Genomic DNA, 448,723 nt, shown 5'->3' with positions numbered 1-448,723 from the left:
GGGATCACCGCGGTGTGGCGAATCGCGCCCTCGGTGAAGATGGCGATGTCGGTGGTCCCGCCACCGATGTCCACCAGGCAGACGCCCAGCTCCTTCTCGTCATCGGTGATGACCGAGTAGGCCGACGCCAGCTGCTCGAGGATGATGTCGTCGACTTCCAGGCCGCAGCGGCGCACGCATTTCTCGATGTTCTGCGCTGCGTTCACGGCACAGGTCACCACATGCACCTTGGCTTCCAGGCGGACGCCGGACATGCCCAGCGGCTCACGCACGCCTTCCTGGTTATCGATCACGTAGTCCTGGGCCAGGGTGTGCAGCACACGCTGGTCGGCCGGGATGGCCACTGCCTGAGCGGCATCCAGTACACGCTCGATGTCGGCACCGCTGACTTCGCGATCGCGGATCGCCACGATGCCGTGGGAGTTCAGGCTGCGGATGTGATTGCCGGCGATGCCGACGAAGGCCGAGTGGATGCGGCAACCCGCCATCAACTGGGCTTCTTCCACCGCGCGCTGGATGGATTGCACGGTGGATTCGATGTTCACCACCACGCCCTTTTTCAGGCCGCGCGACGGATGAGTGCCAATGCCGACGATCTCGAGTTGGCCATCAGCCGCGACCTCGCCCACCAACGCCACCACCTTGGAGGTGCCGATGTCCAGGCCGACGATCATCTTGCCGCTCTGTACGCTTGCCATGCTTCTAACCTTCTCTCTAATTCACTGCACGGCGACCGTGGTCGCCGCCGGGGCCTCGACCGGCGTCCGCCAGGCCACTGCCAGGCCGTTGGGATAGCGCAGGTCGACGCGCTCTATGTTCGCAATCTGGTCCTTCAGCGTTTTCTCGTAGATCGAGATGAAACGTCGCATCTTCTCCACCAGATGATCCCGTCCAAGCAGGAGCTCGACGCCCTGGCCGGTAGACAGGAACCAACTGCCACGCTCACGCAGCTCCAGCCGGACTATGGAAAAGCCGAGCGGGCGCAGCATCTGGCTGAGCATCTGGTATTGCTGCATCACCTGCTCCTGGGCGCGCTGCGGCCCCCAGAGCTGCGGCAGCTGTTCGTAGTGGGCCAGTTCGCGCGGGGCGAAGGCCTGGCCCTGGTTGTTCAGCAGAGCCTCGTCGCCCCAGCGGGCGATGGGCAGTTGTTCTTCCAGGCGGACCATCACCTGGTCCGGCCACACCCGGCGTACTTCGGCGTGAGCGATCCACGGCATCTGCTCCAGCTCGCGGCGCATGCCCGCCAGGTCGATGCTGAAGAAGCTCGCAGCGATGTACGGCGCGATGCGCTGCTGCACCGCCTGCTGGCTGATGTAGCTCAGGTCGCCCTGGACATTGACCTTCGCGATGGGCCGGTCGGCATACGGCAGCAACCGCTGGGCCGCTTCGTAGGCGCCGAATCCGAGCACCACGAGCATCACCGGCCAGACCAGCTTGCGCAGGAAGCCGAAGCTGGGCTTGGGCAGGCGCTGGCTCAGCGGTTCCTTGGCCACCATCCGGCTGGCGCCACGCGGTATCGGCTTGCGCGACGGAGCGGCGCGGCCGATTACGGGTTCCTGGCGGCGGATAGTGGCGCTACGCATGGGATCAGCCCCTTGCCTCGACGCTGTCGGTCAGGATCGCCAGCACCAGTTGCTGGAAATCCAGGCCCGCAGCGCGCGCGGCCATGGGCACCAGGCTGTGATCGGTCATGCCCGGTGCGGTGTTGACTTCAAGGAGCCAGAAGCGCCCTTCGGCGTCCTGCATGACGTCGGCGCGGGCCCAACCCTGGATGCCGAGGGTCTCGCAGGCGCGCGCGGTCAGTTGCTTCAGCTCCTCTTCCTTGTCCGCATCCAGGCCACAGGGGATCTGGTAGCGGGTATCACTGGCCAGGTACTTGGCGTCGTAGTCGTAGAAGGTGTGCGGGGTACCGAGGCGAATGGGCGGCAGCACTTCGCCGCGCAGCCAGGCAACGGTGAATTCCGGGCCGTGGATCCACTGTTCCACCAGCACTTGCGGGTCGTAGACACCGGCATCACGCCAGGCCTCGATCAGGGCGTCGACGTCCTCGACCTTCGCCATGCCAATGCTGGAACCTTCATGCGCCGGCTTGACGATCAGCGGGAAGCCCAGCTCGGCGGCTGCCTGGCGGCAGTCCTGCTCGCTGGCCAGCACGGCGTGGCGCGGCGTCGGCAGGCCGAGGCTGATCCACAGCTGCTTGGTACGCAGCTTGTCCATCGCCAGGGCCGAAGCCAGGATACCGCTGCCGGTATAGGGAATTTCCAGGCACTCCAGCAGGCCTTGCATGCTGCCGTCTTCGCCACCACGGCCGTGGAGGATGATGAAGGCACGGTCGATCTTTTCCGCCTGCAGCCGTTGCAGCAGGTCGTCACCGACATCAATACCGAAAGCGTCCACGCCGGCGGACTGCAGGGCTTGCAGCACCATGGCGCCGGATTTCAGCGAAACCTCGCGCTCGGCACTCTTGCCGCCGTAGAGAACGGCGACCCGACCGAATGCAGCCGGTTCGAGGGTGGATTTGAAGTGCGCGCTCATTTCGTCTTCCTCTTGGCGGCGTCGTCGGCCTGACCGCCAAACAGCGGGTTCTGGATCAGTTGCGGCGCCAGCGCACCGATGTCGCCGGCCCCCTGGCAGAGCAGGATGTCGCCGGGACGCAGCAGCGGCTTGACCAGCGGCGCGAGGTCCACACCCCGCTCGATGTAGATCGGGTCCAATTGGCCGCGCTGCCGGATGCTGTGGCAGAGCTGACGGCTGTCGGCGCCGGGAATCGGCTCTTCGCCGGCCGGGTAGACCTCCATCAGCAGCAGGACGTTGGCTTCACCCAGCACCTGCACGAAATCGTCGTAGAGATCGCGGGTACGGCTGTAGCGGTGCGGCTGGTAGACCATCACCAGACGGCGCTCCGGCCAGCCACCACGAACGGCCTTGACCACCGCGGCCACTTCGCGCGGATGGTGGCCGTAGTCGTCCACCAGCATCACGCTGCCGCCTTCGATTTGAAGCTCGCCGTAGACCTGGAAGCGCCGGCCCACGCCCTGGAAGCCGGACAGGCCCTGGACGATGGCTTCGTCGCTGATGCCTTCGTCGGTGGCAATGGCGATGGTGGCCAGGGAATTCAGCACATTGTGGTTGCCCGGCATGTTCACCGAGACATCCAGCGGCTCGCGGTCCTTGCGCAGGACGGTGAACCAGGTGCGCATGCCGTCCTGGCGGATATTGATGGCGCGTACGTCGGCGTCTTCGGAGAAGCCGTAGGTAACGGTGGGACGCGCCACCTGGGGCAGGATCTCGCGCACCACAGGGTCGTCCACGCAGAGCACGGCCAGACCGTAGAACGGCAGGTTGTGGAGGAACTCCACGAAGGTCTTCTTCAGTCGATTGAAGTCGCCCTCGTAGGTGCTCATGTGGTCCGCGTCGATATTGGTGACCACGGCCACCATCGGCTGCAGGTGCAGGAAGCTGGCGTCGCTCTCGTCGGCTTCGGCCACCAGGTAACGGCTGGTGCCGAGCTGGGCATTGGTGCCCGCGGCGTTCAGGCGGCCGCCGATGACGAAGGTGGGGTCGAGGCCACCGGCGGCGAAGACCGACGCGATCAGGCTGGTGGTGGTGGTCTTGCCGTGGGTACCGGCGACGGCGATGCCGTGGCGGTAGCGCATCAGCTCGGCGAGCATTTCAGCGCGCGGCACCACCGGGATGCGGCGCTCCAGGGCGACCGCGACCTCGGGGTTGGATTTGTTCACGGCGCTGGACACCACCAGCACATCGGCGTGCTCGGCATTCTCGGCGCGGTGGCCGATGAAGATCTGCGCGCCGAACTTCTCCAGGCGCTCGGTCACGGCCGAGGCCTTGAGGTCGGATCCGGAAACCCGGTAGCCCAGGTTCAGCAGCACTTCGGCGATCCCGCACATGCCCACGCCGCCGATGCCGACGAAGTGGATACGACGGATGCGGCGCATCTCCGGCTGGGGCATGGCTTTCTGGCTCTCAACCATTGGCCACCTCCAGGCAGATCTCGACCACGGTGCGGGTGGCGGCGGGTTTGGCCAGACGGCGGGCGGTAGCGCCCATGGCCTTGAGTTTCTCGGGCTGCATCAGGACCTCGGTCAGCTGAGCGGCCAGCGTGGCCGCATCAGTGGAATGTTGCGGAAGAAGGACAGCCGCGCCCTCCTTCGCCAGGTATTCGGCATTGCGCGACTGGTGGTCGTCGATCGCATGGGGCAGCGGCACCAGGAACGATGGCAGGCCGGCAGCGGCCAGCTCGCTCACGGTCAGGGCGCCTGCACGGCAGATGACCAGATCGGCCCAGGCATAGGCACGGGCCATGTCCTTGATGAAAGGCGCGACCTCCGCTTCGACCGCGGCTTCGCGATAACGCTCCGCGGTGATTTCGTCATGCTTGCGGCCGGCCTGGTGGAACACCTCCGGGCGCAGGTCAGCGGACAACCGGGACAGGGCTTCGGGCAGCAGCTTGTTCAACGGCTCGGCGCCCAGGCTGCCGCCCAGCACCAGCAGGCGCGGCTTGCGACCGGCCAGGGTGTCACGCGGGGTTTCCAGGAACAGCTCTTCACGCACCGGATTGCCGGTGGTGCGCCGCTTGTCGCTTTTCCCGAAGGTATCCGGGAAGGCCTCGCAAACGCGGCTGGCGATCGGTGCCAGGCTGCGATTGGCGGTGCCGGCAACGGCGTTCTGCTCATGTATGATCAGCGGCACGCCGGACAGGCGCGCGGCCAGTCCACCGGGACCGGTGACATAGCCGCCCATGCCCAGTACGCAGACCGGGTTGAGCTCACGCACGATTCGGCGCGCCTGGAACAGCGACTTGAGCAGCTCGAACGGCGCCTTGAGCAAGGACTTCAATCCCTTGCCGCGCAGGCCACTCACCTGGATCAGGTGCAGCGGCAGGCCGGCCTGGGGAACCAGTTCGTTCTCGATGCCCTTGGGCGTGCCCAGCCAGTGCACCTTGAAACCGCGGGCCTGGAACTCGCGGGCACAGGCCAGCGCCGGGAATACGTGGCCGCCGGTGCCGCCAGCCATGATCAGCACGTTACCGCTCATGGGCGCACCTCCTCGTCGAAGAAATCGCTCTCGACGAACTCCACTTCCTCGTTGCCAAGGTGAGTACGCCGCTCCCATTCAATTCGCAGCAGCAGTGCAAGGCTGACGCAGCAGATCACCAGGGAGCTGCCGCCGTAGCTGAGGAACGGCAGGGTCAGGCCCTTGGTCGGCAACAGGCCGACGTTCACGCCGATATTGATCAGCACCTGGCCGATCCAGAGGAAGGCGAGACCGTAGGCGACGTAGGCGGAAAAGTACTGGCGCGCCTTCTCGGCCCAGAGACCGATATAGAGGGCACGGACACTGACGAAGACGAACAGGCCGACAGTCGCCAGGGCACCGATCATGCCCAGTTCCTCGGCCAGTACCGCGAAGACGAAGTCGGTATGGGCTTCCGGCAGGTAGAACTGCTTCTGGATGCTGTTTCCCAGGCCGACACCGAACCATTCGCCACGACCGAAGGCGATCAGTGCCTGGCTGAGCTGGTAGCCCGCGCCGTACTGGTCGGCCCAGGGGTCGATGAAGTTGGTCAGACGCTGCATCCGGTAGCTCTGGCTGGTCATTACCAGCACGCCAGCAGCGAGTACGGCCCCGGCCAGGGGGACGAAACGCACCAGGTTGATCCCGCCGAGGAACAGCATGGCGCTGCAGGAGCCCACCAGTACCACGGTGGCCCCGAAGTCCGGCTCTGCCAGCAGCAGCACGGCGATCGGCCCCAGCACCAGCATCGGTTTGATGAATCCGGTGAGTTTCTCGCGCACCTCGTCCTGGCGACGCACCAGGTAGCCGGCGATGAACATCACGGTGAACAGTTTGGCCAGCTCGGACGGCTGCAGGTTGAACAGGCCGAAGCCGATCCAGCGTTTGGCACCGTTGATTTCCCGACCGATGCCCGGCAGCAGGACCAGGATCAGCAGGACGATGGCAGCCAGCATCAGACGAGCGCCATGGCGCTGCCAGAAGGCCATGGGGATCTGCAGCGTGATCAGGCCGGCGCCGAGACCGATCGCCAGGTAAATCAGGTGGCGGATCATGTGGTACAGCGGGTTGCCGGACAGCGCCGCCGCGACTTCCGACGAAGCCGAGGTAATCATCACCAGGCCCAGGCCGAGCAGCGACAGGCAACCGGCCAGCAGCGGGAAGTCGATGTCAATGCCGCGGCGGCTGCGCAGCGGCGAAGGGGCGGCGAGCAGACGGGCCAGCATCAGGCGAGCCCCTCCACGGCCTGGGCGAAGAGACGCCCGCGTTCTTCGAAGTTCTTGAACATGTCCAGGCTTGCGCACGCCGGCGACAGCAGCACGGCATCGCCAGCCTCGGCCAGTTCGGAGCAGCGCAGCACCGCTTCGTCCAGGGTCTTGGACCGAACCAGCGGAACGGAGTCTCCCAGGGCGGTGGCGATCAGCTCGGCATCTCGCCCCAGCAGCACGACGGCGCGGCAGAACGCTTCCACCGGGCCCTTGAGGCCGGAGAAATCCGCGCCCTTGCCATCACCACCCGCGATCAGCACCAGCTTGCCGTCGATGTCGGCTCCCAGGCCTTCGATGGCCGCCAGGGCCGCCCCGACGTTGGTTGCCTTGGAGTCGTCGTAGTAGGACACGCCACGCAGCTCGCGCACCCACTGGCAACGATGGGCCAGCCCGGCGAACGTGCGCAGGGTATCGAGCATGGGCTCGAACGGCAGGCCCACCGCGTGGCCCAGGGCCAGGGCAGCCAGGGCATTGGCTTGATTGTGGGCGCCGCGAATCTTCAGCTCGCGCACCGGCATCAGCTTGTCGAACTGGAAGGCCAGGTACTTCTCGCCGTCTTCCTCGATCAGGCCGAAGGACTTGAAGTCGGGCCTGTTCAGGCCAAAGGTCCAGCAAGGCAGCTGGTCGGCCACCAGCGGACGCGACAAGGCGTCGCCGCGATTGACAACGACCTGGCGCGCGCCACGGAAGATGCGGTGCTTGGCGAGGTGGTAGGCCTGCATGTCAGCGTAGCGATCCATGTGGTCTTCGCTGACGTTGAGCACGGTGGCCACCTCGGCATTCAGCCGGTCGGTGGTTTCCAGTTGGAAACTGGACAGCTCCAGCACGTAGAGCTCGACGTCGTCGGCGAGCAGGTCCAGCGCCGGAGTACCGAGGTTGCCGCCCACCGCGACGCGCTTGCCGGCGGCCTGGGCCATGTCGCCCACCAGGGTGGTGACAGTGCTCTTGGCGTTCGAGCCGGTGATGGCGACGATCGGCGCCTTGGCATGGCGGGTGAACAGTTCGATGTCGCCGGACAGCTTGGTTCCACGCCGTGCCGCTTCTTGCAGGGCGGGCGTGGCCACGGCCAGGCCCGGGCTCACGTACAGCTCGCTGGCGCGGCCGAGGAAATCCGGATCGAGCTCGCCACAACGCACTTCCACCTGCGGGAACTGGCTCTGGATCGTCGCCAGCTCCGGCGGGTTCGCACGGGTATCAGCCACGGCGAACGGCACGCCCTGGCGCGCCAGGAAGCGCACCAGGGACATGCCGCTCTTGCCGAGGCCGACAACGATGCGGAACTGGTCGGAAGCGATCAGCGTCACTCTCGATTACCTCAGTTTCAGGGTGGCAAGACCAATCAGCACCAGGATCACGGTGATGATCCAGAACCGTACGATGACCCGGGGTTCGGGCCAGCCTTTCAGTTCGAAGTGGTGATGAATAGGGGCCATGCGGAAAACACGACGACCGGTCAGCTTGAACGACGCGACCTGGATCATCACCGACAGGGTTTCCATGACGAACACGCCGCCCATGATGAAGAGCACAACTTCCTGGCGCACGATCACGGCGATGGTGCCAAGGGCAGCGCCCAGCGCCAGGGCGCCGACATCACCCATGAAGACCTGGGCCGGGTAGGTGTTGAACCAGAGGAAGCCGAGGCCGGCACCCACCAGGGCGGCGCAGAACACGATCAGCTCACCCGCGCCCGGTACGTACGGGATCAGCAGGTATTCGGCGAATTTGATGTTGCCCGACAGGTAGCAGAAGATCCCCAGCGCGCCGCCGACCATAACGGTGGGCATGATCGCCAGGCCGTCGAGGCCGTCAGTCAGGTTCACCGCGTTGCTGGAGCCGACGATCACGAAGTAGGTCAGCACCACGAAGCCGATGCCCAGCGGGATCTCGATGTTCTTCACCAGCGGCAGGATCAGCGTGGTCTCAGCCGGCGTGCTGGCAGTCATATAAAGGAAGATCGCGGCGGCGATGCCGAATACGGACTGCCAGAAATACTTCCAGCGGCTCGGCAGGCCTCGGGAGTTCTTCTCGATCACCTTGCGGTAGTCATCCACCCAGCCGATGGCACCGAACGCCAGGGTCACGGCCAGTACCACCCATACATAGCGATTGGACAGATCAGCCCAGAGCAGCGTGCTGATGGCGATGGCAGTCAGGATCAGCGCACCGCCCATGGTCGGCGTGCCGGATTTCGACAGGTGCGATTGCGGGCCGTCGTTACGCACGGCCTGACCGATCTGGCGGATCTGCAGGGTGCGGATCATCCAGGGACCGAGCCAGAGCGACAGCGACAGCGCTGTCAGGACGCCGAGAATCCCGCGCAGGGTCAGGTACTGGAATACGCCGAACCCTTTATGGAACTGTTGCAGGTACTCAGCGAGCAGCAGCAGCATGATTAGTGAACCTCCCCCGTCCCACAGAATGCCGCGACGACTTTGTCCATCGCCGCGCTGCGGGAGCCTTTGATCAGAATTGTGGTGTTTGCATCCTGCTCGCTGACCAGGGCCTGGATCAGGCTGGCCTGGTCGGCGAAGTGGCGTCCCTGGGAGCCGAAGGCCGCGACGGCATGCGCCATCAGCGGGCCTACGGCATACAGGGCACTGACTTTGCCGCGAGCGTATTCGCCAACTTCGCGATGCCCTTGTTCGGCCCAGTCGCCGAGTTCGCCCATATCCCCGAGCACCAGGACGGTGCGACCGGAAAAGCCGGCGAGTATATCAACGGCAGCCAGCATCGACGCGGGGTTGGCGTTGTAGCTGTCGTCGATCACGCGCATGCCGCTCATGGCGAGCTGCGCTACGGCGCGGCCTTTGACAGGCTGCAGGTTTTCCAGGCCTGCCTTGATCCCGACCAGCGGCACGCCAAGGGCGTGGGCGGCGGCGGCAGCAGCCAGGGAGTTGGCGACGTTGTGCGCCCCCAACAGATTCAGCTGGATGTCCGCGTCGCCGGCCAGGCCACGGAGGCTGAAGGCCATGCAACCGCGTGCATCGCGGGTCAGGTTCTCGGCACGCACATCGGCGCGGCCATCGGTCACGCCGAAGCTGATCACGCGGCGGCCTGCAGCGCGGGCGTGCCAGATGTCGAACGCGCGGTCGTCGCGATTCAGCACGGCAACGCCGTCAGCCGGCAGCCCCTCGAGGATCTCGCCCTTGGCTTCGACAATCTTCTCCGGACCACCGAACTCGCCCACATGGGCGGTGCCGGCGTTGTTCAGGATCGCCACCTGCGGCCGGGTCAGGCCGACGGTGTAGAGGATTTCACCGACGCGCGATGCACCCAGCTCGATCACCGCGCTGTCGTGTTCGGCGCCCAGCTCCAGAAGGGTCAACGGCACGCCAAGGTCGTTGTTCAGGTTGCCTCGCGTGGCCAGCACGCTTCCCTGGGTCCGCAGGATGCTGGCGAGCATTTCCTTGACGGTGGTCTTGCCGCTGGAACCGGTGACCGCCGCGACGCGGCCGGTGAAACCATCGCGATTGTAGGCACCCAGGCGGCCGAGACCTTCGCGGGTATCGGCTACCACGAGTTGCGGGATGGGCGCATCCGCCACCTTGCGCTGCACCAGGGCCGCAATGGCACCCTTGGCGGCCACGTCAGCGAGGTAGTCATGGCCGTCGAAACGCGGACCGACCAGCGCAATGAACAGCTGCCCGGCTTCGATCTTGCGGCTGTCGCTGGAAACGCCGGTGAAGGCTACATCGGCCCCCACCAGCGCGGCCTGCAGCGGCCCGATGAGTTCGGAAAGACGGAACGGCCTAAGCATCTGGCACCTCCCTCGCGTCCAGCGCCCTGGCCGCCTCATCGAGGTCGGAGAACGGATGGCGTATTCCGGCGATCTCCTGGTAATCCTCATGGCCCTTGCCGGCCAGCAGCACTAGGTCGTCAGCGCTGGCAGAAGCGATCAACTGGGCGATCGCCAGGCCACGACCGGCAATGAACTCCACCTTGCCGGCGTCAGCGAAACCCGCACGGATATCGGCGAAGATCTGCGCCGGGTCTTCGGTGCGGGGGTTGTCGTCGGTGACCAGCACGTAGTCGGCAAGGCGCTCGGCAACGGCAGCCATCAGCGGACGCTTGCCGCGATCGCGATCTCCGCCACACCCGAACAGGCACAGCAGGCGGCCACTGACGTGGGGACGCAGGGCCTGCAACACTTTCTCCAGGGCATCCGGCGTGTGGGCGTAGTCCACCACCACCAGCGGCTTCTCACCGCCACCCAGGCGCTGCATGCGCCCGACCGGCCCTTGCAGCGACGGCAGGACCTTCAGCACATCGGCCAGCGGGTAATCCATGGCCAGCAACGCGCCGACCACAGCCAGCAGGTTGCTCAGGTTGAAGCGGCCCAGCAGCGGGCTACGCAGCAAGCCTTCACCCTGGTGGGTAACCAGTTGGGCACTTACGCCGTGATCGTTGAAATGGGCTTCGCGGCAATAGAGGAAGGCGCTGGAATCCTCCAGGCTGTAGCTGAACAGGCGCGATTCGTGCTGTTGGGCAGCAAGCTGACGGCCGAACTCGTCATCCAGGTTGATCACCCGCGCACGCAGGTTCGGCCAGCGGAACAGCCTGGCCTTGGCGGCGGCGTAGGCCTCCATCGAGCCATGGAAGTCCAGGTGGTCGCGGGACAGGTTGGTGAACGCTGCGACATCGAAGTCCAGCGCAGCAACCCGGCCCTGCTCCAGGCCATGGGAAGAAACTTCCATTGCCACGGCACGGGCGCCGGCCTGCTTCAGGCCTGCCAGGGTGGCCTGGACGGCCAGCGGATCAGGCGTGGTGTGGCGACCGCTTTCCAGCTCGCCATAGAAGCCGGTACCCAGGGTACCGACGATGCCGCAGCGCTCGCCCAACTGGTCGAGGGCCTGGGCCAGCAATTGGCTGACGCTGGTCTTGCCGTTGGTGCCGGTGACACCGACCAGGCGCAAGGCGCGGCTCGGCTCACCATAGAAGCGACCGGCGATGGCCGATAGCTGGCTGGCCAGGCCCTTGATCGGGATCAGCTCGGCGCCGGCGGCTTCCGACACATGTGCATCCACGGCTTCATACGCCACGGCGACGGCGCCACGGGATACTGCATCGGCAATGTGGTCGCGACCATCGTGCTGGGCACCGGGAACGGCCAGGAACAGATCACCCGGACGCACCTTGCGGCTGTCCAGGGTCAGTTCGCGAATCAGGGTGGCGCCTTGCGCCTGGGGCAACAATTGGTTCAGTGGCATGGGCATCAGATCCGCCCTCCTTTGCCGGTGGCCGCTTCCGCGGTCTGTTGTTCCTCGGTGGGCAGGTTGTCCGGCGCGATGTTCATCAGTCGCAGCGCGCCGGCCATCACCTTGCCGAATACCGGGGCCGATACCAGGCCGCCGAAGTAGCCCGCCTTGCTGGGCTCGTCGATCACCACCACCATCGCGATGCGCGGATTGGTGGACGGACCGAAGCCCGCGAAGAGCGAGCGATAGGCGTTCTGGGTGTAGCCCTTGGTTCCTACGCTGGCTTTACGCGCCGTACCACTCTTGCCGGACACGTGGTAGCCCGGCACTTGTGCGCGGAACACGCCGCGCGGCGCCTCCACCACCTGCTGGAGCATGCCCTGCATGGTCTTGGCCACCTCTTCCGGCAGTACCTGGACACCGTCGGGGATGCTGTCCACTCGGGTCATCGACAGCGGTACCGCCTGACCGTTGTTGGCCAGGGTGGCGTAGGCGTGGACGAGCTGGATCGCGGTAGTCGACAGGCCGTAGCCATAGGAGAGAGTGGCGGTTTCGGCCTTGCGCCACTCACGGTGGTTGGGCAGGTTGCCCACGCGCTCGCCCGGGAAACCAAGGCCAGTATCCTGGCCGAGGCCAAGCCGGCGCATGGTGTCGTAGATGGTCTCGCCGCCGATATCGAAGGCGATCTTGCTCATGCCGACGTTACTGGAGTTGATCAGGATTCCGGTCAGGTCGAGGATCGGTCCTTCGGTCCTGGATACGTCCTTGATGGTGTAACGGCCGATCTGCAACGAGCCGGGATAGACCTCGACCTTGTTCTCAGGCCTCCAGCGACCGGTCTGCAGTGCAGCGGCCATGGAAATCGGCTTGACCGTGGAACCCGGCTCGAACACGTCGATCATCGCGCGGTTACGCATGGCGGCCGGCTGCAGGTTGCGACGGTTGTTCGGGTTGTAGGTGGGCTGGTTGGCCATGGCCAGCACTTCGCCAGTCTTCACGTCGACGATCACCAGGCTGCCAGCCTTGGCGCCGTTCTCCACCAGGGCGTTGCGCAGCTCCCGGTGGGCCAGGTACTGCAGGCGCAGGTCGATGGACAGGGCCAGGGTCTTGCCCGGCTTGGCGTTGCGGGCGACCTGGACGTCCTTGATCAGGCGGCCACGACGGTCCTTGAGGACCTGGCGCTTGCCAGGCACGCCGGCGAGCCACTCCTCGAACGAAAGCTCGACGCCTTCGCGACCGCGGTCATCGACATCGGTGAAGCCCACCACATGGGCAGTCACTTCACCCGCCGGATAGAAACGGCGGAATTCCTCGATCCCGTAAACGCCCGGCAGCTTGTTGGCCAGGACAGCCTGTCCCTGCTCCGGGGTAAGGCCGCGCGCCAGATACATGAACTCGCGATTGGCGTTCTGTTCGATGCGCTGGGCGAAGCCCTTAGGCTCCTGCCCCAGCACCTGGGCGATGCGCGGCCACTCGTCGCGAACCGCCATCAGGTCCTTGGGGTTGGTCCAGAGCGTGGTGACCGGGGTGCTCACCGCCAGCGGCTCGCCATTGCGATCGGTGATCAGGCCGCGGTGGGCGGGAATCGGGATATGCCGAACGCTACGAGCATCGCCATGCGCCTTGAGGAAGTCATGGTCGATCACGTGCAGGTCGACAATACGCCAGGAAATGGCGCCGACCATGATGGCGAGCAGGCCCAGAACGATCCGGAAGCGCCAGGGATAGAGTGCGCCTTCGAGCTTCATCATGGTGCCACCATCCGCACTTCGGCCGGATCGGGGATACGCATCTTCAGCTGTTCGCTGGCCAGGGATTCGATGCGGTTGTGCGCAGTCCAGGTGCTTTGTTCGAGGACCAGGCGCCCCCATTCGGCCTGGGCCTTGTCGCGCACGCTGAGCTCTGCGAAGAGCTCGTTGAGCAGCTTGCGGTTCCAGTGGGCGCTGTAGGAAACAGCAATGGCGGAGAGCAGCACGCCGACGAACAGCAGCAGCATCAGCAGGCTGCCGCCGGGCAGGGGCTTGGCGTAGATGCGGCTCATCGCAGCTTCTCCGCCACACGCATGACCGCGCTGCGCGAGCGCGGGTTGGCCTTGAGCTCTTCGTCCGACGCATATTGCGGCTTGCCCAGCAGCTTCAGGCGCGGCTCGAAGACAGCCTGGCGAATCGGCAGGTCGCGGGGCAGTTTGTCGGCTTCGCCCTTGGCGTGCTTGCGCATGAATTGCTTGACGATGCGGTCTTCCAGGGAGTGGAAGCTGATCACCACCAGACGACCGCCAACGGCGACTGCCTCGAGCGCGGCATCCAGCCCCTGCTCAAGGTCGCCCAGTTCGTTGTTGACGTGAATTCGGATGCCCTGGAACGCACGGGTCGCAGGGTTCTTGCCTTTTTCCCAGGCCGGGTTGGCGGCACTCAGCACAGCAGCAAGGTCGGCGGTGCGTTCGAAAGGCTTCTCAGCACGACGCTGCACCACGGCACGAGCCATGCGCTTGGCGAAACGCTCTTCGCCGTAGTCCTTGAAGACACGGGCGATTTCATCCTCACTGGCACTGGCGATCCACTGCGCGGCGCTCTGGCCGCGATCCGGGTTCATGCGCATGTCCAGCGGGCCATCATTGAGGAAGCTGAAACCACGCTCCGGGTCGTCCAACTGCGGTGAGGAGACGCCAAGGTCGAGCAGGACGCCGTCCACCTTGCCGTCAAGGCCACGCTGGCGCACTTCGTCACCGAGTTCGGCAAAGCTCCTTTGCACAATGACAAAGCGGCCGTCATCGGCCGCCAGAGCTTGCCCCGTCGCGATCGCTTGCGGGTCCTTGTCGAATCCCAGCAAGCGCCCCCCGGGCCCAAGCCGCTCAAGGATGAGCCGGCTATGCCCGCCTCGCCCGAACGTCCCATCCAGGTAGCAGCCATCCGCGCGCAAGGCGAGGCCTTCCACTGCCTCTTCAAGCAGTACGGTGATATGGCGGAAGCTGCTGGTTGCACTCACAGGATAAGGTCACGTAGTTCGTCCGGCAGGCCGCCGGGCTGTTTGATTGCCATGAGGTCTGCCTCGGAAATCGCGTTCCAGGCATCCTCATCCCACAGTTGGAATTTGTTCAGTTGACCGACCAGCATGGCCCGCTTGTCCAGTCCGGCGTGCTCGCGCAGGCGCGGCGGCACCAGAAAGCGACCTGCGCTATCGAGCTCCAGGTCCACGGCATTGCCGATCAGCAAACGTTGCAGGCGGCGAGTTTCCTCGCGCAGGGAAGGAAGCTCTCGCAGCTTGGCTTCGATGAGTTCCCATTCAGGCAGGGGGTAGACAGTCAAACAGGGATCGACGGCGTCGATTGTGACGATGAGCTGGCCACCACAACGCGAAACGAGCTCGTCACGATACCGACTTGGCATCGCGAGTCGCCCCTTGGCGTCGAGACTGATGGCGTTGGCTCCGCGAAACACGGCTGCGCTTCCCCTTTGATTGGCTTTCCCTGCCAGTAAATCCCACTTCTACCCACTTCACTCCACTTCCGCACACTATAGAAATGCGCCAGCCCCACCGTCAAGGCGCGCAAAAGCGGAAAATTCCTTACAGGACGGCAATTTAGCGAGGGTTCAGAAGGGATTTGGACGGTTTTGATGGATCAAAGAGGGAGAAAAATCCAGCACTTACAGGAGGCTGAACTTCGAACTTAAAGTAATTTGTTAAGAGTAAGATCTTTTCGGCATTTGAAAGGAGGGGAAGACAACACCGAAGAGCTAACGCGAGGAGAAGGAAAGAAGCAGAGAGTCGATCTGTAAGCCGGGTTCTGTCGAGGACAGTCATTCATCTACGGCTGCCATCACTGACAGCCTTTAGCAACCTACCCGAATCCGACGCGGGCCACGCCATGGATTCCTATTTGGTCTTGCTCCGAGTGGGGTTTACCTAGCCACGAACTGTTACCAGTCGTGCGGTGCGCTCTTACCGCACCTTTTCACCCTTACCGGCGCTTACGCGCTTAGGCGGTTATTTTCTGCGGCACTTTCCGTAGGCTCACGCCTCCCAGGCGTTACCTGGCACTCCGCCCTATGGAGCCCGGACTTTCCTCCCTCTCAAAATCGTAGAACGAAATGAGACAGCGACTGTCCGATCGACTCTCCACCGCCAAGGTTAACGGCAGGCGCCTCCGAGAACAAGCTCAGGAATCACCCTGTCGCTCCAGAGCCGCCTGGTAGAGCAGGTTCTTGCGCACACCGGTAATCTCCGCCGCCAGCGCGGCAGCCCGCTTGACCGGCATTTCGACCAGCAGCAGATCCAGCACCCGCAGGGCTTCGGCGCTCAGCGCGCCCTCACCTTCCGGAGCCTGCCAGCCCCCCACCAGCACAACGCATTCGCCCCGCTGCTGGTTGGAGTCCGCCGCCACCCAGCCGCACAGTTCGTCCAGCGGCGCGCCCCTCAGAGTCTCAAAGGTCTTAGTCAGCTCGCGCGCCAGCACTGCGGGACGATCACCACCAAAGACGCTGCGCATGTCTTCCAGCGACTCCAGAATCCGGTGGGGTGCCTCATAGAAGATAAGCGTGCGCGGCTCTTCCTTCATTTCTTCCAACCGCCCGCGACGCGCGTTGGCCTTGGCCGGCAGGAAACCCTCGAAAATGAACCGATCCGACGGCAATCCGGCCGACGACAGCGCAGCAATCAGAGCGCAGGCGCCAGGTACCGGCACAACCGCGACACCTGCGGCACGAGCCTGGCGCACCAGATGAAAACCTGGATCTGAAATCAACGGCGTACCCGCGTCGGAAATCAGCGCAACATCTTCGCCAGCCTGCAGACGCGCGAGAAAACGGCCACCCTGGTCGCGCTCGTTGTGCTCATGACAGGCCGCCAAGGGTGTATCGATTCCGAAGTGTTGCAGCAGGCGCGCGGAGTGACGGGTGTCCTCTGCGGCGATCAGGGCGACCTCCCGCAGCACCCGCAAAGCTCGAGCAGTGATGTCGTCGAGGTTGCCGATTGGAGTTGCGACTACATAAAGCGTGCCGTATGCGTTGCCGCTGGCGGAGGAAAGAGTCACAAGGCACCTCGGAAAAGACTGAAAGCGCGCATTGTATCCCGATTCACCGGCCCGACATCGCGCCTCAACCGGTGCTTGGGTACAATCGCGTCTTTCTTTAACGAGTATCGGGACCGATAAATGATCGCTTGCCTGCGTCCGCTCTCCGCCCTCTGCCTCGCCGGCCTGCTGGCTGCTTGCACCAGCTCGCCCTCGTCCAGCCTTGGCGAATTGCCCCGCACCCCCGAGGCCAGCATCGAGCAGCTGCTGCAGCAGGCCAGCGAGGCCAAGCCGGAACAGGCCGTATTGCTGCGTCTTTCCGCAGCCGACCTCGCCTATAAACAGCAGGACGTCGGCCGATCCGCTCGAATCCTCGAGCAGATTCCGATGGAAAGCCTGAAGCCCGCCCAGCAGATCTTCGCCAGCACCCTGGCCGCAGAACTGGCCATGGCCCGCAACCAGCCGAAGAGCGCTCTGAAGGCCTTGAGCCACCCTAGTCTCGAGCACCTCGCCGAACTGCCTGTCGACCAGCAGGTGCGCACCCAGCTCGTCCGCGCTCGCGCCCTTGAAGCCGACGGCCAGACCCTCGCTGCCGCTCGCGAGCGTGTATTCATTGCCCCCCTGTTGAGTGGCGAAGCTGCCAGCAACAACCACGAAGCCATCTGGGCACTCGTTTCCAGTCTGCCACTGGACCAGCTGCAAGGCGGCGCCGACAGGGATCTGGCCGGCTGGCTCGAGCTCGCGCGCCTGACCAAGACCTCCTCCACCCTGGAACAGCAACAGGCCGCCATCGACAACTGGCGAGCACAGAACCCGGACCACCCGGCCGCCAAGCAGCTGCCGCAGGCCCTGACCAAGCTGAAGGAAATCGCCGGTCAGCCGCTGACCAAGATTGCCCTGCTGCTGCCCCAGGAAGGCCAGCTTGCGTCGGTATCCCGCGCACTGCGCGACGGCTTCCTGGCCGCCCACTACCAGGCCCAGCAATCCGGTCAGCCGCAACCGGCCATCGAGTTGTATGACAGCTCCAAGCTGACCTCCATAGACGACTTCTACCGCCAGGCCCAGGCAGACGGCGTGCAGTTGGTGGTCGGTCCGCTGGAAAAGCCGCTGGTCAAGCAACTCAGCTCCCGCGAACAACTGCCCATTACCACCCTGGCCCTGAACTACAGCGACTCCGGCCAGGAAGGCCCCGCCCAACTCTTCCAGTTCGGCCTCGCCGCCGAGGACGAAGCCCGCGAAGTGGCCCGCCGCGCCTGGGCTGACGGCATGCGCAGCGCAGTGGCCCTCGTTCCTCGCGGAGAGTGGGGCGACCGCGTACTACGCGCCTTCCAGCAAAGCTGGCAGGCCGAAGGTGGCCGACTGATCGCCGCCGAGCATGTCGACCAGCCGGTCGCGCTGGCCCAGCAGATCGCCGATCTCTTCCAGCTCCGCCAGAGCGAGGCCCGCGCCAAGCGCCTGCAGGGCACCCTGGGAGTTCCAGTGGCCGCCCAGCCGGCGCGCCGCCAGGACGTCGACTTCATTTTCCTCGCCGCGACCCCGCAGCAGGCCCAGCAGATCAAGCCGACCCTGGCCTTCCAATACGCCGGCGATGTACCGGTCTACGCCACGTCCCACCTCTATTCCGCAAGCAACGATCCAGCCCAGTACCAGGACCTGAATGGCATCCGTTTCTGCGAGACCCCGTGGCTGCTCAATGGTGATGATCCGCTGCGCCAGCAGGTAGGCAACCAATGGCCCCAGGCCGGCGGAAGCCTCGGTCGCCTGTATGCGATGGGCGTCGACGCCTATCGCCTTGCTCCGCGCCTGACGCAACTGAAGGCCCTGCCAGAAACCAAGGTCGACGGCCTTTCCGGCCGCCTGAGCCTGAACCCCGCTCGCCGAGTCGAGCGCCAGCTGCCCTGGGCCGAGTTCCGCGACGGCCAGGTCCAGCGCCTGCAAGACAGCGACTCTTGATCGATCGACGAGCCCGCGGGCAAGCGGCGGAAGCCATTGCCCGCGCCCACCTCGAAGCAAATGGGCTTCGTCTGTTGTCCCAGAACTGGCTGTGCCGGCGGGGCGAGCTCGATCTGGTCATGCTCGACGGCGATACAGTAGTATTCGCCGAAGTCCGCCACCGCCGGCATACCGGTTGGGGCGGCGCACTCGAGAGCGTAGATGCCCGCAAGCGCGAAAAACTGGCATACGCCGCCCAGCAGTTCCTCCAGCAGGAAACCCGCTGGGCAAAACACCCTTGTAGATTTGATGTGATTGCCGTCGATGCAATGGACGGTGATTCACCCCCGCGACTGACCTGGCTGAAGAACGCCTTCGACACCTGATCGGTCGCCCCACTGAAGGTCTTACCCGATGGACATGCAACCCCGTATCCGCCAACTCTTCCAAGCCAGCATCGACACCAAGCTGCAGGCCATGGAAGTGCTGGCCCCGCACATCGAGCACGGCAGCATGGTGATGGTCCACGCGCTGCTCAATGAGGGCAAGATCCTGTCCTGCGGCAACGGCGGCTCGGCCGGCGATGCCCAGCACTTTTCCTCGGAACTGCTCAACCGTTTCGAACGCGAGCGCCCGAGCCTGCCGGCCATCGCCCTGACCACCGACAGCTCGACCATCACCTCAATCGCCAACGATTACAGCTACAACGAAGTCTTTTCCAAGCAGATCCGCGCCCTCGGCCAGCCTGGTGACGTCCTCCTGGCCATCTCCACCAGCGGCAATTCGGCCAACGTGATCCAGGCCATCCAGGCCGCCCACGACCGCGAAATGGTCGTCGTCGCCTTGACCGGCCGCGATGGCGGCGGCATGGCATCCCTGCTCCTGCCGGAGGATGTGGAAATCCGCGTGCCCTCCAAGATCACGGCGCGCATCCAGGAAGTTCACCTGCTGAGCATCCACTGCCTCTGCGACCTGATCGACCGTCAACTGTTTGGGAGTGAAGAATGACCCGTTCCCCTCTGATATTCGCCGGCCTCGCCCTTTGCCTTGCGCTCTCCGGCTGCGGCGGACGCACTATCGGAAAAACCATCGACGACCAGTCCACCCCATCGAAGGTGCGCGCCAAGGTCGAGGCAGCCAGCCCTGACCTGAAGACCAACTCGCACATCGTGGTCGCCAGCTACAACGGTGTTGTACTGCTCGCTGGCCAGACGCCGCGCGCCGATCTCAAGGAACTGGCAGGCCAGGCCGCGCAAACCGCCCAGGGTGTACGTCGCGTGCACAACGAACTGCAGGTGCTGCAGCCCTCCTCCACCCTGGCACGCATGAACGACAGCACCATCACCACCAAGATCAGCACCCAGCTCCTGGCTGACAGCAAAGTACCCAGCTCGCAGATCAAGGTGGTGACCGAGAACGGCATCGTCTACCTGCTGGGCCTGGTTACCCGCCAGGAGGCCCAGTTGGCCACCAGCATCGTTCAGAGCGTATCCGGCGTGCAGAAGATAGTTCGACTCTTCGAATACACCAACTGACCCTGACCGCAGACACAAAAAAGGCGATCCGAGGATCGCCTTTTTTGTTACTTGACCACTTTCAGGCTGGGCCGGCCACTGGGGCGCGAAGGCTCACCACCCGAGCCCGACGGCTCGCCACCGGAAGGCCCATCGCCCTCCGGCTCAGGATCATCGCCCGGCAGCGGCGGCTCGAGATCGAACACCATGCCCTGGCCATTCTCACGGGCATAGATCGCCATCACAGCAGCTGAAGGGATGTAGAGGCTGTGGGCAACTCCACCGAAACGCCCTTCGAAGCTCACGGCGTCGTTGTCCATGTGCAGGTGGCGCACCGCGCTTGGCGATACATTGAGAACGATCTGGCCATCATTGGCGTAGCCAGGCGGAACCCGCACACCAGCATGCTCGGCGTTCACCAGCAGATGCGGCGTGCAATCGTTATCGACAATCCACTCGTAGAGGGCACGGACCAGGTAGGGACGACTGGAATTCATCTGGGTCTCCTCAGCGCATTTCGCGCTCTGCGGCGGACAGGCTAGCCTGGAAGGAGTCACGAGCAAATGCGCGCTCCATGTAATCCAGAAGAGGCTTGGCCGGCCGCGGCAGTTCGATACCCAGCACGGGAAGGCGCCAGAGAATCGGCAGCAGGCAGCAATCCACCAGGCTGAAATCTTCGCTCAGAAAGTACGGCTTGTCCGCAAAGAGTGGCGACACACCCGTCAGGCTTTCGCGCAATTCCTTGCGTGCCAGTGCCTTGTCGGCGTCCTTGCTGCGCGGATCGAGGATGCGATCCACCAGAGAGCACCAGTCGCGCTGCACGCGATGGATGAGCAGGCGGGTATTGGCACGAGCCACCGGGTACACCGGAAGCAGCGGCGGATGGGGATATCGCTCTTCGAGATATTCCATCACTACCGTGGATTCATAGAGAGCCAGATCGCGATCCACCAGGGTCGGAACGCTGCCATAGGGGTTCACCTCAGCCAGCTTGGGTGGGCAACGGCCCGGCTCGACGTTGATGATCTCGGCGGCGACCCCCTTCTCGGCGAGCACGATGCGCACGCGATGGGAGTAGTGGTCGGCAGGGTCGGAATAACAGGCCAGCCTGTTGGTGACGGCCATTGCGCCCTCCTCACTCGGATTATTCAGGGGCAAAAAGACGCGCGCGCCCTATAAGGGCGCGCGCTTTGACAACGGTACAACGGCGTATCAGTGAACGTCCTTCCAGTACTCGCGCTTGAGCAGGTAGGCGAACACGAAGAAGAACGCCAGGTACAGCAGGACATAGGTACCGATGCGCTGGCTTTCCAGCTTGACCGGGTTGGCCGAGTAGGCGAGGAAGGTCACCAGGTTCTGGACCTTCTCGTCGAATTCGGCTTCGGTCAGCTTGCCGGTCTTCGGCAGCACGGTCAGCTGGTCGCAGGCCTCATGGGTCAGCGGCGCGCCGGTCAGCGGATCGAACTGCTTCTTGCCGTCCTCAACCACCTGAACCTGCTTGCAACCGACAACCTGACGGCCCTGCAGGCTGACCAGCACGTTCGGCATGCCCACATTCGGGAAGACCTTGTTGTTCACGCCCCACGGACGCGCAGGATCTTCATAGAAAGAACGCAGGTAGCTGTACAGCCAGTCGGTGCCACGTACGCGGGCAACCAGGGTCAGGTCCGGCGGTGCTGCGCCGAACCATACCTTGGCGTCCTGAGGCTGCATGCCGATCTTCATGTGGTCGCCGATCTTGGCGCCAGTGAAGACCAGGTTCTGCAGCATCAACTCTTCCGAAATGCCCAGGTCCTTGGCTACGCGCTCATAACGCTGGAACTTGGCGCTGTGGCAGCCCATGCAGTAGTTCGCGAAGGTACGCGCGCCATCCTGCATGGCAGCCTTGTCGGTCAGGTCGATATCGACCTTGTCCAGATGCACTTCAGTGCCGCCCGACGCAAACGAGAGGGCCGGCAGTGCAGCGAAAACAAATGCAGCAAATAGCTTTTTCATCAGCCTGTCACCCTTTCCGGTACCGGTTTGGTTTTTTCCATCCTTGTGTAGAACGGCATCAGGATGAAGTACGCGAAGTACAGGATGGTGCACACCTGGGACAGCAGGGTACGACCCGGAGTCGGGGCCAGAACGCCCAGCACGCCAAGGATCACGAAGGAAACGCAGAACACCAGCAGCCAGATCTTGCTCAGCCAGCCCTTGTAGCGCATGGACTTCACAGGGCTGCGGTCCAGCCACGGCAGCACGAACAGCACGGCGATGGCAGCACCCATGGCGATTACGCCGAGGAGCTTGTCCGGTACCGCACGGAGGATCGCGTAGAAGGGGGTGAAGTACCAAACCGGTGCGATGTGCTCAGGAGTCTTGAACGGGTTGGCCTGTTCGAAGTTCGGCTTCTCGAGGAAGTAACCACCCATTTCCGGGAAGAAGAACACCACGAAGCAGAACACGAAGAGGAACACTACGACGCCGACGATGTCTTTCACGGAGTAGTAGGGGTGGAACGCGATGCCGTCGAGCGGAATGCCGTTCTCGTCCTTCTTCTTCTTGATGTCCACACCATCCGGGTTGTTCGAACCCACTTCGTGCAGTGCCAGGATGTGCAGCACGACCAGGCCGAGCAGGACGATCGGCAGGGCGATCACGTGCAGGGCGAAGAAGCGGTTCAGGGTAATACCGGAGATCAGGTAGTCACCACGGATCCACTGGGTCAGGTCATCACCCACAACCGGGATGGCACCGAACAGCGAGATGATCACCTGGGCACCCCAGTAGGACATCTGGCCCCAGGGCAGCAGATAACCCATGAAGGCCTCGGCCATCAGGGCGAGGTAGATCAGCATGCCGAAGATCCACACCAGCTCACGGGGCTTCTGGTAGGAACCGTAGAGCAGGCCGCGGAACATGTGCAGGTAGACAACGATGAAGAACGCCGATGCACCGGTGGAGTGCAGGTAGCGGATGATCCAGCCGTACTCCACGTCGCGCATGATGTATTCGACGGACGCAAAGGCTTCTTCTGCGGACGGAGTGAAGCTCATGGTCAGCCAGATACCAGTGAGGATCTGGTTGACCAGTACCAGCAGTGCCAGCGAACCGAAGAAATAGAAGAAGTTGAAGTTCTTCGGTGCGTAGTACTTGCTCAGATGGTCTTCCCACATCTTGGTCGCGGGGAAGCGCGCATCGACCCATTCCATGAATTTGCTCATCAGGCCTTCTCCTGGTCCACACCGACGACGATGACGTCATCCGTCTCATACGAGTACGGCGGCACCGGCAGGTTGATCGGCGCGGGTTGCGCCTTGTAGACACGGCCGGCGAGGTCATAGCGGGAGCCATGGCAGGGGCAGAAGTAGCCGCCAACCCACTCGGCGCCCAGGTCAGCCGGCGCGACTTCCGGGCGGAAGGACGGCGAGCAACCCAGGTGGGTGCAGATGCCGACCAGAACCAGGATTTCCGGCTTGATCGAGCGGCTGACCGGATCCACATAGGTCGGTTGTACCGAAGCCTTGGACTCCGGATCGGCCATGCGGTCGTGGATCTTCGGCAGGTTAGCCAGGATTTCCTCGGTACGACGCACGATGAACACCGGCTGACCGCGCCATTCGGCGATGATCTGCTGGCCAGCTTCGACCTTGCTTATATTCACCTTGACCGGTGCACCCGCGGCCTTGGCCTTGGCACTGGGCAGCCATGACCCCACGAACGGGACCGCAGCCCCCACCGCTCCCGCAGCACCGACCACGGACGTGGCCGCTACGAGGAAGCGACGCCGGCCTGCATTCACGCCGTCATTGCTCATTCAGTCGTCTCCCATCAGCTTCTGTGGCCTGTTGTTCAGGCCTCTACTAAGTAAAAAATCGAGCCGCGCAAAAAATTCGCCAAATGGTAAAGAAAACCCCCTTTGCTGACAAGGTAATAGCCGGATACAAATGACCTGAAAGCCTTGATTGGCGGGGGATTCGCGAGTGCGACAAGCTGTCGCAGGGCAAAATTCGGGCGCATAAAAAAACGCCCAGTTCCGAAGAAACTGGGCGCTTTTTGCAAGCGTAGAATTAACGCTTGGAGTACTGCGGACGCTTACGCGCTTTACGCAGACCGACTTTCTTACGCTCAACTTCGCGAGCATCGCGAGTTACGTAGCCGGCCTTACGCAGCGGGCTGCGCAGGGTCTCGTCGTATTCGATCAGGGCGCGGGTGATACCGTGACGGATAGCACCGGCCTGGCCACTTACACCACCGCCAACGACGGTAACGTAGATATCGAACTTCTCGACGGTCTCGGTCAGCTCCAGGGGCTGACGCACGACCATGCGAGCGGTTTCGCGGCCGAAGAAGGTATCCAGGCTGCGGTTGTTGATGGAGATCTTGCCAGTGCCCGGACGCAGGAAGACGCGAGCGGTAGCAGTCTTACGACGGCCGGTGCCGTAGTTTTGAGTCGCCGACATAATGAACTTATCCCGTTAAATCTTCAGTTCTTGGGGCTGCTGAGCGGTGTGCGGGTGAACAGCACCCTTGTACACCTTCAGCTTGCGATACATGTCGCGGCCCAGCGGGTTCTTCGGCAGCATGCCTTTTACCGCGGTCTCGATCACGCGCTCGGGGGCCTTGGCAATCAGCTTCTCGAAGTTGATTTCCTTGATGCCGCCCGGGAAGCCGGAGTGCGAGTAGTACATCTTGTCGGTGGTCTTGGCACCGGTAACACGAACCTGCTCGGCATTGATCACGACGATGTAGTCGCCGGTGTCAACGTGAGGGGTGTATTCGGGCTTGTGCTTGCCACGCAGACGGCTGGCAATTTCGGTGGCCAGACGACCCAGGGTCTGACCTGCAGCGTCGACGACGTACCAGTCGCGCTTAACAGTTTCCGGTTTTGCAGTAAAAGTCTTCATTCGCTATAGCCTCAGGGGCCGCCCTGAAAATAAGACGGCGGATCTTACTGAATAGTGCTCGCCCTGACAAGTCAGGGACAGCCGGAAACAGACGCTATCGGGGGCTCGGGTCAGCGCGTCCGCTACGGCAAAAGGGTTTTCGGCAGGCTAGGCATCCCCACCTTCAATCTTCGCAGGCTAGGCATCCCCGCAAAGAAAGCCGCGGAATTATGCCGATTGCAGGAAAAATTTCAACCTGATTTCATGCGTTCTTTATCGAAGACGCAGGAGGCAGCGATGGAATACCGCCAACTTGGCTGCACCGACCTCAAGGTCAGCAGCCTTTGCCTGGGAACGATGACCTGGGGCGAACAGAACACCGAGACCGAAGCCTTCGCCCAGATCGAGCGTGCCAAGGCCTACGGCATCAACTTCATGGATACCGCCGAGATGTATCCGGTGCCGCCGCGTGCTGAAACCTACAGCGCCACCGAAACCATCATCGGCAACTGGTTCGCCAGGCGCCGTGACCGCGCCGACTGGATCCTGGCGAGCAAGGTCGCTGGCCCCGGCAACGGCATCAGCCACATCCGCGGCGGCAACCTGAAACACAATCGCCAGCACATCACTGCCGCCCTGGATGCCAGCCTCAAACGCCTGCAGACCGACTGGATCGACCTCTACCAACTGCACTGGCCCGAGCGCAGCACCAACTTCTTCGGCCAGCTCGGCTATCAGCACAAGGAGGAAGTATTCACCCCGCTGCAGGAAACCCTCGAGGTCCTCGGCGAACAGGTGAAAGCCGGCAAGATCCGCCACATCGGTCTGTCCAACGAAACTCCCTGGGGCACGATGAAGTTCCTCCAGCTTGCCGATCAACTCGGCCTGCCCCGCGTTGTTTCCATCCAGAACCCCTACAACCTGCTCAACCGCAGTTTCGAAGTGGGCCTGGCCGAAGTGGCGATGCGCGAGCGATGCGGCCTGCTGGCCTATTCCCCCATGGCCTTCGGCATGCTCTCCGGCAAGTATGAGAACGGCGCCCGCCCGGCCAACGCCCGGATCACCCTTTTCAGCCGCTTCACCCGCTACACCAACCCGCAGTCCCAATCCGCCTGCTCGCGCTATGTCCAGCTGGCTCGTGAGCATGGCCTGGACCCGGCGCAGATGGCGCTGGCCTTCGTCACCGCCCGACCTTTCGTGACCAGCAACATCATCGGCGCCACCTCCCTGGAGCAACTGGAAGCGAACCTGCGCAGTACCGAGCTGACGCTTTCGGAAGACGTGCTCGAAGGCATCGCCGCCATCCACAAGGACCAGCCGAACCCGGCCCCGTAAAAAAGCAGAAGCCCGGCAATCGCCGGGCTTCCTGCATTCACCGGAGGCTCAGACCAGGGAACGGGCGATGATCTCCTTCATGATTTCGTTGGTGCCTGCATAAATCCGCTGCACTCGCGCGTCCGCCCAGGCTCGCGCCACCGCGTACTCCCACATGAAGCCGTAGCCGCCGTGCAGCTGCACGCACTCGTCCAGTACCTTGCACTGCAGATCGGTGCCCCAGTACTTGAGCATCGCCGCAGTGGGCACGTCCAGCTTGCCCTGCAAATGCAACTCCAGGCAGCGATCGACGAAGACACGGCCAATCTGGATCTCGGTAGCCATTTCCGCCAGCTTGAAACGGGTGTTCTGGAATTCGGCGACGGACTTGCCGAACGCCTTGCGCTCGCGGGTGTAATCCAGGGTCCAGTTCAACGCAGCCTCGGCCGAGGCCAAGGCGCCGATACCCACCGTCAGGCGCTCCTGGGGCAGTTCCTGCATCAGATAGGCGAACCCCATCCCCGCCTGGCCCAGCAGGTTCTCCTTGGGTACACGAACATCCTGGAAGAACAGTTCGGAAGTGTCCTGGGCCTTCATGCCGACTTTTTCCAGACGCTTGCCCTTGGCGAAGCCCGGCGTGCCCGCTTCCACCAGGAACAGGCTGGTGCCCTTGGCGCCGGCCTTGGGATCGGTCTTGGCCACAACGATCACCAGGTCGGCCAGGAAGCCGTTGGTGATGAAGGTCTTGGAGCCGTTGATGACGTACTCGTCGCCGTCCAGCACAGCGGTGGTCTTCACGCCCTGTAGATCGGAACCGGCGCCCGGCTCGGTCATGGCGATGGCCGTTACCAGTTCGCCACTGACCAGCTTGGGCAGGTATTTCAGTTTCTGCGCCTCGGAACCGTAGTGGAGGATGTAGGGCGCAACGATGTCGGAGTGCAGGGAAAAGCCGATGCCGGTCAGGCCCAGGCGGCCGATCTCCTCGATCACCACCGCACTGTAGAGGAAGTCGGCGCCCATGCCGCCGTACTCTTCAGGAATGTGCGAGCAGAGCATGCCGGCCTCGCCAGCCTTGTTCCACAAGGCGCGGTCGATGTGGCCGTCCTTCTCCCACTGGTGGTGGTAGGGCACCGCCTCCTGCTCGAGAAACTTGCGCACGCTGTCGCGGAAGAGTTCGTGATCGGAGCTGAACAGGGTTCTCGGGATCATGGAATCACCTTGGAATGACACTGTAGACAAGTAGGTTCGGAGGCCACCGACTCTAGGACAGTCCCCTCCCCCGCCACACTGGACACATAAGACAAAAAATAAGACGATCCAGCCGCAGAATGACCGCTTTCCCCTAATAAGAACAACACCATGAGCATTACGCAGTCTCCCAACCTTCGACAGGTCAGCATCCTGGCCATCGACGGTGTCTTCGCCTCCACCCTGATGCAGGCCAAGGATTTCTTCCACATGGCCAGCCTGCGCTTCGGCAAACTGCAGGGCAAAGGTTTCACCCCTGCCTTCCAGACCCGACTGGTCAGCCCTGACGGCCAGCCGGTGCGCAGCTTCAGCGAAGTGCGCATCCCGGTGGACGGTGCACTGGATGAAGCGGACATCATCGTCATCCCGACCTTCTGGGGTGATTTCGACGCCCTGCTCGCCCGCTACCCAAGCGTCTGCGAGTGGCTGCGCGAACGCCACGCTGCCGGCAGCGCCATCTGCGGCGAAGCGTACGGCGTGTTCTGGATGGCCCAGGCGGGCCTGCTCGACGGCAAGGAAGCAACCACCTATTGGCGCTTCTTCGGCGAATTCACCCAACGCTTTCCCAAGGTGCTGCTGAACCAGGACAAGCACATTTCCGATGCCGACAACCTCTACTGTGCCGGCGGTGTCACCTCGGCCTGCGACCTCTACATCTACCTGATCGAGCGCTTCTGCGGCGCAGGCATCGCCCAGGCGGTGGCCCGCGACATCCTCTACGAAGTGCAGCGCAGCTACACGCCAGGACGCATCGGCTTCGGCGGTCAGAAACTGCACCACGACATGACCATCCTGCAGATCCAGCATTGGCTGGAAGACCACTTTGCCGACAAGTTCCGCTTCGAGGATGTGGCGCGGGAGCACGGCATGAGCATCCGCAACTTCATGCGGCGCTTCCAGGCCGCCACCGGCGACAAACCCTTGCACTACCTTCAGCGGTTACGCATCGAAACGGCGAAGGGACTGCTCTCGGCCACGCGCAAGAGCATCAAGACCATCAGTTACGAAGTGGGCTACGACGACGCCAGTTTCTTTGCCCGGCTGTTCCGCCAGCACACCCAGCTCTCACCTAATCAGTACCGACGCCAGTACCAGCAGAAAGGCGAGTGAAAACTACTGCGCTCGGCCATGCCGTGTTGGAAAAAGCCTCAGGATGCTCGTTTACAGCTCGCAAACTGCGCCTTTGCGGCTGACTCCGCCTTGCCTGGCCTTCACTCGCGAGGTTTTCACATTAGTTGCGGCGCCATCCCAAGGATGGGTTGGCCGCGACCGCCACCGCCCTATGATCGGCCCATGCCCGAACGGGATGCCCCGAACCCGCGCCAGCCCCGGCACGGGAGGACAACAACAAGAAAAGGTCCATCGCCATGCGCCGCTACCTGCTTGCCCTGCTGGCCGCCTGCAGCCTCACCGCTGTGGCGGACGACAACTGGAAACCCTTCCCCTACGACAAGGCCGCCTACGACTACTCAGGCGACAAGCTGCGTGAAGCCTGGCCTCGGCTGACCCGCGGTTTCGGTGCGAACTACCCCTATCCCGACGCCGACTGGGTGGTGACCATGGCCACCCGGTACCCCAAGGCCCTGGAGCTCACCGTGACCGGCAATACCGGCTTCACCGGCAAGCCTGAGGAGGCCGAGGTCTACGCCGCCAAGCTGCAGGACGTGTGGCGCCTGATGTTCCGTGGCGACTTCGCCGAGGCCAAGAAGCAGGGCCTGGCCCTCGGCGTCGGCGGCCAGATCCCCGCCATGTTCGCCCAGGTGGTTTACGCCATGTTCCTGGTGCCGGACCAGACGGAGAAGCATCGCCTGCTGGAAGAAGTGATCCGCTATACCGACGAAGCCGGCGACCTGGTCAAGGCCGACGTGGTCGCCCAGTTCGGCAGCGCCTATGCCAAGGCCCGCCTGGGCGAGGAGCTGCCGGTACCGGTGGTGCTCAAGCGGGGCTACACCAGCCAGATTCCCGAGGAGCTCGATGCGCTGCTGAAGACACAGCCGCAGCAGCCCTTCGCCCTGGCGCTCTATGGCGGTTACGAGGCCGGCGTGATCCGACGGGTCGGCAAGCTGGTGGGCAAGATGACCTACGGCGTCAGCTCGGAAAAGATGGAGCAATACTTCGCCCGCTCCTTCAAAGCCAAGGACGACCTGCCCATCGGCCACTACGAGTACGCCAATGCACTGGATTACGTGTACGGCGAAGACGAGGAAGCCAAGGCGCTGGAACACCTGAAGAAGGCCGTTGCGATCAAACCGATCAACGCCATGGAAGCCCTGGAAGTGGCCCATGCGCAGAAGCTGCTGAAACAGCGGGAAGAGAAGCTGGCGCAGAACTGAGCCCGCCAGCCAATGAAAAAGGCTGCCCTCGGGCAGCCTTTTTCATTACACGGGCCTCAGGGTTTGTGAGGCCGCGACAGGAACTCGTGGGACTGCATCTCCAGCAGGCGGCTGAGGGTGCGCTGGAACTCGAAGTTCAGGCGGCCACCGGAGTAGAGATCCTTCAGCTCCACCTCGGCGGAAATGATCAGCTTCACGTTGCGGTCGTAGAACTCGTCCACCAGGTTGATGAAGCGCCGCGCCATGTCGTCCTTGGCCACGCCCATCTGCTCGACGTTGGCGAGGATCACCGCGTGGAAGATCTTGCCCAGTTCGATGTAGTCGTTCTGGCTGCGTGGACCATCGCAGAGCTCACGGAACTCGAACCATGCGACGTCTTCGCAGACGCGCACGGCGCGGATTTCGCGGTTCTCGATCATCAGGACTTCGTTTTCCTGGGCCATGGTGCAGTCGGGCAGTAGGCTCTTGAAGCTGCGACTCAGGCTGGCCTCGGCCTCGGCGTCCAGCGGGAAGTGGAACAGCTCGGCCTGTTCCAGGGCACGCAGACGGTAGTCCACGCCGCTGTCGACGTTGACGATATCGGTGTGTTCCTTGAGCAGCGCAATGGCCGGCAGGAAACGCGCGCGTTGCAGGCCGTCCTTGTAGAGGCCGTCGGGCACGATGTTGGAGGTGGCCACCAGGCTGACGCCATTCTTGAACAGCTCTTCGAGGAGCGTGGCCAGGATCATGGCGTCGGTGATGTCGGAGACGAAGAATTCGTCGAAGCAGATCACCCGCGCCTCATCAGCGAAACGCTTGCCGATGATGGTCAGCGGGTTCTTTTCGCCCTTGAGGGTTTTCATTTCCTCGTGGACGCGCTTCATGAAACGGTGGAAGTGGGTACGCATCTTCTGCTTGAACGGCAGCGCGTCGTAGAAGGTATCCACCAGGTAGGTCTTGCCGCGCCCCACACCCCCCCAGAAGTACAGACCCTTCACCGGGCCCTGGCGCTTCTTGCCGAACAGGCTGCCCAACAGGCCGGGCTTGCTGCGGTCATCGGCGATCAGGTCGTCGTACAGCCGCTGCAGATGGCGAACGGCGGTTTCCTGCGCGGCATCGTGGAAGAAATCCGGCCGCTTGAGATCGGACTGGTAGCGCTCGAGGGGGGTCATGATCGATAGCAAGGCAACGAAAAACGGGGCAGCTACTTTAGAGCTTGCCCCGTTGATTGGCAATTGGCCGGCAGAGTCGGCCGCTGGATAGAAAGTTATTCCTGAGGTGCGAGAGCCGAATAGAGGCGCTGGATCGCCGCATCTCGGGCCGCATCGTCAGCGAATGCCGGACTGCAAGCGACCTGTTCATCGTCCAGCCAGATACCGAACGCGTCGCCTTCCACACGCAGGTCCAGCTCATCACCCGACTGCAGACGCTTGCTGACCTGGCCGGCAGCCTTGCCATCGGCGAAGGAGCGGGACAGCAGCAGCTGTTCGCCATCGGCGTCAAGCAGGCGGAAACGGAAACTGCCGTCCTCGTCGCGGAAGCTGACGAAGCGAGCGCTCTTGGCCGACTTCTTCTTCGCCTCGGTGCCAGCCTGCACATTGGTACGGAACGAGCGCAGGCCCACCGCTTCGCGCAGCTCGTTGAGGAACGGGGTAGCGATCTTGCGAGCCTTGGCGGCGCCGGCGAGGAGGATGTCCTCCAGGTCGGACGGACGCTCGATCAGCGCGTGATAGCGCTCGCGAGCCTCGCCCAACTCGTTGTCCAGCAGCTGGAACAGACGCTGCTTGGCTTCGCCCCAGGCGAGACCCGCCAGCAATTCGGCGCGGAACTCAGCCAGCTGGGCCGGGGTGGCGAAGGCCTGGTAGAGGGTGAAGAGATGGGAGTTGTCCGGATCCTTCGGCTCACCAGGGGCGCGGGAGTCGGTGACGATGCGCGCGATGGCATCCTTCAGTTGCTTGGCACTGCCGAACAGCGGAATGGTGTTGTCGTAACTCTTGGACATCTTGCGACCGTCGAGGCCGGGCAGGGTCGCCACCTCTTCCTCGATCACCGCTTCCGGCAGGGTGAAGTACTCGCGGCCGGCACCGAACAGGTGGTTGAAGCGCTGACCGATGTCGCGGGCCATTTCCACATGCTGGATCTGGTCACGGCCGACCGGCACCTTGTGGGCATTGAACATCAGGATGTCCGCGGCCATCAGCACCGGATAGCTGTACAGGCCCATGGTGACGCCGGCGTCCGGGTCTTCGCCGTTCTCCAGGTTCTTGTCCACCGACGCCTTGTAGGCGTGGGCGCGATTGAGCAGGCCCTTGGCGCTGACACAGGTCAGCAGCCAGGTGAGCTCGGGAATTTCGGGAATGTCGGACTGGCGGTAGAAGGTCGCCTTGTCGGTATCCAGGCCGCAAGCCAGCCAGGTGGCGGCGATTTCCAGGCGCGAACGCTGGATACGGGCGGGGTCGTCGCACTTGATCAGGGCGTGGTAGTCGGCCAGGAAGTAGAAGGAATCGACGTCGTTGGCGCGACTGGCGACGATGGCCGGCCGGATGGCGCCTGCGTAGTTGCCGAGGTGCGGCGTGCCGGTGGTGGTGATGCCGGTAAGGATACGAGTAGTCATGGTGTTCGCTTGTCGGACTTGATTCGGAATCAGAGGCGCGGCAGGACCAGGTCCCTGAGGTCGGTCAGCTTGCCGTGGAAGAAGTGCCCGCATTCTGCCACTTTCAGCAGCTCATGGGGGCGCGCGAGGCCGGCGGACCAGTCGTACACGGCCTGAGGCGGCACGACTTCGTCCGCGTCTGGCTGGACCACGGTCAATTGGCCGGAATCGGGCAACGGATTGTCGTCGCCTATGCGCATCACCGCCGGCGCCACCATGAACAGGCGCGGCACATCGATGCCCTGGCGCTCCAGGCGTCCCGCGAGGCTGGCAGCGACGAAGCCGCCGAAGGAAAACCCCATCAACGTCAGGGGCAGGTCCGGACGCTGGCCACGGAACCAGTGGGCAGCCGCTTCGGCGTCATCCACTTCACCGGTGTCCATGTCATGACTGCCGGCACTGGCGCCAACGCCTCGATAATTGAAACGCAAGGTGCTGTAACCTGCATCACGAGCGGTACGCTGCAGGGTGGAAACCACCTTGTTGAGCATGGTGCCGCCCTGCACCGGATTGGGATGGCAGATCAGCACCAGGCCCTTGGCTTCGGGCAAATCGAGATGCAGCGCTTCGAGCTGGCCACAAGGGCCATCGAGCAGGAGAGGGATTTCGCGGCTCAACTGGGGAAACTCCGTGACCCCGTGGCGGGTCGACTCGTCTTGGATTAGCACAACAGGGCTTGCGTCGCGGTATACAGCGCGGATTCGAGCCGTTAACGTAAAGCAAAGCCGTTTATAGAGGAAGGACTCGTGGAACAGTCGCTCACCGTCTGGTTGTTACCAGCCTTCGCCCTGCTCGCCGGTATCGGCATCGGTTTCCTGATCGCCCGCCTGGTGCCCAATGCGGCCCCGAACCGGACACAGCGCCAGCTGGATGATCTGCAGGAACGTTTCGATACCTACCAGAGCGAGGTGGTCACTCACTTCAACACCACCGCCAGCCTGGTGAAGAAGCTCACCCAGAGCTATCAGGAAGTGCAGGAACATCTGTCCGAAGGTGCCAGCCGCCTGGCCCTGGACGAGTTGACCCGCCAGCGCCTGCTGGCCGCCCTGCACGCCGACGAGGCCGCCAGCCCGCGCGAGCGCCTGACCCCGCCGAAGAGCAACGAAGCCCCCAAGGACTACGCGCCAAAAGCTCCGGACGCCCCCGGCACCCTGGACGAGACCTTCGGCCTGAAAGGCAAGTACTGATTCCACCAAGGCTCGGCCGGACAACCGGCCAGCCGAACCGGAAGCCAACAAAAAGCCCCGCAATCGCGGGGCTTTTTGTTGGGCTGTCGCTTAGATCGCGCCGCGCTCGCGGAGCAGATCGATCACCAGCTTCGCACCCTCATCCACGTTGGTGGACTGGGTGTCGATCACCAGATCCGCATCCAGCGGCACATCGTAGGGGAAGGACTCACCCGGGATGTTGTCGTGGCCAGCGGCATAAAGTCCCTGCGGATCGCGCTCGCGGCAAGCAAGCGGCGACGCCTGGACATAGACGGTGATCAGGCGATCGGCACCGATGAGGGCCTTGGCCTGCTCGCGACCTTCGGCATCCGGTGCAACGAAGGCCGCCAGGGTGACCAGGCCAGCCTCGTTGAACTGACGCGCAACGTGAGCGGCACGACGCCAGTTCTCGGTACGTCCGGCGCGATCCTGCGGCAGGCCCTTGTTCAGGTCGTGACGCAGATTCTGGCCATCCAGCACGTAGACGGCACGGCCCATGTCGAACAGCTTGCGCTCCACGGCGTAAGCCAGGGTGCTCTTGCCTGCGCCGGAAAGGCCGCTGAACAGCACGGTGGCCGGCTGCTGGCCGAAGCGCGCGGCACGCTCTTCGCGGGACACGTGGGCCTGCTTGCCGTGGTGGCCATCGACATTACGACCGGCCTGCGGGTCGGCGATGATCATGCCGGCGCCAACGGTGCCATTGGTCAGGCGATCGATGACGATGAAGGCGCCAGTGGTGCGGTTCTGTTCGTAGCCATCGAGGGCGATGGGCGCGTCCAGGCTGACCTTGACCTTGGCGATCTCGTTCAACTGAAGGCTGCTTCCAGCGGTTTCCTCGAGAGTGTTCACATCCACCTTGTGGGTGATGCTCGGAATCGAGCCCGGCACATAGCTGGTGGCGCGCTTGATGTCGTACTTCTTGCCCGGGAGCATGGGCTCTTCGGACATCCACACCAGCATGGCTTCGAAACCATCGGTGATCAGCGGGCGGTTGTCGGCATGCACCAGCATGTCCCCGCGGGAGACGTCGATTTCGTCTTCCAGGGTCAGGGTGATGGCCTGGCCCGGACCGGCCTGCTCCAGTTCGCCTTCATAGGTGACGATGGACTTGACCCGACTGCCCTTGCCCGAAGGCAGAGCCACCACTTCATCACCCTTGCGCACGATGCCGCTGGCCAGAGTGCCCGCGAAGCCGCGGAAGTTCAGGTTCGGACGGTTCACGTACTGCACCGGGAAGCGCATGTCGGAGACGTTGCGGTCACCGGCGATTTCCACGGTTTCGAGGATTTCCATCAGCGGCTTGCCGTCGTACCACGGCGCGCGCTCGCTGCGATTGACCACGTTATCGCCCTTGAGCGCCGACATGGGCACGAAATGGATCGACGACGGAGCCAGCTTGATGCGCTCGGCGAACTGCAGGTAGTCGGCCTTGATCTTCTCGAAGACGGACTGATCGAAGTCCATCAGGTCCATCTTGTTGACCGCGACGACGATGTGCTTGATGCCCAGCAAGGACGCAATGAAGCTGTGACGACGGGTCTGGGTCTGCACGCCGTAGCGGGCGTCGATCAGGATGATGGCCAGGTCGCAGGTGGACGCGCCGGTGGCCATATTGCGGGTGTACTGCTCATGGCCGGGGGTGTCGGCGATGATGAACTTGCGCTTGGCGGTGCTGAAGTAGCGGTACGCCACGTCAATGGTGATGCCCTGTTCGCGCTCGGCCTGCAGGCCATCCACCAGCAGCGCGAGGTCGACGTCGTCACCGGTGGTGCCGACTTTCTTCGAATCGCGGGTGATGGCCTCCAGATGGTCTTCGTAGATCATCTTGGAGTCGTGCAGCAGGCGCCCGATCAGGGTGCTCTTGCCGTCGTCGACGTTGCCGCAGGTGAGGAAGCGCAGCAGTTCCTTGCGTTCGTGCTGGGCCAGGTAGGCGAGGATGTCCTCGCTGATCAGATCGGATTGATGGCTCATGGTGCGGAATCCTTAGAAATAGCCCTGACGTTTCTTCTCTTCCATCGAGCCGGCGGCGTCGTGGTCGATGACCCGGCCCTGGCGCTCGGAAGTACGGGTCAGGAGCATTTCCTGGATGATTTCCGGCAACGTGGTCGCCGTGGACTCCACCGCGCCGGTCAGCGGGTAGCAGCCCAGGGTGCGGAATCGCACCATGCGCTTCTCGATGCGGGCTTTCTCTTCGTCGGAGAGGTGCTCGAGGATGCGCTCGTCGTCGATCATGATCAGCGTACCGTTCTTCTCGATGACTTCACGCTCGGCGGCGAAGTACAGCGGGACGATCGGGATCTGTTCCAGATAGATGTATTGCCAGATGTCCAGCTCGGTCCAGTTGGAAAGCGGGAAGACGCGGATCGACTCGCCCTTCTTCACCTTGCCGTTGTAGACGTTCCACAGCTCGGGACGCTGGTTTTTCGGGTCCCAGCGGTGCTTGCTGTCGCGGAAGGAATACACGCGCTCCTTGGCGCGGGACTTCTCCTCGTCGCGGCGAGCGCCGCCGAAGGCCGCATCGAAGCCGTACTTGTCGAGCGCCTGCTTCAGTCCCTCGGTCTTCATCACGTCAGTGTGCTTCGCGCTGCCGTGGGTGAAGGGGTTGATGCCCTGTGCAACGCCTTCCGGGTTCACGTGAGTGATCAGGTCCAGGCCCATCTCGGCGACCATCTTGTCGCGGAACTGGTACATCTCCTGGAACTTCCACCGGGTGTCGACGTGCATGACCGGGAAGGGCAGCTTGCCAGGGAAGAACGCCTTGCGCGCCAGGTGCAGCATGACGGCGGAGTCTTTACCGATGGAATAGAGCATCACCGGGTTGTCGAATTCGGCGGCCACTTCACGAATGATGTGGATGCTCTCCGCCTCCAGCTGTTTCAGGTGCGTCAGTTTATCGAGCATGGCTACTCACGAAGGTCTTTCTGATACGACGGCCGGCGGGCCGTGGACGAGCGGGCACTCTAACACAGCGCAAGGCTCTAACAGGGGGGCGGGTTATACCGAAAAAATATACTTATATAGCCGTACGAATTCGCTGGCAGTGAAGCTGCCAGGGCCACCCTCCCGGGCCACCATGCAGCCTCGGAGGGTGAGGCCGATCGGCGACTCGCTCCCTCCTCGGACCTCTGCCAGGAGCACGACAATGCCGGCGATGTTTACCCACTCCGCGACTTGTAACCGTTCAGCCCTGCGTTAGCATAGCCAGCACATTTTCCTGCCCCGAAAGACTCCCCATGCGCCGAGTTGCCTTCGCCCTGCCTTTGCTCGTCCTGATCTCCGCATGCAGCAGCAAACCAGCTCCCGTCCTGCAACCGGTCCAGAAGCCAAAGCAACCGACACTCACCTCCCCCAGCGCCCACCCGACATTCGGCTCGGTGCAACCGATCACGCCGCTACGCGGCGACTTCGCCGGCAACGTCAGCGCCCAGCGCTTCATCGATCGCATGGTCAGCCAGCACGCCTTCAATCGCCAGCACCTGCAAGACCTGCTCGCCCAAACCCGCGAACTTGACTGGGTGATCCGCCTGATGGACCGCCAGGCGCCCTCCTATACACCGCCCAGCGGCCCCAACGGCGCCTGGCTACGCTACCGGAAGAAATTCATCACGCCGGGCAACGTGCGCAACGGCGTGCTGTTCTGGGACCAGTACGAAGCTGATCTGCAACGCGCCTTCCGCACCTATGGCGTACCGCCGGAAATCATTGTCGGCATCATCGGTGTGGAGACCCGTTGGGGACGCGTAATGGGCAAGACGCGGATCATCGACGCGCTGGCTACCCTTTCCTTCTCCTACCCTCGCCGCGCCGAGTTCTTCAGCGGTGAACTGGAGCAATTTCTTCTGCAAGCGCGTAATGAAGGTGACGACCCACTGTCGCTACGCGGCTCCTATGCCGGCGCGATGGGCTACGGACAGTTCATGCCCTCGTCCTTCACCAGATATGCCGTGGACTTCGATGGCAACGGACAACGGGACCTGTGGAACCCCCGCGATGCCATCGGCAGCGTGGCCAACTACTTCAAGCAGCATGGCTGGGTCACCGGCGACACCGTGGCCGTGCGCGCCACCGGCCAGGCGCGCTCGCTGGAAAACGGTTTCGCGACCCAGTATCCGATCAGTGTGCTGACTGCAGCCGGGCTCCGGCCGCAGAGCTCGTTGGGCAATCACCAAAGCACCAGTCTGCTGCGCCTGGACATGGGCAACACCTACCAGTACTGGTATGGCCTTCCGAACTTCTACGTGATCACCCGCTATAACCACAGCACACATTACGCCATGGCTGTGTGGGAACTGGGCAAGGCAGTAGAGAGGCAACGTCACGGTTCCCGATGAAAAACGGCCGGCTCACTGAGCCGGCCTTTTTTCTCTGCCCTACGAACTCAGGCGGGATTGGCGCAGTCGATGAACAGGTGCTCGATGGCGAAGCGCTTGGCCAGGTAGTCGCCCAGCGCCTGCACACCATAGCGCTCGGTGGCATGGTGGCCGGCGGCGATGAAGCTGACACCGTTCTCCCGAGCACTGTGCACGGTCTGTTCGGAGACTTCGCCAGTGAGATAGGCATCGACACCCGCAGCAATCGCCTGATCGATATAGCCCTGACCGCCGCCGGTGCACCAGCCGATGCGGCTGATCATGCGATCACCCTCCACCAGCAGGGGCTCGCGCCCGAGCACCTCGCGTACACGGCGGGCGAAGTCGCGGGCGGTCATGGGTTCGGCCAGGGAACCGATCAGCCCGACGGTCCGGGGGTTATCCGGCTCCAGCGGGCCTTCGACGATGATGTCCAGCTGACGCGCCAACTGGACGTTGTTGCCCACTTCCGGATGCAGGTCCAGCGGCAGGTGGTAGGCCAGCAGGCTGATGTCGTTGGCAAGCAGGGCCTTCAGCCGGCGCTGCTTCATACCCACCACACAGGGGTTCTCGCCCTTCCAGAAGTATCCGTGGTGCACCAGCACCACATCCGCCTCGGCCTCCACCGCTGCGTCCAGCAGCGCCTGGCTGGCGGTGACGCCAGTGACGATCCGGCTGACCTGGGGACGGCCCTCGACCTGCAGGCCGTTGGGGCAGTAATCCTGGATGCGCGAAGCGTTCAGATAGCGATCCGCTTCTTCCACCAGAGTGTTCAGGGCAATGGCCATGGCATTCCTCACAAGCTGTTGCGGACGACTCGTTTTTAACGGACGCCCTCGTATAATGGCGCCACCTTAAGGGGCACCCCTGCCCCCCGCAACCCTCAGGATTCTCCTTCGATGCTCAAGGCCCTGCGATTTCTCAGCTGGCCCCTGATTGTCGGCGTGCTCGTGGCACTGCTGATCATCCAGCAATATCCGGAATGGGTCGGCATGCCCCGCCAGGAAGTACATCTGCAGGAAGCCCCCAAGTTCAACTTCACGCGCCAGGGCCCGGACTCCTATGCCGACGCCGTGACCAGTGCATCGCCGGCCGTGGCCAACCTCTACACCACCAAGATGGTGACCAAGCCGACTCACCCTCTGTTCGAGGACCCGCAGTTCCGCCGCTTCTTCGGCGACAACCTGCCCCGCCAGCGGCGCATGGAATCCAGCCTGGGTTCAGCGGTGATCATGAGCCCGGAAGGCTACCTGCTGACCAACAACCATGTGACCGCCGGCGCCGACCAGATCGTGGTCGCCCTCAAGGACGGACGCGAAACCCTGGCGCGCCTGGTAGGCAGCGACCCGGAGACCGACCTGGCGGTGCTGAAGATCGACCTCAAGGACCTGCCGCCCATCACCCTCGGCCGCTCGGACAACATCCGCATAGGCGATGTCGCGCTCGCCATCGGCAACCCCTTCGGCGTGGGCCAGACCGTGACCATGGGCATCATCAGCGCCACCGGCCGCAACCAACTGGGCCTGAACACCTACGAAGACTTCATCCAGACCGACGCCGCGATCAACCCCGGCAACTCCGGCGGCGCCCTGGTCGACGCCAGTGGCAACCTGATCGGCATCAACACCGCGATCTTCTCCAAGTCCGGCGGCTCCCAGGGCATCGGCTTCGCCATCCCGGTCAAACTGGCCCTGGAGGTGATGAAGGCCATCATCGAGCACGGCCAGGTGATTCGCGGCTGGCTCGGGATCGAAGTCCAGCCACTGACCCCGGAACTGGCCGAGTCCTTCGGCCTTGAAGGCCGCCCCGGCATCGTGGTGGCCGGCATCTACCGCGACAGCCCGGCCCAGCGCGCCACCCTGCAGCCCGGCGACATCATTCTCAGCATCGATGGCGAACCGGCTGGCGATGGCCGCCGCTCGATGAACCAGGTGGCCCGTACGCGCCCGGGCGAGAAGGTCAGCATCCAGGTGATGCGCAACGGCCAGGAACTGGAACTGACCGCCGAAGTCGGCGTCCGCCCGCCACCGAGCAGCAACGGCGGCAGCTGATCAGCAAGAAACGGCGCCTTCGGGCGCCGTTTTCGTTTCCGCACTCTGACGCAGGATCATTCCGACACTGGACAGGAACTATTCTCACCTTGCAAAATGTTATGTTATTACATATTTAGAGTTCATTCGATGCCTCACCGTCACCTTGCGCCCGCCACCGGACTGCTGTTGAGCCTCCTGGGTGAAGCCACTGCCGCCGAAACCGCCCTCCCGCTGCTGCTGGACGAGATCCAGATCGACAGCCGCCGCCAGGAAAGCGCCGACGGCCCGGTACAAGGCTATCGCGCCACCCGTTCGGCCAGCGCCACCCGTACCGATACCGATATCCGCGACATTCCCCAGGCTATCAGTGTGATTCCGGCACAGGTGCTGGATGACCTGGATACCACCCGCCTCGATCGCGCGCTGGATTTTGCCGGCGGCGTATCGCGACAGAACAACTTCGGCGGGTTGACCTTCCTCTCCTACAGCATTCGCGGCTTCACCACCGGCGAGCTGTACAAGAATGGCTTTGCCATCAATCGCGGCAGCTACAGCTCACCGGACGCTTCCGGCATCGAGCGCATCGAAGTGCTCAAGGGGCCTGCCGCCAGCCTTTACGGCCGTGGCGATCCGGGCGGCACGGTGAACATCGTCACCAAGAAGCCCCAGGCCGAAACCTTCTCCCGTTTCAAGGCCAGCGCGGGAAGCTGGGATCGCTATCGCGCCAGCCTGGATGTCAACGCTCCGCTCGGCGGGGAGGACAGGCTGCTTTCGCGCATCAACCTGGCAACGGAGGACAACGGCAGTTTCCGCGACCATATCGGCAATCAGCGCCTGGTCGTCAGCCCGTCGCTGAGCTGGCAAGCCAGCCCCGATACCCGCCTGCTGCTGGAAACCGAGTTCGTCCAGCACGACTCGGTGTTCGATCGCGGCATTCCCGCGGTCAACGGCGAAATGGGCGCAGTCAAGCGTTCCACCTTCCTTGGCGAGCCCGACGACGGCGATATCCGCAACCGCAACCAGATGTTCCAGGCCAGCCTCGAACACCATCTCGACGAGACATGGAAGATCCGCCTGGCCAACCACTACGCCCAGGGACACCTGCAAGGCGACGCCACGGAAGCGTCGCGGCTGATCGGCAATCAGGTCAGCCGCTTCTACCGGCAGCGTGACTTCGAGTGGAACGACAGCATTACCCAGCTGGAGCTGCATGGCCTGTTCGAGACTGGCAGCTGGCTGCACCAGACCCTCGCCGGACTGGAGTACGAGAACTACCGCAACAGCCAGAAATATCCACAGAGCCTCGCTTCCCTGGACTACGGGCAGGACATCTACAACCCGGTGTACGGCAAGCCGAAGCCGGCACTGGTCAATCCCAACGACTTCTTCGAGCAGGTGGAAAGCCACGCGCTGAACCTGCAGGATCAGATCGACTTCGGTGGCGGATGGAAGGGGCTGATCGGCGCGCGCTTCGAGCATTTCGAACAGTCCGCACAGAATCGCACCACCAGCGTCCGAAACGACCAGCACAAGGACAGCTTGACCCTGCGCAGCGGCCTGCTCTACCAACTGACACCGGAGATCGGCCTGTTCGCCAACGCGGCCACTTCGGTCAAACCCAACACCATTGGCAGCCAGGGCACCGTATTCGAACCCGAGAAAGGACTGGGCAAGGAAGCCGGTCTCAAGCTCGACCTGCTGGAAGGCCGTCTCGGGACCACGGTCGCACTCTTCCACATCGACAAGGAAAACGTGCTGACCGCAGACCCGAACGAGCCGGGGCAGAACATCGCCGCCGGCCGGGCACGAAGCCAGGGCCTGGATCTGCAGGTCAGCGGCCAGTTGACCGAAGCCCTGCGAATCATCGGCGCCTACGCCTACATCGACGCAGAAGTCACCAGGGACAACGTCCTCCCCGAAGGCAGCCGACTGCTTGGCATACCAAAGCACAGCGGCAGCCTGCTCGCCGTCTACGAATTCCAGGACGGGCACCTTCGCGGCTCGGATGTCGGTGCCGCCTTCAACCATGTCGGTGACCGCTCCGGGCAGGCCGGCAGCCAGTTCGAACTACCCGCTTACAGCACCGTCGACCTGCTCGCCCACTACAAGGCCAGCGAGCGGGTAAGGGTCGGCCTGAACATCAACAACCTCTTCGACCGCAAGTACTACGAACGCTCCTACAACAGCGTCTGGGTCATGCCGGGCGAGCCCCGCAACTTCAACCTCAGCCTCACCCTCGACCTCTGAAAAGGAACCTCCATGCGACTGGATAAGCGCTTCCTCGTCACCCCCATCCTCGCCGCCCTCCTCACCGGCAACGTGCAGGCCCATGGCCTGTGGACCGAACAACGACGCGGCAACATCGAGGTGATCTACGGCCATGGTGCCGAAGACGACGCCTTCAAGGCGGAGAAAGTCAGCGGCGCCTGGGCCTTCGACGAACAGGGCCGGATGATCCCGGTAACCGTCGAGCGCCTCACGGACCATGCCCGACTCAAACCCCTGAAAGCCGCGGCGACCCTGGCCGTAGCCCTGGACAACGGCCCCTGGTCGCAAACCGCCGACAAGCAGTGGATCAACCTGGGCCAAAGACAGGTACCCGGCGCGGTCGCCTCCATTCATACCTGGAAGTACAGCCTGGCCTTCTATCAGCGCGGCGCCCAATTGCCGGAGATCAGGCGCATTCGCCTGGCTATCGTGCCAGAAGTCGATCCCCTGGAAGTCGGGCCGGGCAAGCCGTTGCCGGTAAAGGTCCTGCTCGATGGCAAGCCGGTTGCCGGTATCGAGTTGATTGGCGACTATCGTGGCGAGCCTGATGCCGTCAGTGCGAAGACCGATGCCGAGGGCCGCGCTCAGGTCATGGTGCGCAATGCCGGACTGAACATCATCGCTGCCCAGGTGACCCTGGATACGCCGAACGATCCCGACGTCAAACAGCAAGGCCTGTTCAGTTCGTTGACCTTCCTCGGCGCGCCCCACCACGAGTAAGCGCGCAAGAAAAAAGCCGAGGCGGTGACCCGCGCTCGGCTTCTTTCATTTCCCTGCGGCTCAGAGCGAGCCGAGGGCATCCAGCAGTGCCTGGTTCTGCTCCGGCGTGCCGATGGTGATGCGAAGGAACTGGGCAATACGCTCCTGCTTGAAGTGACGAACGATCACGCCCTGCTCACGCAACCCTGCGGCGATGCCGGCGGCGTCCTTCTGCGGGTGGCGGGCGAAGACGAAGTTGGCTGCCGACGGCAGTACTTCGAAGCCCAGCTTGCCCAGTTCGGCCACCAACTGCTCGCGGCTGCCGATCACCTTGCGGCAGGTTTCCTCGAAGTAGGCCTTGTCCTCGAACGCAACTGCGGCGCCAACGATGGCCATGCGGTCCAGCGGGTAGGAGTTGAAGCTGTTCTTGATCCGCTCCAGCGCCTCGATGAGGTCGGGATGCCCTACTGCCAGGCCGACACGCAATCCCGCCAGGGAGCGGGACTTGGACAGCGTCTGGGTGACCAGCAGGTTCGGATAGCGGTCCACCAGACTGATGGCGGTTTCACCCCCGAAGTCGATGTAGGCCTCATCCACCACCACCACCGTATCCGGATTGGCCTTGAGCAGACGCTCGATGGCCTCCAGCGCCAGCAGGCAGCCCGTGGGCGCGTTGGGATTGGGGAAGATGATGCCGCCATTGGGACGCAGATAATCTTCGACGCGGATCTGGAACTGCTCGTCCAGCGGCAGCGCCTCGAAAGGGATGCCGTAGAGACCGCAGTAAACCGGATAGAAGCTGTAGGTCACGTCCGGGAACAGCAGCGGCTTGCCGTGCTGGAACAGCCCGTGGAATGCGTGGGCCAGGACCTCGTCCGAACCATTGCCGACGAACACCTGGTTCGTCTGCACGCCGTAGTAGTCGGCCACCGCTTGCTTCAGGCGGTCGCTGTTGGGGTCCGGGTAGAGACGCAGGTTGTCGCCGACTTCCGCCTGCATGGCCGCGATCGCCTTGGGCGACGGGCCATAGGGGTTCTCGTTGGTGTTCAGCTTGACCAGCTTCGCCAGCTTGGGCTGCTCGCCCGGAACGTAGGGCACCAGGTCCTTGACGAAGGGACTCCAGAACTTGCTCATGCTCACTCCCCCTGCCCTTTGTTAGAAGCGATGCGGTACTCGGCGCTGCGCGCGTGGGCGGTCAGGGACTCGCCACGCGCCAGGACGGACGCGGTCTTGCCCAGTTCGGACGCGCCGTCGGCCGAGCAGAAGATGATCGACGAACGCTTCTGGAAGTCATACACACCCAGCGGCGACGAGAAGCGTGCAGTACCGGAAGTCGGTAGCACGTGGTTCGGGCCGGCGCAGTAGTCGCCCAGTGCCTCGGCGGTGTAACGGCCCATGAAAATGGCGCCCGCGTGACGAATGTGCGGCAGCCAGGCCTGCGGATCGGCGACGGACAGCTCCAGGTGTTCGGGGGCGATGCGATTGGCCACCTGGCAGGCCTGGGCCTGATCGGCCACCAGGATCAACGCACCACGGTTCTGCAGCGAGGTACGAATGATCTCGGCACGCTCCATGGTCGGCAACAGCTTGTCGATGCTGGCGGCCACCTTGTCGAGGAATGCGGCGTCGGGGCTGACCAGGATGGCCTGGGCGTCCTCGTCGTGCTCGGCCTGGGAGAACAGGTCCATGGCGATCCAGTCCGGATCGGTACCGCCGTCGCAGACCACGAGGATCTCCGAAGGGCCGGCGATCATGTCGATACCGACCTGGCCGAAGACATGGCGCTTGGCAGTGGCGACGTAGATGTTGCCCGGGCCGACGATCTTGTCCACCTGGGGCACGCTCTCGGTGCCGTAGGCCAATGCGGCCACGGCCTGGGCGCCACCGATGGTGAAGACGCGGTCAACGCCAGCCACGCAGGCGGCAGCCAGGACGATTTCGTTGATCTCGCCACGCGGCGTCGGCACCACCATCACCACTTCGGCGACGCCGGCGACCTTGGCGGGAATCGCGTTCATCAGCACGGACGACGGATAGGACGCCTTGCCACCGGGCACGTAAAGACCGGCGCGATCCAGCGGGGTGACCTGCTGACCCAGCACGGTGCCGTCGGCTTCGGTGTAGGTCCATGAATCCTGCTTCTGCTTTTCGTGGTAGCTGCGTACGCGAGCTGCGGCGGTTTCCAGCGCCTTGCGCTGCTCTGCGGTGATGCGGGTCAGGGCCAGTTCCAGGCGCTCACGCGGCAGGATCAGGTCGGCCATGGAGGTCGCCTGCACGCCATCGAAGCGCTGGGTGAACTCGACAACCGCGGCATCGCCGCGCTCGCGAACGGCCTGGATGATGTCGAGGACACGCTGGTTGACCGCTTCGTCGGACACGCTTTCCCAGCTCAGCAGATGATCCAGGTGTCGCGCGAAATCCGGATCAGCGGCGTTGAGTCGGCGGATGGCGATTGGAGCAGTCATAGCGGGCCTCATGAATGGCAATTGCTCGGGCGCCGCTAGAGTAGCAAGCCCACCGTGCGGGCACCCGAGAATATTGGCTATGACACGGATAGGCGCGTGCGGCGCAGGGCCGCACTCAGGTGTCAGCTTTGGTGTCGGGATTCGACGGCGTTGCGCAGCACTTCGATCAGCGCCTGGATGCGCGCGTGCTGCATCTTCATCGATGCCTTGTTGACGATCAGGCGCGAGCTGATGGTGGCGATCAGTTCCTGGGGTTCCAGGCCGTTGGCGCGCAGGGTGTTGCCGGTGTCGACGACGTCGATGATCTTGTCGGCCAGTCCAACCAGAGGCGCCAGTTCCATCGAGCCGTACAGCTTGATCACGTCGACCTGGCGGCCCTGTTCGGCGTAGTAGCGCTTGGCAACGTTGACGAACTTGGTGGCGACACGCAGGCGGCCCTTGGGTTCGGGCGCGCCGATGGCTCCGGCAGTCATCAGTTTGCAGCAGGCGATCCTGAGGTCCAGGGGCTCGTACAGGCCCTGGCCACCGTACTCCATCAGCACGTCCTTGCCGGCAACGCCGAGATCGGCCGCGCCATGCTCGACGTAGGTCGGCACGTCAGTGGCACGCACGATGAGCAGGCGCACATCCTCCTGGGTAGTGGGGATGATCAGCTTGCGGCTCTTGTCCGGATTCTCGGTGGGCACGATGCCGGCTTCGGCGAGCAACGGCAGGGTATCGTCGAGAATGCGGCCCTTGGACAGCGCGATGGTGAGCATGAAACTGGTTTTCCTTGGCTACGGCCCCTTGGGGCCTGTTGCGCGGTCGCTACGACCGGCCCCGATCGGGGCCGGCCAGCAAGGCGACCTAACCCGGCACGCGGCGGATCTTGGCGCCGAGCAACTGCAGTTTTTCTTCGATGCACTCGTAACCACGGTCGATGTGGTAGATGCGGTCGATCAGGGTATCGCCCTCGGCCACCAGGCCGGCGATCACCAGGCTGGCGGAAGCCCGCAGGTCGGTGGCCATGACCGGTGCACCCTTGAGCTTCGGAACGCCGGTGACGATGGCGGTATTGCCTTCAACCAGGATCTGCGCGCCCATGCGGTTCATTTCATAGACGTGCATGAAGCGGTTCTCGAACACGGTCTCGATCACGGCACCGGTGCCTTCGGCCACGGCGTTCATGGAAATGAACTGGGCCTGCATATCGGTGGGGAATGCAGGGTACGGCGCAGTGCGCACGTTGACTGCCTTCGGGCGATTGCCCTTCATGTCCAGCTCGATCCAGTTGTTGCCCGTGTTGATATGGGCACCGGCCTCTTCCAGCTTCTGCAGCACGGCCTCGAGGATGGTCGGATCGGTGTCCTTGAGTTTGACGCGGCCACCGGTGGCGGCCGCGGCTACCAGGTAGGTACCGGTTTCGATACGGTCGGGCATCACGTTGTAGCGGGCACCACCAAGACGCTTCACACCGTCGATGGTGATGGTGTCGGTACCGGCACCCTGGATCTGCGCGCCCATGGCATTCAGGCAGTTGGCCAGGTCGACCACTTCCGGCTCGCGGGCGGCGTTCTGCAGCACAGTGCGACCGTTGGCCAGGGCAGCGGCCATCATGATGTTCTCGGTACCGGTCACGCTGACGGTATCGAAGAAGAAGTTGGCGCCACGCAGACCACCGGCCGGGGCGCGGGCCTTGATGTAGCCACCCTCGACGTCGATCTTCGCACCCATGGCCTCCAGGCCACGGATGTGCAGGTCCACAGGGCGGGAGCCAATGGCGCAGCCGCCGGGCAGAGCCACTTCGGCTTCACCGAAGCGGGCGACCATGGGGCCCAGCACCAGGATGGAGGCGCGCATGGTCTTGACCAGCTCGTAAGGCGCGACCAGGGTCTTGATGCTGCTGGCGTCGACTTCGACGGCCAGCTTCTCGTCGATCACAGGCTGCACGCCCATGCGACCGAAAAGCTCGATCATGGTGGTGATGTCGTGCAGGTGCGGCAGGTTGGCCACGGTGACCGGAGTGTCGGCCAGCAGCGTAGCGGCCAGGATCGGCAGCGCGGAGTTCTTGGCGCCGGAAATGCGGATCTCGCCATCGAGGCGTTGACCGCCGGTAATAATCAGTTTGTCCATTGCTCTCTCGGAAGCTGGGCTCAGGAACGCCCGGCCCAGTCGGCCCGGCTGAAGAATTTCATGGTGACGGCATGGATGCTGCCATCGGCGATCCAGGCGTTCAGGTGGGCGTATACCTGCTGCTGACGCTTCACCGGGCTCAGGCCGGCCAGCTCATCGCTGATCAGGTTCAGCTGGAAATTGCAGCCTTCCCCTTCAACTTCCACCTGGGTACCTGGCAGTTTTGCCTCCAGGAGGCTTTTCACTTCTACGGCCTGCATGCTCAACCTCAATCGGCGCCCAACGCGCGCGGGTCGGCCATGATACAAAAAAGCCCTCCGCCTGCGAACCCCGCGTACGCGGGGCCTGACGGAGGGCCGTTGGACCGGCTCAGGCCTCGATGGGCAGGAGCTCGGTCACACCGGAGACTTCGGCGATCTGCCGCATGTCTTCGGGCATTCCACGCACCTTCACCGCCTTGCCGGCGGCTTCGGCGTCGCGCAGGAAAGCCAGCAGCAGGGCCAACCCGACGCTGCTGGTCTTCTCCACTGCGGAGCAGTCCAGCAGCAGAGCCTCGCCGTTGCTCGCACGGATCAGCTGTCCACCCTTCTCACGCAGTTGCGGTCCGGTGCTGTAGTCGAGCACTCCGACCAGGCGCAGCTCGCCCGGAGCGGCCTGCTCGATACGGGCGTCACTCATTGGCCGCCTGCCTTCTTGGCTTCTTCGGATTCCTTGGCCTTGGCAACCACTTCAGACCAACCATTGATGGTCTTGTCGAGGTCGTTGCCATTGCGCTGCATGGTGTCGGCGAACTGGTCACGGAACAGCTTGCCGATGTTGATGCCGTTGATGATCACGTTGCGCAGCATCCACTGCCCGTTGATGTTCACCATGGTGTAGGAGACGGGGTAGATGGCGCCGTTGCTACCCTTGACCTCCATGCCGATGCTGGTGCGCTCGGGGTCTTCCTGCTTGGCCGGCAGCACGCGGATTTCCTGGTTGTCGTACTCCAGCAGGGCATTGCCGTAGAACTGGATCAGGCTGCGCTTGAAGTTCTCCTGGAAGCGCGTCATCTGTTCGGGCGTAGCCTTGCGTGAGTACTTCACTGTCATGATGCTGCGGGAGATGCCGTCGGCATCCACCACCGGACCAAGGATGCTGTTCAGGGCGTCATAGAACGCGTTCGGGTCGCTGCGATACTGCTGCTTGTTGGCCTTGAGGTCAGCGAGCAGCTGGTCGGTCGTCTGCTTTACCACGTCGTGCGCGCTCGGCGCGGCAGTGGCAAACAGGGGCAGTGCCGCCAGCAGCACCAGCAGGCCGTTTCGCAGGGCTTTCATCATCGTTCGAATCCTCATTTGCTTTCTTTGTTGACCGTGTTCAGCAGGAACTTGCCGATCAGGTCTTCCAGCACCAGGGCCGACTGGGTGTCACGGATGGTACCGCCATCCTTGAGCAGCTCTTCGTCACCACCAACGCTGATGCCGACGTACTTCTCGCCCAGCAGACCAGCCGTGAGGATGGAAGCAGTGGAGTCGGCGGGCAGGTTGTCCACGCGCTTCTCGACTTCCATCGTGACGCGGCCGGTATAGCTGTCGCGATCAAGATCGATGGCCGTGACCTTGCCAATGGTGACACCGGCCATGGTTACCTTCGCTCTGACAGTCAAACCGGCAATATTGTCGAAATGAGCATAAAGCTTGTAGGTATCGCCATTGGCGGCATACGACAGACCGCTGACCCGCAGGGCCAGAAGCAGCAAGGCCAGGATACCGGCCAGGAGGAACAGGCCGACACCAATCTCCAAGGTGCGGATTTGCATCAGAAATCTCCAAACATCAAGGCGGTCAGGATGAAGTCCAGCCCCAGCACGGCCAGAGAGGCATAGACCACGGTTTTAGTCGTAGCGCGGCTGATCCCTTCCGAGGTCGGCTCGCAGTCATAGCCCTGGAACACGGCGATCCAGGTCACGACGAAGGCAAAGACGACGCTCTTGACCACGCCGTTCAGCACATCCTCGGTGAATTGCACACTGCTCTGCATATTGGACCAGAAAGAGCCCTCATAGACTCCCAGCCAATCCACGGCCACCATGGCGCCCCCCCAGATGCCCACCACGCTGAAGATCATCGCCAGCAGCGGCATCGAGATGAAGCCCGCCCAGAGGCGCGGGGCAATGATGTATTTGAGCGGATCGACACCGATCATCTCCAGGCTGGAGAGCTGCTCGGTGGACTTCATGTTGCCGATTTCGGCGGTCAGGGCAGAACCCGCGCGGCCCGCGAAGAGCAGGCCGGTTACCACCGGACCGAGCTCGCGCAGCAGGGTCAGTGCAACCATCTGTCCCACGGCCTGTTCGGAACCATAGTCGACCAGGATGTTATAGCCCTGCAGGGCCAGCACCATGCCGATGAATATGCCCGACACCACGATGATCGCCAGCGACAACACGCCGACGGCGTAGAGCTGCTTGACCAGCAAGTGGAAGCCCTGGCCGACGCCGGTGCGACCGAACAGGGCATGCATCAGGAAGAGCGTGGAGCGCCCAAGCGCCTCCACCACGTCCAGACCGGAACGCCCGAGCAGGCGAATGCGCTCGAGCAAGGATTTCTTGCGCATCAGCGCCCCCCCAGCAAGACTTTGCGGTAATCCGGTGCCGGGAAATGGAAGGGCACCGGACCATCCGGAATGCCTTGCATGAACTGGCGGATACGCGGGTTATCGGAATTCATCAGCTCGTCCGGAGTCCCCTGCCCCAGCACCTGGGCATCACCCACCACATAGATGTAGTCGGCGATGCTGGCGGTTTCCGCCAGGTCGTGGGATACCACTATGCTGGTGATGCCAAGGGCGTCGTTGAGAAGGCGGATCAGACGCACCAGCACGCCCATGGCGATGGGGTCCTGACCGACGAACGGCTCGTCGTACATCAGGATCTGCGGATCGAGGGCAATGGCGCGGGCCAGCGCGACGCGACGCTTCATGCCTCCGGACAGTTCATCCGGCATCAGCTCGATGGCGCCACGCAGGCCGACGGCCTGGAGCTTCATCAGGACAATGTCACGAATCATTTCCTCGGGAAGCTTGGTGTGCACCCGAAGGGGGAAAGCGACGTTCTCGAACACGTCGAGATCGGTGAACAGCGCGCCGCTCTGGAACAGCACGCCGAACTGCTTGCGCATGTCGAACAGGTCGGCGCGGGAGAGCTTGGGCAGGTTCTGGCCGTTGACCCAGACTTCGCCGCTTGCGGGCTTGAGTTGAGCCGCAATCAGGCGCAGCAACGTGGTCTTCCCGCAACCGGAAGGCCCCATGATGCCGGTGACCTTGCCGCGCGGGATACGAATGTCGACATCTTGGAAAATGCTGCGCGTGCCGCGCTTGAAGGTCACCCCCTTCAACTCGACGGCATAGGCGTTTTCGGCGCTCATCTAGACTCCTTGCGATACAGCCTCCCTGAGAGACGACGCGCCCTAACGGAAGGACACCCCGCCCAGGACGGGCCGAACAAGACGCGAACTATATCACCGCGCCAATGCGCCTCCCAAGGCCGCTCCAGGGTCTGTTCAGCTTTGCGACAGCATCCACGGCATTGGCGCGTGAGCTAAATCACCTTTATCGCTATAATCGCTGTCTTTTTCTTCGGCAACTGCACGCCTTCCATGAGCCAATCCAGCGATCTCATCAAGTCCGCACAACGCACTATCCAGCTCGAACGCGAGGCGATCGATGCCCTTCTGCCGCGCATCGACGCCGATTTCGTTCGCGCCTGCGAGCTCATCCTGGCCTGCAAGGGACGCGTTGTAGTCGTAGGCATGGGCAAGTCCGGACATGTCGGCAACAAGATTGCCGCCACCCTGGCCAGCACCGGCACGCCGTCCTTCTTCGTACACCCGGCCGAAGCCAGCCATGGCGACATGGGCATGATCACCCGCGAGGACGTGGTGCTGGCCCTGTCCAACTCCGGCTCCACCGCCGAAATCGTGACCCTGCTGCCGCTGATCAAGCGCCTGGGCATCACCCTGATCAGTCTCACCGGCAATCCGGATTCGCCGCTGGCCAAGGCCGCAGCGGCCAATCTGGATGCCCGTGTGGCCCAGGAAGCCTGCCCGCTGAACCTGGCCCCCACCTCCTCCACCACCGCGGCCCTGGTGCTGGGCGACGCGCTGGCTATCGCGCTGCTGGAAGCCCGCGGCTTCACTGCCGAGGATTTCGCCTTCTCCCATCCGGGCGGAGCCCTTGGCCGTCGCCTGCTGCTGAAAGTGGAGAACATCATGCATGGTGGCGACAGCCTCCCCAGAGTCGCCCGCGGCACTCCACTGCGCGAAGCGCTGCTGGAAATGACCCGCAAGGGCCTGGGCATGACCGCGGTGGTGGAAGACGACGGCCACCTCGCCGGCATCTTCACCGACGGGGACCTGCGCCGCACCCTGGACAAGGGCGTCGACGTGCGCCAGGCCAGCATCGATGACGTCATGACCGTCCATGGCAAGACCGTGCGCCCGGACATGCTCGCCGCCGAAGCCCTGAAAATCATGGACGACCACAAGATCAACGTGCTCGTCGTCGTCGATGAAGACGACCGCCCCATCGGCGCCCTGCACATCCACGACATGACCCGTGCCGGAGTGATCTGATGAGCAACGAACTCCTCGCCCGCGCCAAGGCCGTTCGCCTGGCCGTATTCGATGTCGACGGCGTACTGACCGATGGCCGCCTCTACTTCCTGCCTGGTGGCGGCGAATTCAAGACCTTCAACACACTCGATGGCCATGGCATCAAGATGCTGATGAACGCTGGTGTACGCACTGCAATCATCAGCGGCCGCCAATCCGAGGTGGTCGAGCGTCGCGCGCAGAACCTCGGCATCCAGCACCTGTTCCAGGGCCGCGAAGACAAGCTGGTGGTACTCGACGGCCTTCTTGCGGAACTCGGCCTGACCCATGACCAGGTCGCCTATCTGGGCGACGACCTGCCCGACCTGCCGGTGATCCGCCGTGTCGGCCTCGGTATGGCGGTGGCCAATGCCGACGCCTTCGTGCGCCAGCACGCCCATGGCGTTACCCAGGCACGCGGCGGCGAAGGCGCGGCCCGTGAGTTCTGCGAACTCATCCTGCGCGCCCAGGGCAGCCTGGAAGCGGCCCAAGCCGCCTACCTCTGAGGTCCGACATGCCGAAGAACATCCGCCTGGCGCTCATCCTGATTCCTATTGCAGCGCTATTCATTGCCCTGGGTTACTGGAACATCCGCCCCGAAAGCTTCATGGATCGCACGACCGCGACGGGCAATGACAACGCCATCGACTTCTATGTCGAAAATGGCAAGAGCACCCAGTTCCAGGAGGACGGCAAACTCCATTACGAGCTGACTGCCACGCGCCTCGAACATATGAAGGCCACTGATGTCACACTGCTGACCACTCCCGACCTGCTCCTGCACCGTGGCACTGCCTTCCCCTGGCACGTGCAGAGCGAGCGCGGCGAAGTGGGTCCCGAGGGCAAGCAGGTCGAACTGATCGAGAAGGTCCGGGTGGCGCGCACCGATGCCAAGGGTCGTCCGACCATCCTGACCACCAGCCGGCTGACCGTGTTCCCCGATCAGGAATATGCGCAGACCCAGCAAGCCGTTAGAATCGAAGCGGCCAATGGGGTGACCACGGCACAAGGAATGAAAGCGTACTTGAATGACAGCAGGATGCTCCTGCAGTCCAACGTAAGAGGCCAGCATGAGGTTCGTTAATACCCTCCCCCTGTTGCTCAGCCTGGGCACCGCACTCGGAAGTGCCGCCGCCTGGGCACTGCCCACGGACCGCGACCAGCCGATTCGCGTACAAGCCGACAGCGCCGAGCTCGATGACAAGCAGGGCGTCGCGGTGTACCGCGGCAACGTCGTGATCACCCAGGGAACCCTCAAGATCACCGGCGACACCGTTACCATCACCCAGGACACCAATGGCGATATCGAGGTCTTCACCTCGGTCGGCAAGCCCGCGTACTACGAGCAGAAGCCGGCAGTCGACAAGCAGATCGTCAAGGCCTACGGCCTGACCATCCAGTACTTCGCCGCCAACGAGCGCATCATTCTGCTCGACCAGGCCAAGGTCGTACAGGAAGGCAACACCTTCGAAGGCGAGAAGATCGTCTACGACACCCAGCGCCAGATCGTCAACGCAGGCCGCGCCACCGGCGGTAACGTGACCACTCCGCGTCCGCGGATCGACATGGTCATCCAGCCGAAGAAGAAAGAGCAGAAAGCACAGTAATGGCGACTCTCAAAGCCCAGCACCTGGCCAAGAGCTACAAGAGCCGTCAGGTGGTCCGCGACGTCAGCCTGTCCATCGACAGCGGTCAGATCGTAGGCCTCCTCGGCCCCAACGGCGCGGGCAAGACCACCTGCTTCTACATGATCGTGGGCCTGGTCAAAGCCGACCAGGGACGCGTCCTGATCGACCAGCAGGACGTCACCCACCAGCCGATGCACGGCCGCGCCCGTGCCGGCATCGGCTACCTGCCGCAGGAAGCCTCGATCTTCCGCAAGCTCAGTGTGGCGGACAACATCATGGCGATCCTCGAGACCCGCAAGGACCTCGATCGCTCCGCACGCCGCAAGGAGCTGGAGAGCCTGCTGCAGGAATTCCATATCAGCCACATCCGTGACAGCCTCGGCATGAGCCTGTCGGGCGGTGAGCGCCGTCGCGTGGAAATCGCCCGCGCGCTGGCCACGGCCCCCAAATTCATCCTGCTGGACGAACCCTTCGCCGGTGTGGACCCGATTTCCGTGGGCGACATCAAGCAGATCATCCACCACCTCAAGGCGAAGGGGATCGGTGTACTCATCACCGACCACAACGTCCGCGAGACCCTGGACATCTGCGAGACCGCCTACATTGTCAGTGACGGACAACTGATCGCCGAAGGTGATGCGGAAGCCATCCTGGCCAACCAGTTGGTGAAGGAAGTCTACCTGGGCCACGAGTTCCGCCTGTAGTTTCCCGCAACCACGCCTACAAGACGGGTTGCGCGGGCTAGGAAAATCCTTCAAGGTCAGGCATATAATTTGCTTCCTGGTGGCGCTGCGGCGCCCTGTAGTGGATGGCGCGCAAGCGCCGGCGAATAAGGTGCTAAGCCCTCTGCCATGAAACCATCGCTAGTCCTCAAGATGGGCCAGCAGCTGACGATGACCCCGCAGCTGCAACAGGCCATTCGCCTGCTCCAACTCTCCACCTTGGATCTCCAGCAGGAGATCCAGGAAGCGCTGGAGTCCAACCCGATGCTCGAGCGGCAGGAGGATGGCGACGATTTCGACACCTCCGACCCCATGGCCGAAGGTGACCAGCAGCCTAATTCCGGCAGCCAGGAATCCAGTTTCCAGGAGTCCAGCGTCGAGACCAATGCCGAAGCCATGGAAGATGGCGAGTGGCACGAGCGCATCCCCAGCGAACTCCCCGTCGACACGGCCTGGGAAGATGTCTACCAGACCAGCGCCAGCAGCCTGCCGAGCAACGATGACGACGAGTGGGACTTCACGTCCCGCACTTCGGTTGGCGAAAGCCTGCAGAGCCACCTGCTCTGGCAACTCAACCTGGCGCCCATGTCCGACACCGACCGCCTGATCGCGGTCACCCTGATCGATTGCATCAACAACGACGGCTACCTTGAGGAGCCCCTCTCCGAGATAGTCGAGGCCTTCGATCCGGAGCTCGGTATCGAACTGGACGAAGTCGAAGTCGTCCTGCATCGCATCCAGCAATTCGAACCCGCTGGCGTTGCTGCCCGCGACCTGCGCGAGTGCCTGCTCCTGCAACTGCGCCAGCTGCCTCCAGGCACTCGCTGGCTGGTCGAGGCCCAGCGTCTGGCTGGTGACTTCCTCGACCTGCTCGGCAGCCGCGACTACAGCCAGCTGATGCGCCGCATGAAGGTCAAGGAAGACGAACTGCGCCAGGTCATCGAACTGATCCAGGGGCTGAATCCGCGCCCCGGTTCCCAGATCGAAGCCAGCGAACCCGAATACGTGGTACCGGATGTCATCGTCCGCAAGCACAACGAACGCTGGCTGGTAGAACTGAACCAGGAGGCCGTGCCGCGCCTGCGGGTCAATCCGCACTATGCCGGATTCGTCCGGCGCGCCGACTCCAGCGCGGACAACACCTTCATGCGCAATCAGCTCCAGGAGGCGCGCTGGTTCATCAAGAGCCTGCAGAGCCGCAACGAGACGCTAATGAAGGTCGCCACCCAAATCGTCGAGCACCAGCGCGGCTTCCTGGAATACGGCGACGAGGCGATGAAGCCTCTCGTCCTGCACGACATCGCTGAAGCCGTTGGCATGCACGAGTCCACCATCTCGCGCGTGACTACCCAGAAATACATGCACACTCCCCGCGGAATCTACGAGCTGAAGTACTTCTTCTCCAGCCACGTAAGCACCTCCGAAGGCGGTGAATGTTCGTCTACCGCAATCCGCGCCATCATCAAGAAACTGGTCGCAGCGGAAAATCCGAAAAAGCCGTTGAGCGACAGCAAGATCGCTGGTTTACTGGAAGCACAGGGCATTCAAGTGGCCCGTCGCACAGTAGCCAAGTATCGCGAATCCCTTGGGATTGCCCCTTCCAGCGAACGCAAGCGACTGATGTGACGCGGAAATTGACCCACGCCAAAGTGTTCCGGTGGCAGGCCCGTTAGCCTGTCTCTTATACACGGGCAATAAGGAGAAAGCGGTATGCAAGTCAACATCAGTGGACATCAACTGGATGTGACCGACGCCCTGCGCAACTACGTTGTCGAGAAGTTCGACCGTCTGGAGCGCCACTTCGACCGAATCACCAACGTTCAGGTGATCATGCAGGTCGAAAAACTCAAACAGAAAATCGAAGCCACTTTGCACATCGCCGGCGGCGAAGTCGTTGCCAACGCGGAGCATGAAGACATGTACGCCGCCATCGACCTGCTTACCGACAAGCTCGATCGCCAACTGATCAAGCACAAGGAAAAGCAATTGAACCGCCAGCAGGGTGCCACCGCCCGCTGACCCCTCCTCTATGATCCGACTCGAGCAAATCCTGACCCCCGGCCGTTCCCTCGTGAACGTGCCGGGCGGCAGCAAGAAACGTGTACTGGAACAGATCGCCAAGCTGGTCGCTCGCGACCTTCCCGACCTCGACAACCAGGACATCTTCGAAAGCCTGGTAGCCCGGGAGAAACTCGGCTCCACCGGTTTCGGCAACGGCATCGCCATTCCCCACTGCCGCCTCACTGGCTGTACGTCGCCCATCAGCGCCGTGCTGCGCCTTGATGCTCCAGTCGATTTCGACGCCATCGATGGCGCCCCGGTTGACCTGCTTTTCGTGCTGCTGGTCCCGGAAGCCGCCACCGATGAACACCTTGAACTGCTCCGCCAGATCGCCAGCATGCTCGACCGCAGCGATGTGCGCGAGCGCCTGCGCCAGGCGCCCGACAGCACCAGCCTCTACCAGGTGGTAGTGGACGTGCAGAGCGGGCGTTAAGGTTCCTCCATGCGCCTGATCATCGTCAGCGGCCGCTCCGGGTCGGGCAAGAGTACCGCCCTCGATGTCCTCGAGGACCACGGTTTCTACTGCATCGACAACCTGCCCGCTGGCCTGCTTCCCGAACTGGCCGAACGGGCCCTGCTGCACACCGAGCTGCTGGAACCCCAGGTTGCTGTCTCCATCGACGCACGGAACCTGCCCAGCCAGCTGCAGCGTTTTCCCGAGTTGCTCACCGAGGCCCGCAGTCGCCACATCAAGTGCGATGTGCTGTACCTCGATGCCGACCACGACACGCTGCTCAAGCGCTTTTCGGAAACCCGCCGGCGCCACCCGCTGACCAACGACAACCGCTCCCTGGCCGAAGCCATCCGGGACGAGGAAGTGCTGTTGGCGCCCATTGCCGATCTCGCCGACCTGAAGATCGACACCACGCATCTCAACCTTTACCAGCTGCGCGACACCATCAAGCTGCGCCTGCTGAATCAGCCTGAACCTGGCACCGCATTCCTGATCGAATCCTTCGGCTTCAAGCGTGGCATGCCGGTGGACGCCGACCTGGTGTTCGACGTGCGCTGCCTGCCCAACCCGTACTGGAAGCCTGAGCTGCGCGATCATTCGGGACTCGCGCCGGCTGTCGCCGAGTACCTTGCCGGGCAGCCTGATGTCGAAGAGATGTATCAGGATATCCTCGGCTACCTGAGCAAGTGGCTGCCGCGCTTTGCCGCCAGCAATCGCGCCTACGTCACGATCGCCATTGGCTGCACCGGGGGCCACCATCGTTCGGTCTACATCGCCGAGCGCCTGGGTGCGGCGCTGAAACCCAGTTTGAAGAATGTCCAGGTTCGCCACCGCGACCTCAGTTAGAAGGATTGGAAACGCGATGCCAGCCTGCGAGATCACCATCATCAACAAGCTCGGCCTGCACGCCCGGGCCGCGGCGAAGTTCGTTGGGGTGGCCGGTCGCTTCCCCTGCCAGATCCGCGTGGGCCGCTCTCCCGAGAGCCTGGTGGACGGCAAGAGCATCATGGCCGTGATGATGCTGGCAGCCGGCAAAGGCACTCCCATTCACCTGCACACCGAAGGCGATCAGGACGACGACGCCCTGAATGCGTTGATCGACCTGATCAACAACAAGTTCGACGAAGGTGAATGACCGTCATCTGCTCCAACGAAAAACGCGCCCATCAGGGCGCGTTTTTAATTCTGGCAACAGGCCACCTCAGCTACCGGCCACCGTCATCTTCTCGATGAGCACCGAGCCGGTTCGGATGTTGCCGCGCAGTTCCAGGTCGCTGCCCACAGCGAGGATCTGGCGGAACATGTCCTTGAGATTGCCGGCGATGGTCACTTCCTGGACCGGGAACTGGATCTCCCCATTCTCCACCCAGTAACCGGCGGCACCGCGGGAATAGTCCCCAGTGACCATGTTCAGCCCCTGCCCCATCAGCTCGGTCACCAGCAGGCCGCGGCCCATGCGCCGCAGCAGCGCTGCCTGGTCTTCCTGGCCGTGGCTGACGAAGAGGTTGTGCACGCCGCCTGCATTGGCCGTGCTGGGTAGCCCCAGCTTGCGCCCGGAGTAGGTGCCCAGGATGTAGGAAACCAGTTCACCTTTCTCGACGAAGGGCTTGGCATAGGTCGCCAGGCCATCGTTGTCGAAGGCCGCACTGGCCATCGCGCGCGGGATATGCGGACGCTCGTCGATGGACAGCCACTCGGGGAACAGCCGCTGGCCCAGGGCGCCTTCGAGGAAGGAGGACTTGCGGTACAGGTTGCCGCCGGAAATGGCTCCAAGGAAGCTGCCGAACAGTCCGGTCGCAAGCTCCGCGGCGAACAGTACCGGTACCTCGCAGGTGGGTACTGGCCGCGCGCCCAGGCGAGCCGCGGTACGTTCGGCAGCGCGGCGACCGATGCTGGCCGGATCGGCAAGCTGGCTGCCAATGCGGCTGACGTCATACCAGTAGTCACGCTGCATCTGCCCCTGCGCCTCGGCGATCATCACGCAGCTCAGACTGTGCCGGGTGCTGGCGTAACCGCCGACGAAACCGTGGCTGTTGCCATACACCCGGCAACCCTGATGGGTATTGAGGGTGGTGCCGTCCGCCTTGCTGACGCGCTTGTCGGTCTCGAACGCGGCCGCCTCGCAGATCAGCGCCTGCTCCACGGCCTGCTCGGGGGTGATCGCCCAGGGATGGTAGAGGTCGAGTTCCGGCAGGTCGCGGGCCATCAGGGCTGCATCGGCAAGGCCGGCGCACTCGTCTTCGGATGCATGTTTCGCAATGGCCAGGGCCGCAGCCACGGTTTCGCGGATCGCATCCTCACCGCTTGCCGAGGTGCTGGCCGAGCCTTTGCGCTGGCCGACATACAGGGTTATGCCGAAGCCCTGGTCGCGGTTGAATTCGACTGTTTCCACCTCGCCCTGGCGAACACTGGTGGACAATCCCTGCTCCACTGAAACAGCCACCTCACAAGCACTGGCGCCCTGGCGCCGGGCTTCGGCGAGGATGCGTTCGACCCGCGCCTGCAATTCCGGCAATGCTTCCGGGCCGACCACTTCTACTTCACTCATAGCCACTCCAGCTCAAAAATTCCTCGACGCGGCGGGCGCAACCGGGCGCCTTGCCGCACGTACCGCGCTCCGGCGGCGCCAGCCGGGCCGGACAACGCGGCCCCGACTGGTTATCATGGCGGCGTTTCCAACTGGACCACCCCCATGTCTGAATTCTTCGACGACGACTTCTCCGGAGAGAAGAGCAAATCCCAGGTCAAACGCGAGCTGCATGCCCTGCAGGAGCTCGGTGAGCGCCTGACCACCTTCAAGGCCGACGTGCTGGCCAAGCTGCCGCTGACCGACGCCCTGCAAAAGGCCCTGGCCGAAGCGCCGAAGCACAAGGCGCACGTCGCCCGCAAACGGCACATCCAGTACATCGGCAAGCTCATGCGTGAGCAGGACGTCGAGGCCATCGTCAGCCTGATCGACCAGCTCGACAGCTCCACCCGCGAGTACAACGAGCGTTTCCACGCCCTGGAGCGCTGGCGTGACCGCCTGATCGAAGGTGGCGATGCCGCCCTGGAGAGCTTCGTCGCCGACTATCCGGATACCGACCGCCAGCACCTGCGCGGCCTGATCCGTCATGCCCAGCACGAAGCGGCCCACAACAAACCGCCGGCCGCTGCGCGCAAGGTGTTCAAATACATCCGCGACCTGGACGAAGCCAAGCGCGGCTTGCGTTGATCCTTCCGGGGGCCGCCATCAGGCCCCCGTCCCACCGACGGTAATCGCGTCGATCTTGAGGGTCGGCTGACCCACACCGACCGGCACCGACTGACCGTCCTTGCCGCAGGTACCCACGCCGCTATCCAGCGCCAGGTCGTTGCCGACCATGGACACCCGGCTCATGGCCTCGGGGCCGTTGCCGATCAGGGTCGCACCTTTCACCGGGGCCGTGATCTTGCCATTCTCGATCAGGTACGCCTCGCTGGTGGAGAAGACGAACTTGCCGCTGGTGATGTCCACCTGGCCGCCACCAAGGTTCGCGCAGTAGATGCCACGCTCCACCGACGCGATGATTTCCTGCGGGTCGCTCTTGCCGGCCAGCATGTAGGTGTTGGTCATGCGCGGCATCGGCAGGTGCGCATAGGACTCGCGACGACCGTTGCCGGTGCGCGCCACCTTCATCAGGCGCGCATTGAGTTTGTCCTGCATGTACCCCTTGAGCACGCCATTCTCGATCAGCGTGGTGCACTGGGTCGGGGTGCCTTCGTCATCGACGCTGAGGGAGCCGCGGCGGTAAGCCAGGGTCCCGTCATCCACGATGGTGCAAAGGCTGGAGGCGACCCGCTCGCCGATACGGCCGCTGTAAGCCGAACTGCCCTTGCGGTTGAAGTCGCCTTCCAGACCATGGCCCACCGCTTCGTGCAGCAACACCCCGGACCAGCCAGCGCCCATCACCACCGGCAGGGTTCCGGCCGGCGCGGGAATGGCTTCCAGATTGACCAGGGCCTGGCGCAACGCCTCACGGGCATACCCCATGGCGCGGTCTTCCTGGAGGAAATAGCGGTAGTCGGTACGCCCGCCACCGCCGTGGCCACCACGCTCGCGGCGACCATTCTGCTCGACGATGACGCTGACGTTGAAGCGCACCAGGGGACGGACATCGGCGCCCAGGCTGCCATCGCTGGCGGCGATCAGGATGCGTTCCCAGACACCGGCCATGCTAACGGTGACCTGCTTGATGCGCGGGTCCAGCGCACGGGTGGCGGCATCGACCTGCTTCAGCAGCTCGACCTTCTCGGCACGGCTGATCACATCCAGCGGGCTGCCGGAATCGTAGAGACGGGTGATCTGCGGACTGGCGAATGCCTGCACACGGCCTTCCTGCCCCGCCCGGGAAATCGAGCGCGCAGCCCGCGCCGCCTGGCGCAGGGCATCAGCGGTGATGGCATTGCTGTAGGCGAAACCGGTCTTCTCGCCGGACTGGGCGCGCACGCCCACTCCCTGGTCGAGATTGAAGCTGCCTTCCTTGACGATGCCGTCTTCCAGCACCCAGGACTCGGAAATCTGCCCCTGGAAATAGAGGTCGGCGGCATCGATGCCAGGGCCGGCCAGCTCACCGAGTATCTCCGGCAACTGCTCGATACTGAGATCACCAGGCGCCAGCAGATGCTCGCTGACGGACAACAAGAGGTCGCTCATAACTTCTCCGTTCGCGCCGGCCCGGGAACGGCCGGCGTCATGAATCTTCTGTGGGTGCTCACGGGCATGCGCTGGCGAATGGCCACCTGTTCATCGGCGTCACGCCGGGCGAGCAATACGGCCTCACCTCTGGGCTGCTCAGCCAGCACCCGCCCCCAGGGATCGACAATGGCCGAATGGCCGAAGGTTTCACGCGGACCGGGATGTACCCCGCCCTGCCCCGCAGCCAGCAGGTAGCACTGGGTTTCGATGGCGCGGGCCCGCACCAGCACCTGCCAGTGGGCCGCCCCCGTAACGGCGGTGAAGGCCGATGGCGCGCTGATCAGCTCGGCGCCGGCTTCGCGCAGGGCGCCATAGAGTTCGGGAAAACGCAGGTCGTAGCAGACGGTCAGGCCGAGGCGACCCACCGGGGTGTCCGCCACCACCACCCGGGCGCCATGGGCATAATCATCCGACTCGCGGTAGCGACCGCGCGTGTCGGCGACGTCCACATCGAACAGGTGGATCTTGTCGTAGCGCGCAGTCCGTTCGCCGTGCTCGTCGATCAGCAGGGAACAGGCGTTGGCCTTGTCCGCTGGCCGTCCATCGGGCGGCAGTGGCAAGGTCCCTGCCACTATCCACAGTTTCAGGTCACGGGCCGCCTGGCGCAGCCAAGGCAGGATCGGTCCCCGGCCTTCGGCTTCGGCACGACCGAGGTCGGCCAGGTCGCGGCGGCCGATGGCCGCGAAGTTCTCCGGCAGCACCGCCAGGCGGGCGCCGCCTTCGGCGGCCTGCTCCAGCAAGCGCCGGGCATCGGCGAGGTTGGCCAGGACATCGTCCTGGCTGACCATCTGAATCACGGCAAGGGACATCGGAATCTCCGCACAAGGCATGGGATGCATGCTAACCCAAGCCGCGAAAGCTCGCTTTACTGACCATGTGGAAACTACTGCGCTCGGTGATGCTGCGTTGAAAACAGCCTCAAAATGCTCATTTACAACTCGTAAACTGCGCTTTTTTGGCTGTTCTCGCTTCGCCTGACCTTCGCTCGCGACGTTTCCACAGGGTCATTTCAACGAGACTTTTCAAATGGCTTTTCGAAGGTGATCCTGGGGTTCTTCCACGAACCTTCAACCTTGTATTGCACACTGGCGAAGCGCGCCACCTTGTCGCCCAGCAGCTTGTCGACCACGAACAGCGCGCCACCGATGGCGGGCGCCCCGACGATCAGCGCCGCCAGGGGCAGGTTGTTGGTTACCGGCAGGGTTACCAGCAACTTGGCGTCGATGCGATCGGCGGCGAGGTCCAGGGTGCCGTCCAGCTCCAGGCCACTGGACGGACCTTCCAGCGTGATGGGCTTGCGAGTGACGAAGCGCCCATCGCTCCCCACCAGCAATCCCTTGACCCGATCGTAGGCCAGCCCCTTGCCCAGCAGGTCGGAGAAGTCCAGGCGCAGGCGGCGGCCGATGGAATTGAAGTTGAGCAGGCCGAACACCCGCAGGGCCTGGGCACCGCCCTCGACTTCCACGAACTGCCCATTGTTCAGGCTGGCATCCAGGGAGCCGGAGTAACGCTTGATGCTGGCCCAGGCCGGCGACCCCGGCCAGCGCCCGTCGGCGTCCAGGCGGAAGCGCTCACTGGTGGCCGAAGGTGCGAAGTTCCAGGCCTTGAGCACATCCGCCAGGTTCTTGCCTTCCATCCGCCCCTTGTACCAGGAGGCGCTGCTTTCGGCGGTACCTTCCCAGCCGGCCGAACCGGTGACCTTCAAGCCCCGCAGATCGAGATCCAGGTCGCTGAAACCCAGCCCCTTGGCATTGGGCCGCGCCTTGAAGGACCAGGCGCCCAGCGGCGAATTACCCAGCACGACCTGATCGATACGCAGGTCCAGCGCCGGCACCTGGCGCGGGTCGACGCCCGCCAGCGGATCGGGCCTGGCATCGGCCTCGGCTTCATTCTCCGGCGGTTCGGGCAGGCGCACCTGCTTCAAATGGATGGAGATCGGCGCGTCCTTGGCATCGGCCATCGCCACGGTGCCCTGCATCAGGGCGCTGTCCAGGCCGAGGTTCCAACCGCTGGAGGAGCGCTCCAGATTCACCTTGAGGTTCTCCAGGTTCATGCCAAAACCCTGGAACCGGCCGATCTCCAGGTTGGCGCTGCGCAGCATGCGGGCCTTCTCGGCGCCATCCCTGGGTGCGTATTGCTTGGCCAGCGCCAGCCAGGGCGTCGTGTCCAGTTCCGGGACGCGGCCACGGACGCGCAGGCCCTTGTTCCCCGGCAGGGTGGCCGCCCCGCCACCCAGCATCAGGTCGCCACGCGCGTCGTCCAGTTTGCCCACGGGGGCCGCCAGGGCCAGGCTGGCCAACCCGGCGTAGTCGAGCCAGTAGCGCCGCTCGTCGCCGTCCAGGGTCATGCGCCAGCTGGTGTCGCGACTGTCATCGGCGGTCTTGCCGAACGGAGCGGGCAGATCGACCGCCAACCCCTTGAGATTGGAGTCGATGCGCAGCTGGCTGTCCTTGCCATCCAGGCTCAGGTTCAGGCTGTAGGGTAGGTTGCCCGAGGCGGGCAGCGGCTGGGTGACGCCAAGCCAGGTGGCAAGGTCCGCCAGGGCAATGCTGCCGTTGGCGATGATGCGCGAGCGGGCCTTGCCGTTGCTGCCTTCGGCCTGCGCCCTGGCGCGAACCTCGCGCCCGAAGGCCTGGCCGCGAATGTCCTGTGCGCTCAGCCCCTTGTCGGTGTCGTAGCGGAAGGAGCCCTTGAGCTGGCTGAGGGCCAGCTCCGGGCGCGCGATCTTCAGCTGCGCATCGCGAGTGGCGAGATCCACCACCACGTGGGGCGCATCACCCTTTTCCAGCGGTATGTCCAGTTTCAGGCTGCCATCCAGGGTGCCCTGCCCCTGCCAGCCGGCGAAGACGCTGGCGGTGCCCATCGGCGCTTCCTGGAGAATCTTCAGGCCATCGGTGAAGCTGCTGTCCAGTCTGGCTTCCAGTTGCAGGCGCGGTATCTCGCCCGGCTCCACGTGGGGAACCGCGGCCTCGGCGTCGCTCACCCGGCTGTCGAGGATGCGTCCGTCCGGCACCTTGATCCGCACCCCCGTATCCTCGATGAACACGTCGCCACGGGCCTCGCGCAGCTCTGGCCAGCCGGGCTGATAGGCCAGCTCGGCATCGTGCACCTTGAAGAACAGGCTGAGGGAACGGGCGGACGGCTCAGCGCCATGGGCCAGCGAGCCCTGGTACTGGAAGAAGCCTTCATCCACCGCGCCGCCCTTGATGGCTTCCTTGAGCCATTTGGACAGCGCGGGGCTCATCCCCGGTGAAAGGGTGGGCAGGTACTTCTCGGTGTACTTGGCATCACCGTCGCGCAGGCCGACGCGCAGGTCCATGTAGTCCTCCGCCTCGGGGTCACGCATCAGGCGGATCAGCATGTCGCCGGCGATGCTGCCCTCCTCGCCCTCCAGCCGCATATAGGGGCTGGCCAGGGTGAACGCGATGTCGTCCAGGCTCCAGGTCAGCCGGGCATTGGCTTCGCGGTAGTGCCAGGCCTTGGGGAAGAGATGGTCGAGGTGCAGGGCGAAGTCGTTCGAATCCAGGCGCAGTTCGCCCTGGTACAGGTCGCCCACCAGGCTGCCACTGACGTTCTCGACCGCCGGCGCGCCGTGGTAGGCGTTGAAACCGATGCCATCCAGGTTGCTGCTGAACTCCAGGCGCTTGGCGCCTTCCTGCCCTGGGCGGAAGTGCAGGCTCAGGTTGCGCACGGCGCCCCTGGGCTTGAGGCCGGCCACCGCGGCGGCGGCCTGCTCCGGCAGCGGCACCAGGGCATCGACTACCGGCAGCAGGGGCGCCACGTCGAGGCGATCGGCACTCAGCGACCATTCGGGTTGCTCGCCCGCCTTGTGGCCGAGGCGCAGATTAGCATCGCCCCAGCGCTGCTTGCCGATATCAGCGGCCAGGGAGTCGAGCAGGACCTGGAAACCTTCGTCGGTACGGGTGAAATAGGCGTTCAGCGCCAGGTTATTGAGGGTCACTGCCTTGCGCTCGGCATAGGCACCGCGCGCCTCGGGCACGTGCAGCCTGGCGACCGCGCGCTGCAGATCGCCCTTGGCCCACTCGCCCCAGAGTTCCCCGCCGGCCTGCAGGCGCTGCAGGTTCCACTCGCGGGTCAGGCTTGCCGGCAGCCACCGCGCCCAGTCGGTCTGCGGCAGGCTCAGATAGAGCTCCGCCTCACCCTGCAGCCAGGCCTCGGTATCGAGTCGGGTGCGCAGCCGCAGGGCCAGGGGTTGTCCATCCGGCAATGCGAGGCGGCCGTCGAGCCGCTGGCGGCTGCCAGTGGCTTTCAGGCCGAGGCTGATCGCGTCGAAACGAACGGGTTCCTGCCCGTGGGGCGCCAGGGTCAGCCGGCTGTTCAACACCGATACATGGCCGATCTGACGCAGCAGGTCGCGCAGTTGCCGGGGGCCGGGCAAAGGCTTGTCGGAACCTGCGGCGAATCCTTGCAGATGCCACTTGCCGGCTTCGTCCTGGTTCAGGGTCAGTTGCACACCGTCGAGTTCCAGGCGTGCGATGCGCGGTTGTTGAACCATCAGGCTGCCCAGCACATCGGGTACCACGCGGATCTGGTCCAGGCGCAGGGCACCGTCGCCCTCCCCCAGGAGCACATCATGGGCGATCAGCAGCGGTGACAGCCCGTGCCAGCGTCCTTCCAGGGCGCCGATCTTCAAGGGTTGCCCCAGCGCGGCAGCGGCCTTTTCCTCCGCCTCGCCACGGTACTCGGCCACCAGGGGCACAAGCTCGCGCCCCAGGCTGACATAGAGTGCGGCCAGCACCAGGAACAGGGCGCAAAGCCCCAGCGACCAGCGCAGGATGCGCATCAACCAGCGGGCAAGGGCTTCCACTCAGCGCCTCAGAGCAGGACTACGTCGTACTGTTCCTGGGAATACATGGTTTCCACCTGGAACTTGATCGGCCGCCCGATGAAGGCTTCCAGATCGGCGACGTTGCCCGATTCTTCGTCCAGCAAGCGGTCCACGACTTTCTGATTGGCCAGCACCAGGTAGCCTTCCGCCTGATAGGCCCGCGCTTCGCGCAGGATCTCGCGGAAGATTTCGTAGCAGATGGTTTCCGCAGTCTTCAGCAAACCACGCCCCTGGCAGCACGAGCAGGGCTCGCAGAGCACCTGGATCAGGCTTTCGCGGGTGCGCTTGCGGGTCATCTGCACCAGGCCGAGCTCGGTGATGCCGATGATGTTGGTCTTGGCGTGGTCGCGTTCCAGTTGTTTCTCCAGGGTGCGCAATACCTGGCGCTGGTGTTCTTCATCTTCCATGTCGATGAAGTCGATGATGATGATCCCGCCCAGATTCCGCAGACGCAGCTGCCGGGCGATGGCCGTGGCCGCCTCGAGGTTGGTCTTGAAGATGGTCTCTTCGAGGGTGCGGTGGCCGACGAACGCGCCGGTATTCACATCGATGGTGGTCATCGCCTCGGTCGGGTCGATGATCAGGTATCCGCCGGATTTCAGCAGCACCTTGCGCTCGAGCGCCTTCTGGATCTCGTCCTCGACGCCGTAGAGGTCGAAGATGGGGCGCTCGCCCGGATAATGCTCCAGACGGTCGGCGATTTCCGGCATCAGCTCATCGACGAACTGCGTGACCTTCTGAAAGGTTTCGCGCGAATCGATGCGGATCTTCTCGATGCGCGGGTTGACCAGGTCACGCAGGGTGCGCAAGGCCAGGCTGAGGTCTTCGTAGATGACCGAGGGCGACGGGGCAGTCTGCATCTGTGCGGAAATCTGCTCCCAGAGGCGGCGCAGATAACGGATGTCCACCAGGATCTCGTCGGCACGGGCGCCGTCGGCAGCGGTACGCAGGATGAAACCGCCGGCCTCCTCGATACCTTCGGCGGCGATGCAGTCGGCCACCACCTGCTTGAGGCGTTCGCGTTCGGCTTCGTCTTCGATCTTCAGGGAGATGCCCACGTGGCTGGTGCGCGGCATGTACACCAGGTAGCGCGACGGGATCGACAACTGGGTGGTCAGGCGTGCGCCCTTGCTACCGATGGGGTCCTTGGTGACCTGCACCACCAGGCTCTGGCCTTCATGCACCAGGGCGCTGATGCTCTCGACGGCGCTGCCTTCGCGGGTGCTGATCTCCGAGGCGTGGATGAAGGCGGCGCGGTCCAGCCCGATGTCGACGAAGGCCGCCTGCATCCCCGGCAATACCCGCACGACCTTGCCCTTGTAGATGTTGCCGACGATGCCGCGACGCAGGGTGCGTTCGACATGCACCTCCTGCAGCACACCGTTCTCCACCACCGCCACGCGCGATTCCATCGGCGTGATATTGATCAGAATCTCTTCGCTCATGCCGTGACCTATCCCAGGTGCTGCCAACAAGGAATGCCGAACCCGGCGAGCATTTCCGCCGTTTCCAGCAGCGGCAATCCCACTACCGCTGAATAACTGCCTTCGACGCGGCTGACGAATACCGCACCCAACCCCTGAATAGCGTAGCTGCCGGCCTTGTCTGCGGGCTCGCCACTTGCCCAATAGCTTTCCAGTTCAGCTCGGGAAATGGCGCGGAAGCGCACCCGGCTGGCGACAACGCGCGATTCGCAGCGACTCGCATCGGCCAGGGCGACGGCGGTGAGCACCTCGTGCTCTCGACCGGAAAGTATCTCCAGGGTCGCCAGGGCGTCGTCACGATCGGCCGGTTTGCCGAGGATGCGGCCATCCAGCACCACGGCGGTATCGGCGCCCAGCACGCAGGCATCCGCGGGCTCGGCCAGGCTGGCGAGCCCGGCCAGGGCCTTTTCACGGGCCAGGCGCTCCACATAGGCGGAGGCGGCCTCGCCAGGCTGGGCGGTTTCGTCGATGGAGGCGATCAGGGTGATATGGGGAACGCCGATCTGCGCCAGCAGTTCGCGCCGGCGCGGCGACCCCGAAGCCAGGTACAGCGTGGCCATGCGGACTTCTCCCTGTCGAAGACAGAGGCTTGCGACATGGCCGCAAGCCGATCAGTTTACGTTGAGGCGGCGACTCGTACCGCGCAGGGCGGCGTATACCCAGGGCCAGAGCAGCGCGCTGACCAGCGCGGGCAACAGGAAGACCAGGGTCGGGGGACGATTACCGGTGAGGGCATTGAGCCACAGCTGAACCAGCTGGGCCAGGCCGAAAACAACGAGCAGCACGAGGCATTGCTGCCACATGGGGAACATGCGCAGGCGCTGATGAAGCGTCAGCACCAGGAAGGTGATCAAGGCGAGGATCAGGGCGTTCTGCCCGAGCAGCGTGCCATAGAGGACGTCTTCCGCCAGGCCCAGCACCCAGGCCGTGGTCATGCCCACCCGGTGCGGCAGGGCCAGAGTCCAGTAGGTGAGGAAGAGCGCCAACCACAGCGGCCGGCCGATCTCCATGAAGCTGGGGACCGGCCCGACACTGAGCACCAGGGCCAGGATCAGGCTGACCCAGATGACCCAGCCATTGTTGGAGCGCTGGCCGACCATCAGTGACTCTCCTGGGTAGTCTGTGCCGCTGGCGGCTTGTTCGGCACGGCGGGCGCCGGTGCAGCAGGCGCCGGAGCCGGAGCCGGAGCGGCGGGCGCGGCGGGAGGATTCGTGGCAGTGGGCGCGGCCTGGGCTCCCGAGGTGGCTTCACCCACGGCGGGCTGGGCAGCCGCCTCGCGGTCGGCGGCCTCCTGGGCCTTGGCGGCGTCGTTGGCGCGCTCCTCGGGGCTGCGGGTATCGCTGAACACCAGGAGCATGTAGCGGCTGCGGTTCAGCGCGGCAGTGGGCACGGCGCGAACGATGGCGAAAGGCTGTCCGGAGTCGTGGATGACTTCCTTGACGGTCGCCACCGGGTAGCCGGCCGGGAAGCGCTGGCCAAGACCGGAACTCACCAGCAGGTCGCCTTCCTTGATATCGGCGGTGTCGGCGACGTGGCGCAGCTCGAGCCGCTCGGGGTTGCCGGTGCCGCTTGCGATGGCGCGCAGGCCATTGCGGTTCACCTGCACGGGAATGCTGTGGGTCGTATCGGTCAGCAGCAGCACGCGGGCCGTGTAGGGCATCACTTCCACCACCTGCCCCATCAGGCCGCGGGCATCGAGCACCGGTTGACCGAGGAACACGCCATCCTTTTCGCCCTTGTCGATCAGGATGCGGTGGGTGAACGGGTTGGGATCGACACCGATCAGCTCGCTGACAAGGACCTTCTCGTCCACCAGGGCCGACGAGTTGAGCAGTTCGCGCAGGCGCACGTTCTGCTCGGTCAGGGTCGCCAGCTTCTGCAAGCGGCGCTGCATCAGCAGGGACTCGGCCTTGAGTTTCTCGTTCTCGGCGATCAGGGTGCTGCGGCTGGTGAACTGGTCGCTGACGCCATCCCAGACGCGCACCGGCAGGTCAGCCAGCCAGTAGAAAGGCGTGAGCACCAGCCCCATCTGGCTGCGCATGGGCTTCAGGGTGTCGAATCGGGCATCGACCACCATCAGCGCAGCCGAGAGCACGGCGAACACCAGCAGGCGCACGCCGAGCGAAGGTCCCTTGGTGAATAGCGGCTTGATGGCCCGCTCCTATGGCTGCGACGCTCTCCAACCTTACTCGGTGGAGAGCAGATCCATCGCGTGACGGTCCATCATCTCCAGAGCACGGCCGCCACCACGGGCGACACAGGTCAGCGGGTCTTCGGCGACGATCACCGGCAGGCCGGTTTCCTGGGCCAGCAGTTTGTCCAGGTCGCGCAGCAGCGCGCCACCACCGGTCAGCACCAGGCCGCGCTCGGCGATGTCGGAAGCCAGTTCCGGCGGGGACTGTTCCAGGGCGCTCTTCACCGCCTGGACGATGGTCGCCAGGGATTCCTGCAAGGCTTCCAGCACTTCGTTGGAGTTCAGGGTGAAGCTGCGCGGTACGCCTTCGGCCAGGTTGCGGCCACGAACGTCGATCTCGCGGATTTCGCCGCCCGGGTAGGCGGTGCCGATTTCCTGCTTGATGCGCTCGGCGGTGGATTCACCGATCAGGCTGCCGTAGTTGCGGCGCACATAGGTCACGATGGATTCGTCGAAACGGTCGCCACCTACACGCACGGATTCGGCGTAGACCACACCGTTCAGGGAGATCAGGGCGATTTCGGTGGTGCCGCCACCGATGTCCACGACCATGGAGCCGCGGGCCTCTTCCACCGGCAGGCCGGCGCCGATGGCGGCGGCCATGGGTTCTTCGATCAGGAAGACTTCGCGGGCGCCGGCGCCCAGGGCGGATTCACGGATGGCGCGGCGTTCCACCTGGGTGGATTTGCAGGGTACGCAGATCAGCACGCGCGGGCTGGGCTGCAGGAAGCTGTTTTCGTGAACCTTGTTGATGAAGTACTGCAGCATCTTCTCGCAGACGCTGAAGTCGGCGATCACGCCGTCCTTCATCGGACGGATGGCGGAAATGTTGCCAGGAGTACGGCCCAGCATGCGCTTGGCTTCGGTACCTACGGCTACCACGCTCTTCTGGTTGCCGTGGTTACGAATGGCGACCACGGAGGGCTCGTTGAGGACGATACCGCGCTCGCGCACGTAAATAAGGGTATTGGCAGTGCCCAGGTCGATCGACAGATCGCTGGAAAACATGCCACGCAGTTTCTTGAACATGGGAGAGGGACCCTAGGCAACGCGTGGGTAAAAAGTGCGGCAAACTCTAACAATGACGGGGATTTTGGGCAAGGCGCCGATATGTTAAATTGCCTGTTTTTCCGGGCCGCCAAGGCCCATCATCGCGGCCTTTGACCGCCCGTTCGCAGCACCGTTCCCCGCCGGGTTCCCGCACGGTCGGCTGCCCACGCAGGCCGCTTCTAGTTGGAGACCCCCGATGGCGCTTGAACGCTCCGACGTGGAAAAAATCGCCCATCTCGCCCGACTGGGCCTGAACGAGGCCGATATCCCGCGTACTACCGAGACCCTGAACAACATCCTCGGCCTGATCGACGCCATGCAGGCCGTGGACACCGACGGCATCGAGCCCATGGCCCACCCGCTGGATGCCACCCAGCGCCTGCGCGCCGACAGCGTCACCGAGGAAAACCGCCGCGACGCCTACCAGGCCATCGCGCCGGCCGTCGAGAACGGCCTGTACCTCGTGCCCAAAGTCATCGAATAAGGAAAGGGTTTCCCATGCATCAACTGACCCTCGCCGAGATCGCCCGAAGCCTCGCCGCCAAGGAATTCTCCGCCGAAGAGCTGACCCGCACCCTGCTGGCGCGCATTCATCAGCTCGATCCGCAATTGAACAGCTTCATCAGCATCACTGACGAACCGGCCATCGAACAGGCCCGGGCCGCCGACGCACGGCGCGCCGCCGGTGAGCAAGGGGCCCTGCTCGGCGCCCCCATCGCCCACAAGGACCTGTTCTGCACCGAAGGCGTACTGACCAGCTGCGGCTCCAAGATCCTCGACGGCTTCAAGGCCCCCTACGACGCCACCGTGGTCGCCCGTCTCAAGGACGCCGGTGCGGTCAGCCTCGGCAAGCTGAACATGGACGAGTTCGCCATGGGTTCCTCCAACGAGTCCAGCCACTACGGCGCGGTCAAGAACCCCTGGGCGCTGGATCGCGTTCCCGGTGGTTCCTCCGGCGGATCCGCCGCGGCCGTCGCCGCGCGCCTGGTGCCCGCTGCCACCGGCACCGACACCGGTGGCTCGATCCGCCAGCCGGCCGCGTTCACCAACCTCACCGGCATCAAGCCCACCTATGGCCGGGTTTCCCGCTGGGGCATGATTGCCTACGCCTCCAGCCTCGATCAGGGTGGCCCGCTGGCCCGTACCGCCGAGGACTGCGCGTTGATGCTCGGCGCCATCGCGGGCTTCGATCCCAAGGACTCCACCAGCGTCGACCAGCCGGTGGATGACTACCTCGCTGGCCTGAACCAGCCGCTGACCGGGCTGCGCATCGGTCTGCCGAAGGAGTATTTCGGTGCCGGCCTCGACAGCCGCATCGCCGACGCCGTCCTGGCCGTGGTCGAGGAGCTGAAAAAGCTCGGCGCCAGCGTCAAGGAAATCAGCCTGCCGAACATGCAGCACGCCATCCCGGCCTACTACGTGATCGCCCCGGCGGAAGCCTCCTCCAACCTGTCGCGCTTCGATGGCGTGCGCTTCGGCTACCGCTGCGAGAACCCGCAGAACCTGGAAGACCTGTACAAGCGCTCCCGCGCCGAAGGCTTCGGCGCCGAAGTGAAGCGCCGTATCATGGTCGGCACCTACGCCCTGTCCGCCGGGTACTACGACGCCTACTACCTGAAGGCGCAGAAGATCCGCCGCCTGATCAAGAACGACTTCGTCAGTGCCTTCAACGACGTCGACGTGATCCTCGGCCCGACCACGCCCAACCCGGCCTGGAAACTCGGCGAGAAGAACAACGACCCGGTCGCCCAGTACCTGGAAGACATCTACACCATCACCGCCAACCTGGCGGGGCTGCCGGGCCTCTCCATGCCCGCCGGCTTCGTCGATGGCCTGCCGGTTGGCGTGCAGCTGCTGGCGCCATACTTCCAGGAAAGCCGCCTGCTCAACGTCGCCCACCAGTACCAGCAGGCGACCGATTGGCACAAACAAGCTCCGGCCGGATTCTGAGGACGACTCACATGCAATGGGAAACAGTGATCGGGCTGGAAATCCACGCACAGCTCAGCACCCAATCGAAGATTTTCTCTGGCAGCGCCACCACCTTCGGCGCCGAGCCCAACACCCAGGCCAGCCTGGTTGACCTCGGCATGCCCGGCACCCTGCCGGTGCTGAACGCCGAAGCGGTGCGCATGGCCTGCAAGTTCGGCCTGGCCATCGACGCCGAAATCGCCGAGAAGAACGTCTTCGCCCGCAAGAATTACTTCTACCCGGACCTGCCCAAGGGCTACCAGACCAGCCAGTTCGAACATCCGATCGTCGGCAAGGGCTTCCTCGACATCACCCTGGAAGACGGCACCGTCAAGCGCATCGGCATCACCCGCGCGCACCTGGAAGAAGACGCCGGCAAGAGCCTGCACGAAGACTTCCACGGCATGAGCGGCATCGACCTGAACCGCGCCGGCACCCCGCTGCTGGAAATCGTCTCCGAGCCGGACATCCGCAGCGCCAAGGAAGCGGTGGCCTACGTCAAGGCCATCCATGCCCTGGTGCGCTACCTCGGCATCTGCGACGGCAACATGGCCGAAGGTTCGCTGCGCTGCGACTGCAACGTCTCGGTTCGTCCCAAGGGCCAGGCCGAATTCGGCACCCGCGCCGAGATCAAGAACGTCAACTCGTTCCGCTTCATCGAGAAAGCCATCAACCACGAGATCCAGCGTCAGATCGAGCTGATCGAGGACGGTGGCAAGGTGGTGCAGGAAACCCGCCTGTACGACCCGAACAAGGACGAAACCCGCTCCATGCGCGGCAAGGAAGAAGCCAACGACTACCGTTACTTCCCCTGTCCCGACCTGCTGCCGGTGGTGATCGAGCAGAGCTTCCTCGACGAAGTCCGCAGCCAGCTGCCGGAGCTGCCGAACCAGAAACGCGAGCGCTTCCAGAGCGAGTTCGGCCTGTCCGCCTACGACGCGAGCGTGCTTTCGGCCAGCCGCGAGATGGCCGATTACTTCGAGGCCGTATTCAAGGCCTGCGGCGATGCCAAGCTTGCCGCCAACTGGGTGATGGTCGAGCTGGCCAGCCTGCTCAACAAGGAAGGCCTGGAGATCGAGCAGTCGCCGGTTTCCGCCGAGCAGCTGGGCGGCATGATCCTGCGCATCAAGGACAACACCATCTCCGGCAAGATCGCCAAGATGGTCTTCGAAGCCATGGCCGCCGGTGAAGGTTCCGCCGACGAGATCATCGAGAAGAAGGGCCTGAAGCAAGTCACCGACAGCGGCGCCATCGAATCCATGCTGGACGAAGTGCTGGCCGCCAACGCCGCCCAGGTCGAACAGTACCGCGCGAGCGACGAAGCCAAGCGCGCGAAGATGTTCGGCTTCTTCGTCGGTCAAGCGATGAAGGCGTCCAAGGGCAAGGCCAACCCCGGCCAGGTGAACGATTTGCTCAAGAAGAAGCTCGAAGGGTGAGCCGGATTTAACCAACGCATGCGTTGGCCCGGCGAACGACCGGCCATGGATGGCCGGGCCGGGGTATCCGGATGAGCTCAGCGCTGCGACAGGGATGTCCGCTCGGAACCCGGCAAAGCCAGCATCTGCTCGAGTCTCTCCTGGAAGCATCCTTCATGCAGCGTCAGCTCAGCACCTTAGTCTTCCTCACCTTCCTCCTGGCCGGTTGCAGCACCAACCCCTTCGGCGGTGGTGACAGCGAGTCCGGCCACGGCTATCGCGCCGAAGGCAAGGCCTCCTATTACGGTTCCCGGCACCATGGCAGGCGAACGGCAAGCGGCGAGCGCTTCGACCAGCACGCCCTGACCGCCGCCCACCGTACCCTGCCCTTCGGCACCCGGGTGAAGGTGACCAATCTCAATAACGACCGCACAGTGGTGGTCCGCGTCAATGACCGCGGTCCGCACGTTCGCGGCCGGATCATCGACTTGTCGCGCGAGGCCGCCGAACGGCTCGGCATGTTGCGCGCCGGCGTGGCGCCCGTGCGGGTGGAATCCCTCGACTGACTGGAGAACGACAATGAGCGAAGAACGCAAAAGCGGCCTGCAGGTGCGCCGGGAAGTGATGGGCGATGCCTTCGTCGACCGCGCCATGGGCAATGCGACCGAGTTCACCCAGCCGCTGCAGGACTTCGTCAACGAACACGCCTGGGGTGGCGTCTGGAATCGTGAAGGCCTGCCGCGCAAGACCCGTAGCCTGATCACCCTGGCCGCCCTTACCGCGCTGAAGTGCCCGCAGGAACTGAAGGGCCATGTGCGCGGTGCGCTGAACAACGGCTGCACGGTGGAGGAAATTCGCGAAGCCCTGCTGCATTGCGCCGTCTACGCCGGCGTTCCCGCCGCCATCGACGCCTTCCGCGCCGCCCAGGAAGTCATCGACGACTACCAGAAGTCCTGAAGCCCCTCATGCGCAGGGTGCGCTGCGCGCATCGCGGCCTCCGACGCGACGGTGGCGGTGCACACGGCGCACCCTCCCGCGAGACGCGGAGCCCACTCAGATAAACCCGGCCCACTGCAACAGGAACAACCCGATATTGGTGGTCACCACGGCCGCCAGGGTGGTGATCACGATAATGGCCGCCGCCAATTCGTGGTTGCCATTGACTGCGCGGGCCATGACGAAACTCGCCGCAGCGGTCGGGCTGGCGAAGTAAAGGAAGAGGATCGCCAGGTCGGCGTTGCGAAATCCGCAAAGCCAGGCACCCAGCGTTGCCAGGATCGGCAGCCAGACCATCTTCATCAGACTGGCGCTGACGGCGATCCTGCCACTGGAACGCAGGGATGCCAGCGACAGGGTTCCACCGATGCAGATCAGCGCCAGGGGCAGGGTCATCTGGGCGAAGTACTCGCCCGAAGTGATCAGCCATTTCGGCAGCGGCAGCTGCCAGTAAGCCACCGGCATCGCGGCCAGCACCCCGATGATCAGCGGATTGCTGATGATGCTCCGGGCCAGGCTCAGCGGGTCACTCTTGGCATTCGGGCTGTAGATCGCCAGGACGATGGACGACAGCGTGTTGTAGCTGAGGATCACCACCGCGCCGAGGATACTGCCCACCGACAGACCGTAATCGCCGTACATGCTGGTGGCCAGCGCCAGGCCGACGATGCCGTTGTTGCCGCGAAAGGCGCCCTGGGTGTAGATGCCGCGATCCTCGGCCGGGCAGCGCAGGATGGCCCACCCCCAGCCGATCAGGAAACACAGGATGGTGGCCGCGACGAAGTAGCCGATCAATTCCGGTTTCAGCGCAGTGCTCAGGTCCGCCTGGACGATCCCGAGGAACAGCAGGGTGGGCATGGTGCCCTTGAACACCAGTGACGACGCGGTGTTGATGAAGGCGCCATCGATCCAGCCAAGACGCTTGAGCCCCACCCCCAGGAACAGCATGGAGAACACCGGCGCGGTGATGCTGAGGGTCTGCTGGACGACGGCGAGCATGGGGCAACCTTGGCGGCGGGAATAGTTAGGCGGCTAAGGATACCAATTGGCTTTCGGGAATGAACGGACCTGCAGGAGCGAATTCATTCGCGATGGGCGGCGGAGCCGTCCCGGACCACGCAGGCCTGCGACCTGCTTCGCGAATGAATTCGCTTCTACAAATGCTGCATGAGGAGGTCAGCGGCGCACGGGGCGCTTCTGCAGCTTGCGCTGCAAGGTGCGGCGGTGCATGCCCAGGGCCCGGGCGGTGGCGGAGATGTTGCCGTCATGCTCAGCCAGCACACGCTGGATGTGCTCCCACTGCAGGCGGTCCACCGACATCGGGTTTTCCGGCACCAGGCTGTCCAGGTCGGCGTGCTCGGAGAGCAGCGCGGTCAGCACGTCGTCGGCGTCGGCCGGCTTGCACAGGTAGTTGGTGGCGCCGCGCTTGATGGCTTCCACCGCGGTGGCAATGCTCGAATAGCCGGTGAGGATCACCACGCGCATTTCCGGGTCCAGCTCCAGCAGCTTGGGCAGCAGCACCAGGCCGGAGTCGCCATCCATCTTCAGGTCGAGCACTGCGTAGTCGGGCAGGTCGTCCTTGGCCATCAGCAGGCCTTCTTCGGCGGAGCCGGCGACCGACACCCGCAGGCCACGGCGGGTCATCGCCCGGGCCATGACGCGGGTAAAGGTGGCGTCGTCGTCCACCAGCAGCAGATGGGGTTGTTCTTCGCCTTCGATCAGGGGTTCGTCAGTCATCTCGCTTCCTCTTCGTCAAGGCACTCAGGCGACGCCGTAGGTGCGCGGCAGGCGCAACTCCGTCAGGGTGCCGCCTTCCTCATGGTTATAAAGTTTAACCGTACCGCCGGCACGGGTGACGCTGGCCTGGCTCAGGAACAGGCCAAGGCCGAAGCCCTTGCCCTTGGTGGTGAAGAACGGCCGGCCCAGTTGCTCGGCAATGGCCAGGGGCACGCCGGCGCCGTGGTCGCGGATGGTCAGCACCATCCACTGGTGGTCCCAGTTGACGCGGATGTCGAGCTTCTCCGGGCAGGCGTCGGCAGCGTTGTTGAGCAGGTTCAGCAGGGCCTGGGTCAGGTCCGCCGGAGGTTTCAGCCGAGGCGCCACGCCAAGCCCCATGCACTGGTAGCGGTAGGTGGCCTCCGGGCGCATCAGGTGCCAGCGATTCAAGGTGACTTCCAGCCACTCGATCACCGATTGCTCCACCACCGCCTGGCGGCGATCCGCTTCGGCGGCGCGCACCAGTTGCTGGAGGGTGTCCTTGCAGAGCATCACCTGCTCCTGCAGCAGGGCCAGGTCGTCCTGCAGGCCGGGCTTGTCGCCGTACTCCTGGCGCAGCTCCTTGAGCAGCACGCTCATGGTCGCCAGCGGGGTGCCCAGTTCATGGGCGGCGCCGGCGGCCTGGGTAGCCACGGCGAGCAACTGCTGGTCACGCATGCCTTCCTCGCGGCGAACCGCCTGCAACTGATCCTGGCGACGCAGTTCCTCGGCCATGCGTGCGACGAAGAAGGTGATCAGCGCCGCGGCCAGGGCGAAGCTCAGCCACATGCCGTAGATCAGCAGCGATTCGCGCTGGCCAGTGGGCATTTCCAGCGGGTGGAACAGCACCAGCAGCAGGGTGTAGGCCGCCAGGGCGAGACCCGCGAGGGTCAGGGTGTAGAGCCAGGGCAAGGTCGCCGCGGCGATGGTCAGCGGCACCAGGTAGTAGGAGACGAAGGGGTTGGTCGAGCCCCCGGAGAAGTACAGCAGCACGCTGTGGATAACCAGGTCGAGGCCCAGCTGGACAGCATATTCCAACTCGGTCACCGGCCAGGGACCGCGCAGGCGCAACGCCGTGCCCACGCAGAGCACCAGTGAGACGCCAAGGGTCACGCTCAACGCCACCCAGGGCAGTTGCAGAAGTTGGGCCTTGTAGGCGAGGCCGACCGAGCCTGCCTGGGCGGCCAGGACAAGGATGCGGATCAGGGTCAGCCGCAGCAGGTTCTGGCGGCTGGCAGACAGTAGCTGTACGGGTTCGAGCATGGGCACTCCCTGGAATCGACGGAGTATAACCAAGGCGCGCACCGGCCCGCCTCTGTGCGGCAACTCGCCGCAGCAAGTTGGCACAAAGGCCTTGCCTTGCATCGTGGGAGCGAATTCATTCGCGACTGCAGAAGGAACGCCTGCCCATGGACAGCCGGGGCCGTGTCGCGGCCTTTCGCGAATGAATTCGCTCTCACAAGGTCATCAAAAAGCCAGCATGGCCTGGAACATCTGTCCCAATTCCTGGTCAATTTCCGTCGCCGTTAACCCGAATGGCCGGATACCCTCGTCCACTACGGAGAATCAGCGCGCAACCCGCGCGAAGCCCTGTCCCACAAGGAGTCGACATGCCCAAGTTCACCCGTCTCGCCGCCGCCCTCGCCCTCTGCGCCGCCAGCCTCGGCAGCCTCGCGGCCCAGGCCGCCGACGAAGCCCGCTACAACCAGGTGGCAGTGCGTGCCGAAGTCAGCCAGGAAGTGGCCCACGACCTGATGCACGTCACCCTCTATAGCGAGTTGCAGAACACCGACCCGGCCAAGCTGGCGGACGAGATCACCCGCACCCTCAACAGCGCCGTGGAAAAGGCCCGCAAGGCCAAGGGCGTCACTGTCAGCCTGGGCAGCCGCAACAGCTACCCGGTGTATGACGAAAAGGGTCAGAAGATCACCGCCTGGCGCGAGCGCGCCGAACTGCGTCTGGAAAGTGCCGACTTCGCCACCCTGTCCCAGCTCAGCGCCGACCTGATGGGCCAGCTGAAGATGGCCGGCATGAACTTCAGCATCGCCGAGAAGACCCGCAAGAACCACGAGGACGACCTGATCAAGCAGGCCGTGGACGCCTTCAAGGCCCGCGCCCAGTTGGCGACCAACGCCCTCGGCGGCAAGGGCTACAAGCTGGTCAACCTGAGCCTGAACAGCGCCGGCTTCCAGCCGCCGCAGCCGATCATGATGCGCGCCATGTCCGCCAAAGGTTACGCCGATGCGGCCGCCGTGCCCGAGATCGAAGCCGGCACCAGCCGCGTCAGCGTCAGCGCCGACGGCACCATCGAAGTGCAAATGCCCTGATTCCGCACCGGGCGCCGCCGCATTCCGAGGCGGCGCCACCTCCTCCCTGCGGCTTGGATTTGCAGAATTGCGACAAGCCCTTACAGCTTTATTCCGCCGACTACACTCTTTGCTGCCCAGCTATTGCGTCGGGCATATGCCCTGCATAGCTTCTCGCAAGGCCCCCACAAAGGGCCCCTCACGATGACAAACAGAATAAATATGAGGTCAACATGCGTAAAAACGCCGTCATCCAGGCACTTGTCGCGGCTGGGCTGATCGCCAGCGCACCTTTCGCCGGCGCTGCAAGCAACCTGGTGTTCTGCTCCGAAGGCAGCCCCGCCGGTTTCGATCCGGGCCAATACACCACCGGGACCGATTTCGACGCCGCCGCTGAAACCGTCTTCAACCGCCTGACCCAGTTCGAGCGTGGCGGCACGGCAGTAATCCCCGGCCTGGCCGAGAAGTGGGATGTTTCTCCCGACGGCCTCACCTACACCTTCCACCTGCGCAAGGGCGTGAAGTTCCACACCACCGACTACTTCAAGCCGACCCGCGACTTCAACGCCGACGACGTGCTCTTCACCTTCCAGCGCATGCTCGACAAGGACCACCCGTTCCGTAAGGCGTACCCCACCGAATTCCCCTACTTCACCGACATGGGCATGGACGCCAACATCGCCAAGGTGGAGAAGGTCGACGACAACACCGTCAAGTTCACCCTCAATGGCGTGGATGCAGCCTTCATCCAGAACCTGGCCATGAGCTTCGCGTCCATCCAGTCCGCCGAGTATGCCGACCAGCTGCTCAAGGCCGGCAAGGCCGCCGACATCAACCAGAAGCCCATCGGCACCGGCCCCTTCGTGTTCAGCCGTTACCAGAAGGACGCGCAGATCCGCTTCAAGGGCAACAAGGACTACTGGGTGCCTGGCGATGTGAAGATCGACAACCTGATCTTCGCCATCAACACCGACGCCTCGGTGCGCATGCAGAAGGTCAAGGCCGGCGAGTGCCAGATCACCCTCTTCCCGCGTCCAGCCGACCTGGAAGCGCTGAAGAAAGACCCGAACCTGAACATGCCGTCGCAGCCGGGCTTCAACCTCGGCTACATCGCCTACAACGTCACCCACAAGCCGTTCGACAAGCTTGAAGTGCGCCAGGCGCTGGACATGGCGGTGAACAAGAAAGCCATCATCGACGCCGTCTACCAGGGCGCCGGCCAGCTCGCCGTGAACGGCATGCCGCCGACCCAGTGGTCCTATGACGAGACCATCAAGGATGCCGGCTACAACCCGGACAAGGCCAAGGAGCTGCTGAAGGCTGCCGGCGTTGCCGAAGGCACCGAAATCACCCTCTGGGCCATGCCGGTGCAGCGTCCGTACAACCCCAACGCCAAGCTGATGGCCGAAATGCTCCAGGCCGACTGGGCCAAGGTGGGCATCAAGGCCAAGATCGTCACCTACGAATGGGGCGAGTACATCAAGCGCGCCAAGGGCGGCGAACACGACGCCATGCTGATCGGCTGGAGCGGTGACAACGGTGACCCGGACAACTGGCTGGGTACCCTCTACGGCTGCGACGCCGTGGACGGCAACAACTTCTCCAAATGGTGCGACGCCAGCTACGACAAGCTGGTGAAGGCCGCCAAGGCCACCAGCGACGTTGCGAAACGCACCGAGATGTACAAACAGGCCCAGCACATCCTGAAAGACAACGTGCCGATCACCCCGATCGCCCACTCCACTGTCTACCAGCCGATGCGCAAGAACGTGCAGGACTTCAAGATCAGCCCGTTCGCGCTCAACTCCTTCTATGGCGTGAGCGTCGGCAAGTAAGCCGGCAACGGGGCCTTCGGGCCCCGTTTTCATTTCTGCACGAAGGAAGCCCGATGCGTCGAAACCTGTTGTCCCTCGCCCTCTGCCTTCCCCTCCACGCTCTCGCCAGCCAGTCCCTGGTGGTCTGTACAGAAGCCAGCCCCGAAGGCTTCGACATTGTCCAGTACACCGCCGCCACCACGGCCGACGCCTCGGCCGAAACCGTCTTCGACCGGCTGGTGCAATTCGCCCCGGGCAGCACCCGGTTGCAACCGGGCCTCGCGGAGAGCTGGAGCATCAGCCCCGACGGCCTGATCTATGAGTTTCAACTGCGCAAGGGCGTCACCTTTCACAGCACGCCCTGGTTCACACCCAGCCGCGCGTTCAATGCCGACGATGTGCTCTGGAGCTTCCAGCGCCAGCTCGACCCCGCGCATCCCTGGCACAAGCTCTCTCCGCGTGGCTTTCCCTATGTGGAATCCATGGCCTTCTCCCAGTTGATCGAGCGCGTCGAGAAGCTCGACGACCACCGCGTGCGCTTCACCCTGACGCACCCGGAGGCGCCGTTCCTGGCCGACCTCGCCATGGGCTTCACCTCGATCTACTCGGCCGAGTACGCCGACCAGTTGCTCAAGTCCGGCAAGACGGACCAGCTCAACCGCGAGCCGGTGGGGACCGGTCCTTTCGTCTTCGAGCGCTACCGCAAGGATTCGCAGGTCCGTTTCCGCGCCAACCCGACCTACTGGGCAGGCAAGCCGGCTGTGGACAAGTTGTTGTTCGCCATCACCCCCGATCCCAACGTGCGCGTGCAACAACTCAAGGCCGGTGCCTGCCAGGTCGCCGTGTACCCGCGCCCCACCGACATCGCGGACCTCCGACGGGAAGCGGGGCTCGAGGTGCTGGAACTGGATTCGCTGCTGGTTGCCTATGTCGGCCTCAACACCCGCCATCCGCCGCTGGACGACGTGCGCGTGCGCCAGGCCATCAACCTCGCCTTCGACACCCGCGCCTACCTTCGTGCGCAGTTCGGCGAAGGCAATGCCAGCATCGCCGTGGCGCCCTACCCAGCCACCCTGCTGGGCTTCAACGACAAGCTGGATCCCTGGCCCCACGATCCCGAAAGAGCGCGCCAGCTGCTGGCCGAGGCCGGCTACAAGGACGGCTTCAAGCTGGCCATCTGGACCCGCCCCGGCGGCGGCCCGACCAACCCCAACCCCGGCATCGGCGCACAGATGCTCCAGGCCGACCTGGCCGCCATAGGCATCAAGGCAGAGATTCGCGTCTATGAATGGGGTGAGTTGATCAAGCGCGCCAAGAATGGCGAGCACGATCTGGTGTTCATGGGCTGGGCCGGTGACAACGGCGATCCGGACAACTTCCTCACCCCCAACCTGTCCTGCGCCGCAGCGCAGTCAGGCGAAAACCAGGCGGGTTGGTGCAACGAGAAATTCGACAGCCTGATCCGCGAGGCCCGCGCCATCACCGACCCGGCGCGCCGCGCCGAGCTCTATCGGCAGGCCCTGGCGATCTTCCACGAACAGGCGCCGTGGATTCCCCTCGCGCATCCCAAGCAATTCGCCGCCGTGCGCAAAGGAGTGGAAGGGTTTCAGCTGAATCCGATGGGCTCGAACAATTTCGCGAAGGTGACATTGGCGGAGTAGGTTGGCGTGGCGCCTGCGGGGGCCAATGCATTCGCCAGGCAGACCGCAGGTCTGCCCTTCAGAGTCCGAGCGGACCTGGACCACCCCAACCCTCACCCAGAGGGAGAGGGTGCTGTCCGCACAGAGGCGAGTCCCGGCGCAGTCCTGTAGGAGCGACTTCAGTCGCCAAAGCAGGTCGAAGACCTGCCCTCAGGCCTCCAACCCGAACGGGTCGTCGATGGAATGGCTCGGCTGGGTAAACCAGCGCGGTCCGGTGGCGCTCATGTAGAAGTGATCCTCCAGGCGAATACCGAATTCACCCGGCACGCAGATCATCGGCTCGTTGGAGAAGCACATGCCCTCGGCCAGCGGCGTCTCGTCGCCACGTACCAGGTAGGGCCCTTCGTGGATATCCATGCCGATGCCATGGCCGGTGCGATGCGGCAGGCCCGGCAGTTGGTAGTCCGGCCCCAGACCGCCGGCTTCCAGGCAACGGCGCGCGGCGGCGTCGACCGAGCCGCAGGGTTCGCCTGGACGGGCGGCATCGAAAGCGGCCTGCTGCGCGGCCTTCTCCAGATTCCAGAACGCGCGTTGGCGTTCGTTCGGCGCGCCGAACACATAGCTGCGGGTGATATCCGACTGGTAGCCGTGGAGCTGGCAGCCGGTATCGATCAGCACCATGTCGCCGTCCTTGAGCACCTGCGCATGCTTCACCCCATGGGGGAAGGCGCTGGCCTCGCCGAACAGCACGATGCAGAAAGTGGAACCCGGCGCGCCCACCCTGCGGTGCGCCTGGTGGATGAACTCCGCGACCTCGGTGGTGCTGATGCCCTCGCGCAGGATGCTGGCGGCGGCCTTGTGCACTTCCAGCGTCATGTCCTTGGCGCGCTGCATCAGCGCCAGCTCGGTGGCGGACTTGTGGAAACGGCAGGGGTTGATGATGCAGGCGGCATCGACGAAGCCGAAGGCGGAACCCAGGCGACGGATGCCGTCGTACATGAAGAAGGCCATGGACGGGCATAGGCCGATGCTGGCGTCAGCAGCGATGCCCATGCCGGCCAGCATGTCCAGCAGCAGGCGGTAGGGGCTCTCGTGTTCGTGCCAGGTGTGGATAGCGCCGTCCACCTCGCGAAAATCGCGGATGGTGCCTTCCTCGAAGGCCGGTGCGATGTAGGCCAGCGGGCCATCGGCAGGGAGTACGGCGCCGACCATGCGTTCGCTCGGGCTCCACTTCACCCCGGTGAAGTAGCGCAGGTTGCTGCCGGCGTTGAGGTAGATGGCCGCGATGCCCCGGTCACGCATCAGGCCCTGGGCCTTGGCGATGCGCGCCTGGTACTCGTCGAGGCCGATGGGGCCCATGCCCGCGACCATATTGGACAGGCCGGCGAGCGCCTGTTCCGGAGTCTTGCCACCCACTCCCACTGTCATCCTGTTCTCCTGAGTCGTGTTGCAGTGCGCAGAATTTAAGTTCCACTTAAATCGTCGTCAACGCCAATTTTCAGTCCCACTTAATTTCAATAAGGCGACAAGCCTTTTCTACAATGCGCCGCCCGTTATACTGGCGCTCTCAAAACAAGAGCCACACCAATGACCGTAGAACAGATCGGCGAACGGTTGCGCCGCTACCGCCGCGCCGCCAACAAGACCCTGAACCAGGTAGCCGCCGAATCGGGCCTCACGGCCAGTTTCCTTTCCCAGGCGGAGCGCAACCTCACTGGCGTGTCGATCTCTTCCCTGGCGAACATCGCCAAATCCCTGGGGATTCCCCTCAACGTCCTGTTCGACCAGCCCAGCCAGCACCAGCCCGACTCCCACCAGGGCCAGCGCGTGCGCTATACCATCGGCGGCCAGCCGCTGGCCTACGAGCGCCTGTCCAGCAACTTCCCCGGCAACCTGATCAATGCAGTGAAAATGAGCATGCCGGTGGGCTACCAGTCCGAGCTCATTTCCCATGAAGGCGCCGAGTTCGCCTACGTGCTGTCCGGGCAGATCGTCTACACCATCGAAGGCCGCAACTATCCCCTGGGTCCGGGAGATTCGGTGCATTTCGACGCGGCCAAACCGCACTTTCTCGCCAATTCCGGCGAAGAAGTGGCCGAGGTGCTGACCGTTACCACCATGGGTCTTTTCGACGACCACGCCACCCCCTGACCGGCCGGCTTTCGGAAGTAAGCGCTACTGAATTTAAGTTGACCTTAATTTCAGCATCACTTAAGTTCGGCCTCGGCCGGCGGAGGCGCAAGCACTCCTTCCTCCTTCGCCGCCATCGCCCGCCCGGGAACACCGGCCTCCGGCCCCGGCACGCGAATGACGGGCAACCTGCGGCCCACGAAGTCGCAGGGTCAGGTGCAAGAGACACCGCAGGCTTCAGCACCTGATATGCCGCCCTCAGAAAAACAACAACGAGGTTCGCATGCGTCAGAAAACCGCGCTCAAGTCCATGATTGCCGCTGGTCTCATCCTCGGCTCCGGCTTCACCCACGCCGCCAGCAACCTGGTCTTCTGCTCCGAGGGCAGCCCCGCCGGCTTCGACCCGGGCCAGTACACCACCGGTACCGACTTCGACGCGGCCTCGGAAACCCTCTTCAACCGCCTTGCCCAGTTCCAGCGTGGCAGCACCAAGGTCGAACCGACCCTGGCCAGCAGCTGGGACATCAGTGAAGACGGCAAGCGCTACGTGTTCCACCTGCGCCCGGGCGTGAAGTTCCATACCACCGACTACTTCAAGCCGACCCGCGACTTCAACGCCGACGACGTGGTGTTCACCTTCCAGCGCATGCTCGACAAGGACCATCCCTTCCGCAAGGCGTACCCCACTGAATTCCCCTACTTCACCGACATGGGCCTGGACAAGAACATCGCCAAGGTGGAGAAGGTCGACGACATGACCGTGGCCTTCACCCTGAACGAGGTGGACGCCGCCTTCATCCAGAACCTGGCGATGAACTTCGCCGCGATCCAGTCCGCCGAGTATGCCGACCAGTTGCTCAAGGCCGGCAAGGCCGCCGACATCAACCAGAAGCCCATCGGCACCGGCCCCTTCGTGCTCAAGCGCTACCAGAAGGACGCGCAGATCCGCTTCACCGGCAACAAGGACTACTGGAAGCCGGGCGACGTGAAGATCGACAACCTGATCTTCGCCATCAACACCGATGCCTCGGTACGTGCCCAGAAGCTCAAGGCCGGCGAGTGCCAGATCACCCTCAACCCGCGTCCTGCCGACATCGAGGCCCTGAAGAAGGACCCGAACCTGCAGGTGCCGAGCGAGCCAGGCTTCAACCTCGGCTACATCGCCTACAACGTCACCCGCGCCCCGTTCGACAAGCTCGAAGTGCGCCAGGCGCTGGACATGGCGGTGAACAAGAAAGCCATCATCGACGCCGTCTACCAGGGCGCCGGCCAGTTGGCGGTGAACGGCATGCCGCCGACCCAGTGGTCCTACGACGAGACCATCAAGGATCGCGAGTTCAACCCGGAGAAGGCCAAGGAGCTGCTGAAAGCCGCCGGCGTGCAGGAAGGCACCGAGATCACCCTCTGGGCCATGCCGGTTCAGCGTCCGTACAACCCCAACGCCAAGCTGATGGCCGAAATGCTCCAGGCCGACTGGGCCAAGGTGGGCATCAAGGCCCGCATCGTCAGCTACGAGTGGGGCGAATACATCAAGCGCGCCCATGCCGGCGAGCACGACGCCATGCTGATCGGCTGGACCGGCGACAACGGTGATCCGGACAACTGGCTGGGCACCCTCTACGGCTGCGACTCGGTGGACGGCAACAACTTCTCCAAATGGTGCGACGCCAGCTACGACAAACTGGTGAAGGCCGCCAAGGCCACCGCCGACGTCGAGAAACGTACCGAACTGTACAAGCAGGCCCAGCACGTCCTGCAACAGCAGGTGCCGATCACCCCGATCGCCCACTCCACGGTCTACCAGCCGATGCGCGCCAGCGTGAAGGACTTCCTGATCAGCCCCTTCGGACGCAACAGCTTCTACGGCGTCTCCAACGGGCGCTGAGTGAACGAGGCCGGGCAACCGGCCTTCTTCGCATCCTCAATCCGACGCCTAGATCGGACGAGGCCAATCTCACCTGCCACAAAAAACGCAAGGCAACCGGCCCCCTCGGGACGGCGCCTTTACCCATGCGGCCTAAACTGCTGGGAACGGTCAGTGCGCTGACCGGCAAAACAAAAGATGAGGAGTGATTCGCCCAAATGCTGAGTTTCATCGCGCGCCGACTGGGGCTTCTGATCCCCACCTTCTTCGGCGTCACCTTGCTCACCTTCGCCCTGATCCGCCTGATTCCCGGTGACCCGGTGGAAGTGATGATGGGTGAGCGTCGGGTAGACCCGGAAATGCACGCCCAGGCCATGGAACGCCTCGGTCTCAACAAACCGCTGCCGGAACAGTACCTGGACTACATCGGCAAGCTGGCACAGGGCGACCTGGGCGAATCGCTGCGTACCCGCGAAGGCGTCTGGCACGAATTCCTCACCCTGTTCCCCGCCACCCTGGAGCTGGCCATCGCCGCGCTGATCTTCTCCGGCACCCTCGGGGTGCTGGCGGGGGTGATCGCCGCCCTGAAGCGAGGCTCGCTATTCGACCACGGGGTGATGGGCATCTCCCTGGCGGGCTATTCCATGCCGATCTTCTGGTGGGGCCTGCTGCTGATCATGTTCTTCTCCGTGGGGCTGGGCTGGACGCCGGTGTCCGGACGCATCGACCTGCTCTACGACATTTCGCCTGTAACCGGCTTCATGCTCATCGACACGCTGCTGTCCGAGGAGGAAGGCGCCTTCGTCGACGCCCTGCGCCACCTGATCCTGCCGGCCATCGTGCTCGGCACCATCCCGCTGGCGGTGATCGCGCGCATGACCCGTTCGGCCATGCTCGAAGTGCTGCGCGAAGACTATGTGCGTACCGCCCGCGCCAAGGGCCTGTCGCCGGCCCGTGTGGTCTTCGTCCACGGCCTGCGCAACGCGCTTATCCCGGTACTGACCGTGTTCGGCCTGCAGGTGGGCACCCTGCTCGCCGGCGCGGTGCTGACCGAAACCATCTTCTCCTGGCCGGGCATCGGCAAATGGCTGATCGAAGCCATCGGCGCCCGTGACTATCCGGTGGTGCAGAACGGCATCCTGCTGATTGCCTGCCTCGTGATCGTGGTGAACTTCGTCGTGGACATCCTCTACGGCCTGGTAAACCCCCGCATCCGCCATCAACGCTGAGAACCTGCCCATGATCTGCTGCGCGTCGGCGATACCGCGTCAAAACCAGCCTCGGAATGCTCATTTGCAGGAAGCAAACTCCGCTTCCTCGGCTGTTTTTTCCTTGTCTCGCTCTAGCTCGCGAGACCCTGGACAGATTCTCTGGAGTCTCCGATGAACACGGTTTCCAACATTCCGGCCACTGACCCGAGCGTCCTCTACCCGTCGCCGCTCAAAGAATTCTGGAAGGCCTTCGCCCACAACAAGGGCGCCGTCGGCGGCCTTGTCTTCATGATCCTGATCGTCTTCTGCGCCCTCTTCGCTCCCTGGGTCGCTCCCCATGACCCGAGCGAGCAGTTCCGCGACTTCCTGCTGACTCCGCCGGTGTGGCTGGAAGGCGGCCAGGCGCAGTTCCTGCTCGGCACCGACGAACTCGGCCGCGACGTGCTCTCGCGCCTGATCCACGGCGCCCGCCTGTCGCTGCTGATCGGCCTGACGTCGGTGGTGATGTCGCTGATCCCCGGCATCCTCCTCGGCCTGGTGGCGGGTTTCTTCCCGCGCCTGCTGGGGCCGTCGATCATGCGCCTGATGGACATCATGCTGGCCCTGCCGTCCCTGCTGCTGGCCGTGGCCATCGTCGCCATCCTCGGCCCGGGCCTGATCAACACCGTGATCGCCATCGCCATCGTCTCCCTGCCCTCCTACGTGCGCCTGACCCGCGCCTCGGTGATGGGCGAGCTGAACCGCGACTACGTCACCGCTTCGCGCCTGGCAGGCGCCGGTCTGCTGCGCCTGATGTTCGTCACCGTGCTGCCCAACTGCATGGCGCCGCTGATCGTCCAGGCGACCCTGAGCTTCTCCTCGGCCATCCTCGACGCCGCCGCCCTGGGCTTTCTCGGTCTCGGCGTGCAGCCGCCCACTCCCGAGTGGGGCACCATGCTGGCCTCCGCGCGCGACTACATCGAACGCGCCTGGTGGGTGGTTTCGCTGCCCGGCCTGACCATCCTGCTCAGCGTGCTGGCGATCAACCTGATGGGCGACGGCCTGCGCGATGCGCTGGACCCGAAACTCAAGAATGCAGTCTGAGGAGCCCGCCATGAGAATTTCCGTTCCGCGCCTGCTTCCCGTAGGAGCCAGCTTGCTGGCGAACCTGCTGCCCCCCTTCGCGAGCAAGCTAGCTCCTACAACGTCGCCTTCAATCGCTCGGCCCTGCCAGGAGACCGCTGTATGAGCCTTCTGGAAATCAAGAACCTCAGCGTGCGCTTCGGCGACGCCAACGCCGTCCCGGTGGTGGATGGCCTCGACATCTCGGTGAACAAGGGCGAAGTGCTGGCCATCGTTGGCGAGTCCGGCTCCGGCAAGTCGGTGACCATGATGGCGCTGATGGGCCTGATCGACGCCCCCGGCCGCATCACCGCCGACAGCCTGCGCTTCGACGGCCACGACATGCTCAAGCTCAAGGGCAAGCAGCGTCGGCACATCGTCGGCAAGGACCTGGCAATGGTCTTCCAGGACCCGATGACCGCGCTCAACCCCAGCTACACCGTGGGCTTCCAGATCGAGGAGGTCCTGCGCCAGCACCTGGGCCTGAAGGGCAAGGCCGCCCGCCAGCGCGCCCTGGAGCTGCTGGAACGGGTGGAAATCCCCGGTGCCGCCAGCCGTCTCGATGCCTATCCGCACCAGTTGTCCGGGGGCATGAGCCAACGCGTGGCCATCGCCATGGCCATCGCCGCCGAACCCAAGCTGCTGATCGCCGACGAACCCACTACCGCCCTGGACGTGACCATCCAGGCGCAGATCATGGACCTGCTGCTGGACCTGCAGCGCGACCAGGGCATGGCCCTGGTGCTGATCACCCATGACCTGGCCGTGGTCGCCGAAACCGCCGACCGCGTGTGCGTGATGTACGCCGGCCAGGCCGTGGAAATCGGTGAAGTGCCGCGCCTGTTCGACGCACCCACCCATCCCTATACCGAAGCCCTGCTCAAGGCGATTCCCGAGCACAGCCTGGGCGCCCATCGCCTGTCGACGCTGCCCGGCATCGTGCCCGGCCGCTACGACCGCCCCCACGGCTGCCTGCTGTCGCCGCGCTGCCCCTACGGCCAGTCCAACTGCGTGGCCCAGCGCCCGACGCTGGACCCGCACGCCCATGGTGCCGTGCGCTGCTTCTACCCCCTTAACCTGATCGAGGTGGCGCGATGAGTGCCGTATTGACCGCCCGAGACCTGCACCGCCACTACGAAGTCTCCCGTGGCCTGTTCAAGCCCCAGGCTCTGGTGCGCGCCCTCAATGGCGTGTCCTTCGAACTGGAAGCCGGCCGCACCCTGGCCGTGGTCGGCGAGTCCGGCTGCGGAAAGTCCACCCTCGCCCGCGCCCTGACCCTGATCGAGGAACCCTCCTCCGGTTCCCTGCAGATCGCCGGCCGCGAAGTGGCGGGCGCCAGCAAGGACGAGCGCAAGCAACTGCGCCGTGACGTGCAGATGGTGTTCCAGAACCCTTACGCCTCGCTCAACCCACGGCAGAAGGTGGGCGACCAGCTGGCCGAACCGCTGCTGATCAACACCGGCCTGTCCCGTACTGAGCGCCGCGAACAGGTGCAGGCGATGATGCAGCAGGTGGGCCTGCGCCCCGAGCATTACCAGCGCTATCCGCACATGTTCTCCGGCGGCCAGCGCCAGCGCATCGCCCTGGCCCGCGCCATGATGCTCAACCCGAAGGTGCTGGTGGCGGACGAGCCCACATCAGCGCTCGACGTGTCGATCCAGGCCCAGGTGCTCAACCTCTTCATGGACCTGCAGGAGCGCTACAACACCGGCTATGTGTTCATCTCCCACAACCTGGCCGTGGTGCGCCACGTCTCCAACGATGTGCTGGTGATGTACCTCGGCCGCCCGGTGGAAATGGGCCCCAGCGAACTGATCTACGAGCGCCCGCTGCACCCCTACACCAAGGCCCTGCTCTCGGCTACGCCGGCCATCCACCCGGACCCGGGCAAGCCTAAGATCAAGATCACCGGTGAACTGCCCAACCCCCTCAACCCGCCATCCGGCTGTGCCTTCCACAAGCGCTGTCCCTACGCCACCGAGCGCTGCAAGGTGGAAGTACCGGAACTGCGCCTGCTCGATGCCCGCCAGGTGGCCTGCCACAACGTGGAAACCATCAACGGCTGATGAGCACTTCTGTGGGAGCGAATTCATTCGCGAATGAATTCGCTCCCACAATGTTTCAGCTAGCGCCACCTCAGATATCCCGCAATACCGCCAGCCTCACCCCGAACCCCACCAGCACCCCGCCGAACAGCCACTGCTGCACCCGTTGCACCAGCGGCCGACGTCCCAACCAACGGCCCAGCCCGGCCCCCATCAGCGCATAGGCCGAGTCGAAAGCCAGCCCCACTGCTACCAGGACAGCCCCCAGCAGGGCGAATTGCAGCCCCAGCGGCCCGTCGTCCGGGCTGACGAATTGCGGCAGCAGCACGGAGCAGAACACCAGCGCCTTGGGGTTCAGCAGGTTGGTCAGCAACCCACGGCGCAATGCCTGCCAGTAGGCCCGAGCAGGTTGGCGCCCAGCGTCCACCCCCCATACCGACGTCTCCGCCTGGAACAGCTTCAGGCCCAGCCAGAGCAGGTAGCCGGCGCCAGCCAGGCGCACGACATCGAAGGTCCAGGGCGCGGTCTTGAACAGCACCGCCAGGCCGAGACCGGCCAGCGCCACGTGGCAGCCACGCGCCAGCGCCAGTCCCAGTGCGGTTGCCAGCGCCATGGCGCGCCCCTGCCGGGCACCGGTTTGCAGCAGGAGGATCATGTCGGGCCCGGGCAGCAGGTAGACCACCGCCAGGGCGATCAGGAAACCGGTCATGTCGTTCGCTCCGGAACAGCCTGTGGAGAGAAAATTCTAGGGCCGAAGGCCAGGGCAGGTGCTTGCGTATTCGGCCCACTTCGCCATGATTCCTGGCATTTCCCGCCAATTTAACGAAGCAGAACGGACCATTTATGCCAAAACTTAAACTCGACGCCCTGGACCATCGAATTCTCGCGGCCCTGCAGCGCGATGGCCGTCTGTCCAACGTGCAACTGGCCGAGGAGATCGGCCTCTCCGCCTCCCCCTGCCTGCGCCGGGTGCGGCTGCTGGAAGAGGCTGGGGTGATTCGTGGCTATCACGCCAGCCTGGACCGTGACGAAGTCGGGCTGGGCCTGACGGTATTCGTGGGGATCAAGGTGGAGCGCCATCGCCAGGAACAGGCGGACGCGTTCCGCGAAGCGGTGATCAGCCTGCCGGAAGTGATCTCGGTGCACCTGGTATCAGGCGAGGCGGATTTCCTGCTGCAAGTGGTGGTGCCGGACCTGCGCGCCTACGAGCGCTTCCTCACCGGAACCCTGCTCAAGCTCCCCGGCGTCAGCGACATCCGCAGCAACTTCGCCATCCAGACGGTGAAGGCTCCTTCGCCGCTACCGCTGAATCACCTGCCGAAATGATCCGTATCTTTTCTGTGGGAGCGAATTCATTCGCGAAGGGCTGAATCGCAGCCTCTCTCCAGATGGCCAGCGCTTCGGGACGTATCGCGAATAAGTTCGCTCCCACAACAGGATGCTTCCAGACCTAACGCCCGAAGAAGCGATAGAACTCCCGCAACTCGGACTGTGCGTCCTCCAGGCTCATGACGATGAAGCGCAGGTTCTGATTCGCCGGGCATTGCGCCAGGCGCCCGAGATCCAGCGGATGGACCCAGCCAAGGATGGGGTAGCCACCCATGGTCTGCCGATCAGCCATGAGGATGATCGGCTGGCCATCCGGCGGCACCTGGATGGCGCCGCTGACCACGCCCTGCGACCACTGGCGCTGCGGAGCGACCAGGGGATCGCCCTCCAGCCGCACACCCATGCGGTCGGACTGCGGGCTGATCTGCCAGGGCCGTTCGAAGAACGCCCGTGCCTGCGCCTCGTCAAAACTGGCCGCGTCGCCGCCGAGCATCACCCTCAGCGATTGCGCTGCCCTGTAGTCCGGCTGCCAGGGCCAGGGCACGCTGGCGCCCCGGGGGAAATCGCCGTCGCCGCCGGCGAGCAGGTCGTCCTCGGCCAAGCGCGTCCCCTCACCATCCAGCCCGCCCAGGCCCTCGCGCAACTGGCAGGCGACGCTGCCCAGCACAGGCTCGGCCTGTATCCCGCCGACCAGCGCCAGGTAGCCGCGCTGTCCACTGCGGGCGAAGCCGATCTGCAAGCGCTGCCCGGCCTCGAGATGAAAGCGCGACCAGTTGAGACGAAGTTCGCCATCGACATTCAGCGGCATGTCGGCACCGGTGAACGCCACCCAGAGCGCTTCCTCGGCCTCCAGCTCAACGCCCCCCAGGGCGATTTCCAGCACCGCGCTGCTGCAGGGATTCCCCAGCAAGCGGTTGGCCCAGGCCGCCGCCTGCGGGTCCATGGGGCCGGCAGGCGATACACCGAGGTGCTGCCAACCGAAACGGCCGGCGTCCTGAAGAAGACTAAGCGGGCCGGGCTTGATCACCCGCAGGCCGCTCATGCCTCGCCTCCTTCGGCGCGGTAGCGGGCTTCGTCGATGGCAAAGAAGCGTACGCGGTCGCCCAGCCCCAGCAGACACGGCGGCTCACGGTGGGCGTCGAAGAGTCGCCAGGGGCACAGCCCGAGCAGATGCCAGCCCCCAGGGGATGCCTGTGGATAAATGGCCGTCTGCCGCTCGGCGATGGCCAGGCTGCCCGCCGGCACACGCATGCGCGGGCTGCTGCGTCGTGGCAGGGCCAGGCGCGGGTCGAGCCCACCGAGGTAGGCGAAACCGGGGGAGAAACCGATGGCGCCGACCCGGTATTCGGCACCGCTGTGGATGTCCACCAGATCACCGACCGACAGGCCGCAGGACTCGGCCACCCAGGCCAGGTCCTCGCCGCAGTACCAGATGGGAATTTCATGCAAACGGCCAGCATCGGCCGCAGCGCCTTCCGCCAGCCAGGCTTCCAGCAACGGCTCGATGTGCAGCGTCAGGGCCTGATGGTCGGTGAGGGTGATGTCGTAGTGCAGCAGCAAGGTGGTCCAGCCGGGCACCAGGTCGAGCAGCAGGTGGCCCGAATGCTGGCGCAGGTTTTCGGCCAGCACGGCGATGCGTTCGGGCAAGCGGGCATCCGGCTCGTCGGCCAGTACCAGCAGCAGGGCTTCGGCGCCGGCGGGTTCGAGGCGAATCATAGGGCGTCCAGCTTGCCTCGCAGACGGCGCAGCACGGCCAGGGATTCGGGGTTGTCGCCATGCACGCAGAGGCTGTCGGCGGTAAGCCGCAGCGGCTTGCCATCGATGTCCGGGAAGGGTTCGCCGGCGGCGATGGCCACGGCCTGGTCGAGGATGCGCTCGGGGTCGTGGTGCACCGCACCGGCCAGGCGCCGGGGCGCAAGCTGGCCATCGGAAAGGTAGGCGCGATCGGCGAAGGCCTCGAACATCAGCGGCACGTCGGCGGCATCGGCCAGTTGCAGCTCTCGGCTGTTGTCGGCCAGGGCCAGGACCATCAACGGCAGCCCCTTGCGGTAGCTGGCGCAGGCATCCAGCACCGCAGCGAGCAGGGCATCGTCGCGCACCAGGTCGTTGTACAGGGCTCCGTGGGGTTTGACGTAGGCCACCTGGGTGCCGACGACCCGGCAGAAGGCTTCCAGCGCGCCAATCTGGTAGAGCACCTGGGCGCGAACCTCTTCCGGCGAGCAGGTCATGTGACGCCTGCCGAAACCAGCAAGATCCGGGTAGGCCGGATGGGCGCCGATGCGCACGTTGTGGCGCAGCGCCAGCTCGACGGTGCGTTGCATGGTCAGGGGATCGGCGGCGTGGAAGCCGCAGGCGAGGTTCGCCTGGTCCACCAGCGGCATGGCGTGTTCGTCGTCGCCCATGCGCCAGGCGCCGAAGCTTTCCCCCATGTCGCAGTTCAGCAGGATTCGTCTGTTCATGAAGCGGATTATGGCTAAAAGCCGGCGCTCTTGTAGGAGCGAATTCATTCGCGAAAAGGGTTGGCGCCGAGCAGGCCTGACGCTGCTCTCCCCCCGGCCCTCTCCCGCAAGTGGGAAAGGGGGCCGTCCGTGCCGTTATCGAACCGTGACGCCGCCTCCTGGCCACTCTCCCGAGCAAAAAACGCCCCGCACTGGGCGGGGCGAACATTCCCCAGGAGCGGGGATCACTCGGTCAGGCGCTAGTGCCGTCAGTACACGTCGCGGCGGTAGCGGCCATCGTCATTCAATTGCTGCAGCGTTTCGTCGCCCAGGATGTCGCGCAGGGTGCGGTCGACGCCTTCAGCCATGCCTTGCAGGCTGCCGCAGACGTAGATCACCGCGCCCTCGTCCAGCCAGGCACGCAACTCGTCGGCGGCCTCGCGCAGGCGGTCCTGCACGTAGATCTTCTCGGCCTGGTCGCGGGAGAAGGCAAGGTCCAGGCGTTGCAGTTCGCCCCTGGCCAGCCAGCCCTGCAGTTCATCGCGGCAGTAGAAGTCATGGGCCTGGTTGCGTTCCCCGAACAGCAGCCAGTTACGGTTGCGGCCAGCGGCGATGGCGGCCTTGAGCAGGCTGCGCAAACCGGCAAGTCCGGTACCGTTGCCGATGTAGATCAGTGGACGGTCTTCTTCGATCAGATGGAAGCGGCTGTTGCGACGCAGGCGCAGGGGCAAGACGGCACCGACCGGCAGGTAATGGGTCAGCCAGCCGGACGCGATGCCCAGGCTGCCGTCGGCATGTTGTTCCTGGCGCACGATCAGCTCCAGCACGCCGTCGCTGGCCAGCGAGGCGATGGAGTACTGGCGCACCGACAGGCCGATCAGTGCCTGCACCAGCGCTTGCGGCTGCAGGCCAACCAGATGTTCGAACGAACGCGGCAGCAGGCGCCCTGCCAGTGCCTGGCGCAGCGATTGGCGCAGGCCGTCCAGTTCGACCTGGGCATTGCCGTCGAGGTGATGCTTTGCCAGCCAGGCCTCGATGACCGGTTCTGCCTGGCTCGGCAGGATTTCCACCAGATCACCGGCCTGCCAGTCCACTTGGCTTCCGGCCGGGGCACGCAGGCGCAGGAGCCAGGAGGATTCGCCCTGGCTACCGGGGTTGAGGTGCTCACGGCCCTCCAGCGTCCAGCTCTCGAAAGCCGGACCGCTCCAGGGGGCCAGCATGGCGCCACCGGAGACCTGCGCCAGTTGCTGCTGCCACTGCCGCAGGGCGCCGCTGTCGCCGTTGTCCACTTCCACCGGGTCGAACAGCTGGCTCGCGCCCTGCCCTTTCAACCAGCTCTGCAGGCGGCGGCCGAAACCGCAGAAATGCTCGTACTGACGATCACCCAGGGCCAGCACGGCAAAGCGCAGGCCGGCGAGCTGGGAGGCCCGTCCCAGCACCTTGCGCTCGAAACCGCGGGCATTGTCCGGAGCCTCACCGTCGCCGAAGGTGCTGACCACGAAGAGTGCGTTGCCGGCCTTGGCCAGGGCGCCGCCATCCAGCGACGCGAGGGGTTCAACGCGCACCGGCAGGCCGGCCGCCTGGAGCTGGCCGGCGCTCTGCCAGGCTAGTTGTTCGGCGAGTCCGCTCTGGCTGGCGAAGCCTATCAGCCAGGAACCCTCGCCACCGCTCTCGGCCAGGCCGCCGCGGGCAGCCCTGGCCGCGCGCTGCTTGCGCCGGCGGTCGAGATAGAGCAGCCAGCCGGTAATGCAGAACAACGGCATGGCCAGGCTCGCCAGCATCATCAGGATGCGCCCCGTCAGGCCGAAGTACTCGCCCACGTGCAGCGCATAGATGCTGGTCAGCAACTGCGCCTTGAAGCTCTTGTCGGTGTAGCGGTCGCTGCGGGCGACCTTTCCGGTGGCTGGATCGAGGACGATCTGGTTCAGCGCGCGCGGGTGCGCGGCGTCCTCCAGCAGGTAGAACACCTGGGCCGGCCGGCCACCCACCGGAGGCAGGCGCAGGTTGTAGGCACTCATGGTCGGGCCGGCGGTTTCGCGGATGCTCTTCCAGATGGCGTCGTAGTCCACCACCAGCGGCGGACCGGAAGGTGCCTGCCTGCCGGGGCGGCCACGGTCCTCAACGCGACCGTCGCCACGGCGCTCGCCCTGCTTGCCCTGCTGGCCGGCGGGGGCGTCGGAGAGCAGGCGGTTGAGGCCTTCGCGGTACCACTCGTAGGACCAGAACAGTCCGGTCAGCGCGGCCAGGAGATAGAACACCAGGCACCAGGTGCCGGCGACGGCATGCAGGTCCCAGTTGAAGCTGCGGCCCTTGCGCGACCAGTCGAGGGTCAGCCAGGCGCGCAAGCTGCCGGCCTTGCGCGGCCAGCGCAGGTACAGTCCGGAGAGACAGAAGAAGATCAGGATCAGGGTACAGGCGGCGGTGATCTGCTTGCCGAACTCGCCCATGGCGAGGTAGCGGTGCAGTTGCAGCATCAGGCCGAAGAACTGCTGGCCCACCGGATCGCCCAGCAATTCGCCGGTGTAGGGGTCGAAGTAGCGCATGGGGCCGCGACGCTCGCCCGGCGGCGGCATGAAGAAAACGCGGGCAGCATGGTCGTTGTTGGTTTCGACCCAGAGGCCGGACACCTTCTTGCCTTCGGCCGCCTCGATCTTGCTCACCAGCTCGGCCGGCGGCAGCACGCCACCCTCGCGCACCTCGACCCGCAAGGTCTCGGCATTGAGCAGGCGGAGGATCTCCTCCTGGAAGCTGTAGGCCGCCCCGGTGATGCCCATCAGGGCCAGTACCAGCCCGGCACTGATACCGAACAGCCAGTGCAGCTGGAACAGGGTCTTCTTCAACACGTGATTTCCCTCGGATACGCGCCTGGCGACGCGTCGAATCGCTGTTTCTCGGTCGGCCCCATGCCTGACCGGGAAGCGATTTTATTTGAGAACGGGATGCATTAAACCAGGAATCGAAGCTTTTACCTTTTATTTACCGCAGTGCGGGCCCTGCGCCAGTCAGGGCCCGCGGCTCGGTCGTCAGAACGTGTAGCTGGCGGTCAGGATCGCCGAACGGGCATCGCCGTATTCGATGGCGGAAGAACGCGCGTCGGTACCGTTCTGCTGACGCACACGCTCCACGTAATCCTTGTCGAACAGGTTGTTCACGTTCAGCTGCAGGTCCAGGTTCTTGTTGACCTTGTAGCCGACCATTGCGTTGTGCAGCCAGTAAGCGTCCAGCTTGGCGGTGGTGCTGGAGCTGACGTTACGTTCGCTCACGTAACGCGCGCCGTAGCCCAGGGTCCAGCCTTCCGGCAGTTCATATGTGGTCCACAGGTTGAAGGAGCGCGGCGGGGTGTTGCCGAGCGCCTGGCCTTCACGAGCGATACCGGCAGCAGTGTCGGCAGCCTCGAGGGTCTCGCTGGACTGGAAGGTGTAGTTGGCGAACACGTCCCACTGCTCGGTGATGTGGCCGGTCAGACCCAACTCCACGCCCTCGACACGCTGCTTGCCGGCCAGTTGGGTCGAACCATCGGCCATGGTTTCACGTGCATTGGTTTTCTCCACCCGGAACAGCGCACCGTCCACTGCCAGGCGGCCGTCCAGCAGCTCCCACTTGGTGCCCAGCTCCCAGGTCTCGTTCTTTTCCGGGTCCAGGTTCTCGGTCGCTGCGGTCAGGCCGCCACCGTTGGAGGCGATGCTTTCGGCGGTGGGGTTGAAGGAGTTGCCCCAAGCCACATAGAAGCGACCGTTTTCCACCGGTTTGTAGACCAGGCCAGCACGGCTGCTGAGCTTCTCGTCCTTGGAAGTGAAGTCGCCGGTCTGTCGGTGGGTCGCATCGAAGGTATCGCTGTGGCCCTTGAACCAGTCGTAACGCAGGCCGGCGTTGAAGTCCCACTGCTCGTTCAGGGCGATGGTGTCGAAGACATACAGCGCCTTGTCGTCCAGCTGATTCTCGGTGAATCCGGTGGTGGCCTTGTTTACCGGGCCGTCCCAGTGTCCGGGCGGGTTCGACAGGTCGAAGCCATTCGACGGGTACAGGGCGTTGCCCAGACCGTGGTTGTAGCTCTTGAGGTCGAAGTCCTCACGGGAGATTTCCATGCCGGTGACCAGCTCATGGCCCAGCCCGAAAGTGTCGAAGCTGGCGCGCAGGTTGGTCTGGTTGATCCACATCTCGGTGGTGGTGTCGCGGCCGGAAGCCTGCGGACCTGCGGGGCGGTAGCGGCCCGGCGGAACGCCCTGGATGTTCACATGAGACGCCGAGACAATGGTGTCGCGGTCGATGCGGCTGTAACGGGTCAAGTTCTGCAGGCGCAGGTTGTCGTTGAAATCGTGCTCAAGGTTCGCAGTGAAGGCGTTCTGCTCGATCTCATCCTTGTCCAGGTTTTCCCAGCCGAAGTAGTCCTCGCGGCTGACCCCGCCGAGCTTCTTGCCATCACGGGCCGGCACGCCGTAGTCCGGCAGGTTGTCGTCGGTCTGATGGAAGGCGCTGAGGGTCAGGCGAGTGGAGTCGTTGAAGCCCAGGCGCAGGGAGGGAGCGACACCCCAGCGCTCGCGATCGATTTCGTCGCGGCCGGGCACGTCGTTCTCGTGGGCCATCACATTCACACGGAATGCGCTATTGGTGCCCACGCCCTCCAGCGGCTGGTTGGAATCCAGGGTCAGACGATGGTAGTTGTCGGTGCCGAGGCCGCCACCCAGAGTGGTGAAGGCGCGGTCCATGGGCTGCTTGCTGATGATATTGATACTGCCGCCAGTGGTGCCGGCACCGCCGAACACCGAGTTCGGGCCCTTGATGACCTCGACCTGCTCGATGTTGAACGTATCGGTACGGCTGGTCTGGGCGCTGTCGCGCAGGCCGTCGATCTGGATGTTGTTGTTCGCGGAGAAACCACGGATGTTGATGCTGTCACCCGAGCCACCGCCGCCTTCGCCGGCGTTGAAGGTAATGCCGGATACGTTGGACAGCACCTGGCGCAGGCTCAGGGCCTGCTGCTCCTGAATCACTTCCTTGGGCACCACGGTGATGGTCTGCGGGGTGTCCAGCAGCGGAGCGGTGTATTTCACCGAGGAGGATTGCTCGACCTTGTAGGTCTTCTTGGCCGCCTTGCCGTCGACATTCACGTTGCCGAGTTCAAGAGCCTTGCTCTGCTCGGCGGCCAAGGCCAGGCCGGCGGTCGAGATGGTGGCGAGACCAATGGCAGTCGCCAGAAGAGCCCGTTGCGGCAGATTGTTTTTCTTGATCATGAGAATCACTCCCCAGCGAATTTGAGGCGCGATTCTATTTGCGAATGTTTATCAGTAAATATTAATGCAAATACTTTACATAAAATTTACATTTCTCGAGAAGCCGCATGACCTCACAAGATCCGCCTGCTCTCCGCCAATCGCCTCGATCATGACGCCATCCGCTGCAATAAGTCGGGAAAAATAGAAACATTCGGCGCACACGGCTTTCGCCACAAAACAGTGACTGAAAGGTCACATTTTCGACCTGGCGACTAGAAGGAACGGACGCGAGGATAACAATCGACCAAGCCGATAGCCCCGATCTCATTGATTTCCCAGGCTTGTCGCCTACCGCAATGAAATGTGCGGAAGCTCAACGCCAAATGAGCGAAGCGTCGATATCGGTCACTCTGGCGCAGCCGGTAAGCGCCATGGCCACCTCCAATTCGGTGCGCAGCAGGTGAAGCACATGGGCGACACCGGAAGCCCCAGCGGTAGCTAGCCCATGAACGTACGGCCGCCCGATCATCACCGCGCTCGCCCCCAGCGCGAGGGCCTTGAACACATCGGTACCCCGGCGAATGCCGCCATCCAGCAGGATCGGCACCCTGCCCTGCACCACACTGGCGATGGCCGGAAGCACATCAAGCGTCGCCGGCATGCCGTCCAGGGTGCGCCCACCGTGGTTGGAAACCACGATACCGGCCACGCCCTGCTCCACCGCGCGCACCGCGTCCCGTGGGTTCATCACGCCCTTGACCAGCACCGGCAGCCGCGTGAGCGATTGCAGCCACTCCAGGTCTTTCCAGGTTGGCGCATGGTCCAGCAGCGGGCTGCCGAAGAGCGGGCTGGCGCCCGCACGGGCGACGCTGGGTGGCAGGCTGCGCATCGCCCTCAGATTGACCGCCTCGATGCCCTCGGGCAGGGCGAAGGCGGCGCGTTGCTCGCGATTGCGCAGGCCGTTGACCGGTGCGTCCACCGTCACCACCAGGGCGCGATAGCCGGCGGCTTCGGCACGTCGCACCAGCTCGCGGGTGAAGGCGCGATCCGGCTGGATGTAGAGCTGGAACCAGAGCGGCGCATGCGCCGCCTGGGCGATGTCTTCGAGACTGACGCTGGCCTGGGTGCTGACCACCATGGCCGCGCCCATCGCCGAAGCACCCAGGACGCTGGCCAGCTCGCCTTCCGGGTGGGCCAGTTTCTGGAAGGCCACGGGGGCGAGAAGGATCGGGTAGTCGAGATCGAGCCCGCAAAGCTGGAGTCGCGTATGGCCGCCCTGCAGGTCCTCCAGGACCCGGTTGAGCAGGCGCATGCGGCGGAAGGCGGCGAGGTTTTCCGCCAGGGTCAACTCATCCGCGGCCCCACCGTTGAGGTAGGCCCAGGCAGAAGGTGTCATGCGTTCGCGGGCGAAGGCTTCGTAATCGGCGACGGCGGCGATTTCGGCGGGTATCTGCGGGAGCTTGGCAAGAGGCGTCATGGCGAGACCGATCAGGTAGGGGCCAGGGAAGCGGCTGATAAGCGTTCTCAAGCGGAATTGGCGCCCATCTTACTTGGCCGCAAAGGTCCGGGGATACCTGGGAATGGAGTGCCGCGCCGCATGGCGCGGCGGCGGGAGGTCCGACTCAGAAGGACAGTGTGGCGGACAGGATGGCCGCGCGGGCGTCGCCGTACTCCACGGCCGAAGAGCGAGTCCGGGTCCCGAGCTGGGTACGCACGCGCTCCACGTAGTCCTTGTCGAACAGGTTGTTGATGTTGAGTTGCAGGTCGAGGTTGTCGGTGGCCTTGTAACCCAGCATGGCGTTGTGCAGCCAGTAGTCGTCCAGTTTGATCCGGTCATTGGACGCGGTGAGGTTGCGCTCGCTGACATAGCGGACGCCGTAACCGATCCGGAGATTGCCGGGCAGGTCGTAGGTCGTCCACAGGTTGAAGGACCGCGGTGGCGTATTGGCCAGCGCCTGGCCTTCGCTGGCGAGCCCTTTCGGGGTGTCGCCAGCGCTACGGATTTCACTGTCCAGGTAGGTGAAGTTGGCGAAGAGGTTCCACTGTTCGGTGAGACGGCCGGTCGCCGCCAGCTCGACGCCCTGTACCCGTTGCTCGCCCGCCAGGACGGTGGAGCCGTCCGTCATTTCCTGCCGGGCATTGCGTTTCTCGACCCGGAAGATCGCCGCATCCAGGCCCAGCCGCCGCTCCAGCAGCTCCCATTTGCTACCCAGCTCCCAGGTCCGGTTCTTTTCCGGCCCAAGCTTCTCGGTGGCGGTGCTCAGCCCTGCACCGGATGTGGCGAGGTTTTCCGCGGAGGGGTTGAAGGAGTTGCCATAGGCGAGATAGATACGGCCCTGATCGACCGGCTTGAACACCAGCCCGGCGCGACTGCTCAGGCGCTCGTCGCTCGAACTCAGGTGGGTACGCGTCCATTTGCCAGCCCCCAGCTTCCAGTTGTCGGCATCGCCGTCCACCCAGTCATAGCGCAGGCCCAGGTTCAGGTCCCACATTCGATGCAGGGCGATGGTGTCGAAGGCATAGAGCGCACGGTCGAAGAGGCGTGTCTCGACCTTGGCGGAAGCAGCCTTGTTCGTTGGCCCACGCCAGTAGCCGGGCGGACTGGCCAGGTCGAAACCGCCAACCGGAAACTCGAGGCCGTAGTCGTGGACATCACGGTCATAGGTCTCGCGGGACAGCTCCACGCCCCCGATGAAGTTGTGCCCGAACCCGAGGGTGTCGAAGTCGGCAGCAAGGCTGGTCTGGTTGATCCACATCCGGCTGGTGACGTCGCGACCGTAGGCCTGGGGCCCTGCGGGGCGGTACTTGCCCGGAGGCAGTCCCCTGACGTTTACATGGGCAGCGGAAATCACCGTGTCGCGCTGGATTTCGCTATAGCGGGTGAGGCTCTGCAAGGACAGGTCCTCGTCGAACTGGTGTTCCAGCTTGAGCGTCAGCGCGTCGCTCCGGATCTCTTCCTTGTCGAGGTTGCGCCAGCCGAAATAGGTATCGCGGCTGACACCGGGCACGCGCTTGCCGTTGGAGGTGGGCACACCGTAGTCAGGCTGGTTGTCATCGCGCTGGTGGAAGTAGCTCAGGGTCAGGCGCGTGTCCTCGCCGAGTCCCAGGGCCAGGGAAGGCGCAATCCCCCAACGCTGGCGGTCGATGTGCTTGCGGTCGGGCACATCGTTTTCATGGGCCATCAGGTTCAGGCGCCAGGCACTGTTGGTGCCGACACCCTCCAGGGGCTGGTTGGTGTCCAGGGTCAGCCGCTGGTAGCTGTCGGTGCCGAGCCCGACGCCGAGGCGGGTGAAGCTGTCCGCCAGCGGCTGCTTGCTGATCTGGTTGACCGCGCCGCCAGTGGTGCCGGCGCCACCAAAGACCGAGTTCGGGCCCTTGATGACCTCCACCTGCTCGATGTTGAAAGTATCGGTGCGGTTGTTCTGCGCACTGTCGCGCAGCCCGTCGATCTGCATGTTCGCGCTGGCGGAGAAGCCACGGATGTTGATGCTGTCGCCGGAACCGGCGCCGCCCTCGCCGGCATTGAAGGTGATACCGGAAACGTTGGACAACACCTCGCGCAAGCTCAAGGCCTTCTGGTCCTGGATCACCTCCTGGGGCACCACGGTGATGGTTTGTGGTGTGTCCAGCAGCGGCTGTGCGTATTTGGCCGAAGCCGAGCGTTCCGCCTTGTACGTCTTGTGGCGCTTGCCGTCGATCTCCACGTTGTCGAGCTGCAGGGCGCCGCCCCTGGCATCGGCCAGGGCCTGTCCGCCAAGCCCTGCAAGGGCAAGGCCGACTGCACCGGAGAGCAGGTGACGTGAAGAGAGCTGGAAAAGGGCAGGCAGGGGCATCATGAGCGGTCTCCCGATTGAATTGGGAGGCGACTCTATTTAGTAATGCTTCTCACTAATAGCTGTCCGACGCAGCTTGGGAAATGTCCTTGCAAGTCGCGGAAGAACCTTACATCCGCGCGGGAAAATCGTCCCATTGCGGGCCCGTCCCATCCCCAAAAACAAGGCCCGCCATGAAGGCGGGCCTTGTCGGTAACACCAGGTGGCTTACAGGTAGAAGGCCTTCAGCGGCGGGAAGCCGTTGAATTCCACCGCGCTGTAGCTGGTGGTGTAGGCGCCGGTGGACAGCCAGTAGAGGCGGTCTTCGGCAGCCAGGTTCAGCGGCAGGCCGTACTTGTAGTTCTCGTACATGATGTCCGCGCTGTCGCAGGTCGGGCCGGCGATCACCACTTCTTCCACCTCGCCCTTCTTCTCGACCCAGATCGGGAACTTGATCGCTTCGTCCATGGTTTCGATCAGGCCGGAGAACTTGCCCACGTCGGTGTAGATCCAGCGCTCAACGGCGGTGCGCGACTTGCGCGCCACCAGTACCACTTCGGACACCAGGATGCCGGCATTGGCGATCAGGGAACGGCCCGGCTCCAGGATGATTTCCGGCAGTTCGTCGCCGAAGTCTTCCTTGAGGAAACGGATGATTTCCTCGGCATAGGTTTCCAGGCTGTTGGTGCGCTGGATGTAGTTGGCCGGGAAGCCGCCGCCCATGTTGATCATCTGCAGGGTGATGCCGTCCTCTTCCTTCAGGCGCTCGAAGATCACCTTGACCTTGGCGATGGCGGCGTCCCACACGTCGATGTCGCGCTGTTGCGAGCCCACGTGGAAGGACACGCCGTAAGGCACCAGGCCCAGTTGCTTGGCGAGGATCAGCAGGTCCAGGGCCATGTCCGGGTTGCAACCGAACTTGCGCGACAGCGGCCAGTCGGCCGAGGTGGAACCTTCGGTGAGGATGCGCACGTAGACCTTGGCCCCCGGAGCGGCCTTGGCGATGTTGCGCAGGTCGGCTTCGGAGTCGGTGGCGAACAGGCGCACGCCCTTCTCGTAGAAGTAGCGGATGTCACGGGCTTTCTTGATGGTGTTGCCGTAGCTGATGCGCTCCGGGCCAACGCCGGTCTTCATCACCTTGTCCAGCTCATAGATGGAGGCGATGTCGAAGTTCGAGCCCTTGTCGCGCAGCAGCTCGGTGATCTCGGTGGCGGGGTTGGCCTTCACCGCGTAATAGACCTTGGCGAAGGGGAAGCAGCTCACCAGTTGGTCGTAGGAATCGGCGATGGTCTGCTTGTCGATCACTACGAACGGGGTTTCTTGCTTGTCGGCGAATGCCTTCATGCGCTGGAAAGTTGCGGGCGAGAAATAATCTTCGACCTTGATCGACATGCGAGGGACTCCATATGGCAAAACAAACAAAAGTTGTTAGGGGTGGCCCAGAGTTGCGTTGGACAACAGGCCTGAACGTCTGATCAGTTTCCCCACTTTGGTTCGCCTACTTCCCAAGGCATGTCGCCGAGGATTTTCAGTCGTCTATGACCTCAAACCTCTCGTCGTCAGTACTTGAGCCGGATGGATCGTTGCCAGCATGGACGTTCGGGCGCGAACTTTAGGACCACAGGAACCGCAGATCAATCAAAAATTGCCGCTTTCTCGCATCCCTTTGTCGCATCACCAGTTGAATGTTTCAAATACTCAACAAAACGTCATGGAATGCTGCACAGACGCGGGTTTCAGGGTGATGACAGGGGGCCGGAACCGGGTGGAGCCATCCCCGTGTGGGAGCGAATTCATACGCGAATCAATTCGCTCCCACAAAACGATCAACGGGTGGTCCATGGGCGACACCGCGCCTGCGAAGGCCGACATGCCCGGCGGCGCTGATCGACCGTCCATTTCCCGTTATAATCTCGCGTTTTTCCGGGCCGTCCGCTGCCCGTCACATTTCCAGCCAGGCACGTACCCATGACCATCCAGGCCGCCGAAGTCGCGAAACGCCGCACCTTCGCCATCATTTCCCACCCCGACGCCGGTAAGACCACCATCACCGAGAAGCTGCTGCTGATGGGCAAGGCCATCGCCGTGGCCGGTACCGTGAAGTCGCGTAAATCCGACCGTCACGCCACCTCCGACTGGATGGAGATGGAAAAACAGCGCGGCATCTCCATCACCACCTCGGTGATGCAGTTCCCCTACCGCGAGCACATGATCAACCTGCTCGACACCCCCGGCCACGAAGACTTCTCCGAAGACACCTACCGTACCCTGACCGCGGTGGACTCGGCGCTGATGGTCCTGGACGGCGGCAAGGGTGTGGAGCCGCGCACCATCGCCCTGATGGAAGTCTGCCGCCTGCGCGACACGCCCATCGTCAGCTTCATCAACAAACTGGACCGCGACATCCGCGACCCCATCGAACTGCTCGATGAAATCGAAGCGGTGCTGAAGATCAAGGCGGCGCCCATCACCTGGCCGATCGGCTGCTACAAGGACTTCAAGGGCGTGTACCACCTGGCTCAGGACAAGGTCATCGTCTACACCCCCGGCCACGGTCACGAACGAACCGAGATGAAGGTGATCGACAAGCTCGACTCCGACGAGGCCCGCGCCCACCTGGGCGACCTCTACGAGCGCTTCATCGAGGAACTGGAACTGGTGCAGGGCGCTTGCCACGAGTTCGACAAGGAAGCATTCCTCAAGGGCGAGATGACCCCGGTGTTCTTCGGTACCGCGCTGGGCAACTTCGGTGTCGACCAGGTGCTCGACTGCATCGTCGACTGGGCGCCGAAGCCGCTGTCGCGCGCCACCCATGAGCGCAGCGTGGAGCCCACCGAGGAGAAGTTCTCCGGCTTCGTGTTCAAGATCCAGGCGAACATGGACCCGAAACACCGCGACCGTATCGCCTTCATGCGCATCTGCTCGGGCAAGTACGAGAAGGGCATGAAGATGCGCCACGTGCGCCTGGGCAAGGACGTGAAGATCGCCGACGCTCTCACCTTCTTCTCCTCCGAGCGTGAGCAGCTGGAAGAAGCCTATGCCGGCGACATCATCGGCCTGCACAACCACGGCACGATCCAGATCGGCGACACCTTCACCGAAGGCGAGGCGCTGGGCTTCACCGGCATCCCGCACTTCGCCCCGGAACTCTTCCGCCGCGTGCGCCTGAAGGACCCGCTGAAGTCCAAGCAGCTGCGCCAGGGCCTGCAGGAACTGGCCGAGGAAGGCGCCACCCAGGTGTTCTTCCCCGAGCGCAACAACGACATCATCCTCGGCGCCGTGGGCGTGCTGCAGTTTGACGTGGTCGCCAGCCGCCTGAAGGAGGAATACAAGGTGGAGTGCGCCTACGAGGCGATCAACGTCTGGTCGGCGCGCTGGATCGAGTGCAAGGATGAGAAGAAGCTCAAGGAGTTCAAGGACAAGGCGTTCGAGAACCTCGCCGTGGACGGCGGCGGCCATCTCACCTACCTGGCTCCGACCCGCGTCAACCTCAACCTGATGGAAGAGCGCTGGCCGGATGTGAAGTTCCGCGCCACTCGCGAGCACCACTGACCTCGTCATTCGCCAGCCAGCTGGCTCCTACATCCGAGCCTCGCGTGCCCCTGTAGGAGCGAGCTTGCTCGCGAACCGGACCATCCGCTTCGCCAGCAAGCTGGCTCCTGCGGTATGAGCGTCACGGATCGAGCGCGCCCGAGGTCCAGGTGCTCGATGCTTCGGAGCCGGTGAACTTGGCGGCGATCGCCCCCGCCTGGATCAGCCGGTCGCCATGGCGCGTAACCATCAGCCCGCTCTGTGGCGCCACCAGCCGATGCTCGCTGGAAGGGTCGCCGGGCACGGCGACGATGCGCGCGAAACACTCTCCCGCCTGGACCTGGTCACCCAGTTCGCGCTCGAACACCAGCACCCCGGTTGCGGGCGCGAAGACCGTTTCCATATGCCCGATGGGCACCGCCCTCCCCTGCCATGACGGCAACCGGGCCGGCTCGGCGATCAGTCCGCGGACGCAGAGAAAACGATAGATCCCGTCGGCGTCCTGCTGTGCCAGGGCATCGCTCACGTCCCCTTGGCCGCGCAGCTCGACGGTGGAAACCAGTCGCCCTTCGAAGCGCCCTTCCGCGAGCCAGGGCGCAATCACCACTTCTTCGAAGGCGCCATCGCTGTCGCCCTCCCAGATGATTGCCACTTCGGCCCCGAGTGCCGCCGCCAGGTCCTGGCCGGCGGGCCAGAAGCACTGATGCAGGTAGACGTATTGCAGCGCCTGCTCGTCCGTGTGCAGGTCGAGGACGATGTCGGCGTCCGCCGCGAGCACGGCCAATGCCTTCTGCCAGGCCGCCAGGTTGCCGACCGGCCTGTCCTGCGCGAGCGACTCCGGGAAACCACGGTTGAAATTCCTGCCACTGGGCTCATGCAGCCGCCCGAGGATGCGCCCCTGGCGGAACTGGCCGATACCCAGCGGATTGGCCTGGGGTACCAGCGTCACGCAGCCGCGCAACAGGCCCTTCTCGGCGGCGTCGATCAGTCGCGGCAGCAACTTGTGCAGCACCAGCATGCCGGCGATCTCGTCGGCGTGGACACCCGCCTGCAGGTGAACCCTGGGGCCCGGCCTGCCACTGTCCAGTCGCCAGGCTGGCACCCGCAGCATGGCGCCGGAATCCCCTGGCACGCAGAGCGATATGTCTTCGATCATGTCCTGTCTCCTCATGGTCGCCGGACCGCTCCGGACGGTTGGTGTGTCATCGAGCCAGGCGGTACTATCCCGGCCCATCGAGCGAAGGAAATCGCCCTGTGGATACGCCCCGCGAAAGACAGCCCCGCACCAACCCCGACGAACGCCGCGAGCACCTGGTTCGCGCTGCCCTGCGCTGCCTGGTCGCCGAGGGACATGCCGGCATTTCGGTGCGCCGCATCGCCAAGGAAGCCAATGTTGCCGTGGGGCTGATCAATCACTACTTCGGCAGTATCGACGCCCTGGTCGCGCAGGCCTACGAGACCCTCGCCAGCGAGGTCAACCAGGCACTGGTGGCGCGCATCGACGCGGCGGGACCGGCGCCTGAGGCACGCCTCGAAGCCTTTCTGACCGGCTACTTCTCGCCGGTCACCCTCGACCCCGACCTGCTCAGCCCCTGGGTGGTGTTCTGGAGCCTGATCCGCCACTCCCCGCAGGTGAACGAAGCCCACGAACGCACCTACGGCGGCTCCCTCGTACTGCTGGAGCAACTGCTCTCCGAACTGGCCAGGGAAGAAGGCTTCTCCATCGCCAAGCCGCGCCTGGCGGCCATCGGCCTGTCGGCCATGCTCGACGGACTGTGGCTGGAATGGTGCCTGAACCCCGCCAACTTCAGCGCCGAGGAAGGACTGGAAATCAGCCGCCGCTGGGTCGATAGCCTGCGGCGCGGCGCTTACGCCTGAAGAATCTGTGGGAGCGAATTCATTCGCGAGGCCTGCCATTCCAGTCGCCTCTGCGAGGCGATTCGCGAATGAATTCGCTCCTACAACATGCCGCCCCCATGTCGCGTCAGTTCGCCCGGCGAAACATGCTTCGTCGCTCCGCCAGGCCGAAGCCTGTCTCGATCATGAAGGTCAGGCAGATGTAGATGCCCGCCACCAGCAGCAACGGCTGGTAGATCTGGAAAGTCTGGGCACGCACCACGTTGGCGGCGCCCAGCAGGTCCACCACCGCCACGGTCGACGCCAACGCTGTGGACTTGAGCAGCATCACCGATTCACCGGCCAGCGTTGGCAGCAGCAGGCGGATCGCCCTGGGCAGCCAGACCCGGCATAGCACCAGGCGCTGGCGCATACCAAAGGCGGCGGCGGCCTCCAGTTCGCCCCTGGGCACCGACTTCATGCCTCCGCGAATCACCTCTCCCACATAGGCCCCCACCGAGAGCACCAGGGCGATGACGATGTACCAGAATCCATCGCGCAGGTAGGGCCAGAGGAAGCTGCCGCGGATCAGCGGGAACTGGGCGAACAGGCTGCCCAGGCCGTAGTAGAAGATGTAGATCTGCACCAGCAGCGGAGTGCCGCGAATCACACTGGTGTAGGCGAGGCTCGTCCCCGCCAGCAGCGGGTTGCGTGACATCCGCGCCAGGGCGACAAGCAGTGCCAGGGCGAAGCCCAGCACAGCGGAAATGACGAGGATGAGCAAGGTGGTGCCCAGGCCGTTGAGGAGCAACTTGCCGTAGTCGAAGATCCAGGTAGGGGTCATTGCCTGCCCTCACTCACACCGACGGAGCCCAGCGACGGAAGCGCCGCTCGAGCCAGCCAGACAACAGGTTGGAGAGCACCGTCAGCAGGTAATAGAACGCCGCCGCGGTGAGATAGAAAGTCAGGTAGGCGCGCGTGGAGCCGGCCGCCTGTTTGGCGGTGAAGAGCAATTCGTTGGTGCCCACCACGCTGATCAGGGCGCTGTCCTTGATCAGGTTGACCCAGAGGTTGGCCATGCCCGCCAGCGCGTTGGGCGCCATGATCGGCAGGGTCACACGCCGGAACAGGCTGAAGCCGTTCATGCCGAATGCGCGTGCCGCTTCGATCTGGCCATGGGGGATGGCCTGGATGGCGCCACGGAAGATTTCCGAGGCGTAGGCGCCCTGTACCAGCCCGAGTACCGCGATCGCTACCACTGTGCCGTTGAGCTTGACGTCGCCGTGGCCGAGCCAGGCGAACAGCTGGTTCAGCCCCATCGAACCGACGTAGTAGAGCAAGAGGATCAGCAACAGCTCGGGCACCGCCCGGCACAGGGTCGTGTAGCCACGCATCAGCTGCGCTACGGGGCGCGGGCCACTGAGCTTGCCCATGGCGACGGCCAGGCCGATCAGCATGCCGACCAGGAAGGCGCCGACGGAAATTTGCAGGGTTACCCACAACCCCTTCAGCAGCGCCGGTCCCCAGCCCTGGGCACCGAAGCCGACCAGTTCAAAGTAAGACTGCATTGCAGGCCCTCATCGAGGCGGAAATGCGCCATCCCGACCGGGCCGGGATGGCTCCGGAGGTCACTGCTTCGGCGCGACGCTGACGTCGAAGTACTTGGCAGAGATGGTCTTGTAGTCCTCGCTGGCCAGCAGCTTGCCGATGGCCTCGTCGAGTTTGGCCTTGAGGGCGGTGTCTTCTTTGCGCAGGCCGGCCCCCACGCCACGGCCGAACAGAGGGTCATAGGGGACCATGCCCTTGTTCTCGATGCCGGCGGCCTGGGCGTCGGGGGATTTGACGAACGCGCTCACGGCGATGCCGTCAGCCATCATCAGGTCGATGCGCCCCGCCACCAGGTCGGCGTTCACCGAATCCTGGGTGTCGTAGTAGCGCACGTCGGCGATGCCTTCGTAGTACTTCTTCAGGTAGTTGGAACTCACGGTGGAGAGCTGCACGCCGATCGCCTTGCCCTTGAGCCCTTCCGGGGTGATGGCGAAATCCAGCGCCGCGGGTGCGGCCACTGCGACCGGGGTGTCGTAGTAGGCGCGGCTGAAGGCGATCTGCTTTTCGCGCTCCTCGGTGACGGACATGGAGTTGAAGATCACATCGACCTTCTTCGCCATCAGTGCGGGAATCAGGCCGTCCCAGGCTACCTCGTCGATCTCGCAATCCGCCTTCATCTGCGCACAGAGGGCGCGGATCAAGTCAGGCTCGAAGCCCGCCCACTGGCCGTCCGGCTGCTTGCTGGAAAATGGCGGGTAGGGTTCGGCCGCCATCGCGAACTTCAGGGTCTCGGCCTGGGCGCCTGCCGCGCCGGCCATGAGCATTACCGCACCTGCCATCCAACGTGCCAGTTGAGACTTCTTCATGGTTTCCGCCCTGCTTGATGTTGTTGTGGTTAGAGCTTGAGTAACTGGCCGCACCGGCGGCCGGAGTCAGCGATTATGGTGCGCGGTGACGAACTGCCGGCAGCGCTCGCTGCGCGGCCGCAGAAAGACCTCCTGGGGCGGTCCTTCTTCTTCGATCCGCCCCTGATGAAGGAAGGCGACATGACTGGAAACGTCGCGGGCGAAGGCCATTTCGTGGGTGACCAGGATCATGGTGCGGCCCTCTTCGGCCAGGGACCGGATCACCCGCAGCACCTCGCCGACCAGTTCAGGATCGAGCGCCGAGGTGGGCTCGTCGAACAGCATCACCTTCGGCTCCACGGCAAGTGCACGGGCAATGGCCACCCGCTGCTGCTGGCCACCGGAGAGGAATGACGGGTATTCGTGGCGCTTGGCGGCCAGGCCAACCCGTTCCAGCAGGGCCTCGGCACGATCGATGGCTTCAGCGCGGGTTTCGCGCAGGACCTGGATTGGCGCTTCGATCAGGTTCTCCAGCACGGTGCGGTGGGGCCAGAGGTTGAAGCTCTGGAACACCATGCCGAGCCGCGAGCGGATGCGGGTCAGTTGCTTCTGGTCGGCCACTATGGGTTCGCCGATGCGGTTGGTGGTGAGGCGGATGCTCTCCCCGTCGACCTTCACCGAGCCCTGGTTGGGAATTTCCAGCATGTTGATGCAGCGCAGCAGGGTGCTCTTGCCCGAGCCGCTGGCGCCGATCAGGGAAACGACCCCACCCTCCCGAGCGGTCAGCGAAACGCCCTTGAGCACTTCGAACTGGCCGAAGCGTTTGTGGATGGAATCCACCTCCACCATCTTCGGCGGTTCCGCTGCGGCCGCACTGGAGCCAGCCGCAGCGGTGGTGATGACCTCGATGACCGGGGCCGGCTTCAGGGTGGAAGCGAAGCGGCGGATGCGTGCGCAGGCATCCGCCAGTTGCTCCTCGCCCAGGCTGTAGGAGATCCGCACGAAACCACTGGCGGCAGGACCGAAGGCGGCGGCATCGAGGACCGCGACACCGGTTTCGCGGAACAGCTGCCAGGCGAACTCCAGGGAGCTCAGGCCGCTGCCCCGCACGTCCAGCAGGACGAACATGCCCGCCTCGGGCTTGAGGACCTTGAGCGGGGCGCAGTTCTGTAGCGCATCCACCACCAGGTCGCGGCGGCGCCGGTAAAGCTCGCGCATCTCGGCAGTCACCAGGTCGTAGGCGAGCACGGCGGCCAGTGCGGCTTCCTGCACGAAACCGGGGAGCCCGTAGAGCATGTTGAGCGCGAGGTTCTCGATGTGCGCCACCAGCGTCGGGCTGGCGACGACCCAGCCGGTACGCCAGCCGGTCATGGCGTGGGACTTGGACAGGCTGCCGATACTCACGGTGCGTTCGCGCATGCCATCCAGGGTGGCGAAGTATTGGTGCGGCTGCTCGAAGGTGAGGCTCTCGTAAACCTCGTCCACCACCACCCATAAGTCGTGTTGCCGGGCCAGTTCGGCAATGGCCTGCATCTCTTCCGTGCTCAGCACCACGCCGGTCGGGTTGTTCGGGTTGGCGAAGAAGATGGCGCGGGTACGCTCGCTGATGGCGCCCTTCAGCGCCTCGAGGTCGGGACGGAATCCACCCGCCGCAGGGCAAGGCACCCGCACCAGATTGGCGCCGGTCGCCTTCAGCGTGGCTTCGTAGGTGACGTAGACCGGATCGAAGACGATGACTTCATCGCCTGCTTCAAGCAGGCACATGGCGGCCGCATAGAGGCCGTTCTGTGCCCCCGCCACGAGAATGGCACTGTCCGCCGACACGGCCTGGCCGGTGAGGCGGCCATGCAGCTCGGCAATGGCCTGGCGCAGCTCGGGGCGGCCGGCGACATCGCAGTAGTGGGTGTCACCGGCGCGAAGGGCTTCGATGGCGGCGTTGGTGATGGGTTCGGGGGTGGCGAAATCCGGGTCGCCGATGCTGAGGACTATCACGTCCTCACCCGCACGCTGGGCGGCGATGGCCGCGTAGTGAATATCCCAGGCTGCTGTGCCTGGCCCTGCCATTCTCTCCACAAGCGAAGCGAAACGCATGTTCGGGCCCCATTGCAAATGGTGGAATCCGGTTCACGTGGCTGCATCTGCGAACCGGCGAGTGGCCCAACCATAGCCAAGCATGAACGAGTGTTCAATAACTTTTTTCGCCTTGCTTTGGCGACCGCGCGCAACGCCCCGAGACAGAGCGGGCGCACCAGAAAATACGCGCCCGATGCGCCGGGAACGGGCATGCCTGGCGGGTTCTGGCGGTATATGCTGGAGCCCATGCTGATCGATACCCACAACCACCTGGATTTCCCCGACTTCGACGCCGACCGCGACGAGGTGCTGGCCCGCTGTCGCGCCCTGGGCGTGCGGCGCCAGGTCCTGCTTGGGGTTTTTCGCGACAACTGGCAGCGGGTCTGGAAGCTGGCCAACACCGAGGAAGGCTTCTATACCGCCCTCGGCCTGCATCCGGTCTACCTGGCGCAACATCGGGACGACCACCTGCTTGAGCTACGCGAGTGGCTGGATCGCCATGCGGGCCACCCGAAGCTGTGCGCCGTGGGAGAGATCGGCCTGGACTATTTCGTCCCCGAACTGGACCGCGATGCCCAGCAGCGTCTGTTCGAAACCCAATTGGCCCTGGCGGCCGAGTTCGAATTGCCGCCCCTGCTCCATGTCCGGCGCAGCCACGCGGCGGTGATCGCCACCCTCAAGCGTTTCCGCCTCAAGCGCCCCGGCATCGTCCATGCGTTCGCCGGCAGCGTCGAAGAGGCGAAGGAATACCGCAAGCTGGGCTTTCGCCTCGGCCTCGGCGGCGCCCCCACGTGGCCCCAGGCCAATCGCCTGCGCAAAGTGGTGGCCCAGTTGCCGCTGGAAGACATCGTGCTGGAAACCGACTCGCCGGACATGGCACCCGCCATGCACCCTTACGGGCGCAACAGTCCGGAATTCCTGCCGGACATCTGCGCGGCACTGGCGGAAATTCGCGGCATCACGCCCGAAGAGCTGGCCAATGCCAGCACCCGTAATGCCTGCGCGGTATTCGGCTGGGGCGATCTGGCGGCATGAGCATTCCGTTGCAGGGGCTAATTCAATGGCTCTGCCGGCGTTAGCTGATCGGAGCCTTGTAGGCGCTGGCTTGCTAGCGAAAAAGGGCTATTCGCTGGCAAGCCAGCTCCTACGGCACAGCGAATTCATTCACCCCCTCGGTGAGAGCAATTACCCCGCCCACAAAAAAGCCCGCCAGTTGGCGGGCTTTTCAAGTTCGGAGCGTCAGACGCGGAACGCTCCAATCAATTGCTTGAGCTGAGCCACCTGGCCAGACAGCTCACGGCTCGCCTGCTCGGTCTGGTTCGCCCCCAGGGCGGTGCGCTCACCGGCGTGGTTGATCTCGACGATGTTCTGGTCGATATCGTGGGCCACGGCGGTCTGCTGCTCGGCGGCGGCAGCGATCTGCTGGTTCTGGTCGACGATCATGCCCACCGCGCCGAGGATGTTCTCCAGCGCCTCCTGCACCTTGCCGGACTGGCTGACGGTGCCGTCGGCCATCTGGTGGCTGGTATTCATCGCTTTCACCGCCGCGCCGACGCCACCTTGCAGCCTGACGATCATCTGCTCGATTTCCTCGGTGGACTGCTGGGTACGCTTGGCCAGGGTGCGCACCTCGTCCGCCACCACGGCGAAGCCGCGCCCCTGCTCGCCGGCGCGCGCCGCTTCGATGGCGGCGTTCAGGGCCAGCAGGTTGGTCTGCTCGGCAATGCCCTTGATCACTTCCAGCACGCGGCTGATGGAGGCGCTGTCCGCCGCCAGCTGGTTGATCACGTTCACCGACTGATCGATTTCGCTGGCCAGCTTCTCGATGCTGCCCAACTGCGATTCCACCAGCGCACGGCCGCTGACGGTTTCCTGGTTGACGCTTTGCGCGCTGTCCACCGCCTGGGCGGCGCTGCGCGCCACTTCCTGCGCGGTGGCGGACATCTGGTTCATCGCCGTGGCCACCTGTTCGATCTGGCTGCGCTGCCCGGCCACTGCCTGGTTGCTTTCGCCGGAAACCTGCTCGACGCGGCCGGCCTGGCGCTCCACTTCGGCCACGGTATGACCCACCAGCTCGATCAGGTCATGGATCTTCGCCACGGTGCCGTTGAACACCTGGCCCAGCTCGCCCAGTTCGTCGCGGCTTTCGGCGCGGAAGTTGACGGTCATGTCGCCGCCGGCGACCTGGTCCATCACCTTGCCCAGGCTCTTCAGCGTGGTGCGGGTGGAGACGTAGAAACCGCTGTAGAGGTAGACGATGGCGAGGAACACCACGAGCAGCGCGACGACCAGCAGCACGGTCTGCACGCGCTTGCCGGCAAGGCGGCTTTCCAGCTCGGCCTTGAGGAAGGCCAGGGAGCCGTCGTTGAGCTGGTAGGTCTTCTCCAGCGAGGCGCTGACCTGGTCGTAGAACTGCTGCCAGGGCGTGCTGAGGGTGTCGGCCATGATCACCTGCTCTTCGAACAGGGACGCGCTCTGCTTGATGGTGTCGCGGCTGGCGGCGGTCAGGCCGTCCAGGGCCTGGTGGCCTCGCGGGCTGCCATCCAGGGCATCGGCGATCTTCAGGCCGTACTCGGCGTTGAGCTTGTCCAGGTCCAGCAGCAGGTCGTCCAGCTTGGTACTGGCGGCCGAGTTGAGGAAGCCCTGGCCAAGGGAATAGGCGCCGATGGCGCGGCCCTTGCCAAGGGCCACGGTCACCTGTGGCGTGGCAGTGGTGATCAGCTCGGCGATCTGACGCACGTCGGCCTGGTCGTCCTGGCTGAGGCCAGCCTGGGCGGCGACGAACCTGATGAAGACCTGGGCATTGCCCAACAGCTTCTCGATCATCGCGCTCTTGCTCTGCAGCGAGGTTTCACCCTTGGCGGCCTGCAGGGCACTGAGCAGTTCGTCGCGCTTGGCATTGAAGGCCTCGACCTGCTCGGGTTCGGAAACCACCGGCGCCAGGCCCTGGAGGGTCGAGAGCAGTTCCTGCTCGAGCGAGACGATGCGCTTTTCCAGATCCCCGGCCTGACCGGACTGGCCGATCATCGAGTTGATCAGGACCAGGTCGTTGAGGCTCTCCAGGCTGCGGCGCACGTTCAGGCTGGCGCCCAGCAGGTCGAGGCTCTGCAGTTCGGAGCGGGTACTGACGAATTGGCGGTAGGAGTCGCGCACCAGATAGAAGTTGGTGATCAACATCGGCAGGAAGAACAGAACACTGATCAGACTGAACTTCATCCCGAAGCTGAGGCGGTTCATCAGCGCGATGGCAGGATACAACAGGGTCTTCACGAGACGTCTCCTGTTCTCATTTATTGTTATGGGCGCGCTCTGATCGGCTGACAGCGCTCAGCCAGGCCCACACAGCATCCCCACACTGCATGGCGGCCGTCAGACTCACTCAGATGATTCTGTGAGCCAAGTCAGAAAATTCTGGCGCGCTCATCTGTGTACCCGATATCGGCAGGAGTTTCTGTAACTAAAGGTTAAGCGAGGCGGGACCCGCCCGGCGGTCGCACGGGCGGGCGAAACGTGAATGTCAGAACAGCAGGGCCCAGACGGCGAAGCCGGCATACCAGAGCACGGCGGCGCGAACCAGCAGTTGCCAGAGGGCGTCGAGGGTTGCGACACCCAGGTCGCCGGTGGCGGGCTCCGGCAATTCGGCAGCGGCGCGGCCAGCCAGCTCGATGTAGTGCCGCGCCGAAATCTCCCAGCTCAACAGTTCATGCAGCAGCACCCGGCTGACGCCGACGAAATTCCCCACCAGCGAGAAACTGGCCGCCAATACACGCACCGGCAACCAGTCGAAGGCATGGCGAATCATCTCGGCGCGTTCGCGCAGGGCGGGAGCGGAGGCATGCTCCGAGGCAAGGGCGAGCAGCCGATAGGCCAATGCCGCCACCGGACCGAGCAGCGCGTACCAGAAGATCACGGCAAAGAAGCCCTGATAGGCCTGCCACAGCTGATAGCCCTGGACTTGCTGCAGGAGGTCGCTGCCCTCGTCCGCTTCCAGCCCGAGATCGCGCTCGGCGACATGGTAGGCCCCCTGGGTGTCACCGCGCCGCCAGGCATCGCGGAAGGGGCCGATATCAGCCAGCACGTCACCGCGGCCAAGGCTGTAGATGATCACCAGTAGGTGCACCGGCAACGCCAGCCAGCCATAGGCAATGGGCTCCAGGGCCAGGAGCACCAGTGCAAGCAGCACCAGGGGCAACAGCACCAGCAGCGCCAGGATCGCCCAGGGGCGCTCGTTCATACGGGGATTGGCTTCCGCCTTGGCCAGTTCCCTGAGCCAGAAACCATCCTGCTGGATATGCCGGCGCCAGGCGGAGAACTTCTCGATCCAGAGCACCAGCAACAACACCAGAAAATACATGGGTCCCTCCTTGTTCCTATTGTTTGAGCGCAGCCCGCAAACGCTCCCAATCAAACGCCGGCCCCGGGTCGGTCTTGCGCCCGGGAGCGATGTCGCTATGACCGCAGATGCGCTCAGGCGTGATGGCCGGATAGGCAAGCCGCAGCTGTTCTACCAATGCGATCAGGGAAGCGTACTGAGGTTCCGTGAACGCCAGGTCATCGGTGCCTTCCAGTTCGATCCCTACGGAAAAGTCATTGCAGTTCTCCCGCCCTTCGAACAGTGAGACGCCGGCATGCCACGCGCGCTCCCGGCAGGAAACGAACTGGGTGACGGCGCCATCGCGCTCGATCAGGAAATGCGCGGACACCTTGAGATCGCGGATGCCCTCGAAATAGGGATGTTCGCTGGGGTCGAGGCGGTTCTGGAAGAACTCCTGCACCTTGCCCGTACCGAACTGGGCGGGCGGCAGGCTGATGTTGTGAATCACCAGCAGGGACACTTCCCCCTGCGGGCGATTATTGAAGTTGGGCGATGGGCAATGGCTGATGCCCTGGCACCAACCGGATGCGGGATCCAGCTGCATGTCGGCTCCTTGGTCTGCCGCCCACTTTAGGCGCAGTGGGGCCGTTTTGGCGAGAGGACGAACCAGGGCCGGCCGCGGCTCAAGCCCCCTTGAGCCGCCGCAGGTTGCCGATCACCGACTCCAGGGCGCGGTCGAACAGCAGCGCATCGTCCAGCAGCCGGATGGCTTGGCGACGGAACTCCACGGCCAGGCTCATGCGGGTCTTTTCCAGCACCTTCATACCCGTGCGGTTGACGAAGATGTACTTGCCGGTGGGTTTGATCAGCGCCGCCAGTTTGCAACGCAGCTTGTGCTCTTCGTCTTCCTGGAATTCGACCCAGCTACCGACTCGAAGGTTGTCGACGAAATCGAGCGCTTCGTCGTCATCCGCGAGGCAGTCCTCGGGTTCCTGCACCGGAGTCTCACCCGGCGAAACCAGGACGATCTCTTCGACTACCGCGACCATGGCCGGCGTCGCCTCTTCCTCCACTTCGTCCTCGTCCGGCAGGTCGAGCAGCAGGGGCGGCGACTCCAGGCCGCCGTCGGCGACCATGTCCACCGGTTCAGGCTTGCGGAAACGCTGGAAGGCCTGGACGTGCAAGGCTTCCAGCTGGCTGAAGAATTCGCTGGTGGAGAACGGATCGAACGCGGCGCTGGCCAAGCCTTCGCGCAGGGACTTGAGCAGCCCCGGCACCAGTTCCAGCAGGCGTGCACGGGCTTTCGGCGCCTCGTGGGGCTCAACGCTCCAGATCAGGTCATCCATGGTCTGCTGGGCTGACTGCCATTCGGCCGACTCCACGCCGTGCTTGAGGCAGGACAGCAGCATGACCTTGCTCCAGGCTTCCTGCAGCAGGCGCACCACCACTTCCGGCAGAGTACGACCGAGCAGGCGCTGGTTGAGGGCTTCTTCTACCTGCCGGCGGGCCAGTTCGGCCTTGGCTCGCCCCTCTTCGGCATCGCGGGTGCGCTGTTCCAGCAGTTCGCTGCGACGGCGCTCATCGCCGGTATAGGCAAGGAATTCGGCGAGCAGGTCGGAGAAGATCGCCGGGTCATCGACGAAATCGTTCAGCAGGCGCTGCACCACCTGTTCGATGCGGTGGTAGAGGCTGTCGCGCTGGGCGTCATCCTGCTCCACCCAGCCCAGGGCGGCGGAGGCGATCTCGTTGAGCAGGCGGCGTGCCGGGTGGCTGCCGCGACTGAAGAAGGTCTTGTCCAGCAAGGCGACCTTGAGCATGGGGATCTGCATCCGGCCGATCAGGGCCTTGAGCGAATCCGGCAGGGTGCGATCATCGAGGATGAATTCGAAGAGCATGGACACCAGGTTGATGACGTCATCGTCCACCTGCCCCACCACCCGCGTCCGGCCAGTGCGAGCGCTGGCGCGAGTGAGCAACTGGTCGAGGCTCACTCGCAGGTCGTAGTCATCGTTGTGCTGCTGCGGCAGGTGCTGCTGCAGGTGCGAAAGAATGCGCATCAGGTCGAGGCTGCTGACCGGTACCGCATCGGCCGGATAATCCCGGCGCGGCAACACACTGCTGCCACGCACCTGGGACAGCAGGTCCTGGAGCACACCGAAAACTTCCTGCACACCTTCTTCGGAAACCTGGCCAGCGCTTGCTGTTTCGCCCGCCTGGGGTTGGGCCGGGCGCCCAGGCGTGGCGGAACGCTCCGGCTGGCGCCGGGCCGGGGCCGAGCGCAGATCCGGAAGCACGCCCGCGGTGACCAGAAGCTGGTTGGCCTCGGCGTAAACCTGATCGAGCTCGGTAAGGACGTACTTCTCGAACAGCTTGAGGATGATCAGCTTGACCTTGATCTCCACGCCCAGGCTGCGGCAGGCGTCGAGGAAGGCCTCGCACAGCGGGCGCGGACCCAGCGGGTTGCTCTTGTCTTCGATCTTCTTGCTGACGAGGGTGTTGAAACGCGCAGTGAGGTGGCCGAGGGCAATGCCATCGCGGTTGACGACCTTGGCCACCATGGCATCCAGGGCCACGGTTTCTTCAAGTTCGTCGTTCTGCACCAGGGACAGGCTGTCGAAAGACACCGCGTCCAGCTTCGGCGCCACGCCTATCTCGTACTGGTTGAGGGAAGAGAATGACTCGGAGACCTTTTGCAGGAAGGTCCGCTCGATGCTCTTGCGCTTGAGGCGCAGGTCGCGCATCGCCTCGAAGAAGGCGTTCTGCTCGGCGTTGCTGGTGGCACGGTCCGCCATCTCGAAGAGGGTGTCGTCCGCATTGTCGAACAGCACCTGAAGCGCCTGCTTCAGCTGCAATGCCACTTTGTCGCGAACCTGGATCAAGGCCACGGGCAGCCTTCCTACCGGTGAGGTTGGCGATTGCTGGGCGGCCCCCTTGTTCAGCGGCACCACCTTAGCGTCGGTCTGCATCACAAGCCTCCCGCAGGCCGCTCCCTTCCGAAGGGCTTATCGGACCGCAATTCGAACATGGGGAGTCATCCATAACGTCAAACATATGGCGTCAAAAATAGAAATTTCCGATGTCATTATATGGATGAAGCTGTGACAACCAAGCGGAGATTTCCTACAGACATGAATCAAGTCACAGATGCGGGGATTCCGACCGACCGACGCACAGCACACCGGACGCACTCCTGACTGTCTAGCAGAAAGCGCGAACCGCTTGTTCCCCGGCACTGCACCGGTCGTCGGCAGCCTTTATAATCGCCGCCATCCTGCCTGCGGAGCTCACCATGCCCAACCTTCTCCTCGCTGACCTCACCGCTGAAATCGAGGCCAACGTACGTACCGCCCTCAAGGAAGACATCGGCAGCGGAGACATCACCGCCCAGCTCATCCCTGAGGATCGCCAGGCCCGCGCCACCGTGATCACCCGCGAAGCGGCCATCATCAGCGGCACTGCCTGGGTGAATGAGGTATTCCGCCAGATCGACTCACGCGTGAAGGTGGAATGGCAGGTTCAGGACGGCGATCGCGCCGAGGCCAACCAGGCACTCTTCCATCTCGAAGGTCCGGCCCGCGCCCTGCTCAGCGGCGAGCGCAGCGCACTGAACTTCCTACAGTGCCTGTCGGGCGTCGCCACCCGCGTCGGCCACTACGTGGAGCTGGTGAAGGGCACCCAGGTGAAACTCCTCGACACCCGCAAGACCCTGCCCGGATTGCGCCTGGCGCAGAAGTACGCCGTGACCTGCGGCGGCGGCCACAACCACCGCATCGGCCTCTACGACGCCTTCCTCATCAAGGAAAACCACATCGCGGCCTCCGGCGGCATCGCCCAGGCCATCGAAGCCGCCCACCGCATCGCCCCCGGCAAGCCGGTGGAAGTGGAAGTGGAAAGCCTGGACGAACTCCAGCAGGCACTGGACGCTGGCGCCGACATCATCATGCTCGACGAACTCAGCCTCGACGACATGCGCACCGCCGTCACCCTCACCAACAGCCGCGCCAAGCTCGAAGCCTCCGGCGGAGTCAACGAAACCACCCTGCGCACCATCGCCGAAACGGGCGTCGACTACGTCTCCATCGGCACCCTGACCAAGGATGTGAAGGCCATCGACCTGTCGATGCGCCTCAGTCTCTGAGCCAAATGCCAGACAACAAAAAGCCCCGCCAGAGCGGGGCTTTTGAGTTTTGGCTGGCCTGTCCCGGAACTGGTGGACAGGTAGTTAAGAGCTACTGCTCGCATTTCGCCGCTCAAACTCCATCGGACTGAGGTAGCACAACGTCGAGTGGTGACGGCGGTGATTGTAAAAGCGGATGTAGTCGAACAGATCGGTTTTCGCCTCCTGGTAGGTGGCGTAACGCGTCAGGCACACCCGTTCGGCCTTCAGCGAACGGAAGAAACTCTCCATCGCCGCGTTATCACAACAGTTTCCCCGCCGCGAGTAGCTGGGCACGATGCGATGCCGCCGCAGCAAGGCTCGGTAGTCATACGCACAGTATTGGCCGCCGCGATCAGAGTGCAGCAGTACCTCCGCCTGACGATATTGCGATCGAGCTGGATCTCGCGGCCGAGCTCGTACAGGAGATCCGCTTGAGTCGTTTGGTTGTCGAACTCAATGCCAGCACAGCTGGCCAGATCCTGGGCCAGAGCTTCACCGAGCTGGCGAAGTTTGATCAAGGTGGTGCTGGGATCAGCGGCGAAGACCTGCTCGGCGGTGCTGGCGAGCTGGAGGAAGACCGGATCGTACTCCCTGAGGAAGGCGAAGTTACTGCTCTCTGCCATGTTCCGTCCCTTGAAGATCGTGCCCGGCCATCCCGGACTGGCTACGCGATGGCTAGATGATGCAAGACGAAGATTGCCGGGGATATACGACAGTCGACGAGCGCGCGAGGATGAGAATACGGCTTTCTGGGTGAGTAACGGGGAGGCAGACGCTCAAAGCTGTCTGCGAATACGGGAGCGCATTTGAAGCTTCATTTCTTGGCTGGTGCTAGCCCGGTGCTAACCCGTTTCAGAAATGAAAAAGGCCCGCATCGCTGCGAGCCTTGATTTCATTGGTGCCGGTAAGAGGAATCGAACCCCCGACCTTCTCATTACGAATGAGCTGCTCTACCGACTGAGCTACACCGGCGTGCGGGGAGTAACCTAACACTGCGCGACTTATGAATCAATGCAAAAGAACCCGCAAAATATGCGCCCTACCATGAACAGAATCAGCATGCTCGCGTCAGCCTTTTCCAAGCAGTCCACCACTCAAAGTAGTCATCTACTAACGGCAATCGCCTGATACAAAGCATTAAGCGCTGGCTTTTTAACCGCCTCCTCTCTCAAACCAGCCAGGACCATCTGGTAGTCCCCCTCCCCATATATGGAACGCAAACGCAGTAGAACATCAATCGACTCATCTAAGCTGCCGTTTAACGCTAAAGCCATGGAGTAGCGATATAAGCAGGGAATATATGGATAGCGATAGGCCACTTGCCGCATCCACTCTAACTCCTCTGGAGAGACAGGCCCTACAACTTCTGTTCTTGCAAGCCTGATCATTTCGCGCAATTGAGAAAGTAGCACTACATCAGGAGCATCATGATCCGCCTTTATCCCCCCAATACGCCCCATTTCAAATCGCAGAAGCCTGTGGTCCTCTTCTATGACCCGGTATTCAACCCACACAGCAATGAGTACGACCGCGCAGGATGACAAGGCGAAATATCTTAACAACGGCGCCGATTTCACCCAGGCAACCATCGAAACCTCCCCTTCCACCATTCCGAGCAGTAAACATACTGGTATAAGGAAATAAGCATACTCCAATGGATACTCAAGTAATCCATGTAGCAATACCAGTCCACTTGCCAGAAGAGCAAAAACAGCCCCAGGCGTCACCGATCGCCTTGCAAGAACAAAGAGCCAACCGGCAATGAATATAACTATCGCCCCCCCAAGTAGCGGCCCATTCCAAACCAAGAGATCAAGAATAATATTATGAGCATGAAGACTCAGCAATTGGACAGGAAATGTTAGCGCTGCTGAGACTTGAGCCACTCCGACCTGATTCCAGCCATACCCCCAGAGAGGCCCATCCAAGATTGCTTGAACAACCTGCCCCCAAATCAGCAATCTCTGAGACGACAACGTGCGATCCAGTAGAGTTTCATCCTGCCGCTCGAGATACAGAAGCTCTCTTACATCCTCCAGGAAAAAAACAGACAAAAGGTAGAAAACACACCAAACACCCAGCACCGCAGGACGCAGTGTCAAATTTGCGGCCCTATACTTAACCCCCCACCACATCAGAAGGCACGCTGCACCCACCCAAGGCGTACGTGACTGAGTTAATGCAATCGCGACTATTAAAACCAGCGCAATTAGACTGCTACTCCATCGCCCTAAAGACCTTACCTCCACCAAATAGAGAGTTGATACCAATCCTAGAGAAAGCAATGTGGCCATATGGTTCGCCTGAGCAAGATTCCCTACAGCGCGACCACCTTCAAATATCGACAGTACCCACACCCCACCGGCAAGCCCAAACCACTGGTAAAATGAGCAACCTGAGGAGACTATCGAAGCGAGAACAAACACCCATGCAAAAAATGCGTACGCTGCCCCCCTATGACGATCATACAGCGCCCGGCCAAGCACCAAGCTCGCAGCACACGCGATAAGATAAAAAGCCGCAACCCAAGCATCACCAAAGAAGAAAACAACGCCACTTGCGAACTGCACAACGGGAACAACCGAAAGAAAAACAAAGAATACAACTGAAAACCCAACCTTCATTTCAGCTTTAGCAAAATAAACCCCTAAAATCCAAAGCCCTAAAAACACCAAGAATTCGCTATAAAAACTCATCCAAGGCAGATAGTGATTGGGTATCAAGTATGCCAACAAAAAAAACAGGGCAGAAATTTGCAAAAGTCGTCCCCCAATAACAAAAAGGGCGACAATATATGCCGCCCTTATGCACCACGCAATATTACCTACACCAAGCACCAACCATCACGGAGTGGCTTGGAAAGTACCTGTAGGAGCAGCACTGTAGTCGAAGTTGCAGGAGCCCGGAAGAATCTTGGTCACGTTGGCATTACTGCCACCACAGCGCCACTGACTGATGGTAGTACCCAAGTTCCCCGGAACAGCCATTGGAGTAGTACCGTTGAGCATAGGCTCAAGATACACGAACTGGCCGTTTACATTAGCATCCAGGTTTGCAATGGTCACACGAACGGCACCATTAGCAGTAGTGGCAATCTGCCCAACATATTGAGTAGTTGGGTTAGACGCCTCACAACCCCAGTTACCTGCACCAGGACCACTAGTCAGAGTCTGAAACTTCTCAGTAACCGTAGTACGGCACGAACTGGCTGCGAGAGTAACTTCAGACATACGCGCCTTACGAGTGTAATCCTGATACGCCGGCAGAGCGACAGCAGCCAAAATACCGATGATCGCAACAACGATCATCAATTCGATCAGCGTAAAGCCTTTTTGTGCCTTCATTTATTCTTCCTCAAATGTATTAGGCAAGTTGCCTGACATACACCAAGCACAATACATGCCAATCTCTGGCAAACAGGAAAAACTGGCTCCTCGTCACCAACTAGCGGGTACTGCCCGCGCGCACCAACTTAACCTCCCTAGCCGAGCACCCCATCTCGGCCACTAAGTGTCCTTTTTTGTCACCCCCAAAGCCCGGATTTGGCGAAGCAGGTCAACTACGTTATAAGGCAAAGAAACATCCGGCAGACCTAAACTTCCCATGACCGAGAACGCTCCCACGCTATCTGGCCTGGCCAAACAATTGGTGCAGACCAGCCTCCTTGATGAGCGGAGCGCCCTGCAGGCCCATACACAGGCCCAGCGCAACAAGATTCCGCTGATCACCTACCTCGTGCAGAACAAGCTGCTGAAAAGCCGCGACCTTGCAGAGATGGCGGCTGAGCAATTCGGGGTGGCCTTTCTCGATCTATCCAGCATTGACAAAGAGTCTCAGCCCAGGGAACTGGTCAGCGAAAAGCTGATTCGCCAGCACCGCGCCCTACCACTGTGGCGCCGAGGTAACAAGCTGTTTGTTGCCATTTCCGATCCCACCAATCACCAGGCCGTTACCGACATCCAGTTCAGCACCGGGTTAAACACCGAGGCGATCCTCGTTGAAGATGACAAGCTGGGAGACGCCATCGAGAAGTTTTTCGATAACGCCTCCAGCGGCATGGAAGACTTAGGCGATGTCGACCTCGACAGCTTGGACGTCGAGGCGGTCGATGATGATAAGCATGACGGCGCTAATGGTACCGACGCCGACGATGCGCCCGTCGTGCGCTTCGTCAACAAGATGCTGCTGGACGCCATCCGCGGCGGCTCTTCAGACCTGCACTTCGAGCCCTACGAGCGCTCCTACCGGGTACGTTTCCGTACCGACGGCATGCTCCATGAAGTGGCCAAGCCCCCCATCCAGTTGGCCAGCCGCATCGCTGCCCGCCTGAAGGTAATGGCCGCACTGGATATTTCCGAGCGGCGTAAACCCCAGGACGGGCGGATCAAGATGAAGATTTCCAAGACGAAATCCATCGACTTCCGCGTCAATACCCTGCCCACGCTCTGGGGCGAGAAAATCGTGATGCGCATCCTCGACCCCACCAGTGCGCAGATGGGCATCGATGCGCTTGGCTACGAGGAAGAACAGAAAGACCTCTATCTGGCGGCCTTGAAGCAACCGCAAGGCATGATCCTGGTGACCGGCCCCACTGGCTCGGGCAAGACAGTCTCCCTTTATACCGGCATCAATATCCTCAATACGGTGGACATCAATATTTCTACCGCTGAGGATCCAGTGGAAATCAACCTCGAGGGCATCAACCAGGTCAACGTCAACCCCAAGCAGGGCATGGACTTCGCCCAGGCCCTGCGTGCCTTCCTGCGTCAGGACCCGGACGTGATCATGGTGGGTGAGATCCGCGACCTGGAAACCGCCGAGATTGCCATCAAGGCCGCGCAGACCGGTCACATGGTGCTTTCAACCCTGCACACCAACAGCGCCGCCGAAACCCTGACGCGCCTGCGCAATATGGGTGTGCCGGCGTTCAACATCGCCACCTCGGTGAACCTGATCATTGCCCAGCGCCTGGCACGTAAATTGTGCGCCCACTGCAAGAAGGAGCATGAGGTCCCACGGGAAACCTTGCTCAAGGAAGGCTTCCCGGAAGACCGGATTGGCAGCTTCAAGCTGTACAGCCCGGTGGGCTGCGAAAATTGCAACCAGGGCTACAAGGGCCGAGTGGGTATTTATGAAGTGGTTAAAATCACGTCGGCCATGCAGCAGCTTATTATGGAAGAAGGCAACTCCATCCAGATCGCCCAGCAGGCGCGCCGCGATGGCTTCAATGACCTGCGAACCTCGGGCCTGGTAAAAGCCATGAATGGCATCACCAGCCTTGAGGAAGTCAACCGCGTGACCAAGGATTAACCATGGCGGAAAAAGCGCTGAAAATTAGTACTTTCGCATGGGAAGGTACGGACAAGAAAGGCTCCAGGGTCAAAGGCGAAATTTCGGGACAAAATCCCGCATTGGTGAAAGCGCAACTGCGCAAACAGGGTATCAACCCCATCAAGGTGCGTAAGAAGTCCACCTCGCTGCTGGGTGCAGGAAAGAAGATTAAGCCCTTAGATATCGCCCTGTTTACCCGACAGATGGCGACCATGATGAAAGCCGGCGTTCCGCTGATGCAATCGTTCGACATTATCGGTGAAGGCTTTGAAAAGCCGGCGATGCGCACCCTGGTGAATGAGGTCAAGCAGGAGGTTGCAGCAGGCAATAGCCTGGCCAACTCACTGCGCAAGAAGCCGGACTACTTCGACGAGCTCTACTGCAACCTAGTGGACTCCGGCGAGCAGGCAGGCGCACTGGAAACCTTGCTGGACCGCATCGCCACCTACAAGGAAAAGACCGAGGCACTAAAGGCCAAGATCAAGAAGGCGATGAACTATCCCATTGCAGTGATCGTGGTCGCCATCATTGTTTCGGCAATTCTGCTGATCAAAGTGGTTCCGCAGTTTCAATCGGTTTTCGCGAACTTTGGTGCCGAACTTCCTGCTTTTACACTTTTCGTCATCGGGCTATCAGAGCTCCTGCAAGAATGGTGGTTTATCGTACTAGCCGGATTCTTCGCAGCAGGCTTCGCCATCCAGCAAGCACATGGGAAATCGGAGAAGTTTCGCGATTGGCTTGACCACGCAGTACTGAAACTGCCAATCGTTGGCGACATCCTCTACAAATCCGCCGTAGCCCGCTTTGCCCGCACTCTGGCAACCACCTTCGCCGCAGGTGTCCCCCTTGTGGATGCGTTGGACTCGGTAGCGGGCGCCAGTGGCAACGTGGTGTTCAAGAACGCGGTGATCAAGGTTAAGTCCGACGTCTCGACAGGCATGCAACTGAACTTCTCCATGCGCACCACCGGCGTTTTCCCCGCCATGGCTGTCCAGATGACTGCCATCGGCGAAGAGTCCGGCGCACTGGACGATATGCTCGACAAGGTCGCCAGCTTCTACGAAGCCGAAGTGGATAACGCCGTGGATGGCCTGACTGCACTCATGGAACCCATGATCATGGCAGTCCTCGGCGTGTTGGTCGGTGGCCTGATCATCGCCATGTACCTCCCCATCTTCCAACTCGGCAACGTCGTCTAAAAATGCAGTTGATTGACTTTCTGGCCAGCCACGCGCTGGCCTTTGTTTTATGCGTGCTCCTGCTGGGCTTGCTGGTGGGCAGTTTCCTCAATGTGGTGATCCACCGCCTGCCGGCGATGATGATGCGCGACTGGCAGGAACAGGCCCGCGAGGCACTGAGCCTGCCGGCCGAGCCGAAAGGGCCGGTGTTCAACCTCATCCTGCCGAACTCCCGCTGCCCCCATTGCAGCCACGAGATCCGCGCCTGGGAAAACATCCCGGTAGTGAGCTATCTGGCGCTTGGCGGCAAGTGCTCTTCCTGCAAGGCGCCCATCAGCAAGCGCTACCCCTTGGTGGAACTCGCCTGTGGCCTGCTGTCGGCCTACGTCGCCTGGCATTTCGGTTTCAGCTGGCAGACCGGCGCCTTCCTGGTACTGACCTGGGGCCTGCTGGCGATGAGCATGATCGACGTCGATCACCAGTTGCTGCCGGACGCGCTGGTCCTGCCGCTGCTCTGGCTCGGCCTGATCCTCAACAGCCAGGGCCTGTTCACCAGCCTGGAGGATGCGCTCTGGGGGGCGGTGGCCGGCTATATGAGCCTGTGGTCGGTGTACTGGCTGTTCAAGCTGGTGACCGGCAAGGAAGGCATGGGCCACGGCGACTTCAAATTGCTGGCGATGCTCGGCGCCTGGGGCGGCTGGCAGGTGCTGCCGCTGACCATCCTGCTGTCGTCCCTGGTGGGCGCCATACTGGGTGTGATCATGCTGCGCCTGCGCAACCAGGACACCGCCACGCCCATTCCCTTTGGTCCTTACCTGGCGATTGCCGGCTGGATTGCGCTGCTCTGGGGTGATCAAATAACGGCGACCTATCTGCAGTTCGCCGGTTTCAAATGAACAAACCCTGGATCCTTGGCCTTACAGGCGGCATCGGTAGCGGCAAGAGTGCCGTAGCCGCCCATTTCAGCGACCTTGGCGTGCATCTGGTGGATGCCGACCAGGCCGCACGCTGGGTAGTAGAGCCCGGCCGCCCCGCCCTGGCGAAGATCGCCGAGCACTTCGGCAGTGATGTGCTGCAGGCGGACGGCCAGCTTGACCGCGCCGCCCTGCGCCAGCGCATCTTCGAGAACGCGGACGAACGCCGCTGGCTGGAAAGCCTGCTGCACCCGCTGATCGGCCAGGAGATCAGCCAGTACCTGGCGCGTGCCGAGTCGCCCTACGCGATTCTGGTCTCACCGCTGCTGGTCGAGTCCGGCCAGCATCGCCTCACCCAGCGCGTTCTGCTGGTGGATGCCCCGGAGGCCATGCAGATCCAGCGCACCATGCAACGGGACACAGTGCCCGAGGAGCAGGTCCAAGCCATATTGAAGGTCCAGGCCAGTCGTGAAGAGCGCCTGAAGCACGCCCACGACGTACTGCTCAACGACCGCGGCCTGGATTGGCTGCGCGCCGAAGTGGAGCGCCTGCACAACTTCTACCTGACCCTGCGAGGAGGCCAGCCATGAGCCAACCCGTTACTGTGGAGTGCCCGACCTGCGGCGCACCCGTGGAATGGGGCCCGCAAAGCCCCTCCCGCCCCTTCTGCTCCGAACGCTGCAAGCTGATCGACCTGGGCGCCTGGGCCGCCGAGGAACATGCGATCCCCGGCGACAACCTCGAAGACGACCTGTTCTCCGGCGACCTGCCGCCGCGCGAGCATTGATCCACCGGCTCAGGGGCGCATGAAGCCGTAATCGCGCTCCGGGTCGAGGTTTTCCGCCAGGAAGGTCAGTTCCTGAGCCAGATCATCTGCCGGGCGCAGCTTCGCGCTGTGCTCGACGACCGCGCTCAGCAATGCGCGCAGCGCCAACTCCTCGCTGAAACCGTCCCGCTTGGCCGCTTCGATACTCTGTCGCAATGCGGCTCTTGCCCAATCATGAATTCCCATGCTGCCTGCCCCTGGTTGGTGGATGGAAAAGCGCCATCCACCCTACGAAGCCATCCCTGCGGCATCCTTGATGCAGATCAGCCGTCAGCTCGGCATCGAACTGGCGAATCCCGGACAATCAACGAGGCGTGTCGTCGTCCTTCCAGGGCGCCTGGAGGTAACGGGTGCGGTTGAAGGTTTCCAGCCAATCCGGGCAGAACACCACCAGCGCGGTCACCGCAGTGCCGTTGATGAAGGCTTCGGGGAACATCACCAGCCAGAGATAGCCGATGAAATCCTCCAGCCAGGGCGGCATCGGGAAGACCCCGTCGACCCAGAGCAATCCCAGCCCGATCAGCACGCAAAGCAATGCCGCCAGGGCCGCCGGAAAGAAGCCGCAGCAGAAGATGTACACGAACAGGTTGCGCGGCTGGTAATGCTCGACCCACTTGGCACATAACTCGGTGACCAGCACCGGCAGCAGCACCAGCAACGCGCCATTGATGCCCAGCGCCGCCAGGTCCTGCTTGCCCAGCGCCAGCAGGCCAAGTTGGGCCACCAGGCCGCTCAGCACCGCAAGAGGCCAGTCCAGCAGCAGGGTTACCGCGGTCAGGCCGATGAAGTGATAGGACACCCCCGACTCGAAATCCCGCCGCATCAGCCAGAGCAGAAAGAGCGCCAGTACAGTGCCGAACAGCAGGTGCTGGCGGCGGGAATCGCTGAACAGTTCGACCCAGGGCGCACGCCATACCGCCCAGGCGATCGCGGGCAGGTAGATCGCCCAGCCGAGCCCCAGGCTTTCTGTCGACAGGAGTTCAGCGGATATCACGGCGCCAGCGACTCCAGTGCGGCGCGCAGGGTCGCAGCCTCACTGAACTCCTTCTGCTCGGTGAGCGTGCCGTGGTCAAGCTTCAGCCAGAGCACGCTGGACTCGCTGCCCGGATAACGGCTGACGACGCGGGACTCGCGATCCAGCAGGACGCGATAGCTGTAGTCGCGCATGGCGGGCACCGCGAAAAGTGAAGAGACCATCGACGGCATGCGGCTGATGTCCGCCACGAAGACGGCACGACGCGCCTCGAGGTAGCCCTTGGGCTGCCCCTCCAGCGCGGCCTTCACCAGCTTGCCGCCATCCATGCTCCGCGCCACCAGCAGTACCTGCAGCCCGTCGTCCAGGCTGTAGGGCTGATCGTACTGATCCAACAGGGTCCAGGGCGCCAACCGTTCACCCACTTCCAGGGCATGGCTGAAGGTGGCCAGCAAACCCAGAATCAAGCCAACGCAAATCCGCATCGATTCAGTCTCCAGTAGTCGAGTAGACCCGAATGTCCTCACGCTCCGACCAGCCCCGCTGCATCTGCCAGAAGGCCAGCGCCTCGGGCGCATCTTCCAGGACGAATACATGGGACTTGCGAATGCCCAGAAAAGCCAGGCGTCGCAGTGCTTCCTGCAGCAAGGCCCGGGCCCACCCCCTGCCACGGTATGGCAGGTCGACCACCAGGTGCTGCAGGTAACCGCGGCGTCCGTCATGGCCCACCAGCAGGCTGCCGGCCACATGCCCATGCTCATCTTCGAGCAGCAAGCAGAGATCAGGATTGCGCTGAAGATAGGCGCAGAACGGCTCCAGCTCGTCCTCCACGCGCAACCGGATTCCCGGCGTGCGGCGCCAGAGCGCGAGCAGGGCGGCATGATCGGCGGCAGTGATGGGACGAATGCGCATGATGGGCTCCGGGCAGGTCCTGAAAGTTTACACCGCGCCCGTACCAGACAAGCTGCGCGCATTTGTCGCGACGGTGTCGCCGCTGGCGCTTCGGGCTACCCAGAGCACAGGCCGTGAGGCTAAGCTGCGGGACATGAACGAGTCCGACTATCTGCGCCTGCTGACACGGCAGGCCGAGCAAGCCAACGACTTTCTGTCGAATGCGCGCAAGTGGGAACGCGAGCGCTGGGTCTGCCAGCGACTGCTGCAGGCGCTGAACCTGCCCTATCGACTCGACGACTTCAGCACCGGGCAGGAACCCCCGGATGTGCAATTTCGCGAGGCCAACTTCGAAGTATTCTTCGTACTGGATGAAGGACGTCGCCTCAACGAGGAATGGCGCGCTGAACTGGAGCGTCGACGCAGCGCCTTTTCCCTTGCCCAACTGGTGCGCCGGGAAGGCCGCCCCAAGCGCATCGCCGCCGCCGAACTGCAGGCGCGTCTGGCACCGACCCTGCGCAAGAAGGCTCGCAACTATGGCGAGCGTGGACTCGACCTCGGTGATCTCGACCTGCTGGCCTTCGTCAACCTCAAGCGCGCCACGCCGGACTTCAACAGCCATTTTCCACCCCCCACGGAATACCTGCGCCAGGGCTGGCGTTCGCTATCGCTGGTGGGGCCGAATTTCGCCCGGGTGCTGTTCGCCCACGGGGACGCACCAGACTTCCTTCGCAGCAACCTTGGCCGGACCATTCTTTTCGATGTTGGAATCGGCCTGTAGACGGCAGCACGCAATTTTCCCCCGCCGCGCGTTGAGCCCCCGTGAATTCGCCAGCTAGAATGCCAATCACTCCAAAGTCGAGGCCTCCATGCCCAGCCGCCTGACGCCAGAAGACCAGCAAAAGGTCGACCAGTACCTGAACCTTCCTCAGCACCAGGTGGAACGCCAGCCGTTTCGCCCATGGCGCCTGCTGTGGATTGTGCTGGCCATCGTCGTCGCCCTGGGCATCCTCAGCCGCCTCCTGAGCCGACTGGTGCTATGAGCTGCCTCCTGCGCTCGCCCTCGGCGAAAAAGAATTCCTATAGCCTTGCGAGACTTTCCCATGTCCCATCGTATCGTGATCGTCGGCGGCGGCGCCGGCGGTCTGGAGCTCGCTACCCGTCTGGGTAGAACCCTCGGCAAGAAAGGCCTGGCCAAGATTGTCCTGGCCGACGCCAACCTCACCCATATCTGGAAGCCCCTGCTTCATGAAGTGGCCGCCGGTTCGCTCAACTCCACGGAGAACGAGCTGAACTACGTGGCCCAGGCCAAGTGGAACCATTTCGAGTTCCAGCTGGGCCGCATGAGCGGGCTCGACCGCAAGCGCAAGGTCATCCAGCTGGCCGCCACTCACGACGAGGACGGGCGCGAATTGGTGCCGGCGCGCGAACTGGCCTACGACAGCCTGGTTCTCGCCGTCGGCAGCACCACCAATGACTTCGGCACTGAGGGCGCGGCTCAGCACTGCATCTTCCTCGACACCCGAGAACAGGCCGAACGCTTCCACCGCAAGCTGCTCAGCCACTATCTGCGGGCCCACGCCCAACAGAACGCCGACGACCAGATCAGCGTCGCCATCGTCGGTGCCGGCGCCACCGGCGTCGAACTGGCCGCCGAACTGCACCACGCCGCCCACGAACTCGCAGCATACGGACTGGACCGCATCCAGCCGGAAAACATGCGTATCACCCTGATCGAGGCTGGTCCACGCGTGCTGCCCGCCCTGCCGGAGCGCATCAGTGCCCCGGTGCACAGCACCCTGGAAAAGCTTGGTGTCACCGTGATGACCGGTGCGGCTGTCAAGGAAGTGACCGCCGAGGGCCTGCTTACGGCGCAAGGCGAGAAAATCCCCGCCAGCCTCAAGGTCTGGGCTGCGGGCATTCGCGCGCCTGCGCTCCTGAAGGATCTGGACGGACTGGAAAGCAACCGCATCAACCAGCTCGTCGTGCGCCCCACCCTGCAAACCACCCGTGACGACGACATCTTTGCCTTCGGCGACTGCGCGGCCTGCCCGCTGGGCGACGGCACTGATCGCAATGTGCCTCCTCGCGCCCAAGCGGCGCACCAGCAAGCCTCGCTGCTGGTGAAGGCCTTCAAGCTGCGCCTGCAGGGCCAGCCGCTGCCGGACTATCAGTACAAGGACTACGGCTCGCTGATCTCGCTGTCGAGCTTCAGCGCCGTAGGCAACCTGATGGGCAACCTGATGGGCAGCGTGAAACTGGAAGGCTGGCTGGCGCGGATGTTCTACATCTCGCTCTACCGCATGCACCAGATGGCGCTGTACGGCGCCTTCCGCACCTTCCTGCTGATGCTCAGCGACCGCATCGGCCGCAGCACCGACCCGCGCCTGAAGTTGCACTGACAAGTGCCAGGCAAGGTCGACGTCCGAACGCCTGACGTCGCCTTGCCTGGCATTTGGCACGTCTGGCGGGTACGCATAAGGAATCGTGGAAAACAAAAAAGCGGTAAGGCTTTCGCCTTACCGCTTCTTCGGACCTCCCGAGAGGCCTTGTATGGTGGGTCGTGTAGGATTCGAACCTACGACCAATTGGTTAAAAGCCAACTGCTCTACCGACTGAGCTAACGACCCAAGCGTGAGGTGGTCGGGGTAGAGAGATTCGAACTCCCGACATCCTGCTCCCAAAGCAGGCGCGCTACCGGACTGCGCTATACCCCGTCTGGAAGTTGGCTCCGCGACCTGGACTCGAACCAGGGACCCAATGATTAACAGTCATTTGCTCTACCGACTGAGCTATCGCGGAACTTCGATCTTCCAACTCTTCTTCGCTTCGCTGTTTGCTTTAGCGCTTCAGAGGCGCGCCATTTTACGGATAGCGAACACGCTGTCAACCCCTAAAAAAACGAATTCCGACAATGATTTGCAGAAAGCCGCCCGAGTGCTATACCTGAGCCGTGGCGAGATCGTTGCAGGTCGTGGTCGCGGCCTGTCTCTCTACAGGACGGCTATGAGCAATCAGGATCGACCCCCACCCCCTCCAGGTCCCGTGACGACGCTGGCCAGCCGCGGTATACAACCGCGCTTCGGTGATTTGGTACAGAGCTGCCGCAAGCTGGTGATGAACCGGCTGGCGGAACATCTCACCAGTGTTTTCGGCCACGTAGACGACACTCTCTTCGAGTGTGCCGAGAAGGCCGAAAACAATCAGGTCCAGACCCTCTTCTTCGACAGCATGCGGGATATCCGCAAGCAGCGCCCACAAATAGAACGGGTATACCACCAGCGCATTGCCAAGAGCTTCGAAGATTTCCTCGGCGGCAAGCTCAAGCCAGACCCGAGCGCCGGGGAGTTGAACGCTGACAAGCTGGAGTTGATAGAAAACGACGAATACGAGGAAAGCCTGCTGGTCACCAACATGGTCAGCCGGGTCAAGGCACGCTGCTCGCAATCCCTGTTCGCCCTCGACCAGCGCCTGGCGGTGCTCAATGGCGGGCGCAAGCTGGGCGATGACGACAATCCCTTCGGGCCGCAGGCCATTGCCCTGGCCTTCCGCGAAGCGCTCGAGCCCTGCCCCTTCCCGCTGCGGATCAAGACCATCCTCTATATGCTCTTCGACCAGCACGTGATGCACGGGCTGGACAGCGTCTACGAAGCACTCAACCAGCGGCTGATCCAGGCCGGCGTGCTGCCCAACCTGAAGTTCGGCGTCCAGCGCTCAACCAGCGCGCCCACCCCGTCTCCATCCACTGCAGGCCAGAAGCCCTCAGCGGAGCACCCCACGCCCCCCTCCTCCGCCCCGCAAGCCACCGGGCCACTGGACCTTAGCGGCGCGCCGCCCAGTGATCCGGGACAGTTGTTCAGCGGCCTGGCCGCCCTGCTGGGTGAGCGCCGCCAGCACCACAGCGGCGCTCCGCTGCCCGGTGGTACGCCGAGCATTTCCAGTTTCGCCCCGCGCGGTGCGACGCGTACCTACAGTGCAGCCGAATTGCTGGGAGCCCTGAACCGCCTGCAACAGCAGTCCGCCCAGGACCTCGCCAGCAAATTGCGCCAGCCGCAGCGCGTCGAGGGGCTGAAGGCAGACCTGCAACAGCAACTGGAAAGCCACAGCCACCTGCCGGGCCAGCAGAAGCTGTCGGATTACGAAGCTGACGTGATCGACCTGGTGGGGATGCTCTTCGACTTCATCCTCGACGACGACAACCTCGCCGATGTCTACAAGACCGCCCTCTCCCACCTGCACACGCCTTACCTGAAGGTCGCGCTGCAGGACAAGGCGCTCTTCACCCAACACCATCACCCTGCCCGCCGCCTGCTCAACAGCATGGCCCAGGCGGGCGTGCTCTACGCCAGCGAGGGAGAGGAACGGGGCCTGCTGGCGAAGATGCACTGGGTCGTGGAGCGCGTCGTCCATGGCTTCAGCGGTGACCTGCTGTTGTTCGACAGCCTGCTGGATGAGTTCAACGAGTACATCGGCACACTGCGGCACAAGGTGGAACTGCGCGAGCAGCGCGCCGTGGAGGCCGCCAAAGGGCGCGACAAACTGTTGGGAGCCCGCCAGAAGGCCGTCGACACGGTGGGGCGCTTCCTGGCGGACCGCGAGCTGCCCGGCGTCATCCAGCATTTCCTCGAGCTCACATGGACTGATGTGCTGGTCTTCGTCCTGCTCCGCCATGGCGAGCGCAGCGTTGAATGGCAACGCTCGGTGGAAGTCGCCGAGCAACTGGCCTGGAGTGGCACTCCGCTGGATGCCAACGGCCGGGCCCGCCTGCAACAGCTGCGCATTCCCATGCTGGAAGACCTGCGCAAGGGCCTGGAACTGCTGGGTGGCTATCACGAGGACGGCGTCCGGCGCCTGCTTCAGGACCTGGTCGCCTGCCAGCACGCGGTCCAGTCGCAGCAACCCCAGGTGGCGGCGCGCATAGAAAGCCCGCTTCCGGAAAGTAAGCTCGGCGAGATGCTCGGAGAAGACGCCGAACTGGCCAGCACCCCGCGGCCGGTCAGCCTGTCCAGCCGCGCGCAGGCGCTGATCAAGGAGCTTGAGTCCGTCGAGTTCGGCACCTGGTTCGAGTTCATCGATGGCCCGGAAACCCGGGCTCTCAAGCTGTCCTGGTACAGCCCGACCACTCGCAATTACATGTTCGTCGACCACAGCGGCCAGCGCGTGGCAATCATGCCTATTACCCAGCTGGCCCTGGATATGGAGCAAGGACTGGCACGCCTGGTCCCGCCGGAACGCAATGCCCCGCTGGTGGATCGCGCCCTGAGCGCCATCTACCGGGTACTGCAACGCTTTACCGGCCGCACCGCCTGAGCCCGCAGCAGGAGTTCACCATGGAAGAACGTCGCCAGCACAGCCGCTTTGCCACAGAGCTGCAGCTGGAAGTATTCGACCTGCATTCAGGACAGCGCCTGGGACGTATCGTCGACCTGTCGATGGACGGTTTCATGCTGTTGAGCGAACTGCCGCTCGCCGCCGACTCGGTCTGGGAATGCCGGCTCGTGCCCTTGACCTGGGTGGAAGGGCTGGAAGAAATCCGCCTGGGCGCGGACTGCCTGTGGACTCGCATGGGCGAGGACCAGCGCAACTGCTGGGCGGGCTTTCACATCATCGACCTGGCCGAAGACCAGGCCACCGTGCTGGAAGACCTGCTGCAGTCCATTCGCACGCCCTAGCGCGAACGCCGAACAAGAAAAAGCCCCGCAATGCGGGGCTTTTTTTGGCGCTGCCGATCAGCTGAAGACGATCTCGTCGCCTTCAACCCTCGCAGCGATGGTTGCACCAGGAGCGAACTGGCCTGCCAGTATCTGCTGGGCAAGCGGGTTTTCGATCCAGCGCTGGATCGCCCTTTTCAGCGGGCGCGCACCGTAGACCGGGTCGTACCCAACCGCGATCAGCTTGTCCAGGGACTCGGGGCTCAGTTCCAGGCTCAGTTCACGCTCGGCCAAACGCTTGCGCAGACGCTGCAGCTGGATCTCCGCAATGCCGCCTATCTGGTCACGGCCCAGGGGCTCGAACACCACCACTTCGTCGATCCTGTTGATGAACTCGGGACGGAAATGCGCGCTTACCGCATCCATCACCGCCGCCCGCTGCGCCTCGCGGTCGCCCACCAGTTCCTGGATCTGCGTGGAGCCCAGGTTGGAGGTCATCACCACCACTGTGTTGCGGAAGTCCACGGTGCGGCCGTGGCTGTCGGTCAGACGGCCATCTTCCAGCACCTGGAGCAATACGTTGAATACGTCCGGATGGGCCTTTTCCACCTCGTCCATCAGCACCACGGAATAGGGTTTGCGACGCACGGCTTCGGTCAGGTAGCCGCCTTCCTCGTAACCGACGTAGCCCGGAGGCGCGCCGATCAGGCGAGCCACGGAATGCTTCTCCATGAATTCGGACATGTCGATGCGCACCAGCGCCTCCTCGGTATCGAAGAGGAACTCGGCCAGCGCCTTGCACAGTTCGGTCTTGCCCACGCCGGTCGGGCCCAGGAACAGGAAGGAACCGCTCGGGCGATTCGGATCGGCCAGGCCCGCGCGGGAGCGGCGCACCGCGTTGGCAACGGCGACAACCGCCTCGTGCTGGCCGATGACCCGCGTGTGCAGGCCGTCTTCCATGTGCAGCAGCTTCTCCCGCTCGCCTTCCATCATCTTGGCCACCGGGATGCCGGTCCACTTGGAGACGACTTCGGCGATCTCTTCGTCGGTCACCTTGTTGCGCAGCAACTGGTTCTCGGTCTTGCCGTGCTGGTCGACCATCTGCAGGCTTCGCTCGAGGTCCGGAATCACGCCGTACTGCAGCTCCGCCATGCGTTGCAGGTCACCTTTGCGGCGGGCGGCCTCCATGTCCTGGCGCGCCTGCTCGATCTTCTGCTGGATCTGCGCCGAGCCTTGTACCTCGGCCTTCTCGGACTTCCAGATCTCCTCCAGGTCGGCGTATTCGCGCTCCAGGCGGGCGATGTCCTCTTTCAGCTTCTCCAGACGCTTCAGGGCGGCGTCATCGTCTTCCTTCTTCAGGGCTTCCTGCTCGATCTTCAGCTGGATCAGGCGGCGCTCCAGACGGTCCAGGGCTTCAGGCTTGGAGTCGATCTCCATGCGGATGCGGCTGGCCGCTTCGTCGATGAGGTCGATGGCCTTGTCCGGCAACTGGCGATCGGTGATGTAGCGGTGCGACAGCTTGGCCGCGGCGATGATCGCGCCGTCGGTGATGGTCACGCCGTGGTGCACCTCGTAACGCTCCTTCAGACCGCGCAGGATGGCGATGGTGTCTTCCTCGCTCGGCTCGTCCACCAGCACCTTCTGGAAGCGGCGCTCCAGCGCAGCATCTTTCTCGATGTACTGGCGATACTCGTCCAGGGTGGTGGCGCCCACGCAGTGCAGTTCGCCACGGGCCAGGGCCGGCTTGAGCATGTTGCCCGCATCCATGGCGCCCTCGGCCTTGCCGGCGCCGACCATGGTATGCAGCTCGTCGATGAACAGAATGACCCGGCCTTCCTGCTTGGACAGTTCATTGAGCACGCCTTTCAGGCGCTCTTCGAACTCGCCACGGAACTTGGCCCCGGCGATCAGCGCCCCCATGTCCAGGGCCAGAAGGCGCTTGTCCTTCAGGCCGTCAGGCACTTCGCCGTTGACGATGCGCTGGGCCAGGCCTTCGGCGATGGCCGTCTTGCCGACGCCGGGCTCACCGATCAGCACGGGGTTGTTCTTGGTACGGCGCTGCAGGACCTGGATGGTGCGGCGGATCTCGTCGTCACGGCCAATCACCGGGTCCAGCTTGCCATCCTCGGCGCGCTTGGTCAGGTCGACGGTGAACTTGTCCAGCGCCTGCCGGGATTCTTCGATGTTGGGATCGTTCACGGCCTGGCCGCCACGCAGGTTGGCGATGGCATTCTCCAGCGCCTTGCGGGTCACGCCCTGGCCGAGCAGGAGCTTGCCGAGGCGGGTGTTCTCGTCCATCGAGGCGAGCAGCACCAGCTCACTGGAGATGAACTGGTCGCCCTTCTGCTGGGACAGGCGGTCGGCCTGGTTGAGCAGGCGCGCCAGGTCCTGGGACAGGTTCACGTCGCCGGTGGGATTCTGGATCTTCGGCAGATGATCGAGTTCTCGGGTCAGTCCCTGGCGCAGGGCCGCCACGTCGAAGCCCACCTGCATCAACAGGGGCTTGATCGATCCGCCCTGCTGGTCGAGCAGGGCCAGTACCAGGTGTACAGGTTCAATGGCCGGGTGGTCATGGCCAACTGCCAGGGACTGGGCATCGGAGAGCGCCAGTTGCAGCTTGCTGGTCAAACGGTCTATTCGCATGGGTTCGTCCTTCCTTCAGATAGCGGGCGGCGCGATGACGGCACCAGATACTAAAAGCCCGCCGGGATGAAGCTTAGATAGGGACGATTCTGTGCGATTCAACCTCACCGGATTTGATCAGGATCATGAAGCCGTCTGGACAGCCGGCTGCAGGAAGGAATTAATTTGCGATGCCGGAGAGGTGGAAATCTCAGCCTGCCAGCCAGACGAGGCTGGCGAAGCGGCCCGTGCGCGAGGCGCGGCGGTAGGAATAGAAGCGCGGATCGCTGACGGTGCAGAAACCACCGCCATACACGGCATGGATGCCACGTGCGGCGAGGCGAATGCGCGCCAGCTGGTAGATATCGGCCATGTATTTGCCTTCATTGACGCTGGGCCGGAAGGCCTGGCCCGCTTCGGGATGACTGGCAACGAAAGCTTCACGCACCTCGGGACCAACCTCGAAGGCCGCAGGACCGATGGCCGGGCCGAGCCAGACCAGCACCTCTTCCGCCGGCAAGGCAAGCGCATCCAGGGTCGCTTCCAGCACACCATTGGCCAGGCCACGCCAGCCGGCGTGGGCAGCCGCGACCTTGCTGCCAGCGCGGTCGCAGAACAGCGCCGGCAGGCAGTCGGCCGTCAGAACCGCGCTGGCGACGCCTGGCTCGGCCGTCCAGCTGGCATCCGCCTCGTCCACGCGACCGGGATCGGCCTGTACGACATGCACGCCATGCACCTGGCTCAGCCAGGCGGGCCGGCAGGCCAGGGTAGAGGTCAGCACCTGGCGATTTCTTTCGACGGCAAGTGGATCGTCGCCGACGTGGCTGCCAAGGTTCAGGCCCTCGAAAGGAGGCAGGCTGAAGCCACCGTCGCGGGTGGTGACACAGGCCTTTACCCGCGAAGGTGCAGGCCAATCGGGCTTCAGCCAGTTGGTCATTGCTCGAAGGACTCGCGATCCTGGCGCAGCAGGCTGAGCAGCCAGACGAAATCGTCAGGCAGCGGGGACTCCCACTTCATGCGCTCGCCGCTCACCGGGTGGTCCAGTTCGAGGAAGCGCGCATGCAGGGCCTGGCGCGGGAATTCCTTGAGGGTCTGGATCAGGGTCGGGCTCGCCGCCGGCGGAATGCGGAAACGACCACCGTAGACGGGGTCGCCCACCAGCGGGAAGTTCACATAGGCCATGTGCACGCGAATCTGGTGGGTACGGCCGGTTTCCAGCTTGACGCGAGTGTGGGTATGGGAGCGGAAACGCTCCAGCACCCGATAGTGACTGACGGCGGGCTTGCCGCCGGCAACCACGGCCATGCGCTGGCGCTGCTGGCCATGGCGACCGATGGGCGCATCCACCTTGCCACCGGAGGTGATCACGCCGACCACCACCGCCTCATAGACACGGCTCACGCTGCGCGCTTGCAACTGCGCCACCAGGCTGGTGTGGGCTTCGAGGGTCTTGGCCACCACCATCAGGCCGGTGGTGTCCTTGTCCAGGCGATGGACGATACCCGCTCGCGGCACATTCTCCAGACCCGGCACATGGTGCAGCAGGGCATTCAGCAGCGTGCCGTCGGCATGCCCCGCGGCCGGATGCACCACCAGGCCGGCGGGCTTGTCCAGCACCAGCAGGTGCTCGTCCTCGTAAACGATGTCGAGCTCGATGTCCTGGGCCACCCACTCGCCCTGGGACTCCTGCTCGGCGTTCAGCTCCAGTAGCGCGCCGCCATGCACGATGTCCCGCGGACGCAGCACGCTGCCGTCAACGGTCAGGAGCCCGTCCTTGATCCAGCCGGCGAGGCGGGAACGGGAGTGCTCGGAAAAAAGTTGCGCAGCGACCTGGTCGAGACGTTGCCCGCCCAATTCGGACGGTACCTCGGCGCTGAGTTGAATGACCTGCTTGGTAATGGAAGACATGCTCGGAAACGGAGGGGGCGCAGCCTTTGGTTTCGGTTGCGCGCTTGTGGTTAAATACCGCGTCTTTGTCCCGGGGGTTCCGGGGCGCCCATCATAACAGGACGGCTCCAGCCAAGACAGCCAGCCGTCACAGGGACGCAAGCCGCCATGCAAGTGAAACACCTGCTGCTGATCGCCACTCTCGCCCTCGCCGCCGCCTGTTCCTCCAATAAGGAAGTGGTGGACGAGAACCTGAGCGAAGCCGAGCTGTATCAGCAGGCCCAGGCCGATCTGGACAACAGCAGCTACACCCCCGCCATCGCCAAGCTCAAGGCCCTGGAATCCCGCTATCCCTTCGGCCGCTACGCCGAACAGGCCCAGCTCGAGCTGATCTACGCCTATTACAAGAACGTCGAGCCGGAAGCCGCCAAGTCCGCCGCCGAGCGCTTCATCCGCCTGCACCCGCAGCACCCGAACGTCGACTACGCGTACTACCTGAAGGGCCTGGCCTCCTTCGAGCAGGACCGTGGCCTGCTGGCGCGCTTCCTGCCGCTGGACATGACCAAGCGCGACCCGGGAGCCGCCCGCGACTCTTACAACGAGTTCGCCCAGCTCACCAGCCGCTACCCGAACAGCCGCTACGCCCCGGATGCCAAGCAGCGCATGATCTACCTGCGCAACCTGCTGGCCGCTTACGAAATCCACGTCGCCCACTACTATCTGACCCGCGAGGCCTATGTCGCCGCCGCCAACCGTGGTCGTTACGTAGTGGAAAACTTCCAGGAAACCCCCGCCGTCGGCGATGGCCTGGCCGTGATGGTCGAGGCTTACCAGCGCCTGGGCCTGAACGAGCTGGCCGCTTCCAGCCTGGAAACCCTGAAGCTGAACTACCCGGATCACCCGACCCTGGTCGACGGCCAGTTCGTCCCGCGCGAAGAAGAAGCCGACAACCGTTCCTGGCTGGCCAAGGCCACCCTGGGCCTGATCGAGAGCGATGCGCCGCTGCCCCCGGGCGAAACCCGTGCCGCCCAGGACGTGATCAAGCAGTACGAAGACGCCAAGGAGCAGATCCCGGAGGAGCTGCTGCCGGAGAACCAGGACGAAGTGCAGGAAGAACAGCACGAGTCCGAGGCCAACCAGAACGGCCGCTCCTGGTTCAGCTACATGACCTTCGGCCTGTTCGACTGAGCATCGCCGCGATAAAAGGAAGGGAGGCCAATGGCCTCCCTTCTTCGTTTCAGCCTCACGTCAATCTCCCAGCCGCCATCCCGAAGTAATCGGATAGCGCCGGTCCCGCCCGAAGCCCCGCTGCGTCACCCGGATGCCCACTGCAGCCTGGCGCCGTTTGTATTCGTTGCGATCCACCATGCCCAGTACCCGGTTCACGGTGTCCTCATCGAACCCCTCGGCAATGATGGCGTTGGCCGACAGGTCATGTTCGATGTAGAGCTTGAGAATCTCGTCCAGCACCGGATAGGGCGGTAGCGAGTCGTCATCCTGCTGCCCCGGCGCCAACTCCGCCGAGGGCGGCCGTTCGATCACCCGTGGCGGGATCACCGGGCCCAGGCTGTTGCGGTATTCAGCCAAACGGAAGACCAGCGACTTCGGCACATCCTTGAGCACATCGAACCCGCCGGCCATATCGCCATAGAGGGTCGCGTAGCCTACCGCCAGCTCGCTCTTGTTGCCGGTGGTCAACACCAGGCTGCCTTTCTTGTTGGAAATGGCCATCAGCAGCGTGCCGCGGCAGCGCGCCTGCAAATTCTCCTCGCTGGCATCGCGGGAATGGCCGTCGAACACCGGCGCCAAGACCTGCTGCAAAGCCTCGACCACAGGCGCAATGGGTAATACCCGATAACCGACGCCAAGCAGATGCGCCTCGGCCTCGGCATCTTCCAGGCTGATCTGCGCCGTGTAGTGATAGGGCATCATCACGGCGTCCACCCGCTCCGCCCCGAGCGCATCGACCGCCACCGCGAGGGTCAGGGCCGAATCGATACCGCCGGACAATCCCATCACCACACCCTTGAAACCGTTCTTCCGAACGTAGTCACGCACGCCCATCACCAGCGCCTGATAGACACTCGCCTCGAGCTCCGGAAGTTCGGCGCAATGGGTCCGGCGCGGCCGCCAGATCCCGTCCTGCAACTGCAGATCCACCGGGTAGAGGCCTTCGACAAAGGCCGGCGCGCGCTGGCAGATCACCCCCCCGGTATCCATGACGCAACTGCCGCCATCGAATACCAGCTCATCCTGGCCACCGACCTGGTTCACATAGATCACCGGCATTTCGCCCTCGGCCACCCGCTCGGCCAGCACCTCCTCGCGCTCCAGCTGCTTGTCCAGATGGAAGGGCGAGGCATTCAGGCTGAGCATCAGCTTCGCCCCGGCGGCGCGGGCCTGGGCCATGGGCTCGGGAAACCAGATGTCTTCACAGATCGACAGCGCCACCGCCACCCCCTTGATGTCGACGACACACGGCTGCTGTCCGGATTCGAAATAGCGCTTCTCGTCGAACACCCGGTAATTGGGCAAACGCTGCTTGTAGTAGCTGGCCAGCAGCTGGCCATCAGCAATCACCGCGCAGGCGTTGTAGCGCAGCTCATCTTCCAGCCAGGGATAACCGACCACGAGGTAGATGCCGCGCACCTCGTCGCGCAGCCGCTGCAGCCCCATCTCGATGCGCCGCTGCATGCTGGAGCGCAGCAACAGGTCCTCCGGCGGGTAGCCGCACAGGGACAGCTCGGGGAAGACGATGACATCCGCTTCCCAGGCCTCGCGGGCGGAATTCGCCGCCTCGATAATCCGCTCGACGTTGCCCTGGACGTCGCCGACACGGAAATTGAGCTGGGCCATCACGATTCGCAGGTTTTGGCGCATGGCCGCCTCCCGGGCGTTGTAAGGCATCGAATGCGCCTCAAGGCCACCATACTCCGGCGCGCCCGCAGCGAAAACCACGCAAGTTGCGCCAGCGTGCGGCTGATCTCTGTGCGCAGGCAACCGGCTTGGATAAACTGCCAGCTTTCCATCAAGAAGAGAGCACCTTCGGCATGTTTCGCCTGCTGTTCTGGATTGCCGTGATCTTCGCCGCCATCTGGCTGTGGCGCCGCTTCAAGACCCCCTCGACGCCCCGCCCCCAGCCACGCCAGCAGGACGCGACACAACCGATGGTGCGTTGCGCACAATGCGGTATTCACGTCCCCCGCAACCACGCCCTGTCCCGGGACGATCGCTGGTACTGCAGCCGGGCGCACCTGGAACAGGACCAGGGTTCCGGTGAACGCTGATACCCGCCCACTCCCGACCGGGCTCAGCGCCCAGGGGCGACGCATCTTCCGCCTCTACAGCCTCTACCGGCTGCTGATCGGCCTGGTGCTGGTACTCCTGATCTCCAGCGAAATGGACGACCGCCTGCTGGATCTCGCACGGCCCGACCTGTTCCGCAACGCCAGCTGGTTCTACCTGATCCTGAACGCCCTGATCGCCGCCCTGGTGCCCCGCCCAAGGAGCATGGTGCAGGTCTTCAGCCTGGCCGTGGTGGATGTATTGCTGCTCTCCTGCCTGTTCTTCGCGGCCGGCGGCACACCGAGCGGCATCGCCAACCTCATCGTGGTCTCGGTGGCCATCTCCAATATCCTCCTGCGTGGGCGTATCGGGCTCCTGGTGGCCGCAGTGGCGGCGATCGGGCTGATCTACCTGACCTTCTACCTCAGCATCAGCCAACCCGCGGCCGCCAGCCAGTTCGTCCAGGCCGGCGGTTTCGGCGCCTTGTGCTTTGCCGCAGCCCTGTTCATCCAGGGGCTGAGTCGACGCCTGCAGATCAGCGAGACGCTTGCGGAGCAACGCGCAGAGGATGTGGCCAACCTGGAGGCGCTGAACGCGCAGATCCTCGAACGCATGCGCACCGGCATCCTGGTGCTGGACCCTCGCAACCAGGTCCTGCTCGCCAACAATGGCGCCCTGGCCCTGCTGGGCAAGGACAACCTGTCGGGCCAAGCCCTGAGCAGCCAATGCCCCGAACTGCTGGAAAGCCTGCGGCAATGGCTCGCCAACCCGACCCTTCGCCCACAGAGTCTCCAGGCATTCGCCGACGGTCCGACGCTGCAACCGAGCTTCGTCCACCTCCAGCGGGGCGGTCAGCAGAATACCCTGGTCTTCCTCGAGGACATCTCGCAGATCGCCCAGCAGGCCCAGCAGCTCAAACTCGCCTCCCTTGGCCGCCTGACCGCAGGCATCGCCCATGAAATCCGCAACCCCCTGGGCGCCATCAGCCACGCAGCCCAGTTGCTGCAGGAGTCGGACGAACTCCAGAGCCCCGATCGGCGCCTGGCGCAGATCATCCAGGACCACTCGCGGCGCATGAACCTCGTGATCGAGAACGTGCTCCAGCTGTCCCGCCGTCGCCAGTCGGAACCCCAGCTGCTGGATCTCAAATACTGGCTGACCCGTTTCGCCAGTGAATTCCGCACGTCCGCGAGTCCCAACCAGACCCTGCACCTGAGCACACTCGGCAGCACGCTGCAGACCCGCATGGACCCGCACCAGCTCACCCAGGTGCTGACCAACCTGGTGCAGAACGGCCTGCGCTACAGCAGCAAGAAGAACACCGAGGGCCAGGTCTGGCTCAAGTTGTTCCGCGACCCCGAAAGCGACCTGCCGGTACTGGAAGTGGAAGACGACGGGGAAGGCGTCCCGCCTGAGCAGGTACACAATATCTTCGAGCCCTTCTTCACCACCGACAGCAAGGGCACGGGCCTCGGCCTGTACATCTCCCGCGAGCTCTGTGAAAGCAACCAGGCCCGCCTCGACTACAAACCGCGCGAGCACGGCGGCAGCTGCTTCCGCATCACCTTCGCCCATCCGCGCAAACTGAGCTGACCATGACCCGACAGAGAGCCCTGATCGTCGACGACGAGCCCGATATCCGCGAGTTGCTGGAAATCACCCTCGGCCGGATGAAGCTCGACACTCGCAGCGCCCGCAACCTCAAGGAGGCCCGCGAATGGCTGGGTCGCGAGCCCTTCGACCTGTGCCTGACCGACATGCGCCTGCCCGATGGCACCGGCCTGGAACTGGTGCAATACATCCAGCAGCGGCACCCGATGGTCCCGGTGGCGATGATCACCGCCTACGGCAGCCTCGACACCGCCGTGAACGCGCTCAAGGCGGGCGCCTTCGACTTCGTCACCAAGCCGGTGGATCTCGGCCGCCTGCGTGAGCTGGTCAACACTGCCCTGCGCCTCAGCTCTCCCGAGGAGGGCGAAGCGCCGGTGGACGGTCGCCTGCTGGGCAGCTCGCCGCCCATGAACGCCCTGCGCAAGCAGATCCAGAAACTCGCCCGCAGCCAGGCGCCGGTGTACATCAGCGGCGAATCGGGCAGCGGCAAGGAGCTGGTGGCGCGGCTGATCCACGAGCAGGGTCCCCGCGCAGAGCGCCCCTTCGTGCCAGTCAACTGCGGCGCCATTCCTTCCGAGCTGATGGAAAGCGAATTCTTCGGCCACAAGAAGGGCAGCTTCACCGGCGCGGTGGAAGACAAGCAGGGCCTGTTCCAGGCCGCCAACGGCGGCACCCTGTTCCTGGACGAAGTCGCCGACCTGCCGCTGGCCATGCAGGTCAAGCTGCTGCGCGCCATTCAGGAGAAAGCCATTCGCGCCGTGGGCGGACAGCAGGAAGTCGTGGTCGATGTGCGCATCCTCAGCGCCACCCACAAGGACCTGGCCGCCGAAGTGGCCGCCGGCCGTTTCCGCCAGGACCTCTACTACCGCCTCAACGTCATCGAACTCAGCGTGCCGCCGTTGCGCGAACGCCGCGAAGACATTCCGCTCCTGGCCGATTCCATGCTCAAGCGCCTGGCCCAGCAGAGTGGACTGCCAGCCGCCAGCCTCGCCCCGGAAGCCCTCGACAAACTCAAGTGCTACCGTTTTCCCGGCAACGTGCGCGAGCTGGAGAACATGCTCGAGCGCGCCTACACACTCTGCGAGGATGACCAGATCCAGGCCCGCGACCTGCGCCTTGCCGAAGCCAGCGGCGCCGCCGAGGCAGGAGAGGCCAGCCTGGCGCAGATCGACAATCTGGAAGACTACCTGGAGGACATCGAGCGCAAGCTGATCATGCAGGCGCTCGAAGAAACCCGCTGGAACCGCACCGCCGCAGCCCAGCGCCTGGGCCTGACCTTCCGCTCGATGCGTTATCGGCTGAAGAAGCTGGGCATCGATTGATGCCCAGCCCGCCAGGGCCTCAGCCCAGACGCCCAACCGGCGCGTAGGGCGCCGGATCGATGATGGGCTTGCGGTCCAGCATCAGGTCCGTCAACAGCCGGCACGACGCGGGCGCCAGCACCAGCCCGTTGCGGTAGTGACCGCAGTTCAGCCACAGGCCGTCCGCGCCCGGCACGGGACCGATGAACGGGATGCCCTCCGGCGAGCCGGGGCGCAAGCCCGCCCAGTGACCGACCAGCTCGGCGTCCTCGAGTTGCGGCAGCAACTCGAAAGCCGACGCCTTGAGACTTTCCAGCGCATCGCCTGTGGGCGTCTTGTCGAAGCCGGCATGCTCCAGCGTGCTACCCACCAGGATGTGCCCGTCCCGACGCGGAATCGCGTAACGCCCCTTGGCCAGTACCATGGCCGGCAGGAAGTCCGCCGCGCACTTGAAGAGAATCATCTGCCCTTTCACCGGCTCCACCGGCAGAACCATCCCCAGATGCCGCAGCAGCTCACCGCTCCAGGCACCGGCCGCCAGTACCACGCGATCCACCAGCACCTCGCCTTCAGGCGTACTCACGCCGACCACGCGCCCGTCCCGCCGGACGAAACCGCGCACCTCGCAGTTCTCCCTCAGCGATACATTCGGCATCCGCAACAAGGCTTCGCGCAGGGCACGGGTCAGGCGAGGATTCCGCACGTTGGCCACACCCGCCATGTAGATGGCACGCTGGAACCCAAGCCCCAGCGGAGGCACAGCGGTATGCACCTTATCCAATTCGACTGACGACAGCGGCCGCCCTTCACGGGCCGCCCAGGCCAGGGCTTCAGCCTCGTCATCAAGATCCAGCCAGTAGAGGCCGGTCTCGTGGACTTCGGGATCTATCCCGGTTTCAGCGAGCAAGCGCTGACCGAGTTGTGGGTAAAAGTCCTGGGACCAATGTGCCAACGCCGTTACCGCACTGCTGTATCGCCATGGATACAGCGGAGAAACGATACCGCCCCCCGCCCAGGAAGACTCGCGCCCCGTATCGCCGCGCTCCAGCAGGCAGACCTGCTGCCCATTGCGCGCCAACTCCAGGGCGCTCAGAAGACCTATGGCACCGCCGCCGACCACACAAACACTTCCCAACTTTCCTGCCCCTGTTCAGCTCGTTCCACGTTCGTTTCGGAATACCTGACCAACCCACCCCATCCCCACCTCCGTAGCCTTCTCCATTTCACCGAAATGCCAAGGAGATGGCCCCATGAAGCGAAATCGGCAAGCCGCAGTCACACTTCTGGAATTACTGATCGTCATCACTATCGTCTGCGCAATCGCGATGCTGATGCCTTCCTTCCTCGAGTTCTCAGCCAAGGCCAGGATCAGGCAATTCGAGCAGCAACTCTTTCTGCTGGTTCAGCAAGCTCGCCTGCATGCCGCCACCCGTCGAGTCAGAGTAACGGTGTGCCCTCTCGATGATAACCAGAGGTGTCATCGGAATTGGAACGCTCCGATCAGTGCATTCGAAGATCCAGCCGGAAAGAGACGCCTGGATCACGACGACAAGCTGATCGCCACCGCTCCCGCGCTACCGCTGATAGACGTCGACTGGAAGGGGATGGGAGGCAATCGCGCAATCCACTTCAATCTCCATGGCCACACCGCAGTTACCAACGGGCGCGTGCGCCTCTGCCGGCAGGGCAAGGTGATTCGTGAATTAGTGCTCAATCGACAAGGGCGGTTGAGGCGCAGCGTGACTGAAGACTCGCAATGCTGACCGCTCACCCTTACGATCCTTCCGACTATCCAGAGAGCATTGAGACGATAATTAGCCTGCTTATGCTCACCCCTAGGCTTATCAGCATGGATCAGCAAATGCCTGAATCTCGCGGCTTTACGCTTATCGAACTCATGATAGCGATCGCGCTCCTCGCAATCATCACTTCCCTCGCAGTTCCCTCGATGGGCACCTTTCTCCTGAATCAACGAGTGGCCGGTCAGGCCACTGCACTGTCGACGGCTCTTCAATTCGCCCGTTCCGAAGCTACAGCCAAGAACCGGCGCATCCGAGTCGTTCCGGTTACCAACAGTACCAACGGCTGGAACCAGGGCTGGTGCGTGGTTCTCGGTGAGCTGAGCAACTGCAATGGTGACGTGCTGCGCAGATATGACGCCGTGCCCGCAGGTGTGGAAATCGACAGCGACTATGTCCAGACAGGCAACGTGCTCACTTTCCGGCGCGACGGCACTCGCGATCCGGCAGTGTCTGGAGGAATAAAGGTCAGCGCGGACAACCTTTCCGCAACGGGCAAGCGTGCGCGTTGCCTGACCCTGGATGCGATCGGTCGTGTATCGATAGCAGCAATCAATCCTGCCGACGACTGCTAAGGACCTTCAATGAGCTCCTCATTCCAAAATTCGGGATTTCGGCAATCAGGCATCACCATGATCGAAGTCCTGGTAACCCTTCTGGTCTTCACCATCGGCTTGCTCGGTCTGGCCGGACTCCAGCTCAAGGCCCTTCAAGGCACCAACGATGGTGTTCAACGCGCCCACGCGACCTGGCTGCTGCAGGATTTCGCGGATCGCATCTATGCCAATGGCAACGCGACGATCGCCGACTACAGTGGTGCAGCCCCGAACTGCAGTGCGCTGCCAAACCCTGCCTGCGCCGATTTCTATAACGCCGCGACGGGTGCGAAGGTCAATGGAAGCAGCTGCACCGCGGCGCAGATGGCCAGTTTCGATCGCTGGGAAGCGGTTTGCCGCTATCGGGACACTGCGACCTATCAGGCCAACAACACCGCCAAACTCATCCGCAGTAACAGCCGCGACTTCATCAATATTCAGGCCCTCAACATCGCCGCGCGCGACTCCAACGGAGACACGGTGAATGACTCACTCGACCTGACGCTCTCCTGGAGAGGCAAAGGTGGACAGAACGCCGCCAATAGCGATGGCGACAATCAGTCGGCCCAGATGACGATCAGGAAGTGAGTGCATGAAACAGATCAAGTACCGGCATCAGGCCGGCGTGACAATCGTAGAGTTGATGATCGCGCTGCTGCTCAGCACGATTCTGATTGGCGGGGTGCTCCAGGTATTTCTCTCCAGCAGCCGCACCTACTCCATGGCCGAATCCCTGGCTCGGACTCAGGAGAACGGTCGGTTCGCCCTGGAATTCATCGCGCAGAGCGCTCGCCAGGCCGGATACCTGGAACCCTACCTGCTGATCAACAAGCGCCTGCCGCTAGCCGATACCAATTGCAACTGGCCAAGCACCGCCGACGCACACTGCACGGCAAACGGTGCCAGCAGCGATCAGGTGGCCTTCGTTCTCCAGCCAGCGGAGATTAAGGATGACCCCACCAGCACAGCCCGGCGCAGGGACTGTGCCGGCAATGACGTAGCGGAAGACACCGTGATCGCCAACGTGTTCCACATCGCAGCGGCGGACGCCAACAACCGCTATCCGTCCCTGGCCTGCACCACCTTCGACGTGACAGATCCGACGACCTTCCAGACCGTACGCCTGGTAGACGGCGTGGAAAACCTGCAATTGCTCTATGGCGTGAGCACTTCTGGCGACCCCCAGAGCGTCAATCAGTTCGTATCTGCCAACCGCGTTACCAACTGGTCCAGCGTCAGTGCCGTTCGCATCGCCGTGCTCGCCAGTTCCATGACCCGAGCTTCGGGCGACGCGGCCAATCCGAGCGAGTTCACCCTGCTCGATGCCCGGGTGACTGCACCAAACGACGGACTGACCCGCCAGGTATTCACCACCACAGTCCGCTTCCACAATCTCGACTAAGGACCAGCGATGGCCATTTTCCCCAGCCAGAAGGGCTCCAGCCTGATCATCGCCCTGGTGTTCCTGGCGGTACTCACCGCCGCGGGCATAGCGGCGTTCACGATGTCCACCACCGAAGAGCGCATGTCCAGCAACGCCCAGTTCCGTGGCGCGGCCTTTCAGACTTCGTATAGCGAGATCCGGGCTCAACTCGAATTTCTGCGCAAGGACGCGACCCGCATCGACAGCGTCCGGGCATTCGACCGCCCGCGTGTATCCCCCGTGGACTCCAGGCTCCCCGAGAAACGGCAGCCATTGACGAACCTGACTACTCGCCTGAACAGCACGAACATCCCGGGTGGGAACACCAACGTAAATCTCACCTATCTGGGCGAGCGCGTGGCCGAAAGCAGCAGTCTGGACAAGTTCTACAACTACGCCTTCGAGCTGAACGTCAAACGCGAGCTCACAAGCGGTGCCTATTCGGACCAGGTCCAAGGCTTCAACATACAGATGCCGAAACCATGAGGAAGACTGTCATGAAGACATATCTCGCAATCGGCCTGCTCCTCCTTTCCACGATGGCGATGGGCGCTTTCCAGGATGACGGGACTGTCATCTACGAGGGGGCGACTGTCCTCACCGTCTCGGCGCCACAGGAGCAATACCTGCTGGTGTACGAATGCGAAAGCTGCACTCCGGTGAAGATGACCATCACCGCGACCTCGGTGATCAGGATCAACGGCAGTGTCTCCACCCTCGAGCGACTGTTCACACAGGCGCGCTGGCGCGCCGACGTATTCGCCGAAGCCGGCACCCCGACAACCCTCTCGCGCATCAGCACCTACTGAGAAGACACGACAATGAAGCCATTCGCCCAATCTCTGATCAGCGCTGGTGCGGCCTTCCTGTACATGAGCATCTCCGCCACCGTAGCCCTGGCCGACGACACCGAGATCTACGTTGGCCTCACTCCGAAGGCAGACAAGAAAACCAACCCCAACGTGCTGCTGGTGCTCGACACGTCCGGCTCTATGTCCAGTGGTGTAACAGGTACAACCTGCACAGCGGGAAGCACCATTATCGATCTTTGCGACGGAAGCGGCAGAAACGCGAAACTCAGTCGCCTCGGCGTCGTCAAGCTGGTAACCGCAGAGCTCATCAATGAACTCAAGGCGGATGGGAAAATCAACTTCGGCCTGATGCGCTTCGACATGCAGGCCCAGGGCGGCATGATCACCTACCCCATCGCTCCCATCACCGACGGTGCCGACACCATCATCCAGCGCCTAAATCGGTATCGCGCGAACGGCAACACCCCCCTGTCGGAAACGCTATACGAAGCCGCGCGCTACTATCGGGGAGACCGTGTCTACTATGGGCTTACCAGCTCGACCAAGGACACCGAGGGCTCGAACCCTCCAACGGTCTTCACGCCTAGCGTGCGCCAGTCCTATACCGGCAGCAACATCACCGAATACAGCAATCTCAGCACGTCCTATAGCCGAAATAACGCCAAGTACATTTCGCCGATCGAGAGCTCCTGCCAGAAGAACCACATCATTTACCTGACGGACGGCGCCCCCACCGGTGACACGGATGCATCGGATGCCATCCGCTCCCTGACGGGCAAAAGTTGCGGTAACAACAACGGCGAATGCATGGATGAACTATCGGAGTACCTATTCGAGGAAGATCAATCCAGCATCCAGGACGGCAAGCAGACCGTCACCACCCACACCATCGGTTTCTTCGAAGACAGCCCGTTGCTCGAAAGTACGGCAACACGCGGTGGCGGCAAGTACTACACGGCTGACGACGTGTCCGGCCTGATCAAATCACTGCGCACCATCCTCAACGAGATCCTTGCGCAGAACACCACGTTCACGACGCCCACAGTCTCGGTGAGCGCCTACAACAACATCGGTTATCGCAACGAGCTGTACTACGCGCTGTTCCGCCCGGCCCAGGGCAGCCGCTGGCCGGGCAACGTCAAGCGTTACAAGCTGGGCAAGGACGCCAACGGTGCTGCAGAGATTCAGGACGCCAATGGGCGCGCAGCGATCAGCTACAGCGGCGATGACGCCGGCTTCTTCAAGACCACAGCCCAGAGTTGGTGGAGCCCCACCGTGGATGGCGCCGACGTCAGCAAGGGCGGCGCATCCAGCCAGCTCACCACCCCGACGACCCGCAAGCTCTACACTTATACAGGTGCGGAACTCCCGCCAGGGTCCACCTCGGCGACCCTGAGCAGCTATCCGCTCGTCACCGGCACTGCGGGCAACCATGTCACGGCCACCATGCTCGGCGACCAGAACATGACGGCTCAAATGCGCACCCAGATCATCAACTGGGCGCGAGGCAATGAGCTGGACAAGGATGGAAATGTCGTTGGCAACAACCTGTTCATAGGCGACCTGCTGCACAACGAGCCCAAGCTGGTTTCCTACCGAGTGGACAACTCCACGACCACTCCGCAGGAAACCCTCTACATGTTCTTCGGCACCAACCAGGGCGGGCTGCACGCAGTCGACCCCACCAACGGTGCGGAAAAATTTGCCTTCATCCCGAAAGAGCTACTGCCCAATCTGAAGGACTACTACCAGAACCCGCAAGGCGTGGACACCAAGCGCTATGGCCTTGATGGCCATATCACCGTCTGGGTCGAGTATGCCGATGCCGTTGCGAATGTCCGGAGCGCCAACCGGGTCAATGTCATCGCGGGCATGCGCCGGGGTGGCCGGAACTACTATGCGCTGAATGTGCTGGACATCGACTCGCCGAAGCTGAAATGGGTAATCAAGGGCGGTACTGGCGGCACCACAGGCTTTGAGAAACTCGGCCAGACCTGGTCCGCAGCCAAACTGGCCAAGGTCAAATGGAATGGAGCCATCAAGCCCGTACTCTTCTTCTCCGGTGGCTATGATCCGACCCAGGACAATGACAGCCCCAACCTGCCGCGCAACGACAGCTACGGCAATGCCCTCTACATGGTCGACGCCGATACCGGCAGCCTGCTGTGGCGTGCAGGGCATACCAGCGAAACGGGCGCCAACCTCACGATCAGCACGATGACCAACAGCATTCCTGGCGGCCCGACCCTGGTCGACATCACCGGTGACGGCCTGGTGGACACCATGTTCATGGCTGACATGAGGGGGCAGGTGTTCCGCTTCGATATTCGCCAGAACAATACCGGCGCCGCCAACTTCGCCACTGGAGGCCGAATCGCCCGCCTGGGCGACGACAACTCGATCACCAGCGATGACAGCGCCTCAAGCAACCGTCGGTTCTACTATGCCCCGGACGTGTCGCTGGTACGCGAGCGCGGCGGCAATACTTACTACACCATCGCCCTGGGCAGCGGCTGGCGCGAGCACCCGTTGAACGAAACCACCGTGGACCGTTTCTACGCCTTGCGTGATCGAAACGTCCTTTCTGCCCCGACCACCTATGCCACGATGACCGAGGCAAACATGGTGGACGCGACCGGCGTCAATCTGAGCGATGCGGAGTACGAGCAGACCAAGCAGGAAATCGACCAGAAACTCGCGCTGATCGAGCAATACAACACTGCGGCGGTGACCGCAGAAGCGAACTTCGACCAGTACAAGGTGAGCATCGGACATACCGCAAAACGCGACGCCCTCCTGGCCAAGAACACCGAGATAACCACCCTGCGCCAGGAGCTCGACACCCTGGGCGCCACGATCGATGCCCTCGAGTCTGAATTGGGGCGCATTGCCCCGGCCAATGACCAGCAGACCCAGGTCGTAGAAACCCAGGGACTGGTCAAGGACCTCACGGACAAGCTGGTCGGACTGAAAGACAGCGCGCAGATTGCAGCGATAACCACCATCCAGAACCAACTGGCCTCGCTGTACAACACGCAATTGTCCATCCAGGGCGTAATCGCGACCAAGGAAGCAGCCATTCAGCAGAAGCAGCAAGCCATTGCCGCCACCGCCGCTGCGGGCCAACCCACCGCAACCCTGCAGCAGGAACTGGTTGCCCTGCAGGAAGGGCTCTACGGCCGACCGGACGATCCGGATACCACCGAGGACGACAGTTCTCCCGCCGATCCGAATCTGACCATGCGCACCGCATTGATCAGCGATACGAACAGCGCTGAACTCAGCACGCTGCAGAACAACCTGGTGACAACGCTGAATGACCTGCTGCTGGCAATGCAAAACAGCGACCAGAGCCAGATCGACCAGAAACAAGGCGAGCTGACCACGGCGTCCAATGCCTTGAACGACAAATTGGGCAGCCTGGGAATCAGCAACCTCTCCGGCAGCAACCTTGCCGTGAGCGACCTGCTGGCACGTGATGAGACGACCAAACAGAAAGAATTGGCGGCCCAGGAGCAGAATCTCGCCACATCGATCAGCAATCAGACGGCAACGCTGGATTCGCGCACCGCGAGCCTGAACACCGCCATTGCCGAACGGGATGTCATCCAAGGTGAAATGGATACACTGGCGGCACGCCCGTACGATGCAAGCAGCAACCTGCTCACCTCCGCCCAGCTTGCCGACGCTCGCGCCAATGATGCGGACGGTACCCTCACCTGGTTCGAGGCGTACAACTATCTGCTTCTGGCCGCTCGCGGCGTGGCCCAGAGCCAGATTCCCACATTGCGCGACCAAATCAACCAGCTCTACGCAAGCCTGTCCCCTGGCAACAGCTATACGGTGAATTCGGACCTTCTGAATGGCAGTGACGGTTGGTTCATCCGACTGGCGCCCGGGGAGAAGGTCCTTTCGGCCTCCATCACGCTGCAGGGAGCGCTGTTCTTCAATACCTTCCTGCCTACCGGACAGACTGCCGGCTGCGCACCGGATGTGGGAACCAGCCGCCTTTACGCCACCAACTTGGTGGATGGCTCGGCCCTGTACCAGCAGACGGTCGACGGCGAATCCGTCCCGATCCGTAGCGTTAACCTCGTTCGTCCCGGTATCGCCCCCAGCCCAACGGTGATACCGACCACTGACGGCTCCGTCCTGATCAGCGGTACCGAAGTAGACCCATTCAAGCAATGCGCGCTGACCAACAGCTGCGTTGATGATGTTCCGGTTGAATGCCGCAAGGACGTCCCCTTCTGCCGACCTGGCAACAACATTCAGCCGACCTACTGGAGAGAACAGTGAACAAATCCAAGAATCAGGGCTTCACCCTGATCGAACTGATGATAACGGTAGCGATCGTCGCGATACTTGCAGCGATCGCCTACCCTTCCTATCAGAACTACGTCCTGCGCAGTGGACGCACTGACGGCCAAGCCAAGCTGCTGGAAATCATGCAAGCGCAGGAACGGTACTACTCCCAGAACCAGACGTATGTGACCAACCTGGGAGGTGGGGGACTCGGTCTGGGCGTCGCGGCAAACGCTGCCGTGCCATCCGCAGAGGGTCGTTACACTGTCCAGGCCGCGGCCTGCGCTGGAACGACCATCGCCAACTGTGTCGCTCTTACCGCAACCCGGGCAGGCGCTCAGGCGTCAGACACCGCGTGTGGCAACCTGACGCTCAACAGTCGAGGTGTGAAAGGCATCAGCGGCACATCCAACGTGGATAGCTGCTGGTAGCACAGATACGAAAAGGCCGACATCGAGTCGGCCTTTTCATTTTTACACCGCCTTCACCCGCAACTCCTTCGGCATGGAGAAGGTCACGTTCTCAGGCCGGCCATCCAACTCGACGGCGACTTCGGCGCCCCACTCGCGGAGTTGTTCGATCACGCCTTGTACCAGCACTTCAGGCGCGGATGCGCCGGCGGTGATACCGACGCGCTTCACGTTGTCGAACCATTCGCGCTTGAGGTCCTCGGCGCCATCGATCAGGTAGGCCGGGGTGTCCATGCGCTCGGCGAGTTCGCGCAGGCGATTGGAGTTGGAGCTGTTGGGGCTGCCGACTACCAGCACCACATCGCTGTCGCTGGCAAGCTGCTTCACCGCATCCTGGCGATTCTGGGTGGCGTAGCAGATGTCGTCCTTGCGCGGACCGCCGATGTTGGGAAACTTGGCGCGCAGCGCATCGATGACGCGGCTGGTGTCGTCCATGGACAGGGTGGTCTGGGTGACGAACGACAGGGCATCGGCATTGCGCACTTGCAGCCGCTCGACGTCCGCCTCGTCTTCCACCAGGTAGATGGCGCCGCCGTTGCTGACGTCATACTGGCCCATGGTGCCTTCCACTTCCGGGTGGCCTGCGTGGCCGATGAGGATGCATTCGCGGCCATCACGGCTGTAGCGCGCGACTTCCATATGCACCTTGGTCACCAGCGGGCAGGTAGCGTCGAACACCTTGAGGCCGCGCCGGGCGGCTTCCTGGCGGACCGCCTGGGAAACGCCATGGGCACTGAAGATAACAATCACGTTGTCCGGCACCTGGTCGAGTTCTTCGACGAACACGGCACCGCGGGCGCGCAGGTCTTCGACCACGAACTTGTTGTGCACCACTTCGTGGCGCACGTAGATCGGCGGACCGAACACCTCGAGGGCGCGGTTGACGATCTCGATGGCGCGATCGACGCCGGCGCAGAAGCCGCGAGGGTTGGCGAGTTTGATTTGCATGGTGGTTACCTCGTCCGAACGCGTGAAGATCAGGCCGGCTTGACCGACAGGATCTCCACCTCGAAGGAGAGCGGCTTGCCCGCCAGCGGGTGGTTGAAGTCAACGGTCACATGGGTGTCGTCGACCATCTTGACCACGCCGGGAAGTTCGGCGTTGGCGGCGTCATTGAAAATGATCAGCAGGCCTTCGGAGAGTTCCATGTCCTGGAAGTTGCCACGGGGCATCACCTGCACATTCTGCGGGTTGGGCTGGCCGAAACCCTGTTCGGGTTCGATGGCCAGGACGCGCTTGTCGCCACTCTTGAGGCCGAAGAGCACGCTCTCGAAGCCTGGAAGCAGATTACCGTCACCCACCCTGAAGGTGGCCGGGTTCTTCTCGAAGGTGCTGTCCACCACGTCGCCGTTATCCAGCTTGATGGCGAAATGCAGGGTGACTTCCATGTCCGGCCCTATGCGATGTTCAGTCATGGGCAGGTTCTCCGGACTTCTTCGCTTTGAACATATCCAGCGCCAGCATCACGGCGCCGACGGTGATGGCGCTGTCGGCCAGGTTGAACGCCGGGAAGTACCAGCGGTTCTGCCAATGCACCAGGATGAAATCGACCACGTGGCCAAGCACCACGCGGTCGTAGAGGTTACCGAGGGCGCCGCCCAGGACCAGGGCCAGCGCTATGGCCAGCCAGGTTTCCTCGGGCTTCAGGCGCTTCAGCCATACCACCAGAACGCCGCTGACCACCAGGGCGATCAGGGCGAACAGCCAGCGCTGCCAGCCCGAACTGTCGGCCAGGAAGCTGAAGGCTGCGCCGGTGTTGTAGGCCAGGGTCCAGCTGAAATAGTCGGGGATGACCACGATCTGCTGGTAGAGGTTGAGCTCGCTCTCGAAGAACCACTTGCTCGCCTGGTCCAGCACGAACACGAGGGCAGTCAGCCAGAGCCAGCCGAGGCGGCCGTATGCCTTAGGCATAGTGTCGAACCTCGCCGGCACCATCGATGTTTTCCACGCAACGGCCACAGAGGTCCGGGTGCTTCACGAACTGGCCGACGTCGGCGCGATGATGCCAGCAACGGCCGCACTTGGTGTGAGCGGATTTGTGGATCTTCAACTTGAGGCCGGCGACTTCGGTCTCCACGGCATCTGCCGGGGCGCTGGCCAACGGCTGTACGTCGGCGGCCGAGGTGATCAGCACGAAGCGCAGCTCATCGCCCAGCTTGGCCAGGGCCGCAGCCAGGGCGTCTTCGGCGAACAGGGTTACTTCGGCCTGCAGGTTGCCGCCTATGGCCTTGTTGCTGCGCAGGTTCTCGAGCTCCTTGTTGACCGAGGCCTTCACGGCCATGACCTGCTCCCAGAACTCGCGGCCCAGCTCGAAGCCTTCCGGCAGCTCGCTCAGGCCCTGGTACCAGGTGTTCAGCATCACCGACTCATTGCGCTCGCCCGGCAGGTATTGCCAGATCTCGTCGGCGGTGAAGGCCAGGATCGGCGCGACCCAGCGCACCAGCGCCTCGGCGATGTGGAACAGCGCGGTCTGGCAGGAACGGCGCGCCACGCTATCGGCGGAGGTGGTGTACTGGCGGTCCTTGATGATGTCGAGGTAGAAGCCGCCCAGCTCCTGTACGCAGAAGTTGTGCACCTTGGAGTAGACGTTCCAGAAACGGTACTCGCCGTAGGCTTCTTCCAGCTCGCGCTGCAGCAGCAGGGCGCGGTCCACGGCCCAGCGATCCAGGGCCAGCATGTCCTCGGCGGGCAGCAGGTCCTTGACCGGGTTGAAGCCGTTCAGGTTGGCCAGCAGGAAACGCGCGGTGTTGCGGATGCGGCGGTAGGCATCGGCGCTGCGCTGCAGAATCTGCTGGGAAACGGCCATTTCGCCGGAGTAGTCGGTAGCCGATACCCACAGGCGCAGGATGTCGGCGCCCAGGCTGTCGGTAACCTGCTGCGGCGCGATCACGTTGCCCAGGGACTTGGACATCTTGCGACCGCTCTCGTCCACGGTGAAGCCGTGGGTCAGCAGCTGGCGGTACGGCGCGTGGCCGTCGATGGCGCAGCCGGTCAGCAAGGATGAGTGGAACCAGCCACGGTGTTGGTCGGAGCCTTCCAGGTAGAGGTCGGCCGCCGGACCGCTGGCATGCCCCAGCTCGGCATGGGAGCCGCGCAGCACGTGCCAGTGAGTGGTACCGGAATCGAACCAGACGTCCAGGGTGTCGCTGATCTTGTCGTACTGGCCAGCCTCGTCGCCGAGCAGCTCGGCGGCATCCAGCTTGAACCAGGCCTCGATGCCGTGCTGCTCGACGCGCTGCGCCACCTGCTCCATCAGCTCGACGGTGCGCGGGTGCAGTTCACCGGTGGCCTTGTGCAGGAAGAACGGGATCGGTACGCCCCAGTTGCGCTGGCGGGAGATGCACCAGTCCGGGCGGCCGGCGATCATGCCGTGCAGGCGCGCCTGGCCCCAGGCGGGGACGAACTCGGTCTTGTCGATGGCGGACAGGGCCCGCTCGCGCAGCGTGGCGCCCTGCTCCGGCTGCTTGTCCATGCCGACGAACCACTGTGCAGTGGCACGGTAGATCAGCGGAGTCTTGTGGCGCCAGCAGTGCATGTAGCTGTGGCTGATGGCCTCGTGCTTGAGCAGCGCGCCCATTTCTTCCAGCTTGGCGACGATGGCCGGGTTGGCCTTCCAGATGAACTGGCCGCCAAAGAACGGCAGGTCCTGCACATACACACCGTTGCTCTGAACGGGGCTCAGGATGTCGTCGTTGCTCATGCCGTGCTGTTTGCAGGTACGGAAGTCGTCCTCACCGTAGGCTGGCGCGGAGTGGACGATGCCGGTACCGGCGCCCAGCTCGACGTACTCGGCCAGGTAGACGGGCGACAGGCGCTCGTAGAAGGGGTGGCGGAAGCGGATGAGGTCCAGCGCCTCGCCCTTGGCGGTGGCGACGACCTGGCCTTGCAGGCCGTAGCGCGAAAGGCAGGATTCCACCAGCTCTTCGGCCAGCACCAGCAGACGCGCACCGGTATCCACCAGCGCGTAGTTGAATTCGGGGTGGACGTTCAGCGCCTGGTTGGCCGGGATGGTCCAGGGCGTGGTGGTCCAGATGACGATGGCGGCGGGCTTGGGCAGGCTCGCCAGGCCGAAGGCGGCAGCCAGCTTGTCGGCGTCTTCGATCGGGAAGGCCACGTCGATGGCATCGGACTTCTTGTCGGCGTACTCGACTTCGGCTTCAGCCAGGGCCGAGCCGCAATCGAAGCACCAGTTCACCGGCTTAAGGCCCTTGAACACGAAGCCCTGCTTGACCATCTCGGCCAGGGCGCGGATCTCGCCGGCCTCGTTGGCAAAAGCCATGGTCTTGTAGGGGTTGTCCCAGTCGCCGAGCACACCCAGGCGGATGAAGTCGGCCTTCTGGCCTTCGATCTGCTCGGCGGCGTAGGCACGGCACAGCTCGCGGGTCTTGTCCGCGGGCAGGTTCTTGCCATGGGTGGTCTCGACCTTGTGCTCGATCGGCAGGCCATGGCAGTCCCAGCCCGGCACATAGGGGGCGTCATAGCCCGCCAGGGTCTTGGAGCGGACGATGATGTCCTTGAGGATCTTGTTGACCGCGTGACCGATGTGGATGCTGCCGTTGGCGTAGGGCGGGCCATCGTGCAGGACGAACTTCGGGCGACCTTCGCCGATCTGCCGCAGCTTGCCGTACAGGTCGATGCTGTTCCAGCTCCGCAGCAGTTCCGGCTCGCGCTGGGGCAGACCGGCCTTCATCGGGAATGCCGTCTCGGGCAGGTTCAGGGTCGCTTTGTAATCGGTCATTTCAGTCCAGGCTCTTCAATTTGATTGAGTACCCTGCCAATAGGCACGGGCGGCAGCGACATCCGCATCGATCGCCGACTTCAACGCCTCCAGGGAGGCAAAACGCTGCTCATCACGCAGCTTGTGATGGAAGGTCACGCTGATCCGCCGGTCATAGAGATCGCCGGCGTAGTCCAGCAGGTGGACCTCCAGGTGGGCGCGCCCGTCACCCTTCACGCTCGGGCGCACACCGATGTTGGCAACACCGGGCAGCTGCCGGCCTTCCAGCTCCACGCTGACCAGGTACACGCCATTGAGCGGGACCCGGCGACGCTTGAGTTGCACGTTGGCGGTCGGAGTGCCCAATTGACGACCGAGCTTCTGCCCATGCAGCACCCGGCCGGTGATGGTGAACGGGCGTCCCAGCAGGCGTTCGGCGAGGGCGAAATCACCCTCGGCAAGCGCCTGGCGGACGCGGGTGCTGCTGACCCGCAGGCCATCCAGCTCCACGGTGGCCGCGGCTTCGACGCTGAAGCCCTCAGCCGCGCCAGCCTGCTGCAGGAATTCGAAATCACCAGCGCGGTCGCAACCGAAGCGGAAATCGTCACCGATCTCCAGATGCCTGGCCCCCAGCCCCTCGACCAGGACTGCATGGACGAACTCGGCGGCGCTGAGTTCACGCAGACGGCGGTTGAACGCCAGGCAAAGCACCCGGTCCACGCCTTCGCGAGCCAGCAACTCGAGCTTGTCGCGCAGGCGGGTCAGGCGTACCGGTGCGGTATCCGGGCCGAAGAACTCGCGCGGTTGCGGCTCGAATATCACCACGCAGGTGGGCAAACCGAGCTCAGCCGCACGCTCGCGCAACCGCTTGAGAATGGCCTGATGGCCGCGGTGCACGCCGTCGAAATTGCCGATAGTGGCGACACAGCCCCTATGTTGGGGCCGCAGGTTGTGGAGGCCTTGAACCAGCTGCATAGCACAAGTCTTGTTCACAAAGTGGTCGATTATACGCACAGCCGGCGCTGGACAACAGGCGCTATAGGCCCGCCAGCGCGACAAGTGGCGACGTGTCGCGGCTCAGCGAATCACACGGCCCGCCGGGCGAAGTCGCGAAGTCTGAAGCCCAGCAGGGCCAGCATGCCGAAATAGGCAATCACCCCGGCCCCGACGAGCACGCCAAGGCGCAGCAGGCGCTCGAGCATGCCGCCCAGCTCCCAGGCCGGCAGCAGGTGCATCACGCCCAGTAGAACCGCGCACATCACCAGCACGGCCAGCACCAGCTTGGCGAGGAACCGGCCCCAGCCGGGTTGCGGCTGGAACAGGCGCTGCTTGCGCAGCTGCCAGTAGAGCAGCCCGGCGTTCATGCAGGCCGCGAGGCTGATGGCCAGTGCCAGGCCGGCATGTTTCAGGGGGAAAACGAAGGCGAGGTTCATCAACTGGGTCGCCACCAGGGTGAAGATGGCGATCTTTACCGGGGTACGGATGTTCTGCCGCGCATAGAAGCCGGGCGCCAGCACCTTCACCAGAATGATCCCGAGCAGCCCCACGGCATAGGCGATCAGCGCGCGCTGGGTCATCAGGGCGTCATTGGCGGTGAACTTGCCGTACTGGAACAGCGCCACCGTCAGCGGCTCGGCCAGCAGGGCCAGCGCCAGGGTGCAAGGCAGCACCAGCAGGAAACACAGGCGCAGGCCCCAGTCGAGCAACTGCGAGTAGGCCTGGCGATCATCGCTGGCATAAGTCTTGGCCAGGGAAGGCAGCAGGATGGTGCCCAGGGCCACTCCCAGCACGCCGGACGGCAATTCCATCAAGCGGTCGGCGTAATACATCCAGGATACGGAACCGGCCGCCAGGAACGAGGCGAAGATGGTGTTGATGATCAGCGAGATCTGCCCCACGGATACCCCGAAGATCGCCGGCCCCATCTGTTTGAGCACGCGCCAGACACCGGTATCGCGCAGGTTCAGGCGTGGCAATACGAGCATGCCGATGCGCTTCAGCGCCGGAAGCTGGTAGAGCAGCTGCGCCAGGCCTCCGGCCAGCACGGCCCAGCCGAGGGCCATGATGGGCGGGTCGAAATAGGGGGTCAGGAACAGCGCGAAGACGATCATGCTGACGTTCAGCAAGGTCGGCACGAAGGCCGGCACCGAAAAGCGGTTCCAGGTATTGAGGATGGCACCGGCCAGCGAAGACAGCGAAATCAGGAAGATGTAGGGGAAGGTCACCCGGAGCAGATCGGTGGTCAGGGCGAATTTCTCGGGGGTATCGGCGAAGCCCGGCGCGGTCACCCAGATCACCCAGGGCGCCGCCAGGATGCCCACCAGGGTCACCAGCGCCAGAACCAGGGTCAGCAGGCCGGATATGTAAGCGATGAACGTGCGGGTCGCCTCCTCACCTTGCTGGGTCTTGTACTCGGCGAGGATGGGCACGAAGGCCTGGGAGAACGCCCCCTCGGCGAAGATCCGGCGCAGCAGGTTGGGCAGCTTGAATGCGACGAAGAAGGCGTCGGTCGCCATGCCAGCGCCGAAGAAGCGCGCGACGATGGTGTCGCGGACGAAGCCCAGGACGCGGGAAAGCATGGTGATGGAGCTGACGGCCGCCAGCGACTTGAGCAGATTCATTCAGGGGTCCGGAGAGAAAGTGCGCATCACGCCGGCAGCGCTGCCGGAGGACGGTCAAGGCTGCCGAGTGTAGAGTCCGTGCGGGATAAAATCATCCGGAAGAAAAGCTTACGCTCGTCGCCCCATCCACCTGATCGCCCTTGACAAGGCCAAAGTGCGTGGGCATGATTCGCGGCCTTAATTTGATTCAATCCCCCAGTTTCGAGGAGCTTGACGGTGGCCAACACACCTTCTGCCAAAAAACGCGCCAAACAGGCTGAGAAGCGTCGTAGCCATAACGCCAGCCTGCGCTCCATGGTTCGTACCTACATCAAGAACGTGGTCAAGGCTATCGACGCCAAGGACCTGCCGAAGGCCCAGGCCGCTTTCACCGCTGCTGTTCCGGTGATCGACCGCATGGCCGACAAAGGCATCATCCACAAGAACAAAGCCGCTCGTCACAAGAGCCGCCTGAACGCCCACATCAAGGCGCTCGGTCAAGCTGCTGCCTAAGCTTGAGTTCTTGCGAAAAACCGGCCTTCTGGCCGGTTTTTTATTGCCCGGATTTTTTGAAAGCGATCTGAACGCCCATGAAAAAGCCCGGGTCATCCGGGCTCTTTTCAGTTACCTCAAGGCCTGTTCGGCCAGGGCAGGATGGGAATCGCCGTGACCGCATTCTGCGGACTACCCTCGATCACCCGATCGCTGTAGACCAGATAAACCAGGGTATTGCGCTTGCGGTCGAAGAAGCGCACCACCTGCATGGTCTTGAACACCAGCGAAGTGCGCTCCTTGAACACCTCCTCGCCGTCCTTGAGCTCACCATTGAAGCGGATAGGCCCGACCTGGCGACAGGCGATGGACGCCTCAGCACGATCCTCGGCCAGCCCCAGACCACCCTTCACGCCGCCAGTCTTGGCCCGCGACAGGTAGCAGGTCACCCCCTCCACCTTGGGATCGTCGAAGGCTTCCACCATGATCTTGTCGTTCGGACCGACCCACTTGAACACTGTCGACACCGAACCAATTTCTTCCGCACCAGCCAACAGCGGCATCGCCAGCAAGGCCGCAGCCATTCCCTTGATCAGTCGCATCCCTTCCTCCACACCTCAGACCAGGACCAGGTTGTCGCGATGCACCAGCTCCGGCTCATCGACATAGCCCAGCAGCTTTTCGATGTGATCGGAGGACTGGCCAATGATCTTCTGCGCTTCAAGGGCGCTGTAGTTGGCCAGGCCACGGGCGATTTCCGAACCATCAGGCCCGACGCAGACCACCATCTCGCCCCGACGGAAACTGCCCTGGACAGCCTTCACGCCTACCGGCAACAAGCTCTTGCGATCTTCGCGCAGCGCCTTGACCGCACCCGCATCGAGCACCAGGGTGCCACGCGTCTGCAGATGCCCCGCCAGCCACTGCTTGCGCGCCGCGAGCATGCCGCGCTCGGGCGCCAGCAGGGTACCCAGTCGCTCGCCAGCCTTGAGGCGATCCAGCACCCGCTCGATGCGACCACCAACGATCACCGTATGGGCACCGGAGCGCGCCGCCAGGCGAGCCGCACGCAGCTTGGTCTGCATACCGCCGCGCCCCAGGGCGCCACCGGTTCCGCCAGCCACGGCATCCAGGGCCGGGTCATCGGCACGAGCTTCGAATATCAGCTGGGCATCGGGGTTGTGACGCGGATCGGCGTCGAACATGCCGTCGCGATCGGTGAGGATCACCAGCAGATCAGCTTCCACCAGGTTGGCCACGAGAGCCGCCAGGGTGTCGTTGTCGCCGAAACGGATCTCATCGGTGACCACGGTGTCGTTTTCGTTGATCACCGGGATCGCCCCCAGCTCCACCAGCGTGCGCAGGGTGCTGCGGGCGTTCAGGTAGCGCTTGCGATCCGACAAGTCGTCATGAGTGAGCAGGATCTGCGCAGTGTGACGGCCATGCTCGGCAAAACTGGATTCCCAGGCCTGGACCAACCCCATCTGTCCCACCGAAGCCGCAGCCTGCAACTCATGCACGGCACTCGGGCGGCTGTGCCAGCCCAGGCGACTCATGCCCGCCGCCACGGCGCCGGAAGACACCAGCACCAGCTCCACCCCCGCATTGCGCAGGGCAACCATCTGCTCGACCCAGACCGCCATGGCCGAACGATCCAGCCCACGACCATCAGCCGTGAGCAATGCACTTCCGATCTTCACCACCCAGCGCTGGGCGCCAGTCACCTTGTCCCGCATATCGTCCAACCTTAGCTAGAAGGCCGCGCGGCAAGGCGCGCGGCCATGCGAACACTCCACAGCGCCGGGCGGCGCCGGGCTCAGGGTACGTAGAAGATTTCCGGCCCGTCGCCGTCATCCTCGTCGTCATCGAAATCGTCGTCATCGTCGACACCGGCATTCTTCAGGCCGGCACGGCGCAGGGCGCGCTGGTCGTCCATGGCCTGCAGACGGGCGCGCGCCTCGTCCTCGATGCGCTGATCCAGCTCGGCGAGCCGTTCGGCGTAAGCCGGCTCCTCTTCCATGCGCAGGGTGCGCTCGTCCAGGTAACGCATGATTTCCTGGGAAAGCGCCTCGGTACCCTCGCGCTCCAGGGCGGAAATCACGAACACCGGACCATCCCAACCCAGACGCTCGAGCACAGCCTTCATGCGCGCATCACGATCCTCATCGAGAAGTTGATCCGCCTTGTTCAGCACCAGCCAGCGATCACGCTCGGTCAGCGCAGGACTGAAACGAGCAAGCTCTTCGATGATGGTCGCAGCAGCTTCGGCCGGATCGCTTTCATCCAGCGGCGCCATGTCGACGATGTGCAGCAGCAGGCGGGTACGCGCCAGGTGCTTGAGGAATCGAATACCCAGGCCAGCACCTTCGGCGGCCCCCTCGATCAGGCCGGGAATGTCGGCCACGACGAAGGACTTGAAGCGCCCCACGCTGACCACGCCCAGGTTCGGCACCAGGGTGGTGAAGGGATAGTCGGCGACCTTCGGCTTGGCGGCGGATACCGCACGGATGAAGGTGCTCTTGCCGGCGTTCGGCAGCCCCAGCAGACCAACGTCAGCCAGCACCTTCAACTCCAGCTTGAGGTCGCGGGACTCGCCCGGCTTGCCTTTGGTGGTCTGACGCGGCGCACGGTTGGTACTGGATTTGAAACGGGTGTTGCCCAGGCCATGCCAGCCGCCCTGGGCCACGAGGAGGCGCTGACCAGGCTTGGTCAGGTCACCGATGATTTCCTGGGTGGCGGCATCGATGATGGTGGTGCCCACGGGCACCGGCAGAACCAGGTCATCGCCCTTGCGCCCGGTGCAGTCCTTGCTGCCGCCGTTCTCGCCGCGCTGGGCGTCGAAACGGCGGGTGTAGCGGTAGTCCACCAGGGTATTGAGGTTCGGATCGGCCTCCATGAACACGGAGCCGCCATCGCCCCCGTCACCACCGTTGGGGCCGCCCTTCTCAATGAATTTTTCGCGACGGAAACTCATCAGGCCATTGCCGCCGTCGCCCGCTTTTACAAAGATCGATACTTCATCGACGAATTTCATCAGGACGCCTCCCGCCACGGGGACGGGTTGAGTGAAACAAAGCACATAGGATACAGGGAACCCCGCTTGATGCAGAGTTTCCGTGAAGCAGAAACAAAAAAGCCCCGTCGCAAGACGGGGCTCTTCCAGCGAGGTCGCTATCAGGCAGCGACGATGCTTACGTACTTGCGACCGAAAGCACCTTTGACCTCGAACTTGATCACGCCGTCCACTTTCGCGAACAGGGTGTGATCCTTGCCCAGGCCTACGCCGACGCCGGCGTGGAACTTGGTACCGCGCTGACGCACGATGATGTTGCCGGCCTTGACAGCCTGACCGCCGTAAAGCTTCACGCCAAGGCGTTTACTTTCTGAGTCGCGGCCGTTGCGGGTAGAACCGCCAGCTTTTTTGTGTGCCATGAGTCAAATCCTCCAAAAAGGAAATTAGGCCTGGATGCCGGTGATCTTGATTTCAGTGAACCACTGGCGGTGGCCCTGGCGCTTCATGTGGTGCTTACGACGGCGGAACTTGATGATGCGCACTTTGTCGTGACGGCCCTGGGAGACCACTTCAGCGACTACTTTGGCGCCATCTACCACCGGAGCACCGATTTTCACGTCTTCGCCATTGCCGATCAGCAGGACGCGGTCGAAAGTCACGGACTCGCCGGTGGCGACTTCGAGCTTCTCGACTTTCAGGAATTCACCTTCAGCGACTTTGTATTGCTTGCCGCCGGTAACGATAACTGCGTACATGGATTTTCTCCGTTAAACCTGCTCACCCGACGCTTTATAAGAAGAGGTATGGGTCGGCATGGCTGCATGGGGCCGGAATTGACTCCCGTGCAATTGCGTAAGGCAGGAAAATGCCCAAGGAAAGTTCAGGGGCCGCGATTGTACGCAAGCCGCGATTGCCGCGCAAGCACCGCCAGCGCTCGCCTTGACAGCCCCCGGCCCGGTCCCTAGCATGCCGCGCATCCCAATTGGAGCACCTCTGGCTGATGCAACCCCAGGCTTTCTACCGCGTGGTGGCGGACGATTTTACCGCAGTCGACGACATCATTCGCCGGCAGTTGACCTCCCGCGTTCCCCTGGTGGAAAAGATCGGTGATTACATCGTCTCCGCCGGCGGCAAGCGCCTGCGCCCGCTCCTGGTCCTGCTGAGCGGCAACGCCCTGGGCTTCGGCGGCGACCAACTGCGCCTGCTGGCTGCCACCATCGAATTCCTGCACACCTCCACCCTGCTCCACGACGACGTGGTGGACGCCTCCGGCCTGCGCCGCGGCCGCTCCACCGCCAATGCCCTGTGGGGCAATGCGCCGAGCGTGCTGGTGGGCGACTTCCTCTATGCCCGCTCCTTCGAAATGATGGTGGAACTCGGCTCCATGCCGGTGATGCGCATCATCTCCCAGGCCACCCGGGTCATCGCCGAAGGCGAAGTGCTGCAGTTGTCCAAGATCCGCGACGCCAGCACCACCGAAGAAACCTACATGGAAGTCATCCGCGGCAAGACCGCGATGCTCTTCGAAGCTTCCACCCACAGCGCAGCGATGTTGGCCGGCGCGAGCGCCGAACAGGCCGAAGCCCTGCGCCAGTTCGGCGACGCCCTGGGGATTGCCTTCCAGCTGGTGGACGACCTGCTCGACTACCGTGGCGATGCCGCCACCCTCGGCAAGAACGTTGGTGACGACCTGGCCGAAGGCAAGCCCACCCTGCCGCTGATCGCCACCATGCGCGACGGCACCCCGGAGCAGGCCAGCCTGGTGCGCAAGGCCATCCAGCAGGGCGGCAGCCAGGACCTGGAAGGCATTCGTGCCGCAGTCGAAGCCGCCGGCGCCCTGGACTACACCGCCCGCCTGGCCCGCGACTACGCCGCTCGCGCCATCGCCTGCCTGGACACGCTGCCGTCCAACGCCTACCGCGACGCCCTGATCGAGCTCACCGAATTCGCCGTCGCGCGGACCCACTGAGTCCCGATCCGCTGAAAAGCCCGTCCTGGTGACGGGCTTTTTTCTGCCTCGACGAAAGGTACTGATCAGGACTTGCTATTTCGATAATAGGAATTATTCTCATCTCAACGTTTTTTCAAGGAGATGAGCCATGACCTACCTGATCGATGCCTGGCTGGATCGCCCCCATCCCTACCTGCGGATACTCCATCGGGAAACCGGTAAGGTCTGCGCCGTACTGGAAGAAGACGACCTCGAAGAACTGCGCGACCAGGGCGACCTTGACCTTGCCGGCCTGAACTCCAGCGAACCACTGGTGCTCAAGGAGTTGGTGCGCAACCTCTTCCTGTTCTGCTACGCCAGGGCGCTGCGCCCCCACGGCGAGGTGCACTGAAAGGGATTCGGGAATCTGGGTGACGCCAGGACGCGTCATCCGCAATGCCGGCGCCCGGGCGCCGGCTTGCAGCGAGGGCAAAGGCGCCCTCGCGGGCTCCTGGGCGGGCCAGGGACGGCTCGTCCAGGAGGCACCTGGATCAGAGGATGTCCAGGAGCTCCACGTCGAACACCAGCACGCTGTGCGGCGGAATGCTGCCGACAGCCTGACCGCCGTAGGCCAGTTCGCTCGGTACGTGCAGACGCCACTTGCTGCCGGCGTTCATCAGCTGCAGGGCTTCCACCCAGCCGGCAATCACGCCGCCCACCGGGAATTCGGCAGGCTGGCCACGATCGTAGGAACTGTCGAATACGGTGCCGTCGATCAGCGTGCCGTGATAATGGGTGCGCACGGTGTCCTCGGCCGACGGCTTGGCGCCCTCGCCCGCTACCAACACTTCGTACTGCAGGCCGGACGCCAGGACGGTCACGCCCTCGCGCTTGGCATTCTCTTCCAGGTAGGCACGGCCAGCGCCAGCGGCGGCTTCCGCCTTGGCCTGGGCTTCGGCCTGCATGCGCTCGCGGATCACGCGGAAGCTGGCGGACAGGGCAGCGCCGTCAACGCGGCTTTCCAGGCCCTGGAAGGCATCGCTGAGACCAGCGATCACGGCGTCCAGGCTCACACCGGGCGGGGGATTGTCACGGATCTGGTCGCCGAGCTGGCGGCCAATGCCGTAGCTGACGCGGGTTTCGTCGGTGGAAAGGTCGAGTTGGGACATCGCGGAGCTCCGCTCAGGGTAAAAAGGCCGGCCAGACTAGCACAGCTTCCCCTCCCCGGCGCGGGCTCCGAGCCGCCATCCATTCAATGGGAAACGCGTGTCGAGATGGGGACCTTCACGGTGTCCTGGCTATCGGCGTCCATTCCGCACATCTCGTCATGCACCACGTTGTGCACAAGGTGGAACGGCAGGTCCGGGAACTCGTGGAGCACTTCCCGGGCATGTTCCACCGAGCGCAGGTGCGTGGCATGGCCCCGGCCATCGTCCAGATGGTGGGAATGGCCATCGATGCGAGCTTCCAGCAGGTAGATACCCCCTTCCAGGGAGATCAGGTTGATTTCTTCGACGTGCCCGGCACGGGCATGGCTGGTGAGGTCGTGCAATTTCATGGCTTCGCCCTCGCGCGCTGTACACCTCAAATCTAATGCACAGGGCCGGCAGCAGACGGCAGAAACGCAACCGCCCGTCCGCTTTTCAGCGGACGGGCGGTCTGGGCGGGAGGCGGGGCGTGAATCAGTGGTCGTGCTTGGTCATCTTGTCCAGGTAGCCCATGGCGAAGGCCGAGATGACGAACGTCATGTGCAGCACCACGTACCACATGATCTTGCCGTTATCGATGTTCTGCGCATCCATGAAGATACGCAGCAGGTGGATGGAGGAAATCGCCACGATGGAGGCCGCCACCTTCATCTTCAGCGAGCCGGAGTCCATCTTGCCGAGCCAGCTCAGCTTTTCCTTGTCGTCGTCGATGTCCAGTTGCGAGACGAAGTTCTCGTAGCCGGAGATCATCACCATCACCAGCAGGCCGCCCACCAGGGACATGTCGATCAGCGAGAGCAGCACCAGGATCAGGTCCGCCTCGGTCTTCTCGAAGACGTGGGGCAGGATATGCACGATTTCCTGGAAGAATTTGAGGGTCAACGCCAGCAAGGCCAGCGACAGGCCGAAGTAGATCGGGGCCAGCAGCCAGCGCGCGGCGTACATCGAGTTTTCTAGAAAGCGTTCCATGGCTTCTCGTAGTCAGTAAAAAACCGGCCGCGAGTATAACGAGGTGTTTCCTACAGAAAAATAATGGCAACGTCGGGGGAAATATCCCCAAACATTGTGGATAAGTCTGTGCACGGGCACTGGAACATCGCGCGAACACCGCTCCCCGCGCTGACGGGCAGCAGCTGCTCAAAAGGTGGCCAACCAGCCGTCGTCAGCTTTCAGGACGGAACTGGTAGTCCCCCAGGCTTCGGCAACGCGTACCGTTGATGCGTCGCAGCTCGCCTTGCAGGTGCAATCGCCAGATCGGCGGGTCGTGGGCTTCGGTATAGCCCTGCTCCGCCAGGCAGTCGGCAATCGCGGAGAGTACCGACTCCGCCACGAGAGGCCCGTGGAATGGGCCCTGGGCTTTGATCGCCGAGGGTTGCTCCCCCGACATTCCCGCCGCACAGAGCAGCGTCCAGAGTCCATTCTCTCCCGCCAGCGGACGGATCACGCACTCGATCCGGGTCACCAGTCCCAGGCATTGGCGGGTAAGGCAGAGGTTGCGCGTCATGGCGGCTTTCCTCGCAGGGGCCTGATTTCAGCCTACACCCGAGTTTAGACCTGCGAAAGCGCGACGCTTATCCACGCAAGCTGTGGATAACCCTGTGGACAGGGTGAGGGAAACGCGAAGGGAGGCCGATTGCGCGAGCCTCCCTTCTTGCTGTTCGATGACTGACCAGCCACGCCGGGAACACGCCCCGGCATGACCGGTCAGGGGATCGTTCAGGACGGTCCCTGGGTCTTGTCCGGAACCGGCGCCTTGCCGGGCTCCTGCTTCGGCCCCTTGCGCGCCGGCTTGGGCGGCGCGGCAACCTTGGCGACCACCTCGGCGACTTCCTGGGTGGGCGCCACTTTCTCCTCTTCCTCCAGCCCCATCTCGGCGATCTCCCGCAGCCGCGCGACCACGCGGGCGTTGACGCTGCCTTCGGGGAACTGGCCCTTCTCGTCCGGTACGCCGGCCGGCTCGCCCACCAGCAGACTCAGGGCCTCGTCGGCCTGGCGCACGGCGTAGACATGGAAACGCCCCTTGCGCACCGCATCCAGCACGCGTTCGTCGAGCATCAGGGTGGTGACGTTGGCGTGGGGGATGATCACGCCCTGCTCGCCGGTCAGGCCGCGGGCCTCGCACAGGCGGAAGAAGCCTTCGATCTTCTCGTTGACCCCGCCCACCGCCTGCACCTCACCGAACTGGTTGATCGAACCGGTGATGGCGAAGCACTGCTTGAGCGGTGTGCGCGACAGTGCCGAGATCAGGGTGCAGGCCTCGCCGAGGGAGGCGCTGTCGCCGTCCACGTAGCCGTAGGACTGCTCCAGGGCGATGCTCGCGGAAATCTCCAGGGGGAATTCCTGGGCATAGCGGCTGCCGAGGTAGCCGGTGAGGATCATTACCCCCTTGGAGTGGATGGGCTGGCCAAGGTTGACCTCGCGCTCGATGTCGACGATGCCCGAACTGCCGGGATAGACGGTCGCGGAAATCCGCGCCGGCACACCGAAGGCCGAGTCACCCACTTCCAGCACGGTCAGGCCGTTGCACTTGCCCACGGCGGCGCCAGCGGTGTCGATCAGGATGATGCCCGCCAGCATGTCGTCGAGGATGCGTGCGGAGACGCGGCCCGTGCGGGTGGCCTTGGCCCGGAGGGCGCGGTCGATGTGATCGGCGTCGGTCAGCGGCTCATTCGCCAGCTGACGGATGAAGTCCGCTTCGCTGACCAGTTGGAACAGGTCGCCAATGCGTGCCGAAAGTCGCCCCTGATGCTCGGCCAAACGTGCGCTGTAGGTTGCCAGGCGGGCCACTGCGGCCGCAGTGAGGGGCGCCATGCCCTCTTCGGAGGTGCGGGTTTTCAGCAATTGGGCGAACTGCTCCAGGCTGTCGTCCGACAGGGCGATTTCCTCGTCGAAGTCCACCAGAACGCGGAACATCTCCTGGAAGTCCGGATCCAGGTCCTGCAGCGTGTAATAGAGCTGGCGCGAACCGATGATCACCACCTTGACCTGCAAGGGAATTACCTGTGGCGTCAGCGTGACGGTGGCCAGGCGGCCGAGTTCCGCCAGCGGCGACTCCATCTTCAGCTTGCGCGACTGCAGGGCACGCTTCAGGGCATCCCAGACAAAGGGCTCGCCCAGCAGTTTCTCCGCCTCAAGGATCAGGAAACCACCATTGGCCCGGTGCAACGCACCCGGGCGCAACTGGCGATAGCTGGTGTAGAGGGCGCCCTGGTCGGTGCCGTATTCGATGCGGCCGAACAGGTTGTCATAGGTAGGGTGCGGCTCGAACACCACAGGAGCGCCACCGCTGGCGTGATGGCCAACGACCAGGCTGGGGCAATACTGCTCTTCCAGAATCTCACGGCGCTGGGCGTCCGGCTTGTCGTCCAGTAATTGGTCCACCACCGTTTTCAACAGGTTCACCTGCATGGCCTGCAGATAGGCCACCACACTGGCGTTTTCCGCGTACTTCTCCGAGAGCGGCGAAAGCAGAGGCTGCAAGGCCTGGGTAATGGTTTCCTCGTTGAGCTGGCGCAGCTGGTTGCTGGACTCGCGCTTCCACTGCGGCAGGCTGGACAGTTCCTCGTTCAGGCGCTCCTCCAGCATGGAAATGTCGTCATGGAAGCGCTCACGCTCGGCTTCGTCCAACTGGGCGAAGTCCGCCTCGTCCAGGGCCTTGCCGTCCTTCATCGGGGTGAAGGCAATGTTCGCGCTGTCGCGGTAGAGGGCGACGTCCTTCTCCAGGGCGATGCGCTCGATCACGTCCAGGGCACGGTCGTAGCGCTGGTTGAAGGCGCGATCGATAGCGCTCTTCTTCTGCTGGAAGGTGGGGGTCTCGAATACCGCCGGGAAGGTGGCCAGCAGGTTATCCACCAGATGCTCGATGTCACAGACGAAGCCGCTCGCTTCGCCCGCCGGCAACTGCAAGGCCCGCGGCTCGCGAGGCTCTTCGAAGTGGTTGACGTAGAGCCAGTCCGCCGGGGTTTGCAGGCGCTTGCCCTCAGCCTTGAGATAGCGTTTGACGAAGGAGAAGCGGCCAGTGCCCGGTTCCCCCATGACATAGACGTTGTAACCCGGACGCGGCATGGCCACGCCGAACTGCAGGGCCTCCACCGCGCGTTCCTGGCCGAGTACGCCCCGGAACGGCTCCAGGTCGTCGGTACTCCTGAAGTTGAACTGATGGGGCTCGAATGGACGGGTCAGCGCATCGGGCGCCAGTCGCAGGCTGGCAGCGAAGGAGTCAGGCATCGAGTGTCCTTAATGGCTCGGCAAGAAAGCGATGGCCGCATTCTGGCGCCGCCCCGACATCACTGGCAAGGCATTGCGCCAGGGGTTGTCAGTGCTCCCGGTCGGCACAGTCCAGGCAGTACTCGGCGGCAGGCAGTATCGCCAGGCGCGCCGGCTCGATGGGCTCGCCGCAGCGTTGGCAATAGCCGTAGCTACCGTCTGCCAGGCGCAGCTTGGCCATCCCCACACGGCGCAGGGCGGCCTCGGTTTCGGCGAGGATGGCAGTCAGCACTTCATCGTTCTCGCGCTCCCCCGCCTGCTCGGCGAAATCCGGCGAGTGGCTGCTGGCCAGGTCTTCACGAATGGAGTTGGCGCGGGCGGTGTACTCCGCTATCAGGGCGTCGAGAGCCGCCCTCGGGTCGGTTGCTGTCATGCTGGAATCTCCCCAGTTCTCACTCTAAGTGTGGACGCTGTAACGCAGCCTGCATCCCGCCCGTGCAAACTTGCGCAAATGCACGCCTTAGCCTTGCTTGACACTCGCCCCGGCCATCCCCAAAGCTCCGCCCGTCGAACCTCTCATGAAGAAGAGCTGTGCCCTTGAAACGGATTTTCCCGTACCTCGCCCTGTGCATCTGGATTACCGCCCACGCCGCTCCCCAAATCCCCGCTGAACGCCTGCAGACACTGGCCAGCGATCCCTACTGGATCGCCCTGGGACATTACGAGACGGGCAAACTGGGCGGCTGGCGCAGCTATGTAGACGATCCCGATTTCTTTCTCGCCGGGGACGGGCCGAGCAACCCGGAAGCCGAACTGCGCGCCACCCTGGAGGCGATCTACGCCCCGGCCGGTCAAGGCGACAAGCACCCGCAGTGCACCTACCCGGCCCGTACCCGCTGGCTGCGCGAACAGCTGCAACTCAGCGACCTGCCGCAGCCGGCCTGCAGCGAGTTCAAGACCTGGTACGCCGACGTCAACCCGCACAGTACGGTGCTGGTCTTCCCCGCCGCCTACCTGAACAGCCCCTCGTCCATGTTCGGCCATACCCTGCTGCGCATCGACCAGCCGGACATCCACGAAAACAACACGGTGATGCTCAGTTACGCGCTGAACTTCGGCGCCTTCATCGAGGGTGCGGACAACAGCATTCTCTACGCCTGGAAGGGCCTGATGGGCGGCTACCCCGGCCTGTTCGCCCTGGTGCCCTATCGCGACAAGCTCAAGGAATACAGCCGCCTGGAGAACCGCGACCTCTGGGAGTACCGCCTGAACCTCACCCCGGAGGAAACCGGGCGCATGGTCGAGCATGTCTGGGAGCTCAAGCAGATCCGCTTCGACTACTACTTTTTCGACGAGAACTGCTCCTACCGCCTGCTGGAGCTGCTGGAAATCGCGCGCCCCGGTATCGAACTCACCGACCAGTTCCCGGTCACCGCCATTCCTACCGACACGGTACGCGCGGTGAAAAAGGCCGGCCTGGTGGAATCCATCGACTATCGCCCCTCGCGGGAAAAGGAGTTGCTGGCCCGTGCCGAGCCGCTGGACGACGCCGAACAGCAGTGGGTACTGCAGCTTGCCGACGACGAGAAACTGCTCGACGACCCGACGTTCCTCGCCCTGCCCGCCCCACGCCGCGCCCTGGTCCAGGACGCCGCCTTCCGCCTGGTGCGCTACCGTTCCACCGGCGAAGACCGCACCTCCGAGATCGCCAACCGCAGCTTCAAGCTGCTGCAGGGCATCAACCGCAATCCGCCGCCTGAGCTGGAGGTGGAGCGCCCTGGCCTGCCCGAGGAGGGCCACCAATCGCGCACCTGGCAACTGGGCGCGGGCATCCGCGAGGACCGCGCCTTCGCCGAGTACGGCCTGCGCATGGCCTATCACGACCTCAACGACAACCTGTCCGGCTTCCCGCTGGGGGCGCAGATCGAGATCCTCCAGCTCAAGCTGCGCCAGTACGAAGGCAACCACTGGCAACTGCAGCGCCTGGACTTCGCCACCATCCGTTCCCTGACGCCGCGCGGTGAACTGCTCAAGCCCCTGTCCTGGCAGGTTGCCGGCGGCCTGGAGCGTGTACTGGGCGAAGATGGCGACGAACGCCTGGTGAGCCACCTCAACGGCGGTGTCGGCGGCTCGTGGAATCTTGGCGAGGACGCCCTCGGCTTCGCCCTGGCCACCGCCCGCATCGAGCACAACGAAGACTTCGCCCCCTTCGTCGCCACTGCCGCCGGCTTCAACACCGGCCTGCTCTGGCACAACGCGCTGGGCACCACAAGCCTGGAAGCCGCCGGCGACTACTTCCACAACGGTGAAATCCGCCGCCGGTTGTCCCTCAACCAGCAATGGGAAGTCTCCCGCGACCTCGGCCTGCGCCTGACCGCGCAACGGGAGTTCAGCCAACGCGCCGCCCCGGTCAACGAGGTGATGCTGGAGCTGAAGTGGTACCACTACTGATGGGCGCTGAATGATGGGTTTCGCTTCGCTCCAGGCCATCCTACGCTGTAGATCCGGCCTGTTCCGCAGGTTGGCTTGAGGTACGAAACCCATCACCCAGCCCGAGTTCCGCCGGTAGGATGCGCGCCCAGCCCGGCGCAATGGGCTCAGAATGGTTATCCACATTCGCATCAGGCCATGCAGATGAAACCGAACAGCCCGCAACTGCTTGAAGTGGCCGGCGGCAAGCCCATCCACCTGTGGACCCAGGGCGTGCCGGTGGAAGACGAAGCCCGCCAGCAGTTGATCAACACGGCGAAGATGCCCTTCATCTTCAAGCACCTGGCGGTGATGCCCGACGTGCACCTGGGCAAGGGCTCGACCATCGGCAGCGTGATCCCGACCGTGGGCGCCATCATTCCCGCCGCCGTGGGCGTGGATATCGGCTGCGGCATGATCGCCGCCCTCACGTCCCTGCGCGCCGCCGACCTTCCGGACAATCTCCACGGCCTGCGCAGCGCCATCGAACGGGCCGTGCCCCACGGCAAGACCTTTGGCAGACACGACCAGGGCGCCTGGGACAGCGTGCCGGATGCCGCCGACCAGGCCTGGCGGCCCCTGGCCAGGCGCTTCAAGGCCATTACCTCGAAGTACCCGCGCCTGGAGAAGACCAACAACCGCCACCACCTCGGCACCCTGGGTACCGGCAACCACTTCATCGAGGTCTGCCTGGACGAAGCCGACCGCGTCTGGTTCATGTTGCACAGCGGTTCGCGCGGCGTGGGCAACGCCATCGGCACCCTGTTCATCGAACTGGCCCAGGCCGACATGCGCCAGCACATCGCCAACCTGCCGGACCGCGACCTGGCCTACTTCGAGGAAGGCAGCAGGCACTTCGACGATTACGTGGAAGCCGTGGGCTGGGCCCAGGACTTCGCCCGGCAGAACCGCGCCCTGATGATGCAGGCGGTGATCGATGCGGCTCGCAAGGTGCTGAAAAAGCCCTTCGAAGCCAGCCTGGAAGCAGTGAACTGCCACCACAACTACGTGCAGAAGGAATGGCACTTCGGCCGCGAAGTGCTGGTGACGCGCAAGGGAGCGGTGTCGGCGCAGAAGGGTGAGTTGGGCATCATTCCCGGTTCCATGGGCGCGAAGAGCTTCATCGTCCGCGGACTGGGCAACGAAGAAGCGTTCTGCTCCTGCAGCCACGGCGCCGGTCGCGCGATGAGTCGCGGGCGGGCGAAGAAGCTGTTCACCGTGGAAGACCAGGTCCGCGCCACCGCTCATGTGGAATGCCGAAAGGACAAGGACGTGATCGACGAGATCCCGATGGCCTACAAGGACATCGACGCCGTGATGGCGGCCCAGCGCGACCTGGTGGAAGTGGTGCACACCCTGCGCCAGGTGGTCTGCGTCAAGGGCTGAAGGCCTTGACACTTTGATCACAACACCAGCGCTAGACTTCCAGGTAATACACCCCGGTCGCGCGTGCGCCCGCCTCTCGGCGCACGGGAGTTCATATGGCGTCGCGTCACGCCGCCCTTCTCGCCTTTCTGATCACCGGCCTGCTCGCGGGCTGCGAAACCACCCACGACCATCTGATCGCGCAGGGTTATCCACCGGCGTTCGCCGACGGCTTCGCCGATGGCTGCAGCAGTGGCCGCCAGGCGGCGGGAGTGATCAGTGGCGAGTTCCGCAAGAACGTGCCGCGCTATCTCAAGGACGCCAACTATGCCGAGGGCTGGAGCGACGGCTTCCGCCAGTGTCAGGCGCAGGTGCAGAGCGAGGAACGCCGCGAGTACGAGGAATGGCGCCGCGATCGGGAGGATGTCGAATGGCAGAGGAATCGGGGCAACGCCATGGGGAGGGCGCTCCATCCCGACTGAGGGGCAGCTGTGGGAGCGAATTCATTCGCGATTGAAATCGCTCCCACAGGGTCATCCGATCGCGGTTAGACCACACCCTGCGCCAGCATGGCGTCGGCGACTTTCACGAAGCCGGCGATGTTGGCGCCCTTCACGTAGTTGATCCGGCCGTTTTCTTCGCCGTAGCCCACGCATGCATGGTGGATGTTCTGCATGATGCCGTGCAGACGCTGATCCACCTCGCCAGCTGTCCAGTGCAGGCGCATGGCGTTCTGGCTCATTTCCAGGCCGCTGGTGGCCACGCCGCCAGCGTTGGATGCCTTGCCCGGGGCGAAGAGGATGCCCGCCTCGAGGAACAGGTCCACCGCCTCGAGGGTCGACGGCATGTTGGCGCCTTCGGCCACGCAGACGCAGCCGTTGGCCAGCAGCGTGCGGGCGTCTTCGCCGTTCAGCTCGTTCTGGGTCGCGCAGGGCAGCGCGATGTCGCAGGCCAGCGACCAGGGACGCTGGCCAGGCATGAAGCGCAGGCCCGGTGCATTCAGCTCGCTGATGCGTCCGCGGCGGACGTTCTTCAGTTCCATCAGCTCGTCCCACTGCTCCGGGGTCAGGCCGGCCTCGGCGAACAGGGTGCCTTCGGAGTCGGACAGGGAAATCACCTTGCCGCCCAGCTCCATCACCTTCTGCGCCGCGTACTGGGCCACATTGCCGGAACCGGAAATGGCCACGCGTTGGCCGTCGAAATCGCGGCCGATGCCCTTGAGCATCTCCTGAGCGAAATAGACGCAGCCGTAGCCAGTGGCTTCGGGGCGGATCAGGCTGCCGCCGTAGGCCAGGCCCTTGCCAGTGAGGACGGAGGTGAACTCGTTGGAGAGGCGCTTGTACTGGCCGAAGAGGAAGCCGATTTCACGGGCGCCGACGCCGATATCACCGGCCGGTACGTCGAGGTCGGCGCCGATGTGACGGTACAGCTCGCTCATGAAGGACTGGCAGAAGCGCATGACTTCCGCGTCGCTCTTGCCCTTGGGGTCGAAGTCCGAGCCGCCCTTGCCGCCGCCCATGGGCAGCGAGGTCAGGGAGTTCTTGAACACCTGCTCGAAGGCGAGGAACTTCAGCACGCCCAGGTTCACCGACGGGTGGAAGCGCAGGCCGCCCTTGTAGGGGCCGATGGCGCTGCTCATCTGCACGCGATAGCCACGGTTCACCTGCACACGGCCGGCATCGTCGACCCACGGCACCCGGAACAGCACGGCACGCTCCGGCTCGACGATCCGCTCGATGATGCCGGCCTCCAGGTACTTCGGATTGGCTTCAAGGAATGGCCAGAGACTGCGCAGCACCTCTTCTACCGCCTGATGAAACTCGGGCTGGTCGGGGTCGCGCTGCTTCAGGCGCAGCAGGAATGCGTCGACGGATTGCGTCATGTTTCTCACCATTTTTCTTTTGTGAACAATTTATGGCGCGAGACTCTACCAAGCCGACAAGCACCTCGATAGGGCAAAGTGACGCATATCTGAATCTTTTTGGTGCATTACATGTAAATACCGCTACGAAAAAAGGAATAAACCGCCTGAAATCGCTGAATTCAGGTTTTTCCCCTCGGATTACTCCAGACAGACTGACGCACCATTTCGCAGCCACGCCGCACCATGACGAGCCACGACACGCCACGAGCAGCCCCGTGCTCACCCGGAGCGCTCGCACTAACGACGCAATTGGATACAAACCGGCCGTGATGAGGCCGGGGCAGACAAAGCCTCAGCGCCCCGGCGACTCCCGCAGCACCTCCCGCGGATTGATGCCCAGCCCGCTGCGCTGGCCGAGCATCACCACCACGCCATGGTCCGGCAGGGAGTGCCAGACATCCTCGGTCACGCAGACGCCCACGCCCATGGCGGCATCGTCCAGCACCAGTTCCACCCGGAACTGGCAACCCAGGCCGCCGGACTCCTTGCCCAGCACGCGCGCGGAGAATTCGGCGTGCTCACCCAGCCATTGGGTATAGAGCGCGGCGGCGGGAACCTGCAGTGCACCCCAGACCACCAGCACCAGCAGCGCCCCCAGGGTCAGGTGCAATTGCCAGCGGGCGGCATCGGTTTCCAGCCCGAACAAGGTGCTGAAGCGCTCGCGCCGGGCCAGCCAGGTATAGAGCCCCGCCCCCAGAGCCAGGGAGCAGGGAACGGAAAGCACTTTCCAGGCGGGAGAGGGATAGAAGGAGAAGTACAGGCCGCAGACCCCGAACAGCGCCAGCGACGAAAGCCAGAACAGGTAGTGGTTGAATCCCTTCAAGGAACCTCCTGAAACGACAACGGAGCCAAAGGGCCCCGTTGTCTGTGATGCCTGCCCGCTAAGGTTGCTTACTGGGCGAGCTTCTTGTAACGCACGCGGTGCGGCTGGGCGGCCGCCTCGCCGAGGCGTTTCTTGCGGTCCGCTTCGAACTCGGTGTAGTTGCCTTCGAAGAAGTTCACCTTCCCATCGTCCTCGTAGGAGAGGATGTGGGTGGCGATACGGTCCAGGAACCAGCGATCGTGGGAAATCACGATGGCGGCGCCGGGGAAGTCCAGCAGCGCTTCCTCCAGCGCACGCAGGGTTTCCACGTCGAGGTCGTTGGACGGTTCGTCGAGCAGCAGCACGTTGCCGCCCTGCTTCAGGGTCAGGGCCAGGTGCAGGCGGCCACGCTCACCACCGGAAAGGTCCTTGACGAACTTCTGCTGGTCGGCGCCCTTGAAGTTGAAGCGACCGACGTAGCTGCGCGACGGAACTTCGTAGTTGCCGATCTTGATCTGCTCGAAGCCGTCGGAAACCTGCTCCCAGACAGTCTTGGTGCCTTCCAGGCTGTCGCGGCTCTGGTCGACGCTGGCGATCTGCACGGTTTCACCGATCTCGATGGTGCCCGAGTCCGGCTGCTCCTTGCCGGTGAGCATGCGGAACAGGGTGGACTTGCCCGCGCCGTTGCCGCCGATCACGCCGACGATGGCGCCTTTCGGGATGCTCAGGGACAGGTCGTCGATCAGCACGCGATCGCCGTAGCCCTTGGTGACGTTGTGCAGCTCGATGACCTTGTCGCCCAGGCGCGGACCGGCCGGGATGTAGATCTCGTTGGTCTCGCTGCGCTTCTGGAATTCCTGGGACTGCATTTCCTCGAAGCGCTGCAGACGGGCCTTGGACTTGGCCTGACGGGCCTTGGCGCCCTGACGCACCCACTCCAGTTCGGCCTTCATGGCCTTGGCGTGGGAGGCTTCCTGCTTGGCTTCCTGGGCCAGGCGGTTGGCCTTGGATTCCAGCCAGCCGGAGTAGTTGCCTTCGAAGGGGATGCCGTGGCCACGGTCCAGTTCGAGGATCCAGCCAGCGACGTTGTCGAGGAAGTAACGGTCGTGGGTAATGGCGACCACGGTACCCGGGAAGTCGTGGAGGAAGTGCTCCAGCCAGGCCACCGAGTCGGCGTCCAGGTGGTTGGTCGGTTCGTCCAGCAGCAGCATGTCGGGAGCCGACAGCAGGAGGCGGCACAGGGCTACACGACGCTTCTCGCCACCGGAGAGGTGTTCGATCTTCGCATCCCACGGCGGCAGGCGCAGGGCGTCGGCGGCGACTTCCAGCTGGCGCTCGAGGTTGTGGCCATCGGAGGCCTGGAGAATGGCTTCCAGCTTGGCCTGTTCGGCGGCCAGGGCGTCGAAGTCGGCGTCCGGCTCGGCGTAGGCGGCATAGACCTCGTCCAGCCGGGCCTGGGCCTGCTTGATCTCGCCCACGGCCTCTTCGACGATGTCACGCACGCTCTTGGCCGGATCCAGCTTGGGTTCCTGGGGCAGGTAGCCGACCTTGATGCCAGGCATCGGGCGGGCTTCACCATCGATCTCGGTGTCCACCCCGGCCATGATGCGCAGGAGGGTCGACTTACCCGCGCCGTTCAGGCCGAGCACGCCGATCTTGGCGCCCGGGAAGAAGGACAGGGAAATGTCTTTGAGGATCTCACGCTTCGGGGGCACGACCTTGCCGACCCGGTGCATGGTGTAGACGTATTGAGCCATGACTGACCTTGGTGCTGTGACGAATGTGGAATAAGGCGGGGAGCGACAATCAGGGAACAGGCGCTCCCGCGCGCGTGCGGCAAAGCTACCGGAATGCGCCGGGGAGGGCAAACGACGCTCGTCGGTCGTACTGGCACTTTGCATGCCTTCAAGGCATGCTAGCCGGTCCGCTGGCCCGTTGGCCCGGGACGCCCCGTCACCTGCCCAATGAGCAGTAGCAGGAACGCCATTAGTGCCAGCCAGCCCACTCCCTCCCGCCCAGCCCGAGCAAGGACAGCCCCTGGCCAACGCTCCTGCGCGCGGCTCGGTCAAGGGTCTCCTGGCCGTCCTCGTCCTGTTGATGCTGGCCCTGCTCCTCTGGCAACTGCACCAGGAATACCGCCAGCTGCAGGACGGCGCCCGCGAGCGCAACTACACCCTCACCCGCGAGCTGGCCAGCCACCTTGAACTGGTGATGCAGATGAAGGCCGACGCCGTGCTCGCCCTGCTCCGCCAGCAGCCGCCCCATCCCGAGGGCGAAAACCGGCAGTTGGCGGAACTGGACCTGCTGCGCCCCATCCTGCCATCGATTACCAGCCTGGCCTGGCTCAATCCCAACGGTGGCGTGCTGGCGGACACCCAGGCCAACAGCGAAGACGCCCTCTTCCTCGTCAGCCTGGCCCAGCGCAGTGAGGGCCATACCTACCACTACGCCTTCAGCCCCCAGGGCCGCGGCGAGGTCTACCTGATCCTGCGCCAGTCTCCCCTGCCCGAGCCCAGCGGCTACTGGGTCCTGCGCCTGGATGCGGAAGCCATCCGCACCTGGCTGCTCGAGCATGAAGACCGTGACTACCGCTGGCTGCTGGAAGACCACTTCCTCCAGCGGGTCCTGGCGCAGAGCGGCAAGCTCGACCGCAGCAGCCCCATCGTGATGCCGGTAACCGCCGAACAGGAAGCGCAGACCATCCTCGTCTCGCCCCTGGGCCACAGTGACTGGCAGCTTCGTGCCCTTCACGACGAACGCCAGGTGCGCACCAACCTGCTGCCCGAACTGCTCAGCAAGTTCCTGCTGTTCCTCATCAGCGCCAGCCTGGCACTGATCGCCCTTTACTACCTGCAGCGCGAACAGCGCGGCCTGCTCGAGCTCAACGATGCCTCGCGGCGCTCCCTGCGCCAGGCGGCCAGCGCCCTCGGCGTGATCGAGGAACGCGTGCTGGTGACACAGGTGGACGGGCGCCTGAGCTACCTCAACCCGCAGGCCGAAGCCATGTTCGGCATCAGCGGCGAGGCCGCCCAGGAACACCACCTGCTGGCCCTGCTGCCGGGCCTGGACCCGTTGCTGCTCAACGCTCCCGGCCTGGACCACGAACTGGGCTCGGATCTGGTGCAATTCCAGCGCGGCAACGAACAGCGCCTGCTGGCCGTGACCCGCAACGACCTCAACGACGGCGCCCAATTGCTCGGCTACGTCTGGGTACTGCGCGACGTCACCGAGGAACAGCGTGCCCTGCGTGTGCTGCAGGAAACCCGGCGGCGCTACCAGGACATCTTCGAGGGCGGCGGCATCGCCCTTTGCGTGCTCGACCTCGCCGACCTGCGCAAGCACCTGATCCAGCTGGGCCTGCTCGACCGCGCCAGCCTGGCCGCGTGGGTCAGGGACAACCCCCAGCAGCACGGCGAGCTGCTGCGCCGGCTGCGGATCACCGAGGTCAACCAGGTGGCCATGCACCTGCTGGGCGTCAGCAGCAGCGAGCATGCCTGGCGGCAATTGATCGGTACCCATCCGCTGCATGAAGGCGGTATCCGCTTCCAGCTCATGGCGGCCCTGCTGGGTGGCAAGAAGCACCTGGAGATGGAGAGCCAGATCATCACCGCCCAGGGCCAGATGCGGCACATCTGGCTGGTGCTGCACCTGCCGGACATGATCCAGGACCTGGAAGCGGTCACCCTGAGCATCAACGACATCACCAGCCGCAAGGAGGTCGAACTCTCGCTGATCGAGCGCGAGCGCTTCTGGTCCGACGTGGTGCTGGCGCTGCCCGATACCCTTTACGTGCACGACATCGCCAACAAGCGGGTGATGCTCACCAATAACCGCCTGGGCCCCCAACTGGGCTACAACCGCGACGACATCCGCAGGATGGGCGAGCGCTTCTGGGAAGAGGTGCTGCACCCGGACGACGCCGAGCAGTACTGGCGCATGCGCAGCCTCCAGCAGGTGGTGGGCGACGGCCTGCTGCTGCAATGCCAGCTGCGCTGGCGGCACAAGGACGGCAGCTGGCACTGGTTCGACATCCGCGAACAGGCCCTGGCCCGGGACGAGAAGGGGCGCGTCAGCCGCCTGATCGGCGTGGCCAAGGACATCACCGAGCAGATCGAGGCCACCGAGTCCATGCGCGAAAGCGGACGCCGCTACCGCATGCTGGCCGAAAGCATCAGCGACGTGATCTTCACCACCAACAGCGAACTGCAGCTCAACTACGTCAGCCCGTCGGTGCAACCGGTTCTCGGCTACAGCGCCGACTGGGCCGTAGCCAACGGTTTCCACGGCATGGCCGCCGACCCGCGGCAGATGCTCGAACTGTTCGAGCAGCTGGAGCAGATCCGCAACGCCCTGGGCAATCCGCAGCGCCTGGCCGAATTGCGCAGCCAGATGCCGGCGCGGCTATTCCTCTTCGACTGCATGCGCGCCGATGGGCAGAAGATCCCGGTGGAACTGCGCACCATGCTGATGTGGGACGAGTACGGCCGCTTCGAAGGCATGCTCGGCGTCGGTCGCGACATCAGCCAGCAGCGCCGTGCCGAGAAGGACATGCGCATGGCGGCCACGGTGTTCGAGCATTCCACCTCGGCCATCCTGGTCACCGACCCGGCCGGCTACATCGTCCAGGTCAACGAAGCCTTCTGCCGCATCACCGGCCACAAGGCCCAGGATGTGCTGGACCAACTACCGGCTGTGCTCACCGCCGACCGCCAGCAGGCCAATCAGCTCAACTTCATCCTCAGCCAGCTCAACCAGCGCGGCAGCTGGGAAGGCGAGATCTGGCTCAAACGCCGCGAAGGCGACAATTATCCGGCCTGGGTCGGCATCACCGCAGTGCACGACGAGGATGGCGACCTGGTCAGCTACGTCTGCTTCTTCAGCGACATCAGCGAGCGCAAGGCCAGCGAGCAGCGTATCCACCGCCTGGCCTACTACGACGGCCTGACCCACCTGCCTAACCGCACCCTGTTCCAGGATCGCCTGCACACCGCCCTGCAGTACGCCGAACGGCACCAGGAATGGGTGGTGCTGATGTTCCTCGACCTCGACCGTTTCAAGCCGATCAATGACTCCCTCGGCCATGCCGCCGGTGATCGCATGCTCAAGGATGTGGCCGTGCGCCTGGCGGCCTGCGTCCATGAGGACGATACCGTGGCGCGCATGGGCGGCGACGAGTTCACCCTGCTGCTGCAGCCACGCGCCACCCGCGAAGGTGCGTTGAACCGTGCCATCCATGTCGCCGAACAGATCCTCGACAGCCTGGCCAGGCCGTTCGTCCTCGAAGGCCGCGAGTTCTTCGTCACCGCCAGCATCGGCATCGCCCTCTCGCCCCAGGACGGCCGCGAGCTGAGCCAGCTGATGAAGAACGCCGACACCGCCATGTACCACGCCAAGGAACGCGGCAAGAACAACTTCCAGTTCTACCAGGCGGACATGAACGCCCGCGCCCTGGAGCGCCTGGAGCTGGAAAGCGACCTGCGCCATGCCCTGGAGCAGGGCGAATTCCTGCTCTATTACCAGCCGCAGTTCTCCGGCGACGGCCGACGCCTGACCGGTGTCGAGGCACTGCTGCGTTGGCGCCATCCCAAGCGCGGGCTGGTACCACCCGGGGAGTTCGTGCCGGTGCTGGAGGAACTCGGACTGGTGGTGCAGGTGGGCGACTGGGTGCTCAGCGAGGCCTGCCGCCAGCTCAAGGCCTGGCACCTGGCGAAGATGCGCCTGCCGAAGATCTCGGTGAACATCTCCGCCCGACAGTTCGCCGATGGCCAGCTCGCCGAACGCATCGCCGCGATCATCGAAGACAGCGGCCTGCCGCCGGCCTGCCTGGAGCTGGAACTGACCGAGAGCATCCTGATGCGCGACGTGGGCGAAGCCATGGCGATCCTGGAGAACCTCAAGCGCCTCGGCCTGTGCATCGCGGTAGACGACTTCGGCACCGGTTACTCATCGCTCAACTACCTCAAGCAGTTCCCCATCGACGTGCTGAAGATCGACCGCAGCTTCGTCGACGGCCTGCCCGACGGTGAGCGCGACGCGCAGATCGCCCGCGCCATCATCGCCATGGCCCACAGCCTGAACCTGGCGGTGATCGCCGAGGGCGTGGAATCCCACGCGCAGCTCAATTTCCTCCGCGAACACGGCTGCGATGAAGTGCAGGGCTACCTGTTCGGCCACCCGGTGCCGGCAGCGCAGTTCGAGCGGTTGTTCGGCACCAGCGCCAACTTCATCCTCAGCTGACTCGCCGCGCCGCATTCGTCGCCGCCCGCCGCCGCCCTGCTGAATGAGGGCCACTTGTCTGTCACATGACCGACCTTCATATGCCAGCCAGCGACCGATCAGGTAGAATGCGCAGCTTTCCCAGCACCGATCCTTAAGAGGACCGCCATGTTCAGCCGTGATTTGACCCTCGCCCGCTATGATGCCGACCTGTTCGCCGCCATGGAGCAAGAAGCCCAGCGCCAGGAAGAGCACATCGAGCTCATCGCCTCCGAGAACTACACCAGCCCGGCGGTGATGGAAGCCCAGGGCTCCGTGCTGACCAACAAGTACGCCGAAGGCTACCCGCACAAGCGCTACTACGGTGGTTGCGAGTACGTCGACATCGTCGAGCAGCTGGCCATCGACCGCGCCAAGGAACTGTTTGGCGCCGACTACGCCAACGTCCAGCCGCACTCCGGCTCCCAGGCCAACAGCGCCGTATTCCAGGCTCTGGTACAGCCGGGCGATACCGTCCTCGGCATGAGCCTGGCCCACGGCGGCCACCTGACCCACGGCGCTTCCGTGAACTTCTCCGGCAAGATCTATAAGGCCGTGCAATACGGCCTGGACACCGCCACCGGCCTGATCGACTACGACGAAGTCGAGCGCCTGGCCGTTGAGCACAAGCCGAAGATGATCATCGCCGGCTTCTCCGCCTACTCCCAGGTCCTGGACTTCCCGCGCTTCCGCGCCATCGCCGACAAGGTAGGCGCCTACCTGTTCGTCGACATGGCCCACGTGGCCGGCCTGGTTGCCGCTGGCGTCTACCCGAACCCGCTGCCCTACGCCGACGTGGTCACCACCACCACCCACAAGACCCTGCGCGGTCCGCGTGGCGGCCTGATCCTGGCCAAGGCCAACGAAGAGATCGAGAAGAAGCTGAACTCCGCCGTGTTCCCGGGCGGCCAGGGCGGCCCGCTGATGCACGTGATCGCCGCCAAGGCCGTGTGCTTCAAGGAAGCCCTGCAGCCCGAATTCAAGGCCTACCAGGAGCAAGTGGTGAAGAACGCCCAGGCCATGGCCCAGGTATTCGTCGACCGCGGTTTCGACGTGGTTTCCGGTGGCACCCAGAACCACCTGTTCCTGCTGTCCCTGATCAAGCAGGACATCACCGGCAAGGATGCGGATGCCGCCCTGGGCCGCGCCTTCATCACCGTGAACAAGAATTCCGTGCCGAACGACCCGCGCTCGCCCTTCGTCACCTCCGGCCTGCGTATCGGCACCCCGGCCGTCACCACCCGCGGCTTCAAGGAAGTCGAGTGCCGCGAGCTGGCCACCTGGATCTGCGACATCCTGGAGAACATGGGCGACGAGTCCGTGATCGACCGCGTTCGTGACCAGGTCAAGGCCATCTGCGCCAAGCTGCCGGTTTACGGCAAGTAAGCGACAGCGCAACGAAAAAGCCCGGCATATGCCGGGCTTTTTCCTGGGCGAAAGAAAAATCACAGCGCCGTTCGCGACGCCTTGATCTGCTGCCACAACGCATCGACCCGCGCCTTCTGTTCCGGCGTCAGGCGCTCCAGGAAGTAGAGGCGTTTGCGCTCAGCCTGGTCGGGCACCAGCATCGGCTGCTCCTGCGCCAGACGTGCCATTTCCGGCGTATTCGGCGCCAGGGGCGAATAGAAGCGCGACGCCAGGGCATTGCGCCGGGCGTTGTCCGGCTGCAGGAGATAGTCGATGAAGCGGTAGGCCAGGTCCGGCCTCGCGGCATGGGTGGGAACGGCCAGGCTGTCGATGAACACCAGCGCGCCTTCATCGGGAATCCGGAAACGCAGTGCCGGATTCTTCGCCGCCGCCGTCAGCGCATGTCCGACCCAGGCCATGGCCACGCAGAGCTTGCCGCTGGCCAGGTCGGCGACATAGCCGTCGTTGTCCAGGTTGCGAAATTGTCCCTGCATCGACAGCAGTTGCTTGCCGGCCTGGTCGATCTGCCGGGTGCCGCCCTTGCTCAGGTTGCGGCCACGGTAGTTGAGCCACAGCGACAAGGTTTCTTCCGGCGCATCCAGCATTCCCAGGCCGCAGCTGCTAAGGCGTGAGCGCTGCTGCTCATCGAAAAGCAGGCTCCAGCTGTTCGGCAGGGCACCGCCGAAAGCCGGTTCGGCCAGGGCCGGGTTGCTTACCAGACCCACCGACCCCCAGAGATAAGGCACCACATAACGATTCGCCGACTCGAATCCGGCCAGCATGGCCAGCAGCGCCGGGTCCAGGCTGTTGGCATGAGGTAGCCGGGAGAAATCCAGGGGCTGCAGGCGCTTTGCGCCGATCAACCGGGCCAGTTGGAAATGCGAAGGCACCACCAGGTCGTATTGCGCCGTCCCGGCGAGGGCCGCGTCCAGTTCGGCGGCGGTGCTGAAGGTGGTGTACTCGACACGGATGCCGCTCTCGCTCTGGAAAGCCGCCAGCACTTCGGGCTCGATGTAGTTGGTCCAGTTGTAGACCCTCAACACCTCTTCGGCCCGGACGAATCCCGCCAGCAATGTGCACAGCAACAGGCAGAACATCTTCTTCATGGTTCCCTCCCGCCCTGCTCCCATGAGGGCTGGAAGGATTAGAAGGCTCACCCCGGATGCTGTCATGGCCGTGCCTGCCAGACGCTTGTGTCTGGCTGCCGGATTGTCGGGAGTGTGCGCCGGGACGCGCTCAACCAGGGAAGCCAGATCACCTAGGGTGAACCACGCTTCACCGGCCCACCATCGGAGTTCGGCCGGGCCGCATTCTCCGGATCGGCCACGCGGTTGAGGCAGCAAATCGCCCGCAAAAAAAAGAAGCGCCACGACAAAGCGTGGCGCTCCCTGCCTCTGCTTCTCAGCTCAGCAACAACGTATGGGTCGTCCCTTGCCGCCGCCATAACGCGCCTCCTGGCGCTCGCGGAAAAACTCCTCGTAAGTCATGACCGGCTTGTCCGGGTGCTTGCGCTGCATGTGCTCGACGTAATTGTCGTAGTCGGGCATGCCCACCAGCATCCGCGCGGCCTGCCCGAGGTACTTACCCATGCGGCTCAGGTCATTGAACATGTGCGCGGCCTCCTCAGGCTTCCGGGATCGGCTGGAATGGCGATTCCTTGTCGGTGCGCTCCGGTTTCATCCAGGCATTGCGGCCCACCTTGATGGCGTAGAACAGCACGCTCAGCACCACGAAGAGGAACAGCGCGGTCAGGGTCGCGTTGGTGTAGGCGTTGAAGATCACGTTCTGCATCTGGCCGATATCCTTGGCCGGCGCCAGCACCTGCCCCGCAGCCAGGGCATCGCTGTACTTCTTGGCCAGGGCCAGGAAGCCGACAGCGGGGTTCGGATCGATGAGCTTGATCACACCAGCGGTAGTCGTGCAGATCAGCAGCCAGGTGGCCGGGATCAGGGTGACCCAGACGTAGCGCTGGCGCTTCATCTTGATCAGCACCACGCAGCCCAGCATCAGGGCGATGCCCGCCAGCATCTGGTTGGAGATGCCGAACAGCGGCCACAGGGTGTTGATGCCGCCCAGCGGATCGATCACGCCCTGGTACAGCAGCCAGCCCCACATGGCCACGCAACCGGCGGTGGCGATGACGTTGGCGGTCCAGGACTCGGTTTTCTTCAGCGCCGGGACGAAGTTGCCCAAGAGGTCCTGCAGCATGAAGCGACCGGCGCGGGTACCGGCGTCCACCGCGGTGAGGATGAACAGCGCCTCGAAGAGGATCGCGAAGTGATACCAGAAAGCCATGGTGTTCTCGCCCGGCAGCACCTGGTGGAGGATCTGCGCGATGCCCACGGCCAGGGTCGGCGCACCGCCGGCACGGGCCAGGATGGTGTGTTCGCCGATGTCCCTGGCGGTGGCCTCCAGCTGCTCGGGGGTGATGGCGAAGCCCCAGTTGCTCACCGCCGCCGCCACACTGGCGACATCCGCCCCGACCACGGCCGGCGGGCTGTTCATGGCGAAGTACACGCCCGGTTCGATCACCGAGGCGGCGACCATGGCCATGATGGCGACGAAGGACTCCATCAGCATGCCGCCGTAGCCGATGTAGCGGGCGTGGGACTCACTGGCCAGCATCTTGGGCGTGGTGCCCGAGGAAATCAGCGCATGGAAGCCGGACACTGCACCACAGGCGATGGTGATGAACAGGAAGGGGAACAGGGGACCTTTCCACACAGGGCCAGTGCCGTCTACGAACTGGGTCAGCGCCGGCATTTTCAGCTCCGGCATGGTGATCAGGATGCCGATAGCCAGGGCGACAATGGTGCCGATCTTGAGGAATGTGGACAGGTAGTCACGCGGGGCGAGGATCAGCCATACCGGCAGCACGGCGGCAACGAAGCCGTAGCCGATCAGCATCCAGGTGATCTGCACGCCGGTGAAGGTGAAGGCCGGGCCCCAGACCGGATCGGCGGCGACCTGGCCACCGAGCCAGATGGAAGTCAGCAGCAGGACCACGCCGATGAGGGAAATCTCGCCGATGCGTCCCGGGCGGATATAGCGCATGTAGATCCCCATCAGCATCGCAATGGGGATGGTCGCCATCACGGTGAACATGCCCCACGGGCTTTCGGCCAGGGCCTTCACCACGATCAGCGAGAGCACCGCGAGGATGATGATCATGATCAGGAAGGCGCCGAACAGCGCAATGGTGCCCGCCACCTGGCCCATTTCCTCACGTACCAGGTCGCCCAGGGAGCGGCCATCGCGGCGGCTGGAAATGAACAGCACCATGAAATCCTGCACCGCGCCGGCCAGGACCACGCCGGCGATCAGCCAGAGGGTGCCGGGCAGGTAGCCCATCTGCGCGGCGAGTACCGGGCCCACCAGCGGACCGGCGCCGGCGATGGCAGCGAAGTGGTGTCCGAAGAGCACGTGTTTGTTGGTTGGAACGAAATCCAGGCCGTCATTGTGGAGGACGGCCGGCGTGGCGCGAGTTGGATCGAGCTGCATCACCCTGGTGGCGATGAACAGGCTGTAGTAGCGATAGGCGACCAGGTAGAGGGCAACGGCGGCTACCACGATCCACAGTGCATTGATCGCCTCGCCGCGCCGCAACGCGACGACGCCCAGGGCGCAGGCGCCAGCCACGGCCAGCACTGCCCAGGGCAGGTGGCGCAGGACGCTGTTGTTATTGTTCATAGGGAACTCCGAATGAATGAACAGACAGGCTGCCGCACAAGCTTAGTCCCTCTGGAAACAAGCGCTGACCGAACCGGGTCTGGAATGAGCCTTTCAGCGACAGGGGGCTAGAAAAAAGCCGGGCAAGGCCCGGCTTTCTTATGCGCTGCTGGACTTAGCTCGGCTGCTTGGCATAGCGGGCCAGTTGCTGGTCGCGGCTCATGACGTCGATAGTGGCGGCGAGCACCTGATCCCCGGTCACGTCTGGCGAGGAGAAGATGGTGGAGAAGTTGGCCTGGGTGACCTGGGCGAAGTGGGCGCGATCGGACTGTTCGATGCCCAGCAGAGTCGCATAGGCGTCCAGCGCCTCGCCTTTGCCCTGAGCCATGTCTTCGGCAATGTTGTCGAGCATGCCATTCATGGCCAGCCAGGAACGGCCGCCATAGCCCAGACGCACACTGGAATCGCAACCGTTGGTACCCGAGGTCAGGCCAAAGGTTGCGTTACCGGAAGTACCGTTGGTGGTGGTGGCCAGCAGATGTGGGACCAGGCCGCGCTGGCCTTCGAACAACATGTTGCCCCAGCCGCAACCGCCGCCCCCCGCCTGGTCGGCCTGCGCCGCCACGCTGGCTGCGCCGAGCAGGCCCACGATCAAGCCCTTTTTCAGAAGTCGCTTATCCATTATTTGCGCTCCGCAGGAATTTATAGAAAAACCGCATAAGCAGCTTTGGCGACGTATGGGGAACTGTCAAACCAGTGCCGGCACGCCTTGTCGGCCACCGGGAATAGGGATGTAATTCGCCGCAGTCAGGCTCAATCGCCCAAGGAGCCCGCCCCAGAGCGCGCCGATTCCATGCCTTCATCACCCCTTCGCGCAGCCTTCGTCCTTCTGTTGCTCATGCTCTCCGGCTGCGAGCAGGAAACCCGCGCTCCGCTCGACCAGCAGCTCTATATCTGGCAACGGCAGTGGCGCCCTGCCCATGCTGAGGCCCTGGCCGCCAGCCGCGCCGACTTCACCACCCTGCGTGTGCTCGCCGCCCAGGCCCATCCGGGGGCGGGCTGGTCGCGCATTCAGGTGAACAGCGAACTGCTCGCCACCGACGGGCGCCCGCTGGTCGCAGTGGTGCGCCTGGACGGCCAGTTGCCGGACCTGGACCTGCAACGCACCCGCGCCGACATCCTCGCCCTGGTGGACCACTGGCGCGCCCAGGGTCTCGTCATGCAGGGCCTGGAGATCGACCACGATTGCGCCAGTGCGCGCCTGCCGGGCTACCGGGACTTTCTCCGCGACCTTCGCCAGGCGCTCCCGGCGGACCTCGAACTCAGCATCACCGCCCTGCCCGCCTGGCTCGACAGCCCGGCCCTGGCCGATCTGCTTCGGCAAGTGGATGGCAGCGTATTGCAAGTCCATGCGGTGAGCGCGCCGGAGAATGGTCTGTTCGACCTCGCACGTGCGCTGGCCTGGGCAAAACGCTGGAGCGATGCCAGCGAGCGTCCCTTCCTGCTCGCCCTGCCCGCCTACGGCATCGCCCTGGTGAATGGCCGGGTCGAGAGCGAAAGCCCGCTGGCCATCGCCGGCCCCCGCCACGAACGCCAGGCCGACCCGCAGCAACTGGCCGAACTGCTGGCCAACCTGCGCCGCGACCGCCCCGAACACCTGACCGGCGTCATCTGGTTCCGCCTGCCCCTGGCCGGCGATCGCCGCGCCTGGCGGCTGGCGACCCTGCAGGCGGTGGCGCGAGGCGAATCCCTGCACGCCGACATCCGGCCTGAAATCCAGCAGTCGGGACCGCTGCACGAACTCGCCGTTGCCAACCTGGGCAACCTCGACGGCCCCCTGCCGGAGCGCATCGAACTGCCGGCCCGGTCCTGTGAGGCAGCCGACGCCCTGGCCGGCTATCGCCTGGAACGCGCAACCGACCGCCTGGTCTTCACCCGTCTCAACGAAGGCCGGCTCGCTGCCGGCCAGCGGCAAGCCCTGGGTTGGGCCCGCTGCGAACATCTCGATCAAGGAGGATCCCGTGTCTACCCCTGAACGCCGCACTCGCCTTGCCCTCGCCATCGCGCTCTGCCTGCCGGTAGTGAGCGCACAGGCGTGCGGACCGGACTTTCCCCTGAGCCTGCTGGACGACCGCGCCCAGACCCTGGCCGAGCTGCCCGAAGGCAACTTCGCCTTCGAGGTCACGCGCCTGGGCAAGCCGGTGCCCGGCCTCGGCCAGTCCGGCGATGCCACCCTGCTGGGTTACTGGAACGACGACGGAGAACGCTATCTCCAGCAGCGCGACGAAGTGGAACAGCGGGAGCTGGGCGAGCCCCTCTACCAGCAGGTCAAGCGCCTGCGAGCCCTGACCGACGCCCGCCAGGTGGAGGGTCAGGGGCTGGACCTGCCCGCCGAGCTGCGCCTCTACAGTGCGGGCGCGGTCGCCTTCGCCCGGCAGGAATACCTGCTGGCCGCCGACTACTTCCAGAGGGTCCTGCAGCTGCCGCCCGAACAACGTCGCCTGCGCAGTACCTGGGCCGCCTATTCCCTGGGCCGGGCACAGGCCAGCCTCGGCCAACCCGAGGGCGTGCCCGCCGAAGAAGCCCAACGCAGCGAGGAAGACCAGCGGCTGTTCATGCGACAGGCCACCGAGGCCGCGCGCGATGCCTTCCGCCAGACTCGCCAGCTCACCGCCCAGGGTTACTCCGATCCGCTGGAGCTGGGCATCGCCAGCCTCGGCGAAGAGGCCCGCCTGGCCTACCTGGCCGGCGACTGGGCCAACGCCATCCGTCTCTATGCCAGCCAGACCGCCCACCATTCAGCCACCGGCTACAGCTCGCTGCGCCAACTTTCGTCCGCGCTGATCCGCCTGCCCGACGCCCAATTGATGCCGTTGCTGGCCATTCCCGAGGTCCAGCAACTGCTGACCGCCCGCCTGCTCAGCCGCATCGATGGCGAACCGAACGGGAATGACCGCCTCGGCGCGCTGCTGATCGAGAACACCGGCAGCGACCTGGACGGTGCCGACCGCCTGGCCGCCCTGAGCTATCAGCTTGGTCGCTACGACGATGCCCAGCGCTTCCTCTCCAAGGCCAGCGACAGCGGGCTGGCCTGGTGGTTGCGAGCCAAGCTGGCCCTGCGCGACGGAGATGCCACCCGCGCCGCCGAAGCCTACGCCAAGGCCGCGCGCGCCTTCCCCGAAGATGAAGACTGGGGCACCCGGCGCACGGCCAACTGGGACTACGAGAACGTGAAACCGCGCTGCCGGGTGGACGGAGAGAACGCCATCCTTTCCCTGCAGCGCGGCGACTACCTGGACGCCTTCGACCTGCTGTACCGCAGCGGCGATCTCTACTGGTGGGATGCCGCCGCCGTCGCCGAGCGGGTGCTCACACTGGAGGAGCTCAAGGGCTATGTCGACGCCAAGGTAGCGGCAGCCAAGCCACAGACGGCCGAAGAGCGCGAGAGCTACCAGCCACGTCCCGTTGCCGCCCAACTGCGCGACCTGCTGGCGCGGCGCCTGCTGCGCGAGGGCCATTACGCCGAGGCGCTGCCCTATTTCGACAGCGATGAGCTGCGCGAAAGCGCTCGCCGCTATGGCCATGCCCGGGAAGAAGCGGAGAACCGCTGGACCGCCACCGGCCGCGCCGAAGCCCTCTATGAAGCGGCGTTGATCGCCCGTGAACAGGGCATGGAGTTGCTGGGCTATGAGATGTCGCCGGACTTCCACAGCCTCGGCGGTTCCTTCGCCCTGCTCCAGGTCGGCCGCCAGACGGCCGGCGGGCTGCTGAGCGCCGACGAGGCCGAGCGGCAGAACGCCAACCTGGCCCAGCCGAACAACCGCTACCACTATCGCTGGGTCGCCGCGCAGCTCGCTGACCGCGCCGCCGACCAACTGCCCCGGAGCAGCCAGGCCTTCGCCGCGGTGCTGTGCAAGGCCACCGGCTGGCTGCTCTACCGCGACCTGGAAGGTGCACGCGCCCATTACCGGCGCTATGTGCAGCAGGGACCGTACGTGCCCTGGGCCGTCAACTTCGGCCAGAACTGTGAGGAGCCGGACTTCGACGCCGCCGGCAAGCGCGTCTGGGAAGAGCGCGGGCAGTGGTTGCGCAGCAGCCTGCGCCCGTGGAAGTACCTGCTGGCCGGAACCGGCGTGCTGGCTATTGTGGCAATGATTTTGTGGATCAGGCGGCGCCGGGGCGAATGAAGAGCCGGTGCGCCTTGTCTATAGTGGTTGAAATCTCGCAGGAGCATGAACATGAGTGAAATCGCCAGCGAACGTCGGCGCTTCCACCGCATCAACTTCGATGCCGCCACCACCATCGCGCAGGGTGACAAGCGCTGGGCGGCGGAGCTGCACGACATTTCCCTCAAGGGCCTGCTGGTGATTCGCCCGCCGGAGTGGGACGGCGACCCGGCCATGCCCTTCGATGTCCTCATCGACCTGGGGGCCGACATACAGGTCGCGATGGAAGTTGAACTGACCCGCGCCCAGGGCGACCAACTCGGTTTCATCTGCCGTCATATCGACCTGGACTCCATCAGCCACCTGCGCCGCCTGGTGGAGCTCAACCTCGGCAGCGAAGAGCTGCTGGAGCGCGAATTGACCGCATTGGGCGAAGAATAGGCCTCCCCCCAAAGCCCTCACCCCAACCCCGCTCCGCGCCCCGGCCTGATCGCTTCGCGCTCAGGCGTTCATCGGCACCGAAGGCAATGCCTCCGACGGCATGCCTCTTCACCCCGGCGGGAGAGGGAGCTGGCCGCGCAAGTGATGACCGCCCCGCTTTTCCTGTGGGGGCGATTTCAATCACCAGGACCAGGTTTCCCGCTACTCGAACAGTGCATCCAGCGCCTGTTCCAGGCGGGTCACCGCTATCACGGCCAGACCGGGTGGGTCTTCCTTGGGGGCGTTGCCCTTGGGCACGATCGCACGCTTGAAGCCGTGCTTGGCGGCTTCCTTCAGGCGCTCCTGGCCACTGGGTACCGGACGTACCTCGCCGGAAAGCCCCACCTCGCCGAACACCAGCACGTCATGGGCCAACGGACGATTGCGCAGGCTGGAGATGATGGCGGCGATCAGCGCCAGGTCGGAGGCGGTTTCCAGCACCTTCACACCACCTACCACGTTGAGGAACACGTCCTGGTCGTAGGTGGGGATGCCGCCGTGGCGGTGCAGCACCGCCAGCAGCATCGCCAGGCGGTTCTGGTCCAGGCCCAGGGTCACCCGGCGCGGGTTGGCCAGATGGCTGGTGTCCACCAGCGCCTGGACCTCGACCAGCATCGGCCGCGAACCCTCCCAGGTGGCCATCACCACGCTGCCGGGCACGGATTCCTGGGCGCGGGTGAGGAAGATCGCCGAAGGGTTGGAGACTTCCTTCAGGCCCTTGTCGGTCATGCCGAACACGCCCAGCTCGTTCACTGCGCCGAAGCGGTTCTTCACCGCCCGCAACAGGCGCAGGCGGCCGTCGGACTCGCCCTCGAAATAGAGCACCGTGTCCACCATGTGCTCAAGCACACGCGGGCCAGCCAGGGCACCCTCCTTGGTCACATGGCCGACCAGGAAGATCGCCGTGCCGCTCTGCTTGGCGAATCGCACCAGCAGGGCGGCGCTCTCGCGCACCTGGGCCACGCCGCCAGGGGCGGACTGCAATTGTTCGGTGAAGATGGTCTGGATGGAGTCGATCACCATCACCTTGGGCTGTTCCACCCGTGCGGTGGCGATGATGGCTTCGATGCAGGTCTCGGTCATGACCTTGAGCTTGTCCTCCGGCAGGCCCAGGCGACGGGCGCGCATGGCGACCTGCTGCTGGGATTCCTCACCGGTGACATAAAGGGCTGGGAAACGTGCCGCGATGTTGCAGAGGGTCTGCAGGAGGATGGTGGACTTGCCGATGCCCGGATCACCGCCGATCAGCACCACCGAGCCATCCACCAGGCCACCGCCGAGGACACGGTCCAGTTCGGTGGAAGCGGTCGAGAAGCGCGGCATTTCCTCGACGCTGACCTCGGCCAGGGTCTTGATCTGCGCCTGCTGGCCAGCCCAGCCGCCGCGACCGCCCGAGGAAGACGCCGCGGCGCCCTCCAGCACGGTTTCCACCAGGGTGTTCCACGCCCCGCAGTCGGCGCACTGGCCGGCCCATTTGGGAAAGGTGGCGCCGCACTCGGTGCAGCCGTACATGCGCTTGGCCTTGGCCATCAGCGGACTCCGTCAGAAACACGAAAGCCCGCATGATAGCGGATCAACCTCGGCAACCGCCGCCACAGTTGCAGCACTGGCCGCTGGCGCGTCGACGCTGGCGCTCCATGTCCTGGCGCAGGCCGTCGAGGCGCATGTGCAGGACGGTCAGGCTGGAGCCGTCCAGCGGCTCGCTGCCCTCCTCCACGCGCGCGATGCGACGTTGCAGCAGGTCGTACTGCTGTTGCAGGCGCTCCAGACGCTCGATGGCTTCCTGACGCTCGGAAGATGCGGGCGAGGCGGACGAAAAGTCCGCGCCGGACAACTGGATGGTGGCAGGCATGGGACAGGCTCCGGAAAAGGAATGCCACAGCCTATCCGGTCACCTCCCCGGCCCTGTTGACCCCGATCAAATCGAGTCGTCAGCCCTTGGCGCTCTTGAGCATCCGGGCGATCTCGTCCTTCAGGGCGACCCTTTGCACCTTCCAGTCGTGCAAGGTGTTGTCGTCGAGGGCCTGGTTGCCGTCCTCGACTTCATAGATGCGCGAATCCAGATCCTGGTACTCCCCCGCCAACCGGGCAAAGTGCGCATCGCTCTGCAGCAGCGCGCGCATGGTGTCCTTGAACTCCGGGAATTCACGGTTGAGCGGGTGGTGTTCTAGTGGCATGGCAGCGACCCTCCTCTTGCAGCCTCACTCTCAGGCTAGACCAGTGTCCAGCGGCGGAAAGCGCCGCCTGACGGAAACACACTGCAGGCTTGGCACTGGCCATGCCGGGCCCTAGCATGTGTGCCCGCACAAGGAGGTGACCGTCACTGGCAGCCTCGACCCGCTGAATTACACTTCAGCCTTAAAACCAGAACCTCAGGGAGTGAAACATGAGCCTGCTCAGTGAATTCAAAGCCTTCGCCGTCAAGGGCAACGTGGTCGACATGGCCGTGGGCATCATCATTGGCGCCGCCTTCGGCAAGATCGTCTCGTCCTTCGTGGGCGACGTGATCATGCCGCCCATTGGCCTGCTGATCGGCGGGGTGGACTTCTCCGACCTCGCCATCACCCTCAAGGCCGCCGAGGGCGACATTCCGGCCGTGGTGCTGGCCTATGGCAAGTTCATCCAGACCGTGCTCGATTTCGTGATCGTCGCCTTCGCGATCTTCATGGGGATCAAGGCGATCAACAAGCTCAAGCGTGAAGAAGCCGCCGCCCCGGAAACACCGCCGGCGCCCACCAAGGACCAGGAACTGCTGACCGAGATCCGCGACCTGTTGAAGTCGCAGCGGGACAAGCAGTCCTGAGTATCCAGGTGCCATGTGGGAGCGAATTCATTCGCGAATCCCACTGGACCCCAGCAAAAAGAAGGGCCGCATTGCGGCCCTTCTTCATTTCGCGACTGAAGTCGCTCCCACAGTGAATCAGCCCATCTGGGCGATCGGTCTCAGGAACAACCGGTTCACCCGCCTTTCCTTCACCTCGATCACTTCCAGCTGCCAGCCTTCCACTTCCAGGGCATCGCCCCTCACCGGCAAGCGGTCCAGCAGGCTCATCGCCAGGCCGGCGAGGGTCTGGTAGTCCTCGCCTGGCCTGGCGGCAAAGCCCAGGCGTTCGCCCAGAAGACTCAGGTTCACGGCACCGCTGACCTTCCAGCCGCCGTCGCACGGCTCGATATCCAGCCCGTCCACCTCGCTGGCATCGGGCAGTTCGCCGGCGATGGATTCGAGTATGTCGGTCATGGTCAGCAGCCCCTCGAAGCCGCCGAACTCGTTGACCACGAAGGCCACGTGGGTGGAGGCCTTGCGCATTTCCTCCAGCGCGCCCAGCACCGAAGCGCTTTCCGGCAGGTTGGGCGGAACCCGCAGCAGCTGTTCGAAATCCGGGGACTGGCCCTGCAGCAGGTCGCGCAGCAGCTCCTTCTTGTGCACATAGCCCAGGGGCTCGTCCACGTCTCCGCCACGGATCACCAGCAGCCGCGAGTGGGGTGAGCGCAGCAGGGCGTCGCAGATGACCTCGCGAGGTTCATCCAGGTCGATGCGCTCCACCTCGCTGCGGTTGGTCATCAGGGTGCGGATCGGGCGATCCGCAAGCCCCAGCACACCGCTGATCATGATCCGCTCGCGGCGGTCGAAGGGCACCTTGCCAGCATCGTCAGCGCCCACCAGGTCGGCGATTTCCTCGCCCACCTCCTCGGCTTCCACACCACGGCCGCCCAGCAGGCGCAACACCGCGTGGGCCGTGCGCTCACGCACGCTGCGGTCACCCTGGAGCTGGCGCTTGCGGCGCCAGCGCACCAGCTGGTTGGCGGCCTCGATCAGCAACGAGAAGCCGATGGCGGCGTACAGGTAGCCCTTCGGGATATGGAAGCCCAGGCCTTCGGCGGTCAGGCTGAAGCCGATCATCATCAGGAAGCCCAGGCACAGCATGATCACCGTCGGGTGGGCGTTGACGAAGGCAGTCAGCGGCTTGCTGGCGATGATCATCAGGCCGATGGAGACGACCACGGCGATCATCATCACTTCCAGGTGCTCCACCATGCCCACGGCGGTAATCACCGCGTCCAGGGAGAACACCGCGTCCAGCACCACGATCTGCGCCACCACCGGCCAGAACAGGGCGTAGGAGCGGCTGCCGCCCTGGCTGTGGACCCGGCCTTCCAGGCGCTCGTGCAGTTCCATGGTGGCCTTGAACAACAGGAACACACCGCCGAAGAGCATGATCAGGTCGCGGCCGGAGAAGCTCTTGCCGAATACCTCGAACAGCGGCGTGGTGAGGGTGACGAGCCAGGAAATGCTCGCCAGCAGGCCCAGGCGCATGATCAGCGCCAGGGACAGGCCGATCAGGCGCGCGCGGTCGCGCTGATGGGGCGGCAGCTTGTCGGCCAGGATGGCGATGAACACCAGGTTGTCGATGCCGAGGACGATCTCCAGGACGATAAGGGTGAGCAGGCCCAGCCAGGCCGTGGGGTCAAGTATCCATTCCATAGGGGTCAGGCTCTCGGGAGAGGTTCACGGGCAGGCGCAAACCACGCCTGCTGGCGTTGCATCGACATGCATGAAGCGTGGGCAGCGGGAAGCTGCAATTCGAATTGGCGTACGGGGACGCCGGTGGGGAGGGCGGCCGCACCCAGGGTCGCAGGGGGCGGCTTACAACTACTGTCGCTGTCCATTGGTTTCCGGTTCGGATAAACGAACTGCGAATGCTAGGTCAGAAAATCGCCAGCGCTAAGTCAGGAATTTTTACGAATCATGTAAGCCCCCCCACCGAGCCTTTCCGCAGCCCGTTGCGGACAGGCTCTCAGCGACGGCGGAACAAGGGCTTTGGCTCTATCACGGAGCGGCCGTACAGCACACTCACGCCGGCCAGTCCCTTCAATGCATCCTCGGCGGATTTGTCCTCGCGCACGGCAAAGGCATCGAAGCCGCACTGGCGCATGTGGCTGAGCTGATCCCGCAGCACATCACCCACCGCGCGCAGTTCGCCACGCCAGCCGAGGCGCACCCGCAACAGGTAGGCCTGGCTGTAGCCACGGCCGTCGCGGAAGCTGGGGAACTCCACGGCGATCAGCGGCAGCGCTTCCGACAGCAGCGGCGCCAGCGGCTCCACCTCGTCATCCGGTTGCAGCAGCAGGCCATCGCGTCCTTCCCGCTCGTGCCAGAGCGCCAACGGCAGGATCAACGCGCCGTCCGGCAAGGCTTCGCCGGACTCGCGCACCAGGGTCCAAGGGTCGCTCTCCACCAGTTGCGCCTGGCCGTCCAGCAGCCTGATCAGGTTGTTCATGCCGGCACCTCCGCCTTGGCGTAGACCCGTTCCTTGAAGGGCTCCAGGCCGATGCGCCGCACCGTGTCGACGAAGCGTTCATCCGGTTCGCGGTAGTCGCGGAAGGTCGCCACCACCTTCTCGATGACATCCGGCACCTCGTCGGCACTGAAGGAAGGGCCGATCACCTTGCCCAGCTCGCTGTCCATGCCCTGGGCGCCGCCGAGGGTGATCTGGTACCACTCGCTGCCGCCCTTATCCACACCGAGGATGCCGATGTTGCCGATGTGGTGGTGGCCGCAGGCGTTCATGCAGCCTGAGATGTTCAGGCTCAGCTCGCCCAGGTCCTGGAGTGCCTCCGGATCGACGAAACGCGCCTGGATGGCCTGGGCGATGGGGATGGACTTGGCGTTGGCCAGGGAGCAGTAGTCGCCCCCCGGGCAGGCAATGATGTCGGTGAGCAGGCCGACATTGGCCGTCGCCAGCCCCCGTTCGCAGGCCAGCAGCCAGAGCGCGTGCAGGTCCGCCTTGCGTACGTCGGGCAGCACCAGGTTCTGTTCGTGGGCGATGCGGATTTCACCGAAGCCGAAACGCTCGGCCCAGTCGGCCACCGCGTCCATCTGCGCGGCGGTGACGTCACCGGGTGGCGCGTCCGGCCCCGGCTTGGTGGACAGCACCACGGCGGCGTAGCCCGGCACCTTGTGTGGCTGCAAGCTGCGCGCGCACCATCGGGCGAAAGCCGGGTCCCGCGCCAGATGAGTGCCGAAACCGAGATCGGCGTCATCGAGCGGGACATAGGACGGCGCATCGAAGCTGGCGGCGACCCGCTGGTACTCGTCTTCGGTCAGCTCGGCGGGACCATCCTTCAGGTGCTGCCACTCGGCTTCCACCTCGCGGGCGAAGGCGTCGATGCCCAGCGCCTTCACCAGGATCTTGATCCGCGCCTTGTACTTGTTGTCGCGCCGGCCATGCCGGTTGTAGACCCGCAGGATGGCCTCGACATAGGACAGCAGGTGGCGCCAGTGCAGGCCGTCGCGGATCTGCTGGCTGAGGATCGGCGTGCGCCCGAGCCCGCCGCCCACCATCACCCGCAGGCGCATTTCGCCCGCTTCGTCGCGATACAGGTAGAGGCCGATATCGTGCATCTGCACGGCGGCACGGTCCTCCTCGGCGGCGCAGAGGGCGATCTTGAACTTGCGCGGCAGGAAGAGGAATTCCGGGTTGATGGTGGACCACTGGCGGAGGATTTCCGCCAACGGGCGCGGGTCCAGCAGTTCATCGGCCGCCACCCCGGCAAAGGCCTCGGTGGTGATGTTGCGAACGCAGTTGCCGGAGGTCTGGATGGCATGCATTTCCACATCGGCCAGCTGCTGCAGGATGTCGGGCACTTCAGCCAGTTCGATCCAGTTGAACTGGATGTTCTGCCGGGTGGTGAAATGGCCGTAGCCACGGTCGTGCTCGCGGGCGATATGTGCCAGGCAGCGCAGCTGGTTCGACGACAGGGTGCCGTAGGGAATGGCGACCCGCAGCATGTAGGCGTGCTTCTGCAGGTAGAGGCCGTTCTGCAGGCGCAGCGGCAGGAACTCTTCCTCGCTCAGCTCGCCGCTGATACGCCGCGCCACCTGGTCGCGGAATTGCGCCACGCGCTCCTGCACCAGGGCGCGGTCGTAGTCGTCGTAGTGGTACATGCAAGCGGCTCCAGCAGGGCGGGCGGGGGCCTTCACTATGTGCGCGGGGGCGAGATGAAAACAGCTTCAGATCCGCTGCGAAAAACCGCATCAGATTGAGTTGCAGGAGCGAGCTTGCTGGCGAATCGCTGCGGTTCGCGAGCAAGCTCGCTCCTACAGGGCCGCATTCCATCTGAGCTCTAAAAAGTGCGTTTATCTGAGTCTGTTTCCCCGTCGACGGGATTTCCAGAATGGCGGCCGCTCAGTCTTCCCAACCGAAAGGCCCGCACATGAACACCGCAATCCCGGAACCGACCTACGACTACAAGGTGGTTCGCCAGTTCGCCCTGATGACGCTCGTCTGGGGCATCGTCGGCATGGGCATGGGCGTGTTCATCGCCGCCCAGCTCGTCTGGCCGGCGCTGAACCTCGACCTGCCCTGGACCAGCTTCGGCCGCCTGCGCCCGCTGCACACCAACCTGGTGATCTTCGCCTTCGGCGGCAGCGCGCTGTTCGCCACCAGCTACTACACCGTACAGCGCACCTGCCAGGCCCGGTTGTACGGCGGATCACTTGCCGCGTTCACCTTCTGGGGCTGGCAGGCGCTGGTGGTGATCCTGCTGGTGACCCTGCCCCAGGGCCTGACCACCACCAAGGAATATGCCGAGGTGGAATTCACCGGCGCGGTGTGGATGGGGATCATCTGGATCGCCTACGCGGTGGTGTTCTTCGGCACCATCATGAAGCGCAAGACCAGGCACATCTATGTGGGCAACTGGTTCTTCGGCGCCTTCATCGTGGTCACCGCGATGCTGCACATCGTCAACCACATGGCCATTCCGGTGAGCTGGTTCAAGTCGTACTCGGTCTATTCCGGCGCCACCGATGCCATGGTGCAGTGGTGGTACGGGCACAACGCGGTCGGCTTTTTCCTGACCACCGGCTTCCTCGGGATGATGTACTACTTCATCCCCAAGCAGGCCGGGCGCCCGGTGTACTCCTACCGCCTGTCCATCGTGCACTTCTGGGCACTGATCACCCTGTACATCTGGGCCGGTCCGCACCACCTGCACTACACCGCCCTGCCGGACTGGGCCCAGTCCCTCGGCATGGTGATGTCGATCATCCTGCTGGCCCCCAGCTGGGGCGGCATGATCAACGGCATGATGACCCTCTCCGGGGCCTGGCATAAGCTGCGCGACGACCCGATCCTGCGCTTTTTGGTGGTGTCCCTGGCCTTCTACGGCATGTCCACCTTCGAAGGTCCGATGATGGCCATCAAGACCGTCAACGCCCTCTCCCACTACACCGACTGGACCATCGGCCACGTGCACGCCGGGGCGCTGGGCTGGGTGGCGATGATCACCATCGGCTCGCTCTATCACCTGATCCCGCGCCTCTACGGCCGCGCGCAGATGCACAGTGTCGGCCTGATCAACGCCCACTTCTGGCTGGCCACCATCGGCACGGTGCTGTACATCGCCTCCATGTGGGTCAACGGCATCACCCAGGGCCTGATGTGGCGTGCGGTGAACGAGGACGGCACCCTCACCTACTCCTTCGTCGAAGCCCTGGAGGCCAGCCATCCCGGTTTCATGGTGCGCATGATCGGCGGCATCTTCTTCGTCACCGGCATGCTGCTGATGGCCTGGAACACCTGGCGCACCGTGCGCGCCGGCGACGCTCGTAGCACCGAGGCGGTGCCGCAGGCTGTGGCCCATGGATAGCGATAGCGCCTACGCCCTGCTCAGCCTGGCCGCGCTGACCTTCTTCTACCTCGCCACCCAGGCCTGCCTGGGTGGCCGGAGCCAGCGCCAGATCGAAGAGGCCACCATGCTGCCCTTCGCCGACGACGAACCCGTGGCCCGGCGCATGGAGCGCGCCACCGGCCGCAGCAGCACGGGGTGCAGCTGTCCGGGGCGGTGTGATGGGGGGTGTGAGCGTCGCGTGGAAATCGAGGCTTGAATCGGGGCTGCCAAGCAACCCTTTCGCAAATGAGTTCGCTCCCACACTGAAAGGCAATAGGTGCCCTGTGGGAGCGAATTCATTCGCGATGCTTTTCTACCAATAATTCTCCACCGCCACCTGCCCCGGCCGGCGGGTCAGGCTCAGGTTCATGTCGCGCTTTTTCAGCACGGCGCGGGTGTCGTCGATCATTTGCGGGTTGCCGCAGAGCATCACGCGGCTGTGTTCCGGGGTCAGCTCCAGGCCGGCGGCGCGTTCCAGCTCGCCGTTCTCGATCAGCGTGGTGATGCGCCCGTGCAGCGCGCCGGGCACTTCCTCGCGGGTAACCACCGGGATGTAAAGCAGCTTGTCGGCCACGCCTTCCAGGTAGTCGCGGTTCTTCAGGTCGTCGATCAGCGGCTGATAGGCGAGTTCGGCAGCCTGGCGCACGCTGTAGACCAGGATGATGCGCTCGAAGCGCTGCCAGACCTCCAGGTCCTGGAGAATCGACAGGAAGGGTGCAAGGCCGGTACCGGTGGCCAGCAGCCAGAGGTCGCGGCCATCGACGAAGCGGTCGAGGGTGAGGAAGCCGAAGGACGTCTTGTCCACCATCAGCGTGTCGCCGACCGCGAGGCGCGACAGCTCACTGGTGAATTCGCCTCCCGGTACGACGATGGAGAAGAACTCCAGATACTCGTCATGGGGCGCCGATACCATGGAATAGGCGCGCCAGACGGTGCTGCCGTCGGCCTTGGTCACCCCCAGCCGGGCAAACTGGCCGGCACGGAAGCGGTAGCCCGCGTCGCGGGTGGTGCGCAGGGTGAACAGGCTGGGGGTCAGGGTCTCCACTTCCAGCAGGGTCTGACGGGTGAACTTCTCTTCGCTGGCGGTCATACTCCGCTCCCACTCATTTCCGATTCGTTCGAAGACCGCCCCAGTGTCTCGCAAAGCGGCCTTCAGAAACACCGCCGGTTCTTATGCCTATATTCGCTACGCCTTTCGCCCAGCTCGACCTCGTTCGCCAGCCCGAGCAGCAGGATGACCCGCTGCAGGCCTTCGATGCCGCCGACGAATACCTGCTCGATCACCTCCATGAGCAGGGCATCACCGGCGAGACACGCGTCCTGGTACTGAACGACAGCTTCGGCGCGCTGGCGGCCAGCCTCGCGCCCCACGCCCAGGTCACCAGCAGCGGCGATTCCCACCTTGGCCATATCGCCCTGCAGCGCAACCTGGCACGCAATGAACTGGATGCGGGTCGGGTCCGCTTCGTGCCTGCCAGTGAAGCGGCCATTGGCCCGTTCGACCGGGTACTAATCCGCGTGCCCAAGACCCTCGCACTGCTGGAAGAACAGCTGATCCGCTTGCAAGGCCAGTTGGCCCCCGGCGCCAGTGTGATTGCCGCCGGCATGGTCAAGCACCTGCCCCACGCGGCCGGTGACCTGCTGGCGAAGTACGTTGGCCCGATGCAGCCCTCGCTGGCCGTGAAGAAAGCCCGCCTGCTGATCGCCACACCCGAGCAGAAACCGGCCATCGCCTCGCCCTACCCCACTCGCTACCAGCTGGACCAACCCCGCCTGACGCTGGTGAACCACGCCAATGTGTTCTGCCGCGAAGGCTTGGACATCGGCACCCGCGCCTTCCTCCCGCACCTGCCACGCAGCCTGGCGGACATCCGCGCGGCGGACCTGGGCTGCGGCAATGGCGTGCTCGGCATCGTCTACGCCCTGGCCAACCCGCAGGCGCAAATGACCCTGGTGGATGAGTCCTACATGGCGGTGCAATCGGCGCAGGAAAACTGGCGCGCGGCCCTGGGCGAGCGTCCGGCGGACATCCGTGCCGGTGACGGACTGGCCGAACAGCCGGCGGATTCGCTGGACCTGGTGCTGTGCAATCCACCCTTCCACCAGCAGCAGGTGGTGGGCGACTTCCTCGCCTGGCGCATGTTCGTGCAAGCGCGCAACGCGCTGGTGAAGGGGGGCGAGCTGTGGATCGTGGGCAACCGCCACCTGGGCTACCACGCCAAGCTCAAGCGTCTGTTCCGCGGTGTGGAGCAGGTGGCGGCAACGCCCAAGTTCGTGGTGTTGAAGGCGAGCAAGTGACTCCGCGCGGGGCCTGACTGCCCTCACCCCCCGCCCACCGGGAGAGGGCTGGGGGTGAGGGCGGTTGAACACCGCGCGGACTCAAGTCAATGCGTACTCAGCCCCGCCGCCGCCATGAACATCCGCAACAGGTAGGCCACCGCACCCAGGGCCAGGACGCTGAGGGCCCAGATACCCACCAGCCAGCCCAGGCGCTGCCACAGGGGCTTCTTCTCGGGTTCGCCCATTGCCGTGCTCCTAGTGGTAGCCATCTTCCACACGCACCTTGCCGCGGAACACGTAGTAGCTCCACGCGGTGTACATCAGGATGAAGGGGATGATGAACAGCGCGCCCACCAGCATGAAGCCCTGGCTCTGCGGCGGCGCCGCGGCGTCCCAGATGGAAATGGACGGCGGGATCACGTTGGGCCAGAGGCTGATCCCCAGGCCGCTGTAGCCGAGGAAAATCAGCACCAGGGTCAGCACGAACGGCGCATGGTGGGCGTTGTTGGCCACCGCGCGCAGCAACGCCCAGGTGCAGATCAGCACCAGGATCGGTACCGGCATGAACCAGAACAGGTTGGGCAGGCTGAACCAGCGCGTGGCGATTTCCTCGTGGGCCAGCGGGGTCCAGATGCTGACGATACCGGTGATGCCCAGCAGCACCAGCACCAGCGGACGCGCCAGGTCGTGCATCTGCTGCTGCAGGCGGCCTTCGGTCTTCATGATCAGCCAGGTGCAGCCCAGCAGTGCGTAGGCGGCGATCAGGCCCAGGCCGCAGAACAGCGGGAAGGGCGCGAGCCAGTCCAGGGAGCCGCCGGCATAGGCGCGGTCCACCACCGGAATGCCCTCGATGAAGGCGCCCAGGGCCACGCCCTGGAAGAAGGTGGCGGCGATGGAACCGCCGATGAAGGCCTTGTCCCACAGGTGGCGCTTGGCCGGCCTGGCCTTGAAGCGGAACTCGAAGGCCACACCCCGGAAGATCAGGCCCAGCAGCATCAGGATCAGCGGCAGATAGAGCGCGGAAAGCACCACCGAGTAGGCCAGCGGGAAGGCGCCGAACAGGCCGGCGCCGCCCAGGATCAGCCAGGTTTCGTTGCCGTCCCAGACCGGCGCGACGGTGTTCATCATCACGTCGCGCTCGCCGTCATCCTTGACGAAGGGGAAGAGGATGCCGATTCCGAGGTCGAAACCGTCCATCACCACATACATCATCACGCCGAAGATGATGATGATGGCCCAGATCAGAGAAAGGTCGACGCCCATGTTCAGGTCCTCGGCAGGGTTGCAGCGTTGTCGTCATCGTCCATGCCCTCTTCGGTCGCCGAGAGCGGGCGTGCAGGGGTGCGGTGCTGGCCGGGGCCGCCAGTACCCGGTTCCTTGCCTTCGTGGGTGACCGGGCCCTTGCGCACCAGGCGCATCATGTAGCCGATGCCCGTGCCGAAGAGCACGAAATACACCACCACGAAGCTCACCAGGGTCAGGCTCATCTGCGCCACGCTGTGGTTGGACACCGCATCGGCCGTGCGCATCAGGCCATAGACCACCCAGGGTTGCCGGCCCATCTCGGTGGTGAACCAGCCGGCCAGGATGGCGATCAGCCCGGACGGCCCCATCCACAGGCACAGGTAGAGGAATGGCCGCGAGCGGAACAGCCCGCCGCGCCAGCGCAGCCAGAGGCTCCAGACGCCCACCAGGATCATCAGCAGCCCCAGGGCCACCATGATGCGGAAGGACCAGAACACCACGGTGGAGTTGGGGCGGTCTTCCTTGGGGAATTCCTTCAACGCCGGTACCTGCTTGTCCAGGCTGTGGGTCAGGATGATGCTGCCGAGATAGGGGATCTCCACCTTGAAGCGGGTTTCCTCACGCTCCATGTCCGGCCAGCCGAAGAGGATCAGCGGGGTAGCCTCGCCGCTGCTGTTGTCCCAGTGGCCTTCCATCGCGGCGATCTTCACCGGCTGGTGCTTGAGCGTGTTCAGGCCATGCAGGTCGCCGATGAAGGCCTGTACCGGGGCCACCAGCAGCGCCATCCACATGGCCATCGAGAGCATCTTGCGGATCGCCGGGTTGTCACGGCCGCGCAGCAGGTGCCAGGCCGCCGAAGCGCCGACGAAGAAGGCGGTGGCGAGGAAGGCGGCGGTGGCCATGTGCAGCAGGCGATAGGGGAAGGACGGGTTGAAGATCACCGCCAGCCAGTCCACCGGCACCACGCGGCCGTCGATGATCTCGAAGCCCTGCGGCGTCTGCATCCAGCTGTTGGAGGCGAGGATCCAGAAAGTGGAGATGATGGTGCCGATGGCCACCATCACCGTGGCGAAGAAGTGCAGGCCCGGCCCCACGCGGTTCCAGCCGAACAACATGACGCCGAGGAAGCCGGCTTCGAGGAAGAAGGCGGTAAGCACCTCGTAGGTCAGCAGCGGTCCGGTGACGGAGCCGGCGAAGTCCGAGAACGCGCTCCAGTTGGTGCCGAACTGGTAGGCCATGACCAGGCCCGATACCACGCCCATGCCGAAGTTGACGGCGAAGATCTTCGACCAGAAGTGGTACAGGTCGCGATAGACCTCCTGTTCCGTCTTCAGCCACAGGCCTTCCAGCACGGCGAGGTAGCTCGCCAGGCCAATGGTGATGGCCGGGAAGATGATGTGGAAGGACACGGTGAAGGCGAACTGCATTCGGGCGAGATCGAGAGCCTCCAATCCGAACATGGCGAATCCTCTAATCAGGTTGATACGGGCAAGGGCCCCGCGCGACTCCTTTGGGTACTGGAGCCAGGCCGAGCCGAATTGTTCTTGTAGGGGCTAATGCGACTGGATGCGGGCCAGGTCGGCCCTTCACAAACCCGCGCCTGGGGTTTTGACGCGGATCAAGCAATGCACAGAGATTAGCCGGTCAAGACATTTTGGAAGCTGTGGTTCGTTGCCGCGCGACAGGTTGCCGCGCGGCTGCGCGCCGCATGCCCAGCAGGACCATTGCGCGACCTTTCGCGAACGAATTCGCCCCCACAGGAAAGGCCTGGCGCGCGTCCCCCCTCGTCCTTCAGGGAGAGGGGACGGGGGAGAGGGCTGCCGGGCTGTCCACATCCTGCAGCACACCCGGATCATCCACCCCCACCGCCACCCAGGCGGAAACGTGAGCGCGCAGGACCCGGCGCGCGCCCTCATCGCCTGTGAGCGTCTGCAATTCAGGCCAGAAGTCCCGGCCGAACAGCACCGGGTGACCGCGTTCGTCGTGATGGACAGGGAAGACGATGCGGCTCGGCGCCGCCTTGGCAATCAGGGCGCGCAGGCTGGATTCGGCGATCCAGGGCATGTCGCCCAGCAGCACGGCGATGGCCTCCCCTTCTCCTGCGGCCAGCGCCCGCGCTCCGGCCGCCAGGCTGTGGCCCATGCCCTGCCCGGCGTCTTCGCAAAGGATGATGTTGCAGCCTTCCGGCAGCCCCAATTCCGCCGGATCGTCCTCCGGGCGCAGCACCACATGCACCTCTTCGAAGACTGCCTGGGCCCGCCCCAGGCTGGCTGCGAGCAGGGTGCAGCCATCGGCCAGGGCGGCGCGGCGCTTGTCGCTGCCGAAGCGGTTGCCGAAGCCGGCGGCGAGGATCAGGGCGGGGATGGTGGGCATCGGCTAGCTCCGTATGGAGGCAGGAAACAAACCTTGTGGTAGCGAATGCATTCGCGAATGAGTTCGCTCCCACTATGAAGGAACAGGCACCGCGAACTCAGGCCTCAAACCCTTTCCCGCGCAATCCCATTGCGCACCCGCAGGATATCCGCCATCACCGCCAGGGCGATTTCGGACGGGGTCTTGCTGCCCAGATTGAGGCCGATGGGGGCGATGATGCGGGCGATTTCCGCCTCGCTCAGCCCGCCCACCCGGCGCAGGCGCTCCATGCGCTTGGTGCTGGTGGCCATGGAGCCCATCACGCCGATATAAAAGGCTTCGGTGCGCACCGCTTCGATCATCGCCAGGTCGTCGATCTTCGGATCGTGGGTCAGGGCGACCACAGCGGTGTCGGCGTGGCAGCCCCCCCGGCGGATGAACTCCGAGGGCAGTTCACGGCGGATTTCCACGCCCGGCAGCTCGACGCCCTGCAAAGCTTCGTCACGCGGGTCGCAGAGCACCACTTCAAAGCCCAGGCTCTGGCCGAACTCGGCGCACACCTGGGCGACCGTGGAATACCCCGCCAGCAGCAGCCGCTGGGCAGCACCGACGCGCAGGCGCAGCAGCCCGTCCTCGCGCTCCACCCGGGGGCCGTGATCGCGGTCGGGCAGCAGGCGCCGTGCGCCGTCGGGCACGGACACCTCGCGAATCAGTCGGCGCTGACCCGCCAGGGCGCTTTCCAGTTCGCGCAGGTGGGCCTGCACGTCGCAATCGGAGGGCAGGTTTTCCACCAGCACGTCGAGGATGCCGCCGCAGGGCAGGCGGATCGACGAATGGGTGTCGCTGCCATCGCCATAGCGCACCAGTTGCACCGGCTCGGGGAAGGCACCGGCGACCAGGCGTTCGAGGAAGTCATCCTCGACGCAGCCGCCAGACAGCGAGCCTATCCAGTGCCCATCGGCGGTGGCCGCCAGCAGCGAGCCCGGCGCGCGGGGCGCCGAGCCGTACGTGGCAAGGACAGTGCAGAGCCACACGCGCTGGCCGGAGGTGGACCACTCCAGGGCCTTGCGCACCACCAGCAGGTCGAGGTGTTGCATCGAGGGATACCGTTATCAGTGGGACGGGGCTTCGCCGCGCAATTCCGCCACCCGCTCGGGGCCCACCTCACCGTCGAGTCCGCCCCAGGTCTGACGCAGGTAGTTGAGCAGATCGCGCATCTGGCCGTCGTCGAGTTTATCCCTGAAGCCCGGCATTGGCTGCATCCGTTCGAAGCCGGTGAACTGCTGCGCGCGGATACCGTCGTCGATCACCCGCAGCAGGTTGCGGGAGTCGGCCAGGCGCAGGGTCGTGTTGCCGTTCATGGCGACCGCCACGTGGGGCACGCCCTCGCCTTCCGCGCCATGGCAGCCGGCACAGACGTTGAGGTACTGCTGGCGGCCACGGGCGGCGCTTTCGCCCAGCTGGGCCTCGGCCACGGCAACGATCTTGCGCGGCTCCGGCGGCTGTTCGCCCAGCAGGTAGGTGGCCATGGCGCGATGGTCATCCTGCGGCAGGTACTGGGTGCTGTGATGCAGCACCGGGTACATCTCGTTGAAAACCGAGCCCTGGTCGCTGATGCCGTGCTTGAGGAAGGTGGACAGATCGTCCGTGGTCCAGCCGCGCTCGGCCAGGTCCTTGGCCAGCAGGCTGGGAGCCTCGTAGCCCAGGATCACGCCGCCGCTCATGCGCAGATCCTGCTGCAGGGCGCCGACAGCGTTGCGCGGGGTGTGGCACTCGCCGCAGTGGCCGAGCACTTCCACCAGATACTGGCCACGCTGCCATTCCTCGCCCTTGCCATCGGCCGCTTCGAGCTGCACGCGGTTCTTGTACAGCATGTTCCAGAAGGTCATGCCGAAGCGCACGTTGAAGGGGAAGGCCAGCTCGGTCTTCGGGCTCGGTTTGGCGATCGGCTCCAGGCTCATCAGGTAGGCGTAGATGGCGTCGGAGTCTTCTCGCTTGAGCAGGTGGTAGGAGGTATAAGGCATGGCCGGGTACAGCTTGCCGCCGTCCTTGCGCTCACCCTGGGTCACCGCCTTGAAGAAGTCGTCGGCGCTGTAGTCGCCGATACCGTGCTCCTTGTCCGGGGTGATGTTGGTGCCGTAGATGGTGCCGAACGGTGACACCAGCGGCAAGCCGCCGGCGTACTCGGCGCCGCCTTCGATGCTGTGGCAGGCCACGCAGTCGGCGGCGCGGGCCAGGTACTTGCCGCGCTCGATCAGCGCCTTGTCCGCCGGCTGTTCAGCGGCCTTGGCGGCCAGCGGCAGCAGCAGTACCGCGAGGATAAGCGAACGCATCCTCAACCCTCCTTGACCAGGCCGAGGCCTTCCACCACTTCACGCGCGGCGTTGTAGTAGCGGACATAGCCGGTGCAGCGGCAGATGTGGTTGCCCAGGGCGTGCTCGATCTCCCCTTCCAGTTCGCTGCGCTTGACCGGCTGGCGCTGGAGCTTTTCCACCAGCACGGTGGCGGCGTTGACGTAGCCGGGGGTGCAGTAGCTGCACTGGAACGCGAACTGGTCGATGAACTTCTGCTGGATCGGGTTCAGCCCGGTCACTTCGCCTTTTTCATCGCGCCTGGCGTGTCCTTCGACGGTGCGCACCTTCTTGCCGTCGAAGAAATGTGCGCCGGTGATGCAGGTGCGGATTTCCTCACTGGTGCCGTCCGGCTTGTCGAGAATCGCCACGCAGGCATGGCAGACGCCCTGGCCGCAGCCGAGGCGCGAGCCGGTGAGGTTCAGGTATTCGTGGAGGAACTCGATCATCATCAGGTCGTCGTCCACGGTGAACGGACCGACGGCCTGGCCGTTGAGGGTCATGCTGAGGGCGCGCTTAGCCATGGAGGGCCTCCTTGATGCGGGCCGGGGTCAGGGGAAGGTCGCGCAGGCGCTTGCCGGTGGCGTGGGCCACGGCATTCACGATGGCGCCGACCACGGGGATCATCACCACTTCGGCAATGCCCTTGGCCGGGTCGCTGGGCGACAGCGGTGGGAGGATTTCGGCGGTCTGTGTCCAGACTGCGCAGTCCTTGGCGCGGGGCAGCTGGTAACGGTTGAAGTTCCAGGTGCCTTCGCCGGGGCCGCCCTCGTACAGCGGCATTTCTTCCAGCAGCGCGTGGCCGATGCCCATGGCGATGCCGCCTTCGAGCTGACCGAGCACGAGTTCCGGCACGATGACCCGGCCGCACTCCAGCCAGGAATGGTGATTGATCACCCGCGCCTCGCCGCTGCCCTTGTTCACCTTCACCTCGACCAGGGTGGCGACCGGGCTGTAGTAGGTGACCATGGCGTTGTTCAGCTGGGTCGGCGGGTAGCTGATGGCGGTGCGGTCCAGCAGGTGGAAACCGTGACTGGTCATTTTCGCCTTCTTCTCCTTGGGCGCACCGTCGCCGTACTTCACGGCTACCGCGTCCAGCGGGAAGGTGTCGCGCTTGCCGTCGATCTCGAATTCGCCCTCGGCCCAGGCCCAGCGGTTGAAACCGTGGACGCTGACGCCGGTGACCAGGCCCAGTTCATGGGCCTTGTGCGCCAGCAGCTCGAAGGGAATCGGCGGCAGGCCGTTGGCGGTGAGCTTGCCTTCCACCCAGTTGGCGTCCTCGCGGCGTACCACGTAGGGGTTGGCCATGCCGCCAAATTCGCCGCGCCCCCAGATGGCCAGCGCCGCCGGCCACAGGCCGTGGTTGAAGAGGATGCGCGCGGCCTCGCGGGTGCCGTGGCCGGAGTAGTAGGCCGAGTTGGTCGCCGAGGACGGCGATGCCAGCTTGCCGACCCAGCGCGGGTTCTTCAGGGCGGCGTCCTGCTCGGACTGGCTGATCAGGTAGGGGTTGCCGCTGGTGGTCAGGGCCAGTTCGGACCACTCGGTGACACCGGTGCGGATTTCATGCGCCGGGCGGCCCAGGTAGTCGGCCACCAGCAGGGCCTGGGAGGTGGCCATGCCGGTGCCCATGTCGATGGCGATCTGGCGCAGCGTCACGCGTCCATCGGCGGTGAACTCGATGCTCGCCATGGGCGCTTCGGAGCCCGTGCCGAAGTCCTTCTGGCAGATGGCGAAACCGACGCCGTAGTGGTTATCCGGGTCCTTGGCTTCTTCCTCGCGCTTGCGCGCGTCGCGGTTCTTCCAGACCTCGTGCTGCGCGGCCTTGTCGAGGATTTCCTCCAGGCGCAGGGCACCGGCGGGGATCGCACCCTGGGTGTTCTTCATGCCGGACTTGAAGACGTTCTTCTTGCGCAGCTCGATGGGGTCGACACCCAGGCGCTGGGCCACCTCGTCCACCATCATCTCGGTGGCGGCCATGGTCTGCAGGGTGCCGTAGCCACGCATGGAGCCGGCTTCGACGCCACGGGAGTGATAAGCGGTGGCGGCCAGGTCGCTCTGCGGCAGGTAATAGATGGACTGCGCGGCGGTGGCGCCCACGGCGGCTACCGAGGGGCTGTAGTTGATGCGGCCACCGCCGTCGACGTCCATGTGGGCGCGGAAGATCTGGAACGACAGATCGTCCTTCTTCACCGCCAGCTGGTAGTGCATGTCGAAGGGGTGGCGCTTGATGCCGCTCTGGAACTGCTCGTAGCGGTCATTGGCCAGGCGCACCGGTACGCCGTCGCCGTACATGGCGGCCAGGGCGGCGTAGAAGACGAAGATGTTGTTGTCCTTGGAGCCGTAGCCCACGGTGTAGCCGGGGTGCATGTTCAGCTTCGTGACCTTGAAGCGGGACGGCGCCAGCATGTGCGCGGTCTGTTCGGCCACTTCGAAGGGGCACTGGGTGGCCACGACGAAATGCAGGGTGCCGGTGGCCGGGTCGTACCAGCCGTTGCCGTTGTCCGCTTCCAGGGCGGCGGGCTCGATGGACTGGGTCTTGAAGCGCTCGTCGAAGACCATCCAGCCTTCCGGCGGATTGGCCAGCTTCGACTGCATCTGCTCAGCGTGGTAGATGCCCTGGGCGGTCAGGTCGCCCGTTGGGTTGCCGGCGCCCCAGGTGGGTTTGCGCTCGCGGATCAGCGGGAACAGCATGCTGTCCTTCAGGCTGGAGAAGGTATCCGGCTCGAACGGCGTGGCGCCGCCAACGCGGACGAAGCGGAAGCTGCCGTAGGGATCGCGCTGGAACAACGGAGCCTGGGCACCGTAGCGCACCACTTTCTCGTTGAACTTGAGGATGTTCTTGGCCCGGCGATAACGGTCGAAGTCCTTCCAGATCAGCAGCGCCACCGGATGGCCGATGAACATGGGCACCTGACCTTCCGGCAGGAATGGGTCCGGGCTGTGGCCTTCGGGGAAGGCGATGCCGTCCCGGGCCAGGTCCGCGGCGGTCACCACGCGGTCGGGCTTCAGCTCATCCCCCAGCATCGACAGGTCGATGCCCTGGTACAGGTGGTCGGCGCGGGTGGCCTTGATCAGCAGCGCATGGCCCTGCTGCTGCGGCCAACCGGGCATGTCCTTGGCGCGGATGTCGCGGGCGAACACCTTGCCGCCGCAGACCTTGCTGACACCATCGATCCGCCCACGGGCCTGCCCGCCAGCGGTGTGCCAGGGCTCGGGGCCACGGGTGACCTGTTCTTCGAACAGCGCGGCAAAAGCCTTGCTGCCGAGCGGCGCGAGAGTGATGCCGATACCGGCGACGACGCTGCCTTGGAGGAAGGCGCGGCGGGATATTTCAGGAGTGGACATGCCCGTTCCTCGTGGCGCTGGACGCAGCCGGCGCCATTCTTTGTGCAATAAGCGGTTGTCGGCCCTTCCTCGGGAGAAGGGTCGTAGCAAGAATAGTCGGTGGGATTTACCTGACTCGGAGGTCAAATCTTAACGAAAAGCCTGACGCAGACAAAGAAAAATTGTCTTACAGGTCAGAAAATTCTGACGAGGAACTCGGTGACCGAACGCTTTGTTCGCCAAATGCAACCGCATGTTTCAGCCGCATGCTAGGCTTCGCCATCGATAGCTGCCTAAGTAATTTCGCAAATGTCCCAGCCCCTCCTCTTACGCCACCACCGCCCCTTCCTGGCGTTCTGGTTTGCCCGGGTCTGCACGGCCAGCGGCTTCCAGATGATCACGGTCGCCATCGGCTGGCACATCTATGAACTCACCGGCAACGTGCTCGATCTGGGCCTCGTCGGTCTGGTGGAGTTCCTGCCGCGCGTGTTGTTCATGCTCCACACCGGACATGTGGCCGACCGCTTCGACCGCCGCCGCGTCGCCGCCATCTGCCAGGTGCTGCAGGCCCTGGTGGCCGGGGTATTGGTATTTGCCAGCACCACCGACAGCGCCAGCCGCGAGCTGATCTTCCTCATGGCCTTCGTCCTCGGTGCCGCGCGCGCCTTCGAGATGCCGGCCACCCAGGCGCTGCTGCCCAACGTGGTGCCCAAGGAACTGTTCCCCCGCGCGGTGGCCGCCTCGGCCTCGGCCATGCAGGCGGCGACCATCGTCGCGCCGGCGCTCGGTGGCCTGCTCTACGCCTTCGGCAGCCTGTGGGTGTACGGACCGACGGCCATCCTCTATATCGCCGCCTGCGCCCTGATGCTCGGCCTGTCGAGCAGCCAGCAGCAGGCCAACAAGGCCCCGGCAAACCTGGAGAACCTGCTGGCGGGCATCCGTTTCATCCGCAGCCGTCCGGACATTCTCGGAGCCATCTCGCTGGACCTCTTCGCCGTGCTGCTGGGAGGTGCCACCGCCCTGCTCCCGGTGTTCGCCAAGGACATCCTGCTCACCGGCCCCTGGGGCCTGGGCCTGCTGCGCTCGGCCCCGGCGGTCGGCGCCCTGCTGATGTCCTTCTGGCTGGCGCGCTTCCCCATCGAGCGCAATGTCGGCCGGATCATGTTCACCTCGGTGGGCGTGTTCGGCGTGGCGACCATCGCCTTCGGCCTGTCCACGTCCTTCTGGTTCTCGCTGGCAGTGCTCGCCGTGCTCGGCGCGGCCGACATGATCAGCATGGTGATTCGTGGCGCCTTCGTGCAATTGCATACCCCGGACGAGATGCGCGGCCGGGTCAGCGCAGTTAACGGCCTGTTCATCGGCGCTTCCAACCAGCTGGGTGAGTTCGAGTCCGGCGTCACCGCCGCCTGGTTCGGCACCGTTCCGGCGGTGGTCATGGGCGGCGTGGGTACGCTGCTGGTGACCGGGCTGTGGATGAAGCTGTTCCCGAGCCTGGCCAAGCGGGACAAGCTGCACTGATGGGCAGCTGATCGTTGGGCTTCGCTGCGCTGTGCACCAACCTACGGGCTGATCGGCCCTCGTAGGATGGATTGAGCGGAGCGATACCCATCAATCCCCCATCGCGAATGAATTCGCTCCCACAGGAAATCCCCTGCAGATCAACCCTCAGCCAACCAGCATCGCCTTGGCGATCTCGTTGCGCTTGGCCTTGCCGCACAACTGCTCCACCAGGGTCAGGGCGAAGGCCAGGGCGCTGCCCGGGCCCTGGGCCGTGATGCAATTGCCGTCCACCACCACTGGCTGGTCGACGAAGGTGCAGCCGGAAAGGCGGTCGCTGAAGCTCGGGTAGCAGGTCATGCGGCGTTGGCGCAGCACACCGAAAGGCTGCAGGGCCATGGCCGGGGATGCACAGATGGCGGCGAAGAAGCGGCCGGCCTTGGCCTGTTCACGGACCTTTTCACCCAGCGGCTCGTGTTCGCCCAGGCGCTGGGCACCGGGCATGCCGCCGGGCAGCACGATCAGGTCGTAGTCCTGGGCCAGCACGTCCAGCAGCATGGTGTCGGCGGTCAGGCGGGTGCCGCGGGCCAGGGTGATCATGCGGCGGGTTTCGATGCTCGCAACCACTGTCTTGATCTCGGCGCGCCGCAGCACGTCGATCAGGGTCACGGTTTCCAGGTCTTCCACGCCTTCGGCGACGGCGAGCAGGGCCTGGAGATGGGGTTGGGTTTGCATGGCATTCTCCTGTTCCTGGAAACCGAAGCTGTCCGTCCGGTCACAAATTCACCGCTCCCGGGTGAGCTGGTATGATGCGCGCCTTTTTCCAGACTGGCAGAGAAAAGTCCATGGCGCCCGCGCGCGCCGTGCATTTGTGCTTTTCTTTTCGCCAGCTGAATGACAACGACGCACTGCGTCACGGGGAGCCACACATGCTGGAAAAGCTGTTCCAACTCAAGGCGCACGACACCAATGTGCGCACCGAGGTCCTGGCGGGTCTGACGACCTTCCTGACGATGGCCTACATCCTCTTCGTCAACCCGGCCATCCTCGGCGAGACCGGCATGGACAAGGGCGCGGTGTTCGTCGCCACCTGCCTGGCTGCAGCCATCGGCTCGGCCATCATGGCGCTGATCGCCAACTACCCCATCGCCCTGGCTCCCGGCATGGGCCTGAACGCCTTTTTCACCTACACCGTGGTGCTGCAGATGGGACACACCTGGCAGGTGGCCCTGGGCGCGGTATTCCTCTCCGCCTGCATGTTCTTCCTGCTGTCGATCTTCAAGATCCGCGAATGGATCATCAACAGCATCCCGCTGGAGCTGCGCTCGGCCATCGCCGCCGGCATCGGCCTGTTCCTCGGACTGATCGCCCTGCAGAAAGCCGGCATCGTCACCGCCCACCCGGTGACCATGGTGACAGTCGGGGACCTGACCAAGCCCGAGCCGATCCTCGCCGTGCTCGGCTTCTTCCTGATCGTCGCCCTCGAAGCACGCAAGGTGACCGGCGCCGTGCTGATCGGCATCCTCGCGGTGACCATCGCCGGCATCGCGCTGGGCGTTTCCCAGTTCGGCGGCATCTTCTCCATGCCGCCGTCGCTGGCCCCCACCTTCCTCCAGCTGGACATCGCGGGCGCTCTGGAAATCGGCCTGGTGAGCGTGATCTTCGCCTTCCTCTTCGTCGACCTGTTCGACAACTCCGGCACCCTCATCGCTGTGGCCAAGAAGGCCGGCCTGATGCGCGCCGACGGCTACATGCCGAAGATGGGCCGCGCGCTTATCGCCGACTCCACCGCGGCCATGGGCGGTTCCCTGCTGGGCACCTCCACCACCACCAGCTACATCGAGTCCGCCGCGGGCGTCAGCGCCGGCGGCCGCACCGGCCTCACCGCCCTGGTGGTCGCCGTGCTGTTCCTGCTGGCCCTGTTCCTCTCGCCGCTGGCGGGTAGCGTGCCGGCCTTCGCCACCGCGCCGGCGCTGTTCTTCGTCGCCGTGCTGATGGCCTCGGGCCTGGCCGAGATCGACTGGCACGACCTGACCACCGCCGCGCCGGTGCTGATCACCGCCCTGGCCATGCCGTTCACCTACTCCATCGCCGACGGCATCGCCTTCGGCTTCATCGCCTGGGCCGCGATCAAGACCCTGGCTGGCCGCTACAAGGAACTCAGCCCGGCGCTGGTGGTCCTGGCCGTGCTCTTCGTTATCAAGATGGGTTTCTTCCACTGATGAGTCGTCCCCAGTTCGACCCGGCGGCCTACGCCGCCCAGCTCACCGAGAAGACGCAGCGCCTGAAGGCGCTGCTGGCGCCCTTCGACGCCCCGGAACCGGAAGTCTTCGAGTCCCCCCGCGAGCATTACCGTCTGCGTGCCGAGTTCCGCCTGTGGCGCGAGACCGGCAATGAGAACCGCCACTACGCGATGTTCGAGGCCGGCGACAAGTTCACCCCGGTACTGATCGAGGACTTCCCTATCGCCAGCCGCCGTATCAATGAACTGATGCCGCGTCTCAAGGCGGGTTGGCAGGCAAGCCAGGTGCTGTCGTTCAAGCTGTTCCAGGTGGAGTTCCTCACCACCCTGGCCGGCGATGCGCTGATCACCCTCTGCTACCACCGTCCGCTGGACGAGGCCTGGCAGGCCGAAGCCGAAAAGCTCGCCGCGGACCTCGGCGTGAGCCTGGTGGGCCGCTCCAAGGGCAAGCGCATCGTCATCGGCCGCGACTATGTCGAGGAAGAACTGACCGTCGCCGGCCGCGTGTTCCGTTATCGCCAGCCGGAAGGCGCCTTCACCCAGCCCAACGGCGAGGTGAACCAGAAGATGCTGGGCTGGGCCTTCGATGTGCTGGGCGAACGCCAGGACGACCTGCTGGAGCTGTACTGCGGCAACGGCAACTTCACCCTGCCGCTGGCCACCCGCGCGCGCAAGGTGCTGGCCACCGAGATCAGCAAGACCTCGGTGAACGCCGCCCTGGCCAACCTGGCCGACAACGCTGTGGATAACGTCACCCTGGTGCGCCTGTCCGCCGAGGAGCTGACCGAGGCGCTGAACGAGGTCCGCCCGTTCCGCCGCCTGGCCGGCATCGACCTCAAGGGCTACGCGTTCGGCAGCGTCTTCGTCGATCCGCCCCGCGCCGGCATGGACCCGGACACCTGCGAACTGACCCGCCGCTTCGACCGCATCCTCTACATCTCCTGCAACCCGGAGACCCTGGCGGCGAACATCCAGCAGCTCAGCGACACCCACAAAGTGGTGCGCTGCGCCCTGTTCGACCAGTTCCCCTACACGCACCACATGGAATCGGGCGTGCTGCTGGAGCGGCGCTGACCCCCAACCCACCCCTCTCCCTCCGGGAGAGGGGTGACTCAATCCTGAATGCAGGATGGGTAGAGCGGAGCGAAAACCATGCTGCAGAATTGATGGGTTTCGCAAGCTCGCGGAACGCCGTCCGCCCCATCCGACGGAGAGCCCTGGGGCGAGGCGAGAATCCACTTCACCTGCGTGTTGCGACCGATCTTCACCACGCCCTGGTGGCGGGCGGAACCGATGATGCTGCCGTCGCTGGCGTCGTAGTCGATGGCGTGGACGTGGGCCCAACGGCGGCCGGTGCCGACGCCGCGGGTATCGCCGAAAGGCAGGTCGCCTTCGAGCCGTTCGTTGGCAGCGGTGCCGTCCTGTTTCTGCCCGCCTTCCGCGAGCTGGAGCGCGGCCTTGCCGAGGGTTTCCAGCCGTTCGCCGCGATAGGGGTCGAGGATCTGCTCGATATCCAGCTACCAACGCACATCGCCGTTGCTGTCGGCGATCCAGTTGTTGCCCAGCAGGTCCCACTCGGCGGCACCGCCCAGGGCGTTCAACTTGAAGGCGCGGTCACCGGGAATCTCGCCCATGGCGGTAATGCAGGCGCCCTTGGGAAGATCGCGGTTTCGGTTTTGGCATTCATCGGGACAGTCCTCTTTCAGGGCGAGAAGAGGTGTGCTCCTCGCCCTTATAAAGGCGATTTTTCTAGAAATTCGAAGTGAAGATAGTGATATCGCTTTCGGACATATCAGCCATCCAGCCTGCGCAGAGCAGCGAAGGCGAGGCCCGCCGATACCACCTCGAACAGCAGCGCATAGAGGTTGAAAGTCTGCCCCAGGCTGCCGTCCAGCCAGAGCCCACTGACCCGCCCCAGGGCGAGGGCGACGTAGACCAGCACCAGCAGGTCCAGCGCGGCGCGCGCCAGTTGCAGGCGCAGCTGCGATAGGAGGAGGAATGCGGCGATGCCGAGCGGCAGGCAGCCGTACCAGGCACGCACATCGGTGACCGCGGAGGGGTCCATCAGCAGCATGCCGCTGAAGCTGGCCATTTCTTCCGGGCGAATGAAGTAGGCCAGGCCGAAGACGGCCAGGATCAGCGCCTGCAGGCCAAGCAGGAGGCGGGTGAAGAGCATCGGCGAATCTCGCGCAAAGGTCAGAAAAAGCATAGGCCGCTCGGGAACAGTCTGAAACAGACCTGTGCTTGGGACAGGGTCGGTGCGGAGCTATGCTGCCTTTCTTTGTCTCCGGCCCACCTGGCCGCAAGGAGTTCACATGCGTTCCCTCCTCCTGCTCACCACCCTGCTCGCCGGCATCGCCCAGGCCGCCGACCCCATCACCATGGACGTCTACCGCGATCCCAACTGCGGCTGCTGCAAGGAATGGATCAGCCATCTGCGGGACAACGGCATCCAGGTCCGCGACCACGAGGAAACCAACATGACCGCGGTGAAGATGCGCGTCGGCGTGCCCTACCAGCTCGGCTCGTGCCACACCGGCGTGGTGGACGGCAAGTTCGTCGAAGGGCACGTACCGGCCAGCGACGTACTCAAGCTGCGCGAGCGTCCCGACCTGTTGGGCGCCGCCGTACCGGGCATGCCCATTGGCTCCCCGGGTATGGAAATGGGTGACCGCCAGGACGCCTACCAGGTGGTCGGCGTCGCCCAGGGTGGCAAGCTCAGCGTACTCAGCGAGTATCCTGCACGCTGAATCCACGCGTTCACGCAACGGCCGCCTGGTGCGGCCGTTTTCATTTCCCTGGAGCCTGAAATGGAATACTGGCAAGTCGATGTGTTCGCCGAACGGGTCCTGGCCGGCAATGGCCTGGCCGTCTTCCCCGATTGCCGCGGCCTTTCCCCCGCCGCCATGCAGGAGCTGACCCGCGAGCTCAAGCAGTTCGAGTCGATCTTCCTGGCGCCGCTGGATACCCACAACGCCTTCTCCGCACGGGTATTCACGGTGGAAGAAGAACTGCCCTTCGCCGGCCACCCCATCCTCGGCGCCGCCGCGCTGTTGCATCAGCTGCATGGCGGCAGGTCCGACGCCGAGTGGCTGCTGCAGCTGCCGGAGAAACAGGTGCGCATCGCTACCCGCCGTCACGGCAAGGGCTTCTATGCCGAGATGGACCAGGGGCCGGCAGAATTCGGCCAGGTGCTGGACGATGCTGCCGCCGACACCTTCGCCGCGGCCTTCGGCAGCGAGCGCGACCGCCGCTATCCGGCCCAGGTGGTCAGCACTGGCCTGCCCTACCTGCTGTTACCGGTGACTGCAGCCGGGCTGGCGGCGGCGAAGCAGCGCGATTCACTGGATGAGGCGCTGGCCGGCATTGGCGCCGCCTTCGTCTTCCTGATGGACGTGGATGCCCGTGAAGGCCGCACCTGGGACCCGCTCGGCGTGGTGGAAGACATCGCCACCGGCAGTGCCGCAGGACCGGTGGCCGCCTGGCGCGTAGCCCAGGGGCTGGAGCGCCCCGGCCAGCCCTTCGCCCTGGCCCAGGGCCGCTTCCTCGGCCGCCCGAGCCGGCTCGATGTGTGCGTCGCCGCCGCCGGCAATGTGCTGGTGGGCGGCGAGGTTCAACTACTGGCCCACGCTCGCCTGCTGCCGCCCCTGGCGGAGCTCGGCTGACGACCGGTCTGGCGGCACCCGCCGCCAGCGTCAACACTGAATAACTCGCACTTTGTGTGGAGAACGGTCATGCGCTGGCAACGAGCGCGTCGTAGCGACAATGTGGAAGACGCCGGAGGCGTGGGTGGCGGCGGCATGCGCCTGGGCGGAGGCAAGGGGCTGGGCCTGGGCGGAATCGCGATTGTGGTGGTAGTCGCCCTGCTGATGGGCGAGGACCCGCTGCAGATCCTCGGCCAGATCACCCAGCAGAACGCCTCGGTCAATCCGCAACAGCAGTCGGCCATGCCATCAGGCACCCCGGAGGAGCGCGAGTTCGTCCGCGCCATCCTCGGTGACACCGAGGACACCTGGCGCTCGATCTTCCAGGCCGCCGGCCGCCAGTACCAGGATCCTACCCTGGTGCTGTTCAACGGCGGCGTGCAATCGGCCTGCGGCTTCGCCTCCTCGGCGGTCGGCCCGTTCTATTGTCCGGGCGATCGCAAGGTCTACCTGGATCTGGACTTCTTCGAGGAAATGGCCAGCCGCTTCCAGGCCGCCGGCGACTTCGCCCAGGCCTACGTGATCGCCCATGAAGTGGGCCACCACGTGCAGACCCTTCTGGGCGTCTCCGCGAAGGTCAACGCCGCCCGCCAGCGCGGCGAAAAGGTGGAAGGCGACAACGGCCTGCTGGTGCGCCAGGAACTCCAGGCCGACTGCCTGGCCGGCGTCTGGGCCTACCACGCGCAGAAACGCCTCAACTGGCTGGAGCCCGGCGACCTGGAAGAAGCCCTGAACGCCGCCAACGCCATCGGCGACGACCGCCTGCAGCGCCAGGGCCGTGGCCAGGTGGTGCCGGACTCCTTCACCCACGGAACCTCGGCGCAGCGGGTGCGCTGGTTCAAGATAGGGTTCGAGAAGGGGGAAGTGGGGCGCTGCGATACGTTTTCGACGGCGAGGCTTTAAGTCGGAGTCCGAGCAGCCTGACGTTACCCTCACCCCCGGCCCCTCTCCCGGAGGGAGAGGGGTGACTTACAGCCCATCTCCGCGCAGGACTGCCCCCTCTCCCTCTGGGAGAGGGAAGCCCGGCTACAGCTCCGACGCCACCAGCAGAATCTTTTCCAACACCGCCCCCGTCTCCAGCAACGCCTCTCTCGAACTGAAGCGCAACACCTGAATCCCCTGTCCTGCCAGCCAGCTATCGCGCAATTGATCCCGCTCCGGATCCGCGTAGTGCTGCCCGCCGTCGAGTTCCACTGCCACGCACATCTCCTGGCAATAGAAATCGAGAACATACGGACCAACCGGGTGCTGGCGACGGAACTTGAGTCCCACTAATTGCCGCCCCCGCAGATGTCGCCAGAGACACTGTTCGGCATCAGTGGAAGAGCGCCTGAGCGCACGGGTGAATTCGAGGTGCTCTTCATCGAGCTTTGTCTTGTGCATGAGTCATCCCTCCGTGGACAACCGATGAGTTCTTCAGGAACGAACCATCTCCAACAACTCCCCACAATCCCGCGCAAACCAGTCCGCCAGTTCCGGCCAGGGGTTTTCCGGCAGGTTGACCAGCACGGTTGCGGCCCCTGCGGCGCGGCCGCAGTCGAGGTCGAAGCGGTAGTCACCCACCATCACCAGCTCGCGGGGCGGGGCCCGCCAGCGCCCGGCCAGGTGCAGCAGGCCGCCGGGGTGGGGTTTTGGGGGGGCTTCGCCGCGGCCGAGGATGTCATCGGTAGCGAAGCAGTCGCCCAGCCCGATGGCCTCCAGGGTCAGCAGGGCCAGTTCGTGGGCATTGCGGGTGAGGATGCCGAGTTGGCAGCCACGCTGATGCAGTTCGCGCACCAGTTCGATGGCGCCGTCGGCGGGCTGGGCGTTCAGCGCCAGCTCCCGTTCGTGCTCCAGCAGCCAGGCGTGCTTGGCAGCGGCCTCGACCTCGGGCAGGGCGGCGAGGTGGTGGAGAATGTCGTCCTCCGGCGGGATGTCCAGGGCCTCGCGGATCGCGGCAAAGTCATGCACGGCAATGGTCAGGGTGCCGTCCATGTCGAACACCCAGTGGCGGTATCGCCCAAGCGCGGCGCCCGGAACCGTCACTTCCAATCCTCACGCAGGCGGGTCAGGCCTTCCTGGGCCACCGAGGCCACCAGTTGGCCGGCGCGGTTGAAGATGCTGCCGCGGGAGAAGCCACGGGAATTGCCGGCCCAGGGGCTGTCCATGGAGTAGAGCAACCAGTCGTCCGCGCGCAGGTCGCGGTGGAACCACAGGGCATGGTCGAGGCTGGCCACCTGCATGAACCGCTGCCAGACCGACACGCCGTGGGGAAGCATGGAGGTGGTCAGCAGGCCGAAGTCCGAGGCGTAGGCGAGGATGTACTTGTGGATCGCCGGGATGTCCGGAAGGCTGCCATCGGCGCGGAACCAGACGTGCTTCACCGGCTCGCCCGGACGCGGGGCGAACGGATTTTCCACGGTGACCGGGCGGATCTCGATGGGCTTGGCGCAGAGGAACTTGTCGCGCACGCGCTCGGACAGCAGGTGCGCATTCTTTCGCGCCAGTTCCAGCTCGCTCGGCAGGTTCTCCGGCCCCGGCACCTCGGGCATGGTCAGCTGATGCTCGAAGCCTTCTTCGTCCTGCTGGAAGGACGCGCTGCAGGTGAAGATCTGCTGCCCCTTCTGGATGGCGGTGACGCGGCGAGTGCTGAAGCTGCCGCCATCACGCACCCGCTCCACCGAGTAGACCACCGGCAGGGAGGCGTCGCCGGGGCGCAGGAAGTAACCGTGGAGGGAATGCACATGGCGCTCGGGCTCGACCGTCTGGCTGGCGGCGGAGAGCGACTGGCCGAGCACCTGGCCGCCGAACAGCTGGCGGAAGCCCAGGTCCTGGCTGACGCCGCGGAACAGATTCTCTTCGATGGATTCGAGGCTCAGCAACGCGACCAGCTCGTCGAGCACCTGGGTCATGGAGTTCTCCTCTGCAAGGCTGCCGCTCCGGTCATGGCCGGGGCGGTCGTCGTAGTTCGGGATAGGCCGGCAGCGTCGTCAGGCGCTCGTCCCACAGCGCGCGGCCAATGGTGAAATGGTAAAGGCTTTGCCAGCGACTGTCGGCCATTTCCAGCAATTCATGCACCGAATCGTCGAAGTAACAGCCGATACCGGTGCCGGACAGCCCGGCCGCCTCGGCCTCCAGATAGAGCAACTGGCCGATTTGCCCGCACTCCCAGTACAGGCGCGGATAACGCCAGGCGCCCTGCTCCAGGGCGGCGTCGAAACGGGCCAGCATGGCCAGGGCGACGCAGCCGTCGGCGGCGATGTCCTGGCCGCAGGAGAGAAAGCCCGCCAGGCCACGGGCATCGCCTTCCAGCAGGCGGTACAGCGGCAGCTCGTCGCTGGCCCGCTGCCAGAGGAAATCCTCGCGCAGGCCCTGGGCCAGTTCGCTTTGCGCGGCGGCCCCGCGGGCCAGCCAGTAGAGGCCCGGCGCCATGCCCTGGACGCGATGGACGAACAGCAGCAGGTCGACCCGCGCATCGCCAAGGCTGGCGAAGGGCACTGGCGAGTTGGCCGGCATCAGGCGGCGCAGCCAGGCCAGTAGCAGGTCAGCCTGGATGCCGCTGCGGCCATCCATGGATTGGGCGCTGCGCCGGCGGTGCAACAGCGGGCGCAACGGCAGTCCGGGGTTATCCGCAGCCGCGTGGGCTTCGGCCGCGCGCCAGTCGGCCAGGGGCTGGCGCGGCGCACGGCACAGTTGGTGGACCCGCTCCAGTTCGGGCCAGTGGCGCTGCTCGCGGGACAGGCGATTGGGCGAGCCATGCAGCTCCAGCGCGGCGAGGCCATCCTGCAGCGGCTGGCCAAGGGCGAATTCCTTTTTCTGCGCCGGGCCTACCCACAGCAGCACATCGGCGTACTCGCGCTCGACGAAGCCGCGCCGGTCCAGCCCCAGCAGGGCATCCAGGGATTGTTCAGCGACTCCGCCCATCACCCGCACCTGCCAGCCGAGGGCACTGGCAGCGATGGCCAGGGCCGCCAGGGCGTGGCCCAGATCGTGCTGGCAGTAGCGGTAGGCGCGCTCTCCGTACTTCCAGGCTTCGCGCCAGGGAATGCTGGCGAGCCCCAGCAGGAAACCATCCGCCGGCAGCGCTGCGGACAACAGCTCGGCCAGGGGCGCCGGCAACTGGCTGCGGATTTCCAGTCCATGGACGTCCGCAGCGTAGTGGGCCAGCAGGGCGCCCTCCTCCAGCGTGCCCGCCGGCAACAGCAGGTAGGCCTCGGTGGGATGCAGGTTGCCGGACGACGGATTGACCCGCAGCGCCCATCGGCTCGCACCTGCCTCCTTCCAGGCGGAGATGGCCAGGCTGTCGTAGAGCAGCTGCGACAGGCTCGCGCGATTCAGGTGGGCCGGCGCGCCGACCGGGGCGGCGAACACCGCATCGTAGGCCGGCGTCTCTTCCAGCGGGCGGTGCCACAACTCCAGCAGGCGCGCCCCGGCATAGCGGCGGAAGGGCGCCGGCTGGGTCGCCCAGTCGAGCTGGCCGGGGCCGGGCGCGAAGCGGTCCGGGCGGTGCTTGCTGAGCGCGTGGTAGGCACGCACGGCATCGCTCATCGCAAGGCTTCCCATTCGGCTCGGCCCAGGCGGTAGAGCAGATGGAGGCGCAGCGGATGGCCCTCGGGCAGGAGCGGATGCTCGAAGTCGCCCTGCAGGTCGCGCTGCATCCCGATACGCGTCATCACCGCCTGGGAGCGGCGGTTGCCCGGAACGGTGAACGCCACGATCTCCGTCAGTTGCATGGACTCGAAGCCGAACGCCAAGGCCGCCTGCGCCGCCTCGCTGGCCAGGCCCTGCCCCCAGTAGCGCGGCATCAGACGCCAGCCGATTTCCACAGCCGGAGTGAAGTGCTGGTCGAAATTCACATTCTGCAGGCCGACGACGCCGACAAAGCCGCCGTCCCCGCGGTGCTCGACCACCCACTGGCCGAAACCGTATTGCCGGGTGTGCTGGTGGATGCGTGCCGCCAGGGCATCGCTTTGTTCCCGGCTCATGCAGGCGGGGAAGTGGTGCATCACCTCGGGGTCGGCATTGAGTTCGGCGAAGGCCGTCAGATCATCGTCGCGCCAGGCACGCAGGTGCAGGCGCGGGGTATGCAGTTCGATCGGGGGCACGGGGCTTACTCTTGAACGTGGTTCCAAGGGCCCATAATACTGCCCTGCGTCCCCCCCGAGTGCCGATCGATGTTCCTGCCGCTGGTCTACCACGACGACTACAGTCCGCCCTTTCCGGCGGATCACCGTTTTCCCATGGAGAAGTTCCGCCTGCTCTACGAGCACCTGCTGGACAGCGGCCTGACCACCGACGCGCGCCTGCACCGCCCGGACATCTGCCCGCCCGAGGTGCTCGCGCTCGCCCATTGCCCCAATTACATCCGACGTTTCCTCGACGGCGACCTGGGCCGCGAGGAACAGCGCCGCCTAGGCCTCCCCTGGAGCGAACCACTGGCGCGACGCACGGTGCGCGCCGTGGGCGGTTCGCTGCTGGCCGCCGACCTGGCACTTGAACACGGCCTGGCCTGCCACCTGGCCGGTGGCACCCATCACGCCCACTTCGACCATGCGGCGGGTTTCTGCATCTTCAACGACCTGGCGGTGATCAGCCGTTACCTGCTGGAAGCGGGCAAGGTGCAGCGGGTGCTGGTCTTCGACTGCGACGTGCACCAGGGCGACGGCACCGCACGCTTGCTGGCCGATACCCCGGAGGCCATCACCGTCTCCCTGCACTGCGAGAAAAACTTCCCCGCGCGCAAGGCCGAGAGCGATTGGGACATTCCCCTGCCCATGGGCATGGGCGACGTCGACTACCTGCAGGTGGTGGACGACGCACTTAACTACCTGCTGCCGCTCTACCAGCCGGACCTGGTGCTCTACGACGCCGGCGTGGATGTGCACAAGGACGATGCCCTGGGCTACCTGCAACTCACCGACGCCGGCGTGGCCGAGCGCGATGAACGGGTGATCCGCCATTGCCTGGGGCGCGATATCCCGGTGGTGGGCGTGATCGGCGGAGGCTACGACAAGGACCGCGCCGCCCTGGCAAGGCGGCACGGCATCCTGCACCACAGCGCCGACAAGGTATGGCGGGAGATGGGGTTGGGAAACCCGCCCTCCGAGCTGTAGGAGCTAATTCATTCGCGAAAGCAGGCCGCAGGCCTGCCCTGCGAGGCGCCTCGGGGCAGCTTCGGCGGCCATCGCGAATGCATTCGCCCCCACAAACTGCCGTGTCCGCCCGACTCCTGTGCATTAGAATGCGCCCTCTTCCATTTCCCACCCGACTCCACCCATGAACGCATCCTCCCCCTTCGTCGCCGTTATCGGTGGCGGCCCTGCCGGCCTGATGGCCGCCGAAGTCCTGGCACAGGGCGGCGCGCGGGTGGAGTTGTTCGATGCCATGCCCTCGGTGGGCCGCAAGTTCCTGCTGGCCGGCGTGGGCGGGATGAACATCACCCATTCGGAAGCGAAGACCGCCTTCGTTGGCCGTTACGGCGCACGCTGCAATGAGGTGGGCGCGTTACTGGAGGAGTTCGGCGCCGACGCCTTGTGCGCCTGGATTCACGGTCTGGGTATCGACACCTTCGTCGGCACCTCGGGCCGGGTCTTTCCCACCGACATGAAGGCCGCACCACTGCTGCGCGCCTGGCTCAAGCGCCTGCGCGAGCAAGGTGTGCTCATCCACACCCGCAGCCGCTGGTCGGGCTGGGCCGAAGACGGCGCCCTGCGCATTGCAACGCCCGCCGCTGAAACGCATGTCCGCGCCGACGCCTGCGTGCTGGCGCTCGGCGGTGGCAGCTGGGCACGGCTGGGATCGGACGGCGCCTGGGTACCGCTGCTGGAACAGCGCGGCGTGACCATCGCGCCGCTGCAACCCAGCAATTGCGGTTTCGAAGTGGCCGGCTGGAGCCCGCTGTTGCGAGAGAAATTCGCCGGCGCGCCAATCAAGTCGACGGCCATCCGCCTGGATGACCAGGCACCGCGCCTGGGTGAATTCGTGCTGACCGACAACGGCGTGGAAGGCAGCCTGATCTACGCCCTATCCGCCGCCATCCGCGAACGGATCAACGCCACCGGCAGCGCCACCCTGCACCTGGACCTTTTGCCCAACCACTCTGTGGACAAGGTCACCCGGGCCCTGGCGCGCCCACGCGGTTCACGCTCCATGGCCAAGCATCTGCATAGCCAACTGGGCATCGACGGTGCCCGCGCCGGCCTGTTGCGGGAGCTGTCGGCCAAGGACGATTTCCTCGACCCCGCGCGCCTGGCCACCGTGATCAAGGCCCTGCCGCTGACGCTGGTACGGGCGCGCCCCCTGGACGAAGCCATCAGTTCGGCCGGTGGCGTGCCCTTCGAGGCGATGGATGAAAGCCTGATGCTCAAGCAACTGCCGGGAGTGTTCTGCGCCGGCGAGATGCTCGACTGGGAAGCGCCCACCGGCGGCTACCTGCTCACCGCCTGCTTCGCCAGCGGCCGTGCCGCCGGGCGTGGCGTGCTCGGCTGGTTGTCGCGGGGCTGACGGGCGACCGCTCGGCGCTTCGAACGAAACTGCTGATCGGAAGCTGGCCGCGAGGTGTCGGCTGGCACGCGGCCAGCGTCTATGCTTGCCCAGAGCCCAGCTTTCTCCACGCGGTGCCCCCAAGGTGATTCCCCTCCTCGTCTGCGACGACTCGATGATGGCGCGCAAGCAGTTGATTCGCGCGCTGCCGCTGGACTGGCCGGTGCATATCACCCAGGCGAGCAACGGCGAAGAAGCCCTTGAGGCGATCCGCCAGGGCCAGGGCCAGGTGGTCCTGCTGGACCTGACCATGCCGGTGATGGATGGCTACCAGGTTCTCAGCCGCATCCGCGCCGAGGGGCTGAAGTCCCGGGTGGTGGTGATTTCCGGCGACATCCAGGAAGAAGCCCAGCGCCGCGTTCACGAGCTCGGCGCCCTGGCCTTCATCCGCAAGCCGGCCGACCCCGACGAGCTGCGGGATACCCTGATCCGCCTGGGCCTGCTGCGCCCGGCGCCGTCCACCAGCCCGGTGAGCGGCATCCCGGTGCGCACCGATCCGGACCTGCGGGTGAATTTCCGCGATGCCCTGCGCGAGGTCAGCAACGTCGCCATGGGCCGCGCCGCCGCCCTGCTGGCGCGGGTGCTCGGGGTGTTCGTGCAGTTGCCGGTGCCCAACGTCAACCTCTTCGAAGTCAGCGAACTGCACATGGCCCTGGCCGATGCCCAGCGCGGCGAACGGCTGTCGGCGGTGTGCCAGGGCTTCATCGGCGAATCCATCGCCGGCGAGGCGCTGCTGCTGTTCCACGATGCCGAGAGCGCCGAGGTGGCGCGCCTGCTCGGCTGCCGGCCCCAGGGCGAGAACGAGGAGGCGGAGATCCAGCTGGACCTGGCGAGCATCCTGATCGGCGCGTGCCTGGCCGGCATCGCCGAGCAGATCGACGTGCGCTTCTCCCAGGGCCATCCGCAACTGCTCGGCCGGCACAGCTCCATCGAACGGCTGTTCCAGCTCAACAACCGGCGCTGGCGCAAGACGCTGGCCGTGGAGATCAGCTACGCCATCGAAGACCACAACCTGCACTTCGATCTGCTGCTGCTCTTCACCGAAACCTCCATCGCACGCCTGACCCAGAAGATCCACTACCTGATGGACTGACCCATGCCGGCACAGATCGATTTCAAGGAACTCCACTGGCTGCTCGATATCGTCCAATGCCTGGACGTCGGTGTGGTGGTCCTGGACCGCCAGTACCACGTCGAGGTGTGGAACAGCTTCATGGAAAACCATTCGGGCCTCGGCCCCGACCGGGTACACGGCAAGAACTTCTTCGAGCTGTTCCCGGAGATCGACCGCAACTGGCTGCGACGCAAGGTGGACAGCGTGCTGCAACTCGGTACCCGCGCCTTCAGCCTGTGGGAGCAGCGGCCCTACCTGATCCGCTTCGACAACTACCGGCCGATCACCGGCGAAGAGGATTTCATGTACCAGAACCTCACCGTCCTGCCCCTTGCCGCCGCGGGCGGCAAGGTGGAGCGCGTGTGCCTGGTGATCACCGACATGACCGAAGTGGCACGGTTGAAGCGGCAACTGGCGGAGACGAGTCGTCCGCGGTTCCTGTAGGGGGCAACCTTTTGTGGGGGCGATTTCAATCGCTATGGAGGCCGCAGACCTGCCCTGCCGAGGCAAATGGAGGCAGCTGCGCTGCCCTCAGCGAATGAATTCGCCCCCACAGAGGAATGCACACGCAATCCTCGCTATTTGATGTACCACCCCCAAGGCTCCTGGCTGCGGTACTCGGTCACCTGCTTCACCTCCAGGTAATTCTCCAGCCCCCAGCGGCCCAACTCGCGGCCGATGCCGCTCTGCTTCATGCCGCCCCAGGGTGCCTGGGTAAAGGTGGGCTGCGAGCAGTTGACCCAGACGATGCCGGCACGCAGGCCGTTGGCCACCCGCGCGGCGCGGTCCAGATCGGCGCTCATCACCGCGGCGGCGAGGCCGAAGCGGCTGTCGTTGGCCATGCGCAGGGCGTCGGCCTCGGTCTTGAAGCGCTTCACGCAAAGCACCGGGCCGAAGATTTCCTCGCGCCAGATGCGGCTGTTGTCCGCTGGCTCATCGAACACCGCCGGCTCGATGAAGTAGCCATGGGACAGATGCGCGGGCCGCTTTCCACCAGTGAGCAGGCCGGCCTCCTGCTTGCCCTGATCGATCATGCCCACGACCTTCTGGTACTGCCCGGCACTCACCAGTGGCCCGAGCAGCACGCCACGCTCCAGGCCGGGGCCGATGCTGATGCGCCGGGTTTCTTCCACCAGGCGCTCGATCAGGCGTGGGGCGATGCCCTCCTGCACCAGCAGGCGCGAAGTGGCGCTGCACACCTGGCCCTGGTTCCAGAAGATGCCGAACATGATCCATTCCACGGCGGCGTCCACATCGGCGTCGTCGAAGACGATGAAGGCCGACTTGCCGCCCAGCTCCAGGCTGATGTTCTTGATGTCGGCCGCCGCCGCCGACATGATCTTCGCCCCTGTCGGCACGCTGCCGGTGAAGGCCAGCTTGTCCACTCCCGGATGCTGGCTGAGCGGTCCACCCGCCTCGCTGCCGAGGCCCGTGACCACATTGAGCACGCCCGAGGGCAGGCCGATGCGCTCGGCGGCGCCGGCCAGTTCCAGGGCGGACAGGGGCGTCAGCTCCGACGGCTTGAGCACGCAGGTGGCGCCCGCCGCCAAGGCCGGGGCGACCTTCCACGCGGCCATCAGCAGCGGGTAGTTCCAGGGGATGATCTGCCCGGCCACCCCCACCGGCTCATAGCGGATACGGCAGCTGAAACGGTCGTCCGGCAGCGCCAGCGGCTCGTCCTGGCGCTCGTCCAGCTCCCGCGCCAATTCGGCGTAGTAGCGGAAGCAGCCGATGGCGTCGGCGATATCCCACTGCGCCTCCGGCAGCGGCTTGCCGTTGTCGCGCACCTCCAGCACCGCCAGGGCGTCCTGGCGGCCCTCCAGTTCGCCGGCCAGGGCTTCCAGCCAGCTGGCGCGCTCGGCCCCGCTGCTCTGTCCCCAACCACGGTTGAAGGCCTGGCGGGCGGCATGCACGGCATGGTCGATGTCTTCCTCGGTGGCCGCCGGTACGCGCTGGATCAGGTCGCCGCTGCTGGGGTCCAGCACCTCGAAATAGCCGCCCAGGTCGGGGCGGACCCATTGCCCGTTGATGTAAAGCTGGTCACGCATGGCTCTGCTCCATGGGCGCTCAGGCGCCACTGCGGCGGTTCTGCAGGTAGCGGGAGGTGAACAGCAGCGCCAGGGAGACGCAGATGATCACCGTGGAAATGGCGTTGATCTCCGGGGTGATGCCCCGGCGGATCGACGAAAAGATGTAGATCGGCAGCGTGGTTTCCGAGCCGGCGACGAAGAAGGCGATGATGAAATCGTCGAAGCTGAAGGTGAACGCCAGCAGGAAGCCGGCGAGGATGGCCGGTGCGATCTGCGGCAGGGTCACCCGGCGGAAGGTTTCCAGGGGCGGTGCATAGAGGTCTGCGGACGCTTCCAGCAGGGCCCTGTCCAGTGCTTCGACACGGGTGCGGACGATCACCATCACCAGCGCCATGGTGAACAGCGAGTGCGCGGCGATGACCGTGAACAGACCCATGCGCAGGCGCGGCAGGCCGGCCCCCAGCAGCAGGTCGAGCAACGGGTTGACCGCTTCGAACAGGCTGATGAAGGCGATCAGGGTGGCGATGCCGATGACGATGCCGGGAATGATGATCGCGCAGTAGGTCATGGCATCGAAGAACAGCCGCACCTGCTTGCCCGCCCGCTGCAGGCCGAATACCGCGAGGGTACCGAAGAGCGTGGCGATCACCGCCGAGCAGAAGGCGATCAGCGCACTGGTGCCCAGGGCCTCGATGATGAACGGGTTGCCAAAGGCACGGCCGAACCACTGCACCGAGCAGCATTCGAAGGACAGCCCGCTGCGCCCTGCGTTGAACGAGAACAGCACGATCAGCGCGATCGGGGCGTAGAGGAACAGGTAGAGCGAGGTGGAATAGCTGCGCAACCACATCAGAGCATCCCCTCCGTGCCGCGCTTGCCGTAGCGCGCCACCAGTTTCAGGTAGAGGGCGATGATCACCAGCATCATCGCCACCAGGGTCATGGCCACCGCGCTGCCGAAGGGCCAGTTGCGCGATTGCAGGAAGAGGTCCACCAGGGCGTTGCCGACGAAGAACACCTTGCCGCCGCCGAGGATGGCCGGGATCAGGAACTCGCCCATGAGCAGGATGAACACCAGCATGCTGCCGGTGATGACGCCGGGCGCGGAGAGCGGCAGGGTCACCCGGCGGAAGGTCTCGAAGGCACTGGCACCCAGGTCGGACGAGGCTTCCAGCAGGCGTTTGTCGAGCTTTTCCAGGCTGACGTAGATGGGGAACACCATCAGCGGCAGGTAGCCGTAGACGATGCCGATCAGCACCGCGGTCGGCGTGTTGATCAGGCGTACGTCATCCAGGCCGACCATGGCCAGCAGCGCCGGGATGCCCTTGCCGCCGAGGATGAAGATCCAGGCGTAGGTGCGGATCAGGAAGCTGGTCCAGAACGGCACGATCACCAGGGTCAGCAGCAGCGAGCGGCTGCGCTGCACCCTCACCGCGAGGAAGTACGCCAGCGGGTAGGCCGCCAGCAGGCACACCAGGGTGCCCAGCGGCGCCAGCAGCAGGGTGTTGTAGAAGGCCTTCGCCCGCGAGCCGAGGTTCAGGTAGTTGTCCAGGGTCAGGGCGGCGCTGTAGCCGCCCACTGGGCTGCGCTCGCCCAGGCTGAAGACCAGGATGATCACCAGCGGCAGCAGGAGCAGCAGCAGGAACCACAAGGTGGACGGCAACAGCAGGAGCAGCGTGACGCGCCGGCCGAGACTACGGCTTTCGGCCGGCGCGGCCTGGCCCGCATCGGCCAGCACGGGGGCGCTGAGGGCGACGTTCATGGAAGATTCCCTACGATTCATTACTGCGGCTTTCGTAGGAGCGAGCTCCGCTCGCGAACGCTTCGCGTGCAAGCTCGCTCCCACAGCGCCATGGGTCAGGCCGCCTTGAAGCGCGCCATCAGTTCCGCCCGGGCCGGGCTGGTCAGGGTGGCGGCGGCGCCGAACTCCAGGGCGCTGAGCAGGTCGGCGGCCGGGTACATGATCGGGTCATTCAGCATTTCCTTGGGCAGCATCGCATCCACGCGCTTGTCGCCGCTGGGGTAGCCGTGGGCCTCCACCTCGCGCTTGTTCACCTGCGGATCGAGCAGGTAGTTGATCAGCGCGTAGGCCGCATCACGCCGCTCGGCGCTCTTGGGAATGGCGAAGAAGTCGCTCCAGATTTCGCCGCCCTCGCGGCCCAGCACATAGGTCATTTCCGGCAGGTCGCGGTGCAGCTGCGAGGCATCGCCGGTCCAGCACATGGCCATCCAGGCATCGCCGTTGCGCATGGACGGCTGGTAGTCGGAATTGATCGCGAACAGATGCGGCTTGACCTCCAGCAGCAGTTTCTCGGCGTCGGCCAGCTCCTTCGGGTCAATGGAGTTGAAGCTGTAGCCGAAGGACTTCAGGGCGTTGCCGATCACCGTCAGCTGATAGTCGTGGACCATCACCCGGCCGGTGGCTTCACCTTTGCTCAGCTCCCAGAATTCCTTCCAGGTGGTGGGCCTGGCCTTGATCTTCTTGCTGTCGTAGACGAACCCGGTGGTGCCCCAATCCTTGGGCACGGCGTAGGTCTTGCCGTTGATCACGCCCTGCTCCATGAAGCGCTTCTCGTAGGAGGCCGGATCGAAGTTGGGGATGCGCGACAGGTCCAGCGGCTCGATCAGCCCCAGCTCGGCGTAGGTGCTGATGGTGTAGTTGGTGGGCACGAAGACGTCCCAGCCGCTGCCACCGGCCTGCAGTTTGGCGAGCATCTCTTCGTTGGAGCCGAACACGTTCATCTGCACCTGGGCGCCGGTCTGCTCGGCGAAGGCAGCGAAGTTCTCGGCGTTGTGGTAGTTCGGCCAGGTGGCCAGGACCACGCGGTCACCGAGGGAGCCCTTCTCCGCGGCGAAGGCCCGGTTGCTGGTGAGCAGGCCCGGCATGTTCGCGGCCATGACCGCCATGGCCACGCCGAGGCCGGTCCGGCCGAGGAACTCGCGACGGCTGATGGAGCCGTTCTGCCAACTGCGCAGTTGCTTGATGAAGTCTTTCCGATCCATTGCTGCCACCTGCCTTTCAAGGGTTGGTTGTTCTTGTCCTTCGCCTACTGCGTCTCTTTACAGCGACATCGCCAGGCCGCTCGCCTGGTCCCAGCCGATACGTACCGGCGAGCCGTGCTCGAAGGCCGAACGCTCGTGCTGGCCATGGCGCGGCACACGCACGCAGACGATGCCGAAGGGCTCGGTGCGCACGCGGTACTCGGTGAGGTTGCCAAGGTAGATGCGGTCCACCACCTGGCCGGGCAGGCTGATCTCGCGGGGCAGCGCCTCCGCCCCGGCGCCGATGGCGATCAGCTCCGGGCGCACCGCGATGCAGCCCGGCTCGCAGGCCTTGAGGGCCGGGCCGGTAGGCGTCTGCGGGCTGGCCAGTTGCAGGCCGTGGGTGGTTTCCAGCAGCACGCGGCCATCCTCGATGCGCCGCACGGTGCCATCGAACAGATTGGATTCGCCGATGAAGTCGGCCACGTAGCGGCTCGCCGGGGTCTCGTAGAGCTGCTCGGGGCTGGCGCTCTGGAGAATCTGGCCATCCTGCATGACGCTGATGCTGTCGCTCATGGACAGCGCCTCTTCCTGGTCATGGGTGACCAGCACGAAGGTGATGCCCACCTCGCGCTGCAGACGCAGCAGTTCGGACTGCATCTCCTTGCGCAGCTTGCGGTCCAGCGCCGCCAGGGGCTCGTCCAGCAGCAGCACCGTAGGCTTGTTCACCAGGGCGCGGGCCAGGGCCACCCGCTGTTGCTGGCCGCCGGAAAGTTCATGGGGCTTGCGCTGGCCGAAGCCGGACAGGCGCACCATTTCCAGCGCCTCGTCGGCCAGGCGGCGCTGCCCGGCGCGATCAGGACGTGGCTGGTGGTAGCGCAGGCCATAGGCGATGTTCTCCGCCACCGAGAGGTGCGGGAACAGTGCATAACTCTGGAACACCATGTTCACCGGCCGTTGGTGCGCCGGCACCCCGGCCACCGAACGCCCGGCCAGCAGCACCTCGCCTTCGCTGGGCTGCTCGAAGCCGGCGATCATCCGCAGGGTGGTGGTCTTGCCGCAGCCGGAGCTGCCGAGAAAGGAATGGAAAGCGCCGCGCCGCACCTTGAAGTTCAGGCCGTTGACCGCCGGGACCGCGCCATAGCGCTTGACCACATGGCGGAACTCGATATCGAAGAACTCGCTTGCATCACTCACGGCCGGCCCCTTTTTTCAGGTGTTCTTGGCATGTGGCAACAGGCTAGCGATGGCCCTTTCGGGCTGTATATATCCCTCCGGGGATAGACGCTCACTCCACAAAAACTGTGGAGCATGGTGTGGATAAGTTATGGATGGAGGGCTGGACGCCCCGTCCGGCGGTGGTTTACGAGGGATGGACGGATTTTGAGCAGATGCTCTCGGTGGGAGCGAATCTATTCGCGATGGCGGACCGATGGGTATCGCTTCGCTCGCCCCATCCTACGAGGGCAGATCGGCCTTGCAGGGGAGAAGATCGTTCGCTCCACCCTGGCTCTACCCACAAATTCTGTGGGATCAATTGTGGATAACTGGTGGAAGACCCGCTGCAAGGCCCTTGTGGCACGGGCTGGAAGCAAGTGCTCGGTTTTTGAGCAGTCTCATTGTGGGAGCGAATTCATTCGCGATTGAAATCGCTCCCATAGGTGCATCTGCCGCTGTCCGCCCTGCCCACAATTTCTGTGTAAATCATTGTGGATAACTCGTGGGCACCCGCGCCGGAGGCCGATGGCAGCTGATCTGGCTTGTGCTGGATGGTTATTGAGCAGCGCCCTTCAAATCGCCAATAGCGATAAGGCTAGACCGCCTTGCGCAGCGCCTCCGGCTCGTCGCGCTGGCCGGCCAGTTCACGCACGAACAGCCCGAGCAGCTCCGACTGGCTGCCGATGCCCAGCTTGGCGTAGATGTTCTTGCGGTGGATCTTCACCGTGCCGGGGCTGATGGCCAGGTGCTCGGCCACCGAGGCGCTGGAGTGGCCGCGCAGGAGCATCTGCACCACTTCCAGTTCCCGCGCGGTCAGCACATGGGCGCCGAACTGGTCGAAGGCCTCGCGGATCTTGTAGTCCAGGTCCTGCGCCGGGCGCGGTGCGTGGGCACGGGCCAGTTCCCAGGCCTCATTGACCACTTGCTCGACCACCGGCTGGGCACAGTCCAGCAGTTGCATCTCATCCCGGCTATAGGCCGGGCTGCAGGCGCTGCGCATCAGCGAGAGCACCGCCTTGGCGCCGTCGGCCAGGTCGATGAAGAAGGCGATCTCCTCGGTCAGGCCGGTCTGCTGGTAGTAGGTGACGTAGTACTCGCCCAGGTAGAAGTGGTCCGGCGCGAACTGGCGCAGGCGCCAGAGGCCCGGGGCCTGATTGCGGGTGCAGGCGAGGTAGAAGGGGTCGAGCAGGTAGGGGCCGACCTGGTAGTCCTCGACATACACATGGCGCTTGTCGGGGGGGAAGGTATCGAACAGGGCCAGCGGCCGGTGATTGCCTTCATAGACGAAGAGCACGAAGTGGTCGACATGGCAGGCCTGCTGCAACCACTGGCTGAGGCCAAGCAGACGGGCCCGCCCGGCGGGCTGGGCGAGCAGGTGGGCAACACCGGTGGTCCAGTGTTTGAGTTCCTTGTGGCGCATGTGGGAAATGCCTGAGGTTGGGCTGCGCTTCAATCACTATAGGCGTTCAGCATTTCGAACAGAAATGCAGGAAGTGCGCCAATATCCTGAAAGCCCGGCCACCCGCTCTGGCACGGGTGTGCCGGTTCCCCGCCCTGCCCCATTCCGCTTCCCGTTGCCCCATCACGCGTCACCCATCGCCACAATGCGGTGACGCCCGGGCCCAGAATCAGCCCTTCTTCGCCTTGCCGAATCCCGGCGACTTGCGCACCGATTTGACCTTGGGCTTCTCGCTGTCGATCCAGCGGCCCAGCGCTGCGCCCTTGCCTGGCTTGCCAGCGCCGGCCAGGGGCTCCTTGGGCTTCTTGGGTTTCTTCGGCTTCTTGATCACCTGGCCGGTGGCATCGGTCATCGGCACCCGGTGATCGGGGATGAAGTCCGGCTCTTCGCGACGCTGAAGGGTCTGGCGGATCAATACCTCGATGGCAGCCAGCAGTTGCACCTCGTCGGCACACACCAGCGATACCGCCTCGCCGGTGGCGCCGGCGCGGCCGGTACGGCCGATGCGGTGCACATAGTCTTCGGCGACGATGGGCAAGTCGAAGTTGACCACCAGGGGCAGGTCGTCGATGTCCAGGCCACGGGCTGCCACGTCGGTGGCCACCAGTACCTGCACTTCACCCGCCTTGAACCGCTGCAGGGCGCGCAGGCGCGAAGGTTGAGGCTTGTCGCCGTGGATCGAGTCGGCGCTGACGCCCTGGGCCTGGAGCTCATCCACCAGTTGGTCGACCCCCTTGCGGGTCTTGGCGAAGACCAGCACCTGGCCCCAGCCGCGGTTCTCCAGCAGGTGCAGGAACAATTCGCTCTTGCGCTTCTTGTCCACGGGGATCAGCCACTGACGCACGCTCTTCGCGGCGGCGTTGCGCGGGCTGACCTCGATGGACAGCGGGTCGCGCAGCAGTTCGCCGGCCATCTGGCGGATGGCATCGGAGAAGGTGGCGGAGAACAGCAGGGTCTGGCGGCGTTTCGGCAGCGCGGCGAAGAGCTCGTCCAGTTCGCGGGCGAAACCGAGGTCGAGCATGCGGTCGGCCTCGTCCAGCACCAGCACCTGGAGCTGGTTGAACTTCACGGCGTTCTGCCGATAGAGGTCGAGCAGCCGGCCGGGGGTGGCGACGAGGACGTCGATGCCCTTGCGCAGCTTCATCATCTGCGGGTTGATGCTGACGCCACCGTAGACCGCGTAGTTGCGCAGTGGCAGGTGCTGGCCATAGACGCGGAAGCTCTCGTTGACCTGCTCGGCCAGTTCGCGGGTGGGCACCAGCACCAGGGCACGTACCGAGTTGCTGGCCACCTGCGGGCCTTCCTGGGTCAGTTTCTGCAGCAGCGGCAGGGCGAAGCCGGCGGTCTTGCCGGTGCCGGTCTGGGCCGCGGCCATCAGGTCGCGGCCCTTGAGGACGGCGGGAATCGCCTCGGCCTGCACCGGCGATGGGGTCTGGTAGCCGAGCGCCTCGGTGGCGCGCAGCAGGGGTTCGATCAGGCCGAGGGAAGCGAAGGTCATCAGGGCAGCCATAGTGTGCGGAAAAACCGCGATTCTATCAGGCCGCCCACCTCCACCGGGATCAACTGGTCTGCTGTTGCAGCGCTTCGTCCTTAAGCGCCTTTTCTTCCTTGCGTTCGCGCCATTGCGGCAAGCCGATCAGCACCACGGCGCCGATGATCACCAGCATGGCCAGGCCCTCTTCGAGGCCGATGGTCTCGCCGGCGAACGCGATCCCCAGCAGCACCGCCACCACCGGGTTGACGTAGGCGTAGCTGGTGGCCGCCGCCGGACGCACGTTCTTCAACAGGTAAAGGTAGGAGCTGAAGGCGATGATGGAGCCGAACACGATCAGGTAGGCCAGCGCGCCCCACCCGGCCAGCGTGGGCGCTGCGACCATGCGTTCGCCGCTCAGCAGGCTGCCGGCCAGCAGGGCGAAGCCGCCGGCGAGCATTTCCACCGCGCTGGCCATGGGGCCGGCGGGCAGCTTGAGGTTCTTGCTCCACATCGAGCCGAAGGACCAGGCCGCCGCGGCGAAGATGATCAACACGGCCCCCAGCGGGCTGGCCTGGAGGTTGGAGCCGAGGTTGAGCAGGCCGATACCGATCAGCCCGAGCAGGATGCCGGCCCATTCCAGCCGCGAGGTGCGCTGGCCCCAGATCAGCCCGAACAACAGCGCGAACAGCGGCACGGTGGCCACCGCAAGGGCGGCGACGCCGGACGCCACGCCAAGGTCTTCGGCCAGGGTCACGCCACCGTTGCCGCAACTCAGCAGCAGGAAGCCGATGGCGGCGGCGGACTTCCACTCCTGCCAGGTCGGGTTGGGTGCCCCGCGCCAACGCAGGAAGCCGTACATCAGGGCGCCGGCCACCACGAAGCGGACCCCGGCCATCAACAGGGGCGGCCAGGATTCGACACCGATACGAATCGCCAGGTAGGTGGAACCCCAGATCAGGTAGAGAGCGATGAATGCCCCTATGAGCAGGAGCGGAAAGCGGCGCGCAGGCATGATCGGAACTCGACACAGGCAGGAATGAGGTATCTATTCTATGGAAGGCCATGACGGGGAAATAAGGCAGAAAGCCTGCTTGATTCCATCGCAGACCTTGGAAGTCATCGAATTCGCCAGATCAATCCTTCGATTCGAAGGAAGCCATTTTCGGAGGCACCTGTGGACAAGTACGACCGCCTGCTGTTGTCGGCCCTGATCGAGAACGGCCGCGCGTCCTTCGCCGACCTGGCGCGCCGGGTAAACCTGTCGCCACCGGCGGTAGCCGACCGTGTGGCCAAGCTGGAGGCTGCCGGGATCATCACCGGCTACCACGCCGGCGTGGACCTGGCGAAGCTGGGGCTGCCCATCGAATGCGTGATCGAGCTGCGCATCACCGACCGTGACTACAAGCGTACCCAGGATGCCCTGGAGAAAATCCCGCAGCTGACCCTCTGCCACCGCGTTACCGGCGATGCCTGCCTGCTGATCAAGGCGGCCGTGGCGTCGATGCCGGAGCTGCAGGATCTGATCGACCAGATCGGCCAGTTCGGCGCGACCAAGACCTCGCTCATCCTCTCCACGCCTTTCGAGCAGCGCATTCCCGCCGTGCTGCAGGAGCGCGGCAAGGTGGAAACCCTGCGCACGGTGAAGGGCTGAAACCCTGGGGTGGGACACAATCTTGTGGGAGCGATTTCAATCGCGAATGAATTCCCTCCCACAGGCGCGCTCAGCCCTCCCGATGTCGCCTGAGCGCATCGGGAATCTTTGCCGCCGGCACCTTCTGCAGGCTACAGAACAGTTTGTGCGATACCTCCGCTATGCCGTGCTTCTCCCGCAGGCGCCCGGCGATGTGCAGGGTGAGATTGGCGGCCATTTCGGCGTCGGCCAGGGCACGGTGGGCCTTGCCGGTGTTCGGCAGGCGCGCCCAGGTATTGAGGGTGCCGAGCTTGTGATTGGGCGCTTCGGGCAACAGGCGCCGGGCCAACAGCAGCGAACAGGCGAAGGCCTGACGGCGTGTCCGGCCGATGCGGCCGAGTTCGTAGTCCCAGAATTTCTGGTCGAAGGAAGCGTTGTGCGCCAGCAACGGCAGGTCGCCGATGAAGTCAGCCGCCTCGCCCATCACCTGCTCCACGGATGGAGCCTCGCGCAGCATGGCGGTAGTGATGCCGGTCAGGCCCTGGATGAAGGCGGGTACCGCAACACCGGCGTTCATCAGGCTCTGGTAGCGGTCGACGATGCGCCCGTCCTCCAGGATGACGATACCGATCTCGGTGGCGCGGCAGTCGTTGCCCGGCGTGATGCCGGTGGTCTCGAAGTCGATGACGGCTATGGGGTCCACGGAATTGTCCAGATTGGGGCGGGTTTCAGTTGCGTAGCAGCAGGGGGCTTTCGATGGGCTGGTAGCGGCTGGCAGCGCGGATCAGCGATTGCGCGGTCAGGCCGGGCACGCCATAGACCAGGGTTTCCACCCCATGGGCCTTGGCCACCCGCTCCAGCAGCAGGTCGAAGTCGCCGTCGCCGGAGGCCAGCACGATGAGGTCCACGCGAGGTGCGGCGTCCAGTACGTCGATGGTGATGCCGACGTCCCAGTCGCCCTTGGCCGAACCGTCGCTGCGCTGGATGAAGGGCTTGAGCTTCACGTTGAAGCCGAGGTTGCGCAGGATCTGCTGGAACTGTTGCTGGCGCGGGTCACCGCGATCGATGGCATAGGCGTTGGCTTCGACGATATCGCCCTCGGCGCTGACGCTCTGCCAGAACGCGCTGTAGTGGAAATGGCAGCCGTAGGTATGACGCACCGTGTAGTAGAGGTTCTGCACGTCGGCGAATACTGCGATCTTCTTCAACGCGGATCCTCGTGGCTGACTGGGGGCTGCTGGCTGGCGGCGACTATATAAGGGTAGATTGCGGCCAGTATGCCAGCCTCTGGGAATGGAAAGTGGATAGGACCCTGCAGAACGCTCCCGGTGCCCTGCTGATCATTGATCAACAGCAGGGCATCCGCGGCCTCGACAAGCCGCGCAACAACCCCGATGCCGAACGCCACATGGCCGCCCTGATGGCACGCTGGCGCGCCGCCGGCTGGCCGCTGGTGCACATCCGCCATATCTCCCGCGAAGCACATTCGGTATTCGCCCCCGGCCAGCCTGGCGCCCTCTTCCAACCCGAATTCATGCCGATGGAGCGCGAGCAGGTGCTGGAGAAGAACGTACCCGATGCCTTCATCAACAGCGGCCTGGAGCACTGGCTGCGGGTGCGCGGCCTGGATGCGCTGGTGATCGTCGGCGTAGCCAGTGAAAACTCGGTGGAAGCCACAGCACGCAGCGCCGGTAATCTGGGCTTTGCCACCACGGTCGTGGCGGACGCCTGCTACACCTTCGCCAAGACCGACTTCGCCGGCCGCCCGCGCAGCGCCGAGGAAGTGCACGACATGGCCATGGCCAACCTGCAGGGCGAATACGCCCGGGTGTTGTCGACGTGCGAACTGCTGGCGAACTGGCCGACACCCTGAAAGCAGCCGTCTATAGTTTCAGCTAACCCCGCGCGCACCGAGAACGGGGAAGACGCCAAGACCCACCGCACGGGTCTGTTGCAGGGAGCAAGGCGCCCGCCATGGCAGGCGGCGCCGTCTGGCAGTCACTCCAGCCACAGGCCGTGCCCCAGGCGATTGTGCAATGCGTGCCTATGGAAGCTGCCTGCTTGTCCTGCTGCTCCTGTCCGCCCCCAGCCATGCCGAGGCGCGCCTGGTATTCAGCGCCTTTCCCGACCAGGGCCTGCCCCTGGTCCAGATCTGCAAGCGCATCCTGGTGGAAGCCTACGGCGAGCTCGGCATCAGTATCGAGACCCGCGCCGCGCCAGCCGCCCGCGCCCTGCAATATGCCGAGCGCGGCCTGAACGACGGCGAGCTGTGCCGCGCCAGCCTGTTGGCCGAGCAGCGCAGCGACCTGCTGCTGATCCGCACCCCATTGTTCGAATCCTACGCGGTGGCCTTTGCCAATCGGCCCCTGCAACTGCGCGACTGGTCCAGCCTCAAGCCCTACCTGGTGGGCTTCGAACGCGGCAAGGCGGCCCTCGAACTGCGCCTGAAAGGCGTGCGCCTGTCACCCTCCAACGGCGTGGAGAATGGCATGCGCAAGCTGGCCGGCGGCCGCGTGGACGTGCATGTGGAGGATTACTACTCAGGCATGGGCATGCTGCGCCAGAGCGGCATGCGCGGTATCCAGCCCCTGCATCCGGTGCTGGAGCGCTTTTCGATGCACCACTACCTGAACCCGCGCCATCGCGATCTCGCACCGCGCCTGGAGGAAGTGCTGCAGCACATGGCACAGCAAGGGCGCTTGCAGGCCATTGAGCGGCAGGTGCTGCGCGAAGCCGGGCTGGATGATCTCAGCCTCCCTTGAACGACTATCATGGCGCTCCCGTCTCCCGTCCCACGGAACCCCGATGTCGCTCCACGAACGCAACCTGGCCCTGCTCGACGATCACGCCATCCCTTATCGGGAGGTCAGCCACGAAGCCGTGCTCGACTACCCCACCGCCCACGCGGTGCGCCAGCGCTTCGGCCTGCGCGGAGTGGAGAGCAAGAGCCTGTTCCTGCGGCTGAAGGGCGGCGGCTACGCCATGCTGGTGACCCTGGAAGACGCCCGGGCCGACTGGGCACAACTCAAGGCACTGCTGGGCGCGCGGCCGAGCATTGCCAGCGACGAGGAACTGGTAGATCTGACTGGCTGCGTGCCCCAGTGCGCCTGCCCCCTGGGCCATGCCGAGGACATCGCCCTGGTGTTCGACGAGGCGATCTTCCGGCACGACTACCTGATCTACTCGCCGGGCCCGCCGGAACGCACGCTGGAAGTGGCCACCGCCGACCTCGCCCGCCTGCTGCCACGGCTACCGAACCGGGTGCTGAATTATCGTTCCGAGTGAAGCGCCCTTGGGAGGCGGCCCCGGCTTGGGCTAAAGTGCGCAACACCAACTGCCGCAAGATGTGAATGCCCGCCGATGAATCCGTTCGAGCTGCTGCGCGCCTCCTGGTTCTTCTTCTCCCGCAATGCCGGCGAAATCGCCCTGCTCTGCCTGCCGGCCGTCCTCACCGAAGCGATCGCCCAACAGGGGTTGATCGCCTGGCTGGGAGCGGACAAATCCCAGGGCGCATCGATCATTGTCAGCATGCTGTTCTACCCGCTCTACGTCGGCGCGCTGATCATCTTCGTCGACAGCCGTAGCCATCGCATCCGCCTCAAGCCGAGGCAGGTGCTGGAGATGGCAATGTTCCGCTGGCCCGCCTTCGCCGTGCTGGCAGCCATCAGCACGCTGCTGATCATGGTCGGGGTCTGGATGCTGATCATTCCCGGCGTCTACGTGATGATCAAACTGGCCTTCGCGGAGTACCTGCTTGTCCTGGAAGGCAAGCCTCCGCTGGACGCGATCAAGGAAAGCTTCGCCCTCACCCGCGGGCACTTCTGGACCATCCTCGCCTGCGTGCTGCTGGTGATGGGGCCGATCTGGCTGGTGGACTGGTTCGCCTATCGCGAACTGGGGGAAAACCCCGACCCGGTGGGCACCGTGGTGCTGGAAACCTTCAACAGCTTCTTCCAGCTGTTCGTCAGCATCGCCCTGTACCGGATGTTCACCCTGGTCACGGAACGCGCGACGGAGCAGTAACCGTGTAACGACCGAATACCAGCCCATGGATGGGTTGGCCACCGCTTCCGCAACAGGCTGCTAGGCTATCCAGGCCACTCAAGGAGGATCTTCCATGGCTGACAACCCCAGCATCCTGTCCCACATTTCGGTGGGCACCAACGACTTCGAGCGCGCCGTCGCCTTCTACGACAAGGTGCTGCCCACCCTGGGCTGCAAGCGCATCATGGAGCACCCGGGCGCCGTGGCGTACGGCCGCGAGTACCCGGAGTTCTGGGTGCAGTCCCCCATCGACGGACGTCCGGCGAGTGTCGGCAACGGCACCCATATCGGTTTCTTCGCCGCCAGCAAGGAGGCGGTGCTGGCCTTCTTCGAGGCCGCCCTGGACGCCGGCGGCAAGGGCGATGGCGAACCCGGGCCGCGCCCCGAATACGGCGAGCCCTACTACGGCTGCTTCGTCCGCGACCTCGATGGCCACAAGATCGAGGCCGCCTTCTGGGACATGGAACTGGACTCGGGTTACGAGCTGTACGTCGAGCCTCATGCTCACTGAGCACGGGGGCTGTAGCGCCGCGCGGCATCCAGCACCCAGCCTTCATCGATCATCTGCTCCAGCGCCTGGGCGATAGCCTGGCGCTGAGCCTGCAGGGGCCGCTGGCGCGTGAAGCCGAGGAAGAGTTCGGTACGCGCCGGCGGCCGATAGGCCAGCTTGACTATGCGCCCGGCGAGCGTCGGGTCGCGCAGCAGCTCATAGTCCACCTGGCAATCGGTGCCGATCACCAGTGGCAAGCGCTTGTAGCGCAGCATGTCCAGCAACTGCCCTTCATTGCCGACCCCGACCTTGCGCAAGTCCTGATCAGAATCGAAGGGTTCGAAGTAGGCCGAGCCCCGCACGAAACCGATGTCGTACTGGCCCAGCTGCGAATAGCCGCTGACCTTGTGGGCCAGCGCCGGCAGGCTGTAGAAGCGTGGCGCGCAGGTGAAATAAGGGCGCTCCAGGAAGTCGATGTAGCGTTCGCGCTCGGGGGTCCGGGCAAGGCCCGTCATCAGGTCGGCCGAGCCCCGCTTCAATGCGGCGAGTCCCCGCGACCAGGGCGCCCGCTGCACGTCGAAGCGCAGGCCGGTGCGGCGCTCCAGTTCCGCCAGCAGGTCCATGTCCAGGCCGCGCAGTTGCCCCCCTTCACCGGCGATACGAAAGGGCGGCCAGAAATCGGTCATTACCCGCAATGGCGGTGAATTGTCCGCAACCACCAGGCCGGGCAATAGCAGCATGCCTGCCAGCCGGAGGCGGCGTCCCGCATTGGAAACAGAGGCCAGGATTGACCAGAGGACTACGCCCAGCTGCATGCCGGCTCCCGGATCAGTCTTGCAGTTGGTTATGGGTGCCATCGCAGAGCGGTGGCGAATGGCTATGTTTGCAGCCACAGAAATACAGGGTTTCGCTGACATCTGCATGGAATTTGAGAGGTGCCAGGCCAGTTCCTTTATGAGATCCATCGCAAAACGGCTGCTGCTGGCTGCGACCACAACGGCACCAGAAGTAATCCCGGCCGGCCATTACCTCCACTTCAAAGGGGCCCCGCTGGGCGATCCGCACTTCGCTATCCACGGCATTCCTCCCGGGCGCGCCTGGCTTGGGCCGCGGCGGCGGCTCGGGTATGCTCGCCCTCTTCCAGCATAGATGCCTGCCCTTGCCGATGCCCCGAGTCCTGCGTTTCGCCCTGCTCAGCCTGTCGGTCCTCGCCGTTGGCCTGGTGGCCCTTGTCTATGCGCTGACCTGGCATCCTGCAGAGCGCGAACCCGCCGTGCTGGCGTGCCAGGCCGAAGCGCCGCAACTTCAGCCCGGCCAGGCCCTGAAGGTGATGACCTGGAACCTCCAGTACCTGGCCGGCAAACGCTACGTCTTCTATTACGACCTGCCCGATGGCGAAGGCCCGGACGAACGCCCTACAGCGGAAGACCTGGCTTACAGCCTGGACGAGGTGGTGCGGGTGATTCGCGAGGAACAGCCGGACGTCGTCAATCTCCAGGAACTGCACGAAGGCGCCCGCGCCACCGACTACCAGGACCAGTTGGCCCTGCTCCAGGAACGCCTGGCGGACGTCTACCCCTGCGCCAGCCAGGCCTTCTACTGGAAAGCCGCCTTCTTGCCCGATCCCCATATCCTCGGCAGCGTCGGCCTGAAGCTGGCGACCCTCAGCCGCTTCCGCATCGAAAGTGCCGAACGCTTGCAACTGCCTCTGGAAGCAAACGATCCGTTCAGCCGTCAGTTCGACAAGAAGCGCGCACTGCTGGTGAGCTACCTGCCGATTCGCGGCGGCGGGCACCTGGCCGCCGTCAACACGCACCTGGATGCCCTGGACGACGACCCGGAAACCCTCAAGCGCCAGATAGCCATGACCCGCGGCCTGCTCGACCAGCTGCAGAGCGAAGGCCTGCCCTGGGTCCTGGCCGGGGACTTCAACCAGTTGCCGCCCGGCCAGTACGAGCGCCTGCCCGCCCTCCAGCGCAGCCGTTATTCCCGCGACAGCGAACTGCGGGCGCTCTGGAGCCGCTACCCGATGATTCCCAGCGTGGAGGAGGCCAGTGGCGCGCAGCAGGCGCAATGGTTCACCCACTACCCCAACGACCCTCGGGTGAAGGGGCCTGACCGCACCCTGGACTACGTTTTCCACAGCCCCAGCCTGACCCGCATCGAGGCACGGGTGCGTCAGGACGACACCCTGCGCATCTCCGATCACCTGCCGCTGACTGCGCGCTTCTTCCTGCCTTCGGGGCATTGAATCCCGTTGGGGCGATTTCGAGCGGGCGGGGTGCGCCGTGCGCACGGGCTGATTTCGCATCGCATTCGGTGCGCATGGCGCACCCTACGACGGGTTTCCCGCCCCAGTAATAGGCAGCCCTCCTACTTCCTCGGCTTGGCCCGTGCGGTCGGCTCGGCCACCAGCGGATCGTCCGGCCAGTAGTGCTTGGGGTAACGGCCCTTCAGATCCTTCTTCACATCCGCGTAGGTATTGCGCCAGAAGCTCGCCAGGTCCTGGGTGACCTGCACCGGGCGCTGGGCCGGGGAGAGCAGGTGCAGCTTGACGCCCTGACGGCCACCAGCGATGCGAGGCGTTTCAGCCAGGCCGAACAGTTCCTGCAGGCGCACGGCGAGCACCGGCATCTCGTCGCTGTAATCGAGGCGGATACGCGAGCCGGATGGCACTTCCAGCGTGCGCGGCGCCAGTTCGTCGAGCCGCTGTGGCAGCGGCCAGGGCAGCAAGCCCTGGAGAATGCCGGCGAGGTCGAGGTTGGCGAAATGGCTGAGGCGGCTGACCTTGCCCAGCCAGGGCTGCAGCCAGTCTTCCAGGCTGGCCAGCAGGGCCGCGTCGGAGAGGTCCGGCCATTCGCTGCTGCCCTTGTCGGCCAGATCCAACCGGCGCAGCAGCGCCACCCGCGCCTGCCACTGGCGCAGCTCGGGATTCCACGGCAACAGCTCCAGCCCCTTGCGTCGAACCAGGCCAAGCAATGCCCGCGAGCGCGCCTCGTCATCCAGTTCGGCCAGGGCTTCACGGGTCAGCACCAGCTCACCCACTTTCACCTGCCGCTCGGCACGCAGCACGCCTTCACGCTCGTCCCAGTCCAGCAGGTCGTGGCGACTCACCTGTTCGGCCAGGGGACCGTCGAACAGCGCCGGGTCGAGGTCGGCAGCGAGATAGATGCGCTCCTCGCGCTGGCCCTGGCGGCTGCCGAGGTCGGCGATCACCAGCCAGGGTTCCTTCATCAGTGCGTCGGGTTCGCCGAAGGTCGCCGCGCGGCCGTTGGCCAGGCGGTAGTCGGCACCGCCCGCGCGGCGCTGCTGGGCGACGCGGTCCGGGTAGGCGAAGGCCAAGAGGCAGCCGAGCCAGCGCGGGTGATCCGGGTCGGCCACCGGCTCGCCGGCCGGGCCACGCAGGTAGGAGCGGAACTGCCGCGCCAACTGGCGCGCGCGCTGCACGCCGCCACGAGCCCCGCGCGCTGCCTTGTCTTCACCGGCCAACAGGGCCAGGCGGCTGTGCAGGTCGGCCCCGCCGCCACGCAGGATGTCTCGCTCGCCCAACAGGGCGGCGAGGTCGCAGGCCAGGGTGCCGAGCCCGAGCGCCTGACCACGCAGCAACAGGTGGGCGATGCGCGGGTGAGCCGGCAGTTCGGCCATGGCCTGGCCATGGCGGGTCAGGCTGCCGTCCTCGGCCAGGGCACCGAGCCGCCGCAACAGGTCGCGGCCCTGGGCATAGGCGGCGGCGGGGGGCGGATCGAGCCAGGCCAGCTCGTTGGGATCGCCAACGCCCCAACGAGCCAGTTGCAGCGCCAGGCCGGCGAGATCGGCCTGGAGGATTTCCGCACTGCCGTGGGCCGCCAGTTGTTCATGCTGGGCCTCGGACCAGAGCCGGTAGCAGGCGCCCGGCTGCAGGCGCCCGGCCCGGCCGGCGCGCTGGGTCGCCGAGGCCCGGGAAATACGCTGAGTGTCCAGGCGGGTCATGCCGCTGGCCGGGTCGAAGCGCGGCACGCGCTCCAGGCCGGCATCGACCACTACGCGCACGCCATCGATGGTCAGGCTGGTTTCGGCGATGTTGGTGGCCAGCACCACCTTGCGCTTGCCCACGGGCGCAGGCTCGATGGCGGCGCGCTGGGCGGCCAGGTCCAGTTCACCGTGGAGCGGGCACAGCAGAATCTCGGGCCGGCCATCGAGGCGCTCGGCCAACTGTTCGGTGACGCGACGAATCTCAGCCTGCCCCGGGAGGAACACCAGCAAGCTGCCGGGTTCGTCAGCCAGGGCCTGGAGCACGGTCTGCACCACCCTGGGTTCGAGCGCCTCCCCCACCTGACTCGGGCGGCTCCAACGCTGCTCAACCGGGAACATGCGGCCTTCGCTGCGCACCACGGGCGCCTCCGCCAGCAGGCGCGACAGGCGCTCTCCCTCCAGGGTGGCGGACATCAACAGCACCTTCAGCGGCGGTTCGTCGCGCAGCAGCGCTCGGCCATTGAGGCACAGGGCCAGGGCGAGGTCCGCGTCCAGGCTACGCTCGTGAAATTCGTCGAAGATCACCAGACCCACGCCTTCCAGTGCCGGATCCTCCTGCAAGCGGCGGGCGAGGATGCCCTCCGTCACCACCTCGATGCGGGTGCGCGGACCGACCTTCGACTCCAGGCGGATGCGGTAGCCGACGGTTTCGCCCACGGCCTCCCCCAGTTCGCTGGCCAGGCGTTCGGCTGCGGCGCGGGCAGCCAGGCGACGCGGCTCCAGCATCAGGATGCTCTGCCCGGCCAGCCACGGCTCGCCCAGCAACGCCAGGGGCACGCGGGTGGTCTTGCCGGCGCCGGGCGGCGCTTCCAGTACGGCTTCGTCGCGGGATTGCAGGGCGGCCCGCAGGTCGGGCAGGACGGCATCGATGGGTAGCGGATTCATGGGTACTCCAGGCAGGCGCGAAAGTATACCGGCGAACCGCCAGTTCCTTGCCGGGGTCTTATTGATACCGAGCGGTTTTGAAATAGCCGGCTTGGTATAGTTGCGAAATTTCGATCAGGAGACGCTTATGCGCATTGCTTCCCGTTGGATCGGCGGTGTCGTCGCCGCAGCCCTCACAACCCAGCTCACCGCCTGTGGCACGCTGTTCTATCCGGACCGCCGCGGCCAGATCGAGGGCAAGATCGACCCGGCCGTCGCGGCCCTGGACGCCATCGGCATTCTCTTCTACGTGATCCCCGGCCTGATCGCCTTCGCGGTCGACTTCGCCACCGGCGCCATCTACCTGCCCGCCGACCAGCACGCCCAGGTCGCGCCCGAGAAGCTGCGGGAAGCCATCGACGCCGACGGCAAGGTGGACCCGATTCGCCTGAAGTCGATCATCGCCCGCGAAACCGGCCACGACCTGCCGCTGGACAACCCGCAACTGCTCCAGCGCAGCGGCAACCTGCAGCAACTCGCTACCTTCGGCTTGCACCCGGCTGCCTGAGATGGATCCGCTGGCGCGGCACTTCCAGCACCTGCTGGCCTATCACGGCTGGGCCTACCAGCGCCTGCTGGAGAGTCTGGGGCACGTGGATGATGCGGTTTACCGAGCCCCGTGCGGACTGTTCTTCGGCAGCCTGCACGGCACCTTGAACCACCTGGCGGCAGTGGATCGCATCTGGCTGGCCCGGGTACGCCAAGAGGTGCCGCCCTACGATCGCCTCGATGTGGAAGTGGCCGCCGGCCGCGTCGAGCTCGCCACCTTCCTCGCGCAAGGCGTCGATGCCTGGCGCAGGCACCTGGCCCCACTGGACGCCGCCGACCTGTTGCGCCCCCTGGACTATCGCAACATGCGTGGCGAGCCCCAGCGCCGCTCCCTGGCCGAGATCGTCACCCACCTGGTCAACCACGGTACCCATCACCGTGGCCAGGCCTCCGCCGCGATCTCGGCCATGGGCCTGGAGACACCGGCCATGGACTTCATCTACTTCAAGCCGGAGCCGGCATGACCTCAGCCCGCCAGCATGCGCAGCTGCTGCGCCTGGCCACCCGTGCCTCCCTCGCCGTCGCCATCACCCTGGTCATCGCCAAGGCCATCGCCTGGGCCATGAGCGGCTCGGTCAGCCTGCTGGCCGGCCTGACCGACTCGCTGATGGACAGCGCAGCCTCCCTGCTCAACCTGCTGGCGGTGCGCTACGCGCTGAAGCCGGCGGATGAGGACCACCGCTACGGCCACGGCAAGGCCGAAGCCCTGGCTGGCCTGGCCCAGGCGCTGTTCATCAGCGTCAGCGCCGTGCTGGTGGCAGCCCAGGCCTATGAACGGCTGAACGATCCGCAACCGCTGGAAGCGGAGATGCTGGGCATCGGCGTGATGCTGCTGTCGCTGGCACTTACCGCCGGCCTGCTGATGCTGCAACGCCGGGTGATCCGCGCCACCGGCTCCACCGCCATCCACGCCGACTCGCTGCACTACCGCTCCGACCTGCTGCTCAACAGCGGCATCCTTCTCGCCCTGGTGCTGGCGAGCCTGGGCTGGCAGCGGGCCGACGGGCTGTTCGGCCTGGGCATCGCCGGCTACATCCTCTGGAGCGCCATCGGCATCGCGCGGGAATCGATTTCGGTACTGATGGATGAGGAACTGTCGCCGGCGATCAGCGCCGACATGCACCGCCTGGCCTGCGAGGTACCCGGCGTGCTCGGCGCCCATGACCTGCGTACGCGGATTTCCGGCAATCACTGGTATGTGCAATTGCACCTGGAACTGCCGGGGGAGCTGACGCTGTCCCGCGCCCACGCGCTCTGCGAGCAGGCCGAAAGGGCTATCACCAGCCACTATCCCCGCGCCGAAGTGCTGGTCCATGCGGATCCGAGCGAAGTGGTGAAACTCACATAGAGCAATTGCTCTAAAGCTTCTAGACTCGCTCGCTCCATAACAACAACGAGGAGTCCGCAATGCCCCTGTCCCCCTCTGCCGCCGCCCTGCTCGGGCTGGCCGCCTGGAGTCTGCTGCTGGTGTTTCTGCTGGTGAACCAGCGCGGCCTGCTGGTGATGGCCGGTCGGATGAAGGTCAACGCCTTCGCCGCCGACGGCAGCAACACCCCCAGCGCCTTCGGCAAGCGCCTGGTGCGCGCCTATGCCAACACCCTGGAGAACCTGCCGATGCAGGCGGCGGTCCTGCTCTACGCCATCGCCGCCGGGCAGACCGCGATCACCGATCCGCTGGCCGGCCTGCTGCTGGGCGCGCGGCTGTTCCAGAGCATCGCGCACCTGATCAGCACCAGCGCGCTGTTCGTCTGGCTGCGGTTCGCCGGGTTCTTCGTGCAGTTGGCGATCCTCGCCTGGTGGCTGCTGAAGCTGGCAGGCCTGGTCTGAGTCGCAACTCGCGCGCCATAAAAAAGGGGGGCCCCGTACAGCGGGCCCCCCTTCGGGAAATTCGTCCTGTGCTGGCGATTTTGTCGCCGCTTTCATCGCCTGCCTGATTGGGCAGCGCGGACCCGGGGGCCTGCTCGAACCGGTTGGATCGGAGGCGCCGACACACCTGATTGGGCGGGTCGGGTGGACTTGCTGTCCGGGCCGTGAAACTGAGAGAAAGCTTACGTCCTGCCGCGCGACGAATGATTGCGAATATTGCTCACTTCGAGGCCACTTGCGCAATTAATCTCCAACGTAGCAATATTTACAGCAATTCAATCAAATAACGGCAGCTGCAATGGAAAGACTCGATCGCTACGACCTCAAGATCCTTGCCGAATTGCAGCGCGATGCGCGCATCTCCAACCAGGAGCTGGCCGAACGCATCGGACTGTCGCCCTCACCCTGCTCGCGTCGGGTCAAGCAACTGGAAGACGACGGTTACATCGTCCGCCAGGTCGCCCTGCTGGATCGCAAGAAGCTTGGCCTCAGCCTCACCGCCTACGTGCTGATCGGCATGGACCGGCATACGCCAGAGCGCTTCGAGCACTTCCAGGAAGTGATCCGCCAGTGCCCCGAAGTGCTGGAGTGCAGCCTGGTGACCGGCATGGAGGCGGACTACCAGTTGAAGGTGGTGGTGCCGGACATGGACCACTACCAGCAGTTCCTGCTGGGTCAGTTGACGCGCATCGAGGGGGTGACCAGCGTGCGTTCGAGCTTCGTGCTCAACCAGGTGCTGAGCAGCACCGAGCTGCCCCTGGGCCATCTGCGCGGCTGAATGGCCCTCGCGCGGCGATCCGACTGGCGTATAATCGCCGCGCTTTGCTGTACCCCCGCGTGGCCCCGCCTCATATAAAGAGCCCTCCCGCTCACGGAATCACAAGCGCACCGCCCCGCTTTCCTCCCCGGCCCTTCAGCCGTGCGGGTGCAGTCTGTATTCATTCCACGAGGTGCGAGATGAGCCCGGAGAAATTCGAAGAGTTGATGATGACGGCGATGATCGCCGGCCTGGTGGCCTTCATGGCCTTCATCGTCTGGGACCTGGCCAAGAAGTCCAAGGCGGGTCGCTTCGGCACCATGATCCTGTTCCTCGCCCTGGGCCTGGGCGTGCTCGGCTTCGTCATCAAGACGCTGGTTATAGGCGGCCTCGAAGGCCTGTAAGAACCTGCTTTGAGCTGCTGCGCGTCACGCGATACCGCGTTAGAAACAGCCTCGAAATGCTCATTTACAGTCGTAGACTCCGCTTTCTCGGCTGTTTCTGCCTTGTCTCGCTCTAGCTCGCGAACTCAAGGATGAGTCCTTCCGCCTCCCCGGCTCAAAGCCGGGCGGGCACTTCCCTGTATTCCCCCAATCCCAGCCCATCCAGGCTCCAGGGGCCAATGCGCACCCGCACCAGACGCAGGGTCGGCAGCCCTACCGCTGCCGTCATGCGTCGCACCTGGCGGTTGCGACCTTCGCGGATCACCAGTTCCAGCCATGCCGTCGGCACGCTCTTGCGAAAACGCACCGGTGGATTGCGCTCCCACAACACCGGTGCTTCGATCTGCCGCGCCTCGGCCGGCAAGGTCGGGCCGTCGTTAAGCTCCACGCCTTCACGCAGCCGCTCGAGCTGTTCCTCGCTGGGCTCCCCCTCCACCTGCACCCAATAGGTTTTCGGCAGCTTGTGCTTCGGGTCGGCGATGCGCGCCTGCAGGCGGCCGTCGTTGGTCAGCAGGAGCAGGCCTTCGCTGTCCCGATCCAGGCGGCCGGCGGGATAGATGCCGGGGATGGGGATGTAGTCCTTGAGGGTCGCGCGGCCTTCGCCATCACTGAACTGGGTCAGGACGTCGAAGGGCTTGTTGAACAGCAGCAAGCGCGGTTCGGCCGGCGGCGCCTTGGCCACTCGGCGTGGTGCAGCGGGACCGGGGCGGCGGGAAGCGGGACGGGTGGGACGAGTTGGGCGCGACATGCCTGGAAACGGGTTGGCGGTATGGGAACGGGAGAGGCATGCTAGGTTGACTGCCTCCCAGCCGCAAGAGAATGCACCATGTCGCGTGCCCTGCGCCCCACCTGGCTGATCAACCTGATGACCCTCGCCGGTCAGTACCGCGCGCCCTACCGGGGCCCGGCCTCGGACAATTTCGACGGCCGCCGCTTTCGCAACCTCGAACCCAAGCCGCACAAGGACCTGCGTTCCTTCCTGCGCTGGCAGTTCAGCCGCGAGAAACAGGCGGAATGGCTCGACCAGCCGGGCCCGGCCGTCCCGCCGGAGGTGCCGGCGCGCGTAGAAGGCGACGAGCTGCGGATCACCTACATCAATCACGCCACCCTGCTGATCCAGCACCTGGGGCTGAACATCGTCACCGACCCGGTCTGGTCGCAGCGGGTCAGTCCGTTCAGTTTTGTCGGCCCCCGGCGCCACCATCCGCCGGGCCTGGAACTGGACCAGCTGCCCCCTATCGACCTGATCCTGGTCAGCCACAACCACTACGACCACCTGGACCTGGAAAGCCTGCGCGGCCTGGCCGAGCGTTTTCCGCTGGCCAAAGTGGTCAGCGGGCTGGGCAATGCCCTGCTGATCCGGGAAAGCGGTTTCAAGAACGTCGTCGAGCTGGACTGGTGGCAGGAACTGCCACTGGAAGGCGGCCTGAAGCTGCATTCGGTGCCGGTGCAGCACTGGTCGGCGCGAACCCGCAGCGACACAAACGAAACCTTGTGGATGGGCTTTGTCATCGAGTCGCCATACGGCCCCTTCCTGTTTCCCGGCGATACCGGCCTGGGGCCGGAGTTCCGCCTGATCCGCGAGCGCTTCGGCCCCATGCGCTTCGCCGCGCTACCAATCGGTGCCTACGCGCCGCGCTGGTTCATGCGCGACAACCACATGAACCCGGACGATGCGGTCCAGGCCCACAAGCAACTGGAATCCGCACACAGCCTGGCCATCCATTTCGGCACCTTCAACCTCACCGACGAAGGCCAGTTCGCCCCGCCTCGCGACCTGGCCAAGGCGCTGGCGGACTGGCAGGTGGCTGCGGACGATTTCCGCGTGCCGACACCGGGCTATCAGTGGCTGATTCCGCCTATGCCGAGATAGCAAATCCTTGCAGGGGCGAATTCATTCGCCCCTGCAAGGACACCCCAAGGACTGCCGCGATCAGCGGAATGGCGGCTCGTCGAAGCTGCGCAGCTTGCGCGAGTGCAAAGCGTTGAGCTGGGAACGCAGCAGGTCCAGGGCGGCGATGCCGATGCGCAGGTGCTGGCTGACGGCGCGCTGGTAGAAGGCGCTGGCCGAGCCGGGCAACTTGATCTCGCTGTGCAGCGGCTTGTCGGATACGCACAGCAAGGTGCCGTAGGGAACCCGCAGGCGGTAGCCCTGGGCAGCCACGGTACCGCTTTCCATATCCACCGCCACCGCCCGCGACAGGTTTATCAGCGGTCGCTCCTGGGCCCAGCGCAGTTCCCAGTTGCGGTCGTCGTAGGTGAGCACGGTGCCGGTGCGCAGGCGGCGCTTGAGGTCTTCGCCTCGCTCGCCGGTGACCTGGGCAGCGGCTTCCTGCAGCGCCTGCTGCACCTCGGCCAGTGCCGGCAAGGGAATGTTCGGCGGCAGTACCCGGTCGAGGATGCCGTCGCGGCGCATGTAGGCGTGGGCCAGCACGTAGTCGCCGATGGTCTGCGACTGCCGCAGCCCGCCGCAGTGGCCGATCATCAGCCAGCAGTGCGGGCGCAGCACGGCAAGGTGATCGGTGATGTTCTTGGCATTGGATGGGCCGACACCGATGTTGACCAGAGTGGCGCCGTGGCCGTTGGCGGCGATCAGGTGGTAGGCCGGCATCTGGTAGCGGTGCCAGACCACGCCGTCGACGATGGCCTGCATCTCGCCCTCGTCCATGCCACGCTCCACCACGACGTTGCCCGGCAGCACCATGCGCACGTAGCGCGAGTCTTCGTGCAGCAGGTCGATGCCGTAGCGGATGAACTGGTCGACGTAGCGGTGATAGTTGGTCAGCAGGATCCACGGCTGCACGTGGCGCCAGTCACTGCCGGTGTAGTGCACCAGGCGCCGCAGGGAGAAATCCACCCGCGCCGCATCGAACAGCGCCAGGGGCATGTGATCGAAATCGTCCCAGTCGTGCAGGCCATCGGCCACGCCATCGCTGGCGGCGGAAAGGTCGGTGCTGGGGAAGACCCGTGCCAGCTCGGCGGCGGTGACACCGGAGCCCGCCAGTTCATCGCCCTGCTCGACCACATAGGGATAGGGAATGTTCTGCTGGCTCACCCCCACTTCGACGGTGACGGTGAAGTCCTGCATGAGGGGGCCCAACTGGTCCAGCAGGTAGCCGCGGAAGTCTTCCGGCTGGGTCACGGTGACGCTGTAGGTTCCGGGCACCTGTACCTTGGCGTAGGCGCGCACGGTGCTCGGCACCTCGCCCTGGCAGTGGTAGGTGACACGCAGTTCGGGATAGCGGAACAGCTCGCGCTCGGCGGCGCTGGGCAGGGTTCGTTCCTTGAGATAGCGCTTCAGTGCCTGGCTCAGCGCATCGGTAGCGCGATGGTAAAGGGCGGAAAGGCGCGTAACGGCCTCTTCGGCGGTGGCGGCGACGATGAATTCATTGAACGACGGGCTGCTCACGGTCTGCTTCCTGGCAGGGGAACTCGTCCCTATCTTGCGCCATGGATGCGAAGGTCAGCCAGCCTCGGTTTCAACCATTGCTCCGCGCGGACGGCGGCACGTCCGACGCGCGTTGACCGGGAGCGCCGGGCTACTTAGACTGCGCGCCCTCGCGTTGTCTGCCGAAGTTCGCTCGATGTTCCCGCCCGCCCCCCAGCTCCGTCCCGTCCAGCCCGATCCGGCGCTGTCGGCGCGCACCTGGCCGCGTGACGCAAAACTCAAGCGCCGCCGCAGCGTGCTCTTCGCCTTCACCTTCTCGCCTCCCGCCCTCCGCGCCTGAGTCGCGTCCTGCGGCTCGTCGTTCGCTGAATCCCCTGACACCCCGTCTTCGCGCGGGTGTCTGCCTTGCTTTCTGGCCAGGCCCGGGCCGTTCAATTCGGGCAGGAGTCGAGAATGAACAATCGTTGGTTACTGGGCGTCCTGATCTTTGCCGTGTCGGTCATCGGCCTCGGCATGGGCGCCACCCTGCCGCTGGTTTCCCTGCGCCTGCTGGAGGCCGGCGCCTCCACCCTGGAGATCGGCATCCTCAGTGCCATGCCGGCGGCCGGCATGATCCTCGCCGCCTTTCTGGTCCACCCGCTGTGCCGGCGCTTCTCCGGCCGCACCCTCTATCTCGCCTGCTTCGTCCTCTGCACCCTCAGCGCCAGCGCCCTGGAGTGGCTGCCGGAATCGCGAACCCTGCTGGCCCTGGCGCGTCTGGTGCTGGGTGTCGGCATGGGGGTGGCGGTGATCCTCGGGGAATCCTGGGTCAATGAACTCTGCGATGAGGACAAGCGCGGCCAGGTGGTGGCCTTCTACGCCGCCTGCTTCACCGGCTGCCAATTGGGCGGCCCGGCGCTGATTGGCCTGATCGGCACCCAGGGCCCATGGCTGGTGATGATCGTGACCCTGGCCAACCTGGCTGCCCTGGCGCTCATCTGGCGCAGCCTGCCGAGCGGCTGGGCGCAAGCGGCCGAGGATGACGTTCGAACCTTCTCCCTCGCCGGCTTCCTGCGGGTAGCCCCGGCGCTCTGCACCGGCGTGCTGTTCTTCGCCTTCTTCGATGCGGTGGTGCTGTCGCTGTTTCCCGTGTATGCCAGCGCCCACGGTTACGGCGTGGGCGTCGCCGCCTTCATGGTCACGGTGATCCTGCTGGGAGACATGGTCTGCCAGGTACCCCTGGGCTGGCTTTCCGACCGCACAGAGCGCAGCCGCCTGCACCTGTGCTGCGGCGTGGCCGCGCTGGCCATCGGCGTAGCACTGCCCTGGCTGATGGAGGTTCCGGGCCTGCTCTGGCCGGCGCTGGTGATGCTCGGTGCGGTGGCCGGCGGCGTCTACACCCTGGCCCTGGTGCTGATCGGCGAGCGCTTCAGCGGCCAGGACCTGGTCACCGCCAATGCCTGCGTGGGCATGCTCTGGGGCATCGGCAGTCTGGTCGGCCCGCTGTTCAGCGGGGCGCTGATGGGGCTCGGCCCGCAAGGGCTGCCGCTGGCGTTGTGCCTGGCGGCAGCCCTGTTCGTGGCGACCGCGCTGACCAGTCGTCGACGCTACGTCACCCGCGCCGCCTGACTCAGAGCCCGTTCACGGTCTTGTGAGCTGGAGCCTGCTTTTAACCCGGCAGGGCCGACGCGCGGCTGTTCGTTAACGAACTCTCAGGCCAGGTGCGGGGTGCTGCGCGCCAACAGTGCCTCGGCATCTGCGCCACGCGGCAGGGTGCCGTAGACACGGCCATGACCGGCCAGGCGACTGCCGATGAAGGCGTCGGAAACAGTGGTGTTGCCGGCCTCCAGCAGCAGCTTGGCTTGCAGGGCCACAGCTACGTCTTCGGTGAGCTGGCGAGCGCGGAACTGGATGTCGGCGGTGTCGGCGAAGCCCTTCTTCAGGTTGCCGATGAAGGACGCCAGGCGCGCATCGCCATGACCATCACCCAGCTCGGCGAAGAGCGCATCGAGTACGCCCGGTTCCTTGGACAGGGCCCGCAGCACATCCAGGCACTGCACGTTGCCTGAACCTTCCCAGGTGGAGTTCACCGGGGCCTCGCGATAGAGGCGCGGGAGAATGGTGTCTTCCACGTAGCCAGCACCACCCAGGCACTCGGCGGCCTCGTTGATCATTGCCGGGGCGCGCTTGCAGATCCAGTACTTGCCGACAGCGGTGACCAGGCGGGCGAACTTCTCTTCCTGCTCGTCGTGGGCGTTGTCCAGCGCGCGGCCCATGCGCATGGTCAGCGCCAGCGCGGCTTCGCTTTCCAGGGCCAGGTCGGCCAGCACGTTCTGCATCAGCGGCTGCTCGGCCAGCACACGCCCGCCGACCTTGCGATAGGCACAGTGGTGGGCGGCCTGGGTCAGCGCCTGACGCATCAGGGCGCTGGAGCCGATCATGCAATCGAAACGGGTGAGCGCGACCATCTCGATGATGGTCGGTACGCCGCGCCCCTCCTCTCCCACCATCCAGGCCAGGGCGCCGCGGTATTCCACTTCGCTGGAGGCGTTGGACCAGTTGCCCAGCTTGTTCTTCAGGCGCTGGATATAGAACTCGTTGCGGCTGCCATCCGGGCGATGACGCGGCAGCAGGAAGCAGGAAAGGCCCTTGTCGGTGTAGGCCAGGGTGAGGAAGGCATCGCACATGGGCGCCGAGCAGAACCATTTGTGGCCGACCAATTCGTAGGCCTGGCCCGGCCCCGGAATGCCCACCGGATAGGCGCGGGTGGTGTTGGCGCGCACGTCGGTGCCGCCCTGCTTCTCGGTCATCGCCATGCCGATGGTCAGGCCGGTTTTCTGCTCCATCGGCAGGTTGCGTGGGTCGTACTCGGTGGAGAGGATCTTCGGCAGCCATTTCTCGGCGATATCCGGCTGCAGGCGCAAGGCCGGCACGCTGGCGAATGTCATGGTCAGCGGGCAACCAGTGCCGGCTTCGGCCTGGCTGTGCAGGTAGCTGAGGCCGGCACGAGCCACCTGGGCACCCGCGCGCGGATCGGTCCAGGGCATGGACGGGATGCCGTTCTCGATGGAGGCACGCATCAGTTCGTGGTAGGCCGGGTGGAACTCCACCAGGTCGATGCGGTGCCCATAGCGGTCATGGCTCTTGAACACCGGCTTGTTCTCGTTGGCGAGGAAGCCCGCCGCCATCAGCGGCCCGCCGGCCAACGCACCGTAGCTGTCCAGGCGACTCTCGGCCCAGCCGCCGTGGTAACGGTGCAGCCATTCCTGCAGCGGCAGGTCGACGCGATAGAGGTTGGCACCATCCAGTGGCGGCACCTGGTTGATGACTTCATGGGTTTCGGCGAACTCGTGCAGACTCATCTCAGGTCTCCTGGGCAGGTTGGCTGGCGCCCAGGGCGCGCAGGCAGAAAGTAGTGAGGTTGGCGCAGACGGTTTCGAGTTCGTCCGGCCCTTGACCAGCCTCACGCAGGGCGCGGGCCGGGGGCGACAGCGGACCTACCAGGGATTCGGCGATGGCGCCGACCAGGCAGGCTGCGGTCAGGGAAATCGAGGGAACCTGGAATTCGCCGCGGGCACGGCCGTCCTCCAGCAGGCGGCAGAACAGTTCGGCGTAGGCTTCGCGGTAGAGCAGGCGCTGCTCGTCGACTTCCGGGTCCACCGGTTCGGCGATCAGGGCGAACGCCAGCCGCCGGCTATGCCAGGCGCGCGCGGCGAACTGGCGCAAGCCACGAGCCAGGCGCTCCGCGGCGGAACCTTCACCGCACAGCACGTCGGCCAGGCTGTCCACTTCCAACTGGCTGGCGCGGGCGAAGACCTCGGCCGCCAACTCGCCCTTGTTGCCGAAGTGGCGATACAGGCTGCCGGTGGCGATGCCGACGTCCTCGGCCAGGGCCTGCATGGTCAGCGCCGCGAACCCGCCCTCCACCACCCGCGCATGGGCGCAGGCGAGGATACGGCTGCGTAGCGCCTGGTCACGGTCGATCCGGGAAGCGGTGGTGCGGTAGGCCATGGTCTGAATCCTGATTCACTTCATTCAGTGAATCAGGATTCAGACTTTGCAGAAAGCGGGATAAATGCCGCGCCTGATGGCATTTGCGTCGCAGATCAGCGGCGAACCAGCCGCGCGGCAAACATTCAGGTCACTGAACGGATGGACTCGACCGGCTTGCACAGCAGCCAGTCGTGGAGCAAGGTGCGCAGCTCCTCGAACTTCACCGGCTTGGCCATGTAGTCGCTCATGCCGGCCGCCAGGCAGCGTTCGCGATCGCCGCTGTGGCTGTGAGCGGTGATGGCCAGCACCGGCAGGTCGGCGCAACCGGGCATGGCGCGCAGGGCTCGGCAGGTGGCAAAACCGTCCATCACCGGCATCTGGCAGTCCAGCAGCACGGCATCGATGGGCTCGCGGCGGATCTGCTCCAGCGCTTCAGCGCCGTTGTCAGCCGTACGCACGCGGTAGCCAAGCTTGAGCAGCATGCCGCGGGTCACCAGCTGGTTGATGGCATTGTCTTCCACCACCAGCACGGTGCACTGCTCCGGCCGACGCAAGGGCTGGCCGCCGGGACGGCGCATGGGCACGACCTGTGCCTGGGCCGGCAAGGAGACATTCAGCTCCAGGATAAAGGTGCTGCCAAGGCCTGGCTGGGACTGGTGGGAAAGCTTGCCGCCGAGCAGCGCCACCAGTTGCTGGCTGAGGGCGAGTCCAATGCCGAGGCCGCCGTACTCGCGGGTCATGGAACCGTCGAGCTGATAGAAGTGCCGATAGATCAGCCCGTCCGGCGGGGCGGAAAAGCCGATGCCGGTGTCCGTGACCTCGATGCGCAACGCCAGACTGCCATCGACAGGCTCCTGGCCGCTGATCTTCAGGCCAACGCTGCCGCGGCTGGTGAACTTGATGGCGTTGTCCAGCAGGTAGCCAAGCGTCTGGGCCAGCTTGCCGGCGTCGCCCTCCAGGGTATCGGGCAGGCGATGGTCGAGTTCCAGATCGAAGGCCAGCCCTTTCTCCTGCGCGCGCGGGCCGTACTGCACTCGCAGGCTGTCCGCCAGGCCGCGCAGGCTGAAGGGTTCCCGTCGCGGGTAGAGCTTGCCGGCCTGCAGTTCAGTCATCGCGAGGATGTCGTTGACCAGCCGCATCATGTCCCGCGCCGAACCGGACGCCGTGCGCTGGTACTGCTCCAGCTCTTCGTGCAGCGGCAGGGTCTGCATCAGTTCCAGCGAGCCGATGACGCCATTCATCGGGGTGCGCAGTTCGTGGGTGACAGTGGCGAGGAACTCGTCCTTCAGGCGGTTGCTGTTGGCCAGTTCCTGGTTGAGCGCTTCCAGCTTGCGCCCGGCATCCTGGAGGATTCGCGCGCGCTCTTCCTTCATGGCGTTGATGCGGTCGGCCAGGGCCAGCGACAGCAGCCCCACTTCCAGCGCCGAGCCGATCTGGCTGGCGTACATGGTGAAGAAGATATTCGGCAGGTAGCCCAGAACCATCAGGGTGTTGACGGCGCCACCGAGGAGGAACGCGCTCCAGGCGATGATGAAGTAGCGCGCCACGCGCATGCCGCGCAGCCAGGCCAGTACGCCGGCGGAGAAGATCACCACGGTGAAGATCAGCGCCAGCGAGGTGGCCAGGCGCAGGGCCAGGCCGTAGCTGGCGGTCAGCGCCAGGACCATCGCCAGCCCGCCCAGGGCCATCAGGCCGAGCAGGGCGCGATCGACCCAGGGGCTGTGGTCGGCCGTATGCAGGAAGCTGCGCGCGAACTGGCAGCCGAACAGCGCCGCCGAACCGATCAGGAAGGGTGTCGACGCGTTGGCCCACCACGGGTTGTCCGGCCAGAGGTACTGGATTCCGGCACCGTTGACCGAAATCTGGTACAGCCCGAAGGAGCCTATATAGAGGATGTAATAGAGGTAGCTGGTGTCGCGGACGCTGAGATAGATGAACAGGTTGTAGAACAGCATCACCAGCAACACGCCATAGATGATGCCGAGCACGTAGATGCGTTCCGGCTGCTCCTCGAGGAAGGCCCGGGGCGACCAGAGGGTCAGCGGCGCCTGGATCGAGCCCTCGCTCTGCATGCGCAGGTAGATGCGCTTGGGCTGGTTGGGCTGCAGGTCGACGCTGAAGACGTAGTTGTTCTGCCTGATCTGCCGGCTGTCGAACGGCAGCGAATCCCCCGTGCGCTGGGCGAGGCGGAAGCCGCCCTGGCCATCGGGCAGGTAGAGGTCGAGGTGGTCCAGCGGCGGGTAGGCCAGCTCCAGCAGCCAGACCTGCTGGCCGCCGAGCTCGCGCGGACGGTAGTCAAGGTCGACGCGCAGCCAGAACACCGAGCGCGAATAGCCGGCATTGAGCACGGGCTTGTCATTGCGGCGGAAGCTGCTGTCCAGGGCGGGAGAGGTGATGTCGTCGATTTCGGCATCGCCACGAACATCTTCGAATACGTCCATGTGCTGGCCCAGCGAGAGGCTGCGCAGCTGCTCGTCGAACTCCACGGCATTGGCCAGGCCCGCGAGCAGGCAAAGGGTCAGGAAAAGGAGGGTACGCATGCAGCCCCGCAATGGCCGCTTGACCGCGTCCCGGAGCCCCACCTCCTCATCCGACGCGCCATGCAGGGCCAGGTTGTTCGAAAACTGAACTCTAGCACAGCGCAGAGCGGCTGAAAGCTGCACATTGCCATCACAGCGGAGTGGCTCTATTCCGCGCATTGCAGCCCGCCCGGCGCAGCCGCGCCAGGAGCACCTGAGGCAAAGCGCCGCCAGTGCGGTCCGGCAAGGTGTTTAGTGGTAAGCTCGCCGACCATGAAAACGACCAACTCTCGCCCCGTAGTCCTTTGCCTGTCCGGCCACGACCCCAGTGGTGGCGCCGGCCTCCAGGCGGATATCGAAGCCCTGATCGCACAAGGCTGCCACGCTGCCCCGGCCGTGACCGCCCTGACCGTGCAGGATACCGTCAACGTTTCCGACTTCCGCGTCCTCGACCGCGAATGGGTGCTGGCCCAGGCCAATGCCGTGATCGCCGACCTGCCGGTGGCTGCCGTCAAGCTGGGCATGCTCGGCTCGGTGCAGATGGTCGAAACCGTGCTGGAGATCATGCAATCCCTGCCGGGCATACCGCTGGTCTGCGACCCGGTACTGCGCGCTGGCGGCGGCGGTGCACTGGGCAAGGACGAAGTGGGTTACGCGATCCGCGAGCGCCTGCTCCCGGTAGCCGCCATTGCTACCCCGAACCTGCCGGAAGCACGCATCCTCGCCGAACTGCCGGAAGGCACTCCGGACGAGTGCGCGGAAAAGCTCCTGCCCTTCTGCCACAACCTGCTGATCACCGGCGGCCACGGCGACGAGACTGAGGTGCACAACCGCCTGTACACCCGGGACGGCGGGCGCTTCACCTACACCTGCCAGCGGCTGCCCGGCAGCTACCACGGCTCGGGCTGCACCCTGGCCAGCGCCCTCGCCGGCCGCCTCGCCCTGGGCGAAGAACTGTCCAGCGCGGTACGCAGCGCCCTCGACTACACCTGGCGCACCCTGCGCGATGCCGAACAACCCGGTCACGGCCAGTACGTGCCGCGCCGCCTGCCGCTGGACTTCTGCCAATGAAACTGCGCGGCCTCTACGCCATCACCGACAGCCAGTTGCTGGCTGGCGGCAAGCTGCTGCCCTACGTCGAAGCGGCGCTGAAGGGCGGCGCCAGGCTGCTGCAGTACCGCGACAAGTCCAGTGATGAAGCCCGTCGCCTGCGCGAGGCGGAAGCCCTGGGCGAACTCTGCACCCGCTACGGCGCCCAGCTGATCATCAACGATGACGCCGAACTCGCCGCGCGCCTCGGCGTCGGCCTGCACCTGGGACAGGGCGACGGATCCCTGGCAGCGGCACGCGCCCTGCTCGGCCGCCAGGCCATCATCGGCGGCACCTGCCACGCCAGCCTCGACCTGGCTGCCGCGGCGCTCAAGGAAGGCGCCAGCTACATCGCCTTCGGCCGCTTCTACAATTCCCAGACCAAGCCGGGCGCACCCGCCGCCACCCTGGATCTGCTGGAGCAGGCCAGGCAGCGTTTCCAGTCGCCGATCGTCGCCATTGGCGGCGTGACCCTGGAAAACGCCCCCGAGCTGATCGCCCGTGGCGCCAGCATGGTGGCGGTGATCCATGCGCTGTTCGGCGCCGACTCGGCCGCCGAGGTGGAACGCCGCGCCCGTGCCTTCAGCGCCCTGTTCGGCGCCGCCTGACCCCCGAATTCGCTTGAAAGAGAGACCTGCCATGTCCCGCTCCGAAACCCTGTTCGCCAACGCCCAGAAACATATCCCCGGTGGCGTCAACTCGCCGGTCCGCGCCTTCAAGAGCGTCGGCGGCACCCCGCTGTTCTTCAAGCACGCGGAAGGCGCCTACGTGACGGACGAGGACGACAAGCGCTACGTGGACTACGTGGGCTCCTGGGGTCCGATGATCCTCGGCCACAGCCATCCGGACGTCCTGGACGCAGTGCGCAAGCAACTGGACCACGGCCTGTCCTACGGCGCCCCGACCGCGCTGGAAGTGGAAATGGCCGACCTGGTCTGCTCCCTGGTGCCGTCCATGGAAATGGTGCGCATGGTCAGCTCCGGCACCGAAGCCACCATGAGCGCCATCCGCCTGGCCCGTGGCTACACCGGCCGCGATAGCATCATCAAATTCGAAGGCTGCTACCACGGCCACTCCGATTCCCTGCTGGTGAAAGCCGGCTCCGGCGCCCTGACCCTGGGCGTGCCCAGCTCCCCGGGCGTGCCGGCAGCCTTCGCCCAGCACACCCTGACCCTGCCATTCAACGACATCGACGCCGTGGAGAAGACCCTGGCCGACGTGGGCAAGGAAGTGGCGTGCATCATCGTCGAGCCGGTAGCCGGCAACATGAACTGCGTGCCGCCGGCCCCGGGCTTCCTCCAAGGCCTGCGCAGCCTGTGCGACAAGCACGGCGTGGTGCTGATCTTCGACGAAGTGATGACTGGCTTCCGCGTGGCCCTCGGCGGCGCCCAGGCGTATTACGGCATCACCCCGGACCTTTCCACCTTCGGCAAGATCATCGGCGGCGGCATGCCGGTCGGCTGCTTCGGCGGCAAACGCGAAATCATGTCGCACATCGCCCCGCTGGGCCCGGTCTACCAGGCCGGCACCCTGTCCGGTAACCCACTGGCCATGGCCGCCGGTCTGACCACGCTGAAGCTGATCAGCCGCCCGGGCTTCCACGCCGAGCTAACCGACTACACCACCCGCATGCTCGACGGCCTGCAGCAGCGCGCCGATGCCGCCGGCATTCCTTTCGTCACCACCCAGGCGGGCGGCATGTTCGGCCTCTACTTCAGCGGTGCCGACGACATCGTCACCTTCCAGGACGTGATGGCCAGCGATGCCGAGCGCTTCAAGCGATTCTTCCACCTGATGCTGGATGGCGGCGTGTACCTGGCGCCGAGCGCCTACGAGGCAGGCTTCACCTCCATCGCCCACGGCGACAAGGAGCTGGCGATCACCCTGGACGCTGCCGAGCGCGCCTTCGCCAAGCTCAAGCAGGCCTGATGCAATACAGCACCGCCCTCTCCGACGGCATTCTCGCCCTCGCCTGCCTGGCCAGCGCCTTCGCGTTGGTCCAGGCGGGCAAGGCGTTCACCGACGGAGAGCGCCCAGCCTGGTTCTGTGCCCTGCTCGGGGTGCTGATCCCGGCCGCGGCAGCCCTGTGCGGGATGGTGCGCTTTTCCCTCGATCCTTCCTGGCGCGAAATCCACAGCCTGCTCAGCCAGGCCGGGACCTTCCTCGCCCTGCCGCTGGTCGCCCTGGCCGTCTTCGCCTTCGCCCGAGGCGCGACCTGGAGCCGCGCCGGCTGGGGCCGCCTGATAATCGGCTTGTGCGTATTCTTCGAACTGGCTCGGCGCTTTGGCGTGACGGCCGAGTACCGGCTGCTGCTGAGTCTCGCCGCCTTCGCGCTGATCCTGCTGGCGGGCCTGGGCAGGCTGCCGGAGCAGCCCCTGCCGCTGCTGGCGGCCCTGGCGGTCATCGGCCTGTTCCTCGTTGCCGGGCTGGTGGTGGGAACCGATGGTTTTATCGGTCCTTTACGCCGCGTCGACCTGTTCCACGCCCTGCTCACCCCCGCCTATCCGCTGATGACCTGGCTGCTCCTGCACCTTCACGGCACCGAGCCGAACGCAAACAAAGTAAAGGCTTTGTAAGATCGCCCCGGCTTATTTCATAATGTGACGGTCGGCGCGTTTCTCGCCGGCCGGGCATGATGCCCGCATTGCTTCCGAGGCGCTGTGATCCCCATGAACCGCACCGGCCGAACCCTGATCCTGGGCAGCCTGTTGCTTTTCCTCCCGCTGCTGGCCAATGCCGGCGGCAACTCCTTGCTGATCCCCGCAACCGGCCGCTGCAACCTGAACAGCCTGCCGGAAAACCTCTCGGAAGCCGTTTCCGCCTGCCAACAGGCCGCCAAGGGCGGCGACGCCGAAGCTCAGTACGAGCTCGGCGAGTTCTACTACGACGGCAAGCGCACCCCGCGTGACCTGGCCCAGGCCCTGCAATGGTTCGAGCAAGCCTCCCTGAAAGGCCATGCCCAGGCCCAGTTGCGCCTGGGCAACATGTTCTTCAGGGGCGAAGGCGTACCGGCCAACAATGTGCAGGCCTACATCGTGCTGAAAATGGCTGCGGTGAACGGTTCGGACGAAGCAATGGACAGCGCCGACCTGGTGGCCGCGCAGATGCGCAGCGATGAGCTGGAAATCGCCACCCAGGTGCTGGGCCAGATCTTCCGCAATTACCTGCTGGAACTGCAGGCCGCCGACGGCGGCTCGCCCTTCTCGCCCCTGCCCTGACGGCAGAGACTTCCAACCGGCCCCTACTTCTCGGGCATCGGCAGCGGGAAGGGCATCACGTTACCGCCACCCTTGGCCTCGCTGATCTTCGGCGTGCCCAGACGCTCCACTTCGTCGATGCGGATGATCGAATGCATCGGCAGGAAGCTGCGCACCACGCCTTCGAACTGGGCCTTGAGTTTCTCTTCGCTGGGATCGACCACCACCTGGGTGCGTTCGCCGAAGACGAACTCTTCCACTTCCAGGAAGCCCCACAGATCGCTCTGGTAGATCTGCTTGGCGTACATCTCGTACACCTGGCCCTGGTTCAGGAAGATCACCTTGTAGATGGGGTCGGACTTGCTCATGGGGGATTGCTGGGCCGTCTTGGGGGGAATTTCGAGGGGCGCAAATCATAGCATAGCCGCCAGGCAGTCGGCGCTAGGAACACCGGGGGATGACGACTATAATGCGCGGTTCTTCGAACCACCTGATTCCTAAGTGCATGGCCAAGAAGCTCTATATCGAAACCCACGGCTGCCAGATGAACGAGTACGACAGCTCGCGCATGGTCGACCTGCTCGGCGAACATCAGGCACTTGAGGTCACCGATCGCGCGGAAGAAGCCGACGTGATCCTGCTCAATACCTGCTCGATCCGCGAGAAGGCGCAGGAGAAGGTGTTTTCGCAACTTGGCCGCTGGCGCGAGCTGAAGCAGCAGAACCCTCAGCTGGTGATCGGCGTAGGTGGTTGCGTAGCCAGCCAGGAAGGCGCCGCCATCCGTGAGCGCGCGCCCTACGTGGACGTGGTGTTCGGTCCGCAGACGCTGCATCGCCTGCCGGAAATGATCGACGCCGCCCGGGTCACCCGCAAACCCCAGGTGGACATCAGCTTCCCCGAGATCGAGAAGTTCGACCGCCTGCCCGAACCGCGTGTCGACGGCCCCAGCGCCTTCGTCTCGGTGATGGAAGGCTGCAGCAAGTACTGCACCTTCTGCGTCGTGCCCTACACCCGTGGCGAAGAAGTCAGCCGCCCGTTCGACGACGTCCTGGCCGAAGTCATCCACCTGGCCGAGAACGGCGTCCGCGAAGTGACCCTGCTGGGCCAGAACGTGAACGGTTACCGTGGCCAGACCCATGACGGCCGCATCGCCGATTTTGCCGAGTTGATCCGGGTGGTCGCCGCCGTCGATGGTATCGACCGCATCCGCTACACCACCTCGCACCCGCTGGAATTCTCCGACGCGCTGATCCAGGCCCACGCCGAAGTGCCGGAGCTGGTGAAGTTCGTCCACCTGCCGGTGCAGGCCGGTTCCGACCGCATCCTCGCGGCCATGAAACGCAACCACACCGCGCTCGAATACAAGTCGCGCATCCGCAAGCTGAAGGCCGCCGTGCCGGATATCTGCATCAGCTCGGACTTCATCGTCGGTTTCCCCGGCGAGACCGACAAGGACTTCGAGGCCACCATGAAACTGGTGGAAGACGTCGGCTTCGACTTCTCCTTCTCCTTCATCTACAGCTCGCGCCCCGGAACCCCGGCGGCCGACCTGGTGGACGACACCCCGGAAGACGTGAAGAAGCAGCGCCTGCAGATTCTCCAGGGCCGCATCCACCAGCAGGGCTTCGAGATCAGCCGACGAATGGTCGGCAGCGTCCAGCGCATCCTCGTCAGCGACTTCTCCAAGAAGGATCCGGGCATGCTCCAGGGCCGCACCGAGAACAACCGCATCGTCAACTTCCGCAGCGCCAACCCGCGCCTGATCGGCCAGTTCGTCGACGTCCACATCGACGATGCCCTGCCCCACTCGCTGCGCGGCACCCTGATCGAAGGGGCCCTGCACTGACAAACCTCCGGGCCCGCGCTTTTCCAGGCGGGCCCTCGGAGTTATTCTTCCTGTCATCCCTTCCTTTCCGCCCAAGGGCGAACACACGACATTGAACGCCTCACTGGATCTTCACCGCTTCACCCTGGAACCCTTTGAAGCCCGCCGCTTCGCCAATCTGTGCGGCCAATTCGACGAGCACCTTCGCCTGATCGAACAGCGCATGGGCATCGAGATCCGCAACCGTGGCAACCAGTTCGAACTGGTCGGCGACCCGCAACGCACCCGCGCCACGGAAAACCTCCTGCACCGCCTCTACCGCGAAACCGAAGCCATCGAGCTGTCGCCGGACATGGTTCACCTGTTCCTGCGCGAAACCGGCATGGACGAGGTCAATCCGAAGGCCGAAGCGGTCAGCCTGCGCACCCGCAAGGGCAACATCCGCCCGCGCGGCGCCAACCAGCAGCGTTATGTGAAGTCGATCCTCGACCACGACATCAACTTCGGCATCGGTCCGGCGGGCACCGGCAAGACCTACCTGGCGGTGGCCTGCGCCGTGGACGCCCTGGAGCGCGAGCAGGTGCGCCGCATCCTGCTGGTGCGCCCGGCGGTCGAGGCTGGCGAGAAACTCGGTTTCCTCCCCGGCGACCTGTCCCAGAAGATCGACCCCTACCTGCGCCCGCTCTACGACGCGCTCTACGAGATGCTCGGTTTCGACCATGTGGCCAAGCTCATCGAAAAGCAGGTGATCGAGGTCGCCCCGCTGGCCTATATGCGCGGCCGCACCCTTAACAACAGCTTCATCATTCTCGACGAAAGTCAGAACACTACCGTCGAGCAGATGAAGATGTTCCTGACCCGTATCGGCTTCGGCTCCACTGCCGTCATCACCGGCGACATCACCCAGATCGACCTGCCGCGCGGCACCCGTTCGGGCCTGACCCACGTGATCGACGTACTGCGCGACGTACCAGGCATCAGCTTCACCCACTTCAAGTCCCATGACGTGGTGCGCCACCCGCTGGTCCAGCGCATCGTCGAAGCCTACGACCGCTTCGACAGCCAACAGCAGCAGCCGAAGGCCAAGCCGGCCGATAACGATCCAGGCGCCATAGACGACAATGCTTGAACTTGACCTGCAACTCGCCAGCACGGCCCTGGGCCTGCCGAGCGAGGCGGACTTCCGTCGCTGGTGCGAACTGGCCCTGCGCCAGCGCAGTGCCGACTCCGAGCTGACCATCCGGCTGGTGGACGAGCCTGAAGGGCGCGAGCTGAACCGCACCTGGCGACACAAGGACTACGCTACCAACGTGCTCTCCTTCCCCGCAGATGTGCCCGACGAGTTGCTGGACATCCCGCTGCTCGGCGACCTGGTGATCTGCGCGCCGGTGGTAGCACGGGAAGCCGTCGAACAGGGCAAGGCCCTGGAGGCGCACTGGGCGCACCTGGTGATCCACGGTTGTTTGCACCTGCTCGGCTACGACCACATCGAGGATGAGGAAGCCGAGGAAATGGAAGCCCTGGAACGGGAATTGCTGGCTGAACTTGGCCACCCCGACCCTTACCGTGACGACGAAGACCAATAAGAGGCACCGAGCAAAGGACATATGAGCGAAGATCGATCGAGCAACGGGCACAGGTCCTGGCTGGAAAAGCTGACCCAGGCCTTTGCCCATGAGCCGAAAAGCCGCCAGGAGCTCCTCGAGCTGCTGCGCGAAGCCCACCAGAACAAGCTGCTCGACAGCGAAGCGCTGTCGATCGTCGAAGGCGCGATCCAGGTCGCCGACCTGCAAGTGCGCGACATCATGGTGCCGCGCTCGCAGATGATCAGCATCAAGGCCACCCAGACGCCGAAGGAGTTCCTCCCGGCGATCATCGACGCCGCCCACTCCCGCTACCCGGTCATCGGCGAAAGCCTCGACGACGTCATGGGCATCCTCCTGGCCAAGGACCTGCTGCCGCTGATCCTCCACGACAGCAACCAGCCCTTCAACATCAAGGACCTGCTGCGCCCGGCCACCTTCGTGCCCGAGTCCAAGCGCCTCAACGTGCTGCTGCGCGAGTTCCGCGCCAACCACAACCACATGGCCGTGGTCATCGACGAATACGGCGGCGTAGCAGGCCTGGTGACCATCGAGGACGTGCTGGAGCAGATTGTCGGCGACATCGAGGACGAGCACGACGTCGAGGAAGACAGCTACATCAAGCCTCTCCCCAGTGGTGACTTCATCGTCAAGGCGCTGACCCCCGTGGATGCCTTCAACGAGTTCTTCGAGACCGACTTCTCCGAGGACGAGTTCGACACCGTCGGCGGCCTGGTCATGGGTGCCTTCGGCCATCTGCCCAAGCGCAACGAGACCACCGAGATCGGCGAGTTCCGCTTCCGCGTGCTCAACGCCGACAGCCGCCGCATCCACCTGCTGCGTCTCTCTCCGCTATCCCATTGATGGCTGCGCGCCCCTCCACAGCGGAGGGGCGCCCGTGGATAATCGCGCCCCGAGCGGGCAACAAAAGGCTCGCCTCGCACGCTACTCCAGCTCCCTATCCGCCCAAGGACCGAGCATGAACTGGATCACCCGCCCCGGCTGGCCGGGCAACCTGCTGGCCCTGGCTGCCGGCGCCCTGACGCCGCTGGCCTTCGCCCCCTTTGACTTCTGGCCCCTGGAACTGCTGTCACTCGCCCTCTTCTACCTGGGCCTGCGCGACCTGGCGCCCAAGGCCGCGTTCTGGCGCGGCTGGTGGTACGGCCTTGGCCTGTTCCTGACCGGCACCAGCTGGATCTACGTCAGCATCCACGACTACGGCTCGGCATCAGCGCCCCTGGCCGCCTTTCTCACCGTCGGTTTCAGTGCCGGTGTGGCGTTGTTCTTCGCCTTGCCGGCGCTGGTCTGGGCGCGCTGGATACGCCGCAGCGAAGCGGCCCTGGCCGATACCCTGGCCTTCGCCGCGCTGTGGCTCGCCCAGGAGGCGTTCCGCGGCTGGTTCCTCACCGGCTTCCCCTGGCTCTACGCCGGCTACAGCCAGCTTGACGGCCCCCTGGCCGGACTGGCACCGGTGGGCGGCGTCTGGCTGGTGTCCTTCGCCCTGGCGCTCACTGCCGCACTGCTGGTGAACCTCGCACGCCTGCGCAGCCGTCCAGCCTTCCTCGGCGCCGGTGTCGTCCTGCTGATCGCCCCGTGGGGCCTCGGCCTGGCGCTCAAGGGCCACGCCTGGACCCAGCCCGCCGGCGCGCCTCTGAAGGTCGCGGCCATGCAGGGCAACATCGAGCAGAATTTGAAGTGGGACCCTGAGCAGCTCAACGCCCAGCTCGCGCTCTATCGCGACATGACCTTCAGCGCGCAGAAGGCCGACCTGATCGTCTGGCCGGAAACCGCCGTGCCGGTGCTCAAGGAGTTCGTCGACGGCTACCTCGGCGTGATGAACCGCTTCGCCAATGATCGCCAGTCCGCGCTGATTACCGGCGTGCCGATCCGGCAGAACAACGAACGCGGCGAGAAGCGCTACTACAACGGGATCACCGTGGTCGGCCAGGGCGAAGGCACTTACCTCAAGCAGAAGTTGGTGCCCTTCGGCGAGTACGTCCCGCTGCAGGAAGTACTGCGCGGATTGATCGCCTTCTTCGACCTGCCCATGTCCGACTTCGCCCGCGGTGATTCCAACCAGGGTCCGCTGATGGCCAAGGGTTACCGCATCGCCCCGTACATCTGCTACGAAGTGGTCTACCCCGAGTTCGCCGCCAGCCTGGCTACCCAGAGCGACATCCTCCTGACGGTGAGCAACGACACCTGGTTCGGCACCTCCATCGGGCCGCTGCAGCACCTGCAGATGGCGCAGATGCGCGCCCTGGAAGCGGGCCGCTGGATGATTCGCGCCACCAACAACGGTGTGACCGTGCTGATCGATCCATTCGGCCAGGTCACCGAGGGCATCCCGCAGTTCCAGCAGGGCGTACTGTACGGTGAAGTGCTGCCCATGCAGGGCCTGACCCCCTATCTGCAGTGGCGTGCCTGGCCGCTGGTGGTCCTCTGCGGCCTGCTCTTCGCCTGGGCGCTGATGGCCAGCCGAATCGCCAAGACAGTGTGAAGCTGAGGGAGCGATATCAGCAGAAAAGGGCCGCATAGCGGCCCTTTTTCATGTCCGTTCAGTCATACGCCAGCGGATAGGCCAGCAGGCCGATCGCCTCATTGAGCAGCATCCCGCTCTGCCAGACCGCCTTGGCCTCCGGCAGCCAGCCGCCGGCCGGCCGGCCGTTGGGTACACCGAGATAGCCCATGGGCGCCGCCACCACCTCGAATCCGGCCTGTTCGAAACACCAACGGGCCCGGGGCATGTGGGACGCCTGGGTCACCAGCAGCACGCGACGGACGCCTGCCGGCTCCAGCAACTTCGCACTGAAAGTAGCGTTTTCCCAGGTGGTTCGGCTCTCCCCTTCCTGCCAGCGCACGTCCACCCCGAAATCGCGCTTGAGCGTATCGGCCATGATCTTCGCCTCGGCAGGAGGCTCACCAAAGTGCAGACCGCCACTGGTCAGCAGCGGCAAGCCGCTGGCACGTGCCAGGCGCGCCGCATAGCGCAGCCGTTCCAGGGCCATCGGGGAGGGCTGATCCGCCCCCCAGGCGGGGTCGTCACGGTCGCGGCCACCGCCCAGCACCACGATCACATCCACTCGCCCGGCCAGTTGCGTCCACTCGGCTTCGGCCAGCGGCGGCTCGCGCTCCAGCACCTTGGCGGACCACTCGACGACGATGGGCAGGCTCATCAACCACAGGCCACCGAGCCCGGCCCAGAAGCAGGCTGCGGACAGGCGTGGCATGCGCCGGCGCAACCACCACCCGAGCAGGAGCAACAGCAGCAGGCCGCCGGGCGGCAGCAGGAATTGTTTGATGATGTAGCGAATCGGCATGGGCACCTCCAGGGTGCCCGGAGCCTAGCGGGGATTCGACGTGCGGAAAAGCTGCGAACCACAGGACATGCATGCCTGCACACCCTGGCCGCGTTGCCAGGTGGCCGGCGTACCGCACATGGCGCAGCAAAGCTGTTGGCGGCGCTTGAACACGGGCTTGGGCTTGAGGGCGAGGGTCTTGGGCGGGCTGCTTTCGCCACGAAGCGAGCGCCGGGGCAGCGCCTCGATGGCGGCCAGCTCCTCGGCAGCAGCATGCCAACCCCGCAGCCAGCGCGTATCGCGGTCCAGATAGGCGCGAATCAGCTCCATCTCGGCAGGGGTCAATCCCTTGAGCTCCAATTCGAGCGGCTCCTCGTCGCGCAAGCGAACCGCCGTATCCGCTTCATCCAGCGCCAGGGCCAGCCGATGCAATAACCGCTCGTAAAGCCCGTTCCCTGATTCCGTCCGCCGCAACTCACCCATCCAGCACCTCGAACCACGTAAACGCTTGCGTTGCTTATGAAAAGCTTAGCGTTCGCTTCCCTGCTGCAAGGTGCCTGCGACAAACGGTGGCGGGATAGCCGACGGACGCCCACCCGCGCAATCAGGGTTTCCCTAGGCCGTTGGGGGTCATGTATGCTACGGCGCTTGAATTTCCGTTTCCTCCAGGATCCGGCAGCGCAGCCAAGGCCAGCGTCGCCAGCCCCAAGGAACTCCATCTTCCAGCGCCAGTAGCCATGCACGAACAGTATCAGCCCCGCGAAATCGAAGCCGCCGCGCAAGCCCACTGGGACGCGCATAAATCCTTTGAAGTGAGTGAGCAGCCCGGCAAGGACACCTTCTATTGCCTGTCGATGTTCCCCTACCCAAGCGGCAAGCTGCACATGGGGCACGTGCGCAACTACACCATTGGCGACGTGATTGCCCGCTACCAGCGCATGCTGGGCAAGAACGTGCTGCAGCCCATGGGCTGGGACGCCTTCGGCATGCCGGCGGAAAACGCCGCGATGAAGAACAATGTCGCGCCGGCCAAATGGACCTACGAGAACATCGACTACATGAAGACCCAGCTGAAGAGCCTGGGCCTGGCCATCGACTGGTCCCGTGAAGTCACCACCTGCAAGCCCGACTATTACCGCTGGGAGCAGTGGCTGTTCACCAAACTGTTCGAGAAGGGCGTGATCTACCGCAAGAACGGCACCGTCAACTGGGACCCAGCGGACCAGACCGTCCTCGCCAACGAGCAGGTCATCGACGGCCGCGGCTGGCGCTCCGGCGCGCTGGTGGAGAAGCGCGAGATCCCGATGTACTACTTCAAGATCACCGCTTACGCGGATGAACTCTTGAGCAGCCTCGACGACCTGGACGGCTGGCCCGAGCAGGTCAAGACCATGCAGCGCAACTGGATAGGCAAGTCCCGCGGCATGGAAGTCAGCTTCCCCTACGACCAGGCCAGCATCGGCCACGCCGGCGCGATGAAGGTCTTCACCACCCGTCCGGATACCCTGATGGGCGCCACTTACGTGGCCGTCGCCGCCGAGCACCCGCTGGCGGCCCTGGCTGTGCAGAAGCTCCCGGCTGACAAGGCCGCCGAGCTGCAAGCCTTCATCGATGAATGCAAGCGCGGTGGCGTTGCCGAAGCCGATATCGCCACCCAGGAGAAGAAGGGCCTGCCCACTCCACTGTTCGTCGAGCACCCGCTGACTGGCGACAAGCTCCCCGTCTGGGTCGCCAACTACGTGCTGATGAACTACGGCGAAGGGGCCGTGATGGCCGTGCCGGCCCACGACGAACGCGACTTCGCCTTCGCCCACAAGTACGACCTGCCGATGAAGGCAGTGGTCCGCACCTCCGCTGGCGACGAAACCCCTGCCCCTTGGCAGGACGCCTACGGTGAGCATGGCCAACTGATCAACTCCGGAGAATTCGACGGCCTGGACTACCAGGGTGCCTTCGACGCCATCGAAGTTGCACTGCAGAAGAAAGGCCTGGGCCAGGCCCGCACCCAGTTCCGTCTGCGCGACTGGGGCATCAGCCGCCAGCGCTACTGGGGCTGCCCGATCCCGATCATTCACTGCCCGAGCTGCGGCGACGTACCGGTGCCGGAAGATCAGCTGCCGGTGGTACTGCCCGAAGACGTGGTGCCCGATGGCGCCGGCAGCCCGCTGGCGAAGATGCCCGAGTTCTACTCCTGCACCTGCCCGAAATGCGGCACCGCGGCCAAGCGCGAAACCGACACCATGGACACCTTCGTGGAAAGCTCCTGGTACTTCGCCCGCTATGCCTCGCCGAACTACGACAAGGGCATGGTCGATCCGGCCGCAGCCAACCACTGGCTGCCGGTGGATCAGTACATCGGCGGTATCGAACACGCGATCCTGCACCTGCTCTACGCACGCTTCTTCCACAAACTGATGCGTGACGAAGGCCTGGTCAGCTCCGACGAGCCGTTCAAGAACCTGCTCACCCAGGGCATGGTGGTCGCCGAGACCTACTACCGCGTGGCAGCCAATGGCGGCAAGGACTGGTTCAATCCGGCTGACGTCGAAGTCGAGCGCGACGCCAAGGCCAAGGTCATCGGCGCCCGCCTGAAGACCGACGGCCTGCCGGTGGAAATCGGCGGCACCGAGAAGATGTCGAAGTCCAAGAATAACGGCGTCGACCCGCAGGCGATGATCGACCAGTACGGTGCGGACACCTGCCGCCTGTTCATGATGTTCGCCTCTCCGCCGGACATGAGCCTCGAGTGGTCCGACTCCGGCGTCGAGGGTGCCAGCCGCTTCCTCCGCCGCGTCTGGCGCCTCGCCCAGGCCCACGTCGCCGCCGGTCTGCCGGCGGCCCTGGACCGCAGCGCACTGAGCGACGAGCAGAAGTCCGTGCACCGCTCCATCCACCTGGCCATCAAGCAGGCCAGCCAGGATGTCGGCCAGTACCACAAGTTCAACACGGCCATCGCTGCCGTGATGACCCTGATGAACGTCCTGGAGAAGGCCCCCCAGGCCACCGCCGAGGACCGTGCCCTGCTGCAGGAAGGCCTGGAAGCCGTGGCCCTGCTGCTGGCTCCCATCACCCCGCACATCAGCCATGTGCTGTGGAATGAACTGGGCCATTCCGACGCCATCATCGACGCCGCCTGGCCGGCCGTGGACGAAGCCGCCCTGGTGCAGGACAGCCTGCAACTGGTGGTACAGGTCAACGGCAAGCTGCGCGGTCATATCGAAGTGCCGGCCGACGCCAGCCGCGAAGCAGTGGAAGCCACCGCGCGCGCCAACGAGAACGTGCTGCGCTTCACCGACGGCCTGACCATCCGCAAGGTCATCGTGGTGCCAGGCAAACTGGTCAATATCGTCGCCAACTGATCGAAGCCGGCGCCCTCCTCCTGGAGTGGCGCCGGACTGTTTGCAAGGGGAAAGCAACAAATGATGAAACGGAATCTGCTGGTCCTGGGCCTCACCGTACTGCTGAGCGCGTGCGGCTTTCACCTGCGCGGCACCGGCGAAGCCAAGTTCGCCCTGACTGAAATGGACGTGACTGCCCGCAACCTCTACGGCCAGACCGTCAAATCCGTCCGCCAGGCCCTGGTCGACAACGGCGTGAATGTCCACGCCGGCGCACCCTACACCCTGGTACTGGCCCGTGAGGACGAAACCCAGCGCACTGCCAGCTACACCACTGGCGCCCGCAGTGCCGAGTACGAGCTGACCCAGACCCTGCAGTACGAAATCCGCGGCAACAACGACCTGTTGCTGATGGACGACAAGCTGACCGTGCAGAAGTACTACGTGCATGACAGCAACAACCTGATCGGCTCGGATCAGGAAGCGGCCCAGCTGCGCCAGGAAATGCGCCAGGAAATGGTCCAGCAGATGATCATGCGCCTGCAGCTGATCACCCCGACCCAGCTCGACAAGCTGCAACAGGCCGCCGAAGCCAAGGCCAAGGCCGAAGCCGAAGCGCTGGAAGCCGCGCGCCAGGCCGAGAAGGCCCAGCAACCGCAGCAATCGCCGCTGCAACTGCCCATCCAGTAAGCACTCGGGGCCGCACAGCGGCCCCAGTTATTTGCGCCTATGAAACTCAACCCCGCACAACTGGGTAAACACCTGCAGGGGCCTCTGGCACCGGTCTACGTCGTCAGCGGCGACGAGCCGCTGCTCTGCCAGGAAGCCTGCGACGCCATTCGCGCCAGCGCCCGCGCCCGCGACTTCAGCGAGCGCCAGGTGTTCAACGCCGAAACCAACTTCGACTGGGGCCTGCTTCTGGAAGCTGGTGCCAGCCTGTCGCTGTTCGCCGAGAAGCGTCTGCTGGAAGTGCGCATGCCTTCGGGCAAGCCGGGGGACAAGGGCGCTGCCGCGCTGCTGGAATACCTGTCCCGACCGCCGGAAGACACCGTGCTGCTGTTGAGCCTGCCCAAGCTCGACGGCAGCACCCAGAAAACCAAGTGGGCCAAGGCGCTGATCGATGGGGCGGACGCGCAGTTCATCCAGATCTGGCCCATCGAGTCCCACAACCTGCCGCAATGGATCCGCCAGCGCCTGTCCCAGGCGGGCCTCGCTGCCAACCAGGAAGCGGTGGACCTGATCGCCGCACGGGTCGAAGGCAACCTGCTGGCCGCCGCCCAGGAAATCGAGAAACTCAAACTGCTGGCCGAAGGTGGCCAGGTGGATGCCGCGACCGTCCAGGCAGCGGTGGCCGACAGCGCTCGCTTCGACGTCTTCGGCCTGATCGACGCCGCCCTCAACGGTGAACCCGCCCACACCCTGCGCACGCTGGAAGGCCTGCGCGGTGAAGGGGTGGAGCCGCCGGTGATCCTCTGGGCGCTGGCACGGGAGCTGCGCCTGCTGGCCGGTCTGGCCCAGCAATACAGCCAGGGCGTGCCACTGGAAAAGGCCTTTGCCGCGGCCCGCCCGCCGGTCTGGGACAAGCGCCGTCCACTGGTCACCCGCGCCCTGCAACGCCACCCGGCATCGCGCTGGAACCAGTTGCTGCAGGATGCCCAGCGTATCGACGCGCAGATCAAGGGCCAGGCGCCGGGCGACCCCTGGAACGGCCTCGCACGCCTTGCCCTGCTGCTGGCCGGCCAGCGCCTGCCGCTATCCGCTGAATAACTGGACAAATTTTGAGCAGAAGCCGATGATGCGCTCGCCCGCGCTGATGCGGGCGCCAATCGAGGATCGGCCATGGCCAAGAAACGCAAGCAAGGTGCGCCCAACCGCGCCAAATCCCTGGTAGCCCAACCACTCTTCCGCTGCCGCCAGGAAAAGCCCCGGAAAGGCAAAGGAAGTTACCGCCGCGAAGCCTCCCACGATTGGGAGGCTTCGTCGCTTATGGCGGCCTGAAAAGGCTCGAACATGTTAAGGTCGCGACTCGATTCGTCTGCTTCGAGACTCGCGTATGTTCGATGCCCCCGTCCCCGGCCCGATGTTCCGCAGCCTGGCCGTGGCCTCCGCCCTCACCCTGCTCAGCTCCTGCGCCGACGCTCCGGCCCAGAAACCCGCTACCGCGCCCTTGCCCCAAGCCAGCCAACCGGCTACCAGGACCGCCCCAGCGCCCGCACAGGCCAATCAGCCCCCAGTGGTGATGCCGGCCATCAGTTTCAGCGCCTGGCGTGACGGATTCCGCCGCGAGGCCCTGTCCAATGGCATCGATGCCGCCACCTTCGATCGCGCCTTCGCCGGGGTAACACCCGACGCCAGCGTGATCACCGCAGATCGCAGCCAGCCCGAATTCACCCGACCGGTGTGGGAATACCTGGAAGGCGCCATCTCGCCCTACCGGGTTCGCAAGGGCCAGGCCCTGATCGCGGAAAACGCGACGACCCTTGGCGCCATCGAGCAGCGTTTCGGTGTGGACCGTGAGCCCCTGGTGGCCATCTGGGGCATGGAAAGCAGCTTCGGCCAGTTCATGGGCGACAAGTCGGTGATCCGCTCCCTGGCCACCCTCGCCTACGAAGGCCGCCGCCCCGAGTTCGCCCACGCACAACTGCTGGCCGCCCTGCAGATCCTCCAGCACGGCGACATCCAGCCCGGCAGCATGCTCGGCTCGTGGGCCGGTGCCATGGGCCAGACCCAGTTCATCCCCACCACTTACAACACCCACGCCGTGGACTTCGACGGCGACGGCCGCCGCGACATCTGGAACTCCTCGGCCGACGCACTGGCTTCCGCCGCCCACTATCTGCAGGCCTCCGGCTGGCGCAAGGGCCAACCTGCCGCGATCCAGGTCCAGCTACCCGATGGCTTCGACTATGCCCATGCCGACGGCGATATCCGTAAATCCGTGGCCCAGTGGCAGACCATGGGCGTACAAGCTGGCCCCCAGGCCACGAGCCTGGCCAACGAATCCGCGTCCCTGCTGCTGCCGGCCGGCCATCGCGGCCCGGCGTTCCTGGTGCTGGACAACTTCCGGGCCATCCTCAAGTACAACAACTCCTCGTCCTACGCCCTGGCGGTCAGCCTGCTGGGCGAACGCTTCGACGGCCGTGGCCAGCTCACCGGAAGCTGGCCCCGCGACGAGCGCCCGCTGAGCCGTACCGAGCGGGTAGAGCTGCAGGAGTCGCTGACCGCGGCCGGCTACAACCCGGGAGCGGCGGACGGCATCATCGGTGCCAACACCCGCAAGGCGATACGTGGTTATCAACAGCGCCTGGGCTGGCCAGCGGACGGCTACCCCAACCTGGAGCTGCTCAGGCAGTTGCGCGAAGGCCGCTGAAATCCCGCCTGCATGGCGGCCGTCCCGGGCTCCCGCCTCCGGACGGCCGCCGGTTCGTGCAAACGCCTTTGTGATAAACTGCGCCACCCCTTTTTGCCCCTGCGGCAGCCAACGGAGCCACCAGCGGAGCCAGATTTCCGATGTCCGATACAGACTCGTCCAAACACGTCGCCAGCGGCGAAAAGTTCCGCACCGCGCAGGGCATCACCGCGATCAAGGATGGCCAGAAGCGCCGCAATTCCGCCGAACCCCAGGTGTTCGAGCCCAAACCCAAGTGGCTGCGGGTAAAGGCACCGGGCGGCAGCCGCTTCGACGCGGTCAAGCGCAACGTCGGCGAACATCGGCTGAGCACCGTGTGCCAGGAATCCCACTGCCCGAACATGGGTGAGTGCTGGTCCAACGGCACCGCCACCATCATGCTGATGGGCTCGGTGTGCACCCGCGCCTGCCGCTTCTGCGCCGTGGACACCGGCAACCCCAATGGCTGGCTGGATCTGGAAGAGCCGCAGAACACCGCCAAGTCGGTCGAGCTGATGGCGCTGCGCTACATCGTGCTGACCTCGGTGGATCGCGACGATCTGGACGATGGCGGCGCCAGCCACTACGCCGCCTGCGTACGCGCCATCAAGGCGAACACCCCGCAGGTCGTCGTGGAAGCCCTGACCCCGGACTTCAATGGCGACCATGCAGCCATCGAACGGGTAGTGGACTCCGGCCTCGAGGTGTTCGCGCAGAACGTCGAAACGGTCAAGCGCCTGACCCATGTCGTGCGCGACCCACGCGCCGGCTATGAGAAGACCCTGCGCGTGCTGGAGCACGCCAAGCGCCACCGCCCGGATGTCCTGACCAAGACCAGCCTGATGCTGGGCCTGGGCGAGACTGACGAAGAAATCATCGAAACCATGGACGACCTGCGCGCCATTGGCGTCGACATCCTCACCCTCGGCCAGTACCTGCAGCCCACCCGTAACCACCTGCCCGTGAAGCGCTGGGTCAGCCCGGAGGAGTTCAACCGCTTCCGCGATATCGGCCTCGAAAAGGGCTTCATGGAAGTCGCAGCCGGCCCGCTGGTGCGCTCCAGCTACCGGGCCGACCGGGTGTTCGAGAAGAACAACCTGGGCCTGGCCGCGCCAGTTCCGGTACCGGGCCAGCCCCTCGATTCGAGCATCATTCCGACACTCAACCTGGGTTGATCGCAGCGGGCAATCAGACGCGAGCTGACTGAACGAAACGGCCCCCTCTCCCGATGGGAGAGGGGGCCGTCGTCTTTCCGGGCACGTCCTTCTACTGCGTGTAGCCCAGCCGCCGACGCAGAGCCTGCTCCAGGCGCTGTGCCACCTCGTCGAACTGTGGCGGCGTCTCGATCAGGTCCTTGAGCTGAACCATCTTCAGCCCGGCGTAGCCACAGGGATTGATCCGCCAGAAGGGCGACATGTCCATGTCCACATTGAGCGCCAGGCCGTGGAAGGAGCAGCCGCGGCTGACCCGCAGCCCCAGCGAGGCGATCTTGTCGCCTTCGACATAGACACCGGGAGCGTCTGCCTTGGGCGCGGCCTCGACACCATAGGTGGCCATCACATCGACCAGGCTTTGTTCCATGGCCGTGACCAGATCGCGCACACCCAGTCCGAGGCGGCGCAGATCCAGCATGAGATAGGCCACCAGCTGGCCGGGACCGTGGTAGGTCACCTGGCCACCGCGCTCCACCTGGATCACCGGGATGTCCCCCGGCGCCAGCAGATGCTCGGCCTTGCCGGCCTGACCCTGGGTGAACACCCGGGGATGCTGCAGCAACCAGATTTCGTCGGGCGTCCGTTCGTCGCGCTCGACCGTCAGGCGGCGCATCGCCTCGAGGGTCGGCAGGTAATCCACCAACCCCAGATGGCGCACGATGAGTTCGGCAGGTGGCACTAGAGCACCATGTGCACGCGGCCGGTGGCGCGCAGGTCCACATGGATGGCCTGCAACTGGTCGACGCCGGTAGCGGTAATCAGCACCTGCACCGAGAGGAAGCGGCCGTTGCGGCTGTCACGCACCACCAGGGTGGTGGCGTCGAGATCGGGAGCATGGCGCTGGATGATTTCGATCACCAGGTCGGAGAAGCCATCGAAGGAATCGCCGATCACCTTGATCGGGTAGCGCTCGCAGGGGAATTCGATTTTCGGGGGTTGTACGTCAGGAGTATCGGTCATGGCAGCGGCGGACTCGTGATCCGCGAGGCGGACACCCCGTGCCCAGGCAAGGCACGAGGCGTCGGCTCAGAAGGTCAGTTGAACAGGCCGTAGAAGAACAGGCGGATGCTATCCCACAGGCGGCGGAAGAAGCCACCTTCCTCAACGGTCTCCAGGGCAATCAGGTCGGCGCTGTGGACTACCTGGTCTTCCAGCTTGACTTCCACCTTGCCGATCACGTCGCCTTGCTTGATGGGGGCGACCAGCTGCGGATTCAAGGTCATGTTGGCCTGCAGCTTCTTGATCTGGCCCTTCGGCAGGGTCATGGTCAGGTCCTGGCCGAGGCCAGCCTTGATTTCACGGGCCGAGCCCTTCCACACCTGGGCTTTGGCCAGCTCCGCGCCCTTCTGGTAGAAGGTCTGGGTTTCGAAGAAGCGGAAGCCGTAGGTCAGCAGCTTCTGGGTTTCGGCGGCGCGGGCCTGTTCGCTGTTGGTGCCGAACACCACGGCGATCAGGCGCATGTTGTCACGCACGGCGGAAGCCACCAGGCAGTAGCCGGCCTCGTCGGTGTGGCCGGTCTTCAGGCCGTCGACGGTCTTGTCGCGCCACAGCAGCAGGTTGCGGTTGGGCTGCTTGATGTTGTTCCAGAAGAATTCCTTCTGGGAGTAGATGGCGTAGTGGGCCGGATCTTCGTAGATGATCGCGCGGGCCAGGGTCGCCATGTCATGGGCGGTGGAGTAGTGCTCCGGGTTGGGCAGGCCGGTGGCGTTCATGAAGTGGCTGCCGGTCATGCCCAGCTTCTCGGCGGTGGTGTTCATCATGTCGGCGAAGGCGTCTTCGCTGCCGGCGATGTGCTCGGCCACAGCCACGCTGGCGTCGTTGCCAGACTGGATGATGATGCCGTGCAGCAGGTCGCTGAGGGTCACCTGGGTGTTGACCTGGACGAACATGCGCGAACCGCCGGTGCGCCAGGCGTGCTCACTGATGGTCACAGGATCGGTCTCGCCGATCTGGCCCTTGCGGATTTCCAGGGTGGCGATGTAGGCGGTCATCAGCTTGGTCAGGCTCGCCGGGGGCAGGCGTTGGTCGCCGTTGTTTTCCACCAGCACCTGGCCGCTCTGGGCGTCCATCAGCACATAGGACTTGGCGGCCAGTTGCGGCGGCGACGGGATGATCTGCTGGGCCGCCATGGAGACCGGCGCGACGATGAGCAGGGCTGCGGGCAGTAGTAGGCGTTTGGCGAAGCTGAAGATGTTCATCCGTCTCTCTATGTAACTAATGGTCTAACAGGCCCTTGCGGGCAAAAACGAAGCCGTCAGTCCGGCTTCACGAGGGTGGGTTGGCCGAGATTGGCCAAACGAACCGAGTTCTGCACCTGCTGGGCTTCACCCTGAGTTCCGATCGGCCCGAGGCGTACCCGGTGCAGTATCTGCTGGTTGCGCACGACCGAGCTGATGAAGACCGGGGCAGTCACCGTCCCGCTCAGCTTGGCCTTGAGGAGTTCCGCAGCGTCCGGATTGGCGAAGGCGCCCACCTGGAGATACAGGCCAGACGCTGCGAGTGAATCGTTTTTTTTTGCGTCGATCTGCACGGGCAGCACGGCGGCGGCATGTTGCTGCGGCGGCGGGGTGTACTGCTCGATCGGCGCGCTGGCCACCTGGGCGACCGGCTGGGACTTGGGTTGCGGCTGGGCGGCCATCTTCGGCTGCGCCAGGACCATGGGCACCGGACGGCCCTGGGCCGCCCACCACTCATGGGGATCGATGCCCTCGACCTTGACCCGGGCAGTGCCGGACTCGGCATAGCCGAGCTTTTTCGCCGCAGCGAAGGAGAGGTCGATGATGCGGTCGGAATAGAACGGGCCACGGTCGTTGACCCGCAGGATCACGCTACGGCCGTTGTCCAGGTTGGTCACCCGGACGTAGCTCGGCAGCGGCAGGGTCTTGTGCGCGGCGGTCATGCCGTAGAGGTCATAGGCCTCGCCGTTGGCGGTGGCCTGGCCATGGAACTTGGTGCCATACCAGGACGCGGTGCCCACCGCCTGGTAACGGCGCGCATCGTTCATCGGGTAGTAGGTCTTGCCCAGCACGGTGTAGGGATTGGCCTTCACCGAGCCGTAGTGCGGCATGGGTACGGCATCGGGAATGCGCGAGACATCGACATCCCACCAGGGCGCGCCGTCCCTGTGCGGACGCGCGTAGTCGCCGGGGCCGGAGATCTGCCCGCCGGGCTGGATCGGTTCCGGCGCCCGGCTGCTCGAGCAGCTGGCCAGCAACAATGCTACGGCGCCGTATACGGCGACTCTTATCGGTTGTGGCATCGGTTAACGCCCGCCCCTTGCGTTGACCAGCAGTTCGGAAAGCTGATGCACGGCCATGGCGTACATCGCGCTGCGATTGTAGCGGGTAATGACGTAGAAGTTCGGCAGTCCCATCCAGTACTCCGCCCCCTCATCACCCTCCAGCCTGAAGGCCGTAACCGGCACATCATCGCGCAGTGCGTCACCGCTTGCCCAGCCCAGCGCCCTAAGATCGCCGACGTTCTTCACCGGGTCCAGTCCCTGGGTCAACCCTTCGTCGATTCGTTCACCGCGAACCTGGGCGCGGCTGACCACCGGGGCACCATGCACCCAGCCGTGGCGCTTGAAGTAGCTGGCGACGCTGCCGATGGCGTCCACCGGGTTGTTCCATATATCGATATGGCCGTCACCGTCGAAATCCACCGCGTAGGCACGGAAGCTGCTCGGCATGAACTGCGGCAGGCCCATGGCGCCGGCATAGGAGCCCTTGAGCATCAGCGGATCGACCTGCTCCTCGCGGGCCAGCAGGAGGAATTCCTTGAGCTGCTTGCGGAAGAAGTCGGCACGCGGCGGGTAGTCGAAGCCCAGGGTGGACAGGGCATCTATCACGCGGAAGTTGCCGGTGTTACCACCGTAGAAGGTCTCCACCCCGATGATCGCGACGATCACCTGGGCCGGTACGCCGTATTCCTTCTCGGCACGGGCCAGCGCGTCGGCGTGCTGGTTCCAGAAGGTCACGCCTTTCTGGATGCGTGCCGGCGTGATGAAGATCGGCCGGTATTCCTTCCAGGGCTTGACCCGTTCGGCGGGACGGGAGATCGCGTCGAGAATGGACTGCTTGCGCTCCACCTCACGGAACAGATCCACCAACTGTTCGCCGGCGAAGCCGTAGTCGCGAGTCATCTCGGCGACGAACTCGGCCACCTGCGGCGATCCCTCGTAATCCCCCGACAGCGCCGGTGCGGCTGCTCCCAGCAGTCCGACCAGGGCAGCCCCAGAGGCACCCAACCGCATCCAAGTGCGCAGTGCTTTCAAATCTCTCACTCGTTTCAAACCTGGGCGATCCACTTGCGATGGGTATGGATCGCCATCAACACCCCAAACCCAGACAGCAGCGTCACCAGATGGGTTCCGCCGTAGCTAATGAAGGGCAGGGGTACCCCCACGACCGGCAAGAGTCCACTGACCATGCCGATATTGACGAACACGTACACGAAGAAGGTCATGGTCAGACTGCCCGCCAGCAGCTTGCCGAACAGGGTCTGGGCCTGGGCGGTGATCACCAGGCCGCGGCCGATCAGGAGCAGGTAGACCAACAGCAGCAGGCAGGCGCCCACCAGGCCGAACTCTTCGCCGAGGACCGCAATGATAAAGTCCGTGTGGCTTTCGGGCAAAAAATCCAGGTGCGACTGGGTGCCCAGCAGCCAGCCCTTGCCGAACACCCCGCCCGAACCGATGGCCGCCTTGGACTGGATGATGTTCCAGCCGGTGCCCAGCGGGTCGCTTTCCGGGTCGAGGAAGGTCAGTACCCGCTGTTTCTGGTAGTCGTGCAGGACGAAGTACCACATGGCCACGGCAACCGGCATCACGGCCGCCACCGCACCCAGAATCCATCGCCACTGCAGGCCGGCCATGAACAGCACGAAGGCACCGGAGGCCAGGATCAGCATCGCGGTGCCGAGGTCGGGCTGCTTCAGGATCAGCACGAAGGGCACGACGATCAGCACCAGGCTGACGGCGATGTGCTTGAGCTTGGGCGGCAGGTTGTGCCGCGACAGGTACCAGGCGATGGTCGCCGGCATGATGATTTTCATGAACTCCGAGGGCTGGAAACGGATCACCCCGGGGATGTTGATCCAGCGAGTCGCGCCCATGGCCGTGTGCCCCATGATCTCCACGACCATGAGCAACGCCACCCCGACCACGTAGGCGAGCGGCACCCAGCGCGCCATGAAGCGCGGCTCGAACTGCGCGATGACGATCATCGCGCCGATGCCGAGGCCGAAGGAGCTGGCCTGCTTCATCAGCAGGTCCCAGTGCTTGCCGCTCGCCGAATAGAGGACGAACAGGCTGCCGGCGGCCAGCATCAGGATGATCAGCAGCAGCCAGCCGTCGATGTGCAGGCGCTGCAGCAGCGTGGCGCGGCGCTTGAGCACGTCCTCCTGGGAGATGGTGCGGTCGAAGTTGCTGTTCATCGATTGGCGCTCTGCTGTTCCGCCAGCGGCTGCGGCGGTCGGAACTCGGGTTTCAGCTGGCCGTCTTCACCGAGCAGCCAGGCATCCATGACCTGCTTGACCACCGGCGCGGCGACACCCGATCCGGATTCCCCGTTCTCCACCATCACCGCCACGGCGATCTTCGGGTCCTCCGCCGGAGCGAAGGCCACGAACAGGGCATGGTCGCGGTGGCGCTCCTGCAACTTGGAGCGGTCGTATTTCTCGCCCTGCTTGATGGCCACCACCTGGGCGGTACCGGACTTGCCGGCGATACGGTAGACGGAGGTAGCACCGACCTTGTGCGCCGTACCCCGGGCACCATGGACCACCTGTTCCATGCCGTTGCGGCCGGCATCCCAGTACTTCGGGTCACGCAGGACGATGTCCGGCATCGGATTCGGGTCCAAAGGCGGCTGGCCTTCGATGGTCTTGGCCAGGTGCGGGCGAATCCACTTGCCGCGGTTGGCCATCAACGCAACCGCCTGGGCGAGCTGCAGCGGGGTGGCCTGCATGTAGCCCTGACCAATACCCAGGATCAGCGTTTCCCCCGGGAACCAGGCCTGACGGTAGCGCGCGCGCTTCCACTCGCGGGACGGCATCAGGCCAGAGGACTCCTCGAACATATCCAGGGCCACGCGCTGACCGAAACCGAAGCGGCTCATGTAGTCATGCAGGCGATCGATACCCATCTTGTGGGCAAGATCGTAGAAGTAGGTGTCATTTGACCGCATGATCGCGGTTTCCATGTTCACCCAGCCGTCACCGGAACGGTTCCAGTTGCGGTATTTGTGATCGTAGTTGGGCAACTGGTAGAAGCCGGGATCGAAGACCCGCGAGGCCGGGGTCACCACGCCGGAATCCAGGCCGGAAACGGCCACCATCGGCTTGATGGTCGAACCCGGCGGATACAGGCCGCGCAACACGCGGTTGTAGAGCGGCCGGTCGATGGAATCACGCAGCTCGGCATAGGCCTTGAAGCTGATGCCGGTGACGAAGGGGTTGGGGTCGAAGCTCGGCTGGCTGACCATGGCCAGCACGTCACCGCTGGACGGTTCGATAGCGACGATGGCGCCACGACGACCGGCCAGGGCCTGCTCCGCGGCCTCCTGCAAGCGCACATCGAGTGTCAGCACCAGGTCCTTGCCGGGCTTCGGGTCGGTGCGCTTGAGCACACGCAATACGCGGCCGCGAGCGTTGGTCTCGACTTCCTCGTAACCCACCTCGCCGTGCAATTGGTCTTCGTAGAAGCGCTCGATGCCGGTCTTGCCGATGTGGTGGGTGCCGCTGTAGTTCACCGGATCGAGCTGCTTGAGCTCCTTCTCGTTGATCCGGCCGACATAGCCCACCGAATGGGCGAAATGTGCGCCCTGCGGATAGTGACGCACCAGCTGCGCCACCACCTCGACCCCGGGCAGGCGGAACTGGTTCACCGCGATGCGGGCGATCTGCTCCTCGGTCAGTTCGAAGAGGATGGGCACCGGCTCGAACGGGCGCCGCCCCTGCTTCATGCGTTTCTCGAACAACGCACGGTCATCGGGGGTCAGCTGCAATACCTCGACTATCACGTCGAGGGTCTGCTCCCAGTCGCCGGCACGCTCGCGGGTCACGCTCAGGCTGAAGCTGGGCCGGTTGTCGGCGATGATCACGCCATTGCGGTCGAAGATCAGCCCGCGGGTGGGCGGAATCGGCTGCACGTGGACGCGATTATTCTCGGACAGGGTCGAGTGGTAGTCGTACTGGATCACCTGCAGGTAATAGAGGCGGGCGATCAGCACGCAAGTCAGCAGCAACACCGCCGCCGCGCCCACGATCACGCGCTGGCGAACCAGACGGGCGTCCTTCTCGTGATCTTTGAGGCGAATCGGTTGCGGCATGGACGGGGCTTACTTGTGGTAGGGATGGCCGGACAGTACCGTCCAGGCGCGGTAGATCTGCTCGCCGATGAGGATGCGGACCAACGGGTGCGGCAGCGTCAGAGGCGACAGCGACCAGCGTTGCTCGCTACGGGCGCAGACCTCCGGCGCCAGCCCTTCCGGGCCACCGACCATGAGGTTGACGGTGCGCGAATCCAGGCGCCAGCGATCCAGCTCAGCCGCCAGCTGCTCGGTGTTCCAGGGCCGACCTTGGACTTCCAGGGTGACGATGCGTTCCCCCGGCTGCACCTTGGCCAGCATGGCCTCACCCTCCTGACGGATCATCCGTGTCACGTCGGCGTTCTTGCCGCGCGTGGTCAGGGGAATCTCCACCAGCTCCAGGTTGAGTTCGGAGGGCAGGCGCTTGACGTACTCGTGCCAGCCCTCTTCCACCCAACGCGGCATCCGCGTGCCAACGGCAATCAGACGTAGACGCAAGGTACGCCCCGCTTACTCGTGGCTGTGGTGGGCGCGGCTCTGCTCGGCGCCTTGCCACAGGCGCTCCAGGTCATAGAACTGGCGGGTGGCGACCTGCATCACATGCACCACCACGTCGCCCAGGTCCAGCAGGGCCCACTCGCCGCCGTCCAGGCCTTCGCTGCCCAGGGCGCGGACGCCTTGTTCCTTGGTCTTTTCCAGGACGTTCTCGGCCAGGGACTTGACGTGACGGCCGGAGGTGCCGCTGGCGATCACCATGAAATCGGTGATGCTGGTCTTGCCACGTACGTCGATGGTGGTGATTTCCTGACCTTTCAGGTCTTCCAGGGCCGCGATGGCGACCTTGACGAGTTCTTCGTTTTGCATCGGGTTCAACTACCTCAGTGAATCAGTTCGGCGCACGGTACAAATCGTGCGCATGGATATAGGCCAATACGGCGTCGGGCACGAGAAAGCGCACCGAGCGCCCCTCCCCCAGCAATTGGCGAATCTGGGTGGCGGAAATCGCCAGGGGCGTCTGCCAGACGAAAGCAATCTGCCCGGACGGCCCCTGCAGGGATTGCGGATCGACCGCGCTGCGCGCCGCCAACAGGTCGCGCAGGTCTTCCGGCGCCTCGCTGTCGGCATCCGGACGCTGCAGGACCAGGATGTGGCAATGGTCCAGCAGCTCGCTCCAGCGGTGCCAGCTCGGCAGGCCGCAGAAGGCGTCCCAGCCGACCAGCAGGAACAACTGGTCATCGGCATCCAGCTCGGTCCGCAGGGACTCCAGCGTTTCGATGGTCCAGGACGGCCGCTCGCGCTTGAGCTCGCGATCGTCCACCACCAGCGGCGCAACCCCGGCCACCGCCAGCTGCACCATTTCCAGACGCTGGGCCGCCGAAACCTGCGGGGTATCGCGGTGCGGCGGGCGCGCGCTGGGAATCAGGCGCAGCTCATCGAAGCCGAACTGCTCGGCCACCTCGAGGGCACCCCGCAAGTGGCCGATATGCACGGGATCGAAGGTGCCGCCGAAGAGGCCGATGCGCTTGCCCATCAGGTACGTACGTGACCGTCGCCGAAGACCACGTACTTCTCGCTGGTCAGGCCTTCCAGACCGACCGGGCCGCGGGCGTGCAGTTTGTCGGTGGAAATGCCGATCTCCGCGCCCAGGCCGTATTCGAAGCCATCGGCGAAGCGCGTCGAGGCGTTCACCATCACCGAGGCGGAATCCACTTCGGTGAGGAAACGCCGTGCATCACTGAAGTTCTCGGTGATGATCGCGTCGGTGTGCTGCGAGCCGTAGGTGTTGATGTGCTCGATGGCCTGCTCCAGACCGTCGACGATGCGGATCGAGAGGATCGGCGCGTTGTACTCGGTGCGCCAGTCTTCTTCGGTCGCTTCCAGCACATCGGCACCCAGCAGGGTTCGGGTGGCGGCGTCGCCGCGCAATTCCACGCCCTTGTCGCGGTAGATGGCGGCCAGCGGCGGCAGTACGCGCGCGGCGATGCCTTCGTGCACCAGCAGGGTTTCCATGGTGTTGCACGGCGCGTAACGCTGGGTCTTGGCGTTGTCGGCCACGCGGATCGCCTTGTCCAGGTCGGCGGCGACGTCGATGTAGACGTGGCAGATGCCGTCCAGGTGCTTGATCACCGGCACCTTGGCCTCGCGGCTGATGCGTTCGATCAGGCCCTTGCCACCGCGCGGGACGATCACGTCCACATATTCCGGCATGCTGATCAGCGCCCCCACGGCGGCGCGGTCGGTGGTTTCCACCACTTGCACCAGCTCACTCGGCAGGCCGGCGTCGGCCAGGCCCTTCTGGATGCAGGCGGCGATGGCCTGGTTGGAATGGATGGCCTCGGAACCGCCGCGAAGGATGGTGGCGTTGCCGGACTTCAGGCAGAGGCTGGCCGCATCGATGGTCACGTTCGGCCGCGATTCATAGATGATGCCGATCACGCCCAGCGGCACGCGCATCTTGCCCACCTGGATGCCGGACGGCAGGTAGCGCATGTCTCGGATTTCACCGATGGGGTCCGGCAGGGTGGCGACCTGACGCAGGCCCTCGATCATGTCGTCGATGCGCGCCGGGGTCAGCGCCAGGCGGTCGAGCATGGCTGGCTCGAGGCCATTGGCACGGCCGTTGGCCAGGTCCTGCTCGTTGGCGGCGGTCAGCTCGGCACGGGCTGCGTCCAGGGCATCAGCGGCAGCCAGCAGCGCGCGGTTCTTCTGCGCGGTGCTGGCACGGGCGGCCACGCGCGAGGCGGCACGAGCGGCGCGGCCAAGGCGGGTCATGTAATCGAGAACGGACTCGGTCATGGTCTCGTGTTCTGGCGAAGGGAAAGCGGCTGATTATAGCGACCGCGCTCGTCCACGCCCAGCGGCGCCGGGCGGATGGTAGACAGCCCATTCCACTGGCGCCGCCGGTAACGGCACAGGCCTGGTCCCAGGCGGGCCGCAGCCGGGACGGTGACACCCATCCCTGGCGCCCGCCCGAAGGTTGGGTAAACAAAAGTGGCCACGCTGTTTACCTTCCAATGGCAGTCGTCGCAGAAGAACAAGAAGCGCCCAGGCGCCGGAGAACCCGCCATGCGTTACCAGACCGACTTCGCCCCACAGCACCTGAATGATGCGCCCCGCGTCGTCCAGCTCGGCTCCTGGACCCTGCATTACCAGGCCTTCTCCCGACAGGCCGAGGACAATCGCGAACCGGTCCTGATGCTCGGTGGCGCCTTCCAGAGCTTTCGCTCCTTCGGCGTCGAGGTGCAGGAACTGCTGCCGCATCACCCGGTGATCCTCCTCGACCTGCCCAGCCAGGGCGGCAACCTGCAGCTGGCGCCTGAGCTGTCGCTGGAACAGCTGGCCGACCTGATCGCCGCGTTCGCCGAAGAACTCCGCCTGCCCCCCTTGATGCCCATCGGCCTGTCCTACGGCTCGGCGCTGGCGGCTCTGTTCGCCGCACGCCACCCGCAGCGCTGTGCACGTCTGCTGCTGGCGGGGATCACTGCATTCGGACGGCCCGGCGCCCGGCGCATGCTGGAGGAAGGCCTGGACCTGCTGGCCGAGGGCCAGGTGCTGCGCTTCGCCCAGGGCGCCCTGACCGGCCTGATCAACCCCCTGCGCCTGGATGAGACCGGCATCTCGCCGGTCTTCCGCAAGGCACTTCTGCGGCAGATGCAGCGACTTTCCCCGCAGGAAGTCGAGCGATACCTGCAAAATAGCCGCCGCTTGCTCGATTTCCCCGGATTCACCCGTCATCCGACCTGCCCGACCCTGGTGCTGGCCGGCGAATACGACCACTTTACCCAGCCCTGGGAGCACGCGGGCTTCGCCGCCGCCTGTACCGATGCCGATTGCGCGCTTATCCACAACGGCGATCACCTGGCCCAGTTCGAGCAGCGCGAAGCCTGCGCCAGCTTCTATCGTCCGTTCCTCCAGGGCACCGCCCTGCCCCTGGCCAGCCCAGGCGCCACGCGCCTGGCACGCAATCGCCTGGACCGCCTGGAGCGGCGCCAGGAGCCACGCGTGGCGCCGCTGAACCGGCGAGGCCGGCTGCTGCATGCCGAAGCGGGCGAATGGTCGGTGGATGTCAGCGAACTGGGATTCTTCGGTGGCCTGGTGCAGGGCGCCCTCCCGGCCGACCTGCCATCCCGAGGCTGGCGCCTGCAGGCAGGCGACTTGCCAGCACTGGATGTACTCGCGCTGCGCCACCACGGCGACAGCCTGGCGCTGGTATTCCCCCATACCGACGCGGCGGCCAGTGAGGCGCTGGCGGCGCAGGTGGTGCGGGCCGAGCCGCATGCCGTGGCCTATGCCTGACGCCAATCTTCAGCCCCCGTGTGGGAGCGAAATCATTCGCGAATGAATTCGCTCCCACACGGGCGACTCAAACTCATACTCGCCCCTCCACCACCCGCACCAACGCTGGCCAGGCATCCACCGGCGCCGTCTCCAGCTCTTTCGGGTCATGCACCCGGACTTCGCCGAAGCCGCACTCTTCGAAGCCCGCGACTATGGCGTCGTCGCCCCGGTAGTGCAGGTAATAGCGGCCACGGGTCAGCCGGCCCACCAGGTCGATGCCCCAGCGCAATTGCCGGTAGCGCGGGTGCTCGCGCAGGTCGGGATAGAGGTCGGTGAGGTAGGTGGCGGACGGGAACTGGCGCATCTGCGCCGCAAGTCGGGCCCAGAAGCCTTCTATTACCGGCAGCTCGAAGTAATTCACCAGTCCTTCGGTGATCACCAGCAGCGGCTCTTCCCGATCCAATCCGGAGAACAGCGCCTGCAGGTCGTTGGCGCATTGCTCGGCGAGGATATCCACAGGGCGCACCTGATGCCGCGCATTCAGCCAGCCCTCTTCATGCAGCAGCAGGCGCTTGCGCGCGGCCATGGGCGGCAGGTCGGCCTCCAGGTAGCGCAGTCGCGGGTAACGGGAGCAGAAACGTCGTCCCCGGGGCGACAGGCCGCAAGCGATCTCCACCACCTGGCGCACCCCGCGCTGCTCGATGGCCTCGCGCAACAGAGCGTCGATCAGCAGGTGGCGCTGCAGCAGGAAGCGCTCCACGTCCAGGCCGAAGGCCACGCGCGCGCCCCAACTCACCGGCGCCAGCACGCCGTGGGCGAAGCGTCCGAAGGGGGTCACGAAGGGTTCCTCGGCGAGTTGGTGGCGATACCAGACATAACCGGTGTAATGCGCACTGGGGGTGATGTGGGCACTGTCGACGCGGGCGGCTCGGGACATGGCAACGGGCTCTTGTTATTTTGCGTGACGATTCCGACGCCGGCATTCAGCTTCGGCTCAGCATGCTTCCGTATAATCGCGAGCCTATTCCGACCCGTAACCCTGCGACAGCCCCATGTCCTGCGATCCCATCCTTAGTTTGCCCTGGCCTGGCGCCCGACCGCTGACCGATGCCTTCTTCGACCGCGATGCCCAGCAGGTGGCCCGCGAACTGCTGGGCAAGGTCATCCGCCACCGGGTCGACGGCCGCTGGCTGTCCGCGCGCATCATCGAGACCGAGGCCTATTACCTGGTGGACAAGGGCAGCCATGCTTCCCTCGGTTACACCCACAAGCGCCGCGCACTCTTTCTCGATGGCGGGCACATCTACATGTACTACGCCCGCGGCGGCGACTCGCTCAACTTCAGCGCCCACGGCGCCGGCAATGCGGTACTGATCAAATCCGGCCACCCCTGGGTGGACGACATCTCCCCTGCCGACGCGCTGGCCGCCATGCAAGGCAACAACCCCGACGCCCAGGGCGGGCCGCGCCCGGCCGAACGCCTCTGCGCCGGCCAGACCCTGCTGTGCCGCTCCCTCGGCCTCAAGGTGCCCGACTGGGACGGCCAGCGCTTCGACTGGCAGCGCCTGTTCGTCGAAGACGTCGGCGAGCGCCCCGCCACCATCATCCAGACCGCGCGCCTGGGCATTCCCCACGGCCGCGACGAACACCTGCCCTACCGCTTCGTCGACGCCGCCTACGCCCGCCACTGCACGCGCAATCCGCTGCGCCGCGGGCAGGTCGAAGGACGCGACTTCACGCTGATCGAGGACATTCACCCATGAGTCAATGGTTCGACCAGGTCACCGCCTGGCTCGGCGCCAATCCGGAATGGCTGGGCCTGGCCATCTTCCTGATCGCCTGCATCGAATGCCTGGCCATCGCCGGCATCGTGGTGCCGGGCGTCGCCCTGCTGTTCGCCGTCGGCGTGATGGCCGGCAGCGGCGCCCTGGAACTTTGGGAAACCCTGCTGCTGGCCTATACCGGCGGGCTGCTGGGCGACATGATTTCCTACGGCCTGGGCCGCCGCTTCCACCAGAACATCCGCAACCTGCCGCTGCTGCGGGACCACCCCGAATGGATCAGCGGCGCCGAGAACTACTTCCAGCGCTACGGCGTAGCCAGCCTGCTGGTGGGCCGTTACATCGGCCCGCTGCGGCCCATGCTGCCGATGGTCGCCGGCATGCTGGACATGCCCTTCCCGCGTTTCGTCGCCGTGAGCATGCTGGCCGCCGCTGGCTGGGCAGTGGCTTACCTGGTACCCGGCTGGGCCACCGGTGCTGCATTGCGCCTGCCACTGCCGGAAGGTTTCTGGGGCGAAGCCGGGGTGGTGATAGTGGCGGTGGTGGCCATGCTCGGCCTGATCGTCCACAGCACGCTGCATGAAAAGCGCTTGGCCAACCCATTGGCGGCGGGCCTGTGCCTGGCGGCGCTGGGCACCCTGCTGATCGGCTGGCCGCACCTGCAGGCGCTGGACCAGGGGCTGATGGCGCTGGTCCAGGAGCAGCGCCACGCCAGCCTCGACCGACTGATGGTGCTGGTCACCCGCCTGGGCGACTTCACGACCCAACTCCTCGCCGGAGCCCTGCTCGGCGGCCTGCTGTTGCTGCTGCGCCAATGGCGCCCCGCCTGCTTCGCCATCGGCACCCTGGTGGCGACCGCGCTGTCCAATACCGGACTCAAGCAGTTCTTCGCACGGGCGCGGCCGGAAGTGCTCACCGAGCCCCTGACCACCTTCAGCTTCCCCAGCGGGCACAGCTCGGCGGCTTTCGCGTTCTTCCTGGTACTGGGGATTCTTGCCGGCCGCGGCCAGCCGGGACGCCTGCGCCTGACCTGGCTGCTGCTGGCCTGCCTGCCGGCCCTGGTCATCGCCCTGTCGCGGGTCTACCTCGGCGTGCACTGGCCCACCGACATCCTCGCCGGCGCCCTGCTGGCAGGTGGCATCGCGGCGGCGGGCCTGGCGCTGATGCAGCGTGCCGCGCCGCTCACGGCGATGGCGCCGCGCATCTGGCTGTTGGTGCTGCCGGCCTGCCTGGCCCTGCTGGGTGGCGCCTCCGTCTGGGCGCTGCCCGAGGCCCTGGCGCGCTACAGCTACTGACCTGCTGAATCCCGCCTCAGGCGATGGATTCGCCCTGCAGCTGATCCAACAACCCCTGGAGGAAATCCAGGCGTTCGTCCGGATCGCTCAGGGTCAGCAGGTGAATCTTTTCCTTGATATTGAAGGGCAGCAGATAGGACAGCTGGTTGGCCAGCGCCTGCTGCCCGTGCACCACGCCGCCCATGCCCAGCCCCTGGACCATCGGATGCTCGGCCAGGGCATTGAGCAAGGCCGCGAGGTCGGCGTGCTCCGGACGCAGCGGCCGCTCCGGTTCGTCATCCAGCCATTCCACCTCCGCGAGGGTCAGCTGGTCGTGCAGCACTTCCGCCTTGCTCACATGGAAGCGCCGGCCGCCCTCCACGCGAATACCCAGCAAACCATTGGGGCGCTGCTGCCAGTCGCGGACCAGCGCCTCGCAACCGATGGCGGCGAAGCGGCTGGCGGCCTCGCCCACTTCCTGGCCTTCGAGGATGCACACCACGCCGAAGCCTTCGTCTCGCTTCATGCAGCGCCCGATCATGTCCAGGTAGCGCGCCTCGAATATCTGCAGATCCAGGGTGCAGCCCGGAAACAACACGGTGTTGAGCGGAAACAGCGGCAGCTTCATGCATCGACCTCAAGCAATCATGGCAACGGCGAGCGGCAGCAGCACCGCAGTGGCAACGCCCATCAGGCTCATCGCCAGGGCAGCGAAGGCGCCGCACTCCTCGCCTTCCTGCAATGCCCGCGCAGTACCCACGGCGTGGGCGGTGAGCCCCAGGGCCATGCCCTGGGCAGCCGGATGGTGCACACCACAACGGCGCAGCAGCTCCGGCCCGAGCATGGCGCCAAGCACGCCGGTAATCAGCACGAACACCGCCGCCAGGGCGGCCACACCACCAAGCTGCTCGGCCACCAGCATGGCGATGGGCGAAGTCACCGACTTCGGCAACAGGGTCATCAGCACCATCTGCTCGGTGCCGAACCACCAGCCCAGCGCCGCTACCGACAGCGTAGCGAAGAGCCCGCCGAACACCAGCGTCAGCAGGGTGGGCCAGAACAGCTGGCGAATCCGCCGCAGATTGAGGAACAACGGCACCGCCAGCGCCACCGTGGCCGGGCCGAGGAACACCGTCAGCAACTGGGTACTCTGACGGTACTCCTGATAGGTGATACCGAACGCCAGCAATACGCCGATCAGCAGCAGCATCGACAGCAGCACCGGCTGCAGGAACACCCAGCGGGTCTTCTCGTAGGCAGCCAGGGCCAGCTGGTAGGCCGCCAGCGTCACGCCGAAACCGAACAGGGGGTGATGCACCACCGCCTGCACGGCGGCCTGCCAGTCGAGGTTCATGCGTCCTCCTCGCGGCGTGCCTGGCGCTCGATGAGTTTCTGCATCAGCCAGCCACAGAAGAGGAAGGCGGCCAGCAGGGACAGCACCAGGACCCCGACAATGGCCCAGAAGTCCGCCCAGATGGCCTGGGCATAGACCATCACGCCCACAGCCGGCGGCACCAGCAGCAGCGGCAGGTAACGCAGCAGGCTGCTGGCGGCCAGGCTCAGCGGCTCGCTCACTTCGCCACGCGCCAGCAGATAGAGGAAGAGCAGCACCAGGCCGATGATGGGCCCGGGCAGCATGGACAGGAACAGGGCATTGAGCCCGCTACCGATCAGCTGGAACAGCACCAGCCAGGTCAGTCCGCGCAACAGCATGAGGTTCTCCACGGGTCAGGTCCGGCCAGGCGGGCCTTGGCCGGGACGGGGGCATTATAGGCTTGCCCGCCGCCGCGCTATAACCCGCCATTCGCAGGGGGCATGCTGTCTTGACCCGCCCCTTCCGGCGTGTTGATCTACGCCGTGCACGCAAGCGAGGGGCCAAGCCCCCCGAACCAGAAGAATTACAACACTGCATCCACGGAGGATGACGTATGGCGTACGTACCAGTAGCGGAACTGAAGAACTACGTTGGCAAGGAATTGGGCCACTCGGACTGGATAAGCATCGACCAGAACCGCATCAACCAGTTCGCCGAATGCACCGAAGACCACCAGTTCATCCACGTCGACCCTGAGCGCGCCAAGCAGACCCCCTTCGGTTCCACCATCGCCCACGGCTTCCTCAGCCTGTCGCTGATTCCGAAGCTGATCGACGGCCTGCTGGTCCTGCCCGAAGGCGCGAAGATGGTCGTCAACTACGGCCTCGACAGCGTTCGCTTCATCCAGCCGGTGAAGGTGGATTCCCGCGTGCGCCTGGCCGTGAAGGTCATCGACGTCAACGAGAAGAATCCCGGCCAGTGGCTGATCAAGGCCCTCTGCACCCTGGAAATCGAAGGCCAGCAAAAGCCCGCCTACATCGCCGAATCCCTGAGCCTCTGCTTCGTCTAAGCCGCGGCAACGCAACAAAAAAAGCCCGCAGCTGCGGGCTTTTTTGCGCCAAACTGAAGGGCAGATGCCAGGAAAAGGACACCCGATGAAGCCGCTTCTGCCCCTCACGCTCGCACTGCTACTTGCGGCCTGCGGCGAAGGAGAACCCCTGACCCCGCCGGACGCCCGCCTGCCGGACGGGTCCCGCTATCGTGGCGAGCTGGTCGACGGTCTGCTGCAAGGTCCGGGGCGCCTGGACTACAACAACGGCACCTGGTTCGAGGGGCAGTTCAAAGATGGCCAGCCGGATGGCCGGGGCGAATGGCACGGCCCCAACGGGCTGGTCTACAGCGGCGAGTTCAAGGCCGGCCTGTTCCACGGGCAGGGCCGCCTCGACTATGGCAATGGCACCACCTACGAAGGCGGCTTCGCCCACAACCAGTTCGATGGCGAAGGCACCCTGCGCCAGGGCGGTATCACCTATCGCGGCCAGTTCCGCAATGACAAATACCAGGGCTTCGGCAGCCTCGAGTGGCCCGATGGCAGCAACTATCAAGGCCTCTTCAGTGCCGGCACGCCGGACGGCGAAGGGGTCCGCACCGACGAAGCCGGCAACCGTTTCAGCGGCCGCTTCAAGCGCGGCCAGCTCCAGGGGCAGGGCGCCTACCAGGGCGAAGACGGCTCCCACTACATCGGCGAATTCAAGGACAGCCTGTTCGACGGCAAGGGTCGCTTCACCAGTGCCGACGGCGATATCTGGAGCGGCAGGTTCAAGGAGGGCGACCTGGTTGGCGAGGGCGAATTCATCGGTGCCGACGGCAGCCATTACCAGGGCCACTTCAAGCACTGGCGCTACCAGGGTGAAGGCAAGCTGTCCCTGGCCGACGGTAGCCGCTACCAGGGACACTTCAACGACGGTCTCTACAGCGGTACCGGCAAGCTGACACTGGCAGACGGCACGCATGAAGCGGGCGTCTGGCAGGACGGCACGCGCATCCGCGACGAACAGGGCAAGGCCCTGCCCGATCCCCTGGAAGTCGGCCTGCTGGCCCAGGGCGGCCTGCTCCAGCGGGCGATCGACGCCGTGCCGGCCTCCACCCCGGAGGTGGAGCTCTACTCCATCAGCCTCGCCGGCGACGGCCGCCAGAGCGTGTTCCTGCGCGAGGCGGACTATGTTTCCAGGCTCCTGGCCGAACGCTTCGGCGCCCACGGCCAGATCACCCTGGTCAACCACCGCGAGCACATGACCGATCGCCCCCTGGCCACCCGCGAAAGCCTTGCCCGGTCCATCCAGGCGGTCGCCCGGCGCAGCGGTCCGGAAGACCTGGTGTTCATCTACCTGACCAGCCACGGCTCGCCGACCCACGAACTGGCCCTGGAGCAACCCGGCCTGCTGCTGGACCACCTGCCGGCACAGGAACTCGCGAACCTGCTCGAGCCTCTCGAGGACAGGTACAAGGTGCTGGTGATTTCCGCCTGTTACTCCGGCGGTTTCATTCCCCCCTTGAAGGATGAGAAGACCCTGATCATGACCGCAGCCCGCTCCGATCGCGTGTCCTTCGGCTGTTCCGAAGAGAACGACTTCACCTACTTCGGCCGCGCCCTGTTCGCCGACGCCTTCAGCGAAACCGATGACCTGGAACGCGCCTTCAGCATCAGCAAGGAGAAAGTCGCCGAACGTGAGAAAGCCGACGACTTCGAAGCATCGGAACCGCAGATCTGGGCGCCTAAGGCCGTCATCGCACGCTGGCGGGCACTGCGCGAACACCAGGCGGAGCAAGCCCTGACCGCGCAGAGCAGCGCGAACGCCGACAAAACCGCGCGCAACCACTAAGCTCAGCGTGTATCAGCGGAGAAACAACATGCATTTGACGCCCCAGCACATACTGCTCGCCGGCGCCACTGGACTGACCGGCGAGCACCTGCTCGACCGCCTGCTCAACGAACCCACGGTCGCCAGGGTCGTGGCGCCGACCCGTCGCCCCCTGGCCGAGCACCCGCACTTGCAGAACCCCGTCGGGCCACTGGTCGAACTGCTGCCGCAATTGCAAGGCCGGATAGACGTCGCCTTCTGCTGCCTGGGCAGCACCATCCGCCAGGCCGGTTCCCAGGAAGCCTTCCGCGCGGTCGACCTGGATCTGGTCCTGGCCTTCGCCCGGCGCGCCCGCGAACTGGGCGCACGGCACTTCATCGTGATCAGCGCCCTGGGTGCCAGCCAGGCGTCGCCGATCTTCTACAACAAGGTGAAAGGCGAGATGGAAGAGGCCTTGAAAGCCATGGACTGGCCGCAGCTGACCATCGCCCGCCCCTCCCTGCTGATGGGACCGCGCAACGAGTTCCGCTTCGGCGAGCGCCTTGCGGCGGCCGTCATGCGCTGGCTGCCAGGCAAGTACCGGGGCATCGACGTCTGCACCCTGGCCCGCGCGCTCTGGCGCCTGGCGCTGGAGGAACAGGACGGGGTTCGCATCATCGAGTCGGACGAACTGCGCCGGCTGGGCCGCTGAATCCGGATTGACGCAGGCCCCGCGCCTGCACAAGGATTCGTGCCTTGACCAGGAGGGATCGCCCATGAGCCTTGAATCGGTCCGCGCTTTCTTCGCCGGCAAGGCGCCGGAAATCGACATCATCGAACTGCATACCAGCACCGCCACCGTGGCACTGGCCGCCGAAGCTCATGGCGTCGAGCCGGGCCGCATCGCCAAGACCCTGGCCTTCCGCGTTGGCGAGGACGCCGTGCTGGTGGTGGCCCGTGGCGACGCGCGGATCGACAACCGCAAGTTCAAGGAAGCCTTCGGCACCAAGGCCAGGATGCTGGATGCCGAGACAGTGGAAGCCCTGACCAGCCACCCGGTGGGCGGCGTCTGCCCGTTCGGGCTGGCAACCCCGCTGCCGGTCTACTGCGACCGTTCCCTGCAGGCCTTCGACGAAGTGGTGCCGGCAGCCGGCGCCGTGCACAGCGCCGTACGCATCGCCCCGGACTACATGGCCGAGCTGGTGGAAGCGAAATGGGTGGATGTCTGCCAGGAACCGGCGTAGGCGATTGCTGCAAGACCTGTGGGAGCGAATTCACTCGCGAATGAATTGGCTTCCACAAATACCCCGTCCATCACCCCCAGGTGTTCAATACCCGCCCGAAACCCCGAGCACCACCCCCATCTCCGCCGCCACCGCAAAGGGCAACAGCAGCGTGTCCAGCAGCGCGCTGGCCGGCAGGTCCAGGGCCGGATAGGCCGGCGGCTCGACGCCGAAACGGTCCACCGGGCAGCAGCCGCCATTGAGCGAATACCAGTCCAGGCGGGTGCCGGAATAGATGATCGGCGCCCCGGGCTTGGCGGCATTGAGGGTGCCGACAGTGGCGCAGCCCTGCAGCAGGGCCAGCGCCAGGACGGCCGACGCAAGGCGCTTAGTCATCGACGCCCTGATGGTGTTCGCCCCAGCGCGGCAGCATGTCCTGGGGGATGTCCAGCAGGTTGAGGATGCGCGCCACCACGAAGTCCACCAGGTCATCGATGGTCTGCGGCTGGTGATAGAAACCCGGCGAGGCCGGCACGATCACCGCACCCAGGTTGGAGAGCTTGAGCATGTTCTCCAGGTGGATGCTGGAATACGGCGCCTCGCGCGGCACCAGGATCAGTTGGCGGCGCTCCTTCAGGGTCACGTCGGCGGCGCGCTCGATCAGGTTGTTGCAGGCGCCGGTGGCGATGGCCGAAAGCGTGCCGGTGGAACAGGGCACCACCACCATGGCCGCTGGCGCGCCCGAGCCGGACGCCACCGGGGACATCCAGTCTTCCTTGCCGTAGCAGCGAATCTGTCCCGGCGCGGCGCCGGTGTATTCGCTGAGGAACGCCTGCATGGCCTGGGGCTTGGCCGGCAGGGTGACGTCGGTTTCGGTGGCCATCACCAGCTGCGCCGCCTTGGAGATCAGGAAGTGCACCTCTCGGTCTTCCTGGATCAGGCAGTCAAGCAAGCGCAGGCCGTACTGGGCACCGGATGCGCCAGTCATCGCCAGGGTGATGCGGGAAGGTCCAGTCATCGCCAGTTCCTTACTGTTCGAGCGCCTTGGCCAGCTTGCCGTGCAGGCCGCCGAAACCGCCGTTGCTCATGATCACCACCTGAGTACCAGGGCGAGCCAGTGCCTTGACCTCGGCGATGATGCTCTCCAGCGAGGTACAGACCTGTGCAGGCACCGGACAGGCCATGGCGGTTGCAGCCAGGTCCCAGCCGAGGTTCGGCGGCGCGTACCAGAACACCTGGTCGGCCAGCTTCACCGAGTCCGGCAGGCCGTCGCGGTGGGCACCTAGCTTCATGGAGTTGGAACGCGGCTCGATCACCGCCACCACGGGTGCGTCGCCAACGCGTTTGCGCAGGCCGTCGAGGGTGGTGGCGATGGCGGTGGGATGGTGGGCGAAATCGTCGTAGATGGTTACGCCGTTCACTTCAGCCACCTTCTCCATGCGCCGCTTGACGCTCTTGAAGGCGGACAGCGCAGCGACGCCCAGTTCCGGCACCACGCCGACATGGCGGGCGGCGGCCAGGGTGGCCAGGGCGTTGGCGACGTTGTGCTGGCCGGTCAGCTCCCAGTCCACGGTGCCGGCGACCGCACCTTCGAACAGCACTTCGAAGCGCGAGCCGTCCTCGGCCAGCAGGCGCGCCTGCCATTGGCCGCCTTCGCCAGTGGTCTGCACCGGGGTCCAGCAGCCCATCTCCAGCACACGCTTGAGGGCGGTTTCGGAGGTTGGGTGGATGACCAGCCCCTCACCGGGAATGGTCCGCACCAGATGGTGGAACTGGCGCTCGATGGCGGCGAGGTCGGGGAAGATATCCGCGTGGTCGAATTCCAGGTTGTTGAGGATGGCGGTGCGCGGGCGGTAGTGGACGAACTTGGAGCGCTTGTCGAAGAAGGCGCTGTCGTACTCATCGGCCTCGACCACGAAGAAAGGCGTGCCGCCCAGACGGGCCGACACACCGAAGTTCTGCGGTACACCGCCAATCAGGAAACCCGGGCTCATGCCGGCATGCTCCAGCACCCAGGCCAGCATGCTGGTGGTGGTGGTCTTGCCATGGGTGCCGGCCACTGCCAGCACCCAACGGCCTTGCAGCACGTGGTCGGCCAGCCACTGCGGGCCGGAGACATAGGGCAGGCCCTTGTTCAGCACGTATTCCACGGCGGGGTTGCCGCGGGACAGCGCGTTGCCGACCACCACCAGGTCCGGTGCCGGATCCAGGTGGGCGGGCTCGTAACCCTGCATCAGCTCGATCCCCTGAGCCTCCAGCTGGGTGCTCATGGGCGGGTAGACATTGGCGTCGGAGCCGGTGACACGGTGGCCAAGTTCCTTGGCCAGCACCGCCAGCGACCCCATGAAGGTGCCGCAGATGCCGAGGATGTGGATATGCATGGATGACCTCTGAAACGGGCCGCCCCGGCCCGGAAAAAACTTGTCGCAGGTTAGCACAGCACCCCTGCCACCCCTATTTCCGTGGAAGCGAATTCATTCGCGAATGGGACGCGAAGCGGCCCCCAATGCCGCATCGCGAATAAACTCGCTCCCACAGTGAAGAAGAAGCCTGCCGCTAGCCGCCGTTCGACCTCACGATGGCGAAAAAGGTCTCGATGATCCGCCGCGAGCCCTGCTCCCGCAGGCACACCAGCGTCTCGGTCATGCGCTGCAGGCAATCGCGGATCGGCAGCACATGCACGTTGGCGCTGGCGCCCACTTCGGCCGCCGACACCAGGCCGACGCCAAGGCCGGCGGCGACCATCTCGAAAGTCGCCTCGCGGCCTTCAACCTCGATGGCCGGACGGATGGCGATGCCGGCGCGGCGCATCTCCTCTTCGAGGATCTGCCGGGTCATGGAACCGCGCTCGCGCAGCACCATCGGCATGTCCTCCAGGTCGGCGAGGACGATGGAGTCCCGCGTGGCCCAGGGGTGCGAGTGGGCGACGAAGGCCACCAGCGGGTCACTGCTCAGCACCTGGGTGATCAGGCTGTCGTCCTCGACCACCCGCCCCAGCAGCGCGAAGTCCGCCTTGTACTCCTGCAACCGGCGCAGGCACTCGTCGCTGTTGCCGGTGACCAGGCTCACGCGGATGCCGGGAAAACGCTCGCAGAAGCGCGCGATATGCCCCAGCAGGTGCACCGGCGAGTCCACCGCCAGGGTCAGGCTGCCGGTCTCCAGCGCCCGCGAGGTGGACAACAACTCCTCGGCTTCGCCCTCGGCGGCGAACAGCCGCTGAGTGATGGCCAGCAGCCGCCCGCCCAGGTCGGTCAGTTGCACGGCGCGCTTGTTGCGGTGGAACAGAAGGATGCCGAAGCGCTCCTCCAGCTTGCGCACCTGGTCAGAAACCGCCGGCTGGCTGAGGAACAGCGCCTCGGCCGCGCGAGTGAAATTGCCGTGCACCGCCACGGCATGAAAGGCCTTGAGCTGTGCCTGGGAAACCGCCATTCGCCTGCACCTCGATAAATAAGCTCAACTTATTTTTGAAATACTATAAATCGATTTTTTTTATTTCCAGGGAATTGGTTTTATCTCTCCATCGCAACGCGCCCTCACCAGAACAACGCTGGAGACGACCATGACCAAAGCCGAATTCCCCACCAACACCCAACCGCTGGCAGCCCCCGCCCTCGGCGAGCCCTACCTGCTGACCCCCGGCCCGCTGACCACCTCCAGGGCCACCAAGGAAGCCATGCTGCGAGACTGGGGCTCGTGGGACGGCGCCTTCAACCTGGTGACCGCCGAAGTGCGCCAGGAACTGCTCTCCATGGCCGGCGTGCAGGACGACAGCTTCGCCTGCGTCCCCCTGCAAGGCAGTGGCAGCTTCTCGGTGGAAGCGGCCCTGGCCACCGCCATCCCCCGCGACGGCAAGTGCCTGGTCCTCATGAACGGTGCCTATGGCCAGCGCGCCGCCAAGACCCTGGACTACCTCGGCCGCGCCTGCATCACCCTGGACAAGGGCGACTACCTGCCGCCGCAGCCGGCGGAAGTCGACGCCCTGCTGAAGGCCAACCCGGACGTCACCAACGTCTTCCTGGTCCACTGCGAAACCAGCTCCGGCATCCTCAACCCGCTGCGCGAAATCGCCGACGTGGTGAAGGCACACGGCAAGAGCCTGATCGTCGACGCCATGAGCTCCTTCGGCGCCGTACCGCTGACCGTGAATGAAATCGCCTTCGACGTAATGGTGTCTTCGGCCAACAAATGCATCGAAGGCATCCCCGGCTTCGGCTTCGTGATCATCCGTCGCGCCGTACTCGAAGCCGCGAAGGGCCGCGCCCACTCCCTCGCCCTCGACATCTACGAACAGTGGCTCTACATGGAGCGCACGGGCCAGTGGCGCTTCACCCCGCCGACCCACAGCGTCGTGGCCTTCCGCTGCGCGCTGGAACAGCATGCCGCCGAGGGTGGCGTACCGGGCCGCCTGGCGCGCTACAGCCGCAACCGCGACGTGCTGGTGGCCGGTATGCGCGACATCGGTTTCCAGACCCTGCTGGAGGACCGGTGGCTGTCGCCGATCATCACCACCTTCTTCAGCCCGGAACATCCGAACTTCGAGTTCAAGCGCTTCTACGAGGAGCTGAAGTCCCGCAATTTCATCATCTATCCCGGCAAGCTGACCGTGGCCGAGAGTTTCCGCATCGGCTGCATCGGCCAGATCGACGAGCACATCGTCCGCCAGCTGCTGCGCGCCATCGCCGACACGCTCCAGGTGATGGGCGTGGACATGAAATGACCCGCGATTGAAACGGCTACCCACGTCGAAGGGCTGGCCCATTCCAGGTCACCCACCGTCCTGAGACGGTTCCCGCTGCGGGTAGCGGGGCCGGGGTGCGGTGACCTTTTTCTGAAACATATCCGTAGTAAACCGACCGCTCGGAAACGCCGGGCAGGGAGCTTCCGTAGCGCAGAACCTCATCCATCCGCCTGACGCCACGACCGCTGCCATCTGACCAAGGCCGTGCGTTTAGACAGCCCAGCAGCAAAACAACAACAACCTCCCTATTTGCACTGTCCGGCATACCCACACGGGGTCAGAAATCCATGAACAACAACGCAGGTGCCTTGCACAGCGGCTGGAAGTCCCTCCAGCGCTGGCGCGTCCAGATCTTCCTCATCACCTGGCTGGCTTACGCCGCCTTCTACTTCACCCGCAAAGCCTTCTCCGTCGCCAAGCTCGGCATCGGCGAGGACCCGAGCTTCGAACTCGACAAGGCCGCGATGGCCAACCTCGACGCCCTCTACCTCACTGCCTACGCGGTGGGCCAGTTCACCTGGGGCATCTTCGCCGACCGCTTCGGCCCACGAGTCGTAGTGCTTGGCGGCCTGGTGATCTCCGCCCTGGCAGCGGTCGCAATGGGCACCTTCGCCACCTTGCCGATCTTCGCCACCTGCATGGTGGTCCAGGGCCTGGCCCAATCCACCGGCTGGTCGGGGCTGTGCAAGAACATCGGCAGCTTCTTCGCCACCCGCGAACGCGGCCGCGTGCTGGGCTACTGGAGTACCTGCTACGCCTTCGGCGGCCTGGTGGCCACGCCCTTCGCCGGCTGGTGGGCCTATGACGTATTCCACGACTGGCGCATGGCGTTCATCTCCTCCGCCCTGGTGGTTGGGGCCGTCGCCGTGCTGTTCTTCTTCCTGCAGCGCAACACGCCGGAAGACGTGGGCCACGCCCCGGTTGAAGTGGAAGCCACCAGCAGCGGTCCGCGTGAAAGCCACTGGAATGCCCTGCGCAAGGTGATCAGGAACCGCACCGTGCTGGTCCTGGGCCTGGCCTACTTCCTGCTCAAGCCCGCCCGCTACGCCATCCTCCTGTGGGGCCCGGTGATCGTCTACGAGCGCATGCCGGCCATCGGCAAGGTCGCCTCGGCCATCGTCCCCACCGCCTTCGAGCTGGCCGGCCTGGTGGGCCCGATCCTGATCGGCATCGCCTCGGACAAGCTCTTCGGCGCCCGCCGCATGCCAGCCTGCGTATTCAGCCTGATCGCCCTCACCGTGTGCCTGGCGCTGTTCGTCCCGGCCATGCAGAGCGGCAGCCTGTACCTGGTGGTCGGCCTGCTGTTCATGATGGGCATGACCCTCTACGGACCGGATTCGATGATCAGCAGCTCCGCCGCCATCGACTTCGGCACCCAGGAAGCCGCCGGCACCGCCGCGGGCTTCGTCAACGGCTGCGGCTCGGTAGGCGCCATCCTCGGCGGCCTGCTGCCGGGCTACTTCGACACCACCACCGTCTTCCTGGTGTTCACCGCCGCGGCGCTGCTGGCCAGCCTGATGCTGGTGCCCTTCTGGAACAGCCGCCCGCAAACCCTGAAAACGCCGGAAAACCTCCCGGCCAACGGTCAACCGGCCATCGCCGGGGCCAGAACCTGAATTCCCTTGGCCAACCTGCAATCCGCTGGAGTCCTCACCATGCACTACAAGCAACCCACTCAACTCAAAGCCGCGATCCTCGACTGGGCCGGTACCGTCGTCGATTTCGGTTCCTTCGCGCCGACCCAGATCTTCGTCGAGGCCTTCGCCGAGTTCGGCGTCGCCGTCTCCCTGGAAGAAGCCCGCGGCCCGATGGGCATGGGCAAATGGGATCACATCCGCACCCTCTGCGACGTGCCGGCCATCGGCGAACGCTACCGCGCCGCCTTCGACCGCCTGCCGACGGACGATGACGTCACCGCCATCTACGAACGCTTCATGCCGCTGCAGATCGAGAAGATCGGCCTGCACTCGGCGCTGATCCCCGGCGCCCTCGACGCCATCGCCACCCTGCGTAGCAAGGGCCTGAAGATCGGCACCTGCTCCGGCTACCCGGCGGTGGTGATGGCCAAGGTGGTGGAACTGGCCCGCGAGAACGGCTACACGCCGGACCACGTGGTGGCCACCGACGAAGTGCCCAATGGGCGTCCGCACCCGGCCCAGGCCCTGGCCAACGTGATCGCCCTCGGCATCGACGACGTCGCCGCCTGCGTGAAGGTGGACGACACCTGGCCCGGCATCCTCGAAGGCCGTAGCGCAGGCATGTGGACCGTTGCCCTGACCTGCTCGGGCAACGCCCTGGGCCTGACGTACGAACAGTTCAAGGCGCTGCCGAAGGACAAGCTGGACCAGGAGCGCGCGCGCATCGGCCAGATGTTCGAGGGTTCGCGCCCGCACTACCTGATCGACACCATCGCCGACCTGCCGGCGGTGATCGACGACATCAACAAACGCCTGGCCCGCGGCGAAACCCCGCAAGGCGCCTGATTGGAACCGGGGTCTGCCGTCGGCCCCTCCCCCGGCGGGCAAGGATGCCCGCACCTGAAAACGAAAAGCCCGGTCCCTCGAATGAGGGCCGGGCTTTTTTGCGCCGGATGTAGCGGCAAACCAGTGGGGGCGATTTCATTCGCGAAGGGATGCACAGCATCCCCCTGCAATCCCGAAGGCCGGCCCTGCGGTCCGGTGGGCGAATGAATTCGCCCTTACAACGGTTTCGCGATGTCCTAGCCCCGAGTCGCGATGGCGTGCTTGCGCAGCTTCCGGTACAGGGTATTGCGGCTGATGCCGAGCTGTTCGGCGGTGCGGGTCATGTGCCAGCGCTGGCTCTCCAGGGCATTCAGCAATGCCGTGCGCTCGGCGTCGTCCAGCGGGCTGGCCACGGGTTCGGACGTTGCAGGTGTGGGCGCCGCGCGCAGCACTTCACGGGGCAGGTCGGACAGGCGAATGATGCCGTCCTCGCACAACGCCGCCAGGGTACGCAGCACGTTGCGCATCTGCCGCACGTTGCCCGGCCAGTGGTAATCCAGCAGCACCTGGCGCGCCTCTTCGGTGAGCACGACGCGCACACCCCGCGCCTCTTCCGCCAGCAGGTAGTGCAGCAGCTCCGGCTTGTCGCTGCGCTCGCGCAGGGGCGGCAGGTCGAGGATCAGGCCGTTGAGGCGATAGAACAGGTCCTCGCGGAAACCGCCGCTCTGAACCCGCTCCTCCAGGGCGCGGTGGGTGGCACTGATGATGCGCACATCCACCGGCAGCGGCTCGCCGCCAATGGGCACCACCTGGCGCTCTTCCAGCACCCGCAAGAGGCGGGTCTGCAGCGCCAGCGGCATGTCGCCGATCTCGTCGAGGAACAGGGTGCCGCCGTCGGCCTGCTGCAGCTTGCCGCGCATGCCTTCCTTGCGCGCACCGGTGAAGCTGCCGCCGCGATAGCCGAACAGTTCGCTCTCGATCAGGGTTTCCGGAATGGCCGCGCAGTTCAACGCCACGAAGGGCCGCTCGCTGCGGGAGCTGGCCTGGTGCAGAGCGCGGGCGAAGGCCTCCTTGCCGGAACCGGTTTCGCCGTTGATCAGCAGTGGCACGTCCCGTTCGTACACGCGCAGGGCGCGGCGAAAGTCATTCTGCAGCGCAGCATCGCCCAGGCAGATTCCGGGGCGTGCTGCCTTCGGCAACTCCAGCGGAATCGGTTGAGGAACGCTGCGAGCCTGGCCGCGCAAGGCGGCGAACAGGGAGCGGCCATTACGCGTGCGCAGCGGCCAGCTGGTCACCGGTTGCGGCGTGGCGCGGCCCAGCAGATCGTCCAGACGGCAATCGAAGAAGGCTTCCACCGGCTGGCCGATCAGGCGCTCGCGTGGCAGGCCCAGCAGGTTGATCGCACTCTGGTTCACGGCACTGATCCGCCCTTCCCCGTCGAACGCCAACAGGCCCTCGCTGAACAGCCCGATGTACTCGGCCTGGAGATGGAAGCGCAGCAGCCATTCGCCTTCGAATCGGCGCAGGAAGTAGCAACTCTCGATCATCTTGGCCGAGAGATTGACCAGTGCCATGGTGTGGAACTGGCTCTGGCGCGAGACGTCGTGCCGCGCGGATGACACATCGAGCACCGCCATCAGGTCGCCCTGCGGGTCGAAGACCGGGCTGGCGGAGCAGGTGAGGCCGGTGTGGCGGCTGCGGAAATGCTCGTCCTGGTGAATGGTCAGCGCCTGGCGCTCCACCACGCAGGTGCCGATACCGTTGGTGCCCTCGCTGGACTCGCTCCAGTCGGCGCCGAGCCAGAGCCCGGCGCGTTCGAAGGTGGGGCGCTCGGCGTGGGCGGTCACGCAGTTGAGGATCACCCCGCGGGAGTCGGTCAGCAGCACGGCGTGGCCGGCTCCGGAGAGCTGGCGATAGAGGTTGTTCATCTCGCCATTGGCCACTTCCAGCACCTGCTGCATGCGCTCACGGCATTCGAGCATGCGCCCGTGCTCCAGCACCGTGGGCGCCACAGCCTGGGCCGGATCCAGGTGGTAGTCCTCCAGGCAACGCAGCCAGGAGCGGGCGATGGACGGGTCGGCGGCGGGCCCGCTGGCCTGCGCCTTTCCCTGTGCCAGGGTCATCACCTGTTGGGCGTGACGACTGAGAGGATTCTGCATTGTTGTTCTTCTCCAGTGCGGGCTTCCCGGGAGGCAGCCCTGGCCGTGGAACGGCACCCGCATCGACGCAGCATCCTCCAGCGCTGATGCCTTTGCAATGGTTGCCTGACCCACTGGTCACCCGCTGTGCCAGATGCGTGACAAAGTGTCACCCTCAGTTGTACCGGGCCTGCCACATCCACTCCCAAGCACAGGTACATGCCAGCCACAAAACCGCTCTGGAACGGCACTTCCGGCACTCTGGCCCAGCCCTTGCTCCAGTAGGAACAAACGCCAACCGCGTCTTTGCAACTACAACAAGAGACAGGAGAAACACCATGCGTTACGCCCAACCCGGTACCCCCGGCGCTGTCGTTTCCTTCAAGTCCCGCTACGGCAACTACATCGGCGGCGAATTCGTCGCCCCGGTCAAAGGCCAGTACTTCACCAATACCTCGCCGGTGAATGGCCAGCCGATCGCCGAATTCCCCCGCTCCACTGCCGAAGACATCGAGAAAGCCCTGGATGCCGCCCACGCCGCCGCCGATGCCTGGGGCCGCACCTCCGTACAGGACCGTTCGAACATCCTGCTGAAGATCGCCGACCGCATCGAGCAGAACCTCGAAGTCCTGGCCGTCACCGAAACCTGGGACAACGGCAAGCCGGTTCGCGAAACCCTGAACGCCGACATCCCGCTGGCCGCCGACCACTTCCGCTACTTCGCCGGCTGCATCCGCGCCCAGGAAGGCGGCGCCGCCGAGATCAACGAAAACACCGTCGCCTATCACATCCACGAACCGCTGGGCGTGGTCGGCCAGATCATCCCGTGGAACTTCCCGCTGCTGATGGCCGCGTGGAAGCTGGCCCCGGCCCTGGCCGCCGGCAACTGCATCGTGCTGAAACCCGCCGAGCAGACCCCGCTGGGCATCGCCGTGCTGATGGAGCTGATCGGCGACCTGCTGCCGGCTGGCGTACTCAACGTGGTGCAAGGCTTCGGCAAGGAAGCGGGCGAAGCCCTGGCCACCAGCAAGCGCATCGCCAAGATCGCCTTCACCGGCTCCACCCCGGTGGGTTCGCACATCCTCAAGTGCGCCGCCGAGAACATCATTCCCTCCACCGTGGAGCTGGGCGGCAAGAGCCCGAACATCTACTTCGAAGACATCATGCAGGCCGAGCCGGCCTTCATCGAAAAGGCCGCCGAAGGCCTGGTGCTGGCCTTCTTCAACCAGGGTGAAGTCTGCACCTGCCCATCCCGCGCCCTGGTGCAGGAATCCATCTACCCGGCGTTCATCGCCGAGGTGATGAAGAAGGTCAAAGCCATCAAGCGCGGCGACCCGCTGGACACCGACACCATGGTCGGCGCCCAGGCCTCGCAACAGCAGTTCGAGAAGATCCTCTCCTACCTCGACATCGCCCAGCAGGAAGGCGCGGAAGTGCTTACCGGCGGCGCTGTGGAGAAACTGGAAGGCAGCCTGTCCACCGGCTACTACATCCAGCCGACCCTGCTGAAGGGGCACAACAAGATGCGTGTGTTCCAGGAAGAAATCTTCGGCCCGGTGGTGGGCGTCACCACCTTCAAGGACGAAGCCGAAGCCCTGGCGATTGCCAACGACACCGAGTTCGGCCTCGGCGCCGGCCTGTGGACCCGCGACATCAACCGCGCCTACCGCATGGGCCGCGGCATCAAGGCCGGCCGCGTGTGGACCAACTGCTACCACCTGTACCCGGCGCACGCCGCCTTCGGTGGCTACAAGAAGTCCGGCGTCGGCCGCGAAACCCACAAGATGATGCTCGACCACTACCAGCAGACCAAGAACCTGCTGGTGAGCTACGACATCAACCCGCTGGGCTTCTTCTGATCCCCGGCACCTGAATAAAAAAACGCGGCCTCGGCCGCGTTTTCTTATTCCTGTAGCACCCAATTCTTCCCGTAGGTTGTGGCAGAGCGCAGCGAAGCCCAACCTACGATTCGGCTCTTCCTGTGGGGGCGATTTCAATCGCTAACCGGACCGCAGGTTCGGCCATAGGGGTTGCGGGGAGATGCTGCGCATCCCATCGCGAATAAATTCGCCCCCACGAATAAACACCTATCTGGCGTGACTCGACCTCAGCGCTCATCCCCCCGCCACTGCCTCGGGCTCACGCCGAACCAGCGGCGGAAGGCGCGGGAGAACGCGCTGGTTTCGGAGTAGCCGAGCAAGGGCGCCAGTTCGGAGATGGGCCGCTGCCGTTGGCGCAGGTAGTGCAGCGCCAAGTCGCGACGGGTCTGCTCCACCAGCTGGCTGAAGCTGAGGTTCTCTTCGCGCAGGCGGCGCTGCAGGCCCGCCGGGGTCATCTCCAGGCGCTCGGCGATCTGTTCCAGGCTGGGTTCGCCGAGGCTCAGGGCCAGACGAATCTGCGTGCCCGCCTCTTCCAGCAGGCTCGGCCCGCAGCCCTGCTCGCCCAGGCGACGGATCACGTCCTGGAACAGGAACAGCAGATTGGGATCGGCCTCGGGCATCGGCTTGCCCTGCACATCGCCCTTGGGCACCAGCAGGAAATTGCACGGCCGGCCGAACTGCACCGGCGCACCGAAGACCTGGCTGTGCTCCTGCCAGCCCTCCGGGCGGTCATGCTCGAAGGCCACCGCGCGCGGGGACCAGTCGCGGCCCAGCACATGGCGGATCAGGTTGAGCGCCATGCCCATGGTGAGCTCGGCGTCCTGGCGGCGATCGAGGATCGCGCCGTGACGAACCTGGTAGTCGAAGCGGAAGCACTCGCCGCAATCCACCAGGCGGATCAGGGTGCTGTGCTGGTGATAGGGAAAGGCCGCGGCGAAGTTCTTCAGCGCCTCCTCCAGGGTCGCCGAGCTGAGCCCGACATAGCCCAGCAGCCCCAGCGCGCGGGGCTGGAACTGCTGGCCATAGCGCAAGCCGAAGTTGTCGCAGCCCGACTGCCGCGCGGCCTCTTCCAGCACCTGGCAATAGTTGGGCAATGCCAGGCTCAGGGTCGGGTGCAGCAGCTGCTCCGGGTCGATGCCGGCGCGGCCGAAGATGCGGTCAAGGTCGCCGCCCTGATCCGTGATGAAACGGTCGAGACCGCTGGCGGCAGCCGACAGCACACCGACGTTGCTGGCCATGTTCGCCTGCAGGCTGGCACTGGAAAACAGGGGCTGGCTCATCACGGACTACCAAGTCTTTTTTTGATCACACGTCCAAGCAAAACCCATGCCCTCACGCCGCGCCTTCCAGGCATTGGCCGCAGCCCGCGCGCGAGGGCCATTTACGGGCCAAATCCGTGCATTTCTCCGGCCTCTGCCCCACGCCGGAGCAGGGCTCGTGGGGCGATGGGTAACAAAGCGACACAACTTGACCGCACAGGCCGCACATGGCGTTCCACGGTCAAGTCCTGCGGAGGGTCGCTGGATAAGATCGAGCCTGGTCATCCACCAACGACGCCCTCTGGGGCGAGGAGTCCCGATGAGCACAACACAACTAAAACCAACGCTCGGCACCCTGCACCTCTGGGGCATCGCAGTCGGCCTGGTGATCTCCGGTGAATACTTCGGCTGGAGCTACGGCTGGGGCACGGCCGGCACCCTCGGCTTCCTGGTTACCGCCCTGCTGGTCGCCACCATGTATACCTGTTTCATCTTCAGCTTCACCGAACTGACCACCGCCATTCCCCACGCGGGCGGCCCCTTCGCCTACAGCCGCCGCGCCTTCGGCGAGAAGGGCGGGCTGATCGCCGGCATCGCCACCCTGATCGAGTTCGTCTTCGCCCCACCGGCCATCGCCATGGCCATCGGCGCCTACCTCAACGTGCAGTACCCGGAGCTGGACCCGAAGCACGCAGCGGTAGGCGCCTATATCGTGTTCATGACCCTGAACATCCTCGGCGTCAGCATCGCCGCCACCTTCGAGCTGGTGGTCACCGTGCTGGCCGTGGCCGAGCTGCTGGTGTTCATGGGCGTGGTAGCGCCGGGCTTCAGCTTCTCCAACTTCGTCCTCAACGGCTGGGCCGGCTCCAATGAATTCAGCGGCGCGGCCATCTCCGGCATCTTCGCCGCCATCCCCTTCGCCATCTGGTTCTTCCTCGCCATCGAGGGCGCGGCCATGGCGGCCGAAGAAGCCAAGGACCCGAAACGCACCATCCCGCGTGCCTACATCGCCGGCATCCTGACCCTGGTGTTCCTGGCCATCGGCGTGATGATCATGGCCGGCGGCGTCGGCGACTGGCGCGCGCTTTCGAACATCAACGACCCGCTGCCGCAAGCGATGAAAGCCGTGGTCGGCAATGACTCCACCTGGATGCACATGCTGGTGTGGATCGGCCTGTTCGGCCTGGTGGCCAGCTTCCACGGCATCATCCTCGGCTACTCGCGCCAGTTCTTCGCCCTGGCCCGCGCCGGCTACCTGCCCCGTGGCCTGGCCAAGCTGTCGCGCTTCCAGACCCCGCATCGCGCCATCATCGCCGGCGGCGTGGTGGGTATCGCCGCCATCTACAGCGACGGCCTGGTGAACCTGCAGGGCATGACCCTGACCGCCGCGATGATCACCATGAGCGTGTTCGGCGCCATCGTGATGTACATCATCAGCATGCTCAGCCTGTTCAAGCTGCGCGCCAGCGAACCGAACCTGGAACGCACCTTCCGCGCGCCGGGCTATCCGGTGGTTCCCGCCATCGCCCTGGTGCTGGCCGTGGTCTGCCTGCTGGCGATGGCCTGGTTCAACACCTTGATCGGATTCATCTTCCTTGGCTTCATGGCGGCGGGGTATATCTACTTCCAGTTCACCGCCCACCATCGCGCCGATGCTCCGGCGGATGCCCTGCTGAACCGCGCCTGACCCTCCCGCGCCCCAGTGCAGGAAGGCTGGGGCGCCTCACCAAGGAGAGCTTCGAGTGAGCAGTTTTTCCCATAGCGTCGGCGGTGAAACCTGGCGCTTCGACAGCCTCAAGGAAGTCATGGCCAAGGCCAGCCCGGCGCGCTCCGGTGACTACCTGGCCGGTGTCGCCGCCGCCAGCGACGGCGAGCGAGTCGCCGCGCAGATGGCCCTGGCCGACATTCCCCTGAAGCACTTCCTCGACGAGGCGCTGATTCCCTACGAGGAAGACGAAGTCACGCGGCTGATCATCGACAGCCACGACCGCGCCGCCTTCGATCCGGTCAGCCACCTCACCGTCGGCGGCTTCCGCGACTGGCTGCTCAGCGAGCATGCCGACGAAGCCAGCCTGCGCGCCCTGGCCAAGGGCCTGACGCCAGAGATGGCCGCTGCCGTGTCGAAGATCATGCGCGTGCAGGACCTGGTACTGGTGGCGCAGAAAATCCGCGTCATCACCCGCTTCCGCAACACCATGGGCCTGCGCGGCCGACTCTCGACCCGCCTGCAACCCAACCACCCGACCGACGAACCTGCCGGCATCGCCGCGAGCATTCTCGACGGCCTGCTCTATGGCAACGGCGATGCCATGCTCGGCATCAATCCGGCCACCGACAGCATTTCCTCCATCTGCGCGATGCTGGAAATGCTCGACGCGATCATCCAGCGCTACGAGATTCCCACCCAGGCCTGCGTGCTTACCCACGTCACCACCTCCATCGCCGCCATCGAGCGCGGCGTACCGCTGGACCTGGTGTTCCAGTCCATCGCCGGCACCGAGGCGGCCAACGCCAGCTTCGGCATCAGCCTGAAGATTCTCCAGGAAGGCTACGAAGCCGGCCTGTCGCAAAAGCGCGGCACCCTCGGCAACAACCTGATGTACTTCGAGACCGGCCAGGGCAGCGCGCTTTCAGCCAACGCCCACCACGGTGTCGACCAGCAGACCTGCGAGACCCGCGCCTACGCGGTTGCCCGGCACTTCAACCCGTTCCTGGTGAACACGGTGGTGGGCTTCATCGGCCCGGAATACCTCTACAACGGCAAGCAGATCATCCGCGCCGGCCTGGAAGATCACTTCTGCGCCAAGCTGCTGGGCGTGCCCATGGGCTGCGACATCTGCTACACCAACCACGCCGAAGCCGACCAGGACGACATGGACACCCTGCTGACCCTGCTGGGTGTCGCCGGGATCAACTTCATCATGGGCATTCCTGGCTCCGACGACGTGATGCTCAACTACCAGACCACCTCCTTCCATGACGCCCTCTACGCCCGGCAAAGCCTCGGCCTGAAGCCGGCACCGGAATTCGAGGCCTGGCTGGAACGCATGGGCATCCTGGTGCAGAGCGATGGCCGGGTCATGCTCGGCGACCAGCTGCCGCCCGCCTTCCGCCAGGCCATCGCGCGACTGGCCTGACCCCGAGGAGAGATGTATGAAAACTCCACGCCCCATCTCCGGCCACACCGCCAACCCCTGGGAGGAGCTACGCCGCCTGACCCCCGCGCGCATTGCCCTGGGGCGCGCCGGCATCAGCCTGCCCACCCACGCGCAATTGAACTTCCAGTACGCCCACGCCCAGGCGCGGGACGCGGTACACCTGCCGTTCGACCACGCGGGCCTCGGTGCCGCGCTGGCCGAACGCGGCCGCGACACCCTGCTGCTGCACAGCGCCGCGACCGACCGCGACACCTACCTGCAACGCCCGGACCTCGGCCGGCGCCTGGATGCGGCCTCGCGGGAAAAACTGCAGGAGCACGCCCGCGCCCATCCCGGCGGCTATGACCTCGCGGTGGTGGTGGCCGACGGCCTGTCCGCCCTGGCCGTGCAGCGCCACAGCCTGCCCTTCCTGGAACGCATGGAAGAACAGGCCACGACCGAAGGCTGGTCGCTCTCGCCGGTGGTACTGGTGCAACAGGGGCGCGTGGCGGTGGCTGACGAAATCGGCGAACTGCTGGGCGCGAAGATGGTGGTGATCCTGATCGGCGAACGCCCCGGCCTCAGCTCGCCGGACAGCCTCGGCCTGTACTTCACCTGGGCGCCGAAAGTGGGCCTCACCGATGCCTATCGCAACTGCATTTCCAACGTGCGTCTGGAAGGCCTCAGCTACGGCATGGCCGCCCATCGCCTGCTCTACCTGATGCGCGAGGCCTGCCGTCGCCAGCTGTCCGGGGTGAACCTGAAGGACGAGGCCGAAGTACCGAGCCTTTCCGGCGAACCGGACCGCGCCCTGGCCGGTAATTTCCTGTTGGCCACCGACCACCACTGAACCCGCGGCGCAGATGCGCCGCCGTGATCTTCTCGCTCCTGCTCCAGTGCTCGCTGCATTCACCGGCAGCCCCGATGGTCGTTGACCGCACCCGGACGTCCTTGCAACCGCTCTGAACCGCTGGTCGCCGCGAAGCGCGCGGCGCCAGATCGTCGGCTAGACACAAATCAAGCCGTCCCAGAAGTCGGCAGCCTCGAACACCATCAGGAGCACCGCGATGCAAGCGACCCAACTGAGCGCCCTGGCGCTGGCGGTTTGCGCCGCCATCAGCCTGCCCGCCCTCGCCAGCGAGCAGTCCGAATCCAAGGGTTTCGTCGAAGATGCCAGCGCTACCCTGCTGCTGCGCAACGCCTACTTCAACCGTGATTTCAAGGACGGCGCCGCCGACGCCAAGACCTGGGGCCAGGGCTTCATCGGCACCTTCGAGTCCGGCTTCACCCAGGGCACCATTGGGTTCGGCGTCGACGCCTACGGTTTGCTCGGCGTGAAACTGGACAGCGGTCGCGGCCGCAACTACAGCGCCTTCTTCGACACCGACAGCAACGGCCACCCGGTGGATGACCTCTCCGAAGCCGGTGGCGTGGTCAAGTTGCGCGCTTCCAACACCGTGCTGAAATACGGCAACCAGTTCCCCAGCCTGCCCGTGCTGGCCCATGACGACAGCCGCCTGCTGCCCCAGGCCTTCACCGGCACCCTGCTCACCAGCAAGGAAATCGAGGGGCTGGAACTTAACGTCGGCCGCTTCACCGGCGACAGCCCCATGGGCGACCCGGCGCGCGACCCCAACCACCTGAAGAGCATCGACGTGGTCGGCGGCAGCTACGCCGTCACCGACGATTTCAGCGTGACGCTCTACCACTCCGACGTGGAGGACATGTTCCGGAAGTACTACGCCAACCTGAACTACAACATCCCGTTCAATGAACTGCAGGCGCTGAACTTCGACTTCAACATCTACCGCACCAGATACGACGACGGCTCCGTGGCCGCCCTGGCCTTCGGTGGCGATGGCCAGGACGACCGGAACACCCTGTGGAGCCTGGCGGCCAAGTACAGCATCGGCGCCCACGCCTTCATCGTCGCCCACCAGCGCAACACCGGCGACGCCGGCTACGCCTACGACTTCGGTGACGGCGGCAGCACCATCTACGTGGCCAACTCCTACTACTCCGACTTCAACCTGGAAGACGAGCAGTCCTGGCAGGCCAGTTACGAGCTGGACTTCGGCGCCTACGGCGTGCCGGGCCTGACCTACAAGGTCGCCTACGTGCGCGGCACGGACATCGTCGCCGGCGGCGAGAACGATGGCACCGAGCGGGAGCTGTTCAACCAGTTCAAGTACGTGGTGCAGGACGGCGCGGCCAAGGACCTGTCCTTCAAGCTGCGCAACTCCATCTACCGCGCCGACAACCAGGTGGGGCCGGACCTCAACGAGGTGCGCGCCTTCATCGAGTACCCGCTGAACATCCTCTGACACGTACCCGTCTCGTGGCAGTAACGAGTAGTCACGAGACGACCCAACCGTTCAAACGCTTGCTTGGATTGCGCTTTCCACATTTTCTGGTGCAGCATCGAGTGCGTTGGCTGGCACAGCCCCTGCATCGCCAATCACGTCAATCCACAGATACCGAGGCCCATCATGCGCATCGTCCAAGCCACCCTGGAGCACCTGGACCTGCTTACGCCGCTGTTCGTGAAGTACCGTGAGTTCTATGGTGAACTGCCGTTCCCGGAGTCCTCGAAGAAGTTTCTGGAAAAGCGCCTGAGCCGCAAGGAGTCGGTGATCTACCTGGCCCTCGCCGATGACGACGACAGCCGCCTGCTGGGTTTCTGCCAGCTCTATCCGAGCTTCTCCTCGCTGGCCCTGAAGCGCGTATGGATTCTCAACGACATCTACGTCGCCGAGGACGCCCGCCGCCAGCTGGTGGCCGACCGCCTGCTGCAGACCGCGAAGAAAATGGCGCGGGAAACCAACGCCGTGCGCATGCGCGTGTCGTCCAGCGTGAGCAACGAAGTGGCGCACAAGGTGTACGAATCCATCGGTTTCCACGAAGACACCGAGTTCAAGAACTACATCCTGCCGATCAGCAGCGACTGACCCCGCTCCCAGGGCCCGGCCAGCGAGCCGGGCCCCTGCCTCCCCCCTGCACCAGCCATGGCGCGACCGCGAAGGCCGCCTGCTGCGCCGCGCAAGTCGACAGATGTCCTTTCCTGCGATTACAAGTGCGTGGATACGCATCCTTGCAAGGGAAATCACCCGAAACAGTCGTAACCTTTATGTCGTCCGCGGTTCGGACAACCGCTCACCGTCGCAGGGAAACTTCCCCCTATAATGCGTCGACAAGCGCCCTCACCCGCCGCAGTCACCCACAAGGCGTCTCATGGATTTCAACCCGATCGACCTCATCCTGCACCTGGACCAATACCTCAACCTGCTGGTCACCAACTACGGAACCTGGATCTACGCCATCCTATTCCTGGTCATCTTCTGCGAGACGGGCCTGGTGGTAACGCCCTTCCTGCCCGGCGACTCCCTGCTCTTCATCGCCGGCGCCGTCTGCGCCACCGGCGGCATGGACCCCTGGCTGCTCGGCGGCCTGCTGATGCTCGCCGCCATCAGCGGCGACAGCACCAACTACCTGATCGGACGCACTGCAGGCGAGCGCCTGTTCAGCAATCCGGACTCGAAAATCTTCCGCCGCGACTACCTGCAGCGCACCCACGAGTTCTACGACCGCCACGGCGGCAAGACCGTGACCATGGCGCGCTTCCTGCCCATCGTGCGGACCTTCGCCCCCTTCGTCGCCGGCGTGGGCCGCATGCCCTACGCCCGCTTCCTGGCCTTCAGCGTGCTCGGCACCCTCCTCTGGGTGGGCGGCCTGGTGACCCTGGGCTACTTCTTCGGCAACGTGCCCTTCATCAAGCAGAACCTTTCGCTGATGGTGATCGCGATCATCGGCGTGTCCCTGCTGCCGATGGCGATCGGCTTCGCCCGGAGCCACTTTCGCCCCTCCGGCAAAGGCGCCGAGCACTCGAGCTGACCCGCGTCCCATGTGGTCCTATCGCAGCTGGCGCCGCCGGCGCATCCTCGCCCGCAACCCGTTCACCGCCCAGCAGTGGGCGGCGGTGCAGCAACGCCTGCCGATCCTCGACGGCCTGGACGAAGCGGAAAACCAGCGCCTGCGCGAGCGCAGCGTGCTTTTCCTGCATGAGAAGCGCATCACCGCCCTGCCCGGCGTCGAGCTCACCCGCGAAGACCGCCTGACCCTCGCCGCGCTGGCCCAGCTGCCTCTGCTACACCTCCCGGACCTCAACTGGTACCAGGGCTTCCACGAACTGGTGCTCTACCCCGATGACTTCGTCAGCCCCCAGCGCCACCGCGATGCGGCGGGCGTGGAGCACGAATACGACGACGAGCGCAGCGGCGAATCCTGGCAGTACGGCCCGGTGATCCTCGCCTGGCCCGGCGTGAAGGCCAGCGGTGGCTGGGATGGCTACAACCTGGTGATCCACGAGCTGGCACACAAGCTCGACATGCTCAATGGCTCGCCCAATGGCCTGCCGCCGCTGCACCGCGACATGCGCCAGTCCGACTGGGCACTCGCCATGAAGACCGCCTTTGATTCACTGAACGCCCAGCTCGACCAGGATCCGGACGCCGAAACGCCGATCGACCCCTACGCGGCTGAAGATCCGGCGGAATTCTTCGCCGTCGCCAGCGAGTACTTCTTCACCGCACCGGACCTGCTGGAACAGGCCTTTCCCGCCGTCTACCGCCAGCTCCAGGCCTTCTACCGCCAGGATCCACTGGACCGCCTGAAACACTTGCAGGACACCCATCCCGACTATCGCGACGCGACCAATGGATGAGCACAACGGCGTGGCATCGGCCTCGGAATGTGCCTATAATCGCGCCCACTTTTTTGGCCCACCCCCTGGGAGTTGACCATGAGCTACAGCAAGATCCCGGCTGGCAAAGACCTGCCGAACGACATCTACGTCGCCATCGAAATCCCGGCCAACCACGCGCCGATCAAATACGAAATCGACAAGGACAGCGACTGCCTGTTCGTCGACCGTTTCATGGCCACCCCGATGTTCTACCCGGCCAACTACGGCTACATCCCGAACACCCTGGCTGACGACGGCGATCCCCTGGACGTACTGGTCGTCACCCCCTACCCGGTCGCTCCGGGTGCCGTAATCCGCGCCCGTCCGGTCGGCGTCCTGCACATGACCGACGAAGCCGGTGGCGACGCCAAACTGCTGGCCGTGCCCCACGACAAACTGAGCGTCCTCTACAAGGACGTGAAGGAATACACCGACCTGCCGGCCCTGCTCCTGGAGCAGATCAAGCACTTCTTCGAGAACTACAAGGACCTCGAAAAAGGCAAGTGGGTGAAAGTTGAAGGCTGGGGCAACGCTGACGAAGCCCGCGCTGAAATTACTAAAGCGGTTGCGGCCTACCAAAAGTAAGCCCCGACCTCTCATGAAAAGCCGGCCACAAGCCGGCTTTTTTATTGCCCGGAAGAAAGTCTCATCGCCAACTCGAGGAGCTCCCCGCGCTGCTCCCGAGATAGCCTGTGGAATAGCTGCAGGAGCAACGCCACCTCGTCATCAGCGGCGTAGAAGTACGCGTCCGGCAAATCGAGGGCTGCAGCGATCTGGCGCACGACGACGATGTTGGGCTCGTGCTTGCCCTTCTCGTACTGATTCATCCGCGCACTGGCGGACATGGGATCAATCTCCGCCAAAATGCCCAAGCGTTCTTGGGACAAGCCTGCGGCCTTCCGCGCTTCTTTCAGCCTCCTAGCGAATACGGACATTTCCTAGCCCTCAAAAGGCTAAGAGATTCTTAGATCAGGCTCGAAAAAATACTAAGATATGCTTAGTTTTTGGCATTCACAGCGATTCAGGAAGCAAACGCGATGTCTGATTTCAGGCCAATGCCTCAGCCCTGCAAGGACGTACTCTTCTTCAACGCATCCGCGCCAGCGGGCGATCTCTTCGATACAGCAGACCTTCGTATGGACGCTGCACTCAATCTCCTGCGCCTCTTGGAATTCAGCGACAACCTGGACTTCACCCAACACCAAGCCGCGAGGCTGTCTGCTGCCATCAGCGTACTGCTGGATGACGCCCGAGTACTCTACGAAGCTTCGCACCAGCGGTGGATGCAAGCGATGCAGGGTCTTTGAGGCCGAGCATCCGGGTGAGTTGCAAAGGCTCGCACCAGACGCTTGACCGTCAGGGTAAACAGCAGCCACAACCCATTCATGCGTGGTCTGGTCGGGCGCTGGCGCCTTTCTGGCGTTTCCATCGCATTATCGCGTCCTTGCACGCGCCGAATACCCGCCAATGGCCGCGCACCGTGCCACGGCGCCGGTGGAATGCTCGGGTTAGAATGCCGACCCTCGTTTCCCCTCGAACCGCCCGCCATGAATCCCGACGCCATTACCACCCTGGAACAGCAACTGACTTCCGCCCTTGAGCATTTGCCGGACGAAGTCCGCCGCATCTTCCACGGCCGAGGTCGGCGTTGGCCAGGGCTGGAGCAGGTCACGGTCGACTGGTTGCAGGGCGTGGTGCTGGTGTCGTTGTTCCGCGAAGTCGCGGAAGACGAGCTCGCTGCGCTGCGGGCCATGTTGCTGCGCCTTACCGAATCGCCGGTCTGGCAGCGCAGCGGCGCGCGGAGCCTGTTGTTGCAGCATCGCTATCTGCTGGAGAGCACGGTCGAGCTGCTCTGGGGCGAGGCGGTGGATGAGTGCGTGGTCAGCGAGGGCGGGCTGCGCTTCAAGCTGGACCTGGGCAAGAAGCAGAACAACGGCCTGTTCCTCGATATGCGCTATGGCCGCGACTGGGTTCGGGCCAATGCGCAGGGCAAACGCGTGCTCAATCTGTTCGCTTACACCTGCGGCTTCTCGGTAGCGGCCATCCAGGGCGGTGCGGAGCATGTGGTGAACCTGGACATGGCCAGTTCGGCGCTCAGCCGGGGGCGGGAGAATCACCGGCTCAATGGCCATGATCTCGGCCGGGTGAGTTTCCTTGGCCATGAGCTGTTCAAGTCCTGGGGCAAGGTGAAGAAGACCGGCCCTTACGATCTGGTGATCATCGACCCGCCGTCGTTCCAGAAGGGCAGCTTCGCGTTGACCCGCGATTACCAGAAGATCCTGCGTCGCCTGCCGGAGTTGCTGACCGAGGACGGGGTGGTGCTGGCCTGTGTGAATGACCCTGCCATCGGGCCGGACTTCCTCGTTCAGGGGATGGCGGTGGAGGCTCCGGAACTGCGGTTCGTGGAGCGGTTGGAGAATCCGCCGGAGTTTGCGGATATCGATGAGGATGCGGGGTTGAAGGCGTTGGTGTTTCGGCGGGGGTAGTTGCCGGGAGTCCGAGCGGGGTTCCATTTACCTCACCCCCGGCCCCTCTCCCAGAGGGAGAGGGGAGGAAAAGCCCTAGAAAGGCACGGTCAGCTTCAACCAATAGGCATCCCCTTCCGCGCGGTTGCGCACCTGGGTCTCCTGTTCCCATTTGGCGGTGAGGAACCAGCCCTCCTGGTTGCTGTACATGATCGACGGGCCGATGGAGAGGGCGCGGCCCTTGTTGTCGTCGATGGTCTCGCCGTCCTGGCGGTCGTCGGTGGTCTGGCGGTAGTAGTAGCCGCCCACGCCCAGCACCCAGCCATTTCCGAGCCCCCAGCCGACGGCATAGTCGAAGTGGAATTCCTGGCCGGAGCGGTAGTCGGTGGCGGGGTTTTCCTGGTTGAAGTCGTACATCAGCTTCACGCTGGCGTTGAGCCCGGCGGGGTCGACGTAGGAGATCGCCCACACCGGCTCGACGGTCCAGTAGTTGCGCCCGATGTTGGCCAGGTCGCCGCGGTCGTACTCGCCCGAGGGGGCGATGAAGTCCAGGGCGAAGATGCTGTGCAGCTTGTCGCTGTGATGAAAGCCCAGGGCCGGGCCGAAGATGATGTCGCCCAGGCCTTTCTTGCTCTGGGACTGGCCGTTCACTTCCACCCTCAGGTCGACGAAGGGAAACAGCGCCGCGAAGGCCAGGTTGCCACCGAACAGTTGCTGCTCGCTCACCCAGATGAGGCGTGGCGCGATGACGTTGGCGCGCACGCGGAAGTCCACCGGCAGGCTGTCGCCGTCGTTGCCGCGCAGGGTGTCGGCCTCGTAGTGAGTGGAGAACACCTGGCCGTAGAAACCGGGTGGCGGCATGGCGCCGGACATGTAGTTCTCGGCGCCCAGCGGGTAGGTGGAACCGCCGCCTTCGGTGGCGTGAGCCACCTGGCCCAGGACGGCGATGATGCAGCAGGAAAGAACACGCAGTTTGGCACTCATCAGCAATACCTTCTTGTTTTTATGGGCGTGAGCCGCCGCCCGCACGCGTGGCGCGGAGCGGCGGATGAAGCGGGGTCAGATGCGTTTGAGCTCAGATTCGTTTGAATAGCGCTGAGCGGGTGCTCTCGCCGGCGCCGTCGGCAGCGGTGAGGAAGCGCTCCATGAAGATGTCGCGCTCGAACAACCGCCCCTGCATCAGCGCGGTGATGGCGGCGTCGATCATCGGCGGCGGGCCGCAGAGGTAGGCCTTGTTGCCGGAGAAGCGACCGTCGAAGTGCTTCTTCGCGGCGTCGTGCACGTAACCCCGGAAGCCGGTCCACTCGGTGTCGTCGGCAGCCTGGCTGAGGGACGGCACGTAGGTGAAGTTCTCGTGCTGCTCGGCCAGGCGCTCGAAGAGTTCGCGGTTGTACAACTCGGCACGGGTACGCGCGCCGTGGAACAGCACCATGCGCCGCGTATCGCCCTGCTCCAGCAGGTCGAGGATCATCGACTGCGGGCTGGAGAGGCCCGAGCCGCCGGCGATGAAGATCAGGTCGCCAGCCTGGGACCCACGCACGAAGAACTGACCGTAGGGGCCGGAGAGTTCCAGCGCATCGCCCACCTTCAGCTCGTTGTGGATGAACCCGGTGGCCTGCCCGCCTTCGACCAGGCGCACATGCAGCTCCACCTCGTCGGCACGGCTCGGCGGGTTGGCCAGGGAGAAGGCGCGGGTGCCCTCGATGCCGGGAATCTGCAGGTTGATGTACTGCCCGGCCTGGAAGTCCATGGTGCGGTCCAGTTTCAGGCGCACGCCCTTGATGGTGGGCGAGAGGTCGTCCAATGCGACCACCGTTGCCTGGAAGTCCTGCACCGCGTGGCCGGCGAAGTCGGGGTCGACGTCGATGTCGGCCTCGATCACCAGGTCGCTCTGCGGGATGGCGCAGCAGGCCAGCACCTTGCCCTCGTCGCGTTCCATGTCCATCAGGGCGAAGGGCGAGGCGGCACCGACGTCCACTTCCCCTTCCAGCACCTGCAGCTTGCAGGTGGCGCAGGTGCCGTGGCCGCAGGCGAAGGGCAGCCAGACGCCCTGGCGCAGCGCGGCCTGGAGAATGGTCTGGCCCTCTTCGACGTCGATCTGTTCGCCAGTGGGTTCGATGGTGACCTGGTAACTCATGGCGACCTCCTCAGTTGAAGCTGCCGTTGAGGCCGTCCAGGCCGGGAGTGGAAAGGTGCAGGAGGCTCTTGTGGCCGACGCCGTTGGCGGCCAGTCCGGCTTTCAGGTCGGGCTGGAAATCGGTGTCATCGAGGCGCCAGAGCACCTTGGCGAAATCCACCTTCGCCGCGTCCGGATGCGGGGCGATGGAGGGCTTGACCACGTTCTCGATGAAGTCGCCGAAAGGCATGTCCGGCGGCAGCGGCAGGGTGAAGGGGGCGCAGAACATCAGGTGGCGTTCCCAGCAGAGGTACACCAGTTGCAGGCCGTTGAAGTTTTCCTGGCGGTCCAGGGATTGCGCCGCATAGGCGCCGATGGCAGTCACGGGCATGACGCTGTCCTTCTTGTAATGGGGTGGAAGGCGGGCACGCGGTGCCCGCCGTGGACTCAGCCGGCCTTGGCGAGGTCGGCGGGCTTGTCGCCCTGCCACTCGCGCCAGCGCTGGTGCTCGGGCGAGTCCTGGTAGTCGAAATTGTCCTGGCCGAAGGCGATGTTGTAGTACTCGCGCACCACCGTCTCGACGTCGCCACCGCCGCAGTTGCCCTGGAGAATCTGGTGCACCGGCAGCCAGGCCTGGACGTACTTTTCCGGTTCGTGCTGGAAGATGTCGCAGCAGCCGTCGGAGCAGAAATGGAAGCGCTCGCCGCCATGCATCACGCTGCGGTGGCTCAAGGTCGTATCCGCGTCCGGCTCGGTGAAGGACAACGGGATCTGGCAGATCTGGCAGAGCATCGGCAGCGCGTTGTTGTAGAAGCGCTCGCCGCGGGCCTGCATCTCGCGCCAGTGCTCGTAGCGCGGGCGGTAGATGCGGTCGAAGGTGTCCGGGTACTTGGCCGAGAGCCAGTCCAGTTCTTCGTCGGTGGGCATCCAGGTGTGGAAGTTGGTGGCCTGGCTGTACTGGTAGAAGATCGACCAGGCCTGATGGCTGATGTGTTCCTTGCCGATGGTGGTCTGCTCGACGTACTTCGGCGGACGGATGCCATAGCGCTCCAGGTCCTTGAACAGCGCACCGCCGGCCTGCTCGTAGTACACCTCCCAGGCCTCGGCCCAGGACATGACTTTGTTCGGCAGCATGTAGTCCATCATCATCCCCACCAGCGTCAGCAGGCGGTAACCGCGCCAGAACCACTTGTCGATCCAGCGCTGGATGATCGGCACGTTGTCTTCGTGCTGCTCCAGCAGGAACTTGATCACCTCCAGCCCCAGGGTCATGTGCCGGGCCTCGTCGGACTGCGCCGAGAAGCCGAAGGTGACGGTGGCCATGTCGCCGTTGTAGGCGGCGCCGGACATGAAGGGCACGAACAGCAGGTTGGTCAGCACGTACTCGAACGAGAACGAGATGGCCGTGAGGAACTCGAACGGGCCGGCGGTGCGCGCGTCTTCGAAGAAGGACTTGGGCACCGAGAGGAACCACACCCGGTCGTGCATGTGGGCGAAGTCATGCAGGCCGTTGAAGTGCTTGTTGTAGTGGCTCATGGCGTGGATCTGGGTCTGCACGTGGCGCAGCTCGTCGATTGCCTGCATCTGGCAGGCGACCCGCGCACCGGCGCCGCCGAAGTGCCGGCCGACACGGGCGAAGCCCTGGTAAGCCTGGTACTCCAGCGGGGTCACGCCGCAGAGGAACAGCTTCAGCGCGTTGACGTAGCGCGCGTCGGAGAGGTTGGTATGGCCGTTGTTCTGGGCGAAGGCGTCGAAGATGGCGTAGAGCTTCTTCTCCTTCTCGGCCTGGTATTTCCAGTAGGCGTCCATGGTCAGGCGGAAGGGGTCCTCCCACTTGTCCCAGTCGGTGATCTTGATGCCCTCGAAGCGCTCGTAGGGGTAGATGTCGTCCTTGCTCTGGTAGCTCGGCTCCCAGGCCAGGTCGCGGGTCAGGCAGCGGTACTTGTCTTTCTGGTTCAGGCGTTTGGCGGCCATGGTGGCTCTCCCGATTCTTGTCGTTATGCGCGGGTTCAGTTCCAGTGCAGGGCGAAGCGGTCTTCGTCCTCCTCGACGTTGCCGCCGAGGGTGATGACGTCGATGAGCATTTCCTGCACATCCCATTCGCGGCCGAGCTTTTCCTCCACCGTGGTGCGGTTGATCTCCAGGCGGCCTTCGGCCTGGACGCGGATCATGGCCGGCTGGTGCTGGATCTCGGCGTGGGGGTTGTCCTGGACGATGGCGTCGACGATGTAGCGGGCGTTGTCGTTGTCCTGGAAGGCGATGTAGACGAGGGAAGTCATTGCGCGGCTCCTGCAAGGCCGAGTTTCTTCAGGCGGGCGGCGAACTCGCCGGCCACGGTGTCGAGAGCAGCGGCACCCGGGCCGATGGCGGCAAGGGGGGCCAGGGCTTCCAGGGCGCGGGCCTGCCAGTGGCCGACCCAGCCCTCCACCAGCGCGCGGTTATCAAAGCTTTCGGCCACCACGGTCTTCACCAGGGCATCCACCCAGCGTTGGGTCTCGGCGAACCAGAGGCGCATGAATTCGGTGAGCATCCCCACCTGGCCGGCCCCCTGGTCACACAGCTGCTCATCGAACTTGTGGAACACCAGCGGATAGAGCAGCCCGTCGCTGACCAGGTTCTGCGCCAGGGTCAGCTCGAACCAGTCACGCACCACCAGCGTGTCTTCCACGTAGCGACGCAGGCCTTGCCAGGCCGGGTCGTCCAGCCACTGGCGCTTGGCTTCGGCGAGCAGGTCGGTGCCGCCGTCGTCGAGCATCAGGCCGATGCGCGACAGGTACTGGGCGATGCCGAGTCGGTCCATCGCCTGGAACATGTGCAGCTGGGTCAGGCTGGTGCCGAAGCCGTCGGCGGCGATGCCGCTGTTGTTCATGTTGGCGCCGAGCTCCGCATGGCGCAGGGGCAGTAGCAGACGGGCGATCTGCTCGCGGCTGGTGGCATCGAGGCCGGCCAGCAGGTTGCGCTTCTCGCAGAAGGCGTAATCGTGCTCGGCGTTCTCCTGCATCCTGGCGCGGGTCTGCACATAGGCGCCGTAGTAGAACTGGCGCGGGTCGCTGACGGCGTACCAGTCGGCCATGCGCACGGCGGTGCGGGAGGCGTCGTTGAGCAGCTTGTCGGGCTGCCACAGCGGACGGTAGTGGAAGTTGGTGGCGGCCTCGATGTCGAAGCTGGCTTCCTGGTAGCGGCTGGCAGGCTTGTCGCCGAAACGCCGGCGGATGTGGCTGAAGGTCTGGCGGATCGGCTCGGCCGTCGCCGTCTTGATCTCGATACTCATGCAGGGCGTCCTGTACTTGTTGTTGTGAGGAACCGACGCGTCGTTGCGGGGCGGTCAGTCGGCCTGGCCACGGCTCTCGCCGTAGCGCCACTTCTCCATGTCGGCGTCGATGGCGTTGGCCATCTGCGCGTCCATGTGTTGAACCCGGTTCTGTTCGCAGAAGCTGGCGAAGGCCGCCCGCGGCAGGACGAGTTCGACGAAGAGGTCCGGATAGCCGATGGCGAAGTCGAACTCGACGAAGGTGGCGTCGGGCTCGCTGCGCACCCGGACGTAGCGCGGCAGTTGGTCGAAGCGGGTCACTGGCTGGCTCATGCAAGGCAACTCCATGGGCGGGTTGCCTGGGTCAGAGCAACGGCTGTGCCAGAGCCTTGAAAGCCCGCCAACAAACATCGCAACCTGTTGTTTTTATTTGCCTTTCATGAAACCCAATACGCGGAAGGCGCAAGCTGAGCAGACCCGTCCGGACGGTGGCCCTTCACCATTTGCTCAATTGCCTCGGGCCGCTTTGAGCAAATCGCCAATCGACCCCCCCCTGCCACATGGCCGATTGACTTTTGATCGGCTTTCAGGCCGCTTAGAAAAAAGAACGCGGCCCTTCCTTGCGTCCACCGGCCGCCCGCTCGAACCGTCCAGACCGCCTGCCTGAGCGGTGGTTCGCCGGCCTCCCCGCACAAGAACAATCTGGGGTGCAGCACGATGAAAGTTGATTACAAGGCGTCGGAACACAGCCCGACCCTGAAGGACCTGACCGACCGGGTCCGCTTCCTCGGCAACGAGGGCAAGATCTGGCTCGACGAGCAGCGCATGCTGCTGCTCCAGTCCGCCGCCATGGGCTCGTTCCGCCGCGAGCTGGTGGAGATGCTCGGCGAGGAACGCGCCAAGGGACTGTTCCTGCGCCTGGGCTACCAGTCCGGCCTGAAGGACGCCGAACTGGCGCGCAAGCTGCGCCCCGACGCCGATGCGGTGGAGATGTTCCTCACCGGCCCGCAGCTCCATTCGCTGAAGGGCATGGTCAAGGTCAATCCACTGGAGATGAACATCGACATCGAGAACGGCGAGTTCTACGCCGACCTCGAATGGCAGAATTCCTACGAGGTGGAAAACTGCCGCGCCGAAGGCATGTCATCCGACCAGCCGGTGTGCTGGACCCTGCTCGGCTACGCCATCAGCTACTCGTCGTTCTTCCTTGGCCGCCAGGTGCTCTACAAGGAAGTCAGCTGCCGCGGCTGCGGCGACTCGCGCTGCCGCATCATCGGCAAGCCGGTGGAGGAATGGGAGGACGCCGAGGCGTTCATGCGCTACTTCCAGAGCGACCCGATCATCGAAGAACTCCAGGCCCTGCAGCTTCAGGTCGCGACCATGCGCCAGCGCCTGGAGCAGGACGCCGGCCAGTACTACGGCATCGGCAAGGCGCCGCTCTACCGCAAGGCCTGCACCCTGATCGACAAGGCGGCGCCGGGCAAGGCTTCGGTCCTGCTGCTGGGGGAAACCGGCGTCGGCAAGGAAGTCATGGCGCGCAGCCTGCACCTGCGCAGCGAGCGCGCCGGCGGGCCCTTCGTCGCGCTGAACTGCGCGGCCATTCCACCGGACCTGATCGAGGCCGAGCTGTTCGGTGTCGAGCGCGGCGCCTACACCGGCGCCCAACAGTCGCGCATGGGCCGTTTCGAGCGCGCCAACGGCGGCACCCTGTTCCTCGACGAGGTGGTGGAGCTCACGCCGCGCGCCCAGGCCAGCCTGCTGCGGGTGCTGCAGGAGGAAGAGCTGGAACGGGTAGGCGATTCGCAGACCCGCAAGGTGGACGTCCGGGTGATCGCGGCTACGCATGAAGACCTGGCCAAAGCGGTGAAGGACGGCCGCTTCCGCGCCGATCTCTACTACCGGCTGAACGTCTACCCGGTGTTCATTCCCTCCCTGCGCGAACGCAAGGAAGACATTCCGCTGCTGGTGGATCACTTCCTCGCGCGCCTGCACACCGCCTACGGCAAGCACACCCTGGGCCTCTCCGACCGCGCTCTGGAAGCCTGCATGCGCTACGACTGGCCGGGCAACATCCGCGAGCTGGAGAACCTCGTCGAACGCGGGGTGATCATCACCGACGCCAACCAGAGCATCAGCGCCGACGCGCTCTTCCCGCACCTGTCCCACGAGGCCCAGAGTATCGGTCTTTCCAGCAGCGGCTCGCTGGTGGAGGCGGTGCCGAGCGTCGAGCCGGACTGGGTGGAACGCCTGATCGACAGCGGCGTCAGCCTGGACTCGGTGGAGGAAGCGCTGATGCAGGGCGCGATGAAACGCGCGCAGAACAATGTGTCGGAAGCCGCCCGGCTGCTGGGCATGACCCGCCCCGCCCTGGCCTACCGACTGAAGAAGCTGCCGACGGAGGATGCGACGGGTCAGCGCTGATGCATCCGCGCAGGGTTTGCCATGGCAAACGCCGGGGCATCCACTAGAGTTCCAGCAGCACTTCCGCTTTTGCGCCCAAGGAGGGCTCCATGCGTCTGATCTGTGCCGCCGTTTCTCTGCTCCTGCTCGCTGGTTGTTCGTCCTACCGCACGGAACCGGGCCAGATCACCCAGGTCCCCGCCGACCGCCTGCTGGCGTTCCAGGAACCGGTAGCGGGTGGTGGACAGATTGTGGTGAACCGCGACATGGGCGGGCTGGGCAGCGGCTGCTACATCGCCGTGCATGTGGACCGCCAGTTGGCGGCGCGCATCGGCATAGGCGAAGTCGCCAGCTTCCAGGTTCCGCCGGGCGACCGCATCGTCGGCATCGGCATCGACGAAACCGACGACACCCTCTGCTCCAAGGGCCGACTCCGCCGTGAAAAGGCCGCGCATATCGAAGCGGGCCAGAGCGAGCGCTTCCGCATCGTCAGCGACAACCGCGAAGGCTTTGCCTTGCTGGCGGATGAACCCCAGGGCAAGTAGGCACGCTGGTGCGCGCGGCGCACCCTACCCGACAGGCCTCGTAGGATAGTTTCCTACCCACACATGAAAAAGACCGGAAGCGGGATTGCTGAACCCGATTCCGGTCTGACGCTAATGCGTGGAACCTAACCTGTTCGCCTTCCGCCATTACTGCTCGGGAAGGCTTGTGGAGTGGGCTTCCGTGCGGTTACTGCCCCCGCCCCATACGGTTGTTGACAGCATACTGCTACCGCGATTTCGCGTATTTCCACTCATCAGCGATTCGGCTCACTGGTCGGCGGGCAGTCAGGCCGGCAACCGTTCGCCCCTTCTTTGCCACCGCTCACCCCCAGGGGTAACCTGCCCGCTTTTGCGCGTCCGAACATGAGCCTTCACGATTTCTTCCTGCTGCTGGTCGCCGGCTTCGCCGCCGGGGGCATGAATGCACTCGCTGGCGGCGGCACCTTCTTCTCCTTCCCGGCCCTGCTCGCGGCCGGCCTGCCACCGGTGACCGCCAACGCCACCAATGCCGTGGCCCTCTGGCCCGCCAGCCTGGCCGCCAGCTGGGCGGCGCGGGAGCAGCTGCGTCCGCTGGGGCGTTACGTGGTGCCGCTGGTGCTGCTGTCCCTGCTGGGCGGCCTGGGCGGCGGCCTGCTGCTGCTTGCCGGCGGCGACGAAACCTTTCGCCGGCTGATTCCCTGGCTGTTGATGGCCGCCACCCTGCTGTTCGCCACCAGCCCCTGGCTGAGCAGGCTGATCAATCGCGGACTTCAGGCCGGAAACCTGCCGCCTCATGGCATCGGCAGCAGCCTGAGCCACACACTGGTGGCCATCTACGGCGGCTACTTCGGCGCCGGCATGGGCATCCTGCAACTGGCGGCCTTCTCCATCGAGGGCCATCCGCTGCTGCGCGCCAACGCACTGAAGAACCTGCTGTCGAGCACCATCTACAGCGTGGCGGTGGTGACCTTCGTGGCGGCGGGCCGGGTGAGCTGGGGCGAGCTGGCGGTGCTGCTGGGCGCGGCCAGCTGCGGCGGCTACTGTGGCGGCGCGCTGGCGCGGAAACTGCCGACCCAATGGCTGCGCTGGCTGGTGATTGCGGTAGGAACGGGGATGACGGCGTATTACTTCGCTATCACTTGAGCCCGAATCCCTTGTGGATATCCGGATTTGTGGGAGCGAATTCATTCGCGAATAAATTCGCTCCCACGGGAACGCCGAACCTCCGATGCTGGGCTATGAGCGGCCGGTAGTTCGCCCCCACAATTGATCCTGCCCCCGGCAACCATCCGCCCCCTTCATTTGCCCGCAGGGTACGGCTCTGCTAGTGTCGCGCCCGATTCGACCGCCGCGAGACAGCATCATGGCCCGCAAGAAAGCCACCCCCGATTTCGAACAGTCCCTCGCCGACCTTCAGGCCCTGGTGGAACGCCTGGAAAGCGGCGAACTGTCGCTGGAGGACTCCCTCAGCGCCTTCGAGCAGGGTATTCGCCTGACCCGTGAGTGCCAGACCTCGCTGACCCAGGCGGAGCAGAAGGTGCAGATCCTGCTGGAGCGCGACGGCCAACTGGAAGAAGCGCCCTTCGACGCGGACGAACAAGCATGATCACCAGCTACCAGGCCCGCTGCCAGGAGCGCGTGGACGCGGCCCTCGCCGAGCTTTTCATCCCCCCGCTCACCCCGCTCGAACGTCTCTACCAGGCCATGCGCTACAGCGTGGTGAACGGTGGCAAACGCGTGCGCCCGCTGCTGGTCTACGCCGCCTGTGAAGCCCTCGGCGGTGACGTGGCCCGTGCCGATGGCGCGGCCTGCGCGGTGGAGCTGATCCACGCTTATTCCCTGGTCCACGACGACCTGCCGGCCATGGACGACGACGACCTGCGCCGTGGCCAGCCCACCACCCACATCGCCTTCGATGAAGCGACCGCCATCCTCGCCGGCGACGGCCTGCAGGCGCTGGCCTTCGAAGTGCTGGCCGATCCCCTACGCAACCCGCAGGACGCCGAAACCCGTCTGGCGATGGTCGCCAGTCTCGGCCACGCCGCCGGCCCCGCCGGCATGGTTGGCGGCCAGGCCATCGACCTCGGTTCGGTTGGCCTGAAACTCGACCAGGGGGCCCTGGAGGCCATGCACCGGCACAAGACAGGCGCGCTGATCGAAGCCAGCGTGCGCCTCGGCGCCCTGGCCAGCGGACAGGCTGACCCGGCCTCCCTGGCAGCCCTGCGCATCTACGCGCGGGCCATTGGCCTGGCCTTCCAGGTGCAGGACGACATCCTCGACGTGGAGAGCGACACCGCCACCCTGGGCAAGACCCAGGGCAAGGACCAGGCCCACGACAAGCCCACCTACCCTTCCCTGCTCGGCCTCGATAACGCCAAGGCCTATGCGCTGGAGCTGCGCGACCAGGCCCTGCGCGCCACCGCCAACCTGGGCGATACCGCCGAGCCGCTGCGAGCCCTGGCCCGCTACATCGTCGAACGACGCAGCTGACCGCCCTCCCAGGCCTGTGCCGATTTCGTCACGGGCCGGCATGAAATCCCTCAAGCCGCCAAGGCTCCTGCGGCGCCACCCTTGCCAGGAAATTTCCACAGCAGGGGCAGGCGTCCATGAAGAGCATCCGCGTCATCGATTCGCACACCGGCGGCGAACCAACCCGCCTGGTGATCGACGGTTTCCCTGACCTAGGCCAGGGCAGCATGGCGGAGCGCCGGCGTGTTCTCGCCGAGCGATTCGATGCCTGGCGCGCCGCCGCCGTGCTCGAACCCCGTGGCAGCGATGTACTGGTGGGCGCCCTGCTCTGTGAACCGCAGGACCCGAGCGCCTGTGCCGGAGTCATCTTTTTCAACAACGCCGGTTACCTCGGCATGTGTGGCCACGGGACCATCGGCCTGGTCGCATCCCTGGCCCATCTGGGGCGCATCCAGCCCGGCACTCATCGCATCGAAACGCCGGTCGGCACGGTGGAAGCCACGTTGCATGAGGACCGTTCGGTCAGCGTGCGCAACGTGCCCGCCTATCGCTACCGCAAGGACGTCCAGCTGGAGGTGCCGGGCATCGGCCGGGTGGTCGGCGACATCGCCTGGGGCGGCAACTGGTTCTTCCTGATCGCCGATCACGGCCAACGGGTGGCCGGCGACAATCTCGATGCCCTCACCACCTATACCTGCGCCGTGAAGCAGGCCCTGGAGGACCAGGGCATTCGCGGCGAGGACGGTGGGGAAATCGACCATATCGAGCTGTTCGCCGAAGACGCCGATGCCGACAGCCGGAACTTCGTGCTCTGTCCGGGCAAGGCTTACGACCGCTCCCCCTGCGGCACCGGCACCAGCGCCAAGCTGGCGTGCCTCGCGGCCGACGGCAAACTGGCCGCAGGCGAACCCTGGCGCCAGGCGAGCGTCATCGGCAGCCAGTTCGAGGGACGCTTCGAGTGGCTGGAAGGCGGTCGCATCGTGCCGACCATTCGCGGTCGTGCCCACATGAGTGCCGAAGCCACTCTCCTACTGCAAGAGGACGATCCGTTCGCCTGGGGCATCCGTCTGTGACAGCGGACATCATCGTCGTCGGCGCCGGGATCGTCGGCAGCGCCTGCGCCTTTGAGTTGGCCCTGCGCGGTTTGACGGTGCTGGTGCTGGACAGTGGCCAGGGTGGCGCCACCGGCGCCGGAATGGGGCACCTGGTGGCCATGGACGACAGCCCCGCGGAACTGGCGCTGTGCAGCTACTCGCTGGACCTCTGGCGGCAATGGGCGCCTCGGCTGGATGACACCTGCGCCCACCGCAACTGCGGCACCCTGTGGCTGGCGGCCAATGAGGCGGAGATGCACGAAGCGGAGCGCAAGGCCGCCACCCTGCGCGAGCGGGACGTCGCCTGCGAGATGCTCGACGCGAACCGGCTCCAGGACCTGGAGCCCACGCTGCATCCGGGCCTCAAGGGCGCCCTGCGGGTCAGTGGCGACGGCATTCTCTACGCGCCGAACGCCGCACAGTGGCTGCTCCGCCAGGGTGGCAACGGCATCACCCGTGAGCGTGCCCGCGTCAACACCATCCGGGGTTCCCGCGTGCACCTGGACGATGGCCGTCAACTCGACGCCGGCGCCGTGATACTGGCCAACGGCATCCAGGCGCCAGCGCTATGTCCGGGCCTGCCGGTCGCGCCGAAAAAAGGCCACCTGCTGATCACCGATCGTTACCCCGGCCAGATCCATCACCAGTTGGTGGAGTTGGGCTACGCCAGCAGCGCCCACGCAAACAGCGGCACGTCCGTGGCCTTCAACGCACAACCTCGGCCCACCGGGCAGATCCTGTTGGGCTCGTCGCGCCAATTCGACACGCTGGATCCCCGGATCGAAGGTCCGGTGCTCGGCCGCATGCTGGCCAGGGCGCTGGATTACCTGCCAGGGATCGGCAATCTCAACGCCATTCGCTGCTGGACCGGCTTTCGCGCAGCCACGCCGGATGGTCTCCCCATCATCGGCCAGCACCCCGACCAGCCGGGCCTCTGGCTCGCCGTCGGGCACGAGGGCCTGGGCGTGACCACGGCCCCCGCCACCGCGCGCCTGCTGGCGGCCGGGCTGCTCGGCGAACGCCCCCACATAGCCAGCGCAGCCTACAGTCTGGAGCGTTTTTCCCGTGCGCTCACGGCAGGAGCAGAAGGATGATCGAACTCAGCCTGGACGGCCGCAGCGTGGTCGTCGCGGCGGGCACCACCGTGGCGGCCGCGCTCGCCCGATGCGGCGATGGCAGTTGCCGCACCTCGGTCAGCGGCCAGCGCCGCGCGCCTTTCTGCGGCATGGGCATCTGCCAGGAATGCCGGGTGACCATCGACGGCCGGCGCCGACTGGCCTGCCAGACCCTGTGCCAGGCCGGCATGCAGGTGGAGACGCAAGCATGAAGGTCGACCTGCTGATCATCGGCGCCGGACCCGCCGGCCTGGCGGCGGCCCTGGCTGCCGCACCAAGCGGCGCAGGCATCGCCGTGATCGACGACAACCCGGCCCCCGGCGGCCAGATATGGCGCGACGGACCGCAGGCGCACCTGCCCGAAAGGGCCCGGACACTGCGCCAGGCCCTGGCGGAAGCCGGTAACGTCCAGGTGTTCAGCGGCAGCCGCGTGGTCGCCCTTGCCGGCGCCAGGCGACTGCTGCTGGAAGGCGCCGAACGCGGTTGGACGCTGGCCTACGACAAACTCATCCTCTGCACCGGCGCCCGCGAGCTGCTGCTGCCGTTTCCCGGCTGGACGCTGCCCGGTGTCACCGGTGCCGGTGGCCTGCAGGCGCTGATCAAGGGTGGTCTGCCAGTGGCCGGAGAACGCGTCGTCATCGCCGGTAGCGGCCCGCTGCTGCTGGCCGGTGCGGCGACCGCCCGCAGCGCCGGCGCCACCGTCCTGCGCATTGCCGAGCAGGCCTCCTTCCTGGCCCTGGCCGGGTTTTCCGCCCGCCTGCTGCGCTGGCCGGGCAAGGCCATGCAAGCGATGGAGCTGCTCGACGCCGGCTATCGCGCCTCCAGCCATGTGCTGGCCGCCCTGGGGCGCGAACGCCTCGAAGCCGTGCGGCTGCAGCAAGGCAACAGGGTGGTGGAAATCGCCTGTGATCGCCTGGCCTGCGGTTTCGGCCTGATCCCCAATACCCAGCTCGGCGAGCTGCTGGGGTGCCGCGTGGAGCAAGGGGCGATCGCCGTGGACGACTGGCAGGCTTGCAGCCTGGAAGACCATTTCGCCGCGGGTGAATGCACGGGCTTCGGCGGCAGCGAACTGGCCCTGGTCGAAGGTGCCATCGCCGGCCATGCCGCCGTCGGCAATCGAGACCTGGCCCGCGCGCTCTGGCCGCAACGTCGCCACTGGCAGGGCTTTGCCGAGGCGCTGGCGCGAGGTTTCGCGCTCGATCCGAAACTCAAGGCCCTGGCGCAACCCGATACCCTGGTCTGCCGCTGCGAGGACGTGGCGTTTGCCGAGCTGGCCAACCGCCGCGACTGGACCGAAGCCAAGCTGCACAGCCGCTGCGGCATGGGCGCCTGCCAGGGGCGGGTGTGTGGCGCTGCCGGCCAGTTCCTGTTCGGCTGGACACCCCCCGCGCCACGTCCGCCGCTATCGCCGGCGCGAATCGAAACACTGCGCTGCCTGGAACCGGAGGGCTGATCGCGGGATGGGGCACGTTCTTTCGACCCACCATCGAAGCCGGAACGTATCCCTGATGGTGGATGTAAATCGCGACACCCACCCCCACGGATTGACCTTGTAGGATGACAACGTCGACAGAGGCACAGTGCGCCATGAAGCTCGAACACCTGCCCACCGCCCGCAACCTGCCTACGCTGCTCGACAGCCTGGAGCAGATCGCCCCGCTGCTGGATGCCATGCCCGACGTGGTGTTCTTCATCAAGGACCCGCAGGCGCGCTACGTGCTGGTCAACCAGACCCTGGCCCAGCGCTGCGGCCTGAAGAACAAGGATGCCCTGCTCGGGCGCACGGCCGAGGACGTGTTCCCCACGCGCTTCGGGCCGCATTACACCGCGCAGGACCGCCGTGTGCTGGAAGGCGGTGAGCCACTCAGCGACCAGTTGGAGCTGCACCTCTATCCCGGCCGGCAGCCCGGCTGGTGCCTGACCCACAAGCTGGCCCTGCGCGACATGCAACAGCGGGTGATCGGCATGGCGGGCATTTCCTACGACCTGCAGGCCCCGCAATCCAGTCATCCCGCCTACCAGCGGCTGGCGGCGGTGGATGCCTACATCCGTGAGCATTACGCCGACCCCGTCAGCCTGGAGCAGTTGACCGCCATCGCGGGGCTCTCGGTCGCGCAGCTGGAGCGCCTGTGCAAACGCATCTTCCAGCTCACCCCGCGGCAAATGATCCACAAGGCGCGTCTCGGCGCCGCCAGCCAACTGCTCGCAGGCGACCTGCCCATCACCGAAGTTGCGCTGTGCTGCGGCTACACCGACCACAGTGCCTTCAGCCGCCAGTTCAGGGCCCTTACCGGCCTTTCCCCCAGCCAGTACCGCGACACCTGCCGCAACTGATCCGCTCGCCCCGACCGCTCCAGCCATCGGCATGGCCGCCTCGTGCGCCATGCCTGTTCGCGCGCGCCCGGTGAAAACCACGCTGTGCTGATTTCGTCATGACCCCAACGGAAATCCATCAAGCCGCAACCGGCCCTCCAGGGCGACGCTTGAGCCATCGATTCGACTTCAGGAGTCCAGCCGAAAAACGCCGTACCGGGAGAAAGCGACGCCCTTCTCAACCACCCGTAGCACCTACACAGACGACTTACGAGGCCCACGATGAACAACAATAAAGCCCTTGTCCTGACCCTCAGTGCCGTACTTGGCTCGACCCTGGCGCTCACCGCCCAGGCCGACAAACTCGACGACATCATCGAATCCGGAAAGCTGCGCTGCGCCGTCACGCTGGACTTCCCGCCCATGGGCTTCCGCGACGGGGACAACGCCCCGGCAGGTTTCGACGTCGACTACTGCAAGGACCTCGCCAAGACCCTGGGGGTGGAGGCCGAGGTGGTCGAAACGCCGTTCCCCGACCGCATCCCCGCGCTGGTTTCCGGCCGCGCCGATGTGATCGTCGCCTCGACGTCCGACACCCTGGAACGGGCCAAGACAGTCGGCCTGACCATTCCCTACTTCGCCTTCCAGATGGTGGTGCTGACCCGCGAGAACGCCGGCATCAAGGGCTACGATGACCTCAAGGGCCGCTCCGTCGGCGGGCCGGCGGGCACCTACGAAGCCATCGCCCTGGAGAAGGACGTCAAACAATGGGGCGATAACAAGGGCGCCTTCCACGCCTACCAGTCGCTGGCTGACGCCGTGCTCGCCCTGAGCCAGGGACAGATCGACGCCACCACCGTGACCTCCACCGTGGCCTCCTCGCTGATCAAGTCCGGCAAGTACCAGGGCCTGACCATCGCCGGCACCGCGCCGTACGACATCGACTACGTCTCCCTGGGCGCCAAGCGCAGCGAGTACGGCCTGCTCAATTACCTCAACCTGTTCGTCAACCATCAGGTGCGGTCCGGCCGCTACCAGGAACTCTTCACCCAGTGGGTCGGCGGCGATGCCCCGGTGCTGACTGCCAACGGCGTCTACCGCTAAGCGCGAGGAGCTGGCCGGCGGCACGGCCTCCGGCCGGCTCCAGAGAGGAGTTTCGGATGTTCGATTACACCTTCCACTGGCGATCCGCCTTCCTGGCCCTGCCGGAAATGCTCGGTGGCGCACTGGTGACCCTGGAGATCGCCGTGCTCTCGATGCTGCTCGGCACAGCCATCGCCATCGGCCTCGCCCTCGGCCAGCAATCCGGCAGCCGCCCGGTCAGGGCGGTCGCCATGGCCTGGGTCTCGATTGCACGCAACACCCCGGCGCTGTTCCAGGTTTACATCCTGTACTTCGGCCTGGGCGCCTTCGGCCTGCACATGGGTTCCTGGACCGCCCTGCTGGCCGGCATCACCTTCAACAACGCCGGCTACCTGGCCGAGACCTTCCGTGGCGGGCTCAACGCCGTGCCCCACACACAGTTGCGTGCCGCGCGCTCGCTGGGCATGGGCGCCTTCCAGGCCTACCGGCTGGTGGTGATCCCGCAGCTCTTGCGGGTGGTGTTCTACCCACTGACCAACCAGATGGTCTGGGCGCTGCTGATGACCTCGCTGGGCGTGGTGGTGGGCATGACCAGTGATCTCACCGGTGTCACCCAGGCGCTGAATGTGAAGACGTTCCGCACCTTCGAGTACTTCGCCCTGGCCGCCGCCCTCTACTTCGTCCTCGCCAAGCTGATCGTCCTCGGGGCGCGGCTGATGGCCTGGCGCCTGTTCCGTTACTGAGGAGTCCGGCATGTATAGCTCGAGCTTCACCTGGAACGACATGCAGTTCCTCCTCCAGGGCGCGTGGACGACCCTCACCCTGACCGCCTGGGCCATGCTCATCGGCACCCTGCTGGGCGTTGCCTGCGGCCTGATCCGCGCCCTGTTGCCACGCGCCAGCCTGCCGCTGGCCTGGGTACTGGACGTGTTCCGCAGCGTGCCGCTGCTGATCCAGTTCGTCCTGCTGAACGCCTTCAAGACCATCATCGAGCTGGACTGGTCCGCCTTCACGGTGGCCTGCGTGGTGCTCGGCACCTACGCCACGGCCTACTGCGCAGAGATCGTCCGGGGCGGCGTGCTGGCCGTGCCGCAGTCGACCCGCCGTGCGGCCCGTTCACTGGGCATGAGCCATACCCAGGACCTGCTGCACATCGTGCTGCCCATGGCCACGCGCGTGGCCTTCCCCGGCTGGATCAACCTGACCCTGGCAGTCATGAAGGACACCTCGCTGGTGCTCTGGATCGGCATCGTCGAGTTGCTGCGCGCCTCGCAAACCATCGTCACCCGGCTGCAGGAGCCGCTGTTCGTGCTCGGCATCGCCGGACTCATCTACTTCGTCATGAGCCTGGTGATCGCCCGCCTGGGCACCCAGCTGGAAAAAAGGTGGCAGGAAAATGATTGAGATCGACAACGTGCACAAATCCTTCGGCGCGCTCGACGTGGTCAAGGGCGTCAGCCTGACCGTGAACAAGGGCGAGGTGGTTTCGATCATCGGCGGCTCCGGTTCCGGCAAATCGACCCTGCTGATGTGCATCAATGGCCTGGAACCGATCCAGGGTGGGCAGATCCGTGTCGACGGCACCGAGGTCCATGCCCCGCGCACCGACCTGAACAAACTGCGGCAGAAGATCGGCATCGTCTTCCAGCAGTGGAATGCGTTCCCGCACCTGACCGTGCTGGAGAACGTGATGCTGGCCCCGCGCAAGGTGCTTGGAAAGCGCCGCGAGGAGGCCGAGGAAGTTGCCGTACGCCAGCTCACCCACGTCGGCCTCGGCGACAAGCTCAAGGTCTTCCCCAACAAGCTGTCCGGCGGCCAGCAGCAACGCATGGCCATTGCCCGCGCGCTGGCCATGTCGCCGGACTACATGCTGTTCGACGAAGCCACCTCGGCGCTCGACCCGCAGTTGGTCGGCGAAGTGCTGGACACCATGCGCATGCTCGCCGCCGAAGGCATGACCATGGTGCTGGTGACCCACGAAATCCGCTTTGCCCGCGATGTGTCGGACCGCGTGGCCTTCTTCCGCAACGGGCGCATCCATGAGATCGGCCCGCCGGAGCAAGTGATCGGCGCGCCGCAACTGCCCGAAACCGCTGACTTCCTGAAATCGGTGAACTGACATGCGCAGCTCGAAAATCATTCATGTAGTCAGCTGCCACGCCGAAGGCGAAGTGGGCGATGTGATCGTCGGCGGCGTTGCACCGCCGCCCGGCGCAACCCTGTGGGAACAGTCGCGCTGGATCGCCCGGGATGAAACCCTGCGCAACTTCGTCCTCAACGAACCGCGTGGCGGCGTGTTCCGCCACGTCAACCTGCTGGTGCCGGCCAGGGACCCGCGGGCGCAGATGGCCTGGATCATCATGGAACCGGCGGACACCCCGCCCATGTCCGGCTCCAACTCGTTGTGCGTCTCCACCGTGTTGCTGGACAGCGGCATCCTGCCGATGACCGAGCCGCAGACCCGACTGGTGCTGGAAGCGCCGGGGGGGCTGATCGAGGTCACTGCCGACTGCCGCGATGGCAAGGCCGAGCGCGTGACCGTGCGCAACGTGCCCTCTTTCGCCGACAAGCTGGACGCCTGGATCGAAGTGGAGGGCATCGGTTCGCTGCAGGTGGACACCGCCTATGGCGGCGACAGTTTCGTCATCGCCGACGCCTGGAAGCTGGGCTTCACCCTGACCGCCGACGAAGCCGCCGAGCTGGTGGCCACCGGCCTGAAGATCACCCAGGCGGCGAATGAGCAACTGGGGTTCGTCCACCCGCTCAACCCGGATTGGGACCACATCTCCTTCTGCCAGATCGCGGCGCCCGTCGAACGCGAACAGGGCGTGGCGGGCGCGGCCAATGCCGTGGTGATCCGGCCGGGCAAGATCGACCGCTCCCCCTGCGGCACCGGCTGCTCGGCGCGCATGGCGGTGCTGCATGCCAAGGGCCAGCTGGAGCTGGGCGAAGCCTTCATCGGCCGCTCCATCATCGGTTCGCAATTCCATTGCCGGATCGAGGCACTGACCGAAGTTGCCGGGCGTGCGGCGATCATCCCGAGCATCAGCGGGCGTGCCTGGATCACCGGCACTCACCAGCACCTGCTCGACCCCGGCGATCCCTGGCCCGGCGGCTACCGGCTTTCCGACACCTGGCCGCGCGAGCCCATGCAGTAGCACGCCTCACGCGGCACAAGGATTCCAGATCCACCCCGGCGCCCGCCTCGGCAGGCGCAAACGGTTTCGGCTTGCCTGCATTCCCGTGAGCGAGCCGGCCCCACCCATCGAAATGGAGTTACCCATGAGCAAGCACGTCAACTGGAGCGGTGTATTCCCCGCAGTCACCACCCAATTCAACAGCGATTTCTCGGTGAACCTGGAGGCAACCCACAAGGTCATTTCCAACCTGGTGCGAGACGGCGTATCCGGGCTGGTGGTGTGTGGTAGCGTCGGCGAGAACACCTCGCTGACCATCGAAGAAAAGATGGCCGTCACCGAGGTCGCCAAGGATGCTTCCGGCGGCCGTGTGCCGGTCATTTGCGGGATCGCCGAATTCACCAGCGCCGGTGCGTGCAAGGTGGCCCAGGCGGTGGAACGGGTCGGCGTCGACGGCATCATGGTGATGCCGGCACTGGTGTACTCCTCCAAGCCGCATGAAACCGCGGAGCACTTCCGCACCGTGGCCAGGAGCACCGACCTGCCGGTGATGGTCTACAACAACCCGCCCATCTACAAGAACGACGTCACCCCGGACATTCTCATTTCCCTGGCCGATTGCGAGAACGTCGTCTGCTTCAAGGACAGCTCCGGCGACACCCGCCGCTTCATCGACGTGCGCAACGAAGTGGGCGATCGCTTCATCCTCTTCGCCGGCCTGGACGACGTGGTGCTGGAAAGCATCGCCGTCGGCGCCCAGGGCTGGATCTCCGGGATGTCCAACGTATTCCCGAAAGAAGGCGAAACCATCTTCCGCCTGGCCACGGCTGGCCGCTTCGCCGAGGCCATGCCGATCTACGAATGGCTGATGCCGATCCTCCACCTCGACGCCCGCCCGGACCTGGTGCAGTGCATCAAGCTCTGCGAGGAAATCGCCGGCCGCGGCAGCGCGCTGACCCGCCCGCCGCGCCTGGCCCTGCAAGGCGCCGACCGCGAGCACGTGGAACGCATCATGGCCAAGGCCCTGGCCAACCGCCCGCAGCTGCCGGACGTAGGCCTCTGAGATGAACGCCGGGCGACGAGAAGTCGCCCGGCCACCAATTTCCTCAAGCCACCAGCAACGCCTGGATTTCCTCGTAAAGCGCACGGGGAATCCGCACCCCCTCCCGCTCACTGAGCACCCGCGCCTCGTAGCGCCGCTGCGACGGCAGGCGCGCCCCCTGTCCCAGGATGCCCTCGAACACAGCCTCGGCGCGTTGCAGGTGCCGCGCCGCTTCCGCACCGAGAATGCGCTGCGGGTCGATGGCGATGATGAGTTCGCCACCATAGGGCGACGACTTGGTGCCCTCGTCGAAGGCCAGGGACTCGGCGCTGGTCAGGTCACCGATCATGGGCCCGGCGATCAGCTCCACCATGGCCGCCAGGGCCGAGCCCTTGTGGCCGCCAAAGGTGAGCATGGCGCCGTTGAGGGCGGTCAGTGGGTCGGTGGTGGGCTGGCCGTCCTTGTCGATGCCCCAGCCCAGGGGAATGGGCTTGCCGGCACGGCGGTGCAGGTCGATCTCGCCACGGGCGGCGGCACTGGTGGCGAAATCGAAGATGAACGGCGGCTTGTCCGCGCGGGGCCAGCCGAAGGCGATGGGATTGGTGCCGAACAGCGGGCGGATGCCGCCAGCCGGCGCCACCCAGGCATGGCTGGGGGTGAAAGCCAGGGCCACCAGGCCCCGCTCGGTGAGCGGTTCGACTTCCGGCCAGAGGGCCGAGAAGTGCACGCAGCGATTGATCGCCAGCATGGCAATGCCCTGGCTGCGGGCCTTCTCCACCAGCAATGGCATTCCGGCGTGGAAGGCACACTGGGCAAAGGCGCCGTGGGCATCCACCCGCACTACCGACGGCGCACTGTCGAAGACCTCGGGGGCGGCATCCGGCGAGACCTTGCCCGCGCGCAGGGTGGCGATGCAGCCAGGCAGCCGGTACACCCCGTGGGAGGTACAGCCGTCGCGCTCGCCGGCCACTATGGTGGCCGCTACGGCCTGAACGTGGGGTTCGCTGAAGCCATGCCGGCGCAGCACCGTTTCCACCAGGTGGCGGACGTCTTCAAGGGTCATGTGGATCATGGGGCATCTCTCCTCTGTAGCCAGCCGCTACAGTGGCCCGGATGCCCCACGCCCGCTTGGCCCTATTCCCCTCCGCCGATGCCGAATTCGGCACAAACCAGCATCAGGCGGCGGACCCGGCCAGCGCTTCGGCCTCTGGCTTGTCGACCGGTTTCAAGAGGCCCAGGCGAACCAGAGTCCAGGGCATGACCGCAGCCACGAACAGGCCCATCAGCAACCCTCGCAGCCCTTGCCACAGCTGCGGGTCCAGCGCCCAGGCCGTGCCGGCGAGCTTGAGCGCCTTCTGCAGCAGGATAAAGCTCAGCGCACCAACGGCGGCGGCGAGCAGGCGACGCCAGACGGCCACGTCGACGGAGAATTCCATCCGGCGGTAGCCGAACAGCACACCGACCATCAGCCCCGCCAGCAGCGGCACATAGCTGGGCGCAACACCTGGCCAGGTCAGCCAGCCGGCGAGGAAAACCAGCAGGATCAACGCCAGGTGCCAGAGGCCATGAGCCTCGCGCCACCAGTTCCAGTGCTGCACCTGGGCGAACGCCAGCAGCGTGGCGATGCCCAGCAAGGAGCCGCCCAGCACGTCTTCCACGTCGTGGGCGCCCAGGTAGAGGCGGCTGAAGATGATCCCCGCCACCACAACGCCGCTGACCACCCAGGCCCAGGCGCGGCGCAGCTCGAAGGCCAGCCAGAACCAGATGACCACCGCGATCTGCGCATGGCCGCTGGGCAGGCCGAAGCTGTCGCCCACCTCATGGTCCATGCGCAGGGCGAGGTCCGGACGCGGGTCCTGCCAGTAATCCTTGAGCCAGGCGTTGAGCAGCGCGGTCACGGCCACCAGCACCAGCAGGCGCAGGAACACGCTACGGTGCCAGGCCCAGTAGCCCAGCGGCAGGAAAAACAGGATGAACTTCTCGTAGCCCAACAGGGTGAAGAAACGCATCACCGGCGTCAGCGTCTCGCTGCGCAGGGGCAGCACCCAGTCCAGGCTGTGCAGCAGCTCGTTCATGGACGGTCCTTGTGGGAGAAATGAAGGCGCCACAGATACTGCACGGCATCGGGCCACCACAAGGGCCGATTCGGACAATCCATGTCACCGGATCATCATCCGCCATGAGAGGTGGGTATTCGTCACGGCACAGTTGGCTGCGGCAATTGGCCCACGCTGCCTAAGATCACTGGATTGCACGCCAAGGATCTTCGCCGTGACCACAGCCATCCAGTCCCTGCTGATCGCCAACCGTGGCGAGATCGCCATCCGCATCGCCCGCGCCGCAGCGGAACTCGGCATTCGCAGCGTCGCCGTCTACGCCGAAGACGACAGCCAGTCCCTGCACCCGCGCAAGGCTGACCTCGCGGTGCCGCTCAATGGCCGGGGCGCGGCAGCGTATCTGGACGCTGCCCAGTTGGTGGAAGTGGCACGCCAGCACGGCTGTGATGCCGTCCATCCCGGCTACGGTTTCCTCAGCGAGAACGCCGCTTTCGCCCGCCAGTGCGAAGCCGCCGGCATCCGTTTCGTCGGCCCATCTGCCGAAGCGCTGGAGCTGTTCGGCGACAAGGCCCGCGCCCGCTCACTGGCCGCGCGCAGCGGCCTGCCCCTTGCTGCCGGCAGCAATCGCGCCACCTCCCTCGACGAAGCCCGTGCCCTGCTGGAAGGCGGCCCGATCATGCTCAAGGCCCTGGCTGGCGGCGGTGGTCGCGGCATGCGCGCGGTGCGTGAAGCCGGCGAACTGGAGCAGGCCTTCGAGCGCTGCCAGTCCGAGGCACGTGCGGCCTTTGGCAATGGCGACCTGTACGTCGAGCGGCTGATCGAGAATGCCCGGCACATCGAGGTCCAGGTGCTGGGCGACGGTGAACGGGTCACTCACCTCTGGGAGCGCGACTGCAGCCTGCAACGCCGCCACCAGAAGGTGATCGAGATCGCCCCGGCGCCCGAACTGGACGCCGGCCTGCGCCAGCGCATCCTCGACGCCGCGCTGACCCTGGCCGCCGCCGCCGGTTATCGCGGCATCGGCACCTTCGAGTTCCTGGTCGACACCGGCCGTGGCGACTTCGTGTTCATGGAGGCCAATCCGCGCATCCAGGTCGAACACTGCATCACCGAGGCGGTCACCGGCATCGACCTGGTGCAGACGCAATTGCGCCTGGCCGAAGGGTTCAGCCTGGCCGACCTGGGCCTGCTGGAACCCATCTCTCCACGCGGCTTCGCCGTGCAGCTGCGGATCAACCTGGAAAGCATGCAGGCCGACGGCAGTGCGCGACCGGCCGGCGGCCTGGTCAGCGCCTACGAGCCCCCCAGCGGGCCGGGCATCCGCGTCGACGGCTATGGCTACGCGGGCTACCCGACCAGCCCCAGCTACGACTCGCTGCTGGCCAAGCTGATCGTCCAGGGCGATGACCTGCCGGCGACCCTGCGCCGAGCCTATCGCGCCCTCTGCGAATTCCGCCTGGAAGGGGTGGCGAGCAATATCCACTTCCTGCAGAACCTGTTGCGCCGCCCGGAACTGGCCGGGGGCGTGGATACCCGCTTCATCGAACGGGAAATCGGCCAACTGCTGGCCCCGCAGCAGACCGCCCACCCGCACCTGTTCGTCAGCGGTGCCGGTACCGCCGCGGTTGCTGGAGCCGGGCAGGTGGAAGCGCCCGCCGGTTGCGTACCGCTGAACGCCCCCAGCCAGGGGGCGCTGGTGAGCCTCGACGTGCAGGAGGGCGACGCGGTTGCCGTCGGGCAGCCGGTGGCGGTGCTGGAAGCGATGAAGATGGAGTTCGTGGTCAAGGCAACCCGGGGCGGCATCGTCCGCGCCCTGGCCGTGGCGCCGGGTGACAGCCTGTTCGAAGGTGCGCCGCTGCTGTTCCTGGAGCCGGCGGAGGTTGCCGGCGATGCGGTGCAGAGCGAGGAAAGCCTCGACCTCGCGCATATCCGCGCCGACCTCGCCGAAGTGCTGGAGCGCCACGCCATCACCACCGATGAACGCCGTCCGCAGGCCGTGGCCAGGCGGCGCAAGACCGGTCAGCGCACCACCCGCGAGAACCTCGACGACCTGCTGGATGAGGGCAGTTTCATCGAGTACGGCGCCCTGGCGCTGGCCGCCCAGCGCCGGCGCCGGTCGCTGGAAGAACTGATCGAGCAGAGCCCGGCGGATGGACTGGTAGCGGGCATCGGCACGGTGAATGCCGCCCGCTTCGGCAGCGAGGCCGCGCGCTGCATGGCCATCGCCTACGACTACACGGTGTTCGCCGGCACCCAGGGGGTGATGAACCACAAGAAGACCGACCGCATGCTCGGCCTGGCCGAACAATGGCGCCTGCCGCTGGTGCTCTTCGCCGAAGGCGGCGGCGGCCGGCCGGGGGATTCGGACTTCGTCGGGGTGGCCGGGCTGGACTGCCACACCTTCGTCGGCATGGCGAGGCTGTCCGGCCTGGTGCCGCTGGTGGGTGTGGTGTCCGGCCGCTGTTTCGCCGGCAACGCCGCCCTGCTCGGCTGCTGTGACGTGATCATCGCAACCCGCAACGCCAGTATCGGCATGGCCGGCCCGGCGATGATCGAGGGCGGCGGCCTCGGCAGTTTCGCGCCGGAGGACGTCGGCCCCACCAGCGTCCAGGGTCCCAACGGGGTGATCGACGTGCTGGTGGAGGACGAAGCCGAGGCCGTGCGCGTGGCGCAGCAATACCTGTCCTACTTCCAGGGTGACCTGGCGGACTGGCAGTGCGCCGACCAGCGCCTGCTGCGCCACGCCATCCCTGAAAACCGCCTGCGGGCCTACGACATCCGCTCGCTGATCGAAACCCTGGCCGACCAGGACTCGCTACTGGAACTGCGCCGACAGTTCGCGCCGGGCCTGATCACCGCTTTCATCCGCATCGAAGGCAAGGCGTTCGGCCTGATCGCCAACAACCCGATGCATCTCGGCGGCGCCATCGACGCCCAGGCCGGCGACAAGGCCGCGCGCTTCATGCAGCTATGCGACGCCTTCGACATCCCCATGCTCTCGCTCTGCGACACACCCGGCTTCATGGTGGGGCCGGATTCGGAGAAGCAGGCCACGGTGCGCCACGTCTCGCGCATGTTCGTCGCCGCCGCCGGCCTGTCGGTGCCTTTCTTCACCGTCGTGCTGCGCAAGGGCTACGGGCTGGGCGCCCAGGCCATGGCGGCGGGGAGCTTCCATTCGCCGCTGTTCACCATCGCCTGGCCCAGCGGCGAGTTCGGCGCCATGGGCCTGGAGGGCGCGGTGCGCCTGGGCTACGCCAAGGAACTGGCCGCAGTGGAAGACCCGGCCGAGCGACAGAAGCTGTTCGACAAGATGGTTGCCAAGGCCTATCAGAACGGCAAGGCGATCAACATGGCCAGCTTCCTGGAAATCGACGCGGTGATCGATCCGCAGGAAACCCGCGCCTGGCTGCTGCGCGGGCTGAACGCCGCACCGCGGCCGGCTCCGCGCTCCGGCAAGAAACGCCCCTTCGTCGATACCTGGTAAGCCTGGAGCTCGCCATGCCCAACTTCGAACACCAACTGCTGCCGGTCAACGGCATCACCCTGAGCCTTTACAGCGCCGGGCCGGCCGATGGACGCCCAGTCTGGCTGCTGCACGGTTTTCCCGAGTGCTGGTACTCCTGGCGCCAGCAGGCAGAGCCGCTGGCGGCGGCCGGATATCGCGTGCTGATGCCGGAAATGCGCGGCTACGGGGCAAGCAGCGCCCCGGAAGCGATCGAAGACTACGCCCTGCTGACCCTGTGCGGCGACATCCAGGCGGCGATGGACAGCCTCGGCCAAACCGATGCCTGTGTGATCGGCCACGACTGGGGCGCGCCGGTGGCCTGGCACCTGGCGTTGCTGGAGCCCGAGCGCATCCGGGCGCTGGGCGCCATGTCGGTGCCCTTCGGCGGCCGTCCCAAGCGCCCGGCCATCGAAATCATGCGCGAGGCCAACGCCGGGCGCTTCAACTACATCCTCTACTTCCAGGAGCCAGGGGTGGCCGAAGCGGAGCTGGATGCCGATCTGGAGCGCAGCCTGCGCCTGCTGTTGAGCGACCTGGGCGACGCCGTGCTGCGCGAGAGACCAGCCGACTCGCGGCTGCTCGACGGCCTGAGCGAATCGCCGGCCCTGCCGGGCTGGTGCGATGCCGGGGAGTTCGCCGTCTACCAGCGCACCTTCGCCGCTGGCGGATTTCGCGGGCCGCTGAACTGGTACCGCAATTTCACCCTGAACTGGCAGCAGACCGAGCACCTGGCAGGCCGGCAGATCCGGCAACCCACGCTGTTCATGGTCGGCGACCATGATCCGGTGGCCCGGTTGGAGGCCTACACACTCAAGCGCATGGCCGAACTGGTGCCCCACCTGGAGCAGCATCGCCTACCCGATTGCGGCCACTGGCTGCAGAACGAACGACCTGAACAGGTGAACGCGCAACTGCTGGATTTCCTGGCCCGCCATTATCCGGCGTAACCGATCCCACAGGTTGCTACGAACCGACTGACAGCGTGTTTGGGCACTGAGGGGCGCATCAGGTAAACTTGCCCATCTTTTTTTGCCCATAACGATTAGCCTGATGCCCACGACGTTCCACGAGATTCCCCGCGAACGCCCCGTCACGCCCCTGCTCGACCGCGCGGCGACGCCGGATGCGCTGCGCCGGCTTGGTGAGGCTGAGCTGGAAACCCTGGCCGACGAACTGCGCCAGTACCTGCTCTATACCGTCGGCAAGACCGGCGGCCACTTCGGTGCCGGCCTGGGCGTGGTGGAACTGACCATCGCCCTGCACTATGTCTACGACACGCCCGACGACCGGCTGGTCTGGGACGTGGGCCACCAGGCCTACCCGCACAAGATCCTCACCGGCCGCCGCGAACAGATGGGCAGCCTGCGCCAGAAGGACGGCGTCGCCGCCTTCCCGCGCCGCGTGGAGAGTGAGTACGACACCTTTGGCGTCGGCCACTCCAGCACCTCCATCAGCGCCGCCCTGGGCATGGCCATCGCCGCCCGCATGCAGGGCTCCAATCGCAAGTCGATCGCCGTGATCGGTGACGGCGCGCTGACCGCCGGCATGGCCTTCGAGGCGCTCAACCACGCGTCGGACGTCCAGGCCGACATGCTGGTGATCCTCAACGACAACGACATGTCGATTTCGCGCAACGTCGGCGGCCTGTCCAACTACCTGGCGAAGATCCTTTCCAGCCGCACCTACGCGAGCATGCGCGAAGGCAGCAAGAAGGTGCTCTCGCGCCTGCCCGGCGCCTGGGAAATCGCCCGCCGCACCGAGGAATACGCCAAGGGCATGCTGGTTCCCGGCACCCTGTTCGAGGAACTGGGCTGGAACTACATCGGTCCCATCGACGGCCATGACCTGCCCACCCTGGTGGCCACCCTGCGCAACATGCGCGACCTCAAGGGCCCGCAGTTCCTCCATGTGGTGACCAAGAAGGGCAAGGGCTTCGCCCCGGCCGAAGCCGACCCCATCGGCTATCACGCCATCACCAAGCTGGAACCGATCAACGCTCCGGCCGCCCCGAAGAAGCCGTCCGGCCCGAAATACTCCAACGTGTTCGGCCAGTGGCTGTGCGACATGGCCGGGCAGGACCCGCGCCTGGTGGGCATCACCCCGGCGATGAAGGAAGGCTCGGATCTGGTGGCCTTCAGCGAGCGTTTCCCGGACCGTTATTTCGACGTCGCCATCGCCGAGCAACACGCCGTGACCCTGGCGGCCGGCATGGCTTGCGACGGCGCCAAGCCGGTGGTGGCCATCTATTCCACCTTCCTCCAGCGCGGCTATGACCAGCTGATCCATGACGTGGCGGTGCAGAACCTCGACGTGCTGTTCGCCATCGACCGCGCCGGCCTGGTGGGCGAGGACGGCCCGACCCACGCGGGCAGCTTCGACCTCTCCTACCTGCGCTGCATCCCCGGCATGCTGGTGATGACGCCGAGCGACGAGAACGAACTGCGCCTGCTGCTGACCACCGGCCACCACTTCGAAGGCCCGGCGGCGGTGCGCTATCCGCGCGGCAGCGGCCCCAACGCCACCATCGAGCGCGAATTGAAACCGGTGGAAATCGGCAAGGCCGTGGTTCGCCGCCGGGGCTCCAAGGTCGCCATGCTGGTGTTCGGTGTGCAACTGGCCGAGGCACTGCAGGTCGCCGAAGGCCTGGATGCCACCGTGGTCGACATGCGCTTCGTCAAACCCCTGGACGAAGCGCTGGTGCGCGAGCTGGCCGGCAGCCACGAGTTGCTGGTGACCATCGAGGAGAACAGTGTGATGGGTGGCGCCGGTGCCGCCGTCAGCGAATTCCTCGCCCGCGAGAGCCTGGTAAAACCCGTGCTGCACCTGGGCCTGCCGGATTACTACGTCGAACATGCCAAGCCGGCGGAAATGCTCGCCGAGTGCGGGCTGGATGCGGCGGGTATCGAAGCGTCGGTGCGCAAACGCATGGCCCTGCTGGGGCTCTGACCTGCGCCTGAATCTGTGGGAACGAATTCATTCGCGAATGAATTCGTTCCCACAATCAATCCGTAGCCTCGGATTTCGCTGGACTACACGTTTGCAGGGTACGCCGCGCGCATCAGGCCTCTACCTCGCCGCATCCAGCAACCGGCAGAGCTTCCCGGTCGCCGCCAGCATCTGGAAGCTCGGGCGTTCCAGCCCCCGGTCCGGCACTGGCCAGACCTGTCCCCGTTTCACCGCTGTCAGCTGCGGCCAGGCCTTCCAGGCATAGGCCTGGCTCGGTTCGCTCACCAGGATCACCGCGGGGTCGCGCTGCATCACAGCCTCGATGCCCACCTGGGGCGCCGGCAGGGAAAGGTCGGCGAAGACGTTCTCCGCCCCGCAGACCTTCAAGGCATCGCTGACGATCTGCTTGCCGCCGAGGGTATAGAGCGGCTTGTCCCAGACCTGGTAGAAGACTTTCAACGGCACGTCGCGGTGGTGGTGTTGGCGCAGTGCCGCCAGCCCCGACTCGAAGCGCGCGGCCATCTGGCGGCCCTGTTCGGCGCGGCCGACCCGCTCACCGATCTCGGCGAAGGCATTCGCCAGTTGTTCCAGGCTCCGCGGCTCCACCACCAGCTGGGGAACCGGGAATTTCTTCAGTTGCTCGCGTCCGGCCGAGCCCACGCTGTCGGGCCAGAGCAGCACCAGATCGGGCTTGAGGGCGAGCAGGCTTTCCGGTTGCAGCTGCCCGTAGCGCCCCACCGACGGCAGGCCGGCCAGGGCTGCGGGGCGATCACCGCCGTCGAGCACACCCACCAGAAGGTCACCGGCGCCGAGATCAAGCATGATTTCGGTCAGGGAGGGAGCCAGGCTGACGACCCGCAGCTGCGCCGTGGCGGGCAGCGCCACGGACAGCAGCAGGAAGGCGAGCAGCCGGCGCATCAGCCGAGCTGGCGGGGGATTCGGTAGAGGTAGAGCAGCACCAGGCTGCTCATGGCCAGGAGGAACAGCGCCACAGTATTGAGTCCGACCAGCACCGCCAGGGCGGCGATCCAGGCTGGCAGGCCGGCGGCGAGGAAGCCCCTGTCGCGACGGCGGGTCAGTTCCTGCCAGGCACCGGGCTCTTCGGCCCGACCGAGGGCGGCCTCGGTGGCCACGAGGGCGCGCTTGTAGGCGGAGAACATCGGCAGGCTGAAAAACAGCGAGACCAGGGCGCCAATGAAGAGCGGCATCTGCAATACCGGCAGCACCGGTTCCCCATCGCCGAACAGGTAGCCCATGACCAACAGCGGCACCAGCGTGAAGCCCACCTGGCGCCACCAGGTCATGGCCAGCCGGCGACGGACTTCCTTGCGGGTCACGATTCGGATTCCGCCTGATGCAGGTTGCCGAGCATGTGCCCGAGCTTGCCGGCCTTGGTCGCCAGGTATTTGCGGTTGTGCTTGTTCAGGCCGGTCTGCAGCGGTACGCGCTCGGCGACGTTGAGACCGTAGCTTTCCAGTGCCTTGACCTTGCGCGGATTGTTGGTCATCAGCTTGACCGCGCCGACACCCAGGTGCTTCAGCATCGGCTGGCACATGGCGTAGTCGCGCTGGTCGGCGCCGAAGCCCAGGCGCTCGTTGGCTTCCACGGTATCGGCGCCGGCGTCCTGCAGCTCGTAGGCGCGGATCTTGTTCAGGAGACCAATGCCACGGCCTTCCTGGCGCAGGTAGAGCAGTACACCGCAGCCGGCTTCAGCGATGGCGCGCAGCGCCGCTTCCAGCTGGAATCCGCAGTCGCAGCGCAGGCTGAACAGGGCATCACCGGTGAGGCACTCGGAATGCAGGCGACCCAGGACGGGTCCGCCGTTGGCCACATCGCCCAGGGTCAGGGCAACGTGTTCCTTGCCGCTGGCCTCATCGAGAAAGCCGTGCATGGTGAACACGCCGAACGGAGTCGGCAGCTGGGAGGCGGCGACGAAAACGACAGACACCGTGTAACTCCTGGAAATTGGCAAGGCCGGCATTGTAGCAGCAGCGCTATCCGGCGGGTCAGATTGAATAGTTGGGGATAAGTATCGAATGGCTCGAAGCAAGCGGCCTCAGAACTTGGACTCCAGCATCAGCACGCCCTGCTCCTCGCGCCAGCGCACGCGGTTGAGGAAGCTCATGCCCAGCAGCACCTCCACAGGCGCCTCGCCTTCGATGACCGCGCCTTCCACGCCCAGCACCTCGAGGCTGCCGACCTTGATGCGATCGAATTTCACCCGCCAGGCGTTGACCGTTCCACTGGCGGTACTGGCCTTCATCGGCAGTCCCTTCACCCGGTAGTCGATGCCCAGGCGGCGCGCCTGGCTCTCGTTCATGGCGACGCTGGTGGCCCCGGTATCCACCAGGAACTGCACCGGGTGGCCCTCGATGGAACCTGCGACCTGGTAGTGCCCGTTATTGCCCCGGGCGATGCTCAGTTGCGCCTTCTGCGGTGCCGCGGGGCTGCCGGGGCTGTCGGTGCTGGTAGCCGGGTTGTACTCGCGGCTGAGGCCGTAGCTGCGCTCGACACCATCGACCCGCAGCACCGCGCCCTTGCTGTCGGCGCTGATCACCTGGACGCCACCAGGGCCGGTCTGGCCGACCTTCACCAGCTTGCGCTGGCCGTCGACATTGATCACCGCGGCGCCGGGGAACAGGCCGACCACCTGCACCTGGGTGGCTGCGACGAACAGCGGAGCCAGCGCCAGCAGGCAGGCGGCGATACGCAGGTCAGGGCGCGACATCGGGTTTCTCCGGTTCCTTGTCGAAGGCATACGGCTGCTTCCAGCGCTTGAACAGTGGCCTCAACTCACCGCTGGTCACCAGGGCGGTCATGCGGCGGTCGAAGATATCCGCCAGGCGGCGACCGCGCGGCGTATCGGCAAAACCCAGGTAGAGCGGCAGGCGTAGCAGCGGGGTTACGCGGTAGCGGCTGCGGTCGGTGGCGGTGTCCAGCACGTCGTCCACTTCGGTCCGGGCGTCGATGTAGAAGTCCACATGGCCCAGTTCGAGCATCGAAAGGATGCCACTACGGCGCTGGATTTCCGTGAAGTGCTTCAGGTTCGGCAGGTAGTTCTGGTAGTCGTAGCCACGGATCCAGGCCAGGCGGTAGCGGCCCAGGGTGGCCAGGCTGGGGACGGGCGTTGAGTTCAGCGAGAGCGCGCTGACCTGGTCCACGTCGTAATGCCATCTCGGGTAGTAGGCACCCTCGGCTTCGTTGCGGTAGGAACCGACCCAGGCGTCGGCCTCACCTCGCTGCACCAGGCCGATGGAACGGGTGTAGGGCACGATGTGGACCTTCAGCTGGATGCCTTCGGGCTCGTAGACCCGCCGCAGGATGTCCCATCCGAGCCCGGTGCCGTCGGCTTCGGTGTGCCCGGGCCAGACGTCGCTGGCGAGGTGGATTTCATGGTCCGGGAACGGCGCCGCCCAGGCCGCCGGCAGCAGCAGACAGCCGATCAGGAACTTCAGTAACCAGCTCCGCATCACGCGTCCCTCCACCCGCCCTTCGCCGTTGCGGGTCCAACCAAGATTAGGCCAGGCCCCAGACAATGAGCTGCATTGCCAGCCAGGCGAAGACACCGGCCAGGACGTCGTCGAGCATGATGCCCACGCCACCGTGGACATGGCGGTCGATCCAGCGGATCGGCCAGGGCTTGAGGATGTCCATCACGCGGAACACCAGGAAGCCGATCAGCAGCCAATGCCAGCCCTCGGGCACCAGCCAGAGGGTGATCCACATGCCGACCATTTCATCCCAGACGATGCCTTCGTGGTCATGCACGCGCAGGTCGTCGGCCACCTTGCCGCACAGCCAGAAGCCGAACAGCATGGTCAGTCCCAGCATCAGCCAGTAGCCCCAGTCCGGCAGCATCTGCCAGAGCGGAATGAACGGCAGCGCTACGAGAGAGCCCCAGGTGCCCGGAGCCTTGGGCAGGGTGCCCGAGCCGAATCCGAAGGCGATGAAATGCCAGGGGTTGCTCCACACCGAATGGGGGATAGGTTGCGGCGTGGCCGATTCGTGATCAGTCACCTTGACTCCCGAAATGTTGATAACCCAATGCCGGCGGCTGCAGTTCGACACCGGCGGCGTCCAGCAGGTGAACCCCCTGCCCGGCTTCCACCCGGCCGATCACGGCCACTTCCGGCCACTGCGCCTGAACGGCGGCCAGCTCTGCGGCAGGCAGGGTAAAGGCGAGGCGGTAGTCGTCGCCACCGGCCAGCGCACATTTGCGCGCGAACTCGCTGGGGAAGAGTCGTTCGAGTGCTGGCGACAGCGGCAGTTTCTCCGCTTCCACCAGCAGCGCGACGCCGGAGGCCCTGGCGATGTGGCCACAGTCGGCGAGCAGGCCGTCGGAGATGTCCAGCGCCGCAGTGGCCCGCCCGCGCAACGCCTGGCCCAGGGCCAGTTGCGGTTGCGGCGCCCAGTAGCGCTGCAACAGGTATTCTGCATCCGCGCCGCTGTCCTGCATTTCGCCCAGTACCAGCGGCAATGCGCCGGCACCATCACCCAGGCTGCCGCCCACGCAGAGCAGATCGCCGGGGCGTGCGCCGGCGCGGGTCAGCGCCAATCCGGCGGGCACCCGGCCGAACACCGTGAGGGTCAGGCTCAGCGGGCCTCGGGTGGTATCGCCGCCCACCAGGCCGATCCCGCAATCCCGCGCCATGGCGCAGAGGCCACGGGCGAAGCCGTCCAGCCAGTCGGGCCGGGCGTCGGGCAGGGTCAGGGCGAGGGTGAAGGCGACGGGCTTGGCGCCCATGGCGGCCAGGTCGCTGGCGGAAACCGCCAGGGCACGCTGACCGAGGAAGAAGGGGTCGGCCTGTTGCGGGAAGTGCACGCCGGCCACCAGGGTGTCGGTGGAAATCGCCAGTTGCTCGCCGGGGGGCAGTTGCAACAGGGCACAGTCATCACCGATGCCAAGGGCAATGCCTTCGCCCCCGGCCGCACAGGCGGCGGAGGCGAAGAAACGGCGGATCAGCTCGAACTCACCCATTCACTGGGCTGCAATCAGCGCTTGCCGCCACGGACTTCGGCGGCACGCAGGCGCGGCGCCAGCTTGTCCAGCACGCCGTTGACGAACTTGTGTCCGTCGGTGGCGCCGAACACCTTGGCCAGCTCGATGCCCTCGTTGATCACCACGCGGTACGGCACGTCCACGCGATTCATCAGCTCGTAGGTGGACAGGCGCAGTATCGCCAGCTCTACCGGGTCGACTTCCTCGAGCGCGCGGTCCAGGCAGGGCAGGAAGGCCGCGTCGATCTCGGTCTTCTGGCGCGGTACGCCGTGGAGGATCTCGTGGAAGTAGGCGCCGTCGACGCTGGCGAAATCGTTGTCGACGCGGAACTGCGCCTCGATTTCGTTGAGCGGCTGACCGGCAATGTGCCAGGAGTAGAGCGCCTGCATCGCCAGGGTACGAGCCTGGCGACGGGCTGCGATCTTGCCTTTCGGAGCCTTGGGCGCCGAACCGTCTGCGTTGCTCACTTGGCCTCCAGGGCAGCCAGCAGGCTTACCATCTCCAGAGCGGACAGGGCAGCTTCGGCACCCTTGTTGCCGGCCTTGGTGCCGGAACGTTCGATGGCCTGCTCGATGGAATCGACGGTCAGCACGCCGAAGGCGACCGGTACGCCGAATTCCATGGAAACCTGGGCCAGACCCTTGGTGCACTCGCCGGCGACGTATTCGAAGTGCGGGGTGCCGCCACGAATGACCGCCCCGAGGGCGATGATGGCGGAGTACTCGCCTTGCTGGGCGACCTTCTGGGCTACCAGCGGGATTTCAAAGGCGCCGGGCGCGCGGATGATGGTGATGTCGTTTTCGCTGACACCGTGGCGAACCAGGGCGTCTACGGCGCCGCTCACCAGGCTTTCCACGACGAAGCTGTTGAAACGGCCGACCACCAGGGCATAGCGGCCTTTGGGGGCGATGAAGGTACCTTCGATGGTCTTCAGGGACATGGGCGAGTTCTCGTCAATTAAAGAGCGAGGGCCCCGGCCTTGACGGCCGGAGCCCTGCGGGATCATTCAGCGGGCAGGTATTCTACAACTTCCAGGTCGAAACCGGATATCGCGTTGAACTTCATCGGCGAGCTCATCAGGCGCATCTTGCGCACTCCGAGGTCGCGAAGAATCTGCGATCCGGCACCGACGGTGCTGTAGGTGGTCGGGTTGGTGACGCGGGTCTCGGCCCCCAACTGGCGCTCCAGGTGCGCCAGCAACTGCGGACCGGTGAGCGGGGTGCCGAGCAGCAGCACCACGCCGCTGCCGGCGGCGGCCACTTCCTTCATCGCGGCGCGCAGGCTCCAGCGGCCAGCCTGGTTGACCATGAACAGGTCGCGCAGCGGGTCCATGTTGTGGACACGCACCAGGGTCGGCTCTTCCGGGCAGATCTTGCCCAGGGTCAGGGCCATGTGCACATCGCCTTCCACGGCATCGCGGTAGGTCACCAGGTTGAAGTGGCCCAGTTCGCTGTCCAGCGGCTGCTCGGCGATGCGCTCGACGGTGCGCTCGTGGATCAGGCGGTAGTGGATGAGGTCGGCGATGGTGCCGATCTTGATCCCGTGTTCGGCGGCGAAGGCCTCGAGCTCAGGGCGACGGGACATGGTGCCGTCGTCGTTCATGATTTCGCAGATCACGCCGGAAGGCTCGAAGCCGGCCATGCGCGCCAGGTCGCAAGCCGCCTCGGTGTGGCCGGCACGGGCCAGCACGCCGCCCGGCTGGGCCATCAGCGGGAAAATGTGCCCGGGGCTGACGATGTCGTCGGCCTTGGCGCCCTTGGCGGCGGCCACCTGCACGGTGCGTGCGCGGTCGGCGGCGGAGATACCGGTGGTCACGCCTTCGGCGGCCTCGATGGACACGGTGAACTTGGTGCCGAAGCCCGAGCCGTTGCGCGGCGCCATCAGCGGCAGCTTCAGCAGTTCGCAGCGCTCGCGGGTCATCGGCATGCAGATCAGGCCACGGGCGAACCGGGCCATGAAGTTGATGTGCTCGGCCTGCACGCACTCGGAGGCCATGATCAGGTCGCCTTCGTTCTCGCGATCCTCGTCATCCATGAGGATGACCATCTTGCCCTGGCGGATGTCTTCGATCAGTTCTTCGATGCTGTTGAGAGCCATGGGCCCTCCTTCTGAATTCAGTGTTTGAGGTAGCCGTGTTCGGCGAGGAAGCTTTCGGTCAGGCCGGAGGACTGGGGCTCGGCCGCCTTGTCGCCGAGCAGCAGGCGCTCCAGGTAGCGGGCCAGCAGGTCGACCTCCAGGTTCACGCGGCGCCCCGGGCGGTAGTCGGCCATGATGGTCTCGGCCAGGGTGTGCGGGACGATGGTCAGCTCGAACTCGGCGCCATTCACCGAATTCACCGTCAGGCTGGTGCCGTCGACGGTGATCGAGCCCTTCAAGGCGATGTATCTGGCCAGGTCACGTGGCGCGCGGATGCGGAATTGCACGGCGCGGGCGTTGTCCTCGCGCATCAGGATCTCGCCGATGCCGTCGACATGGCCGCTGACCAGATGGCCGCCGAGACGGCTGGTGGGGGTCAGGGCCTTTTCCAGGTTGACCGGGCTGCCGGGCTTGAGGTCGTCGAAGGCGGTGCGGGCCAGGGTCTCGCGGCTGACATCGGCCCAGAAGCCGTTGCCGGGCAGCTCCACGGCGGTGAGGCAGACGCCGTTGACGGCGATGCTGTCGCCCAGCTTGACGTCGGCGAGGTCCAGCTTGCCGGTTTCCACCAGGACACGGACGTCACCGCCCTTGGGCGTGATCGCTCGGATGGTACCGATGGCTTCGATTATGCCGGTGAACATGGGACCTCCAGAGCTTGCAGCGAGCCGGTCGATACCGGCGAAAGACGCATTATAGGCACCCGCCCCTCACCCGCGCGCGGGCACGCCGCCGACGCCGGAAGGAAGTGGACTGTTGCATTTGACATCGATGGAACTCCTGTTTCGTGAAAAACAGGGCGTATCGGATCGAAAGGGATCTGACGGACACAGGCACGGACGCACCCTGGACCAGGCAGGCAATCCCGTTCTCTCTTCATCCGGACTGTTACCGTCGGCCTCGGGATCGCACCGAGTCTGCTGACCTTGCTGGATGGATTGGCTGCGCGTCGGCGATACGGCGTTAAAAACCGCCTTGTCTCGCTCTAGCTCGCTCAATCCAGAAAAGACTTTTCCCAGCAAGCGCTCGCGGGCTATGCGCATTTCGCGCAATTACCGCCGGTGGGGACTTGCACCCCGCCCTGAGAACGTTTCAGCCAGCATCGAACTGGCTGGCAGGCGTTTTATCACAGTCGTGGCGAACTTGCATCGGCCTTTGCGGCCATGCCGATGGCGCGTAAATCAGGCAGTGGCGCGGGGTATCGCGATGACTCGCCAGTCGTCGCCCACAGCACGCATTTCGACGATGTTCAGTTCCTGGGCTTCCGCCATCCGCGCCAGGGGCCAGTCCAGCAGCGGGCGGGCGCTGGAGCCGAGGAACTTGGCGGCGATGAAGATCTGGTACTCATCCACCAGTCCGGCCTGGGCGAAGGCACCGGCCAGGCGCGGGCCGGCTTCCACCAGGACTTCGTTCACGCCACGGCTGGCCAGTTCCTGCAACAGCTTGCGCAGGTCGACATGGCCATCGGCGCCAGGCACTGCCAGTAGTTCATGGCCCGCATAGGCGTCCCGGCTGCAATCACTGGCGGTCGCCACCAGTGCCGGCCCTGCCTGGAAAAAGGGCGCGTCCAGCGGCACCCGCAGGCGGCCATCAATCAGCACCCGCAAGGGCGGACGACTGACCGCCAGGGCAGTGAGTTCAGGATCGAGGCCCAACTCGTCCGCGCGGACGGTGAGGCGCGCGGCATCGGTGAGCACGGTATCGGCGCCGGTCAGCACCACGCTGGCGCGGGCGCGCAGGCGTTGCACCGCCGAGCGGGCAGCCGGGCCGGTTATCCACTGGCTTTCGCCGCTCGCCATGGCGGTGCGCCCGTCCAGGCTCATGGCCAGCTTGACCCGCAGGAAGGGCAGACCCTGCTCCATGCGCTTGATGAAACCGGCATTCAGCGCCCGCGCCTCGGCCTCCAGCACGCCGCTTTCGACAGCGATGCCAGCATCGGCCAGCCGCTTCAGACCACGGCCGGCCACCTGGGGATTGGGGTCCTGCATGGCTGCCACCACGCGTCCCACCCCGGCGGCCACCAGTGCATCGGCACAAGGCGGCGTGCGGCCGTGATGGCTGCAGGGTTCGAGGGTGACGTAGGCGGTGGCGCCATGGGCCAGCTCGCCAGCCTGGCGCAGCGCATGGACTTCGGCGTGGGGCTCGCCGGCGCGGACGTGCCAGCCTTCGCCGACGACCTGGCCATCGCGAACGATGACGCAACCGACGCGCGGATTGGGATGGGTGGAATAGATGCCTTTGCGCGCCAGCTCGAGGGCGCGGGCCATGCAGGCCTGGTCGCTGGCGGCCATCAGTCTTTCGACGGCTCTCGAGCCAGGCGCTCGATTTCCTCGCGGAACTCGTTGAGGTCCTGGAAGCGCCGGTAGACCGACGCGAAACGGATATAGGCAACTTCGTCGAGCTTCTGCAGCTCGGCCATCACCAGCTCACCCAGCACCCGCGACTTCACTTCGCGCTCGCCGGTGGCGCGCAGCTTGTGCTTGATATGGGCGATGGCCGCTTCCAGGCGCTCGACGCTCACCGGGCGCTTCTCCAGCGCACGTTGCATGCCGGCGCGCAGCTTCTCTTCGTCGAAGGGCTGGCGGCTGCCGTCCTGCTTGATCAGCCGGGGCATCACCAGTTCGGCGGTCTCGAAGGTGGTGAAGCGTTCTTCGCAGGCCAGGCACTCGCGGCGACGGCGCACCTGGTCGCCCTCGGCTACCAGCCGCGAATCAATGACCTTGGTGTCGTGGGCGCCGCAGAAGGGACAGTGCATGGGTTCGAAGGGGCATCGGCGGAAAAGGTGGTCCATGGTAGCGCATCCCCCGGGCAAGACAAGCCGGCAGCTTTGCGCTATAAGGCCCGCGCACCAGTATCAGGAAGCCCAGATGCGCCCACTCCTCCCCCTGCTCCTGGCCGCCCTGCTCGCGGCCTGTGCCAGCGAAGAGCCTGCCCCGCAACTGCCCGCGCCGACGCAGAAACCCAGGGTGGAAGCGACGCCGGCCCATATGCGCGAGCTTACCGGCGTATTGCAGACGCCACCGTCCGGCAGTGAAGTCGAGCTGGCGCTGATGTCGATCGATTCCCGCGACCGCCCGCAACGCCTGCTGGGCAGCCTCGTACTGAACGGCAATGGCGGCCCGCTGCCCTTCCGCCTGCTGTTCAACCCGAAATCCTTCCCCCGTGGCGAGCGCGTGGAACTGCGTGGTCGCGCCAGCCACTCCGGACGCCTGATCCTCAAACTGCAACCACGTCTCATCCTGCAGCCGGAAAGCCAGACCCTCGGCCCACTCCAGATGGTGCCCGCGCCATGACCGCCCCGAAAGTACTGCAACAGGCACTGAGCCAGTTGCTCGGCGACGCCAGCCTCAGCGCGGAAGCCCTGCCCGGCACCGACCTCAGGCTCTGGCTGATCGACGCCGACAACATGGACCGTGCGTTCAGCCCGGAAGAGACCCGACGCATACTCGAAGAGCCGCCCTACTGGTGCTTCTGCTGGGCAAGCGGCCTGGCCCTGGCACGCTGGCTGGCCGAGAAACCCGAATGGGTCGCCGGCAAGCGCGTGCTGGACTTCGGTGCCGGATCGGGTGTCGCCGCCATCGCCGCGGCCAAGGCCGGTGCGGCTGAAGTGGTGGCCTGCGACCTCGACCCGCTGGCCCTGGAAGCCTGCCGCGCCAACGCCGAGCTGAACGGCGTGGCGCTGAGCTACTCGGCGGATTTCTTCCAGGAAGAGGATCGCTTCGACCTGATCATCGTCGCTGACGTGCTTTACGACCGCGCCAACCTGCCGCTGCTCGACCACTTCCTCACCCGCGGCCGCCAGGCCCTGGTGGCCGACTCGCGGGTCCGCGACTTCCAGCACCCGCTCTATACCCGCCTCGCCGTGCTGGATGCCTGCACCTGGCCGGATCTTGCCGAGCCAGCGGAATTCCGCAATGTGAGCCTGTATCACGCGATTCGCTGAAGCCCTGCTTCGCTGGTGGGGCAAGGCATCGTGGGGGCGAATTCTTTCGCCAAGCAGGCCGAAGGTCTGCCCCTTGGGATTTCAGGGGCTGCTGCGCAACCCTTGGCGAATGAATTCGTCCCTACAGATGAAGAAGGCCGTGCCATCTGCAAGTTCCGGGCTCGTGCAGGCATATTCATCACCGGCCGGCAGCCGTATGATTCGCCCATTCTTTCGTGCTTCCGAGAGCCCAGATGAGCGACATTTCCTACATCTTCGATACCACCGGCGCCGACTTCGACCAGGCGGTGATCCAGAATTCCTTCCACAAGCCTGTGCTGGTGGATTTCTGGGCCGACTGGTGCGCCCCCTGCAAGGCGCTGATGCCGCTGTTGGCGCAGATTGCCGAGTCCTACCAGGGCGAACTGCTGCTGGCCAAGGTCAACTGCGACATCGAGCAGGACATCGTGATGCGCTTCGGCATCCGCAGCCTGCCCACCGTGGTGCTGTTCAAGGACGGCCAGCCGGTGGACGGCTTCGCCGGTGCGCAGCCGGAATCGGCCATCCGCGCGATGCTCGAACCCCATGTGCAGATGCCGGCCACGCCCCAGGGCAACTTGCTGGACGCCGCCCAGGCCGCCTTCAGCGAAGGCCGCATCAGCGAAGCCGAAAACCTGCTCAAGCAACTGCTGACCGAAGACAACACCAACGCTGCCGGGCTGATCCTCTATGCCCGTTGCCTGGCCGAACGCGGTGAACTGGGCGAAGCGGAAACCGTGCTCAATGCGGTGAAGAGCGACGAACACAAGCAGGCGATCGCGGGTGCCCGCGCGCAGCTGACCTTCCTGCGCCAGGCTGCCGACCTGCCGGAAGTCGCCGACCTGAAATCGCGCCTGGCACAGGATGCCGGTGACGACGAAGCGGTCTACCAGCTGGCGATCCAGCAACTCTCCCGTCAGCAGTACGAGCCGGCGCTGGACAGCCTGCTCAAGCTCTTCGTGCGCAACCGTGGCTACGACGGCGGCCTGCCCCACAAGACCCTGCTGCAGGTGTTCGACCTGCTGGGCAACGACCACCCGCTGGTCACCACCTACCGCCGCAAGCTGTACAACGCCATCTACTGACCCGCTCTATCCTGTGGGAGCGAATTCATTCGCGATTGAGATCGTTCCCACAGCCCCTCATCCCCGCCAGATATAGAGAGGCGCGTCTTCCCGCACCTCGACATGCACCTGCTCGCTGTGGCGCAGACGCACCAGCAGGCGCTTGCCCATCGCCACGCCACCGGTCAGGGCTTCCAGCTCAGCCAGCAATCGGGGGCCTTCCATCTGTCCGGCTTCGCGCAGGAGCTGCTGGGCGGTTTCCCAGAGTGCATCGGTGCGCGGGGCGCTTGGGGCTTTCGCCGCGGCCGGGGCCTTGTCCAGCATCTCCGGCGACAGGCGACTGGCCAGCTGGTCCCAGTCCTCGGCGTCCATTTCGACCGTCAGGTCCACCGGCCAGTCGCCGATCTGTCCGCGTATGCGCAGCATGTCCAACTCCTCCGGAAACGAATGCGCAATGCTCCCATGGCGCTGGCGGGCTGCCTACATTTGTTATAACGTAACAACGTATTTTCACCCCCTCCGGAGACCTCCATGCGCCGCCTGCTGCTTGCCCTGCCCTTCGCTTTGCTGCCCCTGGCCGCTGTCCAGGCCAATGAGCACGATCATGATCACGAGCACGACAGCCTTGGCGCCCACGAGCACGGCGTAGCGCGCCTTAACGCTGCGCTGGACGGCAATACCCTTGAGCTGGAACTGGAAAGCCCGGCGATGAACCTGGTGGGCTTCGAGCATGCCGCCAGCAGCAATGCCGACAAAGCCAAGGTCGCGGCCGTCCGTAACGAGCTGGAAAGTCCCCTGGTGCTCTTCGGCCTTCCCCAGGCGGCCAGCTGCAAAGTCGCGTCCCAGGAACTGGAAAGTCCACTGTTCGGCGCTGACGAGCACCATGACGAACATGCCAAGGGCCATGACCACAAGCACAGTGAAGTCCACGCCCATTACCGGTTCGAGTGCGCCACCCCCGATGCGCTGAAGTCCCTGGATCTCGCCGGGCTGTTCAAGCGCTTCCCTGCCACGCTGAAAATTCAGGTACAACTGATCGGCCCGAACGGGCAGCAAGGCGCGGAATTGAGTCAGTCCAACGCCACCCTGAGCTTCTAATTCCCTAGAACCGGCCGGGGCAACCCGGTCGTTTTCCCATGAGCCAGACACTGATCGAACTCCAGGGGCTGGGCTTTGCCTGGCCCGGTCACGCGGAACTGCTGGATATTCCCGAGTTCCGCCTGCAACGCGGCGAAAGTCTCTTCCTCAAAGGCCCCAGCGGCAGTGGCAAGACAACCCTGCTGGGTCTTCTCGGCGGCGTCCAGAAACCCGGCCGAGGCAGCATCCACCTGCTCGGCCAGGACCTGGCCAAGCTCTCGGCCAGCGCCCGTGACCATTTCCGTGTGGACCACACCGGCTACATCTTCCAGCAATTCAACCTGCTGCCATTCCTCTCGGTGCGGGAGAACGTCGAGCTGCCGTGCCGCTTCTCGCGCCTGCGTGCCGAACGCGCGCGCCAGCGCCACGGCAGCGCCGATGCGGCCGCCGCCACCCTGCTGCGCCACCTGGGCCTGAGGGAGGAACTGCTGCAACGCCGCGCGGATTCCCTGTCCATCGGCCAGCAACAACGGGTAGCCGCTGCCCGCGCGCTGATCGGCCAGCCGGAACTGGTGATCGCCGACGAACCGACCTCGGCGCTGGATGCAGACGCCCGCGAAGCGTTCCTGCAACTGCTGTTCGCCGAATGCCGTGAAGCCGGTTCCAGCCTGCTGTTCGTCAGCCACGACCAGAGCCTGGCGCCGTTGTTCGACCGCAGCCTGTCACTGGCGGAACTGAACCGCGCCGCACGCATCGAGGAGGATTGAGATGTATCTGCTGCGCCTGGCCCTGGCCAGCCTCGCCAACCGCCGTTTCACCGCCCTGCTGACGGTGTTCGCCATTGCCCTGTCGGTCTGCCTGCTGCTGGCAGTCGAGCGCGTGCGTACCGAAGCCCGTGCCAGCTTCGCCAGCACCATCAGCGGCACCGACCTGATCGTCGGCGCCCGCTCCGGCTCGGTGAACCTGCTGCTCTATTCGGTGTTCCGCATCGGTAACGCCACCAACAACATCCGCTGGGACAGCTTCGAAACCATCAGCAAGGACAAGCGGGTGAAGTGGGCCATCCCCATTTCCCTTGGCGACTCCCATCGCGGCTACCGCGTCATGGGCACCAGCGCGGCCTATTTCGATCACTACCGTTTTGGCCGCGGCCAGCCGCTGCGACTGGCCGAGGGCAAGCCTTTCGCCGACATGTTCGAGGTGGTGCTCGGTGCCGAAGTGGCCAAGGCCCTGCACTACAAGCTGGGGGACAAGCTGGTGCTGGCCCACGGCGTCAGCAGCGTCAGCCTGGTACGGCACGACGACAAACCGTTCACGGTGGTCGGCATCCTCGCGCGCACCGGCACGCCGGTGGATCGCACCCTGCACATTTCCCTGGCAGGCATGGAGGCACTGCACGTCGACTGGCAGAACGGCGTGCCCGCGCGCGGCGCCGGCAAGGTCAGCGCCGACCAGGCCCGCGCCATGGACCTGCAGCCCAGGGCCATCACCGCCTTCATGCTCGGCCTCAACAGCAAGATCGCCACCTTCGCGCTGCAACGGCAGATCAACGAATACCGTGGCGAGCCGCTGCTGGCGATCCTGCCTGGCGTGGCGCTGCAGGAGCTCTGGAGCCTGATGGGAACGGCGGAGAAGGCGCTCTTCGTGGTCTCGCTGTTCGTGGTACTGACCGGCCTGATCGGCATGCTCACCGCCATCCTCACCAGCCTCAACGAGCGTCGCCGGGAAATGGCCATCCTCCGTTCCGTGGGCGCCCGGCCCTGGCACGTCGGCAGCCTGCTGGTGCTGGAAGCCTTCGCCCTGGCCTTGGCGGGGACGGTGCTGGGCGTGGGATTGCTATACCTCGGCATCGGGCTCAGCCAGGGCTATGTGCAGGCGAACTACGGGCTCTACCTGCCGCTGGCCCTGCCCAGCCCCTATGAGTGGACGCTGCTCGGCGCTATTCTGGCCGCCGCCCTGCTGATGGGCGTGGTGCCAGCCTGGCGTGCCTACCGGCAGTCGCTGGCCGACGGTCTTTCCATTCGCCTGTGAGACTCCCATGACACGCATCCTGCTGGCCCTGTTGCTTACCCTTTCTTCCCCGCTCTGGGCCGGCGAGGCACGTGAGCTCACCTGGGCGGAGATGATCCCGGAAGGCGCGCCGCCACCCGCGCCGCCCGCCCCCATCCATGACCTTTCGCAGCTGTCCGACGCCCTCAACGCCGAGGCCGGCCCGGCCGCCAGCCAGCAATCGCCTGCGGCGCCGGTGGTCAAGGCGCTGGATGGCCAGGAAGTGAAGCTGCCGGGCTACATCGTGCCGCTGGATGTGACCGAGGAAGGCCGCGTTACCGAGTTCCTCCTGGTGCCCTACTTCGGTGCCTGCATTCACGTCCCGCCGCCGCCGTCGAACCAGATCGTCCACGTGAAGAGCGAGCTCGGCGTGCTGATGGACGCCCTCTACCAGCCCTTCTGGATCGAAGGTCCGCTGCAGGTGAAATCCAGCAGCAGCGAACTGGCGGAAGCGGGCTACCAGATGGAAGCGAGCAAGATCTATCCCTACGAGTCCACCGGCAGTTGACCCAGGACGCGCGCAACCTGGATGCACAAAGGCCCGGTCTTGCCGGGCCTTTTGCTGTCGACCACCCGCGACATTGCTCTGGATCAAGATACTAAGCTTCCTAATTACCGAAACTGGCTCCAGTCCAACACTTTTAGAACTCATTGGAGCCTTCCATGCGCAAGCCACTTCTCGCTGCCTCCCTGCTCGCACTTGCCGTTGCCTCCCCCCTGGCCCAGGCCCACAAGGCCGGCGACGTGATCGTCCGCGCAGGCGCAGCCACCGTTGCCCCGAACGAAGACAGCTCCAACCTGTCCATTGCCGGCACCAAGGTCGGTGGCACCAAAGCCACCCTGGACAGCGACACCCAGCTCGGCCTGACCGGCACCTATATGCTGACCGACCATGTCGGTATCGAACTGCTGGCAGCCACCCCGTTCCAGCACGAAGTGGGCGTGAAAGGCCTCGGCGGCGCCCTTGACGGCAAACTGGCCGACATCAAGCACCTGCCGCCGACCCTGAGCCTCCAGTACTACCCGATGGACCCGAACTCCGCGTTCCAACCCTACGTCGGCGCAGGCCTGAACTACACCCTGTTCTTCGACGAGGACCTGACGAGCTCGCGCAAATCCCAAGGTTTCAGCAATCTGGACCTGGACGATTCCTGGGGCCTGGCCGCTCAGGTCGGCATGGACTACATGCTGACTGACAAGATCCTGCTCAACGCCGCTGTCTGGTACATCGACATCGACACCAAAGCCACCACCGACCTGGCAGGCGTGGGCAAGGTAAAGGTCGATGTTGACGTGGACCCCTGGGTATACATGGTCGGCCTCGGCTACAAGTTCTGAGCGGGCTATTCTTCGAGAGGAACACCCCGCCAAAAGGCGCCTTCGGGCGCCTTTTTTTGTGCCTGGAGATTTATGAGGTAACGGAGGCCGATTCCATTATCGGGACCGACGCCAGGGTGCGCCGCGCGCACCGATCCTCGCTCAGGTGCGCACAGCACAGCCTACAGGGTCAGACCAACCCGCAATCGGGTGCTCAACGCCCCATGAGACGCGCCACACCCTCGCGCAGTGGTGTGGCAACGGGAAACTCGTAGCGCAGCAGCAGGCGGGCATTGTTGGCCCGTGAATGGCGGATGTCCCCGGCGCGGGCTTCCGCGTAGTTCACCGTTGGCATTTCGCCCAGCACCTCACCGATGGCGGTGAGCAACTGCTTGAGGCTGGTGGCGCGGTTGAGGCCCACGTTCACCGGTCCGGCTTCCAGCCAATCCGCTTCCAGCGCCTGCACCAGCACCTGCACCAGATCGCCGACGTAGACGAAATCCCGGGTCTGCTCACCATCGCCGAATACGGTGATCGGCAGCCCGGCCTGGGCGCGTTCTGTGAAGATGCTGATCACGCCGGAATAAGGTGAAGACGGATCCTGGCGTGGACCGAAGATGTTGAAGAAGCGGAACACCGCCGGCTCCAGACCGTGCTGCCGGCGATAGAAATCCAGGTAGTGCTCGCTCGCCAACTTGTCCGCTGCGTAGGGGGTCAGCGGCGCCTTGGGTGTGTCTTCGTCGATGGCCATGCCTTCGCCGTTCTGGCCGTAGACCGCAGCGCTGGAGGCGAAGATCACCCGTTTCACGCCGTGCTCGCGCATCGCTTCGCAGACGTTCAGGGTGCCAATGAAATTGCTCTGGTGAGTCGCCACCGGATCGTCCACCGACGCCTGTACCGAAGCCACTGCGGCCAGGTGCGCCACTGCCTTGCAGCCGGACATGGCGCGTGCCACCAGGGCAGCGTCGGCCACATCGCCCTCGATCAGCTCCAGGCGCGGGTTGGTCAGCGCCAGGTTGGAGCGCTTGCCGGTTGAGAGGTTGTCCAGCACACGCACGGCGTGGCCCCTGGCGAGCAACGCATCAGCCAGGTGCGAACCGATGAAACCGGCGCCGCCGGTGATGAGGATGGGGGAATCAACCATGACGATAGTAACGGTCCAGCAGGGTTGGCAACGCAGCACGCCAGGCGCGCGGCTTGATGCCGAAGGTATGGAGGATTTTCTTGCAGGCCAGCACCGCGTTCTGCGGTTCGTCCGCCGCATCGGGACGGGCGGCATGGGCCTGCGGGGTGATGTCCTGCACCTTCAACGGGTGCAGGCTGCGAGCCTCGCTGAGCAGCGCCTGACCAAGGGCCAGGGGCGTCGTGGCCTCGTGGCCGCCGTAGTGATAGGTGCCCCAGAGCGGCGCCTGGCAATCCAGTTGTTTGATCACAGCGAGCAGCACTCGCGCGGCATCGTCCACCGGAGTGGGATTACCGCGACGGTCATCCGCCAGGCAGATTTCGTCCGCTTGTTCGGCGCGGCTGAGGAAGCGCCCCAGGGAGCCGTCCCGGCTGTCGTCCAGCAACCAGCCGAAACGCAGCAGCACATGCTTGGGGCAGGCGGCACGGACACTCTGCTCCATGCGCCAGATGGCCTGGCCACGTTCACTGAGCGGGGCGGATTCATCCTTCTCGCTGTAGGCGGTGGCGCGGGAGCCATCGAATACCCGGTAGCTGGACGGTTGCAGCAGGATGATGCCGTGGTGCTGGCAAAGCTCGGCCAGTCGCTCCACTCCGCGTTCCTGGGCCGCCAGGCGAACAGCACTGACTTCCTCGGCCTGGAACCAGTCGAAGTAGTAGGCGAGGTTGATCACGGCGTCAGGCCGGGTGTCATCGAGCAGCTGGGTCAGGCTGGCGGCGTCCCAGCCCTGCTCGGGCGGACGCGGAGCGAGAAAACCTATGTCTTCCTCGGCGCCCAGGCGAATCAGCGCCTGTCCGAGTGAATTGCCGCCACCCAACAGCATCAAGCGCATTCGCATAGAGAAATAGGTCGCTTAAAGCCGGTTAGAGGGAGTTGGCGGGAAGATTGCCCGCCACATAAGAGCCGCATTCTGCGGGTTTCACCGGCTCACGTCACTAGCCGCGTAGCGGTTACGCCTGGCCTGGGCGGTAGAGATGGGCATGACTGGCGCGGTAAAGGGACGAATCGGTGAAGCCATCGGCCGCCAGCACCTTGCCCACGAGGATCAAGGCCGTGCGGCGGAAGTCCCGCGCCGCCACCTTGGGGAGAATGTCGCCGAGGGTGCCGGTGACCTGCTCCTGGTCCGGCCAACTGGCGCGATGGATCACGGCAATCGGGCAATCGGCGCCGTAGTGCGGCAACAGTTCTTCGACGATTTTCGCCAGTTGGCTCACGCCCAGGTGGATGGCCATGGTCGCGCGATGCCGGGCCAGGTCGCCCAGCGCTTCCCCTTCGGGCATGCGCGTTTTGCTGGCGTAACGGGTAAGGATCAAGGTCTGTGACACGTCCGGCAAGGTCAGCTCGCACCCCAGCAACGCGGCGCAGGCGGCGGCGGCGGTCACCCCCGGTACCACTTCGTAGGGGATGTTCCGTTCGCGCAAGTGGCGGATCTGCTCGCCAATGGCGCCATAGAGCGACGGGTCGCCGGAATGCACCCGCGCCACGTCCTGGCCCTTGGCGTGCGCTTCGGCGAGCAGGGCGACGATCTCGTCCAGGTGCAGCTCGGCCGTGTTCACCACTTGCTCGGCGCCATGCCCGGCCAACACGGCTTCGGGCACCAGGGAACCGGCGTAGAGGATCACCGGGCAGGTGCGAATGAGGCGCTGCCCCTTCACCGTGATGAGCTCCGGATCGCCAGGGCCGGCGCCGATGAAATAGACCGTCATGGCTGTTCAGCCTCCTGGGGGATACAGGCCAGGGCGCAGGTGGCGCTGGCGCTGCGGCGTTTATCGATGAGCAGGCTGGCGTGACCGTCGAACAGCGCCTCGGCCTGGGCCAGGGCAGCCGCCTCGGCAACTCCCGGGCTGCCAACGGCTTCCTGAACCCGTTCGGACGGCCGACTCAGGCATGCCTCACGGGCTGCGAGCATATCCACGGGCAGAAAATACAACGACAGGCCCAGTCGCTCGGCCAGGGCGCTCAGCCCCGGCTCTGCCGCCTTCACCTCACTGCTGGCCAGGGCGACCAGCTCATCGAGGGAGGCCCCGGCCTCCGCAAGGCACTGCAGCAGCAGGCCTTGCAGTTCATCCGCCGGGCAACCGCGTCGGCAGCCCAGCCCGGCGACCAGCTTCAAACGGAGGGCGAGGCGTGGCGCTGGTACAGCCAACCGGCCGCCCAGCCCAGTACGGCCCAGAAAGCGGCATTGGTGATCAGCGAAGCGGCGATGAACTCGTGTGCAAGCGCTTCCGGCGCCAGGCTGGAATGCACTTCCGGCTGCGGCGCGCCCACTACATGGGGGATCACCAGCAATACGACGCCCGCCACGCGCAGCCCCCAGTGACGGCCGAACGCGATCAGCGCGAGGCCAACGGCCGTGGAGGCGGCGGTGCCGATCCACCAGGTCTGGCGCTGGGCCAGCTCGGCGGCGGCGGTGCCCGGCAATTCCGGCGGCAGGCCGAGGGACGGCGCCAATGCGAAGGTGGCGAAACCGCCCAGGCCCCACAGCAGACCGTGCCACGCACGGGTCGGGCCGCGCAGGCTGAACAGCCCAGCGAGGATCAGGGCGAAGCCCACGGCCACCACCAGGTTGCTGCCGCCTGTGGACAGGGTCCGCTGCCAGCCATCTTCCGGGGCCCAGGCTTCGTCACTGTGCTCATGGACATGGGCAACGGCGGCGCCACCGTGTTGATGGGCATGGGCCTGCTCGACAGGGGCCGGCTCGGCGCTTTCATAGGTTTCCGCCTGGAGAATCAGCGGGGTGACCCACAGGCTCTGCAGCAGGGTCAGCACCAGGGCCGCGATGAGGCCGGCGAACCCGGCGGTCTGGGCGATGCGCTTGATCATGGATGCATCACTCAGTGGCAGGGGAAGGCGGCGCTGTGGCGGGTGTCGTGGGCGGCGTTGTGCACGGCCTCGATGTGCGAGAAGCCGGCGAAGTACACCAGGGACAGGCCGACCAGGCCGGCACCGATGGCCAGTACCAGGCGCTGGGCCAGGGTCGAGGAGGAAGCGGCGGAATGGGACAGGGTGCGGCTGGACATGGAGGTTCCCTCTGCGTTGCTAGTGATACCTGCAGGAGGAACGCGCGCGAGGGAAGCGGGCGCAGGGGCACCCAGATTTCCGGCTTGCGCCCGCCCACCGCGGGTTGCCAAAACGTGATCAGGCCGGTCTCCGGGCTTGCGACGCCGGCCGTGGCCGGATGGGCATGCCTTCCCATGCCGGATCGGCACAGTGGCGTACTTAACCCTACGATCGCTTACCGTTGCGGGGGCAGCGCCGGACTTGCCCGATGAAGGACGCACCGACTTCCCGTTTCACCTCGCGTACGGCGACGCGAGGCACCTGAAAAAACCGTGCTAGGACATCACGAGTCCGACCAAGCGTCAACTGCCGCGATTGACCGCTGCCGGCACGCTGCGTAGCCTTCGCCCTTTCGAGGTTCTCCGGATGTACGCCGGAGCTAAGAGGGAACGTGGTCAAGGCCACGGCTGCCCCCGCAACTGTGAACGCCCCCAAGGCCCTTCGAAATGCCACTGCGCAAGCGGGAAGGCGAAGGTGCCGCGCAAAGCGCAGGGTCGTGAGCCAGGAGACCTGCCTCGACGACATTCCAGACAACCGGGCGGGGTGATCCGGTGGCGAATCCGTTGCGCGGGGCCGGCCCCGCTGCGTTCGTCATGCCCGCCGACCGACCACGCAGAGGCGCGCATGAAAACCCTGGCCAAGCTCCCCGTCACCATCGTCACCGGCTTCCTCGGCGCCGGTAAGACCACCCTCCTCCGCCACATGCTCGACAACGCAGAAGGCCGCCGCATCGCGGTGATCGTCAACGAGTTCGGCGAACTGGGCATCGACGGCGAGATCCTCAAGCAGTGCTCCATCGGTTGCACCGAGGAAGAGGCCGCGGGCCGCGTCTTCGAGCTGGCCAACGGCTGCCTCTGCTGCACCGTGCAGGAGGAATTCTTCCCGGTGATGCGCGAGCTGGTGGCGCGCCGTGGCGACCTCGACCAGATCCTCATCGAAACCTCCGGCCTCGCCCTGCCCAAACCACTGGTACAGGCCTTCCAGTGGCCGGAAATCCGCAGCGCCTGCACCGTCGACGCGGTGATCACCGTGGTCGATAGCCCGGCGGTGGCGGCCGGCACCTTCGCCGCCCACCCCGAGCAGGTGGACGAACAGCGCAAGCAGGACCCGAACCTCGACCATGAATCGCCCTTGCACGAGCTGTTCGAAGACCAGCTCGCCAGCGCCGACCTGGTGGTGCTGAACAAGGCCGACCTGCTCGGCGCCGAAGCCCTCGCCGCCGTGCGCGCCGAAGTGGCGGAGGAACTGCCGCCGGCAGTGAAGATCGTCGAAGCCCGCGCCGGCAAGCTGCCGCTCGATGTCCTGCTTGGGCTGAACGCCGAAGCCGAACTGCACATCGACAGCCGCCCCACCCACCACGACCACGAAGGTCATGAAGACCACGACCACGACGAGTTCGACTCCTTCCACGTCGACCTGCCGGAAGTCGAGGAAGCCGCGCTGCTCGCCACCCTCGGCCAACTGGTGGAACGCCACGCCATCCTGCGCATCAAGGGTTTCGCCGCCATTCCCGGCAAACCGATGCGCCTGCTGATCCAGGGCGTCGGCAAGCGCTTCGACAAACACTTTGACCGCAAGTGGCTGACCGACGAAACCCGCAGCACCCGCCTGGTCGTCATCGGCCAAGAACTCGACCAGGCGGCCATCGCCAACGAACTGCGTACCGCTCTCTCCTGACCCACGACCATAGGGTGGGTGGAGCGGAGCGATACCCACCATTCGATATCGATGGGTATCGCAAGCTCACCCCATCCTACGGGGCCTCCGAGTAAAGGATATGCACCTCCTACGCACCCAACCCGGCGGCTTCGTTCCCGACGACGGCATCGCCCACCTGGCCCAGACACCCGCCGAACTGGTGATCCTGTGCAGCGGCGATTCGCACCTGGCCCTGCTGGCAGAAGCCGCCCGCGAACTGCCGGATGACTACCCGAGCCTGCGCCTGGCCAACCCCATGCAGTTGCAGAACCACGCCTCGGTGGACCTCTATGTCGACGAGGTGCTGCAGCACGCCAAGGTCATCCTCATCTCGGTGCACGGCGGCGTCGGCTACTGGCGCTACGGCATCGAACAACTGGTGGCGCTGGCCGAGCGCGGGGCGACGCTGATCCTGGTGCCCGGCGACGACCGTCCCGATCCGGAGCTGGCGGGCCTCTGCAACGTCCCGGGTGAAGATGCCGAACGCCTCTGGCAGTACCTGCGCCAGGGCGGACTGGACAACGCGCGACAACTCTTCAATTGCCTGGCCAGTCGCTGGCTGGGGCGTGACTACCCCTGGCGCGAGCCGCAGGTACTGCCCCGTGTCGCCCTTTACCATCCGCGCATCCGGCCGGCGCAACTGCAGGACTGGCAGGCCGAATGGCTGCCGCACCAGCCCGTGGCCGCCCTGATCTTCTATCGAACGCACCTGCAGGCGGCGAACACCACTTTCATCGACGCTTTCTGCGAGCGACTGTCCAGCCGGGGGCTGAATCCGCTGCCCATCGCGGTTGCCAGCCTCAAGGAAGCCGAGTGTCTGGAGGTTGTGGAAAACTGGCTGGACGCCGCGGGCGCCGGGTTGATCATCAACACCACCGGCTTCGCCCAGTCCAACCCCGATGCCCCCAGCCTTCGCCCGTTCCGCCGCGACATCCCGGTGCTGCAAGCCATCTGCTCGCTGGACAACGAACCGCTCTGGCGGGAAAACCCACAAGGCCTCGGCCCGCGCGACCTGGCCATGCACATTGCCCTGCCGGAGCTGGACGGCCGCATCATCACCCGCCCCATCAGCTTCAAGGGCATGGCCTGGCGCAGCGAGCGCAGCCAGAGCGACGTGGTCTGCTACCTGCCGCACGTAGAACGCATGGACTTCGTGGCCGAACTTGGGCGGCGCTGGTGCGAACTGGCGTGCAAGGCCAATGCAGACAAGCGCATCGCGCTGATCCTGGCCAACTACCCCACCCGCGATGGCCGCATCGGCAACGGTGTGGGCCTGGACACCCCGGCCGCCGCGCTAAACATCCTCCGCGCCCTGGAAGACGAGGGCTATCCGGTCGCGGGTCTGCCGGACAACGGCACAGCACTTATCCACAACCTGCTCGGTGGCGTCAGCAACGATCTGGACAGCCTCGACCTGCGCCCTTGCGCTCAGAGCCTCGCGCTCACCGATTACCTGACCTGTTTCGCGCGCCTGCCCGAGGCCAACCAGCGCGCCGTGCTCGAACGCTGGGGCGATCCGCAGCAGGACCCGATGTTCCGCAGCGGCCGCATGATGATCGCCGGCCTGCGTTTCGGCCTGACCTTCGTCGGCATCCAACCGGCCCGCGGCTACCAGCTCGACCCGGCGGCCATCTACCACGACGCCGACCTGGTGCCGCCCCACGGCTACCTCGCCTTCTACTTCTGGCTGCGCGAAGTGTTCGCCGCGGATGCGCTGATCCACGTTGGCAAGCACGGCAACCTGGAATGGCTGCCGGGCAAGGGCGTTGGCCTTTCCGCCGAATGCTGGCCGGACGCGGCGATGGGTCCGCTGCCGAACATCTACCCCTTCATCGTCAACGACCCGGGCGAAGGCGCCCAGGCCAAGCGCCGCGCCCAGGCGGTGATCATCGACCACCTGATGCCGCCGCTGACCCGCGCCGAGAACTACGGACCGCTGCGCGACCTGGAACGCCTGGCCGACGAGTACTACGACGCCTCCCTGCTGGACCCGCGCCGCGCCGTGCAGCTGCGCGGGGAAATCCTCGAACTGGTGAAGGCCACTTCCCTGGACCGCGAGCTGAACCTCGTCATCAGCGACGACCCGGAAAGCTGGCTGCCGCAACTGGACGCCTACCTCTGCGACCTCAAGGAATCGCAGATCCGCGACGGCCTGCATGTGTTCGGTGAATCCCCCGGCGGGCGCCTGCGCGACGACACCCTGCTCTCCCTGGTGCGCATTCCGCGCGGCGACGGCAAGGGGGCCAACGCCAGCTTGCTGCGCGCCCTCGCCAGCGACCTGCAACTGGGCACCGACCCACTCGACCTGAACTGGGCCGAGCCCTGGCAAGGACCACGCCCTGCGGTGCTGGAAACGCTCAACGACGAACCCTGGCGCAGCAACGGCGACACCCGCGAGCGCCTTGAGCGACTGGCGCTGGGCCTGATCGAAACCAGCGACTTCGGCTCCATCGGCCCCGCCAGCGATGCGGTTATCCACAACCTGCGGGCCGTGATCGCCCCCACCCTGGACGCTTGCGGCAGCGCCGAGATCGGCGGCGTACTGGCGGCACTGGAGGGCCGTTTCGTGCCGCCCGGCCCCAGCGGCGCCCCCAGTCGCGGACGCCTCGACGTCCTGCCCACCGGGCGCAACTTCTTCACCGTGGACGTGCGCAACCTGCCCACGCCCACGGCCTGGCGCCTGGGTTTCCAGTCCGCCAGCCTGCTGCTGGAACGCCACCTGCAGGACCATGGCGACCACCTGCGCCAACTCGGCGTTTCCGTCTGGGGCACCGCCACCATGCGCACCGGCGGCGACGACATCGCCCAGGCCCTGGCGCTGATGGGCGTGCGACCGGTGTGGCAGGCAGGCAGCCAGCGGGTCGAGGACTTCGAGATCCTGCCGCTGTCCCTGCTGGATCGGCCTCGCGTGGACGTGACCTTGCGCGTCTCCGGCTTCTTCCGCGATGCCTTCGCCAACCTCATCCGCCTGTTCGATGCCGCAGTGCAGGCGGTGGCGGAGCTGGACGAGCCCGAGGACATGAACCCGCTGGCCGCGCGGGTGAAACAGGAAAGCGAACGTCTCGCGGCCGAAGGCCTTGCCGTGGTGGATGCGCGCCTGCAAGCCGGTTGGCGGGTATTCGGCGCCCAGCCCGGCGCCTACGGTGCAGGGGTGCAGGGCGTTATCGAAGAGCGCCAGTGGCAGGACCGCTCCGAGCTGGCCGAGGTCTACCTCAACTGGGGTGGCTACGCCTACGGCTCCCAGGACGCCGGCACCCCGGCGCGGGAGCGCTTCGCCCAACGACTGCAACGCTTGCAGGCCGTCCTGCAGAACCAGGACAACCGCGAGCACGACATCCTCGACTCCAACGACTACTACCAGTTCCAGGGCGGCATGCTCGCCGCCGCCGAAACCCTGCGCGGCGAGAAGGTCGCCAGCTACCACGGCGACCACAGCCAGCCGGACTTGCCACGCATCCGTTCGCTGAAGGAAGAACTGGCCCGCGTGGTCCGCGCCCGCGCCGCCAATCCAAAGTGGATCGCCGGCATGAAGCGCCACGGCTACAAAGGCGCCTTCGAACTGGCCGCGACCGTGGACTACCTGTTCGCCTTCGACGCCACCAGCGAGCTGGTGGACGACCACCAGTACCAGTTGCTGGCCGATGCCTACCTGCTGGACGAGGACACCCGCGAGTTCATCCGCCAGCACAACCCCGAAGCCCTGCGTGACATCGCCGAGCGGCTGGTGGAAGCCCAGCAGCGCGGGCTGTGGGAGAGCCCCGGGGAATACCGCGAAGCGATCGAGAATCTGTTGCTGGATATCGAGGAGCAGTGATTCGCACTGAAGCCCAGGCAACTTGTGGGAACGATTTCATTCGCGATGGATCGCGCAGTAACCCTGTAAGCCGCGGGTGGATCACGCTTCGTCGATCCACCCTCGTTGGTTGGCCTGACCTCGTGGGTGGATGTGAAAAACGACATCCACCCTGGCTGGCTCTCAGCATTCCATCGGCACAAACGCTGTGGGGGTGACTTCAATCGCTATGGCAGGACGCAGTCCTGCCTATCTACAGGGAAAAAACTGTCGGGTCCTCACCCTCGCAACCGCTCCGCCGCCTCCCGCAGGATGCGCTCGGTGCCTTCCCAGCCCAGGCAACCATCGGTAATCGAAACGCCGTAGCGCAGGTCGCAGGACAGCGATTGCGCACCGTCGAACAGGTGGCTCTCGATCATCACGCCGCGCAGCGCGTCCTGGCCGGCCAGGCGCTGATTGACGACGTCTTCCAGCACGGCGGGCTGGCGCAGCGGGTCCTTGCCACTGTTGGCGTGACTGCAATCGACCATGATGCGCGGCGCAATGCCAAGCTTCTCCAGCCCCTCGCGGGCCGCCTGCACACTGGCGGCGTCATGGTTCGGCCCTTTGTGGCCGCCGCGCAGCACCAGGTGGGTGTCCGCATTGCCGGCGGTCTGCACCAGCGCCGGACGCCCCAGGGCGTCGATGCCGAAATGCTGGTGGGCATGGGCGGCCGAGCGCATGGCGTCGGTGGCGATGCCGAGGCTGCCGTCCGTTCCGTTCTTGAAGCCCACCGGCAGGTCCAGCCCGCTGACCATCTCGCGGTGGATCTGCGACTCACTGGTGCGCGCACCGATGGCGGCCCAGCTCAGCAGGTCATCCAGGTAGCCGGCCACCAGCGGTTGCAGCAGTTCCGTGGCAACCGGAAGCCCCAGTTCAGCCATCTCCAACATCAGCCGGCGGCTCAGGGCCAGGCCGCCGGCCATGTCGCCGCTGCCATCCAGATGCGGGTCGTAGACCAGCCCCTTCCAGCCCACGGTGGTGCGCGGCTTCTCGACGTAGGCGCGCATCACCAGCAGCAGTTGGTCACTGACTTCCGGCGCCAGCCTGGCGAGGCGACGTGCGTAGTCGAGGGCGGAATCGGCATCGTGGATGGAGCAAGGGCCGACCACCACCAGCAGGCGCGAATCCTCGCCATCCAGCACGGCGCGCACGGCTTCGCGCTGGGCGTTGATCTGGCGGGCGAGCTCATGGGACAGCGGCAGGCGCTGGCGCAGTTCGGCGGGAGTGGGCAGCGGCTGGGTGCTGCGCGATGAGGGAAGAGCAGCCTCCAGTGCCATGGCATGGAGCGGCTGTGCAGCGGTGGGCAGAACGGATTGGTGCGAATTCATGACTGGCGTCCTCAGCCGGCGCGGCTCGATCCGCGCGCGGCGCTATCTGGGTGTTCGATTCAACGGTGTCTGAGCGGTGCCTGCGCGGCTAAATCGCCAGTCGGAGTTGCGGTAATAGGTCTGATAGGTGCGGTAGCTGATCATGGTGCGATCCTCGAATCTCATGTGTTTGGCCTTGTGGGCCGGAAAACAAAAACCCCCGGTCGGGTTGCCGACCGGGGGTTTCGTGGAGCTTTGGCGGCGACCCTGCTGGAGTGGGCCGCCTGATTGGGTATCAGGTCAGCCCGTGGCTAAACCAATACCCATAGAAATAGCTGGCCGCTGCGGCCACACGCGCACGCGCCTGGGCGTGAGCCTGGCGAGCGGTGAGCGAAGTGGAAGCGAGTTGCGGCATGACAATCTCCAAAGCGAATGCTGGCTAACCTACTGGATCGCCGCGCGCCGTTCAATCACTGATTTCTATCGGCCACCCCGACCTTTAGCTACCATGCGCGACACGCTTTCCCAGGATCCCGCCATGTCCGACCTTCTCCACTTCCCCCTGAGCGCGGTCGTCGGTTCCGACGAACTGAAGCTGGCGCTCTACCTCGCTGCCATCGACCCCGCCATCGGCGGCGTGCTGATCGAAGGTCCGCGCGGCATGGCCAAGTCCACCCTGGCGCGCGGCATCGCCGACCTCCTGGCGGAAGCCACCTTCGTCACCCTGCCCCTGGGCGCCAGCGAAGAGCGCATCGTCGGCACCCTCGACCTCGACGCCGCCCTCGGCGAAGGCCGCGTGCGCTTCTCGCCCGGTGTGCTGGCCAAGGCCCACGGCGGTGTGCTCTACGTGGATGAGGTGAACCTGCTGCCCGATCACCTGGTGGACCTGCTGCTCGACGTGGCCGCCAGCGGCGTGAACCAGGTGGAACGTGATGGCGTTTCCCACCGCCACCCGGCTCGCTTCGTGCTGATCGGCACCATGAACCCGGAAGAAGGCGAACTGCGCCCGCAACTGCTGGACCGCTTCGGCCTCAAGGTCCGCCAGGACGGCCAGCCGCAACCGGCCGAACGCGCTGAAATCGTGCGCCGCCGCCTGGCCTTCGATGCCGATCCGCATGCCTTCATCGCTCAATGGGGCGACGAACAGCAGGCCCTGGCCCGACGTTGCCAGGACGCGCGGGCACGCCTGCCCGGCATTCCCCTGGACGATGCCGCCCTCGATGACATCGCCCAACGCTGCTTCGCCGCCGGCGTCGACGGCCTGCGCGCCGACCTGGTCTGGCTACGCGCCGCCCGCGCCCACGCCGCCTGGCGCGGCGCCGAGCGCATCGAAACCGAAGACATCGACGCCGTCGAAGATTTCGCCCTCGCCCACCGTCGCACCCACAGGCCGCCACCCGCCGCGCAACCGCCGCAGGCCCCACCGGCCGCCTCGCAGTCGCAGGCTTCCGGCGGTGAGGGGCAATGGGGTGAACTGCCCGCGCAAGCGGTACCCATGGGCGAGCGACGCGAGCTGCCGCGCTGGCCAAAAAAGCCCTGAGCATCCGCCCGCGCATGGTCACAGGGGCGGGTGCCCGGCCCAGACCCGGCACTCTTGGCAACGGTCGCAGCGGTGCTCGCCGTGCGGGGGCCAATGGCGCAATCCAGTGGTTGCCCACGCTCCTGCGTGGCCGCCCGCGCAAGGCCGCCGACCTGGTGCGCGCACCGCGCAGCCAGCACCCCGACCAGCTCTGGCTGGTGGTGGTGGATGCCTCTGCCTCCACCCGCCGCCACGGCGCCCTGGCCCAGGCCAAGGGATTGCTCGCCAAGCTGTTCGAAACGGCCTACCGCGAGCGAGCACGCCTCGCCGTACTCCACGCCACCGGCCACCAGCCCCGATGGCTCTGGCAGGGCCAGAAGGCCTCTCCCGCCCTGCATCACTGGCTCGCCGAACTCGGCGCGGGCGGTGGTACGCCCGTAATCGAGGCACTGCAGCAATCCACCCACTGGCTGGCCTGCCGGCAGCGGCAGAAGCCGGCCGAGGAACAGCGCTTGCTGGTGCTCACCGATGGGCGTTTGAAGGACTGGCCGTCACTGCAGCCGCCGGGTTGCCCGACGCTGCTGGTGGATATCGAAAGCGGACCGATCCGGCTGGGGCGGGCAAGGAAGCTGGCGGAGGAATTGGGGGCGGAGTACCGGGTCATTTCCGAGCTGTGAGTCGATGGGGTTTGTTCCTCAACGGAACCCCACGCCCCTTCCGGCGAACTAGATCCCGGTAATCAGCAGGCCCGGAGCCGCGATGATTTCATTGCGCATGGCAGAGAGATCGGCGACTTGCTTGCCCAGTGCTTTCCTGGACACCCCGGCCAGCTGTGGGGTGAACATGACGACGGGCGTTCCCTCCACCTCGAAGACTGGCATCAGGGTCTTCAGCACCTTGTCCTTCATTACCTCGGCCGTATAGAGAGGCGCGACGACGCGGGTACTCAACTCGGCGATCAGGTCGCTCTGTACATCGAGCAAGTAAGGAATGGTCGTACGGGTCGCTGGATTGGCGTTCAGGTAAACGGCGAATTGCGGCATCAGAAGCTCCGCAGATCGTCGCTGAAGACTCCTTCGTCTTCCACGTACTGGTTGTAGGCGGCAATTGCCGCGCGATTTTCAGCCAGCCAGGCTTCACGCTGCTTGAGCCTCAACTGTTGCGCCAGGGCGTGTTCAAGTGCGGCGGACAGATTGATATCCAGCGCCCGCGCCTTGTTGAGCAGGTCGCTGTTGATACTGAGGTTCGCGGCCTTCTTTGGAGCATGTGGATCGTAGATGGGACGCATGAGCAGGTTTCCCAGGCAAGCTATGCGCATAGCAATACAACAGTCAAAGTCGTGGGCCGGACGGTCACTGAGAACGCATCAACAGCCCCGGCACCTGCTGCCCTTCGACGATCCGCTCCTGCACCCAGCGCAGCACCTCTTCCTCGTCGCGAATGCGGTACCACTCGCCTTCCGGGTAGAGGCTGGCGGTTGGGCCTTCATCGCAGGGGAACTGGCATTGGGTGCGGGTGATGTGCACGCCACCCTCGCACTCCAGCTTGCCGGCGGCCTTGAGGGTTTCCCGCAGTTTTTTCCACAGCGGCAGCGCACCGCGGCGGGTGCAGCGCGGGCCGTTGCACAGCAGCAGGCGGCGGGCGTGGGGCGGGATGCAGGACCAGGAGTGGCTCTCCGGCAGTGCCGGTACGTCCACGCAGGCCAGGTGCAGTTCGCGGCGTTCGGCCAGGGTGCAGGCAGCACCCGCCGGGTCGGCGTCGAACTGGCCCAGCAGGCTGGCGGCGAAGACCTGCTCAGGGGCATCCAGCCGTCCCAGCTCACTGCGTAGCCAGTCCAGATGCTGGGACGAGGATTGCGGTTCGAGGTCGATCACCAGCAAGGGGCGCGGGCTCGCCTGAACGCGCTGCCACAGCTGGTCGTGGCCGGCGCTGGTGTCGACGATGTCGGCCAGGGCCGCCTCGCCACGCAGAGCCAGAAGTTGACGGCGGAACAGCTCGGCGAAGGAACCTTCAGCGAGGTCCGGCCCGGCGAACAGCACGCGGGCGTAGGGTGTTGCGTTCATGGGTTTTCCAGGTAGGTGGCGAGGGCCTGCCAGAGGCCTTCGACGGATTCGAATTCGCGGGTAACGGCAGGCAGAGCCGGCCGTTCGAGGATCAGCACCGGCAGCCCGAGCTCGCGGGCGACCTGCAGCTTGGGTTCGGTGGACTGGCTGCCGCTGTTCTTGCTGATCAGCACATCGCTGCGCAACCGGCGGAACAGGTCACGCTCACCGTCGAGGCTGAAGGGGCCACGGGCACCGATCACCTCGTAGCGTTCCCCGGCCGGTTGCCCTTGCAGGCAGCGCACGGTCCAGTGCTGCTGGGGCGGGATCTCCTGCAGGTGCTCCAACGGTTCGCGGCCGAGCGTGAAGAAAGGCCGGCGGAAGGCTTTCAGGGCCTCGATCAGCCCGGCCCAATCGGCCACGTTGCGCCAGTCGTCATCGGGGCCGGCCTGCCAGCCGGGGCGCCGCAGGGCCCAGCAGGGAACACCGGCCATGCCGGCAGCCGCAGCTGCGTTAAGGCTGATCTGTGCGGCATAGGGATGGGTGGCATCCACCAGCAACCCGATGCCCTGGTCGGCGATGAAACGTGCCAGCCCCTCGGCGCCGCCATAGCCACCGACGCGAACCTGGCAGTCGAGGTCGTCCGGCACTTTGCCGAGGCCGGCAAGGCTGTAGACGTGTTCAGGGCCCAGGCGGCGCGCCAGCGCCAGCGCTTCGGCTACCCCGCCCAGCAGCAGTATGCGCTTCATCGCGGCTCCACCGCCTCGCCGACGATGTTGCCCTGACGGTCGATGGCGAAGACCTCCAGCGCCACGCTGGCCGGCACCGTCTTGCGGGCGAAGGCCAGGGCGTGTGCGCAAACCGCATTGCCCAGCGGGATGCCGGCGTCGTGGGCCATGACCAGCGCCAGCTGGCTGGTATTGGCGCCGCGCATGGCGTCCTGCAGCTCGGCGCTGGCGCCCAGTTCGGCAGCCCATTGCGCCAGCAGCGGCAGGTCGATGCTGGAGCTGCGGCTGTGCAGGTCCATATGGCCGGCGGCGAGTTTGCTGATCTTGCCGAAGCCGCCGCACAGGCTGAGCTTGGCCACAGGCGCCTTGCGCAGGTGCTTGAGCACGGCGCCGGCGAAGTCGCCCATCTCGATCAGGGCGGTGTCGTCCAGGTGATAACGACGGCGCATGGCATCTTCGCTGGCATTGCCGGTGCACGCCGCGAGATGGGTGAAACCGTTGGCGCGGGCGACGTCGATGCCCTGATGGATCGAGGCGATGTAGGCCGAGCAGGAAAAGGGCCGGACAATGCCGGTGGTGCCGAGGATGGAAATCCCGCCGAGGATGCCGAGGCGCGGATTCATGGTCTTCAGCGCCAGCTCGGCACCACCCTGCACGCAGATGGTCACCTCGAAACCGCCGGGGTAGTGATGCTCGGCGGCGAGGCGGTTCAGGTGTTCCGTCATCATCTGCCGGGGCACCGGGTTGATCGCGGGTTCCCCCACCGCCAGGGTCAGGCCCGGCTTGGTGACGGTGCCGACGCCAGGGCCGGCGTGGAAGCGCACGCCGGGCGACGCGGCCAGGCGCACCTGCGCATAGATCAGCGCGCCGTGGGTCACATCCGGGTCGTCGCCAGCGTCCTTCAGGGTGCCGGCCTCGGCACCACCTTCGCTCAGACGGCAGAACTCCAGGCGCATCAGCACCTGCTGGCCCTTGGGCAGGACGATCTCCACCGCATCGGCCGCCTCGCCGCCCAGCAGCAGGCGAGCCGCCGCCAGGCTGGTGGCGGTGGCGCAACTGCCGGTGGTGTAGCCACTGCGCAAGGGCGCGGGTTGTTCGGGGGTTTCGTCACGCATGGCGCTAAGGTCTGCTCAGGAGGTTACGTCGGTTGGCGCCGGAAGGACGAGCCCCAATGTCGGAGTAATCCCGTACGCCGATACGTTGGGCTTCGCTGCGCCCTGCACCAACCTACGCATCCTTGACTACATCCAGCAAGGTAATCGGCAGCGCCGCACGCCAGGTGTCGAAACCGCCCAGCGGCTGGGCCTGGGCGATGGAGATGCGGGCTAGCTCACCACCGTGACGCTCACGGAAAGCCACCAGCGTGGCTTCGCTTTGCAGGGTCACCGCGTTGGCGATCAGCCGGCCGCCGGGCTTGAGCTGGTTCCAGCAGGTGTCCAGCACGCCGGGTTCGGTGACGCCGCCGCCGATGAAGATGGCATCCGGCTCGGGCAGCCCGTCCAGCGCTGCCGGAGCCTGGCCGGCCACCAGTTGCAGCCCGGGCACGCCAAGGGCATCGCGGTTGTGGCGGATGTGCGCCTGGCGGCCTTCGTTGGCCTCGATGGCGATGGCGCGGCAATCCGGGTGCGCACGCATCCATTCAATGCCGATGGAACCGCAGCCGGCCCCCACATCCCAGAGCAGTTCGCCGGGACGCGGCGCCAGGCGCGCGAGGGTAACGGCGCGGACGTCGCGCTTGGTCAACTGGCCGTCGTGGCGATAAGCGTCGTCCGGCAGGCCGGTGGTCAGCGGCAATGGACGGGTGCCTTCACCGGGCAGAACTTCGACGGCCACCAGGTTGAGTGCGGCGACCTCACCGAGGGACCAGTCACGGGCAATGCCGTCGATGCGTCGCTCACGCTCGCCACCCAGGTGCTCCAGCACGGTGATTCGGCTGGGGCTGAAGCCACGCTCGGTGAGCAGTGCAGCGATGGCCGCCGGGCTGCTGCCGTCATTGCTCAGCACCAGCAGACGGGCGCCGTCGTGCAGATGGGCATTGAGGGCCGCCAGGGGACGCGCGACCACCGAAAGCAGGGTGACGTCCTGCAATGGCCAACCCAGGCGAGCCGCCGCCAGGGAATAGGACGAAGGGGCCGGGATCACGCGCAGTTCTTCCGCCGGCACCTGCCGCGCGAGGCTGGCGCCTACACCGAACAGCATGGGATCGCCACTGGCCAGCACGCAGATCGGCGTGCCGCGCCGTTCCAGCACCGGAGCCAGCGAGAAGGGGCTGGGCCAGGGCGTACGGCGAGCGCGAATGCAGCGCGGCAGCAGGTCGAGCTGGCGCAGGCCGCCCACCACCTCGGCGGCGCCCAGCAGGGCATGACGTGCGGCCTTGCCCAGGCCCGCGTAACCGTCTTCGCCGATCCCCACCACTGTCAGCCAGGGCTGCATTTGCTCTCCTCGATTCTGAAAACGCCAAGGTCGTCCGGCTTCCGACAGGCAGCCTTTTCCCCGGTCCGGGCAAAGCGGGCATAATAGCGCCCTTCATCGGTCGCTGGCGCTCACCTGACGAGCCCCAGCCTAAGAGGGAACACGGTCGAGCCGTGGCTGCCCCCGCAACTGTAAGCAGCGAGTCCATGCATTCTGGCCACTGAATTATCGGGAAGGCCGCACGGGACGACGACCTGCCAGCCAGGAGACCTGCCGGTGGAACCAGTCGCGTGTGTACGCATCGAGCGGGGTGTATCGGTGCAACGTTGTCCCTAGCCCAGGGAACCGGGTCGCCGCGACGCCAACCATGGTGACCTGAGTGAAGCACGCCCAGCCCACATCGTTTTCCGTCCGCCCCTCGGCCTGCCCGGGGTTGCTGCGCATCGTCCAGGCGAAGGACGGCGGCATCTGCCGGATCAAGCTGCCCTGCGGCCGCCTGGGTTCGATGCAGGCCCGCGCCGTAGCGGCCGGGGCGAACGCACATGCCTGCGGCGTGATCGAGGCCACCAACCGCTCCAACCTGCAGATCCGTGGCGTGAAGGCCGGTGCCGAGCAGGCACTGATCGATGCCCTGCTGGCTGCAGGCCTGGGCGCGGGCTCTCCCGGTGCCGACGATGTGCGCAACCTGATGGTCAGCCCACTGGCCGGCCTCGATTCCAGCGCCCTGGTGGATGTCTCGCCACTGGCCACACAGATCCTCGGCCTGTTGCAGGACAAGTCGCACTTCCACGCCCTGTCGCCCAAGTTCGCCCTGCTGCTGGATGGCGGCGAGGCCATGGCGATGCTGGAACACCCCCACGATCTCTGGCTCTCGGCCATGGGGAACGGCAACCACGCGCAATTCGCCTTCGGCCTAGCCGGCTGCCCGCCCCGATCCGGCGACGACACGCCCGCCCTGGCCGCCGTACCGCGCGCCCAGGCCCCCGCCCTGGTTGAAGCCGTGCTGGAACTGTTCCTCGAACTGGCGACGCCCGAGCAGACACGCATGCGCCACCTGCTCGCCGGGCACCCACCGGGCGACCTGCTGCTGCGCCTGCAACAACGGCTGGAATTTCCCCTGCTGCCGGCCGGCGACTGGCAACGCCCTGCCCCGCAGCCCTTCGCCCACCTGGGGATTCGCGAGGGCCGCCATGTCGGTGGCGCGCCAACCCTCGGCAGGCTCAATGCCGCGCAACTCATCGCCCTCGCCGATCTCGCCGACCAGCAGGGGGACGGCAGCCTGCGCCTGACGCCCTGGCAATCGATAGTGCTGCCCAACGCCGAAGATGCCGGGGCGGTCCTTCGAGCCATGCAGGACCTGGGCTTGGCCACCGACGCCCAGGAGCCCCTGGCCCGGCTGATTGCCTGCACCGGTTCCGCCGGCTGCGCCAAGGGCCTGGCCGACACCAAGGCCGATGCCCTGGCCCTGTCGCCGCTGCTGCCGCCCGGTGCGGTGGCCCACCTCAGCGGCTGCCCGCGTTCCTGTGCCGCCGCCCATGTGGCGCCCTTTACCCTGCTGGCCGTCGCCCCCGGCCGCTACGACCTCTTCCAGCGCGGTGGCGAAGGCTTCGGCCGCTTGCTGTCGCGTGACCTCAGCATTCAAGAGGCCGGCGAACGCCTGGCCGCCTCTCCTGACACCTGGAGTTCCACCCCATGATCGAGTACATCCGCGATGGTCAGGAGATCTATCGCAACTCCTTCTCCATCATCCGCAACGAGGCCAACCTCGCCGACATTCCCGCCGACCTGGAAAAACTCGCGGTGCGGGTGATCCACGCCTGCGGCATGGTCGATGTGGTGGAAGACCTGCGTTTCTCCCCCGGTGCCGGAGCCGCCGGCCGCGCCGCCATCGCCGCCGGAGCGCCGATCCTCTGCGATGCGCGCATGGTGGCCGAAGGCATCACCCGTGCGCGCCTGCCGGCCAACAACCAGGTCATCTGCACCCTCAACGACCCCGGCGTACCGGAACTGGCCCGCGAGCTGGGCAATACCCGCTCGGCCGTGGCCCTGGAGCATTGGCGCGAGCACCTGGAAGGCAGCGTGGTGGTCATCGGCAATGCCCCTACCGCGCTCTTCTACCTGCTGGAAATGCTCGACGCCGGCGCACCGAAGCCAGCGTTGATCCTCGGCTTCCCGGTGGGCTTCGTCGGCGCGGCGGAATCCAAGGACATGCTCGCCGCCGACAGCCGCGGCGTGCCCTATGTGATCGTGCGTGGCCGTCGTGGCGGCAGCGCCATGGCGGCGGCGGCGGTCAACGCCCTGGCCACGGAGGTGGAGTGATGACTGGCAAAGGACGGCTGATCGGCCTGGGCGTGGGCCCCGGCGACCCGGAACTGATTACCCTGAAGGCCCTGCGCCTGCTGCAATCGGCGCAGGTGGTGGGTTACTTCGTGGCCAAGGCGAAAGCCAGCCAGGGCCAGGGAGGCAATGCCTTCGGCATCATCGAACAGCACCTCACCGACGCGCAGCAGCGCATGCCGCTGGTGTACCCGGTGACCACCGAGAAACTGGAACCGCCGCTGACCTACGAAACCGTCATCAGCGACTTCTACGACACCGCCGCCGAGCAGGTGGCCCGGCATCTGGAGGCCGGCCGCGACGTGGCGGTGATCTGCGAGGGCGACCCCTTCTTCTACGGCTCCTACATGTACCTGCACGACCGCCTGGCCGAACGCTACGAGGTGGAGGTGGTGCCCGGCGTCTGCTCCATGCTGGGCAGCGCGGCGGTGCTCGGTGTGCCGTTGGTGTACCGCAACCAGAGTCTTTCCGTACTCTCCGGCGTGTTGCCGGAGGGCGAGCTGAAGGCGCGCCTGGCCGACGCCGAAGCGGCCGTGGTGATGAAGCTCGGCCGCAACTTCGACAAGGTGCGCCGCGTCCTCCAGGACCTCGGCATCGCCGGCCGCGCCCATTACGTGGAGCGCGCCACCATGGCCAACCAGCGCATCGTGCCGCTGGATGAAGTGGACCCGATGGCCTCGCCCTACTTCTCGATGATCGTCATACCCGGCCAGAAGTGGAGAGGATGATGCCGCGCGGGATATCCGTGTCCCTGGGGTGCGCCGTGCGTACCAATGAATTCCGGTGCGCACGGCGCACCCTACCCGTGGAACTCCGCAATGCATAACCCACCAGCCATCGTCTTGCTCGGCAACGGCGGCCTGCCCGTTGCGCGAAGCATCCAGGCGCTTTATCCACAGGCGCGCATCCTTGGTCTGGCCGGGCGTGTCGAGGGTGCGGACGGCGCCTACGCGGAGTTCGGCGACACCCTGCGCGAGCTCTACCGTACCGACACGCCGATCATCGCCCTGTGCGCTGCCGGCATCGTCATCCGCACCCTGGCGCCGCTGTTGGCGAGCAAGGGCGCCGAGCCGCCGGTACTGGCGGTCGCCGAAGACGGAAGTGCCGTGGTGCCGCTGTTAGGCGGTCTCGGCGGGGTGAACCGCATGGCGCGGGAAATCGCTGCCGCACTGGAGGTGGCACCGGCCATCACAACGAGCGGCGAACTGCGTTTCGGCACCTGCCTGCTGGAGCCGCCGGCGGGCTTTGCCCTGGCCGATATCGAGCAGGGCAAACGCTTCGTCTCCGACCTGCTGGGCGGCCAAACGGTACGGGTACAGGGCGAAGCGCCCTGGCTGGACGACGTTCGTCTGCCCCTGGCGGATGAGGCGCAACGGGTCATCCACGTCACGGCCCAAGCGCGTGCGGCGGCAAGGGATGAGCTGCTGATCCATCCACGCGTGACCATTGCGCGCATAGATGGCGAGGCCAGCGCGCAAGCGGTGCGTCAGGCGCTGACCGACGCCGGACTGGCGCCTCTGTCCCTGGCCTGCCTGTTGGCGGATCGCTCGCGAATGGTCGATTCCGGACTGGCCGCCACCGCCGTCGAACTGGGCGTGCCGCTGCGTTTCATCACCGACGAGACCGCGCTGCCGCCGCTGCACCAGCAAGTCGCCGGCATCCGCCTCCATCTCGCCAACGAACCGCTGGACACAGCCCTGATCGGCCAACCGCGCGGGCGCCTCACCGTGATCGGCCTCGGTCCCGGCGCCGCCGAGTTCATGGTGCCGGCCACGCGCCAGGCCCTGGATGAAGCCGAAGACCTGCTCGGCTACGAAACCTACATCCGCATGGCCGGGCCGCTGCGTCCCGATCAGGTGGCGCACTGCACCGACAACCGCGAAGAGCTGCAGCGTGCCCGCCATGCGTTCGAGTTGGCCGCCAGCGGTCGCCGCGTGGTGGTGGTGTCTTCCGGCGATCCGGGAGTGTTCGCCATGGCCGCCGCCGTGCTAGAGGCGCTGGATGAATCCCGCGATCCAGAGTGGCTGCAGGTCGAGCTGCAGGTATTCCCCGGTGTTTCCGCCGCTCTGGCCACGGCGGCCAAGGCCGGAGCACCGCTGGGCCACGACTTCTGCCTGATCTCGCTGTCGGACAACCTCAAGCCCTGGGACGTGATCGAGGATCGCCTCGACCACGCCGCCGCCGCCGACTTCGCCATGGCCTTCTACAACCCCATTTCCAGGGCGCGTCCCTGGCAGCTGGGGCGCGCCCTGGAAATCGTCGCCCGTCACCGCAAGCCGGAAACACTGGTGGTGCTGGGCCGGGATATCGGCCGTCCGGCGGAGAAGCTGACCCTCACCACGCTCGGCGAACTGACGCCGGAACAGGTGGACATGCGCACCCTGGTGATCATCGGCTCGTCGCTGACCCGCCGCGTGCCCAAGGGCAACGGCGAGGATTGGGTCTATACGCCGCGCTGGTATCGCTAGAGGTAGGAGCGAGCTCTGCTCGCGAACAAAGGCTTCGCTCGATGCTTCGCGAGCAAGCTCGCTCCTACAAACGTGCCGTATTTCGACGACTGCATCTGGCAAGACCTACGACCGCTGTTGCAAAAGCCGAAGTGCACCATGAAAATGCGATTAATTTTCATTTGTTATCGCATCTCGCGGTGGCCTCCATGTCGTCTCCCCCGATTTCCCTCCAGGCGCTGTACAGCGAGCACCACGGCTGGCTGAAGAACTGGCTGCGCAGCAAGCTGGGCAATGCCGCCGATGCGGCGGACCTGGCCCAGGACACCTTCCTGCGCCTGCTGGGCAAGGGCGGGAGCCTTGAACTGCGCACACCGCGCGCCTTCCTGCGCACCGTGGCGCGGGGCCTGGTGATCGACCACTGGCGCCGCGAGGAACTGGAGCGCGCCTACCTGGAAGCCCTGGCGCAACTGCCTGAAGCCGAGGCGCCCTCCCTCGAGGAACGCGAGCTGATCCTTGAACTGCTGGAGCGCATCGCACTGATGCTCGACCGGCTCAAGCCCAAGGCACGTGCTGCCTTCCTGCTCGCCCAGTGCGAAGGCCTCACCCACCAGGACGTCGCCACGCGCATGGGCATCTCCCTGCGCTCGGTGGAGCGCTATGTGGCCGACGCCCTCTATCACTGCTACCTGCTGCGGTTCGAAGAATGAGTGCCCCGGGCCAAATCGCCGCTCTCGATGAACAGGTGGTGCGCCAGGCCATCCAGTGGATGATGCGCCTGCGCGGCAATGGCGACGCCGAGTTGCAGAAGGCGTGCGAACACTGGCGTGGCCAGGACACCAACCACGAGCTGGCCTGGCAGCGGGTACAGCAACTCGACCGCGAACTGGGCATGGGCCTCAAGACGCTGCCCGGCGCAAGCCTGGTACTGGATAACGCCAGGGCCGGCCTGCGCAGACGCCAGGCGCTGAAGCTGCTTTCCGGCGCTGCCGTGGGTGGCGCCGCACTCTGGCTGACCCGCGACATCACGCCCTGGGAACGCCTCACCGCCGACCTCGCCACGGCGACCGGCCAGCGCCGCGGCCTGGCACTGGCCGACGGCAGCCAGCTGCAATTGAACACTGACACAGCGGTGGATATCCGCTTCGATTCCCAGCAGCGGCTGATCGAACTGCGGCGCGGAGAAATCCTCGTCAGCAGCGCCATCCAGCCCACGCCCATGCGCGTGCGCACCGCACACGGCCTGGTGGAGTCCCAGGCCGCGCGCTTCGTGCTGCGCCACGGGAAAGCCGCCTCGCGGCTCAGCGTGCTGCAGGGCAGCGTGGTGCTGAATCCGGCCAGTGGCCTGCAGAAACAGGTGGTCGAAGCCGGACAGAACTTCGACCTGAGCCGGGATGGCATCCATCCCGTGCGGGAGCTGGGCATGGAGGCCGGGGCCTGGGTCGACAGCCTGATCGTCACCCGAGACATGCGCCTGGCGGACTTCCTCGCCGAGGTCTCGCGCTATCGCCACGGCCGCCTGGCCTGCGCCGACAGCATCGCCGACCTGCGCCTGTCCGGCGTGTTCCGCCTGGACGACACCGACAAGCTGCTGGCCCTGCTACCCCGCACGCTACCGGTGCAAATGCATTACCGCACGCGGTGGTGGGTGACGGTGGAGGCGAAGGTCTGAGCCAGGAAATCGCGATTGAAATCGCTCCCACAGGTGCACGGTCCAGGCTGTCGTGGGAGCGAATTGATTCGCGAAACAGGCCATTTTCATGGGGCAGCTGCGCCGCCCTTGGCGATTGAAATCGCCCCTACAAGTTCTGTGCGTCTCCGGTCTCCCCAACAGTCAGCACATTTTTTTGGCGGGTTTTTCCGCCTGCCCCGGCAAGGGGAATGAATCCCATTAACCTTTGCCGATCCCCATGGATGTTGTCATGACTTCACCCCGCGCTTCCCGCCTCGCCCTCGCCGTTCATGGCGCCCTGCTGTGCACCGCACTCGCCGCGCCACTGCTGCCCGCCAGCGCCATCGCCGAAGAGGCTGCTGCCGTCGCCGGCCGCAGCTACGCCATCCCCGCCGGAGCCCTGGATGAGGCGCTGAATCGCTTCGCCCGCGAGGCCGGCATCAACCTCTCCGCCACCCCGGCGCAGACCCGTGGCCTGAACAGCAATGGCCTGAACGGCACCTTCTCGGTGGAAGCGGGCCTCGCGCGCCTGCTCGACGGAACCTCCCTGCAGGCGGAGAACCTCGGCGACGGCAGCTTCGTGCTGCATGAAGTACCGGCCGGTAGCGCGCTGGAAGTGCCCAGCACCCAGGTATTCGCCCTGGGTAACGCACTGGGCAGTGAAGACGGCTACCTGGCCACCCACAGCCAGATCGCCACCAAGACCAGCAAATCGCTGATGGAAACCTCGCAGAGCGTGTCGGTGATCACCCGCGAGCAGATCGACGACCAGGGTTCCCGGACCGTCCAGCAATCCATGCGCTACACGCCCGGCATCTTCACCGGCCAGGTGGGCGCCTCGAACCGCTATGACTACATCGTGATGCGCGGTTTCGCCGACAACAGCGTCGACAACGTCTACCTCGACGGCCTGAAAACCATGGGCGACAGCGGCACCTTCAGCTCGATGCAGGTGGACCCGTACTTCCTCGAACGCATCGACGTGCTCAAGGGCCCGTCCTCGGTGCTCTATGGCCGCAGCCTGCCGGGCGGCCTGGTGGCGCTGACCAGCAAGAAGCCGATGTATGAGGATTACCACCAGGTGCAGGCCACCGTGGGCAACATGAACCAGAAAGGCGTGGGCTTCGACTTCAGCGGCCCGCTGGATGAGGAGAAGCGCATCGCCTATCGCCTGGTGGGCCTGGGCAAGGGGGGCGATACCCAGTTCGACCACACCGGGGACGAGCGCTACGCCATCGCCCCGACGCTTGCCATCGATTTGCGCGAAGACACCACCCTGACCCTGCAGGGCTACCTGCAGCACGACCCCAATGGCGGCTACCACAGCGGCGTGCCGGCCGACGGCAGCCTGTTCCAGCACAACGGCCAGCGCATCAGCCGCGAGTTCTTCGACGGTGAGCCGGGGCTGGACGACTTCGACCGCATGCAGCGCATGTTCGGCTACCAGTTGGAGCACCGCTTCAACGACGTCTGGACCGCCCGCCAGAACTTCCGCTACCTGAGTTCGGACGTGGAGCTCTCGCAGGTCTACGGCTACCAGTGGACCGCACCCGACAGCAACGAGCTGAACCGCTACTTCTCCGGCGCCAGCGAAGAACTCGAGGCCTACATCATCGACAACATGGTGCAGGCCGAATTCGACTGGGGCAGCGCCCGCCACACCCTGCTCACCGGCCTCGACTACCAGCGCCGCCGCACCCATGTGGACTGGACCAGCGGCGTTTCCACCCCGCTCAATGCCTTCGACCCGGTGTACGGCAACGAGAGCCTGAGCTTCCTCTCCGAGGACAACCACACCCGCCGCCTGGAGCAGACCGGCCTGTACATACAGGACCTGATCGACCTGGACCAGTGGCGCTTCTCGCTGGGCATCCGCCAGGACTGGGTGGACGTCTCCGACGAGAACCGCACCGCCCATACCAAGAGCGACGAGCAGTGGAGCAGGTTCACCGGCCGCGCCGGCGTGCTCTACCTCTTCGAGAATGGCATTGCGCCCTACATCAGCTACTCCGAGTCGTTCAACCCGAACGCCTACTCCGACGCATCCGGCAAAGCCCTGGAACCCACCGAGGGCAAGCAGTGGGAAGCCGGCCTGAAGTTCCAGCCGCAAGACAGCAACAGCATGTACACCGCCTCGGTGTTCCACATCACCCAGGAGAACGTCGCCTCCAAGCTGCCCCAGGACAACTTCTTCACCTCGGTGGGCAAGGTGCGCTCCCAGGGCTTCGAGCTGGAAGCCCACACCCGGGTCACGGAGAACTTGAAGTTCCTGGCCAGCTACACCTACACCGACATTACCTACGCCAAGTCGCTGGACGGCAATCAGGGCAACACCCCTAACCAGGCGCCCAGGCACATGGCCTCCATCTGGGGTGACTACGACTTCAATGCGGGCGCCCTGGATGGGCTGCGCACCGGCCTCGGCGTGCGCTACGTCGGCAAGACCTGGGCGGACAAGGAAAACACCCAGCACGTGCCCTCCTATACCCTGGTCGACGCCCTCATCGGCTACGACCTCGGCAAGCTGGGCATGCAGGGCCTGGACCTCAGCCTGAACGCCAACAACCTGCTGGACGAGGACTACGTGGCGTCCTGCTACAGCCTCGACTTCTGCTACTTCGGCGAGAAGCGCAACGTGACGGCGACGCTGAGTTATCAGTTCTGAGGGGACCGACTTCCAGCTCTGGATCGGCATTCCTCCAAGGGCTGGTGATCGGCCTCAGAAAAAAAGGCGCAGCCCGAGGGCTGCGCCTTTGTCTTTCCGCTTGCGCGATTCGACTCAGAACGGGATGTCGTCGTCGAAGCTGTCGTAGTCCGGAGCCGGCTGGGCGGCGGGCTGCGGAGCCGGGCGCTGCTGCGCAGCGGACTGCTGCGGCTCACGCTGCGGGCGCGGAGCACGCGGGGCGTCGCCTTCGCTGCCAGGACGGCCGCCGAGCAGTTGCATCTGGCCGTTGATGTCGACCACGATCTCGGTGGTGTAGCGCTTCACGCCGTCCTTTTCCCACTCGCGAGTGCGCAGGGAACCTTCGACGTAGACTTGCGAGCCCTTGCGCAGGTATTCGCCGGCGATTTCGGCGAGGCGGCCGAAGAACACCACGCGGTGCCATTCGGTACGCTCCTGCTGCTGGCCGGTCTGCTTGTCCTTCCAGGACTCGCTGGTGGCCAGGGTGATGTTGGTCACCGCGTTGCCGTTGGGCAGATAGCGGGTTTCCGGATCACCACCGACGTTACCAACCAGAATGACTTTGTTAACCCCACGGGCCATGACGTTCTCCTAGGCTTCAGCGCGTTCCGGGCCCGATTCGATCAGGCGCTCCAGGGACGCGCGGTCCAGTTTTTCAGAATCCACTTTGATATAGATGGCCGCCTCTTCGGCCACCACGACGGCATCCGCCACTCCGGGCATTGCCAACAATCGCGCAACCAGGCCGGTATCGGCTACAGCGGCGGCGCCCAGCGGCAGGCGCAGACTGGTTACGTACGGAGGTTCACGCATAGTAACAGCAATGGCCAACCAAATCGCACAGACCACTGCACAACCGACGAACACCGTCGACAGGCCGCCGTGCTGGAACAGCCAGCCGCCGAAAATGCCTCCAACAGCCGCACCGAGGAACTGGCTGGTGGAGTACACCCCCATGGCGGTGCCCTTGCCGCCAGCCGGCGCGACCTTGCTGATCAGCGACGGCAGCGAGGCCTCCAGCAGGTTGAACGCAGTGAAGAAGACGATGGCGCCGAACACCAGCGCACGCAGGCTGTCGCCGAACTGCCAGAAGAACAGTTCGCAGGCACAGAGCACGGCGACCGCGCCGACCAGCACACGCTTCATCTGGCGCTTCTTCTCGCCATAGATGATGAAGGGAACCATGCCGAAGAAACCCACCAGCAGCGCGGTGAGGTAGACCCACCAGTGCTCTTCCTTGGGCAGGCCGGCCTTTTCCACCAGAGCCAGCGGCAGGGCGACGAAGCTCGCCATGAGGATGGCGTGCAGGGCGAGGATGCCGAAGTCCAGGCGCAGCAGGTCCGGGTGTTTCAGCGTCGGCAGCAACGCCTGCCGCGCCACGCCGGATTCACGGTGCTGCAGTGGGTGGGCGGCACGCGGCACCATGGTGGCGATGATCACGATACCCAACAGCGCCATGACGGCGGTGGCCCAGAACAGCCCGGACAAGCCGAAGGCGCGGGTCAGCAGCGGCCCGACTACCATGGCGACAGCGAAGGACACGCCGATGCTCATGCCGATCATGGCCATCGCCTTGGTACGGTGCTGCTCGCGGGTGAGGTCGGACAGCAGGGCCATCACCGCTGCGGAAATGGCGCCGGCGCCCTGCAGCACACGACCGGCGATCACGCCCCAGATGGAGTCGGCATTGGCCGCCAGGGCTGCGCCGGCAGCGAAGATCAGCAAGCCGATGTAGATCACCGGCAGACGGCCGATGCGGTCGGAAATGACGCCAAAGGGAATCTGCAACATGGCCTGGGTCAGGCCGTAGGCGCCGATGGCCAGGCCAATCAGCGCAGGAGTGGCGCCGGCAAGGTCCTGACCGTAGGTGGCCAGCACCGGCAATACCATGAACATGCCGAGCATGCGGAATGCAAACACCAGGGCCAGGCCGCTGGCTGCGCGCGTTTCGCTGCCGCTCATGCGTTCTGAGTGGGAATCGTGCATAGGTGCCTCGAGGGAAAGCGATCGGGAGCTGCGTCATGCGCCCCTGTCTGGCTGGCCACCCGTCCTGGGTGCCCGGCTGTCGCCGGTGCCTGAAAAATGCCGCGCATTCTAGCAGTCCCGGCGGATTGCGACACGCTTGTGACGCTTTGCCGCGCTCAACCGGCGGGCCGTATAATCGCGGGTTTCCGCCCGCCAAGTGAGGCCGTTGTGGACAAGATCCTGATCCGTGGGGCACGCACCCATAACCTGAAGAACGTCGACCTCACCCTGCCCCGCGACAAACTGATCGTGATCACCGGCCTGTCCGGTTCGGGCAAGTCGTCGCTGGCCTTCGATACCCTCTATGCCGAGGGTCAGCGCCGCTATGTGGAGTCTCTGTCGGCCTATGCCCGGCAGTTCCTGTCGATGATGGAAAAGCCCGATGTGGACACCATCGAGGGCCTGTCGCCGGCGATCTCCATCGAGCAGAAGTCCACCTCCCACAACCCGCGCTCCACCGTCGGCACCATCACCGAGATCTACGACTACCTGCGCTTGCTCTATGCCCGCGTCGGTACGCCGCGCTGCCCGGACCACGACGTCCCGCTGGAGGCCCAGACCGTCAGCCAGATGGTCGACCAGGTACTGGCCCTGCCCGAAGGCCGCAAGCTCATGCTGCTGGCCCCGGTGGTGCGCGAGCGCAAGGGCGAACACCTGGCCGTGTTCGAGGAGCTGCGCGCCCAGGGCTTCGTGCGCGCCCGGGTGGACGGCAGGCTGTACGAACTGGATGAGCTGCCCAAGCTGGACAAGCAGAAGAAGCACTCCATCGATGTGGTGGTCGACCGCTTCAAGGTCCGCGGCGACCTGCAGCAGCGCCTGGCGGAATCCTTCGAGACGGCCATCAACCTGGCCGACGGCATCGCCCTGGTGGCGCCCATGGATGACGAGGAAGGCGACGAGATCATCTTCTCCGCGCGCTTCGCCTGCCCCCATTGCGGCCACTCCATCAGCGAGCTGGAACCCAAGCTGTTCTCCTTCAACAACCCGGCGGGTGCCTGCCCCACCTGCGACGGCCTCGGCGTAAAACAGTTCTTCGACGCCAAGCGCCTGGTCAATGGCGAACTGACCCTGGCCGAGGGCGCCATCCGCGGCTGGGACCGCCGCAACGTCTACTACTTCCAGATGCTCGGTTCCCTGGCAGCGCATTACGGCTTCAGCCTGGAGAAACCCTTCGACCAGCTCTCCGCCGAGCACCAGAAAGTGATCCTCTTCGGTAGCGGCCGCGAGGACGTCGACTTCCGCTACCTCAACGACCGCGGCGACATCGTCAAGCGCTCCCACCCCTTCGAGGGGATCATCCCCAACCTGGAACGCCGTTACCGCGAAACGGAATCGGCCACCGTGCGCGAGGAGCTGGCCAAGTTCCTCAGCACCCAGCCCTGCCCGGACTGCCGTGGCACGCGTCTGCGCCGCGAGGCGCGCCATGTCTGGGTTGGCGACAAGACCCTGCCGGCGGTCACCGGCCTTCCGGTGGGCGAGGCGGCCGACTACTTCGGCGTCCTGAGCCTGACCGGCCGACGTGGCGAGATTGCCGAGAAGATCCTCAAGGAAATCCGCGAACGCCTGCAGTTCCTGGTCAACGTCGGCCTCGACTACCTGACCCTGGATCGCAGTGCGGACACCCTCTCCGGCGGCGAGGCCCAGCGCATTCGCCTGGCCAGCCAGATCGGCGCCGGCCTGGTGGGTGTGATGTACATCCTCGACGAGCCTTCCATCGGTCTCCACCAGCGCGACAACGAGCGCCTGCTGGCCACCCTCACCCACCTGCGCAACCTGGGCAACACGGTGATCGTGGTCGAGCACGACGAGGATGCGATCCGCCTCGCCGACTATGTGGTGGACATCGGCCCGGGTGCTGGCGTGCACGGCGGCCAGATAGTCGCCGAGGGCACGCCGGATGAAGTCATGGCTCACCCGAACTCCCTGACCGGCAAGTACCTCTCCGGGCGGGTGAAGATCGAAGTGCCGGCAAGCCGTACCCCTCGCGACAAGAAGAAGTCCCTCAAGCTGAAGGGCGCCAGCGGCAATAACCTGCAGCAGGTGAACCTGGAGATTCCGGTGGGCCTGCTGACTTGCGTGACCGGCGTATCCGGCTCGGGCAAGTCGACCCTGATCAACAACACCCTGTTCCCCATCACCGCCACCGCGCTGAATGGCGCCACCTCGCTGGAAGCTTCGTCCCACGAGAGCTTCGATGGCCTGCAGCACCTGGACAAGGTGGTGGATATCGACCAGAGCCCGATCGGCCGGACCCCGCGCTCGAACCCGGCCACCTACACCGGTCTGTTCACGCCGATCCGCGAGCTGTTCGCCGGCGTTCCGGAGTCCCGCTCCCGTGGCTACGGTCCGGGGCGCTTCTCCTTCAACGTGAAGGGCGGCCGCTGCGAAGCCTGCCAGGGCGATGGCGTGATCAAGGTGGAGATGCACTTCCTGCCGGACATCTACGTTCCCTGCGACGTCTGCAAGGGCAAGCGCTACAACCGCGAAACCCTGGAGATCCGCTACAAGGGCAAGAGCATCCACGAAGTGCTCGAAATGACCATCGAGGAAGCCCGCGAATTCTTCGACGCGGTGCCGGCCATCGCCCGCAAGCTGCAGACGCTGATGGATGTGGGCCTGTCCTACATCCGCCTGGGCCAGTCGGCGACCACCCTGTCCGGCGGCGAAGCGCAGCGGGTGAAGCTGTCCCGCGAGCTCTCCAAACGCGATACCGGCAAGACGTTGTATATCCTCGACGAGCCCACCACCGGCCTGCACTTCGCGGATATCCAGCAACTGCTGGACGTGCTGCATCGCCTGCGTGACCACGGCAACACGGTCGTGGTCATCGAGCACAACCTGGACGTGATCAAGACTGCGGACTGGCTGGTGGACCTTGGGCCGGAAGGCGGCTCCAAGGGCGGCCAGATCATCGCCACCGGTACGCCGGAGGACGTCGCGGAGATGCCACAGTCCCATACCGGACGCTTCCTCAAGCCGTTGCTGGAGCGCGATCGGGCCTGATCAAGACGACGCTACGAGAGCGGCCGGGCAGCGATGCCCGGCCTTTTTTTTGAGCGTGTAATGCAGCTCAGTTGCCGACTGCCAGTGCCGAGCGAACTCCGTTGCCGTAATCCGGGTGCACTTTGTCGAAGTGCGCCAGCTGACGGTCGATGATGAACTGTGGCACACCCGCCATGGACGCGGCGATATTTGCGAACAACCTTTGCCGCTGGCCTTCGTCGAACAGCTGGAACAGTGCGCGTGGCTGGCTGTAATCGTCATTGCCATCACGGTGGTCATAGCGATCGGCAGCGCCGTCGATCGCCAATGCCGGTTCGGCATACTCCGCAGCCTGCGCCGGGCCACCAAATGAATTCGGCTCGTAGTAGGCGTCCGGATTCTGGCCGTTGGCGAAGAAGCGCATTGCGCCATCCTTGTGGTAGTGGTGGACCGGGCATTTCGGCGCATTTACCGGCAGCGCCTCGTAGTGGGTGCCCAAGCGGTAGCGGTGCGCATCGGCGTAGCTGAATACACGGGCCTGGAGCATCTTGTCGGGCGAATGGCCAATGCCGGGCACTACGTTGGAGGGCGAGAAGGCAGCCTGCTCGATCTCGGCGAAGTAATTTTCCGCGTTGCGATTCAGCTCCAGGATACCCACCTCGATCAGCGGAAACTCCCCATGCGGCCAGACCTTGGTCAGGTCGAAAGGGTTATAGCGGGTGTTGCGCGCCTGCTCTTCAGTCATGACCTGGATGCAGAAGCGCCATTTCGGGAAGTCGCCGTTCTCGATGCTGTAGAACAGATCCTCCTGGGTGGTTTCCCGGCTGCGACCAACCACCGCGGCCGCCTCGTCGTTGGTCCAGTGCTGGTGGCCCTGCAGCGTCTTGAAGTGGAACTTGACCCAGAAGCGCTCGCTGGCTGCGTTGATGAAGCTGTAGGTGTGCGAACCGTAGCCATTGATATGGCGCACGTCGGTGGGCAACCCACGGTCTGACATCAGCATCGTCACCTGGTGGAGGCTTTCCGGCGACAGCGACCAGAAGTCCCAAGCGGCGGTGCTGGATCTCAGGTTGGTTTTCGGATGACGCTTCTGGGTGTGAATGAAGTCGGGGAACTTGAGCGGGTCGCGGATGAAGAAAATCGGGGTGTTGTTACCCACTACGTCCCAGTTGCCTTGCTCGGTATAGAACTTCAGGGCGAAGCCGCGCACGTCGCGCTCGGCATCAGCAGCGCCCATTTCGCCTGCTACGGTGGAGAAGCGCGCAAGCACCGGGGTCTTCCTGCCAACCTCGGAAAATACCGAAGCCTTGCTGTAGTGGGTGATATCGTTCGTGATGGTCAACGTGCCATGGGCACCCCAGCCCTTGGCATGCACGACGCGCTCTGGAATGCGCTCACGGTTCTGGTGGGCCAGCTTCTCGATCAGGTGGTAGTCCTGGAGCAACAGCGGCCCGCGCGGCCCGGCACTGAGGGAATTCTGGTTATCCGCAACCGGATTACCGGCGGTCGTGGTGAGAATCGGCTTCTGGCTCATGCAACATCTCCTTTTGGGCTCTTTTGATTCCGGCGTGACCGGATGAGCAGGAGTATCGATTCAGTCAGAAACTGGCTCCAATTTATTAACGACAACCAATCGATAGATATAGACCAATTGAACAGGCATAAAAAAACCGGGCACAGGGCCCGGTTTTTCATGCAACGACCGACTTACTCGGCAGCAGCTTCGACTTCACCAGCGACCGGACGGTCAACCAGTTCGACGTAAGCCATGGGAGCGTTGTCGCCAGCGCGGAAACCGCACTTCAGGATGCGCAGGTAGCCGCCCTGACGGTTGGCGTAGCGCTTGCCCAGATCGTTGAACAGCTTGCCTACGGCAGCTTTCGAACGGGTACGGTCGAAAGCCAGACGACGGTTGGCAACGCTGTCTTCCTTGGCCAGGGTGATCAGCGGCTCGGCAACGCGACGCAGTTCCTTGGCTTTGGGCAGGGTGGTTTTGATCAGTTCGTGCTCGAACAGCGACACTGCCATGTTCTGGAACATGGCCTTGCGGTGTGCGCTGGTGCGGCTCAGGTGACGGCCACTTTTACGATGACGCATGGTTCAATTCCTTACCAAACTTCTACGTTCGGTGATTACGACGATCAGGCAGTCGCCTTGTCGTCCTTCTTGAGACTTGCCGGCGGCCAGTTGTCGAGGCGCATGCCGAGGGACAGACCACGGGAGGCCAGGACGTCCTTGATCTCGGTCAGGGACTTCTTGCCCAGGTTCGGAGTCTTCAACAGCTCTACTTCGGTGCGCTGAATCAGGTCGCCGATGTAGTAGATGTTCTCCGCCTTCAGGCAGTTGGCCGAACGTACGGTCAGCTCGAGGTCATCAACCGGACGAAGCAGGATCGGATCGATCTCGTCTTCCTGCTCAACTACTACCGGCTCGCTGTCGCCCTTCAGGTCGACGAACGCAGCCAGTTGGTGTTGCAGGATAGTAGCGGCACGACGGATGGCCTCTTCAGGGTCCAGCGTGCCGTTGGTTTCCAGATCGATGACCAGCTTGTCCAGGTTGGTGCGCTGCTCCACACGGGCGTTTTCAACCACGTAGGCAACACGACGGACGGGACTGAACGAGGCGTCGAGCTGCAGACGACCAATGCTGCGGCTCTCGTCTTCGTCGCTCTGGCGCGCATCGGCGGGCTCATAGCCACGGCCGCGGGACACCTTGAGCTTCATGTTCAGGACGCCGTTATCCGCCAGGTTGGCGATCACGTGGTCGCCGTTGACGATTTCGACATCATGATCCAGCTGAATATCGGCAGCAGTGACCACGCCCGAGCCTTTCTTCGAAAGGTTCAGCGTTACTTCGTCACGGCCGTGCAGCTTGATAGCCAGGCCTTTGAGGTTCAGGAGGATCTCGATGACATCTTCCTGAACACCCTCGATGGCGCTGTACTCGTGGAGTACGCCGTCGATTTCGGCCTCGACTACTGCACAGCCAGGCATGGAGGACAACAGGATGCGACGCAGCGCGTTGCCCAGGGTATGGCCGAAACCACGCTCGAGAGGCTCGAGCGTGATCTTGGCGCGGGTCGGACTGACCACCTGCACATCAATGTGGCGGGGGGTCAGGAACTCATTTACCGAACTCTGCATGGATGCACCTATTTTCTAGCCCTTACTTGGAGTAGAGCTCGACAATCAGGTTTTCGTTGATGTCGGCGGACAGATCGCTGCGAGCCGGCACGCTCTTGAACACGCCGGACTTCTTGTCTGCGTCGACCTCGACCCACTCCACGCGGCCACGCTGGGCGCACAGTTCGAGGGCCTGGACGATACGCAGCTGGTTCTTCGACTTCTCGCGAACGGCAACCACGTCACCAGCTTTGACCTGGTAGGACGGAACGTTCACGGTCTGACCGTTCACGCTGATGGCCTTGTGGGAAACCAGCTGACGGGACTCGGAACGAGTAGCGCCGAAGCCCATGCGATACACGACGTTGTCCAGGCGGCACTCGAGGAGTTGCAGCAGGTTTTCGCCGGTAGCGCCTTTGCGGGCAGCAGCTTCTTTGTAGTAATTACCGAACTGGCGCTCCAGAACACCGTAGATGCGGCGTACTTTCTGCTTTTCGCGCAGCTGGGTGCCGTAGTCGGACAGACGGCCACGACGGGCGCCATGCTGGCCAGGAGCGGATTCGATGTTGCACTTGGATTCGAGCGCGCGAGCACCACTCTTCAGGAAGAGGTCGGTACCTTCACGACGGGACAGTTTGCACTTGGGACCAATGTAACGAGCCATTTCTCACTGTCTCCTTTTACACGCGACGCTTCTTCGGCGGACGGCACCCGTTGTGCGGGATGGGCGTCACGTCGGTGATGCTGGCGATCTTGTAGCCGCAGGCGTTCAGTGCACGCACAGCGGATTCGCGACCCGGACCCGGGCCCTTGACGTTCACGTCGAGGTTCTTCAGGCCGTATTCCAGAGCAGCCTGACCGGCGCGCTCGGCAGCAACCTGGGCTGCGAACGGGGTGCTCTTACGGGAGCCGCGGAAACCGGAACCACCGGAGGTCGCCCAGGACAGAGCATTGCCCTGACGATCAGTGATGGTAACGATGGTGTTGTTGAAAGAAGCGTGGATATGGGCGATCCCATCCACCACTGTCTTTTTGATTTTCTTACGAGGACGAGCAGCAGGCTTAGCCATGACTTAATTCCTGTCGATTCGCGGGCGCAATTACTTGCGGATCGGCTTACGCGGGCCCTTACGGGTACGCGCGTTGGTCTTGGTGCGCTGGCCATGAACAGGCAGACCGCGACGATGACGCAGACCGCGGTAGCAGCCCAGGTCCATCAGACGCTTGATGTTCATGTTGATTTCGCGACGCAGGTCACCTTCAGTGGTGAGCTTCGCGACTTCGCCACGCAGCTGTTCGATCTGCTCGTCAGAGAGATCCTTGATCTTTGCCGCCGGGTTTACGCCGGTGACAGCGCAGATTTTCTGCGCAGTGGTGCGACCAACACCGTAGATGTAGGTCAGCGAGATAACAGTGTGCTTGTTATCTGGAATGTTGACGCCTGCAATACGGGCCATTCAGTGAAACTCCAGTTGACAGCTACCTACGCCCCGGAAGCCAAGAAAAGGGCGCGAGATATTAGCGCTGTAAAAACGAATAATCAACCCGGCAGCGCACTAGCTGCCGGGCTCATAACGCGTGAATCACACTCAGCCTTGGCGCTGCTTGTGACGCGGTTCCGCGCTGCAGATCACGCGAACGATACCGTCGCGACGGATGATCTTGCAGTTGCGGCACAGCTTTTTCACCGATGCACGAACTTTCATCAGTAACTCCTAGAACCTTACGGAACCGGGTCAGCGGAGCATGCCGCTGCCGTAGCCCTTCAGGTTGGCTTTCTTCATCAGGGATTCGTACTGGTGCGAAACGAGGTGGGATTGTACTTGGGCCATAAAGTCCATCACAACCACAACCACGATCAGCAACGAGGTCCCGCCAAGGTAGAACGGTACGTTCGCTGCAACCACCAGGAACTGGGGCAGCAGGCAAACAGCCGTCATGTACAGAGCACCAAACATGGTCAAACGAGTCAGTACGCCATCGATATAGCGCGCCGACTGCTCGCCCGGTCGGATACCCGGAATAAAGGCACCGGACTTCTTCAGGTTCTCCGCCACGTCTTTCGGATTGAACATCAGAGCTGTGTAGAAGAAGCAGAAGAATACGATCCCTGCACTAAACAGCAGAATGTTCAACGGCTGACCAGGAGCGATAGCCTGTGCGACGTCCTGCAGCCAGCCCATGCTTTCGGACTGACCGAACCAGGCGCCCAGAGAGGCCGGGAACAGCAGGATGCTGCTGGCGAAAATAGCCGGGATAACGCCGGCCATGTTCACCTTCAACGGCAGGTGGCTGGTCTGCGCAGCGAAGACCTTGCGGCCCTGCTGACGCTTGGCGTAGTGCACCGCAATGCGACGCTGACCACGCTCGATGAACACCACGAAACCGATGATCGCTACTGCCAACAAACCGATGGCGACCAGAGCGAAGATGTTGATATCGCCCTGGCGTGCAGACTCGAAAGACTGCCCGATCGCCCTCGGCAGACCGGCCACGATGCCAGCAAAAATCAGCATCGAGATACCGTTGCCGACACCGCGCTCAGTGATCTGTTCGCCCAACCACATCATGAACATCGCACCAGCCACGAAGGTGGTGACAGCCACGAAGTAGAAGCCGAAATCAGTCGAGAAAGCGACGCCTTGACTGGCCAGACCAACGGACATGCCAATGGCCTGGACCAATGCCAGGACTACAGTGCCGTAGCGGGTGTACTGGCTGATCTTGCGACGGCCAGCTTCACCTTCCTTCTTCAACTGCTCCAGCTGCGGACTGATAGCGGTCATGAGCTGCATGATGATCGACGCCGAGATGTACGGCATGATCCCCAGTGCAAAGATGCTCATCCGCTCCAGCGCGCCGCCGGAGAACATGTTGAACAGGCTAAGAATGGTCCCCTCGTTCTGCCGGAACAGCTCGGCCAGCCGGTCAGGGTTGATACCGGGCACTGGGATGTGCGCGCCGATCCGGTAGACGATGATCGCCAGGAACAGGAAACGCAGTCGAGCCCAGAGCTCGGACAACCCGCCATTGCTGAGCGCGGAGAGAGCACCTTGCTTAGCCATTTAGTCCTCGAACTTACCGCCAGCTGCTTCGATAGCCGCACGCGCACCTTTGGTGGCGGCGATACCTTTCAGGGTGACCGCGCGAGTAACGTCGCCGGACAGCATGACTTTCACACGCTGTACGTTCTGGTTAATCACGTTCGCATCCTTCAGCGCCTGCAGAGTGATGACGTCGCCTTCGACCTTGGCCAGCTCGGAGGTACGCACTTCTGCGCGATCCATAGCCTTCAGGGAGACGAAGCCGAACTTCGGCAGACGACGGTGCAGCGGCTGCTGACCGCCTTCGAAGCCCGGAGCAATGGTGCCACCGGAGCGGGAGGTCTGACCTTTGTGACCACGGCCACCAGTCTTACCCAAACCGCTACCGATGCCACGGCCCGGACGGTGCTTTTCGCGACGGGCACCCGGCGCGGAACGCAGATCGTTCAGTTTCATGGATTAACCCTCGACACGCAGAAGGTAGTAAGCCTTGTTGATCATGCCGCGATTCTCAGGAGTGTCCTGAACCTCTACGGTGTGACCAATGCGACGCAGGCCGAGACCCTTGACGCAAGCCTTGTGGTTGGCCAGACGGCCGCTAACGCTCTTGACCAGCGTCACTTTGACAGTTGCCATGATTAGAGAATCTCCTCGACGCTCTTACCACGCTTGGCCGCAACGGACTCAGGGGACTGCATGTTCTTCAGACCCTTGAAAGTGGCGTAAACCACGTTCACCGGATTGGTAGAGCCGTAGCACTTGGCCAGAACGTTCTGCACACCGGCCACTTCCAGAACAGCACGCATGGCGCCGCCGGCGATGATACCGGTACCTTCGGAAGCCGGCTGCATGAACACCTTGGAGGCGCCATGGGCGGACTTGATCGGGTACTGCAGGGTGGTGCCATCCAGATCAACCTGGATCATGTTGCGGCGGGCAGCTTCCATCGCCTTCTGGATCGCAGCCGGCACTTCGCGGGACTTGCCACGACCGAAGCCAACGCGGCCTTTGCCATCACCCACCACGGTCAGTGCGGTGAAGGTGAAGATACGACCACCTTTTACGGTCTTGGCAACGCGGTTAACCTGAACCAGCTTCTCGATGTAGCCTTCGTCGCGCTTTTGCTCGTTATTTGCCATAACTTAGAACTCCAGCCCGCCTTCACGAGCAGCATCAGCCAGCGCCTTGACGCGGCCGTGGTACTTGAAGCCAGAACGATCGAATGCCACCTGAGTGACGCCAGCGGCCTTAGCACGCTCGGCAACCAGCTGACCAACCTTCTTGGCCGCGTCGACGTTGCCAGTGGCGCCGTCACGCAGTTCTTTGTCCAGGGTCGAGGCGCTGGCCAGGACCTTGGCGCCGTCGGCCGAAATGACCTGGGCGTAGATGTGCTGGGAAGAGCGGTACACGCAGAGGCGTACGGCTTCCAGCTCGCGCATTTTCAGGCGTGCCTTGCGAGCGCGACGCAGACGAGTTTCTTTCTTTACGCTCATTTGCTATGCCCTACTTCTTCTTAGCTTCTTTACGACGGACGACTTCGTCGGCGTAACGTACACCCTTGCCTTTGTAAGGCTCCGGCGGACGGAAGTCGCGGATCTCAGCGGCCACTTGACCAACCAGCTGCTTGTCGATGCCCTTGATCAGGATATCGGTCTGGCTGGGGGTTTCAGCGGTGATGCCTTGCGGCAGTTCGTAATCCACCGGATGCGAGAAGCCGAGAGCCAGGGACAGCGTTTGACCTTTGGCCTGAGCTTTGTAACCAACGCCGACCAGCTGGAGCTTGCGCTCGAAGCCCTGGCTGACGCCGATCACCATGTTGTTAACCAGCGCACGGGTGGTACCGGCCATGGCGCGGTTCTGCTGATCACCGTTGCGAGCAGCGAAGCGCAGCTCACCGGATTCTTCCAGAACTTCCACAGACGGATGCACTTTCAGTTCGAGAGCGCCCTTGGCGCCCTTCACCGAGAGCTGCTGACCGGCGATCTTGACTTCTACGCCAGCGGGCAGCTTGACGGGGTTCTTAGCAACGCGAGACATGCTTTCAACCCCCCTTAGAACACAGTGCAAAGCACTTCGCCGCCAACGCCAGCAGCGCGGGCAGCACGATCAGTCATCACACCCTTGTTGGTGGAAACGATCGATACGCCCAGACCGCCACGTACTTTCGGCAGCTGATCGACGGACTTGTACTGGCGCAGACCAGGACGGCTTACGCGCTTCAGCTCTTCGATTACCGGACGGCCTTCGAAGTACTTCAGCTCGATGGACAGCAGAGGCTTGATGTCGCTGCTGACTTGGTATCCCGTGATGTAACCCTCGTTCTTCAGAACGCTGGCCACTGCCACCTTCAGCTTGGAGGACGGCATGCTTACGACAGACTTTTCAGCCATCTGGGCATTACGGATACGAGTTAGCATGTCCGCTAACGGGTCCTGCATACTCATGGGCTAGATGCTCCTGATACAAAAAGAAATAGCCTTGCGGCTAGTGTCACACGCGAGCACTGGACGAATTTTGGCCAGACTCGGCGAGCCGGACATTCTAGAGATACTCCAGAAACGAATCAAGCCCCAAAAGGGGCTTGATTCAGATGACCTGGGCTAGGCCGACCGGAGGGGTCGACCCAGCCGACGATCATTACCAGCTGGCTTTCACCAGGCCGGGCACATCACCGCGCATGGCAGCTTCACGCAGCTTGTTACGGCCGAGGCCGAACTTGCGGTAAACGCCGTGCGGACGGCCAGTGATGCGGCAGCGGTTACGCAGGCGCGAGGCGCTGGCGTCACGTGGCTGCTTCTGCAGGGCTACCTGGGCTTCCCAACGAGCTTCCGGAGTGGAGTTCGGGTTGGCAATGATAGCTTTCAGCTCAGCGCGCTTCTTAGCGTACTTAGCAACCGTCAGCTGACGCTTCAGCTCGCGGTTTTTCATGCTCTGTTTGGCCATATTCCTACTCCAATCAGTTGCGGAACGGGAAGTTGAAGGCGCGCAGCAGAGCACGACCTTCATCATCCGTACGGGCGGTGGTGGTCAGGGTGATATCCAGACCGCGCAGCGCATCGATTTTGTCGTAATCGATTTCCGGGAAGATGATCTGCTCTTTCACACCCATGCTGTAGTTGCCACGACCGTCGAAGGACTTGGCATTCAGGCCGCGGAAGTCACGCACGCGCGGCAGGGAGATGGCCAGCAGACGATCCAGGAACTCGTACATGCGATCACGGCGCAGGGTGACCTTGACGCCGATCGGCCAACCTTCACGAACCTTGAAGCCTGCAATGGACTTGCGGGCGTAGGTCACGACGGCTTTCTGGCCAGTGATCTTTTCCAGGTCAGCTACAGCGTTCTCGATGATTTTCTTGTCACCGATCGCTTCGCCCAGACCCATGTTCAGGGTGATTTTGGTGATGCGCGGAACTTCCATCACGTTCGCAAGCTGAAGTTGTTCCTTCAGCTTCGGCGCGATTTCTTTCCGGTAAATCTCTTTCAGTCGTGCCATGGTTATCTACCTAGCAGTTCTCAAGCATCAACCGGTTTTTGGGTCGACTTGAAGACACGAATTTTCTTACCGTCTTCAACTTTGAAACCAACGCGATCAGCCTTGTTGGTTTCGCCATTGAAGATGGCCACGTTGGAGAGGTGCAGAGGCGCCTCTCGCTCGACGATACCGCCCTGAACACCGGCCATGGGGTTAGGCTTGGTGTGGCGCTTGATCAGGTTTACACCACTGACCAGCACGCGGCTGTCAGCGAGAACCTTGAGCACCTTGCCACGCTTGCCCTTGTCCTTGCCGGCGATGACGATGATCTCGTCGTCACGACGAATCTTTTGCATGACGGCTTCTCCTTACAGCACTTCGGGGGCGAGCGAGACGATCTTCATGAACTTCTCGGAACGCAGTTCACGGGTCACGGGCCCGAAGATACGGGTGCCGATCGGCTCCTGCTTGTTGTTCAGCAGGACGGCGGCGTTGCCGTCGAAGCGGATGATCGAGCCGTCAGGGCGACGAACGCCATGCTTGGTACGAACCACAACAGCGGTCATTACCTGGCCTTTCTTCACCTTGCCACGCGGAATCGCTTCTTTCACGGTCACTTTGATGATGTCGCCGATGCCGGCGTAGCGACGGTGCGAACCACCAAGGACCTTGATGCACATAACGCGACGAGCACCGCTGTTGTCAGCGACGTCGAGCATGGATTGAGTCTGAATCATATCTTTCTCCGACCCTTAGTCCTTAGACTTCCACGGCACGTTCGACGACTTCCACCAGGGACCAGGATTTGGTCTTGGCCAGCGGACGGGTCTCACGAATGGTGACCTTGTCGCCGATGCGGCACTGGTTGGTTTCGTCGTGGGCGTGCAGCTTGGTCGAACGCTTCACGTATTTACCGTAGATCGGGTGCTTTACGCGGCGCTCGATCAGAACGGTGATGGTCTTGTCCATCTTGTCGCTGACGACGCGGCCGGTCAGCGTGCGGACGGTTTTCTGAGCTTCAGCCATGATTACTTACCTGCTTGCTGGTTGAGCACAGTTTTCACGCGAGCGATGTCGCGCTTCACTTGCGAGAGCAGGTGAGACTGCCCCAACTGGCCAGTTGCCTTCTGCATGCGCAGATTGAACTGGTCGCGCAGCAGGCCGAGCAGTTGCTCGTTCAGCTGCTGTACGGATTTTTCACGAAGTTCATTCGCTTTCATCACATCACCGTCCGCTTAACAAAGGAGGTGGCGAGCGGCAGCTTTGCAGCGGCCAGGGCGAATGCCTCACGCGCCAGCTCTTCGGAAACACCCTCGATCTCGTACAGGACCTTGCCCGGTTGAATCTGGGCTACCCAGTACTCGACGCCACCCTTACCTTTACCCATACGTACTTCCAGGGGCTTCTTGGTAACGGGTTTATCCGGGAACACACGGATCCAGATCTTGCCGCCACGCTTCACGTGACGGGTGAGGGCACGACGTGCAGCCTCGATCTGACGGGCAGTGAGACGACCACGGCCAGTAGCCTTCAGCGCGAACTCGCCGAAGCTGACCTTGCTACCGCGCTGAGCCAGACCACGGTTGTGGCCGGTCATCTGCTTGCGGAACTTCGTACGCTTTGGTTGCAGCATTTGGCGTACCCCTTACTTAGCAGCTTTTTTACGAGGAGCGGGCGCTACCGGCTTCAGCTCTTCCTGGCGGCCACCAATGACCTCACCCTTGAAGATCCAAACCTTCACACCGATCACACCGTAAGTGGTGTGCGCTTCATAGGTTGCGTAGTCGATGTCGGCACGCAGGGTGTGCAGGGGCACACGACCTTCGCGATACCACTCGGTACGGGCGATTTCAGCACCACCGAGACGACCACTAACCTGGATCTTGATGCCCTTGGCACCAATGCGCATGGCGTTCTGTACAGCGCGCTTCATGGCGCGACGGAACATCACACGACGCTCCAGCTGCTGAGCTACGCTCTGCGCAACCAGCATACCGTCGAGCTCCGGCTTACGGATCTCTTCGATATTGATGTGCACCGGCACACCCATTTGCTTGGTCAGGTCCTGACGCAGCTTCTCAACATCTTCACCTTTCTTGCCGATCACGATGCCGGGACGAGCGGTGTGGATGGTGATGCGTGCGGTTTGAGCCGGACGATGAATATCGATACGGCTTACGGACGCGCTTTTTAGTTTGTCTTGGAGGTACTCACGCACCTTCAGGTCGGCAAACAGATAATCGGCATAAGTGCGCTTATCGGCGTACCAAACGGAGGTGTGCTCCTTGACGATACCCAGGCGAATGCCAGTGGGATGTACTTTCTGACCCATCTGATCGACTCCGTTACTTGTCCGCAACCTTGACAGTGATATGGCAAGACCGCTTGACGATGCGATCAGCACGGCCCTTGGCGCGCGGCATGATGCGCTTCAGCGAACGTCCTTCGTTGACGAAGACGGTGGAGACCTTCAGGTCATCCACATCGGCGCCTTCGTTGTGCTCGGCGTTGGCTACGGCCGACTCCAGCACTTTCTTCATGATTTCAGCGGCTTTCTTGCTGCTGAAAGTCAGCAGGTTGAGCGCTTCGCCCACCTTCTTCCCGCGGATCTGGTCGGCGACCAAGCGGGCTTTCTGGGCGGAGATTCGAGCGCCCGACAGCTTAGCGGCTACTTCCATCGTTCCTTACCCCTTAACGCTTGGCTTTCTTGTCCGCAGCATGACCGCGATAGGTGCGGGTAGCAGCGAACTCGCCGAGTTTGTGGCCGACCATGTCTTCGTTCACGAGGACCGGGACGTGTTGACGACCGTTATGAACAGCGATGGTCAGACCAACCATCTGCGGCAGTACGATGGAGCGACGCGACCAGGTTTTCACCGGCTTGCGATCGTTCTTTTCCACCGCCACTTCGATCTTCTTCAGTAGGTGAAGATCGATAAAAGGACCTTTTTTCAGAGAACGCGGCACTGTCGTATCCTCAGTTATTTACGGCGACGGACGATCATGTTGTCGGTGCGCTTGTTCGCGCGGGTCTTCGCACCCTTGGTCGGGAAGCCCCACGGAGACACCGGATGACGGCCACCAGAGGTACGACCTTCACCACCACCATGCGGGTGGTCTACCGGGTTCATCGCCACGCCGCGAACGGTCGGGCGAACACCACGCCAGCGCTTGGCACCAGCTTTACCCAGCGAACGCAGGCTGTGCTCGGAGTTCGAGACTTCGCCCAGGGTCGCACGGCACTCAGCCAGGACTTTGCGCATCTCGCCGGAGCGCAGACGCAGGGTTACGTAGGCACCTTCACGGGCAACCAGCTGAACGGAGGCACCAGCGGAACGGGCGATTTGCGCGCCTTTGCCGGGCTTCAGCTCGATACCATGAACAGTGCTACCAACCGGAATGTTGCGCAGCGGCAGGGTATTACCGGCCTTGATCGGTGCGTTTACGCCGGAGATCAGCTGGTCGCCAGCGCTCACGCCTTTCGGCGCGATGATGTAGCGACGCTCGCCATCAGCGTACTTCAGCAGAGCGATGTGAGCAGTACGGTTCGGATCGTATTCGATGCGCTCTACGGTGGCAGGGATGCCATCCTTGTTGCGACGGAAGTCGACCAGACGGTAGTGCTGCTTGTGACCACCGCCGATGTGGCGAGTGGTGATGCGGCCGTTGTTGTTACGACCACCGCTCTTCGATTTCTTCTCGACCAGCGGGGCGTAAGGAGCGCCTTTGTGCAGCTCCTGGTTGACGACCTTGACCACGAAACGGCGGCCAGCGGAAGTCGGTTTGCACTTAACGATTGCCATGATGCACCCCTTTACTCAGCGCTGCTGGCGAAATCGAGATCTTGGCCCGGCTGGAGAGCGATGTACGCCTTTTTCCAGTCGTTACGCTTGCCCAGGCCGCGAACGGTACGCTTGGTCTTGCCCTTCACATTGAGGGTGGTGACGCGAGCGACTTTCACGCTGAACAGGCTTTCAACGGCCTTCTTGATTTCCAGCTTGGTTGCATCGGTGGCAACCTTGAAGACGAATTGGCTCTTGCCGTCGGCCAGCATGGTGGCCTTCTCGGAGATGTGCGGGCCAACCAGCACCTTGAATACGCGTTCCTGGTTCATGCCAGCAGCTCCTCGAATTTCTTCACGGCGGACACGGTGATCAGCACCTTGTCGTAGGCGATCAGGCTGACCGGGTCGGAACCCTGAACGTCACGAACATCAACGTGCGGCAGGTTGCGAGCAGCGAGGTACAGGTTCTGATCAACGCCTTCGGAAACGATCAGCACGTCGGTCAGACCCAGGCCATTCAGCTTGCCCAGCAGAGCCTTGGTTTTCGGGGCTTCAACGGCGAAGTCCTCAACCACTACCAGACGATCCTGACGAACCAGCTCGGAGAGGATGGAGCGCAGAGCAGCGCGGTACATCTTCTTGTTGAGCTTCTGGGAGTGATCCTGTGGCTTGGCAGCGAAGGTGGTACCACCGGAGCGCCAGATGGGGCTGCGAATGGTGCCAGCACGAGCACGACCAGTGCCCTTCTGACGCCACGGCTTCTTGCCACCACCGGAAACTTCGGAACGGGTCTTCTGCGCGCGAGTGCCCTGACGGCCACCGGCCATGTAGGCAACAACAGCCTGGTGAACCAGGGTCTCGTTGAACTCACCGCCAAAAGTACGCTCGGAGACTTCGATAGCCTGAGCGCCATTTACATTCAGTTGCATCTCAGCTTCCCCTCTTAACCGCGAGCCTTGGCTGCCGGACGCACAACCACATCACCGCCGGTAGCGCCAGGAACGGCACCTTTGACCAGCAGCAGATTGCGTTCTGCATCGACACGCACAACTTCCAGGGACTGAACAGTCACACGCTCGGCACCGAGGTGACCGGACATTTTCTTGCCCTTGAAGACACGACCAGGAGTCTGGCACTGGCCAATAGAACCCGGGGCGCGGTGGGAAACGGAGTTACCGTGGGTGTTGTCCTGACCACGGAAGTTCCAGCGCTTGATGGTACCGGCATAGCCTTTACCCTTGGACTGACCGGTAACATCTACCAGTTGACCAGCCTGGAACAGCTCCGCAGTAACCTGATCACCGGCCTGGTACTCACCTTCTTCAAGGCGGAATTCCCAGACACCGCGACCAGCAGCCACGTTAGCCTTGGCGAAGTGACCGGCTTGCGCCTTGGTCACGCGAGAGGCGCGACGCTCACCGACAGTTACCTGCACGGCGCGATAGCCATCGCTTTCTTCGGTTTTGAACTGGGTCACGCGATTCGGCTCGATCTCAATGACCGTAACCGGAATGGAGACACCTTCTTCGGTGAAAATGCGGGTCATGCCGCACTTACGACCGACTACACCAATAGTCATGTTGTAAACCTCATGAGTGTACGGGGCTTTCACCCGCTATGGCCGCCCATTTCAGAGCGTTACACGACTAAAACCCGAAGGTTATTAGCCGAGGCTGATCTGCACTTCCACGCCTGCCGCAAGGTCGAGCTTCATCAGCGCATCGACGGTTTTATCCGTCGGCTGGACGATGTCCAGAACACGCTTGTGGGTACGAATTTCGTACTGATCGCGCGCGTCTTTGTTGACGTGCGGGGAGATCAGAACGGTGTACCGCTCTTTGCGAGTAGGCAGAGGAATAGGACCACGCACCTGAGCACCAGTACGTTTCGCGGTTTCCACGATTTCCTGGGTGGATTGATCGATCAGGCGATGGTCAAAAGCCTTCAACCGAATACGGATTTGTTGGTTTTGCATTTTGACCTCAGACTCTATCTCTGCTATCCCCAACGGACGGACTACGCCCGTTAAAAGGAGGCGTGATTGTACGGATGCTCTTGTAGGGTGTCAACTTTTGACCAACCAAAAGAAAAGGGCCCCGGAGGGCCCTTTTCTCTTAGCGAGATCTTCGATTACTCGATGATCTTGGCAACCACGCCGGCACCAACGGTACGACCGCCTTCGCGAATCGCGAAGCGCAGGCCGTCTTCCATGGCGATCGGAGCGATCAGGGTGACAACCATCTTGATGTTGTCGCCCGGCATTACCATCTCTACGCCTTCCGGCAGCTCGCAGTTACCGGTCACGTCAGTGGTACGGAAGTAGAACTGCGGACGGTAGCCCTTGAAGAACGGGGTGTGACGACCACCTTCTTCCTTGGACAGGACGTACACTTCGCACTCGAACTTGGTGTGCGGCTTGATGGTGCCCGGCTTGGCCAGGACCTGACCACGCTCTACGTCGTCACGCTTGGTGCCGCGCAGCAGGGCGCCAACGTTCTCACCAGCACGACCTTCGTCGAGCAGCTTGCGGAACATTTCCACACCGGTGCAGGTGGTCTTGGTGGTCGGACGGATACCGACGATTTCGATTTCCTCGCCCACCTTGACGATGCCGCGCTCAACACGACCGGTTACCACAGTACCGCGGCCGGAGATGGAGAACACGTCTTCGATCGGCATCAGGAACGGCTGGTCGATGGCACGCACCGGCTCCGGAATGTAGGAGTCCAGGGTCTCTACCAACTTACGAACGGCGGAAACGCCGATTTCGTTGTCGTCCTTGCCTTCCAGCGCCATCAGAGCGGAACCGACCACAATCGGAGTGTCGTCGCCCGGGAAGTCGTAGGTGTTCAGCAGGTCGCGAACTTCCATTTCGACCAGTTCCAGCAGCTCGGCGTCGTCAACCATGTCGGCCTTGTTCAGGAACACGACGATGTAAGGAACACCTACCTGGCGGGACAGCAGGATGTGCTCGCGGGTCTGCGGCATGGGGCCGTCAGCAGCGGAGCAAACCAGGATCGCGCCGTCCATCTGGGCAGCACCGGTGATCATGTTCTTCACGTAGTCAGCGTGACCGGGGCAGTCAACGTGAGCGTAGTGACGAATGGCGGAATCGTACTCAACGTGGGAGGTGTTGATGGTGATACCGCGAGCCTTCTCTTCCGGAGCGTTGTCGATCTGGTCGAAAGCGCGAGCCGAACCACCCCAGGTCTCGGAGCAGACCTTGGTCAGAGCAGCAGTCAGAGTGGTCTTGCCATGGTCAACGTGACCGATGGTGCCAACGTTGACGTGCGGTTTGTTACGTTCGAATTTTTCCTTAGCCACGACAGTAAACCTCTTACTTAAAGGGCTGAATCAACCTTGTTTTTTAACCAGTGCTTCGACGATGTTCGACGGAGCTTCGGCGTATTTGGAGAATTCCATGGAGTAGCTCGCGCGACCCTGGGACATGGAACGCACGTCGGTTGCGTAACCGAACATCTCGCCCAGCGGAACCTCGGCACGGATAACCTTACCGGAAACCGAGTCTTCCATCCCCTGAATCAGACCACGACGACGGTTCAGGTCACCCATCACGTCACCCATGTAGTCCTCGGGGGTCACTACCTCTACCTTCATGATCGGCTCAAGCACCTTACCACCGCCCTTCTGGGCCAGCTGCTTGGTCGCCATGGAGGCAGCGATCTTGAACGCCATCTCGTTGGAGTCGACGTCGTGGTAGGAGCCGTCAAACACGGTAGCCTTCAGGCCGATGAGCGGATAACCGGCAACAACGCCGTTCTTCATCTGCTCTTCGATACCCTTCTGGATTGCCGGGATGTATTCCTTCGGAACCACACCACCCACGACTTCGTTGGTGAACACCAGACCTTCGGCAATGTTGCCCTTCTCATCCACATCAGCGGCGGAGAAGCGGATCCAGCAGTGACCGAACTGACCACGACCACCGGACTGACGAACGAACTTGCCTTCGATCTCGACATTGTCCTTGGAGATGGTTTCGCGGTAGGACACCTGCGGCTTACCGATGTTGGCCTCAACGCCGAATTCGCGCTTCATGCGGTCGACGATGATGTCCAGGTGCAGCTCACCCATACCGGAGATGATGGTCTGGCCGGATTCTTCGTCAGTCTTCACGCGGAAGGACGGGTCTTCCTGAGCCAGCTTGCCGAGGGCGATGCCCATCTTCTCCTGGTCAGCCTTGGTCTTCGGCTCTACGGCAACCGAGATCACCGGCTCCGGGAAGTCCATGCGCTCGAGAACGATCGGCTTCTCGATGTCGCACAGGGTGTCACCAGTGGTGACGTCCTTCATGCCAATCAGAGCAGCGATGTCACCAGCGCGGCATTCCTTGATCTCTTCACGCTGGTTGGCGTGCATCTGCACCATCCGACCAACGCGCTCTTTCTTGCCCTTCACCGAGTTCAGAACGGAGTCACCGGAGGTCAGGACGCCGGAGTAAACGCGAGCGAAGGTAAGGGTGCCCACGAAGGGGTCGGTCGCGATCTTGAACGCCAGAGCCGAGAAGGGCTCTGCGTCGTCGGCGCGGCGCTCGTCCTGGATCTCGTTGTCGTCAGTGCTGTCCGGATGGACACCCTGAATCGGCGGGATCTCGGTCGGAGCCGGCAGGAAGTCGATCACGGCATCGAGAACCAGGGGCACGCCCTTGTTCTTGAAGGAAGAACCGCAAACAGCCGGAACGATCTCGCTGGCGAGAGTACGAGCACGCAGACCGGCCTTGATTTCCTCGGCAGTCAGCTCACCCTCTTCCAGGTATTTGTTCATCAGCTCTTCGTTGGCTTCGGCGGCAGCTTCAACCATGTTGTTGCGCCACTCTTCGGCCAGGTCCTGAAGCTCGGCAGGGATCTCCTCCTCACGGTAGGTAGTACCCTTGTCGTCTTCGTTCCAGTAGATCGCCTTCATCTTGATGAGGTCGATCTGGCCCTGGAAGTCGTCTTCAGCACCGATCGCCAGCTGAACCGGAACCGGGGTGTGACCCAGGCGGTTCTTGATCTGACCAACTACGCGCAGGAAGTCGGCACCGGCACGGTCCATCTTGTTGACGTACACGACGCGCGGCACACCGTACTTGTTGGCCTGACGCCATACGGTTTCGGACTGAGGCTCAACGCCGGAAGTACCGCAGAACACAACGACAGCGCCATCGAGTACGCGCAGCGAGCGCTCTACTTCAATGGTGAAGTCCACGTGGCCGGGGGTATCGATCACGTTGACGCGGTACTTGTCGTACTGGCCACGAGAACCCTGCCAGAAGGTGGTTACAGCAGCGGAGGTAATGGTGATACCGCGCTCCTGCTCCTGCACCATCCAGTCGGTAGTGGCGGCGCCGTCGTGCACCTCACCCATTTTGTGGCTGAGACCTGTGTAGAACAGGATCCGCTCCGTAGTGGTGGTCTTACCGGCATCTACGTGGGCGCAGATACCGATGTTACGGTAGCGGTTGATAGGGGTTGTACGAGCCACGAAAAAATCCTCGCTAGATTAGAAGCGATAATGCGAGAAGGCCTTGTTGGCCTCTGCCATGCGATGCACGTCTTCACGCTTCTTGACAGCAGCGCCTTTGCCATCGAAGGCATCCAGCAGCTCGCCTGCGAGACGCAGAGCCATGGATTTCTCACCACGCTTGCGCGCGGACTCGACCAGCCAACGCATAGCCAGGGCATTACGACGGGACGGACGAACTTCGACCGGAACCTGGTAGGTAGCACCGCCCACACGGCGGGACTTAACTTCGACCAGCGGAGCGATGGCGTCGAGAGCTTTCTCGAAGATCTCCAGGGGATCGCTGTTCTTGCGGGATTTAACGGTATCCAGAGCACCGTAAACGATGCGCTCGGCTACTGCTTTTTTGCCGCTTTCCATCACGTGGTTCATGAACTTGGCGAGAATCTGGCTTCCGTACTTCGGATCGTCCAGGATCTCACGCTTTGCTGCTACACGACGTCTTGGCATTGATAAGCCCTCAAACGGTCTTCAGGTTAGCCCGGGACCATAACCATCTGGTTACGCCCGACCTTACTCTTATCGACTCAATGAATATGAAAATTGGTCAGGCACCGAATTACTTCGGACGCTTGGTACCGTACTTGGAACGACCCTGCTTACGGTCTTTAACGCCGGTGGTATCCAGCGAACCGCGAACGGTGTGGTAACGCACACCCGGAAGGTCCTTTACACGACCGCCACGGATCAGCACTACGCTGTGCTCTTGCAGGTTGTGACCCTCACCACCGATGTACGAAGTCACTTCGTAGCCGTTGGTCAGACGAACACGGCAAACCTTACGGAGTGCGGAGTTCGGCTTCTTCGGCGTAGTGGTGTAGACGCGGGTGCAAACGCCGCGACGCTGCGGGCAGTTTTGCAGCGCAGGTACGTCGGATTTCTCGACGATACGGCTGCGCGGCTTACGCACCAGCTGGTTAATAGTTGCCATCTAATTGCTCCACTGTTGTCTTTCGACGCTATTGCCTTACAAAGAAAGCAAAATGACAGGGCAATGCGCCCTGCCAAATTTAGGGGTGCATGAGTCTAAAGAGACTGAATGCCCCCGTCAAGGCAAAGCCCCCTGAAGGCCGGAGCCTTCAGGGGGCATTGCTCTTAGTTGCTGCTGGAATTCAGCGCTTCGGTCAGCGCCGCTTCCACTTCGCTGGCGCTTACGCGAACCGGCTTGCCGGCGTCGCGCTGACGCTTGCGCTCGCTGTGGTAGGCCAGGCCGGTACCGGCCGGGATCAGACGACCCACCACCACGTTTTCCTTCAGGCCGCGCAGGTAGTCGCGCTTGCCGGTAACCGCCGCCTCGGTGAGAACGCGGGTGGTTTCCTGGAAGGAAGCCGCGGAGATGAACGACTCGGTGGACAGCGAGGCCTTGGTGATACCCAGCAGAACACGCTCGTACTTGGCAACGAAACGGTCCTCGGTCGCCAGACGCTCGTTCTCTTCCAGCACCTGGGTCAGCTCCATCTGGTCGCCCTTGATGAAGCTGGAATCGCCGGACTCGGCAATCTCCACCTTACGCAGCATCTGACGCAGGATGGTCTCGATGTGCTTGTCGTTGATCTTCACACCCTGCAGGCGGTACACGTCCTGGATCTCGTTGACGATGTACTTGGCCAGCGAGCTGACACCCAGCAGGCGCAGGATGTCGTGCGGGTTGCTCGGACCGTCGGAGATCACTTCGCCACGGTTCACCTGTTCACCTTCGAACACGTTCAGGTGACGCCACTTCGGAATCAGCTCCTCGTAAGGATCGGAACCGTCGTTGGGGGTGATGACCAGGCGGCGCTTGCCCTTGGTTTCCTTGCCGAAGGAGATGGTGCCGCTGATTTCCGCCAGGATCGAAGGCTCCTTCGGACGACGGGCTTCGAACAGGTCGGCAACGCGCGGCAGACCACCGGTGATGTCGCGGGTCTTCGAGGTTTCCTGCGGGATACGGGCGATAACGTCACCCACACCCACCTGTGCGCCGTCAGCCACGCCAACCAGGGCGTTCGCCGGCAGGAAGTACTGAGCGGGAACGTCGGTACCCGGCAGCAGCAGCTCCTTGCCATTGGCGTCGACCAGCTTCACGGCCGGACGAATGTCCTTGCCGGCAGCCGGGCGATCCTTCGGATCCAGAACCTCGATGTTGGTCAGACCGGTCAGTTCGTCGGTCTGGCGCTTGATGGTGATGCCTTCCTCCATGCCGACGAAGGTCACGGTACCCTTCATTTCGGTCACGATCGGGTGGGTGTGCGGATCCCACTTGGCAACAATCGCGCCCGGATCGACCTTGTCGCCTTCCTTCACGGAGATCACGGCGCCGTACGGCAGCTTGTAACGCTCGCGCTCGCGACCGAAATCGTCGGCAACGGCCAGCTCGCCGGAACGGGACACCGCCACCAGGGCGCCGTCGGCACGCTCTACGTGCTTCAGGTTATGCAGGCGGATGGTACCGCCGTTCTTCACCTGGACGTTGTCAGCTGCCGAGGTACGGCTTGCGGCACCACCGATGTGGAAGGTACGCATGGTCAGCTGGGTACCCGGTTCACCGATGGACTGGGCGGCGATTACACCGACTGCTTCACCGATGTTCACGCGGTGACCGCGAGCGAGGTCGCGACCGTAGCACTTGGCGCAGATGCCGTAGCGGGTTTCGCAGGTGATCGGCGAACGCACGACCACTTCGTCGACGCTCATGCGCTCGATGAACTCTACCCACTGCTCGTCGATCAGCGTGCCGGCAGGAACGATGATCTCGCCGTCGTCGCTGCCCGGCTTGAACACGTCACGGGCGATCACACGACCGAGGACGCGCTCACCCAGAGGCTCGACCACGTCGCCGCCTTCGATGTGCGGGGTCATCAGCAGACCGTGCTCGGTACCGCAGTCGATCTCGGTCACTACCAGGTCCTGCGCGACGTCCACGAGACGACGGGTCAGGTAACCGGAGTTCGCGGTCTTCAGTGCGGTATCCGCCAGACCCTTACGAGCACCGTGAGTGGAGATGAAGTACTGGAGTACGTTCAGGCCTTCACGGAAGTTCGCGGTGATCGGGGTCTCGATGATGGAGCCGTCCGGCTTGGCCATCAGGCCACGCATACCGGCCAGCTGACGGATCTGGGCCGCGGAACCCCGCGCACCGGAGTCCGCCATCATGTACATGGAGTTGAAGGACTCCTGATCGACTTCCTTGCCTTCGCGATCGATGACCTTCTCTTTCGAGAGGTTGGACATCATCGCCTTGGACACTTCGTCGTTCGCCTTGGACCAGAGGTCGATCACCTTGTTGTACTTCTCGCCCTGGGTTACCAGGCCGGAGGCGTACTGGGACTCGATCTCTTTCACTTCCTCGGTGGCGGCATCGATGATGCGGGCCTTCTCGTCCGGAATGACGAAGTCATTCACGCCGATGGACACACCGGAAATGGTGGAATAAGCGAAACCGGTGTACATCAGCTGGTCAGCGAAGATGACGGTGTCCTTCAGACCCACCACGCGGTAGCACTGGTTGATCAGTTTGGAGATCGCCTTCTTCTTCATCGGCTGGTTGACCACGTCGAAGGACAGGCCGGCCGGCACAACCTGGAACAGCAGCGCGCGGCCGACGGTGGTGTCGACGATGCGGGTGTTCTTGTTGATGCTGCCGTCCTTTTCCTTGACGGTCTCGTTGATCCGCACTTTCACGCGGGCGTGCAGGGACGCCTCGCCCGCGCGGAACACGCGGTCGACTTCCTGCAGGTCAGCGAATACGCGACCTTCGCCCTTGGCGTTAACGGCTTCACGGGTCATGTAGTACAGACCCAGAACCACGTCCTGGGACGGCACGATGATCGGCTCACCGTTGGCGGGCGACAGGATGTTGTTGGTGGACATCATCAGTGCGCGCGCTTCCAGCTGGGCCTCGAGGGTCAGCGGGACGTGAACGGCCATCTGGTCACCGTCGAAGTCGGCGTTGTACGCGGCGCAGACCAGCGGGTGCAGCTGGATGGCCTTGCCTTCGATCAGTACCGGCTCGAATGCCTGGATACCCAGACGGTGCAGGGTCGGCGCACGGTTCAGCAGTACGGGGTGTTCGCGGATGACTTCGGCGAGAACGTCCCAGACCTCGGGCAGTTCGCGCTCGACCATCTTCTTGGCCGCCTTGATGGTGGTGGCCATGCCGCGGGCTTCCAGCTTGCCGAAGATGAACGGCTTGAACAGCTCCAGAGCCATTTTCTTGGGCAGACCGCACTGGTGCAGGCGCAGGGTCGGACCCACGGTGATTACCGAACGACCGGAGTAGTCAACGCGCTTACCGAGCAGGTTCTGACGGAAGCGACCCTGCTTACCCTTGATCATGTCAGCCAGGGACTTAAGCGGGCGCTTGTTCGAGCCGGTGATGGCACGGCCACGGCGGCCGTTGTCCAGCAGGGCGTCAACAGCTTCCTGCAGCATGCGCTTTTCGTTGCGCACGATGATGTCCGGAGCAGCCAGGTCGAGCAGGCGCTTCAGACGGTTGTTACGGTTGATGACGCGACGATACAGATCGTTCAGGTCGGAAGTCGCAAAGCGACCGCCATCCAGCGGAACCAGCGGACGCAGGTCCGGCGGCAGCACCGGCAGGACGGTCAGCACCATCCACTCCGGATGGTTGCCGGAGTCCTTGAAGGCTTCCATCAGCTTCAGGCGCTTGGACAGCTTCTTGATCTTGGTTTCCGAGTTGGTCTGCGGAATCTCTTCGCGCAGGCGGCCGATCTCGTGCTCCAGATCGATGGCGTTGAGCAGCTCGCGAACGGCTTCGGCACCCATGCGGGCATCGAAGTCGTCACCGAACTCTTCGAGGGCTTCGAAGTACTGCTCGTCGTTCAGCAGCTGGCCTTTCTCCAGGGTGGTCATGCCCGGATCGATCACCACGTAGCTCTCGAAATAGAGCACGCGCTCGATGTCACGCAGGGTCATGTCCAGCAGCAGGCCGATACGGGACGGCAGGGACTTCAGGAACCAGATGTGAGCAACGGGCGAAGCCAGCTCGATGTGGCCCATGCGCTCACGGCGCACTTTGGCCAGAGCGACTTCAACGCCGCACTTCTCGCAGATCACACCGCGGTGCTTGAGGCGCTTGTACTTACCGCACAGGCACTCGTAGTCCTTCACCGGGCCGAAGATCTTGGCGCAGAAAAGGCCATCGCGCTCCGGCTTGAAGGTACGGTAGTTGATGGTCTCCGGCTTCTTCACTTCACCGAAGGACCAGGAACGGATCATCTCGGGCGAGGCCAGACCAATACGGATGGCATCGAACTCTTCGATTTGACCCTGGTTTTTCAACAGATTCAGCAAGTCTTTCAAGGCCTTTCCTCCTCACGGACCCGCTACGGCCGGCCTTGACCAGCCGTAGCGTTTTGGGCGTCGCGTGTTATTCGGTTTCCAGTTCGATGTCGATGCCGAGCGAGCGGATCTCTTTGATCAGCACGTTGAAGGACTCGGGCATGCCGGCCTCCATGCGGTGATCGCCGTCCACGATGTTCTTGTACATCTTGGTCCGGCCGTTCACGTCGTCCGACTTCACGGTCAGCATTTCCTGCAGGGTGTAGGCGGCGCCGTAGGCTTCCAGTGCCCAGACCTCCATCTCCCCGAAACGCTGGCCACCGAACTGCGCCTTACCACCCAGCGGCTGCTGGGTAACCAGGCTGTAGGAACCGGTGGAACGTGCGTGCATCTTGTCGTCGACCAGGTGGTTCAGCTTGAGCATGTACATGTAGCCGACGGTGGTCGGACGCTCGAACTGATTGCCGGTACGACCGTCGAACAGGCGCATCTGACCGCTCTCCGGCAAGTCAGCGAGCTTCAGCATGGCCTTGATCTCGCTTTCCTTGGCGCCGTCGAACACCGGGGTGGCCATGGGTACGCCGCCCTTCAGGTTCTTCGCCAGGTCCAGGATTTCCTGGTCACTCAGCTCGTTCAGGTTTTCCTGACGGCCACCGATCTCGTTGTAGATCTCGTGGAGGAACTCACGCAGTTCAGCAATCTTGCGCTGCTCTTCCATCATGCGGTTGATCTTCTCGCCCAGGCCCTTGGCTGCGAGGCCCAGGTGAGTTTCGAGGATCTGACCGACGTTCATACGAGACGGTACGCCCAGCGGGTTCAGAACGATATCCACCGGAGTGCCATTGGCGTCGTGCGGCATGTCTTCGACCGGCATGATCACGGAGACCACACCCTTGTTACCGTGACGGCCCGCCATCTTGTCGCCCGGCTGGATGCGACGCTTGATGGCCAGGTAGACCTTGACGATCTTCAGCACGCCCGGAGCCAGGTCGTCGCCCTGCTGCAGCTTGCGCTTCTTGTCTTCGAACTTGTCGTCCAGCATCTGGCGACGGTCGGACAGGTAGGCCTGTGCCTTCTCCAGCTGCTCGTTAAGAGCGTCTTCCGACATGCGCAGCTTGAACCACTGGCCGCGCTCGAGACCATCGAGGTACTCGTCGGTGATTTCGGTGCCCTTCTTCAGGCCCGCGCCGCCTTCGGCAACCTGGCCGACAAGAGCGGAACGCAGACGCTCGAAGGTGGCGCCTTCGACGATACGGAACTCCTCGTTCAGGTCCTTGCGGATCTCATCCAGCTGCATCTTCTCGATGGACAGGGCGCGCGAGTCGCGTTCGACGCCATCGCGGGTGAAGACCTGCACGTCGATGACGGTGCCCTTGGTGCCGGTCGGCACGCGCAGGGAAGTGTCCTTCACGTCGGACGCCTTCTCGCCGAAGATCGCACGCAGCAGCTTCTCTTCCGGAGTCAGCTGGGTTTCGCCTTTCGGGGTGACCTTGCCGACCAGGATGTCGCCAGCCTGTACTTCGGCACCGACGTAAACGATACCGGCCTCGTCCAGCTTGTTCAGCGCAGCCTCACCCACGTTCGGGATGTCCGCGGTGATTTCCTCTGGGCCGAGCTTGGTGTCACGCGCCACACAGGTCAGTTCCTGGATGTGGATGGTGGTGAAGCGATCTTCCTGCACCACACGCTCGGACAGGCAGATGGAGTCCTCGAAGTTGAAACCGTTCCAGGGCATGAACGCTACGCGCATGTTCTGACCCAGAGCGAGTTCACCCATGTCGGTGGACGGACCATCGGCGAGGATGTCGGCACGAGCGACCACATCACCCTTCTGCACCAGCGGACGCTGGTTGATGCAGGTGTTCTGGTTGGAACGGGTGTATTTGGTCAGGTTGTAGATATCCACACCTGCTTCGCCGGTCTCGACTTCGTCGTCGTTGACGCGAACCACGATACGGCTGGCGTCGACGGAGTCGATCACGCCGCCACGACGGGCCACGACGCAGACACCGGAGTCACGGGCGACGTTGCGCTCCATGCCGGTACCTACCAGAGGCTTGTCGGCACGCAGGGTCGGCACGGCCTGACGCTGCATGTTCGAGCCCATGAGTGCACGGTTGGCGTCGTCGTGCTCGAGGAACGGAATCAGCGAGGCAGCGACGGAAACGACCTGCTTCGGCGACACGTCCATCAGGGTCACGTCTTCCGGCGCCTTGACGGTGAACTCGTTCAGGTGACGTACGGCTACCAGCTCGTCCACCAGTTGACCCTGTTCGTTCAGGGTGGCGGAAGCCTGGGCGATGACGTGGTCAGCCTCTTCGATAGCGGAGAGGAAGACGATGTCGTCGGTGACCGTACCTTCCTTGACCACGCGGTACGGGCTTTCCAGGAAGCCGTACTGGTTGGTGCGGGCGTAGGTCGCCAGGGAGTTGATCAGACCGATGTTCGGACCTTCAGGGGTTTCGATCGGGCACACGCGGCCGTAGTGGGTCGGGTGTACGTCGCGGACTTCGAAGCCTGCACGTTCACGAGTCAGACCGCCCGGGCCGAGTGCGGAAACACGGCGCTTGTGGGTGATCTCGGAGAGCGGGTTGTTCTGGTCCATGAACTGGGACAGCTGGCTGGAGCCGAAGAACTCCTTGATCGCAGCAGCCACCGGCTTGGCGTTGATCAGGTCCTGAGGCATCAGGCCTTCGCTTTCGGCCATGGACAGACGTTCCTTGACCGCGCGCTCTACACGCACGAGGCCGACACGGAACTGGTTCTCGGCCATTTCGCCAACGCAACGTACGCGACGGTTACCCAGGTGGTCGATATCGTCGACGATGCCCTTGCCGTTACGGATGTCGACCAGGGTCTTCAGTACGTCAACGATGTCTTCCTTGCTCAGCACGCCGGAGCCTTCGATCTCGGTACGACCGATGCGGCGATTGAACTTCATGCGACCGACGGCGGACAGGTCGTAACGCTCGGCGCTGAAGAACAGGTTGTTGAACAGGGTTTCGGCGGCTTCCTTGGTCGGCGGCTCGCCAGGACGCATCATGCGGTAGATCTCGACCAGGGCTTCCAGCTGGTTGCCGGTGGAGTCGATCTTCAGGGTGTCCGAAATGAACGGACCGCAGTCGATGTCGTTGGTGTACAGGGTCTCGATGCGGACTACCTGGGCCTTGGCGATCTTCACCAGCAGGTCGGTGGTCAGCTCGGTATTGCACTCGGCAATGATCTCGCCGGTAGCCGGATGCACGATAGCCTTGGCGCTGGTACGGCCAAGCACGTAGTCCATCGGGACTTCCAGCTCCTTGATGCCAGCCTTTTCCAGCTGGTTGATGTGGCGGGCGGTGATACGACGGCCCTGCTCAACAATCACCTTGCCACTCTGGTCCTTGATGTCGAACACGGCGATCTCGCCACGCAGACGCTGCGGAACCAGTTCCAGGTGCAGGCCTTCGCCCTTCACGTGGAATACGTTGGTGGCATAGAAGGCGTTCAGCACTTCTTCAGTGCTGTAGTTCAGCGCGCGCAGCAGGACGGTAGCCGGCAGTTTGCGGCGACGGTCGATACGGACGAACACGCAATCCTTCGGATCGAACTCGAAGTCCAGCCAGGAACCGCGGTAGGGGATGATTCGAGCGGAGTACAGCAGCTTGCCCGAGCTGTGGGTCTTGCCACGGTCGTGGTCGAAGAACACACCCGGAGAACGGTGCAACTGGGAAACGATGACGCGCTCGGTACCGTTGATGATGAAGGTGCCGTTCTCGGTCATCAGGGGGATTTCCCCCATGTAGACTTCTTGTTCCTTGATGTCCTTGATCGCTTTGTTCGACGACTCTTTGTCGAAAATGATCAGACGGACTTTTACCCGCAGCGGCACGGCGAAGGTCACGCCACGCAGCACGCATTCCTTGACATCGAACGCCGGCTCACCCAGGCGATAGCCGACATATTCCAGAGCGGCGTTGCCGGAATAGCTGATGATCGGGAAAACAGACTTGAAGGCCGCGTGCAGGCCGATGTCACGGAATTGCTCTTTGCTGACTCCCGCCTGCAGGAATTCGCGATACGAATCCAGCTGGATGGCCAGGAGGTAGGGTACATCCATGACGTCCGGCAACTTGCTAAAGTCTTTGCGGATACGTTTTTTCTCAGTGTATGAGTAAGCCATCAGCGTTCCCCAGCTTGGTCACCTGCTTGTTTGGCCCCTCCGACGGGAGTAGCCAGAAAATCGTGCAAACCCCTTGGTTTGCTCCGCCTCCCACTGGAGGTCGGGTCACGTCCCAGGCGGCGTCCGGAGACAACCACCTAGAACGGAAAAAGGCCGGTGGCATAAGCCACCAGCCGTCAGCCTTGCGCGAAGCGCGGAGGCTGTTGACGCAAGGTCGTCGCTTACTTGAGCTCGACTTTGGCGCCAGCTTCTTCCAGGGCCTTCTTGGCAGCTTCAGCTTCTTCTTTCGAAGCGCCTTCTTTAACAACGCCCGGGGCGCCGTCAACAACTGCCTTGGCTTCTTTCAGACCCAGACCGGTCAGTTCGCGAACAACCTTGATCACGTTCACTTTCTTCTCGCCGGCTTCGGCCAGAACGATGGTGAACTCGGTTTGTTCTTCAACAACAGCAGCGGCAGCAGCCGGGCCAGCGGCAACGGCGGCAGCAGCGGTAACACCGAACTTCTCTTCCATCGCCTTGATCAGTTCAACGATCTGCATGACGGACATTTCGGATACGGCGTTGATGATGTCTTCGTTGGTCAGAGCCATGACTCTAATTCCTGTATTGGTGGACAGCCTTCGCGGCCATCAAAATTTAAAGATTCAGCTGAAAGAGGGTTATGCGGCCTGAATCAGGCAGCAGCGCCTTCTTTCTGGTCGCGAATAGCCGCCAGAGTACGAGCCAGCTTGCTGGTAGCGCCTTGGATCACGCTCATCAGCTGTGCAACGGCTTCGTTGTAGGTCGGCAGGGTCGCCAGTACGTCGATCTGATTGGCTGCGAGGAACTGGCCCTCGAATGCAGCGGCCTTGATCTCGAACTTGTCCTGACCCTTGGCGAATTCCTTGAAGATACGGGCAGCGGCGCCCGGATGTTCGTTGGAGAACGCAATCAGGGTCGGGCCTTTGAACACGTCGTTGAGCACTTCGAACTGAGTGCCGGCAACGGCGCGGCGAGCCAGGGTGTTACGTACGACACGCACGTATACGCCAGCTTCGCGGGCCTCTTTACGGAGTCCGGTCATAGCGGCTACGGTCACGCCACGGGCATCGGCCACGACAGCGGACAGGCCAGCTTTGGCAGCCTCGTTGACTTCAGCGACGATGGCCTTCTTGTCTTCGAGTTTAATTGCCACGGGTCTAACTCCTGGATGTTACCGTTTCGTCCAGCCGGGGCCGGACGGCGTTTTGGTGTCTGATTCGGTAAACGAATCGGGAGCACCATCTGCGTAGGCCTGGGAATCGCTTCCCGGTTTAAGGCTCCTGCCGCCTACGGTCTTGGATAGCCCCCGCCAGGCAGGGACCCCAATACCTGGCGCGACGGACGAATCCGTCGCGCTTTTATCACTTAGCCTTCGAGGGAAGCCTGATCGATCTGCAGACCCGGGCCCATGGTAGTGCTCAGGGTCACGCGCTTCAGGTACACACCCTTGGAGGTGGACGGCTTCAGACGCTTCAGGTCAGCCAGCAGGGCTTCCACGTTCTGCTTCAGCTTGATCGGCTCGAAGTCGACCTTGCCAACGGAGGCGTGGATGATGCCGTTCTTGTCGGTACGGAAACGCACCTGACCAGCCTTGGCATTCTTGACAGCGGTAGCGACGTCCGGAGTAACGGTGCCGACCTTCGGGTTCGGCATCAGGCCGCGCGGACCGAGAATCTGGCCCAGCTGACCCACAACACGCATCGCGTCCGGGGAGGCGATGACGACGTCGTAGTTCAGGTCGCCGGCCTTCATTTCGGCAGCCAGCTCGTCCATACCGACTTTCTCAGCGCCGGCAGCCAGAGCAGCTTCCGCAGCCGGACCCTGGGTGAACACGGCAACGCGGACGCTCTTGCCGGTGCCGTTCGGCAGAACGGTGGCACCACGAACGACCTGGTCGGATTTACGCGGATCGACGCCCAGATTGATGGCGACGTCAACAGACTCTTTGAACTTGGAGGTAGCCAGTTCAGCCAGCAGTTTGGCGGCGTCTTCGAAAGCGTACTGCTTGCCAGCTTCTACTTTCTCGGCGATAGCCTTTTGGCGCTTGGTCAGCTTAGCCATTACACACCCTCCACGTTCAGGCCCATGCTACGCGCGGAACCGGCGATGCTACGCACGGCCGCATCCAGGTCAGCTGCAGTCAGATCAGCCTTCTTGGCTTTGGCGATCTCTTCCAGCTGAGCACGGGTAACGGTGCCTACTTTCTGGGTGTTCGGACGCGGCGAGCCACTGGTGATGCCGGCTGCTTTTTTCAGCAGCACGGAAGCCGGGGTGCTCTTGGTCTCGAAAGTGAAGCTGCGGTCGCTGTATACGGTGATGATCACGGGAGTCGGCAGACCCGGCTCGAGGCCCTGGGTCTTGGCGTTGAACGCCTTGCAGAACTCCATGATGTTCACGCCGTGCTGACCCAGAGCGGGGCCGACCGGCGGCGACGGGTTGGCCTGACCGGCCTTCACTTGCAGCTTGATATAAGCTTGAATCTTCTTAGCCATGTATAACTCCAGTTACGGGTTCTAGCGCCCGAAGGCTCCCCGATTGCTTTCGCGTTTATCCCAGTGACGACAAAACCCCGCAACCTAGGGCTGCGGGGTTGGGATGCCATTGTCAGTTAAGCCTTCTCGACCTGACTGAACTCCAGCTCTACCGGGGTAGAGCGGCCGAAGATGAGCACGGCCACCTGGATCCGGCTCTTCTCGTAGTTGACTTCTTCAACGACACCATTGAAGTCCGCAAACGGACCATCGATGACTCGCACAGTTTCACCCGGCTCGAACAGAGTCTTCGGCTTCGGCTTGTCACCGCTGTCGGCAACGCGACGCAGGATGGCCTCGGCTTCTTTCTCGGTAATCGGCGCAGGCTTGTCGGCAGTACCGCCAATGAAACCCATGACACGAGGCGTATCCTTGATCAGGTGCCAAGTCGCCTCATTCATCTCCATCTGGACCAGCACATAGCCAGGGAAGAACTTACGCTCGCTCTTGCGCTTCTGGCCATTGCGCATTTCCACCACTTCTTCAGTGGGAACCAGAATCTCGCCGAACTCGTCTTCCATGCCAGCCAGCTTGACGCGCTCGATCAGCGAGCGCATGACATGCTTCTCGTAACCCGAGTAAGCATGCACAACGTACCAACGCTTAGCCACGGCGCACCTATTAACCAACAATCAACGAAACAAGCCAGCCGAGCAGGGTATCAAGCCCCCACAACAGCAGCGCCATTACCAGCACGACAGCCACGACAATCAGAGTGGTCTGGGTGGTTTCCTGACGGGTCGGCCAAACAACCTTGCGAATTTCTGCGCGCGCTTCCTTGGCAAGAACGAAGAAAGCCTGACCCTTGGCAGTCTGCAGAGCCACAACAGCAGCAACAGCAGCAAGAGCGAGCAGCGCGAGAACACGGTACAGGATCGGCTCAGCGGAGAAATACTGATTGCCGACCACACCAACAGCGACAAGAGCCACCACAACGACCCACTTCAGAACGTCGAAGCGTGTTTCTTTGGCTTCAGCCTTGGCATTCATCAGCTAGGATCCTGTGAGGAAAAATGCCAGATTCTCTTTCTTGGAATCTGGCAGGCCAGGAGGGAATCGAACCCCCAACCTGCGGTTTTGGAGACCGCCGCTCTGCCAATTGAGCTACTGGCCTGTAACAAAGTCAGGCCGACCATTATGCCGGCCTGACAGACCAAGATCAAGTCGTTATTCGATGATCTTGGCAACCACGCCGGCACCAACGGTACGACCGCCTTCGCGAATCGCGAAGCGCAGGCCGTCTTCCATGGCGATCGGAGCGATCAGGGTGACAACCATCTTGATGTTGTCGCCCGGCATTACCATCTCTACGCCTTCCGGCAGTTCGCAGTTACCGGTCACGTCAGTGGTACGGAAGTAGAACTGCGGACGATAGCCCTTGAAGAACGGGGTGTGACGACCACCTTCTTCCTTGGACAGGACGTACACTTCGCACTCGAACTTGGTGTGCGGCTTGATGGTACCCGGCTTGGCCAGGACCTGACCACGCTCTACGTCGTCACGCTTGGTGCCGCGCAGCAGGGCGCCAACGTTCTCACCAGCACGACCTTCGTCGAGCAGCTTGCGGAACATTTCCACACCGGTGCAGGTGGTCTTGGTGGTCGGACGGATACCGACGATTTCGATTTCCTCGCCCACCTTGACGATGCCGCGCTCAACACGACCGGTTACCACGGTACCGCGGCCGGAGATGGAGAACACGTCCTCGATCGGCATCAGGAACGGCTGGTCGATGGCACGCACCGGCTCCGGAATGTAGGAGTCCAGGGTCTCCACCAGCTTACGAACGGCGGAAACGCCGATTTCGTTGTCGTCCTTGCCCTCCAGCGCCATCAGAGCGGAACCGACCACGATCGGAGTGTCGTCGCCCGGGAAGTCGTAGGTGTTCAGCAGGTCGCGAACTTCCATTTCGACCAGCTCCAGCAGCTCGGCGTCGTCAACCATGTCGGCCTTGTTCAGGAACACGACGATGTAAGGAACACCTACCTGGCGGGACAGCAGGATGTGCTCGCGGGTCTGCGGCATGGGGCCGTCAGCAGCGGAGCAAACCAGGATCGCGCCATCCATCTGGGCAGCACCGGTGATCATGTTCTTCACGTAGTCAGCGTGACCAGGGCAGTCAACGTGAGCGTAGTGACGAATGGCGGAATCGTACTCAACGTGGGAGGTGTTGATGGTGATACCGCGAGCCTTCTCTTCCGGAGCGTTGTCGATCTGGTCGAAAGCACGAGCCGAACCACCCCAGGTCTCGGAGCAGACCTTGGTCAGAGCAGCAGTCAGAGTGGTCTTGCCATGGTCGACGTGACCAATGGTGCCGACGTTGACGTGCGGTTTGTTACGTTCGAACTTTTCTTTAGCCATCGAGAACGTCTCCCATCAAAGAATTGAGCGAGTCACGCCACCATTAAAACAAAGGCAGATATTTTCATATCTGCCTTTGTTAAGATGGAGCTCATGAGCGGATTTGAACCGCTGACCTCACCCTTACCAAGGGTGTGCTCTACCAGCTGAGCTACATGAGCCAAACACATTACGAAAACAGCAAACCTGGAGCGGGTAGCGGGAATCGAACCCGCATCATCAGCTTGGAAGGCTGAGGTTCTACCACTGAACTATACCCGCGGAGCTCGCAGCTCTCGCTTTGAATCTGGTGGAGGGGGAAGGATTCGAACCTTCGAAGTCTATGACGTCAGATTTACAGTCTGATCCCTTTGGCCGCTCGGGAACCCCTCCAAAGTGAGGCGGCATTTTCAACATCTGCCACCCTACTGTCAAGCTTTTTCTCATTAAAATCTTGAGGTTAGCTTCATTTGACAGCAGCTTCGCATTTCAGCCTTCTGGGCCACCCTGCGAAGCGGGCGCCATTCTATTCAAGCTAACGAGGAGATGCAACACCCTCGCACGGCATAAGTTGATGTTTTAGCCCAAAAAAATCTCGAGACAGCTGTTCGAGCAACGGATCAGCAATCAGCCTGCGGCTTTCAGGGGCCACGCGAACCCAGTAATCACGGTGCGCGCGAGACAATTCCCGCATGAAAGGCTCATAACCCGCGTCTCGCAGACGCTGCATTACGCTCGCAGCAGAATCCATACGCGGGAAGATTCCAAGAGAGATTCCGTTGACCAGGTCACCCTGGGTCACGATATAGCTGTCGATTTTCCGCGCCTGGAGCTCCTTGAGCTGGCGCAGGGACGCTTCCCTTGAAGCGAGAGGGGCTAGGTACACCCAATAATCCGTCCCTGCAGCGGCGTCGACAGGTTGAACCGCAGAACGAACATCCAGACTGATAAGCCGTTGCTCGACTTCGCGAGCCTGTTCTTCACGCTCGAATCCACCCAGGAACAGACATACGGCCTCCTCGGCGGGCGCGGCCGCAGGAGCACTGCGCCGCGGCTGGGCGTTCCCGGACTCGCTGAGCAGCCGGATGTCCTGCTGCCCGCCCTTATAAAGGGAAAGAGTCTCCACCTCCTTTGGCCGCAGAGGTGCCTGCTGCTGATGCCAGACGTAGTAGAAGAGATTGAGAACCAGGAGAAATAGAAACAACCAACGCATGGAACGACCTCAATGCAATGGACAGGCGATCGCCAGGCCGGCGAACACCAGATCAGGCAACACTCTGGCGCGCGGCAGCACATCCCTGACAAGGAGCGCATCACCACCAGTAAGGAAGACTTCGAACTCTTCCCCAAGATACTCGGAGGCCAGTTCTATCTGCGCCTGAACAAAACCGCGAAGCATCAACAGGCACCCCCGCTCCACCGCCTCGACTGTCGAGCGCCCGGGCGCCATGTCGAGCAACGCCTTTTCCGCAGCCTCATCGTCATAGCGAATTCGCCGGGTATGGGTACGCAGCTGATTACGCATAAGCGGCATCCCCGGGCAGATGAATCCGCCGAGATGCTCCCCACCCGCAGTCACAAGGTCGGATGTCACAGCTGTACCGAGATCGAGGACCAGGCAAGGCTTACGAGCGATGTGATATGCCCCGAGGACGGCCACCCAACGATCCAGTCCGAGACGCTGATATTCAGAGTAACCATTGCGAACTCCCGCCATCTCAATGGCAGGCGACGCACAGACACAGGACACACCAAAGACTTCGTGCAGCCGACTGGTCAGCACTCGAGTTTCGTCGTCGGAACGAACGCTCACCAGTCGGCATTGGCGAAGCGCCAAGCCAGCAGTTGCCTGCAGCGCAGATATAAGCTCCTCATCGGAACCGACGACACCCCCCGCAAGCGCAACCAGCTGCTCATTGTCGATTACACGCCACTTGATAAAGCTGTTGCCGCAGTCAAGCTCAAGAATCATCACTCAACCTCAAACTGAGCTCTCCACCGCTATAAGCTCGCTCTTCGCCATCGACACTGAGGCGCAAGGCGCCTGTCGCATCGATCCCCATGACCCGTCCCTGGATGCTCTGTGTACCTGCGGTCAGATTGACCAGTCGTCCTTGCCAGAGATGGGCGCCCTCCCACTCCGCGCGCAGGGCAGCGAACCCTTCCCTCTTATGACGCCCAAGGTAGTCTTCCAGGTGTTCATTCAAGCGGGCAACCAATGCATTTCTGTCGACGAGAACCCCGGTCTCCGTACGCATGGATGTCCAGGGCTGATCGATATCCTCAGTGGCCAGTTGCATGTTCACGTTGACTCCAATGCCAACCACCACATGACAGATATCAGCAGGATCCCCCAGGAGCTCGAGGAGAATCCCGGCAATCTTGCGATTACCCACCAGGAGATCGTTTGGCCATTTGAGACCAGCCTCGGCCAATCCAAATGAACGCAATGTCTTCAATACAGCCAGGCCAACGACCAGGCTGAGGCCTTCGAGCTGGCGAGCACCGCCATCGACGCGCAATGCGAGACTGTAGTAGAGGTTCTGGGCATAGGGACTCACCCATCGACGCCCTCTTCGCCCCCTGCCCTCTGTCTGCCGCTCAGCGATGACAGCAAAGGGTGGCACGGCGCCCGCGCCCAAACGACGCATCGTTTCGGCATTGGTGGAATCCAGCGAATTGAATATCTGATGCGACCAAGGGCAGCCCTCCCTCTCCAGGATGCTTCGGTCGAGCAGACTCAATGGGCTCTGCAACCGATAACCTCGGCCACGAACCTTATAAATCGGAAGACCGAGATCCGCCTCCAGTTGCTGCAGCTGCTTCCAGACAGCACTCCTGCTCACACCAAGAGCGTCACCCAAGGCCTGACCTGAATGGAAGCATCCGTCCTGCAGAAGTTTCAATAACGTCAGCATGTGCTGGATCCGGCTCACAATGAGGCACGCATCATATCCATGCACATCCTGATTGCATAGAAATCCAGCCCGCGCCGGGCGGGCGGATCAAGCAACAGGACACCTGCCGCAGTGAACCTGAATTTTCTCGGGCCAAAGACAAACCCCCGACACGCCTGGGCGTATCGGGGGTTTAGGATAGAAGCTTGACGATGACCTACTCTCACATGGAGAAGCTCCACACTACCATCGGCGATGCGTCGTTTCACTGCTGAGTTCGGGATGGGATCAGGTGGTTCCAACGCTCTATGGTCGTCAAGCAATTCGGTTGGGGCATCGTCTGGGACGCTACCCCGAATCAGGTATGTGACAGTCTGTTTGCGGTTCAGGCCAATTTTCGGTCTGTCGACTTCACCAGTCGCACCCACAATCACCAGATTGTTTGGGTGTTATATGGTCAAGCCTCACGGGCAATTAGTATTGGTTAGCTCAACGCCTCACAGCGCTTACACACCCAACCTATCAACGTCGTAGTCTTCGACGGCCCTTCAGGGGATTCAAGATCCCAGTGAGATCTCATCTTGAGGCGAGTTTCCCGCTTAGATGCTTTCAGCGGTTATCTCTTCCGAACATAGCTACCCGGCAATGCCACTGGCGTGACAACCGGAACACCAGAGGTTCGTCCACTCCGGTCCTCTCGTACTAGGAGCAGCCCCTCTCAAATCTCAAACGTCCACGGCAGATAGGGACCGAACTGTCTCACGACGTTCTAAACCCAGCTCGCGTACCACTTTAAATGGCGAACAGCCATACCCTTGGGACCGGCTTCAGCCCCAGGATGTGATGAGCCGACATCGAGGTGCCAAACACCGCCGTCGATATGAACTCTTGGGCGGTATCAGCCTGTTATCCCCGGAGTACCTTTTATCCGTTGAGCGATGGCCCTTCCATACAGAACCACCGGATCACTAAGACCTACTTTCGTACCTGCTCGACGTGTCTGTCTCGCAGTCAAGCGCGCTTTTGCCTTTATACTCTGCGACCGATTTCCGACCGGTCTGAGCGCACCTTCGTACTCCTCCGTTACTCTTTAGGAGGAGACCGCCCCAGTCAAACTGCCCACCATACACTGTCCTCGATCCGGATGACGGACCAGAGTTAGAACCTCAAGCATGCCAGGGTGGTATTTCAAGGATGGCTCCACGAGAACTGGCGTCCTCGCTTCAAAGCCTCCCACCTATCCTACACAAGCAGGCTCAAAGTCCAGTGCAAAGCTACAGTAAAGGTTCACGGGGTCTTTCCGTCTAGCCGCGGATACACTGCATCTTCACAGCGATTTCAATTTCACTGAGTCTCGGGTGGAGACAGCGCCGCCATCGTTACGCCATTCGTGCAGGTCGGAACTTACCCGACAAGGAATTTCGCTACCTTAGGACCGTTATAGTTACGGCCGCCGTTTACCGGGGCTTCGATCAAGAGCTTCGCTTGCGCTAACCCCATCAATTAACCTTCCGGCACCGGGCAGGCGTCACACCCTATACGTCCACTTTCGTGTTTGCAGAGTGCTGTGTTTTTAATAAACAGTCGCAGCGGCCTGGTATCTTCGACCGGCATGGGCTTACCGAGTAAATCGTTCACCCTCACCGGCGCACCTTCTCCCGAAGTTACGGTGCCATTTTGCCTAGTTCCTTCACCCGAGTTCTCTCAAGCGCCTTGGTATTCTCTACCCAACCACCTGTGTCGGTTTGGGGTACGGTTCCTAGTTACCTGAAGCTTAGAAGCTTTTCCTGGAAGCATGGCATCAACCACTTCGTGTTCTAGAAGAACACTCGTCATCAGCTCTCGGCCTTGAACACCCGGATTTGCCTAAGTGTTCGGCCTACCACCTTAAACTTGGACAACCAACGCCAAGCTGGCCTAGCCTTCTCCGTCCCTCCATCGCAGTAACTAGAAGTGCGGGAATATTAACCCGCTTCCCATCGACTACGCATTTCTGCCTCGCCTTAGGGGCCGACTCACCCTGCGTCGATTAACGTTGCGCAGGAACCCTTGGTCTTTCGGCGTGCGAGTTTTTCACTCGCATTGTCGTTACTCATGTCAGCATTCGCACTTCTGATACCTCCAGCAAGCTTCTCAACTCACCTTCACAGGCTTACAGAACGCTCCTCTACCGCTCGTCTTACGACGAACCCGTAGCTTCGGTGTCTAGTTTGAGCCCCGTTACATCTTCCGCGCAGGCCGACTCGACTAGTGAGCTATTACGCTTTCTTTAAAGGATGGCTGCTTCTAAGCCAACCTCCTAGCTGTCTAAGCCTTCCCACATCGTTTCCCACTTAACTAGAACTTTGGGACCTTAGCTGACGGTCTGGGTTGTTTCCCTTTTCACGACGGACGTTAGCACCCGCCGTGTGTCTCCCACGCTGACACTTCCAGGTATTCGGAGTTTGCATCGGTTTGGTAAGTCGGGATGACCCCCTAGCCGAAACAGTGCTCTACCCCCTGGAGTGATACGTGAGGCGCTACCTAAATAGCTTTCGAGGAGAACCAGCTATCTCCGAGCTTGATTAGCCTTTCACTCCGATCCACAGGTCATCCGCTAACTTTTCAACGGTAGTCGGTTCGGTCCTCCAGTCAGTGTTACCTAACCTTCAACCTGCCCATGGATAGATCGCCCGGTTTCGGGTCTATACCCAGCGACTAAACGCCCTATTAAGACTCGCTTTCGCTACGCCTCCCCTATACGGTTAAGCTCGCCACTGAATATAAGTCGCTGACCCATTATACAAAAGGTACGCAGTCACCTAACAAAGTAGGCTCCCACTGCTTGTACGCATACGGTTTCAGGTTCTATTTCACTCCCCTCTCCGGGGTTCTTTTCGCCTTTCCCTCACGGTACTGGTTCACTATCGGTCAGTCAGTAGTATTTAGCCTTGGAGGATGGTCCCCCCATATTCAGACAAAGTTTCACGTGCTCCGTCCTACTCGATTTCACTTCCTGGACCCTTTCGCGTACGGGGCTATCACCCACTATGGCCGCACTTTCCAGAGCGTTCCGCTAAAATCCAAGAAGCTTAAGGGCTAGTCCCCGTTCGCTCGCCACTACTAAGGGAATCTCGGTTGATTTCTGTTCCTCAGGGTACTTAGATGTTTCAGTTCCCCTGGTTCGCCTCTTGCACCTATGGATTCAGTACAAGATACCTAGGTTATCCTAGGTGGGTTCCCCCATTCAGAGATCTCCGGATCAAAGTCTGTTTGCCGACTCCCCGAAGCTTATCGCAGGCTACCACGTCTTTCATCGCCTCTGACTGCCAAGGCATCCACCGTATGCGCTTCTTCACTTGACCATATAACCCCAAGCAATCTGCCTGCGATCATAGGGGTGAAGACGACATTCGCCGAAAATTCGCGCTTGAACTCGCAAATTTTGCCTTGAATTATTGAGTGCAGTGAAACACCCAATAAGTCACTTCTATCACATACCCGAATTTTTAAAGAACGATTCTGAAACAAAGTTCAGAATTCAATATCCAACCACGGATATTCAATTCTGAGCTCTTGGTCTGCCTAACTGAGAGTGGTGGAGCCAAGGAGGATCGAACTCCTGACCTCCTGCGTGCAAAGCAGGCGCTCTCCCAGCTGAGCTATGGCCCCAATGTCAACCGGTCATTCGACCCCGCGACAATTGGTGGGTCTGGGCAGATTCGAACTGCCGACCTCACCCTTATCAGGGGTGCGCTCTAACCAACTGAGCTACAGACCCAATCGCCTTCGCAATTGAATCAAGCAATTCGTGTGGGAACTTATGAAGAAGCTGATGTCTTCGATTAAGGAGGTGATCCAGCCGCAGGTTCCCCTACGGCTACCTTGTTACGACTTCACCCCAGTCATGAATCACTCCGTGGTAACCGTCCCCCTTGCGGTTAGACTAGCTACTTCTGG

The 448,723-nt window shown here is 64.4% G+C and carries 436 protein-coding genes, 10 tRNA genes, 3 rRNA genes, 1 other RNA gene and 4 riboswitches (2 of these 454 running past the window's edge); of the genes, 180 read left to right on the top strand and 270 right to left on the bottom strand.

The annotated features are described in order from the left end of the window. The 16 genes from ftsA to rsmI form a co-directional block, all read right to left on the bottom strand. Positions 1–698 carry the 5' portion of a cell division protein FtsA gene (ftsA, locus tag FXN65_RS05035; RefSeq protein WP_151131995.1) on the bottom strand. It extends 553 nt beyond the left edge of the window, so the window shows 698 of its 1,251 coding nt (coding positions 1–698); its start codon is at positions 696–698; its stop codon lies beyond the left edge, outside the window. Positions 699–719: 21 nt separating this feature from the next. Next, positions 720–1,583: a cell division protein FtsQ/DivIB gene (locus FXN65_RS05030; RefSeq protein ID WP_151131994.1), complete on the bottom strand. Its 864-nt coding sequence runs from the start codon at positions 1,581–1,583 to the stop codon at positions 720–722. Positions 1,584–1,587: 4 nt separating this feature from the next. Then, the gene (locus FXN65_RS05025) at positions 1,588–2,535 is read right to left on the bottom strand and encodes a D-alanine--D-alanine ligase (RefSeq protein ID WP_151131993.1); all 948 of its coding nucleotides are present in this window, start codon (positions 2,533–2,535) and stop codon (positions 1,588–1,590) included. Beyond that, positions 2,532–3,992: a UDP-N-acetylmuramate--L-alanine ligase gene (gene murC, locus FXN65_RS05020; RefSeq protein ID WP_151131992.1), complete on the bottom strand. Its 1,461-nt coding sequence runs from the start codon at positions 3,990–3,992 to the stop codon at positions 2,532–2,534. Before murC ends, FXN65_RS05025 begins: the two co-directional genes overlap by 4 nt. Further along, the gene (murG, locus tag FXN65_RS05015; protein WP_151131991.1) at positions 3,985–5,055 is read right to left on the bottom strand and encodes an undecaprenyldiphospho-muramoylpentapeptide beta-N-acetylglucosaminyltransferase; all 1,071 of its coding nucleotides are present in this window, start codon (positions 5,053–5,055) and stop codon (positions 3,985–3,987) included. The genes murC and murG overlap by 8 nt, the downstream gene beginning before the upstream one ends. Further along, the gene (gene ftsW / locus FXN65_RS05010) at positions 5,052–6,260 is read right to left on the bottom strand and encodes a putative lipid II flippase FtsW (protein ID WP_151131990.1); all 1,209 of its coding nucleotides are present in this window, start codon (positions 6,258–6,260) and stop codon (positions 5,052–5,054) included. The genes murG and ftsW overlap by 4 nt, the downstream gene beginning before the upstream one ends. Then, entirely contained in the window at positions 6,260–7,606 is a 1,347-nt protein-coding gene (murD, locus tag FXN65_RS05005; protein ID WP_151131989.1) for a UDP-N-acetylmuramoyl-L-alanine--D-glutamate ligase, read from the bottom strand. Before murD ends, ftsW begins: the two co-directional genes overlap by 1 nt. 6 nt (positions 7,607–7,612) lie before the next feature. Further along, positions 7,613–8,695: a phospho-N-acetylmuramoyl-pentapeptide-transferase gene (mraY, locus tag FXN65_RS05000; RefSeq protein WP_151131988.1), complete on the bottom strand. Its 1,083-nt coding sequence runs from the start codon at positions 8,693–8,695 to the stop codon at positions 7,613–7,615. A 2-nt stretch (positions 8,696–8,697) separates the two neighbouring features. Continuing rightward, positions 8,698–10,062: a UDP-N-acetylmuramoyl-tripeptide--D-alanyl-D-alanine ligase gene (locus FXN65_RS04995; RefSeq protein WP_151131987.1), complete on the bottom strand. Its 1,365-nt coding sequence runs from the start codon at positions 10,060–10,062 to the stop codon at positions 8,698–8,700. After that, a complete protein-coding gene (gene murE / locus FXN65_RS04990; RefSeq protein WP_151131986.1) occupies positions 10,055–11,518 on the bottom strand; it encodes a UDP-N-acetylmuramoyl-L-alanyl-D-glutamate--2,6-diaminopimelate ligase in 1,464 nt (487 codons plus the stop codon). The genes FXN65_RS04995 and murE overlap by 8 nt, the downstream gene beginning before the upstream one ends. Further along, complete coding sequence (locus FXN65_RS04985; RefSeq protein ID WP_394351274.1) at positions 11,518–13,251, bottom strand: peptidoglycan D,D-transpeptidase FtsI family protein; 1,734 nt, start codon at positions 13,249–13,251, stop codon at positions 11,518–11,520. Before FXN65_RS04985 ends, murE begins: the two co-directional genes overlap by 1 nt. Further along, entirely contained in the window at positions 13,248–13,541 is a 294-nt protein-coding gene (gene ftsL, locus FXN65_RS04980) for a cell division protein FtsL (RefSeq protein ID WP_151131985.1), read from the bottom strand. Before ftsL ends, FXN65_RS04985 begins: the two co-directional genes overlap by 4 nt. Next, the gene (rsmH, locus tag FXN65_RS04975) at positions 13,538–14,485 is read right to left on the bottom strand and encodes a 16S rRNA (cytosine(1402)-N(4))-methyltransferase RsmH (RefSeq protein WP_151131984.1); all 948 of its coding nucleotides are present in this window, start codon (positions 14,483–14,485) and stop codon (positions 13,538–13,540) included. The genes ftsL and rsmH overlap by 4 nt, the downstream gene beginning before the upstream one ends. Then, a complete protein-coding gene (gene mraZ, locus FXN65_RS04970; protein ID WP_151131983.1) occupies positions 14,482–14,937 on the bottom strand; it encodes a division/cell wall cluster transcriptional repressor MraZ in 456 nt (151 codons plus the stop codon). The genes rsmH and mraZ overlap by 4 nt, the downstream gene beginning before the upstream one ends. A 320-nt stretch (positions 14,938–15,257) precedes the next feature. Further along, positions 15,258–15,616: RNase P RNA component class A (gene rnpB / locus FXN65_RS04965), an RNA gene on the bottom strand. Positions 15,617–15,656: 40 nt separating this feature from the next. Further along, a complete protein-coding gene (gene rsmI / locus FXN65_RS04960; protein WP_151131982.1) occupies positions 15,657–16,529 on the bottom strand; it encodes a 16S rRNA (cytidine(1402)-2'-O)-methyltransferase in 873 nt (290 codons plus the stop codon). Between the two features lie 120 nt (positions 16,530–16,649). Between rsmI and FXN65_RS04955 the strand changes: the two genes are divergently transcribed. From FXN65_RS04955 to FXN65_RS04940, 4 genes are read left to right on the top strand one after another with little or no spacing between them, the layout of a single operon-like run. After that, positions 16,650–18,461 (top strand): penicillin-binding protein activator, encoded by a 1,812-nt coding sequence (locus FXN65_RS04955; RefSeq protein WP_151131981.1) that lies wholly within the window; start codon positions 16,650–16,652, stop codon positions 18,459–18,461. Further along, a complete protein-coding gene (locus FXN65_RS04950) occupies positions 18,458–18,826 on the top strand; it encodes a YraN family protein (protein ID WP_151131980.1) in 369 nt (122 codons plus the stop codon). Before FXN65_RS04955 ends, FXN65_RS04950 begins: the two co-directional genes overlap by 4 nt. A 28-nt stretch (positions 18,827–18,854) precedes the next feature. Beyond that, positions 18,855–19,448: a phosphoheptose isomerase gene (locus FXN65_RS04945; RefSeq protein ID WP_077526499.1), complete on the top strand. Its 594-nt coding sequence runs from the start codon at positions 18,855–18,857 to the stop codon at positions 19,446–19,448. Then, positions 19,445–19,975, top strand: a complete 531-nt coding sequence (locus FXN65_RS04940) for a BON domain-containing protein (RefSeq protein WP_151131979.1) — start codon at positions 19,445–19,447, stop codon at positions 19,973–19,975. The genes FXN65_RS04945 and FXN65_RS04940 overlap by 4 nt, the downstream gene beginning before the upstream one ends. 47 nt (positions 19,976–20,022) lie before the next feature. Here FXN65_RS04940 and FXN65_RS04935 read toward each other — a convergent pair whose 3' ends face one another. From FXN65_RS04935 to rplM, 7 genes are all read right to left on the bottom strand, one after another. Next, positions 20,023–20,451, bottom strand: coding sequence for a ClpXP protease specificity-enhancing factor (locus tag FXN65_RS04935; protein ID WP_151131978.1), 429 nt, complete (start codon positions 20,449–20,451; stop codon positions 20,023–20,025). 10 nt (positions 20,452–20,461) lie between these two features. After that, positions 20,462–21,079, bottom strand: coding sequence for a glutathione S-transferase N-terminal domain-containing protein (locus FXN65_RS04930; protein WP_151131977.1), 618 nt, complete (start codon positions 21,077–21,079; stop codon positions 20,462–20,464). A gap of 87 nt (positions 21,080–21,166) precedes the next feature. Next, positions 21,167–21,949, bottom strand: coding sequence for a cytochrome c1 (locus FXN65_RS04925; RefSeq protein WP_151131976.1), 783 nt, complete (start codon positions 21,947–21,949; stop codon positions 21,167–21,169). Beyond that, positions 21,949–23,160 carry a cytochrome b gene (locus tag FXN65_RS04920; RefSeq protein WP_077526510.1) on the bottom strand — a complete coding sequence of 404 codons (1,212 nt, stop codon included), beginning with the start codon at positions 23,158–23,160 and terminating at the stop codon, positions 21,949–21,951. Before FXN65_RS04920 ends, FXN65_RS04925 begins: the two co-directional genes overlap by 1 nt. Next, positions 23,160–23,753 (bottom strand): ubiquinol-cytochrome c reductase iron-sulfur subunit, encoded by a 594-nt coding sequence (gene petA / locus FXN65_RS04915; protein WP_151131975.1) that lies wholly within the window; start codon positions 23,751–23,753, stop codon positions 23,160–23,162. Before petA ends, FXN65_RS04920 begins: the two co-directional genes overlap by 1 nt. A 253-nt stretch (positions 23,754–24,006) precedes the next feature. Continuing rightward, positions 24,007–24,399 (bottom strand): 30S ribosomal protein S9, encoded by a 393-nt coding sequence (rpsI, locus tag FXN65_RS04910; protein ID WP_003448478.1) that lies wholly within the window; start codon positions 24,397–24,399, stop codon positions 24,007–24,009. Between the two features lie 15 nt (positions 24,400–24,414). Then, complete coding sequence (rplM, locus tag FXN65_RS04905; RefSeq protein WP_016490991.1) at positions 24,415–24,843, bottom strand: 50S ribosomal protein L13; 429 nt, start codon at positions 24,841–24,843, stop codon at positions 24,415–24,417. Positions 24,844–25,119: 276 nt separating this feature from the next. Here rplM and FXN65_RS04900 point away from each other — a divergent pair, with 276 nt between their 5' ends. Continuing rightward, positions 25,120–26,157, top strand: a complete 1,038-nt coding sequence (locus FXN65_RS04900) for an NADP(H)-dependent aldo-keto reductase (RefSeq protein WP_151131974.1) — start codon at positions 25,120–25,122, stop codon at positions 26,155–26,157. Positions 26,158–26,205: 48 nt separating this feature from the next. On the opposite strand, the gene FXN65_RS04895 is transcribed toward FXN65_RS04900, so the two are convergent. Beyond that, positions 26,206–27,345 (bottom strand): acyl-CoA dehydrogenase family protein, encoded by a 1,140-nt coding sequence (locus tag FXN65_RS04895; protein ID WP_151131973.1) that lies wholly within the window; start codon positions 27,343–27,345, stop codon positions 26,206–26,208. A 150-nt stretch (positions 27,346–27,495) separates the two neighbouring features. On the opposite strand from FXN65_RS04895, the gene FXN65_RS04890 reads away from it, so the two are divergent. Both FXN65_RS04890 and FXN65_RS04885 read left to right on the top strand, forming a co-directional pair. Then, positions 27,496–28,494, top strand: coding sequence for a GlxA family transcriptional regulator (locus tag FXN65_RS04890; RefSeq protein WP_151131972.1), 999 nt, complete (start codon positions 27,496–27,498; stop codon positions 28,492–28,494). A gap of 257 nt (positions 28,495–28,751) precedes the next feature. Further along, the gene (locus FXN65_RS04885; RefSeq protein ID WP_151131971.1) at positions 28,752–29,717 is read left to right on the top strand and encodes a hypothetical protein; all 966 of its coding nucleotides are present in this window, start codon (positions 28,752–28,754) and stop codon (positions 29,715–29,717) included. 56 nt (positions 29,718–29,773) lie between these two features. Here the strand turns inward: FXN65_RS04885 and zapE are convergent, their stop codons facing one another. From zapE to FXN65_RS04870, 3 genes are all read right to left on the bottom strand, one after another. Beyond that, positions 29,774–30,868, bottom strand: a complete 1,095-nt coding sequence (gene zapE / locus FXN65_RS04880; protein ID WP_151131970.1) for a cell division protein ZapE — start codon at positions 30,866–30,868, stop codon at positions 29,774–29,776. 95 nt (positions 30,869–30,963) lie between these two features. Further along, a complete protein-coding gene (locus FXN65_RS04875; RefSeq protein WP_151131969.1) occupies positions 30,964–32,310 on the bottom strand; it encodes a tryptophan--tRNA ligase in 1,347 nt (448 codons plus the stop codon). A 29-nt stretch (positions 32,311–32,339) separates the two neighbouring features. Next, a complete protein-coding gene (locus FXN65_RS04870; protein WP_151131968.1) occupies positions 32,340–32,966 on the bottom strand; it encodes an alpha/beta hydrolase in 627 nt (208 codons plus the stop codon). A gap of 129 nt (positions 32,967–33,095) precedes the next feature. Between FXN65_RS04870 and FXN65_RS04865 the strand changes: the two genes are divergently transcribed. After that, on the top strand, positions 33,096–33,536 hold the full coding sequence (locus FXN65_RS04865; RefSeq protein ID WP_016490984.1) for a YhcB family protein: 441 nt from the start codon (positions 33,096–33,098) through the stop codon (positions 33,534–33,536). 90 nt (positions 33,537–33,626) lie between these two features. On the opposite strand, the gene cysN is transcribed toward FXN65_RS04865, so the two are convergent. Both cysN and cysD read right to left on the bottom strand, forming a co-directional pair. Then, positions 33,627–35,528, bottom strand: a complete 1,902-nt coding sequence (cysN, locus tag FXN65_RS04860) for a sulfate adenylyltransferase subunit CysN (RefSeq protein WP_151131967.1) — start codon at positions 35,526–35,528, stop codon at positions 33,627–33,629. Between the two features lie 12 nt (positions 35,529–35,540). Beyond that, complete coding sequence (gene cysD, locus FXN65_RS04855) at positions 35,541–36,458, bottom strand: sulfate adenylyltransferase subunit CysD (RefSeq protein ID WP_120652885.1); 918 nt, start codon at positions 36,456–36,458, stop codon at positions 35,541–35,543. 332 nt (positions 36,459–36,790) lie between these two features. Between cysD and mltB (FXN65_RS04850) the strand changes: the two genes are divergently transcribed. Further along, positions 36,791–37,888 carry a lytic murein transglycosylase B gene (gene mltB / locus FXN65_RS04850; RefSeq protein ID WP_151131966.1) on the top strand — a complete coding sequence of 366 codons (1,098 nt, stop codon included), beginning with the start codon at positions 36,791–36,793 and terminating at the stop codon, positions 37,886–37,888. A gap of 47 nt (positions 37,889–37,935) precedes the next feature. Here the strand turns inward: mltB (FXN65_RS04850) and FXN65_RS04845 are convergent, their stop codons facing one another. Next, a complete protein-coding gene (locus tag FXN65_RS04845) occupies positions 37,936–38,694 on the bottom strand; it encodes a Nif3-like dinuclear metal center hexameric protein (protein ID WP_151131965.1) in 759 nt (252 codons plus the stop codon). Between the two features lie 111 nt (positions 38,695–38,805). Between FXN65_RS04845 and algW the strand changes: the two genes are divergently transcribed. The 3 genes from algW to FXN65_RS04830 all read left to right on the top strand — a co-directional run bounded on the left by algW (position 38,806) and on the right by FXN65_RS04830 (position 42,927). After that, positions 38,806–39,957, top strand: coding sequence for a Do family serine endopeptidase AlgW (gene algW / locus FXN65_RS04840; protein ID WP_151131964.1), 1,152 nt, complete (start codon positions 38,806–38,808; stop codon positions 39,955–39,957). Positions 39,958–40,086: 129 nt separating this feature from the next. After that, positions 40,087–42,186, top strand: coding sequence for a TonB-dependent siderophore receptor (locus FXN65_RS04835; RefSeq protein ID WP_151131963.1), 2,100 nt, complete (start codon positions 40,087–40,089; stop codon positions 42,184–42,186). Between the two features lie 12 nt (positions 42,187–42,198). Beyond that, a complete protein-coding gene (locus FXN65_RS04830; protein ID WP_151131962.1) occupies positions 42,199–42,927 on the top strand; it encodes a DUF4198 domain-containing protein in 729 nt (242 codons plus the stop codon). Positions 42,928–42,987: 60 nt separating this feature from the next. Here FXN65_RS04830 and hisC read toward each other — a convergent pair whose 3' ends face one another. The 10 genes from hisC to FXN65_RS04780 form a co-directional block, all read right to left on the bottom strand. Continuing rightward, a complete protein-coding gene (hisC, locus tag FXN65_RS04825; RefSeq protein WP_151131961.1) occupies positions 42,988–44,040 on the bottom strand; it encodes a histidinol-phosphate transaminase in 1,053 nt (350 codons plus the stop codon). A gap of 2 nt (positions 44,041–44,042) precedes the next feature. Next, entirely contained in the window at positions 44,043–45,371 is a 1,329-nt protein-coding gene (gene hisD / locus FXN65_RS04820; RefSeq protein WP_151131960.1) for a histidinol dehydrogenase, read from the bottom strand. 122 nt (positions 45,372–45,493) lie between these two features. Further along, entirely contained in the window at positions 45,494–46,129 is a 636-nt protein-coding gene (gene hisG, locus FXN65_RS04815) for an ATP phosphoribosyltransferase (protein ID WP_151131959.1), read from the bottom strand. A gap of 88 nt (positions 46,130–46,217) precedes the next feature. Then, on the bottom strand, positions 46,218–47,483 hold the full coding sequence (murA, locus tag FXN65_RS04810) for a UDP-N-acetylglucosamine 1-carboxyvinyltransferase (protein WP_151131958.1): 1,266 nt from the start codon (positions 47,481–47,483) through the stop codon (positions 46,218–46,220). Between the two features lie 20 nt (positions 47,484–47,503). Beyond that, complete coding sequence (locus FXN65_RS04805) at positions 47,504–47,743, bottom strand: BolA family protein (RefSeq protein ID WP_151131957.1); 240 nt, start codon at positions 47,741–47,743, stop codon at positions 47,504–47,506. A gap of 109 nt (positions 47,744–47,852) precedes the next feature. Then, positions 47,853–48,161, bottom strand: a complete 309-nt coding sequence (locus tag FXN65_RS04800) for an STAS domain-containing protein (RefSeq protein ID WP_151131956.1) — start codon at positions 48,159–48,161, stop codon at positions 47,853–47,855. Next, positions 48,158–48,802 (bottom strand): MlaC/ttg2D family ABC transporter substrate-binding protein, encoded by a 645-nt coding sequence (locus FXN65_RS04795; RefSeq protein ID WP_151131955.1) that lies wholly within the window; start codon positions 48,800–48,802, stop codon positions 48,158–48,160. Before FXN65_RS04795 ends, FXN65_RS04800 begins: the two co-directional genes overlap by 4 nt. A gap of 11 nt (positions 48,803–48,813) precedes the next feature. Continuing rightward, a complete protein-coding gene (mlaD, locus tag FXN65_RS04790) occupies positions 48,814–49,281 on the bottom strand; it encodes an outer membrane lipid asymmetry maintenance protein MlaD (RefSeq protein WP_151131954.1) in 468 nt (155 codons plus the stop codon). Further along, on the bottom strand, positions 49,281–50,078 hold the full coding sequence (mlaE, locus tag FXN65_RS04785; protein ID WP_151131953.1) for a lipid asymmetry maintenance ABC transporter permease subunit MlaE: 798 nt from the start codon (positions 50,076–50,078) through the stop codon (positions 49,281–49,283). The genes mlaD and mlaE overlap by 1 nt, the downstream gene beginning before the upstream one ends. Next, positions 50,078–50,887 (bottom strand): ATP-binding cassette domain-containing protein, encoded by an 810-nt coding sequence (locus FXN65_RS04780; protein ID WP_151131952.1) that lies wholly within the window; start codon positions 50,885–50,887, stop codon positions 50,078–50,080. Before FXN65_RS04780 ends, mlaE begins: the two co-directional genes overlap by 1 nt. Positions 50,888–51,118: 231 nt before the next feature. On the opposite strand from FXN65_RS04780, the gene FXN65_RS04775 reads away from it, so the two are divergent. From FXN65_RS04775 to FXN65_RS04730, 10 genes are all read left to right on the top strand, one after another. After that, the gene (locus FXN65_RS04775; protein WP_151131951.1) at positions 51,119–52,093 is read left to right on the top strand and encodes a KpsF/GutQ family sugar-phosphate isomerase; all 975 of its coding nucleotides are present in this window, start codon (positions 51,119–51,121) and stop codon (positions 52,091–52,093) included. Further along, the gene (locus tag FXN65_RS04770) at positions 52,093–52,617 is read left to right on the top strand and encodes a KdsC family phosphatase (RefSeq protein WP_151131950.1); all 525 of its coding nucleotides are present in this window, start codon (positions 52,093–52,095) and stop codon (positions 52,615–52,617) included. Before FXN65_RS04775 ends, FXN65_RS04770 begins: the two co-directional genes overlap by 1 nt. A gap of 8 nt (positions 52,618–52,625) precedes the next feature. Beyond that, positions 52,626–53,195, top strand: coding sequence for an LPS export ABC transporter periplasmic protein LptC (gene lptC, locus FXN65_RS04765; RefSeq protein ID WP_151131949.1), 570 nt, complete (start codon positions 52,626–52,628; stop codon positions 53,193–53,195). Next, entirely contained in the window at positions 53,182–53,718 is a 537-nt protein-coding gene (gene lptA, locus FXN65_RS04760) for a lipopolysaccharide transport periplasmic protein LptA (protein WP_151131948.1), read from the top strand. The genes lptC and lptA overlap by 14 nt, the downstream gene beginning before the upstream one ends. Then, positions 53,718–54,443 carry an LPS export ABC transporter ATP-binding protein gene (lptB, locus tag FXN65_RS04755; protein WP_151131947.1) on the top strand — a complete coding sequence of 242 codons (726 nt, stop codon included), beginning with the start codon at positions 53,718–53,720 and terminating at the stop codon, positions 54,441–54,443. Before lptA ends, lptB begins: the two co-directional genes overlap by 1 nt. Positions 54,444–54,590: 147 nt before the next feature. Beyond that, a complete protein-coding gene (locus FXN65_RS04750; RefSeq protein ID WP_151131946.1) occupies positions 54,591–56,087 on the top strand; it encodes an RNA polymerase factor sigma-54 in 1,497 nt (498 codons plus the stop codon). A gap of 84 nt (positions 56,088–56,171) precedes the next feature. Continuing rightward, positions 56,172–56,480, top strand: coding sequence for a ribosome hibernation-promoting factor, HPF/YfiA family (hpf, locus tag FXN65_RS04745; RefSeq protein ID WP_016490962.1), 309 nt, complete (start codon positions 56,172–56,174; stop codon positions 56,478–56,480). A gap of 10 nt (positions 56,481–56,490) precedes the next feature. Further along, positions 56,491–56,955 (top strand): PTS IIA-like nitrogen regulatory protein PtsN, encoded by a 465-nt coding sequence (ptsN, locus tag FXN65_RS04740; protein WP_151131945.1) that lies wholly within the window; start codon positions 56,491–56,493, stop codon positions 56,953–56,955. Positions 56,956–56,964: 9 nt separating this feature from the next. Then, positions 56,965–57,822, top strand: a complete 858-nt coding sequence (gene rapZ / locus FXN65_RS04735; RefSeq protein WP_151131944.1) for an RNase adapter RapZ — start codon at positions 56,965–56,967, stop codon at positions 57,820–57,822. 16 nt (positions 57,823–57,838) lie between these two features. Beyond that, positions 57,839–58,111, top strand: coding sequence for an HPr family phosphocarrier protein (locus tag FXN65_RS04730; protein WP_151131943.1), 273 nt, complete (start codon positions 57,839–57,841; stop codon positions 58,109–58,111). A 66-nt stretch (positions 58,112–58,177) separates the two neighbouring features. On the opposite strand, the gene pmbA is transcribed toward FXN65_RS04730, so the two are convergent. Next, positions 58,178–59,524 carry a metalloprotease PmbA gene (gene pmbA / locus FXN65_RS04725; protein ID WP_151131942.1) on the bottom strand — a complete coding sequence of 449 codons (1,347 nt, stop codon included), beginning with the start codon at positions 59,522–59,524 and terminating at the stop codon, positions 58,178–58,180. A 144-nt stretch (positions 59,525–59,668) separates the two neighbouring features. Between pmbA and yjgA the strand changes: the two genes are divergently transcribed. Further along, positions 59,669–60,190: a ribosome biogenesis factor YjgA gene (yjgA, locus tag FXN65_RS04720; protein WP_151131941.1), complete on the top strand. Its 522-nt coding sequence runs from the start codon at positions 59,669–59,671 to the stop codon at positions 60,188–60,190. Positions 60,191–60,208: 18 nt separating this feature from the next. On the opposite strand, the gene tldD is transcribed toward yjgA, so the two are convergent. From tldD to mreB, 8 genes are all read right to left on the bottom strand, one after another. Next, positions 60,209–61,651, bottom strand: a complete 1,443-nt coding sequence (gene tldD, locus FXN65_RS04715; protein WP_151131940.1) for a metalloprotease TldD — start codon at positions 61,649–61,651, stop codon at positions 60,209–60,211. Further along, complete coding sequence (locus FXN65_RS04710; RefSeq protein WP_151131939.1) at positions 61,648–62,502, bottom strand: carbon-nitrogen hydrolase family protein; 855 nt, start codon at positions 62,500–62,502, stop codon at positions 61,648–61,650. Before FXN65_RS04710 ends, tldD begins: the two co-directional genes overlap by 4 nt. Positions 62,503–62,702: 200 nt before the next feature. Then, a complete protein-coding gene (locus FXN65_RS04705) occupies positions 62,703–66,521 on the bottom strand; it encodes a YhdP family protein (protein ID WP_151131938.1) in 3,819 nt (1,272 codons plus the stop codon). A gap of 8 nt (positions 66,522–66,529) precedes the next feature. Then, positions 66,530–67,987, bottom strand: a complete 1,458-nt coding sequence (gene rng, locus FXN65_RS04700) for a ribonuclease G (RefSeq protein WP_151131937.1) — start codon at positions 67,985–67,987, stop codon at positions 66,530–66,532. An 8-nt stretch (positions 67,988–67,995) separates the two neighbouring features. Next, positions 67,996–68,586, bottom strand: coding sequence for a Maf family protein (locus FXN65_RS04695; RefSeq protein ID WP_151131936.1), 591 nt, complete (start codon positions 68,584–68,586; stop codon positions 67,996–67,998). 51 nt (positions 68,587–68,637) lie between these two features. Further along, a complete protein-coding gene (mreD, locus tag FXN65_RS04690; protein WP_151131935.1) occupies positions 68,638–69,126 on the bottom strand; it encodes a rod shape-determining protein MreD in 489 nt (162 codons plus the stop codon). Further along, the gene (gene mreC / locus FXN65_RS04685; RefSeq protein ID WP_244620748.1) at positions 69,126–70,130 is read right to left on the bottom strand and encodes a rod shape-determining protein MreC; all 1,005 of its coding nucleotides are present in this window, start codon (positions 70,128–70,130) and stop codon (positions 69,126–69,128) included. The genes mreD and mreC overlap by 1 nt, the downstream gene beginning before the upstream one ends. A gap of 81 nt (positions 70,131–70,211) precedes the next feature. Next, positions 70,212–71,249: a rod shape-determining protein MreB gene (gene mreB, locus FXN65_RS04680; RefSeq protein ID WP_103102876.1), complete on the bottom strand. Its 1,038-nt coding sequence runs from the start codon at positions 71,247–71,249 to the stop codon at positions 70,212–70,214. A gap of 217 nt (positions 71,250–71,466) precedes the next feature. On the opposite strand from mreB, the gene gatC reads away from it, so the two are divergent. From gatC to FXN65_RS04655, 5 genes are all read left to right on the top strand, one after another. After that, a complete protein-coding gene (gene gatC, locus FXN65_RS04675) occupies positions 71,467–71,754 on the top strand; it encodes an Asp-tRNA(Asn)/Glu-tRNA(Gln) amidotransferase subunit GatC (RefSeq protein ID WP_120652916.1) in 288 nt (95 codons plus the stop codon). Between the two features lie 14 nt (positions 71,755–71,768). After that, entirely contained in the window at positions 71,769–73,220 is a 1,452-nt protein-coding gene (gene gatA, locus FXN65_RS04670; RefSeq protein ID WP_151131933.1) for an Asp-tRNA(Asn)/Glu-tRNA(Gln) amidotransferase subunit GatA, read from the top strand. A gap of 11 nt (positions 73,221–73,231) precedes the next feature. After that, positions 73,232–74,677 carry an Asp-tRNA(Asn)/Glu-tRNA(Gln) amidotransferase subunit GatB gene (gene gatB / locus FXN65_RS04665; protein ID WP_151131932.1) on the top strand — a complete coding sequence of 482 codons (1,446 nt, stop codon included), beginning with the start codon at positions 73,232–73,234 and terminating at the stop codon, positions 74,675–74,677. A 155-nt stretch (positions 74,678–74,832) separates the two neighbouring features. Further along, positions 74,833–75,222, top strand: coding sequence for a septal ring lytic transglycosylase RlpA family protein (locus FXN65_RS04660; RefSeq protein ID WP_151131931.1), 390 nt, complete (start codon positions 74,833–74,835; stop codon positions 75,220–75,222). Positions 75,223–75,235: 13 nt separating this feature from the next. Further along, on the top strand, positions 75,236–75,613 hold the full coding sequence (locus tag FXN65_RS04655; protein WP_151131930.1) for a carboxymuconolactone decarboxylase family protein: 378 nt from the start codon (positions 75,236–75,238) through the stop codon (positions 75,611–75,613). A gap of 96 nt (positions 75,614–75,709) precedes the next feature. On the opposite strand, the gene FXN65_RS04650 is transcribed toward FXN65_RS04655, so the two are convergent. The 3 genes from FXN65_RS04650 to FXN65_RS04640 form a co-directional block, all read right to left on the bottom strand. Continuing rightward, positions 75,710–76,651, bottom strand: a complete 942-nt coding sequence (locus FXN65_RS04650) for an AEC family transporter (protein ID WP_151131929.1) — start codon at positions 76,649–76,651, stop codon at positions 75,710–75,712. A gap of 177 nt (positions 76,652–76,828) precedes the next feature. Further along, positions 76,829–77,389 carry a response regulator transcription factor gene (locus tag FXN65_RS04645; RefSeq protein WP_151131928.1) on the bottom strand — a complete coding sequence of 187 codons (561 nt, stop codon included), beginning with the start codon at positions 77,387–77,389 and terminating at the stop codon, positions 76,829–76,831. A gap of 24 nt (positions 77,390–77,413) precedes the next feature. Further along, a complete protein-coding gene (locus FXN65_RS04640) occupies positions 77,414–78,670 on the bottom strand; it encodes an ATP-binding protein (RefSeq protein WP_151131927.1) in 1,257 nt (418 codons plus the stop codon). Positions 78,671–79,017: 347 nt separating this feature from the next. Here FXN65_RS04640 and FXN65_RS04635 point away from each other — a divergent pair, with 347 nt between their 5' ends. From FXN65_RS04635 to FXN65_RS04625, 3 genes are all read left to right on the top strand, one after another. Further along, complete coding sequence (locus tag FXN65_RS04635; protein ID WP_151131926.1) at positions 79,018–79,734, top strand: SIMPL domain-containing protein; 717 nt, start codon at positions 79,018–79,020, stop codon at positions 79,732–79,734. A gap of 212 nt (positions 79,735–79,946) precedes the next feature. After that, a complete protein-coding gene (locus FXN65_RS04630; RefSeq protein WP_151131925.1) occupies positions 79,947–81,548 on the top strand; it encodes an ABC transporter substrate-binding protein in 1,602 nt (533 codons plus the stop codon). A gap of 53 nt (positions 81,549–81,601) precedes the next feature. Beyond that, the gene (locus tag FXN65_RS04625) at positions 81,602–83,188 is read left to right on the top strand and encodes an ABC transporter substrate-binding protein (protein ID WP_151131924.1); all 1,587 of its coding nucleotides are present in this window, start codon (positions 81,602–81,604) and stop codon (positions 83,186–83,188) included. 189 nt (positions 83,189–83,377) lie between these two features. On the opposite strand, the gene FXN65_RS04620 is transcribed toward FXN65_RS04625, so the two are convergent. Next, entirely contained in the window at positions 83,378–84,595 is a 1,218-nt protein-coding gene (locus FXN65_RS04620; RefSeq protein ID WP_151131923.1) for a M24 family metallopeptidase, read from the bottom strand. Between the two features lie 159 nt (positions 84,596–84,754). Here FXN65_RS04620 and FXN65_RS04615 point away from each other — a divergent pair, with 159 nt between their 5' ends. The 6 genes from FXN65_RS04615 (at position 84,755) to FXN65_RS04590 (ending at position 91,539) form a co-directional block, all read left to right on the top strand. Further along, entirely contained in the window at positions 84,755–85,318 is a 564-nt protein-coding gene (locus FXN65_RS04615; RefSeq protein ID WP_151131922.1) for a helix-turn-helix domain-containing protein, read from the top strand. 262 nt (positions 85,319–85,580) lie between these two features. Then, positions 85,581–87,182, top strand: coding sequence for an ABC transporter substrate-binding protein (locus FXN65_RS04610; protein WP_151131921.1), 1,602 nt, complete (start codon positions 85,581–85,583; stop codon positions 87,180–87,182). A 197-nt stretch (positions 87,183–87,379) separates the two neighbouring features. Beyond that, positions 87,380–88,390 carry an ABC transporter permease subunit gene (locus FXN65_RS04605; RefSeq protein WP_151131920.1) on the top strand — a complete coding sequence of 337 codons (1,011 nt, stop codon included), beginning with the start codon at positions 87,380–87,382 and terminating at the stop codon, positions 88,388–88,390. Positions 88,391–88,543: 153 nt separating this feature from the next. Continuing rightward, on the top strand, positions 88,544–89,455 hold the full coding sequence (locus tag FXN65_RS04600; RefSeq protein ID WP_151131919.1) for an ABC transporter permease subunit: 912 nt from the start codon (positions 88,544–88,546) through the stop codon (positions 89,453–89,455). 141 nt (positions 89,456–89,596) lie between these two features. Next, complete coding sequence (locus tag FXN65_RS04595; protein ID WP_151131918.1) at positions 89,597–90,571, top strand: ABC transporter ATP-binding protein; 975 nt, start codon at positions 89,597–89,599, stop codon at positions 90,569–90,571. Then, positions 90,568–91,539 (top strand): peptide ABC transporter ATP-binding protein, encoded by a 972-nt coding sequence (locus tag FXN65_RS04590; protein WP_151131917.1) that lies wholly within the window; start codon positions 90,568–90,570, stop codon positions 91,537–91,539. The genes FXN65_RS04595 and FXN65_RS04590 overlap by 4 nt, the downstream gene beginning before the upstream one ends. Positions 91,540–91,609: 70 nt before the next feature. Here the strand turns inward: FXN65_RS04590 and FXN65_RS04585 are convergent, their stop codons facing one another. Further along, positions 91,610–92,227: a LysE family translocator gene (locus FXN65_RS04585; RefSeq protein ID WP_151131916.1), complete on the bottom strand. Its 618-nt coding sequence runs from the start codon at positions 92,225–92,227 to the stop codon at positions 91,610–91,612. Between the two features lie 134 nt (positions 92,228–92,361). Between FXN65_RS04585 and FXN65_RS04580 the strand changes: the two genes are divergently transcribed. Next, complete coding sequence (locus FXN65_RS04580; RefSeq protein WP_151131915.1) at positions 92,362–92,844, top strand: Lrp/AsnC family transcriptional regulator; 483 nt, start codon at positions 92,362–92,364, stop codon at positions 92,842–92,844. 124 nt (positions 92,845–92,968) lie between these two features. Here FXN65_RS04580 and FXN65_RS04575 read toward each other — a convergent pair whose 3' ends face one another. From FXN65_RS04575 to FXN65_RS04540, 8 genes are all read right to left on the bottom strand, one after another. Next, the gene (locus FXN65_RS04575; RefSeq protein WP_151131914.1) at positions 92,969–93,889 is read right to left on the bottom strand and encodes a 5-oxoprolinase subunit C family protein; all 921 of its coding nucleotides are present in this window, start codon (positions 93,887–93,889) and stop codon (positions 92,969–92,971) included. Continuing rightward, positions 93,886–94,563 (bottom strand): 5-oxoprolinase subunit PxpB, encoded by a 678-nt coding sequence (pxpB, locus tag FXN65_RS04570; protein ID WP_151131913.1) that lies wholly within the window; start codon positions 94,561–94,563, stop codon positions 93,886–93,888. Before pxpB ends, FXN65_RS04575 begins: the two co-directional genes overlap by 4 nt. Continuing rightward, the gene (locus tag FXN65_RS04565) at positions 94,560–95,306 is read right to left on the bottom strand and encodes a 5-oxoprolinase subunit PxpA (RefSeq protein ID WP_151131912.1); all 747 of its coding nucleotides are present in this window, start codon (positions 95,304–95,306) and stop codon (positions 94,560–94,562) included. Before FXN65_RS04565 ends, pxpB begins: the two co-directional genes overlap by 4 nt. 248 nt (positions 95,307–95,554) lie before the next feature. Next, the gene (locus tag FXN65_RS04560) at positions 95,555–98,125 is read right to left on the bottom strand and encodes a PepSY domain-containing protein (protein WP_178119418.1); all 2,571 of its coding nucleotides are present in this window, start codon (positions 98,123–98,125) and stop codon (positions 95,555–95,557) included. 183 nt (positions 98,126–98,308) lie between these two features. Further along, positions 98,309–100,516, bottom strand: a complete 2,208-nt coding sequence (locus FXN65_RS04555) for a TonB-dependent receptor (protein WP_151131910.1) — start codon at positions 100,514–100,516, stop codon at positions 98,309–98,311. Positions 100,517–100,871: 355 nt separating this feature from the next. After that, on the bottom strand, positions 100,872–101,975 hold the full coding sequence (locus tag FXN65_RS04550) for an alpha-hydroxy acid oxidase (RefSeq protein ID WP_151138661.1): 1,104 nt from the start codon (positions 101,973–101,975) through the stop codon (positions 100,872–100,874). Positions 101,976–102,120: 145 nt separating this feature from the next. Continuing rightward, positions 102,121–104,334, bottom strand: a complete 2,214-nt coding sequence (locus FXN65_RS04545; protein WP_244620711.1) for a TonB-dependent receptor — start codon at positions 104,332–104,334, stop codon at positions 102,121–102,123. A gap of 204 nt (positions 104,335–104,538) precedes the next feature. After that, positions 104,539–105,702 (bottom strand): type III PLP-dependent enzyme, encoded by a 1,164-nt coding sequence (locus FXN65_RS04540; protein WP_151131909.1) that lies wholly within the window; start codon positions 105,700–105,702, stop codon positions 104,539–104,541. A 576-nt stretch (positions 105,703–106,278) separates the two neighbouring features. On the opposite strand from FXN65_RS04540, the gene FXN65_RS04535 reads away from it, so the two are divergent. After that, positions 106,279–107,862 carry a peptide chain release factor 3 gene (locus FXN65_RS04535; RefSeq protein WP_151131908.1) on the top strand — a complete coding sequence of 528 codons (1,584 nt, stop codon included), beginning with the start codon at positions 106,279–106,281 and terminating at the stop codon, positions 107,860–107,862. A gap of 121 nt (positions 107,863–107,983) precedes the next feature. On the opposite strand, the gene FXN65_RS04530 is transcribed toward FXN65_RS04535, so the two are convergent. Beyond that, positions 107,984–108,997, bottom strand: coding sequence for a M14 family metallopeptidase (locus FXN65_RS04530; protein WP_151131907.1), 1,014 nt, complete (start codon positions 108,995–108,997; stop codon positions 107,984–107,986). Between the two features lie 98 nt (positions 108,998–109,095). Here FXN65_RS04530 and FXN65_RS04525 point away from each other — a divergent pair, with 98 nt between their 5' ends. Beyond that, positions 109,096–109,719 (top strand): TetR family transcriptional regulator C-terminal domain-containing protein, encoded by a 624-nt coding sequence (locus tag FXN65_RS04525; RefSeq protein WP_151131906.1) that lies wholly within the window; start codon positions 109,096–109,098, stop codon positions 109,717–109,719. Positions 109,720–109,825: 106 nt separating this feature from the next. On the opposite strand, the gene FXN65_RS04520 is transcribed toward FXN65_RS04525, so the two are convergent. The 4 genes from FXN65_RS04520 to FXN65_RS28385 all read right to left on the bottom strand — a co-directional run bounded on the left by FXN65_RS04520 (position 109,826) and on the right by FXN65_RS28385 (position 114,161). Beyond that, entirely contained in the window at positions 109,826–110,521 is a 696-nt protein-coding gene (locus FXN65_RS04520) for an ABC transporter permease (RefSeq protein WP_151131905.1), read from the bottom strand. A 13-nt stretch (positions 110,522–110,534) separates the two neighbouring features. After that, complete coding sequence (locus FXN65_RS04515; protein WP_151131904.1) at positions 110,535–111,245, bottom strand: ABC transporter permease; 711 nt, start codon at positions 111,243–111,245, stop codon at positions 110,535–110,537. A 60-nt stretch (positions 111,246–111,305) separates the two neighbouring features. Continuing rightward, entirely contained in the window at positions 111,306–112,091 is a 786-nt protein-coding gene (locus FXN65_RS04510) for a transporter substrate-binding domain-containing protein (RefSeq protein WP_151131903.1), read from the bottom strand. Positions 112,092–112,157: 66 nt separating this feature from the next. Then, complete coding sequence (locus tag FXN65_RS28385; protein ID WP_151131902.1) at positions 112,158–114,161, bottom strand: aminotransferase class I/II-fold pyridoxal phosphate-dependent enzyme; 2,004 nt, start codon at positions 114,159–114,161, stop codon at positions 112,158–112,160. 228 nt (positions 114,162–114,389) lie between these two features. Between FXN65_RS28385 and FXN65_RS04500 the strand changes: the two genes are divergently transcribed. Continuing rightward, a complete protein-coding gene (locus FXN65_RS04500) occupies positions 114,390–115,178 on the top strand; it encodes a TatD family hydrolase (RefSeq protein WP_226283553.1) in 789 nt (262 codons plus the stop codon). Between the two features lie 204 nt (positions 115,179–115,382). Here FXN65_RS04500 and FXN65_RS04495 read toward each other — a convergent pair whose 3' ends face one another. The 4 genes from FXN65_RS04495 to FXN65_RS04480 all read right to left on the bottom strand — a co-directional run bounded on the left by FXN65_RS04495 (position 115,383) and on the right by FXN65_RS04480 (position 121,424). Continuing rightward, entirely contained in the window at positions 115,383–117,413 is a 2,031-nt protein-coding gene (locus tag FXN65_RS04495; RefSeq protein WP_151131901.1) for a methyl-accepting chemotaxis protein, read from the bottom strand. 247 nt (positions 117,414–117,660) lie between these two features. Then, positions 117,661–118,497, bottom strand: a complete 837-nt coding sequence (gene ampE, locus FXN65_RS04490; RefSeq protein WP_151131900.1) for a regulatory signaling modulator protein AmpE — start codon at positions 118,495–118,497, stop codon at positions 117,661–117,663. Between the two features lie 16 nt (positions 118,498–118,513). Beyond that, positions 118,514–119,062, bottom strand: a complete 549-nt coding sequence (gene ampD / locus FXN65_RS04485) for a 1,6-anhydro-N-acetylmuramyl-L-alanine amidase AmpD (protein ID WP_151131899.1) — start codon at positions 119,060–119,062, stop codon at positions 118,514–118,516. A 79-nt stretch (positions 119,063–119,141) separates the two neighbouring features. Then, positions 119,142–121,424 (bottom strand): DUF1631 domain-containing protein, encoded by a 2,283-nt coding sequence (locus FXN65_RS04480; protein ID WP_151131898.1) that lies wholly within the window; start codon positions 121,422–121,424, stop codon positions 119,142–119,144. Positions 121,425–121,747: 323 nt separating this feature from the next. On the opposite strand from FXN65_RS04480, the gene nadC reads away from it, so the two are divergent. Further along, a complete protein-coding gene (gene nadC, locus FXN65_RS04475; RefSeq protein ID WP_151131897.1) occupies positions 121,748–122,596 on the top strand; it encodes a carboxylating nicotinate-nucleotide diphosphorylase in 849 nt (282 codons plus the stop codon). 84 nt (positions 122,597–122,680) lie between these two features. Here the strand turns inward: nadC and FXN65_RS28505 are convergent, their stop codons facing one another. The 5 genes from FXN65_RS28505 to FXN65_RS04450 all read right to left on the bottom strand — a co-directional run bounded on the left by FXN65_RS28505 (position 122,681) and on the right by FXN65_RS04450 (position 125,961). After that, positions 122,681–122,866: an IS3 family transposase gene (locus FXN65_RS28505; RefSeq protein WP_394351273.1), complete on the bottom strand. Its 186-nt coding sequence runs from the start codon at positions 122,864–122,866 to the stop codon at positions 122,681–122,683. Then, entirely contained in the window at positions 122,842–123,240 is a 399-nt protein-coding gene (locus FXN65_RS28135; protein ID WP_244620710.1) for a hypothetical protein, read from the bottom strand. Before FXN65_RS28135 ends, FXN65_RS28505 begins: the two co-directional genes overlap by 25 nt. Positions 123,241–123,513: 273 nt before the next feature. Continuing rightward, positions 123,514–123,589, bottom strand: a tRNA-Thr gene (locus FXN65_RS04460). Between the two features lie 131 nt (positions 123,590–123,720). Beyond that, entirely contained in the window at positions 123,721–125,376 is a 1,656-nt protein-coding gene (locus FXN65_RS04455) for a PglL family O-oligosaccharyltransferase (RefSeq protein WP_151131896.1), read from the bottom strand. A gap of 84 nt (positions 125,377–125,460) precedes the next feature. Then, the gene (locus tag FXN65_RS04450) at positions 125,461–125,961 is read right to left on the bottom strand and encodes a pilin (RefSeq protein WP_151131895.1); all 501 of its coding nucleotides are present in this window, start codon (positions 125,959–125,961) and stop codon (positions 125,461–125,463) included. Between the two features lie 259 nt (positions 125,962–126,220). On the opposite strand from FXN65_RS04450, the gene pilB reads away from it, so the two are divergent. From pilB to yacG, 5 genes are read left to right on the top strand one after another with little or no spacing between them, the layout of a single operon-like run. Further along, complete coding sequence (gene pilB / locus FXN65_RS04445) at positions 126,221–127,927, top strand: type IV-A pilus assembly ATPase PilB (protein WP_151131894.1); 1,707 nt, start codon at positions 126,221–126,223, stop codon at positions 127,925–127,927. A 2-nt stretch (positions 127,928–127,929) separates the two neighbouring features. Beyond that, a complete protein-coding gene (locus tag FXN65_RS04440; protein ID WP_151131893.1) occupies positions 127,930–129,147 on the top strand; it encodes a type II secretion system F family protein in 1,218 nt (405 codons plus the stop codon). 2 nt (positions 129,148–129,149) lie between these two features. Next, a complete protein-coding gene (locus FXN65_RS04435) occupies positions 129,150–130,022 on the top strand; it encodes a prepilin peptidase (protein ID WP_151131892.1) in 873 nt (290 codons plus the stop codon). Next, the gene (gene coaE / locus FXN65_RS04430; protein ID WP_151131891.1) at positions 130,019–130,630 is read left to right on the top strand and encodes a dephospho-CoA kinase; all 612 of its coding nucleotides are present in this window, start codon (positions 130,019–130,021) and stop codon (positions 130,628–130,630) included. Before FXN65_RS04435 ends, coaE begins: the two co-directional genes overlap by 4 nt. Next, entirely contained in the window at positions 130,627–130,827 is a 201-nt protein-coding gene (gene yacG, locus FXN65_RS04425; RefSeq protein WP_151131890.1) for a DNA gyrase inhibitor YacG, read from the top strand. The genes coaE and yacG overlap by 4 nt, the downstream gene beginning before the upstream one ends. A gap of 9 nt (positions 130,828–130,836) precedes the next feature. Here yacG and FXN65_RS04420 read toward each other — a convergent pair whose 3' ends face one another. The 4 genes from FXN65_RS04420 to FXN65_RS04405 all read right to left on the bottom strand — a co-directional run bounded on the left by FXN65_RS04420 (position 130,837) and on the right by FXN65_RS04405 (position 132,751). Next, positions 130,837–131,052 (bottom strand): hypothetical protein, encoded by a 216-nt coding sequence (locus tag FXN65_RS04420; RefSeq protein WP_151131889.1) that lies wholly within the window; start codon positions 131,050–131,052, stop codon positions 130,837–130,839. A 118-nt stretch (positions 131,053–131,170) separates the two neighbouring features. Continuing rightward, entirely contained in the window at positions 131,171–131,860 is a 690-nt protein-coding gene (locus tag FXN65_RS04415; RefSeq protein WP_151131888.1) for an energy-coupling factor ABC transporter permease, read from the bottom strand. Beyond that, positions 131,857–132,324, bottom strand: a complete 468-nt coding sequence (locus FXN65_RS04410; RefSeq protein WP_151131887.1) for an FAD/FMN-containing dehydrogenase — start codon at positions 132,322–132,324, stop codon at positions 131,857–131,859. Before FXN65_RS04410 ends, FXN65_RS04415 begins: the two co-directional genes overlap by 4 nt. Positions 132,325–132,328: 4 nt before the next feature. Further along, complete coding sequence (locus tag FXN65_RS04405; protein WP_151131886.1) at positions 132,329–132,751, bottom strand: GNAT family N-acetyltransferase; 423 nt, start codon at positions 132,749–132,751, stop codon at positions 132,329–132,331. Positions 132,752–132,884: 133 nt separating this feature from the next. Here FXN65_RS04405 and FXN65_RS04400 point away from each other — a divergent pair, with 133 nt between their 5' ends. The 3 genes from FXN65_RS04400 (at position 132,885) to FXN65_RS04390 (ending at position 135,132) form a co-directional block, all read left to right on the top strand. Then, positions 132,885–133,511, top strand: a complete 627-nt coding sequence (locus FXN65_RS04400) for a DUF1780 domain-containing protein (protein ID WP_151131885.1) — start codon at positions 132,885–132,887, stop codon at positions 133,509–133,511. Positions 133,512–133,599: 88 nt separating this feature from the next. Continuing rightward, the gene (locus FXN65_RS04395) at positions 133,600–133,773 is read left to right on the top strand and encodes a DUF3094 family protein (protein WP_151131884.1); all 174 of its coding nucleotides are present in this window, start codon (positions 133,600–133,602) and stop codon (positions 133,771–133,773) included. A gap of 60 nt (positions 133,774–133,833) precedes the next feature. After that, a complete protein-coding gene (locus FXN65_RS04390) occupies positions 133,834–135,132 on the top strand; it encodes an NAD(P)/FAD-dependent oxidoreductase (protein ID WP_151131883.1) in 1,299 nt (432 codons plus the stop codon). 152 nt (positions 135,133–135,284) lie between these two features. Here FXN65_RS04390 and FXN65_RS04385 read toward each other — a convergent pair. The 3 genes from FXN65_RS04385 to FXN65_RS04375 form a co-directional block, all read right to left on the bottom strand. Next, positions 135,285–135,360 (bottom strand) — tRNA-Lys (locus FXN65_RS04385). Positions 135,361–135,370: 10 nt separating this feature from the next. Beyond that, a tRNA-Pro gene (locus FXN65_RS04380) sits at positions 135,371–135,447 on the bottom strand. A gap of 9 nt (positions 135,448–135,456) precedes the next feature. Next, positions 135,457–135,532: transfer RNA gene (locus FXN65_RS04375), tRNA-Asn, on the bottom strand. A gap of 315 nt (positions 135,533–135,847) precedes the next feature. Between FXN65_RS04375 and FXN65_RS04370 the strand changes: the two genes are divergently transcribed. Both FXN65_RS04370 and FXN65_RS04365 read left to right on the top strand, forming a co-directional pair. Continuing rightward, complete coding sequence (locus tag FXN65_RS04370; protein ID WP_244620709.1) at positions 135,848–138,040, top strand: DUF1631 domain-containing protein; 2,193 nt, start codon at positions 135,848–135,850, stop codon at positions 138,038–138,040. A 20-nt stretch (positions 138,041–138,060) separates the two neighbouring features. Continuing rightward, positions 138,061–138,402 (top strand): PilZ domain-containing protein, encoded by a 342-nt coding sequence (locus tag FXN65_RS04365; protein ID WP_151131882.1) that lies wholly within the window; start codon positions 138,061–138,063, stop codon positions 138,400–138,402. Positions 138,403–138,459: 57 nt separating this feature from the next. Here the strand turns inward: FXN65_RS04365 and clpB are convergent, their stop codons facing one another. From clpB to rluD, 3 genes are all read right to left on the bottom strand, one after another. Then, positions 138,460–141,024, bottom strand: a complete 2,565-nt coding sequence (gene clpB / locus FXN65_RS04360; protein ID WP_151131880.1) for an ATP-dependent chaperone ClpB — start codon at positions 141,022–141,024, stop codon at positions 138,460–138,462. Between the two features lie 190 nt (positions 141,025–141,214). Further along, the gene (gene pgeF / locus FXN65_RS04355) at positions 141,215–141,940 is read right to left on the bottom strand and encodes a peptidoglycan editing factor PgeF (RefSeq protein WP_151131878.1); all 726 of its coding nucleotides are present in this window, start codon (positions 141,938–141,940) and stop codon (positions 141,215–141,217) included. Then, positions 141,937–142,911: a 23S rRNA pseudouridine(1911/1915/1917) synthase RluD gene (gene rluD / locus FXN65_RS04350; protein ID WP_151131876.1), complete on the bottom strand. Its 975-nt coding sequence runs from the start codon at positions 142,909–142,911 to the stop codon at positions 141,937–141,939. Before rluD ends, pgeF begins: the two co-directional genes overlap by 4 nt. Before the next feature lie 147 nt (positions 142,912–143,058). On the opposite strand from rluD, the gene FXN65_RS04345 reads away from it, so the two are divergent. Continuing rightward, positions 143,059–144,078: an outer membrane protein assembly factor BamD gene (locus FXN65_RS04345; RefSeq protein WP_151131874.1), complete on the top strand. Its 1,020-nt coding sequence runs from the start codon at positions 143,059–143,061 to the stop codon at positions 144,076–144,078. A gap of 60 nt (positions 144,079–144,138) precedes the next feature. Here the strand turns inward: FXN65_RS04345 and FXN65_RS04340 are convergent, their stop codons facing one another. Next, entirely contained in the window at positions 144,139–145,770 is a 1,632-nt protein-coding gene (locus FXN65_RS04340; RefSeq protein WP_178119267.1) for an NAD+ synthase, read from the bottom strand. Positions 145,771–145,940: 170 nt separating this feature from the next. Between FXN65_RS04340 and FXN65_RS04335 the strand changes: the two genes are divergently transcribed. From FXN65_RS04335 to FXN65_RS04325, 3 genes are read left to right on the top strand one after another with little or no spacing between them, the layout of a single operon-like run. Beyond that, the gene (locus FXN65_RS04335) at positions 145,941–146,177 is read left to right on the top strand and encodes a PP0621 family protein (protein ID WP_151131870.1); all 237 of its coding nucleotides are present in this window, start codon (positions 145,941–145,943) and stop codon (positions 146,175–146,177) included. Further along, entirely contained in the window at positions 146,167–147,768 is a 1,602-nt protein-coding gene (locus tag FXN65_RS04330) for a sensor histidine kinase (protein ID WP_151131868.1), read from the top strand. The genes FXN65_RS04335 and FXN65_RS04330 overlap by 11 nt, the downstream gene beginning before the upstream one ends. Before the next feature lie 2 nt (positions 147,769–147,770). Next, positions 147,771–149,108: a sigma-54-dependent transcriptional regulator gene (locus FXN65_RS04325; protein ID WP_151131867.1), complete on the top strand. Its 1,338-nt coding sequence runs from the start codon at positions 147,771–147,773 to the stop codon at positions 149,106–149,108. 19 nt (positions 149,109–149,127) lie between these two features. On the opposite strand, the gene thiO is transcribed toward FXN65_RS04325, so the two are convergent. Further along, positions 149,128–150,222 (bottom strand): glycine oxidase ThiO, encoded by a 1,095-nt coding sequence (gene thiO / locus FXN65_RS04320; protein WP_151131865.1) that lies wholly within the window; start codon positions 150,220–150,222, stop codon positions 149,128–149,130. A gap of 115 nt (positions 150,223–150,337) precedes the next feature. On the opposite strand from thiO, the gene FXN65_RS04315 reads away from it, so the two are divergent. The 8 genes from FXN65_RS04315 to FXN65_RS04280 are packed head-to-tail and all read left to right on the top strand — an operon-like array spanning position 150,338 to position 158,453. Continuing rightward, positions 150,338–150,850: a GspH/FimT family pseudopilin gene (locus FXN65_RS04315; protein ID WP_151131864.1), complete on the top strand. Its 513-nt coding sequence runs from the start codon at positions 150,338–150,340 to the stop codon at positions 150,848–150,850. After that, positions 150,844–151,461: a GspH/FimT family pseudopilin gene (locus FXN65_RS04310; RefSeq protein ID WP_151131862.1), complete on the top strand. Its 618-nt coding sequence runs from the start codon at positions 150,844–150,846 to the stop codon at positions 151,459–151,461. Before FXN65_RS04315 ends, FXN65_RS04310 begins: the two co-directional genes overlap by 7 nt. Positions 151,462–151,518: 57 nt before the next feature. After that, complete coding sequence (pilV, locus tag FXN65_RS04305; RefSeq protein WP_178119266.1) at positions 151,519–152,070, top strand: type IV pilus modification protein PilV; 552 nt, start codon at positions 151,519–151,521, stop codon at positions 152,068–152,070. 4 nt (positions 152,071–152,074) lie between these two features. Beyond that, a complete protein-coding gene (locus tag FXN65_RS04300; RefSeq protein ID WP_151131858.1) occupies positions 152,075–152,884 on the top strand; it encodes a PilW family protein in 810 nt (269 codons plus the stop codon). 9 nt (positions 152,885–152,893) lie between these two features. Next, a complete protein-coding gene (locus FXN65_RS04295; RefSeq protein WP_151131857.1) occupies positions 152,894–153,391 on the top strand; it encodes a pilus assembly PilX family protein in 498 nt (165 codons plus the stop codon). An 11-nt stretch (positions 153,392–153,402) separates the two neighbouring features. Continuing rightward, on the top strand, positions 153,403–153,714 hold the full coding sequence (locus tag FXN65_RS04290) for a hypothetical protein (RefSeq protein ID WP_151131855.1): 312 nt from the start codon (positions 153,403–153,405) through the stop codon (positions 153,712–153,714). Between the two features lie 12 nt (positions 153,715–153,726). Continuing rightward, positions 153,727–158,016, top strand: a complete 4,290-nt coding sequence (locus FXN65_RS04285) for a PilC/PilY family type IV pilus protein (RefSeq protein ID WP_151131854.1) — start codon at positions 153,727–153,729, stop codon at positions 158,014–158,016. Continuing rightward, positions 158,013–158,453, top strand: coding sequence for a type IV pilin protein (locus tag FXN65_RS04280; RefSeq protein WP_394351272.1), 441 nt, complete (start codon positions 158,013–158,015; stop codon positions 158,451–158,453). The genes FXN65_RS04285 and FXN65_RS04280 overlap by 4 nt, the downstream gene beginning before the upstream one ends. Before the next feature lie 42 nt (positions 158,454–158,495). Here the strand turns inward: FXN65_RS04280 and ispH are convergent, their stop codons facing one another. From ispH to murJ, 6 genes are all read right to left on the bottom strand, one after another. Next, positions 158,496–159,440 carry a 4-hydroxy-3-methylbut-2-enyl diphosphate reductase gene (gene ispH / locus FXN65_RS04275; RefSeq protein ID WP_151131850.1) on the bottom strand — a complete coding sequence of 315 codons (945 nt, stop codon included), beginning with the start codon at positions 159,438–159,440 and terminating at the stop codon, positions 158,496–158,498. A gap of 29 nt (positions 159,441–159,469) precedes the next feature. Then, positions 159,470–159,907, bottom strand: a complete 438-nt coding sequence (gene fkpB / locus FXN65_RS04270; protein WP_151131849.1) for an FKBP-type peptidyl-prolyl cis-trans isomerase — start codon at positions 159,905–159,907, stop codon at positions 159,470–159,472. Beyond that, positions 159,900–160,403 (bottom strand): signal peptidase II, encoded by a 504-nt coding sequence (lspA, locus tag FXN65_RS04265; protein ID WP_151131847.1) that lies wholly within the window; start codon positions 160,401–160,403, stop codon positions 159,900–159,902. The genes fkpB and lspA overlap by 8 nt, the downstream gene beginning before the upstream one ends. Then, positions 160,396–163,230 carry an isoleucine--tRNA ligase gene (gene ileS / locus FXN65_RS04260; RefSeq protein WP_151131845.1) on the bottom strand — a complete coding sequence of 945 codons (2,835 nt, stop codon included), beginning with the start codon at positions 163,228–163,230 and terminating at the stop codon, positions 160,396–160,398. The genes lspA and ileS overlap by 8 nt, the downstream gene beginning before the upstream one ends. 15 nt (positions 163,231–163,245) lie before the next feature. After that, positions 163,246–164,184: a bifunctional riboflavin kinase/FAD synthetase gene (ribF, locus tag FXN65_RS04255; RefSeq protein WP_151131843.1), complete on the bottom strand. Its 939-nt coding sequence runs from the start codon at positions 164,182–164,184 to the stop codon at positions 163,246–163,248. A gap of 110 nt (positions 164,185–164,294) precedes the next feature. Continuing rightward, entirely contained in the window at positions 164,295–165,830 is a 1,536-nt protein-coding gene (murJ, locus tag FXN65_RS04250) for a murein biosynthesis integral membrane protein MurJ (RefSeq protein WP_151131842.1), read from the bottom strand. A gap of 216 nt (positions 165,831–166,046) precedes the next feature. Between murJ and rpsT the strand changes: the two genes are divergently transcribed. Beyond that, positions 166,047–166,322 (top strand): 30S ribosomal protein S20, encoded by a 276-nt coding sequence (gene rpsT / locus FXN65_RS04245; protein WP_069082204.1) that lies wholly within the window; start codon positions 166,047–166,049, stop codon positions 166,320–166,322. A gap of 116 nt (positions 166,323–166,438) precedes the next feature. On the opposite strand, the gene FXN65_RS04240 is transcribed toward rpsT, so the two are convergent. From FXN65_RS04240 to rplU, 5 genes are all read right to left on the bottom strand, one after another. Next, positions 166,439–166,903, bottom strand: coding sequence for a CreA family protein (locus tag FXN65_RS04240; RefSeq protein ID WP_151131840.1), 465 nt, complete (start codon positions 166,901–166,903; stop codon positions 166,439–166,441). A 15-nt stretch (positions 166,904–166,918) separates the two neighbouring features. Then, a complete protein-coding gene (gene proB / locus FXN65_RS04235) occupies positions 166,919–168,037 on the bottom strand; it encodes a glutamate 5-kinase (protein ID WP_151131839.1) in 1,119 nt (372 codons plus the stop codon). Positions 168,038–168,117: 80 nt separating this feature from the next. Continuing rightward, on the bottom strand, positions 168,118–169,335 hold the full coding sequence (gene cgtA / locus FXN65_RS04230) for an Obg family GTPase CgtA (RefSeq protein ID WP_151131837.1): 1,218 nt from the start codon (positions 169,333–169,335) through the stop codon (positions 168,118–168,120). A gap of 140 nt (positions 169,336–169,475) precedes the next feature. Beyond that, the gene (gene rpmA, locus FXN65_RS04225; RefSeq protein ID WP_151131836.1) at positions 169,476–169,733 is read right to left on the bottom strand and encodes a 50S ribosomal protein L27; all 258 of its coding nucleotides are present in this window, start codon (positions 169,731–169,733) and stop codon (positions 169,476–169,478) included. A gap of 24 nt (positions 169,734–169,757) precedes the next feature. After that, positions 169,758–170,069 carry a 50S ribosomal protein L21 gene (gene rplU, locus FXN65_RS04220; protein ID WP_044872190.1) on the bottom strand — a complete coding sequence of 104 codons (312 nt, stop codon included), beginning with the start codon at positions 170,067–170,069 and terminating at the stop codon, positions 169,758–169,760. Positions 170,070–170,314: 245 nt separating this feature from the next. On the opposite strand from rplU, the gene FXN65_RS04215 reads away from it, so the two are divergent. Together FXN65_RS04215 and FXN65_RS04210 are read left to right on the top strand one after the other, a co-directional pair. Next, entirely contained in the window at positions 170,315–171,283 is a 969-nt protein-coding gene (locus FXN65_RS04215; protein ID WP_151131834.1) for a polyprenyl synthetase family protein, read from the top strand. 130 nt (positions 171,284–171,413) lie between these two features. Then, complete coding sequence (locus FXN65_RS04210) at positions 171,414–171,656, top strand: PA4570 family protein (protein WP_151131832.1); 243 nt, start codon at positions 171,414–171,416, stop codon at positions 171,654–171,656. Positions 171,657–171,795: 139 nt separating this feature from the next. On the opposite strand, the gene FXN65_RS04205 is transcribed toward FXN65_RS04210, so the two are convergent. The 6 genes from FXN65_RS04205 to FXN65_RS04180 form a co-directional block, all read right to left on the bottom strand. Beyond that, a complete protein-coding gene (locus FXN65_RS04205; RefSeq protein WP_151131830.1) occupies positions 171,796–172,413 on the bottom strand; it encodes an FKBP-type peptidyl-prolyl cis-trans isomerase in 618 nt (205 codons plus the stop codon). Positions 172,414–172,496: 83 nt separating this feature from the next. Beyond that, on the bottom strand, positions 172,497–172,802 hold the full coding sequence (locus FXN65_RS04200) for a DUF6482 family protein (protein WP_151131828.1): 306 nt from the start codon (positions 172,800–172,802) through the stop codon (positions 172,497–172,499). Positions 172,803–172,926: 124 nt separating this feature from the next. After that, on the bottom strand, positions 172,927–173,421 hold the full coding sequence (locus FXN65_RS04195) for a TIGR00645 family protein (protein ID WP_151131826.1): 495 nt from the start codon (positions 173,419–173,421) through the stop codon (positions 172,927–172,929). Positions 173,422–173,614: 193 nt separating this feature from the next. Further along, entirely contained in the window at positions 173,615–173,956 is a 342-nt protein-coding gene (locus tag FXN65_RS04190) for a PA4575 family protein (protein ID WP_151131825.1), read from the bottom strand. Positions 173,957–174,168: 212 nt separating this feature from the next. Next, positions 174,169–176,679, bottom strand: a complete 2,511-nt coding sequence (locus FXN65_RS04185; protein ID WP_151131823.1) for a Lon protease family protein — start codon at positions 176,677–176,679, stop codon at positions 174,169–174,171. An 88-nt stretch (positions 176,680–176,767) separates the two neighbouring features. Continuing rightward, positions 176,768–177,091: a TraR/DksA family transcriptional regulator gene (locus FXN65_RS04180; RefSeq protein ID WP_151131822.1), complete on the bottom strand. Its 324-nt coding sequence runs from the start codon at positions 177,089–177,091 to the stop codon at positions 176,768–176,770. Between the two features lie 164 nt (positions 177,092–177,255). Between FXN65_RS04180 and FXN65_RS04175 the strand changes: the two genes are divergently transcribed. From FXN65_RS04175 to FXN65_RS04165, 3 genes are all read left to right on the top strand, one after another. After that, positions 177,256–179,109, top strand: coding sequence for an Lnb N-terminal periplasmic domain-containing protein (locus FXN65_RS04175; protein WP_394351271.1), 1,854 nt, complete (start codon positions 177,256–177,258; stop codon positions 179,107–179,109). Positions 179,110–179,292: 183 nt separating this feature from the next. Beyond that, positions 179,293–180,513 carry an RtcB family protein gene (locus FXN65_RS04170; RefSeq protein WP_151131818.1) on the top strand — a complete coding sequence of 407 codons (1,221 nt, stop codon included), beginning with the start codon at positions 179,293–179,295 and terminating at the stop codon, positions 180,511–180,513. A gap of 95 nt (positions 180,514–180,608) precedes the next feature. Continuing rightward, positions 180,609–180,974, top strand: coding sequence for a hypothetical protein (locus tag FXN65_RS04165; RefSeq protein ID WP_151131816.1), 366 nt, complete (start codon positions 180,609–180,611; stop codon positions 180,972–180,974). A 65-nt stretch (positions 180,975–181,039) separates the two neighbouring features. Here FXN65_RS04165 and gdhA read toward each other — a convergent pair whose 3' ends face one another. From gdhA to ettA, 3 genes are all read right to left on the bottom strand, one after another. Continuing rightward, positions 181,040–182,374: an NADP-specific glutamate dehydrogenase gene (gene gdhA / locus FXN65_RS04160; RefSeq protein ID WP_151131814.1), complete on the bottom strand. Its 1,335-nt coding sequence runs from the start codon at positions 182,372–182,374 to the stop codon at positions 181,040–181,042. Positions 182,375–182,708: 334 nt separating this feature from the next. Beyond that, positions 182,709–183,239, bottom strand: coding sequence for a hypothetical protein (locus FXN65_RS04155; RefSeq protein WP_151131812.1), 531 nt, complete (start codon positions 183,237–183,239; stop codon positions 182,709–182,711). A 68-nt stretch (positions 183,240–183,307) separates the two neighbouring features. Beyond that, the gene (gene ettA / locus FXN65_RS04150) at positions 183,308–184,975 is read right to left on the bottom strand and encodes an energy-dependent translational throttle protein EttA (protein WP_151131811.1); all 1,668 of its coding nucleotides are present in this window, start codon (positions 184,973–184,975) and stop codon (positions 183,308–183,310) included. A 340-nt stretch (positions 184,976–185,315) separates the two neighbouring features. Between ettA and FXN65_RS04145 the strand changes: the two genes are divergently transcribed. Together FXN65_RS04145 and glyA are read left to right on the top strand one after the other, a co-directional pair. Continuing rightward, a complete protein-coding gene (locus FXN65_RS04145) occupies positions 185,316–189,455 on the top strand; it encodes a sensor domain-containing protein (protein WP_151138651.1) in 4,140 nt (1,379 codons plus the stop codon). 147 nt (positions 189,456–189,602) lie between these two features. After that, the gene (glyA, locus tag FXN65_RS04140) at positions 189,603–190,859 is read left to right on the top strand and encodes a serine hydroxymethyltransferase (RefSeq protein ID WP_151131809.1); all 1,257 of its coding nucleotides are present in this window, start codon (positions 189,603–189,605) and stop codon (positions 190,857–190,859) included. Positions 190,860–190,918: 59 nt separating this feature from the next. Here the strand turns inward: glyA and FXN65_RS04135 are convergent, their stop codons facing one another. The 4 genes from FXN65_RS04135 to FXN65_RS04120 all read right to left on the bottom strand — a co-directional run bounded on the left by FXN65_RS04135 (position 190,919) and on the right by FXN65_RS04120 (position 195,231). Next, complete coding sequence (locus FXN65_RS04135; RefSeq protein ID WP_151131808.1) at positions 190,919–191,986, bottom strand: extracellular solute-binding protein; 1,068 nt, start codon at positions 191,984–191,986, stop codon at positions 190,919–190,921. Positions 191,987–192,286: 300 nt separating this feature from the next. After that, entirely contained in the window at positions 192,287–192,490 is a 204-nt protein-coding gene (locus tag FXN65_RS04130) for a YbdD/YjiX family protein (protein WP_151131806.1), read from the bottom strand. Positions 192,491–192,503: 13 nt separating this feature from the next. After that, positions 192,504–194,570 carry a carbon starvation CstA family protein gene (locus tag FXN65_RS04125; protein ID WP_151131804.1) on the bottom strand — a complete coding sequence of 689 codons (2,067 nt, stop codon included), beginning with the start codon at positions 194,568–194,570 and terminating at the stop codon, positions 192,504–192,506. 154 nt (positions 194,571–194,724) lie between these two features. After that, complete coding sequence (locus FXN65_RS04120; RefSeq protein ID WP_151131802.1) at positions 194,725–195,231, bottom strand: DUF3015 domain-containing protein; 507 nt, start codon at positions 195,229–195,231, stop codon at positions 194,725–194,727. A 171-nt stretch (positions 195,232–195,402) separates the two neighbouring features. Here FXN65_RS04120 and FXN65_RS04115 point away from each other — a divergent pair, with 171 nt between their 5' ends. Genes FXN65_RS04115 through FXN65_RS04105 form a run of 3 tightly spaced genes read left to right on the top strand, consistent with a single transcriptional unit; the run spans position 195,403 to position 199,156 of the window. Beyond that, the gene (locus FXN65_RS04115) at positions 195,403–196,584 is read left to right on the top strand and encodes a DUF3142 domain-containing protein (protein WP_151131800.1); all 1,182 of its coding nucleotides are present in this window, start codon (positions 195,403–195,405) and stop codon (positions 196,582–196,584) included. Next, a complete protein-coding gene (locus FXN65_RS04110; protein WP_151131799.1) occupies positions 196,571–198,736 on the top strand; it encodes a hypothetical protein in 2,166 nt (721 codons plus the stop codon). The genes FXN65_RS04115 and FXN65_RS04110 overlap by 14 nt, the downstream gene beginning before the upstream one ends. A 51-nt stretch (positions 198,737–198,787) precedes the next feature. Continuing rightward, on the top strand, positions 198,788–199,156 hold the full coding sequence (locus FXN65_RS04105; protein WP_151131797.1) for a PilZ domain-containing protein: 369 nt from the start codon (positions 198,788–198,790) through the stop codon (positions 199,154–199,156). Between the two features lie 201 nt (positions 199,157–199,357). On the opposite strand, the gene radA is transcribed toward FXN65_RS04105, so the two are convergent. The 3 genes from radA to FXN65_RS04090 form a co-directional block, all read right to left on the bottom strand. Then, positions 199,358–200,725, bottom strand: coding sequence for a DNA repair protein RadA (radA, locus tag FXN65_RS04100; protein ID WP_151131795.1), 1,368 nt, complete (start codon positions 200,723–200,725; stop codon positions 199,358–199,360). Between the two features lie 43 nt (positions 200,726–200,768). Continuing rightward, a complete protein-coding gene (locus tag FXN65_RS04095; RefSeq protein ID WP_151131794.1) occupies positions 200,769–201,047 on the bottom strand; it encodes a hypothetical protein in 279 nt (92 codons plus the stop codon). Positions 201,048–201,126: 79 nt separating this feature from the next. Then, the gene (locus tag FXN65_RS04090) at positions 201,127–201,372 is read right to left on the bottom strand and encodes a YdcH family protein (RefSeq protein WP_151131791.1); all 246 of its coding nucleotides are present in this window, start codon (positions 201,370–201,372) and stop codon (positions 201,127–201,129) included. A 209-nt stretch (positions 201,373–201,581) separates the two neighbouring features. Between FXN65_RS04090 and mscL the strand changes: the two genes are divergently transcribed. Continuing rightward, positions 201,582–201,998, top strand: coding sequence for a large-conductance mechanosensitive channel protein MscL (gene mscL / locus FXN65_RS04085; protein WP_151131789.1), 417 nt, complete (start codon positions 201,582–201,584; stop codon positions 201,996–201,998). A gap of 117 nt (positions 201,999–202,115) precedes the next feature. Here mscL and FXN65_RS04080 read toward each other — a convergent pair whose 3' ends face one another. The 3 genes from FXN65_RS04080 to FXN65_RS04070 form a co-directional block, all read right to left on the bottom strand. After that, on the bottom strand, positions 202,116–203,678 hold the full coding sequence (locus FXN65_RS04080; protein WP_151131787.1) for a TerC family protein: 1,563 nt from the start codon (positions 203,676–203,678) through the stop codon (positions 202,116–202,118). A 313-nt stretch (positions 203,679–203,991) separates the two neighbouring features. Beyond that, positions 203,992–204,474 (bottom strand): DUF934 domain-containing protein, encoded by a 483-nt coding sequence (locus tag FXN65_RS04075; protein ID WP_151131785.1) that lies wholly within the window; start codon positions 204,472–204,474, stop codon positions 203,992–203,994. Next, complete coding sequence (locus tag FXN65_RS04070; protein WP_151131783.1) at positions 204,471–206,141, bottom strand: nitrite/sulfite reductase; 1,671 nt, start codon at positions 206,139–206,141, stop codon at positions 204,471–204,473. The genes FXN65_RS04075 and FXN65_RS04070 overlap by 4 nt, the downstream gene beginning before the upstream one ends. 269 nt (positions 206,142–206,410) lie before the next feature. On the opposite strand from FXN65_RS04070, the gene ccoN reads away from it, so the two are divergent. Together ccoN and FXN65_RS04060 are read left to right on the top strand one after the other, a co-directional pair. Continuing rightward, the gene (ccoN, locus tag FXN65_RS04065; RefSeq protein WP_151131782.1) at positions 206,411–207,847 is read left to right on the top strand and encodes a cytochrome-c oxidase, cbb3-type subunit I; all 1,437 of its coding nucleotides are present in this window, start codon (positions 206,411–206,413) and stop codon (positions 207,845–207,847) included. Further along, entirely contained in the window at positions 207,840–208,085 is a 246-nt protein-coding gene (locus tag FXN65_RS04060) for a cbb3-type cytochrome c oxidase subunit 3 (RefSeq protein ID WP_151131781.1), read from the top strand. The genes ccoN and FXN65_RS04060 overlap by 8 nt, the downstream gene beginning before the upstream one ends. Positions 208,086–208,181: 96 nt before the next feature. Here FXN65_RS04060 and FXN65_RS04055 read toward each other — a convergent pair whose 3' ends face one another. After that, positions 208,182–208,958: a ferredoxin--NADP reductase gene (locus FXN65_RS04055; RefSeq protein WP_151131779.1), complete on the bottom strand. Its 777-nt coding sequence runs from the start codon at positions 208,956–208,958 to the stop codon at positions 208,182–208,184. An 83-nt stretch (positions 208,959–209,041) separates the two neighbouring features. On the opposite strand from FXN65_RS04055, the gene FXN65_RS04050 reads away from it, so the two are divergent. Continuing rightward, positions 209,042–210,166 (top strand): methyltransferase, encoded by a 1,125-nt coding sequence (locus tag FXN65_RS04050; protein WP_151131777.1) that lies wholly within the window; start codon positions 209,042–209,044, stop codon positions 210,164–210,166. Between the two features lie 86 nt (positions 210,167–210,252). On the opposite strand, the gene FXN65_RS04045 is transcribed toward FXN65_RS04050, so the two are convergent. The 8 genes from FXN65_RS04045 to FXN65_RS04010 all read right to left on the bottom strand — a co-directional run bounded on the left by FXN65_RS04045 (position 210,253) and on the right by FXN65_RS04010 (position 219,441). Next, the gene (locus FXN65_RS04045; RefSeq protein WP_151131775.1) at positions 210,253–210,393 is read right to left on the bottom strand and encodes a DUF2474 domain-containing protein; all 141 of its coding nucleotides are present in this window, start codon (positions 210,391–210,393) and stop codon (positions 210,253–210,255) included. 10 nt (positions 210,394–210,403) lie between these two features. Next, the gene (gene cydB, locus FXN65_RS04040; RefSeq protein ID WP_151131773.1) at positions 210,404–211,411 is read right to left on the bottom strand and encodes a cytochrome d ubiquinol oxidase subunit II; all 1,008 of its coding nucleotides are present in this window, start codon (positions 211,409–211,411) and stop codon (positions 210,404–210,406) included. 2 nt (positions 211,412–211,413) lie between these two features. After that, positions 211,414–212,853, bottom strand: coding sequence for a cytochrome ubiquinol oxidase subunit I (locus FXN65_RS04035; protein ID WP_151131772.1), 1,440 nt, complete (start codon positions 212,851–212,853; stop codon positions 211,414–211,416). 331 nt (positions 212,854–213,184) lie between these two features. Beyond that, complete coding sequence (locus FXN65_RS04030) at positions 213,185–213,766, bottom strand: nucleotidyltransferase family protein (RefSeq protein WP_151131771.1); 582 nt, start codon at positions 213,764–213,766, stop codon at positions 213,185–213,187. Between the two features lie 104 nt (positions 213,767–213,870). After that, complete coding sequence (locus FXN65_RS04025) at positions 213,871–214,842, bottom strand: XdhC family protein (RefSeq protein ID WP_151131769.1); 972 nt, start codon at positions 214,840–214,842, stop codon at positions 213,871–213,873. Between the two features lie 15 nt (positions 214,843–214,857). After that, the gene (locus FXN65_RS04020; protein WP_151131767.1) at positions 214,858–216,078 is read right to left on the bottom strand and encodes a cytochrome c; all 1,221 of its coding nucleotides are present in this window, start codon (positions 216,076–216,078) and stop codon (positions 214,858–214,860) included. Positions 216,079–216,080: 2 nt separating this feature from the next. After that, complete coding sequence (locus FXN65_RS04015) at positions 216,081–216,620, bottom strand: (2Fe-2S)-binding protein (RefSeq protein WP_151131766.1); 540 nt, start codon at positions 216,618–216,620, stop codon at positions 216,081–216,083. After that, the gene (locus FXN65_RS04010; protein WP_151131764.1) at positions 216,613–219,441 is read right to left on the bottom strand and encodes a xanthine dehydrogenase family protein molybdopterin-binding subunit; all 2,829 of its coding nucleotides are present in this window, start codon (positions 219,439–219,441) and stop codon (positions 216,613–216,615) included. Before FXN65_RS04010 ends, FXN65_RS04015 begins: the two co-directional genes overlap by 8 nt. A 288-nt stretch (positions 219,442–219,729) precedes the next feature. Here FXN65_RS04010 and FXN65_RS04005 point away from each other — a divergent pair, with 288 nt between their 5' ends. Beyond that, entirely contained in the window at positions 219,730–220,938 is a 1,209-nt protein-coding gene (locus FXN65_RS04005; RefSeq protein WP_151131763.1) for an MFS transporter, read from the top strand. Positions 220,939–221,085: 147 nt separating this feature from the next. Here FXN65_RS04005 and FXN65_RS04000 read toward each other — a convergent pair whose 3' ends face one another. After that, on the bottom strand, positions 221,086–221,652 hold the full coding sequence (locus tag FXN65_RS04000) for a DJ-1 family glyoxalase III (RefSeq protein ID WP_151131761.1): 567 nt from the start codon (positions 221,650–221,652) through the stop codon (positions 221,086–221,088). A 194-nt stretch (positions 221,653–221,846) separates the two neighbouring features. Between FXN65_RS04000 and FXN65_RS03995 the strand changes: the two genes are divergently transcribed. Next, positions 221,847–223,139, top strand: a complete 1,293-nt coding sequence (locus tag FXN65_RS03995) for an NCS2 family permease (protein ID WP_151131760.1) — start codon at positions 221,847–221,849, stop codon at positions 223,137–223,139. Further along, the gene (gene trmA / locus FXN65_RS03990) at positions 223,139–224,233 is read left to right on the top strand and encodes a tRNA (uridine(54)-C5)-methyltransferase TrmA (protein ID WP_151131759.1); all 1,095 of its coding nucleotides are present in this window, start codon (positions 223,139–223,141) and stop codon (positions 224,231–224,233) included. The genes FXN65_RS03995 and trmA overlap by 1 nt, the downstream gene beginning before the upstream one ends. A gap of 38 nt (positions 224,234–224,271) precedes the next feature. On the opposite strand, the gene FXN65_RS28500 is transcribed toward trmA, so the two are convergent. Then, positions 224,272–224,634, bottom strand: coding sequence for an aryl-sulfate sulfotransferase (locus FXN65_RS28500; protein ID WP_244620744.1), 363 nt, complete (start codon positions 224,632–224,634; stop codon positions 224,272–224,274). 317 nt (positions 224,635–224,951) lie between these two features. After that, entirely contained in the window at positions 224,952–225,335 is a 384-nt protein-coding gene (locus tag FXN65_RS03980; RefSeq protein ID WP_151131758.1) for a DUF4345 domain-containing protein, read from the bottom strand. 139 nt (positions 225,336–225,474) lie between these two features. Here FXN65_RS03980 and FXN65_RS03975 point away from each other — a divergent pair, with 139 nt between their 5' ends. From FXN65_RS03975 to ypfJ, 3 genes are all read left to right on the top strand, one after another. Next, positions 225,475–225,909, top strand: a complete 435-nt coding sequence (locus FXN65_RS03975) for a DUF411 domain-containing protein (RefSeq protein WP_151131757.1) — start codon at positions 225,475–225,477, stop codon at positions 225,907–225,909. A 60-nt stretch (positions 225,910–225,969) separates the two neighbouring features. Continuing rightward, on the top strand, positions 225,970–226,824 hold the full coding sequence (locus FXN65_RS03970) for a PhzF family phenazine biosynthesis protein (protein WP_151131756.1): 855 nt from the start codon (positions 225,970–225,972) through the stop codon (positions 226,822–226,824). 69 nt (positions 226,825–226,893) lie between these two features. Further along, a complete protein-coding gene (ypfJ, locus tag FXN65_RS03965; protein WP_151131755.1) occupies positions 226,894–227,766 on the top strand; it encodes a KPN_02809 family neutral zinc metallopeptidase in 873 nt (290 codons plus the stop codon). 123 nt (positions 227,767–227,889) lie between these two features. Here ypfJ and FXN65_RS03960 read toward each other — a convergent pair whose 3' ends face one another. From FXN65_RS03960 to FXN65_RS03940, 5 genes are read right to left on the bottom strand one after another with little or no spacing between them, the layout of a single operon-like run. Then, positions 227,890–228,246, bottom strand: a complete 357-nt coding sequence (locus tag FXN65_RS03960; RefSeq protein WP_151131754.1) for an endonuclease domain-containing protein — start codon at positions 228,244–228,246, stop codon at positions 227,890–227,892. Between the two features lie 33 nt (positions 228,247–228,279). Next, positions 228,280–228,837, bottom strand: a complete 558-nt coding sequence (locus FXN65_RS03955; RefSeq protein WP_151138649.1) for an HAD family hydrolase — start codon at positions 228,835–228,837, stop codon at positions 228,280–228,282. Between the two features lie 47 nt (positions 228,838–228,884). Continuing rightward, on the bottom strand, positions 228,885–229,754 hold the full coding sequence (tesB, locus tag FXN65_RS03950; protein WP_151131753.1) for an acyl-CoA thioesterase II: 870 nt from the start codon (positions 229,752–229,754) through the stop codon (positions 228,885–228,887). 31 nt (positions 229,755–229,785) lie between these two features. Then, positions 229,786–231,390, bottom strand: a complete 1,605-nt coding sequence (locus FXN65_RS03945; protein ID WP_151131752.1) for a nitroreductase family protein — start codon at positions 231,388–231,390, stop codon at positions 229,786–229,788. Beyond that, a complete protein-coding gene (locus tag FXN65_RS03940) occupies positions 231,387–231,947 on the bottom strand; it encodes a GNAT family N-acetyltransferase (RefSeq protein ID WP_151131751.1) in 561 nt (186 codons plus the stop codon). Before FXN65_RS03940 ends, FXN65_RS03945 begins: the two co-directional genes overlap by 4 nt. A 69-nt stretch (positions 231,948–232,016) precedes the next feature. Here FXN65_RS03940 and FXN65_RS03935 point away from each other — a divergent pair, with 69 nt between their 5' ends. The 4 genes from FXN65_RS03935 to FXN65_RS03920 all read left to right on the top strand — a co-directional run bounded on the left by FXN65_RS03935 (position 232,017) and on the right by FXN65_RS03920 (position 235,942). Then, positions 232,017–232,955, top strand: a complete 939-nt coding sequence (locus FXN65_RS03935; protein ID WP_151131750.1) for a histone deacetylase family protein — start codon at positions 232,017–232,019, stop codon at positions 232,953–232,955. Between the two features lie 163 nt (positions 232,956–233,118). Beyond that, positions 233,119–234,345: a TIGR03862 family flavoprotein gene (locus FXN65_RS03930; RefSeq protein WP_151131749.1), complete on the top strand. Its 1,227-nt coding sequence runs from the start codon at positions 233,119–233,121 to the stop codon at positions 234,343–234,345. A gap of 157 nt (positions 234,346–234,502) precedes the next feature. Then, positions 234,503–235,477: a response regulator gene (locus FXN65_RS03925; RefSeq protein WP_244620743.1), complete on the top strand. Its 975-nt coding sequence runs from the start codon at positions 234,503–234,505 to the stop codon at positions 235,475–235,477. A 3-nt stretch (positions 235,478–235,480) separates the two neighbouring features. Next, on the top strand, positions 235,481–235,942 hold the full coding sequence (locus tag FXN65_RS03920; protein ID WP_151131747.1) for a PAS domain-containing protein: 462 nt from the start codon (positions 235,481–235,483) through the stop codon (positions 235,940–235,942). A 134-nt stretch (positions 235,943–236,076) separates the two neighbouring features. On the opposite strand, the gene FXN65_RS03915 is transcribed toward FXN65_RS03920, so the two are convergent. The 8 genes from FXN65_RS03915 to yedA all read right to left on the bottom strand — a co-directional run bounded on the left by FXN65_RS03915 (position 236,077) and on the right by yedA (position 245,672). Next, the gene (locus FXN65_RS03915) at positions 236,077–237,546 is read right to left on the bottom strand and encodes an aldehyde dehydrogenase family protein (protein ID WP_151131746.1); all 1,470 of its coding nucleotides are present in this window, start codon (positions 237,544–237,546) and stop codon (positions 236,077–236,079) included. 19 nt (positions 237,547–237,565) lie between these two features. Then, positions 237,566–238,378, bottom strand: coding sequence for an ABC transporter permease (locus FXN65_RS03910; protein WP_151131745.1), 813 nt, complete (start codon positions 238,376–238,378; stop codon positions 237,566–237,568). Further along, positions 238,378–239,289 carry an ABC transporter permease gene (locus FXN65_RS03905; RefSeq protein ID WP_151131744.1) on the bottom strand — a complete coding sequence of 304 codons (912 nt, stop codon included), beginning with the start codon at positions 239,287–239,289 and terminating at the stop codon, positions 238,378–238,380. The genes FXN65_RS03910 and FXN65_RS03905 overlap by 1 nt, the downstream gene beginning before the upstream one ends. Positions 239,290–239,384: 95 nt before the next feature. Then, a complete protein-coding gene (locus tag FXN65_RS03900; protein WP_151131743.1) occupies positions 239,385–240,530 on the bottom strand; it encodes an ABC transporter substrate-binding protein in 1,146 nt (381 codons plus the stop codon). 57 nt (positions 240,531–240,587) lie between these two features. Beyond that, positions 240,588–241,706 carry an ABC transporter ATP-binding protein gene (locus FXN65_RS03895; RefSeq protein WP_151131742.1) on the bottom strand — a complete coding sequence of 373 codons (1,119 nt, stop codon included), beginning with the start codon at positions 241,704–241,706 and terminating at the stop codon, positions 240,588–240,590. Between the two features lie 616 nt (positions 241,707–242,322). Continuing rightward, complete coding sequence (locus tag FXN65_RS03890) at positions 242,323–243,147, bottom strand: response regulator transcription factor (protein ID WP_151131741.1); 825 nt, start codon at positions 243,145–243,147, stop codon at positions 242,323–242,325. 208 nt (positions 243,148–243,355) lie between these two features. Beyond that, positions 243,356–244,684 carry a DEAD/DEAH box helicase gene (locus FXN65_RS03885; RefSeq protein WP_151131740.1) on the bottom strand — a complete coding sequence of 443 codons (1,329 nt, stop codon included), beginning with the start codon at positions 244,682–244,684 and terminating at the stop codon, positions 243,356–243,358. 61 nt (positions 244,685–244,745) lie between these two features. Beyond that, on the bottom strand, positions 244,746–245,672 hold the full coding sequence (yedA, locus tag FXN65_RS03880; RefSeq protein WP_151131739.1) for a drug/metabolite exporter YedA: 927 nt from the start codon (positions 245,670–245,672) through the stop codon (positions 244,746–244,748). A 162-nt stretch (positions 245,673–245,834) separates the two neighbouring features. Between yedA and FXN65_RS03875 the strand changes: the two genes are divergently transcribed. Continuing rightward, positions 245,835–246,311, top strand: a complete 477-nt coding sequence (locus tag FXN65_RS03875) for an Lrp/AsnC family transcriptional regulator (protein WP_151131738.1) — start codon at positions 245,835–245,837, stop codon at positions 246,309–246,311. A 70-nt stretch (positions 246,312–246,381) separates the two neighbouring features. Here FXN65_RS03875 and FXN65_RS03870 read toward each other — a convergent pair whose 3' ends face one another. Both FXN65_RS03870 and FXN65_RS03865 read right to left on the bottom strand, forming a co-directional pair. Beyond that, positions 246,382–246,993 carry a 3'-5' exonuclease gene (locus tag FXN65_RS03870; RefSeq protein WP_151131737.1) on the bottom strand — a complete coding sequence of 204 codons (612 nt, stop codon included), beginning with the start codon at positions 246,991–246,993 and terminating at the stop codon, positions 246,382–246,384. 25 nt (positions 246,994–247,018) lie between these two features. Next, entirely contained in the window at positions 247,019–247,498 is a 480-nt protein-coding gene (locus tag FXN65_RS03865; protein ID WP_151131736.1) for an NYN domain-containing protein, read from the bottom strand. A gap of 92 nt (positions 247,499–247,590) precedes the next feature. On the opposite strand from FXN65_RS03865, the gene FXN65_RS03860 reads away from it, so the two are divergent. The 5 genes from FXN65_RS03860 (at position 247,591) to FXN65_RS03840 (ending at position 250,845) form a co-directional block, all read left to right on the top strand. Beyond that, positions 247,591–248,163 (top strand): cysteine hydrolase family protein, encoded by a 573-nt coding sequence (locus FXN65_RS03860; RefSeq protein ID WP_244620708.1) that lies wholly within the window; start codon positions 247,591–247,593, stop codon positions 248,161–248,163. 163 nt (positions 248,164–248,326) lie between these two features. After that, complete coding sequence (locus FXN65_RS03855) at positions 248,327–249,052, top strand: substrate-binding periplasmic protein (protein ID WP_151131735.1); 726 nt, start codon at positions 248,327–248,329, stop codon at positions 249,050–249,052. 43 nt (positions 249,053–249,095) lie between these two features. Beyond that, positions 249,096–249,575, top strand: coding sequence for a YbaK/EbsC family protein (locus tag FXN65_RS03850; RefSeq protein WP_151131734.1), 480 nt, complete (start codon positions 249,096–249,098; stop codon positions 249,573–249,575). A 75-nt stretch (positions 249,576–249,650) separates the two neighbouring features. Beyond that, positions 249,651–250,313, top strand: a complete 663-nt coding sequence (locus tag FXN65_RS03845; RefSeq protein ID WP_151131733.1) for a YciC family protein — start codon at positions 249,651–249,653, stop codon at positions 250,311–250,313. 94 nt (positions 250,314–250,407) lie between these two features. Beyond that, complete coding sequence (locus FXN65_RS03840; RefSeq protein ID WP_151131732.1) at positions 250,408–250,845, top strand: VOC family protein; 438 nt, start codon at positions 250,408–250,410, stop codon at positions 250,843–250,845. Here the strand turns inward: FXN65_RS03840 and FXN65_RS03835 are convergent. Together FXN65_RS03835 and FXN65_RS03830 are read right to left on the bottom strand one after the other, a co-directional pair. Then, positions 250,839–251,639, bottom strand: coding sequence for a substrate-binding periplasmic protein (locus FXN65_RS03835; RefSeq protein WP_151131731.1), 801 nt, complete (start codon positions 251,637–251,639; stop codon positions 250,839–250,841). The two genes, FXN65_RS03840 and FXN65_RS03835, sit on opposite strands and share 7 nt — an antisense overlap. Positions 251,640–251,652: 13 nt before the next feature. Continuing rightward, positions 251,653–251,850, bottom strand: coding sequence for a CDGSH iron-sulfur domain-containing protein (locus FXN65_RS03830; RefSeq protein WP_151138645.1), 198 nt, complete (start codon positions 251,848–251,850; stop codon positions 251,653–251,655). A 139-nt stretch (positions 251,851–251,989) separates the two neighbouring features. On the opposite strand from FXN65_RS03830, the gene FXN65_RS03825 reads away from it, so the two are divergent. Continuing rightward, positions 251,990–253,075: an endonuclease/exonuclease/phosphatase family protein gene (locus FXN65_RS03825; protein ID WP_151131730.1), complete on the top strand. Its 1,086-nt coding sequence runs from the start codon at positions 251,990–251,992 to the stop codon at positions 253,073–253,075. A 122-nt stretch (positions 253,076–253,197) separates the two neighbouring features. Here the strand turns inward: FXN65_RS03825 and hrpB are convergent, their stop codons facing one another. Further along, positions 253,198–255,720, bottom strand: a complete 2,523-nt coding sequence (hrpB, locus tag FXN65_RS03820; RefSeq protein WP_151131729.1) for an ATP-dependent helicase HrpB — start codon at positions 255,718–255,720, stop codon at positions 253,198–253,200. A 127-nt stretch (positions 255,721–255,847) separates the two neighbouring features. Here hrpB and FXN65_RS03815 point away from each other — a divergent pair, with 127 nt between their 5' ends. From FXN65_RS03815 to FXN65_RS03790, 6 genes are all read left to right on the top strand, one after another. Next, positions 255,848–256,267, top strand: a complete 420-nt coding sequence (locus FXN65_RS03815; RefSeq protein ID WP_151131728.1) for a polyribonucleotide nucleotidyltransferase — start codon at positions 255,848–255,850, stop codon at positions 256,265–256,267. A gap of 1 nt (position 256,268) precedes the next feature. Continuing rightward, a complete protein-coding gene (locus FXN65_RS03810; protein WP_151131727.1) occupies positions 256,269–256,772 on the top strand; it encodes a DinB family protein in 504 nt (167 codons plus the stop codon). Then, on the top strand, positions 256,769–257,656 hold the full coding sequence (locus tag FXN65_RS03805) for a cation diffusion facilitator family transporter (RefSeq protein WP_151131726.1): 888 nt from the start codon (positions 256,769–256,771) through the stop codon (positions 257,654–257,656). The genes FXN65_RS03810 and FXN65_RS03805 overlap by 4 nt, the downstream gene beginning before the upstream one ends. 59 nt (positions 257,657–257,715) lie before the next feature. Next, the gene (locus tag FXN65_RS03800; RefSeq protein WP_151131725.1) at positions 257,716–258,135 is read left to right on the top strand and encodes an MAPEG family protein; all 420 of its coding nucleotides are present in this window, start codon (positions 257,716–257,718) and stop codon (positions 258,133–258,135) included. Between the two features lie 337 nt (positions 258,136–258,472). Next, the gene (locus FXN65_RS03795) at positions 258,473–258,952 is read left to right on the top strand and encodes an Lrp/AsnC family transcriptional regulator (RefSeq protein WP_151131724.1); all 480 of its coding nucleotides are present in this window, start codon (positions 258,473–258,475) and stop codon (positions 258,950–258,952) included. Between the two features lie 179 nt (positions 258,953–259,131). Further along, positions 259,132–259,335 carry a DUF2788 domain-containing protein gene (locus FXN65_RS03790; protein WP_151131723.1) on the top strand — a complete coding sequence of 68 codons (204 nt, stop codon included), beginning with the start codon at positions 259,132–259,134 and terminating at the stop codon, positions 259,333–259,335. 154 nt (positions 259,336–259,489) lie between these two features. Here the strand turns inward: FXN65_RS03790 and FXN65_RS03785 are convergent, their stop codons facing one another. Next, the gene (locus FXN65_RS03785) at positions 259,490–260,122 is read right to left on the bottom strand and encodes a pseudouridine synthase (protein ID WP_151131722.1); all 633 of its coding nucleotides are present in this window, start codon (positions 260,120–260,122) and stop codon (positions 259,490–259,492) included. Between the two features lie 78 nt (positions 260,123–260,200). On the opposite strand from FXN65_RS03785, the gene FXN65_RS03780 reads away from it, so the two are divergent. Then, positions 260,201–261,247, top strand: coding sequence for an MBL fold metallo-hydrolase (locus FXN65_RS03780; protein ID WP_151131721.1), 1,047 nt, complete (start codon positions 260,201–260,203; stop codon positions 261,245–261,247). Between the two features lie 60 nt (positions 261,248–261,307). Here FXN65_RS03780 and amn read toward each other — a convergent pair whose 3' ends face one another. Continuing rightward, complete coding sequence (gene amn, locus FXN65_RS03775; protein WP_151131720.1) at positions 261,308–262,816, bottom strand: AMP nucleosidase; 1,509 nt, start codon at positions 262,814–262,816, stop codon at positions 261,308–261,310. A 399-nt stretch (positions 262,817–263,215) separates the two neighbouring features. On the opposite strand from amn, the gene FXN65_RS03770 reads away from it, so the two are divergent. Further along, entirely contained in the window at positions 263,216–264,370 is a 1,155-nt protein-coding gene (locus tag FXN65_RS03770) for an MFS transporter (RefSeq protein WP_151131719.1), read from the top strand. 83 nt (positions 264,371–264,453) lie between these two features. Here FXN65_RS03770 and FXN65_RS03765 read toward each other — a convergent pair whose 3' ends face one another. The 3 genes from FXN65_RS03765 to FXN65_RS03755 form a co-directional block, all read right to left on the bottom strand. Beyond that, on the bottom strand, positions 264,454–266,103 hold the full coding sequence (locus FXN65_RS03765) for an acyl-CoA dehydrogenase family protein (protein ID WP_151131718.1): 1,650 nt from the start codon (positions 266,101–266,103) through the stop codon (positions 264,454–264,456). Position 266,104: 1 nt separating this feature from the next. After that, positions 266,105–266,752 (bottom strand): TetR/AcrR family transcriptional regulator, encoded by a 648-nt coding sequence (locus tag FXN65_RS03760; RefSeq protein ID WP_151131717.1) that lies wholly within the window; start codon positions 266,750–266,752, stop codon positions 266,105–266,107. A gap of 125 nt (positions 266,753–266,877) precedes the next feature. After that, positions 266,878–269,274, bottom strand: a complete 2,397-nt coding sequence (locus FXN65_RS03755; RefSeq protein WP_151131716.1) for a hybrid sensor histidine kinase/response regulator — start codon at positions 269,272–269,274, stop codon at positions 266,878–266,880. Between the two features lie 252 nt (positions 269,275–269,526). Here FXN65_RS03755 and FXN65_RS03750 point away from each other — a divergent pair, with 252 nt between their 5' ends. The 5 genes from FXN65_RS03750 (at position 269,527) to FXN65_RS03730 (ending at position 273,560) form a co-directional block, all read left to right on the top strand. Then, positions 269,527–270,324 (top strand): hydroxymethylpyrimidine/phosphomethylpyrimidine kinase, encoded by a 798-nt coding sequence (locus FXN65_RS03750; protein ID WP_151131715.1) that lies wholly within the window; start codon positions 269,527–269,529, stop codon positions 270,322–270,324. Further along, positions 270,321–270,950, top strand: coding sequence for a thiamine phosphate synthase (gene thiE / locus FXN65_RS03745; protein WP_151131714.1), 630 nt, complete (start codon positions 270,321–270,323; stop codon positions 270,948–270,950). Before FXN65_RS03750 ends, thiE begins: the two co-directional genes overlap by 4 nt. 31 nt (positions 270,951–270,981) lie before the next feature. Beyond that, the gene (hemL, locus tag FXN65_RS03740) at positions 270,982–272,271 is read left to right on the top strand and encodes a glutamate-1-semialdehyde 2,1-aminomutase (protein WP_151131713.1); all 1,290 of its coding nucleotides are present in this window, start codon (positions 270,982–270,984) and stop codon (positions 272,269–272,271) included. Continuing rightward, the gene (locus FXN65_RS03735; RefSeq protein WP_151131712.1) at positions 272,271–272,918 is read left to right on the top strand and encodes a hypothetical protein; all 648 of its coding nucleotides are present in this window, start codon (positions 272,271–272,273) and stop codon (positions 272,916–272,918) included. Before hemL ends, FXN65_RS03735 begins: the two co-directional genes overlap by 1 nt. Before the next feature lie 93 nt (positions 272,919–273,011). Beyond that, positions 273,012–273,560, top strand: a complete 549-nt coding sequence (locus FXN65_RS03730) for a tetratricopeptide repeat protein (RefSeq protein WP_151131711.1) — start codon at positions 273,012–273,014, stop codon at positions 273,558–273,560. Between the two features lie 23 nt (positions 273,561–273,583). Here the strand turns inward: FXN65_RS03730 and FXN65_RS03725 are convergent, their stop codons facing one another. Then, positions 273,584–273,907, bottom strand: coding sequence for a DUF1820 family protein (locus FXN65_RS03725; protein ID WP_151131710.1), 324 nt, complete (start codon positions 273,905–273,907; stop codon positions 273,584–273,586). Between the two features lie 137 nt (positions 273,908–274,044). Here FXN65_RS03725 and miaB point away from each other — a divergent pair, with 137 nt between their 5' ends. From miaB to lnt, 5 genes are all read left to right on the top strand, one after another. Then, the gene (gene miaB / locus FXN65_RS03720) at positions 274,045–275,385 is read left to right on the top strand and encodes a tRNA (N6-isopentenyl adenosine(37)-C2)-methylthiotransferase MiaB (protein ID WP_151131709.1); all 1,341 of its coding nucleotides are present in this window, start codon (positions 274,045–274,047) and stop codon (positions 275,383–275,385) included. A gap of 91 nt (positions 275,386–275,476) precedes the next feature. Beyond that, positions 275,477–276,493 carry a PhoH family protein gene (locus FXN65_RS03715; protein ID WP_151131708.1) on the top strand — a complete coding sequence of 339 codons (1,017 nt, stop codon included), beginning with the start codon at positions 275,477–275,479 and terminating at the stop codon, positions 276,491–276,493. After that, a complete protein-coding gene (gene ybeY / locus FXN65_RS03710) occupies positions 276,486–276,950 on the top strand; it encodes an rRNA maturation RNase YbeY (protein WP_151131707.1) in 465 nt (154 codons plus the stop codon). The genes FXN65_RS03715 and ybeY overlap by 8 nt, the downstream gene beginning before the upstream one ends. Before the next feature lie 21 nt (positions 276,951–276,971). Further along, the gene (locus tag FXN65_RS03705; protein WP_151131706.1) at positions 276,972–277,811 is read left to right on the top strand and encodes an HlyC/CorC family transporter; all 840 of its coding nucleotides are present in this window, start codon (positions 276,972–276,974) and stop codon (positions 277,809–277,811) included. 115 nt (positions 277,812–277,926) lie between these two features. After that, entirely contained in the window at positions 277,927–279,447 is a 1,521-nt protein-coding gene (lnt, locus tag FXN65_RS03700; protein ID WP_151131705.1) for an apolipoprotein N-acyltransferase, read from the top strand. 58 nt (positions 279,448–279,505) lie between these two features. Here the strand turns inward: lnt and FXN65_RS03695 are convergent, their stop codons facing one another. Then, positions 279,506–280,267: a YdcF family protein gene (locus FXN65_RS03695; protein WP_151131704.1), complete on the bottom strand. Its 762-nt coding sequence runs from the start codon at positions 280,265–280,267 to the stop codon at positions 279,506–279,508. A gap of 24 nt (positions 280,268–280,291) precedes the next feature. Further along, a complete protein-coding gene (locus FXN65_RS03690) occupies positions 280,292–280,729 on the bottom strand; it encodes a hypothetical protein (protein WP_151131703.1) in 438 nt (145 codons plus the stop codon). Positions 280,730–280,983: 254 nt separating this feature from the next. Between FXN65_RS03690 and leuS the strand changes: the two genes are divergently transcribed. The 6 genes from leuS (at position 280,984) to lipA (ending at position 288,147) form a co-directional block, all read left to right on the top strand. Then, positions 280,984–283,605 (top strand): leucine--tRNA ligase, encoded by a 2,622-nt coding sequence (leuS, locus tag FXN65_RS03685; RefSeq protein WP_151131702.1) that lies wholly within the window; start codon positions 280,984–280,986, stop codon positions 283,603–283,605. 60 nt (positions 283,606–283,665) lie between these two features. Further along, positions 283,666–284,274, top strand: coding sequence for an LPS-assembly lipoprotein LptE (locus FXN65_RS03680; protein WP_151131701.1), 609 nt, complete (start codon positions 283,666–283,668; stop codon positions 284,272–284,274). A 39-nt stretch (positions 284,275–284,313) separates the two neighbouring features. Further along, positions 284,314–285,351: a DNA polymerase III subunit delta gene (holA, locus tag FXN65_RS03675; protein ID WP_151131700.1), complete on the top strand. Its 1,038-nt coding sequence runs from the start codon at positions 284,314–284,316 to the stop codon at positions 285,349–285,351. A 72-nt stretch (positions 285,352–285,423) separates the two neighbouring features. Beyond that, positions 285,424–285,582, top strand: a complete 159-nt coding sequence (arfA, locus tag FXN65_RS03670) for an alternative ribosome rescue factor ArfA (RefSeq protein ID WP_151131699.1) — start codon at positions 285,424–285,426, stop codon at positions 285,580–285,582. 55 nt (positions 285,583–285,637) lie between these two features. After that, positions 285,638–286,954: a lytic murein transglycosylase gene (locus FXN65_RS03665; RefSeq protein ID WP_151131698.1), complete on the top strand. Its 1,317-nt coding sequence runs from the start codon at positions 285,638–285,640 to the stop codon at positions 286,952–286,954. A 140-nt stretch (positions 286,955–287,094) separates the two neighbouring features. Then, positions 287,095–288,147: a lipoyl synthase gene (gene lipA, locus FXN65_RS03660; protein WP_151131697.1), complete on the top strand. Its 1,053-nt coding sequence runs from the start codon at positions 287,095–287,097 to the stop codon at positions 288,145–288,147. 91 nt (positions 288,148–288,238) lie between these two features. Here lipA and lipB read toward each other — a convergent pair whose 3' ends face one another. The 11 genes from lipB to FXN65_RS03605 form a co-directional block, all read right to left on the bottom strand. Then, positions 288,239–288,799, bottom strand: a complete 561-nt coding sequence (lipB, locus tag FXN65_RS03655) for a lipoyl(octanoyl) transferase LipB (protein ID WP_394351296.1) — start codon at positions 288,797–288,799, stop codon at positions 288,239–288,241. A gap of 65 nt (positions 288,800–288,864) precedes the next feature. Beyond that, a complete protein-coding gene (locus tag FXN65_RS03650) occupies positions 288,865–289,146 on the bottom strand; it encodes a DUF493 domain-containing protein (RefSeq protein WP_151131695.1) in 282 nt (93 codons plus the stop codon). Between the two features lie 74 nt (positions 289,147–289,220). Beyond that, complete coding sequence (locus FXN65_RS03645; protein ID WP_151131694.1) at positions 289,221–290,384, bottom strand: D-alanyl-D-alanine carboxypeptidase family protein; 1,164 nt, start codon at positions 290,382–290,384, stop codon at positions 289,221–289,223. A 56-nt stretch (positions 290,385–290,440) separates the two neighbouring features. Then, positions 290,441–291,445 carry a septal ring lytic transglycosylase RlpA family protein gene (locus FXN65_RS03640; RefSeq protein WP_151131693.1) on the bottom strand — a complete coding sequence of 335 codons (1,005 nt, stop codon included), beginning with the start codon at positions 291,443–291,445 and terminating at the stop codon, positions 290,441–290,443. Between the two features lie 3 nt (positions 291,446–291,448). Continuing rightward, the gene (gene mltB, locus FXN65_RS03635) at positions 291,449–292,438 is read right to left on the bottom strand and encodes a lytic murein transglycosylase B (RefSeq protein WP_151138643.1); all 990 of its coding nucleotides are present in this window, start codon (positions 292,436–292,438) and stop codon (positions 291,449–291,451) included. 35 nt (positions 292,439–292,473) lie between these two features. Beyond that, positions 292,474–293,619, bottom strand: coding sequence for a rod shape-determining protein RodA (gene rodA / locus FXN65_RS03630; protein WP_151131692.1), 1,146 nt, complete (start codon positions 293,617–293,619; stop codon positions 292,474–292,476). After that, entirely contained in the window at positions 293,616–295,514 is a 1,899-nt protein-coding gene (gene mrdA, locus FXN65_RS03625) for a penicillin-binding protein 2 (protein WP_151131691.1), read from the bottom strand. The genes rodA and mrdA overlap by 4 nt, the downstream gene beginning before the upstream one ends. Before the next feature lie 9 nt (positions 295,515–295,523). Further along, a complete protein-coding gene (rlmH, locus tag FXN65_RS03620; protein ID WP_151131690.1) occupies positions 295,524–295,991 on the bottom strand; it encodes a 23S rRNA (pseudouridine(1915)-N(3))-methyltransferase RlmH in 468 nt (155 codons plus the stop codon). A 12-nt stretch (positions 295,992–296,003) separates the two neighbouring features. Next, positions 296,004–296,357, bottom strand: coding sequence for a ribosome silencing factor (gene rsfS / locus FXN65_RS03615; protein WP_151131689.1), 354 nt, complete (start codon positions 296,355–296,357; stop codon positions 296,004–296,006). 22 nt (positions 296,358–296,379) lie between these two features. Continuing rightward, positions 296,380–297,024, bottom strand: a complete 645-nt coding sequence (gene nadD / locus FXN65_RS03610; RefSeq protein WP_151131688.1) for a nicotinate-nucleotide adenylyltransferase — start codon at positions 297,022–297,024, stop codon at positions 296,380–296,382. Next, positions 297,024–298,289 carry a glutamate-5-semialdehyde dehydrogenase gene (locus tag FXN65_RS03605; RefSeq protein ID WP_151131687.1) on the bottom strand — a complete coding sequence of 422 codons (1,266 nt, stop codon included), beginning with the start codon at positions 298,287–298,289 and terminating at the stop codon, positions 297,024–297,026. The genes nadD and FXN65_RS03605 overlap by 1 nt, the downstream gene beginning before the upstream one ends. 270 nt (positions 298,290–298,559) lie before the next feature. Between FXN65_RS03605 and FXN65_RS03600 the strand changes: the two genes are divergently transcribed. After that, positions 298,560–299,789: an alpha/beta fold hydrolase gene (locus tag FXN65_RS03600; protein WP_151131686.1), complete on the top strand. Its 1,230-nt coding sequence runs from the start codon at positions 298,560–298,562 to the stop codon at positions 299,787–299,789. A 73-nt stretch (positions 299,790–299,862) separates the two neighbouring features. Here the strand turns inward: FXN65_RS03600 and FXN65_RS03595 are convergent, their stop codons facing one another. After that, entirely contained in the window at positions 299,863–300,708 is an 846-nt protein-coding gene (locus FXN65_RS03595; RefSeq protein ID WP_151131685.1) for a class I SAM-dependent methyltransferase, read from the bottom strand. 115 nt (positions 300,709–300,823) lie between these two features. On the opposite strand from FXN65_RS03595, the gene FXN65_RS03590 reads away from it, so the two are divergent. Continuing rightward, entirely contained in the window at positions 300,824–301,534 is a 711-nt protein-coding gene (locus FXN65_RS03590; RefSeq protein ID WP_151131684.1) for a DNA-3-methyladenine glycosylase, read from the top strand. Continuing rightward, positions 301,531–302,847, top strand: coding sequence for a bifunctional DedA family/phosphatase PAP2 family protein (locus FXN65_RS03585; protein ID WP_151131683.1), 1,317 nt, complete (start codon positions 301,531–301,533; stop codon positions 302,845–302,847). The genes FXN65_RS03590 and FXN65_RS03585 overlap by 4 nt, the downstream gene beginning before the upstream one ends. Positions 302,848–302,863: 16 nt before the next feature. On the opposite strand, the gene FXN65_RS03580 is transcribed toward FXN65_RS03585, so the two are convergent. The 3 genes from FXN65_RS03580 to FXN65_RS03570 are packed head-to-tail and all read right to left on the bottom strand — an operon-like array spanning position 302,864 to position 304,539. Beyond that, positions 302,864–303,454 (bottom strand): LON peptidase substrate-binding domain-containing protein, encoded by a 591-nt coding sequence (locus FXN65_RS03580; protein ID WP_151131682.1) that lies wholly within the window; start codon positions 303,452–303,454, stop codon positions 302,864–302,866. A 9-nt stretch (positions 303,455–303,463) separates the two neighbouring features. Continuing rightward, on the bottom strand, positions 303,464–304,180 hold the full coding sequence (locus tag FXN65_RS03575) for an LrgB family protein (RefSeq protein WP_151131681.1): 717 nt from the start codon (positions 304,178–304,180) through the stop codon (positions 303,464–303,466). Then, entirely contained in the window at positions 304,177–304,539 is a 363-nt protein-coding gene (locus FXN65_RS03570; RefSeq protein ID WP_151131680.1) for a CidA/LrgA family protein, read from the bottom strand. The genes FXN65_RS03575 and FXN65_RS03570 overlap by 4 nt, the downstream gene beginning before the upstream one ends. A 215-nt stretch (positions 304,540–304,754) precedes the next feature. Here FXN65_RS03570 and FXN65_RS03565 point away from each other — a divergent pair, with 215 nt between their 5' ends. From FXN65_RS03565 to FXN65_RS03550, 4 genes are all read left to right on the top strand, one after another. After that, the gene (locus FXN65_RS03565) at positions 304,755–305,210 is read left to right on the top strand and encodes a MaoC family dehydratase (protein WP_151131679.1); all 456 of its coding nucleotides are present in this window, start codon (positions 304,755–304,757) and stop codon (positions 305,208–305,210) included. 85 nt (positions 305,211–305,295) lie between these two features. Then, a complete protein-coding gene (locus tag FXN65_RS03560; RefSeq protein ID WP_151131678.1) occupies positions 305,296–307,023 on the top strand; it encodes a C13 family peptidase in 1,728 nt (575 codons plus the stop codon). A gap of 28 nt (positions 307,024–307,051) precedes the next feature. Then, a complete protein-coding gene (locus tag FXN65_RS03555) occupies positions 307,052–307,693 on the top strand; it encodes an oxidoreductase (protein ID WP_151131677.1) in 642 nt (213 codons plus the stop codon). A 64-nt stretch (positions 307,694–307,757) separates the two neighbouring features. Beyond that, on the top strand, positions 307,758–308,225 hold the full coding sequence (locus tag FXN65_RS03550) for a YbaK/EbsC family protein (RefSeq protein WP_151131676.1): 468 nt from the start codon (positions 307,758–307,760) through the stop codon (positions 308,223–308,225). Positions 308,226–308,309: 84 nt separating this feature from the next. On the opposite strand, the gene FXN65_RS03545 is transcribed toward FXN65_RS03550, so the two are convergent. The 4 genes from FXN65_RS03545 to FXN65_RS03530 all read right to left on the bottom strand — a co-directional run bounded on the left by FXN65_RS03545 (position 308,310) and on the right by FXN65_RS03530 (position 311,633). After that, a complete protein-coding gene (locus FXN65_RS03545; RefSeq protein ID WP_151131675.1) occupies positions 308,310–308,600 on the bottom strand; it encodes a YceK/YidQ family lipoprotein in 291 nt (96 codons plus the stop codon). Further along, positions 308,593–309,222 (bottom strand): flavin prenyltransferase UbiX, encoded by a 630-nt coding sequence (ubiX, locus tag FXN65_RS03540; protein WP_151131674.1) that lies wholly within the window; start codon positions 309,220–309,222, stop codon positions 308,593–308,595. The genes FXN65_RS03545 and ubiX overlap by 8 nt, the downstream gene beginning before the upstream one ends. Before the next feature lie 10 nt (positions 309,223–309,232). After that, positions 309,233–310,585: a UDP-N-acetylmuramate:L-alanyl-gamma-D-glutamyl-meso-diaminopimelate ligase gene (gene mpl / locus FXN65_RS03535; protein WP_151131673.1), complete on the bottom strand. Its 1,353-nt coding sequence runs from the start codon at positions 310,583–310,585 to the stop codon at positions 309,233–309,235. Positions 310,586–310,760: 175 nt separating this feature from the next. Then, positions 310,761–311,633 (bottom strand): LysR substrate-binding domain-containing protein, encoded by an 873-nt coding sequence (locus FXN65_RS03530; protein ID WP_151131672.1) that lies wholly within the window; start codon positions 311,631–311,633, stop codon positions 310,761–310,763. A gap of 130 nt (positions 311,634–311,763) precedes the next feature. Between FXN65_RS03530 and FXN65_RS03525 the strand changes: the two genes are divergently transcribed. The 3 genes from FXN65_RS03525 to phnX all read left to right on the top strand — a co-directional run bounded on the left by FXN65_RS03525 (position 311,764) and on the right by phnX (position 315,425). Beyond that, on the top strand, positions 311,764–312,921 hold the full coding sequence (locus tag FXN65_RS03525) for a 2-aminoethylphosphonate--pyruvate transaminase (RefSeq protein ID WP_151131671.1): 1,158 nt from the start codon (positions 311,764–311,766) through the stop codon (positions 312,919–312,921). Positions 312,922–313,229: 308 nt separating this feature from the next. After that, positions 313,230–314,558, top strand: coding sequence for an MFS transporter (locus FXN65_RS03520; protein ID WP_151131670.1), 1,329 nt, complete (start codon positions 313,230–313,232; stop codon positions 314,556–314,558). A gap of 39 nt (positions 314,559–314,597) precedes the next feature. Further along, positions 314,598–315,425, top strand: coding sequence for a phosphonoacetaldehyde hydrolase (phnX, locus tag FXN65_RS03515; RefSeq protein ID WP_151131669.1), 828 nt, complete (start codon positions 314,598–314,600; stop codon positions 315,423–315,425). A 236-nt stretch (positions 315,426–315,661) separates the two neighbouring features. On the opposite strand, the gene FXN65_RS03510 is transcribed toward phnX, so the two are convergent. Beyond that, positions 315,662–317,563, bottom strand: coding sequence for a sigma-54-dependent Fis family transcriptional regulator (locus tag FXN65_RS03510; protein ID WP_151131668.1), 1,902 nt, complete (start codon positions 317,561–317,563; stop codon positions 315,662–315,664). A 317-nt stretch (positions 317,564–317,880) separates the two neighbouring features. Here FXN65_RS03510 and exaC point away from each other — a divergent pair, with 317 nt between their 5' ends. Next, positions 317,881–319,401, top strand: coding sequence for an acetaldehyde dehydrogenase ExaC (gene exaC / locus FXN65_RS03505; RefSeq protein ID WP_151131667.1), 1,521 nt, complete (start codon positions 317,881–317,883; stop codon positions 319,399–319,401). Positions 319,402–319,649: 248 nt separating this feature from the next. On the opposite strand, the gene qhpR is transcribed toward exaC, so the two are convergent. Then, on the bottom strand, positions 319,650–320,702 hold the full coding sequence (gene qhpR / locus FXN65_RS03500) for an AraC-like transcriptional regulator QhpR (RefSeq protein WP_151131666.1): 1,053 nt from the start codon (positions 320,700–320,702) through the stop codon (positions 319,650–319,652). 298 nt (positions 320,703–321,000) lie between these two features. Here qhpR and eat point away from each other — a divergent pair, with 298 nt between their 5' ends. From eat to ppa, 8 genes are all read left to right on the top strand, one after another. Beyond that, on the top strand, positions 321,001–322,368 hold the full coding sequence (eat, locus tag FXN65_RS03495) for an ethanolamine permease (RefSeq protein WP_151131665.1): 1,368 nt from the start codon (positions 321,001–321,003) through the stop codon (positions 322,366–322,368). A gap of 55 nt (positions 322,369–322,423) precedes the next feature. Next, a complete protein-coding gene (locus tag FXN65_RS03490) occupies positions 322,424–323,818 on the top strand; it encodes an ethanolamine ammonia-lyase subunit EutB (protein WP_151131664.1) in 1,395 nt (464 codons plus the stop codon). Positions 323,819–323,834: 16 nt separating this feature from the next. Then, positions 323,835–324,668 carry an ethanolamine ammonia-lyase subunit EutC gene (gene eutC, locus FXN65_RS03485; protein ID WP_151131663.1) on the top strand — a complete coding sequence of 278 codons (834 nt, stop codon included), beginning with the start codon at positions 323,835–323,837 and terminating at the stop codon, positions 324,666–324,668. Positions 324,669–324,885: 217 nt separating this feature from the next. Next, positions 324,886–326,142, top strand: a complete 1,257-nt coding sequence (locus FXN65_RS03480; RefSeq protein ID WP_151131662.1) for an OprD family porin — start codon at positions 324,886–324,888, stop codon at positions 326,140–326,142. A gap of 165 nt (positions 326,143–326,307) precedes the next feature. Then, positions 326,308–326,766, top strand: coding sequence for a GNAT family N-acetyltransferase (locus FXN65_RS03475; RefSeq protein ID WP_151131661.1), 459 nt, complete (start codon positions 326,308–326,310; stop codon positions 326,764–326,766). Positions 326,767–327,049: 283 nt separating this feature from the next. Beyond that, the gene (locus FXN65_RS03470) at positions 327,050–327,709 is read left to right on the top strand and encodes a DedA family protein (protein WP_151131660.1); all 660 of its coding nucleotides are present in this window, start codon (positions 327,050–327,052) and stop codon (positions 327,707–327,709) included. A gap of 10 nt (positions 327,710–327,719) precedes the next feature. Beyond that, positions 327,720–328,538 (top strand): M90 family metallopeptidase, encoded by an 819-nt coding sequence (locus tag FXN65_RS03465; protein ID WP_151131659.1) that lies wholly within the window; start codon positions 327,720–327,722, stop codon positions 328,536–328,538. 78 nt (positions 328,539–328,616) lie between these two features. Then, positions 328,617–329,144 carry an inorganic diphosphatase gene (gene ppa / locus FXN65_RS03460; RefSeq protein ID WP_004420411.1) on the top strand — a complete coding sequence of 176 codons (528 nt, stop codon included), beginning with the start codon at positions 328,617–328,619 and terminating at the stop codon, positions 329,142–329,144. A 41-nt stretch (positions 329,145–329,185) separates the two neighbouring features. On the opposite strand, the gene FXN65_RS03455 is transcribed toward ppa, so the two are convergent. Continuing rightward, positions 329,186–329,446: a helix-turn-helix domain-containing protein gene (locus FXN65_RS03455; RefSeq protein WP_244620706.1), complete on the bottom strand. Its 261-nt coding sequence runs from the start codon at positions 329,444–329,446 to the stop codon at positions 329,186–329,188. Positions 329,447–329,596: 150 nt separating this feature from the next. Here FXN65_RS03455 and FXN65_RS03450 point away from each other — a divergent pair, with 150 nt between their 5' ends. Together FXN65_RS03450 and FXN65_RS03445 are read left to right on the top strand one after the other, a co-directional pair. Next, a complete protein-coding gene (locus FXN65_RS03450) occupies positions 329,597–329,866 on the top strand; it encodes a hypothetical protein (RefSeq protein WP_151131657.1) in 270 nt (89 codons plus the stop codon). A 240-nt stretch (positions 329,867–330,106) separates the two neighbouring features. Continuing rightward, on the top strand, positions 330,107–331,045 hold the full coding sequence (locus FXN65_RS03445; RefSeq protein WP_151131656.1) for a class I SAM-dependent methyltransferase: 939 nt from the start codon (positions 330,107–330,109) through the stop codon (positions 331,043–331,045). Positions 331,046–331,120: 75 nt separating this feature from the next. Here FXN65_RS03445 and FXN65_RS03440 read toward each other — a convergent pair whose 3' ends face one another. The 7 genes from FXN65_RS03440 to FXN65_RS03410 all read right to left on the bottom strand — a co-directional run bounded on the left by FXN65_RS03440 (position 331,121) and on the right by FXN65_RS03410 (position 336,723). Further along, on the bottom strand, positions 331,121–332,008 hold the full coding sequence (locus FXN65_RS03440) for a SphA family protein (RefSeq protein WP_151131655.1): 888 nt from the start codon (positions 332,006–332,008) through the stop codon (positions 331,121–331,123). A gap of 91 nt (positions 332,009–332,099) precedes the next feature. Then, positions 332,100–333,161, bottom strand: a complete 1,062-nt coding sequence (locus FXN65_RS03435) for an NADH:ubiquinone reductase (Na(+)-transporting) subunit F (RefSeq protein ID WP_151131654.1) — start codon at positions 333,159–333,161, stop codon at positions 332,100–332,102. A gap of 10 nt (positions 333,162–333,171) precedes the next feature. Next, positions 333,172–333,531, bottom strand: a complete 360-nt coding sequence (locus tag FXN65_RS03430; protein WP_151131653.1) for a phenol hydroxylase subunit P4 — start codon at positions 333,529–333,531, stop codon at positions 333,172–333,174. Positions 333,532–333,587: 56 nt separating this feature from the next. Next, positions 333,588–335,114, bottom strand: coding sequence for an aromatic/alkene/methane monooxygenase hydroxylase/oxygenase subunit alpha (locus FXN65_RS03425; RefSeq protein WP_151131652.1), 1,527 nt, complete (start codon positions 335,112–335,114; stop codon positions 333,588–333,590). A gap of 35 nt (positions 335,115–335,149) precedes the next feature. Continuing rightward, complete coding sequence (locus FXN65_RS03420) at positions 335,150–335,419, bottom strand: MmoB/DmpM family protein (RefSeq protein ID WP_151131651.1); 270 nt, start codon at positions 335,417–335,419, stop codon at positions 335,150–335,152. Beyond that, positions 335,416–336,411 (bottom strand): aromatic/alkene monooxygenase hydroxylase subunit beta, encoded by a 996-nt coding sequence (locus FXN65_RS03415; RefSeq protein WP_151131650.1) that lies wholly within the window; start codon positions 336,409–336,411, stop codon positions 335,416–335,418. The genes FXN65_RS03420 and FXN65_RS03415 overlap by 4 nt, the downstream gene beginning before the upstream one ends. A gap of 54 nt (positions 336,412–336,465) precedes the next feature. Beyond that, entirely contained in the window at positions 336,466–336,723 is a 258-nt protein-coding gene (locus FXN65_RS03410) for a phenol hydroxylase subunit (RefSeq protein WP_151131649.1), read from the bottom strand. A gap of 384 nt (positions 336,724–337,107) precedes the next feature. Between FXN65_RS03410 and FXN65_RS03405 the strand changes: the two genes are divergently transcribed. The 16 genes from FXN65_RS03405 (at position 337,108) to FXN65_RS03330 (ending at position 351,588) form a co-directional block, all read left to right on the top strand. Continuing rightward, positions 337,108–338,811 (top strand): sigma-54-dependent Fis family transcriptional regulator, encoded by a 1,704-nt coding sequence (locus FXN65_RS03405; protein WP_151131648.1) that lies wholly within the window; start codon positions 337,108–337,110, stop codon positions 338,809–338,811. 89 nt (positions 338,812–338,900) lie between these two features. Beyond that, entirely contained in the window at positions 338,901–339,335 is a 435-nt protein-coding gene (locus tag FXN65_RS03400; protein WP_151131647.1) for a 3-isopropylmalate dehydratase, read from the top strand. A 363-nt stretch (positions 339,336–339,698) separates the two neighbouring features. After that, positions 339,699–340,457 (top strand): sulfite exporter TauE/SafE family protein, encoded by a 759-nt coding sequence (locus FXN65_RS03395; protein ID WP_151131646.1) that lies wholly within the window; start codon positions 339,699–339,701, stop codon positions 340,455–340,457. Positions 340,458–340,677: 220 nt separating this feature from the next. Continuing rightward, a complete protein-coding gene (locus FXN65_RS03390; protein WP_151131645.1) occupies positions 340,678–340,920 on the top strand; it encodes an exodeoxyribonuclease VII small subunit in 243 nt (80 codons plus the stop codon). Then, positions 340,917–341,804 carry a (2E,6E)-farnesyl diphosphate synthase gene (gene ispA, locus FXN65_RS03385; RefSeq protein WP_151131644.1) on the top strand — a complete coding sequence of 296 codons (888 nt, stop codon included), beginning with the start codon at positions 340,917–340,919 and terminating at the stop codon, positions 341,802–341,804. Before FXN65_RS03390 ends, ispA begins: the two co-directional genes overlap by 4 nt. A gap of 116 nt (positions 341,805–341,920) precedes the next feature. Next, positions 341,921–342,856 carry a 4-hydroxyproline epimerase gene (locus FXN65_RS03380; protein ID WP_151131643.1) on the top strand — a complete coding sequence of 312 codons (936 nt, stop codon included), beginning with the start codon at positions 341,921–341,923 and terminating at the stop codon, positions 342,854–342,856. Next, entirely contained in the window at positions 342,853–343,971 is a 1,119-nt protein-coding gene (locus FXN65_RS03375) for an NAD(P)/FAD-dependent oxidoreductase (RefSeq protein ID WP_151131642.1), read from the top strand. The genes FXN65_RS03380 and FXN65_RS03375 overlap by 4 nt, the downstream gene beginning before the upstream one ends. Beyond that, a complete protein-coding gene (locus FXN65_RS03370) occupies positions 343,968–344,204 on the top strand; it encodes a 2Fe-2S iron-sulfur cluster-binding protein (RefSeq protein WP_151131641.1) in 237 nt (78 codons plus the stop codon). Before FXN65_RS03375 ends, FXN65_RS03370 begins: the two co-directional genes overlap by 4 nt. After that, on the top strand, positions 344,201–345,445 hold the full coding sequence (locus FXN65_RS03365; protein WP_151131640.1) for an NAD(P)/FAD-dependent oxidoreductase: 1,245 nt from the start codon (positions 344,201–344,203) through the stop codon (positions 345,443–345,445). Before FXN65_RS03370 ends, FXN65_RS03365 begins: the two co-directional genes overlap by 4 nt. 134 nt (positions 345,446–345,579) lie before the next feature. Next, entirely contained in the window at positions 345,580–346,326 is a 747-nt protein-coding gene (locus FXN65_RS03360; protein ID WP_151131639.1) for an AraC family transcriptional regulator, read from the top strand. 261 nt (positions 346,327–346,587) lie between these two features. Next, on the top strand, positions 346,588–347,409 hold the full coding sequence (locus FXN65_RS03355) for an ABC transporter substrate-binding protein (RefSeq protein ID WP_151131638.1): 822 nt from the start codon (positions 346,588–346,590) through the stop codon (positions 347,407–347,409). Between the two features lie 56 nt (positions 347,410–347,465). Then, positions 347,466–348,131 (top strand): amino acid ABC transporter permease, encoded by a 666-nt coding sequence (locus FXN65_RS03350; RefSeq protein ID WP_151131637.1) that lies wholly within the window; start codon positions 347,466–347,468, stop codon positions 348,129–348,131. A gap of 10 nt (positions 348,132–348,141) precedes the next feature. Further along, positions 348,142–348,792, top strand: coding sequence for an amino acid ABC transporter permease (locus FXN65_RS03345; protein WP_151131636.1), 651 nt, complete (start codon positions 348,142–348,144; stop codon positions 348,790–348,792). Continuing rightward, positions 348,785–349,507 (top strand): amino acid ABC transporter ATP-binding protein, encoded by a 723-nt coding sequence (locus FXN65_RS03340; RefSeq protein ID WP_151131635.1) that lies wholly within the window; start codon positions 348,785–348,787, stop codon positions 349,505–349,507. Before FXN65_RS03345 ends, FXN65_RS03340 begins: the two co-directional genes overlap by 8 nt. A gap of 1 nt (position 349,508) precedes the next feature. Further along, the gene (locus tag FXN65_RS03335) at positions 349,509–350,546 is read left to right on the top strand and encodes a trans-3-hydroxy-L-proline dehydratase (protein ID WP_151131634.1); all 1,038 of its coding nucleotides are present in this window, start codon (positions 349,509–349,511) and stop codon (positions 350,544–350,546) included. Positions 350,547–350,670: 124 nt separating this feature from the next. Then, a complete protein-coding gene (locus tag FXN65_RS03330) occupies positions 350,671–351,588 on the top strand; it encodes a dihydrodipicolinate synthase family protein (RefSeq protein WP_151131633.1) in 918 nt (305 codons plus the stop codon). Positions 351,589–351,631: 43 nt separating this feature from the next. On the opposite strand, the gene FXN65_RS03325 is transcribed toward FXN65_RS03330, so the two are convergent. Continuing rightward, positions 351,632–352,639, bottom strand: coding sequence for an Ldh family oxidoreductase (locus FXN65_RS03325; RefSeq protein ID WP_151131632.1), 1,008 nt, complete (start codon positions 352,637–352,639; stop codon positions 351,632–351,634). Positions 352,640–352,742: 103 nt separating this feature from the next. Beyond that, the gene (locus tag FXN65_RS03320) at positions 352,743–353,642 is read right to left on the bottom strand and encodes a phosphatase PAP2 family protein (RefSeq protein WP_151131631.1); all 900 of its coding nucleotides are present in this window, start codon (positions 353,640–353,642) and stop codon (positions 352,743–352,745) included. Positions 353,643–353,838: 196 nt separating this feature from the next. Here FXN65_RS03320 and FXN65_RS03315 point away from each other — a divergent pair, with 196 nt between their 5' ends. The 3 genes from FXN65_RS03315 to dxs all read left to right on the top strand — a co-directional run bounded on the left by FXN65_RS03315 (position 353,839) and on the right by dxs (position 360,075). Then, positions 353,839–357,108: an acetyl-CoA carboxylase family protein gene (locus FXN65_RS03315; protein ID WP_151131630.1), complete on the top strand. Its 3,270-nt coding sequence runs from the start codon at positions 353,839–353,841 to the stop codon at positions 357,106–357,108. A 14-nt stretch (positions 357,109–357,122) separates the two neighbouring features. Continuing rightward, positions 357,123–358,076 (top strand): alpha/beta fold hydrolase, encoded by a 954-nt coding sequence (locus FXN65_RS03310; protein WP_151131629.1) that lies wholly within the window; start codon positions 357,123–357,125, stop codon positions 358,074–358,076. 103 nt (positions 358,077–358,179) lie between these two features. Next, on the top strand, positions 358,180–360,075 hold the full coding sequence (gene dxs / locus FXN65_RS03305; RefSeq protein ID WP_151131628.1) for a 1-deoxy-D-xylulose-5-phosphate synthase: 1,896 nt from the start codon (positions 358,180–358,182) through the stop codon (positions 360,073–360,075). 120 nt (positions 360,076–360,195) lie between these two features. Here the strand turns inward: dxs and FXN65_RS03300 are convergent, their stop codons facing one another. The 13 genes from FXN65_RS03300 to nrdR form a co-directional block, all read right to left on the bottom strand. Continuing rightward, complete coding sequence (locus tag FXN65_RS03300; protein WP_151131627.1) at positions 360,196–360,993, bottom strand: cobalamin-binding protein; 798 nt, start codon at positions 360,991–360,993, stop codon at positions 360,196–360,198. Further along, positions 360,993–361,412, bottom strand: a complete 420-nt coding sequence (locus FXN65_RS03295) for an MFS transporter (RefSeq protein WP_151131626.1) — start codon at positions 361,410–361,412, stop codon at positions 360,993–360,995. Before FXN65_RS03295 ends, FXN65_RS03300 begins: the two co-directional genes overlap by 1 nt. Further along, positions 361,409–362,023, bottom strand: a complete 615-nt coding sequence (gene ribA / locus FXN65_RS03290; RefSeq protein WP_151131625.1) for a GTP cyclohydrolase II — start codon at positions 362,021–362,023, stop codon at positions 361,409–361,411. Before ribA ends, FXN65_RS03295 begins: the two co-directional genes overlap by 4 nt. A gap of 108 nt (positions 362,024–362,131) precedes the next feature. Next, positions 362,132–362,803 (bottom strand): retropepsin-like aspartic protease family protein, encoded by a 672-nt coding sequence (locus FXN65_RS03285; RefSeq protein WP_151131624.1) that lies wholly within the window; start codon positions 362,801–362,803, stop codon positions 362,132–362,134. Then, entirely contained in the window at positions 362,790–363,545 is a 756-nt protein-coding gene (locus FXN65_RS03280) for a substrate-binding periplasmic protein (RefSeq protein WP_151131623.1), read from the bottom strand. Before FXN65_RS03280 ends, FXN65_RS03285 begins: the two co-directional genes overlap by 14 nt. Positions 363,546–363,591: 46 nt before the next feature. Next, on the bottom strand, positions 363,592–364,092 hold the full coding sequence (locus FXN65_RS03275) for a phosphatidylglycerophosphatase A family protein (protein WP_151131622.1): 501 nt from the start codon (positions 364,090–364,092) through the stop codon (positions 363,592–363,594). Then, positions 364,085–365,053, bottom strand: a complete 969-nt coding sequence (gene thiL / locus FXN65_RS03270) for a thiamine-phosphate kinase (protein ID WP_151131621.1) — start codon at positions 365,051–365,053, stop codon at positions 364,085–364,087. The genes FXN65_RS03275 and thiL overlap by 8 nt, the downstream gene beginning before the upstream one ends. A 14-nt stretch (positions 365,054–365,067) precedes the next feature. Beyond that, the gene (nusB, locus tag FXN65_RS03265; RefSeq protein WP_151131620.1) at positions 365,068–365,541 is read right to left on the bottom strand and encodes a transcription antitermination factor NusB; all 474 of its coding nucleotides are present in this window, start codon (positions 365,539–365,541) and stop codon (positions 365,068–365,070) included. Continuing rightward, a complete protein-coding gene (ribH, locus tag FXN65_RS03260) occupies positions 365,538–366,014 on the bottom strand; it encodes a 6,7-dimethyl-8-ribityllumazine synthase (protein ID WP_120653232.1) in 477 nt (158 codons plus the stop codon). The genes nusB and ribH overlap by 4 nt, the downstream gene beginning before the upstream one ends. 62 nt (positions 366,015–366,076) lie before the next feature. After that, positions 366,077–367,171, bottom strand: coding sequence for a bifunctional 3,4-dihydroxy-2-butanone-4-phosphate synthase/GTP cyclohydrolase II (gene ribBA, locus FXN65_RS03255; protein ID WP_151131619.1), 1,095 nt, complete (start codon positions 367,169–367,171; stop codon positions 366,077–366,079). 17 nt (positions 367,172–367,188) lie between these two features. Beyond that, entirely contained in the window at positions 367,189–367,851 is a 663-nt protein-coding gene (locus FXN65_RS03250) for a riboflavin synthase (protein ID WP_151131618.1), read from the bottom strand. Positions 367,852–368,070: 219 nt separating this feature from the next. Next, positions 368,071–368,300, bottom strand: a riboswitch (FMN riboswitch). A gap of 88 nt (positions 368,301–368,388) precedes the next feature. Further along, positions 368,389–369,498: a bifunctional diaminohydroxyphosphoribosylaminopyrimidine deaminase/5-amino-6-(5-phosphoribosylamino)uracil reductase RibD gene (ribD, locus tag FXN65_RS03245; RefSeq protein WP_151131617.1), complete on the bottom strand. Its 1,110-nt coding sequence runs from the start codon at positions 369,496–369,498 to the stop codon at positions 368,389–368,391. Beyond that, entirely contained in the window at positions 369,498–369,962 is a 465-nt protein-coding gene (gene nrdR / locus FXN65_RS03240) for a transcriptional regulator NrdR (RefSeq protein WP_151138642.1), read from the bottom strand. The genes ribD and nrdR overlap by 1 nt, the downstream gene beginning before the upstream one ends. A gap of 112 nt (positions 369,963–370,074) precedes the next feature. Between nrdR and FXN65_RS03235 the strand changes: the two genes are divergently transcribed. From FXN65_RS03235 to trxA, 3 genes are all read left to right on the top strand, one after another. Next, positions 370,075–370,500, top strand: a complete 426-nt coding sequence (locus tag FXN65_RS03235) for a YbaY family lipoprotein (RefSeq protein ID WP_151131616.1) — start codon at positions 370,075–370,077, stop codon at positions 370,498–370,500. Further along, a complete protein-coding gene (locus tag FXN65_RS03230) occupies positions 370,497–371,150 on the top strand; it encodes a class I SAM-dependent methyltransferase (RefSeq protein WP_151131615.1) in 654 nt (217 codons plus the stop codon). Before FXN65_RS03235 ends, FXN65_RS03230 begins: the two co-directional genes overlap by 4 nt. A gap of 233 nt (positions 371,151–371,383) precedes the next feature. Next, complete coding sequence (gene trxA / locus FXN65_RS03225; protein ID WP_151131614.1) at positions 371,384–372,253, top strand: thioredoxin; 870 nt, start codon at positions 371,384–371,386, stop codon at positions 372,251–372,253. Between the two features lie 57 nt (positions 372,254–372,310). On the opposite strand, the gene FXN65_RS03220 is transcribed toward trxA, so the two are convergent. Then, positions 372,311–372,658, bottom strand: a complete 348-nt coding sequence (locus FXN65_RS03220) for a hypothetical protein (RefSeq protein ID WP_151131613.1) — start codon at positions 372,656–372,658, stop codon at positions 372,311–372,313. Positions 372,659–372,763: 105 nt separating this feature from the next. On the opposite strand from FXN65_RS03220, the gene FXN65_RS03215 reads away from it, so the two are divergent. The 5 genes from FXN65_RS03215 (at position 372,764) to FXN65_RS03195 (ending at position 376,696) form a co-directional block, all read left to right on the top strand. After that, positions 372,764–373,330 (top strand): DUF2796 domain-containing protein, encoded by a 567-nt coding sequence (locus tag FXN65_RS03215; RefSeq protein ID WP_151131612.1) that lies wholly within the window; start codon positions 372,764–372,766, stop codon positions 373,328–373,330. Between the two features lie 38 nt (positions 373,331–373,368). Beyond that, positions 373,369–374,076, top strand: coding sequence for an ABC transporter ATP-binding protein (locus FXN65_RS03210; RefSeq protein WP_151131611.1), 708 nt, complete (start codon positions 373,369–373,371; stop codon positions 374,074–374,076). Between the two features lies 1 nt (position 374,077). Then, a complete protein-coding gene (locus FXN65_RS03205) occupies positions 374,078–375,340 on the top strand; it encodes an ABC transporter permease (RefSeq protein WP_151131610.1) in 1,263 nt (420 codons plus the stop codon). Positions 375,341–375,347: 7 nt separating this feature from the next. After that, positions 375,348–375,866: a DUF3299 domain-containing protein gene (locus FXN65_RS03200; RefSeq protein WP_151131609.1), complete on the top strand. Its 519-nt coding sequence runs from the start codon at positions 375,348–375,350 to the stop codon at positions 375,864–375,866. 155 nt (positions 375,867–376,021) lie between these two features. Beyond that, a complete protein-coding gene (locus FXN65_RS03195; protein ID WP_151131608.1) occupies positions 376,022–376,696 on the top strand; it encodes an OmpW/AlkL family protein in 675 nt (224 codons plus the stop codon). 193 nt (positions 376,697–376,889) lie between these two features. Here FXN65_RS03195 and FXN65_RS03190 read toward each other — a convergent pair whose 3' ends face one another. The 6 genes from FXN65_RS03190 to FXN65_RS03165 all read right to left on the bottom strand — a co-directional run bounded on the left by FXN65_RS03190 (position 376,890) and on the right by FXN65_RS03165 (position 380,878). Next, positions 376,890–377,819, bottom strand: a complete 930-nt coding sequence (locus tag FXN65_RS03190) for an NAD-dependent epimerase/dehydratase family protein (protein ID WP_151131607.1) — start codon at positions 377,817–377,819, stop codon at positions 376,890–376,892. Beyond that, positions 377,812–378,696, bottom strand: coding sequence for a sugar nucleotide-binding protein (locus tag FXN65_RS03185; protein WP_151131606.1), 885 nt, complete (start codon positions 378,694–378,696; stop codon positions 377,812–377,814). The genes FXN65_RS03190 and FXN65_RS03185 overlap by 8 nt, the downstream gene beginning before the upstream one ends. 112 nt (positions 378,697–378,808) lie before the next feature. Beyond that, entirely contained in the window at positions 378,809–379,564 is a 756-nt protein-coding gene (gene cobM, locus FXN65_RS03180; RefSeq protein WP_151131605.1) for a precorrin-4 C(11)-methyltransferase, read from the bottom strand. After that, on the bottom strand, positions 379,561–379,971 hold the full coding sequence (locus tag FXN65_RS03175) for a cobalamin biosynthesis protein (protein ID WP_151131604.1): 411 nt from the start codon (positions 379,969–379,971) through the stop codon (positions 379,561–379,563). The genes cobM and FXN65_RS03175 overlap by 4 nt, the downstream gene beginning before the upstream one ends. Beyond that, positions 379,968–380,681, bottom strand: coding sequence for a CbtA family protein (locus FXN65_RS03170; RefSeq protein ID WP_151131603.1), 714 nt, complete (start codon positions 380,679–380,681; stop codon positions 379,968–379,970). Before FXN65_RS03170 ends, FXN65_RS03175 begins: the two co-directional genes overlap by 4 nt. Positions 380,682–380,692: 11 nt before the next feature. Next, positions 380,693–380,878, bottom strand: a complete 186-nt coding sequence (locus FXN65_RS03165; RefSeq protein ID WP_151131602.1) for a CbtB domain-containing protein — start codon at positions 380,876–380,878, stop codon at positions 380,693–380,695. A gap of 104 nt (positions 380,879–380,982) precedes the next feature. Next, positions 380,983–381,198: riboswitch (cobalamin riboswitch) on the bottom strand. 58 nt (positions 381,199–381,256) lie between these two features. Next, positions 381,257–381,450, top strand: a riboswitch (cobalamin riboswitch). Positions 381,451–381,542: 92 nt separating this feature from the next. Here FXN65_RS03165 and cobW point away from each other — a divergent pair. After that, the gene (cobW, locus tag FXN65_RS03160; protein ID WP_151131601.1) at positions 381,543–382,595 is read left to right on the top strand and encodes a cobalamin biosynthesis protein CobW; all 1,053 of its coding nucleotides are present in this window, start codon (positions 381,543–381,545) and stop codon (positions 382,593–382,595) included. Positions 382,596–382,695: 100 nt separating this feature from the next. Further along, positions 382,696–386,430 carry a cobaltochelatase subunit CobN gene (cobN, locus tag FXN65_RS03155; RefSeq protein WP_151131600.1) on the top strand — a complete coding sequence of 1,245 codons (3,735 nt, stop codon included), beginning with the start codon at positions 382,696–382,698 and terminating at the stop codon, positions 386,428–386,430. 257 nt (positions 386,431–386,687) lie between these two features. Here cobN and FXN65_RS03150 read toward each other — a convergent pair whose 3' ends face one another. Beyond that, a complete protein-coding gene (locus tag FXN65_RS03150) occupies positions 386,688–387,728 on the bottom strand; it encodes a 3-deoxy-7-phosphoheptulonate synthase (protein ID WP_151138641.1) in 1,041 nt (346 codons plus the stop codon). A gap of 568 nt (positions 387,729–388,296) precedes the next feature. Here FXN65_RS03150 and FXN65_RS03145 point away from each other — a divergent pair. Both FXN65_RS03145 and FXN65_RS03140 read left to right on the top strand, forming a co-directional pair. After that, complete coding sequence (locus tag FXN65_RS03145; protein WP_151131599.1) at positions 388,297–389,298, top strand: ATP-binding protein; 1,002 nt, start codon at positions 388,297–388,299, stop codon at positions 389,296–389,298. Positions 389,299–389,312: 14 nt separating this feature from the next. Continuing rightward, entirely contained in the window at positions 389,313–389,954 is a 642-nt protein-coding gene (locus FXN65_RS03140; RefSeq protein ID WP_151131598.1) for a vWA domain-containing protein, read from the top strand. Positions 389,955–390,002: 48 nt separating this feature from the next. Here the strand turns inward: FXN65_RS03140 and FXN65_RS03135 are convergent, their stop codons facing one another. The 6 genes from FXN65_RS03135 to cbiE all read right to left on the bottom strand — a co-directional run bounded on the left by FXN65_RS03135 (position 390,003) and on the right by cbiE (position 394,480). Next, positions 390,003–390,320 carry a CcdB family protein gene (locus tag FXN65_RS03135; protein WP_151131597.1) on the bottom strand — a complete coding sequence of 106 codons (318 nt, stop codon included), beginning with the start codon at positions 390,318–390,320 and terminating at the stop codon, positions 390,003–390,005. After that, positions 390,320–390,565 (bottom strand): type II toxin-antitoxin system CcdA family antitoxin, encoded by a 246-nt coding sequence (locus tag FXN65_RS03130; RefSeq protein WP_151131596.1) that lies wholly within the window; start codon positions 390,563–390,565, stop codon positions 390,320–390,322. Before FXN65_RS03130 ends, FXN65_RS03135 begins: the two co-directional genes overlap by 1 nt. A gap of 64 nt (positions 390,566–390,629) precedes the next feature. Then, positions 390,630–391,340 carry a (2Fe-2S) ferredoxin domain-containing protein gene (locus FXN65_RS03125; protein ID WP_151131595.1) on the bottom strand — a complete coding sequence of 237 codons (711 nt, stop codon included), beginning with the start codon at positions 391,338–391,340 and terminating at the stop codon, positions 390,630–390,632. Then, positions 391,337–392,068: a cobalt-precorrin-6A reductase gene (locus FXN65_RS03120; RefSeq protein ID WP_151131594.1), complete on the bottom strand. Its 732-nt coding sequence runs from the start codon at positions 392,066–392,068 to the stop codon at positions 391,337–391,339. The genes FXN65_RS03125 and FXN65_RS03120 overlap by 4 nt, the downstream gene beginning before the upstream one ends. Continuing rightward, positions 392,065–393,162, bottom strand: a complete 1,098-nt coding sequence (locus tag FXN65_RS03115) for a cobalt-precorrin-5B (C(1))-methyltransferase (RefSeq protein ID WP_151131593.1) — start codon at positions 393,160–393,162, stop codon at positions 392,065–392,067. The genes FXN65_RS03120 and FXN65_RS03115 overlap by 4 nt, the downstream gene beginning before the upstream one ends. Before the next feature lie 112 nt (positions 393,163–393,274). After that, positions 393,275–394,480 (bottom strand): precorrin-6y C5,15-methyltransferase (decarboxylating) subunit CbiE, encoded by a 1,206-nt coding sequence (gene cbiE, locus FXN65_RS03110; RefSeq protein ID WP_151131592.1) that lies wholly within the window; start codon positions 394,478–394,480, stop codon positions 393,275–393,277. A gap of 80 nt (positions 394,481–394,560) precedes the next feature. Further along, a riboswitch (cobalamin riboswitch) is annotated at positions 394,561–394,751 on the top strand. 87 nt (positions 394,752–394,838) lie between these two features. Between cbiE and cobG the strand changes: the two genes are divergently transcribed. From cobG to FXN65_RS03075, 7 genes are all read left to right on the top strand, one after another. Further along, on the top strand, positions 394,839–396,155 hold the full coding sequence (gene cobG / locus FXN65_RS03105) for a precorrin-3B synthase (RefSeq protein ID WP_151131591.1): 1,317 nt from the start codon (positions 394,839–394,841) through the stop codon (positions 396,153–396,155). Continuing rightward, positions 396,152–396,778 (top strand): precorrin-8X methylmutase, encoded by a 627-nt coding sequence (locus tag FXN65_RS03100; RefSeq protein WP_151131590.1) that lies wholly within the window; start codon positions 396,152–396,154, stop codon positions 396,776–396,778. The genes cobG and FXN65_RS03100 overlap by 4 nt, the downstream gene beginning before the upstream one ends. Next, positions 396,778–397,524 (top strand): precorrin-2 C(20)-methyltransferase, encoded by a 747-nt coding sequence (locus FXN65_RS03095; RefSeq protein WP_151131589.1) that lies wholly within the window; start codon positions 396,778–396,780, stop codon positions 397,522–397,524. The genes FXN65_RS03100 and FXN65_RS03095 overlap by 1 nt, the downstream gene beginning before the upstream one ends. A gap of 90 nt (positions 397,525–397,614) precedes the next feature. Beyond that, positions 397,615–399,264 carry a precorrin-3B C(17)-methyltransferase gene (cobJ, locus tag FXN65_RS03090; protein ID WP_151131588.1) on the top strand — a complete coding sequence of 550 codons (1,650 nt, stop codon included), beginning with the start codon at positions 397,615–397,617 and terminating at the stop codon, positions 399,262–399,264. A gap of 188 nt (positions 399,265–399,452) precedes the next feature. Then, on the top strand, positions 399,453–399,953 hold the full coding sequence (locus tag FXN65_RS03085) for a sigma-70 family RNA polymerase sigma factor (protein ID WP_151131587.1): 501 nt from the start codon (positions 399,453–399,455) through the stop codon (positions 399,951–399,953). Then, the gene (locus FXN65_RS03080; RefSeq protein WP_151131586.1) at positions 399,950–400,915 is read left to right on the top strand and encodes a FecR domain-containing protein; all 966 of its coding nucleotides are present in this window, start codon (positions 399,950–399,952) and stop codon (positions 400,913–400,915) included. Before FXN65_RS03085 ends, FXN65_RS03080 begins: the two co-directional genes overlap by 4 nt. 238 nt (positions 400,916–401,153) lie before the next feature. Then, on the top strand, positions 401,154–403,580 hold the full coding sequence (locus tag FXN65_RS03075) for a TonB-dependent siderophore receptor (RefSeq protein ID WP_178119265.1): 2,427 nt from the start codon (positions 401,154–401,156) through the stop codon (positions 403,578–403,580). 114 nt (positions 403,581–403,694) lie between these two features. Here FXN65_RS03075 and FXN65_RS03070 read toward each other — a convergent pair whose 3' ends face one another. Beyond that, on the bottom strand, positions 403,695–404,180 hold the full coding sequence (locus FXN65_RS03070; RefSeq protein ID WP_151131584.1) for a single-stranded DNA-binding protein: 486 nt from the start codon (positions 404,178–404,180) through the stop codon (positions 403,695–403,697). A gap of 9 nt (positions 404,181–404,189) precedes the next feature. After that, entirely contained in the window at positions 404,190–405,584 is a 1,395-nt protein-coding gene (locus FXN65_RS03065; RefSeq protein ID WP_151131583.1) for an MFS transporter, read from the bottom strand. A gap of 207 nt (positions 405,585–405,791) precedes the next feature. On the opposite strand from FXN65_RS03065, the gene uvrA reads away from it, so the two are divergent. Beyond that, positions 405,792–408,626, top strand: a complete 2,835-nt coding sequence (gene uvrA / locus FXN65_RS03060) for an excinuclease ABC subunit UvrA (protein WP_151131582.1) — start codon at positions 405,792–405,794, stop codon at positions 408,624–408,626. Positions 408,627–408,693: 67 nt separating this feature from the next. Here uvrA and FXN65_RS03055 read toward each other — a convergent pair whose 3' ends face one another. The 54 genes from FXN65_RS03055 to FXN65_RS02790 all read right to left on the bottom strand — a co-directional run. After that, a complete protein-coding gene (locus FXN65_RS03055; RefSeq protein ID WP_151131581.1) occupies positions 408,694–410,139 on the bottom strand; it encodes a catalase in 1,446 nt (481 codons plus the stop codon). Between the two features lie 173 nt (positions 410,140–410,312). Continuing rightward, positions 410,313–410,702, bottom strand: coding sequence for a 50S ribosomal protein L17 (gene rplQ, locus FXN65_RS03050; protein WP_004419938.1), 390 nt, complete (start codon positions 410,700–410,702; stop codon positions 410,313–410,315). A 44-nt stretch (positions 410,703–410,746) separates the two neighbouring features. Beyond that, complete coding sequence (locus FXN65_RS03045) at positions 410,747–411,748, bottom strand: DNA-directed RNA polymerase subunit alpha (RefSeq protein ID WP_028629274.1); 1,002 nt, start codon at positions 411,746–411,748, stop codon at positions 410,747–410,749. A 22-nt stretch (positions 411,749–411,770) separates the two neighbouring features. Further along, positions 411,771–412,391, bottom strand: a complete 621-nt coding sequence (gene rpsD, locus FXN65_RS03040; protein WP_151131580.1) for a 30S ribosomal protein S4 — start codon at positions 412,389–412,391, stop codon at positions 411,771–411,773. Positions 412,392–412,407: 16 nt separating this feature from the next. After that, positions 412,408–412,797 (bottom strand): 30S ribosomal protein S11, encoded by a 390-nt coding sequence (gene rpsK / locus FXN65_RS03035; RefSeq protein WP_039806105.1) that lies wholly within the window; start codon positions 412,795–412,797, stop codon positions 412,408–412,410. Positions 412,798–412,827: 30 nt separating this feature from the next. Beyond that, positions 412,828–413,184 carry a 30S ribosomal protein S13 gene (gene rpsM / locus FXN65_RS03030; RefSeq protein ID WP_003448758.1) on the bottom strand — a complete coding sequence of 119 codons (357 nt, stop codon included), beginning with the start codon at positions 413,182–413,184 and terminating at the stop codon, positions 412,828–412,830. Between the two features lie 132 nt (positions 413,185–413,316). Continuing rightward, positions 413,317–413,433 carry a 50S ribosomal protein L36 gene (gene rpmJ, locus FXN65_RS03025; protein WP_003093693.1) on the bottom strand — a complete coding sequence of 39 codons (117 nt, stop codon included), beginning with the start codon at positions 413,431–413,433 and terminating at the stop codon, positions 413,317–413,319. A gap of 30 nt (positions 413,434–413,463) precedes the next feature. Then, a complete protein-coding gene (gene secY / locus FXN65_RS03020) occupies positions 413,464–414,792 on the bottom strand; it encodes a preprotein translocase subunit SecY (RefSeq protein WP_151131579.1) in 1,329 nt (442 codons plus the stop codon). After that, the gene (gene rplO / locus FXN65_RS03015) at positions 414,793–415,227 is read right to left on the bottom strand and encodes a 50S ribosomal protein L15 (RefSeq protein WP_151131578.1); all 435 of its coding nucleotides are present in this window, start codon (positions 415,225–415,227) and stop codon (positions 414,793–414,795) included. Positions 415,228–415,230: 3 nt separating this feature from the next. Then, positions 415,231–415,407, bottom strand: coding sequence for a 50S ribosomal protein L30 (rpmD, locus tag FXN65_RS03010; protein WP_151131577.1), 177 nt, complete (start codon positions 415,405–415,407; stop codon positions 415,231–415,233). Between the two features lie 2 nt (positions 415,408–415,409). Further along, complete coding sequence (rpsE, locus tag FXN65_RS03005) at positions 415,410–415,910, bottom strand: 30S ribosomal protein S5 (RefSeq protein ID WP_003448746.1); 501 nt, start codon at positions 415,908–415,910, stop codon at positions 415,410–415,412. 3 nt (positions 415,911–415,913) lie between these two features. Further along, positions 415,914–416,264 carry a 50S ribosomal protein L18 gene (rplR, locus tag FXN65_RS03000; RefSeq protein ID WP_044872684.1) on the bottom strand — a complete coding sequence of 117 codons (351 nt, stop codon included), beginning with the start codon at positions 416,262–416,264 and terminating at the stop codon, positions 415,914–415,916. 10 nt (positions 416,265–416,274) lie between these two features. After that, on the bottom strand, positions 416,275–416,808 hold the full coding sequence (gene rplF / locus FXN65_RS02995) for a 50S ribosomal protein L6 (RefSeq protein ID WP_028629281.1): 534 nt from the start codon (positions 416,806–416,808) through the stop codon (positions 416,275–416,277). A gap of 14 nt (positions 416,809–416,822) precedes the next feature. Beyond that, positions 416,823–417,215, bottom strand: coding sequence for a 30S ribosomal protein S8 (rpsH, locus tag FXN65_RS02990; protein WP_016490543.1), 393 nt, complete (start codon positions 417,213–417,215; stop codon positions 416,823–416,825). Between the two features lie 193 nt (positions 417,216–417,408). Further along, positions 417,409–417,714: a 30S ribosomal protein S14 gene (gene rpsN / locus FXN65_RS02985; RefSeq protein WP_151131576.1), complete on the bottom strand. Its 306-nt coding sequence runs from the start codon at positions 417,712–417,714 to the stop codon at positions 417,409–417,411. Positions 417,715–417,727: 13 nt separating this feature from the next. Next, the gene (rplE, locus tag FXN65_RS02980; protein ID WP_151131575.1) at positions 417,728–418,267 is read right to left on the bottom strand and encodes a 50S ribosomal protein L5; all 540 of its coding nucleotides are present in this window, start codon (positions 418,265–418,267) and stop codon (positions 417,728–417,730) included. A 20-nt stretch (positions 418,268–418,287) separates the two neighbouring features. Next, on the bottom strand, positions 418,288–418,602 hold the full coding sequence (rplX, locus tag FXN65_RS02975) for a 50S ribosomal protein L24 (RefSeq protein ID WP_028629285.1): 315 nt from the start codon (positions 418,600–418,602) through the stop codon (positions 418,288–418,290). A 12-nt stretch (positions 418,603–418,614) separates the two neighbouring features. Next, positions 418,615–418,983, bottom strand: a complete 369-nt coding sequence (gene rplN / locus FXN65_RS02970) for a 50S ribosomal protein L14 (RefSeq protein ID WP_003448734.1) — start codon at positions 418,981–418,983, stop codon at positions 418,615–418,617. A 22-nt stretch (positions 418,984–419,005) separates the two neighbouring features. Beyond that, positions 419,006–419,272: a 30S ribosomal protein S17 gene (gene rpsQ, locus FXN65_RS02965; protein ID WP_003448733.1), complete on the bottom strand. Its 267-nt coding sequence runs from the start codon at positions 419,270–419,272 to the stop codon at positions 419,006–419,008. 2 nt (positions 419,273–419,274) lie between these two features. Further along, positions 419,275–419,466, bottom strand: a complete 192-nt coding sequence (gene rpmC, locus FXN65_RS02960) for a 50S ribosomal protein L29 (protein WP_016490538.1) — start codon at positions 419,464–419,466, stop codon at positions 419,275–419,277. Then, the gene (gene rplP, locus FXN65_RS02955) at positions 419,466–419,879 is read right to left on the bottom strand and encodes a 50S ribosomal protein L16 (RefSeq protein WP_016490537.1); all 414 of its coding nucleotides are present in this window, start codon (positions 419,877–419,879) and stop codon (positions 419,466–419,468) included. Before rplP ends, rpmC begins: the two co-directional genes overlap by 1 nt. A gap of 12 nt (positions 419,880–419,891) precedes the next feature. Then, positions 419,892–420,578 (bottom strand): 30S ribosomal protein S3, encoded by a 687-nt coding sequence (gene rpsC / locus FXN65_RS02950; protein ID WP_028629286.1) that lies wholly within the window; start codon positions 420,576–420,578, stop codon positions 419,892–419,894. 13 nt (positions 420,579–420,591) lie between these two features. After that, a complete protein-coding gene (gene rplV, locus FXN65_RS02945) occupies positions 420,592–420,924 on the bottom strand; it encodes a 50S ribosomal protein L22 (protein WP_007161246.1) in 333 nt (110 codons plus the stop codon). Positions 420,925–420,937: 13 nt separating this feature from the next. Then, positions 420,938–421,213 carry a 30S ribosomal protein S19 gene (rpsS, locus tag FXN65_RS02940; protein WP_016490535.1) on the bottom strand — a complete coding sequence of 92 codons (276 nt, stop codon included), beginning with the start codon at positions 421,211–421,213 and terminating at the stop codon, positions 420,938–420,940. 14 nt (positions 421,214–421,227) lie between these two features. Continuing rightward, positions 421,228–422,049 carry a 50S ribosomal protein L2 gene (rplB, locus tag FXN65_RS02935; protein ID WP_016490534.1) on the bottom strand — a complete coding sequence of 274 codons (822 nt, stop codon included), beginning with the start codon at positions 422,047–422,049 and terminating at the stop codon, positions 421,228–421,230. 11 nt (positions 422,050–422,060) lie between these two features. Continuing rightward, positions 422,061–422,360, bottom strand: coding sequence for a 50S ribosomal protein L23 (gene rplW / locus FXN65_RS02930; protein ID WP_016490533.1), 300 nt, complete (start codon positions 422,358–422,360; stop codon positions 422,061–422,063). Further along, positions 422,357–422,959, bottom strand: coding sequence for a 50S ribosomal protein L4 (gene rplD / locus FXN65_RS02925; RefSeq protein ID WP_151131574.1), 603 nt, complete (start codon positions 422,957–422,959; stop codon positions 422,357–422,359). The genes rplW and rplD overlap by 4 nt, the downstream gene beginning before the upstream one ends. A gap of 14 nt (positions 422,960–422,973) precedes the next feature. Then, positions 422,974–423,609: a 50S ribosomal protein L3 gene (rplC, locus tag FXN65_RS02920; RefSeq protein WP_151131573.1), complete on the bottom strand. Its 636-nt coding sequence runs from the start codon at positions 423,607–423,609 to the stop codon at positions 422,974–422,976. Between the two features lie 84 nt (positions 423,610–423,693). Beyond that, positions 423,694–424,005, bottom strand: coding sequence for a 30S ribosomal protein S10 (rpsJ, locus tag FXN65_RS02915; protein ID WP_003243886.1), 312 nt, complete (start codon positions 424,003–424,005; stop codon positions 423,694–423,696). 155 nt (positions 424,006–424,160) lie between these two features. Beyond that, the gene (gene tuf, locus FXN65_RS02910) at positions 424,161–425,354 is read right to left on the bottom strand and encodes an elongation factor Tu (protein ID WP_103102850.1); all 1,194 of its coding nucleotides are present in this window, start codon (positions 425,352–425,354) and stop codon (positions 424,161–424,163) included. A gap of 30 nt (positions 425,355–425,384) precedes the next feature. Then, a complete protein-coding gene (fusA, locus tag FXN65_RS02905; RefSeq protein WP_151131572.1) occupies positions 425,385–427,514 on the bottom strand; it encodes an elongation factor G in 2,130 nt (709 codons plus the stop codon). 18 nt (positions 427,515–427,532) lie between these two features. Then, positions 427,533–428,003 (bottom strand): 30S ribosomal protein S7, encoded by a 471-nt coding sequence (gene rpsG / locus FXN65_RS02900; protein WP_151131571.1) that lies wholly within the window; start codon positions 428,001–428,003, stop codon positions 427,533–427,535. A gap of 109 nt (positions 428,004–428,112) precedes the next feature. Beyond that, a complete protein-coding gene (rpsL, locus tag FXN65_RS02895) occupies positions 428,113–428,484 on the bottom strand; it encodes a 30S ribosomal protein S12 (protein WP_003448708.1) in 372 nt (123 codons plus the stop codon). Positions 428,485–428,648: 164 nt separating this feature from the next. Then, positions 428,649–432,854, bottom strand: a complete 4,206-nt coding sequence (gene rpoC, locus FXN65_RS02890; protein WP_151131570.1) for a DNA-directed RNA polymerase subunit beta' — start codon at positions 432,852–432,854, stop codon at positions 428,649–428,651. A 67-nt stretch (positions 432,855–432,921) separates the two neighbouring features. Continuing rightward, positions 432,922–436,995 (bottom strand): DNA-directed RNA polymerase subunit beta, encoded by a 4,074-nt coding sequence (gene rpoB, locus FXN65_RS02885; protein ID WP_151131569.1) that lies wholly within the window; start codon positions 436,993–436,995, stop codon positions 432,922–432,924. 221 nt (positions 436,996–437,216) lie between these two features. Next, positions 437,217–437,585 carry a 50S ribosomal protein L7/L12 gene (rplL, locus tag FXN65_RS02880; protein WP_044870887.1) on the bottom strand — a complete coding sequence of 123 codons (369 nt, stop codon included), beginning with the start codon at positions 437,583–437,585 and terminating at the stop codon, positions 437,217–437,219. A gap of 83 nt (positions 437,586–437,668) precedes the next feature. Continuing rightward, complete coding sequence (gene rplJ / locus FXN65_RS02875; RefSeq protein ID WP_016490524.1) at positions 437,669–438,169, bottom strand: 50S ribosomal protein L10; 501 nt, start codon at positions 438,167–438,169, stop codon at positions 437,669–437,671. A 212-nt stretch (positions 438,170–438,381) separates the two neighbouring features. After that, positions 438,382–439,077 carry a 50S ribosomal protein L1 gene (gene rplA / locus FXN65_RS02870; RefSeq protein WP_151131568.1) on the bottom strand — a complete coding sequence of 232 codons (696 nt, stop codon included), beginning with the start codon at positions 439,075–439,077 and terminating at the stop codon, positions 438,382–438,384. Beyond that, on the bottom strand, positions 439,077–439,508 hold the full coding sequence (gene rplK, locus FXN65_RS02865; RefSeq protein WP_151131567.1) for a 50S ribosomal protein L11: 432 nt from the start codon (positions 439,506–439,508) through the stop codon (positions 439,077–439,079). The genes rplA and rplK overlap by 1 nt, the downstream gene beginning before the upstream one ends. 116 nt (positions 439,509–439,624) lie before the next feature. After that, on the bottom strand, positions 439,625–440,158 hold the full coding sequence (gene nusG, locus FXN65_RS02860; protein WP_028630537.1) for a transcription termination/antitermination protein NusG: 534 nt from the start codon (positions 440,156–440,158) through the stop codon (positions 439,625–439,627). A gap of 10 nt (positions 440,159–440,168) precedes the next feature. Continuing rightward, a complete protein-coding gene (secE, locus tag FXN65_RS02855; RefSeq protein WP_151131566.1) occupies positions 440,169–440,537 on the bottom strand; it encodes a preprotein translocase subunit SecE in 369 nt (122 codons plus the stop codon). Positions 440,538–440,585: 48 nt separating this feature from the next. Beyond that, positions 440,586–440,661, bottom strand: a tRNA-Trp gene (locus FXN65_RS02850). A 53-nt stretch (positions 440,662–440,714) separates the two neighbouring features. Then, entirely contained in the window at positions 440,715–441,908 is a 1,194-nt protein-coding gene (gene tuf, locus FXN65_RS02845; RefSeq protein ID WP_103102850.1) for an elongation factor Tu, read from the bottom strand. Positions 441,909–441,993: 85 nt separating this feature from the next. Continuing rightward, positions 441,994–442,069, bottom strand: a tRNA-Thr gene (locus tag FXN65_RS02840). 26 nt (positions 442,070–442,095) lie between these two features. Beyond that, positions 442,096–442,169: transfer RNA gene (locus tag FXN65_RS02835), tRNA-Gly, on the bottom strand. Between the two features lie 26 nt (positions 442,170–442,195). Further along, positions 442,196–442,280 (bottom strand) — tRNA-Tyr (locus FXN65_RS02830). A gap of 142 nt (positions 442,281–442,422) precedes the next feature. Next, positions 442,423–443,100, bottom strand: a complete 678-nt coding sequence (locus FXN65_RS02825) for an SPOR domain-containing protein (RefSeq protein ID WP_151131565.1) — start codon at positions 443,098–443,100, stop codon at positions 442,423–442,425. A gap of 9 nt (positions 443,101–443,109) precedes the next feature. Next, on the bottom strand, positions 443,110–443,859 hold the full coding sequence (locus FXN65_RS02820) for a pantothenate kinase (RefSeq protein WP_151131564.1): 750 nt from the start codon (positions 443,857–443,859) through the stop codon (positions 443,110–443,112). Next, positions 443,849–444,805 carry a bifunctional biotin--[acetyl-CoA-carboxylase] ligase/biotin operon repressor BirA gene (birA, locus tag FXN65_RS02815; RefSeq protein ID WP_151131563.1) on the bottom strand — a complete coding sequence of 319 codons (957 nt, stop codon included), beginning with the start codon at positions 444,803–444,805 and terminating at the stop codon, positions 443,849–443,851. The genes FXN65_RS02820 and birA overlap by 11 nt, the downstream gene beginning before the upstream one ends. Positions 444,806–444,988: 183 nt before the next feature. After that, a 5S ribosomal RNA gene (gene rrf, locus FXN65_RS02810) occupies positions 444,989–445,104 on the bottom strand. 133 nt (positions 445,105–445,237) lie between these two features. Further along, positions 445,238–448,128: ribosomal RNA gene (locus FXN65_RS02805) — 23S ribosomal RNA — on the bottom strand. Between the two features lie 231 nt (positions 448,129–448,359). Beyond that, positions 448,360–448,435 (bottom strand) — tRNA-Ala (locus FXN65_RS02800). 32 nt (positions 448,436–448,467) lie between these two features. Next, a tRNA-Ile gene (locus tag FXN65_RS02795) sits at positions 448,468–448,544 on the bottom strand. 65 nt (positions 448,545–448,609) lie between these two features. Beyond that, a 16S ribosomal RNA gene (locus FXN65_RS02790) occupies positions 448,610–448,723 on the bottom strand (it continues 1,422 nt past the right edge of the window). The 16S, 23S and 5S rRNA genes sit together here with 2 tRNA genes alongside, the layout of an rRNA operon.

The organism is Pseudomonas lalkuanensis (assembly GCF_008807375.1).
GTDB classification, from domain to species: Bacteria; Pseudomonadota; Gammaproteobacteria; order Pseudomonadales; family Pseudomonadaceae; genus Metapseudomonas; species Metapseudomonas lalkuanensis.
This window is presented reverse-complemented; position numbering and strand designations above follow the sequence as displayed.

What these genes read in the sequence shown, in the direction of transcription:
- FXN65_RS05030 (WP_151131994.1), bottom strand. Translation starts at nt 1,583, where the DNA reads ATGCGTAGCGCCACTATCCGCCGCCAGGAACCCGTAATCGGCCGCGCC.
- FXN65_RS05025 (WP_151131993.1), bottom strand. Translation starts at nt 2,535, where the DNA reads ATGAGCGCGCACTTCAAATCCACCCTCGAACCGGCTGCATTCGGTCGG.
- murC (WP_151131992.1), bottom strand. Translation starts at nt 3,992, where the DNA reads ATGGTTGAGAGCCAGAAAGCCATGCCCCAGCCGGAGATGCGCCGCATC.
- murG (WP_151131991.1), bottom strand. Translation starts at nt 5,055, where the DNA reads ATGAGCGGTAACGTGCTGATCATGGCTGGCGGCACCGGCGGCCACGTA.
- ftsW (WP_151131990.1), bottom strand. Translation starts at nt 6,260, where the DNA reads ATGCTGGCCCGTCTGCTCGCCGCCCCTTCGCCGCTGCGCAGCCGCCGC.
- mraY (WP_151131988.1), bottom strand. Translation starts at nt 8,695, where the DNA reads ATGCTGCTGCTGCTCGCTGAGTACCTGCAACAGTTCCATAAAGGGTTC.
- FXN65_RS04995 (WP_151131987.1), bottom strand. Translation starts at nt 10,062, where the DNA reads ATGCTTAGGCCGTTCCGTCTTTCCGAACTCATCGGGCCGCTGCAGGCC.
- murE (WP_151131986.1), bottom strand. Translation starts at nt 11,518, where the DNA reads ATGCCCATGCCACTGAACCAATTGTTGCCCCAGGCGCAAGGCGCCACC.
- FXN65_RS04985 (WP_394351274.1), bottom strand. Translation starts at nt 13,251, where the DNA reads ATGATGAAGCTCGAAGGCGCACTCTATCCCTGGCGCTTCCGGATCGTT.
- ftsL (WP_151131985.1), bottom strand. Translation starts at nt 13,541, where the DNA reads ATGAGCCGCATCTACGCCAAGCCCCTGCCCGGCGGCAGCCTGCTGATG.
- FXN65_RS04955 (WP_151131981.1), top strand. Translation starts at nt 16,650, where the DNA reads ATGATCGCTTGCCTGCGTCCGCTCTCCGCCCTCTGCCTCGCCGGCCTG.
- FXN65_RS04945 (WP_077526499.1), top strand. Translation starts at nt 18,855, where the DNA reads ATGGACATGCAACCCCGTATCCGCCAACTCTTCCAAGCCAGCATCGAC.
- FXN65_RS04940 (WP_151131979.1), top strand. Translation starts at nt 19,445, where the DNA reads ATGACCCGTTCCCCTCTGATATTCGCCGGCCTCGCCCTTTGCCTTGCG.
- FXN65_RS04935 (WP_151131978.1), bottom strand. Translation starts at nt 20,451, where the DNA reads ATGAATTCCAGTCGTCCCTACCTGGTCCGTGCCCTCTACGAGTGGATT.
- FXN65_RS04930 (WP_151131977.1), bottom strand. Translation starts at nt 21,079, where the DNA reads ATGGCCGTCACCAACAGGCTGGCCTGTTATTCCGACCCTGCCGACCAC.
- FXN65_RS04925 (WP_151131976.1), bottom strand. Translation starts at nt 21,949, where the DNA reads ATGAAAAAGCTATTTGCTGCATTTGTTTTCGCTGCACTGCCGGCCCTC.
- FXN65_RS04920 (WP_077526510.1), bottom strand. Translation starts at nt 23,160, where the DNA reads ATGAGCAAATTCATGGAATGGGTCGATGCGCGCTTCCCCGCGACCAAG.
- petA (WP_151131975.1), bottom strand. Translation starts at nt 23,753, where the DNA reads ATGAGCAATGACGGCGTGAATGCAGGCCGGCGTCGCTTCCTCGTAGCG.
- rpsI (WP_003448478.1), bottom strand. Translation starts at nt 24,399, where the DNA reads ATGTCGGCGACTCAAAACTACGGCACCGGCCGTCGTAAGACTGCTACC.
- rplM (WP_016490991.1), bottom strand. Translation starts at nt 24,843, where the DNA reads ATGAAGACTTTTACTGCAAAACCGGAAACTGTTAAGCGCGACTGGTAC.
- FXN65_RS04900 (WP_151131974.1), top strand. Translation starts at nt 25,120, where the DNA reads ATGGAATACCGCCAACTTGGCTGCACCGACCTCAAGGTCAGCAGCCTT.
- FXN65_RS04895 (WP_151131973.1), bottom strand. Translation starts at nt 27,345, where the DNA reads ATGATCCCGAGAACCCTGTTCAGCTCCGATCACGAACTCTTCCGCGAC.
- FXN65_RS04890 (WP_151131972.1), top strand. Translation starts at nt 27,496, where the DNA reads ATGAGCATTACGCAGTCTCCCAACCTTCGACAGGTCAGCATCCTGGCC.
- FXN65_RS04885 (WP_151131971.1), top strand. Translation starts at nt 28,752, where the DNA reads ATGCGCCGCTACCTGCTTGCCCTGCTGGCCGCCTGCAGCCTCACCGCT.
- zapE (WP_151131970.1), bottom strand. Translation starts at nt 30,868, where the DNA reads ATGACCCCCCTCGAGCGCTACCAGTCCGATCTCAAGCGGCCGGATTTC.
- FXN65_RS04875 (WP_151131969.1), bottom strand. Translation starts at nt 32,310, where the DNA reads ATGACTACTCGTATCCTTACCGGCATCACCACCACCGGCACGCCGCAC.
- cysN (WP_151131967.1), bottom strand. Translation starts at nt 35,528, where the DNA reads ATGAGCCATCAATCCGATCTGATCAGCGAGGACATCCTCGCCTACCTG.
- cysD (WP_120652885.1), bottom strand. Translation starts at nt 36,458, where the DNA reads ATGCTCGATAAACTGACGCACCTGAAACAGCTGGAGGCGGAGAGCATC.
- mltB (WP_151131966.1), top strand. Translation starts at nt 36,791, where the DNA reads ATGCGCCGAGTTGCCTTCGCCCTGCCTTTGCTCGTCCTGATCTCCGCA.
- FXN65_RS04845 (WP_151131965.1), bottom strand. Translation starts at nt 38,694, where the DNA reads ATGGCCATTGCCCTGAACACTCTGGTGGAAGAAGCGGATCGCTATCTG.
- algW (WP_151131964.1), top strand. Translation starts at nt 38,806, where the DNA reads ATGCTCAAGGCCCTGCGATTTCTCAGCTGGCCCCTGATTGTCGGCGTG.
- FXN65_RS04835 (WP_151131963.1), top strand. Translation starts at nt 40,087, where the DNA reads ATGCCTCACCGTCACCTTGCGCCCGCCACCGGACTGCTGTTGAGCCTC.
- FXN65_RS04830 (WP_151131962.1), top strand. Translation starts at nt 42,199, where the DNA reads ATGCGACTGGATAAGCGCTTCCTCGTCACCCCCATCCTCGCCGCCCTC.
- hisC (WP_151131961.1), bottom strand. Translation starts at nt 44,040, where the DNA reads ATGAGCAAGTTCTGGAGTCCCTTCGTCAAGGACCTGGTGCCCTACGTT.
- hisD (WP_151131960.1), bottom strand. Translation starts at nt 45,371, where the DNA reads ATGACTGCTCCAATCGCCATCCGCCGACTCAACGCCGCTGATCCGGAT.
- hisG (WP_151131959.1), bottom strand. Translation starts at nt 46,129, where the DNA reads ATGCTCACCATCGCGCTGTCCAAGGGCCGCATTCTCGACGATACCCTG.
- murA (WP_151131958.1), bottom strand. Translation starts at nt 47,483, where the DNA reads ATGGACAAACTGATTATTACCGGCGGTCAACGCCTCGATGGCGAGATC.
- FXN65_RS04805 (WP_151131957.1), bottom strand. Translation starts at nt 47,743, where the DNA reads ATGCAGGCCGTAGAAGTGAAAAGCCTCCTGGAGGCAAAACTGCCAGGT.
- FXN65_RS04800 (WP_151131956.1), bottom strand. Translation starts at nt 48,161, where the DNA reads ATGAGTGACGCCCGTATCGAGCAGGCCGCTCCGGGCGAGCTGCGCCTG.
- FXN65_RS04795 (WP_151131955.1), bottom strand. Translation starts at nt 48,802, where the DNA reads ATGATGAAAGCCCTGCGAAACGGCCTGCTGGTGCTGCTGGCGGCACTG.
- mlaD (WP_151131954.1), bottom strand. Translation starts at nt 49,281, where the DNA reads ATGCAAATCCGCACCTTGGAGATTGGTGTCGGCCTGTTCCTCCTGGCC.
- mlaE (WP_151131953.1), bottom strand. Translation starts at nt 50,078, where the DNA reads ATGCGCAAGAAATCCTTGCTCGAGCGCATTCGCCTGCTCGGGCGTTCC.
- FXN65_RS04780 (WP_151131952.1), bottom strand. Translation starts at nt 50,887, where the DNA reads ATGAGCGCCGAAAACGCCTATGCCGTCGAGTTGAAGGGGGTGACCTTC.
- FXN65_RS04775 (WP_151131951.1), top strand. Translation starts at nt 51,119, where the DNA reads ATGAGCCAATCCAGCGATCTCATCAAGTCCGCACAACGCACTATCCAG.
- FXN65_RS04770 (WP_151131950.1), top strand. Translation starts at nt 52,093, where the DNA reads ATGAGCAACGAACTCCTCGCCCGCGCCAAGGCCGTTCGCCTGGCCGTA.
- lptC (WP_151131949.1), top strand. Translation starts at nt 52,626, where the DNA reads ATGCCGAAGAACATCCGCCTGGCGCTCATCCTGATTCCTATTGCAGCG.
- lptA (WP_151131948.1), top strand. Translation starts at nt 53,182, where the DNA reads ATGAGGTTCGTTAATACCCTCCCCCTGTTGCTCAGCCTGGGCACCGCA.
- lptB (WP_151131947.1), top strand. Translation starts at nt 53,718, where the DNA reads ATGGCGACTCTCAAAGCCCAGCACCTGGCCAAGAGCTACAAGAGCCGT.
- FXN65_RS04750 (WP_151131946.1), top strand. Translation starts at nt 54,591, where the DNA reads ATGAAACCATCGCTAGTCCTCAAGATGGGCCAGCAGCTGACGATGACC.
- hpf (WP_016490962.1), top strand. Translation starts at nt 56,172, where the DNA reads ATGCAAGTCAACATCAGTGGACATCAACTGGATGTGACCGACGCCCTG.
- ptsN (WP_151131945.1), top strand. Translation starts at nt 56,491, where the DNA reads ATGATCCGACTCGAGCAAATCCTGACCCCCGGCCGTTCCCTCGTGAAC.
- rapZ (WP_151131944.1), top strand. Translation starts at nt 56,965, where the DNA reads ATGCGCCTGATCATCGTCAGCGGCCGCTCCGGGTCGGGCAAGAGTACC.
- FXN65_RS04730 (WP_151131943.1), top strand. Translation starts at nt 57,839, where the DNA reads ATGCCAGCCTGCGAGATCACCATCATCAACAAGCTCGGCCTGCACGCC.
- pmbA (WP_151131942.1), bottom strand. Translation starts at nt 59,524, where the DNA reads ATGAGTGAAGTAGAAGTGGTCGGCCCGGAAGCATTGCCGGAATTGCAG.
- yjgA (WP_151131941.1), top strand. Translation starts at nt 59,669, where the DNA reads ATGTCTGAATTCTTCGACGACGACTTCTCCGGAGAGAAGAGCAAATCC.
- tldD (WP_151131940.1), bottom strand. Translation starts at nt 61,651, where the DNA reads ATGAGCGACCTCTTGTTGTCCGTCAGCGAGCATCTGCTGGCGCCTGGT.
- FXN65_RS04710 (WP_151131939.1), bottom strand. Translation starts at nt 62,502, where the DNA reads ATGTCCCTTGCCGTGATTCAGATGGTCAGCCAGGACGATGTCCTGGCC.
- rng (WP_151131937.1), bottom strand. Translation starts at nt 67,987, where the DNA reads ATGAGCGAAGAGATTCTGATCAATATCACGCCGATGGAATCGCGCGTG.
- FXN65_RS04695 (WP_151131936.1), bottom strand. Translation starts at nt 68,586, where the DNA reads ATGGCCACGCTGTACCTGGCTTCGGGGTCGCCGCGCCGGCGCGAACTG.
- mreD (WP_151131935.1), bottom strand. Translation starts at nt 69,126, where the DNA reads ATGGTCGGCCAGCGCTCCAACAATGGCTGGGTCATCTGGGTCAGCCTG.
- mreB (WP_103102876.1), bottom strand. Translation starts at nt 71,249, where the DNA reads ATGTTCAAGAAACTGCGTGGCATGTTTTCCAGCGATCTGTCGATCGAC.
- gatC (WP_120652916.1), top strand. Translation starts at nt 71,467, where the DNA reads ATGGCGCTTGAACGCTCCGACGTGGAAAAAATCGCCCATCTCGCCCGA.
- gatA (WP_151131933.1), top strand. Translation starts at nt 71,769, where the DNA reads ATGCATCAACTGACCCTCGCCGAGATCGCCCGAAGCCTCGCCGCCAAG.
- gatB (WP_151131932.1), top strand. Translation starts at nt 73,232, where the DNA reads ATGCAATGGGAAACAGTGATCGGGCTGGAAATCCACGCACAGCTCAGC.
- FXN65_RS04660 (WP_151131931.1), top strand. Translation starts at nt 74,833, where the DNA reads ATGCAGCGTCAGCTCAGCACCTTAGTCTTCCTCACCTTCCTCCTGGCC.
- FXN65_RS04655 (WP_151131930.1), top strand. Translation starts at nt 75,236, where the DNA reads ATGAGCGAAGAACGCAAAAGCGGCCTGCAGGTGCGCCGGGAAGTGATG.
- FXN65_RS04650 (WP_151131929.1), bottom strand. Translation starts at nt 76,651, where the DNA reads ATGCTCGCCGTCGTCCAGCAGACCCTCAGCATCACCGCGCCGGTGTTC.
- FXN65_RS04645 (WP_151131928.1), bottom strand. Translation starts at nt 77,389, where the DNA reads ATGACTGACGAACCCCTGATCGAAGGCGAAGAACAACCCCATCTGCTG.
- FXN65_RS04640 (WP_151131927.1), bottom strand. Translation starts at nt 78,670, where the DNA reads ATGCTCGAACCCGTACAGCTACTGTCTGCCAGCCGCCAGAACCTGCTG.
- FXN65_RS04635 (WP_151131926.1), top strand. Translation starts at nt 79,018, where the DNA reads ATGCCCAAGTTCACCCGTCTCGCCGCCGCCCTCGCCCTCTGCGCCGCC.
- FXN65_RS04630 (WP_151131925.1), top strand. Translation starts at nt 79,947, where the DNA reads ATGCGTAAAAACGCCGTCATCCAGGCACTTGTCGCGGCTGGGCTGATC.
- FXN65_RS04625 (WP_151131924.1), top strand. Translation starts at nt 81,602, where the DNA reads ATGCGTCGAAACCTGTTGTCCCTCGCCCTCTGCCTTCCCCTCCACGCT.
- FXN65_RS04620 (WP_151131923.1), bottom strand. Translation starts at nt 84,595, where the DNA reads ATGACAGTGGGAGTGGGTGGCAAGACTCCGGAACAGGCGCTCGCCGGC.
- FXN65_RS04615 (WP_151131922.1), top strand. Translation starts at nt 84,755, where the DNA reads ATGACCGTAGAACAGATCGGCGAACGGTTGCGCCGCTACCGCCGCGCC.
- FXN65_RS04610 (WP_151131921.1), top strand. Translation starts at nt 85,581, where the DNA reads ATGCGTCAGAAAACCGCGCTCAAGTCCATGATTGCCGCTGGTCTCATC.
- FXN65_RS04605 (WP_151131920.1), top strand. Translation starts at nt 87,380, where the DNA reads ATGCTGAGTTTCATCGCGCGCCGACTGGGGCTTCTGATCCCCACCTTC.
- FXN65_RS04600 (WP_151131919.1), top strand. Translation starts at nt 88,544, where the DNA reads ATGAACACGGTTTCCAACATTCCGGCCACTGACCCGAGCGTCCTCTAC.
- FXN65_RS04595 (WP_151131918.1), top strand. Translation starts at nt 89,597, where the DNA reads ATGAGCCTTCTGGAAATCAAGAACCTCAGCGTGCGCTTCGGCGACGCC.
- FXN65_RS04590 (WP_151131917.1), top strand. Translation starts at nt 90,568, where the DNA reads ATGAGTGCCGTATTGACCGCCCGAGACCTGCACCGCCACTACGAAGTC.
- FXN65_RS04585 (WP_151131916.1), bottom strand. Translation starts at nt 92,227, where the DNA reads ATGACCGGTTTCCTGATCGCCCTGGCGGTGGTCTACCTGCTGCCCGGG.
- FXN65_RS04580 (WP_151131915.1), top strand. Translation starts at nt 92,362, where the DNA reads ATGCCAAAACTTAAACTCGACGCCCTGGACCATCGAATTCTCGCGGCC.
- FXN65_RS04575 (WP_151131914.1), bottom strand. Translation starts at nt 93,889, where the DNA reads ATGAGCGGCCTGCGGGTGATCAAGCCCGGCCCGCTTAGTCTTCTTCAG.
- pxpB (WP_151131913.1), bottom strand. Translation starts at nt 94,563, where the DNA reads ATGATTCGCCTCGAACCCGCCGGCGCCGAAGCCCTGCTGCTGGTACTG.
- FXN65_RS04565 (WP_151131912.1), bottom strand. Translation starts at nt 95,306, where the DNA reads ATGAACAGACGAATCCTGCTGAACTGCGACATGGGGGAAAGCTTCGGC.
- FXN65_RS04555 (WP_151131910.1), bottom strand. Translation starts at nt 100,516, where the DNA reads ATGATCAAGAAAAACAATCTGCCGCAACGGGCTCTTCTGGCGACTGCC.
- FXN65_RS04550 (WP_151138661.1), bottom strand. Translation starts at nt 101,975, where the DNA reads ATGACGCCTCTTGCCAAGCTCCCGCAGATACCCGCCGAAATCGCCGCC.
- FXN65_RS04545 (WP_244620711.1), bottom strand. Translation starts at nt 104,334, where the DNA reads ATGATGCCCCTGCCTGCCCTTTTCCAGCTCTCTTCACGTCACCTGCTC.
- FXN65_RS04540 (WP_151131909.1), bottom strand. Translation starts at nt 105,702, where the DNA reads ATGTCGATCAAGGTCGAAGATTATTTCTCGCCCGCAACTTTCCAGCGC.
- FXN65_RS04535 (WP_151131908.1), top strand. Translation starts at nt 106,279, where the DNA reads ATGACCATCCAGGCCGCCGAAGTCGCGAAACGCCGCACCTTCGCCATC.
- FXN65_RS04530 (WP_151131907.1), bottom strand. Translation starts at nt 108,997, where the DNA reads ATGATCGAAGACATATCGCTCTGCGTGCCAGGGGATTCCGGCGCCATG.
- FXN65_RS04520 (WP_151131905.1), bottom strand. Translation starts at nt 110,521, where the DNA reads ATGACCCCTACCTGGATCTTCGACTACGGCAAGTTGCTCCTCAACGGC.
- FXN65_RS04515 (WP_151131904.1), bottom strand. Translation starts at nt 111,245, where the DNA reads ATGCAGTCTTACTTTGAACTGGTCGGCTTCGGTGCCCAGGGCTGGGGA.
- FXN65_RS04510 (WP_151131903.1), bottom strand. Translation starts at nt 112,091, where the DNA reads ATGAAGAAGTCTCAACTGGCACGTTGGATGGCAGGTGCGGTAATGCTC.
- FXN65_RS28385 (WP_151131902.1), bottom strand. Translation starts at nt 114,161, where the DNA reads ATGCGTTTCGCTTCGCTTGTGGAGAGAATGGCAGGGCCAGGCACAGCA.
- FXN65_RS04500 (WP_226283553.1), top strand. Translation starts at nt 114,390, where the DNA reads ATGCTGATCGATACCCACAACCACCTGGATTTCCCCGACTTCGACGCC.
- ampE (WP_151131900.1), bottom strand. Translation starts at nt 118,497, where the DNA reads ATGTATTTTCTGGTGTTGTTGCTGGTGCTCTGGATCGAGAAGTTCTCC.
- ampD (WP_151131899.1), bottom strand. Translation starts at nt 119,062, where the DNA reads ATGCAGCTGGATCCCGCATCCGGTTGGTGCCAGGGCATCAGCCATTGC.
- FXN65_RS04480 (WP_151131898.1), bottom strand. Translation starts at nt 121,424, where the DNA reads ATGCAGACCGACGCTAAGGTGGTGCCGCTGAACAAGGGGGCCGCCCAG.
- nadC (WP_151131897.1), top strand. Translation starts at nt 121,748, where the DNA reads ATGCCCAACCTTCTCCTCGCTGACCTCACCGCTGAAATCGAGGCCAAC.
- FXN65_RS28505 (WP_394351273.1), bottom strand. Translation starts at nt 122,866, where the DNA reads ATGGAGAGTTTCTTCCGTTCGCTGAAGGCCGAACGGGTGTGCCTGACG.
- FXN65_RS28135 (WP_244620710.1), bottom strand. Translation starts at nt 123,240, where the DNA reads ATGGCAGAGAGCAGTAACTTCGCCTTCCTCAGGGAGTACGATCCGGTC.
- FXN65_RS04450 (WP_151131895.1), bottom strand. Translation starts at nt 125,961, where the DNA reads ATGAAGGCACAAAAAGGCTTTACGCTGATCGAATTGATGATCGTTGTT.
- pilB (WP_151131894.1), top strand. Translation starts at nt 126,221, where the DNA reads ATGACCGAGAACGCTCCCACGCTATCTGGCCTGGCCAAACAATTGGTG.
- FXN65_RS04440 (WP_151131893.1), top strand. Translation starts at nt 127,930, where the DNA reads ATGGCGGAAAAAGCGCTGAAAATTAGTACTTTCGCATGGGAAGGTACG.
- FXN65_RS04435 (WP_151131892.1), top strand. Translation starts at nt 129,150, where the DNA reads ATGCAGTTGATTGACTTTCTGGCCAGCCACGCGCTGGCCTTTGTTTTA.
- coaE (WP_151131891.1), top strand. Translation starts at nt 130,019, where the DNA reads ATGAACAAACCCTGGATCCTTGGCCTTACAGGCGGCATCGGTAGCGGC.
- yacG (WP_151131890.1), top strand. Translation starts at nt 130,627, where the DNA reads ATGAGCCAACCCGTTACTGTGGAGTGCCCGACCTGCGGCGCACCCGTG.
- FXN65_RS04420 (WP_151131889.1), bottom strand. Translation starts at nt 131,052, where the DNA reads ATGGGAATTCATGATTGGGCAAGAGCCGCATTGCGACAGAGTATCGAA.
- FXN65_RS04410 (WP_151131887.1), bottom strand. Translation starts at nt 132,324, where the DNA reads ATGCGGATTTGCGTTGGCTTGATTCTGGGTTTGCTGGCCACCTTCAGC.
- FXN65_RS04405 (WP_151131886.1), bottom strand. Translation starts at nt 132,751, where the DNA reads ATGCGCATTCGTCCCATCACTGCCGCCGATCATGCCGCCCTGCTCGCG.
- FXN65_RS04400 (WP_151131885.1), top strand. Translation starts at nt 132,885, where the DNA reads ATGAACGAGTCCGACTATCTGCGCCTGCTGACACGGCAGGCCGAGCAA.
- FXN65_RS04395 (WP_151131884.1), top strand. Translation starts at nt 133,600, where the DNA reads ATGCCCAGCCGCCTGACGCCAGAAGACCAGCAAAAGGTCGACCAGTAC.
- FXN65_RS04390 (WP_151131883.1), top strand. Translation starts at nt 133,834, where the DNA reads ATGTCCCATCGTATCGTGATCGTCGGCGGCGGCGCCGGCGGTCTGGAG.
- FXN65_RS04370 (WP_244620709.1), top strand. Translation starts at nt 135,848, where the DNA reads ATGAACCGGCTGGCGGAACATCTCACCAGTGTTTTCGGCCACGTAGAC.
- FXN65_RS04365 (WP_151131882.1), top strand. Translation starts at nt 138,061, where the DNA reads ATGGAAGAACGTCGCCAGCACAGCCGCTTTGCCACAGAGCTGCAGCTG.
- clpB (WP_151131880.1), bottom strand. Translation starts at nt 141,024, where the DNA reads ATGCGAATAGACCGTTTGACCAGCAAGCTGCAACTGGCGCTCTCCGAT.
- pgeF (WP_151131878.1), bottom strand. Translation starts at nt 141,940, where the DNA reads ATGACCAACTGGCTGAAGCCCGATTGGCCTGCACCTTCGCGGGTAAAG.
- rluD (WP_151131876.1), bottom strand. Translation starts at nt 142,911, where the DNA reads ATGTCTTCCATTACCAAGCAGGTCATTCAACTCAGCGCCGAGGTACCG.
- FXN65_RS04345 (WP_151131874.1), top strand. Translation starts at nt 143,059, where the DNA reads ATGCAAGTGAAACACCTGCTGCTGATCGCCACTCTCGCCCTCGCCGCC.
- FXN65_RS04340 (WP_178119267.1), bottom strand. Translation starts at nt 145,770, where the DNA reads ATGCGCCAAAACCTGCGAATCGTGATGGCCCAGCTCAATTTCCGTGTC.
- FXN65_RS04335 (WP_151131870.1), top strand. Translation starts at nt 145,941, where the DNA reads ATGTTTCGCCTGCTGTTCTGGATTGCCGTGATCTTCGCCGCCATCTGG.
- FXN65_RS04325 (WP_151131867.1), top strand. Translation starts at nt 147,771, where the DNA reads ATGACCCGACAGAGAGCCCTGATCGTCGACGACGAGCCCGATATCCGC.
- FXN65_RS04315 (WP_151131864.1), top strand. Translation starts at nt 150,338, where the DNA reads ATGAAGCGAAATCGGCAAGCCGCAGTCACACTTCTGGAATTACTGATC.
- FXN65_RS04310 (WP_151131862.1), top strand. Translation starts at nt 150,844, where the DNA reads ATGCTGACCGCTCACCCTTACGATCCTTCCGACTATCCAGAGAGCATT.
- pilV (WP_178119266.1), top strand. Translation starts at nt 151,519, where the DNA reads ATGATCGAAGTCCTGGTAACCCTTCTGGTCTTCACCATCGGCTTGCTC.
- FXN65_RS04300 (WP_151131858.1), top strand. Translation starts at nt 152,075, where the DNA reads ATGAAACAGATCAAGTACCGGCATCAGGCCGGCGTGACAATCGTAGAG.
- FXN65_RS04295 (WP_151131857.1), top strand. Translation starts at nt 152,894, where the DNA reads ATGGCCATTTTCCCCAGCCAGAAGGGCTCCAGCCTGATCATCGCCCTG.
- FXN65_RS04290 (WP_151131855.1), top strand. Translation starts at nt 153,403, where the DNA reads ATGAAGACATATCTCGCAATCGGCCTGCTCCTCCTTTCCACGATGGCG.
- FXN65_RS04285 (WP_151131854.1), top strand. Translation starts at nt 153,727, where the DNA reads ATGAAGCCATTCGCCCAATCTCTGATCAGCGCTGGTGCGGCCTTCCTG.
- ispH (WP_151131850.1), bottom strand. Translation starts at nt 159,440, where the DNA reads ATGCAAATCAAACTCGCCAACCCTCGCGGCTTCTGCGCCGGCGTCGAT.
- fkpB (WP_151131849.1), bottom strand. Translation starts at nt 159,907, where the DNA reads ATGACTGAACATCGCATAGGGCCGGACATGGAAGTCACCCTGCATTTC.
- lspA (WP_151131847.1), bottom strand. Translation starts at nt 160,403, where the DNA reads ATGCCTAAGGCATACGGCCGCCTCGGCTGGCTCTGGCTGACTGCCCTC.
- ileS (WP_151131845.1), bottom strand. Translation starts at nt 163,230, where the DNA reads ATGACCGATTACAAAGCGACCCTGAACCTGCCCGAGACGGCATTCCCG.
- ribF (WP_151131843.1), bottom strand. Translation starts at nt 164,184, where the DNA reads ATGCAGCTGGTTCAAGGCCTCCACAACCTGCGGCCCCAACATAGGGGC.
- murJ (WP_151131842.1), bottom strand. Translation starts at nt 165,830, where the DNA reads ATGAATCTGCTCAAGTCGCTGGCGGCCGTCAGCTCCATCACCATGCTT.
- FXN65_RS04240 (WP_151131840.1), bottom strand. Translation starts at nt 166,903, where the DNA reads ATGCGACTGATCAAGGGAATGGCTGCGGCCTTGCTGGCGATGCCGCTG.
- proB (WP_151131839.1), bottom strand. Translation starts at nt 168,037, where the DNA reads ATGCGGGACAAGGTGACTGGCGCCCAGCGCTGGGTGGTGAAGATCGGA.
- cgtA (WP_151131837.1), bottom strand. Translation starts at nt 169,335, where the DNA reads ATGAAATTCGTCGATGAAGTATCGATCTTTGTAAAAGCGGGCGACGGC.
- rpmA (WP_151131836.1), bottom strand. Translation starts at nt 169,733, where the DNA reads ATGGCACACAAAAAAGCTGGCGGTTCTACCCGCAACGGCCGCGACTCA.
- rplU (WP_044872190.1), bottom strand. Translation starts at nt 170,069, where the DNA reads ATGTACGCAGTTATCGTTACCGGCGGCAAGCAATACAAAGTCGCTGAA.
- FXN65_RS04215 (WP_151131834.1), top strand. Translation starts at nt 170,315, where the DNA reads ATGCAACCCCAGGCTTTCTACCGCGTGGTGGCGGACGATTTTACCGCA.
- FXN65_RS04210 (WP_151131832.1), top strand. Translation starts at nt 171,414, where the DNA reads ATGACCTACCTGATCGATGCCTGGCTGGATCGCCCCCATCCCTACCTG.
- FXN65_RS04205 (WP_151131830.1), bottom strand. Translation starts at nt 172,413, where the DNA reads ATGTCCCAACTCGACCTTTCCACCGACGAAACCCGCGTCAGCTACGGC.
- FXN65_RS04200 (WP_151131828.1), bottom strand. Translation starts at nt 172,802, where the DNA reads ATGAAATTGCACGACCTCACCAGCCATGCCCGTGCCGGGCACGTCGAA.
- FXN65_RS04195 (WP_151131826.1), bottom strand. Translation starts at nt 173,421, where the DNA reads ATGGAACGCTTTCTAGAAAACTCGATGTACGCCGCGCGCTGGCTGCTG.
- FXN65_RS04190 (WP_151131825.1), bottom strand. Translation starts at nt 173,956, where the DNA reads ATGACGCGCAACCTCTGCCTTACCCGCCAATGCCTGGGACTGGTGACC.
- FXN65_RS04185 (WP_151131823.1), bottom strand. Translation starts at nt 176,679, where the DNA reads ATGCCTGACTCCTTCGCTGCCAGCCTGCGACTGGCGCCCGATGCGCTG.
- FXN65_RS04180 (WP_151131822.1), bottom strand. Translation starts at nt 177,091, where the DNA reads ATGACAGCAACCGACCCGAGGGCGGCTCTCGACGCCCTGATAGCGGAG.
- FXN65_RS04170 (WP_151131818.1), top strand. Translation starts at nt 179,293, where the DNA reads ATGAAACCGAACAGCCCGCAACTGCTTGAAGTGGCCGGCGGCAAGCCC.
- FXN65_RS04165 (WP_151131816.1), top strand. Translation starts at nt 180,609, where the DNA reads ATGGCGTCGCGTCACGCCGCCCTTCTCGCCTTTCTGATCACCGGCCTG.
- gdhA (WP_151131814.1), bottom strand. Translation starts at nt 182,374, where the DNA reads ATGACGCAATCCGTCGACGCATTCCTGCTGCGCCTGAAGCAGCGCGAC.
- ettA (WP_151131811.1), bottom strand. Translation starts at nt 184,975, where the DNA reads ATGGCTCAATACGTCTACACCATGCACCGGGTCGGCAAGGTCGTGCCC.
- FXN65_RS04145 (WP_151138651.1), top strand. Translation starts at nt 185,316, where the DNA reads ATGCTGGCCCTGCTCCTCTGGCAACTGCACCAGGAATACCGCCAGCTG.
- glyA (WP_151131809.1), top strand. Translation starts at nt 189,603, where the DNA reads ATGTTCAGCCGTGATTTGACCCTCGCCCGCTATGATGCCGACCTGTTC.
- FXN65_RS04135 (WP_151131808.1), bottom strand. Translation starts at nt 191,986, where the DNA reads ATGAAGAAGATGTTCTGCCTGTTGCTGTGCACATTGCTGGCGGGATTC.
- FXN65_RS04130 (WP_151131806.1), bottom strand. Translation starts at nt 192,490, where the DNA reads ATGTTCAATGACCTGAGCCGCATGGGTAAGTACCTCGGGCAGGCCGCG.
- FXN65_RS04125 (WP_151131804.1), bottom strand. Translation starts at nt 194,570, where the DNA reads ATGAACAATAACAACAGCGTCCTGCGCCACCTGCCCTGGGCAGTGCTG.
- FXN65_RS04120 (WP_151131802.1), bottom strand. Translation starts at nt 195,231, where the DNA reads ATGGATAAGCGACTTCTGAAAAAGGGCTTGATCGTGGGCCTGCTCGGC.
- FXN65_RS04115 (WP_151131800.1), top strand. Translation starts at nt 195,403, where the DNA reads ATGCCTTCATCACCCCTTCGCGCAGCCTTCGTCCTTCTGTTGCTCATG.
- FXN65_RS04105 (WP_151131797.1), top strand. Translation starts at nt 198,788, where the DNA reads ATGAGTGAAATCGCCAGCGAACGTCGGCGCTTCCACCGCATCAACTTC.
- radA (WP_151131795.1), bottom strand. Translation starts at nt 200,725, where the DNA reads ATGGCCAAGGCCAAGCGCATGTACGGCTGCACCGAGTGCGGCGCCACC.
- FXN65_RS04095 (WP_151131794.1), bottom strand. Translation starts at nt 201,047, where the DNA reads ATGCCTGCCACCATCCAGTTGTCCGGCGCGGACTTTTCGTCCGCCTCG.
- FXN65_RS04090 (WP_151131791.1), bottom strand. Translation starts at nt 201,372, where the DNA reads ATGCCACTAGAACACCACCCGCTCAACCGTGAATTCCCGGAGTTCAAG.
- mscL (WP_151131789.1), top strand. Translation starts at nt 201,582, where the DNA reads ATGAGCCTGCTCAGTGAATTCAAAGCCTTCGCCGTCAAGGGCAACGTG.
- FXN65_RS04080 (WP_151131787.1), bottom strand. Translation starts at nt 203,678, where the DNA reads ATGGAATGGATACTTGACCCCACGGCCTGGCTGGGCCTGCTCACCCTT.
- FXN65_RS04075 (WP_151131785.1), bottom strand. Translation starts at nt 204,474, where the DNA reads ATGAACAACCTGATCAGGCTGCTGGACGGCCAGGCGCAACTGGTGGAG.
- FXN65_RS04070 (WP_151131783.1), bottom strand. Translation starts at nt 206,141, where the DNA reads ATGTACCACTACGACGACTACGACCGCGCCCTGGTGCAGGAGCGCGTG.
- ccoN (WP_151131782.1), top strand. Translation starts at nt 206,411, where the DNA reads ATGAACACCGCAATCCCGGAACCGACCTACGACTACAAGGTGGTTCGC.
- FXN65_RS04060 (WP_151131781.1), top strand. Translation starts at nt 207,840, where the DNA reads ATGGATAGCGATAGCGCCTACGCCCTGCTCAGCCTGGCCGCGCTGACC.
- FXN65_RS04055 (WP_151131779.1), bottom strand. Translation starts at nt 208,958, where the DNA reads ATGACCGCCAGCGAAGAGAAGTTCACCCGTCAGACCCTGCTGGAAGTG.
- FXN65_RS04050 (WP_151131777.1), top strand. Translation starts at nt 209,042, where the DNA reads ATGCCTATATTCGCTACGCCTTTCGCCCAGCTCGACCTCGTTCGCCAG.
- FXN65_RS04045 (WP_151131775.1), bottom strand. Translation starts at nt 210,393, where the DNA reads ATGGGCGAACCCGAGAAGAAGCCCCTGTGGCAGCGCCTGGGCTGGCTG.
- cydB (WP_151131773.1), bottom strand. Translation starts at nt 211,411, where the DNA reads ATGGGCGTCGACCTTTCTCTGATCTGGGCCATCATCATCATCTTCGGC.
- FXN65_RS04035 (WP_151131772.1), bottom strand. Translation starts at nt 212,853, where the DNA reads ATGTTCGGATTGGAGGCTCTCGATCTCGCCCGAATGCAGTTCGCCTTC.
- FXN65_RS04030 (WP_151131771.1), bottom strand. Translation starts at nt 213,766, where the DNA reads ATGCCCACCATCCCCGCCCTGATCCTCGCCGCCGGCTTCGGCAACCGC.
- FXN65_RS04025 (WP_151131769.1), bottom strand. Translation starts at nt 214,842, where the DNA reads ATGCAACACCTCGACCTGCTGGTGGTGCGCAAGGCCCTGGAGTGGTCC.
- FXN65_RS04020 (WP_151131767.1), bottom strand. Translation starts at nt 216,078, where the DNA reads ATGCGTTCGCTTATCCTCGCGGTACTGCTGCTGCCGCTGGCCGCCAAG.
- FXN65_RS04015 (WP_151131766.1), bottom strand. Translation starts at nt 216,620, where the DNA reads ATGGCTAAGCGCGCCCTCAGCATGACCCTCAACGGCCAGGCCGTCGGT.
- FXN65_RS04010 (WP_151131764.1), bottom strand. Translation starts at nt 219,441, where the DNA reads ATGTCCACTCCTGAAATATCCCGCCGCGCCTTCCTCCAAGGCAGCGTC.
- FXN65_RS04005 (WP_151131763.1), top strand. Translation starts at nt 219,730, where the DNA reads ATGTCCCAGCCCCTCCTCTTACGCCACCACCGCCCCTTCCTGGCGTTC.
- FXN65_RS04000 (WP_151131761.1), bottom strand. Translation starts at nt 221,652, where the DNA reads ATGCAAACCCAACCCCATCTCCAGGCCCTGCTCGCCGTCGCCGAAGGC.
- FXN65_RS03995 (WP_151131760.1), top strand. Translation starts at nt 221,847, where the DNA reads ATGCTGGAAAAGCTGTTCCAACTCAAGGCGCACGACACCAATGTGCGC.
- trmA (WP_151131759.1), top strand. Translation starts at nt 223,139, where the DNA reads ATGAGTCGTCCCCAGTTCGACCCGGCGGCCTACGCCGCCCAGCTCACC.
- FXN65_RS03980 (WP_151131758.1), bottom strand. Translation starts at nt 225,335, where the DNA reads ATGCTCTTCACCCGCCTCCTGCTTGGCCTGCAGGCGCTGATCCTGGCC.
- FXN65_RS03975 (WP_151131757.1), top strand. Translation starts at nt 225,475, where the DNA reads ATGCGTTCCCTCCTCCTGCTCACCACCCTGCTCGCCGGCATCGCCCAG.
- FXN65_RS03970 (WP_151131756.1), top strand. Translation starts at nt 225,970, where the DNA reads ATGGAATACTGGCAAGTCGATGTGTTCGCCGAACGGGTCCTGGCCGGC.
- ypfJ (WP_151131755.1), top strand. Translation starts at nt 226,894, where the DNA reads ATGCGCTGGCAACGAGCGCGTCGTAGCGACAATGTGGAAGACGCCGGA.
- FXN65_RS03960 (WP_151131754.1), bottom strand. Translation starts at nt 228,246, where the DNA reads ATGCACAAGACAAAGCTCGATGAAGAGCACCTCGAATTCACCCGTGCG.
- FXN65_RS03955 (WP_151138649.1), bottom strand. Translation starts at nt 228,837, where the DNA reads ATGGACGGCACCCTGACCATTGCCGTGCATGACTTTGCCGCGATCCGC.
- tesB (WP_151131753.1), bottom strand. Translation starts at nt 229,754, where the DNA reads ATGACCCAGGTGCTCGACGAGCTGGTCGCGTTGCTGAGCCTCGAATCC.
- FXN65_RS03945 (WP_151131752.1), bottom strand. Translation starts at nt 231,390, where the DNA reads ATGAGCGATGCCGTGCGTGCCTACCACGCGCTCAGCAAGCACCGCCCG.
- FXN65_RS03935 (WP_151131750.1), top strand. Translation starts at nt 232,017, where the DNA reads ATGTTCCTGCCGCTGGTCTACCACGACGACTACAGTCCGCCCTTTCCG.
- FXN65_RS03930 (WP_151131749.1), top strand. Translation starts at nt 233,119, where the DNA reads ATGAACGCATCCTCCCCCTTCGTCGCCGTTATCGGTGGCGGCCCTGCC.
- FXN65_RS03925 (WP_244620743.1), top strand. Translation starts at nt 234,503, where the DNA reads ATGGCGCGCAAGCAGTTGATTCGCGCGCTGCCGCTGGACTGGCCGGTG.
- FXN65_RS03920 (WP_151131747.1), top strand. Translation starts at nt 235,481, where the DNA reads ATGCCGGCACAGATCGATTTCAAGGAACTCCACTGGCTGCTCGATATC.
- FXN65_RS03915 (WP_151131746.1), bottom strand. Translation starts at nt 237,546, where the DNA reads ATGCGTGACCAGCTTTACATCAACGGGCAATGGGTCCGCCCCGACCTG.
- FXN65_RS03910 (WP_151131745.1), bottom strand. Translation starts at nt 238,378, where the DNA reads ATGTGGTTGCGCAGCTATTCCACCTCGCTCTACCTGTTCCTCTACGCC.
- FXN65_RS03905 (WP_151131744.1), bottom strand. Translation starts at nt 239,289, where the DNA reads ATGAACGTCGCCCTCAGCGCCCCCGTGCTGGCCGATGCGGGCCAGGCC.
- FXN65_RS03900 (WP_151131743.1), bottom strand. Translation starts at nt 240,530, where the DNA reads ATGGATCGGAAAGACTTCATCAAGCAACTGCGCAGTTGGCAGAACGGC.
- FXN65_RS03890 (WP_151131741.1), bottom strand. Translation starts at nt 243,147, where the DNA reads ATGCGCCACAAGGAACTCAAACACTGGACCACCGGTGTTGCCCACCTG.
- FXN65_RS03885 (WP_151131740.1), bottom strand. Translation starts at nt 244,684, where the DNA reads ATGACCTTCGCTTCCCTCGGCCTGATCGAACCCCTGCTGCGCGCCACC.
- yedA (WP_151131739.1), bottom strand. Translation starts at nt 245,672, where the DNA reads ATGCCTGCGCGCCGCTTTCCGCTCCTGCTCATAGGGGCATTCATCGCT.
- FXN65_RS03855 (WP_151131735.1), top strand. Translation starts at nt 248,327, where the DNA reads ATGCGTGCCTATGGAAGCTGCCTGCTTGTCCTGCTGCTCCTGTCCGCC.
- FXN65_RS03850 (WP_151131734.1), top strand. Translation starts at nt 249,096, where the DNA reads ATGTCGCTCCACGAACGCAACCTGGCCCTGCTCGACGATCACGCCATC.
- FXN65_RS03845 (WP_151131733.1), top strand. Translation starts at nt 249,651, where the DNA reads ATGAATCCGTTCGAGCTGCTGCGCGCCTCCTGGTTCTTCTTCTCCCGC.
- FXN65_RS03840 (WP_151131732.1), top strand. Translation starts at nt 250,408, where the DNA reads ATGGCTGACAACCCCAGCATCCTGTCCCACATTTCGGTGGGCACCAAC.
- FXN65_RS03835 (WP_151131731.1), bottom strand. Translation starts at nt 251,639, where the DNA reads ATGCAGCTGGGCGTAGTCCTCTGGTCAATCCTGGCCTCTGTTTCCAAT.
- FXN65_RS03830 (WP_151138645.1), bottom strand. Translation starts at nt 251,850, where the DNA reads ATGGCCGGCCGGGATTACTTCTGGTGCCGTTGTGGTCGCAGCCAGCAG.
- FXN65_RS03825 (WP_151131730.1), top strand. Translation starts at nt 251,990, where the DNA reads ATGCCCCGAGTCCTGCGTTTCGCCCTGCTCAGCCTGTCGGTCCTCGCC.
- hrpB (WP_151131729.1), bottom strand. Translation starts at nt 255,720, where the DNA reads ATGAATCCGCTACCCATCGATGCCGTCCTGCCCGACCTGCGGGCCGCC.
- FXN65_RS03815 (WP_151131728.1), top strand. Translation starts at nt 255,848, where the DNA reads ATGCGCATTGCTTCCCGTTGGATCGGCGGTGTCGTCGCCGCAGCCCTC.
- FXN65_RS03810 (WP_151131727.1), top strand. Translation starts at nt 256,269, where the DNA reads ATGGATCCGCTGGCGCGGCACTTCCAGCACCTGCTGGCCTATCACGGC.
- FXN65_RS03805 (WP_151131726.1), top strand. Translation starts at nt 256,769, where the DNA reads ATGACCTCAGCCCGCCAGCATGCGCAGCTGCTGCGCCTGGCCACCCGT.
- FXN65_RS03800 (WP_151131725.1), top strand. Translation starts at nt 257,716, where the DNA reads ATGCCCCTGTCCCCCTCTGCCGCCGCCCTGCTCGGGCTGGCCGCCTGG.
- FXN65_RS03795 (WP_151131724.1), top strand. Translation starts at nt 258,473, where the DNA reads ATGGAAAGACTCGATCGCTACGACCTCAAGATCCTTGCCGAATTGCAG.
- FXN65_RS03790 (WP_151131723.1), top strand. Translation starts at nt 259,132, where the DNA reads ATGAGCCCGGAGAAATTCGAAGAGTTGATGATGACGGCGATGATCGCC.
- FXN65_RS03785 (WP_151131722.1), bottom strand. Translation starts at nt 260,122, where the DNA reads ATGTCGCGCCCAACTCGTCCCACCCGTCCCGCTTCCCGCCGCCCCGGT.
- FXN65_RS03780 (WP_151131721.1), top strand. Translation starts at nt 260,201, where the DNA reads ATGTCGCGTGCCCTGCGCCCCACCTGGCTGATCAACCTGATGACCCTC.
- FXN65_RS03770 (WP_151131719.1), top strand. Translation starts at nt 263,216, where the DNA reads ATGAACAATCGTTGGTTACTGGGCGTCCTGATCTTTGCCGTGTCGGTC.
- FXN65_RS03765 (WP_151131718.1), bottom strand. Translation starts at nt 266,103, where the DNA reads ATGAGTCTGCACGAGTTCGCCGAAACCCATGAAGTCATCAACCAGGTG.
- FXN65_RS03760 (WP_151131717.1), bottom strand. Translation starts at nt 266,752, where the DNA reads ATGGCCTACCGCACCACCGCTTCCCGGATCGACCGTGACCAGGCGCTA.
- FXN65_RS03755 (WP_151131716.1), bottom strand. Translation starts at nt 269,274, where the DNA reads ATGCGTACCCTCCTTTTCCTGACCCTTTGCCTGCTCGCGGGCCTGGCC.
- FXN65_RS03750 (WP_151131715.1), top strand. Translation starts at nt 269,527, where the DNA reads ATGAAAACGACCAACTCTCGCCCCGTAGTCCTTTGCCTGTCCGGCCAC.
- thiE (WP_151131714.1), top strand. Translation starts at nt 270,321, where the DNA reads ATGAAACTGCGCGGCCTCTACGCCATCACCGACAGCCAGTTGCTGGCT.
- hemL (WP_151131713.1), top strand. Translation starts at nt 270,982, where the DNA reads ATGTCCCGCTCCGAAACCCTGTTCGCCAACGCCCAGAAACATATCCCC.
- FXN65_RS03735 (WP_151131712.1), top strand. Translation starts at nt 272,271, where the DNA reads ATGCAATACAGCACCGCCCTCTCCGACGGCATTCTCGCCCTCGCCTGC.
- FXN65_RS03730 (WP_151131711.1), top strand. Translation starts at nt 273,012, where the DNA reads ATGAACCGCACCGGCCGAACCCTGATCCTGGGCAGCCTGTTGCTTTTC.
- FXN65_RS03725 (WP_151131710.1), bottom strand. Translation starts at nt 273,907, where the DNA reads ATGAGCAAGTCCGACCCCATCTACAAGGTGATCTTCCTGAACCAGGGC.
- miaB (WP_151131709.1), top strand. Translation starts at nt 274,045, where the DNA reads ATGGCCAAGAAGCTCTATATCGAAACCCACGGCTGCCAGATGAACGAG.
- ybeY (WP_151131707.1), top strand. Translation starts at nt 276,486, where the DNA reads ATGCTTGAACTTGACCTGCAACTCGCCAGCACGGCCCTGGGCCTGCCG.
- FXN65_RS03705 (WP_151131706.1), top strand. Translation starts at nt 276,972, where the DNA reads ATGAGCGAAGATCGATCGAGCAACGGGCACAGGTCCTGGCTGGAAAAG.
- lnt (WP_151131705.1), top strand. Translation starts at nt 277,927, where the DNA reads ATGAACTGGATCACCCGCCCCGGCTGGCCGGGCAACCTGCTGGCCCTG.
- FXN65_RS03695 (WP_151131704.1), bottom strand. Translation starts at nt 280,267, where the DNA reads ATGCCGATTCGCTACATCATCAAACAATTCCTGCTGCCGCCCGGCGGC.
- FXN65_RS03690 (WP_151131703.1), bottom strand. Translation starts at nt 280,729, where the DNA reads ATGGGTGAGTTGCGGCGGACGGAATCAGGGAACGGGCTTTACGAGCGG.
- leuS (WP_151131702.1), top strand. Translation starts at nt 280,984, where the DNA reads ATGCACGAACAGTATCAGCCCCGCGAAATCGAAGCCGCCGCGCAAGCC.
- FXN65_RS03680 (WP_151131701.1), top strand. Translation starts at nt 283,666, where the DNA reads ATGATGAAACGGAATCTGCTGGTCCTGGGCCTCACCGTACTGCTGAGC.
- holA (WP_151131700.1), top strand. Translation starts at nt 284,314, where the DNA reads ATGAAACTCAACCCCGCACAACTGGGTAAACACCTGCAGGGGCCTCTG.
- arfA (WP_151131699.1), top strand. Translation starts at nt 285,424, where the DNA reads ATGGCCAAGAAACGCAAGCAAGGTGCGCCCAACCGCGCCAAATCCCTG.
- FXN65_RS03665 (WP_151131698.1), top strand. Translation starts at nt 285,638, where the DNA reads ATGTTCGATGCCCCCGTCCCCGGCCCGATGTTCCGCAGCCTGGCCGTG.
- lipA (WP_151131697.1), top strand. Translation starts at nt 287,095, where the DNA reads ATGTCCGATACAGACTCGTCCAAACACGTCGCCAGCGGCGAAAAGTTC.
- lipB (WP_394351296.1), bottom strand. Translation starts at nt 288,799, where the DNA reads ATGCGCCGCCTGACGGTCGAGCGCGACGAACGGACGCCCGACGAAATC.
- FXN65_RS03650 (WP_151131695.1), bottom strand. Translation starts at nt 289,146, where the DNA reads ATGACCGATACTCCTGACGTACAACCCCCGAAAATCGAATTCCCCTGC.
- FXN65_RS03645 (WP_151131694.1), bottom strand. Translation starts at nt 290,384, where the DNA reads ATGAACATCTTCAGCTTCGCCAAACGCCTACTACTGCCCGCAGCCCTG.
- FXN65_RS03640 (WP_151131693.1), bottom strand. Translation starts at nt 291,445, where the DNA reads ATGCCACAACCGATAAGAGTCGCCGTATACGGCGCCGTAGCATTGTTG.
- mltB (WP_151138643.1), bottom strand. Translation starts at nt 292,438, where the DNA reads ATGCGGTTGGGTGCCTCTGGGGCTGCCCTGGTCGGACTGCTGGGAGCA.
- rodA (WP_151131692.1), bottom strand. Translation starts at nt 293,619, where the DNA reads ATGAACAGCAACTTCGACCGCACCATCTCCCAGGAGGACGTGCTCAAG.
- mrdA (WP_151131691.1), bottom strand. Translation starts at nt 295,514, where the DNA reads ATGCCGCAACCGATTCGCCTCAAAGATCACGAGAAGGACGCCCGTCTG.
- rsfS (WP_151131689.1), bottom strand. Translation starts at nt 296,357, where the DNA reads ATGCAAAACGAAGAACTCGTCAAGGTCGCCATCGCGGCCCTGGAAGAC.
- nadD (WP_151131688.1), bottom strand. Translation starts at nt 297,024, where the DNA reads ATGGGCAAGCGCATCGGCCTCTTCGGCGGCACCTTCGATCCCGTGCAT.
- FXN65_RS03605 (WP_151131687.1), bottom strand. Translation starts at nt 298,289, where the DNA reads ATGACCGAGTCCGTTCTCGATTACATGACCCGCCTTGGCCGCGCCGCT.
- FXN65_RS03600 (WP_151131686.1), top strand. Translation starts at nt 298,560, where the DNA reads ATGCGTTACCAGACCGACTTCGCCCCACAGCACCTGAATGATGCGCCC.
- FXN65_RS03595 (WP_151131685.1), bottom strand. Translation starts at nt 300,708, where the DNA reads ATGTCCCGAGCCGCCCGCGTCGACAGTGCCCACATCACCCCCAGTGCG.
- FXN65_RS03590 (WP_151131684.1), top strand. Translation starts at nt 300,824, where the DNA reads ATGTCCTGCGATCCCATCCTTAGTTTGCCCTGGCCTGGCGCCCGACCG.
- FXN65_RS03585 (WP_151131683.1), top strand. Translation starts at nt 301,531, where the DNA reads ATGAGTCAATGGTTCGACCAGGTCACCGCCTGGCTCGGCGCCAATCCG.
- FXN65_RS03580 (WP_151131682.1), bottom strand. Translation starts at nt 303,454, where the DNA reads ATGAAGCTGCCGCTGTTTCCGCTCAACACCGTGTTGTTTCCGGGCTGC.
- FXN65_RS03575 (WP_151131681.1), bottom strand. Translation starts at nt 304,180, where the DNA reads ATGAACCTCGACTGGCAGGCCGCCGTGCAGGCGGTGGTGCATCACCCC.
- FXN65_RS03570 (WP_151131680.1), bottom strand. Translation starts at nt 304,539, where the DNA reads ATGCTGTTGCGCGGACTGACCTGGCTGGTGCTGTTCCAGCTGATCGGT.
- FXN65_RS03565 (WP_151131679.1), top strand. Translation starts at nt 304,755, where the DNA reads ATGGCGTACGTACCAGTAGCGGAACTGAAGAACTACGTTGGCAAGGAA.
- FXN65_RS03560 (WP_151131678.1), top strand. Translation starts at nt 305,296, where the DNA reads ATGAAGCCGCTTCTGCCCCTCACGCTCGCACTGCTACTTGCGGCCTGC.
- FXN65_RS03555 (WP_151131677.1), top strand. Translation starts at nt 307,052, where the DNA reads ATGCATTTGACGCCCCAGCACATACTGCTCGCCGGCGCCACTGGACTG.
- FXN65_RS03550 (WP_151131676.1), top strand. Translation starts at nt 307,758, where the DNA reads ATGAGCCTTGAATCGGTCCGCGCTTTCTTCGCCGGCAAGGCGCCGGAA.
- FXN65_RS03545 (WP_151131675.1), bottom strand. Translation starts at nt 308,600, where the DNA reads ATGACTAAGCGCCTTGCGTCGGCCGTCCTGGCGCTGGCCCTGCTGCAG.
- ubiX (WP_151131674.1), bottom strand. Translation starts at nt 309,222, where the DNA reads ATGACTGGACCTTCCCGCATCACCCTGGCGATGACTGGCGCATCCGGT.
- mpl (WP_151131673.1), bottom strand. Translation starts at nt 310,585, where the DNA reads ATGCATATCCACATCCTCGGCATCTGCGGCACCTTCATGGGGTCGCTG.
- FXN65_RS03530 (WP_151131672.1), bottom strand. Translation starts at nt 311,633, where the DNA reads ATGGCGGTTTCCCAGGCACAGCTCAAGGCCTTTCATGCCGTGGCGGTG.
- FXN65_RS03525 (WP_151131671.1), top strand. Translation starts at nt 311,764, where the DNA reads ATGACCAAAGCCGAATTCCCCACCAACACCCAACCGCTGGCAGCCCCC.
- FXN65_RS03520 (WP_151131670.1), top strand. Translation starts at nt 313,230, where the DNA reads ATGAACAACAACGCAGGTGCCTTGCACAGCGGCTGGAAGTCCCTCCAG.
- phnX (WP_151131669.1), top strand. Translation starts at nt 314,598, where the DNA reads ATGCACTACAAGCAACCCACTCAACTCAAAGCCGCGATCCTCGACTGG.
- FXN65_RS03510 (WP_151131668.1), bottom strand. Translation starts at nt 317,563, where the DNA reads ATGCAGAATCCTCTCAGTCGTCACGCCCAACAGGTGATGACCCTGGCA.
- exaC (WP_151131667.1), top strand. Translation starts at nt 317,881, where the DNA reads ATGCGTTACGCCCAACCCGGTACCCCCGGCGCTGTCGTTTCCTTCAAG.
- qhpR (WP_151131666.1), bottom strand. Translation starts at nt 320,702, where the DNA reads ATGAGCCAGCCCCTGTTTTCCAGTGCCAGCCTGCAGGCGAACATGGCC.
- eat (WP_151131665.1), top strand. Translation starts at nt 321,001, where the DNA reads ATGAGCACAACACAACTAAAACCAACGCTCGGCACCCTGCACCTCTGG.
- eutC (WP_151131663.1), top strand. Translation starts at nt 323,835, where the DNA reads ATGAAAACTCCACGCCCCATCTCCGGCCACACCGCCAACCCCTGGGAG.
- FXN65_RS03480 (WP_151131662.1), top strand. Translation starts at nt 324,886, where the DNA reads ATGCAAGCGACCCAACTGAGCGCCCTGGCGCTGGCGGTTTGCGCCGCC.
- FXN65_RS03475 (WP_151131661.1), top strand. Translation starts at nt 326,308, where the DNA reads ATGCGCATCGTCCAAGCCACCCTGGAGCACCTGGACCTGCTTACGCCG.
- FXN65_RS03470 (WP_151131660.1), top strand. Translation starts at nt 327,050, where the DNA reads ATGGATTTCAACCCGATCGACCTCATCCTGCACCTGGACCAATACCTC.
- FXN65_RS03465 (WP_151131659.1), top strand. Translation starts at nt 327,720, where the DNA reads ATGTGGTCCTATCGCAGCTGGCGCCGCCGGCGCATCCTCGCCCGCAAC.
- ppa (WP_004420411.1), top strand. Translation starts at nt 328,617, where the DNA reads ATGAGCTACAGCAAGATCCCGGCTGGCAAAGACCTGCCGAACGACATC.
- FXN65_RS03450 (WP_151131657.1), top strand. Translation starts at nt 329,597, where the DNA reads ATGTCTGATTTCAGGCCAATGCCTCAGCCCTGCAAGGACGTACTCTTC.
- FXN65_RS03445 (WP_151131656.1), top strand. Translation starts at nt 330,107, where the DNA reads ATGAATCCCGACGCCATTACCACCCTGGAACAGCAACTGACTTCCGCC.
- FXN65_RS03440 (WP_151131655.1), bottom strand. Translation starts at nt 332,008, where the DNA reads ATGAGTGCCAAACTGCGTGTTCTTTCCTGCTGCATCATCGCCGTCCTG.
- FXN65_RS03435 (WP_151131654.1), bottom strand. Translation starts at nt 333,161, where the DNA reads ATGAGTTACCAGGTCACCATCGAACCCACTGGCGAACAGATCGACGTC.
- FXN65_RS03430 (WP_151131653.1), bottom strand. Translation starts at nt 333,531, where the DNA reads ATGCCCGTGACTGCCATCGGCGCCTATGCGGCGCAATCCCTGGACCGC.
- FXN65_RS03425 (WP_151131652.1), bottom strand. Translation starts at nt 335,114, where the DNA reads ATGGCCGCCAAACGCCTGAACCAGAAAGACAAGTACCGCTGCCTGACC.
- FXN65_RS03420 (WP_151131651.1), bottom strand. Translation starts at nt 335,419, where the DNA reads ATGACTTCCCTCGTCTACATCGCCTTCCAGGACAACGACAACGCCCGC.
- FXN65_RS03415 (WP_151131650.1), bottom strand. Translation starts at nt 336,411, where the DNA reads ATGAGTATCGAGATCAAGACGGCGACGGCCGAGCCGATCCGCCAGACC.
- FXN65_RS03410 (WP_151131649.1), bottom strand. Translation starts at nt 336,723, where the DNA reads ATGAGCCAGCCAGTGACCCGCTTCGACCAACTGCCGCGCTACGTCCGG.
- FXN65_RS03405 (WP_151131648.1), top strand. Translation starts at nt 337,108, where the DNA reads ATGAAAGTTGATTACAAGGCGTCGGAACACAGCCCGACCCTGAAGGAC.
- FXN65_RS03400 (WP_151131647.1), top strand. Translation starts at nt 338,901, where the DNA reads ATGCGTCTGATCTGTGCCGCCGTTTCTCTGCTCCTGCTCGCTGGTTGT.
- FXN65_RS03395 (WP_151131646.1), top strand. Translation starts at nt 339,699, where the DNA reads ATGAGCCTTCACGATTTCTTCCTGCTGCTGGTCGCCGGCTTCGCCGCC.
- FXN65_RS03390 (WP_151131645.1), top strand. Translation starts at nt 340,678, where the DNA reads ATGGCCCGCAAGAAAGCCACCCCCGATTTCGAACAGTCCCTCGCCGAC.
- ispA (WP_151131644.1), top strand. Translation starts at nt 340,917, where the DNA reads ATGATCACCAGCTACCAGGCCCGCTGCCAGGAGCGCGTGGACGCGGCC.
- FXN65_RS03380 (WP_151131643.1), top strand. Translation starts at nt 341,921, where the DNA reads ATGAAGAGCATCCGCGTCATCGATTCGCACACCGGCGGCGAACCAACC.
- FXN65_RS03370 (WP_151131641.1), top strand. Translation starts at nt 343,968, where the DNA reads ATGATCGAACTCAGCCTGGACGGCCGCAGCGTGGTCGTCGCGGCGGGC.
- FXN65_RS03365 (WP_151131640.1), top strand. Translation starts at nt 344,201, where the DNA reads ATGAAGGTCGACCTGCTGATCATCGGCGCCGGACCCGCCGGCCTGGCG.
- FXN65_RS03360 (WP_151131639.1), top strand. Translation starts at nt 345,580, where the DNA reads ATGAAGCTCGAACACCTGCCCACCGCCCGCAACCTGCCTACGCTGCTC.
- FXN65_RS03355 (WP_151131638.1), top strand. Translation starts at nt 346,588, where the DNA reads ATGAACAACAATAAAGCCCTTGTCCTGACCCTCAGTGCCGTACTTGGC.
- FXN65_RS03350 (WP_151131637.1), top strand. Translation starts at nt 347,466, where the DNA reads ATGTTCGATTACACCTTCCACTGGCGATCCGCCTTCCTGGCCCTGCCG.
- FXN65_RS03345 (WP_151131636.1), top strand. Translation starts at nt 348,142, where the DNA reads ATGTATAGCTCGAGCTTCACCTGGAACGACATGCAGTTCCTCCTCCAG.
- FXN65_RS03340 (WP_151131635.1), top strand. Translation starts at nt 348,785, where the DNA reads ATGATTGAGATCGACAACGTGCACAAATCCTTCGGCGCGCTCGACGTG.
- FXN65_RS03335 (WP_151131634.1), top strand. Translation starts at nt 349,509, where the DNA reads ATGCGCAGCTCGAAAATCATTCATGTAGTCAGCTGCCACGCCGAAGGC.
- FXN65_RS03330 (WP_151131633.1), top strand. Translation starts at nt 350,671, where the DNA reads ATGAGCAAGCACGTCAACTGGAGCGGTGTATTCCCCGCAGTCACCACC.
- FXN65_RS03325 (WP_151131632.1), bottom strand. Translation starts at nt 352,639, where the DNA reads ATGATCCACATGACCCTTGAAGACGTCCGCCACCTGGTGGAAACGGTG.
- FXN65_RS03320 (WP_151131631.1), bottom strand. Translation starts at nt 353,642, where the DNA reads ATGAACGAGCTGCTGCACAGCCTGGACTGGGTGCTGCCCCTGCGCAGC.
- FXN65_RS03310 (WP_151131629.1), top strand. Translation starts at nt 357,123, where the DNA reads ATGCCCAACTTCGAACACCAACTGCTGCCGGTCAACGGCATCACCCTG.
- dxs (WP_151131628.1), top strand. Translation starts at nt 358,180, where the DNA reads ATGCCCACGACGTTCCACGAGATTCCCCGCGAACGCCCCGTCACGCCC.
- FXN65_RS03300 (WP_151131627.1), bottom strand. Translation starts at nt 360,993, where the DNA reads ATGCGCCGGCTGCTCGCCTTCCTGCTGCTGTCCGTGGCGCTGCCCGCC.
- FXN65_RS03285 (WP_151131624.1), bottom strand. Translation starts at nt 362,803, where the DNA reads ATGTCGCGCCCTGACCTGCGTATCGCCGCCTGCCTGCTGGCGCTGGCT.
- FXN65_RS03280 (WP_151131623.1), bottom strand. Translation starts at nt 363,545, where the DNA reads ATGCGGAGCTGGTTACTGAAGTTCCTGATCGGCTGTCTGCTGCTGCCG.
- thiL (WP_151131621.1), bottom strand. Translation starts at nt 365,053, where the DNA reads ATGGGTGAGTTCGAGCTGATCCGCCGTTTCTTCGCCTCCGCCGCCTGT.
- ribH (WP_120653232.1), bottom strand. Translation starts at nt 366,014, where the DNA reads ATGTCCCTGAAGACCATCGAAGGTACCTTCATCGCCCCCAAAGGCCGC.
- ribBA (WP_151131619.1), bottom strand. Translation starts at nt 367,171, where the DNA reads ATGGCTCTCAACAGCATCGAAGAACTGATCGAAGACATCCGCCAGGGC.
- FXN65_RS03250 (WP_151131618.1), bottom strand. Translation starts at nt 367,851, where the DNA reads ATGTTCACCGGCATAATCGAAGCCATCGGTACCATCCGAGCGATCACG.
- ribD (WP_151131617.1), bottom strand. Translation starts at nt 369,498, where the DNA reads ATGGCCGCCAGCGACCAGGCCTGCATGGCCCGCGCCCTCGAGCTGGCG.
- nrdR (WP_151138642.1), bottom strand. Translation starts at nt 369,962, where the DNA reads ATGCACTGTCCCTTCTGCGGCGCCCACGACACCAAGGTCATTGATTCG.
- FXN65_RS03235 (WP_151131616.1), top strand. Translation starts at nt 370,075, where the DNA reads ATGCGCCCACTCCTCCCCCTGCTCCTGGCCGCCCTGCTCGCGGCCTGT.
- FXN65_RS03230 (WP_151131615.1), top strand. Translation starts at nt 370,497, where the DNA reads ATGACCGCCCCGAAAGTACTGCAACAGGCACTGAGCCAGTTGCTCGGC.
- trxA (WP_151131614.1), top strand. Translation starts at nt 371,384, where the DNA reads ATGAGCGACATTTCCTACATCTTCGATACCACCGGCGCCGACTTCGAC.
- FXN65_RS03220 (WP_151131613.1), bottom strand. Translation starts at nt 372,658, where the DNA reads ATGCTGCGCATACGCGGACAGATCGGCGACTGGCCGGTGGACCTGACG.
- FXN65_RS03215 (WP_151131612.1), top strand. Translation starts at nt 372,764, where the DNA reads ATGCGCCGCCTGCTGCTTGCCCTGCCCTTCGCTTTGCTGCCCCTGGCC.
- FXN65_RS03210 (WP_151131611.1), top strand. Translation starts at nt 373,369, where the DNA reads ATGAGCCAGACACTGATCGAACTCCAGGGGCTGGGCTTTGCCTGGCCC.
- FXN65_RS03205 (WP_151131610.1), top strand. Translation starts at nt 374,078, where the DNA reads ATGTATCTGCTGCGCCTGGCCCTGGCCAGCCTCGCCAACCGCCGTTTC.
- FXN65_RS03200 (WP_151131609.1), top strand. Translation starts at nt 375,348, where the DNA reads ATGACACGCATCCTGCTGGCCCTGTTGCTTACCCTTTCTTCCCCGCTC.
- FXN65_RS03195 (WP_151131608.1), top strand. Translation starts at nt 376,022, where the DNA reads ATGCGCAAGCCACTTCTCGCTGCCTCCCTGCTCGCACTTGCCGTTGCC.
- FXN65_RS03190 (WP_151131607.1), bottom strand. Translation starts at nt 377,819, where the DNA reads ATGGTTGATTCCCCCATCCTCATCACCGGCGGCGCCGGTTTCATCGGT.
- FXN65_RS03185 (WP_151131606.1), bottom strand. Translation starts at nt 378,696, where the DNA reads ATGCGAATGCGCTTGATGCTGTTGGGTGGCGGCAATTCACTCGGACAG.
- cobM (WP_151131605.1), bottom strand. Translation starts at nt 379,564, where the DNA reads ATGACGGTCTATTTCATCGGCGCCGGCCCTGGCGATCCGGAGCTCATC.
- FXN65_RS03170 (WP_151131603.1), bottom strand. Translation starts at nt 380,681, where the DNA reads ATGATCAAGCGCATCGCCCAGACCGCCGGGTTCGCCGGCCTCATCGCG.
- FXN65_RS03165 (WP_151131602.1), bottom strand. Translation starts at nt 380,878, where the DNA reads ATGTCCAGCCGCACCCTGTCCCATTCCGCCGCTTCCTCCTCGACCCTG.
- cobW (WP_151131601.1), top strand. Translation starts at nt 381,543, where the DNA reads ATGAAAACCCTGGCCAAGCTCCCCGTCACCATCGTCACCGGCTTCCTC.
- cobN (WP_151131600.1), top strand. Translation starts at nt 382,696, where the DNA reads ATGCACCTCCTACGCACCCAACCCGGCGGCTTCGTTCCCGACGACGGC.
- FXN65_RS03150 (WP_151138641.1), bottom strand. Translation starts at nt 387,728, where the DNA reads ATGGCACTGGAGGCTGCTCTTCCCTCATCGCGCAGCACCCAGCCGCTG.
- FXN65_RS03145 (WP_151131599.1), top strand. Translation starts at nt 388,297, where the DNA reads ATGTCCGACCTTCTCCACTTCCCCCTGAGCGCGGTCGTCGGTTCCGAC.
- FXN65_RS03140 (WP_151131598.1), top strand. Translation starts at nt 389,313, where the DNA reads ATGGTCACAGGGGCGGGTGCCCGGCCCAGACCCGGCACTCTTGGCAAC.
- FXN65_RS03135 (WP_151131597.1), bottom strand. Translation starts at nt 390,320, where the DNA reads ATGCCGCAATTCGCCGTTTACCTGAACGCCAATCCAGCGACCCGTACG.
- FXN65_RS03130 (WP_151131596.1), bottom strand. Translation starts at nt 390,565, where the DNA reads ATGCGTCCCATCTACGATCCACATGCTCCAAAGAAGGCCGCGAACCTC.
- FXN65_RS03125 (WP_151131595.1), bottom strand. Translation starts at nt 391,340, where the DNA reads ATGAACGCAACACCCTACGCCCGCGTGCTGTTCGCCGGGCCGGACCTC.
- FXN65_RS03120 (WP_151131594.1), bottom strand. Translation starts at nt 392,068, where the DNA reads ATGAAGCGCATACTGCTGCTGGGCGGGGTAGCCGAAGCGCTGGCGCTG.
- FXN65_RS03115 (WP_151131593.1), bottom strand. Translation starts at nt 393,162, where the DNA reads ATGCGTGACGAAACCCCCGAACAACCCGCGCCCTTGCGCAGTGGCTAC.
- cbiE (WP_151131592.1), bottom strand. Translation starts at nt 394,480, where the DNA reads ATGCAGCCCTGGCTGACAGTGGTGGGGATCGGCGAAGACGGTTACGCG.
- FXN65_RS03100 (WP_151131590.1), top strand. Translation starts at nt 396,152, where the DNA reads ATGATCGAGTACATCCGCGATGGTCAGGAGATCTATCGCAACTCCTTC.
- FXN65_RS03095 (WP_151131589.1), top strand. Translation starts at nt 396,778, where the DNA reads ATGACTGGCAAAGGACGGCTGATCGGCCTGGGCGTGGGCCCCGGCGAC.
- cobJ (WP_151131588.1), top strand. Translation starts at nt 397,615, where the DNA reads ATGCATAACCCACCAGCCATCGTCTTGCTCGGCAACGGCGGCCTGCCC.
- FXN65_RS03085 (WP_151131587.1), top strand. Translation starts at nt 399,453, where the DNA reads ATGTCGTCTCCCCCGATTTCCCTCCAGGCGCTGTACAGCGAGCACCAC.
- FXN65_RS03080 (WP_151131586.1), top strand. Translation starts at nt 399,950, where the DNA reads ATGAGTGCCCCGGGCCAAATCGCCGCTCTCGATGAACAGGTGGTGCGC.
- FXN65_RS03075 (WP_178119265.1), top strand. Translation starts at nt 401,154, where the DNA reads ATGGATGTTGTCATGACTTCACCCCGCGCTTCCCGCCTCGCCCTCGCC.
- FXN65_RS03070 (WP_151131584.1), bottom strand. Translation starts at nt 404,180, where the DNA reads ATGGCCCGTGGGGTTAACAAAGTCATTCTGGTTGGTAACGTCGGTGGT.
- FXN65_RS03065 (WP_151131583.1), bottom strand. Translation starts at nt 405,584, where the DNA reads ATGCACGATTCCCACTCAGAACGCATGAGCGGCAGCGAAACGCGCGCA.
- FXN65_RS03055 (WP_151131581.1), bottom strand. Translation starts at nt 410,139, where the DNA reads ATGAGCCAGAAGCCGATTCTCACCACGACCGCCGGTAATCCGGTTGCG.
- rplQ (WP_004419938.1), bottom strand. Translation starts at nt 410,702, where the DNA reads ATGCGTCATCGTAAAAGTGGCCGTCACCTGAGCCGCACCAGCGCACAC.
- FXN65_RS03045 (WP_028629274.1), bottom strand. Translation starts at nt 411,748, where the DNA reads ATGCAGAGTTCGGTAAATGAGTTCCTGACCCCCCGCCACATTGATGTG.
- rpsD (WP_151131580.1), bottom strand. Translation starts at nt 412,391, where the DNA reads ATGGCTCGTTACATTGGTCCCAAGTGCAAACTGTCCCGTCGTGAAGGT.
- rpsK (WP_039806105.1), bottom strand. Translation starts at nt 412,797, where the DNA reads ATGGCTAAGCCTGCTGCTCGTCCTCGTAAGAAAATCAAAAAGACAGTG.
- rpsM (WP_003448758.1), bottom strand. Translation starts at nt 413,184, where the DNA reads ATGGCCCGTATTGCAGGCGTCAACATTCCAGATAACAAGCACACTGTT.
- rpmJ (WP_003093693.1), bottom strand. Translation starts at nt 413,433, where the DNA reads ATGAAAGTTCGTGCATCGGTGAAAAAGCTGTGCCGCAACTGCAAGATC.
- secY (WP_151131579.1), bottom strand. Translation starts at nt 414,792, where the DNA reads ATGGCTAAGCAAGGTGCTCTCTCCGCGCTCAGCAATGGCGGGTTGTCC.
- rplO (WP_151131578.1), bottom strand. Translation starts at nt 415,227, where the DNA reads ATGAAACTGAACGATCTGCGTTCCGCGCCGGGTGCCCGTCGCGAAAAG.
- rpmD (WP_151131577.1), bottom strand. Translation starts at nt 415,407, where the DNA reads ATGGCAACTGTCAAAGTGACGCTGGTCAAGAGCGTTAGCGGCCGTCTG.
- rpsE (WP_003448746.1), bottom strand. Translation starts at nt 415,910, where the DNA reads ATGGCAAATAACGAGCAAAAGCGCGACGAAGGCTACATCGAGAAGCTG.
- rplR (WP_044872684.1), bottom strand. Translation starts at nt 416,264, where the DNA reads ATGAGCGTAAAGAAAGAAACTCGTCTGCGTCGCGCTCGCAAGGCACGC.
- rplF (WP_028629281.1), bottom strand. Translation starts at nt 416,808, where the DNA reads ATGTCTCGCGTTGCTAAGAACCCCGTCAAGCTGCCCGCTGGCGTAGAA.
- rpsH (WP_016490543.1), bottom strand. Translation starts at nt 417,215, where the DNA reads ATGAGTATGCAGGACCCGTTAGCGGACATGCTAACTCGTATCCGTAAT.
- rpsN (WP_151131576.1), bottom strand. Translation starts at nt 417,714, where the DNA reads ATGGCCAAACAGAGCATGAAAAACCGCGAGCTGAAGCGTCAGCTGACG.
- rplE (WP_151131575.1), bottom strand. Translation starts at nt 418,267, where the DNA reads ATGGCACGACTGAAAGAGATTTACCGGAAAGAAATCGCGCCGAAGCTG.
- rplX (WP_028629285.1), bottom strand. Translation starts at nt 418,602, where the DNA reads ATGCAAAAGATTCGTCGTGACGACGAGATCATCGTCATCGCCGGCAAG.
- rplN (WP_003448734.1), bottom strand. Translation starts at nt 418,983, where the DNA reads ATGATTCAGACTCAATCCATGCTCGACGTCGCTGACAACAGCGGTGCT.
- rpsQ (WP_003448733.1), bottom strand. Translation starts at nt 419,272, where the DNA reads ATGGCTGAAGCTCAGAAAACCGTCCGCACGCTGACCGGCCGCGTCGTC.
- rpmC (WP_016490538.1), bottom strand. Translation starts at nt 419,466, where the DNA reads ATGAAAGCGAATGAACTTCGTGAAAAATCCGTACAGCAGCTGAACGAG.
- rplP (WP_016490537.1), bottom strand. Translation starts at nt 419,879, where the DNA reads ATGCTGCAACCAAAGCGTACGAAGTTCCGCAAGCAGATGACCGGCCAC.
- rpsC (WP_028629286.1), bottom strand. Translation starts at nt 420,578, where the DNA reads ATGGGTCAGAAAGTACATCCCACTGGCATTCGCCTGGGTATCGTCAAG.
- rplV (WP_007161246.1), bottom strand. Translation starts at nt 420,924, where the DNA reads ATGGAAGTAGCCGCTAAGCTGTCGGGCGCTCGAATCTCCGCCCAGAAA.
- rplB (WP_016490534.1), bottom strand. Translation starts at nt 422,049, where the DNA reads ATGGCAATCGTTAAGTGCAAACCGACTTCCGCTGGCCGCCGTTTCGTG.
- rplW (WP_016490533.1), bottom strand. Translation starts at nt 422,360, where the DNA reads ATGAACCAGGAACGCGTATTCAAGGTGCTGGTTGGCCCGCACATCTCC.
- rplD (WP_151131574.1), bottom strand. Translation starts at nt 422,959, where the DNA reads ATGCAACTGAATGTAAATGGCGCTCAGGCTATCGAAGTCTCCGAGCGT.
- rplC (WP_151131573.1), bottom strand. Translation starts at nt 423,609, where the DNA reads ATGACTATTGGTGTAGTCGGTCGTAAGTGCGGCATGACCCGCATTTTC.
- rpsJ (WP_003243886.1), bottom strand. Translation starts at nt 424,005, where the DNA reads ATGCAAAACCAACAAATCCGTATTCGGTTGAAGGCTTTTGACCATCGC.
- rpsG (WP_151131571.1), bottom strand. Translation starts at nt 428,003, where the DNA reads ATGCCAAGACGTCGTGTAGCAGCAAAGCGTGAGATCCTGGACGATCCG.
- rpsL (WP_003448708.1), bottom strand. Translation starts at nt 428,484, where the DNA reads ATGGCAACTATTAACCAGCTGGTGCGTAAGCCGCGCAGCCGTATCGTC.
- rpoB (WP_151131569.1), bottom strand. Translation starts at nt 436,995, where the DNA reads ATGGCTTACTCATACACTGAGAAAAAACGTATCCGCAAAGACTTTAGC.
- rplL (WP_044870887.1), bottom strand. Translation starts at nt 437,585, where the DNA reads ATGGCTCTGACCAACGAAGACATCATCAACGCCGTATCCGAAATGTCC.
- rplA (WP_151131568.1), bottom strand. Translation starts at nt 439,077, where the DNA reads ATGGCTAAGCTGACCAAGCGCCAAAAGGCTATCGCCGAGAAAGTAGAA.
- rplK (WP_151131567.1), bottom strand. Translation starts at nt 439,508, where the DNA reads ATGGCTAAGAAGATTCAAGCTTATATCAAGCTGCAAGTGAAGGCCGGT.
- secE (WP_151131566.1), bottom strand. Translation starts at nt 440,537, where the DNA reads ATGAATGCCAAGGCTGAAGCCAAAGAAACACGCTTCGACGTTCTGAAG.
- tuf (WP_103102850.1), bottom strand. Translation starts at nt 441,908, where the DNA reads ATGGCTAAAGAAAAGTTCGAACGTAACAAACCGCACGTCAACGTCGGC.
- FXN65_RS02825 (WP_151131565.1), bottom strand. Translation starts at nt 443,100, where the DNA reads ATGCGTTGGTTGTTTCTATTTCTCCTGGTTCTCAATCTCTTCTACTAC.
- FXN65_RS02820 (WP_151131564.1), bottom strand. Translation starts at nt 443,859, where the DNA reads ATGATTCTTGAGCTTGACTGCGGCAACAGCTTTATCAAGTGGCGTGTA.
- birA (WP_151131563.1), bottom strand. Translation starts at nt 444,805, where the DNA reads ATGCTGACGTTATTGAAACTTCTGCAGGACGGATGCTTCCATTCAGGT.